This is a genomic window from Arthrobacter sp. SlRoot2-15, assembly GCF_059739345.1.
In genome coordinates, this window is record NZ_AP046058.1 from 3,170,122 (window position 1) to 3,611,211 (window position 441,090).

Sequence of the window (441,090 nt, forward strand, 5' to 3'; positions counted from 1 at the left end):
GCAGAAGGCCAACACCCTGCTGCGCGAGCGGGTGGACGGCGCATGGCTGGAAAAGTCCGGCCGCAACGACGAGGCGGGAGCGGAGATCACCGCCCTGCTGGGTATGGACCGGGACCAGTTCACCAGGGTGGTGATGCTGCCGCAGGGCGACTTCGCGGCCTTCCTGCGCTCCAAGGCCTCCGACCGGCTGGACCTGCTCCAGAGCCTCTTCGGCACCGAGCGCTTCGAGTCGGTGGAACAGGAACTCGGGCGTCGGGCGGCTGCGGCCCGCGCCGAAGTGGAAAGCCTCAACAACCAGCTCATGCTCCTGCTGGCCCAGGCGGAGACCGAAACCGCCGGGCTTGGGCTTGACTTGGACGGGGCCCCCGGCAGGGACGACGCCGACTGCCTGCTGGCCTGGCTCGGGGACGCAACCGCGGCGGCGGCCGGCGAACGGCAGGCTGCGGCGGTCGACGCCGAACGGCTCGGCGTCGAGCTTGCCGCCCGGCTCGAGGGCATGGCGTCGCGCGCCGAGCGGCAGGCCAAACTCGCTGCGGCCGAAAAGCGCCGGGCCGACGCCGATGCGGCAGCCCCCGGACTGCGCGAGGCGGCCGAACGGCTGCAACGGCACCGGAAGGCCGAGGTCCTCGGAGGCCAGCTGGAGGCGGTGGACAGCGCCGAGGCGGCAGAGGATCGTGCCGAGCTGGCCGCCGCCGGTGCGGCCTCGGAGCTGCGGGCCGCGGCCCTCACCGACCCGGAACTGGCCGCGCTGGCGGCCGCCGTGCCGGATGTGCCTCCGGGCGACGGCGGCCCTGCCGCCGCTCCGCTCTTCGAGGGCGCCGTGCTGCGGGGCGAGCTGGGCCGCCTGCATTCGCTCCGGGCAATCCTGGCCGAACGGATGCCGGACGAGGACCGGCTGGCCGCACTGACCACCCGCGGCGCCGAACTGCAGCTCAGCCTGGACGGTCTGCACACGGCGCACCGCTCCGGCGCAGCGGCCCTGACCGGGCTGCGCGCCGAGTCCGCGGCCCTCGTGGCCGCCCTCGCGCCACTTGAGGAATTGGCCGCTGAAGTCCAGCTGCGGACCAAGGAAGCCGCGGCCGCGGACGAGCTGGTCGCCATCGTGGGCCGCCACGCCAAGGCCGCGGAAAACTGCGCCGGAATCACCGAGCGGCACCGGCTGGCCCGTGACACGTACCAGGACCGCCGGCAGCACTGGCTGGACCTCCGGGAGGAGCGGCTCGCCAATGCCGCCGCGGAACTCGCGGCGCAGCTGCACCCGGACGAACCCTGTCCGGTCTGCGGCAGCGCCGAGCACCCGGCACCGGCGCCGGCCGCGGCCTCCGCCCTGGCCATCGCAGAAGCCGAGCAGACCGCGCAGGAGGACGCCGACGCGGCCGAGGCGGTGCTGACGGCGCTGGAACACGAACTCGGCGAGGCCCAGCAGACCCTGGCCGTGCTGGCAGCGCAGGGCGGTGACACCGAGCCCGTTGTTGCCCGCAGCGACGCCGCCCTGGCCAGGGACCGTGCGGCCGAAGCCACCTGCGCCGCGGCGGACCTCGCCGCCAACCGGGCGCGGCGCGACGAGCTGGACGACGAGATCATGGCCGCGGAGCAAGGCCAGACGGCGGCCGCCGCCGGGATCGCCCAGACCGAAGCCACCCTCAGCGGCGTCCGCGGTGAGGTCGACGCGCTCGAGGCCGCCCTGGCGGGCCTGCGCTCCGGACACCCGAATCTCGGGACGCGCCTGGCTGCAGTCCGCGGCACCACAACCCTGCTTGAGCGCGCCGATGCCGCCGCGGGCAGCCTCGAACAGGCCCGGGTGCGGACCGCGGAGGCCCGCGCGCAGCTGGAGAGGGCCCTCCCGGCTGCCGGCTTCGAGTCGGCCGCCGCCGCCCGTTCGGTGCTGCTCCCGGCCCCCGACGCCGCCGGCCTGGAAGCCGCCATCCGTGCCGGGCAGGACGAGGCCGCCCGGCTCGGGGAACTCTTTGCCGGTGAGGAACTCTCCCTGGCCGCCCGCGAGCAGGCGGCGGACGGCCCCGTGGACCCGGCCGTCCTCGCCGCGCTCCGCCAAGAGGCCGCCGCCGCAGAGCGCACCACGCGGGAAGCCGTACTGGCCGCCGGGCTGGCCGGGAACTCGGTGCGGGCGCTCGGCCGGATCGACGCGGACTACGCGGAACAGGCCGCTGCCGGCCGGGAGCCACGGGAACGCGCCGCGCTGTGGACCGCCGTCGCCGAAGCCGCCCGCGGCGGCGGTGACAACACCTACCGCATGAGCCTGAACAGCTACGTCTTGGCCGCCCGGCTGGAACAGGTCGCGGCCGCTGCCTCGGACCGGCTGATCGGCATGAGCGACGGCCGGTATACCCTGCAGCACACCGACGCGCGGGCCGCCCGAAACCAGAAGTCCGGACTCGGCCTGGAAGTGGTGGACCAGTGGACCGGCCAGCGCCGGGACACCGCCACACTCTCCGGCGGGGAGTCCTTTATGGCCTCGCTCGCGCTGGCCCTGGGCCTCGCGGACGTGGTGCAGATGGAATCCGGCGGGGTGGACATCGAGACGCTCTTCGTGGACGAGGGCTTCGGCAGCCTCGACGAGCAGTCGCTCGAGCAGGTCATGGACGCGCTGGAGGGGCTCCGCGACGGCGGCCGGGTGGTGGGCCTGGTGAGCCACGTGGCGGAGATGAAACAGCGGATCACGACCCAGCTGCAGGTGGTCAAGGGCCGGGACGGGTCCACGCTGCATATCTCGGACGATACCCCGGCCTGAGGGACCTTGCCTCGGGTATAATTTGAGGGTTACCGGGTCGCGCGCATCGGGAGGAGGGACGATGCGCACCATCGAACGAACCCGGAAATATGACCCCCTCCACGTCTTCCCAGGCGCCGGCCTCTGCGGCGCCCGCCACCAAGGCACAATCCACCGGAGCCAAAACGGCTGAAGCAGCATCCGCCGAGCCGACCTCCGCGGGCGCCACACCGGCACCACGCGGCGGCCGCTTTGCCCGGCTTCCCCTGCTGGCCGGCCGGAGTTTCATCCCGCTGGGCCTCTTCGCCCGACTGCCCCTGGCCATGCTGACCGTCGGCGCCCTGACCCTGGTCACCGCTGTCACCGGTTCCTATGCCGTGGGCGGCGCCGCGGCCGGCGCCGTCGGCATCGGCTCGGCACTCGGCGCCCCCGTGCTGGGGGCCCTGGCGGACCGGCTGGGCCAGCGCCCCGTCCTGCTCTTTTCGGCCGTCTTCAACACCCTGGCCGTGACCGCCCTCATCCTCGCCGCGTACCTGGTTCCGGGCGGCCGGGAGCTTGCCGCCGCGGCCCCGGTGCTCGCCGCTGCCTTCGTCTCCGGGGCCAGCTGCCCGCAGGTCGGCCCGCTGGCCCGGGTCCGCTGGATGGCCCTGAGCTCCCGCCGCGGCGGGGCCGGACACGCGGACGACCTGGACACCGCACTGTCCTACGAGAGCACTGCGGACGAGCTGACCTTCGTGCTGGGCCCGGCCCTCGTGGGTATCCTGGCCAGCCTCATCAACCCCTGGCTGCCGCTCGCCCTCGCCGCCGCGCTGACCCTCACCTTGGTCCCCGCCTTCGCCGTGCACCCCACGCACCGCGTCGTCCCGCGCACCCCTGCACGGAGCCGGAGCGCCTCGGCCGCTGCGCGGCGGCGGCGGAAAGAGCTGACGGCTGGCCAGCGTGCCGCCGGCTTCGCTGCCGTCGGACTCCCGGTGCTGGCCATGGTCTGCATGGGAACGTTCTTCGGCGCGACGCAGACGTCCCTGAGTTCCTTCGCGGCCAGCTTCGCGACCTCGGAGCTTGCCGGACTGCTGTACGCGGTGATGGGCCTGAGCTCGGCCGCCGCGGCCCTGTCCGTGGCCTACTGGCCCCGGCGGTTCAGCGTCAACGCCCGCTGGCTGGCCTGCGCCGCCCTGATGGCAGGCCTTGCCGCCCTGCTGCTCCTGCCCTCGACGGCGCTGCCGATGATCCTGGTGCTCCTTGTCCTGGGCCTGCCGGTCGGTCCGTTGATGGTCACCGTGTTCGCCATCGGCGGCCTGGTGGCCCCGGCAGGCAAACTCGGCACGGTGATGACGGCGCTGGCCAGCGGCATCGTCGCCGGCACCGCGGTGGGCTCGTCAGTGGCCGGCCGGCTCGCGCAGGACTTCGGCTATTCGGCCGCGTTCCTGGTCCCGGTCTGCGCCGCGGCGGCGCTGTTCCTGCTCGGCGCGGCAGCCGCAGTCGTCCTCCGGCGAGGCACGACGGCGGCGGCCGCGCGCTGACGTGGAGGCCCAGCAGGTCCACATAGGCGCAGCGGACAATGTCCGGCGCCGGGACCGAGGGGTTTCAGCTCGCGGCGCCGAATTTCGGGGTGTGGACGGCGCCCAGGGTGATGTGGACGGCCTGCTGGTCGGTGTAGAAGTCGATCGACCGGTAGCCGCCCTCGTGGCCGAGGCCGGAGGCCTTGACCCCGCCGAACGGGGTGCGCAGGTCGCGGACGTTGTGGCTGTTGAGCCAGACCATCCCCGCCTCGAGGTTCTGCGAGAAGTTGTGCGCCCGGGTCAGGTTGTTGGTCCAGACGTAACCGGCCAGGCCGTAACGGGTGTTGTTCGCCAAGGCCAATGCCTCGGCGTCGTCCTCGAACGGGGTGATCGCCACGACCGGGCCGAAGATCTCCTCCTGGAAGATCCGGGCGTCCGGCTTGACGTCGGCGAAGACCGTGGGCGCGATGTAGTTGCCGGTGGGCAGCGACTCCGGGCGGCCCCCGCCGGCCAGCAGCCGGCCCTCGGACTTGCCGATCTCCACGTAGGAGGCCACCTTGGCGTAGTGCTCGGGGTGCACCAGCGCGCCGACCTCGGTCTTCGGGTCATGCGGGTCGCCGACGACGATGTTCTTCGCCCGGGCGGCGTACTTCTCGCAGAACTCCTCGTAGATGCCGCGCTGGACCAGGATCCGGGAGCCGGCCGTGCAGCGCTCGCCGTTGAGCGAGAAAACGCCGAACAGGGTCGAGTCGATCGCGGCGTCGAGGTCGGCGTCGTCGAAGATGATCGCCGGGCTCTTGCCGCCAAGTTCCATCGAGAGGCCCTTGAGGTTCTCCGCGGCGTTGCGGAAGATCGTCTTGCCCGTGGTGGTCTCGCCGGTAAAGGAGATCAGCGGAACGTCCGGGTGCTTGACCAGCGCATCGCCGGCGTCCTCGCCCAGGCCGTTGACCAGGTTGAAGACGCCGTCGGGCAGGCCGGCGTCCTTGAAGGTCTTGGCCCAGAGCGAGGCGGAGAGCGGCGTGAATTCGGCCGGCTTGAGCACCACACAGTTGCCGGTGGCCAGCGCCGGGGCGAGCTTCCAGGACTCGAGCATAAACGGCGTGTTCCACGGCGTGATGAGGCCGGCGACGCCGATCGGCTTGCGGTTGACGTAGTTGATCTGGGCGCCGGGGACCTTCATGGCGTCGTCGAACTGCGCCACGATCAGGTCCGCGAAGAAGCGGAAGTTCTCCGCCGCGCGCAGCGCCTGGCCCTTGGCCTGGGTGATGGGCAGCCCGGTGTCGAAGGTCTCCAGCTGCGCGAGCCGGGTCTCCTGGGCCTCGACGGCGTCGGCGATCTTGTTCAGGACGCGGGCACGCTCGCGTGGTTTCATCCGCGGCCACGGGCCCTCGGTGAAGGCTTTGCGGGCGGCGGCGACGGCGAGGTCAATGTCCTCCTTCTGCCCGGCGGCGGCCGTGGCGTAGGTCTCGTTGGAGACCGGGTCCAGGACGTCGAAGGTCTTGCCGCTGACGGAGTCGACGAACTCGCCGTTGATGTAGTGCCGGATCCGGGTGGGAAGGTCGTCCGGGATGTAGTGCTCGGCCATGGGGATCAATCCTTTGCTTCGGCGGTGAAGTGCTCGGGCGGGGGTTATTTGGCTTGTCAAGGTCCGGGTCCGGCCAGGCCCGGGTAGGCGCGGCGTCAGCCCAGCTGGGCCTCGATGCGTGCGGCGCTCGCGGCCAGGGCGGCCGCAACCTCCGCGGGATCCTGCGCGTCGCGGACGTAGACCACCGCCAGGGCAGCCGGCCGGCCACCCGGTACGGTGACCGGCACGGCCAGCGAGGATACCCCCGGAATCACTTCGTCGTGGCTGGCCGCATAGCCGCGGCGGCGGGCCTCGGCGGCCTCGGGGCGGTAGGGAATGCTTGGGGCGAGGCTGTGCCATTCCCGCTCCGAGAGCGCCGACTGGATCGCGATGCCCGGGGCGCCCGCGCTGACCGGGTGCCGCGAGCCGGGATGCTGGACCACGGCCGCACCCGTGCGGCGGGGATCGACAGTGACGAGCGTGACGCAGTCCTCGCGGTCCCAGACGGCCACGAAGGCGCTCATGTCCAGGGCGTTGGCCAGCTGGGTGAGCTCGGGGAGGGCCGCGGTCTGCAGGTTGCGGGCCACGCCGCGGGCGAGGACGGCCAGGCCGGGGCCGGGCTGGACCCGGCCGCCGTCGTCGCGGACCAGCAGCGAGTGATCCTCAAGGGTGCGCAGGATGCGGTAGGCGACCGAGCGGTGGACGCCCATGGCGTCGGCGAGCTCGGCGATGGTGAGCGGCTCCGGCGCGTCGGCAAGAATCTCCAGCGCCCGGATGCCACGGGAGAGCGTCTGGGACGGGGAGGCCTGGGTGCTGCCGGCGGTCGGGGTCATGGGTCCATCCTAGGGCGGGGTGCGGGAACGCCGGGCGGGGTGTGCCGCAGCAGTGCCGCAGGGTCTCTTGTGCGCGGGCTCACAGTCCAGTTGCGTTCTATATTGGAATTGAGTGTTCGACTATAGAACGCTGAATTCGATCCGCACAAGCCCCTGCGGCGAATCGCGCGGCGGTCTGAGCGTCACGATTTGGGGAAGGGTCAGCTTTTTTCCCCGGAATGTGTGTCTGATCACATGTTTCATAGTAAGATCACAGATACTAACTGACCGTTCGATCAGTAATTCAAGAGGCATTCAGTTATTCTCTTCGCACCCACCCGGGCAGTACCTCTGCCCCCAGCAACGGAGTTCCAATGACCGCAACTTCAACCGTCGATTCAGAGACGGGCCCCAGCAGCAAGCATGAGGAACGCAAGGTCCTCGCCGGGACGCTGGTCGGTACCACCATCGAGTGGTACGACTTCTTCATCTTCGCGCAGCTGACCGCAACGCTGCTCTCCCCGCTCTTCCTGGCGCCGCTGAACGCCTCCAACCCGGGCCTGGCGCAGATCCTGTCCTTCGCGCTGATCGGCATCAGCTTCCTGTTCCGCCCGCTCGGCGCCATCATCGCCGGCCACCTCGGCGACCGCCTGGGCCGCAAGGCGATGCTGGTCTTCACCCTCGTCATGATGGGGGCCGCGACCGCCCTGATCGGCATGCTGCCGACCTACGCCCAGATCGGCGTCTGGGCCCCGGTCCTGCTGATCCTCCTCCGCATCATCCAGGGCTTCTCCGCCGGCGGTGAATGGGGCGGCGCTGCCCTGATGGCCGTGGAGCACGCTCCAATGAGCAAGCGCGGCCTTTTCGGCGCCTACCCGCAGATCGGCGTTCCGGTGGGCATGATCCTCGCCACCGGCCTGCTGTACTTCCTCAACACGTCCATGTCCAAAGAGGACTTCGCGTCCTGGGGCTGGCGGGTGCCTTTCCTGCTCTCCATCGTGCTGATCGTGGTCGGGTACCTGATCCGCCGCGCCGTGGCCGAGAGCCCGGTCTTCAAGGAAATGCAGGAGCGCAAGGAAGAAAGCAAGGCGCCGCTTGGCGAGCTGATCCGCAAGCACAAGAAGGCCGTCCTCTACTCGACGATGATCTTCATCGGCAACAACGCCGCCGGCTACCTGCTGATCGCCTTCTTCATCTCCTACGCCACCAAGTCGCTGAAGATGCCCACCCCGCAGATCCTGCTGGCGACCACCCTCGCGTCCTTCGGCTGGCTCATCTTCACCCTGGTGGGCGGCTGGCTCTCCGACAAGATCGGGCGGGTCAAGACCTTCCTGATCGGCTACGGCATCGTCTTCGCCTGGATGATCCCGATGTTCGCCCTGATCGACACCAAGGACATCGTGCTCTACGGCGTCGCGCTGTTCGTCCTGACCGTTGGCCTGGGCCTGTCCTACGGCCCGATGTCCGCCATGTACGCCGAGATGTTCCCGGCGAACGTGCGCTACTCGGGCATCTCGATCGGCTACGCGTTCGGCGCCATCCTCGGCGGCGCCTTCGCGGCCACCATCGCGGAGGCCCTGCTGCAGGGCACCAAGTGGACCGGCTCGATCGGCATCTACATCATGATCCTCTGCGTGATCTCCGCCGTCGGCGTCGTGCTGGCCAAGGAAACCAAGGGACGCCCGCTCGGCGTCAGCTCCCACCACTAGGCACCCCAAAACAACAACGCGGGGTCACTTACTGCCCATCCGGAACCCCCGGACCGGCGATAAGTGACCCCGCGTTGCTGTTTAAGCGAGGGCTCAGGCGCCGAGGAACTCGATGGCGCCCTGCTTGAAGGCGCGGCTGGTAATGGCATTGGTGTGGTTCCGGGCCGGCAGGATGAGCTGTTCCACCAGCGCCCCGGCCTTGGCGCCCAGCGCCGCGAGCTCGGGCATGGATTCGGCCCGCTCGTCCTTCTCGCCGGCCACCAGCAGCATCGGCATCGGCGGCACGGCCTCGGCGGGGTCAAACGGCTCGTCCTTGATCGCCTCGACCAGGGACAGCAGGGCAAAAATGTTGTTGCTCGGCAGCAGCTGCGCCATCTTGAGCAGCCCGGCGGTGGACGCGTCAGCGATCGGGGTGCCGTCGGCCAGGTACCGCTGCGCGGCGACGAGGTCGAAGTCCGCCAGCGGATCGGCCACGTTGGGTCCGCCCAGCACCAGCCGGTGCACCAGCTCGTGCTGGGTGGCGCCGAATTCCCAGGCCAGCCGGGAGCCCAGCGAGTAGCCGATCACGTCCAGTCCGCTGGCCGGGTCTCCATCGCGCAGCGGGCGGGCGCCGGCGTCGAACGCGATCTGCAGCAGGTCCGCGCGGATCCGGCTGGGGGAGTAGGAGTCGCGGTCTTCGGGGGCGCCGCTGCGGCCGTGGCCTGGCAGGTCCACCGTGATGACGCGGCGTCCGGCCTCGGTCAGGGAAGTGATCCAGCCGGTGTCCTCCCAGTTGAGCTTGGCGGAGGAGGAGAAGCCGTGCAGCAGCAGCACCGGACGCAGGCCGGCGTCGTCCTTGGGATCATGCACCCCGACGTACAACTGGGGGTCGGTGCCCTCGACGGTGTGGGAATGCTGTTCGCCGGTGTGCCTGCCGCTCATGGTGTCAGTCCTCATCAAGTACGGCGCTCAGGCGGACCCGGCGCTTCGGTGCCTCTTCCTTCGGGACCGTGCCCACGATGCCGGCGGTGTTGTCCGGCACCTCGAACACGATCAGGGGCTCGCCGACGTTGATTTTGTCGCCGGGCCCGCCGTGGATACGCACTACCTTACCCGCCTGCGGGCTGGGCAATTCAACGGCCGACTTTGTGGTTTCCACCTCCACGAGCGGCTGGTTGCGCTCCACCTGGTCACCCGGGGCGACCAGCCATTCCAGCACGGTCGCCTCGATCAGGCCCTCGCCGAGATCCGGCAGTGGGAAGGAAATTTCAGCCACGTTTGTACTCCAATACTCGCTGGATGCCAAAGAGGATCCGGTCAATGTTCGGGATGTATTCGTCCTCGAGGTCCCCCGAGGGGTATGGGACGTCGAAGCCGGTGACCCGCTCCACCGGCGCCTTGAGGGTGTCGAAGCAACTCTGCGTGATCAGCTGTGCCACCTCCGCGCCGAGGCCCGAGGTCAGCGGCGCCTCATGGACGACGACGGCGCGGCGCGTCTTGCGCACGGACGCGGCGAGGGCGTCGGCGTCGATCGGCTTGAGCCAGCGCAGGTCCAGGACCTCGATGTCGATCCCGTCCTCGGCCGCGAGCTCGGCCACCTGCAGGCAGCGCGCCACCATAGCGCCCCACGCCACCAGGGTCAGGTGCCGGCCCTCACGCATGACCTTGGCGCGGGCGGGGGAGCCGCCGTCGGCGTCGTGCGTGGCGGGGTCCACCTCGCCCTTCTGCCAGTAGCGGGACTTCGGCTCCATAAAGATGACCGGGTCCGGCCGCGTGGCGGCGTACTTGAGCAGGTGGTAGGCCTCGTGCGGGGTCGACGGCGAGACCACTTTCAGGCCCGGTACGTGGGCGAAGAGTGCCTCGAGGCTTTCGCCGTGGTGTTCGGGGGCGCGGATGCCGCCGAAGCTGGGCACCCGCAGGGTGATCGGCATCGGCAGGGTGCCGCGGCTGCGGTAGTTCATCCGGGCGATCTGGCAGACGATCTGGTTGACGGCCGGGTACGCGAAGCCGTCGAACTGGACCTCGGGGATGGGGTGGAAGCCGGCCATGGCCAGGCCCACGGACATGCCGAGGATGCCGGATTCCGCCAGCGGGGTATCGAACACCCGCTGCTCGCCGTGCTTGGCCTGCAGCCCGTCGGTGATCCGGAAGACGCCGCCGAGCTGGCCGCAGTCCTCGCCGAAGATGACGGCCTTGGGGTTTTCCGCGAGTACCTCGTCGAGGGCCCTATTGAGCGCCTGCTGCATGGACATCACGGTGGTGGTCGCGGGGGCAGGCGCCGCCGCCAAGGTTCCGCTTTCAAGGGTCGGGTTAGACATGTTCGGACTCCTCGCGCCAGCTGGCGGCCTGGGCCTGCAGGGCAGGGGTGGTTTCCTGGAAGACCAGGTCAAACATTTCGGTGCCGGGGCGGGAGCCGAGGGCCTGGATGCCGGTGCGGATCTGCTCCTCTTCGGCCTTGGCGGCGGCGAGGGCGTCGGCGAAGAAGGCCTCGTCGGCGATCCCGTCGGCGAGCAGCCGCTTGCGCAGGCGCTCCAGCGGATCCTCGCCGGCGCCGTCGCGCTCTTCGTCGAGGGAGCGGTAGCGGCCGGGGTCATCGGAGGTGGAGTGTGGGCCGCGGCGGTAGGTCATGGCCTCGATCAGCACGGGGCCGTTGCCGGCCCGGGCGTGCGCGAAGGCGCGGCGGGTGGCTTCGACGACGGCGACGACGTCGTCGCCGTCGATCTGCAGCGCCGGCATGCCGTACCCGGCGGCGCGGGCGGCGACCGAGCCGCCGGCGACCTGGCGTTCGGTGGGCACCGAGATGGCCCAGCCGTTGTTCTGGACAAAGAACACCACGGGCGCCTTCATCACAGCCGCGAAGTTCATGGCCTCGTGGACGTCGCCCTGTGAGGAGGCGCCGTCGCCGAAGTAGGTCAGCGCGACGCCGAGCTTTCCGTCGGCGGGACGGGCCAGGGTCTGGCCGTGGGCCCAGCCGACGGCGTGCAGCACGGACCCGGCCACCACGGCCTGGATCGGGGCGAGCCGGGATTCCAGCGGGTTGTAGAGGCCGCCGTGCCAGGTCGCCTTGTGGGTGGACATATAGCCCACCATGTCCACTCCCATGGTCCGGGCGACGCCCATCTCGCGGTAGGTGGGGAAGACGAAGTCGCGGGTGGTGTCGACGGCGTAGCCGCTGCCCACCTGGGCCGCCTCCTGGCCGAGTTCCGGGGCGTAGCCGGGGATGATGCCCTGCCGCTGCCAGGCGATGGCCGAGGTGTCGAGGTGCCGGACGGCGACCATCAGGGTGTACAGCTCGCGGAGCTCGGCGGGGGTGAGCGGGCCGGCGTCGTCACCGGAAACCGCGAGGGGGAGTGTGTCCATGCCTGTGACCCTAGTCACGGGCCTGAAGTTAGGCAATCAGCTCAGCAAACGCTGACCACTCTGCGCAAAGCCTCCCGTCCCACCGCGGTCCCGCCTGGCAGTTTGTACAGACTCTCCCGGCGGGTCAGCTCGCTCGGCGGGCGCTGATCCGGGCGCCGATCCAGCAGGCGGCGGCGATGCCGGCGATCAGCGCCATGGTGCTGAAGAGCTGCTTGCTGCTCTCCGGGCTGCTGAAGCCGACGGCGAAGATCAGGGCCAGCAGCACCAGGCCAAAAATGGTCAGTCCGGGGAAGCCCTTCATCCGCAGCGGCAGCTCGGTGCCGGCGCGGTCGGCCCGGCGCCGGAGGATCAGCTGGGAGACCAGCGCCGAGCCCCACACCACGAGGCAGGTCGAGCCCACCAGCTGGAACAGGGCCGGCAGGATCTGTTCCGGGAACAGCAGTTCCAGCACCGCGGCCAGGAAGCCGAACGCCACCGAGATGCCCACGGCAATCACCGGAACGCGGGCCGCATTCAGGCGCGACAGGAAGCGCGGGGCTTCGCCGCGTTCGGACAGGGAATAGGCCATCCGCGAGGCGCCGTACAGGTTCGCGTTCAGGGCCGAGAGCAGGGCGACGACGGCGACCAGCGTGATCGCCGCCCCGGCACCCGGAATGCGGGCCAGGTCCAGGACGCCAGCGAACGGGGACTTGAGCGCCGCCGACGTCGAGGGCAGCACGGCCGCGATGACAAAAACGGAGCCGATGTAGAACACCAGGATGCGCCAGATCACGGTGCGGATCGCGTGACCGACGCTGTGCGCGGGGTTCTCGGTCTCGGCCGCGGCGACGCTGACGATTTCGGTGCCGCCGAAGGCGAAGATCACCACGAACAGGGCGGTGGCGATGCCGCCGAGGCCTGCCGGGGCGAAGTCGGAGGTGATGTTGCGCAGTCCGGGGCTGGGAACGTCAGGCAGCCAGCCGAGGAGCAGGGCCGCGCCGATGGCCAGGAACAGCAGGATGGCGCCGACTTTGAGGATGGCGAACCAGAACTCAAACTCGCCGAAGTTCTTCACACCGGCGAGGTTGATGGCGGTGAACAGCGCCATAAAGACCAGCGCGAGCCCCCACACGGGAATCACCGGCCAGACCGTAAAAAGGAGCCCGGCCGCGCCGAGGGCCTCGGCCGCAATGACAACAACGAGCTGCAGCCACCAGAGCCAGCCGACGGTGGCGCCGGCGGTCCTGCCCAGGGCCTTTGCGGCGTAGACGGAGAACGCGCCGCTGTTCGGGTTGGCGGCGGCCATCTCGCCGAGCGCCCACATCACCAGGATGATCAGGGTGCCCGCGACGAGGTAGGAGATCAGGACGGCCGGGCCGGCGGCCTGGATCCCGGCCCCCGATCCGAGGAACAGGCCGGCGCCAATGGCGCTGCCGAGGCCCATCATGGTCAGCTGGCGGGGCAACATGGTGTGGCCGAGTTTCGGGGCCGGGCGCTCCGCGGGGGACTTCGTTGTCATGCTGGCGAACCTTCTTACGGTGGTGTTGGCGTCCTTTTGGGACCATACGAATTTACCGCCCCCGGCGGGCCCCTTGGTGCGGCCGGCGTGAGAGCATGGTTGCAGTTTGTTGATCAACTGGCCCGGATCGCGACGATGTGTGCCCTTGAAACTCTGCAGGCAAGGAATCTGAAGTGAACGTCGACGCGCTCGATGCCAAAATTGTCCGATTCTTCACGGACTCCCCGCGCTCCTCCGTCCTGGAGGCGTCCAGGGTGCTCAAGGTCGCCCGCGCCACCGTGCAGTCCCGGCTGGACCGGATGCAGGACAGCGGCGTCATCGGGTCGTGGGTGCCGCAGCCGGACCCGGCCCGTTTCGGCTACCCGGTGGTGGCCTTCTGCTCCCTGACCATCAACCAGGACCTTGGCCACGACGCCGTCGTGGAGGCGCTCGCGCGGATTCCGGAGCTGATCGAGATCCATACCGTGTCCGGCGGATCGGACCTGATGGCCCGCATCGCCGCACGCTCCAACTTGGACCTGCAGCGGGTGCTGGACGCCATGATCGCCACCCGGACCGTGCTGCGTTCGTCCTCGGTGATCGTGCTCAACACCCATTTCCAGGGCCGCACCCTGCCGCTGCTCGAGGCCGCCGCCGCTCAGCAATAGCTCCCGCGGCACCTGCGCCCGCCACCCCGCCGCCCCCTTGCGTCCGCGGCGTACCGAAACATTTTGCGCCCGGCCGCCGGCGTCCTAGAATTAGTTCTAGTCAATTTGACTATAACTATTCCGGCGGTCCGGCCGGAACTGTCCGGCAGGTCCGCAGGGACCGGGCCGGACCCCGGAACCCGGGGGTCGATCACCGTCTACACCTCTCCAGCCAACGTCTCCGAGCGCCAGCTCGCGCCGCCGTCGCTGGCCATTTCCACGGTGATCTTCGCCCTGCGCCCGAGTGAACGCTCCGGCCGCCCCACGCTCTGGATCCCGCTGGTGCGCCGGATCCGCGAGCCCTTCAAAGGCCAGTGGGCCCTCCCCGGCGGGCCGCTGACCCATTCCGAATCGCTGCAGGACGCCGCCTCCCGCAACCTCCGCGAGACCACCGGGCTGGCGCCGAACTACCTGGAACAGCTCTACGCCTTCGGCGGGCTGCACCGCTCGCCCACCCAGCGGGTGGTTTCGATCGTCTACTGGGCGCTCGTCCAGCCCACCGAGGCCGCGCTCGCCGATGAATCCGAAAACGTCCGCTGGTTCCGGGCGGACCGGCTCGGCGAACTGGCCTTCGACCACAACGCGATCATCGACTACGCACTCTGGCGGCTGCGGAACAAGATGGCCTACGGCTCGATCGCCTACCACCTGCTCGGCGAGTACTTCACCCTCGCGCAGGTCCGGGAGGTCTACGAGGCCGTCCTGGACCGGGAGCTGGATCCGGCCAACTTCCGCCGCCAGATCAAGGCCACCCCGGAAATCGAAGAAACCGACGAATACCTCCAGGGCGGCAAACACCGCCCGCCCCGCCTCTACCGCTTTACCGGCCGGCCCGGCCTCGATCCAGACAACAGGAGCACACCATGACCAGCGTCAACAAGGCGATCCAGCTGATCACACGCGAGGCGGCCGCGGGCCAGGCGACAGCCGCCGCCGCGGCTTCCACCTGCAGCGCGGCCCTGGCCCGGGGCCCCTGGGACTTCGACCTCGCCGAGGCCGTCGCCGGTGTTCCCGCGTACGGCCCGGGCGCCTCCGTGGCCGACGTCGCCCCGCCGTCGACCCCCCGGCAGGGGCAGCTGCCGGAGGAATACCGCCTGGCCGGCGACGCCGAGCTGGACGCCCGGATCCGGGCCGCCAAGGCGGCGCTGGGGGACCGGGCCGTTATCCTCGGCCACTTCTACCAGCGCGACGAGGTGGTTGAATACGCCGACTTCGTGGGCGACTCGTTCCAGCTGGCCAACGCGGCCCTGACCAGGCCGGACGCCGAGGCGATCATCTTCTGCGGCGTGCACTTTATGGCCGAAACCGCGGACATCCTGTCCGCCCCGGAGCAGGCCGTGATCCTGCCCAACCTCGCCGCGGGCTGCTCGATGGCGGACATGGCGGACATCGATTCGGTGACCGAGTGCTGGGAGCAGTTGGAGGAGTTGTTCGGCACCGAGCCCGACGCCGACGGCAGGGTCCCGGTCATCCCGGTCACCTACATGAACTCCTCGGCGGCACTGAAGGGCTTCTGCGGCGAGCACGGCGGCATCGTCTGCACCTCCTCCAACGCCGCTACGGTGTTGGAATGGGCGTTCGAGCGCGGCCAGCGCGTCCTGTTCTTCCCGGACCAGCACCTGGGCCGCAACACGGCCAAGGCCATGGGTGTGCCGCTGGCGCAGATGCCGATGTGGAATCCGCGCAAGGAACTCGGCGGCAACGACGAACAGACGCTGCAGGACTCCCGCGTGATCCTGTGGCACGGTTTCTGCTCGGTCCACAAGCGCTTCAACGTCGCCCAGATCGAAAAGGCCCGTGCGGACTTCCCGGGCGTGCAGGTGATTGTTCACCCGGAGTGCCCCATGGAGGTGGTGGACGCCGCCGATTCGGCCGGCTCCACGGACTTCATCCGCAAGGCCATTGCCGCCGCCACCGAGCCCACGGTCTTCGCCGTCGGCACCGAGATCAACCTGGTCAACCGGCTGGCCGCCGAGTACCCGCAGCACACCATCTTCTGCCTGGACCCGGTGATCTGCCCCTGCTCGACGATGTACCGCATCCATCCCGGCTACCTGGCCTGGGTGCTGGAGGCCCTGGTCCGCGGCGAGGTGGTCAACCGCATCACAGTGGCGGACGACGTCGCGGCCCCCGCCCGGGTCGCCCTGGAACGCATGCTGGCGGCGCGGCCGTGACCAGGCGGCTCGTCGTCGTCGGCAGCGGGATCGCCGGACTGTACGCGGCGCTGCTCGCCTCCGAAGCGCCCGGCACCGAGGTGGTGCTGCTGACCAAGGGCACGCTCGAGGAGAGCAACACCTTCTACGCCCAGGGCGGGATCTCCGCGGTGCTGGCACCGGGGGAGGCCTCGCCGGGCGACTCCGTTGCGGCGCACATTGCCGACACCCTGGCCGCCGGGGCCGGGCTGAACGACCCCGACGCCGTGCGCATCCTCTGCACCGAAGCCGTCGGCGACATCGCCGGGCTGCGGCGCTTCGGCGTGAACTTCGACGCCGGGGCCCACGGCGGACCGGCGCTGGGCCTGGAAGCGGCGCACTCAGCGGCCCGCATCCTGCACGCCGGAGGCGACGCGACCGGCGCCTGCATCGCCCGCGGCCTCGTGGCCGCCGTGCTGGACCGCGCCGTCCAGGGGCGGCTCCGGGTGGAGACCGGCGCTTTTGTAACCGCACTGCTGACCGACGCCGGTGACCCGGACGGCGGTTCATCGGGCTCCGTCACCGGGGTCGCCTACCTGGCCGGCGGGCAGCCCAGGGAACTGGACGCCGACGCCGTGTTGCTCGCCACCGGCGGCGCCGGGCGGCTGTTCGCCCGCACCAGCAACCCGTCCGTTGCCACCGCCGACGGCCTCGCGCTGGCCTGGCGCGCAGGCGCCGCCGTACGCGACCTGGAGTTCTTCCAGTTCCACCCCACCACGCTCGCGGCGGCCGAAGTGCCCGGCGGCCCGCCCGCGCTGCTGATCTCGGAGGCGGTGCGCGGCGAGGGCGCCGTGCTGCTGGACGCCGCCGGGCACCGCTTTATGCCCGACTACCACCCCGACGCCGAGCTGGCCCCGCGCGACGTCGTCTCCCGCAGCATCGCCCTGCACTTGGCGGCGACCGGGCGCCCGGCCGACAGCCCGGTGTACCTGGACGCCCGGGGCATTGAGGCCGGCCGCGGGGCAGGCTTCCTGGCCCGGCGCTTCCCGACCATCACCGCCAGGACGCGGGCCGCCGGCTACGACTGGACTGCCGAGCTGCTGCCGGTATCGCCCGCCGCGCACTACTGGATGGGCGGGGTGGCCACCGACCTGCGCGGCCGCACCTCGGTGCCGGGACTCTACGCCGCGGGCGAAGCGGCGTGCACCGGCGCCCAGGGCGCCAACCGGCTGGCCAGCAACTCGCTGCTCGAAGGGCTGGTCTTCGGGCGGCGGGCCGTCGAGGACTTTCTTGGCGATGCGCCGCGCAACGGCACTGCTCCGCGTGCTAGCTCGGCCGCGGGCGGCCTCCCTTTGACGCACGCTTCCGCAGTACCCTTGCGCGGCCCCTCCAGGGAAGGAACCTCCGCGGCGGCCCCCGAAGTTGGTGTGAAGTCTCGGCCCGAGCCTGGGGTGTTTTCGAGGGAGGCTTTGGGGCGGTTGATGACCAGGGCGGCCGGGGTGGTGCGTTGTGGGGTCGAGCTTGATGCTGCCGCGGAGCAGCTCGGTGCCTGGGCCGCCGTCGTTCGTCCCGGGGCCGTGGCGGACAGCCCGGACCCGCGGGCGCACGAGGACCGCAACCTGCTGCTGGCTGCCGGCCTGCTTGTGGAGGCCGCCCGGAACCGGACCGCCTCCGTGGGCGCCCACTACCGGGCCGACACGGAGCCGGCCTCCGCCCCCGCCCACTCGATGCAAAGGATTTCCTCATGACCACCACCACCCAGGACACCCTAGCCTCTCCGGCCGATGCCCGCGTCGAGCTCGCCGGGTCCCTGCCCGCGGCCGCCGTCGACGCCGTGCTCCGCGCCGCCCTGCTGGAGGACGCTCCCTACGGCGACATCACCTCGCAGACCCTCATTCCGGCCCATGCCCGCGCCACCGCGGTGCTCGCGGCCCGGGTGCCAGGCGTGTTCAGCGGCGGGCAGGTCTTTGCCGCCGCGATGAAGCTGGCGGACCCGGACGCCGCGGTCGAACTGCTAGTCGCGGACGGGGCGGCGTTCGACGCCGGCACGGCGCTGGCACGGGTGAGCGGCAACGCCCGCGGCGTGCTGCTGGCCGAACGGGTGGCGCTGAACCTGGTCCAGCGGATGAGCGCGATCGCCACGCGGACCGCGGAGTTCACCGCCCTGGTCACCGGCACCCGTGCACGGATCACCGACACCCGGAAAACGACGCCGGGGCTGCGGGTGCTGGAGCGCTACGCCGTCCGGTGCGGCGGCGGGGCGAACCACCGCTTCAGCCTCTCGGACGCAGTGCTGGCCAAGGACAACCACCTGGCGGTACTGACCGGGGGAGACCCCGGGAAGCTCACCGCCGTGTTGCGCGGCGCCCGCGACCGGCTGGGGCACACCACCCACTTCGAGGTAGAGGTGGACAGCATGGAACAGATCGGGCCAGTGCTGGCCGCCGGCGTGGACACCATCATGCTGGACAACTTCTCGTTGCAGGACCTCGCCGCCGGCGTTGCACTGGTGGCGGGGCGGGCCCGGGTCGAAGCCAGCGGCAACGTCAGCCTCGCCACTGTGGCCGGGATCGCCGCCACCGGCGTGGACGTCATCTCGGTCGGGGCCCTCACCCACAGCGTCACCGCCCTGGACCTGGGGCTTGATGTCGAGCTCGACGTCGAGCTGGAAACGGCTGGCTGAGGCGCACCGTGATCTTCCTCGATGCCGCCGCCACCACGCCGGTCCGACGCGAAGTCCTCGAGGCCATGTGGCCCTATCTCAGCGGGGACTTCGGCAACCCGTCGAGCCACCATTCGCTCGGCGACGCCGCCGCCAGGGCGCTCGCGGAAGCCAGGGAAGCGACGGCGAAGGCCCTGGGCTGCCGGCCGGGAGAGATCGTCTTCACCTCCGGCGGGACGGAGGCGGACAACCTCGCCGTCAAGGGCATCGCCCTGGCCCGCCGCGCGGCAGATCCGCGCCTGGACCGGGTGGCGATCAGCGCCGTCGAACACCCCGCGGTGGAGGAATCCGCCCGCTACCTCGAACGCGTCCATGGCTTCGCCGTCGACGTGATCCCGGTGGACGGCTACGGGCAGGTCAGGGAGGAAGCGCTCGCGGCCGTGCTCCGGCCGGAAACCGCGCTGGCCAGCGTGATGTACGCCAACAACGAGGTGGGCACGGTCCAGCCCGTGGCCCGGCTGGCCGGGCTGGCCCGGGGGCTCGGCATCCCGTTCCACAGCGACGCCGTGCAGGCCGCCGGCTCGCTGCCCCTGGATGTGCGCGAACTCGGCGTCGACGCGCTGAGTATCTCCGGCCACAAGCTGGGCGCCCCAAAAGGCTGCGGGGCGCTGTATGTGCGCGGCCGGACCCGACTGGAACCGCTGATCCACGGCGGCGGGCAGGAGCGGGGCCGCCGCTCCGGCACCGAGAACGTGGCCGGGGCCGTGGCCCTGGCGACGGCGCTGGGCCTCGCCGGGGCGTCCGGGAAGGACGCGTCCGCCCGGGTAGCCGGCCTGCGCGACGACTTCATTGCCGCCGTCCTGGCCGGGGTGCCCGGCGCCGTTCTCACCGGGCATCCGGCCGACCGGCTGCCCTCCGTGGCATCTTTCTGCTTCCCCGGCACCAGCGGTGAATCCGTGCTTCTGGAGCTGGAACGGCAGGGGGTAATCTGCTCCAGCGGTTCGGCCTGCGCCGCGGGGTCCGACGAGCCCTCCCCGGTGCTGCTGGCGATGGGGATCGGCGCCGAGGTGGCCCAGACTGCCGTGCGCTTCAGCTTCGATTCGTCCGTCACGGCCGCAGAGTTGCACGAAGCGGCGGCCGCGGTGCGCACCGCCGTCGGCAGCATCCGTACCCTCGGCGGCTGAACCCGGGCACCGGAACCCCGGCTAGCGGTGCCGGGCGCGGCGGAAAATCCAGTGCCGGAGCATGGTGAACCGCACGGCCGTCGCCAGGAAGCCGGAAAGGGTAGTGGTCCAAAGCTCGTCGGCCACGGTCGCGTCGGGGTTGATCCAGTGCAGGATGCCGAGGCTGCCGCCGGTGATCAGCAGCGCGACGACGATCACGATCAGCCCGTTGAGGTGGTCGCGCTTCATCCGGTGCCGCTCGGTGATCTTGAACGTCAGCCGACGGTTCAGGGCCGTGTTCATCAGCGAAGTGATGATCAGCGCCGCCGCGTTGGCCGGCTGGGACCCGATCCACGGCCGCAGGAACGCATACAACGCCAGGGAGGTCACGGTGCAGACAATGCCGACGCCGGTAAAACGCAGGAGCTGCCGGACCGCCGGATAGCGGAGCACGCCCCGGTGGCGGCGCCGCGGGGCGGCGGAGGAGCCGGGTGAACCGGAGGAAACGGTCTGCGGGGTTGGCTGCGCCTGTTGTAGCTGCGACTCCATCCGGCTAGTACAGCTCGCCGACCGGGATGTCCACGGCCAGGCGGTTCGAGGGCCCGGCCAGCGGGCAGGCCCACGCCTCGTTGTACGCGCAGGAGGGGTTGTACGCGAAGTTGAAGTCGAGCACGAACTCGGCGTCGTCCCCGGAGCCGGTGACGCCGTGGAAGGCGCCCTTGATGGTGTCCAGCAGGTACCGCCCGGCGCCGTAGCTGCCGCCGGGCTGCCCGGCGGTGGCGTCCCGGAACGGCACGAAGATGCCGCCGCCATAGCCGTTGAGCTTCCAGACCGCCAGCTGACCCATCTCGGGGAGGTCGAAGGTGCCGAGCCGGACAAAGCGGACCAGGCCGTCGGTACCGGTCTCGACGTTCATCTCCCGCCCGGCGCCCTCTTTGGTGATCGGGACGTGGAAGCGGTAGATCGGGTCGTAGTCGGCGGTCTTGAGCCCGCCGAAGCTGGCCTTGGCCGCGTCGGTCAGCGGCGATGCCGGGTGCGTGCCGAACATGCGGTCCCGCTCGTGCCGCCAGTAGGAGTGCGCCTCGGCCGGGCTGTCCGCCGCGATCTTCCGCACGGTGGCGTACAGCGCAAAGGTCCGGAGCCGCCAGTCCGCGATGTCGACGGCGGACATCCGCGCGACGCCGTCCGGCTCGCCAAAGTCCGCTCCGTCAAAGTGCTGTTCAGCCATCCCCCCAGCCTAGCCGTGTTTCGTTGCCCGAAATGCGGCGGGCCCTGCGGCCCGGCGGCACGTAAGGGTCGTAGGCTGTCGCGCATGCACACCACCGACCCCGCCGGGTCCGCCCGCCGCGCCGCCGCCTCGCTGGCGGAACTCGTCCGGTTCCGCACCGTGTCCTCCCGGGTTCCCGCCGAGGTGGAGACCGCAGAGTTCGAGGCCTTCCTGGCCGCCCTGCCCCGGCTCTACCCCGCGGTCTACGCCGCGCTGGCGGTGGAACGGGTCAACGGCCTGGCCCTGCTGTTCCGCTGGCCGGGCACCGCTGACGACGCTGCCGACGCCGGGGTCGAGGCCGACGTCGAGGGAACCCGAAACCGCCCCGCGGTGCTGATGGCGCACTACGACGTCGTCCCGGCCGGGGACGGGCAGGCCTGGACGCATCCGCCCTTCTCCGGCCATAACGACGGCACCCACCTCTGGGGCCGCGGCACCCTCGACGACAAAGGTGCGCTGGTCGCCATCCTGGAGGCCGCCGAGGCCCTGCTCGCTGAGGGTTTCACCCCGGCCCGCGACGTCTATTTCTCCTTTGGCAACAACGAAGAGACCGCCGGTGACAGCGCCGCAGCCGCCGCCGCGCTTCTTGCCGCCAGGGGAGTGCGGCCCTGGATCGTGCTGGACGAGGGCGGTGCCGTCGCGGGAGGCGCGTTCCCGGGCGTAGGCCGGCCGGCCGCCGTCGTCGGCGTGGCGGAAAAGGGGATCCTGGACGTGGAGCTGCTCACCCGCGACCCCGGCGGACACGCCTCGACGCCGCCGCGGATGGGGGCCACGGCGCGGCTGGCCCGGGCCATCACCCGGATTGAGCGCAGCCCGTTCCCGCAGAGCCTGCCGGAGGTGACCGCGGAGATGCTCCGGCGCTTTGGCCCGCACGCACCGGCCCCGCTGCGGCTCGCCTTCGCGAACCTCTCGCTGCTTAGGGTCCCCATGACCTGGCTTTTCGGCCGGCTCGGGAACGAGACCAACGCGATGACCCGCACCACGGTGGCCGTCACCACCCTGGAGGGCAGCGCCGGCGCCAATGTCCTCGCCGCGACGGCCAAGGCGAACGCCAACGTCCGGATCGCCGTGGGGGACACCGTGGCCGGAACCGTGGAGCGGCTGAGGAAGGTCATCCGGGATCCGAAAGTGGAGCTGCGGGTGGTGGAGGGCAACGATCCCACGCCGGTGTCCGACTTTGCCGGAGCCCAGTGGGAGCTGCTGGAGCGCTGCATCGCCGCGACCTTCCCGGAGGCGCTCATCACGCCGTACATCATGATGGGCGGAACGGATTCGCGCCGCTTCACCGGGATCTGCGACGCGGTCTACCGGTTCGCGCCCTTCGCCATGGACGCCGCGGACCGCGGCTCGATCCACGCCGTGGACGAAAAGATCTCGCTCGAGACCCTGAGCCGGGGCGTCCGGTTCTACGAAACGCTGCTCCGGAAACTCTGATCGGCCGTGGGCCCCGGCTACGCTGGCTCCATGACTGGGACGGCTATTTCCCGAGGACTCCGGATCGTCGCTGCGCTGGCGCTCGCCGCGACGGCGCTCGCCGGCTGCAGCAGCGACGGCAAGGGCGCACCGGCCTGGACGGCTGGCAGCCCGGGCGGGAGCTCGACGGCGGATCCCTCCGCCGGGGCCACGTCGCCGGGAGCGCCGGGCGCCTCGGCGTCGGGCACCGCATCCGGCACGGCCTCCGCCGGGGCCTCCGCGGGGGCCTCCGCGGGAGCGACGGCGGCGGCGTGGAAGACGTTCTCGGACCCGGGCAAGACCGTGAGTTTCGACCTCCCCCAGGAATGGATCGCGCAGTCGATCGCCCCGGCGCCGGGCACCCTGCCGGGGGCGCTCAAGATCGAGGTCAAGGACGCCGAAGGCAGGTACCTGGCCACGCTGCAGACCGGACTGCCGGCCCAGGCTGCCGGCGCCTGCGCGGCCGAGGCCGCCAAACCTTATGTGGTGGTCAGCAGCGTTCCGGTGGAACTGCCGCACCGCGGCGGGGAGGGCGCCATCGACCCGCACGTGGTGTTCCGCGTGATCCAGGGCTACAAGTATTTCGGGTCATACGGCATCACCAACGTGGTCGGGGGAGCGGAAGGCAAGTCCTGTTCCCTGCAGAACCTTGTGCGCGGGCCCGAGGGCAAAGGCGACTACTCCTTCGGGGACCTGGCCGAGCTGAAGGCGTTCGCCCCGGACCAGAAAGTGGCGCCGGCCAAGCCCTTTGACACGCTGGCCCAGGCGGACGCCTATGTCAACGAGGGGTCGGAATTCGCCAATGTCCAGCGGATGCTAATGTCGCTGAAGATCAAAAACTAGTCCCGCCGCCGGCTTCACTGCGGCCCGGGGCGACTGCCCGCCCGCTGAGACTTCAGCGGCTTCGCTCGCACCCCTCCGGAGATCCATGGAACGCATCGTGACCGCACGCCTGGCCTTCAAGACCGTGGCCGACACCAAGGTCGCAATGGCGGTGGCCGTGGCCCGGAACCCCGGCTACAGCGGCTTCGAGGAGTCGCTTTCCGTCACTGCCGGCGGCGAGGACGTGCCTCTGGCCGAGCTGTCCGACCACCACGGCGGGCGCTTTCACTACATGGAGTTCGCCGAGCCCACCGAGGTCCTGGTGGAGTACGGCGCCACCGTCACCGGGGCCGCGGAGCCGGAGGAGCCGGGGCTGATGGAGCTCATCCGCTATGTCCGGCCGAGCCGCTACGCCGAATCCGACCGGCTGCTGCCGACGGCGTACGCCGAATTCGGCGGCCTGCAGGGCCCGGAGCTGCTGCACGCCGTGCGGGACTGGGTCTTCAGCGAACTGCGCTACGTCAGCGGGTCATCGCGGGGGACCGACGGCGCCGTCGAGACGCTGCTGCACCGCCGCGGCGTCTGCCGGGACTTCGCCCACCTGGCGATCTCGCTGCTGCGGTCCAAGAACGTCCCGGCGCGGCTGGCCGCGGTCTACGCGCCCGGACTGAGTCCAATGGACTTCCACGCCGTGGCCGAAGCCCACGTCGGCGGAGCCTGGCACGTGATCGACCCGACCGGACTGGCCCCCCGGGAGAGCATGCTCCGGATCACCGCCGGCCGGGACTCCTCGGACACAGCCTTCCTGTCCACCGTCGGCGGCAGCCTCTCGCTGAAGGAGCTCAAGGTCACCGCCACCGTCACCGGCGAACTGCCGGTCGAGGACCCGGCCGCGCTGGTCACCATCCGCTAGCGCGCCTGGACCGCGGTCCGCAGCTTGTCCGTCAGGCGCAGCAGCTCGCGCTGTTCCTCGGCGGTGAGCGCCGGTGCCACCAGAGAGGCGATGTCGCGGACGTGCTCCCGGCCGATCTGCTTCTGCAGTTCCCGGCCGGCGTCCGTAAGTCGGACCAGCACGCCGCGGCCGTCGTCGGGGGCTGGCCTGCGCTCCACGAGCCCCCGCTTTTCCAGCCGCTCCACCAGCCGGCTCAGGCTCGACTGGCTCAAGAGCACGTGGTCGTTCAGTTCGTTCTGGCGGAGCCAGCCGGAGGGGCAGCCGGAGAGCGTGAACAGCACGTCGTACTCGTTCACGGCCAGCGCCTTGAACGCGGGGCCGGACTGCAGCCGGCGCATCACCGCGACCTGGGCGCGGAACAGGGACTCCCAGGTTTCCGCGGCCAGGCGCACGGGCGATTCGGTTTTGGCGGACATCACGCGTCCAGACGCGTGTTTTCGACCGTGCCGGCGTCGACGGTTCCGGCAGCCACGGCTGCCGCCACCCGCCCGGCGTGGGTGGGCGGTTCCGGGACGTGCGCCGGGGTCTTCTCGGCATATTCCTTGCGGAGCACGGGCAGGACTTCCTCGCCGAACAGGTCGAGCTGCTCCAGCACGGTCTTCAGCGGCAGGCCGGCGTGGTCGATCAGGAACAGCTGGCGCTGGTAGTCGCCGAAGTACTCGCGGAAGGTCAGGGTCTTCTCGATGACTTCCTGCGGGCTGCCGACGGTCAGCGGGGTCTGCGAGGTGAAGTCCTCCAGGGACGGTCCGTGGCCGTAGACCGGGGCGTTGTCGAAGTACGGGCGGAACTCCTTGACGGCGTCCTGCGAGCTCTTCCGCATAAAGAATTGCCCGCCGAGGCCCACAATCGCCTGGTCCGCCTTGCCGTGGCCGTAGTGTTCGTAGCGTTCGCGGTACAGGCCGATCAGCTGCTGGTAGTGCTCCTTGGGCCAGAAGATGTTGTTGGCGAAGAACCCGTCGCCGTAGTACGCGGCGACCTCGGCGATCTGCGGCGTGCGGATCGAGCCGTGCCAGACAAAGGGGGCGACGCCGTCGAGCGGGCGCGGGGTGGAGGTGAAGTTCTGCAGCGGGGTGCGGTGCTTGCCGGACCAGTTAACCGTGTCCTCGTCCCACAGCCGGCGCAGCAGGGAGTAGTTCTCGATTGCGAGTTCGATCCCGTCCTGGATGTTCTTGCCGAACCAGGGGTAGACGGGGGCGGTGTTGCCGCGGCCCAGGACCAGGTCCACGCGGCCGCCGGCGAGGTGCTGGAGCATCGCGAAGTCCTCGGCGATCTTCACCGGGTCGTTGGTGGTGATCAGCGTGGTGGCGGTGGAAAGGATGATCCGTTCCGTCTGCGCCGCGATGTAGGCCAGCGTGGTGGTGGGGGAGGAGGAGAAGAACGGCCGGTTGTGGTGCTCGCCGATGGCGTAGACATCCATGCCGATCTCTTCGACCTTTTTGGCGATCGCCACCGAGGCCTTGATGCGCTCGTGTTCGGTCGGGGTGCGGCCCGTGGTGGGGTCCGTGGTGATGTCGCTGACGCTAAAGACGCCGATCTGCATGGTATTCCTTTCCCTGGCCGGAAACTTCCGGTTGCTGCTTCTACTATACCCGATTTAGATGCATTTGCATCTATCGCCCGGTACAACGCCCGCCACGCCGGGATATTCCCGGCTCCTCCGATGGGCCGGCGGCACCCGGCCCTAGGATGCAATCAATCGGCTGGCCGCCAGGTGTCCAGCCCGCCCGGAAGGTTCCCATGCGCCGCGTCGTTGCTTTTCTGTGTCTGGTGGAACTCACCAGCGGCATCCTGCAGGGCTACTACACCCCCATCCTCACCGACATCGCCCGGCACCTGGGGATCCACGACGGCGACGTGAACTGGTTCGAGGCGGCCCAGCTGACGGTCAGCGCCCTGGCGGTGCCGGTGCTGGCGAAGCTGGGCGACCTGTACGGCCACCGCCGGATCCTGCTGGTCTCCACCGTGCTGACCGCTGCCGCCTCCTGGGGGGTGGCGCTCGCGCCGGGCTTCTGGACATTCCTCGCCGCCTGGTCGCTGCAGGGCTTCTATGTGGTCTGGCTGCCGCTGGAGATCGCCCTGGTCTTCAGCCGGGTGCACGGGCTGGCCGACGGCGCCGCCCGCACCCGCCGCGCCGCGGGCATCCTCGTCGGGGCGCTGGAATTCGGTGTCATCGCCGGGGCGCTGGCTTCCGGGGCGCTCGTGGAGGCCTTCGCCGGGCAACTGCAGCTGGTGCTGATGATCCCCGCCGTCGTCGTGACCGCCTGCTGGTTCGCCATCCGCTTCGGCGTGCCGGAGTCGGCCGGGCGCGCCGGCGGCCGGGTGGACACCGGCGGCTTCGCGCTGCTCGCCGTCGGGCTGCTGCTGATCACCTCCGGGCTGACCTTCATGCGGCTGGGCGGCCCCGGCGCCTGGTGGGCCGGGTCGCTGGTCGCGGCCGGTGTGCTGGTCTTCATTCCCTTTGTCCGCGTCCAGCTGGGCCGCGAGGACCCGCTGGTGGACATCCGGATGCTGCGGTCCAAATCGATGTGGCCGGTGCAGCTGACGGCCGGGCTGTTCGGCGTCTCCGTGCTGGGCGCCCAGGCCCCGCTCTCCACCTTCGCCCGGACCGATCCCGCGCTGCACGGCTACGGGCTGGGGCTGCGCGCGGGGCAGGTCTCGATCATCATCGGCGTTTACGTGCTGGCCCTGCTGGTGGGCGCGCTGCTGTACCCCGTGGTGACCCGCCGGCTGACCCCGCGCTGGACCCTCGTGGGGGCCGCGGCGCTGGTCGGCACGGGCTACCTGCTGTTCCTGCCCCTGCACGGCAGCCTGGCCGAGGCGCTGGTCAACATGGCGGTGGCCGGCGTCGGCTCCGGGGCGCTGGTGGCGGCACTGCCCTCCGCCGCGGCCGCCGCGGCCCCGCTGGACCGGACAGCGATGGCCACGGGGCTGACCAACACCACCAAGACCATCGGGGGCGCCTTCGCCTCCGCGGTGTTCGGCATCGCGCTGCTCAGCCACGTCCTCGGCGACGCCGGTGCTGCCGCGGGCGCAGGCCAGACCGCGGCGCCGTTGGGCGGCTACCTCACCGTCTGGGCCATCTGCGGGGTCATCGGCCTGGCCGCAGCCGCCGCCCTGGTCCTGGTGCCTCGGCTGGCGTTCTCCGACCGAGCCCCGGCCACCACCGAAACCCCCGCCACCGAACAGGCCGCCCCCGCTGCGCCCGCCCCCAACTAGCTCGCAGTTCAGGCCGTTTTCAGCGCTCAAAACGGCCTGAACTGCCAGTCAGTTGGGTGGGCAGCCCGGGCGTGGGGACGCTAGTTGCGGAGCGCCGGGGCCTCGTCCGGTTCGTCGGCCTCGTCAAGCTGGCCGAGTTCGGGTGCGGTGCCCTCGGCGTCCGCGGGTGCGGGCTGGGCGCGGCGGCCGTGGGCGGACTTGCCGCCGTTGGCCTTCTGCAGCGCCTTGCGTTCGCGCCGGCCCTCCACCAGCCGGTAGAGCACCGGGACCAGGACCAGGGTCAGGGCGGTGGAGGAGATGAGTCCGCCGATCACCACAATCGCCAGCGGCTGGGAGATGAAACCGCCGCCGCCGGTCAGGCCCAGCGCCATCGGGGTCAACGCGAACACGGTGGCCAGCGCGGTCATCAGGATCGGCCTCAGGCGCTGCCGGGCGCCGTGGGTGATCGCGTCCGCCACGCTCATGCCCGGCTCGCCGTTGCGCGGCTGGCGGTACTGGTTGATCAGGTCGATCAGCACGATCGCGTTGGTCACCACAATGCCCACCAGCATCAGCATGCCGATCAGTGACGGCAGCCCCAGCGGGACGCGGGTCACGAGCAGCAGCGCGATGGCGCCGGTGGCCGCGAACGGGACCGAGACCAGCAGGATTAGCGGTTGCACGAGCGACTTGAAGGCGGCCACCATGATCACGTAGACGATCGCGATGGCGGCCAGCAGCGCCAGCCCCAGCTGCCCGAAGGACTCGGCCTGCTGCGTGGTGGCGCCGCCGATCTCCGCGGTGACGCCCGGCGGCAGCTGGACGGTCTTGAGCCGGGCCTGCACCTCGGTGCTGACCGCGCCGAGGTTGCCGCCCGACGGCGTGACGGACACGCGAGCGGTCCGCTGGCCGTTGCTGGCGGTAATGGAGACGGGGACGTCCACCTGTTCCACCGAGGCGATCGAGGACAGCGGAACCGGCCCGCGCGCCGTCGGCAGCGGGAGGTCGCGGACGGCGCCGATGCTGGTGAAGCGGGTTCCCTCGCCGATCCGGACCGGGAAATCGTTGGTGCCAATCCGGACGGTGCCTGCCGGGATCGGGCTGATGGTGGAGGCCAGCACCCCGGCGACCTGCTGCTCGTTCAGGCCGGCCGCGACGGCCTTGGCGCGGTCCACCTTCACCTGGACCACCGGCTGGCTCGCGGCCAGGTTGGTGCTGACCTCGGAGGAGCCGGGGACGCCGTCCATGGCCGTGACCATGGCGTCGCTGGCGGTGCGGAGGTCCGCTGAGCTGGCGGCCTTGAGCGTGATGTCGACCGTCGACGTTGTGCCGAAGCCGCCCTGCTGGGAGCCGACGGTGATCTTGCCGGCGCCGGGGATCTTAGCGAGTTCGCTGCGGACGGTGTCCTGCAGCTTGCCCTGGTTGGACTTCTCTTCGGTGACGACGGTGAAGCTGGAATTGGCTGCCCCGGTGGACTGCAGCGCGGAGAACCCGGACTGCGCGTTGCCGGTGGTGACCTGGACGTCCTTGACCCCGTCGATGCCCCGCAGCACGGACTCGACCTTGATGGCCGCGGCGCTGCCCTCGGCCAGGCTGGTGCCGGCCGGGAGGGCCTGCTTCACCGTCATGCTGTTTTCGCCGGAGCGACCCAGCAGGTCGGTGGCCAGCAGCGGGGACATGGCGGCGGTCCCGCCGAGGACCAGGACGGCCGCCACCAGGGTGATCACGGGGTGCCGCTGCGTCTTCGTGAGGATCGGGAGGTAGCCGCGCTGCAGGAAGCTGCGCTGCTCGGCCTCGTGAGCCTTTGCCGCGGTCTCCCGGGCGGTGGCCTCGGACACGGCGTTCCCGGCCTTGTCCGCCGGCGTCCGCAGGAACCAGTACGCCAGCACCGGCACGATGGTCAGCGAGACCAGCAGCGAGGACACCAGGGCGATGGTAACGGTGAGCGCAAAGGGCCGGAACAGCTCGCCGGCGAGTCCGGCCACGAAGGCGATCGGCAGGAAGACCGCCACCGTGGTGAGCGTGGAGGCGGTGATGGCGCCGGCAACCTCCCGGATGGAGGTCAGGATGGCGGTGATTTTCTGCTCGCCGTAGCTCAGGTGCCGTTTGATGTTCTCGATCACCACGATCGAGTCGTCCACCACCCGGCCGATGGCGATGGTCAGCGCCCCGAGGGTCAGGATGTTCAGCGAGTACCCGGTGGCGGAGAGACCAATGAACGTGATCAGCAGGGACAGCGGGATGGACACGGCCGTGACCAGGGTGGAGCGCACCGAGAGCAGGAACAGCAGGATGACGGCGACGGCGAAGCCCAGGCCCAGCAGCCCCTCGGTGGTGAGGTCCTTGATGGACTTCTCAATGAACGGCGCCTGGTCGAAGACCGGGGTGAACTTGGCGTTCGAGCCCAGTTCGGCCTCAAGCTGCGGGATGGAATCCTTCACCGCATGCGAGATGCCCACCGTGTCGCCCTCGGGCTTTTTTGTCACCGAAAGGGCCAGGGTTTCCTTGCCGTTGGTCCGGGTGATTGAGGTGCGGGCGTCCTCGGTGATGCTGACATCGGCGACGGCGCCGATCGTGGCGGCGTCGCGGGCGCCGCCCAGCGGCAGGGCCTTGACAGCGTCGAGGGAGTCCACCGGGCTGCCGATCTGCAGCGACAGCGTCTTGCCCTGTTCCTCGATGCTGCCGGCCGGCACCAGCGACCCGTTGTTCTTCAACGCGTCCGTAATGGACGCGATGGTGGCGCCGGAGGCCGCCATGGCCTCGGGCCGCGGCAGGATCTTGATGTGCTGGGTGGCCCCGCCGGTCACCTCGGCGCCGCGCACGCCGTCGAGCTTCTGCAGCCGCGGCACGCTCAGGCGGGCCAGGTCCGCGTTCAGCTCGCTCAGCGGCTTGTCCGAGGACACCGCGAGGTAGACGATCGGGAAGTCGCTGATGCTGCCGGCGATTGCCTGCGGCTGGACGTCCTTCGGCAGCGCCTGCTTGGCGTTGGAGATGGCCCGGTCGATCTGGTTCCGGGCACGGTCAAGGTTGGAGCCGTAGGTAAACACCAGGGTGATCTGCGAGACACCGTTGCGCGAGGTCGACGACGTCGACTCCAGCCCCTCGACGCCGTTGAGCGCCGTCTCGAGCGGGCCGCTGATCTGCTTGTCCACGACTTCCGGCGAGGCGCCGGGCATCGCGGTGATCACCGTGATCTGCGGGAACTCGATGGACGGGATGAGCTCCTGCTTGAGCGAGGACATCGTAATCACGCCGAAGACAGACGCGAAGACGGTGATCAGCGCGATCAGCGCCCGGTTCCCTAGCGAGAGCTTGGCCAGCCGGAACATCTCATGGTCTCCTGGGGATTAGCGGACGCTCGCCACGACGGAACGCCTCAATGGGACTAAACGTGCCGCAACCCGGCAGAGTTTCAGCGGGCCGCCGGAACCGGTTCGAGCTGGAGCGCCGCGGCCGTCTCGGCCTCGAGCCGGGCGGCAAGGTCCGGGTTCTCGTTGAGTTTGACGCCGTAGCCGGGCATCATCTCCTTGAGCTTGGACTGCCAGCCCTTGAAGTTCTTGGGGAAGGACTTCTGCAGCAGCTCGATCATGATCGGCACCGCGGTGGACGCGCCCGGGGACGCGCCCAGGAGCGCGCCGATCGTGCCGTCGCGGCCGGCGATGACCTCGGTGCCGAACTGCAGCACGCCGCCCTTCTTGGGGTCCTTCTTGATGATCTGGACCCGCTGACCTGCGGTGATGAGTTCCCAGTCGCCGTCCTTGGCCTCCGGATAGTACTCCCGCAGGGCCTCCACCTTGGCGCCGTGCCGCTTGGCGACTTCCTTGACCAGATAGGCGGTGAGGTCCATGTTGTCCTTGGCCACGGCCAGCATCGGGATGATGTTGGAGGGCCGGATGGACAGCGGCAGGTCCAGGTAGGAGCCGTTCTTGAGGAAGTTGGTGGAGAACCCGGCGTAGGGTCCGAAGAGCAGCGACCGCTTGCCGTTGACGAACCGGGTGTCCAGGTGCGGCACCGACATGGGCGGGGCGCCCACCGAGGCCTGGCCGTAGACCTTGGCGCTGTGCTGGGCGGCGAGGGTCTCGTCGGTGCAGCGGAAGAACTGGCCGGAGACCGGGAAGCCGCCGAAGCCCTTGCTCTCCGGGATGCCCGAGGCCTGGAGCAGGTGCAGGGCGCCGCCGCCGGCGCCGACGAAGACAAACTTCGCGTGGATCGAGCCGTGTTCGCCGGAGCGGGGGTGCTTGAGCGCGAGGTCCCAGCCGCCGTCGGAGGCCCGCTTGATGCCGGTGACGTCGTGGCCGTAGTTGATTTCGACGCCGTTGTTGCCGAGGTAGCCGGTCAGTTCCCGGGTCAGGGCGCCGAAGTCGACGTCGGTGCCTTCCGCGGCGCGGGTGGCGGCGATGTGCTGCTTCGGGTCCCGGCCCTTGACGATCAGCGGCGCCCACTTGGCGATCTGGTCGTGGTCTTCGGAGAACTCCATGGAACGGAACAGCGGGTTCGGCTTGAGGGCCTCGTAGCGGGTCCGCAGGAACTTGGCGTTGGCGTCGCCGACCACAAAACTCATGTGCGGGACCGTGTTGATGAAGCCCTTGGGGGAGCCGATCAGCGAGTTGGTGACCAGGTGGGACCAGAACTGGCGGGAGAGCTGGAACTGCTCGTTGATGTGCAGGGCCTTGGCCGGGTCCACCGAGCCGTCTTTGGCTGCGGGGGAGTAGTTAAGCTCACACAGGGCGGCGTGTCCGGTGCCGGCGTTGTTCCACGGATCGGAGCTTTCCAGGCCCGGCTGGTCGAGGCGCTCGAACAGCGAAATGGTCCAGTTCGGCTCCAGCTGCTTGAGGAAGGCGCCCAGCGTGGCGCTCATGATGCCGCCGCCAATCAGGACGACGTCGGCATGGTGGGTCTTGGAAATGAAAGTCACATCAGTCTCCGGTAGCAGCGGCTCTGGCTGTCACAGAATATCCCTGCACCGCCCACTAACTGAAATTGGGTGCCTCCGTCAAGGCTTTAGCGCGACCTTCGTGAAAACTTCGTTCAGGACCGGCGACGCCGGGTACTTCAGGACCCGGTCCGAGAGCGCCAGCGCCGAGATCGGGAACGCGATCGGCACCGCCGGGACCGTCGCCGCAATCTGGGCGTTGATGGTCTGGTACTGCTCGGTGCGTTCCTTGCCCTCGGGCAGGCCCCGGGCCCGGGAGATCTTCGAAAACACCTGGGGGTCCTGGTATCCGAACTCGCCGGTGTTCTCGCCGAACAGCGGGCCCACGAAGTTGTCCGGATCGGCGTAGGACCCGTTCCAGCCCAGCAGGTGCAGGGCGTGGTCCCCGGGGGAGGTGACTTTCTGGAGGTAGCCGTCGGACCAGTCCACCGGGACCGGTTTGATGTTGAGCCCGACGGCGGTGAGCTGGCGGCTGATCTCGGCGTAGACCTTTTCCGGCGTCGGCAGGTACGGCCGGGCAACGTTGAGCGGGTAGTAGAACTTCAGTTCCTCGCCCTTGTACCCGCCCTCGGCAAGGAGCTCCTTGGCCTTGGCCGCGTCGTGTCCCAGCGAGGGGGCGTTGTTGTTGAAGCCGCTCAGCTTCGGCGGTACAAACTGGGAGGCCGCCGCCGTGTTGTCGATGAAGAACTTGCGGATCAGGGTGTCCTTGTCCAGGGCCATCTCGATCGCCTGGCGGACCTTGAGGTTCTGCAGCACGGGCACTTCCTGGTTCATGCCCAGGTACATGACCGAGAACGGATCACGCTGGATGATCTGTTTGCCGCGCTTGACCAGCTGGTCGAAATTTCCCACGGTGACCGAATCATAGGCATCGATCTTGCCGTCCAGCAGCGCTTGCAGCCGGGTCTGGGGATGGTCGTAGCTGATGAAGTTGATGGTCCCGATCTGCCCCTTGTCGCCCCAGTAGTCCTTGTTGCTGGTCAGGGTGACGGTGTTGTTGTCCCACGAGCCGAAGACGTAGGGGCCGGTGCCCACCGGGTGCAGGGCATAGGCGGACACGGCCTGCCCTTCGCGGCTCTGGGTAAGGGAGTCGGCGGACTGCGCGTCGAGGGCCTTCGGCGAGGACATGGCGAAAGCAGGCAGCGTCAGGGCCTGGAGGAAGCCCGTGAACGGCTGGGTGAGGTCGATCCGGACACTGTCCGCCGCCAGTGCCGTGCAGCTCTTGTAGATGGACAGCGAGGCCTGGTCGGCGTGGGCCTTGAAAACGCCCTTGAAGGTGCTGCCCGTTGCCTGCTTCCGGAGGGCGGCGGGGAAGTTGAACCATCGGTTGAAGTTGGCGCACACGGCTGCCGCGTTGAAGGCCGTCCCGTCGTGGAATTTCACGTTCTCGCGGAGCTTGAAAGTGTAGGCGCGGCCCTCGTTGCTGTCGCTCCACTCCGTGGCGAGCAGGGGGGTGGGCTTGCCGCTGGTCTGGTCGACGCCGATCAGCCCTTCGAGCACCTGGCGGGTGATCCGGTAGGAGTCAACGTCGGACACGAGGGCAGGGTCCAGGCCCAGCGGCCGCGATGCGGTGCCAAAGCTGAACGTGGCGGTGGGGACCGCGTCGGACGCGCCGGCGGTGGACGACGACGTCGGCGCCGGCGCCGGTGTTCCGGTGCACGCTGCGAGCGGGGCCAGCAACAGGAGAGTGCTGAGGCCGGCTGCGATGCGGCGCAACTTCCTGCTGGGGCCTGCCGTGGTCGGCGCGGGACTGCTGGGCACTGAAGGAATCACCTCTGGGAACTGTACGGCCGCCGGCTGCGGAACAGCCCCAGTCTAGTAGACCGGGCTGCGGATTCCGGCGGGCGGCCGGTGCAGCTGGCCGATGCCGCTGCGGGCAGGCGCTGTCCGTGGGCCGCCCCGCGCAACGGGCGAAGGCCCGCACCAACAGGTGCGGGCCTTCGTTTCTCCAAGTGGATCCAGGGAGTCAGGCTGGAACCGGTACAGGAGGGTTTGGGGTGGCCTACTTCGGCATCAGGACGGAGTCGACCATGTAGACCGTGGCGTTGGCGGTCTTGACGCCGCCGCAGACAACGTTGGCGCCGTCGACCTTGAGCGCGTCCTTGGTGCCGGAGACGGTGACCGAGCCGCCCTGGACCGTCTTGTGCGTGCCGACGATCTGGTCCGGGCTGATCTTGCCGGGCACCACGTGGTAGGTCAGGATCTTGCTCAGCAGGGCATCGTCGGTCTTGAGCGTTTCGATGGTGGCGGCGTCGATCTTCTTGAACGCGTCATCGGTCGGGGCGAAGACGGTGAATTCACTGCCGTTCAGGGTGTCCACCAGGTTGACCTTGGGGTTGAGCTTGCCGGACACGGCGGCGGTCAGCGTGGTCAGGATGGGGTTGTTCGATGCGGCGACTGCCACCGGATCGAGCGCCATGCCGGACACCGAACCCTTGCCGTCCGGAACCTTGGCGGCGTAGCCGGCGCAGCCGGCACCCACCAGGTTGGCGGCCGGGTCCATCGCTGCGGCCGAGGAGCTCATGGACGGCGACGGCGCCATGCTCGACGCGGACGGCGCGGCGGCCGGAGCCGAGGAAGAGCTGGAACCCGTGCTGGATCCGCCGCAGGCAGTGAGGCTGAGCATGGCTGCGGCAGCGATACCTGCAACGGCGAAAGTCGTGCGCTTGATGGTCTGCATTTCGAATCTCCTTTGTTGTGCCGATTTCATTGCCGGCAGCGAACGTCTTTGCCGCTGTGGCCCTTATCCGACTGGTGGGCACCGACCCTTGGTTGGTGTCTCAATGGGTATTCGGGAGCTCGGCACAAAGGGATGGGTGGGATTCGAAATTGTTTTCCGGCAGGTTTAGATCCTGCCGGAGTTTAGTCTCAGCGACGTCAGGACTGCTGCTCTTCGCCCCGGGTTTCCTTCACTTGGAAGACAGCGGCAAGCAGGACCGCCGCGAGGGCCGTCGCCGCCATGGCGTGGCTCATGCCCGTGTAGGTCCCGAGCCAGCCCGCCAGGAGGGGCCCGGCGGCCGGGGCGAGGGCTGTCACCGCCGTCAGCGGGGCCGCGAAGTGTCCCTGCAGGGTGCCCAAGCTCCCTGTGCCCCAGCGATCTGCGACGAGGGTGGCCTGGAGCAGGGTCTGGCATCCGCGGACCGCGCCGGCGAGCATTCCTGCCGCGATCAACACCGGAACCGGTCCGGGCAGGACCGCCAGGAGGAGGACGGCCCCGGCGGCCGTGCCGGTGATCACCGGAAGCCGGGCGCCTGGCGGGATGCCGGCGAACAGCAGCCGGCCCCCGACCTGCCCGGCGCCCACGAGACCAAGTCCGAAGGCCGCAGTGGCGTAACCGGCCCCCTTTTCCATCAGCAGGGGCACAATGTTCAGCGTTACGGTGTAAAGCCCGAGGCAGAGCAAAACCATGAGCAGCTGAAGTCCCAGGAAATCGGGGCTGCGCCGGATGTTCCGCAGCGCGGCCCGGTGGGCAGGCCCGTTGGAGCCCGCGGCGGCGGGGGACCAGCGCCGGTTGAGGTAGCGGGCGTGCAGCGGAACGGTGACAAGTCCCAGCACCCCGGCCAGGAAGATAAAGGCGCTTCTCCAGCCGAACGCCGAGGTGAGGGCGGCCGTGACGGGGGCGAAGATCGTGGACGCGAATCCGGCCACGAGGGTCAGTATGGTCAGGGGCCGGATGCGGGCCGGCCCGTACCAGCGGCTGATCACGGTGAAGGCCGGTTGGTACAACACAGCTGCCTGCGCGGTCCCGGCCAGCAGCCAAGCGCCGAAGAACACCGGCAGGTTCGGTGCCGTCGCCACGAGGACCAGGGCCAGCACTCCGAGGAGGGATCCGCCGATCATCAGGTCGCGCGGCCCGGTCCTGTCGAGGATCCTGCCGACGCCGATGCCGGCCGCCGCGGAGACCAGCAGACCGACGGAGAAGGCTCCCGTCACCACGGCGGAATCCCAGCCGGTGTCTTCGCTGATGGGCAGGACCGCCGCGATCAGGGCATAGTAGAGCACGCCCCACCCGGTGGTCTGGGTGATGCACAGCGCGGCAAGGCCGCCGCGCGGGGCACCTTCTGCGACCAGGGTCCGGGCGGGGGCGGGCGCGGGCATGGTCAGTTCCCGGTGAGCTCCGCATACAGCTTCTGGACCCGGGCCTTGATGTCATCCCGGACCAGGCGCATGCGTTCCATGCCTTCGATGCCGCGCTCGGAGGGCTCGTCCGTGTCCCAGACCTCATACCGGTTGCCCTCGGGGGCTTCGACTTTTGCCTCGTTGCCCAGGACGATGACGACGTCGACCGCGGCCAGTACGTCGTCCGTGACGGGTTTGGGCTGCTCGCCGGTGATGTCGATCCCGAGTTCTGCCAGCGCGTCCACGGACTGCGGATTCAGCGACTTGCCGGGTTTGGTGCCGGCCGAGTGCACCGTAACGGTCCCGTCGGCGAGCTGGTTCATCAGCCCGGCGGCGAGCTGGGATTTTCCGCCGTTCTTGCTGCAGACGAACAGGACACTGGGCGTTTTCGTGGTCTCGGTCATGCGTTTGATTCTTCCTTGAGTGTGTCGGTGGTGAGCAGTGGTCAGTTTCCGCCGGAGCGGCCGTGGGCGAGCCCGGTGGGGAATCCGACGAGGACCGGTTCCGGCGCGCCGCAGCATCCGCCTGAGGTTTCCGCCGCAAAGTCCGTGGTGGCGGCGGCCGGGACGTCGCAGCTGGTGCCGATGTCCGAGGAGCAAACGCCGGTCTCCGGCAGCTCGAGCTGGACGGTGTCGGCGGCCTCCCGGTCTCCGGCGAGGGCGGCGGCAACCGAGCGGACCTGCTCGTAGCCGGTGGCCAGCAGGAAGGTGGGGGCCCGGCCGTAGGACTTCATGCCGACGATGTAGAAGTCCTGCTCCGGGTGGGCCAGCATCTTGGCGCCGTGCGGCTCGACCGTGCCGCAGGAGTGGAATTCGGGATCGATCAGCGGGCCGAGCTCACGCGGGGCCTCGACGCCGGGGTCCAGTTCCAGCCGGAGTTCCCGGAACATGTCCAGGTTCGGTCGGAACCCGGTGGCCGGTACCACGACGTCGGCCTCGAGGGTGCGTCCGTCGGTGGCGGTGAGCGTGACGGCGCCGCCGTCGGTGGTAAGGCCGGCGATACCGAAGCCGGTCCGGAGTTCCACGGTGCCGTCCTCCACCAGTCCGCGGAGGCGGCTGCCGAGCTGGCCGCGGGCGGCGAGGCCGTCGGCGTCGCCGCCGCCGTAGACCTTGGCCGCCGAAGCGCCGCGGATCGCCCACACGATCTTTGTCCCGGGCACCTGGGCTGCCAGTTCGGAGAGGTTGATCAGGGTGTTGGCGGCGGAGTGGCCCGCACCGACCACGACGGCGGTGCGACCCGCAAACGTTTCGCGGTCGCGGCCCAGGACATCCGGCAGCGGCGAGGAGATTCGGGAAGCCGCAGCGGTTTCGCCGACGGCGGGAAGCCCCGAGGTTCCGAGCGGGTTGCGTGTGGACCAGGTCCCGGACGCGTCGATGACGGCGGCGGCCGGGTAGTCACGGACCTCGCCGTCTGCGTGTTCGACCCGGACCACAAAAGGGGTGGTGTCGCGGTTCCGGCTGTGGGTCTTGTCCATGCCGAGGCGGGTGACCGCGACGACGCGCGCCCCGGTGTGCAGGCGGGATGCGATTGTGGGGAGCGCGGCGAGCGGCGTCAGGTACCGGTCGATGAGTTCGCCGCCGGTGGGCAGGGCCGTCGGTTCCGGCGCTTCCCAGCCGTTCGTGGCGAGCAGGCGGACAGCGGCGGCGTCGGTGTTGTACTGCCACGGGGAGAACAGGCGGATGTGGCGCCACTGCTCGATGGCCGCGGCCGCCGTCGGGCCAGCCTCCAGGATGAGCGGCTCCAGGCCGCGTTCGAGCAGGTGCGCTGCCGCGGCGAGGCCGACGGGCCCGGCTCCGATGACAGCTACGGGAAGGGTAGTGGCTACAGCCATGGTGTCCTCTGTTTCATCCGATGGTGCTCTAGGAGTGGGTGGGTTCCTCGACCAGGGCGGTGGCGATGCTGTCGGCGTCGTCCAGCGCGGCGAGGTAGCGTTCGGCGTCCAGGGCTGCGGCGCAGCCGGTGCCGGCGGCGGTGATGGCCTGGCGGTAGCGGTGGTCCACGGCGTCGCCGCAGGCGAAGACGCCGGAGAGGTTGGTGACGGTGGTAGGGGACTCGACTTTGATGTAGCCCTCGGCGTCGAGCTCCACCTGGCCGTGCAGCAGTTCGGTGCGCGGCACGTGCCCGATCGCCACGAAAATTCCGGTGGCGGCTTGCTCCCGGGTTTCGCCGGTGACGGTGTCCGTCAGCGTGACGCCGGTGACCTTGCCGTCGCCGTGGATCGCGGTGACGGCCGAGTTCCAGGCGAAACGGATCTTGGGGTTGTCCTTGGCCCGCTGGGCCATGATCCGGGACGCGCGCAGCTCGTTCTTGCGCACGACGACGGTCACGGTCTTGCCGAACCGGGTCAGGAACGTCGCTTCCTCCATCGCCGAGTCCCCGCCGCCGACCACGATGATGTCCTGGTCCCGGAAGAAGAAGCCGTCGCAGGTGGCGCACCAGGAGACGCCGTGGCCGCTGAACTTTTTCTCCTCCCGCAGGCCGAGTTCCTTGTAGGCGGAGCCGGTGGCGAGGATGACGGCGAGCGCCTCGTGCGTCTCGCCGGCTCCGGTGACGACGCGCTTGAGGTGGCCGGTGAGCGTCACTTCGGTGACGTCGTCGAACACCACTCGGGCGCCGAACTTCTCGGCCTGCTGCTGGAGCCCGTCCATCAGCTCGGGGCCCTGGACGCCGGCGGGGAAGCCGGGGAAGTTCTCCACCTCGGTGGTGTTCATCAGGGCGCCGCCCGCCGTGACGGCCCCGGCGATGACCAGGGGCGCGAGCCCTGCGCGCGCGGCGTAGATCGCCGCGGTGTAGCCGGCGGGGCCGGACCCGATGATGATCAGCTGTTCAGTCATGGTTGTGTTCCTACTTGGCCGCCGGGGTGAGGGACGCGATGAGGTCCTCGATCCGGACCTTGATGTCGTCGCGGATGGGGCGGACGGCGGCGACGCCCTGGCCGGCAGGGTCTTCGAGTTCCCAGTCCTCGTAGCGCTTGCCAGGGAAGATCGGGCAGGTGTCGCCGCAGCCCATCGTGATGACGACGTCGGATTCCTTGACGGCCTCGGTGGTGAGGACCTTGGGGATTTCGGCGGACATGTCGATGCCGAGTTCGGCCATGGCCTCGACGGCGGCCGGGTTGACCTTTTCGGCGGGCTGCGACCCGGCCGAGCGGACCTCGATCCGGCCCTCCCCGAGGGTGGTGAGGAAGGCGGCGGCCATCTGCGAGCGGCCGGCGTTGTGCACGCAGACAAACAGGACGGACGGCTTCTTGGCGGTTTCGGTGCTCACAGTGTTTCTCCTGGAATCAGTGGATGTGGGTCGGTGTGTGATGGGGCTGTCGTCCCCGCACCCGGTCTGCTGCCTGAACATTGATGTTTGTCGATGCATGAAGTATCAAGCACTAAATCGATGTTTGTCAATATTTCGGATGCCGGGTGTGGTCTTGGGTTCAGGCTGCGTGCAGGCGGGGTGCGAGATCGCTGATGCGGCGGGCAATGTCAGCGAAGGCGCCTTCGAAGGCGGCGTCGGTGTTCAGCCGGAGCGGATCCGGGACGGACCAGTGGATGCCTCCCGGATTGGGGATTTCCTCGTGGGCGTTGTCGCACACGGTCACGACGAAGTCCTCGGCATGCGCCACCTCGTCCAGCCGGCGCGGGGGCTTATCTGCCAGATCCACGCCGTGCCGCCGGGCGACGTCGATGGCCCCGCGCGCGATGTGGTCCGCGGGATGCGTTCCCGCCGACGCCGCGGGGACTGTGCTGACCTGCTGCCAGAGGGCGGAGGCCAGTTGGGAACGTGCGCTGTTGCGTGTGCAGACGAACAATACGCGCCGGGCTCCGTGTTCAGGCCGTGGCGCCAGGCCTTCCAGGGCGCCGGGGGCGAGTCTGATGTAGCTGCGGCGTTTATCCGCCTCCGAGCGGTGCCGGGTCGCCATGCCGGCTGCTTCGAGCGAGCGCAGGTGGTGCGAGAGGAGGTTCGACGGCATCCCGAGCTCGGCCTGCAGCTCCGTCGGGGAGAAGTCGCCCAGCGTGAGCAGGTCGACAATGCGCAGCCGCGCAGGATCGGCAAGGGCTGCATGCTTGGCTACCCGCGCCCGGAAACCTTGCGCTGTCTCAATGTTCATTGATTCAATTTTGACTGAGTTAATTCTTTGGGTCAAGCTGTTGCCATGACTTCCAACCAACCGCCGTTGTGGCGCCGCGCCGTCGCTGAACTGCTCGGCACCAGCCTGCTCGTGACCGTCGTCGTCGGTTCCGGGATTGCCGCCCAGCAACTTTCCCCCAATGACGTAGGCCTGCAGTTGCTCCAGAACAGCACCGCCACCGTATTGGGACTGACGGTTCTGATTCTCGTGCTCGGTCCCGTCAGCGGCGCACACTTCAACCCTGCGGTCTCCGCTGCGGACTGGCTCCTGGGCCGGCGCAGCGGGACCGGAATGACCCTGCCCGAACTGGGAACTTATGTCGTGGCCCAGACCGTTGGGGCAGTCGGCGGCAGCGTGGTCGCGAACGCCATGTTTGAGGTGGGCACCTCCATCTCCGCCAAGGAACGTACAACGTCGGGTCATCTGCTGGCCGAGGTCATCGCCACTGCCGGTCTGATCCTGCTGATCTTCGCCCTCGCCGCCACCAAGCGGGGTGCCCTCGCCGCTCCGGCCGTGGGGGCCTACATCGGGGCGGCGTACTGGTTTACGTCGTCGACGTCGTTCGCGAACCCGGCGGTGACCGTCGGACGGATCTTCAGCGACACCTTCGCCGGCATTGCGCCGGTCTCCGTTCCTGCCTTCATCCTCGCGCAGCTCCTGGGCGCGGCCGTAGGACTTGGCTTGCTCCTCGTCCTGTTCCCCTCCGCCGCCCGCGCCGCGGACGAAGCAGTTCTCCCGCACGGTTCAGAACCCGCCAAGGCATAACGTTCGAAACCCACTGAGTGCCTATATTGATGATTGTCAATGTCGCGGCATAATAGTTCTATGAACCTGATGCCTGTCATCGAAGCCACGGAAGAATCCTGCTGCGCCCCGGCGGGATCGCCTGCCCTCGGCGTCGAGGAGGCGAGGCAGAAGGCCCTGATATTCAAGGCGCTGGCAGATCCGAATCGGCTGCGGCTGCTTTCCATCGTCAAAGCCGAAGCGTCCGGGGAATCCTGTGTCTGCGACCTCACCGAGCCGCTGGACCTGGGCCAGCCCACCGTCTCCCATCACTTGAAGATCCTGGTGGACGCCGGCCTGCTGCACCGCGAGAAGCGCGGCACCTGGGCCTACTACTCGCTCGTCCCCGGCGCCCTGGAGCAAACGGCCGGCCTGCTCGCGTCCCTGTGAGCCAGAGCTCGGTGTCCGACGTCGTCGTCCGGCCGATGCGGGAATCCGATTGGCCCCGGGTCTGTCGGATCTATGCGGAGGGCATCGCTACGGGCCAGGCCACGTTCGAGGTCGAGCCGCCTGATTGGCGCCGTTTCCACGCTTCGCGGCTTGCCAACCACCGGTTGGTGGCGCAGGCGCCCGACGTCGGGATTCTCGGCTGGGCGGCGGCCTCCGCAGTTTCCGGCCGCCCGGCCTACGCCGGCGTCGTGGAACACTCCATCTACGTTTCCGAGGCGGCCCGCGGACGGCGGATCGGGTCGCTCCTCCTCCGGTCCCTGATCGCCTCGACCGAGGAAGATGGCATTTGGACCATTCAGGCCAGCGTCTTTCCGGAAAACGAGCACAGCCTGAGACTGCACCTCGCCCACGGGTTCAGGGTTGTGGGGCGGCGGGAAAGAATCGCTCGGATGGCCCACGGTCCTGCGGCAGGCCGTTGGAGGGACACTGTCCTGATCGAGCGGCGCTCGCAGGTCCTTTAGTTCTTGCGGTGCCAGCACGGCGGCGTCCAAGGTGGTCCTGTCAGCTGTCGACGCGACAGCAACTAAGGAGGGCGCCATGAATGCCGAGACCCCCACCACCGAGGCCCGGCTGCTCGCAATGCTGGAGAACATCAGGACGGCGGTGGCCAACACGCGCCAGACGATGGATTCATCGGGCGACGAGAACTGGGTGCAGGACGGCGAGTCGGATGCCGAGTACCTGCGGTCGATCCAACGGGACACGCTCGCCAGGCTGGACGCCACTGCACGGGAGGTCGAAGCGCTGCTGGCCGAACGCCGGGATTTCTGAACGGGTCACACAGCCCGGGCCGCACGCGGTGCCGGGGCTGGGGTCAACGTCACGCGGGCTGGGAACCCCGGTCCGGAGACCGGGGTTCCCAGTGTGCGCAAGGGGGGACTTGAACCCCCACGCCCGAAGGCACAGGAACCTAAATCCTGCGTGTCTGCCAATTTCACCACTCGCGCGCGGCGCCGTCGTCCGCAGGTCCCGCAGGACCCCGACGGCGGATGCCAGACATCATTCTACATTCGGCTCAGCCGTGCGGCGCCCGAGGAAACGCGGCCGCCGGCTAGGCGTCGAGTTTCAGGTCGCGTCGTAGCTTGGCGACGTGGCCCGTGGCGCGCACGTTGTACTGGGCCAGCGTGACCTTGCCGTCGGGGCCGACCACCACGGTGGAACGGATGAGCCCGTCGTAGGTTCGGCCGTAGTTCTTTTTCTCGCCCCACGCCGCATACGCCTCGGCTACCGCATGGTCCGGATCGGAGAGCAACGGGAAGCTGAGTCCCTCGGCCGCCGCGAAATCGGCAAGCTTCTCGACGGGGTCGGGGGAGATGCCCACAACCTCGTAGCCTGCCCCCTGGAGGGCGGCGAGGGAATCGCGGAAGTCGCAGGCCTGCTTCGTGCACCCGGGCGTGGCCGCGGCCGGGTAGAAATAGACCACCGTGTTTCGGCCGCGGAAGTCCCGCAGGCCGACGTCGTGTCCGGCCGCGTCCTGCAGTCGGAAGTCGGGCGCGTCGTCCCCGGGGACAAGTCGTTCAGGCATGTTCTTCTCCTTGACAAAATTGCGGATTTCCAGCCTAGTGAGCGCGGGGGCGGGCGGCGAATCGTACAGTCGTTATACTCTTTGGTATGCCTGATATGGATCGCTGGCCCACTGGCCGCCTACTGTCCACGGCAGCACGCCTTGTAGAACACGCCTGGAACGAGAAGCTCGGGGCCATCGGCCTTACCCACGCCGGGGTGATCGCGATGGAAGTGCTCTCCGCCCAAGGACCCATGACCCAAGCGCAACTGGCGCAGCTCGTCCGGGTCCAGGCCCAGACCATGGGCAAAACGTTGAGTCGGCTCGAAGCGCACGGCCACATCTCGCGGGAGCGTAGCGCCTCCGACCGCCGCAGCCATGTGGTCACGCTGACCGACCGCGGACGCGAAGCCGTTGCCGCCGCCGCGGACATGGAGCGCTCAGTGCTGGCTGCCGCGTCGATCGACCCGGATTCCCTCCGGCACGAACTTCAGTCCGTGGTCCGTGAGCTGGCGAACCGGATCACCACGACGGAGGCAACTGCCCTCGTGATCGCGGATCCGTCGGTCCCCGCCGAGGCGAACCACGTCAATTAGGCCCCCGGCCTCCGGGCGAGCCGTACGCCGTCGAATAGTCACCCTGCGGTGGGCGGACTGACCGTGTCATGACCCGCTCGCGAAGGCCGCCTCGCATAAGGTTTTCCTATGGAAACGGCGCCGCCACCCGAACTGGACGGGCAGACCTCGATCAACGAGCTGCTTGATGAGCCCGTCGGGGCGGCGCCGCTCCAGCTCGCGCTTCCCATTCACATCCAGTTGGCCGCGGCCGGCCACCGCTAGCCGCGGTTCCCGGGGCGGCCGGAGCTGCCGGGTTGCCAGCTGCCGGGCGAAAGTCCGCTGAAATCCCGCGGCCCCCTCGGCGCGGAACGTAGGATAGCTAGGATGAGAACGCGTAGGAGTGCCATAGCCGGCACAGCCCTGACCGCCCTCGCCCTGGCCGCCGGCCTTACTGTCGCGGCTCCTGCCGCCGCGGAGCCCTGCGGGCCGGTGGTGGTGGATCCCCTGGGACTGTGCCAGGAGCCGTCCACCCCGAGCGCGAAGCCCTCCAATACTCCTAAGCCGTCACGGACCGCCCCGCCTGGGCCCTCGGCACCTCCGGCGGCGCCCCCTCCCGCGGTTCCCCCGGCCCCCGGCCCGAGTGGGTCGGAGACGCCCCCGGCCACCGCAGTCCAGGAGTCGCCGGCAGGCACCGCCACCGCTCCGGCGGCACCGCCCGCCCCGTCCTCCACCGGCACGACGACGGCGACGCCGGCTCCCTCGACGCTTCCGGCTGTACAGACGGCCGACGCCGCCGCCGGCCCCCGGGCCGCCGGGGCTGAAACCAGTGCCGGCGCCGTACTGCTCGCCCTGGGCGGGCTGCTGATGACGGCCTCCGCGGCCCTTGGACTCAGCCGGCGCCGCGACCGCCTTCCCTGAGCCGACAGGGTCTCAGGGTGCCACGCCGAAATGCCCCACCCGGCCGGGATGGAGGGTACTATCCGGCACATGGACGGCATCGCTGAGCTGGCCCAACGCATGGCCGGCACGTACCTGCAGTTGCGGGACGCTCGACGGTGAACGCCCGCACGAAGCACCGGTGGCGTACGGCTTGTTGGGCTGCGCTGGTCGTGGCGTCCGTGGCGCTGACCTTAGCCGGGCTGGCGGGCACCTTCACCTTGCTCAGCTACCCGGAGTTCGAGGAGCGCACCGGTCCGGGGCACGGGATGATCTTCGCCGGCGCCCTGCTGTCTGCCGCTGCCGCCGTCTGGACCCGGCTGCGCGGCCACGGCTGGCCGGTCGTGTTCTGCGTCGCCGCCCCGGTGCTCGTGGGCTGGGCCGATTTCGCCGTCGACCGCGGCCTGCTGCCCCATCTGGCCGGCCTGTTTGCCGTCCCTGCGGCCGTGGGCGGGCTGCTGTCCGGCCTGCCGCCCGCCACGCCGCCGGCCGCGCAGGAAGGGCAGCGGAGCCGGAGATGATGAAACAGTCCCCGGAGACATGGGGGAAACTGGACGCTACTGACAAACAGTCGACCAACAGGGAAAGTAGGAAACACCATGACGCTGAAAGAGCGACTGAAAGAAGACGTTGTCGCTTACATGAAGGCCGGCAACAAGACCGCGCTGACGACCGTCCGGAACGTCCTGGGTGAGATCAGCACCCGCGAAAAGTCCGGCAAGACCCCGGTCGAACTCGACGACACCCAGGTGACGTCGCTGCTGCAGAAGGAAGCCGCCAAGCGCCGCGATACCGCCCGGATCTACACCGAGGCCGGCGAAACCGGCCGCGCCGCAGCCGAGGTCGCCGAAGCCGAGATCATCGAGGAGTACCTGCCGAAGGCGCTCACCCGGGACGAGGTCGAAGCCATCGTCGACGAGGCCATCACCGCGCTCAAGGCTGACGGCCAGGAACTGTCCATGCGCTCCATCGGCGCAGTGATGAAGCCGGTCACCGCCAAGGTCGCCGGTCGCTTCGACGGCAAGCAGGTCAGCGAGATGGTCCGCGGCCGCCTCGGCTAGCTACGCGTCGTTGCCCGCCAGGCAAAGAGCCCATAAATATCCGCCAAGAATCACAACAGAAAACCCCGCCCTGCATGCTTTTCAGCGAATCAGGACGGGGTTTCTCTCTGTGGTGCACCCCCCGGGACTCGAACCCGGAACCCATTGATTAAGAGTCAATTGCTCTGCCAGTTGAGCTAGAGGTGCAGCTGTTGTTTTCGTTCCCCTCGGGCTTTTTATTTCCCGCGGTGTTCTCCGCAACGACATGAAACTCTACACGAGTTTTGGTGCCGTGTGAAATCGGGATGGGCACCCCGGGGTGAGGTTAGCCACCGAGGCTTAAAACCAGCGCAAAATCGGGGTTTTGGCCGTTGCTGAGGACCCAGAGGCGGCCGTCCGGGGCCAGGGCAACGTCGCGGATCCGGCCGTACTCTCCTGTGAAATAGGCCACAGGATCCCCGGCAAATTCGCCCCGCAGCGGAACGGCCCAGAGCCGCTGGCCCCGGAGTGCCCCGAGGTAGGCCGTGTCGCCGACGATTTCGAGGCCGCTCGGGGAGGACGATGCCGTCGAGGGCCACACCACCTTGGCATCCAGGAACCCCTCGCGGTGCGGAGCGCCGGTCACCTCGGGCCAGCCGTAGTTGCCTCCGGGGACGATCAGGTTCAGCTCGTCGTCCACGTCCGGGCCGAACTCGCTCGCCCAGAGCCGCCCCGCGCTGTCCCAGGCGAGGCCCTGGACGTTGCGGTGCCCCAGGCTGTAGACGGGGTTACTGCCGAAAGGGTTTCCCGGGGCGGGTTTTCCCTCGGGCGTGAGGCGGAGGATCTTGCCGCCGAGTGCGTTCCGGTCCTGTGGCTGGACTCGGCGTTGGGAGTCGCCGGTGCCGACGTAGAGCTGGCCGTCCGGGCCGAAGCGGATCCGGCCGCCGTTGTGCGTGGACGCTTTGGGAATCCCGGTAAAGATGACCTCGGCGGCCCCGAGTCCCAGCCGCGCCCCGGTTCCCTCAAGCCGGAAGCGCGCGATCCGGTTGTCTCCCGGGGCCGTGAAATAGGCATACAGGTACCGGTCTTCCGCGAAGGCCGGGGACAGTGCCAGCCCCAGCAGGCCGCCTTCGCCGCCGGGGACGACGTCGGGCACCCTGCCCAGGGTGGCAGCAGGACCGCCGTCGCCGGATGGTACGAACTTCAGCAGCGCGCTGTCCCGTTCCGAGATGACGGCGGTGCCGTCCGGCAGGAAAACCGTCGACCAGGGCAGCGTCAGCCCCGCGTCGACGCGGCGGTCAAGCTGCGGGGTCGCCGTCCCGGCCGGGCTGGTGGCGGCTGGGCTGCCGGGAGGCGGGGGAGCGGTGGTGCTGCTGGTGCAGCCGGCCGTCGCGAGCACCAGAGCAGCCGCCGCCAAGGCGGCACGCAGTGTCGGCGGCCGGTGCACGGCTAGGGCCGCGAGCGGCGCGGCGGCCGGAAGCCTGCCGCTTCGGCGTGGGCCGCGGACAGGAACCAGACCTCCGCCCGGGTTTCTTCATAGGAGGGGCTGGTCTCGTCGTGGTAAATCATCGAAGAGGCATTCCCCTTGACGGTGAAGCCGTCGGGCCCGCTGCCGTCCGCGGCCGGCATCGCCGAGCCCTCGCCGTAGGGCTGTTCCGCCGCGAGGTGCCCCGCCGGCGCCGCGGTGTGGCTAGCGAAGCCCTCGGCGGCGGCTGCGGAGGAGGCAGCCTGCATCGTCTCTGCCTCGGCGACGTCGGCGGCCTCGGCGGCTGCCGATTCCGCTCCGGGAAGGGTGGGGGCATGCTGTTCGGTGTACTCGGGATGGTGCACGGGGGTGTGCCCGGCCGGCTGCTCCGGCCCCGCAGCGCCGGCCGGGGCCACCATGTCCTCGGAACCGCTCCCGGTGGCGGCGTGGTCGTGGTGGGCGTGGTCGTGGTGGGCGGCGGCGTGCGTCTCAGCCGGCGGCGTTTCCGACCACTGGGTCTCCCAGTCCGCATTGTCTGCGCCGGCCTCCTGCGCGGGCGCAGCGGCCCCTGGCGCAGTAGCCGCCGGCGCATCCGCCGAAGACGCACCAGTCGAGGGAGCACTTGCTGCCAGGTCGTCGTCGGCGGTGGTGGGCGGCTCCGGCTCGGCGTTGCTAAAACCTGCCGCGGACGGAATCCCGGTGGTGGCGGCCGCGGCCGCCGATGCGGCGGCGGACCCGCCGGACAGGGCTCCGTCGTGGCCTACCCTGCCCGGGGTGGCTTGCGGCGCGGCGGCGGATCCGGCCCCCGTGGAAGTCGAGGTTCCGGCTCCGCTGCGGGAACTGTTGCGGTTTAACAGCCACCACACGACGCCGACAATCACCACGATGACGATGAGCCAGATAATCCAATCCATGGCCGAATCCTTCTGTCCAGGCGGCAGGGTTGCCGTTGCTTGACGTTACGTCCGGCCCAACGCGGCTGTCCAGCATTCCGGACCCGCCGCGTGTAGCCTCGCTGCATGGACTTCAAGCGACTGCGGATCCTTCGCGAACTGGCGGACCGCGGCACGGTGGGGGCCACCGCCGATGCCTTGCGGGTGACGCCCTCGGCCGTCTCGCAGCAGCTCAAGACCCTGCAGGAGGAGCTTGGCGTCGTCCTCGTGGAAAAGTCAGGCAGGGGAGTGCGGCTGACCGAGGCGGGCCTGGCCATGGCCGGCGCGGCGGCGGAGGTGGCCACGGCCATGGCCCGCGCCGAGGCCACCATCGACACCTACCGGCTCGGCTGGCAGACCCGGATCAAGGCGGCGTTCTTTCCCAGCGCCGCGGAGATGTTCCTGCCCGGCCTCCTGCACCGGGTAAAGGAGATTGAAGGGCTCCGGTTTGAGGCGCACTTCGAGGACCCCGGCGTGGCCGGCTTTGCCGCCCTGGCCGCCGACTACGACATCGTCCTGGCGCACAGCGTCGACGGGCCCGAGGTGTTCGCCCGCCAGGGCCTCCAGGTGATCCCCCTGCTCGACGAGCCGCTCGATGTGGCGGTTCCGGCTGGCCACGCCCTGGCCGGCAAGGCGACGCTCAGCGCCGAAGACGTGGTCGGCTTTCCCTGGATGGGGGTGCCCGACGGTTTCCCCTTTGACACCGTGCTGCGCCAGATCGAAACCCAGGCCGATTCCCCGGCACTGCGGGCGCAGCTGTTCCCGGACCTCCGCGTCCTGGAGGCGCTGGTCAGCGCCGGGCACGGGCTCAGCCTGCTGCCGCGCTATACCGCGCTGAAGAACCAGGGCAGAGGGTTCGTGCTCCGCCCGCTCCGCGGCGTCAAGGCCAGCCGCAGCATCGTGGCCCTGGCCCGCCCCGAAGCCGCCGCCCGGACCACCATCCGGGAGGTGCTGGCGATGCTCAAGGCCGAGGCCCAGGCCGTCGCCGAGGCGCCGGAATTGCGTGATGCGGCCCACAGAGGCTGAACCGTGCCGAGGCCCGAGCGGGCGTAGAGTCCACTGGATGAGACGAGCGTCCACTATTCGGGCGAAATATTCCCGGTTTTGCGCTTAATGAGCCATTCCGGCTCGTTGCCGCCGATGCCGGAGCCCTAGACTTTCACCCATGAGTGAGGACACCCAAACAGCGACAGCCACCACACCGGACATCAAACCCCGCAGCCGGGTCGTCACCGATGGAATCCACGCCGCGCCCGCGCGCGGGATGTTCCGGGCGGTCGGCATGGGCGACGACGACTTCGCCAAGCCCCAGATCGGCGTGGCAAGTTCCTGGAACGAAATCACTCCCTGCAACCTCTCCCTGAACCGGCTCGCCCAGGGCGCCAAGGAAGGCGTCCACGCCGGCGGCGGGTTTCCGATGCAGTTCGGCACCATCTCCGTCTCCGACGGCATCTCCATGGGCCACGAAGGCATGCACTTCTCCCTGGTCTCCCGCGAAGTCATCGCCGACTCCGTTGAAACGGTCATGCAGGCCGAGCGGATCGACGGCTCCGTGCTGTTGGCCGGCTGTGACAAGTCCCTGCCCGGCATGCTGATGGCGGCCGCCAGGCTGGACCTTGCGAGCGTGTTCCTCTACGCCGGCTCGATCATGCCCGGCTGGGTCAAGCTCGAGGACGGCTCCGAAAAGGAGGTCACCCTGATTGACGCCTTCGAGGCCGTGGGCGCCTGCGCCGCGGGCAAGATGAGCATGGAGGACCTGACCCGGATCGAAAAGGCCATTTGCCCGGGCGAAGGCGCCTGCGGCGGCATGTACACGGCCAACACCATGGCCTGCATCGGCGAGGCACTGGGCATGTCCCTGCCCGGCTCGGCCGCGCCGCCCTCGGCGGACCGCCGCCGCGACGACTTCGCGCGCAAGTCCGGCGAAGCCGTCGTGAACCTGCTGCGCAAGGGCATCACCGCCCGCGACATCATGACCAAAAAGGCCTTCGAAAACGCGATCGCCGTGACCATGGCCTTCGGCGGCTCCACCAACGCCGTGCTGCACCTGCTTGCCATCGCCCGCGAGGCCGAGGTCGAGCTGACCCTGGACGACTTCAACCGCATCGGCGACAAGATCCCGCACCTGGGCGACCTCAAGCCGTTCGGCCGTTACGTTATGACCGACGTCGACAAGATCGGCGGCGTGCCGGTCATCATGCGCGCGCTGCTCGACGCCGGACTGCTGCACGGCGACTGCCTTACCGTCACCGGCAAGACCGTCGCGGAAAACCTGGCCGCGATCAACCCGCCGGACCTGGACGGCAAGATCCTCCGCGCCATGGACAACCCGATCCACAAGACCGGCGGCATCACCATCCTGCACGGCACGATGGCCCCCGAGGGCGCCGTCGTGAAGAGCGCCGGCTTCGACGCCGACGTCTTCGAGGGCACCGCGCGCGTCTTCGAGCGCGAACAGGGCGCCCTGGACGCGCTCGACAAGGGCCAGATCAAGGCCGGCGACGTCGTCGTGATCCGCTACGAGGGCCCCAAGGGCGGTCCGGGCATGCGCGAGATGCTCGCCATCACCGGCGCCATCAAGGGCGCCGGCCTCGGCAAGGACGTGCTGCTGCTCACCGACGGCCGCTTCTCCGGCGGGACGACGGGCCTTTGCATCGGCCACGTCGCCCCGGAAGCCGTCGACGGCGGTCCCATCGCGTTCGTCAAGGACGGCGACCGCATCCGGGTGGACATCGCAGCCCGCAGCTTCGACCTCCTGGTCGAGCCCGCTGAGCTCGAGGCCCGCAAGGTCGGCTGGGAGCCGCTGCCGGCCAAGTTCACCAAGGGTGTGCTCGCCAAGTACGCCAAGCTCGTCCACAGCGCCTCCACCGGCGCCTACTGCGGGTGATACCTTCCCCAAGGACACGGCGCGGGCGCCGTGTCCTTGGGCCCTCGGTATTCCCCTTATTAAAGTCCTGCCGCCGAAGGCGGACGGGTCACCAAGGGAATTGGGGGAACAGTTCAAAAAGTGGACACCGTTGTCCACATCGTGAGACAGGGCCTTGGCTCGTTGACAGCTGTCTCACGCAGAGGGAAAACTGAACGCATGACCGCAATCGTTACCACCGGCCGCGTTGCAGGCGAGAGTGCTGCAGATGTATCCGTCGTCCTTACCAAGCGCGTGGCTCCATAGCCTCCACTGGTAACGAACCGTCACGCGCAAACCCCTCGAAGAGCCGCCAAGGCTGAGGGGTTTTTTTATTACCCACAGTTCCACGATCACAGAAGATCCACCAAAGGAAGAGTCCGATGAGCAAAGGATCGCCGATCAGCCCCTCGCTGATGGCCACAAAGTCCGCTGGAGCCCCCAAGGCTCCGGAACGCATCGAACGCCCGGCCGACGCCGGCGTCGAGCATGCTGCTGCCTCTCCCGTCCTTGGGCCGAACAACGTCGTACCCCCGACGGTGATGACCGGCTCGCAAGCAATCGTCCGCGCGCTCGAAGAACTCGGCGTCGAGGATATTTTCGGTTTGCCCGGTGGCGCGATCCTGCCCACCTATGACCCCTTGATGGCCTCCAAAATGAACCACATTCTGGTCCGTCACGAACAGGGAGCCGGCCACGCAGCGCAAGGCTATGCCATGGTCACCGGACGGGTCGGCGTCTGTATCGCCACCTCTGGCCCCGGTGCCACCAACCTCGTTACCGCCATCATGGACGCCCACATGGACTCCGTGCCGATGGTGGCCATCACCGGCCAGGTCTCCAGCGGTGTCATCGGCACCGACGCTTTCCAGGAAGCGGACATCGTCGGCATCACCATGCCGATCACCAAGCACTCCTTCCTGGTCACCGACCCCAACGACATCCCGCACGTGATGGCCGAGGCGTTCCACCTGGCCTCGACCGGCCGTCCCGGCCCCGTCCTCGTGGACGTGGCCAAGGATGCCCAGCAGGGCCAGATGACGTTCTCCTGGCCGCCCAAGGTCGACCTCCCGGGTTACCGGCCGGTGCTCCGCGGCCACAGCAAGCAGGTCCGTGAGGCCGCCCGGCTGATCGCGGCCGCCAGCAAGCCCGTGCTCTATGTCGGCGGCGGTGTGGTCAAGGCCCACGCGTCAGCCGAGCTGCGGGAACTGGCCGAGCTTTCCGGCGCCCCGGTGGTTACCACGCTGATGGCGCGGGGTGTCTTCCCGGACTCGCACCCGCAACACGTGGGCATGCCCGGCATGCACGGCACGGTCTCCGCCGTGACCGCGCTGCAGCAATCGGACCTGCTGATCACCCTGGGTGCGCGCTTCGATGACCGGGTCACCGGCATCCTGAAGTCCTTCGCCCCGAACGCGAAGGTCATCCACGCGGACATCGACCCGGCCGAAATCTCCAAGAACCGCACCGCGGACGTGCCGATCGTCGGTTCGGTGAAGGAGATCATTCCGGAGCTCAGCGAGGCCCTGCGCCAGCAGTTGGAAACCTCCGGCACCCCGGACCTGGCCAATTGGTGGGCTTTCCTGAACAACCTCAAGGAGACCTACCCGCTCGGCTGGACCGAACCCGAGGACGGACTCAGCGCCCCGCAGCGCGTGATCGAGCGGATCGGTGCCCTCACCGGGCCCGAGGGCGTCTACGTCGCCGGCGTCGGCCAGCACCAGATGTGGGCCTCGCAGTTCATCAAGTACGAACGCCCGCACGCCTGGCTGAACTCCGGCGGCGCCGGCACCATGGGCTACGCCGTTCCGGCCGCCATGGGCGCCAAGGTGGGGGAGCCGGACCGTGTGGTCTGGGCGATCGACGGGGACGGCTGCTTCCAGATGACCAACCAGGAACTGGCCACCTGCGCGATCAACAAGATCCCGATCAAGGTCGCGGTGATCAACAACTCCTCCCTGGGTATGGTGCGCCAGTGGCAGACCCTCTTCTACGAGGGCCGCTACTCCAACACCGACCTCAACACCGGCCACGACACCGTCCGGATCCCGGACTTCGTCAAGCTGGCAGACGCCTACGGCTGCGCCGCGTTCCGTTGCGAACGCGACGAGGACATCGACGCCACCATCCAGAAGGCCCTGGAGATCAACGACCGCCCGGTGGTCATCGACTTTGTCGTGAGCCCGAACTCCATGGTGTGGCCGATGGTCCCCGCCGGGGTCAGCAACGACCAGATCCAGGTTGCCCGCAACATGACCCCGGACTGGGAAGAAGAGGACTGAACATGACCCGCCACACACTCTCCGTTCTGGTCGAAGACAAGCCCGGTGTGCTGACCCGCGTCGCCAGCCTCTTCGCCCGCCGCGCCTTCAACATCAACTCCCTGGCCGTCGGACCCACCGAGGTTCCGGGCATCTCCCGGATGACGGTCGTCGTCGACGCCGACGGCGAGCTGATCGAACAGGTCACCAAGCAGCTGAACAAGCTGATCAACGTGATCAAGATCGTCGAACTCACCCCCGAATCCTCCGTGCAGCGCGACCACATCCTGGTCAAGGTGCGTGCGGATGCCGCAACCCGGCTGCAGGTCACCCAGGCAGCCGACCTCTTCCGCGCTTCAGTGGTCGACGTCTCCACAGAGTCGGTCGTCATCGAAGGCACGGGCCACCCGGACAAGCTCGCGGCACTGCTTTCGGTGCTGGAGCCCTTCGGCGTCCGCGAAATCGTGCAGTCCGGCACCCTGGCCGTCGGCCGCGGGTCCCGCTCCATGAGCGACCGGGCCCTGCGTTCCGCCTAGGCGGCGCGCCGGACCCTCAGCACCACCGTTCCACCAACGAATTTTCCCAGCCAACACCAAAGAATCCATTCAAAGGAGACACCCCAGTGACTGAAATGTTCTACGACGACGACGCCGACCTGTCGATCATCCAGGGCCGCACCGTCGCCGTCATCGGTTACGGCTCCCAGGGCCACGCCCACGCCCTCAGCCTGCGCGATTCCGGTGTTGACGTCCGCGTCGGCCTGAAGGAAGACTCCAAGTCCCGCGCCAAGGCCGAGGCCGAGGGCCTGCGTGTGCTCAACGTCGCCGACGCCGTGGCCGAAGCCGACCTGATCATGATCCTCACCCCGGACCAGGTCCAGCGCCACGTCTACGCCGAGGACATCGCCCCGAACCTGCAGGCCGGCGACGCCCTGTTCTTCGGACACGGCTTCAACATCCGCTACGCCTACATCAAGCCGCCGGCCGACGTCGACGTCGCACTGGTCGCCCCGAAGGGACCGGGCCACATCGTGCGCCGCGAGTTTGAAGCCGGCCGCGGCGTGCCGGACCTGATCGCCGTCGAGCAGAACGCGTCCGGCAAGGCCAAGGAGCTGGCCCTGTCCTACGCCAAGGCAATCGGCGGCACCCGCGCCGGCGTCATCGAGACCACCTTCACCGAAGAGACCGAAACCGACCTCTTCGGCGAGCAGGCCGTGCTCTGCGGCGGCGCATCGCAGCTGATCATGTACGGCTTCGAGACCCTCACCGAGGCCGGCTACAAGCCCGAGGTGGCCTACTTCGAGGTGCTTCACGAGCTCAAGCTGATCGTCGACCTGATGGTCGAGGGCGGCATCGCCAAGCAGCGCTGGAGCGTCTCGGACACGGCGGAATACGGCGACTACGTCTCCGGCCCGCGCGTCATCACCCCCGAGGTGAAAGAAAACATGAAGGCCGTCCTGAAGGACATCCAGGACGGCACCTTCGCCAAGCGCTTCATCGACGACCAGGACGCCGGCGCCCCCGAGTTCAAGGCCCTGCGCAAGAAGGGCGAAGACCACCCGATCGAGGCCACCGGCCGCGAACTGCGCAAGCTGTTCTCCTGGATCAAGAACGAAGACGACTACACCGAAGGATCAGTAGCCCGCTAGGCACTGCCCGGCCGCGGGTGGGCGGGGGTATTCTTTCGGCTGCTGCGCTCGTTCCTCACGCAACAACGCCAGCCTTCAAGAACACCCCAGCCCACCCCGCAGTTCGGCACGGCCGTCCGCCACCCAACGTTCTAAAATCCCCACCTGATACACAAGAGAGCTAAAGAGGTCACCGGTGACAAGCACCAAACCTGTTGTACTCCTCGCTGAGGAACTTTCGCCCGCCACAGTCGAGGCCCTCGGCCCGGACTTTGAAATCCGCCAGACCGACGGCGCCGACCGTTCCCAGCTGCTCTCCGCGATCTCCGACGTCGACGCGATCCTGATCCGGTCCGCCACCCAGCTCGACGCCGAGGCGATCGCCGCCGCGAAGAACCTCAAGGTGATCGCCCGCGCCGGCGTTGGCCTGGACAACGTGGACATCAAGGCCGCCACCCAGGCCGGCGTGATGGTGGTCAACGCCCCGACGTCGAACATCGTCTCCGCCGCCGAACTCACGGTCGGCCACATCCTCAGCCTGGCCCGCCACATCCCGCAGGCATCCGCCGCGCTCAAGGACGGCGAGTGGAAGCGCTCCAAGTACACCGGCACCGAGCTGTTCGAGAAGAAGATCGGCATCATCGGCCTCGGCCGGATCGGCGCCCTCGTCGCGGCCCGGCTGAAGGGTTTCGACACCAAGATCCTCGCGTACGACCCGTACATCACCTCGGCCCGCGCCGCGCAGCTCGGCGTGCAGCTGGTGACCCTGGACGAGCTGCTGGCGCAGTCCGACTTCATCACCATCCACATGCCCAAGACGCCCGAGACCGTCGGCATGCTCGGCGAGGACGCCTTCAAGAAGATGAAGAGCACCGCCTACGTCGTCAACGTGGCCCGCGGCGGCCTGGTGGACGAGGAGGCCCTCTACGCGGCGCTGGAGTCCGGCCAGATCGCCGGCGCCGGCGTGGACGTCTTCGTCAAGGAACCCAGCACCGACCTGCCCTTCTTCAAGCTCGACAACGTTGTGGTCACCCCGCACCTGGGCGCCTCCACCGACGAGGCCCAGGAAAAGGCCGGCGTCTCCGTGGCCAAGTCCGTCCGCCAGGCCCTGGCCGGCGAACTGGTCCCCGACGCCGTCAACGTCGCCGGCGGCGTAATCGCCCCGGATGTGCGCCCCGGCATCCCGCTGATCGAGAAGCTAGGCCGGATCTTCACCGCCATGACGCACGCTTCGCTCACGCAGTTCGACGTCGAGGTGGCCGGCGAGATCTCCTCGCTGGATGTCAAGGTCCTCGAACTCGCCGCGCTCAAGGGCATCTTCGCCGACGTCGTGACCGAGCAGGTCTCCTACGTCAATGCCCCCGTGATCGCCGAGCAGCGCGGCATCAACGTCCGGCTCATCACCACCCCGGACACGGAGTCCTACCGCAACGTCCTGACCCTGCGAGGGGCCCTGAGCGACGGCACCCAGATCTCGGTGGCGGGGACCTTGACGGGACCCAAGCAGGTCCAGAAACTCGTCGGAATCAACGGCTTCGAGGTTGAAATCCCGATCAGCGAGCACCTCGTGGTGGTGGCCTACTCGGACCGCCCGGGCGTGATCGGCACCATCGGCCACATCCTGGGAATGAACAACATCAACATCGCCGGTATGCAGGTGGCGCGGCAGACGGAGGGCGGCCAGGTGCTCGCACTCCTGACCATCGACAGCTCCGTGCCGCAGCAGGTGCTGGACGCGATCAAGGCCGGAATCGGCGCCGAAATGGTCCGCGAAGTCGACCTCGAGGACTAATGCCCCACGTCGGACGCCTGCGGCGGCAACACCGCCGCAGGCGTCCGCAAAGAAGCGGCCGGTCTGCGTACAATGGCTAGGTCCGAATTTCGGATCTGGCCGGCAGACCGGCCTTTACTTTTGTACACCCGGCCGGGGACGCCGTTATTTTCCAGCGTGGAAATGAACAGTGGTGTGCGCACGCAATCCAGCTTTCAGGAGCCCAATGAACGCCGTCCAGAGGTTCATCAGAAGCAGAGTGCTTTTGCTGACCGCGTCCATTTTGATCGTGGCCATGTGCCTTTCCGTCCTGGTGCAGGGCCAGTCGCAGGCCGCGCTGAACCGCACCGTCGACCAGAACTCCCGCGGGCTTTACGACGTCCTTGTCCAGGCCAAGGCCGACGACAACGGCGGCCTGATGCAGCCCGAGATCGCCACCGGCCAGGGCGGGGTCAGCTTCGAGCAGCTGGATTCCATCCGCAAGCTGGCCGGCACCTCCGTGGCGGCACCGATCAGCCTGGTGTCCCGCGTCTCGCAGAACCTTGAGTCCCCGCGGCTCGATGCCACCGACTACCTCGGCTACAGCGCCGGCCTCGCCGGCACCGCCGGTGACCCCAGCGCCACCGATCCGTCCAAGTGGCCCGCGGCCGAGTCCGTGCTCAGCGACACCGCCAAGAAATACCGCCTCACCGCCAGCGCCGTGAGCTCTGACGGCAAGTCCGAGCAGACCCTGTTCAAGACCACCGCCGAGGGATCCCTGGGCAAGGCCAAGCTCGTCGAAGAGCAGGTGGCCGGCGGCAAGAACGTGCGGATCGCCGGCCCGGCGGGGGAGACCGGCATCAAGTTCCCGGCCCCGGCCGGCGGCTCCGAACACAACCTTTTCAACCTCTCCGTCTCCCTGCCCATGGCGCCGCAGGTGACCGAGTCCGTCGTCGCCGTCGACCCGGTCGCCGAACGCGCGCTCCTGGGCGGCGCCGGGGACTTCCTCGCGCCGCTGGAGAAGGCGCCCCCGGCCGATGCCCGCAACGCCGGCGCGATCGGCCGTCACTTCGAGAGCCTCTTCACCAACGGCATCAGCATGGAACAGCTCAAGGAAGGCCCCGATTTCCTCGGCGTCAAGCTCAAGTACTGGGCCCCGCTAATGTCCCAGTACCAGCAGGCGAAGCGTGCCGGCCAGCTGACCGCCGACTCGCAGGCGATTCCGCTGATCGTGCGTTCGGGTACCTCCCTTGATCTGAAGTACTCGGTCAAGATCGAGGAAATCGACGCCGCCGGCAACGTCACCAAGGACGTTGGCACCGCGACCCGGTCGCTGGACAAGGACTACCTGCCGTTCGTCTCCAAATCGCCGTTCGCCCTGGCCTGGCCCGGCTCCAAGGACCTGTCCCAGCTGATGGGCGACACCGGCAGCTTCGGCCAGGGCCTCTACAACCCCGCCACCTGGAGCACCGACTTCGCCGCCGCGCCCAAGTACAAGGACGGCGAAACCGCCGGCAACGGCGCCGTGGACAAGTCCGCGGTGCCGGGCGACTGGATCACCGTGAACCGGCTGCCCGATAAGGGCGCCAACGGCGCCCCGGTCGACCAGACGCAGCGCACGCCGGTCGACGAGCGGGCCTACCGCGAAAACCTCGCGACCGGCAAGAAGCCGGCCACGCCGCTCGCCATGGTCTACGGCACCTTCGATCCGGCCAAGGTCCAGCAGGCCGCCGGTGACGTCAACCGCCTGCCCCTCGGCGGCTACGACCCGACGCCGATGACCCTGAGCAAGGATGCCGCCGGTAACGACGCCGGGCAGGCCGCGCTCAAGCCCTCGCTCAGCGGGACCGGACTGGTCAGCCAGTCGGCCGGCGCCATCACCGACTACTACGGACTGGCCGCCGCCCGCGGCTACGAGAAGAACGCCTCCGTGATCGACGCCGTGCGCGTCCGCGCCAAGGTGGACGGCAGCTGGAAGCAGGCACAGCCGGAGGTCGAAAAACTCGCCAACGAGATCCGCGACATGGGCCTGCAGGCGACAGTGGTCGCCGGCTCCGCCCGGGAAGACGCCAACATCTTCGTGCCCGGCTACTCCAAGGACGGTGCCGGGAAGGAGTCGCCGCTGGGCACCGTGCAGCAGTCGTGGGTCCGCCAGAACGCCGCCGACGCCGTCTCCGGCTCGCTGACCGGCACCAACCTCACGCTGCTCTTCCTGACCCTGTGCGGAGCGGCGCTGCTCACCGGCGCCTCGACCGTCAGCTACGTCCGCAAGCGCCGCCGCGAGGCGGGCACCCTGCGGGCCATGGGCTGGACGCAGCGCAAGATCCGGTCCTGGGTGCTCGCCGAATTCGGCGTCGGCGCTGCCCTGCTCACCGTCGCCGGGATCGCACTGAGCCTGATCAGCTGGAACCCGGCCACCGCGATCGTCTCCGCCTCGGTCCTGGTCCTGTACTGCGGCGCCGCCTACTTCGCCGCGCAGCAGCTGCGCCACCGCGAGGTCATCGACCAGGAGCCGCAGCACGATGAGCGGCTCATCCCCGTGGACTCGCCGCTGACCTTCGCCAGCCGCCAGCTGAGCACCAACAAGTTCAACACCGGCTCGCTGGCCGTCGCCGTCGGCGTCTTCGGTGCCGCCGTGGGCGGGCTCGCGGCGCTGCTGATCGACATCCCCCGGGCCGCCGGCGCCAGCGCCCTGAGCGGGCTGGCCGCCGCCAGCATCGCACTGCCGAGCATCGTCCTGGGTGTGTCCGGGGTGGCCGTGGGGCTGCTGCTGACCATGGTCACCGGCCGCTTCGAACTCGGCGCCAAACGCCAGTACCTGGGCACCCTGCAGGCCATGGGCTGGAACCCGGACATGCTGGGCCAGGTCCGTTTCTTCGAAAATGCCATGGTGGGGACCATCGCACTGCCGCTGGGTGTCCTGGGCGCCCTGGGCATCAGCCTGCTCCTCGCCCCCTACGCCGCCATCTGGGCCGGAATCGCCGGACTTGTCGCGGTACTTTGCTGGATTCCAATTGCAACGAAAGTGGTCCAATGACTAACGAGCTGAACCTGACCAGGGCGGCCCGGAACCGGATGCCGGAGAGCACCGGGAACGGCGGCCACCAGACCCGAGCCAACACGATCGTGAAGGCATCGGACCACGCCACACCCCTGGAACTGAGCAACATCACCATCCACTACGGCGGAGGCAAGGGCGGCGCCGAGCCGGTCAACGTGGTCGATGACTTCAACATGACGCTGCACGCCGGCGAAATGCACTGCGTTGCCGGCCGCTCCGGCTCGGGCAAGACCAGCATCCTGACCGTCGGCGCGGGCCTGACCCTGCCGACGTCGGGCCGGGTGTTCTGGGAAGGCGACTCGCTCGAGACCATGGGCGACGACGAAATCGCCGACCGCCGTCGTGCCCTGATCGGCTACGTCGACCAGGGCGGCGCCTTGATCGACGGGATGAGCGCGCTCGAGAACGTGCTGCTGCCGGCCGTGCCGGACGGCGAGGTCGAACAGCGCCGCGATATGGCCAAGGACCTGCTGGACCTCGTCGGCCTCGGCCGCCGCATGCGCCACCGGCCGGCGCAGCTCTCCGGCGGTGAGCGCCAGCGCGTCGCGATCGCCCGCGCTCTCATCCTGGGCACGCGCGTGCTCGTGGTGGACGAGCCCACCGCAAGCCTGGACCGCACCTCGGCCAACCGCATCATCAGCATCCTCAAGGACACGACGTCGGACGGCATCGCCGTGCTCGTGGCGTCACATGACCACGAGCTTGTCCGCCAGAGCGATACCCTGACCGAACTGATCTAGGTTAATAACGTGACGCCTTCCGAAAAAACCCCGTTCTACATCACCACGGCCATCAGCTACCCGAACGGCGTGCCGCACATCGGCCACGCCTACGAAGTCATCGCCACCGACGCGATGGCGCGGTTTAAGCGGCTGGACGGCTACGACGTGTTCTTTATGACCGGCACGGACGAGCACGGCCTGAAGATGCAGCAGACGGCGGAGAAGGAAGGCATTCCGGTCAAGGAACTTGCCGATCGCAATTCGACGGCCTTCCGCCAGATGAGCGATGACCTGGGCATCTCGCTGAGCCGGTTCATCCGCACCACGGACCCGGACCACTATGAGGCTGCCAAGGCACTCTGGCAGCGGATGGAAGCCAACGGGGACATCTACCTCTCCAAGTATGCCGGCTGGTACTCGGTCCGGGACGAGCGCTACTTTGTCGAGGACGAGACCGAGGTCCGCGACGATGGGGTGCGCTATGCCTCCGAGACCGGTACCGAGGTGACGTGGACCGAGGAGGAGAGCTACTTCTTCAAGCTCTCCGCCTACCAGGACCGGCTGTTGGCGCTCTACGCCGACCACCCGGAGTTCGGGGCGCCGCACAGCAGGTTCAACGAGGTCATCAGCTTCGTCAAGGGCGGCCTCGAGGACCTGTCGATCAGCCGCACCTCCTTCAACTGGGGTGTCCCGGTGCCGGGCAACCCGGACCACGTGATGTACGTCTGGGTGGACGCGCTGACCAACTACCTGACCGGCGTCGGGTTCCCGGACACCGAGTCGGAAAGCTTCCGGAAGTACTGGCCGGCGGATGTCCACGTGATCGGCAAGGACATCTCGCGGTTCCACGCCGTGTATTGGCCCGCGTTTCTGATGTCCGCCGGGCTGGAACTGCCCCGGCGCGTGATGATCCACGGCCACCTGCACAACCAGGGCATCAAGATGTCCAAGTCGCTGGGCAACGTGGTGGCACCCGCGGACTGGGTGGCGCAGTACGGCCTGGACCAGGTCCGGTTCTTCCTGCTCCGCGAGGTGCCCTTCGGCGCCGACGGGAACTACAGCCACGACGCGATCGTCGGCCGGATGAACTCGGACCTGGCGAACAACTTCGGTAACCTCGCGCAGCGTTCGCTGTCCATGGTGGCGAAGAACTGCGAGGGCGCCGTCCCCGTTCCGGGCGGATTCAGCGCCGAGGACGCCGCGCTGCTGGGCCAGGCCAAGGGCCTGCTGGGCATCGCCCGGGCCGCATTCGAAAGGCAGGAGTTCAGCCGCGCGCTCGAGGCCATCTGGAACGTTCTCGGCGACACCAACGCCTACTTCGCCGAGCAGGCGCCGTGGGTGCTGCGCAAGACCGACGTCGAACGCATGAACACGGTGCTTTACGTGACCCTCGAGGTACTCCGGACCGTCGCAATCCTGGCGCAGCCGGTGATGCCCGCGGCTGCCGGAGCCATTCTCGACAGCCTGGGCCAGCCCGACGGGGAGGCCCGCGATTTTGCCGCCCTGGAGACGCCGATCGAGGCCGGAACCGCGCTGCCGGCGCCGTCGCCGGTGTTCCCCAAGTACGAGGAGCCCGCGGAGGCCTGATCCGGGCCGGAGGTCTTCCGGCTCCACTTTCGTCGAGGTGGTACCTCGCGGCAAAGTTTCCACAAACACTGCCGCGAAGTGCCACCTCGCGGCCGTTAACGGGGCCGTCACATTACTGACAAGTAGTCTGCTGCTCCGGAACTGAGTACAACCACAGGGAGGGGAGTACCGGCCGTAGCGATACACGGGTACCAGTTACTCGGGACTCAGGCGGAGGCCGGGAAATAGCCTGAAAAAGCAAGCGAACTGACGACAAATGCTGGGGAGTAACTGTCATCACGCACTTCGCTCACCGAGGTCTCACAACGATTTGCCGGGTCTCTAGGACGGTTACTCCGCGCTCACGTCAGCTCTGACACCTGAGTTGGACGGAGGGGCCGAAGATGAAAAAAACCATTGCAACGCTGGGGGTCGTGGGGCTGGGCGTAATGGGGGCAGCTGTCTCCGCGAACGCGGCACCCCCGGAAAAGATCACGATCTGTCACGCGACCAAAGCGGCGGGTAACCCTTTTGTCGCCGAGACGATCAACCTCAACGCGCTCAAGGCGCACGCCAACGACACCCTGGACATCGTGCCCGTAAATACCGGCGACATCATGCCCCAGGGACAAAACCTATCGGAGGCAAACCTCGCCCTGCTGGCCAACAACTGTGTTGCCGCTGTGGTGGTTCCGCCGGTCGATCCACCGGCCAATCCGCCGGTCGATCCGCCGGCCAATCCGCCGGCTGATCCGCCGGCCAACCCGCCGGCCAACCCGCCAGCTAATCCGCCTGCCGACCCGCCGGCTAATCCGCCTGCCGACCCGCCGGCAAACCCCGGCGCCGTGCCGGGCACGGACACCACCCGGCAGACGTCGCCGACGGTCGCACCGCTCAAGGTGGACGCCAACGCTGTCACGGCAGTCCCGCAGGCCAGCACGACCCCGGCCGTTGCCACGCAGGCCAAGGTCAACGTCGGCTACAACGTTCAGACCGCCGTCGGCCACTCGAAGGCTCCGGACGGCCTTCCGGCCTGGCTGTTGGGCCTGACCGGCCTGTTCGCGGCAGGGTCCGGGGCAGTGCTGTGGCGGGGCGGACAGCGCGCCCGGAAGGTCGCCGGCTAGGAAGTCCGATATCCGGGGCGGGTGCTGCGCAGGCGGCACCCGCCCCGATCCTTTAGGTTCCGCAGCTTGCCTCGCAGCAGGAGAAATCATGGGCAGCCACCGCAAGAGGCCCCGGTTCCGGGTCGCCGGCAACCGCGGGCTGCTGCTGAGCGCCAGGGACCTCCTCATCCTGGCCGTCTGCGCACTCGGCATCGCGTCCGCCTGGCTCGCCTACGGCCTGGGCGGAACCAGCCCTCTCACCCCGGACGCCGGAGCTTCCGCCGTCGGGCCGGAAACAGTCGTCTCAGCCCCGGCGTTGCCCCCGCAAAAGCGGTCCGGCGGGCCGGATCCCGAGGCAACGACCGAGAAGGCCCCGGCCGTTCTCCCGGCCGGGGCAACCGGGGCAGGAAAGTCCGCTGAGCCCGCAGTGCCGGCCCTGCCCGCCGCGTCCATCCCGCTGCGGATCACGTTTCCCGCAGCAGGCATGGACGTGGAGGTGCACCCCTTGGAGCCCGGCCTCGATGATACGGAGAGCCGCAGCATCGTGCCGCCGGAAACCAAGGACGGATACTGGCTGGCACCTTTTGGAACTCCCGGCGCGGGCTCGACGAACACCACCTACATCATCGGCCACAGCTGGCTGGACCAGGATGCACCCTTCAACCACCTGAGCTCACGGGCCGCCCCCGGCGGCCTGCTGACGGTGACCACCGCTACGGGCATCCTCAGCTACCGGGTGGATTCGGTCACCACCTATACCAAGTCGACCCTGAAGGACAGCGCTGCCTGGGAAGCCGTCGCCAACCGGCTCGTCCTCATCAGCTGCTACACGGAGGACCCGTGGGGCCGGAACGTGGTGGTGGTCGCCTCACCGTTGCCCGGCGGCTGAGCCGTTGTTCGAATAATGAGACGAATTGACCAGCATGCGGATGGCTTGGCTACGCTGAAATCATGAGCGCATCCACCATTGATTTGGCCGTCATTCCCGGTGACGGCATCGGCCCCGAGGTCACCGCCGAAGCACTGAAGGTCCTCGAGAAGGCTGCCGCCGCCGAGGGCATCGTGCTGCAGCAGACGCACTACGAGCTCGGGGCCGCGCACTGGCTGGCCACGGGGGAGACCCTGCCCGAGCACACGCTGGCCGACCTGCGCACCCGCGACGCCATCTTGTTCGGCGCGGTGGGCGCCGCCCCCGATGACACCCGCATCCCCTCCGGCATCATCGAACGCGAACTGCTGCTCAAGCTGCGTTTCAGCCTTGACCACTTCGTCAACCTGCGGCCCTCGAAACTCTATGCCGGCGTCGGCAGCCCGCTGGCGAACCCCGGCGAGGTCGACTTCATTGTGGTCCGCGAGGGCACCGAAGGGCCCTACGTGGGCAACGGCGGCACCCTGCGCGCCGGAACGCCGCACGAGGTGGCGACCGAGGTCTCGCTGAACACCGCCCACGGCGTGGAGCGCGTGGTGCGGGACGCGTTCCGCCGCGCCAACGACCGGCCCCGCAAGAAACTGACGCTGGTGCACAAGCACAACGTCCTAGTCTTCGCCGGGCACCTCTGGAAGCGCACCGTGGAGGCCGTGGCCCAGGAGTTCCCCGAGGTCACCCACGACTACCTGCACGTCGATGCGGCCACGATCTTTATGGTGACCGACCCGGCGCGCTTTGACGTCATCGTCACCGACAACCTCTTTGGCGACATCCTCACGGACCTCGCCGCCGCCGTCACCGGCGGCATCGGCCTGGCCGCGTCGGGCAACATCAACATGGACCGCACCGCGCCGTCGATGTTCGAACCGGTCCACGGCTCGGCCCCGGACATCGCCGGCCAGCAGAAGGCGGACCCAAGCGCCGCCATCCTGTCCGCCGCGCTCCTGCTGGACCACCTGGGCTACTCCGCGGCGGCCCGGAAGGTCGAGGCGGCCGTCGCCGCGGACGTCGAAGCCAGGGACGGCAGCTTCCGCAGCACCGCCACGATCGGCGACGCCATCGCCGCCGCCCTCTAGCAGCCGCCACGGCACTACCGCCCCGGGCGTAAGCTTGTTTTCGAATCACCAATATGCTGCCGTGGCCCGAGGATGAACCACGTTCACACGCCAGGCAGCCGACCGTGGAGGAACCATGACCCAGACTGCCCATGGCGTCGAATTCACCCAGCGGCTCTCGGCGACCCCGAAGTCCGCGCAAGAGCGTGAAGCCATCCTGGCCAACCCGGGATTCGGCGACTATTTCACCGACCACACCGCGATCGTCGACTACAGCGTCGATGCCGAGGGCAAGGGCGGCTGGCACGACGCGCGGATCGAACCCTACGGTCCCATCATGCTGGATCCCTCCGCTGCCGTGCTCCACTACGGCCAGGAAATCTTTGAAGGCCTCAAGGCCTACCGCCACGCAGATGGCTCGATCTGGACTTTCCGGCCCGAGGCCAACGCGGCCCGCCTGAACAAGTCCGCTCGCCGGCTCGCCCTCCCGGAGCTTCCGGAGGAATACTTCCTGGCGGCCATCCGCGAACTCGTCTCCGTGGACCGGGACTGGGTCCCCGCCTGCGACGGGGAAGCCCTCTACCTGCGCCCCTTTATGATCGCCACCGAGGCGTTCCTGGGTGTCCGGGCAGCCCGCGAGGTCTCGTTCCGCGTCATCGCCTCCCCGGCCGGCAATTACTTCGGCGGCGAGCTGAAGCCGGTATCGATCTGGATCTCCCGCGAATACGCCCGCGCGGGACGCGGCGGCACCGGCGCGGCCAAGTGCGGCGGCAACTATGCAGCCTCGCTGATCGCCCAGCAGGAGGCCGAGGCCCACGGCTGCAAGCAGGTCCTGTTCCTGGACCAGTTCAACGACAACGCTGTCGAAGAACTCGGCGGAATGAACGTCTTCTTCGTGATGAAGGACGGCTCGCTGGTCACCCCGGCGCTCTCCGGCACCATCCTGGAGGGTGTCACCCGCTCCTCCGTGATCCAGGTGGCCCGCGATATGGGCCGCGAAGTGACCGAACGCAAGATCACCCTCGATGAGTGGCGCGACGGCGTCGCGGCCGGTGAGATCGCCGAGGTCTTCGCCTGCGGCACCGCCGCCGTGATCACCCCGATCGGCGTCCTCAAGGACAACACCGAATTCATCGGTTCCGAGGACGCCACGGCGGGGGAGACCACCATGGCCATCCGCGAACAGCTCCTCGGCATCCAGACCGGCACAGTCGAGGACACCCACGGCTGGCTGACCCGTCTCGCGTAGCCTGCGCTGATCCTCGCCGGCGGCCCTCACCCTCCGGTGCGGGCCGCCGTCGTCGCTGGCGCGCGCCGCGGGGTCCGGAAGGCCCTGTCCCGTTGCCGCCGCCGGGGCGACACTGGTTCCATGACTGGGCTGCTGCAGGTACTGGGCGTTGTCTTCGGAGTCGTGCTGATCGCCGTCGGAATCCTGGAATCCTTTTTCTACCGCGACCAGCGCTTCTACCGACTGTTTCTGATCAAACCGGAAGACGTGCCGGCCGTTCAGATGTGGACCTTCAACCTCGGCTTCTACAACATGATTTGGGGCGTCGGCGCAATCGTGGGAGCGCTTATGCTGACGGGGGCCGAGCCCGCGGCCGGGCGTGCGTTGCTGCTCTTCACCGCTGCCGGCCACGTGATCCTCGGCGTCATCCTGGTCCTTTCGGAGCGGCGGCTCTGGGCCAGCGCCATCGCCGAGGCACTGCTGCCGGCAGTGATTGTTGCCCTCCTGCTCCTATGAAGGCCCCGCGGTGGGAAGATGGAAGGGTGATTCCCGACGATGCCCGCTCCCTGGTCCGCAGCACCGAGCTGACGCGTGTCCGCCTGGCTCCGAACCCCGGCCCGATGAGCCTGCACGGCACCAACTCCTATGTGGTCGCCGCCCCAGGCTCGCCGAACGTCGTCGTCGTGGATCCAGGACCGCTCGACGAGGAGCATCTGCGCGAGCTGACCGAATACGGCGCCGTGGAGCTGATCCTTATCACGCACCGCCATGCCGACCACACCGCGGCCGCTGCACGGTTCTCCGAGCTCACGGGTGCTCCCGTCCGCGCCGCGGATCCCGCGCACTGCCATGGCGCAGGGCCGCTCCAGGAGGGCGAGGTGCTGCACGCCGCCGGCGTGGAGATCCGGGTGCTGGCGACGCCGGGGCACACCTCCGACTCAGTCTGCTTCCACCTTCCGGAGGACGGTGCCCACGGAGCCGTCCTCACCGGCGACACCATTCTGGGCGTCGGCACCACCGTCCTGGACTACCCGGACGGCACGCTGGGGGATTACCTCGACTCGCTGGACCGGCTGGAGAGCCTCGGCCCGGCCACGGTCCTGCCCGCCCACGGGCCCATGCTTCCGGCCCTGGACAGCATTGTGCGGGCCTACCGGGACCACCGGCAGGACCGCCTTGGCCAGATCCGCGCTGCCCTCGCCGAGCTCGGCGCGGAAGCCGGTGTGCAGGAGGTCGCGAACGCCGTTTACGCCGCCGTCGACCCCGCCGTCCGGCCCGCGGCGGAACTGTCCGTCGCTGCGCAGCTGGAGTACCTGCGCGGACGGTAGGCTTGGAACCATGCGTATCGCCCGGTTTGTAGTCGATTCTGATCCCATGTACGGCATTGTTGAGGGCCAGCCCGGCAGTGAGGAAATCACTGTCATCAACGGCGACCCCTTCTTCCACGGTGTGGAACGGACCGCCGTCAAGCACAAGCTGGAGGATGTCCGCCTCCTCGCGCCGATCATCCCGCGCAGCAAGGTCATCGGCGTGGGCCGCAACTTCGTGGAGCACGCCCACGAGCTCGGCAACGAGGTGCCGGCGCAGCCGCTGCTCTTCCTCAAGCCCAACACCTCGGTGATCGGACCCAACGATCCGATCATCCTGCCGGAATTTTCCGAGGAGGTCTCCTTCGAAGCCGAGCTGTGCGTTGTGATCGGCCGGATCTGCAAGGACGTCCCGGAAGAACGCGTCGACGACGTCGTCTTCGGCTACACCTGCGGCAACGACCTCACCGCCCGGGACGTGCAGAAAACGGACCTGCAGTGGGCCCGCGCCAAGGGCTTCGACACCTCGGCGCCGCTGGGGCCCTGGATCGAGACCGAGCTGGACACCGAGGACCTGCAGATCCAGGGCCGGCTAAACGGCGAGCTCCGCCAGGACGGCAGCACCAGCCAGATGATCCGCGGCGTCCGCGAACTGGTGTCCATCGTCTCGCAGGCGTTTACGCTGCTCCCCGGCGACGTGATCATGACCGGTACCCCGGCCGGCGTCGGTCTGGTCCAGGCCGGTGACCGCTTTGAGGTCGAGATCGAGGGCATTGGACGCCTCTCCAACCCGGTGGTCCGCCGCTAACGTCTCCGCGGCGTAAGAAACCGCGCCGGTTTCGGACAGCCGCACCGTGGATCCACGGTGCCGCTGTCCATTTTTGTAGCGGAATCCGGCGCCGGGCACGCGGTAAAGTTGGTACCACTATGACTACTCCCACCGCGCCCGACGCCGTCTCCAGCACTGCCACCACGGAACTGACCCGTGAAGCCACCCGTGAAGTCACCGCCGAAACCCCGGTCCGGGTCCGGTTCTGCCCGTCGCCGACCGGCACCCCGCACGTCGGCCTGATCCGTACGGCACTCTTCAACTGGGCCCACGCCAAGCACACCAAGGGCACCTTCGTCTTCCGCATCGAAGACACCGACGCGGCGCGCGACTCGGAGGAGAGCTACCAGCAGCTGCTCGAGGCCCTCAAGTGGCTCGGCATCAGCTGGGAAGAAGGCGTCGAAGTGGGCGGCCCGCACGAGCCCTACCGCCAGTCGCAGCGCCTGGACCTCTATAAGGACGTCGTCGCCAAGCTCCTGGAGGCCGGCTACGCCTACGAGTGCTACTCCTCCCCGGAGGAAGTCGAGGCCCGCCACCGCGCCGCCGGCCGCGACCCCAAGCTCGGTTACGACAACTTCGACCGCGATCTCACCGACGAGCAACTGGGCGCCTTCAAAGCAGAAGGCCGCCAGCCGGTGCTGCGCGTCCGGATGCCGGACGAGGACGTCACCTTCACCGACATGGTCCGCGGCGAGATCACCTTCAAGGCCGGCAGCATCCCCGACTATGTGATTGTCCGCGCCGACGGCTCGCCGCTCTACACCCTGGTCAACCCGGTCGACGATGCGCTGATGGGCATTACGCACGTGCTGCGCGGCGAGGACCTGCTGTCCTCCACGCCCCGCCAGGTGGTGCTCATCCGGGCGCTGATGGACATCGGCGTCGCCAGCTACCTGCCGGTGTTCGGCCACCTGCCGTACGTCATGGGGGAGGGCAACAAGAAGCTCTCCAAGCGCGACCCGCAGTCCAACCTTTTCCTGCTCCGGGACCGCGGCTTCATCCCCGAGGGCCTGCTGAACTACCTGTCCCTGCTGGGCTGGAGCCTCTCCGCCGACGAGGACATCTTCACGGTGGCCCAGCTGATCGAGAACTTCGACGTCAACGATGTCCTCGCCAACCCGGCCCGCTTCGACATCAAAAAGGCCGAGGCGATCAACGGCACGCACATCCGCATGCTGGCCCCGGAGGACTTCCGCGGCCGGCTGGTGCCCTACCTGCAGGCCGCCGGCCTGGTGGGGGAGAGCCTCACCCCCCGCGAGGAGGAGATCCTCGCCGAGGCGGCGCCGCTGATCCAGGAGCGCATTTCGCTCCTCGGCGAAGCCCCGGAGATGCTCGCCTTCCTGTTCAAGGCCGACGACGCGATCGACGTCGCCGACGACGCCCGCAAGGGCCTGCCGGAGAACCTCACCGAGGTGCTCGACGCTGCATTGGCCGCGCTCGAGCCTGTCGCCGACTGGACCGCCGAGAACATCCAGGCTGCCCTGAAGGAGGCCCTCGTCGAAGGCCTCGGCGTGAAGCCGCGGCTGGCTTTCGGGCCCGTCCGCACGGCCGTCTCGGGCCGCCGGATCTCCCCGCCGCTGTTCGAATCCATGGTCATCCTGGGCAAGGATTCATCCCTGGCCCGGCTGCGCGCGTTCCGCGGCTGATGAACGGCGGGGCCGGCTCCGGCGGCGGTGTCCTTGCCTCCGGGCTCGACGGCATCCGCGGGGTGCTGTTCGACATCGACGACACCCTGGTGGACCTCGAGTTCGCGATGACGTCGGCGCTGCGCGGCGTCAGCGAGCACCTCCTGCCGGGCCTTGACGAGGCGGGCTGGGAGCGGTTCGGGCGGATCTTCACGCGCGAGACGACCCACTTCTACGACCGCTACCTGGCCGGTGAACTGAGCTTCAACGAACAGCGCCTGCTGCGCGGCCGGGCCGCGCTGGGGCACTTCGGCGTCGAACTGGCGGAGGGCGAACAGGCCCACCACTGGGTCAGCTCCTACGCCAGCCTCCAGCACAGTTACATCCGCGCGTTCGACGACGTGGCTCCGCTGCTGGACGCCCTGGACGACGCCGGCGTCCCCTACGGCGCCGTCAGCAACAATGTGCACGACTACCAGCGGGTGAAGCTCGACGCCGCGGGGCTGCGCCGCGTCGGCGTCCTGGTCGGCACGGACACGGTCGGCGTGCCCAAGCCGGATCCCGCTATCTACCTTGAAGGCGTGCGCCGGCTCGGCACCGACCCCGGCGAAACGCTGTACGTCGGCGACAACCGCCTGCTCGACGCGGAAGGTTCGACGGCGGCCGGCCTGCTGGGCGTCTGGCTGAACCGCGGCGGCGAGCCCGCCCCCGGCTTCGCCGGCCGCGAGGTCGTCTCGCTGCTGGACCTGCTGGCCTGACCCCGGAGCGGCCACAGCCGGTCCACAACAATCGGCCCTGCCGGCGGAGAAGGTTCCGCCGGCAGGGCCGTTTCTGGTGCTGCTTGCCGGTGGCTAGGCCGTCTTCTCTGCCAGCCGCCGGTTCCGCAGGGCCAGGTACCCTCCGACGGCGCCGAGGGCAAGGAGTGCCACGAGGCCCAGGGCCACCGCGACGTCGGCCTTGACCATGTTCGACGGCGAGACGGCCGCCGCGCTGGTGTACAGCGTGCCGGTGCCCGCGGCAATCCTGGCGTTGCCGTCGGCCAGTTTGTCGGCCCCGGCGGACAGCTGCGATGAGCCGGAAGCCAGTTTGGTGTTGCCCTCTGAGAGCTGTGTTGCGCCGGATGCCAGGGCCGTGGAACCGTTGAGCAGTCCGGGGTTGGCCGGATCAGCGGGGTCGCCCTTGATGCCGGCGTTCAGGGCCAGTGTGCCGTCGGCGAGGCGCGAGCTGCCATCGGCCAGTCTGGCGGTCGCCTTGAGCAGACCGGGGTGCTCGGGGTCGCCAGGAACACCGTCCATGCCGACCCGAATTTTGGACGTACCGTCGGCTAGCAGCGCGGTGCCCATGACCACACCCGGGCTGTTGGGATCGCGGCTGTTGAGCTTGGCTGCCAGAGTGGCGAACCCCGCAGTGAGCTTGCCGGTGCCGGCGTGGAGCTGGCCGGCCCCGGCGTTGAGCTGGCCCGTACCAGCCTGGAGCTGGGACGCCCCGGCATCCAGTCGCTGGGCACCGGCGAGGATCTTCGCGATCTTGTCTTTGACCACGGCAAGCGGCACGGCCCCCTGGAGGGGATCGTTGGCGGCCGCGTACAGCTGCTCCATGGCCTGGGCGAGCGCAGCCGTTCCGGTGCCGGCCGCAGGGTCATTGTTCGCCCCGCGGTAGCCCTTCAGCTGGTCGGTGCCGGCCGCCAGCTGGCCGGTGCCGGCCTCCAGCCGGGCCGCCCCGGCATCTAGCTGGGTGGCGCCGTCGGCCAGGTTGTTTTCGGCGTTGCCCGCGGCGGTGGGGGTAAGGGCGGCGGAGAGCTGAACGGCCCCCGCGGCGAGCTTTTGGGCGCCGTCGTCCACCTTGTACACGGCGGGGGTCAGCTTATTGTTGACATCCGTTTCAATCTTCACCGAACCCTCGGCGAGCTGGCTGGCGCCTTCCTGGAGCTGTTCTGCGCCCGGGGCGAGTTTGCCGGCGATGCCGGCGCGGACCTTCTCGGCACCTTCCGAGAGCTTGCCCGCGCCGGTATCGGCCTGGCCTGCGCCGGTGGCGAGCTTGCCTGCGCCGTCCTTCAGTTGCTGGGCACCGGTTGCGGCCTGCCCGGCGCCGTCGTTGAGCTTCGCGGAACCGTCTGTGATCCTTCCGGTAACCAGGGTGTAGAACCCCAGCAGCGCAATCAGCAGCAGGGCCAGGACGGCGATGGCGATCTGTTGAGCACGGGTGCGGGTCGGGGCGATGGCGGCACGACTCTGTGACACAGGTTGTTCCTCTCGACGATCTCGCCGGCAACGGCTCTGCTGCCGGCCCCCCAAATTGTGATGCAGCTAACATCTGAAAATAGACGTTGCTCCGCCCTCAACTGGGTGGGGGAGGAGTTGTTACTCATTGGTAACTTACCGAGCGTAAACTTAGCGGCGCCGGATTGGCAAGGGTTTTTTTGGGATAACCCTGGATATTTAGGTCCCCGCGGCTGGCGGTGGGGCCGCTGGGGCTGGCGGGGCGGGCCCGATTTGTGCCGGACAAAAGTCTCGGGTAAAGTAATTACTCGTGCTGAGGCGCTGGGAGCGCGGGTTTGGACCTGCGAAACCGGCCCGAAAGTTCCATTGGGATATGGTGTAATTGGCAACACTACGGTTTCTGGTACCGTCATTCTAGGTTCGAGTCCTGGTATCCCAGCTCTGAAAAAACCGCGGATTTCCGCGACGGATCAGGGGTTCCGAGCCGGCCGCGCCGATTTGGAACACATGCCGAGTTTATGAAATACTGACTTGGCCTGAACGGCAGAAATGCTGTTTGGAAAGTACAAGGCCCCATCGTATAGCGGCCTAGTACGCTGCCCTCTCACGGCGGTAACGCGGGTTCGAATCCCGCTGGGGTCACCAAAAGGACGGTCCCGGGCATCAGCCCGGGGCCGTTTTTGTTTGCCCGCCACCGCACGTCGGGGGCTGCGGGCGCACCGGCGCGGGCCGGTCCAACTGGCATGATGATGCTGTGAGCTCCATGGAAAGCGCCGGCCCGACCGGGCAACAGTCCCAAGCCGCACGCCAGGGCGCTGCCGTCGAACTGCTCGAGGCAGTGCGGAAGGAGCTGTCCGCGGTGTCGCTGCCGCTGGCCCTGCCCGGCGCCGAGGCCGCCCGGCTGGACATCCGCCAGGCCCTGGCCCAGCTGGATGACTACATCCTGCCCCGCTACCGCAGCCTGGATGCCCCGCTGCTCGCCGTCGTCGGCGGGTCCACCGGAGCGGGCAAATCCACGCTCGTCAACGGGCTCGTGGGGCATGCGGTCACCCGGGCCGGAGCGATCCGGCCCACCACCCGGCAGCCCATCCTGCTGCACCACCCCGGCGACGCTGCCTGGTTCGAGGACCAGCGGGTGTTGCCGAACCTGAGCCGGATCCGCGGCACCGTGGTCGCCGCGCCGCTGCCCGCCAACCAGGCCGGCCCCGCCCCGGACGCCGCCGCCATCACCTCGCTGGTGCTCGCCGCCGACCCGGCCGTGCCGCCGGGCATCGCGCTGCTCGATGCCCCCGACGTGGACTCCATCTCCGATGACAACCGCAGGCTCGCGGGACAACTCCTCGCCGCCGCTGACCTGTGGGTCTTCGTCACCACCGCCAACCGCTACGCCGACGCCGTGCCCTGGCGCCTGCTGCTCGACGCAGCCTCCCGCGACATCATGGTGGCCGTGGTGCTGGACCGGGTGCCGCAGGCCGCCGAAGAGGAGGTCAGCGCCGATCTTCGCTCCATGCTCGGCCGCGAGGGCCTGGGCTCCGCCCGGCTGTTTGTGGTTCCCGAGGTGGCACTGGATGCGATGGGTATGCTGCCCGCCGACGCCGTCGCCCCGCTGCGGAACTGGCTCCGGGAACTCGCCGCCGATGCCGCCGGCCGCGCGGCGATCGCCCGCCGGACGCTCAACGGCACGGTCAAGGCCCTCGGCGGGCGGGTGGATGCGGTAGCGGAAGCCGTCCGCGCCCAGCACCGCGCGGCCGGACGGCTGGGCAGCGACGCCGGCAACGCCTACGAGGACGCCGTGGGCAGGATCCTCGACGCCACCCGGGACGGCGCCCTGCTCCGCGGCGAAGTCCTGGCCCGCTGGCAGGACTTTGTGGGCACCGGCGAATTCTTCCGCGTCATGGAGCAGAACATCGGCAGGTTGCGGGACCGGATGGGTGCTTTCTTCCGTGGAGAGCCCACCCCGGCCGTGCGCGTGGAGACAGCAATTGAGACCGGCCTGCAGGCGGTCATCCTCGACGAGGCAGCCAACGCCGCCGAAGAGGCAGACCGGCGCTGGCGGTCGGACCCGGCCGGCCGGCAGCTGCTCGGCACCGACGACCTCTCGGGCACCAGCGAAGGCTTCGCCGACGCCGTTGCCGCCGAGATCAGGGCCTGGCAGGGCAGCCTGATGGAACTGATCCGCACCGAAGGCCAAGGCAAGCGCAGCCAGGCGCGCTGGCTTTCCTTTGGCATCAACGGCCTCGGCGCGGCGCTGATGATCGTTGTCTTCTCCATGACCGCGGGCCTGACCGGCCTCGAGATCGGCGTGGCCGGCGGCACCGCCGTCGTCGGCCAGCGCGTGCTCGAAGCAGTCTTCGGCGAAGACGCCGTGCGCCGACTGGCCAAGACCGCTCGAGACGACCTGCAGGCCCGCTGCCAGCGCCTCCTCCAGGCCGAAAGCCGGCGCTTCCTGGACCGGCTGGACGCCCCCGGTGCGGTTCCGCCGGCAGCCCTCGCGGAACAGGCAGAAGCCCTCGGCCGTCTGGCAGGCGCTGCATGAACCGCCACGGCGCCGCCCGGCAGGCCTCGCAGCTGCACCGCCGGTTGGAAGCCTTGGACGAGGCCCGGCAACTGGCCGCCGGCGCCCTGCCCGAGGCGACCCTGGACGAGGTGCTCGACGTCCTGGAACGGGCGAGTTCACGCCGCTCGCTCTCGGCGGAGCACACCGTGGTGGGCTTCTTCGGCGCGACTGGAAGCGGCAAGTCCTCGCTCTTCAATGCCGTCAGCGGGGCCGAGATCGCCACGGCGGCCGCCCGGCGCCCCACGACCTCCGAACCCCTTGCCGGTATCTGGGGCGCGGACGGCAGCGAAGCCCTGCTGGACTGGCTCGAGGTCCGCAACCGGCACCACGCCGACGCCGTGCCCGGGTTCGCCGATGAGGCCACCGGGCTGATCCTGCTGGACCTGCCCGACTTTGACTCGACCCGTTCGGAAAACCGGGAGATCGTCCAGCGCATGGTGGGGCTCGTGGACGTGCTGGTCTGGGTGCTGGACCCGCAGAAATACGCCGACGCCGCGGTTCACAATGACTTCCTGGCCCCGCTCGCCTCGCACGCGGCGGTGACGCTGGTGGTGCTCAACCAGGTGGACCGGCTGCCCGAGCATGAGATCCGTCCGGTGCTGGAGTCCCTCAAGGCCATTCTGGCGCGGGACGGGCTGGGCAAGGTTCAGGTGCTGGGCGCCTCGGCCGTCGTTGGCACCGGCGTGGACAAGGTCCGGGCCGCGATCCGGCAGGTCGCCATGCAGCGGCTGGCGCTCTCACAGCGTCTCGCGGCGGACGTGGACCGGGCCGCGCAACGTCTCACCGAAGCCTCGGGCGCCGGGGAGGCTGCCGGCGTGAAGGCCGGAACCCGGGACCGGCTGGCCGGCGAGCTGGCCGTGGCCGCGAACGTGCCGCTGGTGGTCGACGCCGTGGCCCGCTCCTACCGGCAGGAAGCCACCCGCCGCACCGGCTGGCCCGTGACCCGCTGGCTGGTCCGGTTCCGGCCGGACCCGCTGCGGCGGCTGAACCTGCGCCGGTCCGGGGAGAAGCCGGAGTTGAACCGGACCTCGCTGCCGCCCGCAGGAGCCCCGGAGCGGGCCCGCACCGACGCCGCCGTGCGGCAGTTTGCCGACGCCGCCTCCGACGGCGCCCCGGGGCCCTGGCGGGCGGTCATCCGCGGGGCGGCCCGGGAAGGCCGGGAGCGGCTCCCCGACGCCCTGGACCAGGCTATCGCCGGCACGGACCTCAAAGCAGGCCGCGGCTCCTGGTGGTGGACCGCCTTCAACGCCGTCCAGTGGCTGGGCCTGCTCACCGCACTCGGCGGTCTCGGCTGGCTCGGGGTGCTGGCGGCCCTGGCGTACTTCCAGCTGCCGGTTCCGGAAGTCCCGCGGGTGCAGGGCTGGCCCGTCCCGACAGTCCTGGTGGCCGGAGGCGTGCTGCTGGGCATCGTGCTGGCCGTCGCGGCAAGATTCATTGCCGGCGCCGCGGCGCGTGCCCGCGCGGCGGCGGCCGGCAGGCGGCTGCGCGCCTCGGTTGCCGCCGTCGCGGAGGACCTCGTGGTCGCCCCCGTGGAGCTGGAGGTCAGCCGCCTCCGGTCCTTCAACGCCGCACTGAAGTCCGCCGCGGGCCGAGGTTAGCCGCGGGCTGAGGCCCGTCGCGGAGCGCCGCGGCTAGCCTGCGCCCGGCGGCACGGCGGCGTCGCGGACCTTGATCATGGTCCGCAGGTTACGGGTGGTGGTGCTGGCCTTGTAGCGGGCCTTGGCGGAGAGTTTGCTGAACGGGCTCTCGAGGGTGCCGCCGGACGGGGCCAGCCAGGCCACGGCTTCGGGCGCCAGCCGGGCCAGCTCCACTCCGTCCAGGGCCCGGCCGGCGTCGTACAGCTCGGTAAGGATCTCCGGATCCGAGGACAGCGTGACGTAGCTGTGTGTGGCCTTGTCATCCGCGGGGTAGGGGCAGGCCTCCACCAGCGCCGCCACCTGGGCCGCGCTCAGCACCACCACCCAGGCGTCGTAGCCGAATGTTTCGCGCAGGCAGGCCTCGAACTCGGTCTTCACGCCGGCGGCCGGAAGTTCACTGGAGAGCACCACGTTGCCGCTGGCGAGCAGCGTTGCCACGGCTGAGAACGGGCGTGATTTCAGGGCCGCTTTGAGGTCGGCCATCTTGATGTTGATGCCGCCCACGTTGACCCCGCGCAGGAAGACCGCGTAGCTGTTCATGGGCAAAGCCTAGCGCCGCGGATCGCCGGCCGGGGTCAGTCGTTGGTCTTGCGCAGCGCCTCGGTCAGGACGCGCGCGGCGTTGCAGACCACCTCGGCGTGCAGGCGGCCCGGCTGGCGGGTCAGTCGTTCAATCGGCCCGGAGATGGAGACGGCGGCGATCACCCGGCCGGAAGGCCCGCGGACGGGCGCCGACACCGAGGCGACCCCGGGCTCACGCTCGCCGAGGCTCTGGGCCCAGCCCCGGCGTCGTACCCCGGCCAGGACGGTGGGCGTAAAGCGGGCCGCCTGGAGGCCCTCCAGCAGGCGGTCGTGGTCCTCCCAGGCCAGCAGCACCTGGGCGGCGGATCCGGCCTTCATGGACAGCTGGGTGCCGACCGGGATGGTGTCCCGCAGGCCGATGGGCCGTTCGGCGGACGCCACGCAGACGCGCCAGTCGCCCTGGCGGCGGAAGATCTGGGCGCTTTCGCCGGTGGCGTCGCGCAGTTGCATCAGGACGGGCCCGGCGGTGGCGATCAGCCGGTCCTCACCGGCGGCCGAGGCAAGTTCCACCAGCCGGCTGCCGAGGACAAAGCGGCCCTGGATGTCGCGGCTGACGAGGCGGTGGTGGACAAGCGCCAGGGCGAGGCGGTGCACGGTAGGCCGGGCCAGGCCGGTCGCGGCCACGAGCTGCGCCAGGGTGGTGGGTCCGGCCTCGAGTGCGTCAAGCACATGGGCCGCTTTATCGATGACACCGACGCCACTAGAATTGTCCATGTAATGATATTGCCGTCTCAATATCTGAGATGCAAATCATTGCGCTGGCGCATCCGGCGGTTGGGCTGATTCAGTGGAGAGCATCAACCCGCGGGAGCGGGACCAAGCACGGCGGCGAAGTTACACACGCGGCGAAAAAGCAGTGAAGGGAGCAGGCCGTGGCAAAGACATTGGCCGAGAAAGTCTGGGACGCGCACGTGGTGCGCAAGGGGGACGGCGAAGGCGCCAACGCCCAGCCGGACCTCCTTTTCATCGACCTCCACCTGGTGCATGAGGTGACCTCCCCGCAGGCTTTCGAGGGCCTGCGGCTCGCCGGCCGGAAGCTGCGCCGGCCGGACCTCACCATCGCCACGGAGGACCACAACACTCCCACGCTGGCCATCGACAAGCCAATCGCGGACCTCACCAGCCGGACCCAGATCGAGACCCTGCGCGACAACTGCAAGGAGTTCGGCGTCCGCCTGCACTCCCTTGGCGACGCCGAGCAGGGGATCGTGCACGTGGTCGGCCCGCAGCTGGGACTGACCCAGCCGGGCATGACCGTGGTGTGCGGCGACTCGCACACCTCCACGCACGGCGCCTTCGGCGCGCTCGCGATGGGCATCGGCACTTCCGAGGTGGAGCACGTGATGGCCACCCAGACGCTCTCGCTGAAGCCGTTCAAGACCATGGCCATCAATGTCGAGGGCACGTTGCGCCCCGGCGTCTCGGCCAAGGACATCATCCTGGCCGTGATTGCCAAGATCGGCACCGGCGGCGGCCAGGGCTACGTCCTCGAGTACCGCGGCTCCGCGATCCGGGCGCTCTCCATGGAGGCCCGGATGACCATCTGCAACATGTCCATCGAGGCCGGCGCCCGGGCCGGCCTGGTCGCCCCTGACCAGACCACCTACGATTACATGCACGGCCGCCCGCACGCGCCCCAGGGCGCCGACTGGGACGCCGCCGTCGAATACTGGAACACCCTGCGCACCGACGACGGCGCCGTCTTCGACGCCGAGGTGGACCTCGACGCCGACACCCTGGAACCGTTCGTGACGTGGGGGACCAACCCCGGCCAGGGCGTGTCGCTGTCCGCCAAGGTGCCCTCCCCGGCGGACTTCGGCGACGAGAACGCCAAAGCCGCCGCCGAACGTGCCCTGCAGTACATGGGACTCGAGCCCGGCACACCGATGAAGGACATCCGGGTCGACACAGTGTTCCTCGGCTCCTGCACCAACTCCCGGATGGAGGACCTCCGGGCCGCCGCGGACATCATCCGCGGCCGCACCAAGGACCCGGACATCCGGATGCTTGTGGTCCCCGGCTCCGCGCGCGTCCGGCTCGAAGCCGAGGCCGAGGGCCTGGACAAAGTCTTTACGGACTTCGGCGCCGAATGGCGGTTCGCAGGCTGCTCGATGTGCCTGGGCATGAACCCGGACCAGCTGGAGGTGGGGGAGCGCTGCGCCTCCACGTCCAACCGCAACTTCGAGGGCCGGCAGGGCAAGGGCGGCCGCACCCACCTGGTCTCGCCCGTCGTCGCCGCGGCGACGGCGGTGCGCGGGACGCTGAGCTCGCCGTCGGACCTGGAATCCGAGCCCGCGTCCGCCGGCCACCGCGCCGGCACCGCATAGCGTCCGCCTGCACCGGTCCCCACCGCCCACGAAGGATCCGCCATGGAAAAGTTCACCACCCACACCGGCATCGGTGTCCCGCTGCGCCAGAGCAACGTCGACACCGACCAGATCATCCCCGCCGTCTACCTCAAGCGCATCACCCGGACGGGGTTCGAGGACGCGCTCTTCTCCGCCTGGCGCAAGGACCCGGCGTTCATCCTGAACCAGGACCCGTTCAGCGCAGGCTCCGTGCTGGTCGCGGGGCCCGACTTCGGCACCGGATCCTCCCGCGAGCACGCCGTCTGGGCACTGAAGGACTACGGCTTCAAGGCCGTGCTGTCCTCCCGCTTCGCGGACATTTTCCGGGGCAACTCGGGCAAGCAGGGCCTGCTGGCCGCCGAGCTGGCCCAGGACGATATTGAACTCATCTGGAAGGTGCTGGAAAACGCCCCGGGCACCGAGGTCAAGGTGGACCTCGTCTCCAAGACGGTCGAATGTGGCAACGTCGTCGCGCCGTTCGACATTGACGACTACACCCGCTGGCGCCTGCTCGAAGGCCTGGATGACATCGGCCTGACCCTCCAGCATGAAGAGGACATCACCGCGTACGAGGCCACCCGGCCGGCCTTCAAGCCCACGACGCTACCGGCCAAGCTGTCCTAGTTCGGCGTCGCACCACAACAACGCGGGGTCACTTACGGCCCATTCCGAGAGCCGGGACGGGCCGTAAGTGACCCCGCGTCGTGTGTTTTCCGACGGCTAAGGCGGGGCCCGCCACGAAGCCCCGCACCGCGCCGTATTTCAGATCGGTAACGCAAGCTCCTATGCTTAGCTGGAGCCTTTGTAAGGATTTGGGGGCGAGTAGTCGTGAGGAAACTGGTAAATGAGTAGTGTTCTGACAATCCGCGGAGGCGTCCCGCTGACCGGCCGCGTCACCGTCCGCGGGGCCAAGAATCTTGTCCCCAAGGCGATGGTTGCTGCCCTGCTGGGCAACGAGCCGTCCGTGCTGCGCAACGTCCCCGAAATCAAGGACGTTGAGGTTGTCACCAGCCTGCTCCAGCTCCACGGTGTCACGGTGGACAAGGACCCCGTCACCGGGGACCTCACGCTGGACCCGACGAACGCCAAGACGGCCTCGCACACGGCTATCGACGCCCACGCCGGCGACTCGCGCATCCCGATCCTGCTCTGCGGACCCCTGATCCATGCCATCGGCGAGGCGTTCATCCCGGACCTCGGCGGCTGCAAGATCGGCGACCGCCCGATCGACTACCACCTGAACGTGCTGCGCCAGTTCGGCGCCGTCGTCGAGAAGCGCCCGGGCGGCATCCACATCTCCGCACCCAACGGGCTCAAGGGCGCCAAGATCGCGCTGCCCTACCCCTCTGTCGGGGCAACCGAGCAGGTCCTGCTCAGCGCCACTCGGGCCGAGGGCATCACCGAGCTGTCCGGTGCGGCCACCGAGCCCGAAATCGTCGACCTCATCGCCGTGTTGCAGAAGATGGGCGCGATCATCAGCGTCCAGACCGACCGCACCATCCGGATCGAAGGCGTCCAGGATCTCGGTGGCTACAACCACCGGGCCCTGTCAGACCGCAACGAATCCGCATCCTGGGCCTCCGCCGCCCTGGTGACCCGCGGCGACATCTTCGTCGAAGGCGCCACCCAGCGCGACATGATGACGTTCCTGAACACCTACCGCAAGGTGGGCGGCGGCATGGACATCGGCGACGACGGCATCCGCTTCTACCACCCCGGCGGCAAGCTCAGCCCGCTGGTGCTCGAAACCGACGTGCACCCCGGGTTTATGACCGACTGGCAGCAGCCGCTCATTGTGGCCCTGACCCAGGCGGAGGGCGTGTCGATCGTGCACGAGACCGTCTACGAAAACCGCTTCGGCTTCACCGACGCCCTGGTCCGGATGGGCGCCAACATCCAGGTCCACCGCGAATGCCTCGGCAGTGTCCCGTGCCGCTTCGGCCAGCGGAACTTCCTGCACTCGGCCGTCATCTCCGGCCCGACGCAGCTCAAGGGCACCGACATTGACGTGCCGGACCTGCGCGGCGGCTTCAGCCACCTCATCGCCGCCCTGGCGGCCACCGGCACCTCCCGGGTCACCGGCATCGACATCATCAACCGCGGCTACGAGCGTTTCACCGAGAAGCTCGCCGGCCTCGGTGCCGACTTCGACATCACCTCGGCCCGGTAGAGGACAAAGTGAAGGAAACGGCCAAGAGCCACATCACCTTTGTCATTGTGGCCGGAATCGTCCGGCCGGTCATGAACCTGCTGATGAACAAGAAGTGGGAGGGGCTGGAGAAGCTCCCCGCCGGCGGTTTTATTGCCGCGCCCAACCACTGCACCGAGATCGATCCGCTGGTGATCGGCCACATGCTCTACAACCAGAAGCGGATGCCGCACTTTCTGGCCAAGGGCAGCCTCTTCAAGGTCCCGGTGCTCGGCTCGGTGCTGCGGAACACCAAGCAGGTCCCGGTGGAACGCTCGACGTCGGGCGCCAACCGTTCGCTGCAGGTCGCCAAGGAAGTGGTGGATGAAGGCGGCGCCATCATCATCTATCCCGAGGGAACGCTCACCCGCGACCCCGAGCTCTGGCCGATGAAGGGCCACACCGGCGCGGCGAGGATGGCGCTGGAAAGCGGCATCCCGGTCGTCCCGATGGCGCACTGGGGGGCGCATGAGGTGTTCCCGCGTTACGCCAAGCGGTTCTACGTCTTCCCGCGGAAGACCTCGCGCGTGCTGGTGGGCGACCCGGTGGACCTGAGCGCGTTCGCCGGCCGGCCGCTGGACAAAGCGACGCTGACCGAGGCCACGAACGTGATCATGGACGCCATCACCGAACTGCTGGCCAGCCTGCGCGGCGGACAGCCGCCGCTGGTCCGCTGGGATCCCTCGGCGCACAACCAGTCCACTCACGGGCGGTTCGTCGAGCGCGGCGGCAACCCCGGCCCCGCCCCCGAGCCCGGCACCGCCCCCGACGCAGGCACCGCCACGGACGGTGTCCAGTGACGGCTGTGCCCCGCGGCACGGAGGCCGGCTCGGCCCTGAGCGTCGCCGTGCTCGGCGCCGGCTCCTGGGGGACTACCTTCGCCAAGATCCTCGCCGACGCGGCCACCGCGTCCGGCGTCGACCGCAGCATCCGGCTCTGGGGCCGCCGCGCCGCCGTCGTGGACCAGATCAACGCCGAACACCGCAACGAGCAGTACCTCAAAGGCATTGCCCTGCCGGCCAGCATCACCGCCTCCACCGACGTCGCCGAGGTCCTCGACGGCGCCGACTTGGTGGTTCTTGCCGTCCCCGCGCAGACCCTGCGGCCCCAGCTGCGCGAGTGGAAGCACCTGATCGGGTCCGGCGCCCTCGTGGTGTCCCTGATGAAGGGCCTGGAGCTGCACTCGGATGCCCGGATGAGCGAAGTCATTTGCGAGGAACTGGGCATTCCCGCCGAGCGCGTGGCAGTCGTCTCCGGTCCCAACCTGGCCATGGAAATCGCCCGCGAGGAGCCGACGGCCTCCGTTGTGGCCTGCTCCGACGCCGCGGCGGCCGGCTGGGTGGCCCGCAGCTGCACGGCCCCCTACTTCCGCCCGTACACGACGTCGGACGTGGTCGGCGTCGAAATCGGCGGCATCGTCAAGAACATCATCGCCCTCGCCGTGGGCATCTGCGAAGGCAAGCAGATGGGCGACAACACCAAGGCCTCCGTGATCACCCGCGGCCTCGCCGAGACCTCGCGGCTGACCCTGGCGCTGGGCGGCGAAGCCCAAACCATGGCGGGTCTGGCGGGCCTGGGCGACCTCGTCGCCACCTGCTCCTCGGCGCTGTCGCGGAACCACACCGCAGGGCGGCTGCTCGGCACCGGCCTGAGCCTGGAACAGGTCACCGCCGAGATGACGCAGACGGCCGAAGGCATTAAATCGGCGCAGGCCGTGCATGAACTGGCCGGCAAACTGGGCGTCGAGATGCCCATCACCGCCGCCGTCGTCGCGGTCCTGGCCGGAAAACTGTCCGTAGACCAACTGGGGCCGCTGCTGCTGTCCCGGGACCTGAAATCCGAAGGCGATTACTAACAGTGTCGGAAAAGATTGTGACTACAGAGGCCCAGCCCGGCCGCAAGCCGCGGGTCGCGGTGCTCTTCGGCGGCCGCTCCAGCGAACACGCGGTCAGCTGCGTCACGGCGGCCGGGGTTCTCGGCGCCATCGACCAGGACAAGTATGAGGTGATCCCGATCGGGATCGCCAAGACCGGCCAGTGGGTGCTGGCCTCCGGCGACACCCGGTCGTGGTCCCTGTCCGCCTCCTCGCTGCCGGAGGTTGCGCCGTCGGAGCAGACCGTGACGCTGGCCGAGATCGGCGGCGAACACCAGCTGATCGTCGCCGCGCCCAACCAGGTCCCGCAGGAACTGGGGTCCGTGGACGTGGTCTTCCCGCTGCTGCACGGGCCCTTCGGCGAGGACGGCACCATCCAGGGGCTGCTGGAACTCTCTGACACCCGCTACGTCGGCGCCGGCGTCCTGGCGTCCGCCGTCGGCATGGACAAGCACTACATGAAGGTGGTTTTCGAGGCCGCCGGGCTGCGCGTGGGACCCTACATCGCGGTGACGGACCGGCAGTGGCTCACCGACCCGGAGCTGGTGCGCAAGCGCGTGGACGCCCTTGGCTTCCCGGTGTTCGTCAAGCCGGCGCGGGCCGGCTCTTCGATGGGCATCTCCAAGGTGGACTCGCTTGATGACCTGGATGCGGCGATCGAGGCGGCCCGGGAACATGATCCCAAGCTCGTGATCGAAGCGGGCATCATCGGCCGGGAGATCGAGTGCGCCGTGCTCGAGGGCCGCGGGACCGATGCACCGCGCACCTCGATGCCGGGCGAGATCTCGGTGGCCGGCGGCGGCCACGATTTCTATGACTTCAACGCCAAGTACGTGGAGGACGACGCCGCCGCGCTCAGCTGCCCGGCCGACCTTCCCGAAGAAGCCATCGCCCGGGTCCGCGAGCTCGCGGCGGTCGCCTTCGAGGCGGTGGGCGCCGAAGGCCTGAGCCGGGTGGACTTCTTCTACACGCCCGAGGGCGAGCTGATCATCAACGAGATCAACACCATGCCCGGCTTCACGCCCAAGAGCATGTACCCGCAGATGTGGAAGGCCTCCGGGCTGGGCTACGCGGAGCTGATCGACGAGCTGATCCACCTGGCCCTGCACCGCAAGACCGGCCTGCGCTGACCCCGTAGGCGCCGCGCCGGCCTGCCTACTTGCCGGTGGGCAGGTTCTGCAGGTCGGCCTGGCCCACGCAGTTCCGCGTCGCTTTCACCTTGGCGGCGGCATTGGCCAGTTCGGCCAGGACCGTTGCCGAGCTGATCTTGTCCGGATCCATCAGGATCTCCGTGGCGGGTTCACGCCCGAAGGTGGTCAGGGTCCACACCGGGTGGCCCTCCTTAATCACCCAGTCGACGCCGTTGACGCTGACGCAACGGTCCGTGGTGGGGCCGGGGACGTTGACACCGCACCGCAGTACCACCAGGGACGGATCGCCCCAGGCAGCCGTCGCCTGGCTGTTGGTCTTGCGCAGCTTCGCCTCACCGATGCTGTCCGGCAGCGCCAGCATCATCGGGGCGCAGGCGGCGTTCGCCGCATCCTTGGCAGGCGCGACGTCGACGGCGGGGGAGCAGGCGCTGAGCAGGAGCCCGGCTGCGGCAGCGGCGGCCAGAAAGCGAACGGGACGGAGCGGGCCGTGCGGGCGGAGCTGGAGCATTCACCCAGCCTATCCCGGCCCGGGGTCCGGCCCGACCCCGCGGCTGTCAGCGCCGCACGGTAGCGTAGGCCTGTGCCTGAACCGCTGACCCAACCGACCCCTTCGCCGCCGCTGACCGTGGCCGAGCTCTCCGAATCGGAACTCCTCGCCCGGATCTTCCCGAGGCTTCACGGCGGAGACTCCACCCCGGGCACCGGCACCCTGCTGCTGGGCCCCGGCGACGACGCCGCGATCGTGGCGGCCCCTGACGGCCGGGCAGTGGTCAGCATCGACACCCAGGTGGTGGACCAGGATTTCCGGCTCGTGTGGAACAACGGCTACCGGACCTCCGGCTACGACGTCGGCTGGAAAGCAGCGGCCCAGAACCTCAGCGACATCAACGCCATGGGCGCCCGTGCCACCTCCATGGTGGTGAGCCTGACCATGCCCCCGGAGACCCCCGTGGGCTGGGTGGAGGACTTCGCCGACGGCCTGAGCGCCGGCATCCGCGAACTGGGCGCCCCGGACTGCGCCGTGGCCGGCGGGGACCTGGGCCGCGGAAAGGAACTGGCCGTCAGCGTCGCCATCCTGGGCACCCTCGACGGACAGGCCCCGGTGCTGCGCTCCGGCGCCCGCGCGGGGGACACCCTGGCGCTCGCCGGCAGCGTGGGACGGGCCGCCGCCGGATTGGCCCTGCTGGAATCCGCCACCCCGGTGCAGGAACTGACCCTGGAACAGCGCGCCCTGATGGATACCCAGTGCCGCCCCCGGCCGCCGCTCGCAGCCGGTCCGCTGGCCCGGGAAGCCGGCGCCACCGCCCTGATGGACATCTCCGACGGGCTGGTCCGGGACGGGGCTCGGATGGCCGCCGCCAGCCACGCCGTGCTCAACCTGGACCCAGCGGCGCTGAAGGAGCTCGCGGCGCCGCTGGAGCCGGCAGCCGCCCTGCTGGGCGCGGACCCGCAGGACTGGGTGCTCGGCGGCGGCGAGGACCACGGCCTGCTGGCTGCCTTCCCGGCGGGCGTTCAGCTGCCTCCCGGCTTCACTGCGATAGGCTCGGTAGAGGCCCCTGCACCAACGGACAGCACGGGCGTGACAATAGCGGGCCGGCCCGCTGACACTGTGGGATGGGATCACTTTGCAGACTAAAATTGCCGCCAACGCGCAAGCGATGAAGCGGTGGTTGGGCAAGGCGGAAACAACGCTTGGGAACCACAGCGACCGCCTGAACGCCATCAATATCTTCCCCGTCGCCGACGGCGACACCGGAACCAACCTCTACCTCACGGTGCGCGCCGCCGCCCGGGCCCTCCACGACGTGGCCACCGACACCGCCGCCCTGCCCCAGCTCAGCGCCGACACCCCGGTGCACGCGGTGGGCGCGCCGGACCCCGCCCAGAATGACGTCGGCGCCGTCCTGGCACGGGCAGGCCAGGCCGCGATCGAGCAGGCGCGCGGCAACTCCGGCACCCTGTTCGCCGTCTTCCTGTGCGCCGCAGCCGAACCTCTGGCCGGGCACACCCGGCTCAGCTCGCCGCTGCTGGCCGCCGCGCTCAACCGCGCCCAGATCCGGGCCTGGTCCGCGCTCAGCGACCCGGTCCCGGGCACCATGCTCTCCGTGATGGAGGCCGCCGCCCGCGCCGCCGCAGCCGTCGACGCGGAGCACGACGGCGACGACAGCAACCACACCCTCGGCCTGGCCCTCGACGCCGCCGTGGAGGCCGCCCTGGCCGCCGTGGTGCACACCGAAGACCAGCTCGAGGCCCTGCACACCGCCCATGTGGTGGACGCGGGCGGCGTCGGGATGCTCCTGGTGCTGGACTGCCTGCGCTCCGCCGTGCTCGGCGAGGAACTCCAGGACCAGCTCCTCGACGGACTGCACGGCTACGACGTCCAGGACCCCCACATCCACGCGGACATGCCGCGGGACGATGGCGTGGAGGTCATGTGCACCATCACGCTCTCGCCGCTGGACGCGGCCACCATGCGGCAGCGGCTCGACGAGATGGGCGAGTCCGTGATCATGAGCCAGGTCGGCGGTGACGCCGACGCCAACGGCGCCTACCGCTGGCGCGTCCATGTCCACGTGCCCGACGCCGGCCCAGCCGTCGACCTGATCCGCTCGCTCGGCGAACCCTCGGACATCAGCGTCAGCGACCTGGCCGTGCCACGTGACCCCGAGGCAGGCCTCCCCGATGGCCCCCGCAGCGCGGCCCGCGACGGACATGACCACTGAACTTGACCTCGGCCTGGAACGCCGGATCGGGAAGCGTTCGGCGGCTGTCATCGAGAAACACCTCGGCATCACCACAGTCGGAGGGCTGCTGAACTACTTCCCGCGCCGCTACATGAACCGCGGCGAGTTGACCCTTATCAGCGAGGTCCCGCTGGACGAGGAGGTCACACTGATCGCCCGCGTGGTCTCCAGCAGCACCCGGCAGATGCGCGCCCGCCGCGGCTCGCTGACCGACGTTGTGATCACCGACGACGCCGGCTCCGGAACCGCCGCCCGTCCGGCCGGGGCCGTGCCCGGAACCCTCAAGGTGAGCTTCTTCAACGGCTTCCGCGCCAAGGCGGAGCTGCAGCCCGGCCGGCGCGCGCTGTTTTCCGGAAAGATCACCCGCTACGGCGGCGCGCTGGGGCTGACCAACCCCGAGTTCCAGCTGCTCGACGAAGACCCGGACATCCCGGGAATGGACCCGGAAATGCTCGCGGCCATGCCCATTCCGGTGTACCCGGCCACCGCCAAACTGACCAGCTGGTCCATCCAGAAGGTGGTCGCCACGCTGCTGGACACCGCTGACCTCGACGCGGTCCCGGACCCGCTCCCGGCGGAGATCGCCGCCCGGGAAAAGTTCCTCCCGGTCGCCGCCGCCTACCGGCTGATCCACGCGCCGGAGACCGCGTCGGACTGGCAGCGCGCCCGGGACCGCTTCCGCTACCAGGAAGCGTTGGTGCTGCAGTCCGCCCTGGCCCGGCGCCGCGCCCAGCTGGCCGCCGAGGAGGCGACCGCCCGCCGGCCGGTGCCCGGCGGCCTGCTGGCGGCCTTCGACCGGCAGCTGCCCTTCACCCTGACCGCCGGCCAGGCCACCGTCGGCAAGACCCTCGCCGAAGAACTGGCCCTGGACTCGCCGATGAACCGGCTGCTGCAGGGCGAGGTCGGCTCGGGCAAGACGATTGTGGCCCTGCGCGCCATGCTTCAGGTGGTCGACGCCGGGGGACAGGCCGCGCTGCTGGCCCCCACCGAGGTGCTCGCGGCCCAGCACTTCGATTCCATCCGCCGCACCCTCGGGCCGCTCTCCCGGGACGGGCTGCTCGGCGGCCTCGGCCCGGACTCCGTCCAGGTCACCCTGCTCACCGGCTCCATGCCCACCGCCGCCCGGAAACAGGCCATGCTGGACGCCGCGTCCGGGACCGCGGGGATCGTGATCGGCACGCACGCGCTGCTCAGCGAAAACGTCTCCTTCTACGACCTCGGCCTGATCGTGGTGGACGAACAGCACCGCTTCGGCGTCGAGCAGCGGGACGCCCTCCGGTCCAAGGCCAGCAAACCGCCGCACCTGCTGGTCATGACCGCCACCCCCATCCCGCGCACCGTGGCCATGACCGTGTTCGGCGACCTGGAAACCTCCGTGCTCGATGAACTGCCGGCCGGCCGCGCGCCGATCTCCACCCATGTGGTGGGCCTGGCCGAACACCCCGCCTGGGCCTCCCGGATCTGGTCCCGCTCGCGGGAGGAAATCGACGCCGGCCACCAGGTCTACGTCGTCTGCCCCAAGATCGGCACCGACGACGACGGCGACTTCAGCCCCGGGGAGGCCGAACCCACCGACGCGGACCTGGCGGAAAACGGCACCCGGGAGCTGGCCTCCGTCACCGGCGTAGTCGAACTGCTGCGGGACGAACCGTTGCTGGCCGGGGTGACCGTGGCGCCGCTGCACGGCCGGCAGGACCCCGTCCTGAAGTCCGAGACCATGGCCGCCTTCACCGCGAACCAGACCAAACTGCTGGTCTCCACCACCGTGATCGAGGTCGGCGTCGACGTGCACAATGCCACGCTGATGGTGATCCTGGACGCGGACCGGTTCGGCATTTCCCAGCTCCACCAGCTCCGCGGCCGGGTGGGCCGCGGCGGGCTGCCGGGAACCTGCCTACTGGTCACCACCCTGGAGCCGGAGCATCCCAGCCGGCGCCGGCTCGACGCGGTGGCGGCCACCACCGACGGCTTTGCCCTCTCGCAGGAGGACCTCAAGCTGCGCCGCGAAGGCGACATCCTGGGGGCCTCGCAGTCCGGCGGCCGTTCGACGCTGAAGTTCCTGCGGGTGCTCGAGCACGAGGACGTTATCGCCCGCGCCCGGCAGGACGCCCAGGCGATCGTCGGCGCGGACCCGGACCTGGCCCGGCACGCCGGCCTCGCCGCGGCAATCGACGACTACCTCAACCCCGAGAAGGAGGCGTTCCTTGAACGCGGCTAGCCCACGCAGCGCAGCGAGTCAGACCACGGGACCGGCCACGGCCGCACGGGGGAGCCAGCCATGAGCCGGATCATCGCCGGCGCCGCGGGCGGCACGCCGCTGGTCAGCGTGCCCGGCTCCTTGACCCGCCCCACCACGGACCGGGTCAAGGAGGCGCTCTTCTCCCGGCTGGACGCCTTCGAGGTCATCGCTGACGCCCGGGTCCTTGACCTCTATGCAGGGTCCGGTTCGCTCGGCGTGGAAAGCGCCAGCCGCGGCGCGCGGACCGTGGACCTGGTCGAATTCGATGGCAAAGCCAGCGAGGTGTGCCAGCGCAACGCGGACCTCGTCAACACCGTGGCGCGGCGGAAGACAGTCTCCGTGCACCGCTCCAAGGTCGAGTCGTTCCTGGACCGGGCCGCCGCGGAGGCCGCCTGGGACCTGGTGTTCCTGGACCCGCCGTACCCGCTAGACGAGGTGGCCCTGGCCGCGGTGCTCGCGAAGCTGCTCCCGCACCTGGCCGAGGGCGCCGTCGTCGTGGTGGAACGCTCGGCCCGGACCCCGGAGCCGTCCTGGCCGGCGGGGATGGAGCGGTTCGCGGAAAAGAAGTACGGCGAAACCCGGCTCTGGTTCGCCGAGCCCGGCGTGGAGGCCGCGGGCACCGAGGCTGACACGGACGAGGGCCGGGACGCCAGCGCGGCGGACGACGCCGACAGGGACTAGCCCGGTTCTGGCGGTACCAGCGCGGCATTTGGCGTAGCCCGGCCGGCGCGTGCGTCACGCCGGGCAGTATGGTTCTGCCGGCCGCACCGTACCCCGTTATTCCGCGGAGACCGAAGCTTCACCCGCCAATAACGTGTCTGTCGTGGCGTTTGAGCTGGGCGTGTTGGTCTGGCTATCACTTGGACGGACTTCTCGAGTGGGCCTAACGTGACATCAGCCGGCACGCGGTGCGGCGATTGCGATCAGATTTGAGCCTTCTCGGCAGCCGACTTCCCGAAGCTGTTCGTGGTCCGGGTGCGCAGGCGTAAGACATGCCGGTCAGGAAAATCGCAGCCATGAGATCCAGGACCTTATCCGGAGAGCACGTCCAGCTCAACACCGGAGAGCACCTTCGCCGGGTGTGGCCCACGGGCAGTCAGGGCCGCGGTCCACGAGTCCGGCCATGGTCCCCGGGTCCCGGTCAGGATGATGTTGCCGGGATAGCGGCCGGCGAACATTCCTGCCTCGGCAAACGCGGACACGTCGGCCATGGCCCGGCGCAGCGCGGCCACCTGGCTGCGGACCAGGGTCAGGCCCGGTTCGTCGCCGACATTGACGATCAGCACGCCGCGCTCGGTCAGCCGGTCGGCGGCTTCCTGGTAGAACTCCGTGCAGGCAAGGTGCGCAGGCGCCTCCGGGCCGGAGAAGATGTCCAGGATCACGACGTCGAACCGCAGTTCCGCGGGGAGTGCGCCCAGCGACTCGCGGGCATCGCCGATCACGGTCTGCAGTGACGTCCCCTCCGGCATCGGCAGCTGCTGGAGCACAAAGTCCAGCAATTCCCGCTCCAGCTCCACCGCATACTGCACCGAACCCGGCCGGGTCGCCTGGATGTAGCGGGCCAACGTCAGGGCTCCAGCTCCGAGGTGGAGCGCTGTGATGGGCTCGCCCCACGGCGCCGCGAGATCGACCACATGGCCGATCCGGCGCAGGTACTCGTAGAAGATGTCTTCCGGGTCGGCCAGGTTGACGTGGGACTGCTCGGCGCCGCCGATGCTCAGCACAAAGCTGCCCTCGGTGAACTCATCGGGCTCAATCACGGCGTGCTGGCCCGTGGTCCGCAGGAAGCGCGTCGCCGCGGGGGTGCCGTCCGCGCTCACAGCCTGTCCCGGAGCGTGGAGAGGCGCTCGGCGGCTTCCTCCAGGATGTATGTCTTTTTGCAGAACGCGAAGCGGAGCAGGCTGCGGGTCCGCTCGGCGCCTTCGGCATGGCAGAACACGGGCACCGGGATGGCGGCGACGCCCACCAGTTCCGGCAGCCGGCGGGCCAGGTCCACCGAGTCGGAGATGCCCAGCGGGGCGGTGTCCACGTTTACAAAGTAGGTCCCCTGCGGGCTGAAGACCTCCAGCCCCGCCGCGCGGAGGCCTTCGCTGAGGATGTCCCGCTTGAGCCGCAGCGTGTCGGCGATGCCGGTGTAGAACTCATCGGGCAGGCCCAGCCCCACCGCGATGGCGCTCTGGAACGGCGTCCCGGAACTGTAGCTGAGGAACTGCTTGACGGTGCGGGCGGCGGCCACCAGGTGGGCGGGGCCGCTGAGCCAGCCGATCTTCCAGCCGGTGAAGGAAAAGGTCTTGCCGGCCGAGGAAATGGTCAGGGTGCGCTCCGCGGCACCTGGCAGCGTCGCGACCGGCAGGTGCACGGCGTCGAAGGTGAGGTGTTCGTAAACCTCGTCGGTGATGATGACGGCGTCGTGCCGAGTGGCGAGTTCGACGACGCGTTCGAGCACCTCACGCGGGAACACCGCCCCCGTGGGGTTGTGCGGATTGTTCACCAGCACCACCTTGGTGCGGTCGCTGAACGCCGCGGCCAGGGCATCGAGGTCCGGCATGAAGTCGGGGGCCAGCAGCGGCGCGGTGACGTGCCGGGCGCCGGAGAGGCCGATGATCGCGCCGTAGGAGTCGTAGAACGGCTCGAAGGTCAGGACCTCGTCGCCGGGCCCCACCAGGGCCAGCAGTGCGGCGGCGATGGCCTCCGTGGCGCCGGTGGTGACAATGATTTCGGTCTGCGGATCCGGGGTCAGGCCGTAGAAGCGCTCCTGGTGCAGGGAGATGGCCTCCCGCAATTCCAGGATGCCCTTGCCGGGGGCGTACTGGTTGGCGCCGGCGGCGATTGCGGCCTGGGCGGCGTCCTTGATCTCCGCGGGGCCGTCCTCGTCCGGGAAGCCCTGGCCGAGGTTGATGGCGCCGGTCTGCAGCGCCAGGGTGGTCATCTCCTCAAAGATCGTGACGCCCAGGTCCCCGGCGGGGGAGAGCAGGTTCGCGCCGGTGGCCGCACGCTGCCAGGGGGAGAGCGGCTGGTTGCTCACGGGGTTCCCGCCTTGTCCGTCCGTCCGGTGAACTTGTCCATCGTGGTGTAGATGCCGAAAACTTTCCCGCCAACGAAGTCCCAGGCCCGGACCGGCAGCAGGCCGCGCAACACCTTGCCCAGTTGCGCCGTCGCCGGGGCGATCAGCTGCGGCTGGCCGGCCACCGTGGCACGCCAGGCGCGGTTGACGGCGTCGTCCGGGGTCATCAGGGGAGTGAACAGCGGGCCGCGGGCGCCGGCGAACATGCCCGTGGAAATGTAGCTGGGGCAGAAGGTGGTCACCTTGAGGTGGTCGTGGCCCTGCTGCTCGAGTTCCAGCCGGAGCGAGTCGCTCCAGCCGATCACCGCCCACTTGGAGGCGGCGTAGACGCTCATCCGCGGGTTGGACACGGTCCCGGCGGCGGAGGCGATGTTCAGGATCCGGCGCGGGCGGCCGCCGTCGGCCATCATGGCCGGCAGGAACGCGTGGGCGACGTACATCGGCGCCAGGGCGTTGATGTCCATGGTCAGGGCGATGTCGCGGGCCGGGTCGTGGTCCCAGAACATCGCGCCGCGCACGATGCCCGCATTGTTGATGAGCAGGGTCAGCGGGCCCTCGGACTGCGCTTCCGCGGCGGCTTCGGCGATTGCCTCCCGGCTGGACAGGTCCACCCGGCGGACGACGGCGCGCGCGCCCAGCGCCGTGACTTCGCCGGCCGTCTGCGCCAGGCCATCCGCGTCGACGTCCCAGAGGATGACGACGGCGGCACCCTCCCGGGCGGCGCGCAGGGCATAGAGGCGCCCCATGCCCATTGCGGCCCCCGTGACCAGGACGACGCCGCCGGCGACGGTGAACGGAGTGCGCACGGACTCGGCAGAAGAACTCTTAGATGCTGACATTCCGCCATGCTATCCCGGCCCGCACGGCCGATGGGGTAGGTTCGGAGGATGAGACGCGCCGTATGCCCTGGCTCCTTTGACCCCATTCACAACGGCCACCTGGAAGTCATTGCCCGGGCGGCCAGCCTCTTCGACGAGGTTATTGTGGCGGTGTCCACCAACTACGCCAAGAAGTACCGCTTTGGGCTCGAGGAACGGCTCGACATGGCGCGTCAAACCCTGGCCTCGCTGCGGGGCATCGTGGTGGAACCCGTGGGACAAGGACTGCTGGCCGACTACTGCCGGCAGCGTGGAGCCTCCGCGATTGTCAAGGGACTGCGCTCCTCCTCTGACTTCGACTACGAGCTGCCGATGGCCACGATGAACCGGCAGCTCACCGGGGTGGAGACCGTGTTCATTCCGGCCGAGGGCCACTACCTGCACCTGTCCTCCACCCTGATCAAGGAAGTCTTCACCCTCGGCGGGGACGTATCGGAGTTTGTGCCGAAGTCCGTGCTGAAGCGGCTGAGATCCGGCGAGCCGGGTCCGGGGCACACCGCGTAGAGGGTAAGCTTGATCGGTACTCGGCGGCCTGCTGCCGGTTGCGCGGCCCTTACCGGGCCGGGGTGCGGCGCTCAGCCGCGCGCCGTCCGCCGGTTTGAGTCCGTCCGGAAATTCAGGCTAAGATGGTACGTCGGTCATATGTTCAACAGGAGTTCTCATTAAACGAGATGCTAGTTCGCCCCTGGCGTTCGACGTCAAGGACCTCGGACGCAGTCCGGGAAGCATGCGGACACTGACGGAACATGTACCCGCGCCAAGTGATCTTGGTGTGGCGCTCATTGGTGTGCAGGAAGGCTCGGATGTCGAGCTGGATCTGCGCCTGGAGGCCGTACACGAAGGAATTCTGGTATCGGGCACCGCAAACGTCGAAGTAACCGGCGAATGCGGTCGATGCCTGGATCCCCTTGCGTATGACCTTGAGGTCAATGTGCAAGAACTTTTCTTCTACGGGGATGCTGAATTCCCGGATGAAGAAGACGAACAAGAGCAACGTCGAGTCGAGCACGATCTGATCGATCTTGAGCCGGTGTTGCGGGACGCAGTTGTCACCATGCTGCCGTTCCAGCCGGTGTGCCGGGAAGACTGCCAGGGCCTTTGCTCCGAATGCGGAGTACGCCTGGAAGACGAGCCGGGGCACCACCACGAGGTCGTAGATCCTCGCTGGGCTGCCCTAGCTGATCTGGCTAAGCCTGACCGGCAAAACTGATTTGTAAGTGTTGGACTAGAGAGAAATGAGTTAGCCGTGGCTGTTCCCAAGCGGAAAATGTCTCGCTCGAATACCCGCGCCCGCCGCTCCCAGTGGAAGGCAACTGCCCCCCACCTGGTGAAGACCGTGGAAAACGGACAGGTTGTTTACAGCCTGCCGCACCAGGCAAAGGTCGTTACCGACTCGGCTGGCACCGCGCTGTTCCTTGAGTACAAGGGCCGCAAGGTCGCAGACGTCTAATCCGCCAACAGGCTGACCAAGATGTCTTCAACTGAAGAGCTTCTGAAGCGTCTCGGTGTCTCTATTGACGCCGGGACGCTTCGTCTTGCTCTGACACACCGTTCCTACGCCTACGAAAACGGCGGCATCCCCACCAACGAACGGCTCGAGTTCCTGGGCGACTCCATCCTGGGCTTCTCCGTCACCGACGCGCTGTACCGGGACAACCCGGAACTGCCCGAAGGGGACCTGGCCAAGCGCCGCTCCGCCGTCGTGAGTACCCGGGCGCTGGCCGGCATCGGCCGCAGCATCGGGCTGGGGGAGTACATCTACCTCGGCCAGGGCGAGAAGCTCACCGAGGGCAAGAACAAGGCCTCCATCCTGGCGGACACCATGGAGGCGCTCATCGGCGCCACCTACCTCTCCAACGATCTGGAGACCGCCCGCCAGCTCGTAATGCGCCTGATCGGTCCGCTGCTCCAGGACGCCGCCGCGCTGGGCGCCGGCACAGACTGGAAGACTTCCATCCAGGAACTCGCGGCCAGCCGCCAGCTCGGGACGATCAACTATGCCGTGGAGGGCTCGGGCCCGGACCACGCGCGTTCGTTCGAGGCCGTGCTGCGGATCGGTGGCACCGACTACGGCACCGGTTCGGGAAATTCCAAGAAGGAAGCCGAGCAGGAAGCAGCCGCGGACGCCTGGCGCCGCCTCTCGGCACGGACCCCGGACGCTACGGCGGCCGACGCTGCGGAGTCCCAGCAGCTCAAGTCCCAGACCGGCAGCTAGGCGCCCCTTGCCTGAACTGCCCGAGGTCGAGGTCGTCCGGCGCGGCCTGGTGAACTGGGTGCGGGGCCGGACCATCACCGCCGTCGAGGTGCTGGACCCGCGCTCCATCCGCCGCCACGCACTCGGCGCCGAGGACTTCGCTGGGAACCTCGAAGGCGCCCGCGTGCTGGACGTGGTGCGCCGCGGAAAATTCCTCTGGCTCCCGCTCGCGGACACCGCAGGCACAGACGACGCCGGCACCGCCACCGGTGCCGCGCCGCCCTCGGTGGCGTTGATGGCCCACCTGGGCATGTCCGGCCAGCTGCTGATGCAGGACGCCGCCGTCGCCGACGAGAAGCACCTGAAAATCCGGCTGCGGCTCAGCCCGGCGGCGGGGATGCCCGAACAGCTGCGCTTCGTCGACCAGCGGATCTTCGGCGGGCTCTTCCTCACCTCGCTGGTCCCCACGCCCGACGGCGGTCCCGGCGGCCTGGCGGAAATGCCGCTGCCGCTGATCGCCGAGGAGGCCGCGCACATCGCCCGCGACCCGCTGGACCCGCACTTCTCCTTCGAGGAGTTCTTCCGCCGGCTGCGGGCGCGGAAAACCGGACTCAAGCGGGCCTTCCTGGACCAGGGGCTGGTCTCGGGGATCGGCAACATCTACGCGGACGAGGCACTCTGGCTCGCCAAACTCCACTACGCCCGGCCCACGGACACGCTCCGCCGCTCGGAGGCGCTGCGGGTGCTCGACGCCGCCCTCCAGGTGATGACCGACGCCCTCGCCGCCGGCGGCACCAGCTTCGATTCCCTCTACGTCAACGTCAACGGCGCCTCCGGCTACTTCGAACGGTCCCTGAACGCCTACGGCCGCGAGGGCCAGGAATGCCGCCGCTGCGCCGCGGCCGGCCTCGTGAGCCTGATGAAACGCGAACAGTTCATGAACCGCTCCTCCTATACCTGCCCCGTCTGCCAGCCGCGGCCGCGGAACGGGCGCTGGTAGCGGACGCCCGCGAACCCGGTTGCCGCATTCCCCCCAACCCACCCTAAATCCGATGAATTTGTTGTGGTGCCAGTAGATTTAGGGCAGGAAACACGCCCGCTTCCGCCATCCAGGAGACCCGAAACACCTTGCACCTCAAAAGCCTGACCGTCCGCGGATTCAAGTCGTTCGCCTCCGCGACGACGTTCGAATTCGAACCCGGCGTCACCGCCGTGGTGGGACCCAACGGCTCCGGCAAGTCCAACGTGGTGGACGCGCTGTCCTGGGTGATGGGCGAACAGGGTGCCAAGACCCTGCGCGGCGGCAAGATGGAAGACGTTATCTTCGCCGGCACCTCCGGCCGGCCGCCCCTTGGCCGGGCGCACGTCTCGCTGACCATCGACAACAGCGACGGCGCCCTGCCCATCGACTACAGCGAAGTCACGATTTCGCGCACCCTGTTCCGCACCGGCGGCTCTGAGTACGCCATCAACGGCGCGGGCTGCCGGCTGCTGGACATCCAGGAGCTGCTCTCCGACTCCGGCCTGGGCCGGGAAATGCACGCGATCGTGGGGCAGGGGCAGCTGGATAAGGTCCTGCACGCCACGCCCGAGGACCGGCGCGGCTTCATCGAGGAGGCCGCCGGCATCCTCAAGCACCGCCGCCGCAAGGAAAAAACGGTCCGCAAACTCGAGGCCATGCAGGCCAACCTGGCTCGGCTCAGCGACCTCACGGGGGAAATCCGCCGCCAGCTCACCCCGCTGGGCAAACAGGCGGAGGTGGCGCGCCGCGCCCAGACCGTGCAGTTCGAAGTCCGCGACGCCCGCTCCCGACTCCTCGCCGACGACCTGGTGCAGCTTCAATCCGTGCTGGAGCAGGACGTCGCGGACGAGACGGCGCTGAAGGCCCGCCGCGCCGTCGTCGAACGCGAGCTCGAAAGCGGCCGCCAGCGCCAGGCCGCGCTTGAGCAACTCGCCGCGGAGGCCACCCCGAAGCTCAACGCCGCGCGGGACAACTGGTACCGGCTCTCCTCCGGACGCGAACGGCTGCGCTCGCTCGGATCACTTGCCGAGGAACGCCGCCGCCTGCTCGGAGCCGCGGACACGGCTCCCGACGCCGGCCGGGACCCGGAGCAGCTGGAGAAGCAGGCCGAGCGGGTCCGGGCGGAGCAGGCCGGACTGGAGGCCGGCATCCTCGAGCGGCGGGGTGTCCTGGACGCCGCCACCGCCGCCAAACAGGAGGCCGAGAGCGCGGCCGCCGCCGAAGACAAGCGCCTCGCCACCCTGCTCCGGGCTGCCGCGGACCGCCGCGAGGGCCTTGCCCGGCTCGCGGGACAGGTCGGCGCCGCGAGGTCCCGGGTCGAGTCCGCCCAGGCCGAGATCGGCCGGCTGAGGGAATCCCAGAAGGCCGGAGATGAACGGCGCCGCCAGGCCCAAAGCGAGTTCAGCGCGCTTGAGTCCCAGGTCGCCGGCGTCGAGGACGGCGAGGAGACCCTGGACGCGGAATACGAGGCGGCGACCGAGGCTCTGGACGCAGTGGTTGCTGAAATCGACGCCCTCAAAGCCGCCGAGCGGGACGGCGAGCGGGAACGCGACGCCCTCGTGGCCCGCCGCGATGCGCTGCAGCTTGGCCTCAACCGCAGGGATGGCTCGGAGCATGTCCTGTCCGCCGAGCTGCCCGGCGTGCTCGGCCCGCTGGCGGGCTTGCTGGCCGTGGAGGCAGGCTACGAGACCGCCATCGCAGCCGCGCTGGGAAGTTGCTCGGACGCCGTCGTCGTCCAGGATGCCGCCTCCGCTGCCGCCGCGGTCCAGCTCCTGAAGGACGACGACGCCGGCCGGGCCTCCCTGCTGCTCGCCGGTGCGTCCGGACCGGCCGACCCGGCCCCGGCCGCAGACCTTCCCGACGGCGCCCGCTGGGCCGCCGCGCTGGTCGCCCCCGCCAGGGACAAAACCGGCGGGGGCAAATCCGTCGGAGACAAAGCCAGCGGCGTGCCGCTGGCCCGGCTGCTGGCGGGCGCCGCCGTCGTCGAGGACCTCGACGCCGCCGCGCGGCTGATCGCCGCCCGGCCGGAACTGACCGCCGTGACCCGGGCCGGCGACGTGTTCACCGCCTTCACCGTCAGCGGCGGCTCCGCCTCGGCGCCGTCCCTGCTGGAGGTCCAGGCCGCCGTCGACGACGCCGCCGCACGGCTCGCCGCCGTCGGCGCTGACCTGGAGCGCAACCGATTCGCCCTGTCCGCCGCGGAATCCCGCCGCTCCGCCGCCCAGAACCGCGCGGACGCCGCCCTGGAAAAACTGCACGACTCGGACGCCCGGCTCGCTGCCGTGGCCGAACGGCTGGGCCACCTGAACTCCGTGCTGCGCAGCGCCGTCGGGGAGAGTGAACGGCTCGCCGCATCCCTGGCCCGTGCGGAAGCGAACATCACGGGGGAGCAGGAGGCCCTGGAGGCTGTCGCGGCCAGGCTCGCCGCCGCGCAGGAGGCCCCCGCCGAGGAGGAACCCTCGCCGGAGCACCGCGACGCCCTCGCCCTGGCAGCGTCTGCGGCGCGGGCCGCCGAGATGGAGGCACGCCTTTCGCTGCGCAGCGCGGAGGAACAGCTCACCGCCATCCGCAACCGCGCCGCCTCGCTGGAGCGGGCCGCCGCCACCGAACGCCGTGCCCGCGAGGAGGCGGCCGAACGCGCCCGCCGCCGCAGGCTCCAGGCCGCCCGCGCCGCCGCCGTCTCCGCGGCCGTGGAGCAAGTGATCGGTTTCATCGATGTCTCGGTCGAGCTGGCCCGCCGCGAACGCGACACGGCGGAGGAACGCCGCGAACAGATGGAGCGCGAACTGGCCGCCGTGCGCGCCGGCAACGACACCCTCGCCCGTGAACTGGCCGAGCTGACCGATTCCGTGCACCGGGACGAACTGGCCCGCGCGCAGCAGCGGCTCCGCATCGAGGCCCTCGAACTGCGCAGCGTCGAGGAACTCGGACTGACCGCGGACCAGCTGGTCGCCGACTTCGGCCCCGACCGGCCCGTACCGGTGCCGGCGGCCGAATCGGGGGACAAGTGGGCCGCGCTCCGCGCCCCCGTGGACGAGGACGGACAGGAAATTGTCGCCGGCAAACCCTTTGTCCGCGAGGAACAGGAAAAGCGGCTGCGCAAGGCCGAACGCGACCTCGCAGCCCTGGGCCGGGTCAACCCGCTGGCGCTCGAGGAGTTCGCGGCACTGGAGGAACGCCACCAGTTCCTGAGCACGCAGCTGGAGGACCTCAAGTCCAGCCGCAAGGACCTGCTGGACATCATCAAGGAAGTCGACGAGCGGGTGCAGAAGGTCTTCGCCGAGGCCTTCGAGGACACCGCCGCCCAGTTCGTCCGGGTCTTCGCGCGGCTCTTCCCCGGCGGCGAGGGTCGGCTGGTCCTGACCGACCCCTCGGACATGCTCACCACCGGGATCGAAGTGGAGGCGCGTCCCGCCGGCAAGAAGATCAAGCGGCTCTCGCTGCTTTCCGGCGGTGAACGGTCGCTGACCGCGGTGGCCCTGCTGGTGGCCATCTTCAAGGCCCGGCCCTCGCCGTTCTACGTGATGGACGAGGTGGAGGCCGCCCTGGACGACACCAACCTGGGCCGGCTCATCACCATCTTCGAAGAGCTCCGCGAGTCCAGCCAGCTGATCGTGATCACGCACCAGAAACGCACCATGGAAGTGGCGGACGCGCTCTACGGCGTCACTATGCGCGGCGACGGCGTCTCCACCGTGATCAGCCAGCGGCTGGGGGCCGAGGTCTGAGGACCCTCCGCTGCAGGTGAACGGGCAGGTGAACGGGCAGGTGAACGGGCCGTCCGCGGGGCATTTGGGGTTTGTGAGAAGCTAGGGGAGTGAACGACATCCTCCCCATTGCCCTGCCCATCCTCGTTGCCCTGGTGGTCCTCGGTGCGCTGATTCCGGTGCTGATGAAGACCCGGAAGAACATCACCAACTACCCCTCGCAGCGCGACGCGAACGACCCCGTCCAGGGTTCCGGCGGGGGCACGCTGCTGGAGGACCGCCCGGCGCCGCCCCGCGGTGCGGCGCCGTCGGACGCCGTCGACGTCGAGGGTCTGGAGACCGTCGAGGTGCCGGACAACGTCGCCGGCCTCGAGACCGTTCCGGTCGAGACCCCGCTGCCGGTGGCGGGACGCCTGACCCGGCTGCGCGAACGCCTGGTCAAGTCCAACAACATCTTCGGCAAGGGCCTGCTCACCCTGCTGTCCGCGGACAAGATCGACGAGAACGTCTGGGACGAAGTCGAGGAGACGCTGCTGCTGGCGGACCTCGGTACCGAACCGACGATGCAGCTGGTGGACGCCCTCCGGGAACGCGTCAAGGTGCTCGGCACGCGCTCGCCCGAACAGGTCAAGGCGCTGCTGCGCGAGGAACTGATCAAGCTGGTGGACCCCGGAATGGACCGCAGCCTCAACGTCGAGCGGCACGCGGACAAGCCCGCGGTCATGATGGTGGTGGGCGTCAACGGCGTCGGCAAGACCACCACGGTGGGCAAGCTCGCCCGCGTGCTGGTCGCGGAGGACAAAGACGTGCTGCTCGGCGCCGCGGACACCTTCCGCGCGGCCGCCGCTGAACAGCTCGCCACCTGGGGCCAGCGCGTCGGCGTGCCCACAGTCAAGTCCGACGTCGACGGGGCCGACCCGGCGTCGGTCGCGTATGAGGCGGTCAAGGCCGGCATCGACCAGGAAGTCGACGTCGTCATGATCGACACCGCCGGCCGGCTGCAGAACAAGGTCGGCCTGATGGACGAGCTCGGCAAGGTCAAGCGCGTCATCGAAAAGCTCGCCGAGGTGGACGAGGTGCTTCTGGTCCTCGACGCGACCACCGGCCAGAACGGCCTGAACCAGGCCCGAGTCTTCGCCGAGGTCGTCAACATCACCGGCATTGTGCTGACCAAGCTGGACGGGACCGCCAAGGGCGGTATCGTCGTCGCGATCCAGAAGTCCCTCGGCGTCCCGGTCAAGCTGGTGGGACTCGGCGAAGGCGCAGACGACCTGGCTCCGTTCGACCCCGAGAGCTTCGTGGACGCGCTGCTGAACTAGCCCCGCGCGGGGGTCCGCTGGAAGGTTTCCCGGGCCAGCAGCCAGCCGACGGCCGCGGCGAGCAGCACCCCGCCGGTCACGCCGAAGGCCCAGCCGTAGCCCAGCCGGTCGGCCAGCAGCCCGGCGATGACCGGGCCCACGATCGCGCCGCTGTCCGCGGTCATCTGGAACACCGCGAGCACCCGGCCGCCGGAGCGCTCATTGCCCACGACGTCGGCGATCGCCGCCTGCTGCGCCGGCCCGAGCAGCCCGGACCCGATGCCGGCGACGGTCGAGGCCAGCAGGAACCACGGCAGGTCGTGGGTGAAGCCGATCGCGCCGGTGGCGAGGCCGGTGACGGCCAGCCCGGCGAGCATCATCGGCTTCCGGCCCAGGCTGTCCGCGAGCCGCCCGGAGAAGGTCAGGGCCGCGGCGTTGCCCCCGGCGAACACGGCCAGCGCCCAGCCCGCCGACGACGGTCCGGCACCGAGCGCCGCGACGGCGAACAGCGGCACCGTGGCCATCCGGACGCCGAAGGTTGCCCAGCCGTTGGCGAAGCTGGAGACCAGCCCGGCCCGGTAGGCGCTGTCCCGCAGGGCCTCCCGCAACAGCATCGCCGGAGCAGACGCCCCCGCCTTCCGCGAACCCGCGGGGACGTGGCTGAGCTGGGTCTGCACGACGGCGGCGGCCAGCACCAGCGCCGCCGCGTACGCCAGGAACGGCACGCGCAGCCCGAAGCTGGCCAGCAGCCCGCCCACGATCGGTCCGCACACATTGCCTATCAGGAAGGCCGAGGCGTACGCGCCGGAGACCCGGCCTCGGCTCTCCGGCGGCGCCAGCCGCACCACCAGGGCCATCGACGCCACCGTGAACATCACCGATCCGGCCCCGCCCAGGCCCCGGAACACCAGCAGCTGCCAGTAGTCCTGGGCGAAAGCGCAGGCAGCGGTGGACGCCGCCACGATCAGCAGCCCGGCCACGTACACCGGGCGTTCGCCCAGCCGCACGATCAGCGCGCCGCCGGCCGGAGCGAACACCAGCCGCATGAACGCGAAGATACTCACGATCACCGCCGCCGCCGTCGCGCCGACGTCGAACGTGGTGGCGAACTGCGGGAGCACCGGCGCCACGAGGCCGAACCCCAGCGCGATCAGGAAGGCCGCGACCAACATCACCTTGATGTCCCGGGGCAGGCGGGGGCCGGCTGGCTGCCGGAACCAGGCCGGGCGCCGGGTTCCGTCGGCGGAACGGGTTGTTTTGCTCATGCTGCTGCTTTCGGTGCTGCTTTCGGTGCCGCTTTTAGTGCCTTGCGGCCGGCGGGGCGTGATGGAAGGCGTGAAACATAACCGTAACAAGCACGAGACGCACCATTTACTTCCGGGAGGTTCTTGTAACAGCCCGGCAATGTAAATCCTCCGCCGGTGAAACACGGCACCAGCAAACTCTTCTTAGAACGCAAACAGCGTTGGGGCAGGCGGAGCGATCCGCCGGACATCTCAGATCGCATCGAACGTAATTCTAAGCAAGGGAGGACGTGCACCATGGAACTTACCGCAGGTCACGTATGGCTGATGGTGGCAGCAGCACTAGTGCTGTTCATGACACCTGGACTCGCATTTTTCTACGGCGGCATGACGCGCGCCAAGGCCGCACTGAACATGATGATGATGAGCTTCATCTCCATCGGCATGGTCGGTGTGGTGTGGGTGCTCTGGGGCGCCTCAATGAGCTCGGGCGAAGGCTTCCTGGAGATCGTCGGGAACCCGTTCGCCACCTTCGGCGTCGAAGGCATCACCACCCCGGACGGCCTGATCAAGGTCGGCTACGCGGCCACCTTCGCCATCATCACGGTGGCCCTGATCAGCGGCGCGATCGCTGACCGCGCCAAGTTCGGCGCCTGGACCGTGTTCGTCCCGGTCTGGGTCACCCTGGTGTACTGCCCGCTGGCCTACATGGTCTGGGGCGGCGGCATCTTCGGCCCCGAGGGTGAGATCGGCAAGGCCCTCGGCCCGGCCATCGACTTCGCCGGCGGCACCGTGGTCCACATCAACGCCGGCGTCGCGGCACTGGTCCTGGTCCTGATCATCGGCAACCGCCGCGGCTTCGGCAAGGACCCGAACCACCGCCCGCACAACATCCCGTTCGTGATGCTGGGCGCGGCCATCCTCTGGTTCGGCTGGTTCGGCTTCAACGCCGGTGCCGCCACGACATCCGAGCAGGCCGGCCTGATCTGGGTCAACACGCTCGCAGCGCCCGCCGCTGCCATGCTCGGCTGGCTCATCACGGAACGCATCCGCGACGGCCACCCGACCTCGCTCGGCGCCGCCTCCGGCGTGGTGGCCGGCCTGGTCGCCATCACCCCGGCCTGTGCCAACGTCAGCCCGGTCGGAGCCCTCGGCCTCGGCGTCGTGGCAGGCGTGGCTTCGGCCCTGGCCGTCGGCCTGAAGTTCCGCTGGGGCTTTGACGACTCGCTCGACGTCGTCGGCGTCCACCTGGTCTCCGGCATCATCGGCACCGTGGCGCTGGGCTTCATCGCCCTCCCGGCCGACGGCGTCGGCGGCGGCCTCTTCTACGGCGGCGGCTTCACCCAGCTCTGGGCCCAGCTCGCAGTGGCCGGCGTGGCGATCGTCTACTCCGCCGTCCTCACGGCGCTGATTGCCTTCGCCATCCACAAGACCATGGGCTTCCGGGTTTCCCAGGAGCAGGAAGTCGTGGGTGTGGACCTGAGCCTGCACGCCGAGACGGCGTACGAGTTCGGCGTCGGCGGCCACGGCGGAAGCTTCCAGCCGCTGCACGAGCTCATCACCGGCAAGCCGGAAGGCGGGGCTGCCGAAGCCGCCGCCGCCGGAACCGTGGACGCGGCGTCCAACGGCAAGAAGACCGCAGCAGGCAAGGAAAGTGTGGGGGCATGAAACTGATCACAGCAATCGTCCGTCCGGAAAAGCTCGACGCCATCAGGGAGGGCCTGGAAGCCTACGGGGTGCAGGGCCTGACGGTCAGCGCGGCCAGCGGCTACGGCCGGCAGCGCGGCTACACCGAGGTGTACCGCGGCGCCGAGTACAACGTGGACCTGCTGCCCAAGATCCGGGTCGAGGTGCTCGCCACCGACGAACAGGCGGACGACATCCTGGATGTCATCATCGCCAGCTCGAACACCGGCCGGGCCGGTGACGGGAAGGTCTGGACGATGGATGTGTTCGAAGCCGTGCGCGTCCGCACCGGGGAACGCGGCGCGGCAGCCATCTAGGCGGCAGCCCCCCCAGCCGCGACGCGCCAGCGGACAGCGAGCGGGGCCGCGATCGGGGGTTGCGACAGCGGGCCGGATACCTGAAAAGGTGTCCGGCCCGCTTTGTCGTTCCCGCTTGGCCGTCGCCGCGGGCTGTTGCCGGCGGCTACGCCGGCCAGCCCTCCGGACCGGGGGTTCCGGCAGCGTATTCCTCCAGCGGAACGCTGTCGCGGGCCCAGGCTTTCAGCACGGGCTCGAGGATGCGCCAGCAGTCTTCGGCGGTGTCGCCGCGCACGGAGAGCAACGGGTCGCCGTTGAGGACGCCTTCGAGGACTTCACCGTAGGGCAGCAGCTCGGAGGCGCTCAGCTCGGCCTTCAGGGTGGCCCGGTCCAGGCTGAGGATATTGCCGGGGCCGTTGACGTCGACGTCGAACTGCAGGGTGTCCGGGCCGAAGCCGATCCGCAGCTGGTTGGGGGAGTCGACGCCGGTGAAGCCCTTGGGCAGGTGCGGCACCGGCCGGAAGGTCACCACGGCCTCCTTGCGCATGGCGCCCAAGGCCTTGCCGGAACGGAGGACGAAGGGCACACCCTCCCAGCGCCAGTTGTCGATGTCCACCTGCACCTCCGCGAGGGTCTCCGTGTTCCGGGACGCGTCCACGCCCTCCTCCTTGGCGTAGTCCGGGACCTTGCGGCCGTCGATCGAGCCGGCGGTGTAGCGGGCGCGGCGGGTGTTCTTGGCGTACGGAGCCTTGATGCTGCTGGCGCGAAGGAGCGTGGCGACGGCGTCCCGCAGGTCCCGCTCGTCCACCGAGGCAGGCGGTTCGATCGCCATCAGGGCCATGATCTGCAGCAGGTGGCTCTGGATCATGTCACGCAGGGCACCGGCGCCGTCGTAATAGCGGGCCCGGCCCTCCAGCGCGAGGTCCTCGTCGAAGATGATCTCCACCTTCTCGACATAGTCCCGGTTCCACACCGGCTCCAGGAAGGTGTTCGCGAAACGCAGGCCCAGGATGTTCAGGACCGTCGCTTTGCCCAGGAAGTGGTCCACCCGGTGGATGTGGTCCTCCGGGACCAGCGCCGCGAGCGTCCTGTTCAGCTCGCGCGCGGACTCCTCGCTGGAACCGAACGGTTTTTCCATCACGAGCCGGGTCCCTGCCGGCACCTGCTCCGGAGTCAGGGCCTCGCAGGCCAGCTGGCTGATCTTGGGCGGCAACGCGAAGTACACGGCCACGGGACCCTCCAAAGTGGCCAGGAGCCCGGCCAGCTCGCCCGCCGCTGTGACGTCCAGCCGGTGGTAGCTGGTGCTCTCGCGGATCCGCTTCAGCTCCCGCTTGCCGGCCGAGTCGGCCTGGGAATTGGCGTCGGCGAAGGACGTCTCCAGCCGCTCCAGCCACTTCTCCGGGGCCCAGTCGTCCGAGCCGGCGCCCACCAGCGTGAGCCCGGGGGCGTGGCCCCGGGCCACCAGCCTGGCCAGGCCCGGCAGCAGCAGCCTGCCGGTCAGGTCGCCCGAGGCGCCGAGGATGAGCAAGGTCTTTACCGTTGTTTGACTGGTCACCTACGCCAGCATGCCACCTTGAAGGCGCGTCTTGGTACCCTAGATAGTCGAGTCCCGTTGTCGAGGCAGTTCGTTCCGGCGAAACAGTCACGACTCTGGCGTGCCGCTCCGGCCGCCAGCTGTAGATCCACTGAAAGAAGTGCACGGCGCGTGTTCAATTCACTCTCTGACCGGTTGACAGCAACCTTCAAGAACCTCCGTGGCAAGGGCCGCCTCACCGAGGCGGACGTTGACGCCACGGTCCGCGAAATCCGGCGTGCCCTGCTGGATGCCGACGTTGCCGTGCCGGTGGTCCGGGAGTTCACCGGCCGCGTGCGTGAGCGTGCCCTCGGCGCGGAGGTCTCCGGGGCGCTGAACCCGAGCCAGCAGATCGTGAAGATCGTCAATGAGGAGCTCGTCGAGATCCTCGGCGGCGAAACCCGCCGGATCCGCCTGGCCAAGACCGGGCCCACCATCATCATGCTCGCCGGGCTCCAGGGCGCCGGCAAGACCACCCTCGCCGGCAAGCTCTCCAAGTACCTCAAGGCGCAGGGCCACAGCCCCATGCTGGTGGCCTGCGACCTGCAGCGCCCCAACGCCGTGACGCAGCTGCAGGTCGTCGGCCAGCGCGCCGGCGTCCCCGTCTTTGCCCCGCACCCCGGCGCCACCTCCACCGAACTGGACCACCCGACCGGCGACCCGGTCGCCGTCGCCCGTGCCGGCGTCGAGGAAGCCAAGCGCACCCTGCACGACGTCGTGATCGTGGACACCGCCGGCCGCCTCGGCGTCGACGCCGAAATGATGGACCAGGCCCGCCGGATCCGCCAGGCGATCGTCCCCAACGAAGTCCTCTTCGTGATCGACTCCATGATCGGCCAGGACGCCGTCAACACGGCCATGGCGTTCGATGAGGGTGTCAACTTCACCGGCATCGTGCTCTCCAAGCTCGACGGCGACGCCCGCGGCGGTGCCGCGCTCTCCGTCGCGTCTGTCACCGGCAAGCCCGTGATGTTCGCGTCCACCGGCGAAGGCCTGGACGACTTTGAGCTGTTCCACCCGGACCGGATGGCTTCGCGCATCCTCGACATGGGTGACGTCCTCACCCTGATCGAGCAGGCCGAAAAGTCCTGGGACAAGGACGAAGCGGCCCGGATGGCGAAGAAGTTCGCCGACCAGGAAGACTTCACGCTCGAGGACTTCCTCGCCCAGATGCAGCAGATCCGCAACATGGGCTCGATGAAGAAAATGCTCATGATGATGCCGGGCGCCCAGAACATCCGCCAGCAACTGGAGCAGTTCGACGAGCGGGAGATCGACCGCGTCGAGGCGATCGTCCGGTCCATGACCCCGCACGAGCGCGTGGCCCCGAAGATCATCAACGGTTCGCGCCGTGCCCGCATTGCCCGCGGTTCCGGTGTGCACGTCTCCGAGGTCAACGGACTGCTGGAACGCTTTGCGCAGGCCCAGAAGATGATGAAGAAAATGGCTGCCGGCGGCGGCATGCCGGGGATGCCGGGGATGCCGGGCATGGGCGGCGGCGGTGCCCGCAAGGGTGCCAAGAGCGCGCCGAAGAAGAAGGCCCGCTCCGGCAACCCGGCCAAGGCCGCGCAGGAGCTCAAGGATGCCGAGGCGCGCCGTGCCGCCGGGGCCAAGGCCGTGCCCACCGGCGCAGCCTTCGGCCAGCAGGGCGGCGAGTTCGACCCGTCCCAGCTGAACCTGCCCAAGGGCTTCGACAAGTTCCTCGGCGGCAGCAAGTAGCGGGAGCCTCCCAGGCTCCGGCAGTTCGGGGGCGGGCAGCATGCCGACGGCCAGTATGTCGCCGGCCCCGATGACGGGGCGGTGCCATAGGCTTAGGGCATGTTCAAGCAGCGCGTAGTTTTCGTCCACGGGGCCGGCAGTTTCGGCGCCGCGGCGTGGCCGAAGCAGCATGGCATGGCGCTGAGCTACGACGCCCTGTTCCTGCGCCGGCACGGCTTCGACGCCGTCGCCGAACCGCTGGAAACGGACTTCGCCGCGGACGCGGCGATTGTACTGCGCGCCCTTGCCGACGACGGCCGCGGCGAGGCCGGCGGCCACGTGGTGGCGCATTCGCAGGGGGCCATCGCAGCGATGATGGCCGCCGTCGAACGTCCCGATCTGGTCCGGTCCCTGACCTTGGTCGAACCCGCCTGCTTTTCGCTGACCGCCGAACTGCCGGCGACGGCGGCGCACCGGGCGCTGATGCAGCCGCTCTTCGACGTCCGGCACCAGCTCGGCGACGAGGATTTCCACCGCGAGTTCGTGCGCCGGGTCTTCGCCGCCCACGCCCCGGTCCGCGGAACCGTGGGCGCCCCGGCGGCCGACGACGGACGGGAACAGCGCCGGCTCCGCCTCCAGGCGCCGCCCTGGGACGCCCCGCTGCAGATCGTACCGGGCGTGCCCACCCTGGTCCTCACCGGCGGCTGGGAACCGCTGTATGAGGAAATCGCCGGCTACCTGCGCGAAACCGGCGCCCTGCACCGCACAGCCCCGGGCGGGCACCGGCCGCAGGACTCGAAGGAAGGCGACCGGGCCATCCGCTCGTTTATCGCCGACGTCAACCGCAGCCGGCACGCCCACGCGTCCTAGCACGCGACTCCAGGGCGACCACCCGCCTGGACGGCTGCCCGACCCCGGCTAGGCCTCTACGGGTGCGCCCACGGTGGGCTCAGGAAGGTAGACCTTGCCGCCGGCCGCCAGGAATTCGTTGCTTTTCTCCCGCATTCCCGCCGCCATCTGGGCCAACGCCGTCTGCGATGCGGCCGAACCGTATTCCTCGCGGATATCCTGGCTGATCCGCATGGAGCAGAACTTCGGCCCGCACATCGAGCAGAAATGGGCTGTCTTGGCTGGCTCCGCCGGCAGGGTCTCGTCGTGGAATGCCTCAGCGGTCACCGGGTCCAGGGAAAGCGCGAACTGGTCCCGCCAACGGAATTCAAACCGGGCCTTGGACAGGGCATCGTCACGTTCGTGCGCCCCGGGGTGACCCTTGGCGAGGTCGGCGGCATGCGCGGCGATCTTGTAGGTGATCACGCCGGTCTTCACGTCGTCCTTGTTCGGCAGCCCCAGATGCTCCTTCGGCGTGACGTAGCAGAGCATGGCGGTCCCGTAACGGGCGATCTCGGTGGCGCCAATGGCCGAGGTGATGTGGTCATAGCCCGGTGCGATGTCCGTGACCAGCGGCCCCAAGGTGTAGAAGGGCGCGCCCTTGCAGAGTTCCTGCTGGCGCTCCACGTTTTCCCGGACGAGGTGGAACGGCACATGGCCCGGGCCTTCCACCATGACCTGGACTTCAAAGTCCCAGGCCCGTTGCGTGAGCTCGGCCAGGGTGTCCAGTTCGGCAAACTGCGCGGCGTCGTTAGCGTCCGCCGTGGACCCCGGCCGCAGACCGTCGCCGAGAGAGAAGGCGACGTCGTAGCGGGCGAAAATTTCGCACAGCTCGTCGAAATGCGTGTAGAGAAAGTTCTCCTGATGGTGCGCAAGGCACCACCCGGCCATGATGGAACCGCCGCGGGACACGATGCCGGTGACCCGGTTGGCGGTCAGCGGGACGTACCGCAGCAGCACCCCGGCGTGGATGGTCATGTAGTCGACGCCCTGCTCGCACTGTTCGATCACCGTGTCACGGAAGATCTCCCAGGTCAGGGCGTTTGCTTCGCCGTTGACCTTTTCCAGTGCCTGGTAAATCGGGACCGTGCCGATGGGAACGGGGGAATTGCGGATGATCCATTCGCGGGTCGTATGGATATCGTCCCCGGTCGACAGGTCCATCACCGTGTCCGCGCCCCACCGCGTGGCCCATTGGAGCTTGTCGACTTCCTCGGCGATGGAGCTGGTCACCGCGGAGTTGCCGATGTTCGCATTGATCTTGACCAGGAACGCCTTCCCGATGATCATCGGCTCGGACTCCGGGTGGTTGATGTTGCTCGGGATGATGGCCCGGCCCGCGGCGACTTCGTTCCGGACCAGCTCGACGTCGCAGTTCTCCCGCAGGGCGACGAAGCGCATCTCCGGTGTCACGATGCCTTGCCGCGCATAGTGCATCTGGGTCACCGTCCGTCCTTCAACGGCGCGGCGCGGCTCCGGCGGTGCGCCCTGCCATTCCGCCGAGGCGGCGCCCCGTCGAACGGCGGACTTCCCGTCGTCGAGCAGGGTCCGTTCCCGGCCGCTGTAGGATTCCGTGTCCCCGCGCCCGTTGATCCAGTCCCGGCGGAAGGGGGCCAGCCCCACCACCGGGTCGCTTCCCGGGCCGGCGGTGCGGTAAACGCGAAACGGTGGATTCGTGACGCCGCCCGGAGAGGGTTCCAGGGCGACTTCGGTCATGGGGACGCGGATCCCGCCGTCCTCGACATACACAAGGGCATGCGACTTCATTGACTGCGTGACGGGGCTCGCTGCGAAGCCGTCCCTGTTCTGGGCAGGGAGGTGCTGGGAATTTGTTGCGCTCAAAGAAATACTCACTTCCTTCGCCGGCATTACCCGGACAGGTTCAACGGTCGCAGGCTGCGTCAGCCCGATCTCAGCCCCTGCAAGGGCACCCGTGTGGTCGTAGACGAAGCTACCACAGCCTGCCGGGATGCCCTCAGGCCCTGAGCGTCATTGGAGCCGGACGCAGTGGGACGGCGGACAGCCAGGCGGATTAGGCTATAACCCGTGAGCAGCATCATCGAGTTCAGCGGCCCGGTCCTCACCGCGGCGGACCAGGAACGGCGAGGACTGTGGGCCGTGGACGGCCTTCTGACGTTCAACCGTCCCGCGGCCGCGTCGGATCGCGTGCTGGACGGGTGGGTCATCCCCGGGCTGGTCGACGCGCACTGTCATATCGGGCTCGGCCCCGGCGGCGATGTCCCGGAGGACGTGGCGGAACAGCAGGCCCTGACCGACCGTGACGCGGGAACCCTGCTGGTCCGCGACGCGGGCGCCGTGCACAACACCCGTTGGCTGCAGCAGCGCAAGGAGCTGCCGCGCCTCATTCGCTCGGGCCGGCACATCGCGAGGACGCGCCGGTACCTGCGCGGCTTCGCCGTCGAGGTGGAACCCGAGGACCTCGTGGAGGCTGTCCGCAAGCAGGCCCGGGCCGGGGACGGCTGGGTCAAGTTGGTGGGGGACTGGATCGACCGCGACGCCGGTGTTCTCGCCGCCAGCTTCCCGGCACGGCACGTCAAGGACGCAGTCCGGGCCGCCCATGACGAAGGCGCCCGCGTCACGGCGCATTGCTTCGCGGAGGACACTCTCGATGACATGCTCGACGCCGGCATCGACTGCATCGAACACGGAACCGGGCTGCTTCCCCGCCACCTGCCCCGATTCGTTGAACAGGGTGTTCCGATTGTTCCCACGCTGATCAACATCGCGACCTTCTCGGCCATCGCGGCCCAGGCCGAGGCGAAGTTCCCCCGGTACGCGGAACAGATGCTCGCGCTCTGGGAACGCCGCGCCGAACGGATTCTCGAAGCGTACGAAGCCGGGGTGGCCATCTACGCAGGAACAGACGCCGGCAGCGTCATCAAGCATGGACGCATTGCGGACGAGGTCGAGGCGCTGCACGCCGCCGGGATCCCCGCCGGTGCCGCCCTCGACGCCGCAACCTGGGCCGCGCGGGACTGGCTCTTGGCCGACGCTATCGCGGAGGGCGCCAGTGCCGACGTCCTTGTTTGCGCCGAGGACCCCCGCAGGAACCTCGCCACCCTGCAAACGCCCCGGAGCATCGTGTTGCGCGGCGAATTGAGCCGCCACGGAGGTGTTGCGCCCTAGGAATAAATTGAAGCTTCAAGTAATTTACCTTTATGTAAGGTCGCCGAGGGTCGGCGGCCACAGGACCACCGGAGGGTTTCGATGACCGCAGAAGCCAGCACCCAGGATCTCCTTCCTGCCGAACTCACCATGGGCACCGTGATGCTCAAGGTCGGCGACATGAAGATGATGACCGATTACTACCAGCGCGCTCTCGGCCTCGACATCGTCGCCGAGCAGGACGGTGGACTCTACCTCGGGCGCCAGGCCAAGCCGCTGGTCCACCTGGCCCCGGCCCCCGGGCTGAACCTGCCCTCCCGCGGCGAGGCCGGTCTCTTCCACACCGCCCTGCTGTTCAACGACCAGCCTTCCCTGGCGGCGACCGTCGCCTCCGCGGCACAGTATGAGCCGCAGTCCTTCACCGGCAGCGCGGACCACCTTGTCAGCGAGGCCTTCTACTTCAACGACCCCGAGGGTAACGGTATCGAGCTCTACTGGGACCGGCCGCGCGAGGCCTGGTCCTGGGAGGGCAAGAACGTGGTGATGGACAGTCTTGCCCTGCCGCCGCAGCGCTACCTGGAGCAGCACCTCACCGAAGCATCGCTTGCCGGGCAGCGGGAGGCGGACGCCGGTGTCGGGCACGTCCATCTGCAGGTCGGCGATGTGCAGTCCGCGCACGATTTCTACGTCGGCACTCTCGGCTTCGAGAAGACCGCCGGCTGGCACGGCCAGGCTCTTTTCGTCTCCGCCGGCGGTTACCACTACCACATGGCCATGAACGTCTGGAACAGCCGCGGCGCCGGCCCGCGCCGCGACACGCTGGGTCTCGGCGAGGTGCTGATCGAAGTACCGTCCGGCGACGACGTCGGCGCCCTGGCGGACCGGCTCAGGACCGCCGGCGTCCAGTCGCACCACACCGGGGCCGAGCTGCGCTTCGAGGATCCGTGGCGCAACCGGATCCGCGTCGCCGTCCGCTAGCAGCTCCGGACGTTCCCGGACATGCCCGGACATGCCCGTTGCCGGCGGCCGTACACCGGACATGCCCAACGTTCGGCTCCACCAATGAGCATGCCCATCCTTCGATGCCACGCAGGATGAGCATGCCCATCCTTGAGCCTGCCCGCTGAGCATGCCCATTCTCGAACCTGGCCGCTGGGCATGCCCATCCCGTGGTGCTGCGGCCGAGCATGCGCGTCTGGTGCGGGGCTGGTTCGAGGGGCATGTCCGGTCGACGCACCGAGGAATGGACATAACCTGGCTATGTCCAATGCTCGGCGCCAGCGATGGACATGCCCGTCCGGATGCTCGGGCCCAGAGTGGCATGACCATCGCTGGGGGTCGGGCGATGGGCATGTCCGTCCGTGGGCTTGCACCTGCAATGGGCATGCCCGTTCCGGCGGCCCGGGTAAGAGCGGCTAGGCTGAAGTGACGCCAAAACCGCGGCCGTGTGCCGCCTGACAGCTAAGGATGAGCTCATTGGGATTTACTGAAATCTTCGTGGCCACCCATGACGCCGCACTCAAGCGCGCCGCAGCCCTCGACCGCGGAGCCGCAGCGGCAGCCGGCGCTCTCCGGATCGCGGACATCAGCGACTTCGAAATCGAGCGGCTGGGCGACCTGGCCGGCACCGCGGTGCACGCCGCGGGCGCCGACTATGAGCTCGCCATGGTGGACGTGGCCAGTGACTCGCTGCTGGGCGTTCCGGCCGCGATGGTCCGGGCCCTGGCAGACCTGCTCAGCTACGAGACCGAGGGGGAGGGCGACGTCCTCACCGAGGTCGCCGAAGGCTGGGCCGCTGAGGAAGACATGCCCTTCGGGGTGGACCAGGCTGCCCGCTACGTCCGCCAGCTCGCTGACCTCGCCGCCGGCGTCGACCCCGCAACCAAAGCCGGACTTTACGTCTGGACATCTTGACGCCCGGGCAAATCGCCCCCAATCACCCCCGCCGCGGGTGTCAAGTCGAAATCCGCGCGGTGATCTGGCACAATGAACAGGTACTCGATCTGCGTGGCCCCTCTCTCCGCGTCCGGATCCTGTCCTTTAGAACCCCCTAGTACGGCCCGCCCCACGGGTGCAGAACGCCGGGCTCGACCCCGTTTCAGAAACAGGAGTGACCACAAAAGTGGCCGTAAAGATTCGCCTTAAGCGCTTCGGTAAGATGCGCGCACCGTACTACCGCATCGTCGTCATGGACGCACGCTCCAAGCGTGATGGCCGTGCCATCGAAGAGATCGGCAAGTACCACCCGACCGAAGAGCCCTCGTACATCGAGGTCGACACGGACCGTGCCCAGTACTGGCTCGGCGTCGGCGCACAGCCGTCCGAGCAGGTTGCCGCGATCCTGAAGATCACCGGTGACTGGCAGAAGTTCAAGGGACTCCCGGGCCAGGAGGGCACCTTGAAGACCAAGGCTCCCAAGGAAGCCTTCGTCACCCCGGAAAAGGGTTCCGTGATCATCCCGGAAGCCATCACCAAGAAGGCCAAGAAGGACGACGCAGCCGAGGCTCCCGCCGACGCCGAAGCAGAGACCACCGAGGCTGAGTAAATTGCTGGCAGAAGCGCTCGAACACCTGGTCCGCGGGATTGTTGACAGCCCCGAGGACGTCAAGGTCTCTGCGAAGAACAACCGCCGCGGGGATACCCTCGAGGTGCGCGTTCATCAGGAAGACCTCGGACGGGTGATCGGACGCCAGGGCCGCACCGCACGCGCACTGCGAACCGTGGTGGCGGCACTGGCCGACGGCGAACCGGTCAGGGTCGACGTCGTCGACACCGACCGCCGCCGGTAGCGTAGCCAGCATTACTTGATCTTTAGTCCGGCCCCTCCACCAGCTTATGGTGGAGGGGCCGGACTGTTTTGCGCAGCAAAACGCCCCACACCCCCTAGATTTCAAGAGAACCCGAACAGAGGAACAGATGCAGCTTCAGGTGGCACGAATCGGCAAGCCCCACGGCATCCGCGGCGAAGTGACCGTCCAGGTGCTCACGGATGCGCCCGGTGACCGCTTTGTTCCCGGCACGCAGTTTGTGGTGGAACCGGCCTCGGCCGGGCCGCTGACCGTGGAGAGCGCCCGCTGGAACAAGGACATCCTGCTGCTGGCCTTCGAGGAAGTTGAAACCCGCAACGATGCGGAGGCCCTCCGCGGGGCGAAGCTCTTCATCGAGACCGAGGAACTGGACGAGGACGACGACGAGGGCTGGTACGAGCACGAGCTCGTGGGCCTGGACGTCCGGGTCGGCGACGCGGTCGTCGGGAAGGTATCCGGGCTGCACACCATGCCCGTCCAGGACCTGCTGGTGGTGACCGACCAGGCCGGCAAGGAAATCCTGATCCCGTTCGTGGAGCAGATCGTCCCCGAGGTCAACGTCGCCGACAAATACGTCCTCGTCACCCCGCCGGCCGGCCTTTTCGAGGTCAACACCGACGCCGGCGCGACCCCGGACGACGGCGACGCCGACAATGCCGGCGCCGACAGCGGTAACGATGACAAGAACGCGGCGCCCGCCGCCGGGGATAACGCCTAAGATGCGGATCGACGTCGTCAGCATCTTCCCCGAGTACCTGGCGCCACTGGAGCTATCCTTGATCGGGAAAGCGCGCCAGGACGGGCTGCTGGAACTAACCGTCCACGACCTCCGCGACTTCACCACGGACCGGCACCGCACGGTGGACGACACCTCGTACGGCGGCGGCGCCGGCATGGTGATGAAGCCGGAGCCCTGGGCCCAGGCCCTGACCGCCGTGGCCGAGGCCGGCCCGAAGGCGCCTGAACCGGGCACCGCCCGCAAGCCCGTGCTGATCGTGCCGTCCCCGGCGGGGGAGCGGTTCAGCCAGGCGATCGCCCACGAACTCGCGGAAGAGGACCAGCTCGTCTTCGCCTGCGGCCGCTACGAGGGCATCGATGAGCGCGTCTTGGAATGGGCCGCCGAGCACTTCACCGTGCGGCCCATGAGCCTCGGCGACTACGTGCTGAACGGCGGCGAGGTGGCCGTGCTGGCCATGGTCGAAGCCGTCGGCCGGCTGCTGCCCGGCGTCGTCGGCAACCCCGAGTCACTGGTGGAGGAATCCCACTCCGACGGCCTGCTGGAATATCCCGTGTACACCAAACCCTCCAGCTGGCGGGACCGGGAGGTTCCGGCGGTGCTGCTCAGCGGCAACCACGGCAAGATCGCGCAATGGCGCCGGCACGAACAGTACCGGCGCACCGCGGAGCGCCGCCCGGACCTGCTGGACGCGTTCGACGCCGGAAAGCTGCCCCGTGCGGACCGCACCGCTTTCGGGGACCTCGGGTACGACGTCGTCGACGGCCGGCTGAAGCGCCGCCCCGACGCCTGAGCCGCCGACTCCACGGAGGCCAATTCACCAAAACGAACCGGTTTGTGGCAAAATTAGTCCTTGTGCCTGCTGGGTGCGAACCTGCCACAGGGGGAGCGTCACCAACAGCGCGGCACCCCGGCGCCGTCAAGTCCTGACGGAGCCGGAACGACAAAACTTTCGGCGGGAATTTCCGGTGCACTGCATCCGGGCTTGGCCGCCGTGACCCAACGTGAATGACCTGTGGCGTTCACCAGGAGTGGATCAATGCATATCCTCGATTCCGTAGACGCAGCCTCGCTGCGCACCGATGTTCCCGAGTTCCGCGCCGGTGACACCATCAAGGTGCACGTGAACATCATCGAAGGCAAGAACTCCCGCGTCCAGGTCTTCCAGGGCTTCGTCCTGGGCCGCCAGGGTGACGGCGTCCGCGAAACCTTCACCGTCCGCAAGGTCTCCTTCGGCGTCGGCGTGGAGCGTACCTTCCCGGTGCACTCCCCGATCATCGACAAGATCGAGCTCGTCTCCAAGGGTGACGTGCGCCGCGCCAAGCTTTACTACATGCGTGCACTGCGCGGTAAGGCTGCGAAGATCAAGGAAAAGCGCGACTTCCAGACCGCCAAGTAAGTCCTCCGGACTTTCACAGCGGATCCATGGAGGGTCCAGGCATTCGCCCGGACCGTCTGCCACTGCGCCGTTCAACTGAGAAAAGCGTTAGAGGACACGGATCATGGAACAGACAAAACGCCGGCCCAGGAAACTGGGCTGGCGTTTTGTGCTTCTGGGCCTGGTCCTCGCCGTGGCCATCAGCGGACTGGTCCGCTCGCTCTGGCTGGACGTCTATTTCATCCCCTCGGCGTCGATGGAGCCGCTCCTCCGCGACGGGGACCGGATCGTGGTATCCCGGACCGACTTCGCGGCCGAACCGGTGCGCCGCGGCGACGTCGTGGTCTTCGACGGCCGCGGCTCCTTCGCCCCGCTGAACAGCGGCAAGGGCCCGGCCGCCGACTTCCTCGCCGCGGCGGGCCACTGGCTGGGCCTGACCGGCAGCGACACCACCTACGTCAAACGCGTTGTCGGGCTGCCCGGTGACCACGTGGTGTGCTGCGACGCGGACAGCCGTCTCACAGTCAACGGCCAGCCAGTTGAGGAACCGTATGTGTTTGGGGGCGACGTTCCGAGCCAGCTCAAGTTCAACGTGCTGGTCCCGGACGGCCGGCTCTGGCTAATGGGCGACCACCGCTCAAAGTCGGCCGATTCCCGCAGCCTGCTGGGGGCCCCCGGCGGTGGAATGGTACCGCTGGACCGTGTCATTGGCCGGCCGGTACAGATCCTCTGGCCGCTTGATAGATTTGCAGAAATACCGCGGCCCACCGTGGCCGCCACAACGATGAAGAACGGACAGTAGATGCCCGAGACCGGACCCCGGACACCTGATCAGGGGAACGACGAGCCCCGGGTGACCTCCTCGCCCATCCCGGGCGCCGACCACCCGACGACGCGGCTCCCGGCCGTGCCTCGGCCCGAGCACACCCCGGGCCGCGAACACGCCCCGGAACCGGTGTTGCCCGCGCGTGCCGCCGACGCAGCCCAGACGGGTCCGTCGCACGCGGGTCCGTCGTCGGGGAGGGCCCGGCGGGCGAAGGCCCGGGAAGGCCGCAGCCCCGCGTTCCTCTGGCTCAAGGAAGTCGCCACCGTGGTGGTGATCGCCGTCGTACTGTCCTTCCTGATCAAGACCTTCCTGTTCCGGGCGTTCTACATCCCGTCCGAGTCGATGATGAACACCCTGGACGTCAACGACCGGATCTTCGTCAACCTGCTGGTGCCGGAGCCGATGGCCATGGAGCGCGGCGACGTCGTCGTTTTCCGGGACACCAAGGGCTGGCTCGTGCCGACCGCGCAGAAGCCGGCCGGGCCGTTCACCGGCGTGCAGGACGCGCTGACCTTTGTCGGCCTGCTGCCGGACAACTCCGAACAGCACCTCGTCAAGCGCGTCATCGGCCTGCCCGGGGACCACGTTGTCTGCTGCGACGGCAGCGGCCGGATCAGCGTCAACGGTGCCCCGCTGGACGAGAAATACATCAACAGTGCCGAGGTCCCGCAGGTGCGCGACTTCGACGTCGTGGTGCCCGCCGGCAAGGTCTGGGTGATGGGCGACAACCGGAACCACTCCGCCGACTCCCGCGCCCACATGGAAAGCAACGGCGGCTTCATCGACGTGGCCGACATCGAGGGCAAAGCCGCCGTGATCGCCTGGCCGCTGAACCGGATCACGGCCCTGGACAACTACCCGGCCGTCTTCCGCAGCGTCCCGGCCGCCGGGAAGTAAGGACAGCCGTGTCCGAAGCCCCCACTCTCGACTACGAGCGCCGGTTCCGGAGCTCCGGTGCCCGGCTGCTCGCCGGGATCGACGAGGTGGGCCGCGGCGCGCTGGCCGGACCGGTGAGCGTCGGGATCGCCGTCGTGGACCTGCACCGGCAGACGCTGCTCGCCGATGTGCGGGACAGCAAGCTGCTCAAGGTGGCGGACCGGGAGCGGCTGGAGCCGCTGGTGCGCAGCTGGAGCGTCGCTTCCGCGGTGGGGCACGCCTCCGCCGCGGAAATCGACGCGCTCGGCATCATCGCCGCGCTCCGGCTGGCCGGGAACCGCGCCTGGTCCGCGGTGCTGGCCGCCGGCGTGACGCCGGACGTGGTGCTGCTGGACGGCAGCCACAACTGGCTTTCGCCCGTCGCGCAGGCCTCGCTGTTCGACCCGGACCCCGACGACGCCCCGGAGCAGCCCGGCTGCGACGCGCCGGTCCACACCCTGGTCAAGGCGGACATGCAGTGCCTCAGTGTGGCCGCAGCCTCGGTACTGGCCAAGGTCGAACGCGACCGCCGGATGGCCGCCCTGCACACCGAGTACCCGGCGTTCGGCTGGAACGAGAACAAGGGCTACGGCACCGCCGCGCACAAGGACGCGCTCCGCGCCGCCGGCCCCACGCCGTACCACCGGGTGAGCTGGCAGCTGCTCGGCGACTGAGCCGTGGCGCGCGCCCGGCGCCCGATGGTGCAAGATGGAACCATGAGTGCCGAGGACCTTGAAAACTATGAAACCGACATGGAGCTGCAGCTCTACCGCGAATACCGCGACGTCGTCGGGCTGTTCAGCTATGTGGTCGAGACCGAGCGGCGTTTCTACCTGGCCAACCACGTGGACCTGCAGGCGCGCAGCGCCGACGGCGAGGTCTACTTCGATCTGACCCTGCAGGACGCCTGGGTCTGGGACGTGTACCGCTCCGCCCGGTTCGTCAAGAGCGTCCGCGTCATCACCTTCAAGGACGTCAACGTCGAGGAACTCCCGCGCAGCGAGGAGCTCGCCCTGCCCAAGGTGGAGGGCCTGGGGAACTGATTCCGGGCTATCTGGCGTCTGGGGAGCCTGAGTTACCCACATAGCCAAAGTCTTGTCCGCGTCCTGGCCGTTCCGCGTTCCACGCTGGAGGCATGAGAGCTAAGGACGTGCTGGGCCGGCGCGGTGAGGAACTTGCCGCCGGCTTCCTCGAGGCCCAGGGCATGCGGATCGTGGACCGCAACTGGCGCTGCCCCGAGGGCGAGATCGACATTGTTGCGCTCGACGGCGACGCCCTGGTCATCGCCGAAGTCAAGACCCGCAAATCCCTCGCCTACGGCCACCCCTTCGAGGCCGTGGGCGTGGACAAGCTGGCCCGGCTGCACCGGCTGGCCTCCGCATGGTGCCGGGACCATGAACTGAGAATGCCGCTGCGCCGCGTGGATGTCATCGCCGTGCTCGACGACGGCACCGGCGGCCCGGCCATCGAACACCTCAAGGGGGTGGGGTAGATGGCGCTGGGACGGACGTATTCTGTCGCGCTGGTGGGGCTGAACGGCTACATCGTCGAGGTCGAGGCGGACATCGGCCAAACCCTGCCCGCCTTCGTGATCCTCGGTCTCCCGGATGCCTCGCTCAACGAGGCGAAGGAACGGATCCGCTCCGCGGCCCAGAATTCGGGCATCCCGCTCAGCCGCCGCAAGATCACCGCGAACCTGATCCCGGCGTCCCTGCCGAAGCGCGGGTCCGGCTTCGACCTGTCCATCGCCATGGCGGTTCTGCTGGCCGCCAACGACATCCGCCCCACCGGCCGGCAGGTCTTCATCGCGGAGCTTGGCCTGGACGGACGGCTGCGGCCGGTCCGTGGCATCCTCCCGGCCGTGATGGCCGCTGTCCAGGCAGGCTATCCCGACGTGGTGGTGGCCCACGCCAACGCGGCCGAAGCCGAGCTTGTCCCCGGCGCCAGGGTCCGTGGCTATCGGACCCTGGCCCGGCTGGCCTTTGACTTCGGTGCCGACCCGCAGGACCTGGCACTGGACTTTGAGCCGGAGGACGAGGAGCCGGACGACGCCGGCGGAACTGCTGCGGCACCGCTGGCGCCGGACATGTGCGACGTCTCGGGCCAGAGGGAGGGCCGCCGGGCGCTGGAAGTGGCGGCCGCCGGGGCGCACCACGTGCTGCTGACCGGGCCGCCGGGGGCTGGCAAGACCATGCTGGCCGAGCGCCTGCCCGGCCTGCTCCCGGACCTCGGGGACCGGGAAGCAATGGAAGTGACGGCCATCCACTCGCTCAGTTCCCTCACGTCCGCCTCCGTGACGCTGCTGCGCCGGCCCCCGTACGAAAACCCGCACCATACCGCCACCGCCGCCGCCATCATCGGCGGCGGCTCCGGGCTGCCCCGGCCGGGTGCGGCCTCCCGGGCGCACCGCGGTGTGCTGTTCCTGGACGAAGCCCCCGAGTACGAGCGCAGGGTCCTGGACGCGCTCCGGCAGCCGTTGGAAAGCGGTGAACTGGTCATCCACCGCTCGGCGGGCACGGCCGCCTACCCGGCCCGGTTCCAGCTGGTCCTTGCGGCCAACCCCTGCCCCTGCGGCAAAGCCTCCGGCAAGGGCGTGGATTGCACCTGCACCCCGATCATGCGGCGCCGCTACCTCGCCCGGCTGTCCGGGCCGCTGCTGGACCGGGTGGACATCCAGCTGGAGGTCGAACGCGTGGCACTGGCGGACTTCGGCCAGCCCCGCGCCGAAGAGGGAACCGCGGACATCGCCGCCCGGGTGCAGGCCGCCCGGGAGCGCCAGCTGGAGCGGCTGCGTCCCCTCGGGCTGGAAACCAACGCGCAGGTACCGGGACGGGTGCTGCGCGGTCCGCTGCGCCTGCCCGGACCGACCACGCGGATCCTCGACCATGCGCTGGAACGCGGGTCCCTGACGGCCCGGGGGTACGACCGCGTGCTCCGCCTGGCGTGGACCCTGACGGATCTCGCCGGCCGTGACAGTCCCGAGGCAGACGACATCGGCCAGGCACTCGGCCTCCGTCAGGCCACTGCGGCTGCGGCCTGACTACCACCCCTGCACAATCACCAGCATTTCCCGTAAGGAGAACCATCGCGTGAAGGGAAAGCAGCACCATGACAGAGAATGAAAGGACGGCCCGGGCCGCCCTGTCCCGGCTCCTGGAACCCCAGGACGCCGCCGGCCTGGCCCTGGTCCGGGTCGCCGGGGCGGAGGACGCCCTGAGGATCGCCACCGGGCAGCTGGCGGCCGGCCCAGGCCTGGAGCAGGAGCTGGCCAGGGCGCTGGAAGAGAACGGGGCAGGAGGCGGCTGGGCCGGCCTGGGCATGGCCATGAAACGCTGGGCGCCGCGGGTTCCGGACCTTGCACCGGCACGAGACCTGGCCACCATGCAGCGGCTCGGCGGCCGTCTGCTCATCCCGGCGGATGACCTGTGGCCCCGCCAGCTGGCCGACCTGGGGCTGCAGGAACCGCTCTGCCTCTGGTGGCGCGGCGTGGAACAGGAACTGCCGGCGGTGAACAAGGCCATCGCGCTGGTCGGATCCCGGGACAGCACCGCCTACGGGTCCGCCGTCACCGGTGACCTCGCTTATTCGCTGGCGCAACGCGGCTTCACGATCATCTCCGGCGGCGCGTACGGCATCGACGCCCACGCCCACCGGGCCGCGTTGGCCGGCGCCACGGAAGGCCTGCCGACCATCGCCGTCATGGCCGGGGGTGTGGACCGGTTCTACCCCGCCGGGAACGAGGACCTGCTCCGGACCGTGGCCAACCAGGGCGCTGTGCTGGCCGAGGTCCCGCCGGGCTCGGCGCCCACGCGCTACCGCTTTCTACAACGCAACAGGCTCATCGCCGCTCTTGCCGCCGTGACCGTAGTGGTGGAGGCGCGGTGGAGATCCGGTGCGCTCAACACCGCCCACCACGCCGAGACCCTGGGCCGGGCCGTCGGTGCGGTTCCCGGGTCGGTCCACAGCGCCAACTCCGCCGGCTGCCACCGTCTGCTGCGCGAAGGCGGCGCCGTCTGCGTCACGGACGCCGCCGAGATCGCGGAACTCGCCTCACCCAGCGGAGACTCCCTGCCGGAACCCGGGTCCGGCCGGGTGGAAGCCCACGACGGCCTCACCCTCGAGGACCTGATCCTCTTGGACGCCCTCCCGCTGCGGATCACGAGCACCGTCGAAAAGCTCGCCACGGTCGCCGGGCTGAGCCCTGAATCGGTCAGGGCGGGCCTGGGCCGGCTCGGACTGCTGGGCTTGGCCGAATCACGCCATGGCGGTTGGAAGCGCGCCTCCGCAGCCGGGTGATGACGGTGGGCACGTTAGTGCGGCTCTGCGGCGGGGCGGGCGGTGAATCGCGACGGCCCCGCCACAGCACAGCGCAGCACAGTCCAGCCACGGTCACGCTCCGCGACGCGCCGCCGGGCTGCGCCGGTGCCGGACTAATTGCTGGGAGAGTTGGAGGGTGTCCTCCCAGCAACTTCCCGCAGCGCTCGCCGGGGCCGCCCACGGCTTCGGACGTTACCTGGAAGCGGAACGCGGCCGCTCGGCCCACACCGTGCGCGCCTATCTCGCCGACGTCGGCAGCCTGCTGGCACATGCGGTCTCGGAAAACGCGGAGAACCTCGCTGATCTTGAACTCGGCACGCTGCGCCGCTGGCTCGGTGCCCAGAGCGAAGCGGGGATGTCCCGCGCCACGCTGGCCCGGCGTGCGGCCACCGCCCGGGCTTTCACCGCGTGGGCCGTCCGCGAGGAGCTCATCACGGCCGATCCGGCCCTGCGGCTCAAGGCCCCGAAGCGGGAAAAGTCCCTGCCCGGCGTGCTGCAGCAGGGGCAGGTCCAGCGGCTCGTGGCCCGGGCCGAATCCGCCGCGGCCGAGGGTGAACCGATGGCCCTGCGTAACCGCGCGATGCTGGAACTGCTGTACGCCGCCGGTGTCCGCGTCGGGGAGCTCGCCGGGCTCGACGTCGACGACCTCGACCCGGACCGGCGGACTCTGCGTGTGCTCGGCAAGGGCAATAAGGAACGGACGGTTCCGTACGGCCTCCCGGCGGCGCTCGCCGTCGACGACTGGCTGCGCCGCGGACGCCCGGCCCTGGCTGCGGCCGAATCGGGACCCGCGCTCTTCCTGGGCGCGCGCGGCAAGCGGGTGGACCAGCGGCAGGTCCGCAGTGTCGTGAAGGGGCTGCTGGACGGGCTGGGGGACACCTCGGCGACGGGCCCGCACGCGCTGCGGCACTCGGCGGCGACGCACCTGCTCGACGGCGGGGCGGACCTGCGGGCCGTGCAGGAAATCCTCGGCCACAGCAGCCTGGCGACCACCCAGATCTATACCCACGTCTCGGTCGACAGGCTCCGGCAAAGCTACCAGCAGGCCCACCCGCGCGCCTGATGGCCGCCCGGACCCCGTCCGTACCCCCCCGCTGGCCAAAACGACGCGCCGGAAACGACGCGCGGAATTGCACTGGCGTAATTAGGCGGGGTACGGCAGAATAAGACTCACGCCCGGCAACTTTCAAGTGGTTCTTGAAGCTCTTGAGCATCGTTCCACCACCTGAGGTCCGGACCTATTTTTTGCACCATGTGGTTTCAAAGAAACTGAATAGTCTGGCAGGGGCAAACGCCCCGCACGCGGATTCACGCAGCAGACAGGCATCCAGGCAGAGGTCGTTGGGGAAGACGTACCTATAGCTATGGAGGATGGAATGTCTGTTGCACTAACCCGCGGTGTCCTGTTCGTTCACTCGGCCCCGACCGCCCTGTGCCCCCACGTTGAGTGGGCCATTGGGTCTGTCGTGGACAAGCGGACGGACCTTGAGTGGACTGCCCAGCCCGCCGCGCCCGGAATGTTCCGGGCCGAGCTGTCGTGGACCGGAACCCCGGGCACGGGGGCTCAATTGGCGTCTGCGCTCCGCGGCTGGGCGCACCTGCGCTACGAGGTCACCGAGGAGCCCAGCCAGGGCGTCGACGGCGGCCGCTGGTCGCACACCCCCGAGCTCGGCATCTTCCACGCCGTCACGGACGTGCACGGCAATATCATGGTCTCCGAGGACCGCATCCGCTACGCCTACGAATCCGGCGCCGGCGACCCCTCCGCGGTCTACCACGAGCTCTCCCTGGCACTCGGCGAGGCCTGGGACGAGGAACTCGAACCCTTCCGGCACGCCGCCGAAGGCGCCCCCGTGCGCTGGCTCCACCAGGTCGGCTAAGCGTCCGCCGCTTAACCTCCAGCGCACTACCCTGCACTAAACACTCCATAGCAACGCCAAACGACAGATGGCGGCAATGTTCACGAGGAACATTGCCGCCATCTGTCGTTTTGGCGTCCGGACCCGAAGGCCCAGGGCCAAGCGACTTAGATGCTGCGGACGGCGATGACGGCGTTGTGGCCGCCGAAGCCGAAGGAGTTGCTCAACGCCACGATGCTGCCGCCGGGCAAGGCCCGCTCGGAGGTGACGACGTCGAGCGGGATCTCGGGATCCTGGTTCTCGAGGTTGATCGTCACCGGCGCCTTGCGCTCGTACACGGCCAGCACGGTCAGCACGGCCTCCACCGCACCGGAGGCGCCCAGCAGGTGCCCCATCTGCGACTTCGTGGCCGAGACCGCGACGTCGTCCACATGCTTGCCGAGGGCGGCCTTGAGCGCGGTGTACTCGGGCTTGTCGCCGACCGGAGTGGACGTCGCGTGCGCGTTGACGTGCACCACGTCCTCGGCCTGGATCCGCCCGTCGAACATGGCCGCCTTCAGCGCACGGGTGGCGCCGAGGCCCTCCGGGTCCGGGGCGGTGATGTGGTAGGCGTCGGCGGTCACCGAGGTGCCGGCGAGCTCGGCGTAGATCCGGGCGCCGCGGGCGATCGCGTGCTCCTCGGCCTCGAGGACCAGGGCACCGGCGCCCTCACCCATGACGAAGCCGTCACGGTCGCGGTCGTAGGGGCGCGAGGCGTGCTCGGGATCGTCGTTGCGGCGGGAGAGTGCCTGCATCGAGGAGAAGGCGGCGATCGGCATCGGGTGGATAGCAGCTTCGGCGCCGCCGCAGACGACGACGTCGGCCTTCCCGGAGCGGATCAGGTCCAGTCCCATGTGAACGGCTTCGGTGCCGGACGCGCAGGCGGAGACGGGGGTGTGGGCGCCGGCGCGGGCACCCAGGTCCAGGCTGACCGCGGCCGCGACGCCGTTGGGCATCAGCATCGGCACGGTCATCGGCAGGACGCGGCGCGGGCCCTTTTCACGCAGGGTGTCCCAGGCGTCCAGCAGCGTCCACACGCCGCCGATGCCGGTCGCGAAGGCGACGGCGAGGCGGTCGTGGTCGACCTCGGTGATGTTGGCGTCGGCCCAGGCCTCGCGGGCGGCGATGACGCCGAACTGCGTGGACGGGTCCATGCGTTTGGCCTCGACCCGGCTCAGGACTTCGAGGGCGGGGGTGGAGGCGCGTGCCGCGAAGTGCACGGGCAGTTCGTACTTGGCTACCCAGTCGTCCTCAAGCGTGTGCGCTCCGGAGACGCCCTTCAGCGCGTTCTTCCACATCGTGGGGACATCGCCGCCAATGGGTGTGGTGGCACCCAGACCGGTAATGACTACTTTGCGTGCCATGGGATCACTCTTTCGTCGGTGCGCCTGCCGTGTCCGGAACCCGGTGAGGGGAGGCCGGGGCGTGCGTGGGGAAAACTCGGTGGTCATGCTGAAGAGAACTCAGCGGTCATGCTGAAGAGAACTCAGCGGTCATGCAAGAAAGGCGTCCAGCGGTGGGTTCCGGTCCGGGGCCGCTGGAGCGCCCCGGACCGGCCACAGCTCCGGCCCGCGGGGCCGGAACCAAGGCTCAGGCGGAATTAGGCCTGGGCGCTGGCGATGAAGCTAACGGCGTCGCCGACGGTCTTGAGGTTCTTGACCTCTTCGTCCGGGATGCGCACGCCGAACTTTTCCTCGGCGTTGACGACGATGGTCATCATGGAGATGGAGTCGATGTCCAGGTCCTCGGTGAAGGACTTGTCCATTTCGACAGCCTCGGGGGCCAGGCCGGTCTCTTCGTTGACGATTTCAGCCAGGCCGGCCAGGATTTCTTCGTTGCTAGCCATTGATGGCTCCTTTTCTTGTTGGTGCCGTCCGCTTCCGGTGGTTGTGCCGGGAGATTCTGGCGAAATGATTCAAACCGAGGGTTCGGCTTGGTTCGGGAATCCGTGCTGTCGGGGATGCCAGCAGCTCGAGAAGTACGGTGGCCGCCTAGGGAAGCACAATCACCTGGGCGCCGAAGACCAGTCCGGCTCCGAAGCCGATCTGCAGGGCCAGTCCGCCGCTCAGTTCAGGGTTTTCCTGCAGCAAGCGGTGGGTTGCGAGGGGGATGGAGGCTGCCGAGGTGTTGCCTGCTTCGGCGATATCCCGGGCGACCTTGACGGTCTCCGGAAGCTTGAGCTTCTTGGCCATCTCGTCGATGATCCGCATGTTGGCCTGGTGCGGGATGAAGGCCGCGAGGTCCTCGGCCTGGATGCCGGCGGCGTCGAGCGCCTGCTGGGCCACCTTGGCCATTTCCCAGACCGCCCAGCGGAACACCGTCTGGCCGTCCTGGCGCAGCGTGGGCCACAGTGCCGCCTCGGTCACGGCGGCCTCGCCCTCGCTGAGCGCGGCGTCGCGCTTGCCGGCCAGCGCCAGCTCCCGGATGTCCAGCATCGAGTGGGTCATGCCGATGGCGTCCCACTTGCTGCCGTCCGAGCCCCACACCGACGGGCCGATGCCCGGGGTGTCGGAGGGGCCGACGACGACGGCGCCGGCGCCGTCGCCGAGCAGGAAGGAGATGGTGCGTTCGGTGTTGTCGATGACGTCGGAAAGTTTCTCCGCGCCGACCACCAGCACGTACTTGGCCGCGCCGGAGCGGACCAGGGCGTCCGCCTGCGCGATCCCGTAGCAGTAGCCGGCGCAGGCCGCGGAGATGTCGAACGCCGGTGCCGGGGTGGCGCCGAGCCGGTCGGCCAGGCTGGCGGCGGCCGAGGGGGTCGCGTAGGGGTGCGTCACGGTGGAGACGATCACGGCGCCGAGCGCGGAAGCGTCGATGCCGGCCTTCTGCAGGGCCTCGCGGGCTGCGCCCTCGGCCATGTCGATCACGCTGACGTCGGCGGGGGCGCGGTGCCGGGTGATGATGCCGGTGCGCTGCCGGATCCACTCATCGGAGGAATCGATCCACTGGCACACGTCCTCGTTGGTGACGATGACGCTGGGCCGGTAGGCGCCGACGCCCATCACCCGGGTGTGCTCCTGCAGCGGAGCCTGCTTCAGGGTTGGAGTGCTCATTGCCCTCCCTCCAGTTCTGCGAATAGGGCCAAGGCGGCGGAAAGGTCATCCGGGGTCTTGACGGTAACGGTCTTCACACCGGGCATGCCGCGTTTGGCCAGGCCGGCCAGCGTCCCGGCGGGCGCCAGTTCGATCACGCCGGTCACCCCGCGCGCCACGAGGGTCTCCATGCAGCGGTCCCAGCGGACCGGGCGCGAGACCTGGGCGATCAGGCTGTCGACGGCGGCGCCGCCGTCGGTGACCTCGGCGCCGTCGAAGTTGGACAGCAGGGGGACCTGCGGGTCCCGCGGGTGCAGCGAGGGCCGCAGGGCCTGCAGCGCGGCGACGGCGGGGGACATGTGCGAGGTGTGGAATGCCCCGGCGACCTTCAGCGGGATCACGCGCGCCTTTGCCGGCGGATTCTCGGCGAGGGCTTTGAGCTGCTCCAGGGTGCCGGCGGCGACGGTCTGGCCGGCGCCGTTGACGTTGGCGGGGGTGAGCCCGCAGGCCTCGATCGCGGCCAGGACGTCGGCGGGGTCTCCGCCCACGACGGCGCTCATGCCGGTGGGGGTGGCAGCGGCGGCGGCCGCCATGCCGTTGGCGCGTTCGCGGACGAAGGTCATGGCCTCGGTCTCGGTCAGGACGCCGGCCAGGGCCGAGGCGGTGATCTCGCCGACCGAGTGCCCGGCCAGGATGACCGGGAGGGTGCCGAGTTCGACGTCGAAGAGGGCCTTGGCGGTCACCAGGCCGGCGGCGACGATCAGGGGCTGCGCGACGGCAGTGTCCTTGATGGTTTCCTCGTCGGAGGTGGTTCCGTGGGCGGTGAGGTCGATGCCTGCGATTTCGCTAAAGGAGGCCAGCTGGCCTGCGACGGATGGCAGTTCCAGCCAGGGGGCTAGAAAACCAGGGGTCTGGGAGCCCTGTCCAGGGCAAACGATTGCAAGCACGTATCCAGCTTTCCAAATTGCCGCGTGATTCATCGGTACTCTCATGCACCAAGCTCACTGGGTCAGTTTGTAGGAAGTCTACAACGGGTCAGGAGTTGTTACGGGACGGCTGGCGCTCCGCGGTGGGCCTTGGCGGGGTCGAAAGCCGGCCCACCACCAACGCAGCCTGGAGCACAAAAGCCTCCCGAGGGATCAGCGGATCCCAGCCGGTGACGTCGCAGACGCGTTTGAGCCGGTACCGGACGGTGTTGGCGTGGACGAAGAGTTCGCGGGCCGTCGCCTCGAGCGAATGCCCGAGTTCCAGGTAGGTCCCGAGGGTCTCCACGAGGCCGTTGGACGCCGCGAGCAGGGGCCGGTAGATGTTCTTGACCAGGGAACGCCGGGCGGCGTCGTCGCCGGAGATCACCCGCTCCGGCAGCAGGTCATCGGCCGCCACGGGGCGTGGAGCGGAAGGCCACGCCCGGGCCGCGGTCAGCCCGGCGAAGGCCGACTGGGCGGAGCTGCTGGCCTCCAGCAGCGAGCCGGCTTCGGCTCCGTAGACCACCGGTCCGGGCGCGAAGAGTTCGCTCAGTTTCTGGCAGGCCGTTTCGCGGTCCTGCACCCCGCCGAGGATCAGGATCAGCCGGTCGCCCTGGATGCCGACGAGGGCGTCCTCGGCGAAGCGCCCGGCGGTGCGGCGGAGCTCGCTGACGTAGCTGGCACTCGGTTCCGACGGCGAATTTCCCACCATCACGGTGAAGCGTTCCTGGGCTTTCCAGCCCAGTGCGGCGATCCGGGAGCGCAGCGCGTCGGTGTTTTCACCGCGCAGGATCGCATCGACAATGAGTGCTTCCAGCCGGGTGTCCCAGGAGCCGCGGGTCTCCGCGGCGCGGGCGTAGACGTCGGCGGCGGCGAACGCCACCTCGCGCGAGTAGCGCAGCACGGCCTCGCGCAGCGCGGCCTGGTCGGCCTCGGGGGCGATGATCGGCACCTGTTCCTCGACCACCTCAACGACGATCCGGATCAGCTGCAGCGCCTTCTGCAGGCTGATCGATCGGGTCAGTTCCGTCGGTGCGGTGCCGAAGACGTCGGAGAGGATCCACGAGGGGGAGCTGGGCCGCTCGAACCAGGTGACGAAAGCTGCGATGCCGTTTTGCGCGACCATGCCCAGGGCGGAGCGCTCGTCGGAGTTCAGCCGGCTGTACCAGGGCAGCGAGGCCTCCAGCTGGCGCAGGGTCGTCGTGGACAGCTGGCCCACGCTGGACCGGAGCTTTTTCAGCGTCTCAGCCTTCTCCGGGGTGAGGGCCCGCACGGACGGCTTGCGTTTTGCGGGGGTGGTGGTGGGCTCTGCCATGCAACGAGCATACGGTGCCGGCCGGCCAAGCTCCATTTGTGCAAAGGCTACAACGCGCGTTGTCGCGGATCACAGTGCTCGGGCGCAGCCGTTAACGCCCGACGGCGGCCCCCACCGTGGTGGGAACCGCCGTCGTGCGCTGTTCGGCCGGCTCTAGGAGTCGCCGCCCGCGTTGCCGGTGGTGCCGGCGTTGACGTTGAGCAGACGGTACTTCTCGATGGCCTGGGCCGGGGCCTGGGCGTCGACCTCGCCGCGGCGGGCCAGCATCTGCAGCGAACGGACCACAATCGAGTGGGTGTCGTTCTTGAAGAAGCGGCGCGCTGCGGCGCGGGTGTCCGAGAAGCCGAATCCGTCGGCGCCGAGCGAGGCGAACTCGTTCGGGATGAACTGCCGGATCTGGTCCGGGACGGCCTTCATGTAGTCCGAGACCGCCACGATCGGGCCGGTGGCTCCGGCGAGCTGCTCGGTGACGAACGGGACGCGCGCCGGCTGGCCCGGGTTGAGGAAGGCGTCTTCCTCGGCGGCCATCGCGTCGCGGCGCAGTTCGGTCCAGGAGGTCACGGACCAGACATCGGCGGAGACGCCCCAGTCCTCGGCCAGGATCCGCTGGGCTTCGAGGGCCCAAGGCACCGACACACCGGAGGCGAGGATCTGCGTGCGCGGGCCGTCGATCTTGGCCGGCGCCAGCAGGTAGATGCCCTTGATGATGCCCTCGGCGTCGAGCTCCGCCGGAGCCGGCGGCTGGACGATCGGCTCGTTGTAGACCGTGATGTAGTACATCACGTTCCGCGACGGGTCGTTGTCCGCAATTTCTTTTCCGGCTTCGCCGGGACCGTACATCCGGTTGAGCCCGTCACGCATGATTACGCCGATCTCGTAACCGTAGGCCGGGTCGTAGGTGACGACGGCCGGGTTGGTCGAGGCCAAGATCGGGGAGTGGCCGTCGGCGTGCTGCAGGCCTTCGCCGGTGAGCGTGGTGCGACCGGCGGTAGCGCCGATGATGAACCCGCGGGTCATCTGGTCCGCGGCGGCCCAGAAGGAGTCGCCGGTGCGCTGGAAACCGAACATCGAGTAGAACACGTAGATCGGGATCAGCGGTTCGCCGTGCGTGGCGTAGGAGGTGCCCGCGGCGGTGAAGGCGGCAACCGAACCTGCCTCGTTGATGCCCGCGTGCACGATCTGGCCGGCAATGGATTCCTTGTACGCCAGGACCAGGTCGCGGTCCACGGACAGGTAGTTCTGGCCGTTCGGGTTGTAGATCTTCGCCGTCGGGAAGAACGCGTCCATGCCGAAGGTGCGCGCCTCATCGGGGATGATCGGCACGATCCGGGTGCCGAAGTCCTTGTCCCGCATCAGGTCCTTGAGCAGCCGCACGAACGCCATGGTGGTGGCGGCCTGCTGCTTGCCGGACCCGCGGTTGGCGACCTCGTACGCCTTGTCGCCCGGCAGGGTGACGTCGGTGTGCTTCGAGCGGCGTTCCGGAACGAACCCGCCAAGGGCCCGCCGGCGTTCCATCAGGTACTGGATCTCCGGGGCGTCGGCGCCGGGGTGGTAGTACGGCGGCTGGTACGGGTCGGCCTCGAGCTGCTCGTCCGTGATCGGGATGCGCAGGTGGTCGCGGAAGGCCTTGAGGTCCGCCAGCGTGAGCTTCTTCATCTGGTGGGTCGCGTTGCGGCCCTCGAAGTGGGTGCCCAGGCCGTAGCCCTTGACGGTGTGGGCCAGGATGACCGTGGGCTTGCCCTTGAACTCGGTGGCGGCCTTGTACGCGGCGTAGACCTTGTTGTAGTCGTGGCCGCCGCGCTTGAGGTTCCAGATCTCCTGGTCCGTCATATCCGCGACCATGTCCTTGGTCTGCGGGGTCTTGCCGAAGAAGTGCTCGCGGACGAACCCGCCGGATTCGGCCTTGTAGGTCTGGTAGTCGCCGTCGACCGTCTCGTTCATGATCTTCACCAGCGAGCCGTCTTCGTCCTTGGCGAGCAGGTTGTCCCACTCACGGCCCCAGACGACCTTGATGACGTTCCAGCCGGCGCCGCGGAAGAACGCTTCGAGCTCCTGCATGATCTTGCCGTTGCCGCGGACCGGGCCGTCGAGGCGCTGCAGGTTGCAGTTGATGACGAAGTTGAGGTTGTCCAGCTTGTCGTTCGCGGCGAGCTGGAGCAGGCCGCGGGACTCGGGCTCGTCCATTTCACCGTCGCCCAGGAACGCCCAGACCTGCTGGTCGGAGGTGTCCTTGAGGCCGCGGTTGTGCAGGTAGCGGTTCGACTGCGCCTGGTAGATGGCGTTCATCGGGCCGATGCCCATCGATACGGTGGGGAACTCCCAGAACTCGGGCATCAGGCGCGGGTGCGGGTAGCTGGAGAGCGCGTGGCCCTCCTTGGACTTCTCCTGGCGGAAGCCGTCCAGGTCCTCCTCGGTGAGGCGGCCTTCCATAAAGGCGCGGGCGTACATGCCGGGGGAGGCGTGGCCCTGGAAGAAGACCTGGTCTCCGCCGCCGGCGTGGTCCTTGCCGCGGAAGAAGTGGTTGAAGCCGACCTCGTAGAGGGTCGCGGCGCCCGCGTAGGTGGAGATGTGCCCGCCGACGCCAATTTCAGGGCGCTGGGAGCGGTGCACCATCACGGCGGCGTTCCAGCGCAGCCAGGCGCGGTACTTGCGTTCAATCTCCTCGTCGCCCGGGAAAGGCGCTTCCTGGTCCACCGGGATGGTGTTGACGTAGTCGGTGGTGGTCACCATCGGCACGCCCACGCTCTGGGCGCCGGCCCGCTGGAGCAGGCTCCGCATGATGTACTGGGCACGCTCGGTGCCTTGTTCCTGAATCAGGGTGTCCAGGGACTCCAGCCATTCGGCGGTCTCTTCCGGATCACGATCAGGCAGCTGGTTAGTCAACCCGCTGAGGATATGGGAGGTATCTTCTCCTGCAGCCACGTCCAACCTCTCTTTGAGCGCATTCATCGGCACCCTCAGCTCCGGCAGGGTAACTGCCTGGCGTGAACGCGACGTGTGCGACATATCGGTAACAACAGCCCGGTCCTGTACGCCGGGCTAGGTCCAATCACAACCATGCCTGTGTGTAGTAGCGGGCAGTCGCCCGCGCAGGCATAGTCGTCATCAGCCACTCTAGCCGTGTGCGTCCGCGGATGCGTAGCTGTCCCATGGGGCCGCCGTCGTATTTCACGGGCATACTGGTTCTGTGACGTGGAGCCTCCCCAGGGCCCCCGGAACGGCCGGTGTGACGCAGAATATGGCGGATCGCGGCCCCTGCAGCTTGAAGCAAAGGCCCAAAGGGTGTTGGCTTGTAGTAATGGAAATCACTAGCACCACTGGACTTACCAAGCAGTATCCGTGTACGTATAACCAGCAAATGAACAAACAGCATAGGAGCAACACGTGAGCGAGGCCGACGCCGCCACTTCGGTGAATGTGGCGGAAAAATTGGGTTTCAAAAACGGAGATCTGATTCAGGAATTCGGTTATGACGACGACGTCGACTTCGACTTGCGTGACGACATCGAGGACCTCACCGGTTCGGAGCTCTTCGACGAGGACGACCATGAGGTTGTCGACGCCGTGATCCTCTGGTGGCGCTCCGACGACGGCGACCTCGTAGACACCCTGGTCGGCTCGCGGACCACCCTCACCGAGGGCGGCGTGGTCTGGGTGCTGACGCCCAAGTCGGGACGGGTCGGCTACGTCTCGCCGGCGGACATCCAGGACGCGGCCCCCACCGCAGGGCTGCACTACACCACCTCCGCCGGCGTCTCCAAGGACTGGAGTGCCACCCGCTTGGTCACGCGGAAGAACAAGTGAGCCAACCGGCCCCCGCAACGGCGGCTTCACCCACGGCCGTGCCGGCCGTCGGCGTGCCCGCCCCTGACTTTGAGCTGGTCAACCAGTTCGGCGAGCCCGTCCGGCTCTCGGACCTGCGCGGACGCGCCGTGGTCCTGGTGTTCTTCCCCTTTGCCTTCTCCGGCATCTGCACGGGCGAACTCTGCGAACTTCGCGACAACCTCGCGCTTTTCGAAGCTGCCGACGCCGCCGTCCTCGGGGTGTCGGTGGACAGCAAGTTCGCCCAGCGCGCCTACGCGGAAAAGGAAGGCTACACCTTCGACCTGCTCGCGGACTTCTGGCCGCACGGGGCGGTGGCGGAGCAGTACGGCGTTTTTGATCCGGAGAGCGGCATGGCCAGGCGCGGCACGTTCATTATCGACGCCGACGGCATCGTCCGCTATGTCGTCGTGAACCCCCGCGGCCAGGCCCGGGACTTCGCCGAATACCGCGCTGCCCTGGCAGGACTCACGGGGAACTGACGGCGGGGAACTGACGCGATGAGGCAGCGGCGGCCCGGCGTGGGCATGACTGGCTTCGCCAGCCTGCCGCCGGTCGCCGCCGCCGAACCCGAACGCAGCGAGCTGGAGGTTCTGGCGGAAATCCATGATGTCCTCGCAGGCCAGAGGTTCGCGCTGCTGACCGGTGCGGGGCTGAGCACGGATTCGGGCATCCCGGACTACCGCGGTCCCGGCGCCGCTCCCCGGGCGCCGATGACCTACCAGGAGTTCGTTGGCGCTGCCGAGAACCGCCGGCGTTACTGGGCGCGGAACCATATCGGCTGGTCGCACCTGCGCCGGGCCGACCCCAATGCCGGCCACGTTGCCGCCGCCCGGTTGGAACACCGCGGACTCCTCACCGGCCTGATCACGCAGAACGTGGACCGGCTGCATGAGGACGCCGGGAGCATCAACGTGGTGGACCTGCACGGACGCTTCGACCGGGTGGCCTGCCTGGGCTGCCAGCGCCGCTACAGCCGCTCGCTGCTGGCCGGTGTGCTGGAGGAACTGAACCCCGGGTTCCTCGCCGACGCCCTCGCCGCCGGAGTCGTGGAAATGGCTCCCGACGCCGACGCCACCGTGGAGGACGCGGAGCTGATCGCCGGTTTTGTCGTCGCGAACTGCCCGGCCTGCGGCGGCACGCTGAAACCGGACTTTGTCTACTTCGGCGAGAACGTCCCCAAGGACCGGGTGGAGCGCTCCTACGCCATGGTGGACGAGGCCGGGGCCCTGCTGGTGGCGGGGTCGTCCTTGACCGTGATGAGCGGGCTGCGGTTCGTCCGGCACGCGGCGAAGCAGGGTAAAGCCGTGGTGATCGTCAACCGGGGCCAGACCCGCGGCGATGACCTGGCCACCATCAAGCTGGAGGCCGGCGTGAGCGAGGCCTTGACCTGGCTGGCTGCCGAACTTCCGGCCCTCTGACATCGGCCTGGCGGGGCCCCGCCGATTGGCGTTTCCCCGGCCGGTTCCGGTAGAGTCATTGTTCGTTGGTTGACGCATTGAAGTGCGGAAACAACACCTTGGGTCTTTAGCTCAGCTGGTAGAGCGCCACGTTTACACCGTGGATGTCATCGGTTCGATCCCGGTAGGACCCACCAAGGAAAACCCCGTCGCAGCAGGCCAGAAGGCCGGCCGCGGCGGGGTTTTTTGCTGTCACCATGGCCCGGGTTTCAATGGCCAGGAAAATGTCGGTCCCCGTCCGTACCGTCACTGGCATGGAACATGTGATCGTGAAGACCGGCCCGGACGGACACCCCTTGGCGGTGGTCCGCGCCGGCCGCGAATGGCTGGTGGGCGCCGAGCCGGTGCGCTGGTTCGAGCGGGTGAGCTGGTGGGAGGCCGAGCGCCGGATGCCGAAAGGCCTGAGCCGGGTCGACGTCGAGGTGTGGCAGGTCCAGGCGAGGCTGGGCCGGAACGGCGGATCGGCGCTGACCACAATGGAGATCATCCGGGACGGCCTCGGCGGAGGCTGGAGGCTCCGGGAAGCGGTGGCGGACGCGGCCTGAGTGGCTGGCGGCCCACGGGCAAAGGAAAATGGTCCAGGCAATGGAAAAGCCTTCCACCGCGACTATTGGGGGATGCCGCGGTGGAAGGCTTGTAAAAAATATACCGTGGATGCGTCCAAATGTGAAACGCTTAGCGGTTGAATTACGCCACAGAACGGACTAATTGCGGCCGGACCCGGCCCGGATTGTCGGCCTAGCGGGGCTGGACCGGGACGAACACCCGCGGCTGGTCCCGCCAGCTTGGCTCCATGTCGGCGATCGTCTCGCGCATGATCTTGTCCGAGGCTTCGCGGGCCGCGACGCCGTTGCCGGCCGCGATCGCCTCCGCTACGTCCACATGCCACTGCAGCGCCGAGGTCCTTGGGTGGTCCGGCATCAGGCCGTGGACGGTGCGCCCGGTCAGGGTCTCGGCGACCTGGCCCACCATGTTGGCGAACATCTCGTTGCCCGATCCTGTCAGCAGGAGGGAATGGAACTTGATGTCCAGGTCCAGGAATAGCGGTACGTCGCCGGCCACCCCTGCCTCCCGCATCGCGTGCGAAATTTCCACAAGCTCGCTGCGCAGTTCGTCCGGGGCGTTGACGGCCGCCAGTTCGGCGGCAACAGGTTCGACGGCGGTGCGCAGTTCGGCCAGGGAGCGCAGCTGCGCGCCGCGGCCCTCGCCGGCCAGGCGCCAGCGGATCACGAGCGGATCGAAGGGGTTCCAGCGGCTGGCGGGCAGCACCCGGATGCCGACGCGTTTGATGGTCTCGACCAGGCCCAGGGACTGCAGCACGCGCACGGCCTCGCGGACCACCGAGCGGGAGACCTTCAGTTCGTCCTCAAGGTGCTCGGCCAGCATGACGTGGCCGGCGGGGAGTTCGCCGGTGACAATCCGCGCCCCCAGGTGCTCGATGGCGCGGTGATGGAGGCTGGTTGACATAAACGTAAGCATAGTGGCGCAGCTCGCAGTCCCGGCGGCAGAAGGCACCCGGGCCGCGGAAAAACATAGACTGTTTGTGACGCGCCGTATTCCGCCACGTGGGCACCGCTTTCACGCGGTCCGCGGAAATACATATGGTTTATTGACAGCCATTGGTCCCAGAAAGCGTGTTCCGCAGCATGTGCGGGACGAACTGCACTCGATGCACAGAATGAATTGGAGTTTTTGATGTCAGCACACATCGGTGTCACCGGCCTCGCGGTGATGGGGGCCAACCTGGCCCGGAACCTGGCCCGTAACGGCTTCACCGTTGCCCTGCACAACCGGTCCGTGGAAAAAACCGACGCGCTGCTCGAAAAGCACGGCCACGACGGCGACTTCGTCCGCACCGAAACGCTGCAGGAACTCGTTGACTCGCTGGAGAAGCCGCGCCGCGTTCTGATCATGGTCAAGGCCGGCAAGCCGGTGGACTCAGTGATCGAGCAGCTCGAGCCGCTGCTGGAACCGGGCGACATCATCATTGACGCCGGTAACTCGCACTACGAGGACACCCGCCGCCGCGAGGCCGCCCTCGCCAAAAAAGACCTCCACTTCGTCGGCATCGGCGTCTCCGGCGGCGAGGAGGGCGCCCTCAACGGCCCCTCGATCATGCCCGGAGGCTCCAGGGAGTCCTACGAGGCCCTCGGCCCGCTGCTGGAGAAGATCGCCGCCCACGTTGACGGCCAGCCCTGCTGCGCCTGGATCGGCACCGACGGCGCCGGCCACTTCGTGAAGATGGTTCACAACGGCATCGAGTACGCCGACATGCAGGTCATCGGCGAGGCCTTCGACCTGTTGCGCTCCGGCGCCGGGATCGAACCGGCCGAGCAGTCCAAGATCTTCGCAGAGTGGAACAAGGGCGAGCTTGCCTCGTTCCTGATCGAAATCTCCGCCGAGGTCCTCGGCCACGTCGATGCCAAGACCGGCAAGCCGTTCGTCGACGTCGTTGTGGACGCAGCCGGGCAGAAGGGCACCGGCCGCTGGACGGTCATCTCCGCCCTGGAGCTGGGCTCCCCGACGTCGGGGATCGCCGAATCGGTCTTCGCCCGCGCCCTGTCTTCCCAGGCGGAGCAGCGCAAGCTGGCCCAGGAACTGCTGTCAGGGGGCGAGGCCGCCGTCGAGGTCCCCGAGACCTTCGTCGAGGACGTCCGGCAGGCGCTGTACGCCTCCAAGCTGGTCTCCTACGCCCAAGGGCTGGACATGCTCACCTCCGCCGCCAAGGAATACGGTTGGGACCTCAAGCTGGACGAGATCGCCTCGCTGTGGCGCGGTGGCTGCATCATCCGCGCCGAGCTACTCAAGGAAATCACCAAGGCCTACGCCGCGGAGGAAAAGCCGGCCAACCTGCTGTTCGCCCCGGCGTTCACCAAGGCGATCGCCGACGTCCTCCCGGCCTGGCGCCGGGTGGTGGCCACCGCCGTGCAGTTGGGCATTCCGGTGCCGGTGTTCTCCTCCTCGCTGGCGTACTACGACGGCCTGCGCCGCAAGCGCCTCCCGGCCGCCGTGATCCAGGGCCAGCGCGACCTCTTCGGTGCACACACCTATGGCCGGATCGACACCGAGGGCACCTTCCACACCCTGTGGGGCGAGGACAAGTCCGAGATCGCTGCGGTGGACACGCACTAGTCCACGCCGTTTCCGGTCCGGCGGCCGGCGCTTCCCGATACTCCGGGGGCGCCGGCCGCTGCCGTAACATCTGCAAGCGGATCTCCGGTTAGCGGGGGACCGGCACCGGCTCTGACCCGAACTTCGTCCATCGTCCTTCGGAGACCACCTCGACAGCGCCGTCGACCACGCTGATGGCCGTCTGCTCGTCGATGGCGTAGGCCGGGGCGCCGAGGTCGGCGGCCCATCGCTCTGCGGCGGCCTGGCTGTTCCCCGGGAAGGCGTCCAGGTGCGGGAAGATTGAGAAGTCGACGACGCCCAGGGTGCGGTCGTCCGCGGCAGTTGGCCATGCGACGAAGGAGGCCCCGATCCGGGGCGTCATCACCATGCTTCCGGCGCTTACTCCCACCCACACCGTGTCATTTAGCGAAGGCAGCAGATCGGCCAGCCCGGACTCCCGCATCCAGTGGCACAGGTAGCTCGCGTCCCCGCCGTCGACCAGGAGCACATCGGCGTCCCGGACCCACGGTACCCATCGCTCCGCACCGATGGAGGGCAGTGCGGTGAGCTCGAGGACACCGAGCGACGCCCAGCCCAGGCCGGAAAAGTTCTGCCACGTGGGCTCGGCGGCGACGAGGCCGCGCACCGAGGCAGGTCCGCACATCGGGTGACCCCACTGGGCGGTGGGGACCACCAGGGCGTGGCATTCGGCGACCGGCTTGCCAAGAAGCTGCACGAGCGCCGCATGGATGCTGGGGTTCGTGACGCCGCCTGAGGTCAGCAGGAGCTTCAAGGTGCCTCCAAATTCGTGCGGAAGGTGGATGTGCTTGAAGACCCGGGCGGGTGCGCCGCGGGACCCTTAGATCCGGTATTCGATCAGGTACTCGGCCGGGTCGACGGCGGGCTTGGTCTCACGCTGCGCGTCGCGGTGCCGCCAGGTGGCCGGCACCCCGGTGAGGATTGATTCGGCCGGGGCGTCCTTGACCACCACGGCGTTGGCGCCGATGGCGCTGTCCCGGCCGATCGTGATAGGCCCCAGGACCTTCGCGCCGGCGCCGATCACCACCCGGTCCTCGATCGTGGGGTGGCGCTTGATCTTCGCGAGCGAGCGGCCGCCGAGGGTGACGCCGTGGTAGATCATCACGTCCTCGCCGATTTCGGCGGTCTCGCCGATGACCACACCCATGCCGTGGTCGATGAAAAAGCGGCGGCCGATGGTGGCCCCCGGATGGATCTCGATGCCGGTCAGGAAACGGGCCAGCTGCGAGATCAGCCGCGCCGGGAAGCGCAGCGACGGGTTCTGCCAGAGCCGGTGCGTCAGGCGGTGCGCCCAGATCGCGTGCAGGCCGGAGTAGGCAAAGAAGTTCTCGAAAGAACCCCGCGCCGCCGGGTCGTGGGACCGGGCGGCGTCGAGGTCTTCCTTCAGTCTTGCGAAGAAGCTCACAAAGACCTTTCTACGAATTCTTGGGTCACGGCCCGAATTAGCCGCGGATGTCGTCGTACAGCACGGTGGAAATGTAGCGCTCCCCGAAGTCGCAGACAACGGCGACAATCAGTTTACCGGCGTTCTCCGGACGCTTGGCGAGCTCCAGGGCCGCCCAGACGATCGCGCCGGAGGAGATGCCGCCGAGGATGCCCTCCTTGACGCCGAGGTCCCGTGCCACGCGGACCGAGTCCTCCAGGGTGGCGTCGATGACCTCGTCGTAGACGTTCGTGTCCAGGATTTCGGGGACGAAGTTGGCGCCCAGGCCCTGGATCTTGTGCGGGCCCGGGGCGCCGCCGTTGAGGATGGGGGAGTCCTTGGGCTCGACGGCGACGATCTGCACGTCCGGCTTGCGTTCCTTGAGGACCTGCCCGACGCCGGTGACGGTTCCGCCGGTGCCGACGCCGGCGACGAAGATGTCCACCTTGCCGTCGGTGTCCGACCAGATTTCTTCGGCCGTGGTCCGGCGGTGGACCTCGGGGTTGGCTTCGTTGGCGAACTGCTGGGCCCAGATGGAGTTCTCCGTGTTGGCCACGATCTCCTGGGCCTTCTCCACCGCTCCGCGCATGCCCTCTGAGCCGGGGGTCAGCACGATTTCGGCACCGTAGGCGCGGAGCATCACACGGCGTTCCGTGGACATGGTTTCCGGCATGGTGAGGATGACCTTGTAGCCGCGGGCGGCGCCGACCATGGCCAGCGCGATGCCCGTGTTGCCGGAGGTGCCCTCGACGATGGTTCCACCCGGCTTCAGCGCGCCGGACTTCTCCGCCGCGTCGATGATGGCGACACCGATCCGGTCCTTGACGCTGTTGGCCGGGTTGTAGAACTCCAGCTTGACCGCCACGGTGGCGTCCAGGCCTTCGCTCAGCCGGTTGAGGCGGACCAGCGGGGTGCCGCCGACCAGCTGGGTAACATCGTCATAGATCCGTGCCATGGGTATATGTGCCTATCTGTGAAGAGGGAATTCTAAGGTCAGCCTAACGATGGCGCTTAAGCCCTAGCTAAGCATTAAGCCATGCAGAGTAATATTTCCTGGCCTTCGCGAGCTTCGGGTTGATGATCACCTGGCAGTAGCCCTGCTCGGGATACTTCGCGTAGTAGTCCTGGTGGAAATCCTCGGCAACGTGGAAGCGGGGGAGCCGGCTCACCTCGGTGACGATCGGATCCGTCCACAGCTCCTGGTTCCGTTCGATCGCCTCCTCGAACAGAATCTTCTCCTCGGTGGTCTCGTAGAACATCGAGGACCGGTACTGGGTCCCGACGTCGTAACCCTGCCGGTTCAGCGTGGTGGGATCGTGCAGGGCGAAGAACATGTCCAGGATGATGTCGGCCGGGACCACGTCCTCGTCAAAGGTCACCGCCACCACCTCGGCGTGGCCGGTGGTCCCGGAGCACACGGAGTAGTAATCGGGGTTGTGGTCATGGCCCCCGGTGTAGCCCGAAACAACCGAGCTGACACCCTTGGTCTTCTGGTAGACAGCGTCGAGGCACCAGAAGCAGCCCCCGCCGAGCACGAAAGTTCTCATGCCCTGTTCAATGGACGAGACGCCCGGATCATTCCCGAGCCCGGCAGTCGGTCAGCGGCCGGCGCCGCGGCCGGCGCCGCCGATAGGGTAAAAATGAGGGTATGGAACCTGAGAACACGGACGTTTCAGCGCAGCCCGCCGACGCGTCGCCTTCCGACGCGCAGCCTGCCGAAGCCGCAAAAGCCGGCGAGGCCGCCACGCTGGGCATGATCCTGCTGGCCGTCGAGGAGCTCTGGCCCGAATCGCTGGCGGAAGACTGGGACGAGGTGGGTCTCGTGGCCGGGCACCCCTCCGCCGAGGTGAGCAGGATCCTCTTCGCCGTCGACCCCACCCTCGAAGTCATCGAGGAAGCCGTAGCCTGGGGCGCCGAACTGCTCATCACGCACCATCCGCTGCTGCTCAAGGGCGTCACCTCGGTGGCGGCCAACACCCCCAAGGGCAAGGCCGTGCACCGGTTGATTGAGTCCGGGACCGCCCTGCTGACGGTTCACACCAATGGCGATTCCGCCGTCGGCGGTGTCTCCGACGTGCTTGCCGACGCGCTGGGCCTGCAGGACGTGGTGCCGCTGACTCCGGCCGCCAACGGACTGCCCGAAGAGGGGATTGGGCGGGTCGGCGACCTCGCCGAGGTCCAGACGCTCGGGGATTTCGCCGCACAGGTTTTCGGCATCCTGCCCTCCGTCGCCGGCGGTGTCCGGGTCTCCGGCGACCGGGACGGCCTGGTCCGCCGGGTGGCCCTGTGCGGCGGGGCGGGTGATTCGCTGCTCAACGAGGTCCGTGCGAGCAACGCCGATGTCTATCTGACCGCGGACCTGCGCCACCACCCGGCGTCGGAGGCACGGGAGGCCGCCGTGAACGACCGGCCCTACCTGATCGACGTCTCGCATTTCGCCAGCGAGTGGCTGTGGCTGCCGGCGGCCGCCGAGGCCCTCGGGAACGTGCTGACCGACCAGGGGCACGACATCGAGATTCGGGTCAGCACCACCAACAGTGACCCGTGGGACTTCATTCTGACTCCGGGCTAAGCCAGGCGTGCGAGGGGCCCCGGGTGAGCGTAGCGAGGCCGGGGAGCACGGTTGGCGCTAGAGTCTAGGGGAGCGCCGGTACGGTGCCCGGCTCCGGCCGGTAAGTGAACAAGCGGAGGAAATAGTGGCCAAGGCAGCACCGGCGGAACAGTTGAAGTTGCTCGAATTGCAGGGACTCGATGCCAAAATCAAGTCACTGTCCAACCGCCGCCGCAGCCTTGAGAGCGACTCCCGGATCACCGACCTGGAGGCCGCCCTCAGCGTGGCCAACGGCGAGCTCGGGGCCGCGAAGGTCGCCGTGCACGACGCCGAACTGGAGCTCAAGCGCGCCGAGGCCGACGTCGAACAGGTGGCCTCCCGGATCGAACGCGACGAGGCCCGGCTCAACAGCGGCACCGGCCTGTCCAAGGACCTGGTGGCCCTCCAGCGCGACATCGCTTCGCTGAACAAGCGCCGCTCGGACCTGGAGGACGTCGAACTCGAGGTCCTAGAGCGGCTCGATTCGCTGCGCCTGCGCCAGGCCACGCAGCAGCAGATCGTTGATGACATCCAGGGGTCTTTCGGTGCCATCCGCGCTGAACTGGACGAGCAGTTGGCCGAAGTGGCCGCCGAGATGACCGTGGTGCGCGGCCAGCGCGCCGAGTTCGCTGAGGGACTGGACGCGGGGATGCTTGCCGTCTACGAGAAAACCCTCGCCAAGCGCGGCGTGGGCGCTGCCCGCCTCTTCCACGGCACCTCTGAAGGTTCCGGCATGCAGCTAAGCCCCGGCGACCTCGCCGAGATCAAGGCCGCCGCCGAGGACGACATCGTTTTCTGCCCCGACTCCGGGTGCATCCTGGTCCGCTCCGCCGAGTGGGTCTAACCGCCAACTGACTGGCAGTTGTTGTCGTTTTGAGCGCTCAAAACGACAACTAATGCGAGCTAGTTGGGCAGGATGAGGTTCAGGGTGTGCGGCTTACGGGCCGTGCCCTCGATGAGCTCCGCCTGCCACTTCTCAGCGGCGGCCCGCTGCAGCTGCGCCGGATTATGCGGGGCCTTGCCGCGGCGGCTCAGCAGGTGCCGGGCCAGCTCCCCGCGGGTGTGTTTGGCGAAGTGGCTGACGACCTTGCGCACCCCTTTGACCTCCGTGAAGACGTTGACAGCCACGGTCTGTTCGGGCGGCGGAGCCCACGCCGCGGCGTAGGTGCTGGAGCGGCAATCGACCAGCAGTTCCCCGGCCGTGGCGGCCGCGAGTGCCTCGGTCAGCTGCGGTTTCCAGAACGAAGCCAGGCGTCCGACGTCGGGGAGCGCCGTGCCCATCGACAGCCGGTAGGCCGGCACCCGGTCGCCGAACCGGAGGGCGCCCCAGAGCGCGGAAATCACCAGCACGGACTCGTCCGCCTTCTTCCGCTGGCCGGGCGTCAGCGAACGGTAGCCCAGGGCGTCGTACAGCACCCCGGAGTACACCTGGTGGGCGGGCGCGGCGGGCTCGGCATGCAGCCGGGTGTTGCGTTCGACGTCGGCGGCCAGCGAGGCGCCGACGCCCAGCAGCGCCAGCGCATCCTCGTGTGCGCTGACGGTGCCGAGTGCCTCGAGCACCTTCGCGCGGTAGCTGTTCAGCGCGGGAAAGCTGAGCGAGGAAGGGTCGACGGCGTCGCCGCCGGTTGCGGGGGTCTTGCCTTCGGAGGGCGGCAGCAGAATCAGCACCGTACGATCCTACCGGCGGCGGGCTAGGCGAGTTGGCGGCCGAGGAAGGACAGCAGGGTAGGCAGGATGAGCCGCCAGTACGCCTCCTCGTGTCCGCCGGGCTGGTAGCCGCCCTCGACGTGTCCCGGCAGGCCGGCGACGTAGTCCTTGACCGAGGGCAGGAGGGGATCGCCGGTGCCGCAATCGATGCGTTTCGGCAGGTCTTTGAGCCGGGGCCGCAGCGCGAAGACGTCATTGGCCTCGAAGTCCTCCGGGCTGTCGAACGCCCCGTCCAGCCCGTCGTCGTAGTCACTCCAGACCGCCGGACTCATGGCGGCGACGGCCCGCAACCCTGGGACCTTGCCCTGCGAGGCGAGCAGCAGGGCGCCGAAGCCGACCATGGAGAGGCCGAAGAGCCCAAACCTGTCGAGGTCCAGCCCCTGCCGGCCCAGAAACGGGATGAATTCCTCCAGCAGCATGGACTCGGTATCTGTGCCGTCGGTTCGCGGATGCCACCAGGAGTCGCCGCCATCCACGGAGGCGATCGCGAAGGGCGTTCCGCCGTCCACGAGGTAGCGCTGCAGCACCGCCTGGATGCCGAGGTCGTCGAAGAGGAAACGGTTGTCGCTGCCGGTGCCGTGCAGGAAGAGCGCTACCGGCATCTTGGCCTGCTCGTAGCCGGCGACGACCGGTGTGGCCAGGGACCACCCGGTGGGGGTGTCCGGGCGGAACTTTGTGTCGAAACTGCCGGAGGTGACGTCAACCCGAGAGGCCGGGGTCCCGGGCACAGCCGTGGTGGACGTCGTTGCCGGTTGGGCGCCAGGCCGATCGGGGCCGGCGGCCACGCCGCCGGCGCTGCGCTCGGGGTTGCGAGCCTCAGGGGCGCAGGCTGCCAGCGTGGCGGCGCCCACAAAGCCGGCTCCGAGTTCCAGCATCCGCCGGCGGTCAAGCAGCGGCTCATCCATCCCTTGATCTTAGGCGCGGAAGCCGGGCGGTGGCAGTGCCGCCCCCAAGCCGCGCACGGGGCTCAGGCTACCTTGGCGGGCGGTGCGGGGACTGGACCCTGAACGGAGTCCGGGGAAACCGCGGCCGGTGCTGGCAGCGGGGGCCGTGCTGGGGTTGCCGCAGCCTGTGCGGCCTGGTTCTCACGCGCCAGGAAGGCCGACAGCTCGCCGATGGTGCTCATCAGCGGGGCCGGGAAGACGACGGTGGAGTTCTTGTCCACGGCGATCTCCACGAGGGACTGCAGGTTCCGCAGCTGCAGGGCCAGCGGATGCGCCATCATCGTGTCGGACGCTTCGCCGAGGGCCGTGGCCGCGATGGACTCGCCCTCGGCGGCGATGATCTTGGCCCGCTTCTCCCGCTCGGCCTCGGCCTGCCGGGCCATGGCGCGCTTCATGCTTTCGGGCAGCTGGATGTCCTTGAGCTCCACGAGGGTCACCTCGACGCCCCACTCCAGCGTGAGGGCGTCGAGGATTTCGCGGATGTCGCTGTTGATGTGTTCCGTCTCGGACAGGGTCTGGTCCAGGCTGTGCCGGCCGACGACTTTCCGCAGCGTCGTCTGGGCGATCTGGTTGATCGCCGCCGCGACGTTCTCGATCGCCACGACCGACTTCACGGCATCGATCACCCGGTAGTAGGCCACCGCCGAGATGTCGACACTGACGTTGTCCTGGGTGATGATGCCCTGCGACTGGATCGGCATAGTCACGATCCGCAGGCTGACGAGGTGGAGCCTGTCGATCACCGGAATGATGAAGCGCAGGCCCGGCATCCGGACCCCGATCACCCGGCCCAGCCGGAACAACACACCCTGCTCGTACTGGCGCACAATCCGGATCGACATCCGGGCCACGATGAGCAGTAGGGCAATAACGAGCAACCAAACGACGACGGCGGTGATGTCCATCCGAATCGCTTCCTTCAGCGGGGTTAGCTGCTTCCATTCTCCCACCGGCTGGGCCAAAAGGCGCCGGCAGGGCGGGCCTGCCCGGGGGAGACCGTAGAATGAACAACGGATGGGTTGACCAGGCGGCCGCGCGTCACGCAAGTGGCTCGAGGAACGTCCGGGCTCCGCAGGGCGGGTGGTGGGTAACGCCCACTCGGGGTAACCCGCAGGCCAGTGCCACAGAGAAGAGACCGCCTGCCCAAGGGCCGTGTCCGCACGGTTCGGGGAGCAGGTAAGGGTGAAACGGCGGTGTAAGAGACCACCAGCTTCCCGGGTGACCGGGAAGGCTAGGTAAACCCCACCCGGAGCAAGGCCAGACAGGACACGTTTGAGGGCTGCCCGCCCGAGTGTCCGGGTAGGCCGCTGGAGGGCGTCGGCAACGGCGTCCGTAGATGGATGGCCGCTACTCCCGCGCCGGTAACAGCGCGGGAGCACAGAACCCGGCGTATCGGTCAACCCGTCCATCCACACAAAAGGGGCCGGCACCGTATGGTGCCAGCCCCTCCTTCTCAGCCGTAGATTTCGGTTCAGGCCTTGGCCTTGCGCTTCACCCAGCCCCACGCCGCCGTGGCGACAAAGAGGACCAGGCCGATCACAGCCAGCCAGAGCAGGCCCTTTATGACGAAGCCCAGGATCGAGAGGATGAGCCAAATGACGAGTAGTGCAACGATGAGTCCCATCCGGCCATCCTAGGGCAGGGGAAGTACCTATCCGCGGACATCGGGTGTGAGTGATTTCACCCCGTACCGGCCGGTAGGGTAGCGGAGGCCACCCTAGAATGGATAGCGAACGTAGAAGTTCTGCCGCCGGGTCTGCGTTCGCAGCCGGTGGCTTTTTCTTTGCGATGCATATAGGTGCAGAAAGGTGCGCGGGCTGGACCGAATTCCCGCAGCGCCAGGTTCCGGACATCCGCCGGCAGCCGACTTCCGCATACGAGGACGTATGCGGTGGATTCTAGGAAGGTAGTTCTGTGAGCCAGACGTCAGATTCTTGTCTTGATACGTGGATGGGCCGGGAGGCGCTCGCCGAGGCCATGATTCCGGTGATCGGCCGGCTGTACCGTGAGAACAACGTGGTGACCTCCATCCACGGCCGCAGCCTGATCAACAAATCCACCATGAACATCCTCAAGGCGCACCGCTTCGCCCGCCGGATGAGCAAGGAAGAACTGCGCCTCGAAGAGACCGCGCCGCTGCTGGACGCCCTCACCAAGCTGGAGCTCGGCGCGGCTGCCATCGACATCGCCCGTCTCACCGAGAAGTACCGCGCCGAGGGCGACGGCGTCAGCCTGGACGAGTTCCTGCGGGCCGAGCTGGCCGACGTCGTCGGCAAGCGTGGCGGCGATGACCGCACCAGTACCGACGTCGTGCTCTACGGCTTCGGCCGCATCGGCCGGCTGCTCGCCCGCCTCCTGATCGAAAAGGCAGGCGGCGGCCACGGCCTGCGCCTGCGCGCCATCGTGGTGCGCCGCGGCTCGGACAACGACCTGGCCAAGCGCGCCAGCCTGTTGCGCCGCGACTCGGTGCACGGCTCCTTCGAGGGCACCATCAAGGTGGACCTCCAGAACGACACGATCACCGCCAACGGCGTCCAGATCCAGGTCATCTACTCGGACAACCCCGCCACCGTGGACTACACCGCCTACGGCATCCACGACGCACTCGTCGTCGACAACACCGGCCGCTGGCGCGACGCCCAGGGCCTGTCCCAGCACCTGCAGAGCAAGGGTGTCTCCCGCGTCCTCCTCACCGCCCCGGGCAAGGGCGAGCTGAAGAACATCGTGCACGGCATCAACCACACCGCGATCACCGACTCGGACAAGATCGTCTCCGCAGCTTCCTGCACCACCAACGCCATCACCCCGGTGCTGAAGGCGATCAATGACCGCTACGGTGTGGTGCACGGCCACGTGGAGACGGTCCACTCCTTCACCAACGACCAGAACCTGATCGACAACTTCCACAAGGGCGACCGCCGCGGCCGCTCCGCCGCGCTGAACATGGTCATCACCGAGACCGGCGCCGCCACGGCAGTGGCCAAGGCCCTGCCGGAGCTCCTTGGCAAACTGTCGGGAAGCTCCATCCGCGTCCCCACCCCGGACGTGTCCCTGGCCATCCTGAACCTGAGCCTGGAAAACGGCACCACCAAGGACGAGGTCAACAACTACCTGCGGGAAATGTCCCTGCACTCGGACCTCCGGAAGCAGATCGACTACATCGATTCGCCCGAGGTGGTCTCCACCGACTTCGTCGGCTCACGCCGCGCCGGCATCGTCGACGGCCTCGCCACCATCTCCAACGACAAGAACGTCATCCTCTACGTCTGGTACGACAACGAGTTCGGCTACAGCTGCCAGGTGGTCCGTGTCATGGAGGAAATGGCCGGCGTAAACCCGCCGTCGTTCCCCGCCAAGGATGCAGCCGCAACGCTGGAAGCAGCCGGCCTGCCGGTCGAGGTCGGATAACCTGCTGTGGCGACCTTCCCAGCCGAATCTCTGGAATCGGCCGGGAAAGGGAACCACAATGGAGCCATGGAACAGAACCCGGCTCTGGAACACGAAACCACCCTCGAACACGCCCTCGATGTGGCACGGCGGAACGCCAAGGAAGCCAAGCGCCTCCTCGACGACGCCCGCGCCAAGCGCGAAGCCGGCGAGGTCGACGACGCACGCGTCAGCCAGTTGGAGGCGCTGCTGACCCTCGCCGAGGAGGACCTCCGCCGGGTTACCAGGGAACAATGACCCCTGAGCGCTAGCCTTTCCGGTGTCGCCGGACCGGTCCTCCACACTGTGGACAACCGGCCCGGCGACGGTGGCCCGGCCTACGCTGTGGTGGTGCAGCGCTCCCAGCCCGCCAGGGTCCTTCCGTGACCGCGACCTGGACCGATTTCCGGCGTGCCCGACGCCGATCCCGCCAGGCCTGGGCCCTGCTGGCCGCCGCGGGACTAACCCTGCTCGCCGCCCTCGGCTGGTTCTTCACCGTCGGCCAGTTTGCCCTGGGGGAGCCGCAAGCGGACGGCCCCACCGAGGCTCCCGTCCTCGCGGGGGCCTGGATGAAGCCTGTTACCCCGGTGCGGCCCGTGCCGGGCGGGAGCGCCGTCGAGGTCTTGGCGACGCTGCCGGTCAAAGGCCGGGCAGCCGCGAACAACTACGAGCGCACCGCCTTCGGCCAGGCCTGGCTCGACGTCGACCGCAACGGCTGCGACACCCGCAACGACATTCTTCGCCGCGACCTGGCCGGGGCCACCTTCACCGAGGGCTCCCGCTGCCGGATCGGCGCCGGTTCGTTCCGGGAGCCCTACACCGGCCGGAGCATCGATTTCCGGCGGGGTGCCGAGTCCAGCAAAGCGGTGCAGATCGACCACGTTGTGGCGCTGGGGGACGCCTGGCAAAAGGGCGCCCAGCAGCTGACGGCCGTGCAGAGACAGCACCTGGCCAACGATCCGCTGAACCTGATCGCCGCGGACGGCCAGGCCAACCAGGACAAGGGCGCGTCCGACGCCGCGAGCTGGCTGCCGCCGAACAAGGTGTTCCGCTGCCACTACGTCGCCCGGCAGATCTCGGTCAAGGCCGCCTACGGGCTGTGGGTGACCCCGGCCGAAAAAGACGCCATGAAGCGGATCCTTGATGCCTGCCCAGGGCAGCAGACGGTGGTGCCGCGCTGAGTGTTGCTGGCCCGAATCCCATGCTCATTGACAGTCGAAGCCACCGGGTCTACCACTGGGTTTATCAGCTAGGACCCACCATCAGGGTCCACCATTTGAGGAGCAGAAAATGGCTTACGGAGTTGTGCACTTTTTCCCGGGCGGAACCAAGGAACAATACGAGGCGTCCATCGCGGCGGTCCATCCCGGCGAAGGACGCTTGCCGGAGGGACAGATTTTCCACGCCGGAGGCGCGTCCGCCGGTGGGTGGACCATCATGGCGGTCCACGATTCGAAGGAGAGCTGGGAGAAGTTCCGCGACGGCATTCTGATGCCAAAGATGCAGGCCGGCATCCAGGGTGGCTTCGCCTCGCCGCCGGACGAGACGGTCGTTGACCTCTACAAAGTGCTGCCCTAGAAGCGGGTCTTCTCTCAGAGGAGCACTTTGGCCAGGCACCAGCCGGCGAGGAGCACGCCCAGAATCAGCATAGGTATGTTCCACCGCGAAGTGACCGTGGGGTCAGCGGAGTCCCCGGCCGCCGCGCCGTCGGCGTGCCGGGCGTCCTGCCAGGCTCTGACGATCGCGTCACGTCCGGTCGCCGGCTCGGAGTGCCTCATCCGCTCGTTGGACGGCAGCAATCCGAAGGGGCGCTGCTTCCAGTCCCGGGCGTGCTCGAAGCCTGCGGCGAAGGCACTGGGCGGAGTCGGAGCACCCCAGCTGATGTACTTATTCGCCCGGCCGTCAGCGTCACCGCGTGGCGGACTTCAATGTCGTCCACCGCGGCGAACGGGATCCGGTGCCGGCGCAGGCCATTCACCACCTCAAAGCCGTCGCCGTCGACGATCAGGCGCGGCCGCCATTGAGTCAGGTAGACGAGCAGGGACAGGACCGCCAACCACGGCGCGGCCGCCGCGGCGGCACCGGTCCTGCCCGCGAGCAGCAGCCAGCCGACGGCGACGGCGCAGCCCGCCCAGACCACGAGCGAGACCGCCCGGCCGGATGGATCCTTGAAAGTGCGAGCTTGCGGTGCTGAGTCTAACGGCGTCGTAGTTTTCCCCATGCGGCAAATCATGCCAGCGCGGCTGAGCTTTTCCCGCTTAGGCTCCGAAGTCCTGGGCCGCGAGTTCCGCTTCCAGCCGTTCGACGTCGTCCCGGTGGCACAATTCGGTGGCCCGCGTCGTGACGGTGGCGCTGCCCGCGGCGACGGCCGAGCGGAACGCCTCCGCCAGACTGCGCCCCTGGGCCAGCCGAAGGACAAAGGCCGCGAGGAAGCTGTCGCCCGCGCCGACGGTACTCCGCACGTCCACCTGCGGCACGGGCAGCCGGAGCGTGCCGCCCCGGGACGAGAGAACCGCGCCTCGGCCGCCGAGGGTCAGGGCAACAAGCTCGGTGGATCCATCGTCCACCAGCGCCATGGCGGCATCGAGTTCGCTTTGCTCGCTGTCCAGGGTAATGCCGAAATGCAGTCCGAGCTCCCGGCGGCTTGGCTTAATCAGGAAGACCCCTTCAGAGAGTGCGGCGGCCAGGGCCGGTCCGGAGGCGTCCACCACGCAGCGGGCATTCTGTTCCCGGGACAGCCGGGCCACCTCTGCGTAGAAATCATCCGGCACCCCGGGCGGAAGGCTGCCGCTGGCCACCACGAAGCCGCCCGGTTGGATGGAATCCGCCACGAGCGTTAAACAGAGGCGCCACTCGGACTCACTCAATTCCGGTCCTTGGAGGACAAAACGGAACTGCTTGCCTGTGGAGGCCTCGTCGACCGTGAAATCCTGCCGGGTGCTGCCCTGGATCGGCACCACGAGGGTGGGCAGGCGTTCGGCTTCGATCAGCCGCCGGTACGCCTCGCCCGTGGGACCGCCGGCGGTGTAAATGGCCAGCGGGCGTCCGCCGAGCCGTTGCACGACCCGCGCCACGTTGACGCCGCCGCCGCCCGGATCCAGCCGGCTGGGGCCGCACCGGAGCTTATGGCCGCTGGCGACCAGTTCGGTGCTGGTGCTGATGTCCAGGGCCGGGTTCACGGTGACCGTGAGGATGGGCAACACCTGCGCCGATGGGGATGCTTCCATGAGCCCAAGCATAGGAGACGCGGCCGCATCCCGGGCCGATGGCCCTAGCCCGGAGCAGGGTGCTGGGCAAGAATGGGCGCGGCAGGACACGCGGCAGGACGTACGCGGCCACGAGCGGAGTGGGAGCCATGGCACATCGCAAGGGAGGCGCCGGCAAGGCGGCGGGCGGGATAGCGGCCGGCGGGAAGGACCTGGCGGGCCAGTCCGGCGCCAAGGAGTCGCCGGAGGCGCCGGGCCGGCTACCGCTCGGGGTGTATGAGGCCGAACTGGCCCGGCTCCAGGCGGAGCTGGTTGCGCTGCAGGAATGGGTCCGCAGCACCGGTGCGCGGGTGCTGGTGCTCTTCGAAGGGCGCGACGCCGCCGGCAAGGGGAGCGCGATCAAGCGGGTCACGGAGTACCTGAACCCGCGGGTGGTCCGGATCGTGGCATTGCCGGCTCCGACCGACCGGCAACGCGGGGAATGGTATTTCCAGCGGTACGTCGAGCAACTGCCGGCGGCTGGGGAAATCGTGCTGATGGACCGCTCCTGGTACAACCGTGCCGGCGTCGAGCGCGTGATGGGGTTCTGCACCCCCGCGGAACACAAGCGCTTTATGGCCCAGTGCCCCGTGTTTGAGCGCCTGCTGATTCAGGACGGCATCCTCATGTTCAAATACTGGTTCTCGATCAGCCACGAAGAGCAGGAACGGCGGTTCAGGGCCCGGCTGGAGGATCCGCTGCGGCAATGGAAGCTTTCGCCGATGGACCGGGAGGCGATCCTGCGCTGGGAAGACTATTCCCGGGCCAAGGACGACATGTTCATGCAGACGGATACGGCGGAATCGCCCTGGTTCGTGGTTGAGGCAGAGGACAAACGGCGGGCCAGGATCAACATGATCGCCCACCTGCTCTCCAGCATCGACTACACCGAAGTCCGTACCGAGCCCGTGACCCTGCCGGAGCGGCCGCGAGCCGTCAATTACACCCGCCCACCGCGCGAGCTGTACCGCTATGTCCCGGACCACGCCGCCCAGCTGCTGAAACCCGCCGCGGAATAGTCCGGGGCCGGTCTCTGGCGAACCTAGTGGCCGAACGGATCCGGGTCCACGCCCGGCATCCAGGTCAGCCCGGGGATACCCCAGCCGTTCTTCTTGGCCTGCTTCAGAGCCTTGCGGGAGTACCGGTCGATCAGCCGGTTGACGTACAGCTTGCCGTCGAGGTGGTCGTATTCGTGCTGGATCACCCGGGCGAACCAGCCTGTCGCCTCGAACTCGACCGGCTTGCCGTCGCCGTCGAAACCCTGGACCCGCGCCCATTCGGCCCGTTTGAGCGGGTACTGCCCGCCCGGGAAGGACAGGCATCCTTCCTCTTCCTCGTCCGGGTCCGGAAGTGCGCCGGAGACCTTGGAGAGGGTCAGCACGGGGTTGACGACGACGCCGGACGGCGGGGCGCCGTCGTCGTTCTCGTATTTGTACACGAACAACCGCTTGCCCACGCCGACCTGGGGCGCGGCGAGGCCCACACCGTTGGCGGCGTCGTTGGTCTCGAACATGTCCGCGATCAGGGTGCGGAGTTCGTCGTCGAAGACCTCAACCTCGGCGGCCCGGCGGTGCAGCACGGGTTCGCCCCAGATTGTGATGGGAAGGACTGTCATGTCGAAAGAGTTCCTTTGGTGCTGGGGGTTGCTGGCGGCGGAGGGGTCAGTCCGCGATGGTGCGGCCGACGACGTCGCGCATGATTTCGTTGGTGCCGCCGAAGATGGTCAGCAGCCGGGCCGCCAGGAAGGCCTGCGCCACCGGGTACTCGAGGATGTAGCCGTAGCCGCCGTGCAGCTGCAGGCACCGGTCGGTGACGGACTTGGCCCGCTCGGAGGCCCACAGTTTCGCCCGGGCCGCGGAGCCGGCGTCGAGCTCGCCGGCGTTGAAGGCCTGGATGGCCCGGTCAACGTAGGATTCGGTGACCTCAACCTCGGTGAGGATGTCGGCCAGTTCAAAGCGGGTGTTCTGGAAGTCGATGATCCGCTCGCCGAAGGCATTGCGGTCCTTCGTGTAGTTGACCGTCGCCTCGTAGACGGCCCGGACGACGGCGGAGCTCGCCACGGCGATCGCGAGCCGGCCCTGGGGGAGCTGCCCGGCGGCGTACTGCAGGCCCTTGCCCTCCTCGCCGACGAGGTCCGTGTGCGGGACGCGGACGTTGTCGAAAAACAGTTCCGCGGTGTCCGATGCCTTCAGGCCCATCTTGTCCAGCTGGTTGCCCGTGGTGTAGCCCTCGCCCTTGCGCACCATAAAGAGGGAGAAGGAGTCGCGGCCGCCGCGCCCGGTGCCGCCGTCGGTGCGGGCAAGGACCAGCGAGGCGTCGCCGGAAATGCCGTTGCCGATGAACGTTTTCTGGCCGGTGATCAGCCAGTCATCGCCGTCGCGCACGGCCTTAGTGCGGATGCCGCGCAGGTCCGACCCGGCGCCGGGCTCGGTCCAGGCGACGGAGGTGACCGTTTCACCGGAGACCATCCCGGGCAGCCAGCGGCTCTTGAGGTCATCGGAGCCGTACGCCAGCAGGTGAGGCAGGACCAGGTCATCGTGCAGGTGGAAGGCCAGGCCGACGGCTAGGTGGTTGCTCCGGGCGAATTCCTCGTCCAGCACTGCGCGGAACCGGTAGTCGGCCATGCCCATGCCGCCGAACTCCTCGGGCACGGCGAGGCCCAGCAGGCCCTGCTCACCGGCCGCAGTCCACAGCGAGCGGGGCATCATGTGGTCCTGGTCCCACTGGGCGTAGTGCGGGGCAACCGCCCGGGAGTTGAACTCCGCTGCCATCCCACGGAACATCTCGTGGTCTTCTTCAAAGAGCTGGCGCTTCATGAGATTCCTTCCGTGGACGGACAACACTGGACAGACAAGGCTGGACAGACACAATCTGGACAGACAACAAAGGCCGCACCGGATAACCGGTGCGGCCTTTGGCAAGGTCGGACAATTCTGCCGTCCTTGGTGAGGGTGAGCGACGGGGGTTGAACCCGCGACCTCCTGGACCACAACCAGGCGCTCTGCCAACTGAGCTACGCCCACCATGTGCCCCGCCGTGACCACCGGCGAACCGGCTGTCTGGAAAGGCAACGACAAATAGCTTACCTGCTCCTTGGGGGTGGTTTTGCCAATTTCCCCGAATTCGCGGAAATTTTCCCCAAACGTGGTGCAGATTACTCCGCGGGTGCTGCCGCCCGTGCTTGCGCTGAGTCGTCCGCTGACGATTCCGCGTCCGATGCGGCAGCCGCCATGACGGACTTTGCGATCCGCTGCGCGGTGGCGCTGTCGGGACCCGGGGGCGGCACAAAGACCGCCTCACGGTAGTAGCGGAGCTCGTCGATGGAATCCTTGATGTCGCCCAGGGCCCGGTGGCCGCCGAGCTTGGCGGGGGACTGGAAGTACGCCCGGGCGTACCAGCGCCGGGAGAGCTCCTTGATGGTGCTGACGTCGATCACGCGGTAGTGCAGGTGCTCCACCAGTTCGGGCATGTCGCGGACCAGGAACACCCTGTCGGTGCCCACCGAGTTGCCGCCCAGCGGGGCCTTCTTCGGGTCCGGCACCCACTTCTTGATGTACTCCAGCACAACGGCCTGCGCTTCGGCCATGGTCTTGCCGCGGGGGAGTTCGGCCAGCAGCCCGGAACGGGTGTGCATGTCGCGCACGAAGTCGTTCATCTGGGCAAGCGCGGCGTCGTCGGGTTTGATCACGACGTCGACGCCGTCACCGAGGATGTTGAGCTCCGAGTCCGTCACCAGGGCGGCCACCTCGATCAGGGCGTCGTTCTTGGTGTCCAGGCCGGTCATTTCGCAGTCGATCCACACGATGCGTTCATTAGATATAGGCACCCGCCCAGCCTACCGTTCCGGCGCACCTGAGCGGTCCGGTGCTAGGATTTTGGCAACGCGGCCTTCGAAGATTTTCGTCATCGCGGCGCGCCCCCTCACTGCCTTTCGGGCCGGATGCGGGCCAAACCAGCTCCACAACAGATTGGACGACCCTGAGATGACGGCGCCTGTACCTGCGGCGGGGCAAACGGCTGTCGGTACGTCCCGCACCTCCCCGAAGGCAGGGGTTGCGGATGTGGACAACGCCGCCTCGCCGATCCTCTCCGGATTCCTCGGATCCGTGTTTATGGCGGTCGGGTCGCTCGGCGTCGGCTGGCTCGCCCCGGTCTCCGAACTGCGCCGGCTGCCCCTGTTCATCTGGATGCGCACCGAGGCCGTCGGCGTCGGACTGAGCATTGTGCTGCTGGCCGTCGGCGGAATGCTGCTGGTACGGGCCTGGCTCCGGCTGGGGCAGCGCGTGCGGCACTGGGGCGCGGGCGCGCGCAAGGCGACGCTGCTCGCGGTGGCGGCCTGGGGGCTGCCGATGATGTTCTCCGTCCCGCTCTTCAGCCGCGATGTCTACGCCTACATCGGGCAGGGCCGCCTGATGGTGGAGGGCTTCAACCCCTACGAGAACGGCATCTCGGCGCTCTCCAACTACTTCCAGCTCGGCGCTGACAAGATGTGGACCGAGGCGCCGGTGCCGTACGGGCAGCTCTTCCTCTGGATCGAGCAGCTCGTGGTCTGGTCCACCAACGTCCATCCCGAGGCCAGCATCATGCTGTTCCGGCTCGCGGCCCTGGCCGGCATTGTGCTCTGCGTGGTCTACGTGCCGAAACTGGCCGAGCTCCACGGCGTCAACCCGCACCGCGCCCTCTGGCTCACCGCCGCCAACCCCCTGTTCCTGACCAACTTCATCGCCAGCGTGCACAACGACGCCCTGATGATCGGCCTCGCCCTCGCCGGGCTCTACTACTGCGCCACGAAACGGGTGCTCTTTGGCCTGGTCCTCGTCACGCTCTCCATCTCGGTCAAACCCATCACGATCGTGTTCCTGCCGTTCATCGGCCTGTTGTGGGCGGGCAAAAATGCCGGCTGGCCGCGCAAATTCGTCTTCTGGGCGCTCACCGCGGGCATCAGCCTGGCCCTGCTGTACGGGATGAGCCTGGTCAACGGGTTCGGCTTCGGCTGGATCAACGGACTCTCCGCCCCGGGCAGCATCTGGATCTGGTACGCGCCGGTCGGGCTGCTCGGGCTCATTGTCGCCTCGATCTTCAATGCCTTCAGCCTGGACGGCTGGGGGATGGCCAAGTGGGTGTACGACGCCGGGAAGCTGCTTGCGCTGGGCGTCGTCGCCTGGCAGATCTTCCGGGGCGACTTCGACCGCCTGATGCGCCGCCTGACGCTGGCCTTTGCCGCCGTCGTGGTCCTGGCACCGATGATCCAGTCCTGGTACGTCGTCTGGCTCATCCCGCTGTTTGCGGTCACCGGCATCCGTGACGACTGGCAGGTCAAGGCCGTGTACTTCATCGTGTCCTTCTTTATGGTCTACGCCATTTCGGACCAGCTGGAGGTTTTCCCGTACCTGCAGACCGAGGACCTGGGCCTTGCCCTTGCGCTGGCCCGCAACGCCGCGGCCATTATCGCGCTGCTCTTTGCGCTGTACCTGATCTTCCTCGACCCGAAAACCAAACAGCTCTTCAGCAAGCCGGCGGAGCCGGTCACCACCCGTCCGGTCATCTAGGCGTCCGCACGAAGTTTCCGCAGCGCTTCCGTGCGCGACAACGGGCTGAGCTGATCCCAGTGCTGTTGTACGAACGCGCGCACCCATTCCGGGTCGGTGGCGGAAAAATCGCGCAGCGCCCAGCCGATCGCCTTCCGGATGAAGAACTCGGAATCGGCCAGGTTGGCCTCGATGACAGCGGCCAGCAGGGCTCGGTCGGTGGCGGCCTTCGCCCCCAGCTGGGCGGTGATGGCGGACCGCCGGATCCAGAAGTCCGGATCCGTGCTCCAGCGCAGCAGCACCGGCGACATGTCTTCCCGGTGGGTCTGCAGCAGTTCGCAGAGCCGGTGGGAGACCCCGTCCACCAGATCCCACCAGGCGCCGGTCCGGATGATCTCCTCGTACAGCGGGAGCATGCCGAGCGCGCCGCCGGCCAGCCGAAGGCCGGCCAGATCGATGGCCGCGTAGCGCTCCTCCCGCCAGCGCGCTCCGCGCCACAGCTCCAGGACCGCCGACTGCAGCTCCGCCAGGGAGCCGGGAGGCAGCTCCCTGGCGGCGGCTTTGACGATCCGCCGGACCTCCGGAACGCGGACCCCCAGCGAAGGCATCTCGGACTTCATGTACGCCCGGGCCCCTGCCGCCCGGAGAGGATCGGCCGCCGCCTGCAGCCGGGACCGGATGGTGGAGATCAGTTCAGCGGGGGCCATGAGACCACTTTAGCCACGCACCCGCCGGCCCTAGAGTTAGGGCATGTCGATGATCAAGAGCCCCGCCGAGATTGCCCTGATGCGCGAAGCCGGCCGGGTTGTGGCCACCACGCTGGAACGCGTCCGAGACGCGGCCGCCGTCGGCGTGTCCCTGAAGGAACTGGACGAGCTGGCTGCGGAGACGATCGCCGGGGAAGGGGCCATCCCGGCCTTCCTGAACTACCGTCCACGCTGGGCCTCGGTGCCGTTCCCCGGCGTGATCTGCACGTCCGTTAACGACGCCGTGGTCCACGGCATCCCCAACGACTACCGGCTGGCCGACGGCGACCTGCTCAGTGTGGACTGCGGCGCTTTCCTCGAGGGCTGGTGCGGCGACGCGGCCATCAGCTTCATCGTGGGCACGGCGGAACCGGTGGACCAGGCGCTGATCGCCGCCACCGAGGAAGCGCTGGCACGCGGCATCGAAGCCGCGCGCATCGGCAACAAAATGGGCGATCTGGCCTACGCGATCGGCGGCGCGGCACGCCGGGCGGGCTACGGGTTGCTGGCCGACCACGGAGGCCACGGCATCGGCAAAACCATGCACGCGGAACCGCCCGTGCCCAATGAAGGCCGTCCCGGCCGGGGCATCAAGTTGACCGAGGGGCTCGTCATCGCGATCGAACCCATGCTGATCCTCGGCGGCAAGGACGACTACTACCACGACGAGGACGAGTGGACGCTCCGCTCGGCCAACGGACGCCGGGCAGCGCACAGCGAGCACACGGTCGCGATCACGGCCGACGGCCCGAAGATCCTGACGCTGCCCTAGGGCGGGTGAACTACGCCGGGCCGCGGGTTATCAGCGGGTCCGTGTGCTTTGGCCAGCCAGCCGGACGCGTTGACGATGGGTTGCAAGCCGCAGCTGAATGATGCGTGCCGCTCCGGCGATGGCGACCAGCACGCCGCCGCCGACCGCGGCAATGAAGAGGGCAATTCCGAGCGGAACCGAGCCTTCGAGGCCAAAGAACTTCACTTGGACGTAGACCTGGTTTTGCAGAATGAAGACGATGAGCAGGACCAGCACCACGAGTGCGCTGGCAACGGCGGCCCAGACCATGCCCGCGCGGGTGACCTGACGGGGTCCCGGGGCGGACGACGGCGACGTTGACGCTGCCGCGGGGAGTGTTTCCTCCCGGGAGCCGGGCGGGGCGTCCGTTGTCGCTGGGTACTGCGGGCTCGGGCCTTCTTTCGGCTCCTGGGGATCGAATCCGCTGGGTATCTGGGTCATGGCGGCCGTACCTTTCGGTTGCGGGCGGGCTGTCGGGCATTCCCAATATCCCGTTTGTCAGTCCAATACTAAGGGTACTGACGACCGGGCGGGCGCACGTGCGGTTGGCAGCCGGCGTGGGACGGTATAGCGTCACAGCCAAGGGGCCGCCCTGAGCGGGCGGTTCAGGCGAGGAGGCATGGCCGTGACGATCGTCGACAACGCCGTTTACGTGGACGGGTACCGGACCGCGGACCCGGAGGACCTGGACGAGACCTATTTCCTGTTGCGGCAACGCCAGGGGATGGCCTGGATCGGGCTCTACCGCCCGGACGCCCCGGAGCTCCGCTCGGTGGCCGAGGAATTCGACCTGAACCATTTGGCGGTGGAGGATGCGCTCGCCGGCCACCAGCGCGCCAAACTCGAGCACTACGGCGACACCCTGTTCCTGGTGCTGCGGCCGGCCCGCTACCTGGACGAGGTGGAGAAAGTCGAATTCGGCGAGATCCACGTCTTCACCGGCCCCGACTTTGTGGTGACCGTCCGCCATGCCGAATCACCGGACCTGGCCCGGGTACGGCGCCGGATGGAAGCCGAGCCCGAGTTCCTGGCCCTCGGCCCGGACGCCGTACTGTACGCCATCCTGGACCAGGTGGTTGATGAGTACGAGCCCGTGGCCGCCGGCCTGGAGAACGACGTCGACGAGATCGAGGATGAGCTCTTTGCCGCCGATCCCGGCGTCTCCCGCCGGATCTACGAGCTCTCGCGGCAGGTGATCATGTTCCAGCGCGCCACGGCTCCGCTGACCGCGATACTGCAGGCGCTCAGGGCGGGCAGCCCCAACCGGGTGCCCGGGCCCGAACTGCAGGACCACTTCCGGGACGTCCTGGACCATGTGCTGCGCCTGAGCGAACGGATCACGGCATTCCGGGCCCTGCTGCAGAATGCGCTCGCGGTCAACGCCGCGCTCGTGGCGCAGCGGCAGAACGACGAAATGCGGCTGCTGACGGAATCGAGCATCGCCCAGAACGAGCAGACGAAGCGGATCTCATCCTGGGCCGCCATCCTCTTCGCCCCGACGCTCATCGCCTCGATCTACGGTATGAATTTCCGCCTGATCCCTGAGCTCGACTGGGTCTTCGGCTATCCCATGGCCCTGGGGCTGATGCTGGCGATGGGGCTGGGGCTCTACCTGACGTTCCGGCACAACAAATGGATCTGACCGGCTGACGGCCGGCGCCGTGAAATGAGGTGGTTGCGGCTCTGGCCGGCGGATGATCCGCGGCCAGAGCCGCACTTTTGTGCCCCAGGAGGGAATCGAACCCCCGACCGGCGGATTAGAAGGCCGCTGCTCTATCCCCTGAGCTACTGGGGCGCGTGTGGCGCGCCGTCCGGCTGCTGCCGGGGGACGCCTCAAGAAGTTTACAGTGCCCGGTGGGCGCCGCCGGTCAGGGCGCCCGGAGATTCCCGCATGCCTGTCGCCGCTTCGCGAGAGGCTGCTTCGGCTGGAGACCCGCCGGCTGCCCGTGGGTTTGTCCACATAGCGCAGGTGGGCCCTGCCGCTGGCCCGGCCCCGGCGTGAAGCTGGGATGGCCAGCAAGACTCATCGAGACAGGACAGCGCAATGAATGACAGCATCACGGTCCGCGGCTTCGTGGCCACGGAGATCAAGACGTCCACGACGCCGGGTGGCGTCGCCACGGCCAACTTCCGGCTCGGCTCCACCGGGCGGCGCTTCGACCGGTCGGCCAACGCCTGGGTGGACGGCAACACCAACTGGTTTACGGTGCAGGGCTACCGCCAGTTGGCCGGAAACATGGGCTGCAGCATCAAGAAAGGCCAGCGGGTCATCGTCGTAGGCCGGCTCAAGATGCGCAGCTGGGAAAAGGACGGCCGCATCTACCACGTGGCGGAAATAGACGCCGAGTCCGTCGGCCACGATCTGATGTGGGGGTCCGCAAACTTCACCCGGAACGCCGGCAACGGCCCGGTGCCGGGCCAGGAAACCGCGGCCGCCAACCGCGGGGAGGGCGTGCCCGACGCGCCGGACGACGCCGACCGCGGGCCGGATGCGGACCGGGACGACGCCGCAGACCACTCCCAGGATGACGAACCGGAGTTCGACGAGGAGACCGGTGAGCTGAAGGAGGCCGCCGCCTGAGCCGCGGTTATCGGCCCGTGGCGCCTGCCCCGCGCGCCGGGTGCAGGGCTCCGGCGTGCGGCACCGGGAATGTGAGTTATCCCGGTGTAAGCACTAGATTTGTAGGCATGGCGGAATTTATCTACACAATGACCAAGGCCCGTAAGGCCGTTGGCGAAAAACTTATCCTCGACGACGTGAGCATGTCCTTCTTCCCGGGGGCCAAAATTGGTGTTGTTGGCCCGAATGGTGCCGGTAAGTCCACCATTCTCAAGATCATGGCCGGCCTGGACACTCCCTCCAACGGCGAAGCCCGGCTGAGCCCCGGCTACACCGTCGGCATCCTGCTGCAGGAGCCGCCGCTGAACGAGGAGAAGACCGTTCTGGGCAACGTCCAGGAAGGCGTGGGCGAGATCTACGGCAAGATCCAGCGCTTCAACGAGATCTCCGAAGAAATGGCCAGCCCCGACGCTGACTACGACGCCCTCCTCGAAGAGATGGGCCAGCTTCAGGAAGCCATCGACGCCGCCGACGCCTGGGACCTCGATTCCCAGCTCGAGCAGGCCATGGACGCCCTGCGCTGCCCGCCGGCCGACGCCGACGTCACTCTGCTCTCCGGTGGTGAGCGCCGCCGCGTCGCGCTCTGCAAGCTCCTGCTCCAGAAGCCGGACCTGCTGCTCCTTGACGAGCCCACCAACCACCTCGACGCCGAGAGCGTCCTGTGGCTCGAACAGCACCTCTCCAGCTACCCCGGCGCCGTCCTGGCCGTTACCCACGACCGGTACTTCCTCGACCACGTGGCCGAATGGATCGCCGAAGTGGACCGCGGCCACCTGTACCCGTACGAGGGCAACTACTCCACGTACCTCGAAAAGAAGCGCGCCCGCCTGGAGATCCAGGGCAAGAAGGACGCCAAGCAGGCCAAACGCCTGGCTGAGGAACTCGAATGGGTCCGCTCCAACGCCAAGGGCCGCCAGACCAAGTCCAAGGCCCGCCTCGCCCGCTACGAGGAAATGGCTGCCGAGGCCGACCGCACCCGCAAGCTCGACTTCGAGGAGATCCAGATTCCGCCGGGACCGCGCCTGGGCGGCCTGGTCCTGGAGGCCAAGAACCTGCAGAAGGGCTTCGAGGACCGCACCCTGATCGACGGACTGACCTTCACGCTGCCGCGCAACGGCATCGTCGGTGTCATCGGCCCCAACGGCGTGGGCAAAACCACGCTGTTCAAGACCATCGTCGGGCTGGAGCCCCTCGACGGCGGCGAGCTGAAAATCGGCGATTCGGTCAAGATCTCCTACGCGGACCAGAGCCGCGGCGGCATCGACCCCAACAAGACCCTTTGGGAGGTCGTCTCCGACGGGCTCGATTTCATCCAGGTCGGCCAGGTCGAAATGCCGTCCCGCGCCTATGTTGCCGCGTTCGGCTTCAAGGGACCGGACCAGCAGAAGAAGGCCGGGGTGCTGTCCGGCGGTGAGCGCAACCGCCTGAACCTGGCGCTGACCCTGAAGCAGGGCGGAAACCTGCTGCTCCTCGACGAACCGACCAACGACCTCGACGTCGAAACCCTCAGCAGCCTCGAAAACGCCCTGCTCGAATTCCCGGGCTGCGCCGTCGTGGTCTCGCACGACCGCTGGTTCCTGGACCGGGTGGCGACCCACATCCTGGCCTACGAAGGCGACGAGGAGAACCCCTCCAAGTGGTACTGGTTCGAGGGCAACTTCGAATCCTACGAGGAGAACAAGATCGAGCGCCTCGGCCCCGACGCGGCCAAGCCACACCGCGTGACCCACCGCCGCCTCACCCGCGACTAGATCCCGCCGGGCCCGCGACGGCCACAGAAAAAGGCCGGCTCCCCAGTTCACACTGGGGAGCCGGCCTTCTTTGTGGGTGCCGCTCAGGCGCGGTCGGCCTTGCGCATCTGGTGCTGCAGCACCTTCGTCTGCACTGCGCCCTTGACCTTGTTCTTGAAGTCCGTCGGCACGCGGATCATGCCTTCCTGCGCCACGGTGGCCACGTGCCGGCCGTCGCGGCTGAAGATCTTGCCGGTGGCGAGGCCGCGGGCGCCTTGGGCGCTGGGGGACTCCTGGACGTAGAGCAGCCACTCGTCCACCCGGACCGGCCGGTGCCACCACATGGCGTGGTCCAGGCTCGCGACGGACATGCCCGGAGTAATCCAGCTCATCCCGTGCCGGCGCAGCACGGACTCCAACAGGGTGTAGTCGCTCGCGTAGGCCAGCGCTGCGCGGTGCATCTCCGGGTCGTCGGGCATGGGCCCGAACGTGCGCATCCAGACCGCGTTCCGGGCCTCCTTGGGACCCTTCGCCGACACATACAGGGCCGGATCCACGTGCCGGATGTCGAAAGGCCGCTCATAGGCCCAGTGCCGGGCCACCGGGTGGTCGTACTTGCCCAGCAGGTCGGCAGTGCTCGGCAGCGATTCCGGGTCCGGGATGCCCGCCGGCATCTCGGTCTGGTGCTCGATGCCCTCGTCCTCGTCCTGGAAAGACGCGATCATCGACAGGATGGGCATGCCCTCCTGGTACGCGTGAACCCGCCGTGCGGAGAACGACCGGCCGTCGCGCAGCCGCTGGACACCGAAGGTGATGGGCTTGTTGGCGTCGCCGGGACGGAGGAAGTAGCCGTGCATGGAGTGCACGCCGCGGCCCTCCGGGACGGTGCGACTGCCGGCCACCAGGGACTGCGCCAGGACCTGGCCGCCGAACACACGCTGCCGCGGCTGCTTCTGGGACGGGCCCATAAAGATGTCCTCGTCCGTCCGCGCGCCCTCCAGCTCGCCGAGGGTCAGGAGTTGGATGAGCGAGGAGGTGGGGTCCTCGATGGGCAGCGCCTGCAATCCGGCTTCGGCTTCAGTCATGGTTTGACTCTAGACGGCACCCCGGCACCGCTCAAAAGAGGCACAGCCGGTAGAGTCAAGATTGTGTCTGACGTCCTCACCCAGCCCCTGCAGTTCACCGATCCCCGCGACCTTGACGACCTGCGCACCTTCGCAACCCGGGCCCGGGCGGTCGACGACGGCGCCATCCGGCTGACCGCGTCCGGGCCGGTCCTGGCCGCCTACGTCTGCGTGCTCCGGCCCCGCCTGCTGGGGGAGTCGACCCCCACCATCCTGGGGCTCCGGACCGTGGCCCTGGCCCGGTCGGCCGAACTCGACGTGACGGTCCCGCTCGCAGCCGTGCTAGACCGGCTGGCACGCGCAGTTGCCGATGACGTCGAACTGCCGGTGCCGCCGATGACCGTCACCGAATCGTGGGCCGGCGTCGGCGCTCCCCGCACGGGGTGGGAACCGCTGGGCGCCCTGCCGGACGCGGCCCTGCGGCAGGCAGCGGAAGCCGGGATCACCGAGATCGCCGCCATAATCCCGGACAAGCCGGGCGCCCTGATCGTCAACAACGCGCGGGCCACCGTCTGGGGCCGGCCGCTGCCCGACGCCGGGGGACTGCCCGCCGGGGCCGCGTTCGCCGCGCTGACCCTTGGTTTCCTGGCCGACGGCGAACAGAGCCTCTTCCGGGCAGGCCGGTGGTACCGGCTCAGCAGCGCCCGCGGACACGTCCTGGTCCGCGCCGGCTCAGGACTCCAGTCGGCGCTGTCCGCCGACGGCGCCTAGCCGGGGCTCACTTCAGAACCGGAGGATGTTCAGCTCCGCGGCGGGCTGGAAACCCAGCCTCGCGTAGAAGGTACGCGAAGCCGGCGACGGCGAGAGCACCATCCGTGCCGCCTCGATGCCCTGCGAGAACTCAATCGCGGCTTCGACCAGTTGCGCTCCGATGCCGGCATTCCGGAAGGCCGGCAGCACGTAGACATTCCCCAGGTAGACCCAGCGGGAGGGGTCCTTCCCGGGTTTGGGCATCCGCTCAAAGACCAGCAGGTTGAGCATCCCGACAAGCTCGCCGTCCCGCTCGGCAACAAAGAACTTCCGCGGGTTGGCATCCATCCAGCCGCTGTACACGTCTTCGAAATCCGGATCGTCGACAAGCCCGGGATCCTGCTCCGCGGCCCACGTTGCCCTCAGCGCTGCAAGGGCGGGCCGGTCTTCGCTACGTTCCTCTCGGATAATCAGCATGGGTTCACCCTACTGTCCGGGGTGCCCGCACACGGCAGACGAAACGCTTGCCGACGGATACCCGGCCGGGTATTATTGGGGCAGAAAGACCCCGGAGACATTCCCCCAAGTGCCTCCGGGGTCTTTCCATCTCTAAAACCAGGCCGGGCGCCCCAGTGTGCCGGCATTGCCGCCTCTGTGACACTTGGCGCATGAGCAGCCTGTCCGTGCTGGATCCACCTGTCGAGCGGCACCCCCGTTTCAACCGGGCCTTACATCCGGACCGCGGCTGGATCCGGGCGCTGCGCTTCGCGGTGGGTGTCCTGGTGCTCGTCGCCCTTGTCCAGAAGACATACGATGCGACGCGCCCTGGCAACGACGTGGATGTCGCCCAGCTCTACTCCGAATTCACGGTGCAATCGAACCTTGCCCTCGGGCTGGTGCTGGTGGTCGCGGCTGCCCGGCCGCGGGTCCGGCTGCCGCACTGGTGGGACAGCCTGTCGGGTGCGCTGGCTTTGTACCTGGTGATGACGGGCATCATCTACGTGGTCCTTGTGGCTCCGCCGGACGAGCCGTGGTGGAGCCTGGATATGTACTGGCCCCAGCTCGTGCACCACCGTCTGGCTCCGCTGTTCGCCGCGTTGGATTGGCTGCTGGTCACCAGGACGGTCCGTGGCAGCTGGTGGCGTCCTCTGGCGTGGCTCGGCTATCCGGCCGCCTTTTTCATCTTCTCGTGGGTGCGCGGTGGCATCGACGGCTGGTACGTCTACGACTTCCTCGATCCGACCCTCGAGGGCGGGTGGGGCGCCGCGCTCACGACGACGGCGCAGGTGCTCGCCGCGTTCCTCGTCGTCGCCGTTCTCCTGCATGTCGCGGGGAATATTCGTGCGTGGCTGGCCGCTCCGCGCCTGCAGCGCTAGGGAGCCCTTAGGCCCCAGAGGGGCTGTTGACCATGGAGAGCGCGGCGCGTTCCATGTAGTCCCAGAGGGTGCCCTCGTAAAGGGGCGGCAGCTCCAGGGCGTCCACGGCGGTGCGCATGTGGTGAAGCCAGGCGTCCTTGGCTTCGGGCGTGACGCGGAACGGCTGATGCCGCATCCGGAGCCGCGGGTGGCCGCGCTCCTCGCCGTAGGTGGTGGGACCGCCCCAGTACTGCTCGAGGAACATCAGGAAGCGGCGCTTGGCCGGGCCGAGGTCTTCCTCCGGGTACATCGGGCGCAGCAGCGGATCAGTGGCGACGCCGTCGTAAAACACGTCGATGAGCTTCACGAAGGTCTCGTGGCCGCCGACGGCGTCGTAGAAGTTGTCCGTGTAGCCGGGCTGGCTGAAGGGATCGTTCTGCATCAGCTGCTTGGGCTGGCGGGGTTCGCCGGCGGTGGGGATCGTCATTCTTATTCTCCGGCCTGTTGCTGGGGTGCTGATCCGGCGTCGTCCGCCGGTGGGCTGTCGGGGGAAACATAGGTGCCCTGGGAGCGGTTGCCCACCCTCAGGATCTCGCCGTTGCGCAGGTACCAGATGGTGCCGTCCTCGGCCCTGACCCTGGTGATGCGCAGCCCCATGGACTCCACCGTGCCCACTACCTCGGAGGTTTCGATCACGTCACCGATCCCGTACTGGTCCTCGATCGTAATGAAGATGCCGGCCAGGAAGTCCCGGATCAGCTGCTGCGCGCCGAAACCGATGGCCACGCCCAGGATGCCGACGCTGGTCAGCAGCGGGGCGATGTTCACGTTGAGGTTCTGCAGGACGTACATCACCGTGATGATGACGACGAGCACGCTCGCCACGCTGTTGAGCAACGAGCCGATGGTGTTGGCACGCTGTTCGCGCCGCTGATGGTCCAGCGCACGCAAGGCAGGGGCAACCCAGCGGAAGTGGGGCTTTTTGAAGAACGAGGTTCCTGCGGCGACGCTTTTGGTGATCCCGGCGATCACGAAGGACGCCACCAGCCACGTGGCTACGCCGACGCCGATGCTGATCAGGACGCCCGGCAGGTTGACGGCCGAAATGTCCGGCGGCGTGATGGACTCGGCGGAGGTCAGGCGGTACATCAGCGCGGTGTGCTCCTTCGCGCGCCCGCGTTCGCCGGGCGCATAAGACTCTGTTCAGCCTCAACATTAGCGCCGTAGCGTGGCACCATGCGCATCCTGGTCCTCGGCGGTACCGCCTTCCTCTCAGCAGAAATCGTCCGACAGGCCGTCGACGCCGGCCACGAGGTCATGTGCCTGGCCCGCGGCACACAGTCCGCCCCGCCTGAGGGGGCCACGTGGCTGCAGGCGGACCGCTCGCGGGGCCCCGCCGCCTACGCCGGGGCCGTCCATGCGGGGGAGTGGGACGCCGTCGTCGAGGTGGCCAGGGACCCCCGGTACGCGCTGGAGGCGCTCGAAGCCCTGGCTACCAGCGCGCGGCACTGGACGTTTGTCTCCAGCTGCTCGGTCTACGCAGACCATTCCGTCCCGGGTGCGGCCGAGGACGCCGCCGTGCTGGCCCCGCTGGCGCCCGGCGCCGAGGCGACCCCGGAAACCTACGGCGAGGCGAAGTCGGCGATTGAACTCTCGACGGCGAAACTCGCCGCGGGCAAGGCGCACCTGTGCCGCGCCGGGCTGATCGGGGGACCCGGGGACGGGTCGGACCGCTACGGCTACTGGCCCGCCCGCTTCGCCCGGGACTCCGGCCCGGTGCTGGCGCCTGACATTCCCGCCGACCCCACCCAGGTCATCGATGTCCGCGACCTGGCCGCTTGGGTGCTCACAGCGGCCGCGGCCGGCGTCACGGGGGCGCTGAACGCCGTCGACGAGCCGGTGCCCTTTGCCGCATACCTCGAAGAATCTAGGCGGCTCGCCGGGTCAAGCGCCGACGTGGCGGCCGCTCCAGCCGATTGGCTGGCCGCACGCGGGGCGAACTACTGGGCAGGGCCGGACTCGCTGCCGCTCTGGCTCCCGCCAGGCCACGACGGCTTCGCCGCCCGCAGCAACGCAGCGACGCGGGCCGCCGGGATGAATGTGCGCCCGTGGACCGAGACACTGAGCGACACCCTGGTCGACGAACGCCGCCGCGGACTCGACCGGGACCGCAGGGCCGGCCTGAGCCCGGCGGCCGAGCGCCGCCTGCTGCGGGAGTTCGAGGCCGAGTTTCAGTCCGCCTGAGCAGCCACACCCGGATCGACGGCCGCCGAGGGCTCATGCCGGACCGGGAAATTGACGCTCCGGGCGATGAAGCACACCGCATTGGCGCCGTGGTGCAGCTCCGCCATCAGCTCGTCGGCCACCGGAGCCGCCGTCGTGACACGGGGCTTCAGCGTGACCGACTCGAACTGGCCGCTGCCGTCCCGGTTGGTCCGCATCACGCCCTCGGCCCGGTCCTCGTAGCCGGTCACTACCACCCCGTGCTTGACGGCGACATGGAGGAAGGAGAGCATGTGGCACTGCGAGAGCGCGGCCAGCAGCAGCTGCTCGGGGTTGTACCGCTCCCGGTCGCCATGAAAGGTCGGGTCCGCCGAGCCTTTGAGCACCGGCAGCCCGGGGATCTCGACGTCGTGGTCCCGGGAGTAGCCGCGGTAGGAGGAGGTCCCCTCGCCCAGGTTCCCGGTCCACCGGACGGTCAGCGCGTAGTGGTGCTCGTCGAGGCTCATGCCGCCAGTCTAGCGGCGCGAAAACGCCAAGACCCCGGCGCCGCCATGCGGTGCCGGGGTCCTGAACTGCGGGGGTCAGCCCGCCGCCGTGCCTAGACGTCCGCGGCGCGGGCGCGCAGGGCGCGGGCGACGCCGTCGCGGTTTTCCAGCATCATCCGGCGCAGTGCCGCGCTCTCCTCCGGCAGCGAGGTTAGGAACTCGTCGGTGCGGTCAACGGTTTCCTGCGTGGTCAGCTGCGCCGGGTAGAGGCCGACGACGATCTGCTGGGCCAGCGCGTGGGTACGGTCCTTGACGATGCCCGGGACGGCCGCGAAGTACTTCTCCGCGTACGGCTCCAGCAGCGAGGTGTCCAGCACCCGGGTGAAGCCGGCGACCGCGGAACCCTGCAGCGCGTTGGACAGTTCGCCCTTGACCACAATCGACTCCCAGGCCGCGGCCTTGGCCTCGGCGGTGGGGATGGCTGCCTTGGCCAGGGCAGCCGCGTTTTGGCCGGTGGCGGTGTTGTCGTGCTCCAGCTCGGCATCGATCGTTTCCTGCCCTGCCCGGCCGCCGGCCACGAGGGACGCGATCAGCTCCCAGCGCAGGTCCTGGTCCACGGTGAGGCCGGCCAGCACCTGCGAACCGTCGAGCAGCCCGGCGACGGTGTCCAGCTGGGAGGCGCTGCGGGCCAGCAGGGCGTAGGACTTCACGAACTGCAGCCGCGCGTCGGAACCGGCCGGGACGCGGGAGGCAAGCTCCCAGAGCCGGTCCGCGGCGGCGGTCGCGGTGGTTTCCTTGTGCTCCGCGGCGACGTAGAAGTTCAGCGTCGTGGCGAGCTGGCGGAGCTGGACCAGGATGACGGAGGAATCGGATTCCTCGGCGATGTTGGCCAAGATCAGTTCCACGTAGCCGCGGGCCGGGGTCTCGCCGTCGCGGGCCGCGTCCCACGCCGAGCCCCAGACGAGGGTGCGGGGGAGGCTCTGGCCGAAGTCCTTCAAGTGCGCCGTGGCGGTGGCGAGGGACTTCGGGTCCAGCCGGACCTTGGCATAGGCGAGGTCGTCGTCGTTGAGCAGGATCAGGTCCGGCTGAGCCAGGCCGGCCAGCGCCGGAACCTCGGTGCGTTCGCCGTCGACGTCGAGCTCCTCGCGGTGCACCCGCTCGAGCTTCCCGGCGCCGTCCAGGTTGTAGAAACCGACGGCGAGCCGGTGCGGGCGGATGGTCGGCTGCGCCTCGGTGGCGGACTGCAGGATGGTGAAGGACGAAATCGTGCCGTCCTCGCCGACGGACAGTTCGGGCTTGAGCGTGTTGACCCCGGCGGTTTCCAGCCAGAGCTGGCCCCAGTGGTCCAGGTCGCGGCCGCTGGCCTTTTCGAGCTCGACCATCAGGTCGCTGAGCTCGGTGTTCTGCCAGGAGTGCTTGCGGAAGTACTCGCGGACCCCGGCCATGAACTCCTCCGGACCCACCCAGGCCACCAGCTGACGGAGCACCGAGGCGCCCTTGGCGTAGGTGATGCCGTCAAAGTTGACTTCGACATCCTGCAGGTCGTTGATCTCGGCGAAGATCGGGTGCGTGGTGGGCAGCTGGTCCTGGCGGTAGGCCCAGGACTTCTCCACCGAGGCGAAGGTGGTCCAGGCGTGGTCGAACTTGGTGTTTTCGACTGCGGCGAGGTGCGACATGTATTCGGCGAAGGACTCGTTGAGCCAGAGGTCGTTCCACCAGCGCATGGTCACGAGATCGCCGAACCACATGTGGGCCAGCTCGTGCAGCACGGTGATGGCGCGGCGCTCCACCTGGGCGTCAGTGACCTTGCTGCGGAAGACGTACCCTTCCAGGATGGTGACGGCGCCGGCGTTTTCCATGGCGCCGGCATTGAACTCCGGCACGAAGAGCTGGTCGTACTTCTCGAACGGGTACGGGCAGCCGAACTGCGCCTCAAAGAACTCGAAGCCCTGGCGGGTGAGGTCGAAGATGTTGTCCGCGTCGAGGTACTGCATGAGGGACTTGCGGGCAAAGACGCCCAGCGGCGTGACCTTCCCGTCCGCAGACTTCACTTCGCTGCGGACCGACTGGTACGGGCCGGCAATCAGGGCCGTGACGTAGGAGGAGAGCCGCGGGGTGGGGGCGAATTCCCAGACCGAGCGGGCGCCGCCGTCCTCGCCGGGGATGGTTTCCACCGGTTCCGGAGTGGGGGAGTTGGAGACGACGTCCCAGTGCGAGGGCGCCGTGACGGTGAAGCTGAAGCTGGCCTTGAGGTCGGGCTGCTCGAAGACGGCGAACATCCGCCGGGAATCCGGAACCTCGAACTGCGTGTACAGGTAGACCTCGTTGTCCACCGGGTCCACGAAGCGGTGCAGGCCTTCGCCGGTGTTCATGTAGGGCGCGTCCGCGACCACCAGCAGCTCGTTCTCAGCTGCGAGGTCCGGGAGCTGGATCCGGATGCCGTCGGAGACCTCAGCGGGGTCCAGTTCGCGGCCGTTGAGCGTGACACTGTGCACCGTGTGCGTTACGGCGTCGATGAAGGTGGAAGACCCCGGCTCGGCCGTGAACTTTACGGCGGTGGTGGAGCCGAACACCTTCTCGCCCCGGGTCAGGTCGAGGCTGACCTCATAGGAGTCGACGGCGATCAGTGCGGCGCGCTCGCGGGCTTCGGCGCGCGTGAGGTTCATACCGGGCAAGTGGTGCCTCCAAAAGGGGTGGGAACGGTGGAAACGATACTGTGAAATTATTCTTTCACAACGCGGTCGGTTGGCAAGTTGCGCCCGTCACAGCGAGTCTCTCCCGGCGGCCCCGGCAGGGGTAGCGTTGGAGCCATGGGAAAGATCCGGGATTCCGTAGACGCCAGGGCCCTGCGCTTCGCCGTGGGGTTCCCGCTCATGCTGGCGGCTGCCTTCGTCGTCTGCGCGCTGCTGATCCGCGGGGACCTGCCCGAGCCGTTGGCCGTCCGCTGGACCGGTGACGGCGCCGCGGATTTCGCACCCTTCGGGGCCGTGGTGGGCGTCGGCGCGGGCCTGATCGTGCTGGTCGGCTGGGCCGTCCTGCTGCAGGCGGCGCCGTTGTCCCGCCCGGCGCTGATGCGCCGGTTCATGATGGGCACCGGGCTGGCGGTCAGCCTCTTCGTGACCACTGTCCTGGCCGCGGTGCTGGTGGGCCAGTTGGGCCTCGCCGACGCACGGGAATCCCGCGTGGACGTGGCGGTCCTGGCCATGGGCAGCGGGGCGGCCCTGGGTCTCGGGGTGGTCATGGGCTTCGTGTTCAAAGCGGACGAGCGGTGGTCCGCGGATGATGAACGGGCCGTGCGGGAGGCCCTGGAAAAGGAGCTGGACCCCGAGCTCGCCCGGGATACCGTCAGCCTCTGGGTCCACGCCCGCAGCTCGGTCTTCGTGATGCTCGGGATCGCCACCCTGTTTCCCGCGGCCCTGCTGACCGTCGCTGTCCCGTGGCTGGCAGCGTTGCTGGTGGCGGCCGCGCTGCTGGTGGCCGTGTTCCTCTTCGCCCGCATCCGCGTTGACCGGAGCGGGCTCCGGGTGTTCGCCGCCGGGTTCTTGAGGGTGATGGATGTCCCCGCCGCCGCCATCGAGTCGGCGACGCCCAAAGAGGTCAAGGCCGCGGACTACGGCGGCTGGGGCTACCGGAGCCACGGTGCCACGACAGCGATGCTCGTCAGCAGCGGACCCGCCGTCGTCGTGGACCGCTCCGATGGCCGCCGGCTGACCGTAAGCGGCGGCAGCCCGACGACGGCGGACAACGTGGCGCAGGTGCTCTCCCGCGTTGCGGACCGGGCCCGCCGTGACGGTGGGACTCCGGCGTCGTAGCCCTAGTAGGCTGGGAGGAGCCCTGACCAGCAGCGCCGGTAGTCCACCGGCGCCCCACAGAACGGATCCGCCCGTGACCACTGCCCCGGACTTCCCGCGCGTTCATATCGCCACCGACCACGCCGGCATGGAGCTCAGCGCCCACCTGGTGGGCCACCTCAGCGCCAAGGGTTACGACGTCGTGGATCACGGCCCGAAGGTCTATGACGCGCTGGATGACTACCCCTCCTTCTGCATCAACGCCGCCCGCGCCGTCGTGGCCGACCAGGCGGCGGGCACCCGCGCGCTGGGCATTGTGCTGGGCGGCTCCGGCAATGGCGAGCAGATCGCGGCCAACAAGGTCAAGGGGGTCCGGGCCGCCCTGGCCTGGAACCTGTCCACCGCCAAGCTGGCCCGTGAACACAACGACGCCAATGTCGTCGCCGTCGGCGGCCGGCAGCACAGCGTCGACGAGGCCACGGCCATCATCGAGGCCTTCCTGACCGAGCCCTTCAGCAACGACGAGCGCCACATCCGCCGGATCGGGAAGATCGCCACCTACGAGGCCACCGGCGAGGTCGTCGAGTAGTGCCGGAGGGGCATTCAGTCCACCGGCTGGCCCGGCAGTTCGCGGACGTCTTCGCGGGGGAGCGGCTGGCGGTGACCAGCCCGCAGGGGCGTTTCGTGCAGGGCGCGGCCCTGCTGGACGGCCACGTCCTCACCGAATCCGTGGCGCACGGCAAGCACCTGTTCCTAGGCTTCGAGCACGGACTGGTCCTGCACGTGCACCTGGGACTGTACGGGGCCTGGGACTTCGGCGGCGACGCCGGCTTCCGCGGGGCCTCCAGCATCGGCGCGCCCCGGAAAATCGGCGAGCGGGAGACCTACGCCGACGACGGCCCGGATCCCGTCTATGCGGGTCCGCCGGCGCCGGTCGGCGCGGTCCGGGTGCGGCTGGCGAGCGGGCACGGCTGGGCGGACCTGCGCGGGGCAACCACCTGCGAAACGCTGACCGAGGCCGACGTCGAGGCCGTCGCGGCCAGGCTGGGTCCGGACCCGCTGCGGAACCTGCCCGGTGACCGGGAGAGCTTCCTCGCCGGGCTGGCCAGGAAGCGCACCCCGCTGGCGACGCTGCTGATGGACCAGAAGGTGATTGCCGGCGTCGGGAACGTCTACCGCGCCGAGCTGCTGTTCCGGGGCCGGCTGGACCCCTGGCTGTCCGGGAATGCCCTGCCCGCGGAGGCCGCGGGGCTGCTCTGGGACGACACCGTCGCCATGATGTCCGACGGCGTGCGCGACGGACGGATCATCACCACCCCGCCGCGCTTCTGGACGGGGACGGCAGGAACAGGTGCCGAGGGAGCGGGGACGCCCAACCGGACGGGAACGCCCAACCGGCTGCCCGCCCCGGAGGACGCGCACTTCGTATACCGGCGCCAGGGCCTGGACTGCCGGGACTGCGGCACGGCCGTGGCCGTGGCGGAACACGCCGCCCGGAAGCTCTACTGGTGCCCGGTCTGCCAGCGTTCCTGAACCCTGTGGAGTCGCCGCGGGGGCGGGCGGGCATGAAAAAAGCCCCTCCGGAGAGGGGCCGTTTCTTCGTCATATTTCGGAGGGGACGACGGGAATCGAACCCGCGTAATCAGTTTGGAAGACTGAGGCTTTACCATTAAGCTACGTCCCCGGGAATTTACTGGAACTTCAGCAAAACTTCCGGGCGGCTGTTGAAGCCGGATACAACTAAACCCAATTCAGGCCCCCAGTGTCAAATGTGCAAAACGCCACAGGATGACCGTAGACTGTTCTGTGCACTTACGGGGTGTAGCTCAGCTTGGCTAGAGCGCCTGCTTTGGGAGCAGGAAGTCGCAGGTTCAAATCCTGTCACCCCGACTCTGCAGCAACTGCCTTTCGAAGTGGCGTTGCAGAGCCCCATCCCCCAAAACCAGGAGTACTTAGACTGTGAAGAGCGCTGTCGAGAACCTCACCCCCACGCGGGTCAAGCTCAATGTTGAGGTCCCCTTTGAGGAATTGAAGCCCAGCATCGCCGAGGCATACAAGACTGTTGCTTCCCAGATCCAGGTTCCCGGGTTCCGCAAGGGCAAAGTCCCCTCCAAGCTCATTGACCAGCGCGTTGGCCGTGGCTATGTCCTGGAGACGGCCATCAACGAAGGCCTCAACGGCTGGTACCAGGCTGCCGTGCAGGAAACCGGCATCCGCCCGCTGAGCCGTCCCGAGGTCGAGATCACCGAGGTGCCGGACCCGTCCGCCACCGACGGCGAGCTGAAGTTCCACGCCGAGGTCGACGTCCGCCCCGAGATCGAACTCCCGGACTACGCCGGCATCAAGGTTGAGGTCGCCGCCGCCGAGTCATCCGCCGCCGACGTCGACAAGGCCCTCGACGAACTGCGCGGCCGCTTCGGCACGCTCAAGTCCGTGGACCGCCCCGCCGCCGACGGGGACTTCCTCACCATCGACATCACCGCCTCGATCGACGGCGCCGAGGTCGACTCCGCTTCCGGCCTGTCCTACCAGGTAGGCGCCGGCACCATGCTCGAGGGCCTCGACGAAGCCGTCACCGGCCTCAGCGCCGACGAGGACGCCATCTTCGACACCACCCTCGTGGGCGGTGACCACGCCGGCGAGTCCGCTCAGGTGAAGGTGGTCGTCAAGGCCGTCAAGGAGCGCGAGCTTCCCGAGGCCAACGACGACTTCGCCCAGCTGGCGTCCGAGTTCGACACCCTGGCCGAGCTCCGCGAGGACCTCGCCAAGCAGGCCGCCGACTCCAAGACGGTCGAACAGGGCGTCGAGGCCCGCGACAAGGTCCTGGACAAGCTCGTCGAGCTCGTCGAGGTTCCGGTTCCGGCCTCCGTCGTCGAAGAGCAGCTCGAGCAGCACTTCAGCGCCGAAAACTCCCACGGTGAAGGCGAGCACGACACCGAGGAGCACCGCGCCGAGGTCAAGGCCAACACCGAGCGCGCCTTCCAGAACGAGATCATCCTTGACGCCATCGCCGAAAAGGAAGAAGTCAACGTCACTCAGAACGAGCTGATCGACTACATCGTCACCACCGCCAGCCAGTACGGCATGGACCCGAACCAGTTCGCCCAGATCATCGATCAGAGCGGCCAGGTTCCGATGATGGTGTCCGAGGTGCGCCGCCGCAAGGCACTCGCCGTCGTCCTGGGCCAGGCCGAGGTCACCGACACCGAGGGCAACAAGATCGACCTGAGCGATTTCGTCCGCCCCGGCGGCGAAGAGGCTTCCTTCGAAGCCGACGCCGAGGAAGCTGCTACCGAGGAAACCTCTTCCGAGGAAGCAGCCGCCGCAAAGAACGACGACCCGGCAGCAGTGAAGTTCTAACACTTCCTGTTCCCGCAGTCCCTGCCCGCACCCCCGGATCACGCATCCGGGGGTGCGGCTTTTTAAGCCTGCAATGAACCCTCCCGGCCAATCGTGCGCCGTCAGCGAACAGCCCTGCGCCTGCGCACAAAGCGGCCGCGAAAACCGTTAGTGTCCATGTAGGAAAGTTCAGTGATGCCGTCAAGTGGCGTCACCGTCGCCAGCGAGAGGTAAGTACACATGTCACAGCAAGCAGGGGCACCCCGGATGGCTACCGTCGATCCGGCGGCCCAGGATAACTACATTTACAACCGCCTGCTGAAAGAGCGCATCATCTGGCTCGGCTCCGAGGTCCGCGACGAGAACGCCAACGCGATCTGCTCGCAGCTGCTGCTGCTCTCGGCCGAGAACCCCGAGAAGGACATCTACCTCTACATCAACTCGCCGGGCGGCTCCGTCACCGCCGGCATGGCCATCTACGACACGATGCAGTTCATCCCGAACGACGTCGTCACCGTCGCCACCGGCCTGGCCGCCTCGATGGGCCAGTTCCTGCTCTCCTCCGGCACCAAGGGCAAGCGCTACGCCACCCCGAACGCCCGCATCCTGATGCACCAGCCCTCGGGCGGCATCGGCGGCACCGCCTCGGACATCAAGATCCAGGCCGAGCTGATCCTGCACATGAAGAAGGTCATGGCCGAACTGACGGCCGAGCAGACCGGGCAGACCGTGGAGACCATCCTCAAGGACAACGACCGCGACAAGTGGTTCACGGCGACCGAGGCCCTCGAATACGGCTTCTTCGACAAGATCGCGGCGCACGCCGGGTCCGTGGCGGGCGGCGGCGGAACCAACGCCGACGCCGGCAGCGAAAACTAACCGGCACGCAGACAGAACCGACTCCAGGAGCAATGAACATGAACTACAACTTCGGATCGACTGCCGGGAACCTGCCGAGCAGCCGCTACGTGCTGCCGCAGTTTGAAGAGCGCACCCCCTACGGCTTCAAGCGCCAGGACCCCTACACCAAGCTGTTCGAGGACCGCATCATCTTCCTGGGTGTCCAGGTCGACGACGCCTCCGCCGATGACGTGATGGCCCAGCTGCTGGTCCTCGAGTCCACCGACCCGGACCGCGACATCACGCTCTACATCAACTCGCCCGGCGGTTCCTTCACCGCCATGACGGCGATCTACGACACGATGCAGTACATCCGCCCGGAGATCCAGACGGTCTGCCTGGGCCAGGCCGCCAGCGCGGCTGCCGTGCTGCTCGCCGCCGGCACCCCGGGCAAGCGCCTGGCCCTGCCGAACGCACGCGTGCTGATCCACCAGCCCGCCCTCTCCGGCGGCCAAGGCGGACAGGCCTCCGACCTGGAAATCCAGGCCGCCGAGGTCATGCGGATGCGCTCCTGGCTCGAGGACACACTGGCCAAGCACTCCGGCCGCACGTCCGAGCAGGTCAACAACGACATCGAACGCGACAAGATCCTCACGGCCGCCGAGGCCATGAGCTACGGGCTGATCGACCAGGTGCTCGATTCCCGCAAGATCAAGCCGCAGGCGATCACAAAGTAGCTCCAACGGCAGTTCCAACACGACTGCCGCACGACGCCGGTGCCGCTCAACAGAAATGGGCGGCACCGGCGTCTTCTTTCCACCCATCAGGGCGAAAGTGACCTAGAGTGGAAGATGTCACGGCCTCTCGTTCCGCGGGGACGGTCCGTGATCCAGTAACGGATGCAGCGCTGCACAGGAGCACGACCCAGCCGGCAGCAAGATACTAAGGGGTTCCCATATGGCTCGGATTGGCGAGAGCACCGATCTGCTGAAGTGTTCTTTTTGCGGAAAGAGCCAGAAGCAGGTCCGCAAGCTCATTGCCGGACCCGGCGTCTACATCTGCGACGAGTGCATTGAACTCTGCAACGAGATCATTGAAGAAGAACTCGCCGAAGTAGCTGACCTGGGAAGCTTTGAGCTGCCCAAGCCCCGCGAAATTTTCGATTTCCTGCAGGAATACGTGATCGGCCAGGAGCCCGCCAAGCGGTCCCTCGCCGTCGCTGTTTACAACCACTACAAGCGGATCCAGGCGGGCCACGCACCCAAGAGCGGCGCCCTGGCCGAGGGCGGCCACCACGACGACGTCGAGATCGCCAAGTCCAACATCCTGCTGATCGGCCCCACGGGCTGCGGCAAGACCTACCTGGCCCAGACCCTGGCCCGGCGCCTGAATGTCCCGTTCGCCGTCGCCGACGCCACCGCCCTGACCGAAGCCGGCTACGTGGGCGAGGACGTCGAGAACATCCTGCTCAAGCTCATCCAGGCCGCTGACTACGACGTCAAGAAGGCCGAACAGGGCATCATCTACATCGACGAGATCGACAAGATTTCGCGCAAGAGCGAGAACCCGTCCATCACCCGGGACGTCTCCGGCGAGGGTGTCCAGCAGGCGCTGCTGAAGATCCTCGAGGGCACGGTCGCCTCGGTTCCGCCGCAGGGCGGCCGCAAGCACCCGCACCAGGAATTCATCCAGATCGACACCACCAACGTGCTCTTCATCGTGGCGGGCGCCTTCGCCGGTCTCGAGGAGATCATCGGTTCGCGGTCCGGCCGCAAGGGCATCGGCTTCGGCGCCCCGCTGAACGAGGTCAAGAACAACGCGGACTCCTATGGCGAGGTCATGCCCGAAGACCTGCTGAAGTTCGGCCTCATCCCCGAATTCATCGGCCGGCTGCCGGTCATCACCACGGTCTCGAACCTTGACCGTCCGGCGCTGATCCAGATCCTCTCCACGCCCAAGAATGCCCTCGTGAAGCAGTACCAGAAGATGTTCCAGCTCGACGGCGTCGAGCTGGTCTTCGAGGACGAGGCGCTGGACCTGATCGCAGACCAGGCCCTGGAACGCGGCACCGGTGCCCGTGGCCTCCGCGCCATCATGGAGGAAGTCCTGCTGCCGGTGATGTTCGACCTGCCGAGCCGGGACGACGTCGCCAGTGTGGTCATCACCGAGGACGTGGTGGCCAAAAAGGCCGCGCCCACCATGATCCCCCACGACGTCAAGCGCCGTAAGTCCGCCTGAACCAGACAGCCCCCGCGCGTGGAAAAGCCGGAATAAATCCGCCGGCAGCGTCGCTGTGCCTAACTGTTGCGCTTAACCATTGCGCCGTGCCGTCCGTGGCTACGGCCTCCGGCAGGCCTTGGCGAACGCTCCCCGTTGACTTCCAAAGGAGAACCCTGTGCCCGAAACGATGACGAACAAAGCAGACTTCTGGTTCGACCCCATGTGCCCCTTCGCCTGGGTGACCTCCCGCTGGATCTCCGAGGTGGAAGAAGTCCGGGACATCAAGACCGAGTGGCACGTGATGAGCCTGGCGGTCCTGAACGAGGGCCGCGACGAGCTCCCGGCCGAGTACAAGGAGTTCCTGGTCAAGGCCTGGGCGCCGGTCCGGGTCATCATCGCCGCCGCGGAACAGCACGGCGCGGAGTACATCAAGCCGCTCTACGACGCCATGGGCACCAAGATCCACAACGAAGGCAACAAGGACATCGACGAGGTCATCGCCAAGTCCCTCGCCGAGGCGGGCCTGCCTGCCGAGCTCGCTGCCGCCGGCCAGTCGGACGAGTTCGACGCCCAGCTGCGCTCCAGCCACGAGGCCGGCATCTCGCTGGTCGGCCAGGACGTCGGAACCCCCGTCGTCGCGTTCAATGGCACCGCGTTCTTTGGCCCCGTCCTCACCCGCATCCCGCGCGGTGAAGACGCCGGGAAGCTCTGGGACGCCACCGTGACGCTGGCCTCATTCCCGTACTTCTTCGAACTCAAGCGCAGCCGCACCGAGAGCCCCGTTTTCAGCTAGGCCGCTGCCCCGGACGGTACGCCAAGGGCCCTGAATGAACTACCCGCTTGTAGTTCATCCGGGGCCCTTGTGCATCCGGAGGAGCGGGAGAACAATAGAACTTACCCACTTCGAAAGAAGCGGGACGCAGGAACCAAAGATTCAGTGACACTCATCCGACGCAGCCTTCGGCAAAGTCAGATGATGGCTACCAGTGACGAGGTAGGAAGACCTGAAACTCCAAGGATCCCGCCAGATTACCTAAGACGTCACGTGGTAATCGAAAAGTCGAAGCCCCACCAACCGCAAAAAGCTGATGGGGCTTCCCCTTTGCCCAAAAGTCGCCTCTGATTGGTGCCATGAGCACTGAGCCCATCGCGGAATACGCGCTGCTGTCCGACTGCTGGTCTGCGGCCCTGGTCAGCGCCGCGGGCTCTGTGGACTGGCTCTGCTTACCGCGCTTCGACAGCCCCTCGGTCTTCGGCCGGCTGCTGGGCGAAGACGCCGGCCACTGGTCCATCCGGCCCGCCGGCGAGTACACAACCACCCGGCGGTACCTAGGTCCGTCCATGGTCCTGGAGTCGCTCCACACATCCGCCCACGGCCGGCTCGCCGTCAGCGACGCACTGGTCCTCGGCTCCGGACGGCGAGGGCACGACCTCGGCCAGGGATCCCCGGGCACGCTGCTGCGCTGGCTGTCCTGCACCGCGGGGAGCGTTGAGGTGGACGTCAGCTTCGCGCCGCGGCCGGAGTACGGGCTGGTGCGCCCGGTGCTGCAGGCCGTGGACGGCGGCCTGCTGATCCGCGCCGGCGCCGAGGAACTCGCCCTGTCCGCTCCGGTGCCGTTCACGCTCGACGGCGGTACCGCCCGCGCCGTCCTGCGGCTCGGCGCCGGCGACAGCCTTGGCTTCGCCCTCCACCGCCAGCTTGGAGAGGGCGAGGTGCTGGGGTTCTGGGACCAGGAGGAGATGGTGCACCGCCTTGGTGACACCCTCGAGGGCTGGAGCAGCTGGTCCGGGATCCACCAGGGCTACCGCGGCCCCTGGCAGGAGCTCGTGGCAGGCAGCGGCCGGGTCCTGCAGGCCCTCAGCTACTATCCGTCCGGCGCTATCGTGGCCGCGCCGACCACCTCCCTGCCCGAGGTGGCCGGCGGCACCCGCAACTGGGACTACCGCTACACCTGGGTCCGGGATGCCAGCATGACCCTGCAGGCGCTGTGGGTGGCGGCGTGCCCAGACGAGGCAGGGAAGTTCTTCCAGTTCCTGGCGACGGCCGCTGCCCGCCAGCTGGCCGGGGGCGAGGAGCTGCAGATCATGTATGGGATTGGCGGTGAGCGCGACCTTCCCGAGCGGGTCCTGGACCACCTCCCCGGCTGGCGGGGCAGTTCGCCGGTGCGGGTCGGCAACGGAGCCTGGGACCAGCGGCAACTGGACGTCTACGGCGAGCTGCTGGATGCGGCCGCGACCATGCCGGAATTCCTCGACGGCCTGGCACCGGAAACGCTGCGTTTCCTGGCGGACGCGGCCGACGCAGCCGTCGCCCGCTGGCAGGAGCGCGACCAGGGGATCTGGGAGGTCCGCGGCGAACCGCGGCACTACCTGTATTCCAAGCTGATGTGCTGGGTCGCCGTGGACCGGGCCATCACCCTGGCCGGGGTGCTGCAGGCCACGGACCGGGTGCCGCGCTGGAGGGACGCCCGGGAGCTGATCGCCGACTCCATCCGCGCGAACGGCTGGAGCGACGCCGCGGGGGCGTACACCCAGGCGTACGGTGCCGAGCAGCTGGACGCTTCGGCCCTGATGCTCGGAATCGTGGGATTCCTGCCCCCGGATGATCCGCGGTTCCTGGCCACGATCGAAGCCGTCGAGCACCGGCTCACCGACGGCCGCGGCCTGGTCTACCGCTACCACACCGACGACGGCCTGCCGGGCGAGGAGGGCGCCTTCCTGCTCTGCACCTTCTGGCTCGCCCACGCCCTGGCCCTCGCCGGGCTGACGGACCGGGCGAGAGAGGTCTTCGAACGTGCGGCCGGATTTGCCACCGGCCTGGGACTGATGGCCGAGGAGGTCGCCCCGGACAGCCGGGAACTGCTGGGCAACTTCCCGCAGGCGTTCAGCCACATTGGACTGGTCAACGCGGCCTGGGCCATCAGCGAGGCGGAACGGCGAAACCGCGAGGGCCCTCCGCCCGGCCTGAGCCGGCCGGAGGGCCCTCGCGTTTGATACTGCGGTACCGGGCGTTACGCCTGGCCCGGCTCCTCCGCGGGGGCCAGGACGACGTCGCTCACGCTCAGTTCACCCTCGCCGGCCACCAGCGCCAGCTCACGGGCGTTGGCCGCGGCCTTGAGGTCGCCCAGGCCTGCCTTCAGCTGGGCCGTGAGGGACTCCGACGCCGTGATGGTCGCGGAGAGCACCTCGGTGCGCTGCTTGACCTTGGCCTCGGACTTGGCCTTGCGGATGCCCCCCAGCGCCGTTCCCACCGTGGCGAGCAGGGTGGTGTCGCCGTCGATCTCCACGGGGGAGGGCCACTGTGCGCGGTGCACCGAGCCGGTCCGCCACCAGCCCCAGACTTCCTCCGTCGCGAACGGCAGGTACGGCGCGAAGAGCCGCAGCAGGGTGTCCAGGCTGGTGGCCAGCGCGGCCAGCACGGACGCCTGCTCGGCCTTGCCGGCGGCACCGTAGGCGCGGTCCTTGATCAGCTCCACGTAGTCGTCCGTGAAGTGCCAGAAGAAGCTCTCGGTGATCTGCAGGGCCCGGGCGTAGTCGTAGTTCTCGAACGCCTTGGTGGCCTGCTGGACAACCTCGGAGAGCTGCGCCAGCACGGCGCGGTCGAGGGGATTGGTCAGCACTGACAGGTCCGCGGAGACTACCGAGTTCTCGGTGGCGCCCAGATTCAGCACGAACTTGGACGCGTTGAGCAGCTTGATCGCCAGCCGGCGGCCGATCTTCATCTGCGCGATCTCGTAGGCGGTGTCCGCACCGAGCTTGGCCGAGGCCGCCCAGTACCGGACGGCGTCCGAGCCGTATTCGTTGAGCACGTCGGTCGGGACGATCACGTTGCCCTTGGACTTGGACATCTTCTTCCGGTCCGGGTCGAGGATCCAGCCGGAGATCGCGGCGTGCTTCCACGGCGCGACGTCCTGGAGGGCATCGGCACGGACGGCGGTTGAGAACAGCCAGGTCCGGATGATGTCGTGGGCCTGCGGGCGCACGTCGAACGGGAAGACCTTGGCGAAGAGCGCCTCGTCGGTGCTCCAGCCGCCCACGATCTGCGGGGTCAGCGAGGAGGTGGCCCAGGTGTCCAGGACGTCGGCGTCGCCGGTGAAGCCGCCCGGCACATCGCGCTGGGCTTCCTCGTAGCCGGGGGCCGCGTCCGCGGCGGGATCCACCGGGAGCTGGCCGTCGGTCGGCAGGATGGGCGCGTCATAGTCCGGGTTGCCGTCGGCATCAAGCGGGTACCAGACCGGCACCGGCACGCCGAAGAACCGCTGGCGGGAGACCAGCCAGTCGCCGTTGAGGCCGGTGATCCAGTTCTCGTAACGCGAGCGCATAAACGACGGGTGGAACTCGATCTCGTTGCCGCGACCGATCAGGCGTTCGCGCCGCTCCTCGTCGCGGCCGCCGTTGCGGATGTACCACTGGCGCGAGGTCACGACCTCAAGGGGCTTGTCGCCCTTTTCGAAGAAGTTCACCGGGTGCATGATCTTCTTGGGCTCGCCGTCGAGCAGGTCCGCGGCGGCAAGCTGTTCCACCACGGCCTCCTTGGCGCTGAAGACGGTCTTGCCGGCGATCGCTTCGAACGCGGCGCGGCCTTCCCCGGTGGTGATCCACTCCGGGGTTTCGCCGACGATTCGGCCGTCGCGGCCCACGATCGCGCGGGTGGGCAGCTGCAGTTCACGCCACCAGGTCACGTCGGTCAGGTCGCCGAAGGTGCAGACCATGGCGATGCCGGAGCCCTTGTCCGCCTTCGCGAGGTGGTGGGCCTTGACCTCCACCTCGACGCCGAAGAGGGGAGAGGTGACCTTCTTGCCGAACAGCGGCTGGTACCGCTCGTCATCGGGGTTCGCCACCAGCGCGGCGCAGGCGGCCAGCAGCTCGGGGCGGGTGGTCTCGATGTAGATCTTTTCGCCGTCCTCGGTGAAGAACGGGTAGCGGTAGTAAGCGCCGGCGACCTCGCGGTCCTCCAGCTCGGCCTGGGCCACCGCGGTGCGGAAGGTGACGTCCCACAGGGTGGGCGCCTCCGCCATGTAGGCGTCGCCGGCGGCAAGGTTCGCCAAGAAGGCGCGCTGGGAGATGGCGCGGGACTTGTCGTCGATGGTGCGGTAGGTCAGGTCCCAGTCGACGGACAGGCCGAGGGTCTGGAACAGGTTTTCAAAGACCTTCTCGTCCTCGACGGCGAGTTCCTCGCAGAGTTCGATGAAGTTCCGGCGCGAGACGACGTCGAAGTCGCGCTGGTTCTTGGCGGGCTCCGCCGGCGGCCGGTAACCGGCGTCGTAGGGGATGGCCGGATCGCAGCGCACGCCGTAGTAGTTCTGCACCCGCCGCTCGGTGGGCAGGCCGTTGTCGTCCCAGCCCATCGGGTAGAAGACGTTCTTGCCGGTCATCCGCTGGTAGCGGGCCAGGACGTCGGTCTGGGTGTAGGAGAACATGTGCCCCACGTGCAGGGACCCCGATGCGGTGGGCGGGGGAGTGTCGATCGAGTAGACCTGCTCCCGGGTGGTCTCCCGGTTGAACTTGTAGGTCCCTTCGTCAAGCCAGCGCCGGGTGAGGGCGGCTTCGAGCCCCTCGAGGGCGGGCTTGTCCGGAACGTTGATGGGGGCGGTGGTGGGCGTGTCTGTACCCTGCGTGTCTTCAGCCATGGGCCAATTCTTTCACGCCCGGCCGCGGGCGGGCGCAATGGCCTGCCGGTGGGAGGACCTTAGGGGTGATGCGGGAGGCGACCAGGCCGCCGTCAGCCGGATTCGCTGCTAGCGCCCCACGACGAATTCCCACCGCAAACTGCCGCTTGTCACCATGGGCCGCCCCGAGAATGCTGGCCGTCCGTCTCTTAGGCTCGAAAGTGTGTCCGCCAGGAGGGCGTCAACGGACGGCCAAATCGCTGGGCGCCAGTCGGCCTCGCCCTTGAAATACTCGCTGACGCAGCCGTGCTGCCGCCCTGGCCTGAGATCGACGAACAGGAAGTCGCCGGCGTTGTTGTCGCAGATCGGCAGGAAGGAAGCGAGGAACATAAAAGCTTGGGTACCTGCCTCATCAGCTTCCACCCGTGCCGGGTCGTAGGGTTTGTGGGGTTCGGGCAAAGGGTCGCTGCTGTTGGCCGCCTGGAACGCCCTCAAGTTTCGGTATCGGGGGGAGATTCTTTCACGTTCGAATTCTGCGTTCATGACCTCCCCAACCTGCGCCCAGATGCCAAGCATCATCTCCCGCAAACTCCTGCTTTCCTCCAAGGGAAGGGGCCGATACCTCGGGAATATGTTCGCCGCCGGCGACAATTCTGCCCCGTCGAACAGGCGGTACAGGGCCGACAGCTCGTCCGGCCACCCGCCGGGCACAATCTGTTCCAACGAACGGACCAGATTTTCCGGTGCCGGCGCCCGGATGGTTTCAGCCGTCACAGGTGCATTTTGACTCAGCCAGTCAACAATGCCCGCCCAGAGTTCCCGTGTCCCCATGGCGTGAATCTACGCGCTCCTGCCATCAATAAACACGGCCCATGATCCGCGTTCCGGCGTAGCATGCGCAGATGGAGACTTTTGCCGGGACCTTCGCGATCAAGCGCATCTATGACGAACCCGCGGATGACGACGGCTGCCGGGTCCTGGTGGACCGGCTCTGGCCGCGCGGCGTCAGCAAGGACCGCGCGCAGCTTCAGCTGTGGCTCAAGGAAGTAGCGCCCTCCCCGCCCCTGCGGACCGAATTCGCGCACATGCAGGAACGCTTCACCGACTTCCGCGCCGCCTACGAGGCCGAACTCGAAACCAACCCCGCGGTGCAGACGCTGCGGGACCTGGCCGCGGAGCACGGCAAGGTGTCCCTGCTGTTCGGCGCCCGGGATCCGGAGACCAACCACGCCCGGGTGCTGTTGGAGTTCCTGCAGCGCTGAACCGCTAGGGTGGTGCCATGACTGAGGAAATCGACATCGCACGAACTGCAAATACAGCACCAGCAGCCAAAGCAGCAGTAGTCACCGGCGCCAGCACCGGCATCGGCGAGGCCACGGTGAGGGCCCTCCGCCAGGAGGGCTGGACCGTGTTCGCCGTCGCCCGCCGCGCCGAGCGGCTTGAGGCGCTCGCCGCCGAGACCGGCTCCGTCGCGCTCCCCGCCGATGTGACCGACGACGCCGACGTCGCCCGGCTGGTGGAGGAGGTGACCCGCGCCGGCGGCATCGACACGCTGGTCAACATCGCCGGCGGCGCCCGCGGCGCGGACAAGGTGGCCGAGGCCAAGACCGAGGACTGGGCCTGGATGTACGAGGTCAACGTGCTCGGCACCATGAAGCTCACCCGGGCGTTCCTGCCGATGCTGCGGGCCTGCGGCGAGGGCACCGTGCTGAACCTGACGTCGACGGCGGGCCTGTCCGCCTATGAGGGCGGCGGCGGTTACAACGCCGCGAAGTTCGCCCAGCACGCCCTCACCGGCGCGTTGCGGCTGGAGGAGGCCGAACACAACCTCCGTGTGATCGAGGTGGCCCCCGGCATGGTGCAGACCGAGGAGTTCTCGCTGAACCGGCTCGGCGACGCCGGTGCCGCGGAGAAGGTCTACGCCGGGGTGGAGAAGCCGCTCACAGCCGGTGACGTCGCCGACGTCGTCCGCTTCGCCGTGACCGCGCCGCACCACGTCAACCTGGACCAGATCGTGATCCGCCCGGTGGCGCAGGCGTCCAACTTCAAGGTGATCCGCAAGGGCTGACGGGGCCTGGGGCGGCCCCGGACGTTCACCCCGGCGTCGCCCGGGGGCCGGGAAGGGGTGGCCGGGCGTTGGCCGGGGGAGGGCACGGTGGCTGGTGCAACTGCACACCACCAGAGTGGAGATCCATTCCCATGCGCAACACGACCAAGTTGGGCGCTGCCGTACTCAGCGCAGCCCTGCTGCTCGCCTCCTCCGTCCCGGCCCAGGCGGCCGACACCAACGCCGGCGGCACCTCCGCGGCCGGCGGAGACAACCACTTCGACCTTCAGGCACACCGCGGCGGGATCGGACTGACTGTCGAATCGACCCTGGCGTCCTTCGCCAAGGGGATCGAGACCGGAGTCGCCACCCTCGAAATGGACCTCCAGATCACCAAGGACGGCCGCGAAGTCATCACCCATGACCGCAAGATCAGCGGCCAGAAGTGCCTGGACACGGCACCGGTCACCCCGAATGACCCGCAGTTCCCGTATGTGGGCAAGTACATCAAGGACCTCACCTTCGACCAGGTCCGCAGCCTGGACTGCGGCTCGCTCACCCTGCCGCAGTTCCCCGGGCAGCAGGCCTCCCCGGGCGCCAAGATGCCCACCCTCGCCGAGGTGTTCGCCATGACGGACGCCCACCACGCCAGCCAGGTGAGATTCAACATCGAGACCAAGGTCGAAGCCGGCGCCCCCGAGCAGACCGCACCCCGCGAACAGTTCGTCGAGGTCGCCCTGCGCGAAATCAACAAGGCGCACATGCAGAGCCGTGTCTCGATCGAAAGCTTCGACTGGGGCGCGCTGCGCCTGGTCCAGCAGCAGCAACCCCAGATCCCGACCGTGGCACTGACCAATAAGGACTTCCTGCAGGTCGGCCAGCCCGGCAAGTCCCCGTGGCTTGGCGGCATCGACGCCGACGACTTCGGCGGCGACCTGGTCGCCGCGGCTGCGTCCCTGCACTTCAACGCCATCTCCCCGGTGCACGGTAGCCCGCAGAACGGCAAGGTCACCGACGCCAACTACGTCCCCTACGTCACCCCGGATATGGTGCAGCGCGCCCACGCGGCCGGCATGCAGGTCATCCCGTGGACCGTCGATGACAAGCCCACCATGCGGGCCCTGATCGCCGACGGCGTCGATGGACTCATCACCGATTACCCGAACATGCTCCGCGACGTCATGGCCGAGTCCGGCATGAAACTGCCCAAGGCCTTCGAGCTGCAGGCCGCCCACTAAGGTGCAGGCGTCGTGTTTCACTGCCCGGTGGCTGGTCCGCCGGGCAGTGAAACACGGGGACTTCCGGTAACATCGACGTATCAGCTTTGACCCGGCCATCACCGGTGAGCTTCCGGAAGAACGCTCCGGCGCGGCAAACATACCGCGCCAGGGCCGGTAGAACCGGACGGGTAAGCCCGTCACAGCAGTCAACGAGCGGCCGACGCCGGTGCAGCGCTTTCCTTTGGATTCTTAGAGGAAGGACGGGACCGGGGACGGTAAGTGAGGTGGTACCGCGGTGCCGGTGTTGGTGAAACAACACAGGAGCCGTCCTCGCATCCTGAATGAATCCCGCTATTCACCAGCTCAACCCAGGATGTCGAGATGACCCATTACCCCAAGGCCTCCGCCGCACCCGCAGGCGCCAGCACCTCCGCCTCCAACACCACTGGCGTGTCCGCCTCCGTGAAGTTCCCGGAGATCGAAGAGCGCATCCTGAAGTACTGGGACCAGGACGGCACCTTCCAGGCCAGCATTGACCAGCGCGATGCCGGTAAGGACGGATCCAATGAGTTTGTCTTCTACGACGGCCCGCCCTTCGCCAACGGCCTGCCGCACTACGGCCACCTGCTGACCGGCTACGCCAAGGACCTCGTGGGCCGCTACCAGACCCAGCGCGGCCGCAGGGTGGAGCGCCGCTTCGGCTGGGACACCCACGGGCTGCCCGCCGAGCTGGAAGCCATGAAGCAGCTCGGCATGACGGACAAGACCCAGATCGAGGCCATGGGCATCGACAAGTTCAATGACGCCTGCCGTGCCTCGGTCATGAAGTACGCCGACGAGTGGAAGAGCTACGTCACCCGCCAGGCCCGGTGGGTGGACTTCGAGAACGACTACAAGACGCTCAACGTCGAGTACATGGAGTCCGTGCTCTGGGCCTTCAAGCAGCTGCACGAGAAGGGCCTGACCTACAACGGCTACCGGGTGCTGCCGTACTGCTGGAAGGACGAGACGCCGCTGTCCAACCATGAACTGCGCATGGACGACGACGTTTACAAGAACCGCCAGGACCAGACCGTCACGGTCACCTTCCCGATCACGGCGGGGGAGTCGGAGCTTTCCCGGCAGCTCGCCGGCGTGCAGGCGCTCGCCTGGACCACCACGCCCTGGACGCTGCCCACCAACCTGGCGCTCGCCGTCGGGCCTGCCATTAACTACGTCGTGCTGCCCGCCGGCCCCAACGGAATCAAGGCCGCCGCGGCCGACGCCCCGGTCAGCGGAAGCTTCCTGCTCGCCGCGGACCTGCTGGGCGCCTACGCCAAGGACCTCGGCTACGGCGACGGCGTCGAGGGCGCGACCGCCGCCGAGGCCGCCGTCACTTCCCGCCACACCGGTGCCGAGCTCGAGGGCCTGAGCTACGAACCGCTCTGGGACTACTTCCACGACGCCGAGAAGTACGGCACCGAGAACGCCTGGCGCTTCCTCGTGGCCGACTACGTCACCACCACCGACGGCACCGGCATCGTCCACCAGGCGCCCGCCTACGGCGAGGACGACCAGAAGGTCTGTGAAGAGGCCGGCATCCCCGTGGTCCTCTCGGTGGACGAGGGCGCGAAGTTCCTGCCGCTCTTCGGCCACGGCGACCTCGCCGAGATCGCCGGGCTCCAGGTCTTCGAGGCCAACAAGCCCATCACCCAGGTGCTCCGCGCCCAGGGCCGCCTGGTCCGCCAGGCCAGCTACGAGCACAGCTACCCGCACTGCTGGCGCTGCCGCAACCCGCTGATCTACCGCGCCGTCTCCTCCTGGTACGTCGAGGTCACCAAGTTCAAGGACCGCATGTCCGAGCTGAACCAGGAGATCAACTGGATCCCGGGCAACGTCAAGGACGGCCAGTTCGGCAAATGGCTCGCCAATGCCCGCGACTGGTCCATCAGCCGCAACCGCTACTGGGGCAGCCCCATCCCTGTCTGGCAGTCCACCGACCCGGACTACCCGCGCACCGACGTCTACGGCTCGCTCGCCGAGATCGAAGCCGATTTCGGTCGGCTGCCGCTGAACAAGGCCGGCCAGGTGGACCTGCACCGGCCGTTCATCGACGAACTGACCCGGCCCAACCCGGACGACCCGCGCACCCCGGAGGAGGGCCAGTCCGTGATGCGCCGCGTCGAGGACGTCCTGGACGTCTGGTTCGACTCCGGCTCCATGCCCTACGGCCAGGTGCACTACCCGTTCCAGAACGAGGAATGGTTCGACACCCACAACCCGGCGGACTTCATCGTCGAGTACATCGGCCAGACCCGCGGCTGGTTCTACATGCTGCACATCCTCTCCACCGCACTGTTTGACCGGCCGGCCTTCCGCAACGTCATCAGCCACGGCATCGTGCTGGGCTCGGACGGGCAGAAAATGTCCAAGAGCCTGCGCAACTACCCTGACGTCTCCGAGGTCCTGGACCGCGACGGCTCCGACGCGATGCGCTGGTTCCTGATGTCCAGCCCCATCCTGCGCGGCGGCAACCTCGTGGTCACCGAACAGGGCATCCGCGACGGCGTCCGCCAGGTCATCCTGCCGCTGTGGAACGTGTACAGCTTCTTCACGCTGTACACCAACGCCGCCACAGGCGGCGCAGGCTACGACGCTAAGCTCCGCTACGACGGCTACGCCGACACCCTGGACCAGTACTTGATGGCCAACACCGGCGACCTCGTCCGGAACATGACCGCGCAGCTGGACAGCTACGACATCTCCGGCGCCTGCGACGAGCTGCGCGGCTACCTGGACATGCTCACCAACTGGTACGTCCGGCGCAGCCGCCAGCGCTTCTTCGACGAGAACGTCGACGCTTTCGACGCGCTCTACACCGCAGTGGAAACGGTCTGCCGGGTCGCGGCGTCGCTGCTGCCGCTGGTCTCCGAGGAGATCTGGCGCGGCCTCACCGGCGGGCGCTCCGTACACCTGGCCGACTGGCCGGACGCGGACCTCTTCCCGGCCAACCCGGAACTCGTCGAGGCGATGAACCGGGTGCAGCACATCTGCTCCACCGGCTCCTCGCTGCGCAAGGCCGCCAACCTCCGTGTGCGCCTGCCGCTGCAGGAACTCACCGTGGTGGCACCCGGCGCAGGCGCGCTGGAAGGCTTCGCCGCCGTCGTCGCCGATGAACTGAACCTGCGCTCCGTGCGCCTGCTCGACGCCGAGAGCGCCTCCCCGGAGGAATTCGGCATCGAACAGAAGCTCGTGGTCAACGCCCGGGCCGCCGGCCCGCGCCTGGGCAAAAACGTCCAGCAGGCCATCAAGGGCTCCAAGTCCGGCGACTGGAGCGTCGACGACGCCGGCGTCGTCACCGCCGGCGGCCTGACCCTGGAACCGCAGGAGTACACCTTGGAAACCGTCGTGGCGGAAGCCGCGGAGGGTGAAGGCTCGCGCGCAGCGGCCGTCCTGCCCGGGGGCGGGTTCGTGGTCCTCAACACCGAGGTCACCCCGGAACTGGAAGCCGAAGGCATCGCCCGTGACATGGTCCGCGCCATCCAGCAGGCCCGCAAGGATGCCGGCTTGAACGTCAGCGACCGGATCCGGACCAACGTCACCGCCACGATGGACGTCGTCGACGCCGTGAAAGCCCACGAAAACCTGGTGGTCACCGAAACCCTCACGATGGAGCTCGGCTTGTCCTCCAACGGAGACGGCACCGAACTGCAGATCACCGTCGAAAAGATAGAGGCCTAATCCATGACCGACGAATTTTCCGTAGAGAGCGTCTACGCCGAGCTGCTGGGCCGGGCGCCGGAAAACAAGATGGAGCCGCGGCTGGCACCGCTGCACCGGGCCATGGACATCCTGGGGGAGCCGAACAAGGCGTTCCCGATCATCCACGTCACCGGCACCAACGGCAAGACCTCCACCGCCCGGATGATCGAGGCCGGCCTGCGCGCCCACGGCCTGAGCACCGGCCGCTACACCAGCCCGCACCTGTCCAAGGTCACCGAGCGGATCAGTATCGACGGCGAGCCGGTGCCGGACGAGACCTTCGTCCGGATCTGGGACGAAATCCGGCCCTACCTGGAGATCGTGGACGGCGAGCTCGAAGCCGAGGGCCAGCCCCGGCTGACCTACTTCGAGTGCCTGACCATCCTGGGCTTCGCCGTCTTCGCGGACCAGCCGGTCAACGTGGCCGTCATCGAGGTGGGCCTGGGCGGCATTACCGACGCGACCAACGTCGGCGACGGCCAGGTCGCCGTCATCACCCCGATTTCACTGGACCACACCGAACTGCTGGGCGAGACCACCGAGGAGATCGCCTACGAAAAGGCCGGCATCATCAAGCCCGGCGGCTTCCTGGTCAGCGCGGCGCAGCCCGTCGACGCGGCCCAGGTCCTGCTGGACAAGGCCAAGGAAACCAACGTGCCGTTCCGGTTCGAAGGCGTGGAATTCGGCGTCGAGTCCCGCAACGTGGCCGTCGGCGGCCAGATGGTGACCATCCAGGGCATCGCCGGCCGTTACGAGGACCTGCTGGTGCCGCTGCACGGGGCGCACCAGGCCGAGAACGCCGCCGTCGCGATCGCCGCGCTGGAGGCCTTCTTCGGCGCCGAAAAGCCGCTCGACGCCGAGGTGCTGCAGGAAGCCTTCGCCTCAGTCAGCTCCCCGGGCCGGCTGGAGGTGCTCCGCACCGCGCCGACCATCATTGTGGACGCCGCGCACAACCCGGAGGGCATCCGGGTCTCCGCCGAGGCCATCCACGAGGCCTTCAGCTTCAGCAAGCTCGTGGTGGTGGTCGGTGTGCTGAAGGAAAAGGACGCCGAGGAGATCCTCCGCCAGCTCAAGGAATCGCTGGGCGACCTCGCCTCGGAGTACTGCTTCACCCAGTCCAACTCGCCCCGCGCCGTACCGGCCGAGGACCTCGCCGAGCTGGCGATGGACCTGGGTTTCGGTGAGGACAACATCCACGTCGCCGAGAAGCTCGACGACGCCCTCGAATGGGCCGTGGAGAGGGCCGAGTCCAACGAGGACCTGGCTGGCGGCATCCTTGTCACCGGCTCCATCACGCTCGTGGCCGAGGCCCGGATCCTGCTCGGAAAGCCCGAGGCGTAACCATGGCCAGACTTACCAAGGCCCAGCGCGAATGGCGCCCGGGCATGCCCAAAAAGCGCCGCTCCACCAAAGTTATGTTCGCCTCGACCGTGCTGCTGCTGGAGGCCTTTGTGGCGCTCTTCGGCACCCTCGCGGTCTTCGGGCTGCGGCGCGGGGAACTGCCGCCGCTGCTTGTGTTCGGCGTCGGCATCGGACTGAGCGTGGTGCTCGTGCTGACCTGCGCCGTGCTCTCGAAGCCGTGGGGCGTGGCCCTGGGCTGGATCCTGCAGATACTGCTGATCCTCACCGGCATCGTGGAGCCCACAATGTACGTGGTCGGCGGCCTCTTCGCCATCACCTGGTGGTACGGCATCCGGACCGGCATCCGGATCGACCGCGAGGCTGCCCAGCGCGAACGCGAGCAGGCAGCCTGGGACGCCGCGAACCCCGACGGCCAAAGCAACTAGACTTGTCCCGAACCCCACCCCAACCACATTGGAGCAGCTGTGAGCATTGAGCGCACCCTCGTCCTGGTCAAGCCCGACGGCGTCGCCCGCAACCTGACCGGCAGCATCATCGCCCGGATCGAAGCCAAGGGCTATACCCTGGCCGAACTCAAGAAGGTCAACGCGACCCGCGAACTCCTCGAGCAGCACTACGAGGAGCACGTGGGCAAGCCGTTCTACGAGCCGCTGGTCGAGTTTATGCTCAGCGGCCCGGTGGTGGCCGCGATCTTCGAGGGCCACCGCGTGATCGAGGGCTTCCGTTCCCTCGCCGGCACCACCGACCCGACGACGGCGGCGCCCGGCACCATCCGCGGCGACTTCGGCCGCGACTGGGGCGTCAAGGTCCAGCAGAACCTGGTCCACGGCTCCGACTCGGCCGAGTCCGCCGAACGCGAGATCAAGATCTGGTTCTAGGAACCAGCAGCACCCCAGCGAGGTGACAGCTGAGGCCAATGTTCAACGCGAACATTGGCCTCAACTGTCACCTCGCGGCGGTTAATCCGGGTCCGTCTCCTCAGTAGCCGGAGGTGCCGATGAAGACCTGGATGAAGGCGAAGAAGATGGTGGCGACCACGGCGACGTAGAGCAGGGCCGTAAGGATCCAGCCGGAGTCGCCGAGGATGCGGGCTGCGGCGGAGGGCATCGGGATGACGCCGTGGCTGACGTTGCGGACGGTCACCCAGACGAACAGCGGGATCATTGCGGCCCAGACGATCATGCAGAACGGGCACAGGATGTGGATGGAGTAGAGCGCCTGCGACCAGAGCCACACCACAAAGGCGAAGCCCAGGGTGACACCGGCCTGCAGGCCGAGCCAGTACCAGCGGGCGAACCTGGCGCCGGCGAGGAGGCCCATGGCGGTGGTGATGATGACGGCGAACGCGACGATGCCGATGAACATGTTGGGGAATCCGAAGACTGAACTCTGCCAGGTCTGCATCACCTGGCCGCACGAGATCCACGGGTTCACGTCGCACACCGTCACATGGCCGGGATCCTTCAGGACTTCCAGTTTTTCCAGCACCAGCGTGCCGGAAGCCAGCCAGCCGACGACACCGGTGATCAGCAGCAACCACGCGAACGGCCGGTCGCGGGTCATCGGCGGCAGGGGGCGCTCCGCCTCGGCCGCGCCGGCGGCGTGCTCGCCGGCGGTCACATCGTCCGGGGCGTGGGAAATGCTGGGCATGGGAACTCGATCCTTCGCGTCGGGTGCTCTTGGGCCGATTGTATCGCCGCAGGCTGGACGAATCGGGATGGGCGTTGTGCCGGCACCCGTTGTTCGGTGCGCGGCGCGGGACGGATGCCCCGCTTAGCCCGGCTTTGGCGGCTCTTGTGAGACAATGAACGTGGCTGGGACATGATCCACATTCGCGTCTCAGTCCGGCGACTTTGTTTTCAAGACCGCCAATGATGAGCAGGGCATACTTCGGGTCCCTCGATCCGTCCTATCCCGCAATGCCATTGGACGGCACCTGGTTGTGACGTACAGATCAACGGGTTCAGCACAATCTCGCCGGCCTTCCAGGGCTGCCGCACCCCACTGCCGGTGCGAACCTGGGGGTACTCAATTGACTTCTGTCAATGCCTGCGGGTGTTGACAAATATTTGCCCCCGCGGGTGCCGGATGTGGCGGTACATCAGGGGCAGGAGTGTCGCCACATATGGATAATGACCAGCTTGTAGCCGGTAACGACGAAGCAACTGTTACCGAGGAAGCAACGGAAACCGCCGCAGCAACGGAGGCGCCGAAGAAGGCCACCCGGACCCGGCGCAAGGCCGCGCCCAAGGAGGAAGCCCCCGCTGCGGACGCAGAAGCAGCGGCCGGCACGTCCGACGCCGTCGCTGACGCCGTCGCCGACAGCCCCGCGGCAGCCGAACCGGTGAAGGCCCCGGCCCGCCGGAGCCGGTCGCGGAAAAAGATCGACTCCGAAGCAGAGCCCGCCACAGCCGAATCAGCTGCAGCAGCTGAAGAGGCGCCCGCTGACGCCCCGGCTGAGCAGCCCGCAGCCGAAGAAGCCCCGGAGAAGCCCGTCCGCCGCCGCGCCTCCCGCGCCAAGGAGGCGGCCCCCGTGGCCGAGGAAACCGAGGACGCCGCGGCGCCGGCCGAATCCGTCCCAGCCGCCGAGCCGGTCCTCGCTGCCGCTGACGCCGCAGCAGAGGCCGCCCCTGCAGCGGATACCCCCGAAGCCACCGAGGCCCCGTCACTCTTCCTCGCGCCCGGCGCCGTCACCTCGATGATCTTCCAGGCCCCGGACCTGACCGCCGTCGTCCGCCCCTCCCCGGCCGCAGCCGAGGAAACGGAGGACGAGGACGAAGAAGCCGAGGGTGACGACGCGGGCAGCCGCCGCCGCCGTCGCAGCCGTGGACGCCGCGGCCGCAGCCGCGCCGGCGAGGCGGACACCGACGCCGACGGCGGAACCGAAGACGCCGCCGAGTCCGGTGAAGATACCGAGGGCACCCACGAAGACGGCGTCACCTCGCGCCGCCGCCGCCGTCGCCGCCGCGGCGACCAGGACCTCGAACTGACCGGCGGCGGGGACGACGATCCGCCCAACACGGTGACCCGGGTCCGGGCCCCGCGCGCGATCAGCGAGGCCCCGCCCAGCAACCGCGTCACCTCCGTCAAGGGCTCCACCCGCCTCGAGGCCAAGAAGCAGCGCCGCCGCGAGTCCCGCGACACCGGTCGCCGCCGCACCGTCATCACCGAGGCCGAGTTCCTGGCCCGCCGCGAATCCGTGGACCGCCAGATGATCGTCCGCCAGCGCGACGACAGAATCCAGATCGGCGTCCTCGAGGACGGCGTGCTGGCCGAGCACTTTGTCTCCAAGACCCAGCAGGACTCCCTGATCGGCAACGTCTACCTGGGCAAGGTCCAGAACGTGCTGCCGTCCATGGAAGCCGCGTTCGTCGACATCGGACGCGGCCGCAACGCCGTACTCTACGCCGGCGAGGTCAACTGGGACGCCGTCAATCTCGAGGGCAAGCAGCGCCGGATCGAAAACGCGCTCAAGTCCGGGGACTCCGTACTGGTCCAGGTCACCAAGGACCCCGTCGGCCACAAGGGCGCCCGCCTCACCAGCCAGATCTCCCTGCCCGGCCGCTACCTCGTGTACGTGCCCGGCGGCTCCATGACCGGCATCTCGCGCAAGCTGCCCGACGTCGAACGGAACCGGCTCAAGCGGATCCTCAAGGACCGACTGCCGGAGAGCGCCGGCGTGATCGTCCGCACCGCCGCCGAGGGTGCCTCCGAGGAAGAGCTGACGCACGACATCAACCGTCTGCGCGCCCAGTGGGAAGGCATCGAGAGCCAGTCCACGTCTACCAAGATCCTGGCCCCCGAGCTGCTCTACGGCGAACCGGACCTGACCATCAAGGTGGTCCGCGACGTCTTCAACGAAGACTTCTCCAAGCTGATCGTCTCCGGCGAGGAAGCCTGGGACACCATCGAGGCCTACGTCACCTATGTGGCTCCGGACCTGGTGGGCCGGCTCGAGAAGTGGACCAAGGACACGGACATCTTCGCGGCCTGGCGCATCGACGAGCAGATCCACAAGGCACTGGACCGCAAGGTCTTCCTGCCCTCCGGCGGCTCGCTCGTGATCGACCGCACCGAAGCCATGACCGTGGTGGACGTCAACACCGGTAAGTTCACCGGCAGCGGCGGCAACCTCGAGGAAACCGTCACCAAGAACAACCTGGAAGCGGCCGAGGAAGTCGTCCGGCAGCTCCGACTCCGGGACATCGGCGGCATCATCGTGATCGACTTCATCGACATGGTGCTCGAATCCAACCGCGACCTCGTGCTGCGCCGCATGGTGGAGTGCCTGGGCCGCGACCGGACCAAGCACCAGGTGGCGGAGGTGACCTCCCTGGGGCTCGTGCAGATGACCCGCAAGCGGATGGGCACCGGGCTGCTGGAAGTCTTCGGCGAACAGTGTGAAGCCTGCGCCGGCCGCGGCGTTGTCACCCATGACGAGCCCGTCGAGCACCGCCGTGCCAACACCGTCGCCGCCGAACACCATGTTCCGCGGGCCGAACACCAGCCCGCCGCGCGTACCGAGCGCAAGCGCCGCCGCGGCCGGGGTGGCCAGGGTTCGGACGAGCAGTCCGCGCCCGTTGCAGTGCACCCGGAGCCCACCGAGGCCGAGCGCCACGCCAAGGCGGAGGCTACCCGCGCGGCGCTTGCGAACATCGCCGCCGCCGCACACGCCGCCCACCTGCACGACGGCGACGCGACGGCTGCGCCCGACGCCGAAACCCGCCAGGCGGCGCTGAACGCGGCCGTGGAAGTTGCCTCGACGGAGGAAGCTGCCGGGCGTCCGGCCGCCGTGCTGACCTTCGGCGGCGAGCAGGTTGCCCTGCCGTTCGTCGAGCACGCCGAGGAAGCGCAGCAGCCGGCGCTGACCCTGGACCTGCTCACCGAGGCCTTCGCCAACCTGGGCGACGCCGAGGCCGGCAAGCCGGCGGCAGCGGAACAGGGCGCGGAAGCACCCGAAGCCCAAGCTGAGGCCGCCGAGCAGGCCCCTGCAGCGGAAGCCGCCGAAGCCGCCGCCGCGGCGCCGTCCCGTGCCACCCGTGGCCGGGGACGCGCCCGGACCGCACGGATCCAGGCCCCGAGTGCCCGCACCCGCGAACCGCAGGCGCCCGCCCGCCAGGAAGCCGCCAAGGCTCTCGCTGCGCAGGCACCCGTCCGGCAGGAAGCCGCAAAGGCTCCCGCTGCGCAGGCACCCGTCCGTCAGGAAGCCGCAAAGGCTCCCGCTGCGCAGGCACCCGTCCGTCAGGAAGCTGCCAAGGCGCCCGTAGTGCAGGCCGCCGCCGCGGACACCACCCCGCCGCGCCGGGTACGCCGGAACCGGAGCGCCAGCCGTGCCCAGGGCGCCGCCAACGAGACGTCCGTGCAGCAGCGCGCGACTGCTCCGTCGGCCGCTGCTGGTTCGGTCCACGAGGCCAAGGCCCCGGAGCCGGCGAAGGTGGCCGCCAAACCGGCAGCCAGCGAACCGATCATCCTCGGCGTCGGCGTTCCCGCTTCGGAGCTGTAGCACCGGGCAGACGCCGCCACTCGCGGGTACCGACCGGGCAAGACGCAACATTGCGTCGAGCCCGGACGGTACCCGCGAGTTCGTTAACGGGCGCACGGTAACAACCGCAGCGGTGCGGACAGAGCCTGGCACGGACCGCTAGGCTGGGGGACTGACACGGGGTGCCGCGCAACGAGCCGGCTGAGATCCAGACCCGTTGAACCTGTCTGGTTAGCACCGGCGAAGGGATGTCTCTTGATTTCATCGACCCAACCTGCCTCAACCGAGCCGGCAGGACCGGACCGGCCCGCGTCCATCCTGCAGTCCACGTTCCCGTCTGCCGCCCCCGGCGAACCCGTTCTGCCGACGATTCCGCGGGTCCTCGCCATTGCGGGCTCGGACCCCTCCGGCGGCGCCGGCATCCAGGCGGACCTGAAGAGCATCGCCGCGCATGGCGGCTACGGCATGGCGGCCATTACCGCGCTGACGGCCCAGAACACCCAGGGCGTCCGGTCCGTCCACGTCCCGCCGGCGTCCTTCCTCACCGCCCAGCTGGACGCCATCAGCGAGGACATCACCATCGACGCCGTCAAGATCGGCATGCTCGGCGACGCCGTCGTGATCGACGCTGTCCGGTCCTGGCTCGAGCGGGTCCGCCCCGCCGTCGTGGTCCTGGACCCGGTGATGGTGGCCACCAGCGGCGACCGGCTGCTACAGGAATCGGCCGAGACAGCCCTGCAGGCCCTGCTCCCGCTCGCGGACCTCATCACCCCCAACCTGGCGGAACTGGCCATGCTGCTCGGCGAAGAACCCACCGCGGACTGGGACGAGGCGCTGGACCAGGGCAAACGGCTCGCGGCGCTGACCGGCTCCACCGTCCTGGTCAAGGGCGGCCACCTCCAGGACACCGGCGCCGACGACGACGCCGACGCAGGATGCCCGGACGCGCTCGTCAACACCGGAGGACTGCTTGGTGCGGAGACGGTGGTGGTGCCGGGCGAGCGGATCGCCACCCGCAACAGCCACGGCACCGGCTGCTCGCTGTCCTCGGCGCTGGCCACGGTGCAAGTCCGGACGGGGGACTGGGAGGCGTCGCTGCGTGAGGCCAAGCCGTGGCTGCTGGGCGCGCTGCGGGAGGCCGGGCGCCTCGACGTCGGACGCGGCAACGGTCCGGTGCACCATTTCCACCACCTGCAGCAGGGCGGTTCGCCGTCCGCGCCGTCCTTCGCCCGCGAGGGGGACTTCGCCGCGGTCCTCGACGGGCACGCCGCTGGCGGGCTGGACGCGATCTACGCCCTGGACTTCATCCGCGGCCTCGCGGACGGGTCCCTGCCCGAACGCGAGTTCGCCTACTACCTCGGCCAGGACGCCCTCTACCTCAACGGCTACTCCCGGGTGCTGTCGCGCGCGGCCGCCCTTGCGCCGTCGGAAGCCGAACAGCTGTTCTGGTCCCGTTCGGCGCAGCAGTGCCTCGAAGTGGAATCCGAGCTGCATCGGAACTGGCTGGGCGGCCGGGCAGCGGCGGGATCGCCGGGACCGGTCACCAAGGCGTACGTGGACCATCTGCACGCGGCTTCACTCGCCGGCAGCTACGGCGTGCTGGTGGCCGCGGCGCTGCCGTGCTTCTGGCTCTACGCCGAGGTGGGCGCCGCCTTGCACCGGGAGTTCCTTGGCGCCGGCGCCCCGGTGGGTCACCCCTACGCGGACTGGCTGCGCACCTACGCCGACGAGGCCTTCGCGGAGTCGACCCGGCAGGCGATCAGATACACGGACGCGGCGGCCCGCCGGGGTTCCGAGGCCGAGCGCAGCGCCATGGTCCTCGCCTTCGGGCAGTCCTGCCGGTACGAGGTGGAGTTCTTCGACGCGCCGAGGTTGCACGCCTGAGCGGCCCGGCGGGATGCGGCCGGTACGATGGTGGGGCGCGGTTCCGGAAGTCGCTGCGATGCCACCACTTTGGCCCCTCGGGGACAGTGTGTGGCGTCCGTCACGCACTACCGCCGGGACCGGCCTCGTTTGCGGCCGAAGGCAAAATTAGCGTAGTCTAGATCTTCGGTGCTTACGCCAACACTTGGGTTATGACCTTGAGGAACTGTTCACCCGCACTGCGGGCAGGACTTTCCACGGGATAGCTCATGGGTTCCCCCGGGGAATCCACCGGCGTTGAGGCACAGCGTGAGCCGGTCCAAAGACTTTGGCACCAGGTTCCGCACGCAAATCTAGTAATAAACGTCGAGAGAAGTGAGTTCCCCAGTGGTGTACGCGATTGTCCGCGCAGGCGGCCGCCAAGAGAAGGTTTCCGTTGGAGACTTCGTTACCCTGAACCGCGTCCCCGGTGGAGCCGGCAGCACCTTTGAGTTGCCCGCACTGCTCCTGGTGGACGGTGACAAGGTCACGACTGCAGCCAAGGACCTGGCCAAGGTAACGGTTACGGCTGAGATCCTGGAAGACCTCCGTGGTCCCAAGATCGTTATCCAGAAGTTCAAGAACAAGACCGGTTACAAGAAGCGCCAGGGTCACCGTCAGGAACTGACCAAGGTCAAGATCACCGGTATCAAGTAACTCCCCGTTACTGATCAGGTTCCAACAGTTTCCCCAGAATTTTTGAAGGCAGGCATTCCAAATGGCACATAAAAAAGGCGCGAGCTCCACTCGCAACGGTCGTGACTCCAACGCCCAGTACCTCGGCGTCAAGCGCTTCGGCGGCCAGGTAGTTTCCGCCGGCGAGATCATCGTCCGCCAGCGCGGCACCCACTTCCACCCGGGCGCCGGCGTCGGCCGCGGCGGCGACGACACCCTGTTCGCCCTGACCCCCGGTGCTGTCGAGTTCGGCACCCGCCGTGGTCGTCGCGTTGTGAACATCGTGGCTGCTGCAGCTGCAGAGTAACAACAAGTTCTAAATCGGTGGGGCGGGCCAATAGGTCCGCTCCACCGGTGTTTTAACCGCATTACAATCATCTTGGGCCCCTGGGACCCGAGGAACAGCACTGAGGAGATCCACGTGGCGAGCTTTGTAGACCGGGTAGTACTGCACGTATCCGGCGGTACCGGCGGCCACGGCTGTGTCTCCGTCCACCGCGAAAAGTTCAAGCCACTTGGCGGCCCCGACGGCGGCAACGGCGGCAACGGCGGCGACGTCATCCTGCGCGTGGACCCCCAGACCACCACCCTGCTCGACTACCACCACGCCCCGCACCGGCACGCCACCAACGGCGGCCCCGGCATGGGGGACTGGCGCGGCGGCAAAAACGGCGAGACCCTGGTCCTGCCCGTTCCCGAAGGCACCGTCGTCAAGAGCAAGGACGGCACCGTACTGGCCGACATGGTGGGTGAAGGCACCGAATTCATCGCCGCGGCCGGCGGCATCGGCGGCCTCGGTAACGCTGCGCTGTCCTCGCAAAAGCGCCGTGCCCCCGGCTTCGCCCTGCTCGGTATCGAAGGCGAATCCAGCGACATCGTCCTGGAACTGAAGTCCATCGCTGACATCGCCCTGGTCGGGTTCCCCTCCGCCGGCAAGTCCAGCCTGATCGCGGCCATGTCCGCGGCGCGGCCCAAGATTGCCGACTACCCCTTCACCACCCTGATCCCCAACCTCGGTGTCGTCCAGGCCGGCGACGTGCGCTTCACCATTGCCGACGTCCCGGGCCTGATCGAGGGCGCCAGCGAAGGCAAGGGCCTGGGCCACCACTTCCTCCGCCACGTCGAACGCTGCGCCGCGCTGGTGCACGTGCTGGACTGCGGCACGCTGGAATCGGACCGCGACCCGCTCTCGGACCTGGCCGTGATCGAGGCAGAGCTCGAAAAGTACGCCGTGGACATGAGCTACGCCGGCACCGACGGCGAAGTCGTGCCGCTGAACCACCGCCCGCGCCTGGTCGCCCTGAACAAGGTGGACCTGCCCGACGGCAAGGACATGGCCGAATTCGTCCGCCCGGAACTCGAAAAGCGCGGTTACAAGGTTTTCGAAATCTCGGCCACCAGCCATGAGGGCCTCCGCCAGCTGGGCTTCGCCATGGCGGAGATCGTCAAGGCCGCCCGCGACGCCGTCGCCGCATCGCAGCCCAAGGTCCAGGCCCCCGTGCTGCGGCCCCGCGCCGTCAACGAGTCCGGATTCACCATCCGCCGCGAGGAGAAAAACCTCGAGCCGCTGTTCCGCGTCCTCGGCGAGAAGCCGGTGCGCTGGGTCAAGCAGACCGACTTCACCAACGAGGAGGCCATCGGCTACCTCGCCGACCGCCTCGCCAAGCTCGGCGTCGAAAACGAACTCTTCAAGCAGGGCGCCAAGCCGGGTGACATGGTCGTCATCGGCGAGGACGACGGCGTTGTCTTCGACTGGGAGCCGACCATGATGGCCGGTGCCGAACTGCTGGCATCCCCGCGCGGCACCGACGTGCGCTTCGCCGACATCGGCGACCGCCCCACCCGCGGCCAGAAGCGCGAGGACCAGCAGGAGCGCCGCGACGCCAAGGCCGCCGCCCGGGCCGAGCTCGAAGCCGAGCGCAAGGCCGGCATCTGGACCGAATCGGTCAGTGCCCGCCGTGCCCGGCAGCCGCTCAAGGAGAGTGGACTCGGCGAAGCCGATGACGAGTAACGCTGTCGCCGCGGCGGCCGCAGCCGGGTCGCCCAGCCGCGCCGTGCTCTCCGGCGCCCGCCGGATCGTGGTCAAGGTCGGCTCCTCCTCGCTGACGTCCATCCGCGGCGGCATCGCCGAGGAAGCCCTGACCGACCTCGCCGACGCCCTCGCGCACAAACGCAACGCCGGCACCGAAATCATCCTCGTCTCCTCGGGGGCGATCGCCGCCGGGCTGGCGCCGCTGGGCCTGGACAAGCGCCCCCGCGACCTCGCCACCCAGCAGGCCGCCGCGAGCGTGGGCCAGGGGCTCCTGATGGCCCGTTACACCCACGCCTTTGGCGCTCACGGGGTCACGGTCAGCCAGGTGCTGCTCACCGCCGACGACTTCATGCGGCGCAGCCAGCACACCAACGCCTTCCGCGCGCTGGACCGGCTGCTCAACCTCGGGGTGGTCCCGGTGGTCAACGAAAACGACACGGTCGCCACCCATGAGATCCGCTTCGGCGACAACGACCGGCTCGCGGCCCTGGTGGCGCACCTGGTCCGCGCCGACGCGCTCGTGCTGCTCTCCGACGTCGATTCCCTCTACGACGGCCCGCACTCGCACGGTGCCAAGCGGATCGCCCACGTCGCCGGCCCCCGCGACCTCGAAGGCGTCTCGATCGGCAGCACCGGCAAGGCCGGGGTCGGCACCGGCGGCATGGTCACCAAGGTCGAGGCCGCCTCCATCGCCGCCGGTTCCGGAATCCACGCCCTCGTGACCTCCACCGCGAACGCCGCCGCCGCACTGGCGGGGGAGGACGTGGGCACCTGGTTCTCGGTCAACGGCGCCCGCAAGCCCATCCGGCTGCTCTGGCTCGCCCACCTGGCCTCCGTGCAGGGCACCCTGGTGCTCGACGACGGCGCCGTCCGGGCCGTCCGGGACCGCCACACCTCGCTGCTGCCGGCCGGGATCTCCGCCGTGCACGGCGACTTCGAAGCGGGCGACGCCGTCGAGATCGTCGGCACCGACGGGACCGTGATCGCCCGCGGCCTCGTGAACTACGGAGCCGCCGAGCTGCCGCAGATGCTGGGCCGTTCCACCCGTGAACTCGGCAAGGCTCTGGGGCGCGGGTATGACCGTGAAGTTGTTCATGTTGACGACCTGGTGCTGGTCTAAGCCCGCTGCTCGCCTAAACTTGGAGCATGACTGAGGCCCTGACTTCGCACCCCGACCTGCCGGTTCACGACGCGCCCGCCGAAGGCGTCCCGTCGGCCGCAACGGACGTCGAAGCCGCCGTGCACGCCATCGCCGACCGGTCCCGGGTGGCCTCCCGCCGGATGGCACGCGCCAACCGGGCGTGGAAGGACCGCGGCCTGCGCGCCGTCGGCGCCGCGCTGCTGGAACACAAGGACCGGATTCTGGCCGCCAACGCCAAGGACGTCGCGGCCGGCCGCGCCAACGGCACCTCGTCCGCGCTGCTGGACCGTCTCACCCTCACGGACGCGCGGGTCCAGGCCCTCGCCGCCGCCCTGGAAAACCTCGCCAACCTCCCCGACCCGGTGGGCAACGTGGTCCGCGGCCAGACCCTCCCGAACGGGCTGCGGCTGCGCCAGGTCAACGTGCCGATGGGCGTGGTTGCCGCGATCTACGAGGCGCGTCCCAACGTCACCGTCGATATTGCCGGGCTGGCGCTCAAAAGCGGCAACGCCGTCATCCTGCGCGGCGGCAGCGCCGCCGCCGCCACAAACGCCGCGCTGGTCAGTCTGCTCCGCGAGGCACTGGACTCGGTGGGGCTGCCCGCGGATGCGGTCCAGAGCGTCGACGAGTTCGGCCGCGAGGGTGCGAATGTCCTGATGCGGGCCCGCGGCCGGGTGGACGTGCTGATTCCCCGCGGTGGACGCGAACTTATCCAGACCGTGGTGCTGAACTCCTCGGTGCCCGTCATCGAAACCGGCGAAGGCAACGTCCACATCTTCCTCGACGCCTCGGCGGACGAGGAGATGGCCGTCGAGATCCTGCTCAACGCCAAGACCCAGCGCCCCAGCGTCTGCAACACCGTCGAGACCCTGCTGGTCCACTCCGGTTCCACCGTGCTGCCCGCCGTCGCCGCCGCCCTGCGGGCCGCCGGCGTCACCCTCCACACGGACGAACGGATCCGGGCCGCGCTCGGCCCCGGGGTGGAGTCCGTTGCCGCCACCGAGGCGGATTGGGCCACCGAATACATGGATCTCGACCTGGCCGTGGCCATGGTGGACAGCCTGGACGAGGCGGTGCAGCACATCCGCACCTGGTCCACCGGGCACACCGAGGCGATCCTCACCAACGATCTTGCCAACGCGGAGCGCTTCATCGCCGAGATCGATTCCGCGGCCGTGATCGTGAACGCCTCCACGCGGTTCACCGACGGCGGCGAGCTGGGCCTGGGCGCCGAGGTGGGCATTTCGACGCAGAAACTGCATGCCCGCGGCCCGATGGGTTTGACCGAGCTCACCACCACGAAGTGGATCGTGCAGGGCGAAGGCCAGATCCGGGCATAGCAACGCGGTAACATGGAAGGGAAGCCAGGAACGGCGGGACCTTTCCACGACGTAAATCAGACGTAAATCAGTCGTGAACCCGTCGTAAACCTGCCGTAAAACCGTCATAAATTGTGAACTCACTAGGGGAGAACATGCTGTTGCAGCAGATCGCCACATCCATCGCCGCGGCCGGCGAACACGAAGAACTCGCGCCGCTCATTGCGCCGCCGTTCGTTATCGGTGGCACCATGTTTGTGATCCTGCTGGTCCTGATGTTCATCACGCTGTCCTACGGCAACCTCGGCAACCGCCACGAAGCCGTCGAGGAGCACGCGGACCCGCACCGCCAGCACCCGAACAAGCACGACCACGGCCAGGGCCACTAATATTTCCGCCACGGTGAAGCAGCACGGCGCAACGCGCCGCCTGCGGCTGGGTGTGATGGGCGGCACGTTTGATCCGATCCATCACGGCCACCTCGTCGCGGCCAGTGAGGTCGCGGCGAAGTTCGGCCTCGACGAAGTGGTGTTTGTGCCCACCGGGCAGCCCTGGCAGAAGAGCAGCAAAAAAGTCAGCGAGGCCGAACACCGGTACCTCATGACCGTCATCGCCACCGCGTCGAACCCGCGCTTCACCGTCAGCCGGGTCGACGTCGACCGGCCCGGCCCCACCTATACCATCGACACCCTGCGGGACCTCCGTACGCTGCGCCCGGACGCGGACCTGTTCTTCATCACCGGCGCCGACGCGCTGGCCCAGATCCTGTCCTGGAAGGACATCGACGAGCTGTGGTCGCTCGCACACTTCGTTGGGGTGACGCGCCCGGGGCACGTGCTGGACGGCATGGGCCGCGACGACGTCAGCCTGCTGGAAGTGCCTGCCATGGCGATTTCCTCCACGGACTGCAGGGCACGCGTCGCTGCGGGAAACCCCGTCTGGTACCTCGTGCCCGACGGCGTGGTCCAGTACATTGCCAAGTACGACCTGTACGACGGCCGGCCCGATCCCCAGCCGGACAGCCAGGAGTTCCGCCCCGTCCAAGAAGTAAACCAAACCGCCAGCACCGAATGAGCCTTCAATGAGTCAGGAACAGCCTCCCATCCGCAGCCGCCGCGAATTGCGCCTGGCCAGGGATGAACGCCAGGACGTGGACCCCGGCGCCGGCGCCGCCGGTGCTGTTACGCCTGCCCCGGAGAGCGCCGGCGGAGCCGGCTCCGGTACGGCACAGGACAGCGCGAACCCTGCCTTCTCCGAGCGGCCCGAGGAGCCGACCGAGGCCGAAACCACCGGCCGCCGCCGGATCCCCGGCCCGGTGGACTCGGTCCGGACCACTTCGGCTGCCCAGCGCTCGTCCCAGATCCGCGCCCGCGACCGCGCGGCCCTGCGCACCATCAAGGAGCTCGCCGAGAAGGAAGGCCAGCTTTCCCCCGGCGGGCCGCCCACGCGCCGCCAGCTCCGCCTCCAGCAGCTTGCCGAAGAGACGGCCCCTGCCACCTCGGCCAACCCCATTGTCCCGATGCCCTCGCCGCGGACCCGCTCGCACCCCGTCGTCGCGCCGGCTGCCGCTGCACCGGGGGTCCAGGCCGCCCCGGCTACGCAGGATGCCGACCCCGACGGCGGCGTTCCCGGCCCCGGCGGGAAGCTGCCGGAAGGCATGAGCGTCGAGCAGGCGCTGGCCGCGCGTGAGCTCCTTGCCGCGCAGGCCCGTAACCAGGTGGCGAAGATGGAGCACATCGCCGCTACGGACCCCGATGCCGTCAATCCGGAGGTGCTGGCCGAGCAGATCGCCCTGGCCGAGCGTGCCGCCGTGCTCAACCGGCGGGCCGCGGCCAAGCAGAAGCTGGCCGAACAGAACAGCCAGCCGCCGCAGCGCAACGATCCCTCGACGGCGAGCAACCTCGCCATGGTCACTCCGCTGGAATTCGTCGAGGTTCCCGGCGTCGAACGGCCGGTGATGAAGCGCCCTGCCACGTCACACGTGCCGGTCGCCACCAACTCCAGCCCCAAGGTCCAGCCGAAAACCTCTCGCCGTCCGGGCCTGTCCCGGCTGCGGGATGCCGGACCGGTGAAAGGCCGGGCAGGCGTTTTGGCCCGGGCGGAGGCTGCCGCGCAGGCGGGTACCCGGCCGGCCGTGTCGGCCGCCCAGCCGGTTCCAGACGCCCCGGTAACCGAGGAGGACTTCGCGGCCCGGCCGCCCGTGGCTGCCAACGCCGCCTACGGGCTGGATCCGCTTGACGCCGCCACAGCCGGACTGGGCAGGGCACAGCGCCTGCGGGCCCTCCAGCTCGGCGTCCTGGCCCTGGGCGTGCTCGCGCTCATCGCCGGAATCATCCTGATCATCACCGGAATGGCCCACTAGCCGCCAACCCCGCAACGACCCCATGCCGCGCCGGTCCGCCAGGCAGCGCTTACGGACCGTTCAGCTGCCCCGTCTAAAAGTTTCTACATCTCAAGAATTTCCAATTTCACCAAGGAGTCCCGTGACTGCAACCGATTCATCCATCGCCACAGCCCGCCACGCCGCCCGTGCGGCATCGGAAAAATTGGCCGAGGACATTGTGGCCCTCGACGTCAGCGAACGGCTCGCCCTGGCGGACGTGTTCCTGATCGCCTCGGCCCCGTCCGAGCGCCAGGTCAACGCGATCGTCGACGGCATCGAGGATGAACTGTCCAAGTTCGACCTCAAGCCGGTCCGCCGCGAGGGACGCTCCGGCGGACGCTGGGTGCTGCTGGACTACGCCGACGTCGTGATCCACGTCCAGCACGAAGAGGACCGCGTGTTCTACGCCCTGGAGCGCCTCTGGAAGGACTGCCCGGTGGTTGACCTGCAGCTCGGCGACGACGCCTCGGCAAAGGCCGGCGCGGCCACCGAAACCGAGTAGCCGGCCCGGCCGCCGCAGCGCCAGAGCCTGAATATGCCCGATTTGGAATTTTCAGAAGTGCTGATCTAAGATATTTGAGTTGCTTCGGGGAGAACGAAATCGGAGCAGCGAAAATTCGGGGCTGTGGCGCAGCTGGTAGCGCACCTGCATGGCATGCAGGGGGTCAGGGGTTCGAGTCCCCTCAGCTCCACCGGATGATCCGCCGGAATCGAAAGATTCCGGCGGATTTTTTTGTGCCCGGCCGGCGCCAGGACGCCGGCGGTGGCGCGCTGCACGACGCGCCGCGCCCCGATTAGCGTCACGGGCAAATGTAGATTAAGCTAATCAGGTTGCTTGATCGAACCGGCCTTCGGCCGGCGGGATCAGCGGCAAGTTCGGGGCTGTGGCGCAGCTGGTAGCGCACCTGCATGGCATGCAGGGGGTCAGGGGTTCGAGTCCCCTCAGCTCCACCGAACAGGGTCCCGCTCAATGAGCGGGACCCTGCTGGTTTAACCCTCACCTAGGATGGGACCGTGAACGAAGTGCGCCTGGCCGACGTTGTGGTCATTGGTGCGGGGCAGGCCGGACTGTCCGCCGCCTACCACCTGCAGCGCCGCGGTTTCGTCCCGGCTGACGACGCCGACCAGGGTGCCGACCAGGGCGCCGACTACAACGGCGGCAGCGCCGCGGGCCCGCTTAGCTATGTGGTGCTCGACGCCGAGGACGGTCCCGGAGGCGCCTGGCGCCACCGGTGGAAGAGCCTGCTGATGGCCACCGTGAACGGCATCAGCGACCTCCCCGGCATCCCGCAGCCCTCGGTGGACCCGCAGGAGGCGAGCTCAAGCTTCCTGAGCCGCTACTTCGGCGACTACGAGACCGAGCTGGGTCTGGCCATCCGGCGCCCCGTGAAGGTGCGCTCGGTCAGCCGCGAGGACGGCAATCCGGCCGGACGGCTGCGTGTTGCCACCTCCGTTGGCGCCTGGTCAGCGCGGGGCGTGATCAATGCCACCGGCACCTGGACCCGTCCGTTTTGGCCGATCTACCCGGGCCAGTCCAGCTTCCACGGACGGCAGCTGCATGTGGCGGACTACGTCTCGGCCGAGGAGTTCCGCGGCCAGCACGTGCTCGTGGTAGGCGGGGGCATCTCCGCCGTCGGCCTGCTCGAGGAAATTTCCCACGTCACCACCACCACCTGGTTCACCCGGCGTGAACCCGTCTGGCGCGACGCCGCCTTCGACCGGCAGGCCGGCCACGACGCCGTCGCCCTCGTCGAAGAGCGGGTCCGGCAGGGACTGCCGCCGCAGAGCGTCGTCGCCGTCACCGGCCTGATCTGGACCCCAACCTTGCGCGCCGCCGCCGAGCGCGGTGTGCTCCGGCGCAACCCCATGTTCACCGGCATCGAACCCGGGGGAGTGCGGCTCGCGGACGGCAGTTTCCTGGCCGCCGACGTCATCCTTTGGGCCACCGGCTTCCGGGCCGAGCTGGAGCACCTCGCACCGCTGCACCTGCGCGGGCCCGGCGGCGGCATCGCGATGGACGGAACGCAGGTCGCCGCGGAACCCCGGGTGCACTTGGTGGGTTACGGCCCCTCCTCATCCACCATCGGGGCCAACCGCGCAGGCCGGGCCGCCGTGGCCGGGATCGTCAAACTGCTGTCCGGTTCGGGATAACGTAAAACGGTGCAAAATACGCTCGAACAACTCTTCCCCCGGCTGCGGCGGTTCCCTGATGTCGAGGCCGCCAACCTGCAGGCCTGGGACGCCACCGACAGGCTGCTGCTGGACACCGCGGCCGAGCTACAGGCCGCCGGTGTCATCGCACCCGGCGCCACGACCGCCGTCGTCGGCGACCGGTACGGTGCGCTGACCCTCGGCCTGCTGGCGCTGGGCGGGCGGGGCACGCAGGCGGGCGCGGTCCGCGTACACGAGGACCTGGTCACCGGCGAACGCGCGCTGCGCCACAACGCCGAACTCGTGGGGATCACTGACGGCTTCGACCAGCTCACGCTGGACGCCGCGGTGGACGGCGCCGGACTGGTGCTGCTGCAGCTGCCCAGGTCCCTCGCCGAACTCGAGGAGATCGCCGACGCCGTCGCCCGGCACGCCGCGCCCGGTGTGGTGCTGCTGGCCGGCGGCCGGGTCAAGCACATGAGCCTGGGCATGAACGCGGTGCTGGAACGCTACTTCGGCGAGGTGCAGCCGCAGCTGGCGCGGCAAAAATCCCGGGTCCTGCTCGCCCGCGCCGCCAAGGCGGTCGGCGCCACCCCACCCTTCCCGGTCGCCGAGCGCAACGCCGAGCTAGACCTCACCGTCTGCGCCCGGGGCGCCGTGTTTGCCGGCACGGGGCTGGACATCGGCACCCGCTTCCTGCTGGGATTCCTGCCGGAGATGCCCAACGTCGGCCGCGCCGTCGACCTGGGCTGCGGCACGGGAATCCTCGCGGCCATGTACGCCCGAAGCCACCCGGGCGCCCGTGTCACGGCCACCGACAGGTCCGGGGCCGCCGTCGAATCGGCCCGGGAAACTGCCCGTGCCAACGGCCTCGACGCCCGGATCGACGTGCTGCAGGACGACGCCATGAGCACCCTGCCCGACGCCGGCGCCGGCCTGGTCCTGCTCAACCCGCCCTTCCACCTCGGATCCGCCGTGCACGCCGGGGCAGGACTCAAGCTGATCGAAGCCGCCGCCCGGGTCCTGGCCCCCGGCGGCGAACTCTGGACCGTGTTCAACAGCCACCTGCACTACCGGCCGGCGCTGGAACGGCTGGTCGGGCCCACCCGCCAGGTGGGCCGCAACGCGAAATTCACCGTCACCGCGAGCGTCCGCAGGCCGTAGCCCAGACCGCGCTGGCGGCAGCGCCGGGCTGACCGCCAGAAAACCGCCCGACTGTGAAGCCGCTCTATGGGGCTCGGGGCCGCGGGTAACGTACGATTCTGGAATCAGCAGTGCTTGGCCGAAGACGTTTAGAGGTATCAGTGACTGAGATCCGCACACCCTCGCCGCGGCGCGGAACGAACCTCCCCCGGATGGGGGATTTCAACCTCACCGTCATTCTCGACGCGATCCGGCGCGCCCCGGGCGGCCTCAGCCGGGTGGAACTCGCGCAGATCGTCGGACTCTCGCCGCAAACCATTTCCAACATCTCCCGCCGGCTGCTGGACCAGAACCTCATCGTCGAGGCGGGCAAGGAAGGCACCGGGCCCGGCAAACCGCGGACCATGCTCAGGCTCAACCCCGGCGGCATGTACGCCGTGGGCGTCCACCTCGACCCCGCCGTCCTGACCTTCGTAGTGCTGGACCTCGTCGGCGCCGTCGTCAAGCACTCCCGGATCAAGACCCCCTCCCGCACGGATCCGGGCTCCATCATCGACACCATCGCCGCCGAGATCAAGCAGCTGGTCGAGGACTCCGGGGTGGACCGTTCCAAGGTCGCCGGGCTGGGTGTCGCCTCGCCCGGGCCCATCGACCTGGTCGAAGGCGCCGTGGTGGATCCGCCGCTGCTGCCGGGCTGGGAGCGCGTTCCGTTGCGTGACGCCCTGGCCGAGGCGACCGGGCTCTCCACGATCCTGGACAAGGACGTAACCAGCGCCGCCGTGGCCGAAACCTGGGCCGGCGGTCCCAGCGGTGCCGGCAGTTTCGTCTTTATGTACATGGGCTCCGGCATAGGGTGCGGTCTGGTCCTCAACGACGAGGTCATCCGCGGCACCTCCGGCAACGCCGGCGAAATCGGCCACATCATCGTGGACCCGGACGGGCCGCTGTGCGACTGCGGCCAGCGCGGCTGCGTGAAATCCTCGGCCATCCCGCAGGTCCTGGTGGCCCAGGCCGAGGCAGCCGGGGTGTTGGACGGCTCCCGCGCGGACCGGAGCGCCCCGGCGGTGCAGGAAAGCTTCGCGGAACTCTGTGCGCTGGCCTACGGCGGGAACGAGGCCGCACTGGAGATCATCCGAAAATCCGCTGTGCTGGTTGGCCGGGCCATCTCCGCGGTCACCAACGCCCTGGATGTGGACCGGGTGGTGTTTGGCGGACCGTTCTGGACCTGCCTCGCTCCGGCCTACCTGGAGCTGATCCCGGGCCTCGTCGGCGAGAACAGCGCCACCTGCAAGATCCACGGGATCGAAGTGGTGGGCACGGGCGTGGGCGAGGACGTGGGTGCGATCGGCGCCGCGTGCCTGGTCCTCGAGCACACCCTGGCGCCCCGCTCCCAGCGCCTGCTGCTGGAGGGTTAGGGCCTGCCCTCAGACGCCGCCGCCGGCAGCGCCGCCACGGTCAGCACCAATTCAGTCGATGTCCTCGATGACGGTGCCGAAGGGGATCGCCTCGTCCACGTGCGCCTGGTGCCCGGTGGGGCCCCGGTTGTAGGACACCTTGACACCGTGCAACTTGTCCGCGGCGGACTGCATCAGCACCGGCCTGACCGTGTTGACAAAACTCTCGCTCTTGCCGGCGAGATACTCCTGGTAACTTGCTGGAAGCTGAATCATGGCATCAGGATAGACCTGCGCCGCGGACAAGGGGAGGGCCCTTGGGGGCGAATAATCTTCTGTCTCGACCGTCACGGCTGCGTAAAGACGCGTCTTAATTCGGCGTCCGACTTGTTTGCCGCTTTCCCGGCCCTTAGAGTCGTAGTCAAGTTACCGCGGTAACGTGTCAGCGATCCTCCGCTGCAGGCCGGCCCACTGGAAAATTCCCCGGAACAATCCAGCGGCGGCCAAGGAGGGTGTGGGTGCCCCCATGTGGGCCTGACATTTGCTCACGGACAACTTCGTACCAGGCGTAACAGTCGCGGCTGCGCCCTGCTGAAGTTTCCTCCGTGTTCCCCAAACTCAACTCATTGGCGGCAGCGCCGGCCGGTTTTCCGGCCTCAGCTGGCGGCAGTGGCTCACAGCCAAGGACGCAAATGTCTCCACCAAGCCTTATCGACGCACATCCCAATCTCGCCTGCGCGGCCCCTCTGGCCCTGTCGTATGAGCTGTTCCCGCCCCGGTCTCCCGCGGCCGCGGAAACGCTCTGGACCACCATCGCCGAACTGGAAGCCACAAGCCCCGACTACGTGTCGGTGACCTACGGTGCGAGCGGCTCCAACCGGGGCACCGCCGTCGAACTTGTCCGACGCCTGGTGCAGGAAACCTCGCTGCGCCCGCTGGCGCACCTGACTTGCGTGGGCAACACCCCTCAGGAGCTCGCCGAAATCATCGGCGAACTGCTCGACGTCGGCGTCCGCGGCATCCTCGCCTTGCGCGGGGACCAGCCCAGGGACGGCGAACTCCCGGCGGACGGCTCGCTCCGGTACGCCCAGGACCTGATCGAACTGATCCGCCGCGTCGAACAGCGCCGCTCGGCGCTGCTGTGCGCCGGCAAAGTGGCAGTCGGCGTCGCCGCCTATCCCACCCGGCATCCCGAATCACCGAGTGAGGCGCACGACGTCGAGGTGCTGCTCGCCAAGCAGCGGTCCGGCGCGGACTTCGCCATCACCCAGGTCTTCTTTCACACCGAGCAGTATGCGCAGCTCCTGACCCGGGCACGCCGTGCCGGGGTCACCATCCCGATCGTCCCCGGGGTGATGCCGCTGACCAGCATCCGCCGGCTCACCCGCCTCGGCGAACTCACCGGCGTCGAGCCGGCCCCGGAGCTGATCGAAAAGCTCTCGGCCGCCGAGACCGACGCCGAACGCAACCGCATCGGGGTCACGGCCACCGTGGACCTGGCCAACGCGGCACTGGACGCCGGAGCCCCGGGCCTCCACCTCTACACCTTCAATGAGCACGCCAGCGCCCTCGACGTGCTGGACAAGCTTGCGCTGCCGCGCCCGCACCGGGCCGGCAACCGCACCGGGGCCGCGCGCCGCGGCGCCGGCCAGCAGCTCGCCAGCTGACCATCCGCTTCCGACGCAACCTGACGACAAAACCCAAGGACTTCCCCATGACTGAACAGCACAACACCCCCTTCCCGTCCGCCTCGATCCTCGGCTACCCGCGCATCGGCCGCCGCCGCGAGCTCAAGAAGGCCGTCGAGGCCTACTGGGCGGGCAAGATCGACGTCGCAGCCCTGGACGCCGCCGCCAAGGACATCCAGCTCGGCACCGCCAAGCGCCTGCAGGGCCTGGGCCTGACCGAGGCCGCCGCCGTCCCCGGCACCTTCTCCTACTACGACCAGGTCCTCGACGCCGCAGCCCACCTCGGCGCCGTGCCCGCCCGCTTCGGCAACCTCCTGGACGCCGACGGCCAGCTCGACATCGACGGCTACTTCACCCTGGCCCGCGGCACCAAGGACCAGCAGCCGCTGGAAATGACCAAGTGGTTCGACACCAACTACCACTACCTCGTCCCGGAAATCGGCCCGGAAACCAGCTTCGCGCCGACCTCCGAGCGGATCGTCGAGGAATTCGCCTACGCCCTCGCCAACGGGGTGGAAACCCGGCCGTACCTCGTCGGACCGGTCACGTTCCTGCTGCTGAGCAAGGCCTCCGATGACGCCCCGGCCGGGTTCAGCCCGCTGTCCCGCCTCGAGGACGTCCTCCCGGTCTACACCGCCCTGCTCCAGAAGCTGGCCGCCGCCGGCGCTAGCTGGGTTCAGCTCGACGAGCCCGCCCTCGTAGTGGACCAGGACACCCCGGCAGCGGAAATCGACGCCGCCGTCGCCCGCTCCTACGAGGTTCTCGCCGCCGCCGCGAACCGCCCGCAGCTGTTCGTCTCCACCCCGTACGGGGCGCTGGGCGGTCAGCTCGGCACCCTCGCGGCCACCGGCATCGACGCCCTGCACCTGGACGTCTTCAAGGGTGAGGTCCCCTCGGCCGCCGCGCTGGCCGGGCTGGGCAATAAGACCCTCGTCGCCGGTGTTGTGGACGGCCACAACATCTGGCGCAACGACCTCGCCGCCTCCGCAGCCACGATCGCCGAGCTGCAGAAGTCCGTCGCCAAGCTGGCCGTCAGCACCTCCACCTCGACCCAGCACGTCCCGCACGACGTCGACGAGGAAGTCCAGCTCTCCGCGCAGCTGCGCAGCTGGCTCGCCTTCGCCGACCAGAAAGCCGCCGAGGTGGTCACCCTCGCCGGGCTCCTGACCGACCCCGACGCCGTCCGGCCTGCCATCGACGAGGCCACCCGCATCATCGCCGACCGCGCCGCGGCCGACGGCGTCCGCCGCGCGGAGGTCCGGAACCGCACCGCCGCCCTGACCGACGCAGACTTCAGCCGCTCGGCGTACGGCGTCCGCGAGGCCGCGCAGACCGAGGCCCTGCACCTGCCGCCGCTGCCCACCACCACCATCGGCTCCTTCCCGCAGACCGGTGAAATCCGCACCGCCCGGGCCCGCGCCAACAAGGGCGAACTCAGCACGGAGCAGTACGAGCAGCTCATGCAGGACGAGATCAAGCGCGTGGTGGAACTCCAGGAAGAGCTCGGCTTCGATGTGCTGGTCCACGGCGAACCCGAGCGCAACGACATGGTCCAGTACTTCGCCGAGAACCTCGAAGGCTTCGACGTCACCGTGCACGGCTGGGTCCAGTCCTACGGCTCCCGCTGCACCCGCCCTTCCGTCCTCTGGGGCGACGTCACCCGCAGCGCCCCGATCACCGTTGAATGGGCGCGCTACGCGCAGTCCCTGACGAACAAGCCGATGAAGGGCATGCTCACAGGCCCGGTCACCATCCTGGCGTGGTCCTTCGTCCGCGACGACCAGCCCCTCGGCGAGACCGCCAACCAAGTGGCCCTGGCGCTCCGGGACGAGATCGCGGACCTCGAAGCCGCCGGCATCAAGGTCATCCAGGTCGACGAGCCGGCGCTGCGCGAACTCCTCCCGCTGCGCAAGGCCGAGCAGGCCGCGTACCTGGACTGGTCCGTGAAGTCCTTCCGGCTCGCGACCGCCGGCGCCGCGGACGCCACCCAGGTCCACACGCACCTGTGCTACTCGGAGTTCGGCGCGATCATCGACGCGATTGACGGCCTCGACGCCGACGTCACCTCGATCGAGGCCGCCCGTTCCCGCATGGAGGTTGTCCACGACCTCGAGTCACACGGCTTCGGCCGCGGCGTGGGCCCGGGCGTCTACGACATCCACTCGCCGCGCGTCCCGGGGGAGCAGGAAGTCACCGAGCTGCTCAGCACCGCGGTCAAGCACGTCCCGTCCCGCCAGCTCTGGGTCAACCCGGACTGCGGCCTGAAGACCCGCGGCTACGCCGAGACCGAGGAGTCCCTGCGCAACCTGGTGCACGCCGCCAAGACGGTCCGCGCCGAGCTGCTGGAAGCGGCCAAGTAGCCTGCTGCGCCACCTACGACGGCGGCCGGCCACCTCACAAGGTGGCCGGCCGCCGTCGTACGCGTTTTACCAGGCTGCTGAGCAAACGCCCTTATGGCCCCTCAAAAGGGCGTGAACGGAGCAGCCGATCAGGATTCCCAGAGGATCTCGTCGTCGACGACGCCGTCCTCGTCCGCGGAGGCCACCAGGATCTCATCGGTGAAGTGTGAGCCCAGGGTGAAGTCCAGGACGAAGTAGCGCTCCGGCTGGCCGGGGAAGATGCCCACGTGGCCCAGCTTCAGGGCCTTGAGGAAGACCTGGTTGGTCAGCTGCGCCTTGTCGGTCACGCCGAAGACCTGCTTTAGGTGCTCGGGCTTGATGGCGTTGCAGTGGAAGCGGAGGTATTCCTGCGGGCTGGTGCCTTCCTGCTCCAGCTCCTCAGCGATCATGTCGCGGACCTGGTCCACGAGCTCGGGCAGGAAACGCAGCCGGTAGTCGACCTTGTGCATGGCCGCCTCATCAAAGTGGTCATGCGCGTTGACACTTAGGTCAAGTTCCAGGGGCTGGCCCGCGAGTTCGTGTTTCGCGGCGAAATTATGGTCACGCCCGTGGTTGAGCTCGATCTCTCCAAAGTGCTGGCTCGCTACCTTGCTCATGTCTTCAACATAGTCCTGAAAACTGGTCCGTTCCAGCATCGCTGGGGATTTATCCGATACCGGACCCGCCGCGGGGCGTGCGGCCGGTACATTGATCGGATGCAGACCGTCGCCGCCACCGTTGCCCGTGCCCGTGAAGTTTTTGACAACGGAACCACCCGTCCGCTGGCGTGGCGGCTGGAACAGCTCGGCAGCCTGCGGCGGATGCTGATCGAACGGCGCGAGGATTTCGCCGCAGCGCTCGCCGGCGACCTGGGCAAACACGAAACCGAGGCCCAGCTGACCGAGATCGGTTTTGTCACGGCCGAGGCATCGCACCTGGAGAAGCACCTGGAGGCCTGGCTGCGCCCGCGGTCCGTGTCCGTGCCGCTCGCCGTCCAGCCGGCCAAGGCCTGGACCGAGCTCACCCCGCTGGGCGTGGTGCTGGTGATCGGCCCGTGGAACTACCCGCTGCAGCTGCTGCTCGCGCCGCTGGCCGGTGCCCTGGCCGCGGGCAACACCGTGGTGCTCAAGCCCAGCGAGCACGCCCCGGCCACCTCCGCCGCCCTGGCCCGCTGGATTCCCGAGTACCTGCCGGACGCGGCGCAGGTTATTGAGGGCGGCATTCCCGAGACGACCGAGCTGCTGGCCCTCCGCTTCGACCACATCTTCTTCACCGGCGGGGAGGCCGCGGCCAAGGTGGTGCTGCGCGCCGCCGCGGAGCACCTGACGCCGGTGACCCTGGAACTGGGCGGCAAGTCCCCGGCCTACGTGGACGCGTCGACCGACCTGGCCAAGGCGGCCAAGCGGCTGGCCTGGGGCAGGTTCATGAACGCCGGGCAGACCTGCGTGGCCCCGGACTACATCCTCGCCACGGAGGACGTGCTCGCCCCGCTGGAACGCGAACTGGTCAAGGCGATCGGGGCCCTCTTCGGGGAGGACTCGGCCCGGAGCGACTCCTACGGCCGGATTATCAACGACAGGCACTTCGACCGGCTGGCAGCGCTCGCGGACGGCAGCACCGTGGTCCACGGCGGCGGGCGCGACGCCGCCAGCCGGCACTTCGCCCCGACCCTGCTCCGGCCGGCTCCCGGCGACGCGGTGATGGCGGAGGAAATCTTCGGCCCGCTGCTGCCACTGGTCCCGGTCAGCGGCAAGGACGAGGCGATCCGGACGATCAACGCCGGGCCCAAGCCGCTGGCCCTGTACGTATTCAGCAACGACGCCGGCACGCGCCGGGCGTTCTCCGAACAGACCTCCTCGGGTGCGCTGTGCTTCGACGTCCCGGCCGCGCACCTGACGGTGCCCGGACTGCCGTTCGGCGGGGTGGGCAACAGCGGCATGGGCGCCTACCACGGCGAACATTCGCTCAGGACCTTCTCGCACGAGCGCTCCACCCTGTCCAAGCCGCACTGGCCGGACACGCTGGAGTTGATCTACCCGCCCTACACCAAGGCCAAGCACCGGATCATCAGCACCCTGGTGGCGCCGGCCGGGAAACTCGGCGTCAAGTCAGGCAAAAAGGCCAGGAAGGGCTCCGGCCAGCCCTAGGAGTCAGTCCCGGCGAGTGGTGCCGAGCTTGTGCAGCGTGTCCGCGAGCAGCTCCACGAAAAGCTGGACCTGGGCCGTCAGCTTCTCCTTGGGCAACAGGGCAAAGACGTTGCGGGCCAGCCGGATTTCCGGGACGTCCAGCACCACCACGCCCGGGGGCCGGCGCAGCAAGGCCAGTTCCGGGACCAGCGCCGCCCCAAGGCCGGCGGCCGCCATTTCCAGGCTGGCGTGGAAGTCGTCGCTGTAGGCGACCACACGCGGGTGCAGGTTGCAGCTGGCGAAGAGCCGTTCAATCACGGTGGCGTCCGAGGTGCCGGGGTGGTGCATGATCCACGGCATGTCGGAGAGGTGGTCCGCCGCGACCTTGGAATCAGGGCCGATGCCCCAGGCGGCGGGCAGCACCACCCGGAAGTCGTCGTCGCCGATCCATTGCCGGTTCACCGTGTGCGGCCAGGCCAGGCCCGACTGGCCCACCTGGTAGACCAGGGCCACGTCGAGTTCGCCGCCGGTGCGCAGGCCCTGGATGGTCTGGCCAGGTTCGGCCACGGAGACCCGCAGCTCGATGCCGAGCTTCCGCCAGGCCGGATTCTGCAGGATCCGGGGGAGGACGTAGGTGGCCAGGGACGGGAAGATGCCCAGCCGGAGCTCTTGGCTCGTGCTGTCGTGGGTCCGGGCCGCCGCCGCCATCAGCGTGTCGATATCGGTGAGGACCTTGGCCGCGTGCCGGGTCATCACGGCGGCGGCCTCCGTGGGCTGGATGCTCCTGGCCGAGCGCTGGAACAGGGCCACCCCGGTGTCCCGTTCCAGCGCGGACATCTGCTGCGACACCGCCGATGCCGTGTAGCCGAGCCGGGTGGCGGCCGCCGTGAAGGAGCCGAGCCGGACCACTTCCACCAGCGTTCGGAGGTGCACGGGGTTGATCAAGGGCTGCCCTTCGGTGGTTACGGTGAGGCGGGTGCGAAATCCCGCTTCATTCTGGCACATTGGTTCCCAGGCAGCCGGGGTGAAATCACACTCATCCGGCGGCCCCGCGGTGACGAATTGCCCATAAGTAGATCCATCAGGACAATTCAGGCGAAGCAACAGGAGCGGACCAGTGCAGCAAGCAGCAAGTATCCCGGACGGACGGCGGGTTGCCGTGATCGGCAGTGGGGTGGCCGGACTGACCGCCGCCTACGTGCTGAACCGGCGGGACCACGTCTCCGTCTTCGAGGCAGACGTGCGGCTCGGCGGCCACGCCCACACCCATGACGTGCCCCAGACCGACGGTTCCGTGCTGGGCATCGACACCGGCTTCATCGTCCACAACGAACGGACCTACCCCACCCTGCTGCGGCTCTTCCGTGAATTGGGCGTGCAGACCCAGGACTCGGAAATGAGCATGTCCATCCGCTGCGACGGCTGCGGCCTCGAGTACGCCGGTGCCCGGGGCGGCGCGCGGGGAATCATCCCGCGGCCCTCCACCCTGCTGCGGGGCCGCTACCTGAAGATGCTGCTGGAGGTCGGGCGCTTCTACCGCCGGGCCCGCGCCCTGCTCGCGGAAACCGACGCCGACGGGGCCGCCACGGCCGGCACTCCCGAGCTGACCCTGGGCGAGTTCCTGGACCGGGAGAAGTTCAGCAGCTACTTCATCGTGCACTTCATGACCCCGGTGGTCAGCGCCGTCTGGTCCTGCGACCCGACCACCGCGCTGGCGTACCCGGCGCGCTACCTCTTCACCTTCCTCGGCCACCACGGACTCCTCGGAGTCAAGGGCTCCCCGCAGTGGCGCACGGTCACCGGCGGCTCCCGCAGCTACGTGGACAAGCTCGCCGCCACGCTGCCCGATGTCCGCCTCGCCAGCCCGGTCACCCGCGTCCGGCGCCACGCCGGCGGGGTGGACATCACCACGGCCAACGGCACCGAGAGCACCGAAACCTTCGACGCCGTCGTGATCGCCACGCACCCGGCGCAGGCGCTGGGGATGCTCACGGACGCCTCGCCCGCCGAGCGGGAGGCGCTCGCCGGCATGCCCTACTCGGTCAACCACACCGTCTTCCACCGCGACGACGCCGTGCTGCCCGCCAGCGACAACGCCAAGGCCTCCTGGAACTACCGCCTGCCCTCCTGCGACGCCCGCCCGGACCGGGTGCTGGTCAGCTACGACATGACCCGGCTGCAGCGGCTGGAACCGGCGGACGGCCGGCGCTACATCGTCAGCCTCGGGGAGTCGGAGCTGATCGACGACGGCACCGTGCTGGAGCAGATGGTCTACGAGCACCCGCAGTACACCCCGGATTCGCTGCGCGCCCAGCAGCAGATCCTGGGCCTCGGCGACAGCCGCCTGGCCTTCGCCGGTGCCTACCACGGCTGGGGCTTCCACGAGGACGGCGCCCTCTCCGGCGTCCGCGCCGCCGCCCGGCTGGGCCGCGACTGGGAAGACCGCGCGGCGGGGCCGCAGGCAGCGGAACTCCAGACGTCCCTGGAGGGCGCATGAGCAGCCAGGCAGCGATTTACCGCACCTCGATCGCGCACGTGCGGCGCACCCCGCTCAAGAACGCCTTCACCTACCGCAGCTACAGCTGGTATGTCGACGTCGACTCCCTTCCGAAGCTGCCGCGCTGGCTCGCGCCGCTGGCCGGCTTCTCCGCCGCGGACCACCTGGGCGACCCGGACGGGACACTGCGCGGCAACGTCGAGCGCTACCTCGCCACGCAGGGCATCACCCTCGACGGCGGCCGGATCACCATGCTGGCCAGCGCCCGTGTCCTCGGCCACGTCTTCAACCCGCTGAGCCTGTTCTGGTGCCACGACGCCGCCGGGGTGCTGCGCTGCGTGGTCGCCGAGGTCCACAACACCTACGGGGAGCGTCACTGCTACCTGCTGGAGACCGACGACGCCGGCCGGGCCAGCGTGCCCAAGGCGTTCTACGTCTCGCCGTTCAACGACGTCGAGGGCCAGTACCGGATGAAGCTTCCGGAGCCCGGCGGGCGGCTGGCGGTCTCGATCGTCCTGGAACGCGAGGGACAGAAACCCTTCGTCGCCACCATGGACGGCGTCCGCAGCGAAGCCACCGTGCCGAACATCCTGGCCGCGGCGCTCGCCGTCCCGCTGGCGCCGCTGCGGGTCGCAGCGCAGATCCGCTGGCAGGGCATCAAACTTTGGGCACGCAGGCTGCCCGTCATCAAGAGACCACACCACCCCTCACAGGAGGCAGTCCAGTGACCATGACCGAAGCGACCGGATCCCAGCCGGTGGAGAAGAACCCATCGCAGTCCAAGGCAGCGCTGAAGAACGCGCAGTCCAACCCCAGCGTGCCCTATACGGTGCCGCAGCCGCCCGCCGTCGTTGACGCCGGAATCTGGCCCAGCATCGCCGCGGGGCCCTCGAGCCTCAAGGCGCGGCTCGCCGGGCGGGTCGCGGACGCCATCTTCCGCGCCGCCGTACGCAGCCTCCCGCTGGAGGTGCGCTACCCCGACGGCACCGTCCTGGGCAGGGCCTCCGCCGGCAAGTCCCCGTCCGGCGAGCCGTATCCCGTCATGACGATGAACCGGCCGGAAGCCTTCGCCGCACGCCTGGGCGACGGCGGCCTGATCGGGCTGGGGGAGTCCTACATGGCCGGAGACTGGGACGCGGACAACCTCACGGCAGTGATGGAAGTCTTCGCCGCCCGGGTCGGGACGCTGGTCCCGGAGCCGCTGCAGAAGCTCCGCGGCCTCTACCTGCCCCGCACCCCGCGCACCGAACGGAACTCGGAGCAGAACACCCGCTCCAACATCTCCCGGCACTACGACCTGTCCAACGAGCTTTTCGCGACCTTCCTGGACAGCACCATGACCTACTCCAGCGCCCTCTTCCCTGAGAGCGGCGAGGCGCTGGGCCACGTGGCGTGGGACGGTCTGGCCGCCGCGCAGCAGGCCAAGATCGACCGGCTGCTGGACAAGGCCGGGGTGACGGAAGGAACGCGCGTGCTGGAGATCGGCACCGGCTGGGGCGAACTCGCCCTCCGCGCCGCAGCCCGCGGGGCCACGGTCTATTCCGTGACCCTCTCCAGCGAACAGCAGGAACTGGCACGCCAGCGCGTGGCCGAGGCAGGCTACGCCGACGCCGTCACGATCGAACTCAAGGACTACCGGGCCGTGGAGGGCGAGTACGACGCCGTCGTCTCGGTCGAAATGATCGAAGCGGTCGGCTACGAATACTGGGCCACCTACTTCCAGACGATCGAACGCGTGCTGGCCCCCGGCGGGAAGGTCGCCATCCAGGCCATCACGATCGGCCACGACCGGCTGATCGCCACCCGGACCAGCTACACCTGGGTGCACAAATACATCTTCCCCGGCGGCGTCATCCCCTCGGTCCGGGCCATTGAAGAGATCACCGAGAAGCAGACCGGGCTCCGCGTCCGCGAACGCCTCGCCATGGGCGAGCACTACGCCCAGACGCTGCGGCTGTGGGAGGAGCGCTTTATGGCCCGCGGCGAGGACGTCCGCGCCCTCGGCTTCGACGAGATCTTCCAGCGGATGTGGCTGTTCTACCTGTGCTACTCCCGTGCCGGCTTCGAGACCGGATACCTGAACGTCCAGCAAATCGTCCTGGACAAGGCGGCCACCAAGGCTGCCGGCCGCACCCGCGCGACGACGGCGTCCGGCGAACGGGCGGCAGGATGACCGGCGCCTTGGCCGGCACCATCGCCGAGGTCCTCCGGCCGCTGGTGGGCGGCGAGCTCCCCGTCCGGCTGATCGTCTGGGACGGCAGCGAGACCGGCCCCGCCGGCGCCCCCGTGGTGCGGCTCAACTCACCTGACGCCATCCGCCGGCTGCTCTGGGCACCGGGGGAACTGGGTGCCGCCCAGGCGTACGTCACCGGAGAGCTGGACGTCGACGGCGACCTCAACGCTGCCCTCAAGCACCTGTGGAAGGTGGTCAGGGACCGCGGCCTGTCCGGCATCCGCCCCACCCCGGCCGTGCTCGCCGGCGTCGCCCGGATCGCGAAGGAAGCCGGAGCCCTGGGCGCCCCGCCCGAGCCGCCGGCCAGCCAGGCCCGGGTGAAGGGACGGCTGCACAGCCTGATCCGCGACCGCGCCGCCATCAGCCACCACTACGACCTCAGCAACGACTTCTACGCACTGATTCTTGACCCGCAGATGGCCTATTCGAGCGGGTACTGGACGGATTCGCGCGGGAACGCCGCGCCAGGCTACGGCCTCGAAGACGCTCAGCGGGACAAACTTGACCTGGTCTGCCGCAAGATCGGGCTGCGGCCAGGGATGCGGATGCTGGACGTCGGCTGCGGCTGGGGCTCGCTGAGCCTGCACGCCGCGCAGCACTACGGCATCGACGTCGTCGGCGTCACGCTCTCCGTGGAACAGAAGGCGTTCATCGACGCCCGGATCAAGGAACGCGGCCTCGAGGGGCGCGTGGAGATCAGGGTGCAGGACTACCGCGAGATTCCGGACGGCCCGTTCGACGCCGTCGCCTCGCTGGAGATGGGCGAGCACGTGGGGCAGCGGAACTACCCGGTGTACGCCGCCGCGCTGTTCAACAACGTGGTCCCCGGCGGCCGGGTGCTGGTGCAGCAGATGTCCCGGCGCGGCAAGCACCCCGGGGGCGGGCCGTTCATCGAGTCGTTCATCGCCCCGGACATGCACATGCGCCCGGTGGGGGAGACCCTGGGGTTCCTGGAAGACGCCGGACTCGAGGTCGAGGCCGTCGAGGCGATGCGCCGCGACTACGTCCGGACCCTCGAGGCCTGGTACGCGCGGTTCGAGCAGAACCACGGCGCCGCCGTCGCGATGATGGGCGAAGAGATCGCCCGGGTCTGGCGGCTGTACCTGGTCGGCGCGCTGCGCAGTTTCGCCGAGGGCCGGATGGGCGTGGAACAGATCCTCTGCAGCCGCCCGGAGTAGGCGGCCGGAGCGGCCCTAACAGCGCTCCCGGCAGGTCCCCTGCCGGGAGCGCTGTTAGGCGAATCACCGTGAGCTAAGGCGGGTACCGACCGGTGCCCGCCTTTGCTGTGCCGTCAGCCACTATATGTAGTGCTTCGTCCCACTCCGGCCCCTTCTGGGGGAACCCGCGACACGCCGTCCAGAATGCGACACGCGGGGCGGTTAATTGTGGCTAACTACTCCACAGGGTGTGGATGGTGTCCTCGAAAATGGCTGAATTCCGGACATTTTGAAGGCCCCGGCCTGTGGATTAATGGTGCGTTAAATGACATACTTGTAATACATCATCTTGGGGTCCACGCGGGGCTCTTGCACTACATGTAGTATCGACTTACAGTTCGAGCGAAGCGGTTGCAGACCGCCAGGCGAGGCCAGTAGCGGATAAGGATTCCTGTTCCGAGTCGGCCCCACCGGACACGAACCAAAGACTTCAACAAAGGGGACTCAGGACATGACCGTTACGGTTTACACGAAGCCGGCTTGCGTGCAGTGCAACGCTACCTACCGCGCTCTCGACAAGAAGGGCATCGCTTACCAGAGCGTCGACATCTCCCAGGATGCCGAGGCCCTCGAACGCCTCAAGTCCCTGGGCTACATGCAGGCCCCGGTCGTCGTCACCGACCAGGACCACTGGTCCGGCTTCCGCCCGGACAAGATCGAAGAACTGGCGCAGGCTGCCGCCGTCGCGGTCGCCTGAAAGCCTCCACGCAGCACCACCACGTCGGATGAGGTGACTCCTATGGCACTGGCAACCGCCGGACCGCCGCTGGCAGCGACCACCGTGGACTCAGCCACGGTTCGCACTACCGGCAGCCACCTCATCTACTTCTCCTCCACCTCAGAGAACACCAAACGCTTCGTGCAGAAGCTGGGTGTCGACGCCGCCCGCATCCCCCTCCACGCGAGGGAACCGGCACTGCTGGCGACCGAACCCTACGTGCTGGTGCTTCCCACCTATGGGGGGACCGGGGGAGAGGGATCCGTTCCGAAGCAGGTCATCCGCTTTCTGAACGATCCGAGGAACCGGCAACAGCTCCGTGGAGTGATCGGGGCGGGCAACACGAACTTTGGGGACAACTACTGCATGGCCGGCGACATCATCGCCGCCAAATGCCAGGTCCCGCACCTATATCGTTTCGAACTCATGGGGACGCCGGAAGACGTCAGCCGAGTACAACAAGGATTGGAAGAATTTTGGACACGACTGTCGCAGACACCGAAGTGACCGGGGGTTCCCACATGGCCGGTAACACCGCCGTCGAGAAGCACACCGTCCCCGGCGAGAAGCCGGCGCTGCCGGCCGCTTACCAGGGCCTGGGCTACCACGAGCTCAACGCCATGCTGAACCTGTACGGCCCCAACGGCGAGATCCAGTTCGAGGCCGACCGCGAGGCCGCGCACCAGTACTTCCTGCAGCACGTGAACAACAACACCGTGTTCTTCCACGACCTCGAGGAAAAGCTCGACTACCTCGTCAAGAACGAGTACTACGAGCGCGAAACCCTCGACCAGTACACGATGAACTTCATCCGCGAGCTCTTCAACCGCGCCTACAAGAAGAAGTTCCGCTTCGAGACCTTCCTCGGCGCGTTCAAGTTCTACACCTCCTACACGCTCAAGACGTTCGACGGCAAGCGCTTCCTGGAGCGCTACGAGGACCGCGTCTGCATGGTGGCCCTGCACCTGGCCCGCGGTGACGAGAAGCTCGCCACCGCGATGGTGGATGAGATCATCGAGGGCCGCTTCCAGCCGGCCACCCCCACGTTCCTGAACGCCGGCAAGAAGCAGCGCGGCGAGCTGGTCTCCTGCTTCCTGCTCCGCATCGAAGACAACATGGAATCGATCGGCCGGTCCATCAACTCCGCGCTGCAGCTCTCCAAGCGCGGCGGCGGCGTGGCGTTCGCGCTGACCAACATCCGCGAAGTCGGCGCGCCGATCAAGCAGATCGAGAACCAGTCCTCCGGCGTCATCCCCGTGATGAAGCTCCTCGAGGACAGCTTCTCGTACGCCAACCAGCTCGGTGCCCGCCAGGGTGCCGGAGCGGTGTACCTGCACGCCCACCACCCGGACATCTACCGCTTCCTGGACACCAAGCGCGAAAACGCGGACGAGAAGATCCGCATCAAGACCCTCTCGCTCGGCGTCGTGATCCCGGACATCACCTTCGAGCTGGCCAAGAAGGACGAGGACATGTACCTGTTCTCGCCGTACGACGTCGAAAAGGTCTACGGCATGCCGTTCTCCGACGTCTCGGTCACCGAGAAGTACTACGAGATGGTGGACGATTCCCGGATCAAGAAGACCAAAATCAAGGCGCGCGAGTTCTTCCAGACTCTCGCCGAGATCCAGTTCGAATCCGGCTACCCGTACATCATGTTCGAGGACACCGTGAACCGGGAAAACCCGATCGACGGCAAGATCATCATGTCCAACCTGTGCTCGGAGATCCTCCAGGTTTCGCAGCCGACGACGTACCACGATGACCTGTCCTACGACACCACCGGCAAGGACATCTCCTGCAACCTGGGCTCGATGAACATTGCCAAGGCGATGGACTCGCCGAACTTCGGCCTGACCATCGAGACGGCCATCCGCTCGCTCTCGGCCGTCTCCGACATGTCCAACATCACCTCGGTGCCCTCGATCGCCCGCGGCAACGACCAGAGCCACGCGATCGGCCTCGGCCAGATGAACCTGCACGGCTACCTGGCCCGCGAGCGGGTCCACTACGGTTCCGAAGAGGGCCTGGACTTCACCAACATCTACTTCTACTCGGTGGTGTTCCACGCGGTCCGCGCCTCGAACCTGCTGGCCATCGAGACCGGCCAGACCTTCGGCGGCTTCGAGAAGTCCAAGTACGCGTCCGGCGAGTTCTTCGACAAGTACACGGACCGGGAATGGGTCCCTCAGACGGCGAAGGTTACCGAGCTGTTCAAGAACATCCACATCCCCACCCAGGATGACTGGCGCGAGCTGAAGGCTTCCGTCATGGAGCACGGCATCTACAACCAGAACCTGCAGGCTGTCCCGCCGACCGGCTCGATCTCCTACATCAACAACTCCACCTCCTCGATCCACCCGGTGGCGTCCAAGATCGAGATCCGCAAGGAAGGCAAGCTGGGCCGCGTGTACTACCCGGCGCCGTACCTGACCAACGACAACCTGGAGTACTACCAGGACGCGTACGAGATCGGCTACGAGAAGGTCATCGACACCTACGCGGCGGCCACGCAGCACGTGGACCAGGGCCTGTCCCTGACGCTGTTCTTCAAGGACACCGCCACCACGCGTGACATCAACAAGGCCCAGATCTACGCCTGGAAGAAGGGCATCAAGACCATCTACTACATCCGTCTCCGCCAGCTCGCGCTGGAAGGGACCGAGGTGGAGGGCTGCGTCAGCTGTGCACTATGAAACCAATATCGGTTGATTCTCATTAGGAGATGAAATGATGGAAACGGCGACGGCGACGGGCGGCTTGGTCTACGGCATCCGTCTTCGGCGGGAGGTCGAGTACCGCTATGTCGGTATCACCACCAAGACGGCTAGTCGTCGTTTCCATCAGCACCTCCGCGTGGCCGCAGAGGGACGCAAGACCCCGTTCTACGATTGGCTCCGAAAGCATGACCCGGCGGACGTTATCGCGGATGAGTTGGGCTGGATAGAGGGTCTGCCCGAGTTAGGGAAGGCCGAGATCGACTGGATCAGCTACCTGCGGCGCGAGGGAGAGCGTCTGCTGAACGTTGCGGACGGCGGCCTGGGACCGACCGGCGTCGTGTGGACGCACGCCATGCGGGAGGCCGCATTCGTTCGACTGGTCGTAAGATCGCCCGGATTTCAGGGCCGGGAGCCTCCTTCTATGGGAAGAACCACAGTGCTGAGCAGCGCGAAAAATGGTCACGTGAGCGCAAGGGCACGATCACTGGCCCTGAGAATCCCAACTTCGGCAAGTTCGGCCCTGAACATCCCAGCTATGGCCGCGTCATGAGCGAGGAAACACGTGCGGCTCTTTCGGAAGCCAGGAAAGGTGCCGGCAATCCGAACTTCGGTAAGAAGGCCAGCGCGGAAACCCGTGCGAAAATGTCAGCAGTACGGAAAGGCGTCCCTAAGCCGTCCAGCCGACGCAGTGCCCACACAAGACATCACACCAACAAAGGCATCGAGAAAGCCGAGTGCAGCTTCTGCATCGAGGACTCAGCCAAACCCAGTCTCTCTTCAGAAAGCGAGTCGGAGTCATGACAGAAAAAGTGAAGCTTCTTAGCCATGTTGAGGCGATCAACTGGAACCGCATCCAGGACGAGAAGGACGTTGACGTCTGGAACCGCCTGGTCAACAACTTCTGGCTGCCGGAGAAGGTGCCGCTGTCCAACGACGTGCAGTCGTGGGCGACGCTGACCCCGGACGAGCAGCAGCTCACCATGCGTGTGTTCACCGGCCTGACCTTGCTGGACACCATCCAGGGCACCGTCGGCGCCGTCTCGCTGATCCCGGACGCGGTTACCCCGCATGAAGAGGCTGTCTACACGAACATCGCCTTCATGGAGTCCGTGCACGCCAAGAGCTACTCCTCCATCTTCTCCACGCTGGCCTCCACCAAGGAGATTGACGAGGCGTTCCGCTGGTCCACCGAGAACGAGAACCTTCAGAAGAAGGCCCAGATCGTCATGGACTACTACCAGGGCGACGACCCGCTGAAGCGCAAGGTGGCCTCCACGCTGCTGGAAAGCTTCCTGTTCTACTCCGGCTTTTACCTGCCGATGTACTGGTCCTCGCGGGCCAAGCTGACGAACACGGCCGACCTGATCCGCCTGATCATCCGCGACGAGGCCGTGCACGGCTACTACATCGGCTACAAATTCCAGAAGGGCCTGGAGAAGGTCTCCGAGGAGCGCCGGCAGGAGATCAAGGACTACACCTTCGAGCTCCTCTTCGAGCTCTACGAGAACGAAGTCCAGTACACGCACGACCTCTACGACTCCGTCGGCTTGGCCGAGGACGTCAAGAAGTTCCTGCACTACAACGCCAACAAGGCACTGATGAACCTGGGTTACGAGGCCATGTTCCCGGCCTCCGTCACCGACGTGAACCCGGCCATCCTGTCGGCCCTGTCGCCCAACGCCGACGAGAACCACGACTTCTTCTCGGGGTCCGGTTCGTCGTATGTGATTGGCAAGGCTGTTAACACTGAGGATGACGACTGGGACTTCTAGGTCCCGTCCGTCGATTTCCCCTGAGAAGGGCGGATCGCGTCGTCCGCGACTGCTGTCAACGACGAAGGCTTCGCGCGTTGTAATCAACACGCGGAGCCTTCGTCGTTCCCGAATGGTATAGGTGGCTACTTCCGGGGCACCCCGGCGGCGGCCTCGGCCGCAGTCAGCGACGCGCGGAACGCCGCTACGGCGGACCGGTAGTTGGCCGTGTTGGATTCTGACTTTGCCTGCTCGGCGTGGCGCCTGGCCCTGTTCATGGCCGCGGTCGCGGGGAAAGCGGCGTCGGACATGGCCGGGAAATCGAACTGCAGCTTAGGGTCAACTTCGTAGGCCAGCCACTGGCTGTCTAGGAGCTTATGCTGTGCGGCAACGGAGCCGAAGGCTTGGGCGTCAGCCAGCGACAGCCCGCTTAGGCTTCCGGAAGCCAGACCCGCGGCTTCTTCCGCCTTCCGGATGGCCTCTTGCTGGCGTTGCAATGCTTGTTCGGCTCCAAGCCCTTTGGAGTCTTTGAGCCGGTGCTTTAGAACCATGTTGTTTTCATAAATCCGGATTTCCTGTGGGGTCATACGGTCCAGCTCCGACGAGCTTCGGCTGACCACATCGCTTGGGCCGCGCCGGCTGGCGATGCTGCTGACCGGGATGGGGAACAGGAACTTGCCCAACAGGAAACCCGCGAGCACGATGCCTACAACCACCCAGTCCGGCAGGGTTGCCGAGCCTGTAGACCCGGCAACGAAAAAGGCGCCCAAGTTCGTTAGCGCCTGGCCGGTGGTAAATGTCAGTCGCGTCTTTCCGAGACGCCTCACCTTGCGGTGCGTGGTGAGTTGCCGGACGTGAAAAGAACGGGCCCTGGAGATCCAGTCGCGGGTTCGGTTCACCAAGTGAGGGCTTTCAGTCATAATCCCGAGGATAGCGGTCTACACAGACACCGAACCGACGGTGTCCCCGGCCTGTCCGCAGTGCTCCCCGTGAGCGCTTCGAAAACCGAATGGACCCCGCACATTAACTCGTGCGGGGTCCATGGTCGAGCCGGTTCCCATGCAAGTTATTTGTCGAGGAACGAAACCTTGATGCCGGTGGAGCCAAACATCCCAGTCAGCATGGACTTGGTGTTTTCGGTGGCACGCTTCCGTAGCTCTGACTGCTCAGCGGCAGCGGTGAATTTCTTCTCGGCGAGGATTTGCATCTTCTTCTCCTGCTCTGGCATACCGACTGCATCCGAGATTCGGTCCAAGACGCCGCGGTCCTGACTGTAGGTGTAGGAGCGCTCAAGATCCAGATTGGGCTTGTCGAGCTGCGCCTCTGGCAGCCGCACCGTCAGCGATTTGCCGTCCGCGGACAGATTTAGGTCCTTCTCAGCCAGGCCGGATAGATCGATGTAGGCGTTGACGGTGCCGGCCGCGACGAACAACGTCCGTCTTCCGGCGATGATGGGCGGCACCCACGAATCGTCGGTCTTGTCGTCGATCACGACTTCGAAGTTGCCGACCGCCGCGTGGTACTGGCTGACGTCCTGGATCGACTTCAACAGTGCGGGCCGGTCCCGATCGTTCTTGCCCGCTTGGAACGGGCTGAATCCGAGCAGGTTCGCTACACCGAGCGCGACCAGCGCCACGACGACTGCGCCAACAAGTGTGAACGTGATGCGCTTGATTGTCGACTTCTTCCTGGCATTTGAATCCGCCTGGATTGAACTCATTGTTATTTCCCCGTTTTTCGTGTGGTGGTCATGCGCGTGGCGGGCGACGTCGGTGGACAGCCGGCGAAGTTGCGAGCCTTGCTTCCCTGACTTTTCCCTCCGTGCCGTTGGCGCCTGTCCAGACTAAGTGGTGCTCGGCAAACGACAGCTCATTTCGGATCGAGACGGTGCAGGTCGCGCGGAGCACAACGCTCCGCTCCTTCCCGGCGTGTGAGACGCGGCACATTCGTTGACTTTTCAAGTAATAGTGCAAGGATAGATGCATACGCATATAAACGCGTACCGCGGGAGCGCCGACATAACGACCCTGACCGCGACATCGCTGAGAGATTGGATTAAGCCATGCAACTCGAGAACAAGGTCGCTTTTATTACCGGTGGCGGATCGGGGCTGGGCCTCGCGACCGCGAAGACCTTCATTGCCGAAGGCGCAAAGGTCATGATCTTCGATTTCAATCCCAAGTCGCAGGAAGTGGCCGACGAGATCGGCGCAAAATTCTTCCAGGGTGACGTCTCGAAGGCCGAGAGCGTCGAAGCGGCCGTCGCGAAGACGGTCGAGGAATTTGGCGGCCTTGATATCGCCGTCGCTTCGGCCGGCGTTGGAGGCGAGGGCGACGTCGTCACCTCCACCGTGGAAAACTGGGAGCGCACCAACGGCATCGACTACTCTGGCGTGTTCTACACCAACAAGTACGCCATCGAGCAGCTCCTCACGCAGGGCCGCGGGGGCGTCGTGGTCAACCTCGCTTCGATGTTCGGTCTGGTGGCCGTCTCCAACAACATCGCCTACTCGGCCTCGAAGGGCGGCGTTGTGAACATGACCCGCGCCGCCGGGACCATGTATGCGAAGGAGGGCATCCGCGTGAACGCGGTGGCCCCGGGCGTGATCCGCACCCCGCTCATCGACGAGCCGACCCTCGAGCAGTAAGCAGGCCTGCACCCCGCCGGCCGCGTCGGCGAGGCACAGGAGGTCGCCGACCTCATTACCTTCCTCGCGAGCGACAAGGCGAAGTTCATCACCGGTGCGACTATTCCGATCGACGGCGGCTACACCGCCGTCTAGGCCGACCCTGGTGCAACGAGCGCGCCCCATCCCGTTGGAGGGGGCGCGCTCGTTTGTGTAGGGCGTCCCCTGATGCGGGCTGCCGAAGCCGTCCTGAACGCCCGCCTCATTTAGACACTTGAACCTTCAACTAAAACCGACTAGAATGGTGTCATGACTTCGACACTCGACCGCCCCCCGGTTCTCTTCCTCAGCCACGGCGCACCGCCCCTGGCTGACGACGCCACCTGGACCCGTGAACTCAAGACCTGGTCCGGCACCTTTGACAAGCCCACGGACATCCTTATGGTGTCCGCCCACTGGGAAAACGCCCCGGTGACGCTCAGCGCCACCACCCGCAACCCGGGCTTGGTCTACGACTTCGGCGGCTTCGCCCAGAAGTACTACGACGTCACCTACGACGCGCCGCAGGCCCCCGAGCTCGCCGCCGAGGTGGCGAAGCTCGTGGCAGACCACGGCCACCACGTAGAACGCGACGAGTACCGCGGCCTGGACCACGGCGCCTACGTCCCGCTCAAGGAGATGTTCCCGGACGCGGATGTGCCGGTGGTACAGATGTCCATGCCCACCCTGGATCCGCAGGGCCTGTTCAATCTGGGGAAGTCGCTGGCGCCTTTGCGCGACCGCGGTACGCTGATCGTCGGCTCAGGCTTCACCACGCACAACCTGCGCTGGTTCAACCCCGCCGGCGGACCCGACAGCACACCGCCGTCGGTCTCCCGGGAGTTCGATCACTGGGCAGAGGAAGCAATGGCGCGCGGGGACGTCGACTCCATCCTGGACTTCCTTGACAAGGCTCCGGCGGCCCGCGAGGCGCACCCCCGCAGCGAACACTGGGCCCCGCTCTATGTGGCTCTTGGCGCGGCCTACGAGTCCGGCGACCTGAACGCCAAGACCGCCATTGACGGGTTCTGGTTCGGCCTGTCCAAGCGCTCCTGGACCCTGACCTAAGCAGGGCCGGCGGGCGGCGACGCGAAAGCCCTGCACCCGGTTGGGTGCAGGGCTTTCGCCACATCCGCCGCTCCTCCAGCCAGGATCAGGCGTAGTTCAGGCTCAGCAGCAGGGCCTTGAGCTGGGCGTACTGATCGGTCGCCAGCCAGGCCTTGGCCGCGCCGCGGTTCGGGAAGCCGGGTTCGTTGAAATGAACTCGGGTGAAGAGGCCGCCGTTCGCCGTGGGGATCAGGTTGCACCAAGACGAGACGCCCTCACCTTCCTTCAGCGACCGGGGATCGGTGAGTCCCATGAAATACGCTTCGCCGTTCCCATAGTCTTCCGCTACGAAGCCGAAGCTGGGTTCCACACCGTTCGGCGCCGTCATTCCGGGAGCCGCCGTTTGGTCCAAGACCCGACGTGACACCGGGCCGCCCGCGCACCCGGCGGTGACGCCGTTGGCTAAGGTCAGCAAATCGTTGCCCTCGGTGTCGGCGACGATCGCTTCGACCCCGGGGAGGCCGGCCGGCGGCTGTACCGTCCGCACCGTCCACGTCTCCGGATAGGCGAACGAGATGTGCCCGTCCGGGAAGGTGTAGGTCTTCAGCGCCGGAGACCCGTGCTTCGCGCTTGAGGCGGGAACCTTCGACGCCGGTACGGAGCTGGAAGCGGGGGCTCCCGACGGTGGCATGGACGACGCCGGGACGGTCAGCGCCGTCGTCCGCTCGCCCGTGCCGCTCACGGCGACGTCCGAGGCTGCGGCCGGAGTTCCTGGTTGCGGCCCGCAGCCAGCCAGGACGAGGCTGGCGGAGACTCCCGCCACGGCGACTGCCGTGAGGAATGCGGTGCGACGTGAATTCATTGTGTAACCCCCAAAATTCGGTGACGGCGGCCTGAATGCCCGCTTGAAAACAAAGTTTCCGGAACGTCGTCAGGCGTTACAGGCAGGGCCAAGTATTTACCCTGTGTGCCGTTCGCCGTTCCCGCCCCAACCCTCTTGTGTGACGAAGTGTTCAACCCTGCGGTCCGGAACGAGCCAGATCAGGGCCACCGCGGTGTACAGCGCAAGACCGAGCAGTGGCTGCACGGACGCGGTAGCAATGCCGGCCAGGTAGATCAGCGGCGACGCCTTTCCCTTCCAGTCCCGGCCGATGGCGCGTGACAGCGCGCCGCCTCGGCCCTGCCGGCGGATCAGCGCCTGCTGCAGGACGAAGTAGGCGACGGCTGCGCAGAGCAGGTTGATCCCGTAGACCAGCACCGGTACCTCGACGAAGCCCGACTCATCCATCCAGCGTGTACTGAACGGGAACAGCGACAGCCAGAACAATAGGTGCAGGTTGGCCCACAGGACTGACCCGTTGACCGAGTCGGCCAGGTGGATCATGTGGTGGTGGTTGTTCCAGTAGATTCCCACGTAGACGAAACTGAGCAAGTAGCTGAGGAAGGTCGGCAGGACGGCGGCCAGACCGGACCAGGTCGGTTCCTCCGGCGCCCGCAGTTCCAGGACCATGATCGTGATGATGATGGCCAGCACACCGTCGCTGAACGCCTCCAGCCGATTCTTGTTCACAGCGCCAGCTTAGGGCCTGAACGTCCAAGGAAGGCTCCGCACGCGGGCCTTCCTCCGTGCGTCCAATGCCCGACTAACGCTTCGTCTTCCGGGCGCACCGTCGGTCTAGCGAGAGCTATCGCTACCTGACAGTACAGCAGGGGCCCGGGAGAGGAACTCCTCCACTACTTCGGCGAACTCGTCGGGGCGTTCGATCTGGGGCATGTGTCCCGTCTTCGAGAAGACGTACGGCTCGGCGTGTGGGAATGCCTCGACCGCCGCCGCCAGATGGCTGTGCGGGAGGATGTGGTCGTGGGTTCCCCACACCACAAGCGTGGGTACGTCCTGCTGCGCCAACGCCCCGATAAGGGCCGTCCGCCATTCGGCCCTGACGCCGGAAACGGTTCCGAGGTCGCGGGCGACGTCAAGCAGCGTCTTGCGGTGGGTTGCCCGTTGCGACAGTGCGAACGCATGGCCCACCCGGGGCTCGGTAACCAAGGCCTTGTCATAGAACAGCGACTGCACGGTGCGGCGCGAAGCGTCCTCGTCGGGACGCATGAGCAGCGCGGCGAGCGGGCGGACTGCGAGCAGACGCAACACCAGTGCGACTTCCTTGCCGAACCCCGCGCTGTTGGCAAGAACCAGGGCCGATACGCGGTCCGGATGCTCGGCAGCCAGTTTCATGGCAACGGCGCCGCCGAGCGAGTTGCCCATCACGGGCAGCGGCCCAGGCGCCCCGACGGCATCGAGGAAGCCTGGAAGGACGGCTGCAAGCTTCGCCAGCGTCGCCTGTCCCGGGACCCGGTCGGAGTACGCGAAGCCGGGCAGGTCCACGCTGATGACGGTGTGGCGTGCCGAGAGCCGCTCGTGTTGCTCGTTCCAGTCCTCCAGGCTCTGGCCGATGCCGTGAAGGAGCAGCAGGGGATCCCCGCTGCCGGTCTTCCGGTACCGCAAGCGTGTGCCGCCGACGTCGACGTGTCCCGTTCCGGGAAGAGCAAGAGGATCTTGGCTCCCCGCCGTCGTACGCCGTCCGGGGGCATGCACGGGTTGCCCGCGCCGTCCGAAACGAACGTGGTCCCTCAGCCGGCCGGCCCTGAGCAAGGCGAAGTCGCGGAAATAGTTCTGGTGCAGCCGCCAAGGCGAGCGGGGGCCCTGTCTGGGCAGGTCGCCGGCGCCGCGCAGGATGTAGCCGGCTTTCAAATCGATCAGCGACGTCTGTTCGGCGTCGGCAACGCCGGCGGGCGCACTGGGCGCCACCCACTGCAGGTTCCGGCGGTCGAGGTACTTCAACAACCTGCAGGCGTAACCTGCGACCAGATCGGCCTTGAGCGTCCACGAGGCGTTCGTGTAGCCGACGGTGAGCGCAAAGTTAGGGACGCCGTCGAGCATCATGCCCTTGTAAGTCAGTGTCCTGCCGACGTCCACAGGTTCGCCGTCGACGGTGAGCGTCATGCCGCCTATCACCAGCAGGTTCAGTCCCGTCGCCATCACGATGACGTCGGCCGGAATTGACCCGCCCGAGGCCAAGTCAACTCCCGTCGGGGTGATCCGCGCGATCTCGTCCGTCACGATGTCGGCGGTCCCGGCGCTGATCGCACGGTAGAGGTCGCCGTTGGGGATCGCGCAGAGCCGCTGGTCCCACGGCTGGTACGCCGGTGCCAGGTGCGTGTCGACCGCAAAGCCGTCCGGCAGTTTGGCGATGGCCGACTTCCGCAGGATTGCCTTCATCGTCTCCGGCCGCCGTCGGCTGAGCTGGTACGTGAACATCGAAAAGAGGATGTTCTTGGCCCGCACGACGTCGTACGCCAGCTGCGCCGGCAGCTTGCCCCGGAGACGGTCGGCAAGGTGGTCCCGCGACGGCACGGGGGCGATGTAGGTGGGGGAGCGCTGCAGCATCGTCACCTTGGCGGCGGACTTCGCCATCGACGGCACCAGTGTCACGGCGGTGGCCCCGCTGCCGATGATCACCACCTGCTTGCCCTCGTAATCGAGGTCGGCCGGCCAGTGCTGCGGGTGGACGATCGGCCCCGCAAACGTCTCGGCCCCCTCAATGGCCGGGGTAAACCCCTCGTCGTAGCGGTAGTAGCCGGAGCAGACGGACAGGAACGAGCAGGTAAACGTGACAGTCGCGCCGGGACCAGACGCCGCATCGCCTGCCCGGTATTCTCCGCCCGACGTCGGGACCGCCGTCACCGTCCACAGTGCGGTATCGCTGGACCATTCGGCTGAGACGACCCGGTGATTCAGCCGGATCTGCGGAGACAGGCCCTCGTCCGCGACCGTCTCCTCGATGTACTCGCGGATCGACTCGCCGTCGGCGATCGCCTTGGCGCCGGCCCAGGGCCGGAAGGAGTAGCCGAGCGTGTACATGTCGCTATCGGAGCGGACGCCCGGGTAGCGGAAAAGGTCCCAGGTGCCTCCCACCGCGCCGCGGGACTCCAGAATCGTAAAAGTCTTTCCGGGTACCTCGCGTTTCAGTCGGCTGGCGAAACCTATGCCGCTTAGCCCGGCGCCGACAATCAACACATCCACGTGTTCGCTCATCATGCCAAGTTATCGACTCCAAGTTGAGAGAGTCAACAGCATGTTGAGAGATGAGGCTAGGATGGGCCCATGGTTCAGCGAGGACGACGCAGCACAAGGGTCTCCGGGGATGAGCGCCAGGACGCGATCCTGCTCACCGCCGAGGCGCTCCTCTGCGAGCGGGCCTTTGACGAGATCTCGATCGAGGATCTCGCCCGAGGCGCCGGCATCTCGCGCCCCACCTTCTACTTCTACTTCTCGTCCAAGGACGAGGTGCTGCTGGCCCTCCTGGACCGGGTGATTACCGAGGTGGAACACCGGGTGGGCGCATTGCCGCGGGATTTCGCGACCGACCCCGCGGGGGCGTGGACGCGCTCCATCGGCATGTTCGTCGAGGTGTTCGTAGCCCACCGCGGCGTCGCCACCGCGGCGATTGGTGTGCGCGCACGCAACGAGGCAGTGCGTGCGCTCTGGTCCAAGTCGATGCAGTCCTGGGCAGACTTCTCAAGTGACGTGATTCAGTCCGAGCAGGACCGAGGGGCTGCGCCACAGGGTGTCGACGCACGGGACTTGGCAGTAAGCCTCAATTTGATGAACGAGCGGGTGATCACCGCGGTCCTCAACCAGGAGAGTCCCGCCATCCCCGAGTCGAGTGCCCTGGATGTGCTATCAACCATCTGGATCCGCAGTATCTATGGATCCGACAACCCCGGACGCCGGTAATGCCCGCGTTGAAAGGAAGAACGCAGATGCCCCAGATCAAGACGCTGACCGTGCTCGGCACCGGAGTGCTCGGCTCGCAAATCGCCGACCAGGCCGCCTTCCACGGATTCGCTGTCACCACCTATGACATTGACGACGACGCCCTCGCGAAGGCCGAGGCGCGCTTCGCGCAGCTCGCAGGTATCTACCGGGCGGCAAAGGTGGGAGGCGCCGCGGAGGGCGAAGCCGAGGCCGCTCTGGGCAGGCTGCGCTTGACTGCCGACCTGGCCGACGCCGTCGCCGGTGCGGACCTCGTGATTGAGGCCGTCCCCGAACTGCTTGAGCTCAAACGCGAGGTCTACCGCAAACTCGCTGGGCTCGCCCCCGCCAGGACCATCTTCGCCACCAACTCGTCGACCCTGCTGCCGAGCGACCTCAAGGAGTCCACCGGCCGCCCCGACCGCTTCCTCGCCATCCATCACGCCAACAACATCTGGGCGCAGAACATCGCCGAGGTGATGGGCACGGCCGACACCGATCCGGCGGTGTTCGACGCCGTCGTCGAGTTCGCCCGGAACAGCGGGCTGGAACCGATCGAGATCAAGAAGGAGAAGGCCGGCTACGTCCTGAATTCGCTGCTGGTCCCGCTCCTGAACGCGGCCGCAGGCCTGCTACTGCAGGGCATCGCCAGCCCGGAAACCATCGACAAGACGTGGCGCATCGCCACCGGAGCGCCGAGCGGCCCGTTTCAGATTTTCGACGTCGTTGGCCTGGGAACCGCGTACAACATTGCGTCGTCGTCCCCGGACGCCGGGTCCCAGGCCTTCGCCGGGTACCTGAAGGACAACTACATCGACCAGGGCAAGCTCGGCGTCGCGACGGGCGAGGGCTTCTATACGTACTGAATCAGAACAAAGTGACGCCGGTCAGTTCGGCCAGTCGACCCATGAGCCGGTCCTGGAAACCGGGGTCCAGGGCTTCGGCGGCGGGAGTGCGGAGTGTGCGGTGGTGCCAGTACCCTCCGCTGGTGAGGGCGTCAGGATCGTTGCTGGTGGCCAGCCAGGTCTGCGTAAGGTGGCCCTTGTCCAGGTCGTCCGGCGCGCCGGGGCCGCCCATTTTGGTGGGTACCCAGCCGGGGTCGACGGCGTTGCTCAGCACCGCCGGCCCGTGGCGCGCTGCTGCGAGGGCCAGCGTGGTGGTGTAGAGCTTGCTCTCGGCGTACGCCTGGCCGGCGTTCCAGCGCCGCTGGCTCCAGTCAACGTCCTCCAGCGAGCCACTGCCGCTGCGGTGGAGGCCGCTGCTGAGGAAAATCAGTCGAGCCGGCTTGTCGATCAAAGCGGTCAGCAGGTACGGCGCCAAAGTGTTCACGGCCAGTGTCCGTGCGTGCCCCTCGGGGGTGTTGCCACGGGCCGGCTCCAGGTAGGTGCCGGCGTTGTGGATGACGGCGTCCATGCGGCCGATGCTGTTCACCTGCTCGGCCAGTGAACGGGTTTCCGTCCCGCTGCTGAGATCGCCCACGACGACGCCGGCGGCCCGGTTGGCCAGGTCGCCGAGGGCTTTGACGCGCTCGGACGTGCGGGCGTGCAGGACAACGTCGTGGCCCTCATCGATCAGGGTAACCGCAGCGCCTAGCCCCAGCCCGGCGGCGGAGCCGGTGATGAAGATGCGTGCCACGCGGTTCCCCTAGTCTTGGTCCACGTCCTGGACGGAGCGGGACAGCAGGCAGAACTCGTTGCCCTCCGGGTCTGCCAGTACCACCCAGCTGACGTCCCGGCCTTGGCCCACGTCCGTGCGCTCTGCGCCGAGGGCGAGCAGCCGCTCGAGCTCCTGCGCCGTAGACGTGCCGTCCGCGCGCAGGTCGAAATGCAGCCGGTTCTTGACGGTCTTGCCCTCAGGGACCGCGATCACATCGATGGTGGGGTACGTCTTGCCGTGCGGGCCGATGCTGATGATCCCGGTGTCCTCCTCGAGGACGTGCCAGCCGAAGACGGCGCACCAGAAGTCGGCTACCACCTGTGGATTGATCGCGTCGATGGCAATTGAAGCTAGCTGGCTTGGCATGGCACCACGATAGCCCAGGGGGGCCCACGGCGCCTGAGATTTTCGGGATGGGGGCGCTGCACCACGTGGCTACGCGGCCGCAAACAGGTACCACTCCGGGAAGGGGTCAGCGGGCAGGTCCGTTTCGGGATCCGGGCCGCGACACTGGTCCGGATCCTGGTCTGGATCGTCCGGATCGTCTGGATGAGGGCACGGTTCGAAGTCAGATGCCAGATCCGGGGGCGGCACGGAGTCGACCAGCATATCCGCCGCCAAGATGGGGCCTGGCCAGTGGGGTGGTTCCCAGTCCTGTTGTGCGCTGGGGTAGGTCCGTCCTGATGGTGAGGTCCAGCCTGGCGGGTGGTTCTTGCCGGCCGCGGTGGGCGTCCAGCCGGAGCCATGTTTGAGGCGGTGGTGTTTGCGGCAGGGCTGGCCGAGGTTGGTGATGCCGGTGGCGCCTCCGTCGGCCCAGGCCAGAAGGTGGTCGGCGTCGTTGTCCAGTGAGGCGTTGTTGCAGCCGGGGAACGGGCATTTGCCGTCGCGCAGGCGAAGCCATTGACGCAGGGCCTTCGGCACACGGTAGCTGGTCCGGCCGATTTCCAACGGGGCACCGTCGCGCGGGTCGGTCAGGACCCGGTTGAACGACTCGGCGCCGTCCGCGACGAGGCGGCGGGCCATCGATGCCGAGATCGGCCCGTATCCGTCCAGCATTGCCGGTTCGTCCGTGGCACCCAGCAGGGACAGGGCCGGGACTGTGACCAGGACCTGCGCCCGGGGCGACGGCACGCCCCCGGTTCCCATGCCGTCGTTGGGCGTTACGGAGCCCGTGCCGTTGGCTGAGCAGCCACGTCGCGGCGATGTCGGCGCGGAGCTGGGTCAGGGTCCGGGTTTCGGCCGGGCCCTGCAGGGCGCGGGCGGCGGCGGTGGTTCGTTCCCAGATCCCGGCGGCGGTGTCGGCCGGCAGGTAGGCCGAGAGCCAGGCCATGCCGTCCCGGTCCGGGGCGTATTCGACCCGCCGGTTCACGGCACTCTTGGTGTGGCGCGCCTGGATGCTGACCGGGTGGTGGCGTTCGCGCCAGGCGCGCGCCTTGGCCCGGAACCGGCCGGGGACGAGCTCCCCGGCGCCGCAGCCGCGGGCGGGTTTGGGCGCGTCGGGGTCCAGGAAATGCGCTTCCAGCGCCGCCGCCCCGGCCGGGTCCAGGTTCGCGGTTTCGTCGACCATGATCCGGGCGTGCTGCCAGGAGATCGTGCCGGCCTGCAGGGCGGCCAGGGTCAGCGGCAGCTCCGCCGTCAGGGCCAGGGCCTCGGAGATCAGCGCCCCGGCGGCCCGTTCGCTGACGGTCAGGACACAGGCGACCTCGGAGACCACCGCCATCTCCCGGACGGTGCAGTCCTGCGGCGTCGCCGCCGGCGCCAGGGCCTCGGCCGCGCCGAGGTACTCCGCGGTCAGCCGGACCTTCAACGCGGCGAACCGGGCCTCGCACCGGGCCACCTCGGCCAGGCCGTCCAGGCAAGTATCGGCTAGTTTCCGCAACGAGTCGGTGTGCTCCGCGCCGTCCTCCATAACGGCCGCCAGAGCAGCAACGGACGCGGCAACAGCCGCCAGCGCCGCACCGGTCTCCGCACCGGTCTCCGAAGTCAAAGCCGCTCCGCTTTCCATAGCCCCACACTAGAAGCAGGCACCGACAATAATGCCTGCGGTGCAGCGGTCCGCGGAAAGAATCGTTCATACCAAGCGGCGCCGGGAAGCTTCCGGGCGCCGGAGCTCCTGTGAGAGGGTGAAGTCTCATGAAGCGCATCGGTTTTCTGTCCTTCGGCCACTGGGGTGACATCCCGGGTTCGCGCACACGCTCGGCCCGGGACGCCCTCCTGCAGGCAGGTGACCTGGCCGTGGCCGCGGAGGATGTCGGCGTCGACGGCCGCAACAACGACCGCGACGGCGGTCTGGCCCGGTTCGGGCGCAGCTACGTCGGAGAGCCCGATCGTCTCGTGGAAGAGCTTTCCCGCGACGCCGCGGTGGCGGCAGCGGATACCGTGCTGGTGACCGTCCCGAACCAGCTTGGCGTCGACTTCAACGTGCGGCTGCTGGAGTCGATTTCCCGCGACCTGCGCCCCGCATTGGGCTGGGACTGATTCGGCTATGCGCCAACGTCTGATGCTGCTCGATACCGCCTCGTTGTATTTCCGTGCGTTCTACGGAGTGCCCGACACAATCCACCGCTCCGACGGCACGCCGGTTAACGCCGTTCGCGGCCTGCTCGACATGATCGCGCGGCTCACCACCGACTACGACGCGTCGCATCTCATCGCGTGCTGGGACAATGACTGGCGCCCACAGTGGCGGGTCGATCGCCTCCCCAGCTACAAGGCGCATCGCGTGGCCGAGGCCGTGGCGGGCGCTCCTGACGTCGAGCTCGTGCCGGACGCCCTCACCGCCCAGCTTCCGTTGATCCGCAAGGTGCTTGACCTGGCGGGCATCGCCGTCGTCGGGGCGGCGGACCACGAGGCCGACGACGTCGTCGGCACCTACGCCAGCAACGCCAGGTTTCCGGTGGACGTGGTGACCGGCGACCGTGATCTTTTCCAAGTTGTTGACGACGCCCATCAGGTGCGGGTGATCTACACGGCGCGGGGAATGCGGAACCTGGAAGTAGTCACCGAGTCGGTCATTTTCGGCAAGTACCGCGTGCTCCCGGGGCAGTATGCGGACTATGCGACCCTGCGCGGCGATACCTCGGATGGGTTGCCGGGGGTCGCCGGCATCGGCGAAAAGACCGCTGCGGCGCTTCTGGCCGACTACGGCACGCTGGAGAGCCTTTTGGCCGCTGCAACGGACGCGGGAAGCGGACTGTCCCCGTCCATTCGATCAAGGCTCGGCTCGGCCCAGGATTATCTGTCCGTCGCGCCCGATGTCGTGAACGTCGTGCGCGACCTTGAGTTGCCGACTCTTGAGGAGGCAGGGGCGCAACTGCGTCCCGTCGCCGGCGATTCCCGCGCCGAACTTGCGGCCCTTGCTGCCGAGTGGAACCTTGGCGGCTCGGTCACACGGCTCCTCGCGGCGTTGGACGGGCGTCATTGAGCGGCAAGGTATGACAGTGCGCTGACCACATGGGCTTGGACGCCCATGGACAGGGTCGGGTCCATGACCGGGGCAAACAGAGGGGAGTGGTTGGCCGGAATGTCCTGCGCCACCGTTCCCTTCGCGGCCGCGGCCTGGAACTCCTCCGGGTCCGCGCCGCCGAGGAGCCAGAAGGTGTACGGCGCGCCGAACGCGTCCGGAATGCGGCTGAAGTCCTCGGAAGCCGTCTGACGCTGGGCCCCGTGCACGGCGTCCGCCCCGAAGTGGGCCACAAACGAGGCGTGTACGCCCTTCGTCACGGCCGCGTCGTTGCTCGTGGCCGGGAACTGGTCGTAATACTCAAAGTCAGGTTCCCGCGGTGTGCCCGCGGCGGAGCACTCGCCCCTGACGATCCGCTCGATTGCGGCCAGCACGGTGCTGCGGACATGTGGATCGTAGGTGCGGATGTTCAGCAGCATCGTGGCGTGGTCCGGGATGATGTTCGATGCCGTCCCGGCGTTCAGCGCTCCCACGGTTACGACTGCGAAGTCGCCGGGCCTGACCTGTCGGGAAACGACGGATTGCAGCCGGACGACGATCGACGCGGCCAGCACCACCGGGTCCACGGACATGTGCGGCATCGAGCCGTGTGCCCCTTTTCCGTACACGACGATCTTGAGTGAATCGGCGGCCGAGAGGACCGGTCCCGCCGTGGTCGCGACGGTCCCTGCGGGTAGTGGCATCACATGCTGGCCGAAGACGACATCGGGTCTCGGAACCTTGGTGGTAAGGCCGTCGTCGATCATGGCCTGGGACCCGGCCCCGATCTCCTCGGCCGGCTGGAACAACGCAATGTAGGTACCGGACCACGCGTCCCGACCCTCCGCCAGCAACTTGGCGGCGCCGAGCAGGGTGCTGACGTGGACGTCGTGCCCGCAGGCGTGCATAACCCCGTCCACCTGCGACGCGTAGGGGAGCCCGGTGGCCTCCGTGACGGGCAGCGCGTCCATGTCGGCCCGGGCCAGGACGGTGGGACCCTCGCCATTGAGCAGCACACCCACGACGCCGGTACCGCCGATGCGGCTCACCGAATAGCCGGACGCCGCGAGCTTGGCTTCGACCATCGTCGACGTTGCGTGTTCTTCCAGACTGAGTTCCGGATGCCGGTGCAACTCGGTGTAGGTTTCGCGTATCCAGCCCAGTTCGGAATCGAGGCCGGCTAGGACAGTTGCGACGTTACTCATGAGCAGCTCGCTCTCGCTGGCTGAAGGCGACGGAGAAGTCCGGGCGCCGCTGGCACGATCCAGCCTAGACCGCTGAGCGACGAGATCAAGGACAGCGGGTGGCCTTGGGCCCTTCCCGCCCCCGCCGCTGTGCTGGTAGACCGGTAACCCAGGTGTGATCAATCCGAGCGCTCCGGGAGGTGCGCATGGCCGAGGTGACAGTCGCGACGGAACGCGGCGAAATGCCGGCCTACCTGGCTGCTCCGCCCGGCGCGGGTCCCTGGCCCGGCGTCGTGGTCATCCATGACGCGCTGGGCCTGAGCCGCGACACCCGCAGCCAGGCTGACTGGCTCGCCGGCGAGGGGTACCTCGCGGTGGCGCCGGACCTGTTCCACTGGGGGAGCCGGGCAACGTGTTTGTGGTCCCTGATCCGCGGGTGGCGGCCCCTCGGCGACCTGGACCGCACCCGCGCATGGCTGGCCGCACGCGAGGACTGCACCGGCCGGGTTGGCGTGATCGGTTTTTGCATGGGTGGCGGGTTCGCGCTCATGTTGGCCCCGGACCACGACTTCGCCGCTGCCAGCGTGAACTACGGCGGGTTCGACGACGAGACGGCGAGGGCAATGCCCCGCGCCTGCCCGATTGTGGCGAGCTATGGCGCCAAGGACCGTTGGCCGGGAGTGCGCAAGGCGCCGGCCCGGCTGGAGCCGCTGCTGACCGCCGCCGGGATAGACCACGACATCAAGGTCTACCCGGGCGCTGGGCATGGTTTTCTTAACAAGCATGGCCCCTCGGACTTGACGTTCGGTGACCAACTGCTCGCGAAACTGGTGGCGGCGGGCTACCACGAGCCCTCCGCCGAGGACGCGCGCCGTCGCATCCTCGTGTTCTTCAGGAAACACCTGGGCCCTGCGGGGGAGGAGCAATGACTAACAGCGCCCCGGGGCGGCTGCCCGGCATCGTTGCCGCCGGGTTCGTAACTGCCTATCTGGCCCTCGTGCGCCCGCGCCTGTTGCGCGCGGGCGCGACCGGCGGCGAGGTCCTCGGACCTTACCCGGGCGCCGTGATCGTCCCGGGTGGAAAGCGCAGCGCAACGATGGCCGTGACCGTCAACGTTCCACCGTCGCGCGTGTGGCCCTGGCTGCTGCAGATGGGCACCGACCGGGGCGGCTGGTACAGCTGGGACCGGCTGGACAACTTCGGACGGCGCAGCGCGGAAACCATCCACCCCGAGTGGCAGGACATCGCCGTCGGCGACCGTCTGGCGGCCACACCGGACGGCAGCCAGTGGTGGCAGGTGGCAGCGCTGGAGCCGGAACGGTTCCTTGGCCTTCGGATGTCCCTCGATCTGCGGGGGAGGCCGTTCGACCCGGCAGGAGCACGGCCGCGGCACTTCACCGACTCTCTCTGGGGATTCGAGCTGAAGGAAACGGCGGAGGGCTGCACCCGGCTCGTCGTCAGCGGGTACTGGTCGTTCCGGCCGAAATGGCTACAGCCTCTCCTGAGCATTGTGGTGCTGGAGCCCTCGCACTGGGTGATGCAGACCCGTCAGTTCGCCAACCTCAAGCGCCTCGCCGAGTCAGAAAGCGTCTGAGCGTCCGGCACCCGCCGGCCTGCCCACGCCGCCTCCGCTGCCGAGCAAACTGCGGGTGAGCGCCTCGCCGTCGGCCATCAGCTCGCTCACGGCCGCCTGAAGGTGGGCGTCCGCGACCGGGGAGCCGGCAAGGGCGGCGGCCACGACGGCGCGGCGGATCAGCTCGCGGGCGAACGAGGCCGTGGTGCCGTCGGTCCGGGCCGCGGCCTCCTCAAGTGCCGCAGGGCTGAAGCCAATCCCGCGGGCATACAGCCGGAGCAACGCCACGCGCTCTGCTTGCGCGGGCAGCGGAATCTCCACGGCCAGATCCACCCGGCCGGGACGCTGCGCCAGGGCGCGCTCCAGCATGTCCACCCGGTTGGTGGTGAGGACGAACGCCACATCGGCGTCGTCGGCCAGGCCGTCCATGGCGTCGAGCACCTCGAACAGCAGCGGCTGGGGCCCGTGGCCGAAGCTGCGGTCCTCGGCGATCAGGTCGCAGTCCTCGAGCACGACGATGGACGGCTGCAGCGCCCGCGCCATGGTGGCCGCCTCCGAGATCCGGGCCAGCGAGCCGCCGGACAGCAGGATGGCGGTGGCCCCGTGGCTGCGGCTGAGCAGATACCGCACCGTGTGGGTCTTCCCGGTGCCCGGCCGGCCGTAGAGCAGGATGCCGCGCTTGAGATGCTGCCCGTACTGGTTGAGGGTGTCGCGGTGCTCGGCGATCCCCAAGGCGTGGTCGGCAACCTTCTGCAGCAGGCCGTCCGGCAGGATGACCTCGGCAGCGGCCAGGGATGGGCGCGCGTGGAAGGTCACGCCCGCCGCGCTGGGGCCGTATTCACCCATAACGAGTGAAATGACCTGCCCCTTGAGGACGCTGTGATGCTGCATGCGACGGCGGAAGTCGGCGAGGAACGCCGCCGCGGAGTCAGTATCTGCGGCAAGGACTTCCAGGCGGGCAGTCTGCCGGCCGGACCGGGGGTTGGCGTCCCGCTGCAGCACGGCGATCGGCCGGCCGCCGTGGCTGAACAGCCAGAGCCCCAGCGCCACCGCTTGGCGCTGCTCGTCCGGCCCCACCGCCAGGTTGGCGTAGTCGGGCTGGGACAGCGGGAACTGCGGAAAGACCTGCGCCTGCTGCAGCATGTCGCTTAAGGAGTGATGGTGGCGCTGGTCCCCTCCGCCGATGCCGACCAGCCGGAACTGCGGATCCTCGCCCGCAAGCTCTGCCATCTGGATGTCGGCGTCCACGAACCGGTGCGGCGGAATGTCCTCCACCACGACGGAGACCGACCCGGCCGCCACGCCCAGATGCCCGGTGAGCGTCGTCAGCAGCTGCGGCCCGGCTGCTGCGCGGTGCTGCCCGGCCTGCGCAAGCTGCACGAGTTGCGCGAAATTGTCGATGAACTTCCCCAAATTTTCATCCATGCGCAGACCCTACCAGCGTCCCGGCACCCGGCAGCCCTACCGCAGGTTCTCCTGAATGGCCCGGCCCAGAATGCGGGCACCCTCCGGGAACGCGCCGGGGTTGGGCCCGGCGTAGTTGAGCCGGATGAACGGGCCGGCAGGTTCCGCGGGGAACCACTCCGTACCCGCAGCGATCAGCAGGCCGTCCCGCTCGCAGTCGGCACTCAACTGCTCGACGTCGGTCCCGTCCGACAGCCGCGCCCAGAGGTTCAGCCCGCCCTTGGGGACCAGGGTGATCTGGGCCTGCGGGGCGTGCTCGCGAAGGCTCGTCACCAGCAAGTCGCGGCGCGACTGGAGCTGGTGCCGGACGCTGCGCAGGTGCGTCTGCCAGGCCGGCTGGGTGACGACGTCCAGGGCAGCGGCCTGGAGCAGGCCGCTGACGTACATCGACTCGGCCCCGCGGTCGGCGAGGATGCGCTCCCTCGCCGGCCCGCGCGCAATGACGGCGGCCACCCGGATGGCCGGCGACACACTCTTCGTCAGCGTCCGCAGGTACACCACATGGCCGGAATCGTCGCGCGCGGCCACGGGGGAGGGGGCGCTGCTGATGCCGAAGTCGTGGGCCCAATCGTCCTCCACGAGGAATGCCCCATGCCGCCGCACCACCTCCAGGACCTCGTCTCCGCGCCGCACGCTCCACTGCGCCCCGGTGGGATTGGCGTAGTTGGCCTGGGCATAGAACAGCCGCGACCCGGTCTCCTCGAACGCCCGGGCCAACCCGTCCGGGTCAGGGCCGTCCGGGCCGGACGGCACCGGGACAACACGGACGCCTGCCTGGGCAGCCGCGAGGATGGCACCCCAGTAGCTGGGGGACTCCATCAGCAGCGGCTGCCCGCTGCCCACCAGCGACCTGAAGATCGAGCTAAGGCCGCTCTGGCTGCCCGGCAGCACGACGACGTCGCTCGCCCCGGGCGGCGTGACGCCCGCCGGCGTCGAGGTGCCGAGTTCGTGGGCGAACCACGACTGCAGCTCGGGCAGTCCCGCGGCGGGGGCACGGGAGAGCGCCGCCTCGCCGCGGGTTGCCCGGACCAGGGCCGCCCGGACCAGCCGCTCCGGCAGGAGTTCGCGGGCCGGGTAGCCCGAGTGCAGGGCGATCACATCGTTGGAAGCGCTGCGCATCGCGGCCGACGCCGAGCGCAGCGGCGCCTTCGGCGCCCGCAGGGCCGCCGTCTGCCAGCCGTAGTCGGAGGGACGCGCCGTCCGGACCGCGCGGACGAAGGTCCCGACGCCCGGACGGCTTTCGATCAGGCCCTGGCCGGTGAGGGCCTGCAGGGCCTTCTGCACCGTAACGGGACTGACACTGTGTTCGGCCACGAGCGAGCGCGTGGACGGCAGTCGGGAGCCTGGGGCGGCCCGTGCAATCCATTCCTTCAGCTGCGCCACAATCCGCGAACTGCTATCGTTGTCCATGAGAGACAAGAGTAGCGCTACTGTCAGTGGAAGCCCAGTGATACCGGCCGCATCTGCTGCCCCTTCGGTCGGCCGCGCGGCCGGTCTCTGGTGGGGCCTGCTCGGCGTGGCGGCGTTCTCCTTCACGGTTCCGTTCACCCGGGTCGCCGTCGCAGGCCTCTCGCCCCTGTTCATCGGCTCCGGCCGGGCGGTCGTGGCAGCTGCCCTGGCCTCCGCGGCGCTCGTCCTTACCCGCCAGCGCTTTCCCTTGGGCCGGCAGTGGATCAGGCTCGCGGTAGTTGCCGGCGGAATCGTCGTCGGATTTCCGCTGCTCACTTCTTTCGCCCTTACCAGCGCTCCTGCCAGCCACGGCGCCGTCGTGATCGCGCTGCTCCCGGCCGCGACGGCGACCGCTGCCGTCCTTCGCGGACATGAGCGGCCGCCCGCGGCGTTCTGGCTCGCCACGGCGGCGGGCGCTGCCGCCGCCGTCGGCTTCGCCTTCGCACAGCCCGGAGGTTTCGGGCAACTGCACTGGGCGGACCTGCTGCTCCTCGGAGCCGTCGCGGCTGCCGCGGTGGGCTATGCCGAAGGCGGCCTGCTCGCCCGTGAACTTGGCGCCTGGCAGACCGTGTCCTGGGCGCTCGTCCTCGCGGTGCCGCTGATGGTCGCCCTGGCCGCGCTCGCGGTGGCCCAGCAGCCCCCGTCGGGCACCCCGGCGCAGTGGGCCTCCTTCGCCTACCTCGGCGTCGTCAGCATGTTCCTCGGATTCTTCGCGTGGTACCGGGGACTCGCCATCGGCCCGATGACGCAGGTCAGCCAGATCCAGCTCGTTCAGCCCGTGCTCAGTATCGCGTGGGCGGCGCTACTCCTCGGCGAAGCGCTGACGCCGGCCACCCTGATGGGCGGCGCCGCCGTGATCGCCTGCGCCGGCCTGGCCGTCCGGGCCCGGGTGAAGCCGCCCCTGGCGCCGCCGCGAGTCTGAAGACGCACGGACCGCGCCAATTTACCCAAAGTCAAAGGACAGCCCCATGTATATCCCCGCACACTTCGCCGCCAGCCCGGGCGCCATCGAGGAACTCCTCGCTGCCCCGGTAGCCGCCAACCTCATCACCATGACCGCGGAGGGCCTGCTCGCCAGCTTCTTGCCGCTCCTCTACGATCCCTCGGCCGGCGCGCACGGCGCGCTGCACGGCCACCTGGCCAGGAACAATCCGCAGTGGTCCAAGCCGCCGATCGGAGAGGCATTGGTCATCCTTCAGGGTGCGGACGCCTACATTTCGCCGGCCTGGTATGCCTCAAAGGCCGAGCACGGCCGCGTTGTGCCGACCTGGAACTACTCCACCGCACACGTCTACGGCACGCTGGTGGTCCATGAGGACCCGGCCTGGCTCGACCGCCATGTCCGGCAGTTGACCGAATTCCACGAAGCGCGTTCAGACCGGCCATGGTCCGTCGACGACGCCCCGGAGCGGTATATCGCCGGCCAACTGCGGGCCATCGTCGGCGTCGAACTGCTGATCAGCAGGATCGAGGCGAAGGCCAAATTGAGCCAGAACCGCTCTGCCCTGGACATCGACGGCGTGGTGGCAGGACTTCGGGCCGCCGGTCACACGGCCAGCGCGGCCGACGTCGACCGGGCACGGCAGGAAGGGTTGCCGTTGGCGTAGCCATTTCCACCGGCCTGCACTAGATTCAGGGGACAAACCGGCAGGGGGCCGGTCCTCCAGCGGCGGACCAACGGCAAGGATGACCATGAAAACCAGTTCCCCCACCGCGGCCGCCCTCGGCACCTTCATCCTGGCCGGCTGGTTGCCGGCCGGATCCGCGGTCCCGGCCCAGGCGGCCGGTGTCACGTACTACGTCAGTGCCGCGGGCAACGACAGAACTCGCGGTGCCGCAGGACGGTGACTGCAACGGAACGGCCGCCGCCGATTCCGGAGCCTACGAGTTCGACTCGCCCAACTGCTGAGCTGTTTGCGGTGGGCTCCCGGCAGGGCTCAGGGACGCGCGTCGCTGCTGTAGCTGAGCCCGATCTGGCCCCGGACAGTGTCCAGCGCCGCCATGACCTGGACGCTCTGGCTGGGCGGCAGGATGTCGTTCGCGGTGGCGCCAGCGGCGATCAGCCGCTCCATCTCCCAACCCTGGTACTGCATGCCGCGGCCGGTCACCGGCTCGTCGAAGCGCTCGACGACGTTACCGCCGTCGTCGTAGCGGGTGAAGCCCGTGGGGGTGTACCAGACCGGATCGATTTCAATGCTGCCTCCGGTGCCGATGACCGCGGCCCGGTTCGGTCCCGCGGTGTCCAGCGCGCAATGCAGCACCGCCTGCTGTCCGTCCCCGTATTCGAAGATCATGGCGGTCTGGCGGTCGACGCCGGTGGCCGTCATGCTGGCGGCGGCCTGGATTCCGGCCGGCACCCCGAAGAGGTCGAAGGAGAAGGACACCGGGTAAATGCCCAGGTCCAGGAGGGCGCCGCCGCCCAATGCCGGGTCGTTAAGCCGGTGTTCCGGATCCTTGGGGAGGTTCTGGTTGTGGTCCGCAAGCAGGGTCCGGACCTCGCCGAGGGCGCCCGAGCCGACCAGTTCACGGATCCGGACCATGTGCGGCAGGTACCGCGTCCACATTGCCTCGAGGGCGACCAGGCCCTTGGACGCGGCGAGGTCCACGACCTCCTGCGCCTGCCACGCGTTCATCGCGAACGGTTTTTCCACCAGCACGTGCTTGCCGGCGTTCAGAGCCAGCAGTGCGTTCGCGTAGTGGAAGGGGTGCGGCGAGGAGATATAGACCACGTCGACGTCGGCGTCTTCCACCAGCGATTCGTAGCTGCCATGGGCCGCGGGCAGGCCGAACCTGGCGGCGAACTCGCGGGCCGTGGCCAGATTGCGGGAACCCACCGCCTGGACCACAAAGCCGTGCTGCACCAGATCCGAGGTCTGCAGCCCGGCAATGAGGCCGGTGCCAAGGATTCCCCACCGGATGATGCTACCCGGGCCTTCGGGGCGATCGGGGGAGTGGACGGTGGGGGTGTCTGACATGGTGGGGTCCCTTCCGCGGGCCGCTGCCGGCGTGTTGTAGGCCGTACCGTACGGGCGTCAGTCTATTGCAGGCGGTTCCGGGTCAGAGGGTGTGGTTCGACGTTTTGGCGGGAAATAGCGGCCTGCAGTGAGTGCAGGATTCGCCGCCGGGCGGTGCCCCGCCGGCGGGGGTGAGCGCAGCCTGTTCAAGATCCAGGCGCAGGCGCAGCGCCCAGCCCAGCAGGGCCAGCGAGGCGAGCACGGCGGCAGGCTGGATCACGGCGCCCAGCACTGCGGGAGACGCCCAGCTGAACAGACAACCAAGGAGGCTGTCCGGGCCGGGGGAGGTGCCCAGCGCCAGCCCGGCGAGGCCAAGCATCGGCCATCGGGTGTCGCACACCGTGGCCTCTGCGCCGATCGGGGCCCGGACGTAGCTGCCGACGACGAGGCCGGCCAGTAGCGAACCGGCGGCGATCGCCGGGACGGTCCACCACGCGGCCAAGACCGCGCCGGCGCCGACCATGCCGGTCGCGGCGGCCAGCACCACCGCGAACGTCGCGGCGGTAATGCCGGCAGTCACACGTCGTGGGCGCTCCCAGCGGCGCAGCAAACGCCACTCCCGTCGCGGCCAGCCCGAGGCTTCCACCGGTCCGCCGGCGGGCCCATCCTCAGCCTTGGTGTGCCGCGGCATGTTCTTCCGCCTTTCCCCACGCACGGATGGCGGTCCAGCCGGTGACGACAGCAACCAGCGCAATAGCCAGAAAGCCGAGCCCGGAATAGCCCGCCGCGGCAAGGACCGGACCCGCAAGGGCGCCGCCGAGGGCCCCGGCGGCGTTCATGCCCAGGTCGGATACGCCCTGGATGGCCGGCCGGTCCTGCCCGGAAGCGGATTCGGCCACCATTGCTGAGCCCGCGACCACCGAGGCGGACCAGCCCAGGCCCAGCAGGATGAGGCTAACCGTCACGGCCGTGCGGGAATCCGCGGCGAAACCGGCGATAAGGAGAGATGTCAGCAGCATGCCCTGGCCCATTAGCACGACTGGCAGCCGTCCGGTCTTGTCGGCAAGCCAGCCGAAGACGGGGGAGAGCGCGTACATTCCTGCGATGTGAAGGCTGATGGTGAAGCCCACGATCGTCAGGCTTGCGCCATGCTCGCGCAGATGGATCGGAGTCATGGACATCAGCGCCACCATGGTGGCATGGCTTAGCGCCACGACGACGACGGCGTACCGGGCCCGGGCGTTGCTGCGAAGGATCCGCAGTCCGGACTGTGGAACCGTAGTTTCCCCGGGCCGGTCACCGGACTTCAGCGCCTCCAGCAACGGGTCCGGCCGAAGTCCGGCTAGGTACACGGCGGCGGCGGCGAGTTGGGCGGCCACCGAAAAGGCAAAAGCACCGGTCATTGGCGGCAAGCCGAGTGCGGCGCCGGCGGCTTCCCCGGGGCCGAAGAGATTGGGGCCCAGCACGGCTCCGATTGTGGTGGACCAGACGACCACGGAGAGGTCGCGGGCACGCGAACCGGGCCGGGCCAGATCGGTGGCGGCAAACCGGGCCTGCAGGTTCACGGCGGAGGCCGAACCCAGCAGCATCAGCCCCAGCAGGAGCAGCGGGAAGACCGTGAGCGCGGCCGAGCTGATCGCGATGACCGCGCCGGCACCCGCGATGAAGGCGCCGGTGGAGAGCGACACTCGGCGTCCCCGTGCGCGCGCGAGCCGGGCCAGGGGAATCGCGGCGAGGGCTGCGCCGAGAGTGCTCATGGTCGCTGCCGTGCCGGCCCAGGCCGGCGAGCCGGACAGCTGGGCCGCCAGCAGCGAACCGAGGGAGAGGGTTGCGCCCATACCGATTCCGCCCAGGATCTGGCCGCCGACCAGCACGGAGAGCACCTTCCGCTGCGAATCGCGGCCAGGAAGGTGCTCCCGTACGGGCGCGGGCCGGGGCGGCATCATCGCCCGGTGGGGCGCAGGTGCCGTGGCATCCCGGCGGGTCGGGGTGGGATCACTTGCAGGTGCAGCGCTGCTCGGTGGGTACGTCGGCCATGACGGACTCCACGTGCTCGCCGCACCCGGCCCAGGTGATCTTGCCACAGCTATTGCAACGGACGGGACTGCACATTGTTTCTCCTTGAGTCGGGTACTGCGGGTGCGGCTTGTGCCGCGGGTTGTATTGGACTGCTTGTGATGAGGCGTGGCCGCTCAGGACGCGGCGGAGGCGGATACTTTCGCCCGGACCTCGTCCATGTCGAGCCCCTTGACGGCGGTGATGAGCTCGTCCAGGCCGGTGGCATTCATGGCGCCCGGCTGGGAGAAGACAAGAATACCGTCGCGGAACGCCATCAGGGTGGGGATGGAGGTGATCTGTGCCGCCGCGGCCAGCGCCGGCTCGGCCTCCGTGTCCACCTTGGCGAAGACGACGTCGGAGTGCGCCTCGGAGGCCTTGCTGAACGTCGGGGCAAACATGCGGCACGGACCGCACCACGCTGCCCAGAAGTCCACCAGCACAATGTCGTTGCTCGAGATCGTGTCGTTGAAGGTCTTTTCGGAAATGTCGATGGTTGCCATGAATCCAATTTATACCCCCGGGGGTATTTTGTGCAAACGTCCGGATGCTTTCAGGCCACCCGATCGTCCCGACTTGCAAAATACCCCCGGGGGTATCACGATTGAAGAGAAGCAAACCCGCCCGGGATACCCGGACGCCTGAAAGGAAAGCATGATGAAGAGCATTTCAGTGGATGACCTCGCGGCCCTGGGGCCGGGCGTGTCCATTATTGACGTCCGCGAGGCCGAGGAATATGCCGAAGCCAGCGTTCCCGGCACCAAAAACCTGCCGATGTCCCGGTTTTCGCAGTCGCTTGGGGATATTCCGATCGGCCGCACCGTGTACGTTATGTGCGCCTCCGGCGGCCGCAGTTCGCGGGCTACGGCGCACCTCGTGGAACAGGGATATGACGCGGTCAACGTCATGGGCGGCATCACCGAGTGGTACCGGAACGGCCATCCGGTGGCCTATAGCGGCGGGAACTGACCGTGAGCACCGTCGTTGGCGGGGCGGCCGCAGGGTTGGGCCCCGATGCCGGCCGGCGTCGGACCGTCAATAGGCTCAAGCGCGCCCAGGGGCAGCTGGCGGCGTTGATCGCCGCCGTCGAGTCCGGGGCCGACTGCGGGGGAGTGGTCACCCAGCTCTCTGCGGTCCGCGGGGCCCTCGATAAGGCGGGCTTCGAGTTGATCTCCTCCGCCATGCGCGATTGCATTGCGGACTCCCCGGCTGCGCCGCGTGCCGGGGATGACGTTTCTGCGGCGGGGCGCAAGCCGACCCTCGAGGAAATCCGCGGGCTTTTTCTTCGCCTGACCTGAGGCCCGTACGCTTCCCGGCAGGTTGAACGCTCAATACCCCCTGGGGTATATTATTGAGGGTTAGCTCAACCCGGTTCACCACGACCTTCTCCACCAACGCCCGAAAGGTGCACCCGCATGGATCTCACCGCCCAGCAGCTCAACGACCAGCTCAAGAACGGCAGCGACGCCCAGATCGTGGACGTCCGCGAGGACGCGGAAGTGGCGGGCGGCATGATTGCCGGCGCGCGCCACATTCCGCTGGGCGACCTTGCCGCAAAGATGGGCGAACTGGACAAGGCCCGTCCCGTCGTCGCCGTGTGCCGCAGCGGCCGCCGCAGTGCGGCAGCCGCCGACCAGCTGACCGCCGCCGGCTTCACCGCCTACACCATGACTGGCGGGATGCTCGACTGGGCTGCCGCGGGCCTCCCCGCCGGCTAAGACCCCCACGAACTGCCCGGGCGGCGCTTTCCCCCCCAGCGCGCCGCCCGGGCCCCACCTGTCCAGGCTCCGCCCCTGCGGGCTGCCGGACCGGTGGATGGCGGCTTCCCGACCGTGGGCTGCCGCCGGAACCACCCAAGCTAGACCGAAAGAGACTATGACTTCCTCAAACAAAACCACCACGACCGACACCGCACCCCAGACCATTGACGCGTCCACCCTGAAGGCCTGGGAGGACAACCACGATGACCTGATGGTGATCGACGTACGCAGCGGTGCCGAGTTTGATTCGATGCACATCAAGGGCTCCTACCATGTCCCGCTGCCGCTGCTGAGCGAGCACACCGAAGAGTTCGCCGCCAAGATGGGCACCCGCGTGGTCCTGGTCTGCCAGTCCGGCAACCGGGCCGAGCAGGCCCGCAAGCACCTGGACGCCGTGGGCCTGGGCAGCGCGAGCGTGCTCGCCGGCGGGGTCCCCGCCTACGCCACGGCCGGCGGCAACGTCGTCAAGGGTAAGAACACCTGGGCGCTGGAGCGCCAGGTGCGCATGACGGCGGGCTCGCTGGTCCTGGCCGGCATCGTCGGCAGCAAGTTCCTCTCGCCGAAGCTCGGCCTGCTGGCCGGCGGCATCGGCGCGGGCCTGACCTTCTCCGCGGCCACTAACAGCTGCGCCATGGGCCAGATGCTCTCCAAGATGCCGTGGAACCGTTCCGCGAACGAGCCCACCGCGCACCAGGCCCTGCAGAACCTGGGCGCCAAGGCATGATCCTCACCGCGGCGGCGTTCGGGCTGATCGTTGGCGGCCTGCTGGGCCTGGTCGGAGGCGGCGGGTCCATTCTTGCCGTCCCCGCCCTCGTCTACGGCGTGGGGCTCCCGCTGGCCGCGGCGATCCCGACGTCGCTGGTCGTCGTCGGTGCGTCCTCCGCCGTCGCGGTGCTGCCCCGCCTGCGGGGCGGGGTGAACTGGCGGCTGGCCCTCATTATCGGGGCGGCCGGCACCGCCACCGCGTACCTCGGCGCCTACGTGAACCGGCTGCTGGACCCGAAGGTGCTGCTGCTGGCGTTTGCCGCGATCATGGTCTTCGCCGGGATCCGGATGATGCTGCCGTCCAAGGCCTCCGGCGGGTCCTGTGCCTTGCCCGGCGGCGGTGTCCACTGGCGCAGCTGCCTGCCTAAGGCCATTGCCACCGGCGCCGTCGTGGGCTTCCTCACCGGGCTCCTGGGCGTCGGCGGCGGCTTCCTGATCGTCCCGGCCCTGACCCTGGTCCTGGGCCTGCCCATGGCGGTGACCGTCGGCACCTCGCTGGTCATCATCGTGATCAACTCGGTCGCCGGGTTCGCCGCCCACCTTGGTGACCTGCAGATCGACTGGGCCGTCACGGCGGCGTTCGCGGGCGCAGCCATGGTGGCGTCCCTGGTCGCCGGCCGGCTCGGAACCAACATCCCGGACAAGGTGCTCAAGCGCGCATTCGGCGTCCTGGTCCTGCTGGTCGCCGCCTACGTGAGCGTGCAGGCCCTGCTCTCCTAGCAGCACCCGTTGCCCACAGAAGGCGCCGGAGGATTGATTCCTCCGGCGCCCTTCTGCGTGCCCGCGCCGTTGGGAGTAGCGTGGGCCGGGCCGTCGTCGAGATACAGGGGTTCGGGGTCTCGGTGTGGCATGGTGGGCGCATGGCGACTGATACGCACAGCGGGTACGCCGGGTGACTCATGACGGCGAGGAAAGCATCCGAGGCGTCCGCGTCGTCCGCCCGGACCAATGGAGCGCCCTGCCGATCCAGCCGCCCGCCGGCTACTGGTGGCGCCTGACGCGGCGGCTCTCGGTTGTGGTCCTGTCGGCCCTTGGGGTAATGGCGTCGCTGGCGATCTATTCAGTGACGGGGGCGAGGCCCCCGGAATGGCTTATCTCCGTCGCCCTTGCGGCAATCGTGGCTCCGGCCGTGGCCGTGATCATCCTTTGCGTGATCGCGGCCCGGCCATACAAGGCAGAGCGCCGGCTCGGCTACACCACCTGGCCCTCGGTGCGTGAACTGGGCAAGGGTTTGAGATAGCGAGCTCCACCATGCCGCCTTCCGGATGAGGGATTGGCCTGGGAACAACAAAGACCTTCGGCACAACAACGACCATCAGCACGACAAAGACCATCGGCGGCACCCCCTGCTGGGAGTGCCGCCGATGGTCTTTGCGCGGTGGTGTCCGGGCGTCCGGGCCCGGTTAGGCGGCGTTGACGGCTGCCTTCGTCTGCTGCCAAGCGGCCCAGGCGGCGTAGCTGCCGTCGAGTTCGACGACGTCGTAGCCGGCGCGGCGCAGGGCGCTGGCCGCGACGGAGTTCCGGACACCGCTCTGGCAGTAGGACACGATGGTGCCCTCGGCCGGGAGCTCATCCAGGTGCCACATCACGCGGCCGCCGCTGAGCTGGTACGAGCCCGGGATGTGGCCAGCGGTGTGCTCGGTGCGGTTCCGGACGTCCAGGACCATGGCAGCGTCGAAGCCGTCGAGTTCCTCCGGCTGGATCAGCTTCGGGGTGCTGGCAGGCAGGCCCTCGAGGCTGGTGAGGTAGCCGGCGACGTTGTCGATGCCGACGCGGACGAGGTGGTCCCACATCTCCTGCGCGTCAGCCTGGCTGGACGCGAGCAGGACCAGCGGGTTCTTGTCGGTTTCGGGGTTCACGACCCAGGCGCCGAAGCTGGCGGTGGACTTGCCGGCCGGGATGTTCAGCGACCGGGCAACGGTGCCCTCGTGGACCTGGCCGTTGGGGCGGGTGTCCACGAAGGTCAGGGTGTCGTCGGCCAGGCCGGCGGCAACGTCGGCGGTGGCGAGTTCGGCCAGCGGGGTCCGCTCGCCCATCACGGCCGGGCCTTCGCGGTTTTCACGCTTCATCCGGGCGAAGTAAGCGTGCGCGTCGGGCTGGCCGTCGAGGAGCTCGTCGATGAAGCCCTGCTCGTCGTTGGCGGCGAGGTAAGGGCCCCACCAGGCGTAGAGCCGTTCGTAGCCGACGGTGGAGGAGGGGATGGCGCCCAGGGCCTTGCCGCAGGCACTGCCGGCGCCGTGGCCGGGGTGGACCTGGACGTGGTCCGGCAGGGTCAGGAACTTGTCCCGGAGGCTGGCGAAGAGCTGCTTCGCGCCCTCGAAGCGCGTATCGACGCCGCCGGCGGCCTCGTCGAGCAGGTCCGGCCGGCCCAGGTCACCGGAGAACACGAAGTCGCCGGAGAGCAGGTAACCGGGGGCGTTCGCGAACGCGCCGTCGGTGATCAGGAAGGACAGGTGCTCGGGCGTGTGGCCGGGGGTATGCAATGCCTTGACCGTGATGTTGCCGAGGGTGATCTCTTCATTGTCGTGCAGGCGTTCGGCGTCGAAGCCGTACTGCCAGTCGGCTCCGCCCTCGCCGGAGACGTAGGCGGTGGCGCCGGTTGCGGCGGCCAGTTCCCGGGTGCCGGAGAGGAAGTCGGCGTGGATGTGGGTCTCGGTGACGGCCACGATCTTCATGCCATTGGCGGCGGCGAGGTCCTCGTAGACGGCGATGTCGCGCCGGGGATCAACGACCAGCGCCTCTCCCTTGGCCTGGCAGCCGATGAAATAGCTGGCCTGGGCGAGGTCTTCGTCATAGATGCGCTCGATAAGCATTCAGGGTGCTCCTTCTTGATGTAGACGGGGAAGGGATTCCTTCCTCTTCTGACTTCAACAATAATACCCCCGGGGGTATCACGCAAGCTGCGTCCGGACGGCTTCGGCCGCCCGGGACGGTGCCTAGCCGCCAACCCTGGCCATCACCTTGTTGATGGTTGCCGCCAGGCCGTCCGCCGCCTGCTGGACGGCGCTGTCGGAGAGGGTCTTGGTTTCGGTTTCGACGCAGAGCCTGCCCTTACGGGCACCCACCAGGACATGCCGGACGCCGGTTCCGTCGGGAAGCATGTACACAACGGCGTAGCCGGTTTGCCCGCTGGTATCGACGATGGGGTGATTGAGCGGCGACCAGGTCCGGGACCCAGCCGAAGGCAGCTGCTCCTGAACCGTGGTGCAGCCGGCCAGATCGGCGGCCCGTCGGTCGAAAGCTGACCCGTCCGGTGACGGCGCGGGCAGGCCGATGAGCCGCAGGCTGATCTGGTCGGGTGCCTGGCCGGTGCCGGGGATCTCGGCCACCACGGTGGCTGCTCCGCCCAGCGAGGCGAGGTACGCCGCGTCGTCGTAGATGCAGTGTGGGGCGGCCGGATCCGCGGGTGTTGCCGGTTCCGTGGGGGCGTAGCGGCCTTCCAGCACCTGGGCCGGGCTTCCGTTGGGCCCGGTAATGCCCTGCAGCAGCCGCGCCAGTTGCTCCGGGCTCTGAAGTTCGGGTGCCTGCCGGGACGGTGGTTGGGCTGGTGCGGGGTGCGCCGACGGCGGTTCCGACGGCGGTTTCGACGTCGGGCTGGGCGGCACACTGGCGGCCGGGGCGCCGCCGGCCAGTTCCCGGACCAGCTTCTGGGCCAGCCCGAGCAGCGGCGCCAGGGCGGACTGGAGTTCGTCGTCGGACGGATTGGCCGGCACCTGCCGACTGAGCCCGAGAGACACTGTTCCCTTGAGGACCTGCAGGGACACGGTGCCGGCAGCCGGGGCAGTATCTGCTGCTGCGGCCGGGCTCGAAACCAGGGCGTAGGCCCGTTCCCCCAGTTCAGGGACGGTCAGCAGCCGGACGGTGGTCGGCGGCGAGTCCGCGGAGGCCTGCCGGAAGCTCGCGCAGGTGGCGGCCTGCTCGTCGGCGTAGGCGAAGTCCGCGGCAACCACCGTGTCCCGGGGCGCGCTCCTGGCCAGCACAAAGGCCACGGCCTCGCGGGACCACGCTCCGGTGAGCGTCAGGACGCCGGCCGCGAAATTCATGTCCAGGTCTGCGCTGCTGGTCGGCGCGCTGTGCGGCTGGAAGACGCCGCATTCACCGGGCTCGACGGCGGGCCCCTGCGCGGGTGCAGGCCGTCCCTGAAGGCGCGTCCGCAGGTCCGCGCTCTTTGAGACCCTCCCGGCGCCCTGCTGGCTGCCGTTGATCGCCCGGTCCACCAGGGACATCAGTTCCTCGTCGGAGAGCACCGCATCACCCGCCGGAGACGCTGAGGCGCCGGCAGGGGAGGGGGACTCGGCGGCGGACGAGGCGGGGCGGCTGCTGGCAGAAGGAGGGGATGGTGATCCGGGTGTGCAGCCGCTCAATGCCAGCGCGGCCGCGGCGCAGGCCAGAAACCAGCGCTGTCGCCACGGGGGACCGCCGGGGATTCTGGTTCTTGTTGCAGCACCTGGGCGCACGACTGGACTCCCTGCCGTCGAAAGATGTGCTGCGCCCAGCTTCCGCCCCGCGCTCCGGCGGCACCAGAGGATTTATGCCCGGCGCCACAAAGGCACCGTCCTCAGCCGAAGATGGTGCCTTTGTGGTGTGACGATGCCTTAGGTATTGCGGTGACGGATACTGCGCCGCCCGCCTCTGTCCTACTGGTAGACGCGGACCCAGTCGACCTGCATCTGCGACGGGCTGGTGGCGGTGCCGTCGGGGAACCAGTCGAGCTGCATCGTCTGGTGCATGCCGACCGTGGGCTGGTGCGCCGGGTTGGTGTCGCTGAACGTTTTCACGCCGTCGATGTAGCCGGTGATCCCGGCCGGCGTCCACTCCACCGCGTAGTTGTGCCATTGCGTCGTGTCCACGGGCGTGGCCGCCGTCGTCTGGAAGTCTCCGCCGCTGCAGGCGTAGTGCAGGAAGAATTTCATGGCAGCGGTGTTCGAGGTGCCTTCCGCGAAATCCACCTCGGCACAGTTCGGCGAGGTGTTGTTGTTCGGCCACAGCAGCAGCACGGGGTGGTACTCGGGGTCGCGGGCGTTGGTCTTCATCCGGGTCTCCCAGCGGCCGTACTTCTGCTGGCCGAACTTTGCCGACATCCCGCCGGTGGTGCCGGCCGCGTCGCCGGTGACCGTGGCGACGCCGTTGGCCACTGACCACGCCTGCGGGCTGCGGACGCCCTTGCCGGCATGTCCGGCGCCGTTGAAGACGCCCCACTTGGTGGCGTCCGGGGCGCCGGCGTAGGAGAATTCGTCGCCGGCTAGAACGGGACCCCAGCCCAGGGCGGCCGCGGCCTGTGCTCCGTCGCCGGCGGGGGCTGCCGGGGCCGGTGCCACTGCGGGCGCTGCCGGCACCGCGGGTGCTTCGGCCGGCACGGCCGGGGGAGTGCTGGGGGCCGCCGGTGCGGCAGCCGGCGGAGTTGCCGGGGCCGCTGCGGTGGTTTCCGCGGGGGCCGGAGCGGCGGCGGAGGTGGCCGGCGCCGACGTCGGGGATGCTGCCCGGGCAGACGACGTCGGGCTGGCCGCCTTGGTGGGCGCGGCGGTACCGGCTGAGGACGCAGCGCTGCATCCGGTCAGCGACAAGGCACCGAGGGTAACGGTGATGGCAATCTTCTTGAACAAGTGACCCCTCCGGGCTATTGAATTGGCGCAAGCGTCAGGCGCGGTCGGGCCGCTGGCGAGCGTCTTGCAGCTTCTTTCAGCCCCGCCTGGCGGACAGGGCGAGCAGGCGCCGAATGGCGCGGCGGCGCCCTGCACAGCGGGCATCCGGGGCCCTGCGTTCGGGCCTGGCCCTCGGGCCAGCCGTCAACGTTACCCGATCGTAACCTTCGTTCGCAAAACGCCTGCCGGTCCTGGTGCTCTGGCCGGAGAAGAAGCTGGGGCCCTGCTGTATCCGGACGGCAGGTCCTCGACATCTCCGACGAACCCTACGACGGGAACCCGGCCCACTCCGCAGAGAGCATCGCACGCGGAAAGTTTGCCGCGCAGGGTTGACCCCGGCTGCAGGACCGGGCCGGCGGCTGCGACAGAATGGACCTATGAGCGAGGCGGGTGACTTCATTGATGCGGCGCTGCAGCGCGAAAGCACCTGGCAGCGGGCCGAGGAGGCACGGTCCCGTCTCGGTCCGGAACTCGGGTCCTACGGCGCCTCCGTCGGCGCCGTCCGGGGCGCGGTCCGGGATGCGCTCCGCCGCTACCGGCACCTCGGCCGTGACGGGATCACGGCGCTCAGCTCGGAGTTGTGGGCGGTACCGGTCTTCGAACGCCGCCTCGCCGCCGTCGTCCTGCTGCAGTCCCGTATCACCATGCTGGACAACTCGGACCTGACCCGGATCGAAGGCTTCCTGCGCGGTGCGCGCCTGCGTGAGCTGGCGGATCCGCTGGCGGTCGACGTCGTCGGGCCGCTGATTGCGGGTCTTGACGGGGTAAGCCGGAACCGGGCCGAGGCTGTGCTGGAACGGTGGCTGCAGGATCCGGACCCGTGGCTGCGCCGCGCGGCGCAGCTGGCACCAGCGGGCGAACTCCGCTCCGACGGTGGCAGGCGCCGCAAGGTTCCCTAGCGGGACGGCCTGCGCTCCACCACGGCGTAGGCCTTGCCATCGAGGAACTGCCAATCGGTCACGACCATAAAGCCGAGGGCATCTACACGGTCGTTCAGGACGTGGACGTCGAATCCGCCGTCGCGCGGTTCGGCGTCCCAGGTGGCAACGTGGATTTCCCCGCCCTCGAGAACCAGCAGCTCCGTGTTGACGTCGAAGTCCTCCTGCGGCTGGTCACTTAGCTGGCAGATGGCGACACAGTGCCGGTTCATAACAGGGCCTCCGCTCGGGGAACGCTGGATGAGCCCATCCTATGCGTGGCGGCGCCCGGCGCCCTAGGCCTAATTCCCCGCCAGGACACGCCCCCGTTACCTGAATGTGACATTACCGCCCAGTACCGTTACCGTGGATAGGTGCCTGTTTGTTTCCGATACGGGCGCTTCCGAGCCGATTGCCTAACTCTGCCGCGGCCCGGAATCCGAATGCAACCTTCTGGCAGAGACGGGGAAACCACTTATTACCTGCCGCTCCGGCGGGTCTTGGGGTGAAGCCGCGCAGCCCGCTCTGACGGGCCCGCGGCCGGGTGCCTCCCATCCGAATCCGACAGCTCACCTCGCAGGCATTGGGAGAGGCTACCAACATGACTTCACGCACTACTGCTGCGCGCCATCGTTCCGACGTCCCCGCAGGACGGACCTCAGCATTTTCGGTCAAGCCAGGCACAGTCGGCCGCCAGGCCGCAGTCATTATGGCGGCGTCCGGCCTCGTCCTGACGAGCGGCATGGCGGCCAATGCCGCGTCCGCACCGGCCGAGCGCGACTCCGCACCGGCATCATCCGTCGACGTCGCCAGCAAGGTTTCGGCGCCGGTCACCGCGGATTCCGCGGTGCAGATCAGCTTCGACCGTCCGGCCGTGGCCACCACGCCCGCGCCCGTCGTCGAGCAGCCCAAGCCCGTCGCCGCACCGGCGGTTGCCCAGGCTCCGGCCGCCCCCAAGATCACGGTCCAGGCCCAGGCTGCCGTTGCCCCGGCCCCGGCCCCGGCTGCCGGCGGAGTCAACGCCGCAATGCTGTCGGCCGCCTACAGCCAGATCGGCATCACCCAGGACTGCACCGCCATGGTCGAGAAGGCCCTCGGCGCTGCCGGCATCCCGGTCGGCGACCTGGGTCCGCAGCAGTTCATGAACTACGGCAAGGTTGTGGCCGACCCGCAGCCGGGCGACATGATCGTCCAGTCCGGCCACGTCGCCATCTACGCCGGCAACGGCCAGGCCATCAGCGGCGGCATGAACGGATCCAACCAGACGATCTCGCACCCGCTCTCCTGGCTGACCGCCACCGGCGGTGTGACGTTCGTCCGCGCCGGAGCGTAAGCACCGTGTAGGCATTGCACCAGCACTGCTCCCGAAGGCCGGTGGCCGGTTGTCGCTACGACAGCCGGCCACCGGCTTTCGCTGGTCCGCCGCAACTCAGCTGGTGTACCGCACCCGGACCACTCCGTTGCCGAACGTCCGAGTTTCGGCGAGCGTAAGTGCGGCCCTGCTGTCTGCGGGCTTGAACAGCGGCGTGCCCTGCCCCAGCAGCACCGGGTGGATGTAGATCCAGTACTCGTCAATCAGTCCGAGCCGTCGGAAGCTGTCCGCCAGCCGGGCCCCGCCCAGGGCCAGGTCGCCGCCGGGCTGTGCCTTGAGTGCCAGGATGTCCTCGACGACGACGTCGCGCGCCACCGTGGTGTTCCAATCGGCGCTCTCCAGGGTTTTGGAGTAGACGATCTTGGGCATCTCGCGCCAGATGCCCGCGAACTCGGCCTCGGGTGGCGTGCTGGCCGGGTTCTGGTCCGCCGTCGGCCAGTAGGCGGCCATCAGCTCATAGGTGATGCGGCCGTCCAGGAAGGCGCCCATGGTGCGGAGCTCCTCGTTGAAGTGGCTGTGGAGCTCGTCGTCCACCATGTGCCAGTCAAGCTCCCGGTGGGGGCCTTCCATGAACCCGTCCAGGGACACCTGCATTGCAAAGATGATCTTCCGCATGCGCCGAGCCTACGCGCGCACCGGACCCCGGGGAACAGTCCGGCGGAGAACGTTCCGGGGGGAAACGACGGCGGGAACCGCCGCCTCTGCCCGCGGAGACCGGCAACATGGTGCCGGTCCGAGTCCGGGTGGCGGGCTGAATCCCCTCACTCAGGTCGTTTCGGCAGCATCTTGCCGAAAGTCGTAAATTGCGGCACGATAGGGGGAGTTTCCCGCCCGAACCGGCAAAATGATGCCGGACAGTCGTGGCGGGTCCGTTGGGGAGGGAAAACAGTGGATGATGTGGCGGCGATCGCCGAGGGAATCCGCCGGAGCAGGAAGGACGCCGGACTGACACAGGAGGACCTGGCTCATCTGGCCGGCACCTCGGAGCGAACCGTTCGCGCCATCGAGACCGGGACCGGCAACCCCTCGCTGCAGGCCGTGGTGTCCGTGGCAAATGTCCTGGGCCTGAAGCTCGCGGTGGCCTGATGCCGGCCGAACTGCAGGATCTGCGCTTTGTCCGGGCCGCCGATGTCTACAAAAACGGGGTCCCGGCGGGGGAGCTGGCGCGCACCGGCGATGGCGGCGTGCGCTTCTCCTACCGCGCCGACTACCTCGCGGGCGGTTATCCCGCCGTCGCGGTCTCGCTGCCCCTGTCCGAGACGGCGGTGGAAGCCCCGGCCGGCGCCCTGCCGGCCTTCTTTGCCGGCCTGTTGCCCGAGGGGCACCGGCTCACGGTGCTGAAGAACGCTACCAAGACTAGCTTCGATGACGAGTTGACCCTGCTGCTCGCCGTCGGCTCCGACGTACCGGGCGACGTCCAAGTGGTGCCCGCCGGCGAGCCCCCGGCGGAGCCGGCGGCACTGGCCGACACCTCGCGGCCCGAGGAGCTGGACTTTTCTTTCCTCGCGAATACTGTGGACCTGCACGGCATCCCGGGCGTGCAGCGCAAGACCAGTGCCTCCATGCTGACGACGCCGCTGGCCCTACGCGGGCACCGCTACCTGCTGAAGCTGGATCCGCCGGAACATCCGCATCTGGTGGAAAACGAGGCAGCCCATCTGAATGCTGCGAAGGCGCTGAAGATCGCGGTCGCCAAGAGTTCCGTCATCGCGGACCGGAACGGGCTGCCCGGGCTCCTGGTGGAACGGTTCGACCGCTACCGGACGCCCGACGGCGCGTGGCACCGGCTTCCCCTGGAGGACGGCACCCAGGTGCTGGGCCTTCCGCCGGCCTCGAAATACGGGGTGAGCGCCGAACAGGTGGCTGCCGCGCTGGCCGGCATCTGCAAGGCGCCGCTGATTGCCAGCCGGAACCTGTACCTGCAGTTCCTCTTCGCCTGGCTGACCGGAAACGGCGATCTTCACGCGAAGAACCTGGCCGTCCTCGGCGGCGCCGCCGGCTTCATCATGGCCCCCGTGTATGACGTTCCGTGCACCCTGCTGTACGGCGACGAAACCCTCGCGCTGCCCGTGGCCGGAAAAACCAAGAACCTCAAGGCCAAGCACTGGGCGGAATTCGCGCACACCCTTGGGCTGCCGCCGCGGGCTGCTGCGGGCGCCAACCGTACGGCCCTTGCGGCGGCGGGGGCCATCCGTCTCGAGGAGCTGCCGTTCGCCGGCTCCCCGTTGCGTGGCGCCCAACGGGTGCTGCGCTTCAGGCGGCAGGAACTGGGGTCCTGAGCCAAGGTTTTCTCAAGGTCCGGCCCTTGCTACGGCGCCCTCCGGCAGGCAAAATTCAGGGACTTTGAAGCCCCGCGGTTCTTGAAAGTGCCTGTGCCTGGAGGAATTGCATGCCTTTATCAGCGCCCATGGACACCGGCCGGTGGACGAACCCGACCGGCCGGGGATGATGCCCCGTGGGTCTGGTGCGAAACGGCGGCTACAGCCGCCACGGGGTCCGGCACACGCGGCGGGGGCGGCCCAGCGCTGAGACCCTGACCGGAATCGGCGCCATTCTCTCCCTGGTGCTGGCCACCAGCGTCTACGCAGTCGGTCAGGCGGCGGTCCCGTCCAGCGAGTCATTCTCCGCCCCGCGCGCAGCGGGTGCGATGGCGGTCGCGCCCGCCGTGCCGGACCCGACGACGCTCGCCGTGCAGCAGGCAGCACCAACGGCCGACCCCGCGCCAACCGCCGCGGCCCAGCGGGACCCGGCTGGAACCGGTGGGTCGCCGTCGTCGACGGCCGCGGTGCCGCCAGGCCAAACCGAAAACCCGCCAAGCCAGAGCCCTCCGGAAGCTGGCGCGCCGGAAGACGGTGCGCCCGAGACCGGGGCACCGTTGGGGGCGGCCGCCGCCGCGGCGCCCGCGCCGTCCATCGGGCCCGACCTCGACGCGCAACTGAACCGCATCGTGCGGTCGTACCCCGGCTACCAGTTGGGGGTGGCATTGATCGACGTGGCGGATGGCGTTGTGCACGAGTACGGTGTGCGCAGCAAGTTCACGGCGGCCAGCACCGCCAAGGTCCTCGCAGCGGCGGCGTACTACCGGCTGGCCGAAACCGGGGAGCTGTCGCTGGACGCGCCGATGGGTGCGAGCACGGCAGGCCTGCAGATCCGCCAGATGATCCAGCAGAGCAACAACGAGTCCTGGGCCATGATCCTCGAAGCGCTCGGATCACGGCGCCTGACCGACTACGCGGCGTCGATCGGCATCGACTACGACCGCAGCTACAACAAGCTCACGGCTGCCGAGACGGCACGCACGCTCGCACTGCTCTACACCGGTCAGCTGCTGAGCGCGCCCGATACCGCCGAGCTGCTCTCGTACATGCAGGACACCAACCTGGAAACGCTGATCCCGGCGGCGCTGCCGCCCGACGTCGTCGTGTTCCACAAATACGGTCTGCTCTACGGCAACCTGCACGACGCCAGCCTTTTGGTCCGCGGCGGGAAGGCGTACGCGTTTGTGGTTTACACCCTGGGCCGGAGTCCCGCGGAAATCACGAGCCGTACCCGGGTCATCCACCTGCTGACCCGGACCGTCTCGGCCGCGCTCTTCCCCGGCTGAGCCACTGAAGCCGCAGGCCGGCTATTCGCCGGCTTTGGCGAACGTGGCGGCGCTGAGGAACTCCACCCCGACAAACGGGTCCCCGCCTTCCACCCAGGCGTCGTGGCCCGGCGGGATGGTGTAGGAATCGCCGGGGCCGACGTCGATCCGGCCGCCGTCGGTCGTCTCGACACTCAGCCGGCCGGAGACACAAAAACCGACGTGGCTGTTCTGGCAGGAGTCCGTGTGCACCACCGGCTTGATGCATTCGGACCAGCGCCACCCCGGCTCGAAGCTGAACCGGCCGATGGTGTAGTCGCCGACGGAGACAATATCGATCTCGCTCTTGTCTGGGCGGCGCTTCTCATCCGGGGAATTGTGGGACTTCACTTGCAGCTGGGTGACAACGTTTGCGGACATTGCACTCCCTCTCTTCGATCAGGGAAATGAACTGCTTACGGGGCCTAGAATCCTCGCTTGGCCGCCGGTTGTCGATATGAATCTCTTCGCAGCTGGAGTTAGAAGCTGGAGGAACTTCCGGAGCCGGAGAAGCTGCCCCCGCTGCCGCCATATCCCGTGGTGCTGCCGCCACGGGCGGTGCTGACACTGCTGACCCCGGTGCTGAGGCCAGTGTTGAACGTGGGGACCGAGAAGAAGTAGTAGGACGGGTACACTGTACCCAGGATGCTGGGCTCGTAGCGGGGCCGCTGTTTCCTGCCGGTCCCGGACTGGGCCTGCTCCATATCCTTGCGCATCAGCCTGGCCTCCCGCTCGTTGCGGGCATAGCCGGCGATCACGGTCTCCGCATGGGCCTTCAGCAGTTCCGAGAGCTCGGTCCGGGCGTCACGCAGCCGGTCCAGCGCCGTTTCCGGGCTGATGCCGCCGTCGGACAGCTCGGCCGTCCAGCGTTCGATGTCGCTCTGGCTGCGGTCCCGGAACGAGCGCAGCGACGCGGCGGTCGCGGAGCCGCCCTCGCCGTGGCTCTTGGCCAGCAGGCCCTCGACGCCTGCCAGATCGCTGCGGAAGGGTGCGAGCTGGCGGTCCCAGGCCGTCGCCCAGATGGACCCGCGGTTCAGCAGGGCGTTGGTGTCGGAGATGACATCGTCGAGGGCATCGAGCTCGGCGGCCGCATCCGCGTATTGCCGGGCCAGCGCCAGGCTTGAGCGGCGGCCCAACTGGCGCTGCGTCAGCGCGTGCACCTGGTTGGAGAGGCCGGTGGCAGTGTTGTACCGGCCCAGGAAGGTGCGGTGCTTTTCCAGCACCGTGCTGCCGTAGCGGGAGGACTCCGGGATGGTGCCGGCGTTAAGTTCGGTGACTTGGAGGTCCATGCTCACGTTGGCGTAATTCGCGTCCCCGCGGGCGATCTCCTTGCGGCTGCCCACCCTCGTCCGCCAGCGCACCAGCAACCAGGTGCCCGCACCGGCCACCACGGCACCCGCCGCGCTCCAGGCCGCGACGAGGAAAGCGGTGGAGCGGTACCAGGGCTGGTTGATCAGTTCGGCGCCGCGCCGGATGCCGGCGATCGTGCCCTCCGTCCACTGGGCATCACGCAGCAGGTCCTTGGCGGCGTTCTGGATGTCATCGCGTTGCTCGAGGGAGACCTTCCGGTCCTCGCCCATGTAGGTTCCGACGTGCCGGCCCACCGGATCCAGCGCGAAGATGAAGAGGCCGTCCGCCCACTTCTGCCCGTCCTGGCTGATCCAGTCCGGGTGCTCAGCGCGGGCGTAGCGCAGCACCTCCTCGTTGAGGTTGTCCGCGGCGGTGCCCTTATACGTGTACACAGCCACCTTGGTGGGCTGGTAGAACTCGATTCTCCGCACCGCGGGCAGCAGGGTGTTGCTGTCCAGGACGCCCGCCCGGTCGGCCACGACGACGTCGGCCGGCGGCACCGCCAGCGCCGCCGGTGCGGCGCCGAGCAGCATGCCGGCCAGGCCGATGAGCAGCAACAGGGCGCCCGCCAGCTTCGGGCCGAAGATTTTCCGCATGATCCCCATCGTCTGAGCGTAGTGTTTACTGCCAGCGTCGTTGACGCGCGCCGGGGCTGAAAGGGCCTAAAGACACCATGACGGTGCTGTGGCGGGCATCCATACTGACGGCATGAGCCAACCACCGTACGATCCCGGACCGCCGGCAGCGCCACAGCACGACGAAACAAGGGTTCCGGAGCCGGCACCGGCCCCCGGACACCGCCGGCCGGACAGGGTCCTGCTGGGCATCGTAGCGGCGATCGCCGTCCTGGTGGCAGTAGCGCTGGCCGTGGTCTTCCTTCGCGGGGAACCGCAGCCACTGGACGAAGCGTCCCCGGCCGGCGTCGTGCAGCGCTACAGCAAGGCGGTCATCGACGCCGATCCCGCCGCGGCCGATGCCTACCTCACCGACAACGCCCGGTCCCGGTGCGCCAACTACTACGGCGGCGCGCAGGCCAGCCGGGTGGTTCTGGTGTCCACGACCGAGCGCAGCGAGACGGCAACGGTGAAGATCTCAATCGTGCATTCGTCCGCGGAGGGCCCGTTTGGCCCCTCCGAATTTGCCGAGGACGCCGTGGTTGTCCTCGTGAAGGTGGCGGGCAAATGGATGATCAATGAACTCCCTTACAGCCTCCAGACCTGCACCGGCCCAGGGGTGAAAAAGTGAGCGCCGCGCGGATCCACACCGGCCCTGCCGCCGGGTCTGCCCAGGCCAAGGTCCGCCGACTGGTGGTGTTCGTGCTGCTGTTCGCCCTGGTGGTGATCGCCGCCAACGGGCTCAGCGGCCTGCTGGAACGCCTGCTGCGCTCCGGGCAGGTGCTGGCCGGGGAAGGCGTGGCGGGGCTGGCGCTGTCTCTGGCGTTCACCCTGATCGGCGGCCCGCTCGCCGCGCTGCTGTGGTGGCTCATCTGGCGGCGGCTCGACGAGGCCGGGGAGCGGGAAGCGCCGTCGTGGGGCCTCTACGTGGCGGCGGTGTACACAGTGTCCCTGGTCATCTTCGTGACGTCCCTGCTGGCGATGGCGGCCTCGCTCATCGGCGACGAAAATCCGGACTGGCGGGCGCCGCTGTCCGTCGGGCTGGTCTGGGCCCTGGTGTGGCTGTGGCACCGCTGGATGTGGCGGCACCCCGTGCGGGGGCCGCTGGAACTCTCGAGCGTGCCGGCCGTGATCGGCACCTACTTCGGGCTGGGGATCGGCGTCGGCGGCGCGGTGACGGCGCTGGCTGCCCTGCTGGATGTCGCAATCCGGGGGTCCCTGGAACTGACGGCAGCCGTGGATCCCTGGTGGCGCTCCGCCCTCCAGGGCCTGGTCTGGGCGGCCGGGGGAGCCCTGGTGTGGTGGTGGCACTGGGTCCGCGGCGGCGCGGGCCGGCTCCGCGGCGGGTTCGCCGACGTGGGGCTGATCGTGGTGGGCGTGCTGGCGGCCGGGCTTCTCGCCCTGGGTGGTGCGGGGACGGTCCTCTTTGTGCTGCTGCGGCTGGCTTTTGACCGGGAGGATCCCCTGCTGGAACTGCTGTCGCCGCTCGCCGCCGCCATAGCTGCGGCCGCCGTCGGCGCGCTGGTGTGGCGGTATTACCGCACCGCCGCGACCGGCCGCTCGGAGCGGACCCGGCAGGCCGGCGTGCTGGTGACCTCGGGCGTGGCGCTGGCGGCGGCCGCGACCGGCGTCGGCGTGATCGTGAATGCGGCGCTGTCCATCGCGGTTTCGCCACTCGCCGGCGGCAATGCCCGCACGCTGCTGCTGGGCGGCATCAGCTCGCTCGTGGTGGGCGGCGCGGTGTGGTGGCTGGCGTGGCGGCCGGCACGGCAGCACCGGCAGGATACCGCGGTTCCGACGGGACGGCGTGTCTACCTTGTCGCCGTGTTCGGCCTCAGCGCCGTGGTGGCCCTGGTCGCCTTGCTGGTGATCGGGTACCGGCTCTTCGAGTTCTTCCTGGCCGATGTAACGGGCGGCAGCCTGGTGGACCGGATCCGTGCGCCGCTGGGGCTGCTGGTGGCCACCGCCCTGGCCGCCGGGTACCACTTCGCCGTCTGGCGGCAGGACCGGTCCCGTCAGGCGGCGGCGGGGACCGGCCGCAAGCGCACGATCGGGCACGTGATCCTGGTGGCCGGTCCCGACCCGGAGCCGCTGCGCCGGGCAGTCGAAGAGCTGACCGGGGCCGGCGTCACGCTATGGAGCCGGGCCGACGTCGGCGTGCCCGTACTGACCGCGGCCGCTTCCGCAACGGGAGAGGGGGTGCCTGGTACCGGCGGCGGTGCGCCGCGGGTGCCCTCGGGCGCCGGCCTGGCCGAGGCACTGGCCGGGGTGAGCGCCAAACGGGTGCTTGTTATCGCGGGAGCCGACGGCAGCGTGGACGTCATTCCGCTGCGCGGCTGAGGGGCCGGTTCCGGCGCCGGGGCTAGGGCGACGGGAGGCCGAATTCCTTGCGATAGGAGCGCACGGCATTGTGCACCGTCGGGAAGAAATGGTCGGGTCCGAACCGGCTGCTCACGCCGAATCGGATCAGCCGGTCCTTGATCGGACCCTTCATCTCCGCAAACACCAGGCTGATGCCTTTCCTGGCGAGTTCGTCGTCGAGTTCCACCAGATCGTCCAGGGCGGTGGTGTCAAGATCCGTGATGGCCTCCGAGGCGACCACCACCCACCGCACCGGCGCGGGGGCGTGCGCCACGAGCGTCCGGATGTGCTCGGCAAACACGGCGCCGTTCGCGAAAAACAGCGGGGCATCGAAGCGTGCGATCACCAGTCCGGGCACCCGGTGTCCCTCCGGGTGCCTGTTGAGGTCATGGTAGCCGGGCATGTCCTCGACACTGGCCAGTTCCGTCCGGTAGGGATCCCAGGCGCGCAGCACAAAGGCAATCAGGGACAGGCCAATCGCGACCACCACCCCTTCCAAAACGCCCACAAAGGCGACGCCGAGGAACGTCGCCAGCAGCAGCGCCGCTTCGGTCCGGCTCATCCTGACCAGCCGAGCCAATGTCTTCAGGTCGATTACCGAGACTGCCGCGACGATCACGACGCCGGCCAGGGTGCTGGAGGGCAGGAATGAGGTGGCCCCGGGGGCCGCCACCATAAACAGGACCACCAGGGCTGCCGCGATCACGCCGCTCAGCGGAGTCCGGGCGCCCGCCTCGAGCGCGATCGGGGTGCGCGAGGCGCTCCCGGAGACCGGAAACCCGCCGAAGAGTCCACACGCGGCGTTCGCCAGGCCGAGGGCGCCCATTTCCTGGTTCCCGTTCACGTGGGCGCCACGGCGGCGTGCGAGGCTCTTGGACAGCACGGAGGTATCCGCGAACGCGATCAGCGCGATGCCTGCCGCAGGGCCGAGCAGGGCCAGGACCTCCGCCGGGCGGACACTCCCAAGATCGGTCGCGGGCGGGCCCGCCGGAAGTTCACCCACCACCGGCACGGCGGACTCCAGGCCCGCCGCCGCTGCGACCGCCATGGACGCCAGTACCGCCAGCAGTACCCCGGGAACCTTCCAGGGCAGCGCCCGGCAGCCGAGGATGATCGCGATGGTGCCGGCCCCGAACAGCAGAGCCAGGGGTTGGACCGTGCCCTGCGCCAGTTGGCGGGCTGTCCCGGCGAGGCTGTCGGCGAGGGAGCCGCCGGTGGCCGGGACGCCGAACAGCTTGGGCAGTTGGCTGGCGATCACGACGAGGGCAATTCCATTGAGGTAGCCCACGCGGATGGGCTTGGACAGCAGGCCCGTGACAAACCCGAGATTGAGGAACCTGCCCACGACCAACATCAGCCCGATCAGCAGGGACAGCACCCCCGCCAAGGCCACGGCATGGCCGGAGTTCCCGGCCGCCAGCGGCAGGATCGCGGCGGCGATCATTGGGACCAGCGAGGAGTCCGGCCCCACGACCAGTACCCTTGAGGGGCCGAAGACGGCGTACGCCAACAGGGGAATCACCGAGGCGTAGAGGCCCGTGACAGCGGGCAGCCCGGCTGCTTGGGCGTACGCCATGCCGGCCGGGATCAGGGCTGCGCTCAGGGCGGCTCCAGCGGCCAGGTCGGATTTGAGCCAGGACCGTTCGTAGTCGAGGACAGTTTTGAGGCCGGGCGGGGCACTGCCTAGCCAACGGCGGCGGCGCACGGCGGGCCCGGCTTAGTTCCGGGCGGCGGGCGGGCGGACGAGACTCATGATCGATTCTACGTCCGCCCGCCCCCTGCAACTCCGGGAATTACCCCGACGCTGCGCCTACAGGCAGCTGGGCTGGAAGGCAGGGTCTGACGGCTGGCCGGCCGGACGACCCAGCGCGTTGGAGACCAACTGCTGGACTACCGGGTCATTAGGCGTCTGGTCGTGTTCGATCACATCCGCAGGGCACTTGTCCTGGATGGTGATGTTGGTGACCTTCTCCGCCGGACCGGCCAGGAACTGGCTCTGGTACGGCGTGACCACCTCGTCGTGGGTCGTCGAGATGACGGTGTAGGCTGGCCCGCGCACGGTGTCCCCGATGGAGTTCAGCTTGGTCAGGAACGGCGAACCCGCCTGCTGGTCTGCACAGGCCTGGCAGTTGGAGCCGCCCAAAGACGTGGCCGGCGGCACGGAGCCCGGCGCCGGGGTTATCAGCCCCTGGGTGCCGTGGTTGGACGGGGCGATGCCGACAAGCTGGTTGACCTTCTTCGCGCCGCCCAGGAAACCCATGTAGTAACGGGGCATCATGCCGCCCTGGCTGTGTCCCACGAGGTCGACCGTCTTTGCCCCGGTCGAGGCCAATACGGCGTCCACAAACGGGGCCAGCTGCGCGGCCGAGTCCGCGATTGGGCCGGTGGCGTCAATGCCGTTGGTGGTCCCGTAGTTCAGGGCGTAGACGCAGTAGCCCTCGCTCTTGAGGGCCGGCGCCATCGTGGCCCAGTTCTTGGCCATGCTCTCGAACGTTCCAGGGACAAGGATTACCGGGTTGGGGTGCGCCGCGGAGGGCTTGCACGACCAGTCGTTTGCGCCGGGAGGGGAAACATCCACGGTACTGGCGGTGGCTGCCGGTGCTGCCGCCAGGGATCCGCACAGGAGCGCAATCGCCCCCAGCGCCGCGGACTTGGCCAGCGTGCGCTTGGGGCGGGAAGTGTTGTTGAGCTGGGACACGGTAATACCTCTTCGGTTGGGCCCCTCGACTGTGAGGGGTCAGCGTGGATGGGGTGAGTTAGGGATCCGTCCCCCTGTGATCCGGCTCACGTCCATCACTCAAGCCTAGGAAAGTGGTCATTGCGCGCAACCCCCTATGCACGTTTGTGCAGCAGTTTCTGGCTGAGGCGGGCTACTTGCGGGTAGCAAACTCCCCAGTGGCTGCACGATTTCCCAATTTTTGCCAGGGGCGGAGGTCGTGGCCCAGCGCCGTGGGCCGCGCTGTTTCAGGATTTGAGCGGCGCGGCGAAAGACCGTGCGGCACGCGCTCCGCCCAGCGAACTGGCGGCAATGGTGACGAGGGCGCCGAGAAGCAGGGCCGCATCCTCGCCGGGTTGCAGGACATGGAGTTGCGCGCCGATGCTGGCCGCCGCCACCGGGATCCCCAGTTGGGCCGCTGAGAGCACACCGAGCGGCAGGGGTAGGCCGAACGCTCTCAGGCAGGCATGAAGGAATACGGTACCGACGCCCAGTGAGAGGCCCAGGGCCGCCATGTCCGGGTGGCCGGCAAGGTCGCGCAGGTTCAGGGACGATCCCAGCCAGACAAAAAAGATCGGACCGAGGAATCCGTCGCTGACGGCGAAGAGCTGACGCGCCAGGCGTCGGGGTTCGCCGACGGCCGCCACAACCAGACCGAAGGAGAAGCCGGCCAGCATGACAGAGACGTGCCCGAAGTTTGCGACTCCGGCCAGGGCGAAGAGGAGGGCCAGTTGGATGCGGAGCTCCAGCGCGAACTTGCGGTCCTCAGAGAGGCGATGCATGCGCTGGCGGGTCCCGCGGCGCTCCAGCAAGCGCAGCGTGAAGAAGAGGGCGACGGCGCAGACCCCCACTGCGAGCGCCCCCAGCGCGGCGCGGACGGCGTTTGGCGGGTCCACAGCCAGCGGCAACGCGAGAATGCAGGCAATGTCCGCGATGGCCACCTGCGCCGTCATGGCGATTACCTGTGGTCCGCCCAGGCGAAGGGAATCGACAATTGGCAGTACCAGCGCGGCAGACGAGGAGGCCAGGAGCACAACGTACAGCGGTGCGTGCCCGGTGCCGAAGGCCAGGCCCAGGCCGGTGCCAACCACGGCGGCCGCGATGGCCGCCAGAGCGGCGCGGCGTGCCCCCTGGCCAAGGGCGGAACGGATCTGCGGATCCCGCACCGGTACGTGCGTTCCGGCCACGAACATCATGAGCGCAAAGCCGATGTTGGCCAACAGGCTGAACGTCGGATCCGCCGGGTCGACCAGTGCGAGCCCCGTGCGCCCGATCAGGACGCCGGCCAGCAATTCGCCCAGGACCACCGGCAGGTTCCAGCGGACCGGCAGCGCGAGGAGGGGCCCGGCCAGCGCGACGACGGCGATCAGCGCCAGGGTCAGGAAGGTCACGGCGCGCCGGCGGCGGCGCGCACCGTCATTCCAGAGTCACTCACCATGGAATGAGACTAGTCCCGCGCGCGCCAAGTGCCCGTAACTGCCCGGCGTCGACCTGCGTTCCGGCCGGCGGGTTGCCGCAGGGCTACCCCCCGTTTACGGCTCTCAGCCTGTTCTCAGAATCCGTGGCTAAAGTCCCCGACGGCAGGATTGTCCTACCGCCGATGTGAGGAGAATGCGTGGGCCCGGTAAAGAGTCTTTGGGCGATGGTGCAGGGGGATCCCGTCTTCATGCGGAGGGTCAACGGGTGGCTGGCCATCCTCTGGATCCTCATGATCCCTATTTCCCTGATGATGGGCTGGCTGGACTCCGTCGTGTACGTCTCTGCCCTATCGCTCTGGGCCCTCGTCTCCGGCCACTGGTCCGCCTGGCAGGCCGCCCGCGTCGAAGTCGCCCAGATGGAGGACGCGAAGAAGCGCGATAAGGAAGACATTGTGGCGGAGGTGGTGGCCGCGCTGCTCGCCAGGACGGATTTGGAGCCGGCAGGCTCCCCGGTCACAGAGCGGGGCGGATCGCCGGCCGCGGCCGCCAACTGACCACCCCTGCGGTCTCAGTCACCGGCGGCAGGGAGGATGAGCCTCATCACGGTTCCATCGGCCCCGGTCCGGGCCACCTCCACCGAACCGCCGGCCGCCATGGCGATTTCGCGGACCAGGGACAGCCCGATGCCGTAGCTGCGCTGCCCGCGTGACCCGTCGGGGCCTGCAGTCCTGACGAAACGTTCGAAGATTCTGTTCTGGTCGACGCCGGTGATCCCGGCGCCCGTGTCCGCCACGGTGATCACCGCGTGCTGCTGCTCGGCGGCCACTGAAATGGTGACGCGGCCGCCGGGCGGGGTGTGGGAGAGTGCGTTGTCCGCCAGCGCCAGCACTGCGCGGCGCAGCGCGTTCGCGTCGATCCTGGCCGACGGCCGGCCGGCCGCGGAGAATTCCAGCCGGACGTCACTGGCCGCGGCGAGTTGCTGGAGACTTTCAGCGACGGCGGCGGCGACGTCGGCCAGGTCAACCAAATCCGCCGGCCCGGCCGCGGGATCCGGGGCGTCCGCCGTAGCGGCGAGCAACAGTTCGTTGACGATGTCGGTGAGCCGGGCAGTGTCCTCGCGGATCCGGGCCAGCTCCCGGCCCGGGCGCGAATCCGCCGCGGCGCCGCGCTGCGCAAGCTGGATCCGGGTGTCCAGGATGGCCAGCGGGGTGCGGAGTTCGTGGCTGGCGTCCTGGACAAACCGGCGCTGCAGGGCCAGTGCCTCGCCCAACGGCCGAATGGCGCTGCGGGCGCTGAGCCAGCCCACGAGGCCGGCCAGTGCAATCCCGGCTACCCCGGCGATGACCATCGCCTCCAAAAGGTCCCTGGAATCGAGGTAGGTGTACGTGGTCCCCGCCGGCGCCGGGGGCGGCAATTCCGGACGGGCCAGCTTGTTCATGAGATACAGGGCGGCGACTGCGAGCAGGCAAAGCACCATCACCGCGCAGGCCGCGCTGATGCGGACGGCCACCTTGAGCGAGGCCTTGCGCAGGGTGGTCTGGTCCGGCGTTCCTCCCGGCGGGGTTTCCTTAGTCATGGGCTTTCCTAGTCATTGGCCTCGCCGATCTGGTATCCGACGCCGTGGACGGTTCGGATGACGGTCCGGGCGATTTTCCGGCGGAGGTGGTGGACGTAGGTGTCGATCACGCCGGGTTGGTCAGTGGGATCAAAGAAGCCCGCGAGAAGTTCATCGCGGGTAAAGACCCTGCCGGGTTCGGCGGCGAGCGCCGCCAGCAGCTCGGCTTCCTTCGCCGTGAGGGATACCACGGCTCCGTAGACGGAGCGGACCGAGCGCGACGCCGGATCGAGCTCCCAGTCGCCGATGCCGACGGGGCCCGCGGGCCGGGAGTAGCTGCGGGTGAGGGCGCGGAGACGCGCGGCCAGCTCGCCGGCGTCGAACGGTTTGGTCACGTAGTCGTTGGCACCGGCGTCGAGGCCCCGGACCTTCTCGTCCGGTTCGCCCAGCGCCGTCAGAATCAGAATGGGCGTGGCGATTCCCTTGGACCGCAGGGCGGCTATCACGGCAATGCCGTCCATCACGGGCAGTCCGCGGTCAATCACCAGCACGTCCCACGGCTCGGTCAGCCCGAGGTGCAGGCCGTCCTGGCCCGTGGCGGCCAGCCGGACGCGGTAGTCCGGCTCCAGCAGTTCGGCGATCAGCGGGCCCAGGACGGGGTCGTCCTCGACGAGGAGCAGGGCCGGCCGGTCAGCGAGTGTCATGGGCCCTATTCTTCCGTGGCCGGTTCCCGGTTCAGTCCGGCGCCGTCCGTGTCGCGGCTGCTGCGGCGGCGCTTGAGCAGCTGGATTACCCAGGGCACGACGGAGACGAGGACCATCACCACTGCAATGACGTCGATGTTCTTGGCGACGATCTCATAGTGGCCCAGCCAGGTGCCCAGCAAGGTCACGGAGGTGGCCCAGGCCAGCGCCCCCACGACGTTCCAGAGGGTAAAGGCCTTGTACCCGTAGCGGCCGATTCCCGCGGTTAGCGGCGCAAACGTCCTGACCATGGGGACGAACCGGGCCAGGACGACGGCGGCGCCGCCGTGGCGGCGGAAGAACTCCTCCGTTGCGGTCAGGTGGGCGGTCTTCAGGATCCTCGCGTCGTCCTTGAACCATCGCCGCCCGAAGGTGCGGCCCAGCATGTAACCGACCTGGTCGCCCGCGATGGCGGCGGCCGTGACCACCCCGATCAGCACGGGCAGGGTCAGGTGCAGCTGCTGGTGCAGCAGGCCGGCGGTGAAGAGCAGGGAGTCGCCGGGCAGGAACGGGAACAGCACACCGGACTCGATGAACACCATCGCGGCGATTACGCCGAGTGCCGCGGGGCCGAGCCCCGCGAGCAGGCTGGCCGGGTCCAGCAGGGACGGTGTTCCGGCGGCGGCCAGGGCCGGGGCAAGCCCCGAGGTCAAAATACCAGGCATGGGAAGGTCCTTAGGGTCGGCTGGAACGGAGGAAGACGGCGTCGGGCAGGCGTTCCACGGTCCGGGGGCCGAACCGGTTCCATAGCCCGGCGAGCAACACGACTGCGGCCCCCGTGGCGAGGAAGGAAGCGGCGACGTCGGTGGGGTAGTGGACGCCGATGTACAGCCTGGACCAGGCCACGATAAGCGACATGGCCGCGCCGGCGGCTGCGGCGGCCGTGGACCAGCGGGTTCCGCGGGCGAGGAAATACAGCGCGAAGGCCAGCGCGGCGGCGAAGGCGACGTGGCCGCTGGGGAAGCTGTCGGCGCCTGTCTCCGGCGCGAGCGGGTCGAAGAGCAGGGTCGGGTCGGGCCGCGGGCGGGAGATGAGGAGCTTGAAGACTTCGCTGGCCGCCCAGCCCGAGCAGGCCACAACGCCGAACGCTACGGCCTTCACCAGATCGCGGCGGACCAGCCAGAGGTAGAGGGCCACGGCGCCGACTAACGCGAGTCCGGCCACGGGCCCGAACAGCACGTTGATGCCCATCGCGACGGCGGTCAGCGCTGCGGCGTGGTGCAGGCTGAGTCCCTGGTCTACGCCCAGCTCGGCTGCGGTGTCGCCCGGCACCAGTTGCACGGCCAGGCCCAGCGCCATGACCGCAACGCAAAGCAGCGCACCCAGGGACAGCCAGTGGCGGGCCTGGGGCAGGGCCCGAAAACGCTGCCCGGCGGCGGAACGCGCGTCGGGAAGGCGGGCTGGTGCAGGGCGGCTGTCAGGGACGGGTCCAGTCATGGAATCCTCCGGCTCGGGGGCGGCGGCGCGCGGTCACGCGTCCTGTCCCAGTCTTTGCCCCCCGGCTTAAGAAACGCTTAAGAACTTCCCGGCGGCATCAGTCCGAACCTCTCGTACAGCAACGGCAGCCCGGTTTTGAGACCGTAATCCACCGAGTCGCCGCGGTGGCCGATGCCTTCGCCGACGAACCGGCGGGTTGTCATGCCGGCGGCCCTAGCGAACCCCTCGGCGGCGGCGGCCTGCGGCCCGTACACCGGATCCAAGGCACCGCTGGTGAAAATGGCGAGCGAGTCGCTGTACTGGTGCGCCTTGAGGATGGTGGCAGGCTTCTCGGCGTTGAAGGCCGCCTGGTTCCCCCCAAAAATGGTCTTCACGGTGTTCTCGGGAGAGCCGTCGATTGGCTCGAGCTCGCCGGAAATGTCCAGCAGGGACCCGAAGAGCTCCGGCCTCTTGGCCCCGAACGAGAGGGCGCACTCCCCGCCGTTGGAGTAGCCTGCCACCGCCCACTGGACGCGGGCGCTCGAGACATTGAGCCTGGTACGGATGAAATTGACGACGTCGGTGGTGACGTAGGTGTACACCTTGCCCTTGTCCGAGTCCACGCAGACGGGATTCTGGTAGGGATTGCCCAGCTGGTCGATGGTGAGGAAGAGCGGAGCCAGCCCGTGGTTGCGTTGGGCGAGGGCGTTGAGTTCCTGGACGGCGGATTTGTTTTGTTCAGGCCCTCCCGGCTGGCCCATCATCATGATGATGATCGGAAGGGGCGGCGGATCGGCAACCAGGGCCGCAGGCGGCAGGTACAGATACGCGTCCCGGGCGCGGAAACCCGAGGCGGTTGCCGGGATCGATACGGACCCGCTCCTGCCGGTGGCCGGTATCCCGGCCGGAGGCGTCCAGCTCTGCCACAGCGCAACACCGCTGTCCTGCCGGGCCTTCGGGTTGAGCGCAGGCAGGGCCAGGTGCTGGGCCTGGTTCAGCCCCAGCATGGCACCCAGGGTGGGGTTCAGCCCGTAGCCGGCATTGATTGCCAAGGCCGCCGTCGAGACGAAAACCAGCACGGCGATCACGGCTGCCGCCTTTCGCCACCAGCGCGAACGCCACAGGTTTACCACCGCGAGGCCGACGCCGGCGAAGGCGGAGATAACCCAGACGCGGGTATCGGACTCCAGCGGCAGTCCGAACACGTTGACCACGACTTCGCAGATAAAGAGCGTGATGGCACCTGCGAGGGCCCCGCCCGCCAGTCCCGCAAACGCCACGAGCAACCAGCGCGGCGGGGGCGGCCTCCGGACCGCGAGGTAGAGGCAGGCGAGTACCGACAGCCCGTAGAAGGCGTAGAGCAGGGTTTGATCCACGACGTTCAGGCCGAGCAGCTGCTGCATGGGGTCCCCTCCATCACGCGCGTCCCTCTTAGGACGTTATAACACTGCAGACCGCGGAAAACGCTGGGAGTCCGATGGGTGCCGGCCCTCCTGCGGGTGATCCGGAGGTGCCAAGGGCAGCCGGTCGGGGCCCCTGTTGCCGTGCGGGCTGGAGTGGTCAAATGGTAGCAGCGGGACGAGGTAACTGAAGCTCCGATGTCCTGAAAGGAGTGCCCTTTGCCAGCTCCAGTGTCGACGCCAGTCCACGGGGCGAAGCGGACGCGTCGCAGCGGGTCGCCAAGGTGGGTTTTCTCGTCACTGCGGAGCGCGCCGGTGACCCTCGGGTTTGTCGCTGTCTTCTGGATCGTCGGCGCCGCGTCGTCGAGCATTTTCGAGGGGCCGGCGCCGGGTTTGAAGGCAGAGGTGGCCGCTACGGCGCATTTCTGGCCCGACCACTGGACCGCCGTGCTGGCTTCCGCCCTCTGGGCCCGGAACCTGCCGGGCTACATTCTGGGAACAGTGCTCGTGCTGCTGGTCGGCGTCCCGGTGGAACGCCAGATCGGCAGCCTGAAGCTGGCGCTCGCAGCCATCGCGGCCCAGGTTGCCGGCGTTCTGGCCGCCACCGGCGTCTGGGAGGCAACGAGGCTCCTGATGGGGAGCTGGGCCCGGGGCCTGGATGCAACCTACTTCCTGGGTCCGAGCGCCATGGTCTACGGCTCCCTCCTGGCTGCGACGGCGTCGATGGGGCCGCTGTGGAGGCGCCGGATCCGGCTGGGACTGTTCGGCCTGCTTATCCTGCTGACGTTCTACAGCGGCGGGTTCACGGACCTGGTCCGTCTTGGGGCTGGCGCTGCCGGCGCGTTGCTGGGCCCCGTGCTCCTTGGCCGCAGACCCCGGCTCCGGCGTCCGGTCAGCTCCCGGCACGAAGGGCGGGTGCTGATAGCGCTGCTGGTAGCGGTGTCGGCGGTGGGGCCGGTGGTTGCCGGTCTGACCCCGCACGCGGCGGGTCCGCTCGCTGTGCTGCGTTTGATCTTCACCGATATCCAGCCGGTGGATCCCCAGACGTTGCAGAGCGTGTGTGCCATCCCCGCCCAGCATCGGGAGTGCGAAGCCATGCTCCTGCAGCTGAGGGCCGGAGGCGGGGCCATCTTTATGGCGATCGTGCCGTCATTCTTGTTGCTGCTGCTGGCTGAAGGCCTGCGCCGGGGGCGCCGGGCGGCCTGGTTCGGTGCTGTGCTGGTCCAGGCCGCCTTGTCGGTCCTGGCGCTCATCACTATGGTCGGGGTCCTGCAGGCGGCCGGTCCCAACACGGTCGCCGGGGAACTGGTGGACGCCAGCCGGGTGGGCGGCCGGACCCATCCGCTGACCCTGGTGCTCCCGCTGCTCCTGCCGGTCATTCTCTTTGCTGTGCTGCTGGCGTGCCAGCCGATGTTTCCGGTTGCTGCGCCGCGCGGGACGTACCGGCGACTGGCCTTGCGGGTCCTCGGGTTGGCGGGACTTCTCGGTGTTCTCTACGTTCTCCTCGGAGTGGCGCTGGCTCCGGGCTTCAGCCCCGACCCGACGCTCGCTGACCTGGTGGCTGACGTCCCGGACAGATTCCTTCCGCTGGGCTTTACCGTGGACCTGCCGCCGGCGTTTTTCCCCGAAAGTACCCCGGCCGTGTTGCTCTATGAGGGCGTCGGAATCGCCTTCTGGGTCATCAGCGGGGGGTGGATACTGACGTCGTTCCTGCGTCCGGCCCACCCCCGCAGCGGTGCCGATATTGACCGGGCCCGGGCGATCCTCCGGGCCGGCCGGGGAAGCTCCATCTCGTGGATGACGACGTGGCCGGGTAACGTTTACTGGTTTTCGAGCAGCGGCGAGAGCTTTGTCGCCTACCGGGTCATCGCCGGCATCGCGCTGACCCTTGGCGGGCCGGTCGGACCGGGGTCCGGGACCGGCGATGAGGTGAACGAATTCGCCGCGTACTGCAGGTCCAACGGATGGAGTCCGTGCTTCTACTCCGTGCACACCGAGGTCCGTGAGGCCGCGTCCTCCCTGGGGTGGGATTCGGTGCAGGTCGCCCAGGAGACCATTCTTCCCCTGGCGGGCCTGTCGTTCCGCGGCAAGCAGTTCCAGGATATTCGGACGGCGATGAACAACGCCGCGAAGGCAGGCATCAGCGCCGAGTGGGTGCGGTATCCCGCCGCGACACTGGCAATCCAGGCGCAGATCCAGGCCATCTCCGAGGAATGGGTGGCCGACCGGAAGATGCCCGAGATGGGCTTCACCCTCGGGGGTGTCGAGGAGCTGAACGACCCCGAAGTCCGCTGCCTGCTCGCCGTCGACGTCCGGCACCACGTTCACGCGGTCACGTCATGGCTGCCGGTCTACCGGGACGGACGCATTGCGGGATGGACGCTGGACCTCATGCGCGGCCGAAGCTCAGGATTCCGGCCGGGCATCGAGTTCCTCATCGCCTCCGCTGCGCTGAGCTTCCGGGACGAGGGTTTCGACTTCATCAGTCTCTCCGGCGCACCCCTGGCCCATGCCCCGGGGGAGGAGCAAATCCGGCTCCGCGACGCCGGACCGGACGAAGCCGGACGCCTGGAGCGTCTGCTTGACCGCCTGGGGTCGGCACTGGAGCCTCTCTACGGCTTCCGGTCCCTTCTGGCTTTCAAGGGGAAGTTCCGTCCGCTGTACGCCCCGCTGTACATGGTCTATCCGGACTCGGCGGCCTTACCCGGCATTGCCAGCGCGCTCACCCGCGCCTACCTGCCCGACCTTGCTCTCCGGGAGCGTTTCCGGCTGGCCGGCAGCGTCCTGCGCCGCGGCGCCAAAGCCCGCGGCGCGTCCGGGAGGTCTTAAGGCCCGGCAAAATGACATGATCGCAGCATGAGTGCAAGCAGATTTCCGGGAAATCACGGCAGAAGTTTCAATAGCCGGGCCCATCATTCGCGGCTCAGGGTTCTGGTGATGGCCGTCGTCGGCCTGGGAACGGGGCTGGCGGTCGGGGTATTGAAGTCGTGGGCCTACGCGCCCGCGACGGGGTGGGCGGCGGCGTCGTTGACCTACCTGATATGGGTTTGGGCGGTCATCGGTGGACTGCAAGCCGAGGCGACGGCGGCGCACGCCCGGCGCGAGGATCCCAGCCGGGGCGTCTCCGATCTTCTTGTCCTGACGGCCACGGTGGCCAGCTTCGGCGGGGTTGCCCTGATTCTGTTGGACGCATCGAATGCCGAGGGCGGGACGAAGGCAGCCATTATCGGGATGGCTTTGGGTAGCGTGGCCCTGTCCTGGATGCTCGTGCATACCCTGTACACGCTGCGTTACGCCTCCATCTATTACCGGGACAAGACCGGCGTCGACTTCAATGAGGACAAGCTTCCGCGTTACCTGGATTTCGCCTATTTGGCTTTCACCGTAGGGATGACGTTCCAGGTTTCGGATACCGATCTCAAAACGGACGCCATCCGCACTACGGTGTTGCGCCAGGCGCTGCTGTCATATCTGCTCGGCGCCATCGTGCTGGCGACCACCATCAACCTTGTGTCGGGTCTGATCCACTGAACGTGCCGGTGAACGGGTGCCACCGTGAACACGAACGCCCGGCCGGTGCAGGAGCACCGGCCGGGCGTTTGCCGTTCATCGCGGGACCTGTTTTAGACCCCGGCGTTGTAGACGTCGAGGCCGAAGCGGTTCAGCCCCGGCGTCCCGGCGTACCCGAGGTAGGGCAGGCCGAAGGTGTCCTCGATGCTGGCGAGCAGGCTGTAGTGGTTGTAGGGGGTGGTGGACCAGGTACCGCCCTTGGTGAAGGGCGAGAGGACCAGCGCGCCGACCCGGCCGCCGCCCATGCCGGTAATGCCCGGCATCGGCGAGTTCGGGCCAGGGCCCTCGCCGCAGCACGCACTCGCGTCGCTCTGCGGGCCGTCGGACTCGTCGAAGGTGATCACCAGAACCCCGTCCTGCTTGAACGCGGGCGAGGAGGTGATGGCCGGAACCCACTGCTTGAGCCAGGCGTCGGCGCTGGCCAGGCCGCCCGGGCGCCCGTCGACACACGGGGAATCGTGGCCGTCATTGCACAGGTTCGGCGTGATCATCGACAGGTTCGGGGTTGTGGCGACCGAGGCGAGGTCCGTCTTCAGGGCGGACAGGTCGACGTCGTTCTTAGCGCAGTCCGGCGAACCGGTGATGCCGGCGAAGTACACGAACGGGTTGTGGCGCGCCGCGTACTGGTCGCCGACCTTGGCCTTCTGGGTGTCGTCGACGGTGCCCAGCGCGGGGTGCCGGCAGGGGGTTCCCATGTCCTCCATGTACCCCTTCCAGGTCTTCCCGGCGTCCTTGAGCTGCCCCGCGACGGAGGGGACGCTGGCCGGGAAGACGCAGCCGTCGCCGACTGCCTGGCCCGGGCTGGCCGTCCCGCTGCCGACGAACGGCGAGTAGTTTTGGCAGTCGGCCTGCATCTGGGGGTTCGGACCCTGGCCCGAAATCTGGGCCACATAGTTGGGCTGGGAGTTATGCGCCGTGCCGAAGTACTGGTTCAGCAGCACGCCCTGGCCGCGCAGCGTCTGCGAGAGATACGGCGCGGCCGACGCCGGACCCCAGGTCTCGTCGTAGCCCTTGTTCTCGAGGTTGATCACAAAGACATGCTTGGCCCCGGGCAGGTACCCGCCTGCTTTGGTGGCGGCCGGAGCGGCGCCGGTGCTTGCGGGGGTGCCCGCGGTGGCTGCCTGCGGGCCGTAACTGAGCGAGGCGGCTGCGAGCACGACCATGGCGGCAGCGGCGAGCCGCCGCAGCGTGCGGCGGCCGCGTCGTTCCAGCGCGGGCGGTGCTATAGGAGTACTGGGGTTCACGGGAGCTTCCATCCGTCGGCGAGTGCTTTCTGTTTCAGTCCGGACCATTCCTCGGCCGGCGGCGGTCCCACGGGGGTGCACGCCGGGCCGGCCACAAACGGCGGGACCAGATACTTGGGGGCGGCAAGGTTGGCCGGTGCGCCGAAGTCGAGGACCTCGGCGATGTTGCGGGCGGCCTTGTCCCGCGGGGTCAGCGGCGGCAGGTTCCAGCGCCATTCGATGGCCTTGAGGACCGAGGTGTGGTCGTAGACGTCATGCGCGACATAGCGGCGCCGGGCACGGGGTGAGACCACCAGGGAGGGAACCCGGAAGCCGCGCAGTGCGGTGTCCGGGCTGGTGTCCGGAGCGGTCGTCGGGGCGACGTGGTCGTAGAAGCCGCCCCATTCGTCGTAGTTGACCACCAGCAGGGTGTTGGCCCAGCCCGGGCCGGATGTGACCGCGTTGTAGACCTCGGCGAGGAACGTCTCGCCGGAGCGGATATCGGCGTGCGGGTGGTCGTCCCCGGAGGTGCCGGAGCCCTCCTCGGTGAACCGCGGATCCACGAAGGACACTGCCGGCAGGGTCCCGGCGCTGGCGTCGGAAAGGAACTCGGAGTAGTGGTGCGAAATTCCCAAATACTTCGTGCCCCACAGCGCGGTGAACGGGATGTCGCCGTAGTAGTACTTGCCGGACACTCCCGCTGCGGCGAGCCGGTCCCAGATCGTGGTCAGCGAGCTGGTGGCCGAGGAGTTATGGATCCGGTCGGTGGCGGCGGCGTGCTGGTAGAACCGGTTGGGGTAGGTCTCGGCCATGGTCGCCGCGAAGTACCGGTCGCAGACCGTCCAGTCAGGGCCGGCCTGCCGCCAGAAGTCGACGTCGGCGGCGTCGTAATATCCGACGGCGAACTCGTCGTTCTCACCGGCCCGGAGCCAGCCGTCGTTCTTGCCGTTGTTGTACTGGATCCGGCCGCCCTCGTAGGAGTGGTCCGGGTCCGGGTGGCCGCAGCCCTGGAAGTCCGTCAGGTGGTGGGTCGAGTGCGGAATGCCATAGCGGTCAATGTAACTCAGCCCGGACTGTTTCCCGTCCGCGCCCGGCATCCAGCCCAGGAAGTGGTCGAAGGAGCGGTTTTCCATCATCACGACGATGATGTGCTCGATTCCGGAGGCCGCGGGCGCCGGCAGCGCGGGCGCGGCGGCCGTAGCGGCCCGGAGGGTGCCGCCGGTGGCCAAGGCCGTGGCGGCAGCGGTCCCTGCCACGCCCAAAAAGTTGCGTCTTGAAAAGTTCACGTTCGGATTCCTTTGTCGTCAGGGCTGACTTCCCGCGTCGCCGGAGGAGACCCGGCCAGCCCGCTACAGGGGTAATCGCTGGGAGGGCCCGGCAAGTTACTCACGGGTAGAGTTCACGCCAAAAAGTAGATCACGAAACGGTTACGCCCGGGGCGATATGGGGGTCAGTTCATGCCCTGTTCATGACACGTTCGCGCACAGGACGGCCGGGTTCACCCAGCGGTTACCGGAATTGGACAGCCAGCGAGGCCACGCCGATGCGCGGCCGGCTGCCCCGCGGCCGGCGGGGGAGGGGCATTACCCCGCGGCAGCCCCGGGTGCGTTCTGGCCGTATTCGGCCGTGATGAGGATCGGCAGGTGGTCGGAGGCGCCGCGCGGGAGCGTTTCGACGTTCTCGATCATGAGGCCCTGCGAGGTCGCGAAGTCGAAATGGCCCTTGAACACCTTGTAGCGGGTGTAGGTGCGCCGGTCGCTGAGTGAGAGCTCGTAGCCGGCGTCCTTCATCTGCTCGGTGAGGTATTTCGTGAAAAACGGGTAGTTGAAGTCGCCCACCATTAGAGTCATCAGCCCCCCGCCCATGCTCAGCAGCTCCGCGTGGGCGGCATGGATCTGGTTCCGCCGCAGCGAGTTCGACGCCGTGAGCGGCGCGGCATGGAAGGACGCGATGACCAGGTCATGGTCAGTCTCGTTGTCAACCACCCGGGTGCCGATGAGCCGCTCATGCGCAGGAGCCAGCACGTGGTCATGCAGCGACTTCTTCAGCGCGAAAGTCTTGGTCTCATACGCGGTGAAACGGTCCTTGCGGTAATAGATCGCCAGGCCGAGCCGGTTGCCCCTCGTCGCATCGGCGAGGTGGAGGTCCCCGATGCTCTCGGGCAGATCCTCGGTGTCACATTCCTGGAGGCAGAGCGCATCGATATTGAAACTGGCGGCCAAAGCCTCCAGTTCGCCACTGGCCTTGTGTTTGCGGAGGTTGTAGCTGATTACGCGGATCAGGGGGAGCACCTCTTCGCAGGATAGTCGGGGTAAGCCTGCTCCCGAGTCTACCCAGTCCGCCGGTCCGGGGAGACAAAAGGCGCGGCGGGAGCGCGGCGTCCCGAGGCGATAAGGTGGGTTGGATTCTCTGATGAATGCTGCGAAAGGGTCGACGTTGACTGCTGAACTACCGGTGCTGGCCGAGGGCGATTTCTACTACGAGGTGTTGGGGGACGGGCGGTTCCGCTCCACCATCCACGCCCAGGGCGCCTGGAATGCGCACGAACAGCACATGGCCCCGGCGTCGGGCATCATGGCAGACGCCCTGGCCCGGCACGAGCCGCGCGAGGACATGCGGATGGCCCGGATCAGCTACGAGATCCTGGGCCTGATCCCGGGCGGCGAGTTCGAGGTCACCACCACCACATTGCGCCCCGGCCGGACCATCGAGCTCCTGCAGGCCGAACTCGTGGCCGGCGGCCGCGTGGCCATCCGGGCCACGGCCTGGCGCATAATCACCTCCGACACCTCCGCGGTCGCCGCCTTCGAGGACCCCGGTATCCCCGCGCCGGAAGACTGCGAACCGTACGACGCCGCCACGGTCTGGCCCGGCGGCTACATCGCCTCGCTGACAATGCGCATCGCCGAGGGCCACCGGGCCGGGTCCGGGACGGTATGGCTGCACACCGGCTACCCGCTCACGGACCGGGCGGACAGCAGCGACCTGGCCCGGCTGGTGGGCCTGGTGGACACGGCCAACGGCATTGCCGCACGGGTTCCGCCGGGCAAGGGCAGCTACGCCTTCCCCAACCTGGACCTGCAGATCCACATGTACCGCCGCCCTGAGGGGGAGTGGCTGGGCCTGGACAACGAGGTGTCCTTCGGCACGGACGGCATCGGGCTGACCTCCACGGTGCTGCATGACCTGCAGGGACCCTTCGGGCGCGCCGAACAGATTCTGACGCTGCGGAAAAGCTGAGCAGCGGGACGCCCGGCGGCGGCTAGTGGAAGACGAGCCAGCCGACAACGGTGGCCAGGCCGGTCAGGAACGCGCCCCACGCGATGTCCGCGACGACGATCGCCAGCGGCCACTTCTTCAGCGTCGCGGCGTTCGTCAGATCGTAAGTGGCGTACGCGAACGCGCCCAGCGCGGCGCCATAGCCCAAGGCTGTCAGCCAGCTTCCGCCGTCGAGCGCCGGCCGGAGGGCGAAGAAGACAATTCCGGCGATGTAGAGCACGTAGAACACCACGGCGTACCCTAGATGGGGCTTGTCCGCCATCAGGTGTCCCAGGTGCCGGCGGTAGAACTTGTTCATCGACTTGAGCCAGACGGCGTCAATCACGGCGAACGCGGCGGCCACCACCAGGAATTGCAGAATGAGCATAAGGGAGCATAACAACATGGAGCAGGCCGCGGCCGGACCCCGGACCCTGAGGGTGTTCCGGCAGGAGCACTCGCTCGGCGCCGCGGCGGACCTGGACTTCGCCCTGGAACTGCTGCAGCGGGTGAAGACGGGAGCGGCCGGGCCCATGCTGCGGCTCTACCGGCCCGCGCCCACGGTCGCGTTCGGCCAGCGGGACACCCATCTTCCGGGCTTCGAGGCCGCGGCACAGGCCTGCCGCGAACTCGGGTTCGAACCCCTGATCCGGAAAGCCGGCGGCCGGGCAGCCGCGTACCACGAGGGCACGCTGGTGATCGACCACCTCGAGCCGCACACCGACGCGATCGCAGGCGCCAAGGGGCGCTTTTCGCTGTTCGGCGAACTGCTGGCGCAAGGACTGCGTGACGCCGGAGTGGACGCCGCCGTCGGGGAGATCCCGGGCGAGTACTGCCCGGGGGAGTTCAGCGTCCACGGGCAGGATCCTGCGGTGCCGGGGCATCAAGTCAAGCTCATCGGCACCGCCCAGCGGGTGGTCTCCGGCGGCTGGCTGTTCAGCTCGGTGATCATCGTGGAAAACTCCGCGCCGATCCGGGCCGTGCTCGAGGCAAGCTACGCGGCCCTGGGCCTGGACTGGGACCCGGCGACGGCGGGGGCGGTCAACGATCTGGTCCCGCACCTGGATGTGGACGCCATCGAGGGTGCCGTGCTGGGCGCATACGGGCGCTACGCCTCGCTCAAAGACGGCGGCTTCGGCAGCCTCCGGGCCTAACTTTCGTCCTGCGTTTCGGCTGCGCCGGCGCGCGCCGCGAGGAGCTGTTCACGCAGGATGTCGGCGTGCCCGCAGTGCTGGGCGAGTTCCCGCAGCATGTGCAGATAGACCCAGCGCAGCGGCAGCGGCCCGCGGCGGTTGCCGGTAACCAGGTCGTCGAGCCCCAGAGCTACGGTCCCGCCGCGTGAGTCCTCGCAGGCCTGGACGTAGGCGGCCCGGACGCCGGCGATGGTATCGCCGGCGTCCAGGATGAAGGATTCGTCCGGGGTCGCCGGGATGCCGATCTCCGATCGGCTCCGGCGCGTGATGGCTTCGTCGAACCAGACCTTCTCCACAAATGTTGCGTGCTTGACCAGCCCCAGCAGCGTTGTCCGCGAAGGGACCAGGGAAGCCCGCGCCTCCTGCTCGCTCAGCCCCTCCAAGCAGTCGTGCAGGGCGGTCCGGTGCTCGTCGAGGAAGGCGTCGAATTGCGCCTTAAGGCCCGCCGAGAAGATCGCCGGATCCATGCTGGGGAAAGTGCTCATGGGCCCACAGCCTAGTACGTAGCAGGCGCTCAGTTGGCGCCCGCGAGCAGTGAGCTGGCTTCCTGGCGGGTGCTGCCGGAGCTTTCGATGTGGGCGAGTTCGGCGGGGATGTCCCAGCCTTTTTTGCGCATCGCGGTGGCCCAGAGCCGGCCGGCGCGGTAGGAGGAGCGGACCAGGGGCCCGGACATGACGCCGAGGAAGCCGATCTCGTTGGCCTCGTTTTGCAGGTCGACGAATTCCTGCGGTTTGACCCAGCGGTCCACCGGGAGGTGGCGTTCGGAGGGGCGCAGGTACTGGGTGATGGTGATCAGGTCGCAGCCGGCCTCGTGCAGGTCGCGCAGTGCCTCGGAGATTTCCTCGCGGGTCTCGCCCATGCCCAGGATCAGGTTGGACTTGGTGACCATGCCGAGGTTGCGGCCCTGGGTGATGACGTCCAGGGAGCGTTCGTAGCGGAACGCGGGGCGGATGCGCTTGAAGATCCTCGGCACGGTCTCGACGTTGTGCGCGAAGACCTCGGGTTTGGCGTCGCAGATCGCCGCGATGTGTTCGGGTTTGCCGGAGAAGTCCGGGATCAGGAGTTCGACGCCGGTGCCCGGGTTCAGTTCGTGGATCTTGCGGACCGTTTCGGCGTAGAGCCAGACGCCTTCGTCGGCGAGGTCATCGCGGGCCACACCGGTGACGGTGGCGTAGCGCAGGGCCATGGACTGGACCGAGCGGGCGACCTTAGTGGGTTCGAACATGTCCACCGGGGAGGGTTTGCCGGTGTCGATCTGGCAGAAGTCGCAGCGCCGCGTGCACTCGGAGCCGCCGATCAGGAACGTCGCTTCCTTGTCTTCCCAGCACTCGAAGATGTTGGGGCAGCCGGCCTCCTCACACACGGTGTGCAGGCCCTCTTTTTTGACGAGGTTCTTGAGCTGGACGAACTCCGGGCCCATCTGGACCTTGGCTTTAATCCATTCGGGCTTCCGTTCCACCGGGGTGGCCGCATTGCGCTGCTCAATGCGCAGCATCTTCCGGCCTTCTGGTGCCAGTGTCATCTGTTTTTCCTTCGTAAGTGGGCCGGGTGTCGGCGGGGTGGGATGGGAGGGTCGGCGGTAGCGGAGCTGGTCACCACCCGGTGTACTGGGCTGCGGCGTAGAGAATGAGGACGAAGCCCAGCAGTCCACTTAAGCCGACCGCCCAGGCTTCAGCCTGCTGCCGCCTGCGCCGCCTCCGGCGCCTGGCGGCCGCTGTTCCGGCCGGGGTCGGCCGGAGGGCCAGGGACCGATTGGCTCGGTTGATGTCCGCCATTGCCGTCAGCACTCCACGACGTTGACGGCGAGGCCGCCCATGGCGGTTTCTTTGTATTTGGAGCTCATGTCTTTGCCGGTTTCGCGCATGGTCACGATGACTTCGTCGAGGGAGACGCGGTGGGTGCCGTCGCCCCAGAGGGCCATTTTGGCGGCGTTGATGGCTTTCGCCGCGGCGATCGCGTTGCGTTCGATGCAGGGGATCTGCACGAGCCCGCCGATCGGGTCGCAGGTCAGGCCGAGGTTGTGTTCCATCGCGATTTCCGCGGCGTTCTCGACCTGGGCCGGGGTGCCGCCCATGACTTCGGCGAGCCCGGCGGCGGCCATTGACGACGCCGAGCCCACCTCGCCCTGGCAGCCGACCTCGGCGCCGGAGATCGAGGCCTGTTCCTTGTAGAGCACCCCGATCGCGCCGGCGGTGAGCAGGAACTTGACGACCGTCTCGTCGCGGTCGGCCTGGCTGGCCTTGTCCATGCCGGGGGCGAAGTGCAGGGCGTAGTAGAGCACCGCGGGGATGATCCCGGCGGCGCCGTTGGTGGGGGCGGTGACGACGCGGCCGCCGGAGGCGTTTTCCTCGTTCACGGCTAGGGCGATCAGGTTGACCCATTCCTGCCAGTACTTCGGGTCCCGGTAGTCGGGGTCCTGGCCGGGGGTTTCCTTGAGCAGGCGTTCGTGCCAGTCGGGGGCGCGGCGGCGGACCTTGAGCCCGCCGGGCAGCAGCCCCTCGCGCTTGAGGGAGGTTTCCACGCAGCCTTCCATCACCGAGTAGATGTGCAGCAGGCCTTCGCGGATCTCCTGCTCCGTGCGGGAGGCACGTTCGTTGACGAACATGACCTCCCCGATCGAGAGGCCCCCGGACTTACAGTGTTCGAGCAGTTCCGCGGCGGTGCGGAACGGCAGCGGCAGTTCCTTTTTGGATTCGTTGAGTTCCTTGAGCGCGGCGTCTTCCTCGCCCTCGCGGACGATGAAGCCGCCGCCGACGGAGAAGAACGTGGCGGAGTGCAGGGTCCCGCCGTCGGCGTCGGAGACCATGAAGGTCATGCCGTTGGTGTGCCGGGGCAGGATGGTCAGCGGGCGCAGCACCATGTCCTTCACCCCGTACGGCAAGGCGACGGACCCGGCGAGCTGCAGTTTCCCGCTCTCGGCAATCGCGGCGAGCCGCTCCTCCACCTCCGCCGGGAGGATGAGTTCAGGGTGGTAGCCCTCGAGCCCCAGCAGGACCGCCGTCATCGTCCCGTGGCCGTGGCCGGTCGCAGCAAGGGATCCGTAGAGATCCACCCGCAGCGACGCCACGCGTCCCAGGTCGCCGGAGGCCTTGAGCTCCTCGGCGAACACCGCCGCGGCCCGCATCGGGCCCACGGTATGCGAGCTTGACGGCCCCAATCCGATGGAAAAGAGATCAAAGACTCCAACAGCCATTGTCGGTTCCTCACTAGGTCATGCTTCGAATGTTCGGTGGTCGGGCCTGTCCAGCCCCCAATGCGTGGACAGGCCCGACCGCCAGGGCTGGCTAGAGAGCCGGGTAGAGCGGGTGGGCGGCGGCGAGGGCTTGGACCCGGGTGCGGAGCCCGGAGAGGTCCGTGCCGGCGTCGGCGGTCAAAGCCTCGGCGATGATGTCCGCGACCTCGGCGAACGCGGCCTCGCCGAAGCCTCGGGTGGCCAACGCCGGGGTGCCGATCCGCAGGCCGGAGGTGACCATCGGCGGGCGCGGATCGAACGGCACGGCATTGCGGTTGACCGTGATGTCGATCGCAGCGAGCCGGTCCTCGGCTTCCTGGCCGTTGAGCTCGCACTCGCGCAGGTCCACCAGCACCAGGTGTACATCGGTGCCGCCGGAGATCACGTTGATCCCCTTCGCGATCACGTCCGGCTGGACCAGGCGCTCGGCGAGGATCCGGGCACCGGCCAGGACACGCTCCTGGCGTTCCTTGAACTCCGGCGACGTGGCGATCTTGAAGGCCACGGCCTTGCCGGCGATGACGTGCTCGAGCGGTCCGCCCTGCTGGCCCGGGAACACGGCCGAGTTGATCTTCTTGGCGATGCCGGCGTCGTTGCTCAGGATGATCCCGCCGCGCGGACCGGCGAGGGTCTTGTGCGTCGTCGACGTGGTGACGTGGGCGTGCGGCACCGGGGAGGGGTGCAGCCCGGCCGCGACGAGCCCGGCGAAGTGCGCCATGTCCACCATCAGGTACGCGCCCACCGAATCGGCGATCCGGCGGAACTCCGCGAAGTCCAACTGCCGGGCGTAGGCAGACCAGCCGGCAACAATGAGCTGCGGCTTGTGCTCCCGGGCCAGGGCCTCGACCTCGGCCATGTCGATCCGGTGGTCATCCTCCCGCACCTGGTACGGGATCACGTTGTAGAGCCGGCCGGAGAAGTTGATCTTCATGCCGTGGGTGAGGTGCCCGCCGTGGGCCAGGTTCAGGCCCATGATCGTGTCGCCCGGACGGATCAGCGCGTGCATCACCGAGGCGTTCGCCTGCGCACCGGAGTGCGGCTGGACGTTCGCGTATTCGGCACCGAACAGGGCCTTGACCCGGTCGATCGCGAGCTGCTCGATCACGTCGACGTGTTCGCAGCCGCCGTAATAGCGCTTGCCCGGGTAGCCCTCGGCGTACTTGTTCGTCAGGACCGAGCCCTGCGCCTGCATCACGGCCACCGCGGTGTGGTTTTCCGAGGCGATCATTTCCAGGCCGTCACGCTGACGGCCCAGCTCCGCGTCGATCTTCGCGGCGATCTCCGGGTCCAGCACGGACAGCTCCGCATCCAGCGACGGCGACACGACCTGGTCGAAGGCGGTCAGGGTGCCCGCCGCCGCAGCCCCGCTCACAGTTCCCCGCCGTTGGCTGCAGCGTACTCTTCGGCCGACATCAGCGGCCCTTCTTCGATCACGGCGACCTTGAACAGCCAGCCGGCACCGTACGGGTCGCTGTTGATCAGCGAGGGATCGTCGACGACGGCGGGGTTGGTTTCGGTGACCTCGCCCGTGACCGGGGCGTACAGGTCCGAGACCGACTTGGTTGACTCGACCTCGCCGCAGGTCTCGCCCGCGGTCACCGTGGCGCCCACCTCGGGCAGGTCAACGTAAACGATGTCGCCGAGGGCGTCCGCGGCCACGGCTGAAATGCCGATCCCGGCCGGGCCCGACCCGTCAGCGGCGACCCATTCGTGTTCCGCGGAGTACTTCAGTTCGGCTACTACTTTGCTCATGCTTCTCAATCCTTAAGTTCGTAGGTTGTATCGACGGGCCCAGCCGGCGGCCGGGCTATTTTTCGCGCTTGTAGAACGGCAGCGCCACGACTTCGAACGGCTCGGCCTTGCCGCGCAAATCGATGTCCAGGGCGGTGCCCGGTTCGGTGAACTCGACGTCCACGTACGCCATCGCGACGGGGTACCCCAGGGTGGGGCTCGGCTGCCCGGAGGTCACTTCGCCGACGACGGTGCCGTCCTTGAGGACAGGGTAGTGGCCGCGGCCGGCCCGGCGGCCCAGGCCCTTGAGGCCCACAAGTCTGCGGCCGGTGGTGGAACCTGCGCCGGCTTCCTTGAGTTCGGCCAGGGCCGCCTTGCCGACGAAGTCCGACTCCTTGGCGAGCGAGACGACCGGTCCCAGGCCTGCCGCGTACGGGTTGCCTTCGCGGGAGAGCTCGTTGCCGTAGAGCGGCATGCCGGCTTCCAGACGCAACGAGTCGCGGCAGGCCAGGCCGGCGGGGATAAGCCGCTGGCTGGCACCGGTTTCCAGCAGTGCTTCCCAGAGGCCGGCGGCGTCCTCGTTGGGAACGTAGATTTCAAAGCCGTCCTCGCCGGTGTAGCCGGTGCGGGCGAGCAGCAGGTCCTGTCCGTTGATCTGAACCTCAACCGCGGCGTAGTACTTCAGCTCGGTGACCAGCGCGTGCTGCCCGGCCGGGACCAGGGCCAGCAGGATCGCTTCGGCGTTGGGGCCCTGGACGGCGATCAGCGAAGTTTCGGCGGAGACGTTCTCCACCGTGACGTCAAAGCCTGCAGCCCGCTCGGCCAAGGCCGCGGCCACTACCTCAGCGTTTCCGGCGTTGGGGACCACCAGGTACCTGTCTTCGGCGCGGCGGTAGGAGATGAGGTCATCGATGATGCCGCCGTCTTCCTGGCAGATCAGCGAGTACTTGGCCTTGCCCACGGCCACAGCCGAGAGCTTCCCGGCCAGGGCAAAGTCGAGGAACGCGGCGGCGTCCGGGCCGCTGACCCAGACCTCACCCATGTGGGAGAGGTCGAACAAGCCCGCGGCGTTGCGGACGGCGTGGTGCTCGGCCAGTTCCGATTCGTACTTAAGGGGCATCTGCCAGCCGCCGAAGTCCGTGAAGGAGGCGCCGGCTTTTTTGTGCTGCTCGAAGAGGGCGGTGTAGTTCTCACTCATCAGGGGATCCTTAGTTCTCGAATTCGGAAAGCGGAGGGCAGGAGCAGACCAGGTTCCGGTCGCCGGCTGCACCGTCGATCCGGCCGACCGGCGGGAAGTACTTGTCCTGCCTAAGCGTGTGGACCGGGAAGGCGGCCTGCTCGCGCGGATACGCCCGCTCCCAGTCGGACGAGACGACGGCGGCCGCCGTGTGGGGTGCGTTGCGCAGCGGGGAGTTCTCCACCGTGAACTCACCGCTGGCCACCTGGTCGATCTCCTGCCGGATCGTGATCATCGCCGCGATGAAGCGGTCGATCTCCGCGAGGTCCTCGGACTCCGTGGGCTCCACCATCAGGGTGCCCGCCACGGGGAAAGACAGCGTGGGGGCGTGGAAGCCGAAGTCGATCAGGCGCTTGGCGACGTCCTCCGCGGTGACACCGGTCCTGGCCGTGAGTTCACGCAGGTCCAGAATGCACTCGTGCGCCACCAGTCCGCTTTCGCCGGTGTAGAGCACCGGGAAGTGCTCATCCAACCGTGCAGCGATGTAGTTCGCGGCGAGGAGGGCCGACTTGGTCGCCTCGGTCAGGCCCTGCCCGCCCATGAGCTTCACGTACGCCCAGGAGATCGGCAGGACGCCGGCCGAGCCGTACCGGGACGCTGAGATGGCCACGCCTGTCCCGCCCTGGTCGGCGGCCTTGTTCGCGTCGCCGGGCATAAACGGCGCCAAGTGCGCCTTGGCCGCAACCGGGCCGACGCCGGGTCCGCCGCCGCCGTGCGGGATGCAGAAGGTCTTGTGCAGGTTCAGGTGCGAGACGTCGCCGCCGAACTGCCCCGGCTGGGCCAGGCCGACGAGGGCGTTGAGGTTGGCGCCGTCGACGTAGACCTGCCCGCCAGCGGCGTGGATGGCGTCGCAGACCTCTCGGACGTCGGCGTCGTAGACGCCGTGCGTGGACGGATAGGTGATCATAATCGCCGAGAGCACGTCCTTGTGCTGCTCGATCTTTGCCTGCAGGTCCGCGTGGTCGATCGTGCCGTCCGAAGCTGTCGCCACCACGACGACCTTCATGCCGGCGAGCACCGCGGAGGCGGCGTTGGTACCGTGCGCCGAGGCCGGGATCAGGCAGACGTTGCGCTGGGCATCGCCGCGGGAGTGGTGGTAGCCGCGGATCGCGAGCAGGCCCGCGAGTTCACCCTGGGAGCCGGCGTTTGGCTGGATGGAGACCTGGTCGTAGCCGGTGATTTCGGCGAGGTCAGCCTCGAGGCCGCTGATGAGTTCGCGCCACCCTTCGGTCTGGGAGTCCGGCGCGAAGGGGTGGATGGAGGCGAACTCCGGCCAGGAGATCGCCTCCATCTCGGCCGTGGCGTTCAGCTTCATGGTGCAGGAACCCAGCGGGATCATGGTGCGGTCCAGGGCGAGGTCCCGGTCCGAGAGGCGGCGGATGTAGCGCAGCAGCTGGGTCTCGGATCGGTGGGTGTTGAAGACCGGGTGCTGCAGGTAGTCGGAGGTGCGCAGCACCGAGTCGGGCAGTTCGAAGCCCTTGGCCTCCACGAGCGGACCGGCGCCAAAGGCGACGACCACAGCGGAGAGGACTTCCGGCGTCGTGGTTTCATCGACGGACACGCCAACTGTGTCCGCGTCGATGAGCCGCAGGTTGATGCCCCGGGCCTCGGCGGCGGCGATGGCCTTCGCGGCCTTGCCCGGCACCCGGACCGTGATGGTGTCGAAGAAGGAATCGCTTGCCAGTTCGCGGCCGGCAATCTTCAGTGTGGCGGCCAGGGCGCGGGCGTTGTTGTGGACGGCCTCGGCGATTGCCTTCAGCCCGTCCGGGCCGTGGTAGACGGCGTAGAAAGAGGACACGATGGCCAGCAGCGCCTGGGCGGTGCAGATGTTGGAGGTGGCCTTCTCCCGGCGGATGTGCTGCTCGCGGGTCTGCAACGCCAGGCGGTAGGCGGGGATGCCGGCGTTGTCCTTGGATACGCCGACGATCCGGCCCGGGAGCGTGCGTTCCATGCCCTCGCGCACCGCCATGTAGGCGGCGTGCGGGCCGCCGAAGAACAGCGGGACACCGAAGCGCTGGGTCGAGCCGACGGCGATGTCCGCGCCATGCTCGCCCGGGGGAGTGATGAGGGTCAGGGCAAGCAGGTCCGCGGCCACGGTGACCAGTGCGCCGCGCTCCTTGGCCTCGGCGATCACACCGGACTGGTCCCAAACCCGGCCGGAAACGCCCGGCTGCTGCAGCACAACGCCGTTGATGACACCCTCGGGCAGGCCCTTGGACAAATCGGCGACCTCAACCTCGAAGCCGAGGGCCTCGGCGCGGCCCTGGACGATGGCGATGGTCTGCGGCAGGCAGTCGGCGTCGAGGACGGTCTTGCCGTCGTGAGCGGACTTGTTCTTATTTGCCCGGCGCATCATCAGCACGGCCTCGGCGACGGCGGTGGCTTCGTCCAGCAGCGAGGCGTTGGCGATCGGCAGGCCCACGAGGTCCTGGACCATGGTCTGGAAGTTCAGCAGCGCCTCGAGCCGGCCCTGCGAGATCTCGGGCTGGTACGGCGTGTAGGCGGTGTACCAGGCCGGGGCTTCGAGGATATTGCGGCGGATCACGGCCGGGGTGACGGTGTCGTAGTAGCCCTGGCCGATCATCTGCACGGCGGTCTTGTTCTTGGCGGCCAGCTTGCGCAGCTCGGCGAGGACTTCGACTTCGCTCAGCGCCGCGGCCAGGGTGAGGGGCTTTTCCTGGCGGATTGAATCAGGGACAGCAGTATCCACCAGGCCGTCGACACTGTCGTAGCCGACAGCCTTCAGCATGGTGTCGACGTCGGCCTCGCGGCGGGCGCCAATATGGCGGTCAGCGAAATTGGATGAAAGAGATTGAACCGTCAAGAGGAACTCCAAGGTTTGGCCGGCGCAAGGCGCCGGAAGGGACCGGGTTCCTCCCCGCTCTGTATTGGACCTGAGAGATTCCGCGGACCGTTGTCCGCTTGCACCGTCGGTGAGCCAGGAACTTTCCTGACTGCTTTCCAGAGTTGCCTCGCCGCGGCGGTACATGGGCCTGAGAGATTCCTGGGGAGGATTTGCTCCTACGGCGCCTGCCCGTTGGTGACGGGGAGGACTCTCCCGCCACGGCTCGAAAGGCATATTCGAATGTGGTGATTCGCCTCACACCGTACACGCCATCCCGGGGAGGGGCAACAATGCGGCCGCCGGGCAATGTCACATTTGCGGGGCTTGACTTTCCCGAGTGATCCATCACACACTGAGTCGGCCGGACGATGTCCTTCGAGGGTGATCCGGCCATGGTGGGTGCAGGTCCCGGCACATCCGGGGCACCGCACCCACGACGGCGCGCTTTGTTCGGAGCTAACCTCCACGCCACTGGGCCGTCCGTAACATTCACAAATGAACATGCCTATGATCTGCGGCGGGAGAGTCCTGCCGGTACATACAGCAGGCGCCGTAGGAGCAAATCCTCCCCAGGAATCTCTCAGGCCCATGTACCGCCGCGGCGAGGCAACTCTGGAAAGCAGCCAGGCACGTTCCTGGCTCACCGAAGGTGCAAGCGGGTCTGCGGGGGCAGGAACGCGGAAACTCTCAGGTCCAAGACAGAGCGGGGAGGAACCCGAATCATCGTGGCACCGAAGTGCCACTTGAACGATGGAGTTCCTTATGACGATTCAACGACCACCTTCGGCTCCGGTTGAAGCCCCCCACCTTGAGCGCCAGCTCAGCAACCGGCACATCCAGCTCATCGCGATCGGCGGCGCCATCGGCACCGGCCTTTTTATGGGCTCGGGAAAGACCATCTCGGCGGCCGGCCCTTCCGTAATCTTCGTCTACATGATCATCGGCTTTATGCTGTTCTTCGTCATGCGGGCCATGGGTGAGCTGCTGCTGTCCAACCTCCACTACAAGTCCTTCAGTGATTTCGCGGCGGACTTGCTTGGCCCCTGGGCCGGCTTCTTCACCGGCTGGACCTACTGGTTCTGCTGGGTGATCACCGGCATCGCCGACGTTATCGCCATCGCCGGCTACTCCCAGGAGCTCTGGCCCGGGCTGCCCCTGTGGATACCGGGACTGGTCACCGTCGCCATCCTGCTGCTGCTGAACCTGACCACGGTGAAGGCCTTCGGCGAAACCGAGTTCTGGTTCGCGCTGATCAAGATCATCGCCATCGCGGCGTTGATTATCGTGGGCCTGTTCATGATTTTCAGCGGATTCAGGTCCGACGCCGGACCCGCTACTTTCAGCAACCTGTGGAGCCACGGAGGCTTCTTCCCGAACGAGTTCATGGGCTTCGTCGCCGGCTTCCAGATTGCCGTGTTCGCCTTCGTGGGCATCGAACTGGTGGGCACCACTGCGGCAGAGGCCAAGGACCCGGAGAAGAACCTGCCCCGGGCCATCAACTCCATCCCGATCCGTGTACTGCTGTTCTACGTGGGCGCCCTCATCATCCTGATGTCCGTCATCCCCTGGACCCAGTTCGCCGCCGGACACAGCCCCTTCATCGCCATGTTCTCCCTGGCCGGCCTCGGGGCCGCTGCCACGGTCGTCAACCTGGTGGTCCTTTCCTCGGCGATGTCCTCGGCCAACTCCGGAATCTACTCCACGTCCCGGATGGTCTACGGCTTGGCCCAGGAAGGTGACGCGCCGGTCCGTTTCGGTGCCCTGTCGCGCCGCAAGGTTCCCCAGAATGCGCTATTCCTCTCCTGCGTGCTGCTGCTGGCGGGTGTGGTGCTGATGTACGCCGGGGAGAACATCGGCAAGGCCTTTGAGATGGTCACCACCGTTTCCGCCGTCTGCTTCGTCTTCGTCTGGTCGATCATCCTGGCCAGCTACATCGCCTTCCGCCGGCGCCGCCCGCACCTGCATGCCGCCTCGAAGTTCAAGATGCCCGGCGGCATCCCCATGGTCTGGGCGGTCTTCGCCTTCTTCGCCTTCGTGCTCTGGACCCTGACCACCCAGCCGGACACCCTCACGGCGCTTCTGGTGACCCCCATCTGGTTCATCATCCTCGGCGCGGCATGGTTCGTCCTGCGCCGCCGTCCCGCGCACCTGGCTCGCTACCAGGCGTTCAAGGACGAACTTCAGTCTGAGCAGGATGTCGCAGGCGGACGCCAGGCGGTGGACAGCCTGTGACCACCGGAGAAGCCACACCCGCCACCCCGTCCTCCCTCCCGGCGTTGGAAAAGCCGGTGGCGCCCAGCACGGAATTTGTCCTCACCCTCGACTGCGCCGAGTCACCCGGAATCATCCACGCCGTCTCTGAATTCCTGCTGGCCCACGGCTGCAACATCATCGACATCAAGCAGTTCGGCGACCGGCAGGAACAGCACTTCTTTATGCGCGTGCACTTCGTCGCAGCGGGTGCGGGCGCTGACGTCGAAGCCCTCCGGCAGGATTTCGTTCCGGTGGCCGGGGAGTGGGACATGAATTGGCGGCTCGAACGCCACGGCCGGAAAGAGAGGATTCTGGTCATGGTGTCCAAATACGGCCACTGCCTCAACGACCTGCTCTTCCGCGCCCGCATCGGCGAACTGCCCGTGGAGATCGTGGCCGTCGTGTCCAACCACCAGGACCACGAGGATCTCGTCACCTGGCACGGGATTCCGTTCCATCACGTGCCGGTGAGCCAGCAAACCAAGCCCGCCGCCGAAGCAACGCTGCTCTCACTGGTGGATCGCTACCAGGTGGAGCTGGTGGTCCTCGCCCGCTACATGCAGGTCCTGAGTGACAACCTCACGGGCCGCCTCGCCGGCAGGGCCATCAACATCCACCATTCATTCCTGCCGAGCTTCAAGGGCGCCAGGCCCTACCACCAGGCGTACGACCGGGGCGTCAAGACCGTCGGGGCCACCGCGCACTACGTCAATTCCGAGCTGGACGAGGGACCCATCATTGCCCAGCAGGTGATCGAGGTGGACCACACCTACACCCCCGCTGACCTGGTCGCGGTGGGCCGGGACGCCGAATGCAAAGCCCTGACGAACGCCGTCCGCTGGCATGCCGAAGGACGAATCATTCTTTCCGGCAACAGGACCGTCATACTTCGCTGACGCGTCCCCACGATCATGCGAAGCCCCCTCATCCGGGGCTTCGCATGATGACCTGCCGGGTCCGGTTCCGTCCGTTCCGGCCTGTCCGCTCCGGCGCCTTGCGCCGGCTATTCCTTGGAGTACCTCGTGACGGTTAATTCTCTTACGCCCACTTCCCCCTCAACCCGGCCCGTCGGTAGTGATCCGCAGCTTCCCACGCGGCTGGAAATCGTTCCCACCGACGGCATCGTCGCCAGGGTTCAGGCGGCCCTCCCGGCGGGCTCGAAACTCACGGTCACCTGCCTTCCGCATCACGGGGTCAAGCCCACCGTGCAAACGGCGGTCCAGCTGGGCCAGCTCGGTTACCGCGTGGTGCCCCACCTCGCGGCCCGCAGCCTCGAAGGCCGCGCGGAACTCGCAGGCATCCTCAAAGTCTGCGAGGCTGCCGGGGTCACCGAGGTCTTCGCCGTCGGCGGCGACGCGGCGCAGGCAGCCGGCCCCTACCCGAGCAGCGCCCGCCTGCTGGAGGACATTGCCGAGATCTCCGGCGGGCGCATTGCAGCGGGCGTCGCCGGCTACCCGGAAGGGCACCCGCAGCAGAGCCAACTCCATATGCTCGATGCGCTGCTGGAAAAACAGCATCTTGCCTCCAGCGTGGTCACGCAGATGTGTTTCTCGGGTGCGCGGATCGGCTGGTACGTAGAGTTGCTGCGCCGCGAGGGTGTCACGCTGCCGGTGTGGGCCGGAGTCGCCGGATCCGTACCCCGGACCAAGCTCGTCTCCCTGGCAACCAAGATCGGAGTGGGGCCGTCCCTGCGCTTCATCAGCCGCAGGGGACCGCTCGCCCGTCGGCTGCTGGACGGCGGCAACTATTCTCCCCAACGGCTCGTGTCCGAGCTGTCGGCGGTCCAGCCCGCTTTGGCCGGCGTCCACCTCTACACGTTCAACAACCTCGAACCGTACGCGGCCGCCGGCATGGCCAAAAGTGCCGGAGCGCCGGCAGCCACATCGCCGGGACGCGGTTGATGGCCACGCCGGAGGGCGCCGCCGGCGTCGCCACGCGGGGTGTGCGCCTGCCCTGGGCGGCACTCCCACGCGGCCTGCCGGTTCGGGTCACCGCCGACAGGAGGTACCTCGGCCGGGGCACAGTGGATGGTGCCACGCCGGACGGATCAGTGTTGTGGGTCCTCTTCAACGGCACGGAGGGCCGGCGCATGTTCCACCGGGACGACCACATTCACGTCGAAGTGGGGTAACAGGGAACCGCTGCCCACCGGGTCAGTGGCCCCGCTTGATCCAGTCCGCAAGCTGGGGCGCCTCGGCGCCGATTGTCGTCGAGTCCCCGTGCCCGGTGCGCACCACGGTCTCGGCCGGGAGCGTGAGCAGGCGGGCCTTGATGGACTCGATGATGGTGGGGAAGTCGCTGAAGGACCGCCCGGTGGCGCCCGGCCCGCCCTGGAAGAGGGTGTCGCCGGTGAAGACGGTGCCCTCGCCCGCCAGGTGGAAGCTCACCGAGCCGGGGGAATGACCCGGGGTGTGCAGTGCCGTGAGACTGGCTCCGGCGACGTCGAACGTGTCGCCGTCGTCGATGCCGCGGTCCGGCTGGGTCCCGGGGAAGACCCGGTCCCAGAGCATCCAGTCGTCCCGGTGCAGGTAAACCGGAGCCTTGACCAGATCTCTGAAGGCGCCCACTGCGGCGATGTGGTCGTCGTGGCCGTGGGTGAGCAGGATGGCCGTGACGGTCCGGCCGGCGACGGCGGCGGCGACGGCTGCGGCGTCGTGGGCCGGATCGATCACCACGCATTCCTCCTCGTTGCCGAGGATCCAGACGTTGTTGTCCACGTCCCAGGTGCCGCCGTCGAGCGAGAACGTCCCGGAGGTGACCAGTTGCTCGATCCGCAGGCTGCTGCCGGCAGCGCCGCTCACAGTTCCACCACCGAGCGGAGGACGGCGCCGGAGTGCATCTTCTCGAAGGCGTCCTCGATCTGGTCGATCGTGATGCGTTCCGTGACGAAGGCGTCCAGGTCCAGCCGGCCCTGCCGGTAGAGGTCGATCAGCATGGGGAAATCGCGGGACGGGAGGCAGTCGCCGTACCAGGAGGACTTCAGGGAGCCGCCGCGGCCGAACACGTCCAGCAGTGGCAGTTCAAGGGTCATGTCCTGGCTGGGGACGCCCACCAGGACCACGGTGCCGGCGAGGTCGCGGGCGTAGAAGGCCTGCTTATAGGTCTCGGGACGCCCGACGGCGTCGATCACGACGTCGGCGCCGAAACCGCCGGTCAGTTCCCGGATCGCCTCGACCGGGTCGACGGCGGCGGAGTCCACGGTGTGGGTGGCGCCGAGTTCCTTGGCGCGTTCGAGCTTGTTGGCGTCGATGTCCACCGCGATCACGGTGGTGGCCCCGGCGAGCGCGGCGCCGGCCACGGCCGCCACACCCACGCCGCCGCAGCCGATCACGGCGACGGAATCTCCGCGCTTGACATTGCCGGTGTTGATGGCGGCGCCGAGGCCGGCCATGACGCCGCAGCCGAGCAGGCCGATTGCGGCGGGGTCGGCGTCGGGGTCCACCTTGGTGCACTGCCCGGCGGCGACGAGGGTCTTCTCGGCGAACGCGCCGATGCCCAGCGCTGCGGAGAGTTCGGTGCCGTCCTCGAGTGTCATCTTCTGGGTGGCGTTGTGGGTGTTGAAGCAGTACTGCGGTTCGCCGCGGCGGCACGCCCGGCATTCGCCGCAGACGGCCCGCCAGTTCAGCACCACGCGGTCGCCGGGGGCCACTTCGGTGACGCCGGGGCCGACGGCGCTGACCACACCGGTGGCTTCGTGGCCGAGCAGGAACGGGAAGTCGTCGTTGATGGCGCCCTGCTTGTAGTGCAGGTCGGTGTGGCAGACGCCGCAGGTGAGGACGTCCACCAGGGCCTCGCCGGGTCCGGGATCCGGGACGAGGATGGTCTCCAGGGTGACGGGGGCGTTTTTGGACCGGACGACGGCGCCTTTGACTTTGTGGACCATGCGGGTGGCTCCTCTCATCCCGCTCCCGTGGCGGGAAGCGGCACGGCGCGGGCTCCTGGGATTAGCCGGGAGTCCGCGCCGCAAATGGTGTGGTGGGTTGTGTCCTAAAAAGGGGGGCGTTAGGCCGCGAGGCGGCTCTTGACCTCGGCCGCGGAGGGGTTGGTGGCCGCGGTGCCGTCCGGGAACAGCACGGTGGGGACGGTGCGGTTGCCTCCGTTGAGCTGCTCCACGAGTTCGGCGGTGCCTTCGACTTCCTCGATGTTAATCTCGGTGTACCCGATGCCCTGCGCGTCCAGCTGCTTCTTCAGCCGGTTGCAGTAGCCGCACCAGGTGGTCGAAAACATGGTGATGGTGCCGGAATCGGGGGTGAAGTCCACGAAGTTCTCCTCAAAGCTGGTTGGCGGCGCTTGCTCGCCGGTGATGGGTGGCAGCGCCGGTTGCCGACAAAAGTCGTACGTCACTACCAATAACCGTAACCCGTGGCCCGCTATTCCCGGACGCTATTCCGGCCGAGCGGCTCCCGGTGGCATGCTGGTGCCATGTGTGGACGCTACGTGATGGCCCGGGCCGTCGGGGACCTGCTGGCCGAATTCGACGCCGAACTCGAGGAAGAGGTGGTCATTCCGCTGTCGTGGAACGTGGCTCCGACGGCGGACGTGCCGATCCTGCTTGAGCGGCTGGTGGACGGGGAGTCGGTGCGGCAACTGCACATTGCCCGCTGGGGACTCGTGCCGTCCTGGGCCAAGGACCCGGGCATCGGCTCGAAAATGATCAACGCGCGTAGCGAGAGCGTGCTGGAGAAGCCCGCCTTCCGCAAAGCCACCCGTTCCCGGCGCTGCGCGGTCCCGGCGGACGGCTACTACGAGTGGAAGGGCGAAGGCCGCGGCAAGCAGCCCTACTACGTGCACCCGAAGGACGGCAGCCCGGTGGTCTTTGCGGGCCTTTACGAATGGTGGAAAGACCCGTCCAAGGCCGAGGGGGATCCGGAGCGCTGGCTGCTCTCGACGTCGATCCTGACCACCGACTCCCCGCCGGAGGGCTACGCGGACGGGATGCTGGCCGAACTGACGGCCCTGCATGACCGGGTTCCGCTGCCGATGGACCGTCAGACCATGGCGACCTGGCTGGACCCGCAGGCCGACGACGCCGCCGCCCTCGTGGGGGTGGTGCGGGCCGGCGCGCATGACGTCGCGGAGGGCTGGACGATCGACGCCGTGGGCACCGCCGTCGGGAACGTCAGGAACGACTCCCCTGAGCTGATCCGGCCGGTGGGGAGCCTGTTCTAGGGCTGCGGCTAGACCGTGACCCTGCCGCCGGCGTCGACCGTCCAGCTGGGGTTGAAGGCGACCTCCCAGCGGAAGCCGTCCGGGTCGGCGAAGTAGCCGGTGTACCCGCCCCACGGCTGGGTCTTCGGGGCCGCCACCACGACGGCGCCCGCGGCCTCCGCCTGGCGCAGTGCCTGGTCCACTTCTGCCGCACTGCCGACGTTGTGGCTGAGCGTGATGCAGGGGACGCCGGCCGGGGCGTCGGTCCCCGCCTCGGCCTGCATCTGCTCGGCGTCCCAGAGCGAGAGGATGAGCCCGTGGTTGGCCTGCAGGAAGACCACCTCTCCGGGCACCTCGCGGTGGACGGGCCAGCCGAGGCCCTCGGCGTAGAAGCGGCGTGAGGCGTCAACGCTGCGGACACCCAATGAGATGAAGTCGACTCGTGGTTGCATCGTTCGATACTGTCATGCACATGTCCACAAATCACGGAGACGACAAAGACGCCCAGGCCGACAAGGAACAGCTCGCCGCCGTGCGGGTGGCTGTCGACGAGGTGGACGAGCAGATCGTCGCACTGATCGGCCGGCGCGAACGGCTGATCCGGATCGCCGGGACGCTCAAGGCCGACAGTGCCGAGGTCCGCGCCCCGGGCCGTGTGGAGCGGGTGCTCGAACACGTCAAGGCCACGGCGGAGCAGAAAGACATTGACGCGGAAATCGTCGAGCAGACCTACCGGGCCATGATCGACGCATTCATCCGGCTCGAGCTGGACGTGTACAAGGCCTCCAGCTAAGGCCTGCCCCCGTCGGTTTAAAGCGACTCTTCGACGGGTACGTTGGCCTGGTAGTCCCGGCCCTCGCAATCGCTGAACGCCGTCATCAGATGGCCCTTGGTCAGGCCCATCACAGTGCTGAGCGGAAAGTTCCCGGTGATGGTGTTGCCGGAGTGCTCCACGCCCTTGAGGTCAAAATTCTCCTCCGTGCCGTCATGGCTGAAGCAGAAAAATGACACAGCCTCGCCGTTCATGAACTCGATTTCCATCCGGCGCTGGTGGGAATGGTCTGGAGTGGCGGCCACGAGCCCGACCACGTAGGCCCCGGAACTCGGAATATTCCCGTCTATATCGAACTTCGCCACCAAGGTTGAATCCTTGGCGGCGATGCTTACGTGCTTCAGGAGTGCGCTGTGGGAGCTCATGGCTCAATCCTGCTACCTGCGCCTGCGTCCGTCCACCCCCGATCTATGTTTTGTCACCACGGCGTCGTAGACTGGAAGTGTTCGAAGATATATTCGAATCCCGGTGTTCTCACCCACGCGTGTTCTGGCCGGGAGTAGGCACTTTCCGGGAGACGTTATGGGCATGTTCAGCGAGTCTGTCGACGTCGCCTGCGCCCCGGACGGCCAGCCCCGGTCCCTCGACTGGGCCGGTCGGCACTACGAGGTATGCGCCGAGCCGGTCCGCTGGTTCGAGCGGCGCCAGTGGTGGGCGGAGGAGCAGCGTGCCCCGCTGGGCGCCGGCCCGGGCCTGGTGGACCACGAAATCTGGCGGGTCCAGGTTACCGATGCCGCCAATCCGGAGCGGCCCCTCACCCTGGACCTGAGCCGGCACGTAGGCAGCGGGCGCTGGCGGCTGCTGCGGATCCTCGATGCCCTGCCCCATCTCCGGAAACCCGAGTCGGCATGAGCTTCACCCACCTGCATGTTTCCACCGCATTCAGCGCCCACTACGGGGTGTCCTGGCCGGATGAACTTGCCGCTGCCGCCGCCGCGGACGGGGCCACGGCGCTCGCCTGCACGGACCGCGACGGGCTCTACGGCACCGTTAAGCACTTGAAGGCCTGCATGGCCACCGGGCTTGACCCGGTGGTCGGGGTGGACCTCGCGGTGTTCGACGACGACGGAGACCTCCGCACCCAGGTCGGGGGACGCGTCGTCGTGCTGGCGCACGGGCAGAACCACGGCGCAGGCTACCGGGCACTGTGCCGGCTGGTCTCCGACGCCCATGCCCGCACCACGGGCAAGGCCGGCGGGGCGGTTCCGGTCGCCGTGACCCGGGCGGAGCTGGCCTCGCGCACCCTGGATCCGCAGACCCTCAAGCCGGTCCTGACCGTCCTGCTCGGCCCTGACTCCGACGTCGGCCGGTCCATGGGCGGGCGGCGCTACCTCCGGCCCCGCACCCTTTTCAAACGCTGGCTGGAAGCCATGCCCGCTGGCACCATCGCCGCAGAGGTGGTCTCGCAGCTCAGCCCGCCCGGCGAACCCCTGAGCACGGCCCACGCCGTGCGGATGCTCAAGCTCGCCGCGGAACACGCCGTCCCCGCCGTGCTGAGCAACGCCGTAAGGTACTGCGCTGAGGACGGCGCCGCGACGGCGGACGTGCTCGACTCCGCCCGCACCCTGAAGTCCCTGCCCGAACTTTCCGCCGCGCCGCAGCTGCAACCCAACGGACAAGGCTGGCTGAAATCCTCCGCCCAGATGCTGCGCCTGGGTAAGGAAATCATGCACTCCGCCGGGTACGGCGCCGCGGACCTGAAAAGCCTGCTGGCGCACACCGAGGCGCTCGCGGACCGGTGCCGGATGGATCCGGTCACGGACATGGGGTGGAAGCAGCCTGTGGTTCCGGAAGCCTCAGTGATCGGCATTGCGGGGGACCCTTTGGTGGAGCTCACCCAGCGTTGCGAGGCGGGCATCAGCCGGCGGTTCCCGGGCATCGCCGGAAAGGCCGCCGAGGAGCTGCGCGCCCGGCTGGAGCATGAGCTGCGGATCATCGACGGCCTGGGCTTCGCTTCCTACTTCCTCACCGTCGCCGAGGTTTCCCGGATGATCCTGGACATGGGGGTGCGAGCCGCCGCCCGCGGCTCCGGCGCCTCCAGCCTGGTCAACTACCTGATCGACGTCAGCCAGGTGAATCCGCTGCAGCATGACCTCATCTTCGAACGCTTCTTGTCCCGGGACCGCGCCACCCTCCCGGACATCGACATCGACGTCGAAAGCGCTGAGCGGCACAACGTCTACCGCAAAATTTTTGAGCGCTTCGGCTCCGAACGAGTGACCCTGATGAGCATGCAGAACGGCTACCGCGCCCGCGGGGCCGTCCGTGACGCCGGCCTGGCCCTGGGCATGGACGGCAGTGACATCGACGAGATCGCCAAGCAGCTGTGGCGGTTTTCGGCCCGGAACTTCCGCGAAGCCCTGGTGGAAAAGCCGGAGCTGAAGGAATTCGCCGGCCGGGTGGAGCAGCGGGACTTCACCGAAAACCAGCAGCTTGACCTGCTGGTGGACCTGACCGAACGGCTGGACCGGCTGCCGCGCCATATTTCGATGCACCCCTGCGGGGTGATCCTGGGCGATGCCACCCTGCTGGACCGCACACCCGTGCAGCCCAGTGGCCTGGGCCTGCCGATGAGCCAGTTCGACAAGCACGACATGGACCCGATGGGCATGCTCAAACTCGACGTCCTGGGCGTCCGGATGCAGAGCGCCATGGCCTTCGCGGTCCGTGAGGTGATCCGGCTGCACCCCTCCAAGGCCGAGGTGGTGGCCGCCGGCCGCCACCCGGCGGGGCCGGAGGGCGCCGGACCGGACTACATCGCCGCGGACGGGACGATCGACCTCAACGCCGTCCCGCTCGACGACGAACCCACCTATGAGCTGATCCGCAGCACCCATACCCTAGGCTGTTTCCAGATCGAGTCACCGGGGCAGCGGGAACTGATCGGCAAGCTGGCTCCACGGGAATTCAACGACCTCATCATCGATATCTCGCTGTTCCGGCCCGGGCCGATGAAGTCGGACATGGTCCGTCCCTTCCTGGAGCACCGACACGGCTTTGCGCCGGAGGTCTACCCGCATCCGGACCTCAAACCGGTGCTGCAGGAGACCCACGGGGTGACGGTCTTCCACGAACAGATCCTCAAAACCTTCGACGTGATGACCGGGTGCGGGCTGGCCCGGGCCGATGAATTCCGGCGCGCCCTCGGCAATGAGGTGCTCGAAGCCAAGGTGGAGGAGTTCTTCCGCCGCGAGGCACGGATCCGGAACTACACGCCCGAGGTGGTGGACAAGGTCTGGGGGACCCTGAAGGCTTTCGGCAGCTTCGGTTTCTGCAAGGCCCACGGCGCCGCCTTCGCCGTCCCCACCTACCAGTCGGCCTGGCTCAAGACCCACCACCCCGAGGCTTTCCTTGCCGGGCTCTGGGAACATGACCCAGGCATGTACCCGAAGCGGCTGCTGGTGGCAGAGGCCCGCCGGCTGGGGATCCCCATCCTGCCGTTGGACATCAACCGCAGCCAGGCCGAATACCGGGTGGAGCGTGTGGAAACCGGTCCGGACCGGGGCAAGCTCGGCATCCGGCTGAGCCTCAACGGCATTTTCGGGCTCTCCGGGGCCGAGCTGAAGAGGATCGTGGCCGGCCAACCCTATGACTCCCTTGCGGACCTGCGGGCACGCTCCCGGATCAGCAAACCGAGCATCCAGCGCCTGGCCCAGCTGGGCGCCTTCGACTCGCTGCACCGGTCCTCCGGCGGAACCGCCAACCGGGCTGACCTGGTCCAGCACCTGCAGCAGCTCCAGGGCAGGGCGCAACGCAAGGGTGTCGAGGTCATTGAGGGGCAGCTGGCCCTGCCGCTGGGCGACGTCGAGCTCAAAAACATCAAGTCCGGGCTGCCGGCCCCCACACTGGTGGAGACTGTCCGGGCAGAACTGGACCTGATGGCCCTGGACGTCAGCGGCCACCTGATGGCCAGCCACCGGCCCCTGCTGCAGAAACTTGGCGTCACGACGGCGGATCAGCTGCTGGGGCTGCGCAACGGCACCGAGGTGCTGGTGGCCGGGGTCCGGGTGGCCACCCAGACCCCGCCGATGCGCGGCGGTCGGCGGGTGGTGTTCATCAGCATCGATGACGGCACCGGCTGCGTGGACTCGGTCTTCTTCCACGAGGCCCAGGAGCAGTCCGGCCCGCTGCTCTTCGGGACCCGGTTGCTGCTGATCCGCGGCACCACCCGGCGGACCGGGCCGCGCGGCATCAGCATCAGCGCCTCCCTGGCCTGGGACCTCAGCCGCACCGAGACCCTGCCCTTCCCCGCTGCGGCGGCCGGCGGGGCAGGTGGGGCCGGCACAACGCCGCCGTCGGAACCCTCCGAGCCGGGCCCGCTGGACGGCATCCGGCGCCACCTCGCCATCACCGGCATGGGTGGCTGAACCGCCGCCGAACTGCCATTAAACGGCGGCCGGCCGGCGGTCGACAGGCGGCGGGCCGCGTTGGTTGGCCTATCCGGAACCCGATAGCATGGACGAGGCTGGCTGTGGTCCCCGTACGCCACAAGCTACGAAGCCTTAACTTTGAATAGGAGACACCCGTGTCAGATGCCCAGCAGATCACCCTTCTCGTCGACGGCGAAGAGACCAAGGTGACTACCGGGACCACCGGCGCGGAACTCTTTTTTGAGCGCCGCGACGTTGTTGTAGCCCGCGTCAACGGCGAACTCAAGGACCTGGACCAGCCGCTGCCCGAGGGCGCCACGGTCGAGGGCGTCACCATCGAGTCCCCGGACGGCCTCAACGTGCTGCGCCACTCCACCGCCCACGTGATGGCCCAGGCCGTGCAGCAGCTGCGCCCCGACGCGAAGCTCGGCATCGGCCCGTACATCACCGACGGGTTCTACTTCGACTTCGACGTCGAAGAACCGTTCACCCCGGAGGACCTGAAGACCCTGGAAAAGATGATGCAGAAGATCATCAACCAGAACCAGAAGTTCGTCCGCCGGGTCGTTTCCGAGGACGAGGCGCGCGAGGCCATGAAGGACGAGCCGTACAAGCTCGAACTGATCGGCCTCAAGGGCGCCGGTTCCGACGCCGACGGCTCCTCCGTGGAAGTGGGCGCCGGCGAGCTGAGCATTTACGACAACGTCGAGCGCAAGGAAGGCACCACTCTCTGGTGCGACCTGTGCCGCGGACCGCACCTGCCCAACACCAAGCTGATCTCCAACGCCTTCGCTCTGACCCGCTCCTCCGCGGCCTACTGGCGCGGCAGCGAAAAGAACAAGCAGCTCCAGCGCATCTACGGCACCGCGTGGCCCACCAAGGAAGCCCTCAAGGCCTACCAGGAGCGGATCGCCGAGGCCGAGCGCCGCGACCACCGCAAGCTCGGCGCCGAGCTGGACCTGTTCTCCTTCCCGGACGAACTGGGCTCTGGCCTGCCCGTGTTCCACCCCAAGGGCGGCATCATCCGCAAGGCCATGGAGGACTACTCCCGCCAGCGCCACGTCGACGCCGGCTACGAGTTCGTCTACACCCCGCACATCACCAAGGGCCACCTCTACGAAGTCTCCGGCCACCTGGACTGGTACCGCGAGGGCATGTTCCCCCCGATGCACATCGATGCGGAACTCAACGAGGACGGCACCGTGCGCAAGCCCGGCCAGGACTACTACCTGAAGCCGATGAACTGCCCCATGCACAACCTGATCTTCCGGTCCCGCGGCCGCTCCTACCGCGAACTGCCGCTCCGGCTCTTCGAATTCGGCTCCGTGTACCGCTACGAGAAGTCCGGCGTTGTGCACGGCCTCACCCGCGTCCGGGGCATGACCCAGGACGACGCCCACATCTACTGCACCCGTGAGCAGATGAAGGACGAGCTCACCAAGACGTTGAACTTCGTCCTCGGCCTGCTCAAGGACTACGGACTGGAGGACTTCTACCTGGAACTCTCCACCAAGGACCCGGAGAAGTCCGTGGGCTCGGACGAGGTCTGGGAGGAAGCCACCCGCACCCTCGAGGAGGTCGCCAAGGAATCCGGACTGGAACTGGTCCCGGATCCGGGCGGAGCCGCGTTCTACGGCCCCAAGATCTCGGTGCAGGCACGCGATGCCATCGGCCGGACCTGGCAGATGTCCACCATCCAGCTGGACTTCAACCTGCCCGAGCGCTTCGAGCTCGAGTTCCAGGCCGCCGACGGCACCCGCCAGCGCCCGGTCATGATCCACCGCGCCCTCTTCGGCTCGATCGAACGGTTCATGGGTGTCCTGACCGAGCACTACGCCGGGGCCTTCCCGGCCTGGCTGGCTCCGGTCCAGGTGGTCGGCATCCCCGTGGCGGAGGCCTTCAACGACTACATGTTCGACGTCGTCGACCAGCTCAAGGCCGCCGGGATCCGGGCCGAGGTGGACATCTCCTCGGACCGCTTCCCGAAGAAGATCCGCACCGCCAGCAAGGACAAGATCCCGTTTGTGCTGATCGCCGGCGGGGACGACGCCGAGGCCGGCGCCGTGTCCTTCCGGTTCCGTGACGGCAGCCAGGACAACGGCGTGCCCGTGGCCGAAGCTGTCCGCCGGATCGTTGACGCCGTCCGCAACCGGACCAGCTAGCGGGGGAGCAGCACGTGCAGGAGACCACAGGCGCTGTCCCGGGATACCCGGGGGACGAGGGCATCACCGACGACTTTGGCCTGGCCGGGGTGCCGGACGCCTTCCAGCGCCTGTGGACTCCGCACCGCATGGCCTACATCAAGGGCGGCCAGCACCAGTTCAAGAACCCGGATGACTGTCCCTTCTGCGTTGCGCCCGAACGCGAGGACGACGACTCCCTGATCGTCTACCGCGGGCGGACCAGCTACGTGGTGCTGAACCTCTTTCCGTACAACCCGGGCCACCTGCTGGTCTGCCCGTACCGGCACATTCCCGATTACACCGACCTGACCGTCGAGGAGACCGCGGAGTTCGCCGAGCTGACCCAGACGGCCATGCGGGTGCTGCGCAAGGTCGCCAACCCCACCGGCTTCAACCTCGGCATGAACCAGGGCGTGACCGGCGGCGCCGGTGTCGCGGGCCACCTGCACCAGCATGTGGTGCCGCGCTGGGGCGGGGACGGCAATTTCTTCCCGATCATCGCGCAGACCAAGGCGATCACCCAGACGCTCGGCGAGGTCCGCCAACAGGTCGCCGAGGCGTGGCCGGAGCCGACCGCGACCGAGACCGGGGCGACGGATGCTGAATAAGCACGCACGCGGCTTCTTCACCGCCCTGTTCTCGCCGCTGGCCCGCTGGCTGCTGCGGATCGGTGTCTCACCCGACGCCGTTACGATCGTCGGCACCGCCGGCGTTGTGGTCGGTGCCCTCGTGTTCTACCCCCTCGGCCAACTCTGGTGGGGGACGCTCTTCATCACCGCGTTCATCTTCTCCGACGTCATCGACGGCATCATGGCCCGGATGCAGGAACGCGGCGGACGCTGGGGCAACTTCCTGGATTCCACCCTGGACCGCGTCGCCGACGGCGCGCTGTTCGCCGGCGTCGCCATCTGGTATTTCACCGGCGGCGCCGACACCCCCATCGCCATCGCCGCCGTCGTCTGCCTGGTGCTGGGCATGGTGGTGTCCTACGCCCGGGCGAAGGCAGAGGCGCTGGGGTACCACGCGAACGTCGGCATCGCGGAGCGCGCCGAACGGCTGGTGTCCGTCCTGGTGGTCACCGGACTCACCGGTGTCGGGCTCCCCACCGTGGTCCTGTTCGCCACCCTCTGCCTGCTCGGCCTGGCCAGTTTTGTGACGGTGGTGCAGCGCATCGCCGCCGTGCACCGGCAGTCGCTGGACGAGGCCCGCGACACCGCCACCGAGCAGGCCGCCTGAGGCTGTAACCGGAATTCAACCCGGCCGTGGCGTGGGACTAGTATTAGCCTTACCGGCCAATGGTTCCCGGTAATCCGGTGTGTGCGAGCCGGTGTATGCGAGATTGTCGTCTGCGTGCCGCCCGCGCCCCGGTGAGGTCATCTATCTACCCATAGGGGTTTTTGTGTCTACACCTGATGTAAGCAGCGAAGCCGGCGCGTCCGCCAAGAACGTTACGGGCAGCAGCCGCGTCAAGCGCGGCATGGCGGAGATGCTCAAGGGCGGCGTCATCATGGACGTCGTCAACGTCGAGCAGGCCCGCATCGCCGAAGACGCCGGTGCCGTGGCCGTGATGGCGCTCGAACGCGTCCCCGCCGACATCCGCGCCCAGGGCGGCGTCTCCCGCATGAGCGACCCGGACATGATCGACAAGATCATCGACGCCGTCTCCGTGCCGGTCATGGCGAAGGCCCGCATCGGCCACTTCGTCGAGGCCCAGGTCCTGCAGTCCCTCGGCGTCGACTACATCGACGAGTCCGAGGTCCTCACCCCGGCCGACTACACCAACCACATCGACAAGTGGAAGTTCACCGTTCCCTTCGTCTGCGGCGCCACGAACCTGGGCGAAGCGCTCCGGCGCATCAACGAGGGCGCGGCAATGATCCGCTCCAAGGGTGAGGCCGGCACCGGCGACGTCTCCAACGCCACCACCCACATGCGCCAGATCCGCGCCGAGATCCTGAAGCTGGCCGCGCTGCCCGAGGACGAGCTCTACGTCGCCGCCAAGGAACTGCAGGCCCCGTACGAACTGGTCAAGGAAGTTGCCTCCACCGGCAAGCTCCCGGTTGTGCTGTTCACCGCCGGCGGCATCGCCACCCCGGCGGACGCCGCCATGATGATGCAGCTCGGCGCCGACGGTGTGTTCGTCGGCTCCGGCATCTTCAAGTCCGGCAACCCGGCCCAGCGCGCCGCCGCCGTCGTGAAGGCCACCACCTTCTTCGACGACCCGGACGAAATTGCCAAGGCCTCCCGCGGCCTGGGCGAGGCCATGGTGGGCATCAACGTCGACGAGATCCCGCAGCCGCACCGCCTCGCCGAGCGCGGCTGGTAGTTCGCGCATTTGGGGGCGCCGGACGGCGCTGATCCTCTGCGTGCTATTCCCCGCGCGTTATTGGCAGCTCAGCTGCTGGTTGGGGCGCGGGGCCCCTTTTACGCACGCCGCCGGATCACACCGCCCTGCGCCTTGCGCTCCTGATTAAAGTGCGACGGCGGCGGGTCACCTTTGTTAGGTGACCCGCCGCCGTCGTCGTCTATCTGCCCAACTAAGTCGCAGCTCAGGCCGTTTTCGCGCCCCAGAACGGCCCGAGCTGCTAGTCAGTTGGGGGCGGGAACTATTAGTCCAGGCCGCGGCGCTTGAGCAGCGGTTCGAGCCGGGCGTCGCGGCCGCGGAAGGCCCGGAAGGACTCCAGCGGGTCGCGGCTGTTGCCGCGCGAGAGCAGTTCGGCCCGGAAGAAGTCGCCGTTGGCCCGGTTGAGACCGCCGTTGTCCTTGAACCATTCGACCGTCTCGGCGTCGAGCACCTCGCTCCAGATGTAGGAGTAGTACCCCGCGGCGTACCAACCGCCGGCGAAGATGTGCTGGAAGTAGCCGGTCCGGTAGCGCGGCGGGATCAGGCTGTGCGCCACACCGGCCGCGGCCAGGGCCTTGGCCTCGAACTCCAGTGCGTCCTCCGGGATGTCGGTGCCGTCGAGCACGTGCCATGCGAGGTCCAGCAGCGCCGCGCCAAGGTACTCGGTGGTGCCGAAGCCCTCGCCCCACAGCGCTGCCTCGTTGAGCTTGTCCACCGCGTCCTGCGGCAGCGGTTCGCCGGTGGTGTGGTGCCGGGCGTAGTTGGCCAGCACCTCGGGCCACATGATCCACATTTCGTTGACCTGCGAGGGGTACTCGACGAAGTCCCGCGGGACGGAGGTGCCGGCGAACCGCGGGTACGTCACGGAGGAGAACAGCCCGTGCAGGGCGTGGCCGAATTCGTGGAAGGTCGTCCGCAGCTCATCGAGGGTCAGCAGCGTGGGCTCGCCGGCCGGCGGCTTGGAGATGTTCAGGTTGTTGATCACCACCGGCCGGGTGTTCAACAGCCCGGACTGCTCCACGAGCGAGTTCATCCAGGCCCCGCCGCGCTTGGAATCCCGGGTGTAGTAGTCGCCCAGGAACAGGCCGAGGTCGGTCCCGTCGGAGTTCTTCACTTCCCAGACCCGGACATCCGGGTGGTAGCCGGCCAGATCGGTGCGTTCGTGGAAGGTGATGCCGTAGAGGGCATTGTCGGCGAAGAACACGCCGTCGTTCAGCACCCGGTCCAGCTCGAAGTACGGCCGCAGGGCCTGCTCGTCCACGGAGTACCGTTCGCGCTTCACCCGGGCCGAATAGAAGGCCCAGTCCCAGGCTTCCAGCGGGTGGCCGGCCACCTCAGCCAGCGCCTCGGCCTCGGCGTCGGCGTTCCGAACCGCGGCCGGGGCCAGGCGGTTCATCATGGCCTGGACGGCTTCGAAATCGGGGGCGGTTTGCTGGTCCACGCTGAGCTCGGCAAAGTTGGCGAAGCCGAGCAGGCCGGCCTTTTCGGCGCGGAGCCGGACCATGTCCTTGACCAGGTCCAGCACGTCGAGGCTGCCGCCGCCGCTGCCGCGGCCGATCGAGGCCTCGTAGAGCCGGCGCCGCACCTCCCGGTTCTCCAGGGCGGCCAGGGCGGGCTGGTTGCTGGGCTGGATCAGGGTGAGGAGGTACTTCCCCTCGTGCCCGGCGGTGCGCGCGGCTTCGGCGGCGCTGGCGACGTCGTCGGCGGGGAGACCGGCGAGCTCCGCGGCGTCGTCCAGCCGCAGCGCGGCGGACTTCATGCCTTCCTTGACGCGCTGGCCAAACTCGGTGCCCAGGGTGGACAGCTCGGCGTTGATGGCCTTCAGCCGTTCCTGGCCTGCCGGCTCGAGCTGGATGCCGGACTGGCGGAACTCCTTGAGATACTCCTCCACCAGCCGGCTGGATTCGGCGTCGAGCCGGTCGGTGTTGATGGCCGCGAAGCGCTCGAACAGGCCACGGTTCAGGTAAACGGCGTCCTGGTGGGCCGAGAAGCCGGGGGAGAGGCGGGTTTCCAGTTCGCGGATTTCCTCCGACGCGTCCGCGGAGACCAGGGTGAAGAAGGACGCCGCGGCCCGCTGCAGCAGCTGTCCGGAGCGCTCCATCGCCAGCGCCGTGTTCTCGAAGGTCGCAGGCTCGGGATCGTCAACGATCGCCTGGATCTCGGCGAGGTGTTCGGCCAGGCCGGCCTCGACCGCTTCGGCGTAGTGCGGCGCCTCGATGTCCGCGAAAGGCGGCAGTCCGTAGGGCAGGGGGCTGGGGCTCAACAGGGGATTGGTCATGAAATGACTCTTTCATGTGAGGCCGGAGTTCTCAACGAATCGCTAAGCGTGTTGTGATCTGGCCCACCGTAGGATTGCCGCATGCGACCCATCCCTTCCACGTTGCGCGGACGCCTCCTCGCCGTCTCAGCAGCATTCCTCCTGGCAGTTTCCCTGGCATCCTGCGGCGTCGGTGCCCGCCCGGACGGCAATGCTTCCACCTCAGGCGCCGCAGCCACGACCGGGTCCACCACGGAAACCGCGACGCCGTCGGCCTCGCTGACTCCTTCGCCCACCCCCACCCCGACGCCCGGCAAGGGACCGGCCTGCGCGGCTGTCCGCTGCACGTCGGTCCTGGTCACCGGGGACATGCTGGTCCACGCCCAGCTCTGGGAACAGGCGCGTGCGGACGCCCTGGCCACCGGCGCCAAGGGCCTGGACTTCGGACCGCTGCTGGAAGGCCAGCGCAGGTACATCGAGAAGAGCGACCTCGCGATCTGCCACCAGGAAACGCCGGTGGCCGGCCCCACGGGGCCGTTCTCCGCCTACCCGTCGTTCAACGTCCCGCCGGAGATCACCACCGCTGCCCGGCAGGTGGGCTACCAGGCCTGCACCACCGCGAGCAACCACACGATTGACCGCGGCACCGCCGGGCTGGTCCGCACGCTGGATGCCCTCGACGCCGCCGGGCTGCAGCACACCGGGTCCTACCGCAGCGAAGCCGACTCCCAGGGCATCATGATCCTGCCGACCGCCGCGGCGAAGATTGCCGTGATCGAAGGCACTTACGGGCTGAACGGCCAGGTCCCGGAAGCTGCCTGGCAGGTGGACATGCTGGACCCCGCCGCCATGATCGCCAAGGCCAAAAAGGCGAGATCCCTCGGCGCCGACATCGTCCTTGGGGCGATGCACGCCGGGGACGAGTACTCGAGCGTGCCCAACGCCGAGCAGCAGCGCGTCGCGCACGCCCTGGCGGACAGCGGCCAGTTCACCATGGTCTACGGCCACCACACCCACTCGGTACTCCCGATCGAACGGTACAAAGGAACCTGGATTGTCTACGGCCTCGGCAACGGGATCACCGAACTCTCGCCGAGCTACGTGGTGAACAACGAGGGACTGCTGGTCCGGGCCCAGTTCAGCCAGGACGCCGCCGGCACGTGGACCGCGTCCGACCTGGCCTGGGCGCCGTCGGTCATCGTCCGCGGGCCCTACCGCTGGTGCTCGGTCGCCACCGACGCCCCGCAGGGCCCCTGCGCCGGAGCCGCCGCCGACGCGGCCACCCGGCTGCGAACCAAAACCGTGGTCGAATCGATGGGGGCGGCAGCCGCCGGCGCCCACGAACTGCTGATCACGAAGGAACGGTAGGCATGGACACAATGATGGAACGACGGCGGTGCGTCGCGGCGCGCGGGGCGGAACTGGCCGTCTTCGAATACGGCCGGCAGCCCGGCCCGGACGTGGCGACCCTGGTCTTCGTGCACGGCTACCCGGACGACCACCGGGTGTTCCTGCCTGCCATCCGGGAGCTGGCGCCGACGCACCACCTGATCGCCTACGACACGCGCAACGCCGGCACGTCCGCCGTCCTGGCAAGCCCGGGCGACTTCACGCTGGCAGCGCTGGTGGATGACCTGTTCGCCGTCCTGGCGGCCACCGGCGCCGCCCGCGTCCACCTCGTCGGGCACGACTGGGGCTCCATCCAGGGCTGGGCCGCCGTGCAGGATCCACGAGCCGCCGCCGTGATCAGCCGGTATTCGAGCATCTCCGGGCCGGACCTGGGCCACTTCGCGCGCTGGGTGCGCACACGGTTCCGGAACCCACGCGGCTGGCCCCAGTTGGCCGGGCAGTTGATGCGCAGCTGGTATATCGCGGCCTTCCTGGTCCCGGTGCTGCCCGAGGCCGCCTGGCGGCTGTTCCTCACCCGGCGTTACGAACAACTGGCCAAGCGCGGTGTCGGGAACGACCCGGTCCGCGGGTTGGCCCTCTACCGGGCCAACTTCGGTCCCGGCCGCAACCGGCCCACGCCGGCCGCACGCGCCACGGTCACCATACCGGTGCAGGTGGTGGTGCCGACCCGTGACCCGTTCCTGTCCCCGGACCTGGTGGAGGGGCTCGAGGCCTGGGTGGAGGACCTGACAGTGGTGCGGGTGGACAGCGGCCACTGGTGGCCCGCGACCCGCCCCGCCGAGTTGGCCGGGCTGCTGCGCAACAGCGGCGCCGGCGCCTGAGGCCGGCGGCGCTGACCGTCAGCCGGGGAGGGCGTCCGCAAGGCTGCGGACCATAAACACACTGTTGGGATCGGGCTGGTAACCGGCGAACGGCGGGCACGGGACGAAGCCGTGCCGCGCGTAGAGCCTCCGCGCCGGGGCGAAGAACTCCTGAGACCCGGTTTCGAGAAACAGTCGCCGGTAGCCGCACAGGCGGGCCTCGTCCAGGATCCGACGAAGGACCAGTGCGGCGATGCCGCGGCCGCGGGCGTGCTGCGCCGTCCGCATCGACTTGATTTCCCCGTCCTCCGCACCAAGTTCCTTCAGCGCCCCGCAGCCGAGCAGCACTGCGCCGCCCGGCACAGCGCTGTCGCGGGCGGTCCAGAAGGTGATGTCCGGGCCGGCCAGCGCCCCGAGGCCCAGGGCATGCACACTCTCGGCCGGTGACGTCGCTAACATGTCGGCCAGGTGTTCCTCCAGCAGGTTCCGGACGTCGGGGAGGGCCGGGCTGTCGCGGGCAACCAGGATCATAGGCCGGGCGTTAGCGGGGGCGGCGGGCCGCGTGCTCCCGGGCCAGCGCGGCGTAGGAGTCGTCCGGGTCGCCGGGCACGAAGGTGCCGTATTTGCGCTCCACGGCGGTCTTGATCAGGAAGTCGGCCAGCGCCGGGTTCTTGGGCAGCAGTGAGCCGTGCAGGTAGCTGGCCACGATGTTGCGGTAGCGGGCACCCTCCTGGCCGTCGCTGCTGTTGTTGCCGGTGCCCTTGGCCGTGGTGCCCAGCGGCGTGACGCCGGGGCCCAGCGTGGTCTGGCCGCTGTGGTTCTCGTAGCCCAGCACGGTGCCGAACTCGGGGGAGGACACCGAGACGTTGCCGATCAGCCGCTCGTCCGTGCCGTGGGTCTCCACGTCCAGAACGCCGATGCCGGGGATCACGGAGCCGGTCCGGGTCTTGAAAAACTTTCCGAACAGCTGGTAGAGCCCGCAGATCACTAGCATAGGTGTGCCGTCCTCGGCGAGCTCCTTGAGGACCGTTTCACGGGAGAGCAGATCGTCCTGGATCACCAGTTGGCCGCTGTCCTGGCCGCCGCCGCCCACGATCAGGTCCACGTCGGTTGGGAAGTCGTCACCCACGTTGTATTCGAGCAGTTCCGGGGTGTACCCGTGCCAGCGCAGCCGCTGGGCCAGGACCAGCGCATTGCCCCAGTCGCCGTAGATGTTCATATCCCGCGGATAGAGCTGCACCACGCGGATGGTGCCCTTGCTTGGGGAAGCGGACTCTTCGGGCGGCAGAACATGGCCGAAGGAGAGCCCGTCCGGGGTGTCGGGGGATGCGGGGGTCATGAGACCACCTCAACTGTGGTGATTTTGGCCAGCTCGCGGCGGATGGCCAGCATGGCGGTGTAGGTGCAGAAGATCCGCTTCGGCTGGTCCTTCGCCCCGCGGATGAAGGTGGCCAGGGCGGGGGCGATGTCTGTGTCGACGGCGCCGATCGGAACGTCGTCGTACTGCAGCCGCAGGGCCATGTCGAAGGCGCGGGAGCCGGTGAGTTGGTCCACGCCGCCCTCGCGCAGGGTGTCGAATTCCACGTCCCAGAGCCAGGACATGTCGCGTCCGTCCGCGTAGTTGTCGTTGATCGCGATCATGGTCGCGTAGCCGGTGGCCGGGAAGGACTTCAGGCCGAGCCGGAAGCCGCTGGGGTTCTTGACCAGGACAAGCTCCAGCGGCAGGCCGTCCACCACCAGGCTTTCGCCGCGGCCGAACGCCGGCGCGACGTTGGCGAGGGCCGCCAGCAGCCCGGCGTGGTCGGTACCGGTGCCTCGGGCCCCGGTGATGGCCCGGGCCAGGGTCAGGGCCGCGGCCGCGTTGAAGATGTTGTAGACGCCGCGGAGTTTCATGCCGGTGGTGACCGTGGCGCCGTCGTACTCGAAGTCGGCGTCATCGGCGCCCACCCGGCGGAGGACGACGTCGGCCTGCGGCTTGGCCGGGGCCGGCGGCACCGGGCTGCCCGGCGCGGCCCGCAGCTCGTCGTCGTTCGGGAAGGTGCTCAGCAGCGACTCGTCGAGGCCGAAGTAGAGCACCTCGGGGCCGTTAAGCGTATTTGCGATCCGGGCGACGCGCGGGTCCTCGCGGTTCAGCACCACGGTGCCGGTGGTCTTGGCCGCGATGTGCTGCAGCAGCTCCGCTGTCTTGTCGATCTCGCCGAAGCGGTCCAGCTGGTCGCGGAGCACGTTCAGCAGCAGGCAGTAGCGCGGCGGAACCTTGTTGACGAAGTGCACGGCGTGGGCCTCGTCCAGTTCAAGGACGGCTACGTCGGCGTCGAGCCGGCCGCGCAAGTCCACCTCGCCGAGGAGCGCCGCGGCGACGCCGCGCGTGAAGTTGCTGCCGGTCCGGTTGGTGAAGACCTTCAGGCCTTGGCTTTCCAGCAGCTCCACGACCATCTTGGTGGTGGTGGTTTTGCCGTTTGTCCCGCTGACGACGGCGACTCCCAGCGGCAGTGTGGACAGCGTCCGCTGCATAAAGCCGGGGTCGATTTTTTCGACTACCAGGCCGGGAAGAGCGGAGCCTCCGCCCCGGAGCCGGGAGACCCGGCGGACGAGCTTGCCGAGCGGAACGCTGAAGTAGAGCATGCTTTGTAATATATCCCAGCGGAGGCATGGAACCCGGTCCCGGGGCACGCCCCGGTGCGGCCCGGCGGGCCCCGCGGACTATGCTGGCAGGATGACCACCCCCCTTACGCCGCCTCCTTCCCGCGTGGGATCGGGCCTGCGGATCGGCGTCCTGGCGCTCCAGGGCGACTTCCGCGAACACCTGCACGCCGTGGAAGCTGCCGGCGCCGCCGGCATTGGTGTCCGTCGCCCCGCCGAGCTGGACGGCCTCGACGGCCTCATCATTCCCGGCGGGGAATCGACCACCATCGACAAGCTGGCCCGGATCTTTGAGCTCAGGGATCCGCTGCGGGACCGGATCCGGGCAGGGCTGCCTGTTTACGGCTCCTGCGCCGGGATGATCCTGCTGGCCGAGGAGATCGCCGACCCCGCAACCGACCTCGCCGGAAACCCGCAGCAGACCTTCGGCGGCCTGGACATCACGGTGCGCCGCAACGCGTTCGGCCGGCAGCGCGAGTCCTTCGAGACCGACCTGGAGTTCAAGGGGCTGGAGTTCAGCGCCGAGGACGGCACAGTGGCCCCGGTGCACGCGGTGTTCATCCGCGGACCCTGGGTGGAACGCGTCGGCGCGGGCGTCGAAGTCCTGGCCCAGGTGGAACCGTCCAAGGCCGGCCACCCGGAATCCCTCGACGGGACGGCTAGAATTGTTGCAGTGCGTTCCGGCAAGCTGCTGGCCACCTCCTTCCACCCGGAAGTGACGGGGGAGAAGCGCGTGCATGAACTCTTTATTCGAATGATCAGAGGAGAAGCGTAAAGCATGTCAGGCCACTCCAAATGGGCGACGACCAAGCACAAGAAGGCCATCCTGGACAGCCGCCGGGCCAAGTCGTTCGCCAAGCTGATCAAGAACATCGAAGTTGCCGCGCGCATGGGCGGACCCGACCTCGCCGGCAACCCGAGCCTGGAACTTGCCGTCACCAAGGCCAAAAAGACCTCGGTTCCCGCTGACAACATCGACCGCGCCATCAAGCGCGGCGCCGGCCTCACCGGCGAGGTCGTGGATTACACCGAGATCATGTACGAATGCCGCGGCCCGCAGGGCTCGGCGCTGCTGATCGAGTGCCTCACAGACAACAAGAACCGTGCCGCCTCCGAGGTCCGGCTTGCCATTTCCCGCAACGGCGGAACCATCGCCGATCCCGGCTCGGTCAGCTACCTGTTCTCCCGCAAGGGTGTTGTCTCGCTGCCGAAGAACGGCCTGACCGAGGACGACGTGCTGATGGCGGTGCTCGACGCCGGCGCCGAAGAAGTCAAGGACAACGGCGACAGCTTCGAGATCCACTCCGAACCGACCGACCTGCAGGCCATCCGGGACGCGCTCAAGGAAGCCGGGATCGACTACGACACCGACGAGGCCGAATTTGTGCCCTCCATGCAGGTGCCGCTGGACCTCGACGCCGCCAAGAAGTTCATGAAGCTCGTCGATGCCCTCGAAGAACTCGACGACGTCCAGAACGTGTACAGCAACGCCGACCTCAGCGATGAAGTGCAGGCCGCACTGGAAGCCGAGTGACCCTTCGCGTCCTCGGTGTCGATCCGGGCCTCACCCGCTGCGGGATCGGCGTCGTGGACGTCGAGAAGAACCGCCGCGCCACCATGGTGGCCTTCGGCGTCGTCGGCACCTCCCCGGAGGAAAGCCTGGACCAGCGGCTGCTGGTCATCGCCACCTCCATCGACGAGTGGTTGGATCGGTACGAGCCGCAGGTCCTCGCCGTCGAACGTGTTTTCTCCCAGCTCAACGTCAGTACGGTGATGGGCGTCGCCCAGGCCTCCGGCGTGGTGATCGCCGCCGCCGCGCGCCGGGGGATCCCGGTGGCGCTGCACACGCCCTCCGAGGTCAAGGCCGCAGTGACTGGCAGCGGGACCTCCAACAAGGAGGCCGTCACCAAGCTGGTCACCAAGATCCTCCGGCTAGACGCCCCGCCGCGGCCGGCCGATGCCGCCGACGCCCTGGCGCTGGCGATCACCCACGCGTGGCGGTCCGGCAGCGGCACGTCCAGTAGCGGCGCAGTCACGACCGGCCCGGGCAGCCAGTCCCTCACGCCCGCGCAGCGCGCCTGGGCCGACGCCGAGGCCAAAGCGCGCCGTGCACGCTGAATGGCGCGTTAAATGTCCGGGCCCTTGCTAGGGTATTCGTAGATATGTTCGGATAGCCGGTGCTTGCAGATTCATGCCAGCCGGCTTGACCCAGCTGGACCTGAACCAGCTGTAAGACCAGGAGCCAGGCCTTGATCAGTTTTCTCCGCGGAACCGTAGCGCACGTCGGCCTGTCCTCGGCGGTGATCGACCTGAACGGCGCCGGCATGAGTGTCAACGCCACCCCGCAGACCCTCAGCCGGCTCCGCGTCGGGGACGAGGGCAAACTGTTCACCTCCCTGATCGTCCGGGAGGACTCGCTCACCCTCTTCGGCTTCGCCACCGACGACGAGCGCGAGGTCTTCGACGTGCTGCTGAGCGTCAGCGGCGTGGGGCCGCGGCTGGCGTTGGCCGTGCTGGCCGTCCACGACCCCGAAGCGATCCGGGTGGCCGCGCACTCCGGCGACGGCAAGGCCTTCACCAAGGTCCCCGGCATTGGCCCCAAGGTCGCCGGCCGGATCGTGCTCGAACTGGCCGGGAAGCTGGTGCCGCACGGCACCCCGGGTCACGCCGACGCCGGCGTCACGGCCCGGTCCGCCGAAGCCGTGTGGAAGCCGCAGGTGGTGGCCGCCATGACCAGCCTCGGCTGGTCCGAGAAAGACGCGACCTCCAGCATCGACAAGTCGCTGGCGGACTCGCCGGAACTCGCCGAGGCCGGCAACGTCGCGGAAATCCTCCGTGCCACGCTGCGCTGGCTGGGCCAGGACGGCGCCCGCGCCGGGAACCGCGTAGGCGCCCGTGGCTGAGCCGTCGCTCGTCGCCGGGGGAGAGGAACCGGAGGAACGGGCCATCGAGGCCGCCCTCCGCCCCAAGAACCTGCACGATTTTGTGGGCCAGCACCGGGTCCGCAAGCAGCTCTCGCTGGTGCTGGAGGCCTCCCGGATGCGCGGGCGCAGCGCCGACCACGTGCTGCTGTCCGGTCCGCCCGGCCTGGGCAAGACCACGCTGTCCATGATCATCGCGGCCGAGATGAACGCCCCGCTGCGGATCAGCAGCGGGCCGGCGATCCAGCACGCCGGGGACCTGGCCGCCATCCTGTCCTCGCTCTCCGAAGGGGAAGTCCTTTTCCTCGACGAGATCCACCGCATGTCCCGCCCGGCCGAAGAAATGCTCTACATGGCGATGGAGGACTTCCGCGTCGACATCGTCGTCGGCAAGGGCGCCGGCGCCACCGCGATTCCGTTGGAACTGCCGCCGTTCACCCTCGTGGGCGCCACCACCCGCGCCGGGCTGCTGCCCGGGCCGCTGCGGGACCGGTTCGGTTTTACCGGCCACCTGGAGTTCTACTCCGTCGAGGAGCTGGAGCTGGTGCTGCGCCGTTCGGCGGGGCTGCTGGACCTGAAGGTGAACTCCGCCGGGTTCAGCGAGATCGCCGGCCGGTCCCGGGGCACTCCCCGCATCGCCAACCGGCTGCTGCGCCGCGTCCGGGACTGGGCGCTGGTGCACGGGGTTGACCAGATCGACGCGCGGTCCGCCTCGGCTGCCCTGGACATGTACGAAGTGGACAAGCGCGGCCTGGACCGCCTGGACCGCGCCGTCCTCGAGGCGCTGATCACCAAGTTCGGCGGCGGCCCGGTGGGCCTGTCCACCCTGGCCATCGCCGTCGGTGAGGAAACCGAGACCGTGGAAACGGTCGCCGAGCCGTACCTGGTTCGCGAGGGCCTCCTTGGCCGGACCCCGCGCGGGCGGATCGCGCTGGCGCCGGCCTGGACGCACCTTGGCTTCGCAGTGCCGGCCGGTGCGTTCGGCCAGGACCCGCTGGACCTGTTCCAGGCCGGAGACGCCGACGGCGGGCCGGCCGGGTTGGCAGCCGATACCGATCCGGAATGGATCCGTAATAGTCAATAGCACTCGCTAGTGACCTTTTCCCTTTAGACTGGTATGACGCTCGGCACGTTCGGGCCTTTGTTTCCGTGCGCGGCTCCCGCTAGCCGCCGATGGCAGGGCAGGGTTTTCTGCCACGGGCCTGCCAGGTTTCCTGCCAGGTTCCACGCCAGGTGGCCCCGGAGCGAAGCGGACGTTGCTGAAAAACCAGCTCGCAAGTACAGAACGGAACTTTCCCCTTGGATCCAATGACAATTCTCCTGTTCGTCATGCTCGGCGTGTTCGTCTTTATGATGTTCCGCCGCAACAAGAAGACGCAGCAGCAGCAGGCGGAGCTCCAGTCGAAGTTCGGCCCCGGCGTTGAGGTCATGACCAGCTTCGGCCTGTTCGGCCGCATCGTCGAGATTGACGAGGCCGAGAACAAGGTTGTCCTGGAGCTCTCCCCGGGCAACACCGCCACTGTGCACCGCCAGGCCGTTACCAAGATCGTCGAGCCGGTTGCCGCCGTCGAGGAACCCACCGTAGTTCCCGACGATGCTTCCTCGCTGACCCTGGGCAAGACCGAAGAGCCCGGCTCCGCCGTCGAGGGCACCACCGTCGCCGGTGACACGCACCGCACCGAAACGCCGGACGAAACCCTGCGCCGCCTGAACGACGAAGGCAAAAAAGACAGCTAGTCTGCCTCCTGAGCAACCCCGCGGAGCTTCAGTGCGCGGGCATCCGCCGGTGCGGTCCTGACCTGGACGCACCGGCGGTTCCTCCGTAAACAATAGAAAGATCGACAATGGCACGAACTGGCCCCAAAAACTCAGCCCGCAGGGTGCTGGTCTGGCTTGGCGTAATGCTCGCCGTCCTGACCGCCGTCCTGGCCGGCGGCACGATGGCCGGGCAGGCCAGCTGGGCCCCCAAGCTGGCCCTGGACCTTGAAGGCGGCACCCAGATGATCCTGGCGCCCAAGGTGGAGGGCGGTTCGGGCATTAACGAAGAACAGCTCAACCAGGCTGTGGCGATCATCCGCCAGCGCGTCGACGGCTCCGGTGTCGCGGAAGCCGAAATCAGCACCCAGTCCGGCCGCAACGTCGTCGTCAGCCTCCCGGGCACTCCGTCCAAAGAGACCCGCGCGCTGATCCAGGCGTCCGCGGACATGAACTTCCGCCCGGTCATCCAGGCCGGCGACGGCGCTGCCGTGCCTGTCGAGGCGCGCACCCCTGAAGACAAGCTGCCCAAGCCGACCGCCGCGCCCGAAAACAGCAGCGACGAGAACTGGGTCACCGCGGACGTCTACAAGAAGTTCGAAGCCCTCGACTGCGTCAACCCGTCACAGGACAAGCAGGAACGCTCCGACCCGGCCAAGCCGCTCGTGACCTGCGAACCGGCCTCCGACGGCCGCCCCGCGATCAAGTACATCCTCGGCCCGGTAGAGGTCAAGGGGTCGAACATCAAGACCTCCTCCTTCCAGCTGCAGCGCGGCGCGCAGGGTGCGGTCACCAACGAATGGGCCGTCGATATCCAGTTCGACGACGAGGGCACGGCCAAGTTCAAGACCATCACCGAGCGGCTGAACAAGTTCTACGTTGCCGCCGGCGGCCAGAGCGGCTCGGATCCGAAGTCGCAGTTCGCGATTGTCCTGGACGATCAGGTTATTTCCGCGCCGCGGTCCCAGGCCGTCATCACCGATGGCCGCCCGCAGATCACTGGCGGCTTCACTGAGAAGTCCGCGAAGGCCCTCTCCGACCAGCTGCGCTTCGGCGCCCTGCCGATCAGCTTCGAGATCCAGAGCGACCAGCAGATCTCTGCCACCCTCGGCGGCGAGCAGCTCCGGATGGGTATGCTGGCCGGCCTGATCGGCCTGCTGCTCGTTGTGGTCTACTCGCTGTTCCAGTACCGGGCGCTCGGCTTCGTCACCGTCGCCTCGCTCGTCGTGGCCGGTGCACTGACCTACCTGGCCATCGCCATCCTCGGCTGGACGGAGAATTACCGCCTCTCGCTGGCCGGTGTCGCCGGTATCATCGTGGCGATCGGCCAGACCGCGGACTCCTTCATCGTCTACTTCGAGCGCATCCGTGACGAACTCCGCGAAGGCCGCGGCCTGGTCTCGGCGGTGGAAAACGGCTGGAAGCGCGCCAAGCGGACCGTCCTGGCCTCCAAGGCCGTGAACCTGCTCGCCGCCCTCGTGCTGTACTTCGTGGCCGTGGGCAACGTCCGCGGCTTCGCCTTCACCCTGGGCCTTACCGCGATCGCCGACCTGATCGTCGTCTTTATGTTCACCCACCCGACGCTGCAGGTGCTGGCCCGGACCAAGTTCTTCGGGGAGGGCCACAAGTTCTCGGGCCTCGACCCGAAGCGGCTCCGTGCCGTGCCCCTCTACCGGGGCGCCGGACGGATCCGGACACCGGACGACAAGCCCGTCCCGGCGCCGCGCGCCAAGAACACCGGTGCCGCGGCCGAGGCCGAACGCCGGATGACCATTGCAGAACGACGTCTCGCGGAAAAGCAGGAGCAGCTCGCCGGTTCCTCCAAGAGCGCGTCCAAGGAAGGCAAGTAAATGGCCAGCTTCGCCACTTTCGGTAACGACCTCTACACGGGCAAGCGCTCCTACGACTTCGTCGGTTCCAAGAAAATCTGGTTCCTGATCGCCGCCGTCGCCGTCGCCCTGTCCATCCTGCTGCCGGTCGTCAAAGGCGGGTTCAACCTCGGCATCGAGTTCCGCGGCGGCTCCGAGTTCACGGTGTCCAACGTCAAGGACCGCGACGCCGCACTCGGCGAAAAGGCCGTCCAGGAGGTCGTCTCCGGCAGCCTGCCGCGCGTCGCGAACGTCGCCGGCAACACCATGCGCATCCAGACGGACAAGCTGAACGACGAAGAGGTCCTCAAGGTCAAGGAAGGCCTCACCAAGGCCTACGGCGTGACCGACAACGAGGTCACCTCGACGTTCGTCGGACCCACCTGGGGCGCGGACGTGACCAAGCAGGCCCTGATCGGCCTGGCGATCTTCGTGGGCCTGGCCGCAGTCCTGATGGCGCTGTACTTCCGGACCTGGAAGATGTCGCTGTCCGCCCTCGCCGGCATGGCCGCGACGATGTTCGTCACGGCCGGGGTGTACTCCCTCAGCGACTTCGAGGTGACTCCGTCGGCCATCATCGGGTTCCTCACCGTGCTCAGCTACTCGCTGTACGACACCGTGGTGGTCTTCGACAAGATCCGCGAGAACACCTCCGAACTGCAGTCCTCCACCCGGCGCACCTTTGCCGAAGAGGTCAACCTCGCCGTCAACCAGACCCTGGTGCGTTCCATCAACACCATGATGGTGGCCATCCTGCCGGTCGGTGCCATCCTCTTCATCGGCGCCGGACTGCTGGGCGCGGGAACGCTGCGGGACCTCTCGCTGGCGCTGTTCGTGGGCATCCTGATCGGTACCGCGGCGACCATCTTCGTCGCCGCCCCGCTGTACGCCTGGCTGCGCCAGGGTGAGCCCGATCTGGTCAAGCAGGCCAAGCGGGTCCAGCAGCGGCGGGCCGAAAACGCCGCCAAGTCGGCCCCGGTCACGGCCTAGCCGCCAGTCCCGCCGAACCCGCCCGACGGGCCGGAGAACGTCCCCGACGTTCTCCGGCCCGTCGGGCTTTGGGCGCCGGTTACAAAAGTATCCCGCCACGGGAATAGACTTGAATAATTAACGGGTTGTGAGAGGTGCTTCATTGGAAGAACGTTCGACGCCGGTGCCCGCAGCTCCGGCGGATCAGGCTGCCGGCCAGGGGGCACAGACTGGCTTGGCTGCTCCCGGACGCCCCGACGCGGCCGTTCCGGTGGACAACTCAGGGACCCGCCCGACCTTCCCCGGACGCCGTGAACGTACCCGCTCCAGGCTCGCGCGCCTGACCGGCCGCGGAACACCCGCCTATTCGCCCATCCTCGAACCGCTGCTGCGCACCGTGCGGGCCAACAACCCCAAGGACGACTTCGAGCTCATCCAGCGCGCCTTCGTGGTGGCGGAACGCTGCCACCGCGGGCAAAAGCGCAAGAGCGGGGACCCCTACATCACGCACCCGGTGGCCGTTGCGACCATCCTGGCCGAGCTGGGCCTGAGCGGGACGACGCTGGCCGCCGCCCTGCTGCACGACACCGTGGAGGACACCTCCTACACCCTGGACGACCTCAAGGGCGAGTTCGGCCCGGAAGTCGCAATGCTGGTGGACGGCGTCACCAAGCTGGACAAGGTCAGCTTCGGTGAGGCCGCCCAGTCCGAGACCGTCCGCAAGATGGTTGTGGCCATGGCCAAAGACATCCGCGTCCTGATGATCAAGCTCGCCGACCGGCTGCACAACGCGCGCACCTGGCGCTTCGTCTCCGCCGAGTCTTCGGCCCGCAAGGCGCGTGAAACCCTCGAAATCTTCGCGCCGCTGGCCCACCGGCTCGGCATGAACACGATCAAATGGGAACTGGAAGACCTCTCCTTCGCCGCGCTGTACCCCAAGGTCTACGAGGAGATCGTGCGGATGGTGGGGGACCGGACGCCGGAGCGTGAAAAGAACCTCGCGGTGATCCGCAACCAGATCACCGAGGACCTCCGGGCGGCCAAGATCAAGGCCACCATCACCGGCCGGCCCAAGCATTACTACTCGATCTACCAGAAGATGATCGTCCGCGACAAAGACTTCGACGACATCAACGACCTGATGGGCGTCCGCGTCCTGGTCGACTCGGTGCGCGACTGTTACGCCGCGCTCGGTGCCATGCACTCGCGCTGGAACCCGCTTCCGGGCCGGTTCAAGGACTACATTGCGATGCCCAAGTTCAACATGTACCAGTCGCTGCACACGACCGTGATCGGCCCCGGCGGCAAACCGGTGGAGATCCAGATCCGGACCCATGAAATGCACCGGCGTGCCGAGTACGGCGTTGCCGCGCACTGGAAGTACAAGGACCAACCCAACCGCACGGCCGCCGGGCCGGGAAGCCCCCGCGACGGCGACATGGGCTGGCTGCGGTCGCTGGTGGACTGGCAGCAGGAAACCTCGGACCCCGGCGAGTTCCTCGACTCGCTGCGCTTTGAAATCAACGCCCGCGAGGTGTTCGTCTTCACCCCCAAGGGTGAAGTAATGGCGCTGCCCGCAGGGTCGACGCCGGTGGACTTCGCCTATGCGGTCCACACCGAGGTGGGGCACCGGACCATCGGTGCGCGCGTGAACGGCAAGCTGGTGCCGCTCAACAGCGAACTGAACCATGGCGACTGGGTGGAGATCTTCACCTCCAAGGCCGAGGGGGCCGGGCCAAGCCAGGACTGGCAGCACTTCGTCAAGAGCGCCCGGGCCCGCAACAAGATCCGGCAGTGGTTCAGCAAGGAACGCCGCGAAGAGGCGATCGACCGCGGCAAGGAACTGCTCACCAAGGCGATGCGCAAGCAAAACCTTCCCCTGCAGCGCCTGATGACGCACGATGCCCTCGCCGCGATTGCCGAGGACTTCAAGTACACGGACATCTCCGGGCTCTACGCCGGGGTGGGCGACGGGCACACCTCGGCCCAGTCCGTGATGGAACGGCTGGTCGAGAGCCTCGGCGGCAACGAAACGCCCGAGGATGACCTGACCGAGGTCTCGATCCCCACCCAGGTCACCAAGGCCCGCTACTCCGACTCTGGGGTTGTGGTCCGCGGCGTCGGGGACGTCTGGGTGAAGCTGGCACGCTGCTGCACCCCGGTGCCGCCGGACCCGATCCTGGGCTTCGTGACCCGCGGCTCCGGAGTCTCGGTGCACCGGACCGACTGCACCAACGTGTCGGGCCTGATGGATCAGCCGGACCGGATCGTCGAGGTCGAGTGGGCGCCGACGCAGTCCAGTGTGTTCCTGGTGGAAATCCAGGTCGAGGCCCTGGACCGCAAGTCGCTGCTCTCCGATGTCACCCGGGTCCTCTCGGAGAATCACGTGAACATCCTGGCGGCGAGTGTGCACACGTCCACGGACCGGGTGGCGATCTCCAAGTTCGCCTTCGAGATGGGCGACCCGAAGTACCTCAGCCATGTGCTCAGCGCCGTGCGGCGAATCGACGGCGTCTTCGACGTCTACCGCACCACCGGCAACAGCCGCCGCAGCTAGCCGTGTAGACGGTCGCGTTCCCGGCCGGAGGGAAGGGCCGCAAGTTTGTCCAGAGCAGCCTTCTTGTACGGCAGCCGCGGCGTCGCTTCCACCGCCCGGATTAGCAGCTTCAGCTTCACGCCGAGTTCGGGCGCGGCCAGCATTGCGCCCAAGGCCGGCAGGGCACGTTCCGGATCGACGTGCAGGGCAATGTCCACCGCCGTCCGCAGCGGACTGGAGACCATAAGCCCGCCGAGGCTGACGACATCGAACGGGCCGAGCCGCACTTCGTGGAAACTGCAGCCGCGGGTGGCCCTGAGGCTGGAGACCCGCCGGGTGGCATCCACCAGCAGCGCCATCCGGTCCGGTTCCCCGGCGCAGCCGTAGATCCACGCTGCCGTCATCCGCCCGGCGACGACCCGTTGCCGGATCGGCGGCGGAATGGTGCAGGCCGCCGCCCGCGCCCGCAGCTGCGGGGTGGAGGCGGCGCCGGGCGGCAGGTAGCCGCGCTGCGAGAGCCTCGTCAGCACGCCGTCGGCCGCCATGGCCTGGAGTTCAACCCAGGAGAACAGCGCCCCGGGGGAGTAGAGCACGGGCGACGGCGCACCCGCCGGCTCGCGCGGGGAACGGCAATCCGGCAGTCCGGAGATGCGGAAGCCGGAAGCGGGGTTGCCGGGCACAGGGACCATTCAGCCATCGTGCCGTCTTGGCCGGAACGCGGAACAGGCCCCGCCCCGGTCATGTGGATAACCGGGCGGAGCCTGTTGCGGCCGGCGGGCAGACCCGGCGGCGGAGATTGCTTCAGCGGATAATGCTAGGAGAGTTCGCTGGCGGAGCGTTCCAGCTGCTCCAACCAGGCCTGGCGTGCCTCGAGGGCTTCCTTCGCCGCCTTGATCTTGCGCTCGTCCCCGGCCTTCTCTGCCTTGGCCAGGTCGTCCTTCAGCCCGCTGATGGCCGCCTCCAGCTGCGACAGGGCGCTGTTGGTGCGTGCCTTCGTTTCTGGGTTGGAACGCTTCCAGTTCTCATCCTCGGCGTTGCGGACGGCGTCCTCCACCTTCCGGAGGCCGGCCTCAATCCGGCCCATGTCCGCGCGCGGAACCTTGCCGGCTTCCTCCCAGCGGTCGCGGATGGACTGCAGCGCCTTCTTGGCGGCGGCGAGGTCCTTGATCGGGAGCAGTTCGTTGGCCTCTACCAGCAGGGCTTCCTTGACCACGAGGTTCGCGCCGTATTCCTGGTCGATCTCCTCGTTGGCGGCCTGCCGGTTCGTGAAGAAGACGTCCTGTGCGGCCCGGAACCGGGCCCAGAGAGCGTCGTCGTCCTTGCGGCTGGCGCGCGGGGAGGCCTTCCACTGGTCCATCAGGCGGCGGTACTCGCCGGCGGCGTGCCCCCAGTCGGTCGAGGAGGACAGTGCCTCGGCCTCGGTGATCAGCTTTTCCTTGGCGGCCTTGGCGGCGGAGTTGTTGCTGTCCAGCTGGGAGAAGTAGGCGCGGCGGTGCCGGTCGAAGACCGTGCGGGCGGCGCGGAACCGCTTCCAGAGCGCGTCCTCGTTGCTCCGGCCCAGCCGGACACCGCTCTTCTGCGCCGTCTTCCAGCTCTCGAAGAGTTCGTTCATCCGGGCGCTGGAGGTCTTCCACTGGATCTGTGCCGGGTCGTGCCCGGCGATCTCCTCGGCCTCGGCGACGATCGCCTCGCGGGCAGCCAGTTCGGCGGCGCGGACGGCGTCGTGTTCGGCCTTTTCGGTCTTTTCCAGCGCGGTGATCTGGCCGGACAGGGTGTCCAGGCGGGCCTCGGCGGCTCGGAGGTCACCGACCATGTTGCGTTCGGCCAGCTGCTCGCGCAGGTGCGTCACGGTCTTCTGCATGTCCGCGGCCGGTGCCTTGGAGGCCACTCGCTGCTCCAGCAGGACGATCTGGGCCAGGACGTCGTCGTACTTGCGGGCGAAGTAGCCCAGCGCCTCGTCATCGCTGACGCCCGGGTACTGGCCGACGGCGTGTTCTTCGCCGTCGATGGTCAGGAACACCTGGCCGTCGCCCTCCACGCGGCCCCAGCGGGCAGCCTCGGCAAGCGATGCGGCGCTGGAGGCAGGGGTGGCGGCCGGTGCGGCGACGGACGGCGAAGCCTTCGGGCGGGCCGCAAAGGCGGCGGGCGACGGCGCCGGGCGCGGCGCAGGCACCGGCGCAGAGGCCGGGGCGGCGGGCTCCTCTGTGGGTTCCACGGCCGCGGCTTCGGCGGCGGGTTCCGCCGTCGGGGCCTCGGCCTCGGCCGGGGTCGCCTCGTTGGCCGCTTCGGTCACCGCAACCTCGGCTTCGGTCTCGTTGGCAGCTGCTGCCACTGTTTCGTCGGATTTCTGACTGTCTGTCACCGCTAGAAGTCTTTCGCTTGGAGGGAAATACCGGCACCGCGGCCACGCGGGCCCCGGCAGGTTACTTCAGAGAGAACGAGTCTATCGTGACTGGTTCCACAGGTGCGCCGTCCGTGGCGCTGGCGCCCGGTTTGACACCGGCCGCGGCAATGTTGGCCACCACGTCCAGACCGGACGTGACCTTGCCGACCGCTGTGTAGCCGCCGGCGGCGTCCGCCGGGATCACGGTGTCCTTGTAAACGATGAAGAACTGGGTTCCGTTTCCGTAGGCGTTGCCGCCGGTCCGTGCCACAGCGATGGTGCCGGCCGGATATTTGTTGTCTGCGGGGGTGTTTTCCAGCGGACCCCAGGTGAAAGCGGGATCACTGTTGCCGTCCCCGGACTTGGAGCCGCATTGCAGCACGCCGAAGGACTCCGCGGTGGTTAGCCGGTGGCAGTTGACGCCGCTGTAGAAGTTCTGGTCCGCGAGGGATTTGAACACGGCGGCCGCCTGCGGGGCGGTGGTGCCGTCAAGTTCCACACCGACGGTGCCGCGGTTGAGGGCAAGTGCACCAGTGAAGGTCTTGCCCGCCGCGGTCTCCGGCTTGGGAATGTTTTCGCCGTTGCTTGGGCTGGCGGACGGGGTGGCGGACGCAGACGGGCTTTTCAGCCCGGCCTCGGCGGCCTTGAATTCGTCCTCGGTCGGGTTGCCGGCGAAGACTGTCAGCTGCAGCACAATGGCCAGGGCAAGGACGGCGGCACCGCCGGCGGTGGCGAGGACGTTGTCGCGCTTTCGGCGCTTGTCCTGCTCGCGCCGCAGCTCACGCTTTGCCTCCATCTGCTGGACGCGCCGCTTGGCTTCGCGGGCGCTCCGTGAACTGGCCGCCAATGGTCCTCCTGGTTGTAGGGCCGCATCCCGGGCGGCGCGCCGTCGGCGCCGTCGGGGGTGCAGCAAGCAAGCTGCGGCAGCGCCGCCCGCCGCGTGCGCATTAGAGATGCGCGCGGCAAAAAGCATAAACTGACTGCCGCACACAGTTTATGCACGACTGGCCGGTCTGCGCGCGACGCCGCGGCCGTTGTATCCGCCGTCGTAATCAGAGGAGAAAATTCCACCATGGCACGCACCGCCTCCCTGTCCGGATTCCCCGAGTGGCTTCCCGAGGAGCGGCTGGTGGAGCTGCATGTGCTGGATACCCTGCGGCGGACCTTTGAACTGCACGGCTTCTCCTCGATTGAGACCCGGGCGGTGGAGACCGTCGGGCAGCTGCTGCGCAAGGGTGAGATCGACAAAGAGGTCTACGGGCTGAGCCGGCTGCAGGACGACGAGGGCGCCGAGTCCCCGTCGCACAAGGCCGACCCGCACGCCCTGGCCCTGCACTTCGACCTCACCGTGCCGTTCGCCCGCTACGTGGTGGAAAACGCCGGCTACCTCGCCTTCCCGTTCCGCCGCTACCAGATCCAGAAAGTCTGGCGCGGCGAGCGTCCGCAGGAAGGCCGCGCCCGCGAGTTCACCCAGGCGGACATCGACATCGTCGGCGACGGCGAACTGCCGTTCCGCTACGACGTCGAAATCGCGCTGGTGATCGCCGAGGCACTCAGCGCCCTGCCGATCCCGGACTTCCTGCTCCGGATCAACAACCGCAAACTGGCCGAAGGGTTCTACACCGGGATCGGACTGGTCGACACCGCCGGAGTGCTGCGCAGCATCGACAAACTCGAAAAGATCGGCCCCGCCAAGGTGGCCGAACTGCTCAAGACCGAACTCGGAGCCACCGAGGAACAGGCGCAGGCCGCGCTCAAGCTGGCCGCGATCCGCACCGGGGACACCTCGTTCGTGCAGCAGGTCCGGGCCCTCGGCGTGGACAACGAGCTGCTGGAGGAAGGCCTGAACGAGCTGGAACAGGTCATTGCCGCCGCCGTCCAGCGCGCCCCGGGCAAGGTGGTCGCGGACCTCAGCATCGCCCGCGGCCTGGACTACTACACCGGCACCGTGGTGGAGACCGTGCTCGTGGGCCACGAACAGCTCGGCTCGATCTGCTCCGGCGGCCGCTACGACGCCCTCGCCAGCAAGGGCAACCGCAAGTTCCCCGGCGTCGGGCTCTCCATCGGCGTGACCCGGCTGGTCTCCCGGATCCTCAGCCAGGACCTCGCCAAGGCAACACGGTCCGTGCCGACAGCCGTGCTGGTGGCCCTCAACAGCGACGACAGCTGGGGCGCGGCGCAGGACGTCGCCGCGCAGCTGCGCGGCCGCGGGATCGCCACCGAGGTCGCGGCCAAGGCCGAGAAGTTCGGCAAGCAGATCAAGTTCGCGGACCGCCGCGGCATCCCCTTCGTCTGGTTCACCGACGACGACGGCAAGCACCAGGTCAAGGACATCCGCACCGGCGAACAGCTCGACGCCGATCCGGCGACCTGGGGGCCGGCCGCGGAAGACCTGCACGTCCGGGTCCTGAAGGCTTAGGCCGCAGCCCTCCTACCCCGTCGAGGCCCTCCGCCGCCGAAGCACCAGGAACCGGCCGGTGGCCCCTGCCGCGAGCACGGCGGCCATGCCCAGCGCCGAGGCCGGCGGCAGGGTCACCGCCAGCAGCAGGCAGCCGATAAACCCCAGCACATTGAGCCAGCGCGGGGCATGCCACGGGCGCGAGGTGAGGGTGAAGGCGGCGGCATTCGTCACCGCGTAATAGACCAGGACGCCGAAACTGGAGAAGCCCACCACGGTCAGGACGTTGGTGGTCAGCAGCAGCACGATGACCGAGGCCGCGACGGTCAGTTCGGCCGTGATCGGAACCGTATGTGCCCCGCCCACCCGGGCCAGCGGTGCGGGCAGGTCCCGTTCCCGGGCCATCGCCATCGCGGTCCTGCCCACCCCCGTAATCAGGGCCAGCAGGGCTCCGAGGCACGCTGCCGCCGCCCCGGCCTGGACCAGCGGAGCGCCGACGCTGAGCCTTGAGCTGCTGACGGCGTCGAGCAGCGGCGCCGTCGAGCTGCCGAGTTCAGCTGCGGGAAGGTGCCACTGCAGCAGGGCCGCGAGCCCCAGGTAGATCAGAAAGGCTCCGCCGAGCGCGCCGAGGATGGCCCGCGGGATGGTGCGGGTGGGGTCCTTGACCTCCTCGCCGAGCGTGGCGATCCGGGCGTAGCCGGCAAAAGCGAAGAACACCAGTCCGGCGGCGGGCAGCACACCCCACACGTTGCGGCCGTCGGCAGTTCCGGCAGCGGCCCCGGCGCCCGCCGGGTGCGGGCCGAGCAGTGCCGCCGCCGCCACGAACGCGATGGTGGCGAGCACCACGGCGAGCAGTACCTTGGTCAGCAGCGCCGTACGGGTGATGCCGAGCAGGTTCACGCCGGTCAGCACAACGACGGCGGCCACCGCCACCGGCGTCGCGAATTCCGGTGCCGCATAGTGCCCGAAGGTCAGCGCCATCGCCGCGCACGAGGCCGTCTTGCCGGTGACAAAGCCCCAGCCGGCGACGAACCCCGGCCATTCGCCCAGCTGCCGGCGGCCATAGACGTAGGTCCCGCCGCTGGAGGGGTACATGGCCGCCAGCTGCGCCGATGCCACGGCGTTGCAGTAGGCCACCACGCCGGCCACGGCCACGGCGAGGGTCAGCAGCGGACCGGCCAGGGCCGCGGCGGGGGAGAAGACCACGAACACACCGGCACCCAGCATTGAGCCGAGGCCGATCGCGGTGGAATCGACCGCGCCCAGGCGGCGCTGCAGCTGCCCGGGGCGGAGTGGTGGGATTGCCATGGCAGGCGGGGCCTTTCCAACGGGTAAACTCGAACGGGACCGTTCCTGTAGCGGTCCCATTTAATACCACCCTGTTTTCCTTCTGAAAGGCGAGCTGTGCTGCGCACACACGACCTCGGATCCCTTCGCTCCGAGCACATTGGACAAACCGTAACCCTCGCCGGCTGGGTCGGCCGGCGTCGTGACCACGGTGGTGTCGCATTCGTGGACCTGCGCGACGCTTCGGGCGTCTCCCAGGTGGTCGTTCGTGAAGAAGAGGTTTTCCACGGCCTCCGCAACGAATTTGTGCTGCAGGTCATCGGCACCGTCGCCAAACGCCCCGAGGGCAACGAGAACCCCGCCCTGGCCACCGGCGAGATCGAGGTCATGGCCGAGAAGGTCACCATCCTCAACACCTCCGATCCGCTGCCGTTCCAGATCGACGAGCACGTTGAAGTGGGCGAGGAAGCCCGCCTCAAGCACCGCTACCTGGACCTGCGCCGGCCGGGCCCCGCCCGCAACCTGCGCCTGCGTTCCGAGGCCAACCGGGTTGCCCGCGAACTGCTGCACCAGGACGGCTACGTCGAGATCGAGACCCCCACACTGACGCGGTCGACGCCGGAAGGCGCCCGCGACTTCGTCGTCCCCGCGCGCCTCGCGCCGGGTTCCTGGTACGCGCTGCCGCAGTCCCCGCAGCTGTTCAAGCAGCTCCTGCAGGTGGGCGGCTTCGAGAAGTACTACCAGATCGCCCGCTGCTACCGCGACGAGGACTTCCGCGCGGACCGCCAGCCTGAGTTCACCCAGCTCGACATCGAAGCCAGCTTCGTCGAGCAGGACGACATCATCAAGCTCGGCGAGAGCATCGTGACCGCGCTGTGGAAGCTGATCGACGTCGAGATCCCCACCCCGATCCAGCGGATCACTTATAACGACGCGATGGCCCGGTACGGCTCGGACAAGCCGGACCTGCGCTTCGGCCTGGAACTGACCGAGCTCACCGAGTTCTTCAAGGACACCAACTTCGGCGTTTTCAAGGCCCCCTACGTCGGTGCCGTGGTGATGCCGGGCGGCGCCTCGCAGGCCCGCCGCGCCCTCGACGCCTGGCAGGAATGGGCCAAGCAGCGCGGCGCCAAGGGCCTGGCCTACGTCCTGTTCAAGGAGGACGGCGAACTTGCCGGCCCGGTCGCGAAGAACCTGACCGAGACCGAACGTGCAGGCCTGGCCGACGCCGTCGGCGCCAAGCCCGGCGACTGCATCTTCTTCGCCGCCGGCGAGAAGACCCCGTCCCGCGCGCTGCTCGGCGCGGCCCGCGTCGAGATCGGCCACCGCACCGGCCTGATCAACCCGAGCGACTGGGCCTTCTGCTGGGTGGTCGACGCGCCGATGTTCGAACCGGCGGCGGCCGCCGTCGCGTCCGGTGATGTCGCCGTCGGAGGCGGCAAGTGGACGGCCGTGCACCACGCCTTCACCTCGCCCAAGCCCGAATTCATGGACAGCTTCGACACGGACCCGGAAACCGCCCTGGCGTACGCCTATGACATTGTCTGCAACGGCAACGAAATCGGCGGCGGCTCCATCCGTATCCACCAGGGCGACATCCAGGAGCGCGTCTTCAAGGTCATGGGCCTCTCGCACGAAGACGCCCAGGAGAAGTTCGGCTTCCTGCTCGAGGGCTTCAAGTTCGGCGCGCCCCCGCACGGCGGCATCGCATTCGGCTGGGACCGTGTTGTCTCGCTGCTCGCGGGCGTGGACTCGATCCGCGACGTCATTGCGTTCCCGAAGTCCGGGGGCGGCTATGACCCGCTGACCCAAGCGCCGGCGCCCATCACGGCGCAGCAGCGCAAGGAAGCCGGCGTTGACTTCAAGCCGCAGGACAAGAAGGACGACGGCTCCAAGTAGCCGGCCCGCTCCACCGCAGAGGCTCCCCGGGCAACCGGGGGGCCTTTGCTGTCGGCCGGGGACGTGATGATCTGAGACAGGAAGGGGACTCCTTGGAACCGGAATCCGGGCCCACGCTGGAGGCGCTGATGGACGCCGCCTGGCCCGCCGCCGACCGTGAGGACTCCGGCGGCTGGGTGCTCCGCGCCGCCTCCGGCGTGACTCAGCGCGCCAACTCGGTGTGGCCCCGGGATCCGGGAGTCGACGCCCACGCCCAGTTCGCGGCGCTCCGGGACTCCCGGCTCTGGTACCGGGCCCGCCGGCTGCCTCTCATCTTCCAGGTTTTCGACGACCCGCGCTCCGCGCCGCTGAACGCCGTGCTCGACTCCGAGGGGTTCACCCGCCAGTCCGAAACGCTGGTTATGGTGCGCGGCGGCGGTTCTGCCGCGGCGTCGGGCGACGGCGTCGAGATCTCGAGTCAGCCTTCGGCGGAGTGGCTGCGGCTCTGGTGGAGCGTGGACGGGCGCGGCGACGCTGGGGCCCTGGACGTCGCCCGCGGCATCCTGACCGGCTGCCCCTCGCTGTACGCCCTCGTGCGCGACGACGACGGCGCCCCGGCCGCCGCCGGACGACTCGCCCTGCCCGACGCCGAACCCGGCAGCCCCCGCCACGGCGGCCTGTACTGCATGGCAACCCGGCCAGATTTACGACGCCGGGGCTACGCCTCCCGAGTGCTGCAGGCACTGCTGGAGGAGGGCGCACGCCTGGGTCTGGCAGGCTACTGGCTGCTCATCACGGCGGCCAATACCGGGGCGCAGGAACTCTACGCCCGGGCCGGCTTCGGGGAGTCGGGCCGGTACCTCTACCGGCAGGAACGGCCCAAACGGCACCTGACCGGCTGCTAGGGGGATCGGTCTAGTGTTCCCCGGGACTGCCGGTACCGGAGTCCCGGGGAACGCGACAGGGCCACACTCGTCAGATCGGTGCGATGCCGGCGCGGGCAGGGCCCCTGCGAGGAGTCTGTGCCCATCAATTTGCCAGGAATGGCCGCTAAGCCACCCCGGATGGCGGCCATTCTCGTCAGATCGGTGCGATGCCGGCGCCGGCAGGGCCCCTGCGGGGGAGTCTGCGCCCATCGATTTGCCAGGAACGGCCGTTAGACCACCCATGGACTTCAAACCGCAGTCCATCCCGCCTGATCCAAGGCCTGGCAGGGCTCGCGTACCTGGGGATGTTTGTCGCCGTCGCCATTGCCGGGCTGTCACTGGCCGTCGCCACCCACCGCCTCCGCCGTGCTGGACCGCAAGCGTGTCCTTGGCCTGATGCACCTGATGGGGATGCCGGTGTCCATCCTGCGCTGGATCATCATTCGCGAAGCGGCCGTCCCGCTCCTTACCGTCCTGCTGCTCTCGGCCGGCCTGGGGCTCCTCGTGGCCTGGCTGATGGTGACCTTAATCAACGACGCCTACCGCGTGGCCTGGCCGGGGCCCGGATACTTCATGGCGCTGGGGCCCAGCCTGCTTCTGGCCATCGGAGCGGTCGCCGCGACATTCGGTTTCATCCGGGGCAATACCGCCACAACGGCCACCCGCTTCGATTAGCCCCGTGTCCGACGGCGGCTACGTCACCAGGATCCGGACCGCGCACGCGTCGGCGGCGGCCTTTTTCAGTACCGGCAGGAACGGCCCAAACGGCACCTGAGCGGCTGCTAGGGGGTGGCCTGCTGGGGGTTGATACGGGCCACCGGCTCACTGGACTGCCGACTCAATGCAGGACCGGTTGCGCAGCCGGAGGAATAGACGATCTTCGCGTGGAACAGATAGCGGAGCGTGAATGCCCCCACCAGAGTGGCGGCCTGGGCGGCAATCGGGTCGATCAGCAGTACATCGACAGCAAAGAGCAGCACCGGCAGCCGAAGCAGGGCTTCCAGATTGTTAAAGCTGAAGCTCTGGACGAACCGTTTCCGGCGGCCATTCACCTTGTCGCGCAGCGTGCCGAAGACGACATGCTCCTGCATGATGAAGTTGGACAAAATGGTAAGTTCAGCGGCGACCGTCGCGGCGATAGCGTAATGGATGCCGGCCGAATGCAGGAACGCCATGATCATGAGGTTCATGAGGGCGCCCACAGCGCCCACGATGGCAAACAGGAAAGCTGTCCCCGCGCGTAGTTGTCCTAGCTGCCGGACGAAGCTCAGTCCCGTTTGCAGCCGCGCCTTCGACGCTCCAGCCGTTCGCCGGTCCTGCCTGATAGGAATATCCCGTATCCGCAGCCGGTGCCGGGCCAGTATCTCAAGAAGGATCTTGAAGCCGCTGGGCCGGAGGATTTCCTGGTCAATGGCCGACCGCCTGATCGCAAAGAACCCGGACATCGGGTCGGAACAGCCGCGCATTCTGAGCGGAAACAGGCACCGCGTCAGGGCCCTGGCTCCCAGGGAGACCCCACGGCGGAACGTGGCTCTGACGCCGTCTTGGCCGCTGGGCCGGCCGATGCCGCGGGCTGCGACGACCACGTCTGCGCCCGAGCCTTCGATTTCCGCGAGAAGGGCTGGAATCGCTTCCGGAGGATGCTGGAGATCCCCGTGCATCACGAGGCAGTACTCTGCATTGCTGGACGCAATGCCATCCGCGACGGCGCCGCTCAGGCCGCCGGTGGGCGACCGGCGTGTGATGAGCCGAACTGGCAACCGCGTGTGTAACGCGGAATAGAGGATCAGCTCCGGTGTCCGGTCGGTTGAGTCGTCGACGAAAACCAGTTCCGCATCCAGGCCGTCGCAGGCCGCAGCAGTTCGACAGATGAGGTTTTCGATGTTGGGCGCCTCATTGCGGGTCGGAACAATAATTGAGAGCATCATGGCCGCGTCTTTCCGTTGGCGTCCTGGGCCGGGGCAGCCGTCACCCGCCGGATCGACCACTCGCCATACGTCTGGACAGGTTCAGAATTTTCCAGCGCTGTCTTTGCCAGTTGGAGGCCCAGGTTGTCGATGTTGGAGGTCACGGACGGGCCGACGATTATCCATTTGATGTCGCGCCAGCCTCCGGGGCGTTCGGTTCTAAACTGCCTGTCGAGGTCCGCCTTCTCCGTTGCGATCATGGTCCAGGCGTTGTTCCACCCGCTCGAGTTCAAGTCCTGCCACATGGAGTACGGCGCAAGAACGACGTCCTGGCGCGACACATTGCGCTGGACCCACGTCATGGCTTGCCGCCAATTAGAGTTGCTGTCCGCGGTCAGGAGGAGTCGGTCCTGTTCGAACCACTGCGGAACGGACATGAGCACCAAGGATCCGGCGAGGGCGAGCGTGAAAGCGGCGCGCAGGGGATGTTTGAATCCCGGCGAACGACGGCCCAGCTTGTCCATGGCGCTCCAGGCGATGTCAACCGCAGTTCCCAAAGCAAGGGCGAGAAACGGAATCACGCCAATCACGTACATGGCTGGAAGGTACCCTTGGCCGACAACGATGGGGACGGCAAAGGAGACGATTGCCGCGGTGACCACTTGCGCCCGCCGTCGGAGCAGGCAAACGACGGCGGCAGCGAGGCCGGCAGCAATGAGGTACTTGTCGAAGTAAAGCCAGCCTGCCAGCAACTGCGCACGGCTCGAACCCGCCTGGAAAATGGTGCCGGAGCCGGAGCGCTCCAGGAACTGATAGCTCAAAGCCGTCTGCAGTGATACATGGTCGGGTCCCGCCAACAGTTCGTTTCGCAGCAGTGCCGAGAGCGGATAGAAGGCCAGGACCAGCCCGCCCGCGCCGAGGAAGCCGACCACCGAGAAGGATCGGTTGCTCCATTTGGGACGGTGGATGAGGGCCAGCAGCAGGGCTGGGCCGAAGATGGCGAGGGTCTCCTTCGAGAGTACCGCCACGGCGAAGCAGATCCCCGCCCCGATGTGGTGCCACAGCGCATCCCGGGACGACAGCGCCAGGTAGAAGGCAAGCAAGAGCCAGGGGACGCCGATGTTGTCGAGGTACACCTGGCGCCCCAGCACGAGGGACAGCGGGGAGAGGATGAACACGACGGCAGTCATCGTCGCAAACGGGATCCGCAGGCGCAGCCGACGGGCGAGCAGGTAGAGCAGTACGGCGCCGGCGACGAAATACATTGCAATCACGTATCGCGTCCCGCCGATGGCGGTGCCGTCGCCCAACCCCAGCAGATGGGGAAACCAGTTCAGGGCGGCGAGCTGGATCCACCCCAGCGGGGGATGGTCATACCAATAGGTGTAGGGGGCCAGGCTTCCGGACGCGACTGCGTACGCCTGGGCCGTGTAGGTGCCTTCGTCGTCTTGATAGTTGGGCGCTCCGGTCAGGTTCCACAGTGCCAGTACGGCTGCCCCGACCGTGAGTGCGGAGAGTACTGCCTTGTCCCAGACGGTCATGGTGGTCAGTGTGAAGGGAGCTGAACCGGCCGGGCTCCGGTGCCGGGCCGGTCGACGGTCTCCGGTTGCTTCCGATGCTGTGGGGGCAGGCCCGGCCGGGGGGCGAACCGGCGCCTCCAGGACTTCCGTTGTCTCGGGTTGGGCCGTGGACAGTTCCTGGGTGGTCATGGCCGGGCCAGCCCTGCACTCGTCGGCCGGATGTAGGCCAGATGCGACCCTGAATGGTCAGTTTTTTCCCACAGGAAGTCGCGGCGGATGAACTTGAACAGCGCACGCAGGGCGGAAAATGCCAGAATGATCTGGTACACCGGCGTCCCGGCGATGAGCCGGAAGTAGTCGTACCCGCGGATCTTGAAACCATGGTCGCGGCCGAATTCGTGCAGCATGCAAATGTCGAACGCCACCGTGACGAGCGTAGGAATCAGGGGCAGGAACGTCACGAGCGTGACCAGGAGGGGGAACCGGCCCCACAGTGCGGCCAGGATCGCCAGCGGAATGCAAATTCCGGCCAGCGCCATGAAATGCTGCTGCATCAGCGTCCACCAAGCAATGGTCCGCATGCGTCTCGTTGGGAGCTGCTTCCAGTCACCCTTGGCGAATACCTGCATAAAGCCAAGGGACCAGCGGGTGCGCTGGCGGATCAGCGCATACAGGCTCTCGGGTGTCTCCTCACGGGTTACCAGCTCGGGCGCATACGCGACGATGATCCTTCGGCCGAGCGTTGACAGGCGGACACCGAGATCGCAATCTTCGGCCAGGCATGAACCGTCCCACCCGCCAACCTCGTTGAGCAGTTCGCGTTTGATGAAGACGGTGTTTCCGCCCAGGGGTATGAACCCCTGGCGGGAGTGGGCGTGCAGCCTGGACCTGAACCACGTGAAGTACTCAAGACAATTCCGCAGCGAATACCAGGTGTCGCGGTAATTGATCAGTTGCACGGCGCCTTGGACGACGTCGGCGTTTTTTGTTGCGAAGACACTATCAATGTGTGCCAGCAGGTCCTTGGCGGCTATTGACTCGGCATCGAAAACGCCAACAACGCTGTTCCGGCACAGGGACAATGCCATGTTGAGCTGGCGTGGCTTGTTCTTGGTTTCGCTGACGTCAACACTGACGCGCACCGAAGCGGGGAACTCGTTGGCGAGGCGGTGCGCTATCCGCACCGTCTCAGGATCGTCGTGGCCGACCGAAATAATCACTTCCTTGCTCGAGTGGCTCTGCGCCAGGAGTGCTGCGAGGGTGGCCCTCATGACGTCCTCGCGTTCGTTGCGGCAGGGCATGATCAGCGAGAAGGACTGGCTTTCTGTCTCCTGCAAGCCGGAGTAAGACGTGCGGCGCTGTGTCTTCGGGTCCCACCACGCGTAGGTGTTCAGGTAGAGCGTGGACAGGGCCATGGCAAACAGCGCGAGGGCGATCAGAATGACCAAAGTGCTGGCCACAGTTACCAGTGACATTTCGGGGCTCCAAGGACGTAGGCGGGCGCACGAATATTGGGCGGACGGGGAGAATTCGGGAGGGCTGGGGCTCAGTCGGCCGGCCCGCAGGCGATCCCGTCCGCATCGGTGTCGAGCTTCTGCGGGTCGATTCCGGCCTGGCGAACGTGGATTCCGTTCGGGAAGTACTTCCGCGCCTCATCGCACGTCCAGCTGTGAGGCATGGATGCCGGATCGGCTCCCGCATCCTTCATCTCCTGGAGGTGGCGGGCGAGGCTCGGCGGGATCGCCGGGAGGCATTGGCCAGAGTCGCCGTATTCCGCGAGGCAGCCACCCAAGGCCGGCGCCGCGCCGACAATATCGGCGGGGGCTGCAGTGCCGGCCTTAGGAAGGTTCCGCGAAGGGTCCTTACCGGAACGGGCGGCGTAGCCCACCTCGGCCCGGCCGGCCTCCTCCAGCGAAACCTCCGGTTTGTCGCCCGCACCCGGGCCGGTGGTTTCCGGCGGCATTTCCTGCAGTGGTGGTGCGCTGGCGGGGCCGGGAGTTTGCTGGTGATGGGAGGCGCCGGGTGCCTGCGGAGTTCCTGGAGAGGCAGGCGCTGCGGCCGGCCCGTCCGGGTTCCGGGACGCCCGGTCTGCCGCGCTGGCGGCAACTTCCGCGACGGTGGCAACCGCCGACGACCCGCTCCAGATCAGGGCGGCGGACACTGCAGCAGCGGCTGCAGCCAGCGCCAGGGCTACGCCCAAGCGGCGTCGCGGCTTCACGGTATCGGCATTCATGAGATCCAAACCCAACGTGCGACGCTCGGAATCCCGTCAGCTGTGAGAACTGTGAGCATGTAGGGTCCGGGCGGAAGGAGGTTACGGTTATTTGGTATTTGCGCTGTGCGGCCGGCATCGGTGCCGGACAGTGGCAGGTCCACGAGCCGGGCGTTGGTGTCCGTCTGGTGGGTGGCGGACATTGGCGACATCAGGGATGCGGACGTGACGTTGCCGGTGACGCCAAGCTGGATGGATTCCCCGTAGCTTGCCCGATCAGGTGCCGCGGTCACCGTGGGACGCGTGCCCTTGAAGAGGTAGGGCGGGCTGTAGACAGAGATCCTGAACTCGAAGGAATTGTCCAGGGGGTTCGACCCCATGATGGCAACCCGCCCGTCCGGCAGCAGGATTGCCGTCGAATGGTAGTTCCGGCCGACCGGATCGGCGTCGATCGACGTCCAGCTGTTGACGGCCGGATTGTAGATCGCTGCCGTCTGTACGTTGCCGGTGCGGTTCAACTGGGCCCCGTCGGCTGCAAGCACCGTTCGGTCGGGCAGGTTGATCAGGTTGACATAGAGCTTGCCGGGGCCTGGGAGATCGGGGCCCGGGACGTACTGAGGAGCCGCTTGTTTGAAGTCGATGATGTCCACGAGGTTGATGGCAGGGGTGTTGCCGTCGGTGTTGCCTCCGCCGACGATCATCAGTTTCTGATCCTGGGCCGGCCCGATGAAGACGGATCCGGCCTGGTCCCGCATGTCTTTTTGCCGGAGTCCCGGAACATCCCACATTGTGGCGGTGGTCCAGTCGTACAGCCTCGCTCCCGTGCCGGGCAGTCCGTTGCCGAAGGTGTGGCCGCCGGTGTAGAACATTTTGCCGTCGTCCATGAGGAACATGTGCGGGTAGGTTCCCCAGTAGCTCCAGGTCTGCGGGACCTGGGTTTGCGGCAGCCAGCTCATCGCCGAGGTGCTGAACATCTCAGTGAGGACCGTGCCTTTGGCGTTCTCGTCGATACCGCCCGCGGACCAGATGTCGCCGTTCCCGAGTTTGGTCAGGGAGGGGTACCAATGCGCACCGGCCATGTCATTAAGCGGGTGGAACTGGTCGTCCGCCGGGTCAAAGTAATAGCTCTTCCTGGATCCCTTGAAAGTGGTGGGGCCGGCTGTTGGAGCGGGGAAGGCCGCCGTGCCCCCTGCGATCAGGACCTTTCCGTCCGGGAGGGTGACGTGTCCGGAGCAAAACATGTCGTACGGCACCGGGACTTCCTTGAACGCGCCGCCGGTAGGGGACCAGACCATCGCTTTGAAGGTGCCGGCGGTGAAGTTCGCCCCGGAATTGCCTGAGCCCGCGATGAGTAGCAGCCGCCCGTCGTTCAGCAGGGTGGAGTGGATGGCGCGAATGGGAAGATTAGTCGACAAAACATCCCAGGAGCCCACTAAGCCGGGTGTTCCCGCGGGCGGGGGTGACGCCGGCTCGTACTTGACCATGGAGTAGTTGGTGGTCCTAAGCGATCCGTTTCCGCTGATCGAGAGCCCGAAGGCAATGCGGTCAACGCCGGCGGGTATCGCTGGTGTCCGCGCTTGCGCAGTGGTCCAGGCCGCTACCGCGGGAAGCTGTTTGATGTCGGTCCAGTATTTCCAGCCGGTGGACGAGTGGCTGAACAACGTCAGCCCAGAGGCCCCCGCTGCGGTCGACTTGTAATCGACCTTGAGGTCGTATTGGGCGCCCGGTGTCACCGCGGGGGCGCACCCCGCAGGCTCGGACTGGATGAGTTTCGCATCCCCGGAGACGTACGAGGCGACGGAGATGTCGAAGGACCGGGTGCCGGCGGTAGAATTCGGCGGAACGTCGGACGTAATTGTGGGGGTCAGCTGCCTATTTCCCCAGCCGGCAATCCGGAAGCAAGTGGGTGTCGGCGTTCCGTCCGCGAGATTGCCATTGGAAATTAATTCCCCGGTACTTGGCGGGGGCGCTATTACTTTATTAGCTAGTGAATAGTCGTCGGTAATTAATGTGCCATTAGCCGCCAGTGAAAGTCCAAAGACAATCTGATCGGTTCCGTCCGGAATCACCGGGGTGTCAGCCGCGGCGAGTGTCCAGTCGGTCGCCGCTACCTGTGCTTTGACGTCGCCCCAGTAGCTCCAGCCCTGGGCGGTGTGCCTGAACATTGTCAGCATGACCTTCGCCGTGGACTTGTACCAGACCTGCATCTCGTACGTCTGGCCGGGCGTGACGGTCGGAGCGCAGGCAGCACTCTCCGTCTGGAGCAGCTTCCGGTCTCCCTGGGTGTAGCCCGAGATGGCGACGCTGACGGCGCGCCCTCCCGTCCGGCCCGGAGCAAAGGTCCAGGTTCCCGCGGTTCCCCACCCCGAGCGTTTGAAGCAGGTGGGGTCGGTGGTTCCGTCCTCAAGGGAAGGATTTTTTACCAGGTTCTCCCCGGCCGCCACAGCCGGAGCGCCGGCAACACCCACCAGGAAGTTGAACGGAATCAGGATGCTCAGGATTATTGCCGTTAGCCAGCGCCTACGTCGAGGAAATTTCATCCCGGTATATCCCTGCTTCGAAAAAATGCGCCGCGAGCCCGAAATAGGAAGGCGGAAGAAGGGCAATTTCCATGCAGGAGATAAAGAACGGCGCCGCATTGAGACCCCCAAGAAAGAATGACTCATGAGAATACGAATGCGGCGAGTCTAACGACGGAAATGCTGGCCTTGAACCAGTAGTTGATACTCGTTGTTAATTACCTAATTTGTGCGACGCTACTTGAGTACTTAGGGTGTGGAACTACTCGGACGGCGGATCTGTCACCACGATCCGGACCCCGCAGGCGTCGGCGGCGGCCTTCTTCAGCACGGACGCGCGGGGGTCCGGAACGTCCAGGAATGGAAGCCGCACCAGCGCCGAATAGCCCTTCAGTACGGGTTCGGCGAGGACGTGCTCGGCCAGGGTCCGGTCGCCGCCCGGGACGAGATACTCGACGCTGTGGGCCGCGAAGATGCGGGCGGCGTGGTCGGCCACGGCCTCCACCAGGGCGTCCGCCTGGTTCGCGCGGCGCCGGGCGAAGCGCTGCTGGGACCAGCCGCCGGCCGCCGTGCGGGACTGCACGTGCCGGGTTCCGGTCTTGGCCGCGAGCACCCGGCCCTCGGACACCACCGCCACGGAGTACCCGCCGCGGCGCACCAGGACCAGGCCGAGCCGCCGCGGCTGACCGGCCAGCGACGCGAGCCGGGCCACGGCATCCGCACCGCGGCCAGGCCGCCCGCCGTCCGGCCAGGGTGGCTGCAACAAGGCGGTGGCGCCGTCGGCCGCGAGCAGCCGCAGGCCCGCGTCGTCCGGCACCTCGCGTAATTCCCCGTGGCTGGCGCCAAACCGCTCCACCCAGCCGGCCAGCCGGCCGCCGGAGACGAACGCCACACGGGTGTCGGGGCTGGCCATGGCGTGGATCTCCGTTGTGAGGGTCAGGCGTCGGGGTGGCGGTGCGGCCGCCGTGCCGGGGCGGGCAGGAACTAGAAGTAGCCTATCTATGTGGATGATCTCTTTGGCGCAGGGCAGGACAACGCGTCCGCACACGATGACGGCGACGTCGAAGAGCCGGCCTACGGCAGCTCCCCGGGCGCCACCCCGGCCCGCTCCGCCCCGCGCAGCCCGCTCGCGGTCCGGATGCGGCCGCGAAGCCTGGACGACGTCGTGGGCCAGCAGCATCTCCTCGGCCAGGGCTCGCCGCTGCGGCAGCTCGCGGCCGGCAGCGACGCCACCGGCCCGGCCGGGCCGAGTTCGCTGATCCTGTGGGGACCCCCCGGTACCGGTAAGACCACTCTGGCGCACGTGATCGCCAAGGGCCCGGGCCGCAAGTTCGTCGAACTTTCCGCCATCACCGCCGGCGTCAAGGACGTCCGCCGCGTGATGGATGAGGCCCTCACCGCACGGGACCTCTACAAGACCACCACCGTGCTGTTCCTGGACGAGATCCACCGCTTCAACAAGGCCCAGCAGGACGCACTGCTTCCCGGCGTCGAGAACCGCTGGGTGGTCCTGGTCGCGGCCACCACGGAGAACCCGTCGTTCTCGGTGGTCTCGCCGCTGCTGTCCCGCTCGCTGTTGTTGACCCTCAAACCGCTGACGGACGCCGACGTCGAGGGCCTGCTGCTCCGGGCCGCGGCGGACCCCCGTGGCCTGGGTGGCAAGGTGGAGATCGACGACGACGCCTTGGCCCACCTGGTTCGGCTCTCCGGCGGGGACGCGCGCCGGGCCCTGACCGCGCTGGAGGCCGCAGCCGGCGTCGCGTTCGGGGACGCGGACGACGCCGGGGGGCCCGGCGGCGCCGCCGGCGAAACCCCGGTCAGGATCGAGCTCAAGCACACCGAGCGGGCGCTCGACGTCGCCTCGGTGCGCTACGACCGGGCCGGCGACCAGCACTACGACGTCGCCAGCGCCTTCATCAAATCCATCCGCGGCTCCGACGTCGACGCCGCCCTGCACTACCTGGCCCGGATGCTGGAGGCGGGGGAGGACCCCCGGTTCGTCGCCCGGCGGATCGTGATCTCCGCTGCCGAGGACGTGGGCATGGCCGACCCCACCGCCCTCCAGACCGCGGTGGCCGCCGCCCAGGCGGTGCAGCTGATCGGGATGCCCGAAGGCCGGATCATCCTGGCCGAAGCCGTGGTTCACCTCGCCACCGCGCCGAAGTCCAACGCCGCCTACCTGGGCATCAACCAGGCGATCGCCGACGTCCGCGCAGGCCTGGGCAACGGCATCCCCGCCCACCTGCGCGATGCCCACTACCCCGGGTCCAAGCAGCTCGGCCACGGCAAGGGCTACAAGTACGCGCACGACGCCCCGCACGCCGTCGCCACCCAGCAGTACCCGCCGGACGACCTGGTGGGCCGGAACTACTACGTACCCACCGGCAACGGCGCCGAACGCGACATCTCCACCCGGCTGGAGCGGCTGCGGAAGATCATCCGGGGCAAGTGATCCTCTGGTACGATGGATCGTTGTCTGGCAAGGTACGGACGCACAATCCACCAGTTTTCGGCAGTTCCTGCTGATTTGATGGGTTCGCCCTGTGCCCAGTAGCAAAAGGCAGCGGTTGGCCGATGCTCTCCATCGTGGAGGCCAGTAACACTGACACACCGCAGATATTGGAAGGACACAAGTGGCTAACAACACTCGTGCTCGCCGTACCGCACGCCTCTCGCGTGCACTCGGCATTGCTCTGACCCCCAAGGCCGCCAAGTACATGGAGCGCCGCCCGTACGGCCCCGGTGAGCATGGCCGTGCCCGCAAGAAGCAGGACTCCGACTACGCCGTACGTCTGCGCGAAAAGCAGCGTCTGCGCGCCCAGTACGGCATCCGCGAAGCCCAGATGACCCGTGCCTTCGAAGAAGCACGCCGCACCAAGGGCCTGACCGGTGAAAACCTGATCGAACTGCTCGAAATGCGTCTCGACGCCCTCGTGCTGCGTGCCGGCTTCGCCCGCACCATCGCCCAGGCCCGCCAGCTGGTTGTGCACCGCCACATCCTGGTTGACGGCATCCGCGTTGACCGCCCGTCTTTCCGCGTCGGTGAGGGCCAGCTGGTCCACGTCCACAGCCGCAGCGAGACCATGCCTCCGTTCCAGGTGGCAGCAGCCGGCGCGCACCGCGACGTCCTGCCCATGGTTCCGGCCTACCTGGACGTCAAGCTCGACGCCCTGCAGGCACGCCTGGTCCGTCGCCCCAAGCGCTCCGAAATCCCCGTGACCTGCGAAGAGCAGCTCGTCGTGGAATTCTACGCACGCTAGATCCAGCGCGACACCTTACAAAGAAGCCCGTGGCAAGCGCCGCGGGCTTCTTTGTATGTAAGGTACTTGGGGGAGTTCTCCGTTTGCCGCGCCCGCGGCCGGAGGGCCATGCAGGAATCCACGTAGTTTCAAGGAGATGAACGTCTATGTCTGGTGGCGATATTGCCGGCCTGATCGCGGCCGGAGTGTTTGCACTGCTGGTCCTGCTGCTCGCCGTCCCCATCCTCAAGCTCGGGGGCGTGTTCGACGAGGTGCGCAGCACCATCCGCTCGATCAGCGACGGTGCCACCCCGCTCATGGATGAAGTCACCGCCACCGTCTCCACCACCAACCAGCAACTGAAGAAGGTCGACGGCATCGCGTCCAACGTCTCGGACGCCTCGGCCAACATTTCGGCGCTGTCCTCGCTGGTCGCCGCGACCGTCGGCTCCCCGCTGATCAAGGTCGCCGCGTTCAGCTACGGCGTACGCTCCGCGTTCTCAGCCCGCAAGAAGCCCGCCACCGGCCGCCGCAGCCGCTGAAACCCTGACAGGAGCTGACATGAACAGAATCATCTGGATGGGCATCGGCGTCGCGATCGGCGTTATCGCTTTCCGCAAGCTCACCGAGGCGCAGTCCACGCTTGGCCCCGAGGGCCTGAACCGGGCCGTCGGCCGGCTCACCGACAGCGTCTACGACTTCGCCGACGCCGTCCGCGTCGGCATGCGCGAGCGGGAGGCCGAACTCCGCTCCGCCCTCGGCGTTGACGCGGGCATTGAAGCCGGCGCCGGCGGCCGGGATGTCGCCCGGCGCTAGCCGGGGGAGAATGAGTAGAGGGCGGTGCCTCTGACGGGCCGCCTGACGGGCCACCGGCTCGGCCACCGGCCGGAACCAGGGCGTTCCGCGGACTAGGCGCGTGAACGCCAAACGCAGTGCAGATAGACGCAGTGAATATAAATGCAGTGAATATTGAAGGGTAAGAAACCAGGTTATGAAGTCGCAGGAGATCACCAAGCGCTGGATCGACTTTTTCGTCAGCAAGGGCCACACGGCGGTTCCCTCCGCCTCCCTGGTCTCCAGCGACCCGTCCCTGCTGTTCACCGTGGCCGGAATGGTGCCCTTCATTCCCTACCTGACCGCGCGTGAGGAAGCACCGTACCTGCGGGCCACCAGCGTGCAGAAGTGCATCCGGACCGGCGACATCGAGGAAGTCGGCAAGACGGCCCGGCACGGCACCTTCTTCCAGATGTGCGGCAACTTCTCCTTCGGCGACTACTTCAAGGAAGACGCCATCAAGTTCGCCTGGGAACTGCTCACCACCGGCGTCGACGACGGCGGCTACGGCCTGCCGCCGGAGCGTCTCTGGGTCACCGTCTACGAAGAGGACGACGAGGCCAAGGAACTCTGGCTGAAGAACACCGGCGTGCCGGCCGAGCGCATCCAGCGGATGGGCAAGGCGGACAACTACTGGTCCACCGGCCAGCCGGGCCCCGCCGGACCCTGCTCCGAGATCTACTACGACCGCGGCCCCGCGTACGGCATCGAGGGCGGCCCGCTGGCCGACGAGACCCGGTACATCGAAATCTGGAACCTCGTGTTCATGCAGTACCAGATCGACAACGTCCGCTCCAAGGTGGACTTTGACATCACCGGTGAACTGCCGAAAAAGAACATCGACACCGGCCTCGGCATGGAGCGCCTCGCGATGATCCTGCAGGGCGTCGAGAACATGTACGAGACCGACCAGGTCCGCCCGGTGATCGACAAGGCCGCCGCGCTCTCGGGCAAGGAATACACCTCCGCCGAGACGCCCGAGGACCCGCACCACACCGACGACGTTCGGATGCGCGTCGTCGCCGACCACATCCGCTCGGCCCTGATGCTGATCGCCGACGGCGTCACCCCCTCCAACGAAGGCCGCGGCTACGTGCTGCGCCGCCTTATCCGCCGCGCCGTGCGCTCCATGCGCCTGCTCGGCGTCGAGAAGGCCTGCCTGCCCGAGCTGCTGCCCGCCTCCCGTGACGCGATGAAGGGTGTCTACCCCATCGTGGAGACCGACTTCGACCGGATCAGCCGGATCGCCTACGCCGAGGAAAAGGCATTCCTGCGCACCATCGCCTCCGGCACCGCCCGGCTCGAGGACGCCGTGAAGGAATCGCGCGCCGCCGGCCAGCCGCTCTCCGGCGCCGACGCCTTCGCCCTGCACGACACCTACGGCTTCCCGATCGACCTCACGCTGGAAATGGCCGAGGAGGCCGGGCTCAAGGTCGACGAGCCCGAGTTCCGCAAGCTGATGCTCGAACAGCGCCAGCGCGCCCAGGCCGATGCCAAGGGCAAGAAGGGCGCCCACGCGGACCTCAGCGCCTTCCAGGAGCTGCTTTCCGCCGGCGAGACGGTCTTCACCGGCTACACCGAGCTCGCCGGCGAGTCCAAGGTCCGCGGCATCCTGGCCGGCGGCCGGAAGGTCTCCCAGGCGTCCACCGGCGAGGAAATCGAACTGGTCCTTGCCGAGACCCCGTTCTACGCCGAGGCCGGCGGCCAGGCGGCCGACACCGGCCTGATCACCGGCGACGGCTTCGTCGTCGAGGTCCTGGATGTGCAGCGGCCCATCAAGGGCCTCAGCGTGCACAAAGCCATCGTCCGCGAGGGCGAAATCGGCACCGATTCGTTCGTCCTGGCGGCCGTGGACCGGGAACGCCGGCACGCCGCCGAACAGGCCCACACCGGCACACACATTGTGCACGCGGCCCTGCACCAGATCCTCGGCCCGGAGGCCCTGCAGCGCGGCTCCTTCAACAAGGCCGGCTACCTGCGCTTCGACTTCGCCTGGGGCGAGGGCCTCAGCGCCGCCACCCGCTCCGAAATCGAGGAAGTCTCCAACATCGCCATCCGCAACAACTTCCAGGTGGAAACCAAGGTGATGGGCCTCGCCGAGGCCAAGGCCCTCGGCGCCATGGCGCTGTTCGGCGAGAACTACGGCAACGAGGTCCGGGTCGTGGAGATCGACGGCGCCTGGTCCCGTGAACTTTGCGGCGGCACCCACGTGTCCAACACCTCACTGATCGGCAGCCTGTCGCTGCTCGGCGAACAGTCGGTCGGGTCGGGAAACCGCCGCGTGGAGGCCTTTGTGGGCATGGACGCGTTCCGCCACCTCGCCGCCGAGCGCGCCCTCGTGACCGAACTCACCGAGATGCTAAAGGTCCCCTCCGGGCTGCTGACCGAGCGCATCGCCGGCACCCTGGCGAAGCTCAAGGCGGCCGAGAAGGAGCTGGAGCGGCTGCGCAAGGAACAGCTCACCGCGGCGGCCGCCGCGCTTGTGGGCACCGCCAAGGACGCCGCCGGCGTCAGGGTCATCGCCCACGACGCCGGTACGGTCAGCGGCGCTGACGATCTCCGCGGCCTGGCCCTGGACCTGCGGACCCGGCTCGGGTCCGAGCCGGCCGCCGTGGCGGTCGCGGGGGTCAGCAACGACCGCCCGGTCATCCTGATCGCCACCAACGAGGCCGCCCGCGCCGCGGGGGTCAAGGCCGGCGCCCTGGTCCGCCTCGCAGCAGGCATCCTCGGCGGCGGCGGCGGCGGCAAGGACGACGTCGCCCAGGGCGGCGGTACGGACGCGGCCAAGGTCGGCACGGCCCTCGCCGCTGTCGTGGACGCCATCACCAAGCGCTAGGCCCCGAATGACTGATGCGGCCGTGCCCGGCGCCTACCCCCGGGGAGTGAAACTCGGGGTGGACGTCGGCACCGTGCGGGTGGGCGTCGCGGTCTGCGACCGCGACGGCATCCTGGCCACGCCCCTTCGGACGCTGGCACGAAACGTGAAAAAGAACACCGACGTCCGGCTCCTCGCGAAGCTCGCGATGGAACTCGAGGCGGTGGAGATCTTCGTCGGCCTGCCCCGCACCATGAAAGGCGAGGAGCACGCTTCCGCGCGAATGGCCACCGAGTATGCCAAGCTACTGGTCAGCACACTATTGGAGGCCGGATCCGGCGTGCCGGTGAGGCTGGTCGACGAGCGGCTGAGCACGGTTTCAGCCCACCGCGACCTGCACCAAGCTGGCATGAGCAGCAGGGACCACCGTAAAGTAGTGGATCAGGTTGCGGCAGCAGGTATTCTGCAGCATGCGATCGATATGCAAAAGGCCAGGGGAACGGATGTAGGAAACCGCGTCAGCGAGGACCTCCTTCCGGGGCCGACCGGAGGCTGCGACAACGCCGCCCCGGCAGTACACACGCATTCTGCACAACGCATTCTGCACAACACGGAAGGCTACAGTGAGCCCGGTCAACAATGACGACTCCTCTGGTGTTGCCAACAGCGGCGCCGGCCGTCCGCTGACGCGCAAGGAAATCAGGGCGCAGGAAAAGTCCCTGGCTACCCAGGGCCACGACGTCATCCCGCCCCAGGCCTTCGAGACCGGGCGTGAGACGCCCGACGTGACGCCACCGGCGGCGGACCCTGTGGCCGCCGGCGAACCCGCCGCTGCCCCGGAACTCCCGGACGCCGCCCCCACGGTCCACGAGCCCGTCCACGAGGAACCCCTCTACGCGGAGCCCGTCCAGGCCGAACCCGTTCCCGAGGCTGCGGAGCACGCACCCGCCCACGAGGAGCCCGTGCGGGAGGAGCCGGCCTACGAGCCCGTGGAGCACGCGCCCGCCCACGAGGAACCCGTGCACGAGGAACCGGCCTACGAGGCCGTGCAGCACGCGCCCGCCCACGATGAGCCCGTGCACGAGTATGCCGGGGGGATGACCCGCGAGGAAACCCTGCGCCGCGCCGACGAATTGCAGTACGGCCACGATCCCCACCACGACGCTGACTACGCCCCTGCCTATGCGGCGCATGCTGACGATGAGGACCCCCACGGCTACGACGACGGCGCCGGCCACGCCCTGATGGCCGGGGCAGCAACCCTCCCCACCGCCAAGGGACCGTCCAAGAAGGTCCGCCGGCGCCGCCGCTTCCTCGCCCTGGTCCTGACGCTGACAGTATTTGTGGTCGCGATCGTCGTCGGGGCACAGTTCATCAAACCCCTGCTCGGCGGCGACACCGTGGCCGATTACCCGGGCCCGGGCACCGGCGAAGTGACCATCACCGTCCCGCCGGGGGCCGGCCCCAAGTCCGTCGCCACCGACCTGCAGTCCAAGCAGGTCATCGCGAACTCGGAGTCCTTCCTCAAGCAGTTCGCTGCCTCCGGGGGAGCGTTGAGCCCGGGCACCTTCACGATGCGCAAGGAGATGAGCAACTCGGACGCCGTGGCCGCGCTGCTGAACAAGGAACAGGGCAAGGTCATGTACTTCGCCCTCAGCGCCGGCATGCGCCTGAACGAGTCGCTCCAGGCCATCTCCCAGGGCACCGGCGTCGCCGTGCCGGAACTCAAGGCGCTCAGTGATTCCCCGGCCCAGTTCGGCGTTCCGGCCAAGGCCAAGAACCTCGAGGGCTTCCTGTTCCCCGGCGAATACCGGTTCCCGGTCGGGACCAGCGCCAAGGACGTCCTTGCGAAGCTCGTCGGCAGCACCCTCGATGAACTGAAGTCCCAGGGGGTTACCGATCCGGCCAAGCAGTACGACGCCGTCACGGTCGCCAGCATTGTGCAGGCCGAAGGCGGCCAGGCCGAATACGGTGACGTGGCCGGCGCGATTTACAACCGGCTCAAGCCCAACAACACCGAGACGGCCGGCCTGATCCAGTCCGACGCCACGGTGACCTACGGGCTGGGTATCCGGAGCTTCCACATCGACCCGGCGCAAAAGGCCGACAAGTCCAACCCGTACAACACGTACGCCAACACCGGCCTGCCGGCCGGCCCCATTGGTTCGCCGGGCAAGACGGCCATCGACGCCGCCGCCAAGCCCAAGACCAACGACTACCTCTACTGGGTGACCATCAACCTGGACACCAAGGAGACGAAGTTCTCCAAGACTTTGGCCGAGCACAACGGCTACGTGGCCAAGTACAACGCCTGGTGCGATGCCAACCCCGGACGCTGCGTGTGACGCTGCGGGCTGCCGTCCTCGGCCATCCCATCAGCCACTCGAAGTCCCCGGCCCTGCACCGCGCCGCGTACACCCGGCTCGGCGCCGGCCTGGACTATGAGGCCATCGACGTAACCGTCGACGCGCTCCCGGCCTTTATGGCCGGGGTGCGCGCGGACAGACGCTGGCGCGGGCTGTCGGTGACAATGCCGCTCAAGGGTGCCATGGCCGCCGAGGTCGATGAGGTCCGCGGCGTGGCCCGGCAGTTGGGGGTCATCAACACCGTGGCCTTCGACACCGCGGACGCGACGGGCGACGCCCGCGCCCGGCTCATCGGCTACAACACCGACGTCGCGGGAATCGTGAACGCCCTGCGCTACGCGGGCGTTGCCCCGAAGCCGTCGGCCGCCATCCTCGGCGGCGGCGGAACCGCCGCGGCCGCCGTGGCCGCCCTGAAGGAACTCGGCGCCCCGGCCGCGTCAATCTTCGTCCGGGACACCGGCCGCGCCACCGAAGCCCGGACCGCGGCCGCCGCCGTCGGACTGGAACTGCAGGTGCTGCCGCTCGCCGGCGCGGCGACGGCGCTGGCGGCCGCCGACGTCGTGGTTTCCACCCTCCCGCCGCGCGCCGCGGACCCGCTGGCGGACGAACTCACCCGGCTGCCCGGCACGGGAGCCGGGGTGCTGCTGGATGTCGCCTACGATCCCTGGCCCAGCCGGATCGCCGCGGCGTGGACCGCCGCGGGCGGGAAAGTGGTTCCGGGCCTCGAGATGCTGCTCTACCAGGCGGTCGAGCAGGTGCGGCTCTTCACCGGCCTTGGCGGGCCCGTCCCGGCCGAGGTCATAGATGTGATGTGTGACGCAGTCGGGGTGCCTCGACGGGTGTTCTGAGGGCCATGCATGGCAGGATGGATCGTATGTTGCGTTGGTTGACTGCCGGAGAATCCCATGGTCCGGCCCTGGTCGGAATTATCGAAGGCGTCCCCGCCGGTGTTGAGCTCAGCAGTGACCGGATCGTTGAGGCGCTGGCCCGCCGGCGGCTCGGTTATGGCCGCGGCGCCCGGATGAAGTTCGAACAGGACGTCGTGACCGTACTCGGCGGTGTCCGCCACGGACTGACCCAGGGCGGCCCCGTCGCCATCCAGGTTGGCAACACCGAATGGCCCAAGTGGGAGCAGATCATGTCTGCCGACCCGGTGGACCCCGAGGTCCTGGCCGACCAGGCCCGCAACGCACCCCTCACCCGCCCCCGTCCCGGCCACGCCGACTTCACCGGCATGCAGAAGTACGGCTTCGACGAGGCCCGGCCCGTCCTGGAGCGCGCCAGCGCCCGGGAAACCGCCACCCGCGTAGCCCTGGGCGCCGTCGCCGCCGCCTTCCTCGAACAGCTCGGCATCAAACTCGTCTCGCACACGGTCTCCATTGCCAGTGTTTCCGTTCCGGAGGGCCGGCCGCTGCCGGCGCCGGAGAACGTGCTGGCCCTCGACGCCGACCCGCTGCGCTGCTTCGACCGTGAAACCTCGGACGCCATGGTCGCCGAAGTGGACGCGGCGCACAAGGAAGGCGAAACGCTCGGCGGCGTTGTCGAGGTTCTCGCCTACGGACTGCCGCCGGGACTGGGCAGCTATGTCCACTGGGACCGCCGCCTCGACTCGCGTCTGGCCGCTGCCCTGATGGGCATCCAGGCGATCAAGGGTGTGGAGGTCGGCGACGGGTTCCTCACCGCCGCGCGCCGGGGTTCCGCCGCCCACGACGAGATCGTCAAAGACGCGGACGGCCGCATCATCCGCACTTCCAACCGCGCGGGCGGCATCGAGGGCGGCATGAGCATCGGCGACGTACTGCGCGTCCGGGCGGCCATGAAGCCCATCGCGACTGTGCCGCGCGCGCTCCGGACCGTGGACGTCAGCACCGGAGAGGCCGCTAAGGCCCACCATCAGCGTTCGGACGTCTGTGCGGTTCCGGCCGCGGGCGTCGTGGCCGAAGCCATGGTGGCCCTGGTCCTCGCCGAGGCGGTCACGGAAAAGTTCGGCGGGGACTCCGTGCAGGAGACCGCCCGCAACATCAAGGGTTACCTGGACAACATTCCGGCGTCCCTGGACTCGATCGGGCACTAGTGCCAGCGCCAGAAAACCTGCGCACGCCACAGCACCGCCCGGTCGTCCTGATCGGCCCGATGGCGGTCGGCAAGTCCGCGATCGGGCAGCAGCTGGCCCAGCACCTCGGCGCCCGCTTCGTGGACACCGACGCCGAGGTCGTCGCCCAGCACGGCACCATCGCGGATATTTTCGCCAGCCGCGGGGAGTGCGCCTTCCGCGAACTCGAGGCGCGGGCCGTGGCGCACGCGATCGAGGACGCCGCCGGCAGCAGTGCCGCAGGCACGAACACCGCAGTCACCCCCACCGTCATCTCCCTCGGCGGCGGCGCGGTCCTGGATTCGGGCACGCAGCAACTGCTGGCCGGCTGCACCGTCGTCTACCTCGAATGCGACGCCGACACCGTCTCCGAACGGATCGCCCGGAACTCCGGGCGCCCGCTCCTGGCGGGGGATGCGATGGAGCGTTGGCGCGCCCTGTTCGCCACCCGGCAGCCGGTCTACGAACGGCTCGCCGACCTGGTTCTCGATGTCCGGACCGGTTCCGTCACGGACCTCGCACACCGGCTTGAAGATGCGCTGGAGCAGCTGGCTGCCGCACACGCCGCGCCTGCCCCCGCCCCAGCAGCGACAAAGGAAGTTGAAAAGTGAGCAACGAATCAACCGTCATCAAAGTCACCGGCCAGACCCCGGGGGAGAACTACGACGTCATCGTCGGACGCGGGCTGCTGGCCGGACTTCCCGGCCTGCTGGGTGAGCGCGTCAAGCGCGTCCTGGTCATCCACCCGCGCGCGCTGCGGCTCACGGGCGACGCCGTCCGGGAAGAGCTGGCCACCGCCGGCTTTACCGCACTGACGGCGGAAATCCCGGACGCGGAGGAGGGCAAACACATCGAGGTCGCCTCGTTCTGCTGGCAGGTGCTCGGCCAGAACGACTTCACCCGCTCGGACGCGATCGTCGCCGTCGGCGGGGGAGCGGTCACCGACCTCGCCGGCTTCGTCGCCGCGACCTGGCTGCGCGGCGTCAAGGTCATCCACATGCCCACCAGCCTGCTCGGCATGGTGGACGCGGCCGTCGGCGGCAAGACCGGCATCAACACCGCCGAGGGCAAAAACCTCGTGGGCGTCTTCCACCCGCCGGCCGGTGTCCTCGCAGACCTGGACACACTGGACACGCTGCCGAAGAACGAGATCATCTCCGGCATGGCCGAGGTCATCAAGTGCGGCTTTATCGCGGACCCCGCCATCCTCGAGCTGATCGAGAAGGACCCCGCCGCCGTGTCCGATCCCCGCTCGGACACCCTGCGGGAACTGATCGAACGCGCCATCACGGTCAAGGCGCGCGTGGTCTCCGAGGACCTGAAGGAGACCGGGCAGCGGGAGATCCTCAACTACGGCCACACCCTGGGCCACGCAATCGAACTCGCCGAACGCTACTCCTGGCGTCACGGCGCCGCCGTCTCGGTGGGCATGATGTTCGCCGCCGAACTGGCCCGCAGCGTCGGCCGGCTCAGCGATGCCGACGCCGACCGGCACCGTGACATCCTGGAAAGCCTCGGGCTTCCCATCAGCTACCGCCGCGACCGCTGGCAGGCACTGCTGGACGGCATGCGGCGGGATAAGAAGTCCCGCGGCGACCTGCTGCGTTTTGTGGTGCTCGACGGCGTGGGACGCCCCGGCATCCTGGACGTTCCGGACACCTCACTGCTCTTTGCCGCGTACCAGGAAATCGCGTCCTGATGGTCAGCGACAGCGCCGGGACCAGCGAGTGGCCGGACGGCGGGTTCCCCGGCATCCGGATCAACCCGGAAACCCTTATGCCGCAGCTCGTCAACGGGGAAGCCTGCGCCGCGGCGCTGGCCGCCTCCACTGACCCCACGGACCGGATTTTCGTGCGCCTCGTGGAGGGCCATCCGGGCGAAGCCGCCGAGCTGCTGGCCGAAGCCCGGTACAAGGACCCGGACTCCTTCCGGCTGCGGATGTTCGAGGCGGAGGTCCTGCGGGTATCGCACCGCTTAGACCGCGCCGTCGAACTCTACCGCCAGCTCCTCGCAGAGGCGCAGGGCACCCCGGAGGAGGCAACCGTCCGGCAGCATCTGGGCCGCTCGCACTTCGCCGCCGGCAACATCGCCGCCGCCGTCGAATCCTTCGCCAAGGCGCTGGACCTGCGTGTGGCCGGCGCCGCGGACGCGTCGCTGATCTACTCCTCGACGGTGGCGCTGCAACGCGCCCGGGACGTGCTGGACCTGGCCTGCTGACGGCGCGTCCGGCAGCCCCGGCGCAAAACCGGTAGAATGGTTCTTGGATTTTTGATAAATACGCGCTGGCAGGCCCTTTTCGGCTCGCCTGCCTGGCATAAGCGGCTGGCAGCTAGAACCAGTCCACGAGGAAACCTGAGGATACTGTGGCAACGACTAACGACATCAAGAACGGAACCGTGCTGAAGCTTGAGGGCCAGCTCTGGAACATCATCGAGTTCCAGCACGTCAAGCCCGGCAAGGGTGGCGCCTTCGTGCGGACCAAGATGCGCAACGTGATGTCCGGCAAGGTCGTCGACAAGACCTTCAACGCCGGCCTCAAGATCGAGACCGCCACGGTGGACCGCCGCGACTACCAGTACCTGTACCAGGACGGCGCCGACTTCGTGTTCATGGACACCTCGGACTTCGACCAGCTCACCGTGTCCGCCGCCACCGTCGGCGACGCCACCAACTTTATGCTCGAGAACCAGATGGTGAACATCGCCATCCACGAGGGCAACCCGCTGTACATCGAACTGCCGCCGAGCGTTGTGCTGGAAATCACCTACACCGAGCCGGGCCTGCAGGGCGACCGCTCCTCGGCCGGCACCAAGCCCGCCACGCTCGAGACCGGCTACGAGATCCAGGTGCCGCTGTTCGTTGAGAACAACACCAAGGTCAAGGTCGACACCCGCGACGGCAGCTACCTTGGCCGGGTCAACGACTAGTGAGCGCACGCGGTAAGGCCCGTAACCGGGCCCTGGACGTTCTCTTCGAGGCGGAGCAGCGCTCCACCTCGGCCTTCGATGTGCTGCGTTCCCGTCGTGAACAGACGGACCAGATCATCAACCCGTACACGCTGGAAATCGTCGAGGGCGTTGTGTCCCACCAGACGGCTATCGACGAGTTCCTCGAAACCTACTCGCAGGGCTGGTCGCTGGAGCGGATGCCCTCGGTGGACCGCATCATCCTGCGGATCGGCACCTGGGAGCTGCTCTACAACGACGACGTACCCGACGGCGTTGCCGTCAGCGAGGCGGTGGCGTTGGCCAAGACACTCTCGACCGACGAGTCGCCGCAGTTCATCAACGGCCTGCTGGGCCGCCTCCAGCAGCTCAAGCCGTCGCTGCTGGCCTAGCCGCACCGCGCACCGAAACAGCATCAAGGGCCGGAGCCCGCCGCGAGGCGGGCGCCGGCCCTTGGCGTTTCTGCCCGGCCCCGGGGCAGCGTGTTCGAAGGGGTTCGGTCCCGAGGCGGTCAGCGCAGCAGGGCCGCGCGCAGGGCCCGGACCTCATCCAGCTGGTGGCGCTCGTCGAGCTGGTGCGCCGCAACGTCCCGGCCGCTGAGGATCCGCTGGCGGGTGAAGGCCAGCCGGGTGGCGGCGTGCAGGAACGCCTTCATTTCCGATGCCCGCCCGATTGACCGGGCCCAGCGCTTCGCCGCGCGGCGCCCTGCCGGGGTGGCCAGCATCGCCACCTCCTGGCCGGTGAACCACCCCGCCGCCGCGTACTCCTGCAGCCGTTGCCGGGTCAGCCGGCGCTCGGCCACGCGCAGCAGCACCACCACCAGCACGGCAAGCAGGAAGATCGGCACCTGGACCAGGATGTACTGCGCCAGGAAATCCTGGCCCATGGAGTTCCAGCCGCTGTGCAGGACCATGGCCGGGACCAGCCCCGCCGGGAACGCGAGCAGGGTGAGGCCCGAGTGCCCGCGGCGCGCGGCCAGGCCCAGGATGAGTCCGGTGGTGCCGGTAAAGATGGCGTGGGCGAACGGGGACATCACCCCGCGCAGGAAAAACACCACGGCCAGGTCCACGCCCGGGGTGCTGGACTGGGCAATGGCCCGGCCGAAGTACAGGATGTTCTCGGTGAAGGCGAACCCGCCCGCAATGGTGAACGCGAAAACGACGCCGTCCACCGGCCCGTCGAACTGCTTCCGGGCGAAAACCAGCAGCAACAACAATCCGAGCGACTTTGCGAACTCCTCCACAACCGGCGCCTGGATGGTGACGGCGAAGGTCGTGTAGTCCAGTCCGGACGCCGGACCCGCGGCGAGCGAAAAGAAGGGCTGGAGCAGCATCGTGACGGACACCGAGACCAGCGCGCCCCAGCCGAAGGCGAAGAACAGCAGCCGCTTCGGCTCGGGCTCCCAGCGGTCGATGTAGCGGACCGCCAGCAGGACCGAGCCGAGCGGCAACAGCGAGGCGATGAACCCCACCACAAAACCGCCGGGCCCGGTGTTTTCCAGCAGATAGGGCAGCACCAGGAACAGGCTCACGAAGGCGAGGACCCCGCCGCCCAGCACCAGCGCCGCCCCGCCGGCCGAGGCGCGGGCCCGCGGCGCGGTGGATGCCGGCGGTAGTCCCGGCTGCCCGAACGTGGTGGCGGACGGCGTCTGGCCGAGGCCCGGCGCCGGCCGGTAGTACTCCGGCTGGACCTGGCCCAGCCAGCTGGGGTTGGCCTGCTGCGGGCTCTGGCCGGGCGGGGCCTGCCGGCCGGGCGGGGGATCGAAGCTTGTCATGGCACGAGCCTAGGGCGCGGGCGCCGCGCGGCCCAAGACGCGGGGCCGCGGATGTGACGCACACCGCCCTTCCCGGCGCCGGGAGGCGGCTGCCTGTGTGGTAATTTGAAAGAGCAAATGATCCTTTTTTAATTCCGTCCCGTGAGGCGGGGAAAGGGGAGACGAGCGTTGACTTCTGTTCCAGAAGCACCGGTTCCGGCCAAGGTCCAGCTCAGCAGGGTTGTCCTCAACCAGGCTGACATTGACCGTGCACTCACTCGTATCGCCCATGAGATTCTCGAGTCCAACAAGGGCTCCCAGGACCTGGTCCTGCTGGGCATCCCGCGGCGGGGTTACCCGCTCGCCGTCCGGCTCGCCGCAAAAATCGCCGCCGCCGACCCCACCGTGGACCCTGCCGCGATCGTCGGCCAGCTGGATGTGACCATGTTCCGCGACGACCTCTCGCACCAGCCGACCAGGCCGCCGTACCCCACCCAGCTGCCCCGCACCGGGATCGACAACAAAGTCGTGGTCCTGATCGATGACGTCCTGTACTCCGGGCGCACCATCCGCGCCGCGCTGGACGCCATCATCGACCTCGGCCGGCCCCGGATCGTCCGCCTCGCCGTCCTGATCGACCGCGGCCACCGGGAGCTGCCGATCCGCGCCGACCACGTCGGCAAAAACCTCCCCACCTCCTCCGCGGAAAAGGTCCGCGTCCGGCTCGAGGAAACCGATTCCACCGACGGCGGCGCCGTGAATGAAGTTGTCATCGAGGCGACCGCATGAGGCACCTGCTCTCCACCGAAGGCCTCAGCCGCGCCAGCGCCATCCGCATCCTCGACACCGCCGAAGAGATGGCCGCGGTGGGCGAGCGCGAGGTCAAGAAGCTCCCGGCGCTGCGCGGCCGCACCGTGGTGAACCTGTTTTTCGAGGACTCCACCCGCACCCGCATCTCCTTCGAGGCGGCCGCCAAGCGGCTCTCGGCGGACGTCATCAACTTCGCCGCCAAGGGTTCCTCCGTTTCGAAGGGCGAATCTCTCAAGGACACGGCCCAGACGCTCGCCGCGATGGGGGCCGACGCCGTCGTGATCCGGCACTGGGCCTCCGGAGCCCCGCACCGGCTGGCCGCGACGGACTGGATCGACGCCGCCGTGATCAACGCCGGCGACGGCACCCACGAACACCCCACCCAAGCCCTGCTGGATGCGTTCACCATGCGCCGGCACTGGTCCAAACTGGCGGGCACCCCGTCGGCCGGGGCCGACCTGGCAGGCATGCGCGTCGCGATCGCCGGGGACGTCCTGCACTCCCGGGTCGCCCGTTCCAACGTCTGGCTGCTGCGCACCCTCGGCGCCGAAGTTACGCTCGTTGCCCCGCCCACCCTGCTGCCGGTCGGCGTCGAGCAGTGGCCGTGTACCGTCAGCTACGACCTTGACGAGACCCTCGCCGGGGGCGTGGACGCGATGATGATGCTCCGCGTACAGGGCGAGCGGATGAACGCCTCGTTCTTCCCGACCACCCGCGAATACTCGCGGCGTTGGGGCTTTGACGACAACCGGCTCCGCGCGCTCGACAGCCTGGGCCTGAAGGACACCATCATCATGCACCCCGGCCCGATGAACCGCGGGCTGGAAATTTCCTCGGCCGCCGCCGACTCGCCCCGCTCCACCGTGCTGGCACAGGTGCGCAACGGCGTGTCCGTCCGGATGGCCGCCCTCTACCTGCTGCTCTCCGGGGACACCCGCGAACCAGCAACCCCCACCGCCGCCTACTCCAAGGAGAGCCACTGATGGCATCACAGCAACAGGACGCAGGCAGCACCGGCGCCTACCTCATCCGGGGAGCCTCGATCCTCGGCGGGGCCGCCGAGGACCTGCTGATCCGCGACGGCGTCATCGCCGCCCGCGGCCGGGACCTCGCCGCCGACGGCGCCACCGTCATTGACGCCGCCGGCCTCGTGGCCCTGCCGGGCATGGTGGACATCCACACGCACCTGCGCGAACCCGGCCGCGAAGACGCCGAAACGGTCGAGACCGGCACCCGCGCCGCGGCGCTGGGCGGCTACACCGCGGTGCACGCGATGGCCAACAGCACCCCGGTGGCGGACACCGCCGGCGTCGTCGAACAGGTCCTCACCCTGGGCCGCGCCGCCGGCTGGGTGGACGTCCACCCGGTCGGCGCCGTCACCGTGGGCCTGGCCGGCGAGCAGCTCGCCGAACTCGGCGCCATGGCCGACTCCCGCGCTAAGGTGCGGGTCTTCTCCGACGACGGGATCTGTGTCAGCGACCCGGTCCTGATGCGCCGGGCCCTGGAATACGTCAAGGCGTTCGACGGCGTCGTCGCCCAGCACGCGCAGGAACCGCGGCTCACCGCCGGTGCGCAAATGAACGAGGGGGTGGTCTCCGCGGTGCTCGGCCTCACCGGCTGGCCCGCCGTCGCCGAGGAAAGCATCATCGCCCGCGACGTGCTGCTCGCCCAGCACGTCGGATCCCGGCTGCACGTCTGCCACGTGTCCACCGCGGGTTCCGTGGAAATTGTGCGCTGGGCTAAATCCCGCGGCATCAATGTCACGGCCGAGGTCACCCCGCACCACCTCTGGCTGACCGATGAACTGGTCCGCAGCTACGACCCGGTCTACAAGGTCAACCCGCCGCTGCGCACCGACCAGGATGTCCAGGCCCTGCGCGCGGCACTGGCGGACGGCACCATCGACGTCGTTGGCACCGACCACGCCCCGCACCCGAGCGAACACAAGGAATGCGAATGGGCGCAGGCCGCGATGGGCATGACCGGGCTGGAGACCGCCCTGTCGGTGGTGCAGCACACCATGATCGAGACCGGCCTGATGACCTGGGCCGACTTCGCCCGCGTGACCTCCACCGCTCCCGCCACGATTGGCCGGCTCGCAGACCAGGGCCGGCCGCTGGAGCCCGGCGAACCCGCCAACGTCACACTCGTGGACCCGGCTGCGCGCTGGACCGTGGACCCTTCTAAGATGGCAACCATGGGCCGTAACTCTCCGTTTGCCGGCCGGGAACTCCCGGGCAAGGTGGTGGCCACCTTCTTCAAGGGACATCCGACCGTGCTGAACGGCGAACTCAACAGCCCGTACCGGTGGCTCCCCGACGGCACAGAGACCGCCGACACCGCGGCGGCGGGCCGCCCCTGATGGTCAAGGAACTCTCCCTGCTGTTCACCCTGGTCCTGATCGCCGCCGCGCTGGCGCTGATCTGGCTCGGCTGGCGGAACCGGCTGCGGCGCCAGGCCGACGTCGAACCCCTCCCCGCGGTTCCCGCCGTGCTGGGCAGCCCGCTGGCGGGCGCCGACGGCCAGTACGTCGCCTCCACCACCGCCGGGGACTGGCTCGACAGGATCGCCGTCCACCAGCTGGGCATCCGCACCAACGCCGTGCTCAGCGTGCACCCCGAAGGGGTGCTCTTCGAACGCTCCGGCGCCGGGCCCGTCTTTATCCCGGCCGCGCGGCTCAGCGGCGTCCGGCAGGAGAGCGGCATGGCCGGAAAGTTCGTCGAAAAGGACGGTCTGCTGGTGCTCAGCTGGATGCTCGGCTCCCGGGAACTCGACACCGGGTTCCGCACCCGCCGGGCCGAGGACAAGGCCCTGCTCCTGGCCACCCTCCAAGATTTGATCTCCGCAGCCCCTCAGGCAGATGCCGATAGTGGAAAGTAACGACGTGACGGAAACCCACGAAGTGTCAGAAACAGCAGTGATAGAAGAAGAAAACATGACAGAAAACGCAGCAGCCGCCGTCCCCGCCGTGCTCGTCCTTGAGGACGGCCGGATCTTCCGCGGCCGCAGCTACGGCGCCACCGGCACCGCGCTCGGCGAAGCAGTCTTCGCGACCGGCATGACCGGCTACCAGGAAACCATCACCGATCCCTCCTACGCCCGCCAGCTTGTGGTGCAGACCGCCCCGCACATCGGCAACACCGGTGTGAACCGCGACGACGCCGAATCCCGCCGCATCTGGGTGGCCGGCTACATCGTCCGCGACGCCGCCCGCCGGCCGTCCAACTGGCGCTCGGAACGCTCCCTCGACGAGGAACTCGTCGAGCAGGGCATCGTCGGTATCCAGGGCGTCGACACCCGCGCCATCACCCGGCACCTGCGCGAACACAAGACCATGCGCGCCGGGATCTTCTCCGGCGACGCCGCCGCGGCCACGGACAAGGAACTCGTGGATACCGTGCTGGCGAGTGCGCCGATGGAAGGCTCCCGGCTCGCCGAGGAAGTCAGCGTCGACGAGGCATACACCGTCGAACCGGCCGACTGGGGCTGGGAAGGGGAGCCGCGGTTCAATATCGCCGCGATCGACCTTGGCATCAAGCGCATGACCCCGATCCGCTTCGCCGAACGCGGCGTCCGCGTCCACGTCCTGCCGGCCACCGCCACGCTCGAGGACGTCCAGGCGGTCAAACCCGACGGCGTGTTCATGTCCAACGGCCCCGGCGACCCCGCCACCGCCGACAACCAGGTGAACCTGCTCCGCTCAGTACTGGACGCCAAGCTGCCCTACTTCGGCATCTGCTTCGGCAACCAGATCCTGGGCCGGGCGCTGGGCTTCGGCACCTACAAACTCCGCTACGGCCACCGCGGCATCAACCAGCCCGTGATGGACCGCCGCACCGGCAAAGTCGAAATCACTTCGCAGAACCACGGCTTCGCCGTCGACGCCCCGCTCGAGGGCGCCACCAAGGCCCCGGAAGAGCGCTTCGGCCGCGTCGAGGTCAGCCACGTGAGCCTTAACGACGACGTCGTCGAGGGTCTGTCCTGCCTGGACATTCCCGCCTTCTCGGTCCAGTACCACCCCGAAGCCGCTTCCGGCCCGCACGACGCCGCCTACCTCTTCGACCGCTTCATCGAGCTGATGGCGGACACCAAGCAGGCCGGCGCCGCCACCGCCACGGACACCAAGACTTCCACCGACTCCAAGACTGAGGACAAGAAGTAATGCCCAAGAGAACTGACCTTAAGAGCGTCCTGGTCATCGGTTCCGGCCCGATCGTGATCGGCCAGGCGGCCGAATTCGACTATTCCGGCACGCAGGCACTGCGCGTCCTCAAGGAGGAAGGCCTGCGCGTCATCCTCGTCAACTCCAACCCGGCCACCATCATGACCGACCCGGAGTTCGCCGACGCCACCTACATCGAACCGATCACCCCCGAGGTGGTCGAGAAGATCATCGCCAAGGAACGCCCCGACGCCCTGCTGCCCACCCTGGGCGGCCAGACGGCCCTGAACACGGCGATCGCGCTGGACAAGAACGGTGTCCTGGAGAAGTACAACGTCGAGCTGATCGGCGCCAACATCGCCGCGATCGAACTCGGCGAGGACCGCGAGAAGTTCAAGGGCGTCGTCGAGCGCTGCGGCGCCGAATCCGCGCGCAGCCACATCATCCACAGCATGGACGAGGCCCTCACCGCGGCCGAAGACCTGGGCTACCCGATGGTGGTCCGGCCCTCCTTCACCATGGGCGGCCTCGGCTCCGGCCTGGCCTACAACGAGGGGGACCTGCGCCGGATCGTCGGCCAGGGCCTGCAGTACAGCCCGACCTCCGAGGTGCTGCTCGAAGAGAGCATCCTCGGCTGGAAGGAATACGAACTCGAGATGATGCGGGACAAGAACGACAACGTCGTGGTGGTCTGCTCGATCGAGAACTTCGACCCGGTGGGCGTGCATACCGGCGACTCCATCACCGTCGCCCCCGCCCTGACCCTGACCGACCGCGAATACCAGCGCCTGCGCGACATCTCGATCGCCGTCATCCGCGAGGTCGGCGTCGACACCGGCGGCTGCAACATCCAGTTCGCCGTCGAACCCGACACCGGCCGCGTTGTGGTGATCGAGATGAACCCCCGCGTCTCCCGCTCCTCGGCCCTGGCCTCCAAGGCCACCGGCTTTGCGATCGCCAAGATCGCCACCAAGCTCTCGCTCGGCTACACCCTGGACGAGATCCCGAACGACATCACGCAGAAGACCCCGGCGTCCTTCGAACCGACCCTGGACTACGTCGTCGTCAAGGTCCCGCGCTTCGCGTTCGAGAAGTTCCCGGCCGCCGACTCCACCCTGACCACCACCATGAAGTCGGTGGGCGAGGCCATGGCGATGGGCCGGAACTTCACCGAGGCCCTGCAGAAGGCGCTCCGGTCCCTGGAGCAGAAGGGCTCGCAGCTGGACTTCGGCCCGGTCCCGGAATGGGAAGTCCCGGAACTGATCGAAAAGGCCAAACGCCCCAGCACCGAACGCCTGCACCAGGTCCAGCGCGCCCTGCTCGGCGGCGCCACCGTGGAGCAGCTCTTCGAGGCCACCAAGATCGACCCCTGGTACCTGGACCAGCTCCAGCTGCTGAACGAGATCTCCAACGAGATCCGCCGCTCCACCGCGCTGACCCAGGAAATGCTGCAGCGCGCCAAGCGGCACGGCTTCTCCGACGCGCAGATCGGCGCCCTGACGCACAACTCCGAGGCCGTCGTCCGCGGCGTCCGGCAGGCCCTGGGCATCCGCCCGGTCTACAAGACTGTGGACACCTGCGCCGCCGAGTTCGCCGCGTACACCCCCTACCACTACTCCTCGTACGACGAGGAGGACGAGGTGGCGCTGCACGCCAAACCGTCCATCATCATCCTCGGCTCCGGGCCGAACCGGATCGGCCAGGGCATCGAGTTCGACTACTCCTGCGTGCACGCCTCGATGGCGCTGCGCAAGGCCGGCTACGAGACCGTGATGGTCAACTGCAACCCGGAAACCGTCTCCACCGACTACGACGTGTCCACCCGGCTCTACTTCGAACCGCTCACCCTCGAGGACGTCCTCGAGGTCATCGCGGCCGAGGAGCGCACCGGTGGCGTGATGGGCGTGTTCGTCCAGCTCGGCGGCCAGACCCCGCTCAAACTCGCCCAGCAGCTCGCCGACGCGGGCGTCCCGATCCTCGGCACCTCCCCGGAGGCGATCGACCTGGCCGAGCACCGCGGCGCCTTCTCCCGGGTGCTCGACGAGGCCGGACTGATCTCGCCGAAGAACGGCACCGCCGTCTCCTTCGAGGACGCCAAGAAGATCGCCGACGAGATCGGCTACCCGGTCCTGGTCCGTCCCTCCTACGTCCTCGGCGGCCGCGGCATGGAGATCGTCTACGACGAGGCCAACCTCTCCCGGTACATCGCCAACGCCACCGAAATCACCCCGGACCACCCGGTCCTGATCGACCGCTTCCTCGAAGACGCCGTCGAGATCGACGTCGACGCCCTCTACGACGGCAAGGACCTGTACCTTGGCGGCATCATGGAGCACATCGAGGAAGCCGGCATCCACTCCGGTGACTCCGCCTGTGTGCTGCCGCCCATCACCCTGGGCAACAACGTCATCGACCGGGTCCGGACCGCCACCCGGGCCATCGCTGAAGGCGTCGGCGTCCGCGGCCTGATCAACATCCAGTTCGCGCTGGCCTCCGACGTGCTCTACGTGCTCGAAGCCAACCCGCGCGCCTCCCGCACGGTGCCGTTCGTCTCCAAGGCCACCGGCGTGCAGATGGCCAAGGCCGCGGCGCTGATCGGCACCGGCGTCACCGTCAACCAACTCCGCACCGCCTACAAGATGCTGCCGGAATCCGGGGACGGCTCCACGCTGCCGCTGGACGCCCCGGTGGCGGTCAAGGAAGCGGTGCTGCCGTTCAGCCGCTTCCGCACCCTCGAGGGCAAGGTCGTCGACTCCCTGCTGGGCCCGGAAATGCGCTCCACCGGCGAGGTCATGGGCATCGACAAGCACTTCGACACCGCCTTCGCCAAGAGCCAGGCCGCGGCCAACAACGCGCTGCCCACCGAGGGCAAGGTCTTCGTTTCGGTCGCGAACCGGGACAAGCGCGCCGTCATCATGGCCGTCAAGCGCCTCTCGGACCTCGGGTTCGAGATCGTGTCCACCGGCGGCACCGCCGACGTGCTGCGCCGCAACGGCCTGCAGGCCACTACGGTCCGCAAGGTCGCCGAGGGTTCCAGCGCCGAGGGCGAGGGCACCATCGCGGACCTGATCGTCGCCGGCGAGATCGATATGGTCTTCAACACCCCGTCCGGCGGCGAGGCCCGCGGCGACGGCTACGAAATCCGCGCGGCCGCCACCTCGATCGGCATCCCGTGCATCACCACGGTGGCCGAGTTCAACGCCGCCGTCCAGGCCATCGAGGCGATGCGGACCTACGAGTGGTCCGTTACGAGCCTGCAGGAGCACGCCGCCGCCCTGGCTGCTTCGCAGGAACGGGTCGCGCAGGAAGCGAAGGCCGGTGCCTGAGGCTGCCGCTGACACGGCCGGCCGGGAGTCCTTCGGCTGCCGGCTGGGCCGGGCCATGGCGGAGCGCGGCCCGCTCTGCGTGGGCATCGACCCGCATCCGGCGCTGCTGCAGCGCTGGGGCCTGAACGACGACGCCGCCGGGCTGGAGCGCTTCTCACTCACCGTTCTCGAGGCCGTCGGCTCCTTGGCCGCCGCGGTGAAGCCGCAGGTGGCGCTCTATGAGCGGCACGGCTCGGCCGGCATGGCCGTGCTGGAACGGGTCCTGGCGGCGTCCGCGGAGGCCGCTGTGCTCAGCATCGCCGACGCCAAACGCGGCGACATCGGCTCCACCATGGCCGCCTACGCCGACGCGTGGCTGCGCGACGGCTCCGCCCTGGCCGCGGACTCGGTGACTCTGAGCCCGTACCTGGGCTTCGAGTCCCTGCGTCCCGCCCTGGACCTCGCGGCCGAGGCCGGGCGCGGGGTGTTCGTCCTGGCCCTGACCTCCAACCCCGAGGGCGCGTCCGTGCAGCACGTCGGCGGCACGGACTCCGTGGCCCGGCGGATTGTCCGGGCCGCGGCTGCGGAAAACCAGCGGTACGGCGTTGACCAGGATGCCGGGGACCTGGGTTCCGTCGGCCTCGTCGTCGGTGCGACCGTCGGTTCGGCCCTGACGGATCTGGGCCTGGACCTTGCCGCGGTCCGCGGCCCGATCCTGGCCCCGGGCCTGGGCGCGCAGGGCGCCACCGCGGCTGACCTGCGCCGGACCTTCGGGAGTGCCTACGGCCAGGTGCTCGGCACCTCCAGCCGGGACATCCTTGCCGCCGGCCCGCGGATCCAGGACCTGCGGGACGCCGCGCAGCGCACCCTCGACGAACTCCGCACCGCGTAGCCCGGACCCTGGCCGCAGCGGCGCGTGGGCGGGCCTTGGGGTTTAGCCGGGCCGATTGGCCAAAGATGGCCGGTATGGACGACGCATTGCGGCCACCTGGGACAAATGGGCGACGCCTGCGGTCCAGCTAGGCACGGCCGGAGCAAGTCCGCGGCCCTAGATGCGCTGATTAGTCGCAGATGGCCGCTTTGGCTGCGCTTTCCGGCCATTCTTGACGAATGACCGCAGCAGCGCCGGCGTCGTCCCCGCGTTGCGGAGCCCCATTTGACTCACGTGGCCGCTATGGGCGGCGGCTTTCCGGCCGTTTGTGGCGAATGGCCGCAGCCGCATGGCCGCAGTCGCGCCGCCGCCGGGTCGCCGCCCGAGTGCTGCGCCCGGCCATCGCTTCGGACCCGCCCGGGCCGGGGCAACCATCCATTGATTTCAGCCTGTGCCAGAAGGTAGGTTCAGGAGAAGTCCGTGGTCCCAGCCGGGTGCTGGACGGTTCGCCCGGGCGGCCTGTTTGCCTGGGCCGTCCGACAATGCAGGGAGGACGTCAGTGAGCTTGCGACCCCTCACGCCGCACGAGCGTGCCGATGCCCTGCACAAGGCCGCCGCGGCCCGGGCTGCGCGGGCGGCGGCGAAAGAGCGGCTGAAGGCGGGGGAGCTGTCCATCGCGGAGCTGCTCAGCGCGGGCGAGACGGACGAGGCGATCGCCCGGATGCGCGTCGTCGAGCTGTTGGAAGCGCTGCCGGGCATCGGCCAGGTGCGCGCCGCCGCGATCATGGAGCGGCTTGGCATTGCGGCGTCCCGGCGGGTGCGGGGCCTGGGAATCCACCAGCGCCGCGCGCTGGTAGATTTTATAGACGAGAAATAGCCCGGCCCGCCGAGCTTCCACCACCGCCCAAAGGAATACGTGAGCAAGAAACCCGGACTGACAGTCCTCGCCGGTCCGACGGCCGTCGGCAAAGGCACCGTGTCCACCTACATCCGGGACAACTATCCCGAAGTCTGGCTTTCAGTGTCGGCAACCACCCGTCCGCCGCGGCCGGGTGAGATCGACGGGGTGCACTACTATTTCAAGTCCAAGGAAGAGTTCGACGCCCTCGTCGCGGCGGGGGAACTGCTGGAATGGGCCGTGGTGCACGGGCAGAACACCTACGGCACCCTCAAGAGCACGGTCGACGCGGCGATTGCCGAGGGCCGCTCGGTGCTGCTGGAGATTGACCTGCAGGGCGCACGCCAGGTGAAGAAGGCCGTGCCGGACGCGCAGTTCGTCTTCCTCGCCCCGCCCAGCTGGGAAGAATTGGTCCGCCGCCTGGTGGGGCGCGGCACTGAATCCGCCGAAGAACAGCAGCGACGGCTGGAAACCGGTAAAGTAGAACTAGCCGCTGAACCGGAGTTCGATCACACGGTCATCAATGATGACGTACGTCGGGCAGCGGATGAGCTTGTTTCACTCATGGGGCTAACGCCGCACCCGCATTAACCGCAGGGTCGGATTGGCCCGTTAGAATTTGGAGAATTCGTGTCCACGAACCTTGAAGGCATCATCAACCCGCCGATCGACGAGCTGCTGAAGGCTGCCGATTCGAAGTACGGACTGGTGATTTTCGGTGCCAAGCGCGCCCGGCAGATCAACGCCTACTACGCCCAGCTGCACGAGGGCCTGTTCGAGTACGTCGGCCCGCTGGTTGACACCAAGCTGAACGAAAAGTCGCTTTCCATCGCCCTGCGCGAAATCAACGAAGGCAAGCTCGTTTCCACGCCGATCGAAGCCGCAGCAGAGTAACCACGCTGCTGCCTGACGGAGGTCACGTGCGCATAGTCCTCGGAGTCGGGGGAGGGATTGCCGCCTACAAGGTGGCGTCGCTCCTCCGGCTTTTTACTGAAGCCGGCCATGACGTCACCGTCATCCCCACCGAGGCCGCCACCCGGTTCGTCGGCGTGGCCACCTGGGAGGCCCTGTCCGGGCATCCGGTCAGCAACAGCGTCTTCGACGAGGTGCACACCGTCAACCACGTCAGGCTCGGCCACGAGGCGGAGCTGATCGTCGTCGCCCCGGCCACCGCGGACCTCCTGGCCCGTGCCGCCACCGGCCAGGCCAACGACCTGCTCACCAACACCCTGCTGATGGCGGGCGGTCCGGTCCTGATGGCCCCGGCCATGCACACGGAAATGTGGCGCCACCCGGCAACCCAGGCCAACGTCGAAACCCTCCGCAGGCGGGGCATCACCGTGCTGGAGCCCGCCACCGGCCGGCTGACCGGAGCGGATTCCGGCCCCGGCAGGCTGCCCGAACCGGAGGCGATCTTCGCCGCCGCGCTGGCGCTGGCCGGCGCCCCCGGGGTGCCCAATGCACCTGACCTGACGACGTCGGACCTGGCGACGTCGGACCTGGCGACGTCGGACCTGACAGCCGCACCTTCGGCTGGCCGGCCGCTGGCCGGATTCACCGTGACGATCAGCGCCGGCGGCACCCGCGAACCCCTCGACCCGGTCCGCTTCCTCGGCAACCGGTCCTCCGGCAAGCAGGGCGTGGCCCTCGCCGTCGCGGCCCGGGAAGCCGGCGCCCGGGTCCGGCTGCTCGCGGCGCATATGGACGTCCCGGCCCCCGCCGGCGTCGATGTCGTCAAGGTCGAGACCGCGCTGGAACTGCGCGAGGCAGTTCTCCACGCAGCCGCGGACTCCGACGTCGTCATCATGGCCGCCGCGGTCGCGGACTTCCGCCCCGCGGACGTCTCCGGAACCAAAATCAAGAAGCGCGACGACACCGCGGACCCGGTAATTTCCCTGGTCCGCAACCCGGACATCCTCCGCGAGCTGGTCGAAGTCCGCGACGCCGCCTCCCGGAACCAGCTGATTGTGGGCTTCGCGGCGGAGACCGGCGACGCCGACGGGGACGTGCTGGAATACGCCGCCGCCAAGCTGCGCCGCAAGGCCTGCGACCTGCTGGTGGTCAACCACGTGGGGCAGGACAAGGTGTTCGGCGAGGACACCAACGCCGTAGTCATCCTTTCGCGCACCGGCTCCGAACCCCAAGAGGCGTCGGGTTCCAAATCCGACGTCGCGGCTGCCGTGATTGACCGCATCAGCGCCGAGCTGAGCCGGGTTGTCCCGCCCGCTTGAGCGCTGGCGTAAGCAACGTCTCCTTAGCAGGGGGACACACGCCGCCGGACGTCCGTTTCCCAACCAGTAAGGTAGTTGAGTGACTTTACCGCTGCACATCCCAGACTTCCACGGATCCACGCCCGCTTCGCTCCGGCTCTTCACGTCCGAGTCGGTGACCGAGGGACACCCCGACAAGATCTGTGACCAGATCAGCGATGCGATCCTCGACGCCCTGCTGACCAAGGACCCCGAGTCCCGCGTTGCCGTGGAAACCCTGGCGACCACCGGCCTGGTCCACGTCGCCGGCGAAGTCACCACGGACGCCTACGTGGAGATCCCGCAGATCGTCCGCGAGACCATCCTCGGGATCGGCTACGACTCCTCCGCGAACGGCTTCGACGGCGCCCGCTGCGGCGTCTCCGTCTCCATCGGCCAGCAGTCCAACGACATCGCCGGAGGTGTGTTCAACTCCCTCGAAGCGCGCGAAGGCCGCCAGGAGGACGACTACGACCTCCAGGGCGCCGGCGACCAGGGCCTCATGTTCGGGTATGCCAGCGACGAAACCCCCTCCTACATGCCGGTCCCGATCTGGCTCGCGCACCGGCTGTCCGAGCGCCTCACCGAGGTCCGCAAGTCCGGCCTGCTGGAGTACCTGCGCCCCGACGGCAAGACCCAGGTCACCGTGGGCTACGACGGCGACCGCCCGGTCTCGGTCGAAACGGTCGTCATTTCCAGCCAACACGCCGAAGGCGCCAGCCTCGACCAGCTCCGGGCCGACCTCGCCGAACACGTGGTCAACCCGGTCATGGCGCTGTCCAACCTGGACACCTCCCGCTCGCACAACATCCTCAACCCGGCCGGCGCCTTCGTGATCGGCGGCCCGGTGGGCGACGCCGGCCTGACCGGCCGCAAAATCATCGTCGACACCTATGGCGGCATGGCCCGGCACGGCGGCGGCGCTTTCTCCGGCAAGGACCCGTCGAAGGTGGACCGCTCGGCCGCGTACGCCATGCGCTGGGTAGCCAAGAACGTTGTGGCCGCGGGACTCGCGAAGCGCGCCGAAATTCAGATCGCCTACGCCATCGGCCAGGCCCGCCCCGTCGGCACGTACGTGGAGACCTTCGGGACCGAAACCGTGGATCCGGCCAGGATCAGCGCTGCCATCGCGGAGATCTTCGACCTGCGCCCGCGCGCCATCATCGACGCGCTCGACCTGAAGCGGCCGATCTACGCCAAGACGGCCGCCCACGGCCACTTCGGCCGCGACGAGCCCGACTTCACCTGGGAACGCCTGGGCCGCGTCGACGAGCTGAAGGCCTACTTCAACGCGTAAGGCCCGTCAGCGCTCTTTTCCAGCGTGTTGACGGACCCTGCCTGTTTTCTGAATGTCACAGCCCTGTGATGTGCTGTAGCCAGGCCGCCGAACGGCGGCCTGGCTACTTTTCTTAATGTTCATGACCGGACCAGCCGTCGAAGGGAGGCAGTCGCCATGACCCCAGCCCGAAGCGGCGCCCCGGAAGAGCCGCTGCAGCTCTCGCTGCTGCACGGGTTCCCCGCCTCGGCGGCCGCGGCCGGACCCGCCCTGGCCGCCGATCTGCCGGTTGCACGGGTGCAGTTGGAGTCATCCCTCCCGCACCTGGACCGGCCGTTCGACTACAGCGTGCCTGCAGAGCTCGACGCGGCCGCCCTGCCCGGCGTCCGGGTCCGGGTAAAGTTCAGCGGCCAGGAGCTCGGCGGCTACCTGCTCGAACGCGCCGCCGCTTCCGACGCCGGCCACCCCCTGGTGCCGCTGTACAAGGTCGTGTCCCCGGTTCCGGTGCTCACTCCGGCGGTGTCCGACCTCGCCGGCAGGGTCGCGGCGCGCTACGCCGGCACGGTCAGCGACGTGCTGCGGGTCGCCGTCCCGCCGCGGATGGCCAAACTGGAAAAGGAGTTCGCTCCCGGCGGCCTGCTGGATCCCGCCCTCTTCGCCGCGGCCCCTCCCGCCGGCGCTCCCGCCGGAGCTCCCGCCGCGCCGTCGGAGCCCGGCACCTCCGGGTGGGCGGGGTACCACAACGGGCCGGCGTTCCTGCAGCACCTGGGCGCGGGGGAGTCGCCCCGCGCCGCGCTGGGCGCCCTGCAGGGATTCGGCCCCGGCGGGTGGCCGCGGCTGGTCGCCGAGGCCGTGGCCGCCGTCCGCCGCTCCGGCCGGGGCGCCGTCGTGGTGGTCCCGGACTACCGCGACCTGGACCGGGCGGAGGCAGCCCTGCTGGAGCTGCTGCCGGCCGGCGACGTGGCCAGGCTCACCGCGGATGACGGCCCGACCCCCCGCTACCGCAGCTTCCTGCGGGTGCTCAGCGGCGCCGCGGGCGTGGCCGTCGGAACCCGCTCGGCCGCGTACGCGCCGGTGCACAACCTGGGCCTGGTGGTCTGCTGGGACGACGGCGATGAGCTGCACACCGAGCAACGGTCCCCGTATGCCCATGCCCGCGAGGTCCTCCTGCTCCGGGCGGCGCACGAAGGCGCCGCCTGCCTGCTCGCGGGCCATGCACGTAGCACCGAGACGCAGCGGCTGGTGGAATCAGGCTGGGCGCGCCCGGTAGAGGCAAACCGGGCCGTGGTGCGCCGCACGGCGCCCCGCGTGCTCAACACCGCGGACAGCTTTGAGCAGGAACGCGACCCGCTGGCCCGGATCGCGCGGCTGCCGGGCGCCGCGTGGCGGGCCGCGAAGGAGGGCCTGGAACGCGGCCCCGTCCTGGTCCAGGTGGCCCGGGCCGGCTACGCGCCGTCGCTGGCCTGCGAACGCTGCCGCGAACCCGCACGCTGCACCGCCTGCAACGGCCCGCTGGCCATCGCCGGACCTGGCGGCAGCGCAGCCGTGCCCGTGTGCCGCTGGTGCTCGGCGGCCGCCCCCGAATGGCGCTGCGTGCACTGCAACGGGGTTCGGCTCCGCCGGGGCGCGACCGGGGCACTGCGGACCGCTGAGGAGCTCGGCCGGGCGTTTCCGGGAAAGCCCGTCCTCACCTCCTCCGGTGACCGGGTCCTGGCCACGGTCCCGGACTCCAAGGCCCTGGTTGTTGCCACCGTCGGCGCCGAGCCGGTGGCGGCCGGCGGCTACGCTGCCGCGCTGCTGCTCGACGGCGACTCGCTGCTGCGCCGCGAAAACCTCCGGGCCGGAGAAGATGCCGTCCGGCGCTGGTTCAACGCCGCCGCCCTGGTCCGACCTGCGGCCGACGGCGGCCTGGTGGTCATCACCGCTGAGGACACCGCCGGAGTCGGGGCGCTGCTGCGCTGGGACCCGGCGGGCTACGCCGGGCGGGAACTCGCCCTGCGGCAGGAGCTCGCGCTGCCGCCGGCGGTCAGGATTGCGTCCGTCACCGGGGGACGGACCGCCGTCGGGCACTTCACCGAGGCCGTCGAGAAGGCGCTGGCGAAGCAGGGCATCGTGCTCAGGTCGGCCGGACCCGCGCCGCTGCCGGGCGCCGGCGGGGCCGGGGCGCCGCCGGCGGACGCCCCGCCTTCACGGGCGCCGGGCGCCGAGCGGCACGGCGGCAGGGACGTCCGGACGCTGATGTTTATCCCGTATGTCCAGGCCGCCGACGCCACCAGGGCCATGCGCGCAGTCAAGGCCGCGGCGGCCGCCAAGCGTGCCGACGACCCGGTGCAGTTGCGGCTCGACGGCGTGGACGTGCTCTAATCAATGTGCTCTAGGGGTGCTTGCGTGCGCGCAACGCCACCGCTTCCTCGGCCGCGGCCAGCAGGCGCTGCGCGGACGCATCCCAGCTGAACTCGGCCGCGCGCCGGACCGCGCGGGCGGATCGGTCCTTCCACTGCTCCGGCGCCTCGAGTTCGCGCACGGCCGCGGCAAAGGCTGCCGGGGAGTCCGGATCGACGTAGCTGACCGCGTCCGCGCCGACTTCGCGGAAAATCGGGATGTCGCTGGCAATGACCGGGGTGCCGTGGGACATGGCCTCGACGAGGGGCAGGCCGTACCCCTCCGCCTTGGAGAGGCTGATCAGCGCGGTGGTCCGGGCGAGCAGCTCCTCGTATTCGGTATCCGTCACGCCGTTGTGGAACACGATGTTGGCTCCGGCCGGGGCCAGGGCCTCCAGCTCTGACCGGCGTTCGGGCGTGATCCGGCTCAGCAGGTGCAGGGTCATGTCCGGGAGCTCGGCCATGCCCCGGACCATGGTTTCCACGTTCTTGTACGGCATAAACGATCCCATGTAGAGCAGGGTCTTGTCCGCCCCGGCGCCGGGGTCCCGCGGCGTGAGCCCGGGCTGCGGGGCGTTGCCCACGATCCGCACCGGCCGTTTCGTCAGGCGGTACTTCGCCATCAGGGATTCCGTGGTGGAGCTGATGGTCGCGACGACGTCGGCCCGGTTCAGCAGCACCCGCTGCGGCCAGAACGCCTTGTGGTAGAGCCGCCAAAGCACCCGGACGGGGGCCGGGAGGAACCCGGGGGGCGCGGGGTGCTCGTAGTAGATCAGGTCGTGCAGGGTCAGGACCAGGGCGTAGTTACGGCCCCAGCTGCCCATGGTCTGCATCGGGCAGACCACCACGTCGGCCGCGAGCGGGTTGACCTTGGCCGCGACGAACAATTCGGCTGGTGAGAGCGGGCTGTTGATGAGCGTGTACGGCACGTTGGGAAGCAGCGCCAGCTGGCGGGTGTCGCTGATCAGCATGGAGACGTCCGCGATTTTGGCGGTGGCGGCGATGAGGCTGGCGCCGTAGCGGCTGATGCCGTCGTGGTGGTCGAGTCTGGTGAAGCGGGCGTCAATGAGGATTTTCACGCGGCGTGGTCCTTCAGGAAGCGTCGGATGAAGCCCGCGGCGGGTTCCGGGGTTTCGTAGTGGATCAGGTGCCCGACGCCGGGAATGACCTCGAGGGTGCCGTCCGGCAGCAGCGGCAACAGCTTGTGCTGGTCCGGGAGGGTGGCGATCTCATCCTTCTCGCCGGCCACGAGAAGGACCGGCAGCGCCAGGCGCGGCGCCACCTCGGCGACGTTGCTGCCGACGGAGGCCTTGAAGGCTTCCAGCAGGCTGTCGCGGTCGGCGAAGGCGGAGAAGTAGGCGCTGTGCTGGGCGTGGACGAACCCGCGCACCACCGGGTCCTTGGTCTTGGCCATGGTTTCGCTCATCACGCGGACGATCAGCTGGTTGCGCAGCAGGGAGTTGCCGAGGCGGCGGGGGAGCCGGGCGGCGGCCTCGTAGTACAGCACAGCCGCCTTGGTCATGAGTCCCTTGGGCCCCTCGAGGGCCGGTGCGGCGATGGGGTTGATCAGGATCAGTTCGGCGACCGCGCCGGGGTGGTCGGCCACGAAGTGGCTGGTGACAATCGAACCAAAGGAGTGGCCCAGCAGCACGGTGTCCGGGCCGAGGCCAAGGGCTTCCATAAAGTCCTCGATGAACCGGCCGTAGCCCTCCACGCTGTGACCGCCGGGCGGGAAGGCGCCGGAGGCGCCGAATCCCGGCAGGTCCGGCATGAGCAGGCGCATCTCGGGGAGCTGGTCGACCACGCGGAGCAGGCCATGGTGGTCGCCGCGGAACCCATGGATCACCAGGATGGTCCGGGTTGCGGGGGTCTCCCGGACCGGTTCGTAGCTCCAGTAGGCGACCCTCGTGCCGTCCAGGTCCACGGCGGAGGCGCTGCTGCGGGACGCCAGCTCCGCGCTGAGCAGGGGAGGTGCGGGGGATGGTTCGGTGGCCACGTGTTCCATTCGATCGGATCCTAGTTGACGTTGTCGGGGTTCGAGCCGGTGCGGTGGCCCCGCTCCAGGCCGGCCAGGGCGTCCAGGTCGGCGGTGCCGAGGCTGAAGCTGAAGATGTCGTGGTTCTCCCGGATCCGGGTGTAGGAGCTGGCTTTCGGAATGACGACGTTGCCCAGTTCAAGGTGCCAGCGCAGGATGATCTGCGCGGCCGTCCGCCGGTGCGCCGCGGCGAGCTCGAGCACCACGGGGTCCTGCAGCACCTGGCCCCGGCCCAGCGGGCTCCAGGCCTCGGTGGTGATGCCCAGTGAGGCGTGCAGGGCCCTCAGCTCGTCCTGCTGCAGCCACGGGTGCAGCTCGACCTGGTTGACGGCGGGCACCACTTCCGCGCTCTGGAGCAGGTTCTCCAGGTGTGCGGGCTGGAAGTTGGAGACCCCGATCGCGCGGACCCTGCCTTCGCGGTAAAGGGTTTCGAGGGCGCGGTAGCTCTCCGTGTACAGCCCGCGCCGGGCGCACGGCCAGTGGATCAGGTAGAGGTCAATGTATTCCAGGCCCAGCTTGGCGATGGAGGTGTCGAAGGCCCGCAGCGTCGCGTCGTAGCCTTGGTCGTCGTTCCAGAGCTTTGTGGTCACAAAAAGGTCCTCACGGGCGAGCCGGGGGTGCAGTTCGCCGGAACCGCCAGCGGAGCCGTCGAAGGCGGACAGGGCGCCGATAGCTTTCCCGACGCCGGTTTCGTTTCCGTACATGGCGGCCGTGTCCACGTGCCGGTAGCCGGCCTCCAGCGCCATGGTGACGAGCCCGGCCGCGTCGGCCGGCGGGACCTTGTAGAGCCCGAACCCGAGGCGGTCCATCAGGACACCGTTGTTTAGGGTCAGCCGGGGCGAAATTCTCATAGCATCGACTCTACCCATTCCGGCGGCCCGGCCGGTGCGGGACGGCCCTCAGGCTGGGTGCTCGGTTCCGACCAGTCGCCGGGCCGTGGCCTCGTCGAGGATCAGGTCCGTGGCCAGGCCCGCCGCCAGCGCACCGCGCAGGCCGTTGATCTTGGACGCGCCGGAGACCACGCAGATCCGGCGCCGGACCTGGCGGAGCTGGGCAAGGTCCGGCCCGGTGGACCGTTCGTTCAGGGTGATCCCGTCCGAGGAGCCGTCGGCGCGGAAGAACACTGTGGCGACATCCCCGACGACGTCGGAGCCGGCCAGCACGTTCAGGTCGTCCTCGTCCAGGTAGCCGCCGGCGTAGACGTGGCTGGGGTAGTCGGCGTCGACCGATCCGACGCCGAAGATCGCGATGCTCATCCGGGCCTGCAGCCGCAGGATGCGCTGAACACTGCGTTCATTCCACATGGCTTCCTTGGTGGCCGCGTGGTCGAAGAAGGCCGGCACCGGGAACTGTTCCACCCGGGCACCGTAGGCGCTGCCGAAGCGCCGCATGATGTCCGAGGCGTAGGTGATGCCGGTGGTCTGCATGTTTCCGGCCCCGTTGAGCTGGACGATGACGCTGTCGTGGGTGATCTTCCGGGTCAGGTGCCGGCTGACCGCGCTCAGCGTGGAACCCCAGGCCACGCCGATAATGGCGTTCGAGTCCACGAGCGGGCCGATGGTGCGCGCGGCCTGCATCGCCACCCGGTCCAGCGTTTCCGCCTCGTTGAGCGTGTCCACCACCGGCACAACGTGCACATCGACCCTGTATTCGTCCCGGATCATGCCTTCGAGTTCGGGGCCCGTGTCGAGCGGGCTGCGGATCTGGATCTGCACGAGGCCGGATTCACGGGCCGCGGAGAGCAGCCGGGAAACGGTCGACCGGGAGGTGCGGAGCTCGCGGGCGATCGCGTCCATGGTCAGGTCCTGGAGGTAATACAGCTGGGCGGCCCGGAGGGCGTCGGACTGGCGGGTAGGCGACATTGCATATCCATTCTGCACGTTTGTGCATAGTGCTTGACTCCATTTTCCATTACTCCAAAGAATAGTGTTGAACGGCGACGTGCCAGACGGCGCGCCGCGCAGTACCAAGCCCCAAGGAGCAGTTTTGGGAAACAAGGTTTCATCCGGCCATCCGGCGTCGAGCAGCGGGCGCACATCCGTGCAGCAGTTGCGGAACCGGCCGCACGCGCAGGTGCTCATCATCGGCGGCGGCATCAACGGAGTCGGGACCTTCCGTGACCTGGCCCTGCAGGGCGTGGACGTGGCCCTCGTGGAACGCGGCGACTTCTGCCAGGGCGCCAGCGGCGCCTCCTCGCACATGATCCACGGCGGCATCAGGTACCTCGAAAACGGCGAGTTCCGCCTCGTCCAGGAATCCGTGGTCGAACGCAACCGGCTGCTGCGCATCGCGCCGCACTACGTGAAGCCGCTCCAGACCACCATCCCGATCTTCAGCACCTTCTCCGGCATCCTCGCCGCGCCGCTGCGGTTCCTGACCCACAAGCAGCAGGGCGCGCCCACGGAACGCGGCGCCTTCCTGATCAAGCTCGGCCTGAGCATGTACGACTTCTTCTCCCGCGACGGCGGCACCGTGCCGCGCCACCAGTTCCGCGGCCGCAAACGCGCCCTCGCCGAGCTGCCGCGGCTGCACCCGGGCATCAAATACGCGGCGACCTACTTTGACGCGTCCGTGCACAATCCGGAGCGGCTCACCCTGGACGTCCTCCAGGACGGCGAGAAGGCCGGCGAGGCGGGCGGCAACGGTGCCCGCGCCAGCAACTACCTGTCCCTCGTCTCCATGGACGGGGCGGCGGAGGCCGCAGGCTCCGGCACGGTCCAGCTCCGCGACGAACTGAGCGGCGAGGTCTTCGACTTCAGCGCCGACGTCGTGGTCAACACCACCGGCGCCTGGGTGGACCTGACCAACCAGGCCATGGGCGCCGCCTCGGCCTTTATGGGTGGCACCAAAGGCTCGCACATCGTGCTGGACCACCCGGAACTCCTCGAAGCCTGCCAGGGCCGGGAGATCTTCTTCGAGCACACGGACGGCCGGATCGTGCTGATCTACCCGATGGGTGACCGCGTCCTCGTCGGCACCACCGACGTCGACGCCGACATGGCCGAGGACGCCATTTGCACCGACGCCGAGATCGACTACTTCTTCGACCTGATCGGCCACGTTTTCCCCGACATCACGGTGGACCGGGAGCAGATCGTTTACACCTTCTCCGGCGTCCGTCCGCTGCCGAAGCACGACGCCACGCAGCCCGGCTTTGTCAGCCGCGACTACCGGATCGAACGCCGCGGCCCGGCCAAGGGCTCGGCGCAGCGCGAGGCTGGCGGCCCCGTCGTGCTCAGCCTCGTGGGCGGTAAGTGGACCACCTTCCGGGCCCTCGCCGAGCACCTGAGCAACGACGTGCTGGCCGAGCTCGGACTGGAGCGGAAAGTCTCGACGGCGAAACTCGCCATCGGCGGTGGCGCCGGGTTCCCGGGCACCGAGGATGGCGTTCAGCGCTGGATCAAGGCCCACATGGGCCCCGGCCGTGACGCGGACCGGACCGCGGTCCTGCTGACCCGCTACGGAACGCGCGCCGCGGACGTGATGGCCTACCTCGACGCCGGGGAAGACCGGCTGCTGCACTCCACCCGCGAACTGAGTGTGCGGGAACTGGAGTACATGGCACAGAACGAACAGCTCGGCCACCTGATTGACGTGCTCATCCGCCGCACGTCGCTCGCCTTCCGCGGCCTGGTGACCGGGGAACTGCTGAACGAGGTAGCCGAGGTCCTGTCCGGCCCGCTGGGCTGGGACGCCGCGGCACGGACCGCAGAGATCCACCACGCCCAGGAGGTGCTCGAACGGTTCCACGGTGTCCAGGTCCACAGCCTGGTCGCCTAAAGCTTGCGTGTCCGGACGGGTTTGTCCGGGCGCAAAGACTGCAGGGCCCCTGGCGGGCCCGGCAGTGGCCGGCCGGCAGCGCGAAACCGCTGCCGGCCCAACGGCCCTTCAAACTCGCGAAGGGCTGACAACAGAAAATAGAGGAGTCAAAGATGTCTCTTGGAATAGTTTTCCTGTCCGAAGTATTCGGCACCGCAATGCTGACCCTGCTGGGTTGCGGCGTTGTGGCCAACGTCGCGCTCAAAGGCACCAAGGGCAACAACGGCGGGTTCCTGATGGTCACCTGGGGATGGGGCATTGCCGTCTTCTCCGGTGTCTTCGTTGCCGCCAAGTCGGGCGCGCACCTGAACCCCGCCGTGACCTTCGGGCTGCTGCTCAACGGCAAGAAGGAGTACGCCCCCGGGGTCGCGGTCGACTTCGGCTCCACCCTGACCTACTTCGGCGGTGAACTGCTCGGGGCGTTCCTGGGCGCCGTCGTGATGTGGCTGGCACACAAGCAGCACTTCGACGTCGAACCCGAGCCCGCCAGCAAGCTGGGTGTCTTCTCCACCGGCCCCGCCATCCGCTCCACCCCGTGGAACCTGGTCACGGAGATCATCGGCACCTTTGTCCTCGTATTCGTCATCCTCACCTTCGGCGGGACCCCCTCCGGGCTGGGCCCGCTGGCCGTGGCCCTGCTGGTTGTCGGCATCGGTGTCTCCCTCGGCGGCCCGACCGGCTACGCCATCAACCCCGCCCGTGACCTGGGCCCGCGCATCGCCCACGCCCTGCTGCCGATCAAGGGCAAGGGTTCCTCCGACTGGAGCTACTCGTGGATCCCAGTGGTCGGACCGCTCGTCGGCGGCGGACTCGCCGGCGTCGTGGCAGCCGTGGTGCCGATCGTCGCGACCGCCGCAGCCTCCTAGGAATCACAGCCGTACGCATCAATTTCAACCGCAGGCCCAACCGACAAGGACGTCAGCATGAACCAGTATGTAATCGCCATTGACCAGGGAACCACGAGCACCCGCGCCATCGTGTTCGACCACAGCGGCAACATCGTTTCCTCCGGCCAGATGGAACACGAACAGATCTTCCCGCAGGCCGGCTGGGTGGAGCACGACCCCGCCGAGATCTGGAACAACACCCGCGAGGTCATCGCCTCCGCACTGTCCAAGGCCAACCTGACCCGTCACGACATTGCCGCGGTCGGCATCACCAACCAGCGCGAAACCGCGGTGGTCTGGGACAAGACCACCGGCAAGGCGGTGTACAACGCGATCGTGTGGCAGGACACCCGCACCCAGTCGATTGTCGACGAGCTGGCCAAGGACGGCGGCCCGGAGCGCTTCAAGCAGAAGGTGGGACTGCCGCTGGCAACCTACTTCTCCGGCACCAAGATCAAGTGGATCCTGGACAACGTCGAGGGCGCCCGCGCCAAGGCCGAGGCCGGGGACCTGGTCTTCGGCAACACCGACTGCTGGGTGCTCTGGAACCTCACCGGCGGGACCGACGGCGGCGTGCACGTCACGGACGTCACCAACGCCTCGCGGACCATGTTCATGGATCTCGAGACGCTGTCCTGGGACCAGGAGATCCTGGACGCCTTCGGTGTCCCGGCCTCGATGATGCCGGCCATCAAGTCCTCCTCCGAGGTCTACGGCACCGTCCACACGTCCCAGCTGCTGCGCGAGGTGCCGGTGGCCGGCATCCTCGGCGACCAGCAGGCGGCGACATTCGGCCAGGCCGCGTTCGACGCCGGCGAGGCCAAGAACACCTACGGCACGGGCTGCTTCCTCATCTTCAACACCGGTGAGGAGATCGTCCACTCCAAGAACGGGCTGCTGACCACGGTCGGCTACAAGCTCGGCGACGCCGCACCGCACTACGCCCTGGAAGGCTCCATCGCCGTCACCGGATCCCTGGTGCAGTGGCTGCGCGATAACCTCGGCATGATCGGCAGCGCCCCGGAGGTCGAGACCCTGGCGGCGTCGGTCGAGGACAACGGCGGCGTGTACATCGTGCCGGCATTCTCCGGCCTCTTCGCACCGTACTGGCGTTCCGACGCCCGCGGCGCGATCGTCGGCCTCACCCGGTTCGTGAACAAGAACCACATCGCCCGCGCGGCCCTGGAGGCCACCGCCTTCCAGACCCGCGAGGTGCTCGACGCCGTCAACGCCGACTCCGGTGTGCCGCTGACCGAGCTCAAGGTCGACGGCGGCATGGTCGCCAACGACGCCCTGATGCAGTTCCAGGCCGACATCCTGGGTGTCCCGGTGATCCGGCCGAAGGTGGTCGAGACGACCTCGCTCGGCGCCGCCTACGCGGCCGGCCTCGCCGTCGGCTTCTGGAAGGACCTGGGCGAGTGCTCGGCCAACTGGTCCGAGGATAAGCGCTGGGAGCCGAAGATGGACCAGGCTGAGCGCGAGCGCCAGATGCGCCTGTGGAAGAAGGCCGTCACCAAGTCCATGGACTGGGTCGACGAGGACGTGAAGTAGCCTTCCTCCCGGCGGTCACCCGCAGCACGGAAGAGCTCCGGTCAGCCAGGCTGACCGGAGCTCTTCCGTGTGGGGCGGGAACCGCGGGCCGGTGCCGGCTGCGGGCCGCGCCCGTCAGGAGCCGGTACGCGGATACGCGACGACGGCGCGCGGCGTCTTGGCGTAGACGTCCTTGCTCACGGTGTAGCCCCGCCCGTCCAGTGCGAGTGCCTGGGCGTTCACATGCTCGAGTTCGGCGCGGCTGAGCTTCTTGATCTTGACGAGGTCCATGAACTCCTGGCTGTCACCGCCGGAAGCCGTGACCTTCACGAGCCCGATGCCGGGGGCGTAGTACTTCCGCTGGTGGCCCGCGCTCGGCGGATCCAGCGGGTTGAACTCGTCGATCACCATCACATCGTTGTAGCAGCCCGTCGGGACGCAGACCCGCAGGTTTTTGTACAGCACGTCCCCGCAGTCCAGGAAGTCCACCTTCGGTGCGTAGGCCTGCACGTAGGCGGGGGTGTTGCGGTGCGGTTCCGCCTGCATCGCGATGCCGGCCTGTGCCCGCTGGATGCCGCTGATGAAGGTGCTGGGCGCGCCGACGAATGTTCCGTTTTCGTATTCCTCGGGGTATTCGCCGAACAACCAGACGTCGCCCTTGTCCGACTGGGCAAAGAACGCGAGTTCGGACTCGGTGAGCTCGCCGTCGGAGTAGTCCCGGTCCCACATCACGAGGGTCTTGACGCCGTCGATCACCTTGGTCAGGCCGGTGACCGTGTGGACCACGGTGTGGGCGCTTGTGCCCCCGGCGTCCGTGACGGTCCCTGTCGTGGTGAATTGCATGCCGGGGACCAGCGGGAACCACTTATTGTCGATCCGCGGCGACGACGGATAATCGTCCCGGTCGAACCTGATCGCCGACCCCGGCCCGCAGAGCTCCTGGCCCGACGGCGCGGCGGCGGCCGCCGGTGCCGACGTCGCGGTGAACGTCGCCAGCACCAGCAGGGCAGCCGAGCCGTAGGCGGTGAACCGCCTTCGTCGCTGAAACATGAAACACGCCTCTCTTTGGGGTTGTGTGCCGCGGCTAGCCGGCGGTGGCCGGCTGGGCCGCATGGAGCCCGTGCTCGCGCTCCGCGCGGCCCTTGGCGAACCGCAGGTAGAGCGAGGGGACGATAAACAGGTTCACCAGGGTCGAGGTGACCAGGCCGCCGAGGATGACGACGGCCATGGGGTGCTCGATCTCATGCCCCGGAATGTTGCCCATGACCACCAGCGGCACGAGGGCCAGGGCCGTGGCCAGGGTGGTCATCAGGATCGGGGACAACCGCTCGGCGGCGCCGCGCAGCACCAGTCCGGGGCCGAACCGCACGCCCTCGAATTGTTCGAGGTGCTGGCAGTGGTTGATCAGCAGGATGCCGTTGCGGGCGGCAATGCCCATCACCGTGAGGAAGCCGACCAGCGAGCCCAGGGACAGGATCCCGCCGCTGAGGTGCGCTGCGAGGACACCGCCCACCAGGGCCACCGGCAGGGTCAGGATCACCAGAGTCGCCAGCCGCCAGCTGCGGAAAGCCGCCTGCAGCAGCAGGAAGATCACCGCGATGGCGCCCACCGAGAAGACCAGCAGGCGCTGGGAGGCGGCCTGCCGTTCCGCGTACTCACCGAGGACGTCGGCGTGGTAGCCGGTCGGGAACTCCACGGTCTCGAGGTTGCCCTTCAGTTCCTCCACGACCTTGACCAGGTCGCCTTCCTTGACGTTGGCACTGACATCGAGCCGGCGTGAGCCCTCCGAACGCTCGATCACGTTCGGGGTCGGCTTGACCGAGATCTTGGCCACGTCGGCGAGCTTGATCCGCTGCCCGCTCGGGGTGTCCATCTGCAGGTTCTCGATGCTGGTGACGCTGGTGCGCGTCTCCGGCGGGCTCCAGACCTGCACGTCGTAGGCTTTGCCGTCGCGGTAGACGTCGCCGACCTCCTCGCCGGCGACCAGGGTGGCCGCGGCACGCCGCACGTCACCCGGCTTGAGCCCGTACTGGTTGGCGGCGGCCAGGTTCACTTCGACGTCGATCTGCGGCACGTCCACCTGCAGCGCAATCTTCGCGCCGACGGCACCCTCGATTCCGCCGAGGATTTTCTTGACCTTGTCCGCTTCCTTCCGGAGAACGGCGAGGTCGTCGCCGTACACCCGGACGACAACGGCGTAGCCGGTGCCGGTGAGCACTTCCCGGACGCGTTCCTTGAGGTAGGTCTGGACGTCCCGGTGGATGCCGGGGTAGCCGTCCACCAGTTCCTGGACCGAGGCGAGGGTCTTGCCGTAGTCCGCCGCGGGATCGATGCTGATCCAGTTTTCGCCGAAGTTGACGCCGACGACTTCATCGGCCGCAAACGCCTGCCCGATGTGGGATCCGCAGTTGCGCACCCCGGGCACCGTCATCAGCTCCTTGCAGGCCAGTTGGCTGACCCGGACCTCCTCGGAATTCGACGTTCCCGGCTGGGTGACCCAGTGCATCAGGAAGTCGCGTTCCTTGAAGGACGGGAGCAGCGACTGGCCCAGGAGGGGCGCGGCCACAATGCCCACCACACCCAGCGCCGCCAGCGACAGGTAGCCCGGGAGCGGGCGGCGGACGATGGGCCGGAGCCCGGCGCCGTACCAGCGCTTGAGGACCCGGACCAGCGGCGGGTCGCGGTCCTCAAGCTTCGCGTTACGCAGGAAGATGTACGCCATGGCCGGGGTTACGGTCAGGGCCACCAGCATGGACGCGAACACGGCCAGGGTGTAGGAGATGGCCAGCGGCCGGAAGAAGGATCCGGTGAGGCCGTCCAGGAAGAAGATCGGCACGGTGGCCGCGACGATGATCAGGGTCGCGTAGACAATCGGGCCGCGGACCTCCAGGGAGGCGTTGACCACCACCCGCGCCGCGCTGTCGGTGCCGCCGGCAGCCCGGTGCTGGCGGAGCCGGCGGACGATGTTTTCGACGTCGATAATGGCATCGTCCACCACCACCCCGACGGCGATCACCAATCCCGCTAGCACCATCGTGTTGACCGTGCCTCCTGTCCAGTAGAGGACCAGGGCCGCCGTCAGCAGCGAGAGCGGGATGGCCGCCACGCTGACCAGCGCGGTGCGCCACTGGAACAGGAACACGCTGAGGACCAGGATCACGAGCAGGCAGCCCAGCAGCAGGGCCACGCTGAGGTTGCCGAGGGATTCCTCGATGAAGGTCGCCGGCCGGAACAGCGTGGTGTCCACCGCTATGCCGGTGAGGCCCGGCTGGAGCTCCTTCAGGGCTTCCTCCACGCCGCGGGTGACCTCCAGCGTGTTGCCCCAGGGGAGCTTCTCCACGATCAGCATCAGGCCGGGTCCGCCGTTGATGACGGCGTCGCCGATCAGCTGCTGGTGGTCCTCGACAACGGTGGCAACGTCGGCGAGGCGCAGCGGTTCCTGCCCCTCACGCTGTTCCAGCGCGACCTGGGCCAGTTGCTGCGGACCGGTAATCGGCTGGACGTGGCGGATGCTCAGGCTCTGGCTCGGCGTCTCGAGTGCGCCGCCGGTGCCGATCAGGGCGCCGGGGGAGTACTTGAGCAGCCCGGCGTCCAAAGCGTCCGAGGTGGAGTTCATCACGTTTTCCAGCGTGACGTCGTGGGCGGCCAGCTTGGCCGGATCCACCTGGACCTGCAACATCTGCAGGCGCTCACCCCAGATGGCCACGTTGGCCACGCCCGGTACCCGCAGCAGGTGGGCCCGGATGTTCCAGTAGGAGATCATCGACATTTCGATCAGCGAGCGCGTGTCCGAGGACAACCCGATCTTCATGACCCGGCTCGTCGAGGACAGCGGCTGGAGCATCACCGGCGGCGCCGCCCAGGTGGGCAGCGTCGGGATGACGGTCGCCATCCGCTCGGACACCATCTGCCGGGCGTTGAGGACATCGGTCCCGGGTTTGAACTCGAGCACGATGGAGGAGAGTTGGGACACCGACTTGGACCGCATGTGGTCCAGGCCGTCGATCCCGTTGAACGCCTCCTCCATCGGGACAGAGACGAGTTCCTCGACCTCGGACGCCGTCAGGCCCAGACACGCGGTCTGCACCTCGACCTTGGGCGGCGCGAATTCGGGGAACACGTCCACCGAGGCTGTGCTGAGCTGGGCACTGCCTACGATCATCAAGGCAGCGGCCATCGCAACGATGATGGACCGGAACCTTAGGCTCGTCGCAATGATCCGGCGCATGTCAGTGCGCCGTATCGAACTCTGCGCCGAACAGTTCTGCCGCGCCGACGGTGACGATGGCGGTGCCCGCCGGCGGGCCGGCGGTGGCGGTCACGACGCCGGCTTCGACCTTCGCGACCGTGACCGCCTGGCGCTGGTAGACACGTTCCTCCGGATTCGTGTACACCCAGGTCTTGCCGCTCGCGTCGTAGAGCAGGGACGCGTACGGAAGCAGCACCTCGGTGCCGGTCGCTCCCGGCTTGACCGTGTCCGTCTTCAGCTCAAGCCGCTGCACAGCGCGGGCATTGAGGGTGATCTTGGCGATTCCCGTGGTGGCGTTCTTCTCCACCTTGGCCGGGTCGTTGGCCAGTTGGACCGAGGAACTGCTGGCCGCCGGAGTCGCCGCGCAGGCAGGCAGGGAACTCAGGAGTGCTGCACAGACAGCGGCCGCCAGGGGCAGACGCCGGAGGGGCTTTTGGCTGGTCATCTTACTTCCACCTTTTCCTGCATTACGGGAACTTCGGATTCATTGACGGATTCCCATTCCTCGGGCCCTTCCTTCGGGCCGAACCAGAACACCAGGAGCGGGAACACAAAGAGCGCACAGAGCGTCGCGGTGACGAGGCCGCCGACGATGATCAGCAGCATCGGGCCCAGGACGGTCTGGCCGATGACTCCGCCGAAGACAGCCGGCGGGATCAGCACCAGAACGGTGATCAGGGCGGTCTTGAGGACCGGGGAAATCCGGTCGCGGGCTGCCGCCATCACGACCGCCGCCCGGGAGGCTGCCGGATCTTCCAGCCACAGTTCGTCGCAGCGCGCCGAGAGCAGCGCCGCGTTCCGGGCCGTGATGGCCAGGACCGCCGCGAACGCCGTCAGCACAATCTGCGAATTCACCGCCCCGGACAGCCATGCCGCCACGGTGCCGCCGGCCAGGGCCGCCGGCAGGGACAGGAAGACCGCGAGGGCGAGCTTCCAGCTCCGCAGCGCCGTCTGCAGGAGGATCAGCACGGCCAGGAAGGCTGCGATGGCCAGACCGACCACCATGGTGTCGGCCGCCTGGTTCTCGCTGTACTTGGTCGGGATCTCGGCGTGATACTCGAGCGGGAACTCGATCTTCCGGACGGCATCGTTGATGTCCCGCTGGATGTCCGCGAGGGGACGGCCGCTGACGTCCGCGATCACGTCGATCCGCCGCGAGGTGTCATCGTGCATGATCACCACCTCGTTGGGGACCAGCCGCACCGCGGCGATGTCGCCGAGCTTGACGTGGCCGCCGTCGGGGGAGTCCAGCAGCAGGTCCCGCACGCTGGTCAGGTCGTCCCGGACGTCGACGGCGCCCCGGACCACAACCTCGAACACCTTCTGCTGTTCGAAGAGGTTGCCAACGACAATGCCCTGCATCAGGGCCGCCGCGGCGCGCCGGGCGTCACCTGGTTTGATGCCGACCTTCTGGGCCGCCTCCAGGTTGACTTCGACCTCCACGATGGGAGTCTTGGGCGTCTGGTTGACCCGGGGGTTTCCCACGCCGCTGACGCCGGCGATTGCCTTGCGGACTTCCTCAGCCTTCTGCTGCAGCACGGTCATGTCCGTGCCGTAGACGCGGACCGCGAAGCCCGGGTCCAGGGTGCTGCGGAGTTCGCCGATCTGCTGCTGGGAGTAGTTGACGACGTTGTTCGCGATGCCCGGGTAGCCCTTGACGACTTCACGGACGGCGCTTTCGGTCGCCGCGTAGTCCGCGTCCGCCGCGATGGACACCCACAGTTCCGCGGAACTGTTGCCGACCACCTGATCCGCGGCGATCGCCCGGCCGACGTGCCCGCCGACCCCTGAAACGCCGGGTACCGTCCGGAGTTCGTCCGAGGCGCGCGCTGCGATCCGGGTGACTTCCGCGTTGGAGGTTCCGGCCATGGCATCCCACTGGACCAGGAGGGTCCTGTCCGGCAGCGTCGGAACCACAGGGCGGTTGCCGACCAGCTGGGATGCGGCCGCCAGGCCCAGCACGCCGACGACGGCGACGGCAGCGATGCCGAGGGCCGTGCGGGAGCGGGCTGCCGTCAGGGTGCGCTGGTAGGAGGCGCGGGCCCGGTCAAATCCCGCCGATTCCCGCCGGAAGGACGCATCGCGGGGCAGGAGCAGGTGCACCAGCACGGGTGTGACGGCGAGGCCTACGATCAGCGAGGCAAGCAGAGCCAGCACCAGGGCCCAGATCAGCGGACGGAAGAATGCCCCGCCGATCCCGGAGGCGAAGAGCAACGGTACCAGGGGGATCAGCATGATGAGCGAGGCGTGGAACAGCGGGGTGCGCACGCTGTGGACGGCGTACCCGATCCGTGAGCGGAAGTCCGCGGCCGGGTCGGAAGAACCGTCGTAGTCGGCCCGGCGCCGGCGCTGGGCCTGCACATCCTCGATGATGTCGCCCACAATCAGGGCGACGCCCAGGAAGATACCGACCAGGACCGCCACGTTCAAAGTGGCCCCCTGCAGCTGCAGGACCACGGCCGCCGTCGTCACCGAGGTGGCCAGGGCAACCAGGCCGATCACGGCCACGCGCCAGGAGCGGAACAACAGCCAGAACAGGGCAACGGCGATCAGCAGGCTGAACAGCAGCGCGAGCGCCAGGCCGTCCACCGAGTCCTGCAGAGCCGCCGCCGGGCGGAACACCGAGGTGTCCATCTGGACGCCGGCGAGGCCCGGTTCGAGGTCTTTCAGCGCCGCTTCAATGTCCTTGGTGACCTCGAGCGCGCTGGTCCCCGGGAACTTCTCGATCACCAGCAGCAGGCCCGGATCCTGTCCGACCACCGCGTCGCCGATCAGCGGCTGGTGGTCCTCCCGGACCTTGGCAATGTCCCCGAGGAGCAACCGCGGGTTGGTGTCCTCGACGCTGACCTTGGAGAGGTCCGCCGGGGTGCGGATCGGCAGGACGTGCTGGATGCCGAGGCGCTGGCTGGGGGACTCTACGAAGCCGCCGGTGCCCGGCGTGGACGCTTCAAGGAAGCTTAGCGGCGAGACCCAGACGGCGTTGCCGGTGGATTTGATCACCTGCTCCAGTGTGATGCCCTTCTCCTGCAACTGGGTGGGGGTAACCTCCACCTGCAGCTGCTGTTCGCGCTGGCCCCAGATGGCCACGTTCGCCACCCCCGGGATGCCGATCAGCCGAGGCTTGATCTTCCACCGGGCCAGGACGGACATTTCGATGCCGGAGAGCTGCTTGGAGCTCATCCGGACCATCATCACGCGGCTGGTCGATGACATCGGCTGCATGATCAGCGGCGGGGATGACACGTTCGGCAGGGCGTGTGCCTGGGTCATCCGTTCCGCCACTAGCTGCCGGGCCCTGAGCAGGTCGGTGCCCGGCTGGAAGACGAGTTCGATGGAGGACAGGCCCGGAACCGACTTCGAGCGGATTTCGTCCAGCCAGGCCACCCCGTTGAGGAGGTCGGCTTCCATCGGTGAGGTGATGAGCTGTTCGACTTCAACAGCGGAGAGGCCCAGGGCCTCGGTCTGGATCTCGACCTGCGCGGGGGCGAACTCGGGCATGCTGTCGACAGCCATCCGGGGCACATTGACAACGCCGAAGGTGACAAGCCCGGCTGCGAGAGCCAGAACCAGGATGCGGAACTGCATACTGAACCGGGTAATCCAGCCGAACATGGCTAGACCTTTTCCGGGCGGCGGCCGGCCGCGCGGGAGCGCGGTGGCAGTTTAGCGAATTGTGGCAGGGCAGACGCACGCAAACGATACATATCAGGCTCCTCAACCCGAGACCGTTTACGAATCCCCCCCCGAGATCTTGAGTGCATAGTGTCCCTGTTCGAAACTTTTAGCAACCTCTCAGGATTTCCCCCGCCCAGTCCCCAAAAACGCCCGTATCATGCCTCAGTGGCGCCCGCTGCGGGTACCCTTCCCTGCCGCCGAAAAACTACTTGCCGAGGACCGAATCAATACCCATAAACTGACGGCCGGCTACTTGCCTTTAGAGTTGTATTACTCGTTGCGTATTTCTACCCTACGGGAGTCCGGGGGCCCGATATCGGCGTAAGTACCACCGCCTATTCACCGGGGAAATATAACAATTTGGTATCGCTCGAGGGGATTGTGCGGCCCAATTTCGAGCGGGCCTCGCCCCGGAAGCCGCGCGAAGGCGCTAAAGTAGTTCCATGCGCGCGATCCTTCTGCTTAGCTAGCCGCCCGGCATCCCGAACTCCATCTCGGATTGCCGAGCGGCAGCCCCTCCATGTCGAGGGGCTTTTGTGTGTCTGGGGCTCCCCGGGCCCGGCGGCAGGAAGACCGCGAAAGATCAGCTGCCGGGGACGGGGAACCATCCCGGCGGGGCGGAAGCTTGACAGGACCAGCGCTTGGAAACACAAGCCTGAAAGACAGAAGAGGCCAGCAGTGAGCGTTCAGCCGGAGACAGAAACCGGAACAGCAGCAGCCGCAGCGAACGAAGGCCCCGAAGAGGGCGCCTACAGCTTCGCCGCCATGGAGGCCAAGTGGCCGCAGGTCTGGGAAGACCTCAAGGTCTTCACGCCCCTGGATGACGGTTCGAAGGAACGCCGCTACGTGCTGGACATGTTCCCGTACCCGTCCGGCGACCTCCACATGGGCCACGCCGAAGCGTTCGCAATGGGCGACGTCGTCGCGCGCTACCTGCGCCAGCAGGGTTATGACGTGCTGCACCCGATCGGCTGGGACTCCTTCGGCCTGCCGGCCGAGAACGCCGCGATCAAGCGCAACGCGCACCCCAGCGAGTGGACCTACGCCAATATCGATACGCAGGCGGCATCGTTCAAGCGTTACGCCATCTCCGCGGACTGGTCCCGCCGGCTGCACACCTCGGACCCCGGCTACTACCGCTGGACCCAGTGGCTGTTCAAGCGCTTCTACGAGCGCGGCCTGGCCTACCGCAAGGACTCGCCGGTCAACTGGTGCCCCAAGGACCAGACCGTGCTGGCCAACGAACAGGTCGTCAACGGCGCCTGTGAGCGGTGCGGCACCGCCGTGACGAAAAAGTCCCTGAATCAGTGGTATTTCAAGATCACCGACTACGCCGACCGTCTGCTGGACGACATGGACGAGCTGCGCGGGCACTGGCCCGAGCGGGTCCTGGCCATGCAGAAGAACTGGATCGGCCGCTCCGAGGGCGCCCACGTCACCTTCGTGGTCGAGGCCGACGGCGGCAAGCCCGCCAAGGACGTCACCGTCTTCACCACCCGCCCGGACACCCTGTACGGTGCGACGTTCTTTGTGGTGGCCGCGGACGCGCCGCTCGCCGTCGAACTGGTCACCGAGGAACACGCCGAGGCCCTGGACGCGTACCGCGAACAGGTCAAGGCGCTCTCCGAGATCGAGCGGCAGTCCACCGAACGGGAAAAGACCGGCGTCTTTACCGGCCGCTATGCCATCAACCCGCTCAACGGCGAGAAGCTGCCCGTCTGGGCCGCCGACTACGTCCTGGCGGACTACGGCACCGGCGCCATCATGGCCGTCCCTGCCCATGACCAGCGCGACCTGGACTTCGCCAAGACCTTTGACCTGCCGGTCCGGGCGGTGCTGGACACCGGCGAGGAAGACCCCGCGGTCTCCGGCACGGCAACGGCCGGCGAAGGAACGCTGATCAACTCCGGTGCGCTGGACGGACTGCCCAAGGCCGAAGCCATCCCGGCGGCCATTGCCATCCTGGAGCAGCAGGGCACCGGGGAGAAGTTCGTGAACTTCCGTCTGCGCGACTGGCTGCTGAGCCGTCAGCGGTTCTGGGGCACCCCGATCCCGATCATCCACTGCCCGGCGTGCGGCGAGGTGCCCGTCCCGGACGAGCAGCTGCCGGTTACCCTGCCGGAGAACCTGCGCGGCGAAGACCTGTCCCCGAAGGGGACTTCCCCGCTGGCCGCCGCCGAGGCGTGGGTCAACGTGGAGTGCCCCAGCTGCCACGGTCCGGCCAAGCGCGACACGGACACCATGGACACCTTCGTGGACTCGTCCTGGTACTTCCTGCGCTTCGTCTCGCCGGAGTACACCGAGGGCCCGTTCGACCCGGCCAAAATCAACGACTGGATGCCGGTGGGCCAGTACGTCGGCGGCGTCGAGCACGCCATTCTGCACCTGCTGTACGCCCGCTTCTTCACCAAGGTCATCCACGATCTGGGCCTGATCGAGGCGGACGAGCCGTTCCGGGCGCTGCTGAACCAGGGCCAGGTACTCAACGGCGGCAAGGCCATGAGCAAGTCCCTCGGCAACGGCGTGGACCTGGGTGAGCAGCTGGACAAGTTCGGCGTCGACGCCGTGCGCCTGACCATGATCTTCGCGTCCCCGCCGGAGGACGACGTCGACTGGGCGGATGTTTCGCCGTCGGGCTCCGCGAAGTTCCTGGCCCGCGCCTGGCGGCTGGGCCAGGACGTCACGAGCGAACCCGGCGTCGACTTCGCCACCGGCGACCGCGCGCTGCGCACCGTCACGCACCGCACCATCGCGGACGCCGAGGCGCTGCTGGACTCCAACAAGTTCAACGTCGTCGTGGCCAAGCTGATGGAGCTGGTCAACGCGACCCGCAAGACCATTGATGCCGGCGCCGGCGGCGCGGATCCTGCGGTGCGCGAAGCGGTGGAAGCCGTCGCGGTCATCCTGAGCCTGTTCGCCCCCTACACGGCCGAGGACCTGTGGAACGCGCTGGGGCACCCGGCGTCCGTCGCCAATGCCGGCTGGCCCACGCACGACGAAGCCCTCCTGGTGCAGGACACGGTCACCGCCGTCGTCCAGGTCCAGGGCAAGGTGCGCGACCGCCTCGAGGTGTCCCCGGGCATCTCCGAGGACGAACTGCGCGAACTGGCGCTGGCCTCGGAGAACGTCCAGCGCGCGCTGGACGGCCGGGGTATCCGCACCGTGATTGTGCGGGCGCCTAAACTGGTCAACATCGTCCCGGCCTAGCCGGGCAGGCCAGCGTTTGAACCGGCCGCCGGCACTCGCCGGCGGCCGGAACCCTTTCCAGGAGGTGCCCCGTGCCGGACCGTGAGCCCCCGGGCTGGCCGTGGCTGCGCGAGCGCCTCATCCGGCTCCGCCAGGCCGCCCGGCCCGAAGCGGTACCTGAACCGGTGCCGGCGGTGGCCGTGCGCACGGCCGTGGTCACCGACTCCGCGGCGGCCCTGCCGGCGGACTGGGTGCGCGACTTCACCGCCGACGGCCGCCTCAGCGTGGTTCCGATGCCGGTGATGGTGGGCGAGGAGATCTATGGCGAGGGCGAGGACGACATCGCAGAGACCATCGCCGTCGCCCTGGCCGGCGGGGTTCCGGTCCGGACCTCCCGGCCCTCACCCGGCCAGTTCGAACAGGCGTACCTCGCCGCGGCGGCCCGTGGCTTCGAAGCGGTGGTCTCCATCCACATTTCCGGCGAACTCTCCGGCACCGCCGACTCGGCGCGCCTCGCGGCGGCCCGGGTGGGTATACCGGTGGAAGTCCTGGATTCCCGCACCGTCGGGATGGCGCAGGGCATGGGCGTGCAGAGCGCCGTCGTCGCGGCCGCCGACGGCAGGAGTGCCGACGAGGTCAAGGCCTTTGCCGAGGAGCGACTGGCCCGCACCAAGGTCTACTTCTACGTCCCGAGCCTAGAGCAGCTGCGCCGCGGCGGCCGGATCGGCGCGGCCGCCTCGCTCTGGGGGACCATGTTCTCGATCAAGCCGATACTCGCGGTCGAAGGCGGCAAAGTCGTGCCGCTGGAAAAGGTCCGCTCCGCGGCCCGGGCCATTGCCCGGCTCGAGGAAATCGCCGCAGCGGATGCGCTGACCAGACCCGACGGGGAAGCCCGGATTGCGGTGCACCACTTCGGCAACCCGGCCGAGGCGGAGCAAGTGGCCTCCCGGCTTGCGCGGATGCTTCCGGATTGCCCGCCGGCGCAGATCAGTTCGCTGCCCGCTGTGCTGGCGGCCCACGCCGGACTCGGCGTGCTGGCCGTGATCGTGGGGGAGAGCAGCACCCCGCTGCCGGGGACGTCCGGTCCCGCCGCGGCGTCCACGGGGCCCGGGGGGCTCGGAGGCCCCAGGCCGCTTTCCACATAGCCGATCCGGCGCCTGCCGAGGGTGCGGCGCCGTCCCTAGGCTGGGTTCCATGTCGCGCCGAGATCCGGGAGTCGAAGCCCGCAGCGCAGTCCACCCGGTCACGGGCCCAGCCCGGCACCGCTGGACCGCCAGCCTGGGCCCTGCGCGGCAGGACGCTTTGCTCGCCGCCGCGCCAGCCGCAGCGGCCACAGCCGCCCCGGAGGCGGGCGCCGCTGCGGGGCTCCCTGCCGCAAGGTTCAGATGGCGGACCGGCCGCCGTGCCACGGCGTTGCTTGCGGCCCTATCGGTGCTGCTGGGAGGCTGGTTCTGGTGGCAGGCCGCCGTCGGCGCACCCCGGGCCCAGCCCCTGGGGGAACCGTCCCGCGCAGGCGCCGAGGACCGTGCGGCTCCTGCCGGTGCCGGGGCTGGTGAGCCGGGTCCCGGCGGGCAGGACGGCTCGGGCCCGGCCGGAGCCGAGCCCTCCGGCACATCGACGGGCGGCACGATCGTGGTCCACATTGCCGGTGCCGTGGCGCGCCCCGGCATTGTGCAGCTCGCGACGGGAAGCCGGCTCCACGAGGCCATCACGGCCGCCGGCGGAAGCACGGGAACCGCCGACCTGGACCGGCTCAACCTCGCCGCCCTACTTGAGGACGGCCAAAAGATCCTCGTCCCGGAGCGGGGCAGCACCGACGCCGCCGTCCCCGGCGCCGGAGCCGACGGGTCGGGTGCTTCCGGCGGCACCGGCCCCCCGGCCAAGGTCAACCTCAACACCGCCGACGTCGAAGAGTTGGCAACGCTGCCCCGGGTCGGGCCGGTCCTGGCCCAGCGGATCGTGGACTGGCGCAAGCAGCACGGCCGGTTCGGCAGCGTTGATGAACTCGACGCCGTCGAGGGGGTTGGCCCCAAACTGCTCGAGGCCCTGCTACCGCTGGTGCGGGTCTGACATGGCCGGAGAACAGGGGCACCGCTGGCAGTCCTTCCGTGATGCCGCCGCAGCAACCACGGCCCGGGCCGCCGCGCCTGAAGACGGGACGCCGGTAGCCTGGGCGTGGCTGAGAGTCGGGGCCGCCGGATCCGGACGGGCCGCACTGTCCTGGCTCCATCACCGTGTCCGGGCCGCGCAGGAAGGACGGGGCACCGGGTCTACCGAGCCCGGGCGGCGGCGCCGCACCGACCTCCGGCTGGTGCCCGCGGCGCTGCTGGTCTGGGGGACGGCCCTCGCCGCCGGCCGGCTGGAACCTCCGGCGATCGCAGGCCTGTGCGCCGGCTTCGTGGCGGCTGCCCTGGCGCTGCTGGCACCCTGGCACTGGCACTGGCACTGGCACTGGCACCGGCACCGGCGCGGGCGCCCCATGCCCGCCACCCGCAGCCTGCGAGCCACCGCGGCCGCGGCGCTGCTGCTCTCCTGCGCGACTGCCGCCCACGCGGCGGTGGCGTCCATGCAACGGCATGAGGGTGCCGTCGCGGAGGCAGTCGCCGGCGGCGCCTCCGTGATAGCCGAACTGGAAGTCGCAGGTGTGCCGCGGCAGCTCGGGGGAGCGGCGGCCCCCCGACTCACCGCCCGCTGGGCGGTCCCCGCCACGGCCCTGGTGCTGGTCTTTGACGGCCGCCGGGTGGAGTCCCGCACGGCGCTGCTGGTGCTGGGCGGGGACGACTGGGCAACTGCCGAACCGGGCCAGCGGATCCGGACCACCGGCAGGCTCAAGCCGGCCGGCGCCGGCGGAGCGGAGGCCGGAATGCTGACCGCCTCCTCCGCCCCGGTCCGGCTGTCGACGCCCGCTGGCTGGCAACGAGCCCCCGCCGGCCTGCGGCACGGCTTCAGCGCCGCCGCGGCCGGGCTGCCGGGCGACGCGCGCGGGCTCCTGCCCGGCATGGTGACCGGTGACACCGCGGCGCTGGACCCGCAGCTCGCCGCTGCCATGAAGACGGTGGGGATGACCCATCTGACGGCGGTGAGCGGGGCCAACTGCAGCCTGGTCCTGGGGGTCCTGCTGCTGGCTGCCCGCACCCTGCGGCTGCCCCGGCCGGCGGTAGCCGGCTGTGCCCTGGTGGGGCTGGGCCTGTTCGTCCTGATGGTGGGCCCGGATGCCAGTGTGCTGCGGGCCGCGCTCATGGGCGCGGTCGGCCTCTCGGCGCTGGCTTTCGGCCGGGCCGGGCGCGGCCTCAGCCTGCTCTGTGTTGCCTCCACCGGACTGCTGCTCGCCGATCCGGCGCTGGCGGCCGACTTCGGGTTCCTGCTGTCGGTACTGGCCACCCTTGGCATCGTGGTTGCGGCCAGGCCGTTGATGGCCTGGCTACCCGCCGTTGTGCCGCGCTGGTGCGCCGCCGGAATCGCGGTTCCGCTGTCCGCCCAGCTGTTCTGCGGCCCACTCATCGTGCTGCTGCAGCCGCAGTTCTCCAGCTACGCCCTGCCCGCGAACCTCGCCGCTGCCGCGCTGGTGCCTCCGGTGACCGTGGTCGGCACGGCCGCCGTGCCGCTCGTTGCCGTGGTCCCGGCGTTGGCAGCCGTTCCGCTTGCCGTCGCCGGTGCCTTCGCGGGCGGCGTGGCGGGCATTGCCCGGTACTTCGCCGCCCTTCCCGGCGCGGCGCTGCCCTGGCCGGAGGGTGCGTTCGGTGCGTCCACGATGGCGTTGCTTTCCGTGCTGTCCGTGGCCGCCATCTGGCTCGTGACCCACCCCTCCGCTACCCTGGTCCGGGTCCGGATCATCCAGGAACGGATGGCGCTCCTCCTGGCCGCCGCGCTGGACCGGGGAACATCCCCCGGGGGCGCAACGCGCCGACACCACGGACCCGGCCGCCGCGGCTTGGTGGACCGTCCCCGCCGTGGCAGGCTTAGAGTCTGCAAACCAACTTCCCGGAGGAATCACCAGTGGCTGCTGCCCAGACCCAACGCACCCGGACCGCGGCGGCGAACACCGCCACCTGGCGCGATGTGACGCCGGCGCCGGTGGTCCTGGTCGGCGGCCCGGAGGATTACCTTGGTTCCCGCGCCATGGACCGGATCCGCTCCCAGGTCAGGGCGGCCGCCCCCGACGTCGAGGTCACCCGGCTGAACGCCGGCAGCTACGAGCCCGGCACCCTGGCTATGAACGTTAGCCCGTCCCTCTTCGGCGAGCAGAAGCTGATCGAGGTCGAGGGACTGGAGGCCATGAATGACGCCTTCCTCGCCGACTCCCTGAAATACCTGGCCCAGCCCGAGCCCGACGCCGTGCTGGTGTTCCGCCATGGCGGGGGAGTGCGGGGCAAGAAACTCCTGGACGCGATCAAGGCCGGCGGCTGGCCGGTGGTTGACTGCCAGCCGCTGAAGAAGGACGCGGACAAGGCCGCTTTCGTCACGACCGAGTTTAAGGCGGCCGCCCGCCGGATTGAGCAGGACGCCGTGCATGCCCTGGTCAACGCCGTCGGCGCGCAGCTGGCCGAACTCGCCGCCGCCTGCAGCCAGCTGATCGCTGATGCCACCACCGCCGTCGACGCCGACATGGTGGACCGCTACTACGGCGGCCGGGTCGAAGCCACGGCCTTCAAGGTTGCCGACGCCGCCATGGCCGGCAACGCGCCGCTGGCCCTCTCCACGCTCCGCCACGCCCTGGACACCGGAGCGGACCCGGTGCCGATCGTCGCGGCCCTGGCGTCGAAGCTGCGCTCCCTGGCCAAGGTCGCGGGCGCCTCGGGCTCCTCCGGGCAGATCGCGAAGCAGCTGGGCATGCAGCCCTGGCTGGTCGAGCAGGCGCAGCGCGAGGTCAGGCGCTGGACGCCGGAAGGCCTGGTGCGGTCCATCCAGGTCACCGCCGAGGCGGACGCGCAGGTCAAGGGGCTCTCTCGAGACCCGGTTTACGCCGTCGAACACGCCGTGACGGTCATTGCCGGATCGGTGCGCCGCTGACGCTAGGCACGGCGGCTCGCATTGGTCAAACTTCCGCGTTAACTGGCTGTGGCCGGCACCCTGGGGGTGCCGGCCACAATCATCAGTTCGGTTGAACTGGAAAACCTTAGAGTGCGTTGACCTTCTTGGAGATCGCGGACTTGCGGTTTGCAGCGTTGTTCTTGTGAAGAACACCCTTGCTGACAGCCTTGTCGAGCTTCCGGCTGGCAGTAACCAGTGCAGCAGCAGCGGCATCCTTGTCGGTGGACTCAACGGCGGTGTTGACGGCGCGGATGGCCGTCTTCAGCTCGGACTTGACTGCGTTGTTGCGCAGGCGAGCCTTTTCGTTGGTCAGGATGCGCTTCTTCTGGGACTTGATATTAGCCACGTGTGAACTCTCTTTTTCAATGCGGAAAATGGTCTAGAGGGCTTTCAGATTGGCCATTGACTGAGCGGCGTGGGGATACCTATGGCGACCAACCATCTGTGGCCGTCGACCTGCACGGACACACAGCTGTCAATAATAGCAGAGACGCACGGCCGGTGGCGATTTCCGGCGGCCGCCGCGGGTCGCGGGCGGGCCCGCGTGGCGGGATGCCCGGAAGCGGGGGTCAGGACCAGCCATGCCGGTCGCGCAGCGCCGCGGAGATGGCGCGGAAACGTCCCGCGTCGAGGATGGCACCTTCGCGCCGCACGTCCTCGGGATTGATCTGCAGGACGCGGTCCAGCCGTGCCTCACTCGGACGCCACTGCCGGTCCCAGGGGCCGGTGCCGATGTCCACGTAGTCGTCGGCGCGCCGGTCGTCGCCGTCGTGGTCCTTGCTGGTGAGCATCAGGCCGAGCAGGTAGCGGCCCTTGCTCCCCACCAGCAGCACCGGGCGGTCCTTGCCCCGGGTGTGGTCCTCCTCGAACGGCACCCAGGTCCAGACGATCTCGCCGGGTTCGGGCCGGCCGTTGGCGGCGGGGTTGTACTGCACCGTGGCCTTGCCGCGGAAATCGCCCGGGTAGGTACCGGTGAGTCCGCCGGAGGTGGCCGGGGACTTGCCGCCGGCAGGGCGGCCGGGGGGTCGGCCGGGCTTGCCGCCGGTGCGCCGCGTTTGGGCCGGCGCGCCGCCGCCGAGCCGGTCGAGGAAGCGCAGGGCGCCGCGGACGGCGTTGCTGAGGGAACGGAGATTCATGGCCATGGGGAAACCCTACCGGCTGCCTGCCGGCCGGCGCCCGGCCGGCGCCCGGCCGGCACTTGGCCGGCGCCCGGCCGGCACTTGGCCGTGGCCCGGCCGGCGCCTGACCGCGGCGGCTGATGCAGGGCCACGCTCCGGGACGTGGGAGACTATAAGGAACGAGAAATGCGGCGTGCCGCAGCGCGGTGGAACAGGCAACACGGTTCCACCCGCTGCGTTCGGCCGTGGAACAGCCAGCCAGTACAGCTCCCAGGTATTGCCAAACAGTAAGGACCCTGCGTGTCTCCCATGGCCCGCACCGCCCCGGTGCCTGCCGCAACAGATCCGGCCCTCATCCGGAACTTCTGCATCATTGCGCATATTGACCACGGCAAGTCCACACTGGCCGACCGGATGCTCCAGTACACCGGCGTCGTGCAGTCCCGCGACATGAAGGCCCAGTACCTGGACCGGATGGACATCGAGCGCGAACGCGGCATCACCATCAAGTCCCAGGCTGTCCGGATGCCGTGGGAACTGGACGGCACCAGCTACGCGCTGAACATGATCGACACCCCCGGCCACGTCGACTTCACCTACGAGGTGTCCCGGTCGCTGGCCGCGTGTGAGGGCGCCGTGCTGCTCGTGGACGCGGCCCAAGGCATTGAGGCACAGACCCTCGCCAACCTCTACCTGGCGATGGAGAACAACCTCACGATCATTCCCGTCCTGAACAAGATCGACCTTCCCGCCGCCCAGCCGGAGAAGTACGCCGAGGAACTGGCCAACCTCATCGGCGGCGACCCGGACGAGGTGCTGCGCGTCTCCGGCAAGACCGGCGCCGGCGTCGAGGTCCTGCTGGACAAGATCATCCGCGACCTCCCCGCCCCGGTCGGCGATCCAAACGCCCCCGCCCGTGCCATGATCTTCGACTCCGTCTACGACACCTACCGCGGCGTTGTCACCTACGTCCGTGTGGTCGACGGGATGCTGCACCCGCGCGAACGCATCCAGATGATGTCCACCCGCGCCACCCACGAACTGCTCGAAATCGGCGTCAGCTCCCCGGAGCCCACCCCGTCCAAGGGCCTGGGCGTCGGGGAGGTCGGCTACCTGATCACCGGCGTGAAGGACGTGCGCCAGTCCAAGGTCGGCGACACCGTCACCAACCTGGCTAAGCCGGCCAGCGACTCGCTGCCCGGCTACGCCGACGCCAAGCCGATGGTCTTCTCCGGCCTGTACCCGCTGGACGGCACGGACTACCCGGTGCTGCGCGACGCGCTGGAGAAGCTGATGCTCAACGACGCCGCGCTGGTCTATGAGCCGGAGACGTCGGCCGCGCTGGGCTTCGGCTTCCGCGTCGGCTTCCTGGGGCTGCTGCACCTGGAAATCACCCGCGAGCGGCTCGAACGCGAGTACAAGCTGGACCTCATCTCCACCGCCCCCAACGTGGAGTACGAGGTGACGCTGGAGGACAAGAAGGTCGTGCACGTCACCAACCCCAGCGAATACCCCACCGGCAAGGTCTCCGAGGTCCGCGAGCCGATGGTGGCGGCCACCATCCTGGCGCCCAACGAATTCGTCGGCGCCATTATGGAGCTGTGCCAGAGCCGCCGCGGCGTGATGGGCGGCATGGACTACCTTTCCGAGGACCGGGTGGAAATCCGGTACCGCCTGCCGCTGGCCGAGATCGTCTTCGACTTCTTCGACATCCTCAAGTCCAAGACCCGCGGCTACGGCTCGCTGGACTGGAAGGCCGACGGCGACCAGGTGGCCGACCTCGTCAAGGTGGACATCATGCTCCAGGGCGAGCAGGTGGACGCGTTCAGCGCCATCACCCACCGCGACAAGGCCTACGCCTACGGCGTGATGATGACCGGCAAGCTGCGCGAACTCATCCCGCGCCAGCAGTTCGAGGTGCCGATCCAGGCCGCCATCGGCTCCAGGATCATTGCCCGCGAAAGCATTCGCGCCATCCGCAAGGACGTCTTGGCCAAGTGCTACGGCGGTGACATCACCCGAAAGCGCAAACTGCTGGAAAAGCAGAAGGAAGGCAAGAAGCGCATGAAGATGGTGGGCCGCGTCGAGGTGCCGCAGGAGGCCTTCATCGCCGCTCTGACCACGGAAGAGTCCAAGGACAAGGCCAAGAAGTAGCCATGCCAAGCGCGCTTCCCCTCGGTGACCCCGTGCCGCCGGACGGGCTCCTGCCCGGCCAGGCGCTGGAGGGCGCCGCGGACCGGGCCTTCGGGCTCTATGTGCACATTCCGTTCTGCGCCGTCCGCTGCGGCTACTGCGACTTCAACACCTACACCGCCACCGAGCTCGGCGGCGGTGCCTCGCAGGACGCCTACGCCGCCACCGCCGTCGCCGAAGTGGAGTTCGCCGGCCGGGTGCTCACAGCATCGGGGCTACCGGCGCGCCGGCTCAGCACCGTCTTCTTTGGCGGTGGCACGCCCACGCTCCTGCCGGCTGCGGACCTGGCCAGCATCCTGGCGGCCGCGATCAAGACCTGGGGCCTGGAGCCCGGCGCCGAGGTCACCACCGAGGCCAACCCGGACTCGGTCACACCCGAATCACTGCAGCTGCTCGCCGATGCCGCCTTCACCAGGGTCTCCTTCGGCATGCAGTCCGCCGTGCCGCACGTCCTGAAGGTCCTGGACCGCACCCACACGCCCAGCCGTGTGCCGCAGGTGGTCGAGTGGGCCCGCGAGGCCGGCCTCGCCGTCAGCCTGGACCTGATCTACGGCACGCCCGGCGAGTCGCTGGAGGACTGGCGGTATTCGCTCGAGACGGCGCTCTCCTACCGCCCGGACCACATCAGCGCCTACGCGCTGATTGTCGAAGACGGCACCAAGCTCGCCGCCCAGATCCGCCGCGGCGAGGTTCCCGGAATCGACGACGACGACCACGCAGCCAAATATGAGCTCGCCGACGAGCTGATCTCCGCCGCCGGCCTTGGCTGGTACGAGGTCAGCAACTGGGCCCGCACCCCGGAGCAGGCCTGCCGCCACAACCTGGCCTATTGGCGCGGGGACGACTGGTGGGGGATCGGACCCGGCGCACATTCGCATGTGGGCGGGGTCCGCTGGTGGAACGTGAAGCACCCCACGGCCTACGCATCCCGGCTGGGCTCCGGCGTATCACCGGCCGCCGGCCGGGAGACGCTTGATTCTGAAACCCGCCACGTCGAGCGCGTGATGCTCGAGGCCAGGCTGGTGACCGGACTGGACATCCCGGGCCTGGGCGGGCTGGGGGACACCGGACGGCACGCCGTGGCCGGGCTGATCGCGGACGGGCTGGTGGACCCGGTGCAGGCGTTCAAGGGCCGCCTGGTGCTGACGCTCAAGGGGCGGTTGCTGGCGGACGCGGTGGTCCGCAGGATCCTGCCCGACTAGGACGCGGACCGCGCCGGCGGTAGGTCTCCGTTCGCGCTACTTGATCCAGCGGAGGTTGTACTCGTAGCGGTGCGGCTGGCCGCGGTTGACGTGGATGCCCGCGGCCACGGAGAAGCAGGCCAGGGCCAGCCAGATGGCCGTCGCCAGCACGGCGAACAGGTTTCCGACCACCGGGACAAAGACCAGCAGGTTGGCGAGAACGGCGGCGATCGTGGGCGGCAGCGTGAAGTTGAGCGCTTCCTTCGACTCCTGCGCCGTGAAGGGGCCGCGGTCCTTGAAGATCAGGTAGATCAGCAGCGAAGGGATGCAGCCCAGAATGGCGCCAAAGTGCGCCAGGGTGGCCCACTGCCGGTCCTCGCTCGCCGTCAGCGGCAGGGCATTAGCGGGCACGCCGTGATACTGCGACTCGCCATGGCCTGCCTGGTGGTCCGTGTGTTCGCGTGCATCTTCTGCCACGTTTCGTCCTTTGGATTGCGGTGGAGCATTGGTACTTGTAGGGCCGCGGCCGCAACAAACGTTGCGGGCGCCGTTCCAAGAATACTTGCTCGGGCACCGAACCGGCGCACGGCGGGGCGGCTACGGCACCGTGAGGAAGTCGATGACTTCTTCCACCCGGCCCAGCAGGGACGGTTCCAGGTCCGCGTAGCTGCGGACGGCGCCGAGGAGTTTCTGCCAGCCCAGGCCGATGTCCTCCTTGCTGCTGTGCGGCCAGCCGAAGGCCGTGAGGATCCCGGTCTTCCAGTCCACCCCCCGCGGGATCACCGGCCACTGTTCAATGCCCAGCACGGCCGGGCGGATGGCCTGCCAGACGTCCACGTAGGGGTGACCGACGATCAGCACGTTGCCGGCGGCCCCCGGGGACGCCATCACGGCGTCGGCGATCCGGGACTCCTTCGAATCCGGGACGAGGTGGTCCACCAGCACACCGAGCCGGCGGCCCGGACCCGGCCCGAACTCCTTCACGGCGGCAGCCAGGTCGTCGATGCCATGCAGCGGCTCGACGACGATGCCCTCCACCCGCAGGTCATCGCCCCAGACCCTCTCGACGAGCTCGGCGTCGTGCTTGCCTTCCACCCAGATCCGGCTGGCTTTGGCCACCTGGGCGCGCTGTCCGGCCACCCGCACCGAGCCGGAGGCCGTGCGCGCCCCGACTGCCGCAGCAGGGGCCCGGGGGGCGGGCGGCATCAGCCGGATGGGCTGGCCCTCCAGCAGGAAGCCGAAGCCCAGCCGGAAGGAACGGGACTTGCCGCGCCGGTCCTCGAGGGCCACAACGTGCATGCCGCCGGACTTCTCCACCCGGGTCACAGCGCCCACCCAGCCGGACTGCACGTCCTCCAGCACCATGCCGCGTTCCACCGGGATTTCAGGGAGCTGGGCCTTGGCGGGGGCGGACAGGTCCTGCGGGCCCCAGTTCTGGTACGTCATCTGCTACACACTGCTTTGCGCTCGGAAATTTTCGGGGGACGATTCGGTCCCGCGGCCTGCGGTGTGCCCGGAAACACCTGTCCCGGCGGTCACGCCCGCAGCGAATCCAATGCTAACAACGGCGCGAGTCATATTAGACTGGTTAGCACTTAGGCATGTCGAGTGCTAACCGCGGGTTTCCGGGCGCGTCCCGTCACGCCCGGCGGCACCCGGCTCAGCGGAAACAGGTCGATTGGAGGTGGGGCGTGAGCGAGCCACGCAAACTTGAAGTACTGCGCGCCATCGTGGAGGACTACGTCCATTCCCGTGAACCGGTGGGATCCAAGGCGCTGGTGGAGCGGCACCACCTGGGCGTCTCCAGCGCCACGATCCGCAACGACATGGCGGCCCTGGAGGACGAGGGCCTGATCACGGCGCCGCACACCAGCGCCGGTCGGATCCCCACCGACAAGGGCTACCGCCTGTTCGTGGACCAGATTTCGGCCGTGAAGCCGCTGTCCCTGGCGGAGCGGCGCGCCATCCAGGCGCTGCTGGAGGGCTCGGACGACCTCGACGACGTTCTCGACCGGACTGTGCGGTTGCTCTCGCAGCTGACCAACCAGGTCGCCGTCGTGCAGTACCCGCTGCTCAGCCGGGCCCGGGTCCGGCACATCGAATTTGTGCTGCTGGCTCCGCGCAAGGTGCTGACCGTGCTGATCGCCGACACCGGCAAGGTGGAACAGCGGGTGATCGACGTCGGCCAGGAGCTCGGCGACGAGGCCCTCGCGGAACTGCGCACCCTGTTCCTGGCCAAGCTTTCGGGCACCCCGCTGAACCTGCTGCCGCAGTCGCTGCAGGCCGTCTCGGACAGCTGCCCGCCCGCTCGGCGCGGCGCGGCTCAGGCCCTCGCCCGGGGGCTCGAGTCGCTGGCGGCGAGCAGCCGCGAGGAACGGATGGTCATGGCCGGCAGGGCCAACCTGGCCCGGTCCAACGTGGACTTCCCGCTCAGCATCGGCCCGGTGCTCGAGGCCCTCGAGGAGCAGGTGGTGATGTTGCGCCTGCTCAGCGACATGGCGCAGGACCCCCGCGGCGTCACTGTCAGCATCGGCCGGGAGAACCCTTACGACGGCCTCTCCGAAGCCTCCGTGGTGGCCACCGGCTACGGTCCGGACGCCACCGCCAAGGTCGGCGTCCTCGGACCCACGCGGATGGACTATCCCACCACCATGGCCGCCGTCCGTGCGGTGGCCCGCTACCTTTCACGGATCCTCGGGCCCTGACGGCCCGGCCCCGGCACCAGCCATTTACCTGATACAGGCTCTGCCAGTTACCGGCAGTACAACCAGGAAGAGATACACACTTTGAGCAGCCACTACGACGTTCTTGGAGTCTCCCGCGAAGCGACGGGGGAAGAAATCAAGAAGGCCTACCGCAAACTCGCGCGGACCCTGCACCCGGACGTGAACCCCGGTGACGACGCTTCGGACCGGTTCAAGGCGGTCACGCACGCCTACGAGGTGCTCTCCGATCCGCAGAAACGCCGGGTCTACGACACGACGGGCAACGAGAACGGCACCGACAACGGCTTCGGCGGCGGCTACGCCGGGCAGGGCTTCGCCTTCCAGGACATCTTCGAGACCTTCTTCGGCGGCGCTGGCGGCCAGGGCGGCCCCGCGTCCCGGGTCCGGCGCGGGCAGGACGCACTGATCAGCGTCCGGATCGAGCTCCGCGACGCCGTCTTCGGCGTCAACAAGAAGCTCGAGGTGGACACCGCCGTCACCTGCCCCACCTGCGAGGGCTCCTGCTGCCGTGAGGGCAGCCACCCCGAACGTTGCGACATCTGCGGCGGCAGCGGCCAGGTCCAGCGCGCGGTGCGCTCCATCCTCGGCCAGGTTATGACGACTGCCCCGTGCGGGAGCTGTGAGGGTTTCGGCACCGTAATCAAGGACCCGTGCAACGAGTGCGCCGGCCAGGGCCGGATCCGCAGCCGCCGCTCGATGACTGTCAAGGTCCCGGCCGGCGTTGCCACCGGCACCCGCATCCAGCTCTCCGGCCAGGGTGAGGCCGGCCCGGCCGGCGGTCCCTCCGGCGACCTGTACGTCGAGATCCGGGTCAACAACGACCCGACCTTCGTCCGGGAGGGCGACGACCTGCACGCGAGCCTTCACATCCCGATGACCGCGGCCGCCCTGGGCACGGAAGTGACCTTTGAGACCTTTGACGGGGCGCAGGAGATCGACGTCAAGGCAGGCACCCAGTCGGGCGAGATCATCACGCTCCGCGGCATGGGTGTGACCCACCTGCGCGGCTACGGCCGCGGCGACCTCAAGGTGCACCTGCAGGTGGACACCCCGGCCAAGCTCGACGCCGCCCAGGAAGACCTGCTCCGCCAGCTCGCCAAGCTCCGCGGCGAGCAGTTCACCGAGGGCAAGCTCGCCGCCAGCGGCGGCGTCTTCGCCAAGCTGCGGGACCGGCTCGGTAACCTGTAGCGGTGAGTAACCCGGTCTTCTTCACGCCCGCAGGAACCCTGGACGACCAGGCCCCCGGCACAACGTTCGTCCTCACGGGCGCCGAGGCGCGCCATGCCGTGACCGTCAAGCGGCTGGCCGTGGGGGAGGCGGTCGACCTTGCCGACGGCGCCGGCACCCGCATCACCGGCACCGTCACCGCCGTCGCTCCCCAGGAGCTGACGGTGGAATGCGTCGAGGCGGCCACCGAGGCGCGGCCGGATATCAGGCTGATCCTGGTGCAGGCACTGGCCAAGGGCGACCGCGACGAACTGGCCGCCGAAACTGCTACGGAACTGGGCATCGACGCCGTCGTGCCCTGGCAGGCGGAACGGTCGATCGTCCGGTGGAAGCCCGAGCGCGCCGCGAAGGCCCACGCCAAGTGGCAGTCCGTGGTGACGGCAGCGGCGAAGCAGGCGCGCCGCGCCTGGATCCCGGAGGTCCGGGACGCCGTCGACGGCGGCGGCTTGCAGGCAGCCGTCGCGGCTGCGGACCTTGCCGTCATCCTGCACGAGGACGCGGTCCGCCCGCTCCGCCAGGTGCTGGAAAGCTGGCGCGGTCAGGCACTGAGTGACGGCGGCGAGCCGCGCGAGGTGCTCCTGATTGTCGGTCCCGAGGGCGGGATCAGCCCCCGCGAGGTCACCCGGCTGTGCGACGCCGGTGCGGTGACCGCCCTGCTGGGCCATCATGTGCTGCGTTCCTCCACCGCGGGGCCGGCTGCCACCGTGCTGGCGAGCGACGTGCTCGGCCGCTGGTAGCTGCCGGGCACCGCAGACGGGCGCTGCTGCCGGAGCAGTGCCTAGCGGACGGTGAAGCCGCGGGTGTCCACGTTCAGGTCCTGCACCGTGCTGCCCGGATCCACCTGCGACACCCGGGCCTCATAGCTGCCGGGCCCGAGGTTCAGGGAGAAGTTGAACAGGCCGGCCTGCGCGCCGTCCTGGGAGGCGGTGATGTTGCCGTTCAGGTAGGGGGTCTTCGTGGTGCCGTCGACCCGCAGGATCTCCCAGCGCAGCTTGCCGCCCGGGACTGTGCTCCGGCCGGTAAACTTCACGGCCCCCTCGGCTGCCTGGGTGCCTTCCTGCGGATCGATGATCCACACCGGCGCCACCATCCCGGCGCTGCGCGACGTCGGCGAACCGAGACGGACCCGGTTGAACGCGACGTAATCGGTGTGCCCGTCCACCAGGATGACCACCTGGATCTGCTGCCCGGCGTCGGTCAGGCCGGCGCTGGCACCGGCGGCCGTGGCGGTGTAGACCAGCTGCTGGATGGCGCGTTCGGCCATCTCGGCGTCGACGTTGCTGTTGAACGCGTCCGCGGACACATCCACCGTGATGACGTTCTTGCCGGAAATCGAGGTGGCCAGCTTTTTCGGGTTCTGCCAGGGGGTGAAGAAGTCGGGATCCAGCGGTTTCTCGGACATCATCACCCGCAGGGCCCGCGTAATGGGGTTGTCCTGCTCCGAGACGTCCCGGAACTCGCGGTAGAGGAAGACGTTGTTGTTGCTGCGCCCGATCCAGTAGACCGGGGCCTTGTTGGACGCCTGCGTGGATTCCAGCGGCGCGCTGGTGGCGGCGGCGCCCGCGGCGGGGCCGGGCACCGTCTGGGTGGGAGTTGCCGAGTCGGTGATTCCCGGCTGGGGCGTGGCCACGCAGCCGGACAGCGCCAGGGCGGCAGGTAGCACCAGCAGCAGGGCCCCACGGCGCGCACGCCGTCCTGCTGCCTTGACTACTTCACGCTGGCTGATGGCCGCCGTCCTTTCGCTGTGAGCCCTGATTCCTGCACTGCTCCGTGCCTGCCTGGTTTATTCCGCGGGCAGGGCGCCGGCCGCGCCGGGTTGCCCGCACTCCGTCGGGGAACGGCGGCGTCGGGCCCGGTAAGGCCAAATCCAGCATTACACAGCGCCGGGGCGCTCCGGGCGGGTTTTCGCGCCGGCCGGCGAACTGCAACGGGAACGATATGAGGACGATATGAAGTTGATACCTTATGTCGCTGCGCCGGACCCGGGCGCCGGTCCCGGGCCGCGCTGGCGTAAGATGGAGGGACCCGCCGGAACCGGCGCTGACGGCCCGGACCGGCGTCGGCCGGCAATGGCGGGAGACCATTTCCGAACTGGAGGGGACCAGAGGCCCACGGGCCAACACCATGACTGAAGCAGCCAACGGCAAGGCCCGGATCAGCGCGGGCGAGCGCACCGCAGGGGAATTTCCCCACTCCCTCCCAGGCCTGCGGACGGAAGTGGTCCTGTTCGACAACTCCGACCAAATGGTGCAGTCCCTGGGCAGCCACGACGAAGCCCTGCGCTTCATCGAAACCCAGTTCCCCGACGTCGACTTCCATGTCCGCGGCAACGAACTCGCCATCAGCGGCCCGGCCGCCGACGTACCCCGGATCATGCGGCTGCTCAACGAAGTGCGCGGCCTCGTGGCCCGCGGCACCGTCATCACACCGGCCGTACTGCAGCAACTGGTGTCAATGCTGCGCAGCCAGTCGCTGCAGAACCCCGTGGACGTCCTGACGCTCAACATCCTCTCCAGCCGCGGCAAGACCATCCGGCCCAAGACCCTGAACCAGAAGAACTATGTGGACGCGATCGACGCGAACACGGTGATCTTTGGGATTGGCCCGGCCGGCACGGGCAAGACCTACCTGGCCATGGCCAAGGCGGTCCAGGCGCTGCAGCAGAAGGAAGTCAACCGGATCATCCTGACCCGCCCGGCGGTGGAAGCGGGGGAGCGGCTGGGCTTCCTCCCCGGCACGCTCAGCGACAAGATCGACCCCTACCTCCGCCCGCTCTACGATGCGCTGCACGACATGATGGACCCCGAGTCGATCCCGCGGCTGATGGCCGCCGGCACCATCGAGGTTGCGCCGCTGGCCTACATGCGCGGGCGCACGCTCAACGACGCCTTCATCATCCTGGACGAGGCGCAAAACACCACCCCCGAGCAGATGAAGATGTTCCTCACCCGGCTGGGCTTCGGCTCCAAAATGGTGGTCACCGGCGACGTCACCCAGGTGGACCTGCCGTTCGGCACCCGCTCCGGGCTGCGGATCGTCGAAGAGATCCTGCAGGGGATCGAGGACGTCAATTTCTCGGTGCTGGACGCCTCCGACGTCGTCCGGCACCGGCTGGTGGGCGACATCGTGAACGCCTACAGCAACTGGGACGAAATACAAAGGAACCGGGTCAAGCACTCCGTCGCCCGGGAGAACCGGGGAGAACGCGCATGAGCATCGAAGTCAACAACGAATCAGGCGTGAGCGTCGACGAAGCGGAACTGGTGGCCCTGGCCCGGTTTGTCTTCGAACGGCTCTTCATTCACCCGCAGGCGGAGCTGTCCATCCTGCTGGTCGACGAGCCCGCCATGGAGAAGCTGCACATCGAACTGATGGACGAGCCGGGGTCCACGGACGTGCTGTCCGTGCCGATGGACGAGCTGACCCCGGGCACACCGGACAAGCCGACCCCGCAGGGCATGCTGGGCGACATCGCGATTTGCCCCCAGGTGGCCGAGGTGCAGGCCAAGAACGCCGGGCACTCGACCCAGGACGAGATGTTGCTGCTCACCACCCACGGCATCCTGCACCTGCTCGGCTTTGACCACGCGGAACCGGAGGAAAAGGAAGAGATGTTCGGCCTGCAGCGCGAACTGCTCTCCGGCTTCACCGGCAAGGACGCCCCGGCAGAGACGATTCAGTGACCCCACTGATCCTGGCCGGCATGGCGCTGGTCTTCCTCAGTTTTGCCGCCGTACTGACCGCGGCCGAGGCGGCCTTCAACTACCTTCCCCGGCATGACGCCGAACAGGCGATCCTGCACAGCCGCGGCACCGCGCTGAAACGGATCATGGGCCAGCCGGTGGCGCACATGCGTGCGCTGCGGTTCTGGCGCGTCTGGTTCGAGATGGCCTCCGCGGTGGCCGTGACCGTGCTGCTGCACAGCCTGCTGGACAACGTCTGGCTCGCGGGACTGGCGGCCACGGGCATCATGGCGCTGGTGGGCTTTGTGATCGTCGGTGTGTCCCCGCGCCAGCTCGGCCGGGTGCACTCGGCAGGACTGGTGCGGTTCTCGGCCCCGCTGATCCGCTGGCTCTGCTGGGTGCTCGGCCCCATTCCGGGGTGGCTGGTCACCGTCGGCAGCGCTGTTGCCCCCGGCGCGCCGGCGGACAACGAGGCCTTCTTCAGCGAAGAGGAGTTCCGCGAACTGGTCGAACGCGCGAGCGAATCCGACGTGATCGAGGACAACGAGGCGGAGCTGATCCAGTCCGTCTTCGACTTCGGCGACACGCTGGTCCGCTCGGTTATGGTGCCCCGGACCGACATCCTCTGCATCGACTCGGGCTCCAGCCTGCACCGGGCGATGTCGCTGTTCCTGCGCTCCGGGTACTCACGGATCCCGGTCATCGGTGAGAACACGGACCAGATCCTCGGTATCGTGTACCTCAAGGACGTCGCCGCCGTGGTCCACAACCTGGCCCCGGGCGAGGAGCCGCCGCTCGTCGACGAACTGGCCCGCGAAGTCCGCTACGTGCCGGATTCGAAGCCCGTGAGCGAGCTGCTCCGGGAGCTGCAAAAGGAATCGACGCACGTCGCGATCGTGATCGACGAATACGGCGGGACCGCCGGGCTGGTCACGCTGGAGGACCTGATCGAGGAGATCGTCGGCGAGATCGTGGACGAATACGACACCGAGGCGGCCGAAGCCGTGGAACTGGGCGACGGCAGCTACCGGGTCAGCGCCAAGATGAGCATCGACGACCTCGGCGAGCTCTTCGACCTTGAACTCGACGACGACGAGGTGGACACCGTGGGCGGCCTGCTCGCGAAGGCGCTCGGCCGGGTGCCGATCGTCGGGAGCACGGTCGCCGTCGACGGCGTCACGCTCCGGGCCGACCGGCTCGAGGGCCGCCGGAACCGCGTCAGCCACATCATTGCGGCCGCAGTTCCAAAGGAAGAAACTGACCTTGATGGCCTTCTCGACGAGGCCGAACCAACGCAACAGGGAGTTCCACGTGAGCAAGCAGAATAAGTCCGACGGCGAAGCGCCCTTCGGCGGTTACCGGGCCGGTTTCGCGGTGCTGGTGGGACGGCCCAACGCCGGCAAATCCACCCTCACCAACGCCCTGGTCGGCCAGAAGGTTGCCATCACCTCGGCCAAGCCGCAGACCACCCGCCACACCATCCGCGGCATCGTGCACCGCGAGGACTCCCAGCTGATCCTCGTCGACACCCCCGGACTGCACCGCCCGCGCACCCTGCTCGGCAAGCGCCTGAACGAACTCGTCGCCGATACCCTCGCCGAGGTCGACGCGATCGGCTTCTGCCTGCCCGCCAACGAGAAGATCGGCCCCGGGGACAAGTTCATCGCCGCACAGCTCGCCGCCCTCGGTAACAAGCCGGTCATCGCGGTCGTGACGAAGGCCGACACAGTGGACCGCCAGGGCCTGACCGAGCAGTTGCTCGCCGTCGCCGCCCTGGGCCGCGAGGTGCTGGGCGGGGACGGCTGGAAGGACATCGTCCCGGTCTCCGCCACGGACGGCTTCCAGGTCGGCACCGTAGCGGATGTGCTGATCAGCCACATGCCGCCGTCGCCGCCGCTCTACCCGGACGGGCACCTGACCGACGAGCCCGAAGCGGTGATGATCGCCGAACTGATCCGCGAGGCCGCCCTCGAGGGCGTCCGTGACGAACTTCCGCACTCGCTGGCGGTCGTGGTCGACGAGATCGTTCCGCGCGAGGGCCGCCCCGAGGACCGCCCGTTCCTGGATGTCCGGGTCAACCTGTACGTGGAGCGGCCCTCGCAGAAGGCCATCATTATCGGCAAGGGCGGCGCCAGGCTCCGGGAAGTGGGCACCACGGCGCGCAAGGCCATCGAGGCGCTTCTTGGCGCCCGGATCTACCTGGACCTGCACGTCAAGGTTGCCAAGGACTGGCAGCGCGACCCGAAGCAGCTGGTGAAACTGGGCTTCTGACCCCCAACGACGGCGGTGCGGGCGGCGTTTCGATGCATCCGCCGCACCGCCGGCCCGGACCGCGGAAGGCCGCCGCGGCCCGGCCCCGGCACGCCCATCGGGAATTTCCCAGTTTCGGACACTAAAATGGTCAGACTCCCGCTCGCTAAGGAAGGCACCACCCGTGGTTCGACCCCGTGACAACAGTGCAGACGGAACCGGCTCCCCGGTTCGGTCAAACGCCGCTGCCCGGCACACGGAAGACCCTTCCGTCGGCCTCGCCCGCCATCTGGGTGCTGGCCCGCGGACCCCGGTATGGCTGAAGGCCACCACGCTCGTCATTTCGGTCCTGCTTGTGGGGGTGATTGCCTTCGGTGCGTACTGGTTCATCCGGCTGCAGGGAAACATCACCAAGCAGGCCCTTGGCGCCGGGAACAGCCGGACCGAAGACACCGTGGACGAAGCGAAGGACCGGATGCAGATCCTGATCCTCGGGTCGGACACCCGCGACGGCAAGAACTCGCAGTATGGCAGCGCGGCGGATTCCACTGGCTACGGCCACTCGGACGTGATGATGCTGATGGACATCTCCGCGGACAACAAGCGCGTGAGCGTGATCAGCTTCCCGCGCGATTTGCTGGTCAACATTCCCAAGTGCGTGGACCAGAAAACAAAGCAGGAGTTTCCGGCCCAGAAGAATGTCATGATCAACGCGGCGATGTCCGAGGCCGGCATCGGCTGTGCCGTGGACACGGTTAACAAGATGACCGGCCTGGAGATCGACCACTTTATGATGGCCGACTTCAACTCGGTCAAGGAGCTGTCCAACACGGTCGGCGGCGTGGACGTGTGCGTCAGTGACGCTATCTACGACCCCGACTCCGGGCTCCGCCTGCCCAAGGGCACCTCCAAGGTCCAGGGCGAGCAGGCCCTTTCCTTCGTCCGGACCCGGCATGCCTTCGGGGACGGCAGCGACCTCGGCCGGATCAAGGCCCAGCAGGGTTTCCTGTCTTCCCTGGTCCGCAAGATCAAGGACGACGGCACCCTCTCGAACCCGGGCCGGATGCTTGGCATCGCGGACGCGATCACCAAGAACCTCACTATTGACGAGGGCATGGCCTCCGTCCCGACGCTGCTGACGGTCGGGAACCGGCTCAGGGACATCGACGTCAGCAAGGTGGCCTTCGTCGCCGCCCCCACCGAGCCCGCCGTGTCGGACCCCAACCGCCTGCAGCTGGCCGAACCGGCCGCTTCGCAGCTGTTCGCGGCAATGCGCAAGGACATTGACCTGACCGATCCGGCCGCGAAACCCGATGCCTCGGCCAGCGCCCCGGCCAGTACGGAACCCGCGGCCAGCCAGAGCCCCGCCGCCCCGGCCTACAACAAGGCACTGCAGCCCGTGACCGTGGCCAACGGCACCGGCGACCCGGCCCGGGCCAAGGAGCTGGTCGCCGCGCTGACCGCAGGCGGCTTCACCCAGACGGGCCAGCTGACCGCGAAGGCGGTGGCGACGACGGCGGTGTACTACGGGGCCAACTTCGCCGACGTCGCAGTGGACGTCGCCGCGCTGCTGGGCATCCCGGCCTCCCAGGTGCTTCCGGCGGCCGGCGTCACCGGCGTGCAGGTCTACGTTGGCCGCGACTATGCCGGCGCGACCCAGCAGCCGGACGCCCCGGCGACGCTGCCGCCGGACATCGTCAACCAGACAGCCGGAGACACCGTCTGCCAGCAGGCCAACCCCGCGCTGATCACCCGCTAGGGACAGCACAACAAAGGCGGGCGGGGTGATGTCACCCGGCCCGCCTTTGTTGCCCCTACCAGCGGCGGCTGCCCGCTACCAGATGCTCACCCGTTCCTCCGGCGCCAGCCACATGCCGTCCTGCTCCGCGGGTTCGAAGGCCGCGTGGAACGCATCGAGGTTCTTGGCGATGTTGTTCGTGCGGAACTCGTTGGGGGAGTGCGGATCCGTGGCCAGCCGGCGGACCGCCTCCTCGCCGCGGATCACCTGGCGCCAGCATGCGGCCCAGGACGCAAAGAAGCGCTGCGCGCCGGTAAGCCCGTCAAGGACCGTCGGCTCCTGCCCGCCGAGGCTGAGCTGGTACGCCTTGTACGCGATGGTGAGGCCGCCAAGGTCGCCGATGTTCTCACCGAGCGTCAGCTTGCCGTTGACGTGGTGGCCCTCGGCTTCGGCGGGGGAGAGCGCATCGAACTGGGCCACCAGTTTGGAGGTCAGGGCCTCGAACGCGGTCCGGTCCGCCTCGGTCCACCAGTTGCGGAGCAGGCCGCTGCCGTCGTACTGGGAACCCTGGTCATCAAAACCGTGGCCGATCTCGTGGCCGATCACGGCGCCGATCCCGCCGTAGTTGACGGCGTCGTCGGCGTCGGCGGTGAAGAACGGCGGCTGCAGGATCGCGGCCGGGAACACGATCTCGTTCAGCAGCGGGTGGTAGTAGGCGTTGACGGTCTGCGGCGTCATGAGCCACTTCTCCCGGTCCACCGGTTTGCCCACCTCGTCCAGGTGCCGGTCGACGTCGGCGCTGTGGGCCCGCTCCACGTTGCCGAGGAGGTCCGCCTCGTCGATGACCACGGCGGAGTAATCGATCCACTTATCCGGGTACCCGATCTTGGCCCGGAAGGAATCGAGCTTCTTCAGCGCCTCCACCTTGGTCTCTTCGCCCATCCAGGCCAGGTCTGTAATCGACCCGCGGTACGCCTCGATCAGGTTGGCCACCAGCGCGCGCATGTGCTCCTTGTGGCTTTCCGGGAAATGCCGGGCGACGTAGATCTGCCCGACTGCCTCACCCAGGGCGGCCTCGACGACGGCGACGCCGCGCTTCCAGCGGTCCCGGTTGCGCGGCGTGCCGCTCAGCGTGGTGCCGTAGAACGCGAAGTTCGCGTCCACGAAGGCGGCGGACAGGTACGGCGCGGCCGCGCTGACGACGCGCAGTGCCAGCCATTCCTGCCAGACGGACAGCGGCACCGTGGCCAGCAGGGCGGCCGTGCCCGCGAAGAAGTCCGGGGTGCTCACCACGAGCTCGGCGCGCTTCTCCGGCGCGATCCCGGCGGCGTCGAACCAGTCCGGGAGCAGCGGGAACAGCTGCGCGACCTCTTCGGCGGACTTCAGGTTGTAGGTCTTCTGCGGGTTGCGCAGCGTGACCTTGTCCCAGTGGTGCGACGCCAGGGACGTCTCCAGCTCCACCACGCGGGCGGCAGCTCCCTCGGCGTCGGGGATGTCGGCGAGCCCGAACATGGTGCGGACGTGGTCGCGGTAGGCCTGGACCATCGGCGCGAACTTCTCGTCGCGGTAGTAGGACTCGTCGGGCAGCCCCAGACCGCCCTGGCCGGTGTAGAGCAGGATCCGGTCCGGGTTGCCCGCGTCCGGCGCCGGATAGATGTAGAACAGCCCGGAGACATCGGCGCGGAACAGCCGCCCGGCGAGCCGGACCAGCTCGGCCACGGACGGGGCGGCGAAGACCTCGGCCAGCCGGGCACGGATCGGCTCCGCACCCTTGGCCTCCACCGTGTCCTCGTCCATAAAGCTGTTGTAGAGGTCCCCGATCTTGCGTTCGATGCCGGTCGCGTCCGCGCCGCGGCCGGCCGCTTCCAGGATGATCTCCTTGACCGCAAGCTCCGAGCCGTCGCGCAGCGCCGTGAAAGTGCCCTCGAGCGGCCGGTCGTCCGGGATGGGGGTGTTCTTCAGCCAGCTGCCGTTGAAGTGCCGGTAAAGGTCGTCCTGGGGGCGGACGCCGGCGTCGATTGTGGACTGGTCAATCCCGGAAAGCGGCACTGCTGCTCCTTCGAATGGGACGCTGCGCCGGGCCCTGGCACCGGTGCGGCGTCTGCATGGTGGACGTTGCGGAGGTATGGCTCCTTCATCTTACGCACCCGTGTTAGTGTGAAAATGTGCGCGCAGAACTGCTCCTTCTTAGCTGCCGCGGCGAGGCCTCAGACGCGATCTAGCGCAAGGCCAAACCTCGCTGCGGAGTTTGTGTTGCCCGGCCACCCTTTCACCAGGAACCACAGAAAAGGCCCCGATAGTAATGCGAAACGCACAGCAGCCCTCAGGAATGCCGGTCCACCGCTACGTCCCGTTCCAGGACCTGATCACGGTCGAACTGCCGGACCGCACCTGGCCGGACAAGGTCATCACCAAAGCCCCGCGCTGGTGCGCGGTCGACCTGCGTGATGGCAACCAGGCCCTGATCGACCCGATGAGCCCGGCCCGCAAGATGAAGATGTTCGAGCTGCTGGTCCGGATGGGCTACAAGGAAATCGAGGTCGGATTCCCCTCGGCCTCGCAGACCGACTTCGACTTCGTCCGCCAGCTCATCGAGGGCAACCGCATCCCGGACGACGTCACCATCCAGGTCCTGACCCAGGCCCGTGAACACCTGATTGAGCGGACCTACGAATCCCTGGTCGGCGCCAAGCAGGCCATCGTGCACCTCTACAACTCGACGTCGGTCCTGCAGCGCCGGGTCGTGTTCAACCAGGACGAGGACGGCATCCTCGACATCGCCCTGCAGGGTGCCCGGCTGTGCAAGAAGTACGAGGAAACCCTCGAGGACACCCACATCACCTACGAGTACTCGCCGGAATCCTTCACCGGCACCGAACTCGCCTACGCCGTGCGGGTCTGCAACGCGATTGCCGACGTCTTCGAGGCGTCCGCCGACCGCCAGGTGATCATCAACCTGCCGGCCACGGTCGAGATGGCCACCCCCAACGTGTACGCGGATTCCATCGAGTGGATGAGCCGCCACCTGCACCCGCGCGAGGGCATCATCCTCTCCCTGCACCCGCACAACGACCGCGGGACCGGCGTCGCGGCCGCCGAGCTGGGCTACCTGGCCGGGGCCGACCGGATCGAGGGCTGCCTGTTCGGCAACGGGGAGCGGACCGGCAACGTGGACCTGGTCACCCTGGGCCTGAACATGTTCGTCCAGGGCATCGACCCGATGATCGACTTCTCCGACATCGACGACGTCCGCCGCACGGTCGAGTACTGCAACCAGCTACCCGTCGCGGAACGCTCGCCCTACGGCGGGGACCTGGTCTTTACGGCCTTCTCCGGTTCCCACCAGGACGCCATCAAGAAGGGCCTGGAAGCCCTGGAACGGGACGCGGCCGCCGCCGGCAAGGACGTGGCCGACTACGCCTGGCAGGTCCCGTACCTGCCGGTGGACCCCAAGGACCTCGGCCGCAGCTACGAGGCCGTGATCCGGGTCAACTCGCAGTCCGGCAAGGGCGGCGTGGCCTACCTGCTCAAGAACGAGCACAACCTGGACCTGCCGCGCCGGGCGCAGATTGAGTTCTCCGGCGTGATCCAGCGCCGCACTGACCTGGTGGGCGGCGAAGTCAGCGGCGGCCAGCTGTGGCAGCTCTTCCAGGACGAGTACCTGCCCTCCGCCGCCGCCGAGACCCAGTGGGGCCGCTACGCCCTCGGCGCGGTCAGCACCGAATCGGACGAAGACGGCACCATGACCCTGACCGCCGCGCTCAAGGTGGACGGCAAGCCGCTGCGCCGCACCGGGACCGGCAACGGCCCGATCGCGGCGCTGCTGAGCATCCTGCGTGAGGACGGCGTGGACGTCCGCGTGCTGGACTACAGCGAGCACGCCCTCTCCGAAGGCGGCAGCGCCCAGGCCGCGGCCTACGTCGAATGCGCCGTGGGGGAGCGGGTGCTGTGGGGAGTCGGGATCGACGCCAACACCTCCATGGCCTCGCTCAAGGCCGTTATCTCCGCCGTCAACCGGGCCATCCGGGACGCCCGCGCCTAGCAGCCGCAGTCGCCGTGCCGCCGGTTGCTCCGGCGGCGCGGGGCGGCGTCCCGGCAGGGCCGCATTTCCAATGGCAGTGTTTCCCCGAAGTCAGTGCGAAGATTAACTGTGGCCCAACCCTCCTCCTTTGCTGCGCGCGCGTACCGCGACGACGCCGTTGTGCTGCGCACCCACAAGCTCGGCGAAGCGGACCGCATCATCACCCTGCTGACCAAGCACCACGGCCAGGTCCGGGCCGTCGCCAAGGGTGTCCGCCGGACCAGCAGCCGCTTCGGCGCCAGGCTGGAACCGTTTATGGTCGCGGACCTGCAGCTGATCTCCGGGCGTACCCTGGACGTGGTCACGCAGGCCGTCGCCAAGGGCGCTTACGGCTCCAGCATCGCCGCCGACTACGGCCGCTACACCGTGGCAGCCGCGATGACCGAGACGGCGGAGAAGCTCACCGACGTCGACGGCGAGGCCGGCACCGCCCAATACAACCTGCTGGTCGGTGCACTGGCGTCGCTGAGCCGCGGCGACCACGCCCCCGAGCTCATCCTGGATTCCTACCTGCTCCGCGCCCTGTCCACCGGCGGCTGGGCACCCAGCTTCACCGACTGCGCCCGCTGCGGCGCGCCGGGGCCGCACACCGCCTTTTCCGCCGCGCTCGGCGGCATGGTCTGCGGGGAGTGCCGGCCGCCGGGATCCCCCGCGCCTGCCTCGGAGACGGTACTGCTGCTGGGGGCGCTGCTGACCGGCAACTGGACGGCGGCGGACGCCTCCGCGCCTGTCCACCGGCGGGAGGCCGCCGGCCTGGTGGCAAGCTACCTGCAGTGGCATCTGGAACGCGTCCTGAAATCCCTCAAACATGTGGAGCGAACATAACCGTGGCCCTCGGCAAGAGCAATCCAGGAAAGAAGAAGGATCCGGTCCGCCGGCGCACCGCCGAGGTGGTGGCCCCCTACCCGCACCCCTCCGGTGCCCTGCCGCCCGCCATCCCCGCGGAGTTTATTCCAAAGCACGTCGCGATCGTGATGGACGGCAACGGCCGCTGGGCGAACCAGCGCGGCCTGCCCCGGATCGAGGGCCACAAGGCGGGGGAGCCGGCCTTGCTGGACGTGATGGCCGGGGCCATCGAACTGGGCATCGAGCATGTCAGTGTTTACGCGTTTTCCACCGAGAACTGGCGCCGCTCGCCCGAGGAGGTGCGCTTCCTGATGGGATTTAACAAGGACGTGCTGCGTCGTCAGCGGAACCAGCTCGACGAGTGGGGCGTGCGGATCCGCTGGTCAGGGCGGCGGCCCAAGCTCTGGGGCTCAGTGATCCGGGAACTCGAGGAGGCCGAGGAGTACACCCGGGGCAACAGCACCTGCACACTGAACATGTGTGTTAATTACGGCGGCCGGGCGGAAATCGCCGACGCCGTCTCCGCGATCGCCGAGGAAGTCGCCGCCGGCCGGCTCAAGCCCGGCGCCATCACCGAACGGACCATCCAGAAGTACCTGGACGAACCCGACCTGCCCGACGTCGACCTGTTCCTGCGCAGCTCCGGCGAGCAGCGCCTCTCCAACTTCATGCTCTGGCAGTCCGCCTACGCCGAGTTCGTCTTCCTCGACACGCTGTGGCCGGACGTGGACCGGCGGACCCTCTGGGACGCCGTCGAAATCTATGCCCAGCGGGACCGCCGCTACGGAGGCGCGGTCGACGCTGCCGCCCCGGTGCGCCCCGCCTGACCCGCCCTAGGCGCCGGCGGCGTCGTCCGTGACGTAGGCCCGGATCCAGCGGGCGAGCCGGGCATAGGCGTCGGCCCGGACCCGCGGCGCCGAGAGGAAAACGTCGTGCAGGGCGCCGTCGATCCGTTCTAGGGTCACGGTGCGGCCCAGGCTGAGGGCGCGCAGGGCGATGGTGTTCACGTCCAGTACCGCGTCGGTGCGCCGCATCGACTCTTTCCAGAACATGCCGTTGGCGCTGGCGCCGGAGATCAGCACCAGGATCGGCACGTCGATGTTCAGCCCCCGGGCTACCCGGGACTGGCCGGCGAGCACGGCGCTGAGCCAGCCGGCGCGCACCGGGAAGGCCCGGGGCGGCCGATAGTTGTCATCCAGGACCCATTCGCCCTCCGCGGCGCTGCTGATGCTGCGCCAATAGAAGGCCCGCTCGGGCAGCCGGATCACGGACTCGGGCCGGAAGCGGGCCAGCGGCTCGACCATGGTCCGGGCGGCGCGGCGCACCGCAGGACTGCCGTGCATTTCGAGCCAGGGACTGTCGAGGACCAGCTGGGCGGCGCGGCCCGGGTGCCGGCTCGTCCAGAGCGCCGCGATCAGCCCGCCGGTGGAGTGCCCCATCAGGGTCACCGGCGGGGGAGCCGCGCCCTTGGGCGCGAGGGAGTCGATGATGTCGATCGCCGCGGTGATCTCGGCGTCGTAGTCGGCCAGGTCCGCGACGTAGCCGCCGTGGGCGCCGGGACGCAGACTCCGGCCGTGGTTGTGCATGTCCAGGGCGTAGAAGGCGAAGCCTTGGCCGGTCCAGAACTCCGCGAGTTCCTCGTTAAAGAAGTAGTCGCTCCAGCCGTGCAGGAACAGCACCGCCCGCCGCGGGGCGCTGCCGGCACCGGAGGCAGGGATGTGCCGGATCAGGGTGGCGGTGCGCTCCACCCCGTCAGGTCCCACCGACTGGAAGGGGCACGCCGCGAAGTCCTCGCCCAGGATGTCCCTCTGCCAGTCCATCTTTTCCTCCCGGTCTGCAGGTTAGAGGGCGGCGGCCGAGGCGCGGCCCGCCGCTCGGCCGGAGAACAGGCACCCGCCCAGGAAGGTGCCCTCCAGGGCGCGGTAGCCGTGGATGCCGCCGCCGCCAAAGCCGGCCGCCTCGCCGGCGGCGTAGAGCCCGGCCACCGGACGGCCGGCGCCGTCCAGGACCCGCGAGTGCAGATCCGTCTGGATCCCGCCGAGGCTCTTGCGGGTGAGGACGGAGAGGCGGACCGCCAGCAGCGGCCCGTGCCGGGGATCGAGCATCCGGTGCGGCGGCGCCACCCGCATGATCTTGTCCGTGGTGAAGCTCCGGGCGGCGCGGATCGCCGCGAGCTGCGGATCCTTGCCCAGCCCGCTCGTGAACTGCCGGTCCCGGGACCGGACCAGCCGGTCCAGTTCCGCGGCATCGATGAGCGGCGCGCCGGTGAGGGTGTTCATCTTCGCGGCGAGCTCCGCGGGGCTGCCGGCCTGCAGAAAGTCCACACCTCGGTCCAGGAAGCGCTGCAGCGGGCTGTCGCCGGCCGGTTTCAGGCGGGAGGCGAGCAGCCGGAGGTCCTTGCCGGTCAGATCCGGGTTCTGTTCGGAGCCGGAGAGCGCGAACTCCTTCATGGCGATGGTCTTGTTCAGCACGAACCAGGAATGGGTGTGCCCGGTGCCGAGGATGTGCCGGAGCGCGCCTAGCGAGTCGAAGCCCGGAAACAGCGGTGCCGGGAGCATCCGGCCCGTGGCGTCGAGCCAGAGCGCGGAGGGGCCGGGCAGGATCCGGATGCCGTGCTGCGGCCAGACCGGGGAGTGGTTGTGGATGCCTTCCGGGTAGTGCCACATCCGGTCGCCGTTGATCAGCCGGCCGCCGGCACGGTCCACGGCGGCCAGGAAATCGCCGTCCACCGAGGCCGGCACACCGCTGAGCATCGACGCCGGCGCCCCGCCGCCGGGCCATTGCCGCCGGACCGCGCCGTGGTTCCCGCCGATGCCGCCGCTGGTGACGACGACGGCGCCGGCGGCGGCCTCGAAGGCCCCGGCGGCCGTGCGGGAGGACTGTTCGCCCCGGGCGGCGGTGCTGGGTGCCAGGACCTCGCCGCGGACCCCGCTGAGCCGGCCCGCCGTCGTCGTCAGTTCGGTGGCGCGGTGCCGGAAGTGGAAGGTGACCCGTCCGGCAGCCACACCCTCGCGGAGCTTGGCGAGGAAGGGCGCGACCAGCGCCGGGCCGGTGCCCCAGGCGACGTGGAAGCGCGGCACGGTGTTGCCGTGGCCGTCCGGGCCGTAGCCTCCGCGCTCGGCCCACTGCACCAGCGGGAACAGCCCGACGCCCAGGGAGGCGAGCCAGGCGCGCTTCTCGCCGGCCGCGAAGTCCACGTACGCCTCCGCCCACTGCCGGGCCAGGGCGTCCTCGGGCCGATCGAAGGCGGCGGAGGCGAGCCAGTCGGCCAGGGCCAGCCCGGCGCTGTCGCGGACGCCCAGCCGCCGCTGCTCCGGGGTGTTGACCAGGAAGAGGCCGCCAAAGGACCAGTGGGCCTGGCCGCCCGCCGCGGCCTCGGGTTCCTGGTCCAGGACCGCTACCCGCCGGCCCGCCGCATAGGCTTCGGCCGCGGCCACCAGCCCGGCGAGCCCGGCGCCGACCACCACCACGTCGGCTTCGATCGGTGCCCCGGGGGAGTGCGCCGGGCCGTGGCTGTGGACTGCATCATCGCTGGTCATGGCTTCATGCTAGCGCCCGGCGGGCCCATGTTTTGGCTGCTTCCATTGCGGGTTTGGCCCGGCCTGGGTGCCGGCATTTTGGTTTGCGCGGCCGGAACCGGAAAACTAGGGGCATGCGCGTATATCCCACCTTCTTCCGGCTCGCCTTCTCCTGGATGGACGCCGAGCGCGCCCACAAGATCGGTTTCCGGGGCATCCGGCTGGCCAACCGCTGCGGCGCCGGCCGGGTGTTGCAGCGGATCACCGCCCCGGCGGCGTCGCTGCGGACCGAGGCTTTCGGCCTGACCTTCCCCTCGCCGTTCGGGCTGGCCGCGGGCTTTGACAAGGAAGGCCACGGCATCGAGGCGCTGACCGACCTGGGCTTCGGCCACGTCGAGGTCGGCACCATCACGGGACAGGCGCAGCCCGGCAACCCCGCCCCGCGGCTTTTCCGCCTCATCGAGGACCGGGCCGTGATCAACCGGATGGGGTTCAACAACGACGGCGCCGCCGCCGTGGCGCCCCGGCTGCGCTCCGCCCGCGCCGCGCTGCAGCGCCGCTACCCAGGCGTCCGTCCGGTGATCGGCGTCAACATCGGCAAGAGCAAGGTGGTGGAGCTCGAGGACGCGGTGGCGGACTACCTGGTCAGCGCCCGCAGCCTGGCCCCCGCCGCCGACTACCTGGTGGTCAACGTGAGCTCGCCGAACACCCCGGGGCTGCGCCTGCTGCAGGACGTTGACACCCTTCGGCCGCTGCTGACCGCGGTGGGGGAAGCCGCCGACACCGCCGCGGGCCGCCACGTGCCGCTGCTGGTGAAGATCGCACCGGACCTCAGCGACGAGGACATCGACGACGTCGCCCGGCTGGCGCTCGATCTCAAGCTGGACGGCATCATCGCCACCAACACCACCATCGGACGCTCCGGGCTGGTCTCCAGCCCGGAACAGATCGAGGCGTGCGGCGCCGGCGGACTCTCCGGCGCGCCGCTGAAGCAGCGCTCCCTCGAGGTGCTGTCCCGGCTCAAGGCCGCAACCGGCGGCGCCGTCACCCTCGTCTCGGTGGGCGGCGTCGAGACCGCGCAGGACGTCCAGCAGCGCCTCGACGCCGGCGCCACCCTGGTACAGGGCTACACCGCGTTCCTCTACGAGGGCCCGTTCTGGGCGGCGCGGATCAACCGGCTGCTCGCCAAGCACCCGTCCCGGCGGTAGGCCGCGCGGCGGCGCACGCGCCACTCAGCCGGGGCACCTTGCCTCCGCCAACGAAAGAGCCCCCGGCAACTGCCGGGAGCTCTTCTTGTTGGAGGCGTGAATCAGGCGGGGAAGTCGCCGCGCTTGACCTGGGGCTTGGGCAGCCGCAGGCGGCGGAACTGCAGGGAGCGCATGGAACCGTACCAGACGGTGCCGCGCTCAACGTCGACGAACTTCTCGGAGAGGCGCTTCTTGAGCTTGCGGGACAGGATGAAGACGTCGACGAAGACGGCCAGGAACATCACCCAGAAACCGCCGAGGACATAGATCATCTGTTCGCTGCTCGCCGGGACCAGCAGGGAGATGATGACAAACACGAGGGCGCCGAACATCAGGTACTCGCCAAGGCTGAAACGGGCATCCACGTAGTCGCGGGCGAAGCGCTTCTGCGGGCCCTTGTCGCGCAGCGGCAGGAACTTCTCGTCGCCGGTGTCCATGGCCTGGCGCATCTTGAGCCGCTGCTCCGCGACGGCGGTGCGCTCGGCGGCGCGGGAGGCCTTGCGGTCCTCCGGAACCAGCGGCCGCTTCCGGGCGGCCACCTGGGCGCTGCGCTTGGGCGTGGGCGCGCCCTTGCCGATGGCGGCGTCCCGGGCTGCTGCCTCGGCTACCTGCTGGTCAACTACGTCCTGCGCCGCGGGCGCTTCTTTTCTACGTCCAAACACCCCTACAGAATACCCTGCCGAACACCGCGCCAGACCCAGTCCGCGGCCCCGTGGCGCTGTTTGTCGTGGTGCCGGACACGGGTAGTGTTTTGGCCATGACTTCAGAACCCGCGGGGATCCCGCAGCCCTCAGCCAGCGGCTCCATCAATGCCGCAGCCCTCCGCCAGGCCGTCACCGAATCCTTCGACGCCACCGTCGAACAGTTGAAGGCGCTCGTGGCGATCCCTGGCATCGCCTGGCCCAGTTTCGACCCCGCCCCGCTGAACGCCAGCGCCGAGGCCGTCGCCGACCTGGTCCGCGCCAGCGGTTTCGAGGACGTCCGGATCCTGCGCTGCGACAAGGAGGACGGCACCCCCGGCGGCCCGGCCGTCGTCGCCAGCCGCCCCGCCGCGGCCGGCAAGCCCACCATCCTGCTTTACGCCCACCACGACGTGCAGCCCACCGGCGACCTGGCGCTCTGGGAGACCGAGCCGTTCACCGCCGTCGAACGCGACGGCCGCCTCTACGGCCGCGGCGCCGCGGATGACAAGGCCGGCATCCTGGCCCACGTCGCCGCCTACTCCGCCGTGACCCGGGTGCTCGGCGACGAGCTCGGCCTCGGCGTGACCTTCTTTTTCGAAGGCGAGGAGGAGGCGGGCTCACCCACGTTCCGGGCCTTCCTGGAAACCCACAAGGAACTGCTGCGATCCGACGTCATTGTCGTCGCCGATTCCTCCAACTGGAAGGTCGGCATCCCGGCGCTCACCACCAGCCTGCGCGGCCTGGTGGACGGCACCATCGAGGTCAAGGTGCTGGACCACGCCGTCCACTCCGGCATGTTCGGTGGACCCGTCCTGGACGCCCCCACGCTGCTGGCGCGGCTGATTGCCACCCTGCACGACGACGAGGGCAGCGTGGCGATCGAGGGCCTCGTCAGCCGCGACGACGTCGCCGTCGACCTCACCGAGGAGGAGTACCGCAACGACGCCTCCGTGCTCGACGGCGTCAAGCTCGCCGGCACCGGTTCGATCGCCTCGCGCATGTGGACCAAGCCGGCGCTGTCCATCATCGGCTTTGATGCCCCCGCGGTGGACGTCGCCTCCAACACCCTGCTGCCGCGCGCCCGCGCCAAATTCAGCTTGCGCCTCGCCCCGGGCCAGGACCCGGCCGAAGCCATGGAGGCCGTTCGGCGGCACGTTGAGGCGAACGCGCCGTTTGGCGCTGAGGTGGTGTTCACCCCGGGGGAGAGCGGCAACGCCTTCCTCACGGACACCAGCTCCACCGCCGCCAGCATGGCGATGTGGGCGCTCGGCGAGGCCTGGGGCGTGCCCGCGGTGGAGACTGGGATCGGCGGCTCGATTCCGTTCATCGCCGACCTGACCGAGCTGTACCCGGACGTGCAGATCCTGGTCACCGGTGTGGAGGATCCCGATTCGCGGGCGCACAGCGCCAACGAGTCGCTGCACCTGGACGACTTCCGCAACGCGATCATTGCCGAGGCGCTCCTGCTGGCCCGGCTGAACGCCGAGGGCCTGGCCTGAAGTCCTGCCCTGAGGTCCTGTCCAGGCAGGCCCGCGGGTCCGCGCTTCCGGGGAACATCCGGCCGGCTCTGAGGGTTACGTCAGGAGTTAGAGCTACACGTCTGATCGACGTAGCATGTAGCTATAGCCCATACCGTTTAAGTAGGGGCGGGCACCGCGCAGGCGGAGCCGCCACGACCGTCGTAAGAAGGTAGGCCATGAGCACTACAACCAATGAAAACAGCGCCGACACCACCGTCCAGGCGGACCAGGAACTGGCCAGCCACGAGGTCCAGCTGACCGACGTCGCCGCCGGCAAGGTCCGCAGCCTGCTGGAACAGGAAGGCCGCACCGACCTTCGCCTCCGTGTTGCCGTGCAGCCGGGCGGTTGCTCCGGGCTGATCTACCAGCTCTACTTCGACGAGCGGCTCCTCGAGGGTGACGCCGTCCGCGACTACGACGGCGTCGAGGTCGTCGTCGACAAGATGAGCGTGCCGTACCTGAGCGGCGCCAGCATTGACTTCGAGGACACCATCTCGAAGCAGGGCTTCACGATCGACAACCCGAATGCGGGCGGATCCTGCGCCTGCGGGGACTCCTTCCACTAAGGGCTAAGGCCGGGCATTGAGCCCGGCCTTAGTGCCGTCCGGGGAGCGGTCGGCGGAAGCGCTCAAAACGCCTCCGACGCACGGTGCGGACATGTGGGCGAAAACTCGCGGGGAGCGGTAAGCTCTACACCGAGTAGTAAAACTTTTAGTGTGCCCGGAACGCCATCGGCGGCCGGGCGACAGCAACAAGTAGGAAGGGCCGTCTGTGAGTTCGCAGAACCGAACCGGCAGCCGACGCAAACAGATCACTACGATCACTGGCTTGGCACTAGCCGGCGCGTTGGCTTTGACTGGATGTTCACCAGAGGTACAGAAAGGGTGGCTGCCCACTGAGCGTGGCACCACCAACCACACTGACCGCATCATGGACCTCTGGGTCAACTCATGGATTGCCGCGCTGGTCGTCGGCATCATCACCTGGGGTTTGATGATCTGGTGCATCGTCGCTTACCGGCGTCGCAAGGGCACCGTGGGTTTCCCCCGCCAGAACAGCTTCAACCTCCCGCTTGAAGTCTTCTACCTGACGATCCCGCTCTTTATGGTCCTGGTGTTCTTCTACTTCACCGACCGCGACCAGCAGGCCATCGACAACCGGGACCAGCCGGCCGACGTCGTCGTCGACGTCCGCGGCAAGCAGTGGGCGTGGGACTTCAACTACAAGAAGGGCGACGTCGTCACCGGCGACGTCCACGAGGCCGGCGTCCAGGCGCACCTCACCGGCAACGAGGTGGACAAGGAAAAGCTGCCCACCCTGTACCTGCCGGTCAACAAGTCGGTTGACCTCGAGCTCAACGCCCGCGACGTCATCCACTCCTTCTGGGTTCCCGCCTTCCTGCAGAAGCGCGACATGATCCCGGGCAAGACCAACTACATCCGGTTCACCCCCACCAAAGAGGGAACCTACGACGGCAAGTGTGCCGAACTCTGTGGTGAGTACCACTCCGAAATGCTGTTCCGTGTGAAGGTCGTCTCCGACTCGGAGTTCAAGGCCCACCTGGACAAGCTCCGCCAGGACGGCAACACCGGATTGCTCGGCGAAGAGTACGACCGCAACCCGGCCCCGACCGAGAACAAGTAAGGGGAGCGCGAAGTGGCAACGACCTACTCTCAGCCCTCAGGGATCCTTGAGGCTCCCGTAGTACCGAAATCCAAGGGGCGCATCGTCGTCAACTGGATCACCTCCACCGACCACAAGACCATCGGGTACATGTACCTGATCGCGTCCTTCGTGTTCTTCTGCTTCGGCGGCGTGATGGCGCTGCTGATCCGCGCCGAACTGTTCGAGCCCGGCATGCAGATCCTGCAGACCAAAGAGCAGTACAACCAGCTCTTCACCATGCACGGAACCGTTATGCTCCTGATGTTCGCGACGCCGCTGTTCGCCGGCTTTGCCAACGTCATCATGCCGCTGCAGATCGGCGCCCCCGACGTCGCCTTCCCGCGGCTGAACGCACTGGCCTTCTGGTTCTTCCTGTTCGGCTCCACCATCGCCGTGTCCGGCTTCATTACCCCGCAGGGTGCCGCGTCGTTCGGCTGGTTCGCTTACGCGCCGCTGTCCAACACGACCTTCAGCCCCGGTGTGGGCGGTGACCTCTGGGTCTTCGGCCTAGCGCTCTCCGGCTTCGGCACCATCCTCGGTGCGGTCAACTTCATCACCACCATCATCTGCATGCGCGCCCCCGGCATGACGATGTGGCGCATGCCGATCTTCACCTGGAACACCCTGGTCACCGCCATTCTGGTGCTCATGGCCTTCCCGCCGCTGGCCGCTGCCCTCTTCGCCCTCGGCGCGGACCGCCGCTTCGGCGCCCACATCTTCGACCCGGAAAACGGCGGTGCCGTCCTCTGGCAGCACCTGTTCTGGTTCTTCGGCCACCCCGAGGTGTACATCATCGCGCTGCCGTTCTTCGGCATCGTCTCCGAGATCTTCCCCGTCTTCAGCCGCAAGCCGATCTTCGGCTACAAGGGCCTCGTCTACGCCACGATCTCCATCGCGGCGCTGTCCGTGACCGTGTGGGCCCACCACATGTACGTCACCGGCTCGGTCCTGCTGCCGTTCTTCTCCTTCATGACGATGCTGATCGCGGTTCCCACCGGCGTGAAGTTCTTCAACTGGATCGGCACCATGTGGCGGGGTTCCATCACCTTCGAAACCCCCATGCTCTGGAGCATCGGCTTCCTGGCAACCTTCCTCTTCGGCGGCCTGACCGGCATCATCCTGGCCTCCCCGCCGCTGGACTTCCACGTTTCCGACTCCTACTTCGTGGTGGCGCACTTCCACTACGTGGTCTTCGGCACCGTGGTGTTCGCAATGTTCGCCGGCTTCTACTTCTGGTGGCCGAAGTGGACCGGCAAGATGCTCAACGAGCGCCTCGGCAAGATCCACTTCTGGATGCTCTTCCTGGGCTTCCATGGCACCTTCCTCATCCAGCACTGGCTCGGCGTCGAGGGCATGCCCCGCCGCTACGCGGACTACATGCCGCAGGACAACTTCACCTGGATGAACCAGTTCTCGACCTACGCCTCCTTCCTGCTGGGCGCCTCGCTGATCCCGTTCTTCTGGAACGTCTACATCACCTGGCGCAGCAACGAACGGGTTACGGTCGATGACCCCTGGGGCTTCGGCGCGTCGCTCGAATGGGCGACGTCCTGCCCGCCGCCGCGGCACAACTTCACCTCGCTGCCGCGGATCCGCTCGGAGCGTCCTGCCCTGGACCTGCACCACCCGGAACTCTCCCAGTCATACACCGTCGACGCTCCTGCCCCGGCAGCGGCAGCGCTCGGTAACGCCGACCAGAAGGATCAAGCCCTGTGAAAATCGAATCAAGGATTTTTGGATTCGGCGTCTTCTTCTTCATCCCGGTCTCGGTAATCTACGGCTTCCTGACCGGCTGGACGGAATGGGTCGGCATCCTCGGTGTCCTGCTGCTGGGTGGTCTTGCCGGCATGATCGGCGCTTACCTGGGCTTCACCGGCAAGCGCGTCGGCATGCGCCCGGAGGACCGCAGCGACGCTGAGATCCACGAAGGCGCCGGCGAGCAGGGCCACTTCAGCCCCTGGAGCTGGTGGCCGCTGGTCCTCGGCCTGTCTTGCGCCGGCGGGTTCCTCGGCCTGGCCGTGGGCTTCTGGATCACATTCATCGCCGGCGGCCTCGCCGTCGTCGCACTGATCGGCTGGGTTTACGAATACAGCCGCGGTGACCACGCGCACTAGCGTCTACCGCTGATACCAACGACGTCGGGCCCCACCTTGTGGTGGGGCCCGACGTCGTTTGCGTTGGGTTAGGGCCTGAAGCCGCCGGTCAGCCTGCCTGGGACTCCAGCAGGATGCAGAGCTCGGCCAGGATTCGTTCGGCGTCGTCGACGCTGGACCCGGCCGGGACCGCCTCGGCCCGGACCGCCAGCTCCACCTCGCAGCCGCAGGGGAAATCCTCCGTCATGACCTCGAGGAGCGAGCGGGCGTCGACTCCGGGCCGTCCGTCCCGGCTGATCGTGACCGGCAGACCGCTCTGCGTCACGGCGCGGACAAAGACCGCCGCCGGGCGGGCGTGCAGTCCGATCGAGGCCTGGACGACCGCCTTGCGTACTGGCAACGGAAACTCCTTCAACTGGGAACATGTCCAGCGTAGCCGGGGGAGAGGGCGCCTGCGAACCGGGTCACGCGGTGGTCTAGACCTGCCCGGAAAGTGCCCTAGGCTTGA

Annotated in this window: 397 protein-coding genes, 11 tRNA genes, 1 other RNA gene, 3 pseudogenes and 6 riboswitches (1 of these 418 only partly in view); of the genes and pseudogenes, 258 read left to right on the forward strand and 154 right to left on the reverse strand. The window is 68.3% G+C overall.

Features of this window, described 5'->3' with window-relative positions:
• Both AC6I9V_RS14675 and AC6I9V_RS14680 read left to right on the forward strand, forming a co-directional pair.
• On the forward strand, window positions 1–2,749 hold the 3' portion of the coding sequence (locus AC6I9V_RS14675) for an AAA family ATPase (RefSeq protein ID WP_497899943.1). The gene continues 332 nt to the left of window position 1, outside the view; only the last 2,749 of its 3,081 coding nucleotides appear in the window; its start codon lies beyond the left edge, outside the window; it ends in the stop codon at window positions 2,747–2,749.
• Between the two features lie 89 nt (window positions 2,750–2,838).
• Window positions 2,839–4,248, forward strand: coding sequence for an MFS transporter (locus AC6I9V_RS14680; RefSeq protein WP_497899944.1), 1,410 nt, complete (start codon window positions 2,839–2,841; stop codon window positions 4,246–4,248).
• Between the two features lie 64 nt (window positions 4,249–4,312).
• Here the strand turns inward: AC6I9V_RS14680 and hpaE are convergent, their stop codons facing one another.
• The gene (gene hpaE / locus AC6I9V_RS14685) at window positions 4,313–5,812 is read right to left on the reverse strand and encodes a 5-carboxymethyl-2-hydroxymuconate semialdehyde dehydrogenase (RefSeq protein ID WP_497899945.1); all 1,500 of its coding nucleotides are present in this window, start codon (window positions 5,810–5,812) and stop codon (window positions 4,313–4,315) included.
• A gap of 95 nt (window positions 5,813–5,907) precedes the next feature.
• Window positions 5,908–6,624 carry an IclR family transcriptional regulator gene (locus tag AC6I9V_RS14690; RefSeq protein WP_497899946.1) on the reverse strand — a complete coding sequence of 239 codons (717 nt, stop codon included), beginning with the start codon at window positions 6,622–6,624 and terminating at the stop codon, window positions 5,908–5,910.
• A gap of 353 nt (window positions 6,625–6,977) precedes the next feature.
• Between AC6I9V_RS14690 and AC6I9V_RS14695 the strand changes: the two genes are divergently transcribed.
• The gene (locus tag AC6I9V_RS14695) at window positions 6,978–8,312 is read left to right on the forward strand and encodes an MFS transporter (RefSeq protein WP_497899947.1); all 1,335 of its coding nucleotides are present in this window, start codon (window positions 6,978–6,980) and stop codon (window positions 8,310–8,312) included.
• Window positions 8,313–8,405: 93 nt separating this feature from the next.
• Here AC6I9V_RS14695 and AC6I9V_RS14700 read toward each other — a convergent pair whose 3' ends face one another.
• The 5 genes from AC6I9V_RS14700 to AC6I9V_RS14720 all read right to left on the reverse strand — a co-directional run bounded on the left by AC6I9V_RS14700 (window position 8,406) and on the right by AC6I9V_RS14720 (window position 13,149).
• Window positions 8,406–9,233 (reverse strand): alpha/beta fold hydrolase, encoded by an 828-nt coding sequence (locus tag AC6I9V_RS14700; RefSeq protein WP_349411558.1) that lies wholly within the window; start codon window positions 9,231–9,233, stop codon window positions 8,406–8,408.
• A gap of 4 nt (window positions 9,234–9,237) precedes the next feature.
• Window positions 9,238–9,567: a biotin/lipoyl-containing protein gene (locus tag AC6I9V_RS14705; RefSeq protein WP_056426240.1), complete on the reverse strand. Its 330-nt coding sequence runs from the start codon at window positions 9,565–9,567 to the stop codon at window positions 9,238–9,240.
• On the reverse strand, window positions 9,560–10,609 hold the full coding sequence (locus AC6I9V_RS14710; RefSeq protein WP_497899948.1) for an alpha-ketoacid dehydrogenase subunit beta: 1,050 nt from the start codon (window positions 10,607–10,609) through the stop codon (window positions 9,560–9,562). Before AC6I9V_RS14710 ends, AC6I9V_RS14705 begins: the two co-directional genes overlap by 8 nt.
• Complete coding sequence (locus AC6I9V_RS14715; RefSeq protein ID WP_497899949.1) at window positions 10,602–11,651, reverse strand: thiamine pyrophosphate-dependent enzyme; 1,050 nt, start codon at window positions 11,649–11,651, stop codon at window positions 10,602–10,604. Before AC6I9V_RS14715 ends, AC6I9V_RS14710 begins: the two co-directional genes overlap by 8 nt.
• A gap of 124 nt (window positions 11,652–11,775) precedes the next feature.
• Window positions 11,776–13,149 (reverse strand): amino acid permease, encoded by a 1,374-nt coding sequence (locus AC6I9V_RS14720; RefSeq protein WP_497899950.1) that lies wholly within the window; start codon window positions 13,147–13,149, stop codon window positions 11,776–11,778.
• Between the two features lie 173 nt (window positions 13,150–13,322).
• Between AC6I9V_RS14720 and AC6I9V_RS14725 the strand changes: the two genes are divergently transcribed.
• From AC6I9V_RS14725 to AC6I9V_RS14750, 6 genes are all read left to right on the forward strand, one after another.
• Complete coding sequence (locus AC6I9V_RS14725; RefSeq protein WP_497899951.1) at window positions 13,323–13,796, forward strand: Lrp/AsnC family transcriptional regulator; 474 nt, start codon at window positions 13,323–13,325, stop codon at window positions 13,794–13,796.
• 189 nt (window positions 13,797–13,985) lie between these two features.
• Complete coding sequence (locus tag AC6I9V_RS14730; RefSeq protein ID WP_497900324.1) at window positions 13,986–14,702, forward strand: NUDIX hydrolase; 717 nt, start codon at window positions 13,986–13,988, stop codon at window positions 14,700–14,702.
• Window positions 14,699–16,009 carry a quinolinate synthase NadA gene (gene nadA / locus AC6I9V_RS14735; protein ID WP_497899952.1) on the forward strand — a complete coding sequence of 437 codons (1,311 nt, stop codon included), beginning with the start codon at window positions 14,699–14,701 and terminating at the stop codon, window positions 16,007–16,009. Before AC6I9V_RS14730 ends, nadA begins: the two co-directional genes overlap by 4 nt.
• A complete protein-coding gene (gene nadB, locus AC6I9V_RS14740; RefSeq protein WP_497899953.1) occupies window positions 16,006–17,715 on the forward strand; it encodes an L-aspartate oxidase in 1,710 nt (569 codons plus the stop codon). The genes nadA and nadB overlap by 4 nt, the downstream gene beginning before the upstream one ends.
• Window positions 17,712–18,650 (forward strand): carboxylating nicotinate-nucleotide diphosphorylase, encoded by a 939-nt coding sequence (gene nadC / locus AC6I9V_RS14745; RefSeq protein WP_497899954.1) that lies wholly within the window; start codon window positions 17,712–17,714, stop codon window positions 18,648–18,650. The genes nadB and nadC overlap by 4 nt, the downstream gene beginning before the upstream one ends.
• Window positions 18,651–18,658: 8 nt before the next feature.
• Complete coding sequence (locus AC6I9V_RS14750) at window positions 18,659–19,813, forward strand: cysteine desulfurase family protein (protein WP_497899955.1); 1,155 nt, start codon at window positions 18,659–18,661, stop codon at window positions 19,811–19,813.
• A 21-nt stretch (window positions 19,814–19,834) separates the two neighbouring features.
• Here AC6I9V_RS14750 and AC6I9V_RS14755 read toward each other — a convergent pair whose 3' ends face one another.
• Together AC6I9V_RS14755 and AC6I9V_RS14760 are read right to left on the reverse strand one after the other, a co-directional pair.
• On the reverse strand, window positions 19,835–20,341 hold the full coding sequence (locus AC6I9V_RS14755; protein ID WP_497899956.1) for a GtrA family protein: 507 nt from the start codon (window positions 20,339–20,341) through the stop codon (window positions 19,835–19,837).
• Window positions 20,342–20,345: 4 nt separating this feature from the next.
• Complete coding sequence (locus tag AC6I9V_RS14760; protein WP_497899957.1) at window positions 20,346–21,020, reverse strand: DUF1684 domain-containing protein; 675 nt, start codon at window positions 21,018–21,020, stop codon at window positions 20,346–20,348.
• An 84-nt stretch (window positions 21,021–21,104) separates the two neighbouring features.
• On the opposite strand from AC6I9V_RS14760, the gene AC6I9V_RS14765 reads away from it, so the two are divergent.
• The 3 genes from AC6I9V_RS14765 (at window position 21,105) to AC6I9V_RS14775 (ending at window position 24,246) form a co-directional block, all read left to right on the forward strand.
• Window positions 21,105–22,493 carry a M20/M25/M40 family metallo-hydrolase gene (locus tag AC6I9V_RS14765; protein ID WP_497899958.1) on the forward strand — a complete coding sequence of 463 codons (1,389 nt, stop codon included), beginning with the start codon at window positions 21,105–21,107 and terminating at the stop codon, window positions 22,491–22,493.
• 30 nt (window positions 22,494–22,523) lie between these two features.
• Window positions 22,524–23,354 (forward strand): hypothetical protein, encoded by an 831-nt coding sequence (locus AC6I9V_RS14770; RefSeq protein WP_497899959.1) that lies wholly within the window; start codon window positions 22,524–22,526, stop codon window positions 23,352–23,354.
• A gap of 85 nt (window positions 23,355–23,439) precedes the next feature.
• Window positions 23,440–24,246 (forward strand): transglutaminase-like domain-containing protein, encoded by an 807-nt coding sequence (locus tag AC6I9V_RS14775; protein WP_497899960.1) that lies wholly within the window; start codon window positions 23,440–23,442, stop codon window positions 24,244–24,246.
• Here AC6I9V_RS14775 and AC6I9V_RS14780 read toward each other — a convergent pair.
• Entirely contained in the window at window positions 24,243–24,701 is a 459-nt protein-coding gene (locus AC6I9V_RS14780; protein ID WP_497899961.1) for a MarR family winged helix-turn-helix transcriptional regulator, read from the reverse strand. The genes AC6I9V_RS14775 and AC6I9V_RS14780 overlap by 4 nt on opposite strands.
• Window positions 24,701–25,825: an LLM class flavin-dependent oxidoreductase gene (locus tag AC6I9V_RS14785; protein ID WP_349411542.1), complete on the reverse strand. Its 1,125-nt coding sequence runs from the start codon at window positions 25,823–25,825 to the stop codon at window positions 24,701–24,703. Before AC6I9V_RS14785 ends, AC6I9V_RS14780 begins: the two co-directional genes overlap by 1 nt.
• A 197-nt stretch (window positions 25,826–26,022) precedes the next feature.
• On the opposite strand from AC6I9V_RS14785, the gene AC6I9V_RS14790 reads away from it, so the two are divergent.
• Window positions 26,023–27,501: an MFS transporter gene (locus AC6I9V_RS14790; protein WP_497899962.1), complete on the forward strand. Its 1,479-nt coding sequence runs from the start codon at window positions 26,023–26,025 to the stop codon at window positions 27,499–27,501.
• 80 nt (window positions 27,502–27,581) lie between these two features.
• On the opposite strand, the gene AC6I9V_RS14795 is transcribed toward AC6I9V_RS14790, so the two are convergent.
• The 10 genes from AC6I9V_RS14795 to AC6I9V_RS14840 form a co-directional block, all read right to left on the reverse strand.
• On the reverse strand, window positions 27,582–30,809 hold the full coding sequence (locus AC6I9V_RS14795; protein ID WP_497899963.1) for an efflux RND transporter permease subunit: 3,228 nt from the start codon (window positions 30,807–30,809) through the stop codon (window positions 27,582–27,584).
• 83 nt (window positions 30,810–30,892) lie between these two features.
• Window positions 30,893–32,395: a malate:quinone oxidoreductase gene (locus AC6I9V_RS14800; RefSeq protein WP_349411538.1), complete on the reverse strand. Its 1,503-nt coding sequence runs from the start codon at window positions 32,393–32,395 to the stop codon at window positions 30,893–30,895.
• A 78-nt stretch (window positions 32,396–32,473) separates the two neighbouring features.
• Complete coding sequence (locus tag AC6I9V_RS14805) at window positions 32,474–34,129, reverse strand: ABC transporter substrate-binding protein (protein WP_497899964.1); 1,656 nt, start codon at window positions 34,127–34,129, stop codon at window positions 32,474–32,476.
• Between the two features lie 286 nt (window positions 34,130–34,415).
• Entirely contained in the window at window positions 34,416–35,093 is a 678-nt protein-coding gene (locus tag AC6I9V_RS14810; protein ID WP_497899965.1) for a fasciclin domain-containing protein, read from the reverse strand.
• A 197-nt stretch (window positions 35,094–35,290) separates the two neighbouring features.
• Window positions 35,291–36,511, reverse strand: a complete 1,221-nt coding sequence (locus tag AC6I9V_RS14815) for an MFS transporter (protein ID WP_497899966.1) — start codon at window positions 36,509–36,511, stop codon at window positions 35,291–35,293.
• 2 nt (window positions 36,512–36,513) lie between these two features.
• Window positions 36,514–36,936 (reverse strand): arsenate-mycothiol transferase ArsC, encoded by a 423-nt coding sequence (locus AC6I9V_RS14820; RefSeq protein WP_497899967.1) that lies wholly within the window; start codon window positions 36,934–36,936, stop codon window positions 36,514–36,516.
• A gap of 41 nt (window positions 36,937–36,977) precedes the next feature.
• Window positions 36,978–38,363, reverse strand: a complete 1,386-nt coding sequence (locus AC6I9V_RS14825) for an FAD-dependent oxidoreductase (RefSeq protein ID WP_497899968.1) — start codon at window positions 38,361–38,363, stop codon at window positions 36,978–36,980.
• A gap of 28 nt (window positions 38,364–38,391) precedes the next feature.
• A complete protein-coding gene (gene trxB / locus AC6I9V_RS14830) occupies window positions 38,392–39,366 on the reverse strand; it encodes a thioredoxin-disulfide reductase (protein WP_497899969.1) in 975 nt (324 codons plus the stop codon).
• A 10-nt stretch (window positions 39,367–39,376) separates the two neighbouring features.
• Complete coding sequence (locus AC6I9V_RS14835) at window positions 39,377–39,799, reverse strand: arsenate reductase ArsC (protein ID WP_497899970.1); 423 nt, start codon at window positions 39,797–39,799, stop codon at window positions 39,377–39,379.
• 160 nt (window positions 39,800–39,959) lie between these two features.
• A complete protein-coding gene (locus AC6I9V_RS14840) occupies window positions 39,960–40,634 on the reverse strand; it encodes an arsenate reductase/protein-tyrosine-phosphatase family protein (protein WP_497899971.1) in 675 nt (224 codons plus the stop codon).
• Between the two features lie 45 nt (window positions 40,635–40,679).
• On the opposite strand from AC6I9V_RS14840, the gene AC6I9V_RS14845 reads away from it, so the two are divergent.
• The 4 genes from AC6I9V_RS14845 to AC6I9V_RS14860 all read left to right on the forward strand — a co-directional run bounded on the left by AC6I9V_RS14845 (window position 40,680) and on the right by AC6I9V_RS14860 (window position 42,659).
• Window positions 40,680–41,420, forward strand: coding sequence for an aquaporin (locus AC6I9V_RS14845; protein WP_497899972.1), 741 nt, complete (start codon window positions 40,680–40,682; stop codon window positions 41,418–41,420).
• Between the two features lie 60 nt (window positions 41,421–41,480).
• Window positions 41,481–41,828: an ArsR/SmtB family transcription factor gene (locus tag AC6I9V_RS14850; protein WP_497899973.1), complete on the forward strand. Its 348-nt coding sequence runs from the start codon at window positions 41,481–41,483 to the stop codon at window positions 41,826–41,828.
• Window positions 41,829–41,863: 35 nt separating this feature from the next.
• Window positions 41,864–42,349, forward strand: a complete 486-nt coding sequence (locus AC6I9V_RS14855; protein ID WP_497900325.1) for a GNAT family N-acetyltransferase — start codon at window positions 41,864–41,866, stop codon at window positions 42,347–42,349.
• A 76-nt stretch (window positions 42,350–42,425) separates the two neighbouring features.
• Window positions 42,426–42,659: a hypothetical protein gene (locus AC6I9V_RS14860; RefSeq protein WP_497899974.1), complete on the forward strand. Its 234-nt coding sequence runs from the start codon at window positions 42,426–42,428 to the stop codon at window positions 42,657–42,659.
• A 94-nt stretch (window positions 42,660–42,753) separates the two neighbouring features.
• Here the strand turns inward: AC6I9V_RS14860 and AC6I9V_RS14865 are convergent.
• Together AC6I9V_RS14865 and bcp are read right to left on the reverse strand one after the other, a co-directional pair.
• A tRNA-Leu gene (locus tag AC6I9V_RS14865) sits at window positions 42,754–42,835 on the reverse strand.
• Window positions 42,836–42,939: 104 nt separating this feature from the next.
• Entirely contained in the window at window positions 42,940–43,413 is a 474-nt protein-coding gene (bcp, locus tag AC6I9V_RS14870; protein WP_497899975.1) for a thioredoxin-dependent thiol peroxidase, read from the reverse strand.
• 95 nt (window positions 43,414–43,508) lie between these two features.
• Here bcp and AC6I9V_RS14875 point away from each other — a divergent pair, with 95 nt between their 5' ends.
• The 5 genes from AC6I9V_RS14875 to AC6I9V_RS14895 all read left to right on the forward strand — a co-directional run bounded on the left by AC6I9V_RS14875 (window position 43,509) and on the right by AC6I9V_RS14895 (window position 45,946).
• Window positions 43,509–43,988, forward strand: a complete 480-nt coding sequence (locus AC6I9V_RS14875; RefSeq protein WP_349411603.1) for a MarR family winged helix-turn-helix transcriptional regulator — start codon at window positions 43,509–43,511, stop codon at window positions 43,986–43,988.
• A 108-nt stretch (window positions 43,989–44,096) separates the two neighbouring features.
• Entirely contained in the window at window positions 44,097–44,231 is a 135-nt protein-coding gene (locus tag AC6I9V_RS14880; protein ID WP_497899976.1) for a hypothetical protein, read from the forward strand.
• Window positions 44,232–44,333: 102 nt separating this feature from the next.
• Window positions 44,334–44,867, forward strand: coding sequence for a hypothetical protein (locus AC6I9V_RS14885; protein WP_497899977.1), 534 nt, complete (start codon window positions 44,334–44,336; stop codon window positions 44,865–44,867).
• Between the two features lie 200 nt (window positions 44,868–45,067).
• The gene (locus AC6I9V_RS14890; protein WP_497899978.1) at window positions 45,068–45,406 is read left to right on the forward strand and encodes a hypothetical protein; all 339 of its coding nucleotides are present in this window, start codon (window positions 45,068–45,070) and stop codon (window positions 45,404–45,406) included.
• Between the two features lie 78 nt (window positions 45,407–45,484).
• Window positions 45,485–45,946, forward strand: a complete 462-nt coding sequence (locus tag AC6I9V_RS14895) for a GatB/YqeY domain-containing protein (protein ID WP_497899979.1) — start codon at window positions 45,485–45,487, stop codon at window positions 45,944–45,946.
• Window positions 45,947–46,056: 110 nt separating this feature from the next.
• Here the strand turns inward: AC6I9V_RS14895 and AC6I9V_RS14900 are convergent.
• The 3 genes from AC6I9V_RS14900 to AC6I9V_RS14910 form a co-directional block, all read right to left on the reverse strand.
• Window positions 46,057–46,132: transfer RNA gene (locus AC6I9V_RS14900), tRNA-Lys, on the reverse strand.
• 118 nt (window positions 46,133–46,250) lie between these two features.
• Window positions 46,251–47,321: a PQQ-dependent sugar dehydrogenase gene (locus AC6I9V_RS14905; protein ID WP_497899980.1), complete on the reverse strand. Its 1,071-nt coding sequence runs from the start codon at window positions 47,319–47,321 to the stop codon at window positions 46,251–46,253.
• 32 nt (window positions 47,322–47,353) lie between these two features.
• Window positions 47,354–48,283, reverse strand: coding sequence for a sunset domain-containing protein (locus AC6I9V_RS14910; RefSeq protein ID WP_497899981.1), 930 nt, complete (start codon window positions 48,281–48,283; stop codon window positions 47,354–47,356).
• 105 nt (window positions 48,284–48,388) lie between these two features.
• Here AC6I9V_RS14910 and AC6I9V_RS14915 point away from each other — a divergent pair, with 105 nt between their 5' ends.
• The 18 genes from AC6I9V_RS14915 (at window position 48,389) to AC6I9V_RS15000 (ending at window position 71,026) form a co-directional block, all read left to right on the forward strand.
• On the forward strand, window positions 48,389–49,327 hold the full coding sequence (locus AC6I9V_RS14915; RefSeq protein ID WP_497899982.1) for a LysR family transcriptional regulator: 939 nt from the start codon (window positions 48,389–48,391) through the stop codon (window positions 49,325–49,327).
• A gap of 139 nt (window positions 49,328–49,466) precedes the next feature.
• Window positions 49,467–51,188 (forward strand): dihydroxy-acid dehydratase, encoded by a 1,722-nt coding sequence (gene ilvD, locus AC6I9V_RS14920; protein WP_497899983.1) that lies wholly within the window; start codon window positions 49,467–49,469, stop codon window positions 51,186–51,188.
• 401 nt (window positions 51,189–51,589) lie between these two features.
• Window positions 51,590–53,488 (forward strand): acetolactate synthase large subunit, encoded by a 1,899-nt coding sequence (locus tag AC6I9V_RS14925; protein ID WP_497899984.1) that lies wholly within the window; start codon window positions 51,590–51,592, stop codon window positions 53,486–53,488.
• Window positions 53,489–53,490: 2 nt separating this feature from the next.
• Complete coding sequence (gene ilvN / locus AC6I9V_RS14930) at window positions 53,491–54,003, forward strand: acetolactate synthase small subunit (protein ID WP_497899985.1); 513 nt, start codon at window positions 53,491–53,493, stop codon at window positions 54,001–54,003.
• Between the two features lie 86 nt (window positions 54,004–54,089).
• Entirely contained in the window at window positions 54,090–55,115 is a 1,026-nt protein-coding gene (gene ilvC / locus AC6I9V_RS14935; RefSeq protein WP_497899986.1) for a ketol-acid reductoisomerase, read from the forward strand.
• Between the two features lie 175 nt (window positions 55,116–55,290).
• Window positions 55,291–56,886 (forward strand): phosphoglycerate dehydrogenase, encoded by a 1,596-nt coding sequence (serA, locus tag AC6I9V_RS14940; RefSeq protein WP_497899987.1) that lies wholly within the window; start codon window positions 55,291–55,293, stop codon window positions 56,884–56,886.
• Window positions 56,887–57,091: 205 nt separating this feature from the next.
• Window positions 57,092–59,881: an ABC transporter permease gene (locus AC6I9V_RS14945; RefSeq protein ID WP_497899988.1), complete on the forward strand. Its 2,790-nt coding sequence runs from the start codon at window positions 57,092–57,094 to the stop codon at window positions 59,879–59,881.
• A complete protein-coding gene (locus tag AC6I9V_RS14950; RefSeq protein ID WP_146337253.1) occupies window positions 59,878–60,645 on the forward strand; it encodes an ABC transporter ATP-binding protein in 768 nt (255 codons plus the stop codon). The genes AC6I9V_RS14945 and AC6I9V_RS14950 overlap by 4 nt, the downstream gene beginning before the upstream one ends.
• A 9-nt stretch (window positions 60,646–60,654) precedes the next feature.
• On the forward strand, window positions 60,655–62,214 hold the full coding sequence (gene metG, locus AC6I9V_RS14955; protein WP_497899989.1) for a methionine--tRNA ligase: 1,560 nt from the start codon (window positions 60,655–60,657) through the stop codon (window positions 62,212–62,214).
• A gap of 383 nt (window positions 62,215–62,597) precedes the next feature.
• Window positions 62,598–63,317, forward strand: coding sequence for a hypothetical protein (locus AC6I9V_RS14960; protein WP_497899990.1), 720 nt, complete (start codon window positions 62,598–62,600; stop codon window positions 63,315–63,317).
• Between the two features lie 88 nt (window positions 63,318–63,405).
• Window positions 63,406–64,185, forward strand: coding sequence for a class F sortase (locus AC6I9V_RS14965; protein WP_497899991.1), 780 nt, complete (start codon window positions 63,406–63,408; stop codon window positions 64,183–64,185).
• A 62-nt stretch (window positions 64,186–64,247) separates the two neighbouring features.
• The gene (locus tag AC6I9V_RS14970; protein WP_497899992.1) at window positions 64,248–65,300 is read left to right on the forward strand and encodes a 3-isopropylmalate dehydrogenase; all 1,053 of its coding nucleotides are present in this window, start codon (window positions 64,248–64,250) and stop codon (window positions 65,298–65,300) included.
• Window positions 65,301–65,415: 115 nt separating this feature from the next.
• Window positions 65,416–66,528, forward strand: coding sequence for a branched-chain amino acid aminotransferase (locus AC6I9V_RS14975; protein ID WP_497899993.1), 1,113 nt, complete (start codon window positions 65,416–65,418; stop codon window positions 66,526–66,528).
• A gap of 120 nt (window positions 66,529–66,648) precedes the next feature.
• Window positions 66,649–67,023, forward strand: a complete 375-nt coding sequence (locus AC6I9V_RS14980) for a DUF1304 family protein (protein ID WP_497899994.1) — start codon at window positions 66,649–66,651, stop codon at window positions 67,021–67,023.
• Window positions 67,020–67,835 (forward strand): MBL fold metallo-hydrolase, encoded by an 816-nt coding sequence (locus AC6I9V_RS14985; RefSeq protein WP_497899995.1) that lies wholly within the window; start codon window positions 67,020–67,022, stop codon window positions 67,833–67,835. The genes AC6I9V_RS14980 and AC6I9V_RS14985 overlap by 4 nt, the downstream gene beginning before the upstream one ends.
• Window positions 67,836–67,845: 10 nt before the next feature.
• Entirely contained in the window at window positions 67,846–68,622 is a 777-nt protein-coding gene (locus tag AC6I9V_RS14990) for a fumarylacetoacetate hydrolase family protein (RefSeq protein ID WP_146337260.1), read from the forward strand.
• 119 nt (window positions 68,623–68,741) lie between these two features.
• Window positions 68,742–70,289 carry a glutamate--tRNA ligase gene (gene gltX / locus AC6I9V_RS14995; protein ID WP_497899996.1) on the forward strand — a complete coding sequence of 516 codons (1,548 nt, stop codon included), beginning with the start codon at window positions 68,742–68,744 and terminating at the stop codon, window positions 70,287–70,289.
• Window positions 70,289–71,026: an HAD family hydrolase gene (locus tag AC6I9V_RS15000; protein ID WP_497899997.1), complete on the forward strand. Its 738-nt coding sequence runs from the start codon at window positions 70,289–70,291 to the stop codon at window positions 71,024–71,026. Before gltX ends, AC6I9V_RS15000 begins: the two co-directional genes overlap by 1 nt.
• Window positions 71,027–71,119: 93 nt before the next feature.
• Here the strand turns inward: AC6I9V_RS15000 and AC6I9V_RS15005 are convergent, their stop codons facing one another.
• Window positions 71,120–72,508, reverse strand: coding sequence for a hypothetical protein (locus tag AC6I9V_RS15005; RefSeq protein ID WP_497899998.1), 1,389 nt, complete (start codon window positions 72,506–72,508; stop codon window positions 71,120–71,122).
• Window positions 72,509–72,854: 346 nt separating this feature from the next.
• Here AC6I9V_RS15005 and AC6I9V_RS15010 point away from each other — a divergent pair.
• The 4 genes from AC6I9V_RS15010 (at window position 72,855) to AC6I9V_RS15025 (ending at window position 76,642) form a co-directional block, all read left to right on the forward strand.
• A tRNA-Gln gene (locus tag AC6I9V_RS15010) sits at window positions 72,855–72,926 on the forward strand.
• 130 nt (window positions 72,927–73,056) lie between these two features.
• Window positions 73,057–73,132, forward strand: a tRNA-Glu gene (locus AC6I9V_RS15015).
• A 118-nt stretch (window positions 73,133–73,250) separates the two neighbouring features.
• Complete coding sequence (locus AC6I9V_RS15020; RefSeq protein WP_497900326.1) at window positions 73,251–75,023, forward strand: dynamin family protein; 1,773 nt, start codon at window positions 73,251–73,253, stop codon at window positions 75,021–75,023.
• Entirely contained in the window at window positions 75,020–76,642 is a 1,623-nt protein-coding gene (locus tag AC6I9V_RS15025; RefSeq protein WP_497899999.1) for a GTPase, read from the forward strand. The genes AC6I9V_RS15020 and AC6I9V_RS15025 overlap by 4 nt, the downstream gene beginning before the upstream one ends.
• A 33-nt stretch (window positions 76,643–76,675) precedes the next feature.
• Here the strand turns inward: AC6I9V_RS15025 and AC6I9V_RS15030 are convergent, their stop codons facing one another.
• Both AC6I9V_RS15030 and AC6I9V_RS15035 read right to left on the reverse strand, forming a co-directional pair.
• On the reverse strand, window positions 76,676–77,221 hold the full coding sequence (locus AC6I9V_RS15030) for a DUF1697 domain-containing protein (protein WP_497900000.1): 546 nt from the start codon (window positions 77,219–77,221) through the stop codon (window positions 76,676–76,678).
• A 35-nt stretch (window positions 77,222–77,256) separates the two neighbouring features.
• On the reverse strand, window positions 77,257–77,976 hold the full coding sequence (locus AC6I9V_RS15035) for an IclR family transcriptional regulator (RefSeq protein ID WP_138768991.1): 720 nt from the start codon (window positions 77,974–77,976) through the stop codon (window positions 77,257–77,259).
• 158 nt (window positions 77,977–78,134) lie between these two features.
• Here AC6I9V_RS15035 and leuC point away from each other — a divergent pair, with 158 nt between their 5' ends.
• The 6 genes from leuC (at window position 78,135) to AC6I9V_RS15065 (ending at window position 84,801) form a co-directional block, all read left to right on the forward strand.
• Complete coding sequence (gene leuC, locus AC6I9V_RS15040) at window positions 78,135–79,589, forward strand: 3-isopropylmalate dehydratase large subunit (RefSeq protein WP_497900001.1); 1,455 nt, start codon at window positions 78,135–78,137, stop codon at window positions 79,587–79,589.
• A gap of 42 nt (window positions 79,590–79,631) precedes the next feature.
• Window positions 79,632–80,234 (forward strand): 3-isopropylmalate dehydratase small subunit, encoded by a 603-nt coding sequence (gene leuD, locus AC6I9V_RS15045; RefSeq protein ID WP_349411488.1) that lies wholly within the window; start codon window positions 79,632–79,634, stop codon window positions 80,232–80,234.
• A 220-nt stretch (window positions 80,235–80,454) separates the two neighbouring features.
• On the forward strand, window positions 80,455–81,780 hold the full coding sequence (gene murA, locus AC6I9V_RS15050; protein WP_138768996.1) for a UDP-N-acetylglucosamine 1-carboxyvinyltransferase: 1,326 nt from the start codon (window positions 80,455–80,457) through the stop codon (window positions 81,778–81,780).
• 8 nt (window positions 81,781–81,788) lie between these two features.
• A complete protein-coding gene (locus AC6I9V_RS15055; protein WP_497900002.1) occupies window positions 81,789–82,598 on the forward strand; it encodes a lysophospholipid acyltransferase family protein in 810 nt (269 codons plus the stop codon).
• Between the two features lie 5 nt (window positions 82,599–82,603).
• Window positions 82,604–83,653 carry an NAD(P)H-dependent glycerol-3-phosphate dehydrogenase gene (locus tag AC6I9V_RS15060; RefSeq protein WP_497900327.1) on the forward strand — a complete coding sequence of 350 codons (1,050 nt, stop codon included), beginning with the start codon at window positions 82,604–82,606 and terminating at the stop codon, window positions 83,651–83,653.
• A 2-nt stretch (window positions 83,654–83,655) separates the two neighbouring features.
• On the forward strand, window positions 83,656–84,801 hold the full coding sequence (locus tag AC6I9V_RS15065) for a D-alanine--D-alanine ligase family protein (protein WP_497900003.1): 1,146 nt from the start codon (window positions 83,656–83,658) through the stop codon (window positions 84,799–84,801).
• Window positions 84,802–84,826: 25 nt separating this feature from the next.
• Here AC6I9V_RS15065 and AC6I9V_RS15070 read toward each other — a convergent pair whose 3' ends face one another.
• Window positions 84,827–85,330, reverse strand: coding sequence for a DUF3515 family protein (locus AC6I9V_RS15070; protein WP_349411485.1), 504 nt, complete (start codon window positions 85,328–85,330; stop codon window positions 84,827–84,829).
• 72 nt (window positions 85,331–85,402) lie between these two features.
• On the opposite strand from AC6I9V_RS15070, the gene thiL reads away from it, so the two are divergent.
• The 4 genes from thiL to rsmD are packed head-to-tail and all read left to right on the forward strand — an operon-like array spanning window position 85,403 to window position 90,486.
• On the forward strand, window positions 85,403–86,458 hold the full coding sequence (thiL, locus tag AC6I9V_RS15075) for a thiamine-phosphate kinase (protein WP_497900004.1): 1,056 nt from the start codon (window positions 85,403–85,405) through the stop codon (window positions 86,456–86,458).
• A gap of 22 nt (window positions 86,459–86,480) precedes the next feature.
• A complete protein-coding gene (locus AC6I9V_RS15080) occupies window positions 86,481–87,545 on the forward strand; it encodes a DAK2 domain-containing protein (protein ID WP_497900328.1) in 1,065 nt (354 codons plus the stop codon).
• Window positions 87,535–89,784, forward strand: a complete 2,250-nt coding sequence (locus AC6I9V_RS15085; RefSeq protein WP_497900005.1) for an ATP-dependent DNA helicase RecG — start codon at window positions 87,535–87,537, stop codon at window positions 89,782–89,784. Before AC6I9V_RS15080 ends, AC6I9V_RS15085 begins: the two co-directional genes overlap by 11 nt.
• Before the next feature lie 60 nt (window positions 89,785–89,844).
• A complete protein-coding gene (rsmD, locus tag AC6I9V_RS15090) occupies window positions 89,845–90,486 on the forward strand; it encodes a 16S rRNA (guanine(966)-N(2))-methyltransferase RsmD (RefSeq protein WP_497900006.1) in 642 nt (213 codons plus the stop codon).
• A gap of 350 nt (window positions 90,487–90,836) precedes the next feature.
• Here the strand turns inward: rsmD and AC6I9V_RS15095 are convergent, their stop codons facing one another.
• The 3 genes from AC6I9V_RS15095 to AC6I9V_RS15105 are packed head-to-tail and all read right to left on the reverse strand — an operon-like array spanning window position 90,837 to window position 93,708.
• Window positions 90,837–91,625, reverse strand: coding sequence for a spermidine synthase (locus tag AC6I9V_RS15095; protein ID WP_497900007.1), 789 nt, complete (start codon window positions 91,623–91,625; stop codon window positions 90,837–90,839).
• A complete protein-coding gene (locus AC6I9V_RS15100) occupies window positions 91,622–92,830 on the reverse strand; it encodes an aminotransferase class I/II-fold pyridoxal phosphate-dependent enzyme (RefSeq protein ID WP_497900008.1) in 1,209 nt (402 codons plus the stop codon). The genes AC6I9V_RS15095 and AC6I9V_RS15100 overlap by 4 nt, the downstream gene beginning before the upstream one ends.
• Window positions 92,827–93,708, reverse strand: a complete 882-nt coding sequence (locus AC6I9V_RS15105; protein ID WP_349411475.1) for an SDR family NAD(P)-dependent oxidoreductase — start codon at window positions 93,706–93,708, stop codon at window positions 92,827–92,829. Before AC6I9V_RS15105 ends, AC6I9V_RS15100 begins: the two co-directional genes overlap by 4 nt.
• Before the next feature lie 48 nt (window positions 93,709–93,756).
• Between AC6I9V_RS15105 and coaD the strand changes: the two genes are divergently transcribed.
• From coaD to ftsY, 7 genes are all read left to right on the forward strand, one after another.
• Entirely contained in the window at window positions 93,757–94,251 is a 495-nt protein-coding gene (coaD, locus tag AC6I9V_RS15110) for a pantetheine-phosphate adenylyltransferase (protein WP_497900009.1), read from the forward strand.
• 181 nt (window positions 94,252–94,432) lie between these two features.
• Window positions 94,433–94,957 (forward strand): YceD family protein, encoded by a 525-nt coding sequence (locus AC6I9V_RS15115; protein WP_146337283.1) that lies wholly within the window; start codon window positions 94,433–94,435, stop codon window positions 94,955–94,957.
• A 36-nt stretch (window positions 94,958–94,993) separates the two neighbouring features.
• Window positions 94,994–95,197 carry a 50S ribosomal protein L32 gene (rpmF, locus tag AC6I9V_RS15120; protein WP_056738282.1) on the forward strand — a complete coding sequence of 68 codons (204 nt, stop codon included), beginning with the start codon at window positions 94,994–94,996 and terminating at the stop codon, window positions 95,195–95,197.
• 21 nt (window positions 95,198–95,218) lie between these two features.
• The gene (gene rnc / locus AC6I9V_RS15125; RefSeq protein WP_349411472.1) at window positions 95,219–95,962 is read left to right on the forward strand and encodes a ribonuclease III; all 744 of its coding nucleotides are present in this window, start codon (window positions 95,219–95,221) and stop codon (window positions 95,960–95,962) included.
• A gap of 7 nt (window positions 95,963–95,969) precedes the next feature.
• Complete coding sequence (gene mutM, locus AC6I9V_RS15130) at window positions 95,970–96,941, forward strand: bifunctional DNA-formamidopyrimidine glycosylase/DNA-(apurinic or apyrimidinic site) lyase (RefSeq protein WP_497900010.1); 972 nt, start codon at window positions 95,970–95,972, stop codon at window positions 96,939–96,941.
• Window positions 96,942–97,069: 128 nt separating this feature from the next.
• Complete coding sequence (gene smc / locus AC6I9V_RS15135; RefSeq protein WP_497900011.1) at window positions 97,070–100,690, forward strand: chromosome segregation protein SMC; 3,621 nt, start codon at window positions 97,070–97,072, stop codon at window positions 100,688–100,690.
• Between the two features lie 89 nt (window positions 100,691–100,779).
• Entirely contained in the window at window positions 100,780–101,988 is a 1,209-nt protein-coding gene (ftsY, locus tag AC6I9V_RS15140) for a signal recognition particle-docking protein FtsY (RefSeq protein ID WP_349411467.1), read from the forward strand.
• Here ftsY and AC6I9V_RS15145 read toward each other — a convergent pair.
• Window positions 101,985–103,232, reverse strand: coding sequence for an MFS transporter (locus tag AC6I9V_RS15145; protein ID WP_497900012.1), 1,248 nt, complete (start codon window positions 103,230–103,232; stop codon window positions 101,985–101,987). The genes ftsY and AC6I9V_RS15145 overlap by 4 nt on opposite strands.
• A 276-nt stretch (window positions 103,233–103,508) precedes the next feature.
• On the opposite strand from AC6I9V_RS15145, the gene AC6I9V_RS15150 reads away from it, so the two are divergent.
• Together AC6I9V_RS15150 and AC6I9V_RS15155 are read left to right on the forward strand one after the other, a co-directional pair.
• Window positions 103,509–104,879: an ammonium transporter gene (locus tag AC6I9V_RS15150; protein WP_497900013.1), complete on the forward strand. Its 1,371-nt coding sequence runs from the start codon at window positions 103,509–103,511 to the stop codon at window positions 104,877–104,879.
• Entirely contained in the window at window positions 104,876–105,214 is a 339-nt protein-coding gene (locus AC6I9V_RS15155) for a P-II family nitrogen regulator (protein ID WP_136322366.1), read from the forward strand. Before AC6I9V_RS15150 ends, AC6I9V_RS15155 begins: the two co-directional genes overlap by 4 nt.
• A gap of 145 nt (window positions 105,215–105,359) precedes the next feature.
• Here AC6I9V_RS15155 and AC6I9V_RS15160 read toward each other — a convergent pair whose 3' ends face one another.
• Window positions 105,360–106,748, reverse strand: a complete 1,389-nt coding sequence (locus AC6I9V_RS15160) for a glucose-6-phosphate dehydrogenase (RefSeq protein WP_497900014.1) — start codon at window positions 106,746–106,748, stop codon at window positions 105,360–105,362.
• 150 nt (window positions 106,749–106,898) lie between these two features.
• On the opposite strand from AC6I9V_RS15160, the gene ffh reads away from it, so the two are divergent.
• Window positions 106,899–108,485: a signal recognition particle protein gene (gene ffh, locus AC6I9V_RS15165; protein WP_497900015.1), complete on the forward strand. Its 1,587-nt coding sequence runs from the start codon at window positions 106,899–106,901 to the stop codon at window positions 108,483–108,485.
• Between the two features lie 99 nt (window positions 108,486–108,584).
• Window positions 108,585–109,334 (forward strand): alpha/beta fold hydrolase, encoded by a 750-nt coding sequence (locus AC6I9V_RS15170; protein WP_349411463.1) that lies wholly within the window; start codon window positions 108,585–108,587, stop codon window positions 109,332–109,334.
• Between the two features lie 48 nt (window positions 109,335–109,382).
• On the opposite strand, the gene thiC is transcribed toward AC6I9V_RS15170, so the two are convergent.
• Window positions 109,383–111,194 carry a phosphomethylpyrimidine synthase ThiC gene (gene thiC, locus AC6I9V_RS15175; RefSeq protein WP_497900016.1) on the reverse strand — a complete coding sequence of 604 codons (1,812 nt, stop codon included), beginning with the start codon at window positions 111,192–111,194 and terminating at the stop codon, window positions 109,383–109,385.
• A riboswitch (TPP riboswitch) is annotated at window positions 111,190–111,297 on the reverse strand. Its footprint overlaps the gene before it by 5 nt.
• Window positions 111,298–111,398: 101 nt before the next feature.
• Here thiC and AC6I9V_RS15180 point away from each other — a divergent pair.
• The 17 genes from AC6I9V_RS15180 to AC6I9V_RS15260 all read left to right on the forward strand — a co-directional run bounded on the left by AC6I9V_RS15180 (window position 111,399) and on the right by AC6I9V_RS15260 (window position 125,337).
• On the forward strand, window positions 111,399–112,499 hold the full coding sequence (locus AC6I9V_RS15180; RefSeq protein WP_497900017.1) for an amidohydrolase family protein: 1,101 nt from the start codon (window positions 111,399–111,401) through the stop codon (window positions 112,497–112,499).
• Between the two features lie 81 nt (window positions 112,500–112,580).
• Window positions 112,581–113,456, forward strand: a complete 876-nt coding sequence (locus AC6I9V_RS15185; RefSeq protein WP_497900018.1) for a VOC family protein — start codon at window positions 112,581–112,583, stop codon at window positions 113,454–113,456.
• A gap of 498 nt (window positions 113,457–113,954) precedes the next feature.
• Window positions 113,955–114,392 carry a hypothetical protein gene (locus tag AC6I9V_RS15190; protein WP_497900019.1) on the forward strand — a complete coding sequence of 146 codons (438 nt, stop codon included), beginning with the start codon at window positions 113,955–113,957 and terminating at the stop codon, window positions 114,390–114,392.
• A gap of 208 nt (window positions 114,393–114,600) precedes the next feature.
• Window positions 114,601–115,023: a 30S ribosomal protein S16 gene (gene rpsP / locus AC6I9V_RS15195; RefSeq protein WP_138769023.1), complete on the forward strand. Its 423-nt coding sequence runs from the start codon at window positions 114,601–114,603 to the stop codon at window positions 115,021–115,023.
• 1 nt (window position 115,024) lies between these two features.
• Window positions 115,025–115,267, forward strand: coding sequence for an RNA-binding protein (locus tag AC6I9V_RS15200; protein WP_349411459.1), 243 nt, complete (start codon window positions 115,025–115,027; stop codon window positions 115,265–115,267).
• Between the two features lie 127 nt (window positions 115,268–115,394).
• The gene (rimM, locus tag AC6I9V_RS15205) at window positions 115,395–116,003 is read left to right on the forward strand and encodes a ribosome maturation factor RimM (protein WP_497900020.1); all 609 of its coding nucleotides are present in this window, start codon (window positions 115,395–115,397) and stop codon (window positions 116,001–116,003) included.
• Window position 116,004: 1 nt separating this feature from the next.
• The gene (gene trmD, locus AC6I9V_RS15210; RefSeq protein WP_497900021.1) at window positions 116,005–116,814 is read left to right on the forward strand and encodes a tRNA (guanosine(37)-N1)-methyltransferase TrmD; all 810 of its coding nucleotides are present in this window, start codon (window positions 116,005–116,007) and stop codon (window positions 116,812–116,814) included.
• 246 nt (window positions 116,815–117,060) lie between these two features.
• Window positions 117,061–117,420 (forward strand): 50S ribosomal protein L19, encoded by a 360-nt coding sequence (gene rplS / locus AC6I9V_RS15215; RefSeq protein ID WP_146337296.1) that lies wholly within the window; start codon window positions 117,061–117,063, stop codon window positions 117,418–117,420.
• 103 nt (window positions 117,421–117,523) lie between these two features.
• Window positions 117,524–118,201, forward strand: coding sequence for a signal peptidase I (gene lepB, locus AC6I9V_RS15220; protein ID WP_497900022.1), 678 nt, complete (start codon window positions 117,524–117,526; stop codon window positions 118,199–118,201).
• Window positions 118,202–119,122 (forward strand): signal peptidase I, encoded by a 921-nt coding sequence (lepB, locus tag AC6I9V_RS15225; protein WP_497900023.1) that lies wholly within the window; start codon window positions 118,202–118,204, stop codon window positions 119,120–119,122.
• 8 nt (window positions 119,123–119,130) lie between these two features.
• Window positions 119,131–119,814, forward strand: a complete 684-nt coding sequence (rnhB, locus tag AC6I9V_RS15230; RefSeq protein WP_497900024.1) for a ribonuclease HII — start codon at window positions 119,131–119,133, stop codon at window positions 119,812–119,814.
• Between the two features lie 42 nt (window positions 119,815–119,856).
• Entirely contained in the window at window positions 119,857–120,183 is a 327-nt protein-coding gene (locus tag AC6I9V_RS15235) for a DUF2469 domain-containing protein (protein WP_056426737.1), read from the forward strand.
• Window positions 120,184–120,275: 92 nt separating this feature from the next.
• Entirely contained in the window at window positions 120,276–120,632 is a 357-nt protein-coding gene (locus AC6I9V_RS15240) for a YraN family protein (protein ID WP_349411446.1), read from the forward strand.
• On the forward strand, window positions 120,633–122,180 hold the full coding sequence (locus tag AC6I9V_RS15245; protein ID WP_497900025.1) for a YifB family Mg chelatase-like AAA ATPase: 1,548 nt from the start codon (window positions 120,633–120,635) through the stop codon (window positions 122,178–122,180).
• A gap of 68 nt (window positions 122,181–122,248) precedes the next feature.
• Window positions 122,249–123,436, forward strand: a complete 1,188-nt coding sequence (dprA, locus tag AC6I9V_RS15250) for a DNA-processing protein DprA (protein ID WP_497900026.1) — start codon at window positions 122,249–122,251, stop codon at window positions 123,434–123,436.
• A gap of 157 nt (window positions 123,437–123,593) precedes the next feature.
• Window positions 123,594–124,520: a tyrosine recombinase XerC gene (locus tag AC6I9V_RS15255; protein ID WP_497900027.1), complete on the forward strand. Its 927-nt coding sequence runs from the start codon at window positions 123,594–123,596 to the stop codon at window positions 124,518–124,520.
• A gap of 313 nt (window positions 124,521–124,833) precedes the next feature.
• Window positions 124,834–125,337, forward strand: coding sequence for a DUF3145 domain-containing protein (locus AC6I9V_RS15260; protein WP_136322385.1), 504 nt, complete (start codon window positions 124,834–124,836; stop codon window positions 125,335–125,337).
• Between the two features lie 146 nt (window positions 125,338–125,483).
• Here the strand turns inward: AC6I9V_RS15260 and fabF are convergent, their stop codons facing one another.
• From fabF to aceE, 6 genes are all read right to left on the reverse strand, one after another.
• A complete protein-coding gene (fabF, locus tag AC6I9V_RS15265) occupies window positions 125,484–126,719 on the reverse strand; it encodes a beta-ketoacyl-ACP synthase II (RefSeq protein WP_349411442.1) in 1,236 nt (411 codons plus the stop codon).
• 236 nt (window positions 126,720–126,955) lie between these two features.
• Window positions 126,956–127,201, reverse strand: coding sequence for an acyl carrier protein (locus tag AC6I9V_RS15270; protein ID WP_138769033.1), 246 nt, complete (start codon window positions 127,199–127,201; stop codon window positions 126,956–126,958).
• A gap of 145 nt (window positions 127,202–127,346) precedes the next feature.
• Window positions 127,347–128,408 carry a beta-ketoacyl-ACP synthase III gene (locus AC6I9V_RS15275; protein ID WP_497900028.1) on the reverse strand — a complete coding sequence of 354 codons (1,062 nt, stop codon included), beginning with the start codon at window positions 128,406–128,408 and terminating at the stop codon, window positions 127,347–127,349.
• Window positions 128,405–129,334 carry an ACP S-malonyltransferase gene (locus AC6I9V_RS15280; RefSeq protein ID WP_497900029.1) on the reverse strand — a complete coding sequence of 310 codons (930 nt, stop codon included), beginning with the start codon at window positions 129,332–129,334 and terminating at the stop codon, window positions 128,405–128,407. The genes AC6I9V_RS15275 and AC6I9V_RS15280 overlap by 4 nt, the downstream gene beginning before the upstream one ends.
• An 88-nt stretch (window positions 129,335–129,422) precedes the next feature.
• Window positions 129,423–130,667, reverse strand: coding sequence for a PucR family transcriptional regulator (locus tag AC6I9V_RS15285; RefSeq protein WP_349411439.1), 1,245 nt, complete (start codon window positions 130,665–130,667; stop codon window positions 129,423–129,425).
• 153 nt (window positions 130,668–130,820) lie between these two features.
• Entirely contained in the window at window positions 130,821–133,616 is a 2,796-nt protein-coding gene (aceE, locus tag AC6I9V_RS15290) for a pyruvate dehydrogenase (acetyl-transferring), homodimeric type (protein ID WP_349411438.1), read from the reverse strand.
• Between the two features lie 435 nt (window positions 133,617–134,051).
• Between aceE and AC6I9V_RS15295 the strand changes: the two genes are divergently transcribed.
• The 5 genes from AC6I9V_RS15295 (at window position 134,052) to AC6I9V_RS15315 (ending at window position 136,494) form a co-directional block, all read left to right on the forward strand.
• Complete coding sequence (locus tag AC6I9V_RS15295) at window positions 134,052–134,471, forward strand: DUF3052 domain-containing protein (protein ID WP_146337308.1); 420 nt, start codon at window positions 134,052–134,054, stop codon at window positions 134,469–134,471.
• Window positions 134,468–134,971, forward strand: a complete 504-nt coding sequence (locus tag AC6I9V_RS15300) for a peroxiredoxin (protein ID WP_497900030.1) — start codon at window positions 134,468–134,470, stop codon at window positions 134,969–134,971. Before AC6I9V_RS15295 ends, AC6I9V_RS15300 begins: the two co-directional genes overlap by 4 nt.
• Window positions 134,972–134,989: 18 nt before the next feature.
• On the forward strand, window positions 134,990–135,910 hold the full coding sequence (locus tag AC6I9V_RS15305; protein ID WP_497900031.1) for an NAD-dependent protein deacetylase: 921 nt from the start codon (window positions 134,990–134,992) through the stop codon (window positions 135,908–135,910).
• 100 nt (window positions 135,911–136,010) lie between these two features.
• Window positions 136,011–136,086, forward strand: a tRNA-Val gene (locus tag AC6I9V_RS15310).
• A 117-nt stretch (window positions 136,087–136,203) separates the two neighbouring features.
• A complete protein-coding gene (locus tag AC6I9V_RS15315; RefSeq protein WP_497900032.1) occupies window positions 136,204–136,494 on the forward strand; it encodes a hypothetical protein in 291 nt (96 codons plus the stop codon).
• Between the two features lie 193 nt (window positions 136,495–136,687).
• Here AC6I9V_RS15315 and AC6I9V_RS15320 read toward each other — a convergent pair whose 3' ends face one another.
• Window positions 136,688–137,416, reverse strand: coding sequence for a FadR/GntR family transcriptional regulator (locus AC6I9V_RS15320; protein ID WP_497900033.1), 729 nt, complete (start codon window positions 137,414–137,416; stop codon window positions 136,688–136,690).
• Between the two features lie 228 nt (window positions 137,417–137,644).
• Here AC6I9V_RS15320 and gnd point away from each other — a divergent pair, with 228 nt between their 5' ends.
• Window positions 137,645–139,081, forward strand: coding sequence for an NADP-dependent phosphogluconate dehydrogenase (gnd, locus tag AC6I9V_RS15325; protein ID WP_497900034.1), 1,437 nt, complete (start codon window positions 137,645–137,647; stop codon window positions 139,079–139,081).
• Window positions 139,082–139,169: 88 nt separating this feature from the next.
• Here the strand turns inward: gnd and AC6I9V_RS15330 are convergent, their stop codons facing one another.
• The 4 genes from AC6I9V_RS15330 to msrA all read right to left on the reverse strand — a co-directional run bounded on the left by AC6I9V_RS15330 (window position 139,170) and on the right by msrA (window position 142,069).
• Window positions 139,170–139,853: a Type 1 glutamine amidotransferase-like domain-containing protein gene (locus AC6I9V_RS15330; RefSeq protein WP_497900035.1), complete on the reverse strand. Its 684-nt coding sequence runs from the start codon at window positions 139,851–139,853 to the stop codon at window positions 139,170–139,172.
• Window positions 139,854–139,919: 66 nt separating this feature from the next.
• Window positions 139,920–140,504, reverse strand: coding sequence for a serine O-acetyltransferase EpsC (epsC, locus tag AC6I9V_RS15335; protein WP_138769044.1), 585 nt, complete (start codon window positions 140,502–140,504; stop codon window positions 139,920–139,922).
• Window positions 140,505–140,541: 37 nt separating this feature from the next.
• Window positions 140,542–141,477: a cysteine synthase A gene (gene cysK, locus AC6I9V_RS15340; protein ID WP_349411431.1), complete on the reverse strand. Its 936-nt coding sequence runs from the start codon at window positions 141,475–141,477 to the stop codon at window positions 140,542–140,544.
• Window positions 141,478–141,544: 67 nt separating this feature from the next.
• On the reverse strand, window positions 141,545–142,069 hold the full coding sequence (msrA, locus tag AC6I9V_RS15345; RefSeq protein WP_349411430.1) for a peptide-methionine (S)-S-oxide reductase MsrA: 525 nt from the start codon (window positions 142,067–142,069) through the stop codon (window positions 141,545–141,547).
• 101 nt (window positions 142,070–142,170) lie between these two features.
• On the opposite strand from msrA, the gene AC6I9V_RS15350 reads away from it, so the two are divergent.
• Both AC6I9V_RS15350 and AC6I9V_RS15355 read left to right on the forward strand, forming a co-directional pair.
• A complete protein-coding gene (locus tag AC6I9V_RS15350; protein WP_497900036.1) occupies window positions 142,171–143,094 on the forward strand; it encodes a Nif3-like dinuclear metal center hexameric protein in 924 nt (307 codons plus the stop codon).
• A 124-nt stretch (window positions 143,095–143,218) separates the two neighbouring features.
• Window positions 143,219–143,956 (forward strand): zinc ribbon domain-containing protein, encoded by a 738-nt coding sequence (locus AC6I9V_RS15355; protein WP_497900037.1) that lies wholly within the window; start codon window positions 143,219–143,221, stop codon window positions 143,954–143,956.
• A 59-nt stretch (window positions 143,957–144,015) separates the two neighbouring features.
• On the opposite strand, the gene AC6I9V_RS15360 is transcribed toward AC6I9V_RS15355, so the two are convergent.
• The 3 genes from AC6I9V_RS15360 to AC6I9V_RS15370 all read right to left on the reverse strand — a co-directional run bounded on the left by AC6I9V_RS15360 (window position 144,016) and on the right by AC6I9V_RS15370 (window position 146,668).
• Window positions 144,016–144,780, reverse strand: coding sequence for a YaaA family protein (locus AC6I9V_RS15360; RefSeq protein ID WP_497900038.1), 765 nt, complete (start codon window positions 144,778–144,780; stop codon window positions 144,016–144,018).
• Between the two features lie 23 nt (window positions 144,781–144,803).
• Window positions 144,804–145,724 carry an alpha/beta hydrolase gene (locus tag AC6I9V_RS15365; protein ID WP_497900039.1) on the reverse strand — a complete coding sequence of 307 codons (921 nt, stop codon included), beginning with the start codon at window positions 145,722–145,724 and terminating at the stop codon, window positions 144,804–144,806.
• A gap of 62 nt (window positions 145,725–145,786) precedes the next feature.
• Window positions 145,787–146,668, reverse strand: coding sequence for a slipin family protein (locus AC6I9V_RS15370; RefSeq protein WP_349411425.1), 882 nt, complete (start codon window positions 146,666–146,668; stop codon window positions 145,787–145,789).
• Between the two features lie 110 nt (window positions 146,669–146,778).
• Here AC6I9V_RS15370 and rnpB point away from each other — a divergent pair.
• Window positions 146,779–147,171: RNase P RNA component class A (gene rnpB / locus AC6I9V_RS15375), an RNA gene on the forward strand.
• A gap of 63 nt (window positions 147,172–147,234) precedes the next feature.
• Here rnpB and AC6I9V_RS15380 read toward each other — a convergent pair.
• Window positions 147,235–147,387, reverse strand: a complete 153-nt coding sequence (locus AC6I9V_RS15380) for a hypothetical protein (RefSeq protein WP_349411423.1) — start codon at window positions 147,385–147,387, stop codon at window positions 147,235–147,237.
• A gap of 290 nt (window positions 147,388–147,677) precedes the next feature.
• Between AC6I9V_RS15380 and AC6I9V_RS15385 the strand changes: the two genes are divergently transcribed.
• The 4 genes from AC6I9V_RS15385 (at window position 147,678) to AC6I9V_RS15400 (ending at window position 150,767) form a co-directional block, all read left to right on the forward strand.
• Window positions 147,678–149,171, forward strand: a complete 1,494-nt coding sequence (locus tag AC6I9V_RS15385) for a glyceraldehyde-3-phosphate dehydrogenase (protein WP_349411421.1) — start codon at window positions 147,678–147,680, stop codon at window positions 149,169–149,171.
• A gap of 66 nt (window positions 149,172–149,237) precedes the next feature.
• Complete coding sequence (locus tag AC6I9V_RS15390; protein WP_349411420.1) at window positions 149,238–149,447, forward strand: hypothetical protein; 210 nt, start codon at window positions 149,238–149,240, stop codon at window positions 149,445–149,447.
• Between the two features lie 125 nt (window positions 149,448–149,572).
• Entirely contained in the window at window positions 149,573–150,370 is a 798-nt protein-coding gene (locus AC6I9V_RS15395) for an HNH endonuclease family protein (protein ID WP_349411419.1), read from the forward strand.
• A gap of 109 nt (window positions 150,371–150,479) precedes the next feature.
• Complete coding sequence (locus tag AC6I9V_RS15400) at window positions 150,480–150,767, forward strand: hypothetical protein (protein WP_349411418.1); 288 nt, start codon at window positions 150,480–150,482, stop codon at window positions 150,765–150,767.
• A 14-nt stretch (window positions 150,768–150,781) separates the two neighbouring features.
• Here AC6I9V_RS15400 and AC6I9V_RS15405 read toward each other — a convergent pair whose 3' ends face one another.
• Genes AC6I9V_RS15405 through AC6I9V_RS15415 form a run of 3 tightly spaced genes read right to left on the reverse strand, consistent with a single transcriptional unit; the run spans window position 150,782 to window position 152,416 of the window.
• Window positions 150,782–150,967, reverse strand: coding sequence for a hypothetical protein (locus AC6I9V_RS15405; RefSeq protein ID WP_349411417.1), 186 nt, complete (start codon window positions 150,965–150,967; stop codon window positions 150,782–150,784).
• The gene (locus tag AC6I9V_RS15410) at window positions 150,964–151,410 is read right to left on the reverse strand and encodes a PH domain-containing protein (protein ID WP_349411416.1); all 447 of its coding nucleotides are present in this window, start codon (window positions 151,408–151,410) and stop codon (window positions 150,964–150,966) included. The genes AC6I9V_RS15405 and AC6I9V_RS15410 overlap by 4 nt, the downstream gene beginning before the upstream one ends.
• A gap of 37 nt (window positions 151,411–151,447) precedes the next feature.
• Window positions 151,448–152,416 (reverse strand): 1-phosphofructokinase family hexose kinase, encoded by a 969-nt coding sequence (locus AC6I9V_RS15415; RefSeq protein WP_349411415.1) that lies wholly within the window; start codon window positions 152,414–152,416, stop codon window positions 151,448–151,450.
• Between the two features lie 128 nt (window positions 152,417–152,544).
• Here AC6I9V_RS15415 and ppk2 point away from each other — a divergent pair, with 128 nt between their 5' ends.
• Window positions 152,545–153,453: a polyphosphate kinase 2 gene (gene ppk2, locus AC6I9V_RS15420; protein ID WP_349411413.1), complete on the forward strand. Its 909-nt coding sequence runs from the start codon at window positions 152,545–152,547 to the stop codon at window positions 153,451–153,453.
• Window positions 153,454–153,476: 23 nt separating this feature from the next.
• Here the strand turns inward: ppk2 and def are convergent, their stop codons facing one another.
• From def to orn, 4 genes are all read right to left on the reverse strand, one after another.
• Window positions 153,477–154,049, reverse strand: a complete 573-nt coding sequence (gene def / locus AC6I9V_RS15425; RefSeq protein ID WP_349411412.1) for a peptide deformylase — start codon at window positions 154,047–154,049, stop codon at window positions 153,477–153,479.
• Window positions 154,050–154,095: 46 nt separating this feature from the next.
• Entirely contained in the window at window positions 154,096–155,250 is a 1,155-nt protein-coding gene (locus AC6I9V_RS15430) for an acyl-CoA dehydrogenase family protein (protein ID WP_349411411.1), read from the reverse strand.
• 134 nt (window positions 155,251–155,384) lie between these two features.
• Window positions 155,385–155,457: transfer RNA gene (locus AC6I9V_RS15435), tRNA-His, on the reverse strand.
• A gap of 131 nt (window positions 155,458–155,588) precedes the next feature.
• Window positions 155,589–156,218: an oligoribonuclease gene (gene orn, locus AC6I9V_RS15440; RefSeq protein ID WP_497900329.1), complete on the reverse strand. Its 630-nt coding sequence runs from the start codon at window positions 156,216–156,218 to the stop codon at window positions 155,589–155,591.
• Between the two features lie 19 nt (window positions 156,219–156,237).
• Here orn and mptB point away from each other — a divergent pair, with 19 nt between their 5' ends.
• The gene (gene mptB, locus AC6I9V_RS15445) at window positions 156,238–157,983 is read left to right on the forward strand and encodes a polyprenol phosphomannose-dependent alpha 1,6 mannosyltransferase MptB (RefSeq protein WP_497900040.1); all 1,746 of its coding nucleotides are present in this window, start codon (window positions 156,238–156,240) and stop codon (window positions 157,981–157,983) included.
• Here mptB and AC6I9V_RS15450 read toward each other — a convergent pair.
• Complete coding sequence (locus tag AC6I9V_RS15450; RefSeq protein ID WP_349411407.1) at window positions 157,980–158,669, reverse strand: DNA alkylation repair protein; 690 nt, start codon at window positions 158,667–158,669, stop codon at window positions 157,980–157,982. The two genes, mptB and AC6I9V_RS15450, sit on opposite strands and share 4 nt — an antisense overlap.
• Window positions 158,670–158,712: 43 nt before the next feature.
• Here AC6I9V_RS15450 and map point away from each other — a divergent pair, with 43 nt between their 5' ends.
• Window positions 158,713–159,480: a type I methionyl aminopeptidase gene (map, locus tag AC6I9V_RS15455; RefSeq protein WP_497900041.1), complete on the forward strand. Its 768-nt coding sequence runs from the start codon at window positions 158,713–158,715 to the stop codon at window positions 159,478–159,480.
• Window positions 159,481–159,510: 30 nt separating this feature from the next.
• Here the strand turns inward: map and AC6I9V_RS15460 are convergent, their stop codons facing one another.
• Complete coding sequence (locus AC6I9V_RS15460) at window positions 159,511–159,939, reverse strand: LapA family protein (RefSeq protein WP_349411405.1); 429 nt, start codon at window positions 159,937–159,939, stop codon at window positions 159,511–159,513.
• Between the two features lie 184 nt (window positions 159,940–160,123).
• Between AC6I9V_RS15460 and AC6I9V_RS15465 the strand changes: the two genes are divergently transcribed.
• The gene (locus AC6I9V_RS15465; protein WP_349411404.1) at window positions 160,124–161,140 is read left to right on the forward strand and encodes a magnesium and cobalt transport protein CorA; all 1,017 of its coding nucleotides are present in this window, start codon (window positions 160,124–160,126) and stop codon (window positions 161,138–161,140) included.
• A gap of 80 nt (window positions 161,141–161,220) precedes the next feature.
• Here the strand turns inward: AC6I9V_RS15465 and AC6I9V_RS15470 are convergent.
• Window positions 161,221–161,293: transfer RNA gene (locus tag AC6I9V_RS15470), tRNA-Arg, on the reverse strand.
• Between the two features lie 249 nt (window positions 161,294–161,542).
• Between AC6I9V_RS15470 and AC6I9V_RS15475 the strand changes: the two genes are divergently transcribed.
• Entirely contained in the window at window positions 161,543–162,079 is a 537-nt protein-coding gene (locus AC6I9V_RS15475; RefSeq protein WP_349411402.1) for a single-stranded DNA-binding protein, read from the forward strand.
• Window positions 162,080–162,186: 107 nt separating this feature from the next.
• Window positions 162,187–163,869: an energy-dependent translational throttle protein EttA gene (gene ettA, locus AC6I9V_RS15480; RefSeq protein ID WP_146337334.1), complete on the forward strand. Its 1,683-nt coding sequence runs from the start codon at window positions 162,187–162,189 to the stop codon at window positions 163,867–163,869.
• A gap of 83 nt (window positions 163,870–163,952) precedes the next feature.
• Here the strand turns inward: ettA and tesB are convergent, their stop codons facing one another.
• A complete protein-coding gene (gene tesB / locus AC6I9V_RS15485) occupies window positions 163,953–164,933 on the reverse strand; it encodes an acyl-CoA thioesterase II (protein ID WP_349411400.1) in 981 nt (326 codons plus the stop codon).
• A gap of 63 nt (window positions 164,934–164,996) precedes the next feature.
• On the opposite strand from tesB, the gene AC6I9V_RS15490 reads away from it, so the two are divergent.
• The gene (locus AC6I9V_RS15490; protein ID WP_349411398.1) at window positions 164,997–165,683 is read left to right on the forward strand and encodes a DUF8185 domain-containing protein; all 687 of its coding nucleotides are present in this window, start codon (window positions 164,997–164,999) and stop codon (window positions 165,681–165,683) included.
• Window positions 165,684–165,695: 12 nt separating this feature from the next.
• Here AC6I9V_RS15490 and AC6I9V_RS15495 read toward each other — a convergent pair whose 3' ends face one another.
• The gene (locus AC6I9V_RS15495) at window positions 165,696–166,139 is read right to left on the reverse strand and encodes a GNAT family N-acetyltransferase (RefSeq protein WP_497900042.1); all 444 of its coding nucleotides are present in this window, start codon (window positions 166,137–166,139) and stop codon (window positions 165,696–165,698) included.
• Window positions 166,140–166,345: 206 nt separating this feature from the next.
• On the opposite strand from AC6I9V_RS15495, the gene AC6I9V_RS15500 reads away from it, so the two are divergent.
• Window positions 166,346–167,038: a Pr6Pr family membrane protein gene (locus AC6I9V_RS15500; RefSeq protein WP_497900043.1), complete on the forward strand. Its 693-nt coding sequence runs from the start codon at window positions 166,346–166,348 to the stop codon at window positions 167,036–167,038.
• Between the two features lie 7 nt (window positions 167,039–167,045).
• On the opposite strand, the gene AC6I9V_RS15505 is transcribed toward AC6I9V_RS15500, so the two are convergent.
• Window positions 167,046–167,504: a globin gene (locus AC6I9V_RS15505; RefSeq protein WP_349411394.1), complete on the reverse strand. Its 459-nt coding sequence runs from the start codon at window positions 167,502–167,504 to the stop codon at window positions 167,046–167,048.
• A gap of 2 nt (window positions 167,505–167,506) precedes the next feature.
• Window positions 167,507–168,166, reverse strand: coding sequence for a mechanosensitive ion channel family protein (locus tag AC6I9V_RS15510; protein ID WP_349411393.1), 660 nt, complete (start codon window positions 168,164–168,166; stop codon window positions 167,507–167,509).
• Window positions 168,167–168,253: 87 nt separating this feature from the next.
• Between AC6I9V_RS15510 and AC6I9V_RS15515 the strand changes: the two genes are divergently transcribed.
• Complete coding sequence (locus AC6I9V_RS15515; RefSeq protein ID WP_497900044.1) at window positions 168,254–169,261, forward strand: NAD-dependent epimerase/dehydratase family protein; 1,008 nt, start codon at window positions 168,254–168,256, stop codon at window positions 169,259–169,261.
• Here the strand turns inward: AC6I9V_RS15515 and AC6I9V_RS15520 are convergent.
• Both AC6I9V_RS15520 and pepN read right to left on the reverse strand, forming a co-directional pair.
• Window positions 169,249–169,746, reverse strand: a complete 498-nt coding sequence (locus tag AC6I9V_RS15520) for an OsmC family protein (RefSeq protein WP_349411391.1) — start codon at window positions 169,744–169,746, stop codon at window positions 169,249–169,251. The genes AC6I9V_RS15515 and AC6I9V_RS15520 overlap by 13 nt on opposite strands.
• A 92-nt stretch (window positions 169,747–169,838) precedes the next feature.
• Complete coding sequence (gene pepN / locus AC6I9V_RS15525) at window positions 169,839–172,391, reverse strand: aminopeptidase N (RefSeq protein ID WP_497900045.1); 2,553 nt, start codon at window positions 172,389–172,391, stop codon at window positions 169,839–169,841.
• A gap of 144 nt (window positions 172,392–172,535) precedes the next feature.
• On the opposite strand from pepN, the gene AC6I9V_RS15530 reads away from it, so the two are divergent.
• The 3 genes from AC6I9V_RS15530 to AC6I9V_RS15540 all read left to right on the forward strand — a co-directional run bounded on the left by AC6I9V_RS15530 (window position 172,536) and on the right by AC6I9V_RS15540 (window position 175,049).
• Window positions 172,536–173,537 (forward strand): hypothetical protein, encoded by a 1,002-nt coding sequence (locus AC6I9V_RS15530; RefSeq protein ID WP_497900046.1) that lies wholly within the window; start codon window positions 172,536–172,538, stop codon window positions 173,535–173,537.
• A gap of 73 nt (window positions 173,538–173,610) precedes the next feature.
• Window positions 173,611–174,105, forward strand: coding sequence for a ribose-5-phosphate isomerase (locus tag AC6I9V_RS15535; RefSeq protein WP_138769079.1), 495 nt, complete (start codon window positions 173,611–173,613; stop codon window positions 174,103–174,105).
• On the forward strand, window positions 174,105–175,049 hold the full coding sequence (locus tag AC6I9V_RS15540; protein WP_497900047.1) for an Fpg/Nei family DNA glycosylase: 945 nt from the start codon (window positions 174,105–174,107) through the stop codon (window positions 175,047–175,049). The genes AC6I9V_RS15535 and AC6I9V_RS15540 overlap by 1 nt, the downstream gene beginning before the upstream one ends.
• Before the next feature lie 80 nt (window positions 175,050–175,129).
• On the opposite strand, the gene AC6I9V_RS15545 is transcribed toward AC6I9V_RS15540, so the two are convergent.
• Window positions 175,130–175,200 (reverse strand) — tRNA-Gly (locus AC6I9V_RS15545).
• 131 nt (window positions 175,201–175,331) lie between these two features.
• On the opposite strand from AC6I9V_RS15545, the gene AC6I9V_RS15550 reads away from it, so the two are divergent.
• From AC6I9V_RS15550 to AC6I9V_RS15580, 7 genes are all read left to right on the forward strand, one after another.
• Window positions 175,332–175,406 (forward strand) — tRNA-Pro (locus tag AC6I9V_RS15550).
• A 69-nt stretch (window positions 175,407–175,475) separates the two neighbouring features.
• Window positions 175,476–176,876 (forward strand): trigger factor, encoded by a 1,401-nt coding sequence (gene tig, locus AC6I9V_RS15555; protein WP_497900048.1) that lies wholly within the window; start codon window positions 175,476–175,478, stop codon window positions 176,874–176,876.
• A 246-nt stretch (window positions 176,877–177,122) separates the two neighbouring features.
• On the forward strand, window positions 177,123–177,734 hold the full coding sequence (locus tag AC6I9V_RS15560; protein WP_138770441.1) for an ATP-dependent Clp protease proteolytic subunit: 612 nt from the start codon (window positions 177,123–177,125) through the stop codon (window positions 177,732–177,734).
• Between the two features lie 38 nt (window positions 177,735–177,772).
• Complete coding sequence (locus AC6I9V_RS15565) at window positions 177,773–178,432, forward strand: ATP-dependent Clp protease proteolytic subunit (RefSeq protein WP_146338590.1); 660 nt, start codon at window positions 177,773–177,775, stop codon at window positions 178,430–178,432.
• Window positions 178,433–178,652: 220 nt separating this feature from the next.
• The gene (clpX, locus tag AC6I9V_RS15570; RefSeq protein ID WP_349411385.1) at window positions 178,653–179,933 is read left to right on the forward strand and encodes an ATP-dependent Clp protease ATP-binding subunit ClpX; all 1,281 of its coding nucleotides are present in this window, start codon (window positions 178,653–178,655) and stop codon (window positions 179,931–179,933) included.
• Window positions 179,934–180,102: 169 nt separating this feature from the next.
• Window positions 180,103–180,708, forward strand: coding sequence for a mycothiol-dependent nitroreductase Rv2466c family protein (locus AC6I9V_RS15575; protein WP_497900330.1), 606 nt, complete (start codon window positions 180,103–180,105; stop codon window positions 180,706–180,708).
• A 338-nt stretch (window positions 180,709–181,046) separates the two neighbouring features.
• On the forward strand, window positions 181,047–182,909 hold the full coding sequence (locus tag AC6I9V_RS15580; protein ID WP_497900049.1) for a glycoside hydrolase family 15 protein: 1,863 nt from the start codon (window positions 181,047–181,049) through the stop codon (window positions 182,907–182,909).
• 17 nt (window positions 182,910–182,926) lie between these two features.
• Here the strand turns inward: AC6I9V_RS15580 and valS are convergent, their stop codons facing one another.
• Both valS and AC6I9V_RS15590 read right to left on the reverse strand, forming a co-directional pair.
• Window positions 182,927–185,545, reverse strand: coding sequence for a valine--tRNA ligase (gene valS / locus AC6I9V_RS15585; RefSeq protein WP_497900050.1), 2,619 nt, complete (start codon window positions 185,543–185,545; stop codon window positions 182,927–182,929).
• A gap of 108 nt (window positions 185,546–185,653) precedes the next feature.
• Window positions 185,654–186,298 (reverse strand): SMI1/KNR4 family protein, encoded by a 645-nt coding sequence (locus AC6I9V_RS15590; RefSeq protein ID WP_497900051.1) that lies wholly within the window; start codon window positions 186,296–186,298, stop codon window positions 185,654–185,656.
• Between the two features lie 128 nt (window positions 186,299–186,426).
• Here AC6I9V_RS15590 and AC6I9V_RS15595 point away from each other — a divergent pair, with 128 nt between their 5' ends.
• From AC6I9V_RS15595 to ndk, 7 genes are all read left to right on the forward strand, one after another.
• Complete coding sequence (locus AC6I9V_RS15595) at window positions 186,427–186,786, forward strand: DUF488 domain-containing protein (protein ID WP_349411381.1); 360 nt, start codon at window positions 186,427–186,429, stop codon at window positions 186,784–186,786.
• Window positions 186,787–186,803: 17 nt separating this feature from the next.
• A complete protein-coding gene (locus AC6I9V_RS15600; protein WP_497900052.1) occupies window positions 186,804–187,592 on the forward strand; it encodes an SDR family oxidoreductase in 789 nt (262 codons plus the stop codon).
• A 131-nt stretch (window positions 187,593–187,723) separates the two neighbouring features.
• Entirely contained in the window at window positions 187,724–188,809 is a 1,086-nt protein-coding gene (locus AC6I9V_RS15605) for a glycerophosphodiester phosphodiesterase family protein (RefSeq protein ID WP_497900053.1), read from the forward strand.
• Window positions 188,810–189,172: 363 nt separating this feature from the next.
• Window positions 189,173–192,511 carry an isoleucine--tRNA ligase gene (gene ileS, locus AC6I9V_RS15610; protein WP_349411378.1) on the forward strand — a complete coding sequence of 1,113 codons (3,339 nt, stop codon included), beginning with the start codon at window positions 189,173–189,175 and terminating at the stop codon, window positions 192,509–192,511.
• A 3-nt stretch (window positions 192,512–192,514) separates the two neighbouring features.
• The gene (locus AC6I9V_RS15615) at window positions 192,515–193,873 is read left to right on the forward strand and encodes a bifunctional folylpolyglutamate synthase/dihydrofolate synthase (RefSeq protein ID WP_349411377.1); all 1,359 of its coding nucleotides are present in this window, start codon (window positions 192,515–192,517) and stop codon (window positions 193,871–193,873) included.
• A 2-nt stretch (window positions 193,874–193,875) separates the two neighbouring features.
• The gene (locus AC6I9V_RS15620) at window positions 193,876–194,319 is read left to right on the forward strand and encodes a DUF4233 domain-containing protein (protein WP_146337355.1); all 444 of its coding nucleotides are present in this window, start codon (window positions 193,876–193,878) and stop codon (window positions 194,317–194,319) included.
• A gap of 39 nt (window positions 194,320–194,358) precedes the next feature.
• Window positions 194,359–194,772 (forward strand): nucleoside-diphosphate kinase, encoded by a 414-nt coding sequence (ndk, locus tag AC6I9V_RS15625; RefSeq protein ID WP_146337356.1) that lies wholly within the window; start codon window positions 194,359–194,361, stop codon window positions 194,770–194,772.
• Window positions 194,773–194,872: 100 nt separating this feature from the next.
• On the opposite strand, the gene AC6I9V_RS15630 is transcribed toward ndk, so the two are convergent.
• Complete coding sequence (locus AC6I9V_RS15630; RefSeq protein ID WP_497900054.1) at window positions 194,873–195,544, reverse strand: vitamin K epoxide reductase family protein; 672 nt, start codon at window positions 195,542–195,544, stop codon at window positions 194,873–194,875.
• A gap of 475 nt (window positions 195,545–196,019) precedes the next feature.
• On the opposite strand from AC6I9V_RS15630, the gene AC6I9V_RS15635 reads away from it, so the two are divergent.
• The 16 genes from AC6I9V_RS15635 (at window position 196,020) to AC6I9V_RS15710 (ending at window position 213,537) form a co-directional block, all read left to right on the forward strand.
• Window positions 196,020–199,397 carry an Rne/Rng family ribonuclease gene (locus AC6I9V_RS15635; protein WP_497900055.1) on the forward strand — a complete coding sequence of 1,126 codons (3,378 nt, stop codon included), beginning with the start codon at window positions 196,020–196,022 and terminating at the stop codon, window positions 199,395–199,397.
• Between the two features lie 147 nt (window positions 199,398–199,544).
• Window positions 199,545–199,642, forward strand: a riboswitch (TPP riboswitch).
• A 49-nt stretch (window positions 199,643–199,691) separates the two neighbouring features.
• Window positions 199,692–201,260 (forward strand): bifunctional hydroxymethylpyrimidine kinase/phosphomethylpyrimidine kinase, encoded by a 1,569-nt coding sequence (locus AC6I9V_RS15640; RefSeq protein WP_497900331.1) that lies wholly within the window; start codon window positions 199,692–199,694, stop codon window positions 201,258–201,260.
• 366 nt (window positions 201,261–201,626) lie between these two features.
• Window positions 201,627–201,935: a 50S ribosomal protein L21 gene (rplU, locus tag AC6I9V_RS15645; RefSeq protein ID WP_138770443.1), complete on the forward strand. Its 309-nt coding sequence runs from the start codon at window positions 201,627–201,629 to the stop codon at window positions 201,933–201,935.
• A 61-nt stretch (window positions 201,936–201,996) separates the two neighbouring features.
• On the forward strand, window positions 201,997–202,260 hold the full coding sequence (gene rpmA / locus AC6I9V_RS15650; RefSeq protein ID WP_009372867.1) for a 50S ribosomal protein L27: 264 nt from the start codon (window positions 201,997–201,999) through the stop codon (window positions 202,258–202,260).
• A gap of 114 nt (window positions 202,261–202,374) precedes the next feature.
• Window positions 202,375–203,964: a GTPase ObgE gene (obgE, locus tag AC6I9V_RS15655; protein WP_497900056.1), complete on the forward strand. Its 1,590-nt coding sequence runs from the start codon at window positions 202,375–202,377 to the stop codon at window positions 203,962–203,964.
• Window positions 203,954–205,105, forward strand: coding sequence for a glutamate 5-kinase (gene proB, locus AC6I9V_RS15660; RefSeq protein WP_497900057.1), 1,152 nt, complete (start codon window positions 203,954–203,956; stop codon window positions 205,103–205,105). Before obgE ends, proB begins: the two co-directional genes overlap by 11 nt.
• Window positions 205,106–205,131: 26 nt before the next feature.
• Window positions 205,132–206,466, forward strand: coding sequence for a glutamate-5-semialdehyde dehydrogenase (locus AC6I9V_RS15665; RefSeq protein WP_497900058.1), 1,335 nt, complete (start codon window positions 205,132–205,134; stop codon window positions 206,464–206,466).
• 134 nt (window positions 206,467–206,600) lie between these two features.
• Window positions 206,601–206,834, forward strand: coding sequence for a hypothetical protein (locus AC6I9V_RS15670; protein ID WP_138769100.1), 234 nt, complete (start codon window positions 206,601–206,603; stop codon window positions 206,832–206,834).
• A gap of 55 nt (window positions 206,835–206,889) precedes the next feature.
• A complete protein-coding gene (gene nadD / locus AC6I9V_RS15675; RefSeq protein WP_497900332.1) occupies window positions 206,890–207,519 on the forward strand; it encodes a nicotinate-nucleotide adenylyltransferase in 630 nt (209 codons plus the stop codon).
• A 7-nt stretch (window positions 207,520–207,526) separates the two neighbouring features.
• Window positions 207,527–208,807, forward strand: coding sequence for a hypothetical protein (locus AC6I9V_RS15680; protein ID WP_497900059.1), 1,281 nt, complete (start codon window positions 207,527–207,529; stop codon window positions 208,805–208,807).
• Window positions 208,808–208,928: 121 nt separating this feature from the next.
• On the forward strand, window positions 208,929–209,330 hold the full coding sequence (rsfS, locus tag AC6I9V_RS15685; RefSeq protein ID WP_497900060.1) for a ribosome silencing factor: 402 nt from the start codon (window positions 208,929–208,931) through the stop codon (window positions 209,328–209,330).
• Between the two features lie 117 nt (window positions 209,331–209,447).
• Window positions 209,448–209,520 (forward strand) — tRNA-Ala (locus AC6I9V_RS15690).
• A 186-nt stretch (window positions 209,521–209,706) separates the two neighbouring features.
• Window positions 209,707–209,779, forward strand: a tRNA-Ala gene (locus AC6I9V_RS15695).
• 63 nt (window positions 209,780–209,842) lie between these two features.
• Window positions 209,843–210,979, forward strand: a complete 1,137-nt coding sequence (locus AC6I9V_RS15700; RefSeq protein WP_497900061.1) for an NAD(P)-binding domain-containing protein — start codon at window positions 209,843–209,845, stop codon at window positions 210,977–210,979.
• Window positions 210,980–210,988: 9 nt separating this feature from the next.
• On the forward strand, window positions 210,989–212,143 hold the full coding sequence (locus AC6I9V_RS15705) for a class I SAM-dependent methyltransferase (RefSeq protein ID WP_497900062.1): 1,155 nt from the start codon (window positions 210,989–210,991) through the stop codon (window positions 212,141–212,143).
• Window positions 212,144–212,334: 191 nt separating this feature from the next.
• Window positions 212,335–213,537 (forward strand): ROK family transcriptional regulator, encoded by a 1,203-nt coding sequence (locus AC6I9V_RS15710; protein WP_497900333.1) that lies wholly within the window; start codon window positions 212,335–212,337, stop codon window positions 213,535–213,537.
• A 51-nt stretch (window positions 213,538–213,588) separates the two neighbouring features.
• Here AC6I9V_RS15710 and AC6I9V_RS15715 read toward each other — a convergent pair whose 3' ends face one another.
• A complete protein-coding gene (locus AC6I9V_RS15715) occupies window positions 213,589–213,792 on the reverse strand; it encodes a hypothetical protein (protein WP_497900063.1) in 204 nt (67 codons plus the stop codon).
• Window positions 213,793–214,208: 416 nt separating this feature from the next.
• Between AC6I9V_RS15715 and AC6I9V_RS15720 the strand changes: the two genes are divergently transcribed.
• On the forward strand, window positions 214,209–215,183 hold the full coding sequence (locus tag AC6I9V_RS15720; RefSeq protein WP_497900064.1) for a methylenetetrahydrofolate reductase: 975 nt from the start codon (window positions 214,209–214,211) through the stop codon (window positions 215,181–215,183).
• A gap of 47 nt (window positions 215,184–215,230) precedes the next feature.
• A complete protein-coding gene (gene metE, locus AC6I9V_RS15725) occupies window positions 215,231–217,564 on the forward strand; it encodes a 5-methyltetrahydropteroyltriglutamate--homocysteine S-methyltransferase (protein WP_497900065.1) in 2,334 nt (777 codons plus the stop codon).
• Between the two features lie 128 nt (window positions 217,565–217,692).
• On the opposite strand, the gene AC6I9V_RS15730 is transcribed toward metE, so the two are convergent.
• Window positions 217,693–218,199: a DUF2004 domain-containing protein gene (locus AC6I9V_RS15730; protein ID WP_497900066.1), complete on the reverse strand. Its 507-nt coding sequence runs from the start codon at window positions 218,197–218,199 to the stop codon at window positions 217,693–217,695.
• A gap of 99 nt (window positions 218,200–218,298) precedes the next feature.
• Between AC6I9V_RS15730 and AC6I9V_RS15735 the strand changes: the two genes are divergently transcribed.
• Window positions 218,299–219,729 (forward strand): aldehyde dehydrogenase family protein, encoded by a 1,431-nt coding sequence (locus AC6I9V_RS15735; RefSeq protein ID WP_497900067.1) that lies wholly within the window; start codon window positions 218,299–218,301, stop codon window positions 219,727–219,729.
• A gap of 3 nt (window positions 219,730–219,732) precedes the next feature.
• Here AC6I9V_RS15735 and AC6I9V_RS15740 read toward each other — a convergent pair whose 3' ends face one another.
• On the reverse strand, window positions 219,733–220,653 hold the full coding sequence (locus tag AC6I9V_RS15740) for a LysR family transcriptional regulator (protein ID WP_497900068.1): 921 nt from the start codon (window positions 220,651–220,653) through the stop codon (window positions 219,733–219,735).
• A gap of 172 nt (window positions 220,654–220,825) precedes the next feature.
• Here AC6I9V_RS15740 and AC6I9V_RS15745 point away from each other — a divergent pair, with 172 nt between their 5' ends.
• The 9 genes from AC6I9V_RS15745 (at window position 220,826) to nrdF (ending at window position 230,865) form a co-directional block, all read left to right on the forward strand.
• On the forward strand, window positions 220,826–222,205 hold the full coding sequence (locus tag AC6I9V_RS15745; protein WP_497900069.1) for an NAD(P)/FAD-dependent oxidoreductase: 1,380 nt from the start codon (window positions 220,826–220,828) through the stop codon (window positions 222,203–222,205).
• On the forward strand, window positions 222,202–222,933 hold the full coding sequence (locus AC6I9V_RS15750) for a DUF1365 domain-containing protein (protein WP_497900070.1): 732 nt from the start codon (window positions 222,202–222,204) through the stop codon (window positions 222,931–222,933). The genes AC6I9V_RS15745 and AC6I9V_RS15750 overlap by 4 nt, the downstream gene beginning before the upstream one ends.
• Complete coding sequence (locus AC6I9V_RS15755; RefSeq protein WP_497900071.1) at window positions 222,930–224,378, forward strand: class I SAM-dependent methyltransferase; 1,449 nt, start codon at window positions 222,930–222,932, stop codon at window positions 224,376–224,378. Before AC6I9V_RS15750 ends, AC6I9V_RS15755 begins: the two co-directional genes overlap by 4 nt.
• The gene (locus tag AC6I9V_RS15760) at window positions 224,375–225,616 is read left to right on the forward strand and encodes a class I SAM-dependent methyltransferase (RefSeq protein ID WP_497900072.1); all 1,242 of its coding nucleotides are present in this window, start codon (window positions 224,375–224,377) and stop codon (window positions 225,614–225,616) included. Before AC6I9V_RS15755 ends, AC6I9V_RS15760 begins: the two co-directional genes overlap by 4 nt.
• A 490-nt stretch (window positions 225,617–226,106) precedes the next feature.
• A complete protein-coding gene (nrdH, locus tag AC6I9V_RS15765; protein ID WP_018773329.1) occupies window positions 226,107–226,352 on the forward strand; it encodes a glutaredoxin-like protein NrdH in 246 nt (81 codons plus the stop codon).
• 42 nt (window positions 226,353–226,394) lie between these two features.
• The gene (nrdI, locus tag AC6I9V_RS15770) at window positions 226,395–226,880 is read left to right on the forward strand and encodes a class Ib ribonucleoside-diphosphate reductase assembly flavoprotein NrdI (RefSeq protein WP_349411351.1); all 486 of its coding nucleotides are present in this window, start codon (window positions 226,395–226,397) and stop codon (window positions 226,878–226,880) included.
• A gap of 14 nt (window positions 226,881–226,894) precedes the next feature.
• Window positions 226,895–229,069 (forward strand): class 1b ribonucleoside-diphosphate reductase subunit alpha, encoded by a 2,175-nt coding sequence (nrdE, locus tag AC6I9V_RS15775; protein WP_497900073.1) that lies wholly within the window; start codon window positions 226,895–226,897, stop codon window positions 229,067–229,069.
• A gap of 34 nt (window positions 229,070–229,103) precedes the next feature.
• Window positions 229,104–229,643 carry a GIY-YIG nuclease family protein gene (locus tag AC6I9V_RS15780; RefSeq protein WP_497900074.1) on the forward strand — a complete coding sequence of 180 codons (540 nt, stop codon included), beginning with the start codon at window positions 229,104–229,106 and terminating at the stop codon, window positions 229,641–229,643.
• 247 nt (window positions 229,644–229,890) lie between these two features.
• A complete protein-coding gene (gene nrdF, locus AC6I9V_RS15785; RefSeq protein WP_175320945.1) occupies window positions 229,891–230,865 on the forward strand; it encodes a class 1b ribonucleoside-diphosphate reductase subunit beta in 975 nt (324 codons plus the stop codon).
• Window positions 230,866–230,990: 125 nt separating this feature from the next.
• Here nrdF and AC6I9V_RS15790 read toward each other — a convergent pair whose 3' ends face one another.
• Entirely contained in the window at window positions 230,991–231,764 is a 774-nt protein-coding gene (locus AC6I9V_RS15790; protein WP_349411349.1) for a hypothetical protein, read from the reverse strand.
• Between the two features lie 146 nt (window positions 231,765–231,910).
• Entirely contained in the window at window positions 231,911–232,564 is a 654-nt protein-coding gene (locus AC6I9V_RS15795) for a DUF4230 domain-containing protein (RefSeq protein ID WP_497900075.1), read from the reverse strand.
• A gap of 342 nt (window positions 232,565–232,906) precedes the next feature.
• On the opposite strand from AC6I9V_RS15795, the pseudogene AC6I9V_RS15800 reads away from it, so the two are divergent.
• Together AC6I9V_RS15800 and AC6I9V_RS15805 are read left to right on the forward strand one after the other, a co-directional pair.
• Window positions 232,907–233,626: pseudogene (locus AC6I9V_RS15800) on the forward strand (SDR family NAD(P)-dependent oxidoreductase).
• 153 nt (window positions 233,627–233,779) lie between these two features.
• The gene (locus tag AC6I9V_RS15805) at window positions 233,780–234,577 is read left to right on the forward strand and encodes a dioxygenase family protein (protein WP_349411345.1); all 798 of its coding nucleotides are present in this window, start codon (window positions 233,780–233,782) and stop codon (window positions 234,575–234,577) included.
• 85 nt (window positions 234,578–234,662) lie between these two features.
• Here the strand turns inward: AC6I9V_RS15805 and AC6I9V_RS15810 are convergent, their stop codons facing one another.
• The 3 genes from AC6I9V_RS15810 to AC6I9V_RS15820 all read right to left on the reverse strand — a co-directional run bounded on the left by AC6I9V_RS15810 (window position 234,663) and on the right by AC6I9V_RS15820 (window position 238,649).
• Window positions 234,663–235,418: a hypothetical protein gene (locus AC6I9V_RS15810; RefSeq protein WP_349411343.1), complete on the reverse strand. Its 756-nt coding sequence runs from the start codon at window positions 235,416–235,418 to the stop codon at window positions 234,663–234,665.
• A gap of 96 nt (window positions 235,419–235,514) precedes the next feature.
• Window positions 235,515–236,126, reverse strand: coding sequence for a TMEM175 family protein (locus AC6I9V_RS15815; RefSeq protein ID WP_349411342.1), 612 nt, complete (start codon window positions 236,124–236,126; stop codon window positions 235,515–235,517).
• A gap of 105 nt (window positions 236,127–236,231) precedes the next feature.
• Complete coding sequence (locus tag AC6I9V_RS15820; protein ID WP_497900076.1) at window positions 236,232–238,649, reverse strand: alpha/beta fold hydrolase; 2,418 nt, start codon at window positions 238,647–238,649, stop codon at window positions 236,232–236,234.
• 69 nt (window positions 238,650–238,718) lie between these two features.
• On the opposite strand from AC6I9V_RS15820, the gene AC6I9V_RS15825 reads away from it, so the two are divergent.
• Together AC6I9V_RS15825 and AC6I9V_RS15830 are read left to right on the forward strand one after the other, a co-directional pair.
• Complete coding sequence (locus tag AC6I9V_RS15825) at window positions 238,719–239,351, forward strand: TetR/AcrR family transcriptional regulator (protein ID WP_497900077.1); 633 nt, start codon at window positions 238,719–238,721, stop codon at window positions 239,349–239,351.
• Between the two features lie 26 nt (window positions 239,352–239,377).
• Window positions 239,378–240,235, forward strand: coding sequence for a 3-hydroxyacyl-CoA dehydrogenase (locus tag AC6I9V_RS15830; RefSeq protein ID WP_497900078.1), 858 nt, complete (start codon window positions 239,378–239,380; stop codon window positions 240,233–240,235).
• Window position 240,236: 1 nt separating this feature from the next.
• On the opposite strand, the gene AC6I9V_RS15835 is transcribed toward AC6I9V_RS15830, so the two are convergent.
• The 3 genes and pseudogenes from AC6I9V_RS15835 to AC6I9V_RS15845 form a co-directional block, all read right to left on the reverse strand.
• Window positions 240,237–241,004 (reverse strand): SDR family NAD(P)-dependent oxidoreductase, encoded by a 768-nt coding sequence (locus tag AC6I9V_RS15835; protein WP_497900079.1) that lies wholly within the window; start codon window positions 241,002–241,004, stop codon window positions 240,237–240,239.
• Between the two features lie 9 nt (window positions 241,005–241,013).
• Window positions 241,014–241,391, reverse strand: a complete 378-nt coding sequence (locus AC6I9V_RS15840; protein WP_497900080.1) for a VOC family protein — start codon at window positions 241,389–241,391, stop codon at window positions 241,014–241,016.
• Window positions 241,392–241,460: 69 nt separating this feature from the next.
• Window positions 241,461–243,030 (reverse strand): annotated as a pseudogene (locus tag AC6I9V_RS15845) (HNH endonuclease signature motif containing protein).
• A gap of 275 nt (window positions 243,031–243,305) precedes the next feature.
• Between AC6I9V_RS15845 and AC6I9V_RS15850 the strand changes: the two are divergent.
• Together AC6I9V_RS15850 and AC6I9V_RS15855 are read left to right on the forward strand one after the other, a co-directional pair.
• A pseudogene (locus tag AC6I9V_RS15850) lies at window positions 243,306–243,503 on the forward strand (LLM class flavin-dependent oxidoreductase); the annotation flags it as partial.
• A gap of 7 nt (window positions 243,504–243,510) precedes the next feature.
• On the forward strand, window positions 243,511–244,449 hold the full coding sequence (locus tag AC6I9V_RS15855) for a 5'-3' exonuclease (protein ID WP_497900081.1): 939 nt from the start codon (window positions 243,511–243,513) through the stop codon (window positions 244,447–244,449).
• Here AC6I9V_RS15855 and AC6I9V_RS15860 read toward each other — a convergent pair.
• On the reverse strand, window positions 244,443–245,672 hold the full coding sequence (locus tag AC6I9V_RS15860) for an amidohydrolase (protein WP_497900082.1): 1,230 nt from the start codon (window positions 245,670–245,672) through the stop codon (window positions 244,443–244,445). The two genes, AC6I9V_RS15855 and AC6I9V_RS15860, sit on opposite strands and share 7 nt — an antisense overlap.
• A gap of 185 nt (window positions 245,673–245,857) precedes the next feature.
• On the opposite strand from AC6I9V_RS15860, the gene AC6I9V_RS15865 reads away from it, so the two are divergent.
• Window positions 245,858–246,580, forward strand: coding sequence for a dienelactone hydrolase family protein (locus AC6I9V_RS15865; RefSeq protein WP_497900083.1), 723 nt, complete (start codon window positions 245,858–245,860; stop codon window positions 246,578–246,580).
• Complete coding sequence (locus AC6I9V_RS15870) at window positions 246,577–247,245, forward strand: hypothetical protein (protein WP_497900084.1); 669 nt, start codon at window positions 246,577–246,579, stop codon at window positions 247,243–247,245. The genes AC6I9V_RS15865 and AC6I9V_RS15870 overlap by 4 nt, the downstream gene beginning before the upstream one ends.
• Here AC6I9V_RS15870 and AC6I9V_RS15875 read toward each other — a convergent pair.
• Together AC6I9V_RS15875 and AC6I9V_RS15880 are read right to left on the reverse strand one after the other, a co-directional pair.
• Window positions 247,231–248,649 carry an AAA family ATPase gene (locus AC6I9V_RS15875; protein ID WP_497900085.1) on the reverse strand — a complete coding sequence of 473 codons (1,419 nt, stop codon included), beginning with the start codon at window positions 248,647–248,649 and terminating at the stop codon, window positions 247,231–247,233. The genes AC6I9V_RS15870 and AC6I9V_RS15875 overlap by 15 nt on opposite strands.
• A gap of 36 nt (window positions 248,650–248,685) precedes the next feature.
• Window positions 248,686–250,098 (reverse strand): aminotransferase-like domain-containing protein, encoded by a 1,413-nt coding sequence (locus tag AC6I9V_RS15880; RefSeq protein WP_497900086.1) that lies wholly within the window; start codon window positions 250,096–250,098, stop codon window positions 248,686–248,688.
• On the opposite strand from AC6I9V_RS15880, the gene AC6I9V_RS15885 reads away from it, so the two are divergent.
• The 3 genes from AC6I9V_RS15885 (at window position 250,097) to AC6I9V_RS15895 (ending at window position 251,985) form a co-directional block, all read left to right on the forward strand.
• A complete protein-coding gene (locus AC6I9V_RS15885; RefSeq protein ID WP_497900087.1) occupies window positions 250,097–251,059 on the forward strand; it encodes a DMT family transporter in 963 nt (320 codons plus the stop codon). The two genes, AC6I9V_RS15880 and AC6I9V_RS15885, sit on opposite strands and share 2 nt — an antisense overlap.
• Window positions 251,060–251,105: 46 nt before the next feature.
• Window positions 251,106–251,744 (forward strand): FMN-binding negative transcriptional regulator, encoded by a 639-nt coding sequence (locus AC6I9V_RS15890; RefSeq protein ID WP_497900088.1) that lies wholly within the window; start codon window positions 251,106–251,108, stop codon window positions 251,742–251,744.
• Between the two features lie 85 nt (window positions 251,745–251,829).
• Complete coding sequence (locus tag AC6I9V_RS15895; RefSeq protein WP_497900089.1) at window positions 251,830–251,985, forward strand: hypothetical protein; 156 nt, start codon at window positions 251,830–251,832, stop codon at window positions 251,983–251,985.
• An 89-nt stretch (window positions 251,986–252,074) separates the two neighbouring features.
• Here the strand turns inward: AC6I9V_RS15895 and AC6I9V_RS15900 are convergent, their stop codons facing one another.
• From AC6I9V_RS15900 to trxA, 5 genes are all read right to left on the reverse strand, one after another.
• On the reverse strand, window positions 252,075–253,112 hold the full coding sequence (locus AC6I9V_RS15900) for a Gfo/Idh/MocA family protein (protein ID WP_497900090.1): 1,038 nt from the start codon (window positions 253,110–253,112) through the stop codon (window positions 252,075–252,077).
• 82 nt (window positions 253,113–253,194) lie between these two features.
• Window positions 253,195–253,671 (reverse strand): hypothetical protein, encoded by a 477-nt coding sequence (locus AC6I9V_RS15905; protein ID WP_497900091.1) that lies wholly within the window; start codon window positions 253,669–253,671, stop codon window positions 253,195–253,197.
• Between the two features lie 88 nt (window positions 253,672–253,759).
• Window positions 253,760–255,034 (reverse strand): MFS transporter, encoded by a 1,275-nt coding sequence (locus tag AC6I9V_RS15910; protein ID WP_497900092.1) that lies wholly within the window; start codon window positions 255,032–255,034, stop codon window positions 253,760–253,762.
• Between the two features lie 52 nt (window positions 255,035–255,086).
• A complete protein-coding gene (locus tag AC6I9V_RS15915; protein ID WP_497900093.1) occupies window positions 255,087–255,203 on the reverse strand; it encodes a DUF8730 family Cys-rich protein in 117 nt (38 codons plus the stop codon).
• 80 nt (window positions 255,204–255,283) lie between these two features.
• Complete coding sequence (trxA, locus tag AC6I9V_RS15920) at window positions 255,284–255,649, reverse strand: thioredoxin (RefSeq protein WP_497900094.1); 366 nt, start codon at window positions 255,647–255,649, stop codon at window positions 255,284–255,286.
• 154 nt (window positions 255,650–255,803) lie between these two features.
• Here trxA and AC6I9V_RS15925 point away from each other — a divergent pair, with 154 nt between their 5' ends.
• The 6 genes from AC6I9V_RS15925 (at window position 255,804) to AC6I9V_RS15950 (ending at window position 258,911) form a co-directional block, all read left to right on the forward strand.
• On the forward strand, window positions 255,804–256,115 hold the full coding sequence (locus tag AC6I9V_RS15925; protein WP_497900095.1) for a rhodanese-like domain-containing protein: 312 nt from the start codon (window positions 255,804–255,806) through the stop codon (window positions 256,113–256,115).
• 2 nt (window positions 256,116–256,117) lie between these two features.
• Window positions 256,118–256,444 (forward strand): metal-sensitive transcriptional regulator, encoded by a 327-nt coding sequence (locus AC6I9V_RS15930; RefSeq protein ID WP_497900096.1) that lies wholly within the window; start codon window positions 256,118–256,120, stop codon window positions 256,442–256,444.
• Window positions 256,445–256,561: 117 nt separating this feature from the next.
• Entirely contained in the window at window positions 256,562–256,864 is a 303-nt protein-coding gene (locus AC6I9V_RS15935; RefSeq protein ID WP_497900097.1) for a rhodanese-like domain-containing protein, read from the forward strand.
• Window positions 256,865–257,021: 157 nt separating this feature from the next.
• Complete coding sequence (locus AC6I9V_RS15940; protein WP_497900098.1) at window positions 257,022–257,630, forward strand: rhodanese-like domain-containing protein; 609 nt, start codon at window positions 257,022–257,024, stop codon at window positions 257,628–257,630.
• Window positions 257,627–258,391, forward strand: coding sequence for a sulfite exporter TauE/SafE family protein (locus AC6I9V_RS15945; protein ID WP_349411318.1), 765 nt, complete (start codon window positions 257,627–257,629; stop codon window positions 258,389–258,391). The genes AC6I9V_RS15940 and AC6I9V_RS15945 overlap by 4 nt, the downstream gene beginning before the upstream one ends.
• 172 nt (window positions 258,392–258,563) lie before the next feature.
• Complete coding sequence (locus tag AC6I9V_RS15950) at window positions 258,564–258,911, forward strand: hypothetical protein (RefSeq protein WP_497900099.1); 348 nt, start codon at window positions 258,564–258,566, stop codon at window positions 258,909–258,911.
• Between the two features lie 163 nt (window positions 258,912–259,074).
• Here AC6I9V_RS15950 and AC6I9V_RS15955 read toward each other — a convergent pair whose 3' ends face one another.
• The 3 genes from AC6I9V_RS15955 to AC6I9V_RS15965 form a co-directional block, all read right to left on the reverse strand.
• Window positions 259,075–260,484 carry an MBL fold metallo-hydrolase gene (locus tag AC6I9V_RS15955; protein ID WP_497900100.1) on the reverse strand — a complete coding sequence of 470 codons (1,410 nt, stop codon included), beginning with the start codon at window positions 260,482–260,484 and terminating at the stop codon, window positions 259,075–259,077.
• A gap of 123 nt (window positions 260,485–260,607) precedes the next feature.
• On the reverse strand, window positions 260,608–261,918 hold the full coding sequence (locus tag AC6I9V_RS15960) for a hypothetical protein (protein WP_497900101.1): 1,311 nt from the start codon (window positions 261,916–261,918) through the stop codon (window positions 260,608–260,610).
• Window positions 261,919–262,308: 390 nt separating this feature from the next.
• Entirely contained in the window at window positions 262,309–263,274 is a 966-nt protein-coding gene (locus tag AC6I9V_RS15965) for a glycoside hydrolase family 16 protein (protein WP_497900102.1), read from the reverse strand.
• Window positions 263,275–263,690: 416 nt separating this feature from the next.
• On the opposite strand from AC6I9V_RS15965, the gene AC6I9V_RS15970 reads away from it, so the two are divergent.
• Window positions 263,691–264,212: a DNA alkylation repair protein gene (locus AC6I9V_RS15970; protein ID WP_497900103.1), complete on the forward strand. Its 522-nt coding sequence runs from the start codon at window positions 263,691–263,693 to the stop codon at window positions 264,210–264,212.
• Here the strand turns inward: AC6I9V_RS15970 and AC6I9V_RS15975 are convergent.
• Window positions 264,209–264,463 (reverse strand): hypothetical protein, encoded by a 255-nt coding sequence (locus tag AC6I9V_RS15975; RefSeq protein WP_497900104.1) that lies wholly within the window; start codon window positions 264,461–264,463, stop codon window positions 264,209–264,211. The genes AC6I9V_RS15970 and AC6I9V_RS15975 overlap by 4 nt on opposite strands.
• Before the next feature lie 201 nt (window positions 264,464–264,664).
• A riboswitch (cyclic di-AMP (ydaO/yuaA leader) is annotated at window positions 264,665–264,827 on the forward strand.
• A 4-nt stretch (window positions 264,828–264,831) separates the two neighbouring features.
• On the opposite strand from AC6I9V_RS15975, the gene AC6I9V_RS15980 reads away from it, so the two are divergent.
• The gene (locus tag AC6I9V_RS15980; RefSeq protein ID WP_497900105.1) at window positions 264,832–265,563 is read left to right on the forward strand and encodes an NlpC/P60 family protein; all 732 of its coding nucleotides are present in this window, start codon (window positions 264,832–264,834) and stop codon (window positions 265,561–265,563) included.
• Window positions 265,564–265,659: 96 nt separating this feature from the next.
• Here the strand turns inward: AC6I9V_RS15980 and AC6I9V_RS15985 are convergent, their stop codons facing one another.
• On the reverse strand, window positions 265,660–266,217 hold the full coding sequence (locus tag AC6I9V_RS15985) for a dihydrofolate reductase family protein (RefSeq protein WP_497900106.1): 558 nt from the start codon (window positions 266,215–266,217) through the stop codon (window positions 265,660–265,662).
• 273 nt (window positions 266,218–266,490) lie between these two features.
• On the opposite strand from AC6I9V_RS15985, the gene AC6I9V_RS15990 reads away from it, so the two are divergent.
• The 3 genes from AC6I9V_RS15990 to AC6I9V_RS16000 all read left to right on the forward strand — a co-directional run bounded on the left by AC6I9V_RS15990 (window position 266,491) and on the right by AC6I9V_RS16000 (window position 269,206).
• Entirely contained in the window at window positions 266,491–266,688 is a 198-nt protein-coding gene (locus tag AC6I9V_RS15990; RefSeq protein WP_497900107.1) for a helix-turn-helix domain-containing protein, read from the forward strand.
• Window positions 266,688–267,881 carry a type II toxin-antitoxin system HipA family toxin gene (locus tag AC6I9V_RS15995; RefSeq protein WP_497900108.1) on the forward strand — a complete coding sequence of 398 codons (1,194 nt, stop codon included), beginning with the start codon at window positions 266,688–266,690 and terminating at the stop codon, window positions 267,879–267,881. Before AC6I9V_RS15990 ends, AC6I9V_RS15995 begins: the two co-directional genes overlap by 1 nt.
• A 176-nt stretch (window positions 267,882–268,057) precedes the next feature.
• A complete protein-coding gene (locus AC6I9V_RS16000; protein WP_497900109.1) occupies window positions 268,058–269,206 on the forward strand; it encodes a serine hydrolase in 1,149 nt (382 codons plus the stop codon).
• A 21-nt stretch (window positions 269,207–269,227) separates the two neighbouring features.
• Here AC6I9V_RS16000 and AC6I9V_RS16005 read toward each other — a convergent pair whose 3' ends face one another.
• A complete protein-coding gene (locus AC6I9V_RS16005; RefSeq protein WP_349411306.1) occupies window positions 269,228–269,605 on the reverse strand; it encodes a cupin domain-containing protein in 378 nt (125 codons plus the stop codon).
• A gap of 98 nt (window positions 269,606–269,703) precedes the next feature.
• Window positions 269,704–271,179 carry a DUF5129 domain-containing protein gene (locus AC6I9V_RS16010; protein ID WP_497900110.1) on the reverse strand — a complete coding sequence of 492 codons (1,476 nt, stop codon included), beginning with the start codon at window positions 271,177–271,179 and terminating at the stop codon, window positions 269,704–269,706.
• A gap of 103 nt (window positions 271,180–271,282) precedes the next feature.
• Here AC6I9V_RS16010 and AC6I9V_RS16015 point away from each other — a divergent pair, with 103 nt between their 5' ends.
• Both AC6I9V_RS16015 and AC6I9V_RS16020 read left to right on the forward strand, forming a co-directional pair.
• Window positions 271,283–271,819, forward strand: a complete 537-nt coding sequence (locus AC6I9V_RS16015; RefSeq protein ID WP_497900111.1) for an LpqB family beta-propeller domain-containing protein — start codon at window positions 271,283–271,285, stop codon at window positions 271,817–271,819.
• Window positions 271,816–273,528 (forward strand): DUF5671 domain-containing protein, encoded by a 1,713-nt coding sequence (locus AC6I9V_RS16020; RefSeq protein WP_497900112.1) that lies wholly within the window; start codon window positions 271,816–271,818, stop codon window positions 273,526–273,528. Before AC6I9V_RS16015 ends, AC6I9V_RS16020 begins: the two co-directional genes overlap by 4 nt.
• A gap of 22 nt (window positions 273,529–273,550) precedes the next feature.
• Here the strand turns inward: AC6I9V_RS16020 and AC6I9V_RS16025 are convergent, their stop codons facing one another.
• The 3 genes from AC6I9V_RS16025 to AC6I9V_RS16035 all read right to left on the reverse strand — a co-directional run bounded on the left by AC6I9V_RS16025 (window position 273,551) and on the right by AC6I9V_RS16035 (window position 277,656).
• On the reverse strand, window positions 273,551–275,254 hold the full coding sequence (locus AC6I9V_RS16025) for a SulP family inorganic anion transporter (protein ID WP_497900113.1): 1,704 nt from the start codon (window positions 275,252–275,254) through the stop codon (window positions 273,551–273,553).
• A gap of 105 nt (window positions 275,255–275,359) precedes the next feature.
• Window positions 275,360–276,208, reverse strand: coding sequence for an esterase/lipase family protein (locus tag AC6I9V_RS16030; RefSeq protein ID WP_497900334.1), 849 nt, complete (start codon window positions 276,206–276,208; stop codon window positions 275,360–275,362).
• Window positions 276,209–276,513: 305 nt separating this feature from the next.
• Complete coding sequence (locus tag AC6I9V_RS16035) at window positions 276,514–277,656, reverse strand: cation:proton antiporter (protein WP_497900114.1); 1,143 nt, start codon at window positions 277,654–277,656, stop codon at window positions 276,514–276,516.
• 224 nt (window positions 277,657–277,880) lie between these two features.
• Between AC6I9V_RS16035 and AC6I9V_RS16040 the strand changes: the two genes are divergently transcribed.
• A complete protein-coding gene (locus AC6I9V_RS16040; protein ID WP_497900115.1) occupies window positions 277,881–278,237 on the forward strand; it encodes a hypothetical protein in 357 nt (118 codons plus the stop codon).
• Window positions 278,238–278,251: 14 nt separating this feature from the next.
• Here AC6I9V_RS16040 and AC6I9V_RS16045 read toward each other — a convergent pair whose 3' ends face one another.
• From AC6I9V_RS16045 to AC6I9V_RS16065, 5 genes are all read right to left on the reverse strand, one after another.
• On the reverse strand, window positions 278,252–279,259 hold the full coding sequence (locus AC6I9V_RS16045; RefSeq protein ID WP_497900116.1) for a sensor histidine kinase: 1,008 nt from the start codon (window positions 279,257–279,259) through the stop codon (window positions 278,252–278,254).
• Window positions 279,260–279,267: 8 nt separating this feature from the next.
• A complete protein-coding gene (locus AC6I9V_RS16050; protein ID WP_497900117.1) occupies window positions 279,268–279,942 on the reverse strand; it encodes a response regulator transcription factor in 675 nt (224 codons plus the stop codon).
• A 5-nt stretch (window positions 279,943–279,947) separates the two neighbouring features.
• Window positions 279,948–280,646 (reverse strand): DedA family protein, encoded by a 699-nt coding sequence (locus AC6I9V_RS16055; protein WP_349411295.1) that lies wholly within the window; start codon window positions 280,644–280,646, stop codon window positions 279,948–279,950.
• A 10-nt stretch (window positions 280,647–280,656) separates the two neighbouring features.
• Window positions 280,657–281,418, reverse strand: coding sequence for a phosphatase PAP2 family protein (locus tag AC6I9V_RS16060; protein WP_349411294.1), 762 nt, complete (start codon window positions 281,416–281,418; stop codon window positions 280,657–280,659).
• Between the two features lie 77 nt (window positions 281,419–281,495).
• The gene (locus AC6I9V_RS16065) at window positions 281,496–282,800 is read right to left on the reverse strand and encodes an alpha/beta hydrolase (RefSeq protein WP_497900118.1); all 1,305 of its coding nucleotides are present in this window, start codon (window positions 282,798–282,800) and stop codon (window positions 281,496–281,498) included.
• Window positions 282,801–283,112: 312 nt separating this feature from the next.
• On the opposite strand from AC6I9V_RS16065, the gene AC6I9V_RS16070 reads away from it, so the two are divergent.
• Window positions 283,113–285,626, forward strand: a complete 2,514-nt coding sequence (locus AC6I9V_RS16070) for a bifunctional lysylphosphatidylglycerol flippase/synthetase MprF (RefSeq protein WP_497900119.1) — start codon at window positions 283,113–283,115, stop codon at window positions 285,624–285,626.
• Window positions 285,627–285,734: 108 nt separating this feature from the next.
• Window positions 285,735–286,328, forward strand: coding sequence for a DUF1345 domain-containing protein (locus tag AC6I9V_RS16075; RefSeq protein ID WP_497900120.1), 594 nt, complete (start codon window positions 285,735–285,737; stop codon window positions 286,326–286,328).
• A 92-nt stretch (window positions 286,329–286,420) separates the two neighbouring features.
• Here AC6I9V_RS16075 and AC6I9V_RS16080 read toward each other — a convergent pair whose 3' ends face one another.
• The 3 genes from AC6I9V_RS16080 to AC6I9V_RS16090 form a co-directional block, all read right to left on the reverse strand.
• Window positions 286,421–287,611 carry an alkaline phosphatase family protein gene (locus AC6I9V_RS16080; protein ID WP_497900121.1) on the reverse strand — a complete coding sequence of 397 codons (1,191 nt, stop codon included), beginning with the start codon at window positions 287,609–287,611 and terminating at the stop codon, window positions 286,421–286,423.
• The gene (locus AC6I9V_RS16085) at window positions 287,608–288,876 is read right to left on the reverse strand and encodes an alkaline phosphatase family protein (RefSeq protein WP_497900122.1); all 1,269 of its coding nucleotides are present in this window, start codon (window positions 288,874–288,876) and stop codon (window positions 287,608–287,610) included. Before AC6I9V_RS16085 ends, AC6I9V_RS16080 begins: the two co-directional genes overlap by 4 nt.
• A gap of 297 nt (window positions 288,877–289,173) precedes the next feature.
• Complete coding sequence (locus tag AC6I9V_RS16090) at window positions 289,174–289,869, reverse strand: endonuclease/exonuclease/phosphatase family protein (RefSeq protein WP_497900335.1); 696 nt, start codon at window positions 289,867–289,869, stop codon at window positions 289,174–289,176.
• Between the two features lie 157 nt (window positions 289,870–290,026).
• On the opposite strand from AC6I9V_RS16090, the gene AC6I9V_RS16095 reads away from it, so the two are divergent.
• On the forward strand, window positions 290,027–290,830 hold the full coding sequence (locus AC6I9V_RS16095; RefSeq protein WP_497900123.1) for a thioesterase family protein: 804 nt from the start codon (window positions 290,027–290,029) through the stop codon (window positions 290,828–290,830).
• Between the two features lie 22 nt (window positions 290,831–290,852).
• Here AC6I9V_RS16095 and AC6I9V_RS16100 read toward each other — a convergent pair whose 3' ends face one another.
• A complete protein-coding gene (locus tag AC6I9V_RS16100) occupies window positions 290,853–291,236 on the reverse strand; it encodes a DUF2177 family protein (RefSeq protein WP_349411286.1) in 384 nt (127 codons plus the stop codon).
• A 16-nt stretch (window positions 291,237–291,252) separates the two neighbouring features.
• Here AC6I9V_RS16100 and AC6I9V_RS16105 point away from each other — a divergent pair, with 16 nt between their 5' ends.
• Window positions 291,253–292,002, forward strand: a complete 750-nt coding sequence (locus AC6I9V_RS16105) for a lipoate--protein ligase family protein (RefSeq protein WP_497900336.1) — start codon at window positions 291,253–291,255, stop codon at window positions 292,000–292,002.
• Here AC6I9V_RS16105 and AC6I9V_RS16110 read toward each other — a convergent pair.
• The 7 genes from AC6I9V_RS16110 to gcvP all read right to left on the reverse strand — a co-directional run bounded on the left by AC6I9V_RS16110 (window position 291,999) and on the right by gcvP (window position 301,065).
• Window positions 291,999–292,526: a DinB family protein gene (locus tag AC6I9V_RS16110; protein ID WP_497900124.1), complete on the reverse strand. Its 528-nt coding sequence runs from the start codon at window positions 292,524–292,526 to the stop codon at window positions 291,999–292,001. The two genes, AC6I9V_RS16105 and AC6I9V_RS16110, sit on opposite strands and share 4 nt — an antisense overlap.
• 29 nt (window positions 292,527–292,555) lie before the next feature.
• Window positions 292,556–293,563, reverse strand: coding sequence for a lipoyl synthase (gene lipA / locus AC6I9V_RS16115; protein ID WP_497900125.1), 1,008 nt, complete (start codon window positions 293,561–293,563; stop codon window positions 292,556–292,558).
• A gap of 258 nt (window positions 293,564–293,821) precedes the next feature.
• The gene (locus tag AC6I9V_RS16120) at window positions 293,822–295,234 is read right to left on the reverse strand and encodes an L-serine ammonia-lyase (protein WP_497900126.1); all 1,413 of its coding nucleotides are present in this window, start codon (window positions 295,232–295,234) and stop codon (window positions 293,822–293,824) included.
• 91 nt (window positions 295,235–295,325) lie between these two features.
• Complete coding sequence (gene glyA, locus AC6I9V_RS16125; protein ID WP_497900127.1) at window positions 295,326–296,645, reverse strand: serine hydroxymethyltransferase; 1,320 nt, start codon at window positions 296,643–296,645, stop codon at window positions 295,326–295,328.
• The gene (gene gcvH, locus AC6I9V_RS16130) at window positions 296,642–297,025 is read right to left on the reverse strand and encodes a glycine cleavage system protein GcvH (protein WP_497900128.1); all 384 of its coding nucleotides are present in this window, start codon (window positions 297,023–297,025) and stop codon (window positions 296,642–296,644) included. Before gcvH ends, glyA begins: the two co-directional genes overlap by 4 nt.
• Before the next feature lie 55 nt (window positions 297,026–297,080).
• Window positions 297,081–298,202, reverse strand: coding sequence for a glycine cleavage system aminomethyltransferase GcvT (gcvT, locus tag AC6I9V_RS16135; protein WP_497900129.1), 1,122 nt, complete (start codon window positions 298,200–298,202; stop codon window positions 297,081–297,083).
• Between the two features lie 10 nt (window positions 298,203–298,212).
• Complete coding sequence (gcvP, locus tag AC6I9V_RS16140; protein ID WP_497900130.1) at window positions 298,213–301,065, reverse strand: aminomethyl-transferring glycine dehydrogenase; 2,853 nt, start codon at window positions 301,063–301,065, stop codon at window positions 298,213–298,215.
• A gap of 49 nt (window positions 301,066–301,114) precedes the next feature.
• Window positions 301,115–301,212, reverse strand: a riboswitch (glycine riboswitch).
• A riboswitch (glycine riboswitch) is annotated at window positions 301,213–301,312 on the reverse strand. It lies immediately after the preceding riboswitch.
• A gap of 282 nt (window positions 301,313–301,594) precedes the next feature.
• Window positions 301,595–301,692, forward strand: a riboswitch (glycine riboswitch).
• 156 nt (window positions 301,693–301,848) lie between these two features.
• Between gcvP and AC6I9V_RS16145 the strand changes: the two genes are divergently transcribed.
• From AC6I9V_RS16145 to AC6I9V_RS16155, 3 genes are all read left to right on the forward strand, one after another.
• Window positions 301,849–303,318: an amino acid permease gene (locus AC6I9V_RS16145; protein WP_497900131.1), complete on the forward strand. Its 1,470-nt coding sequence runs from the start codon at window positions 301,849–301,851 to the stop codon at window positions 303,316–303,318.
• 44 nt (window positions 303,319–303,362) lie between these two features.
• Entirely contained in the window at window positions 303,363–304,235 is an 873-nt protein-coding gene (purU, locus tag AC6I9V_RS16150) for a formyltetrahydrofolate deformylase (protein ID WP_497900337.1), read from the forward strand.
• Window positions 304,236–304,361: 126 nt separating this feature from the next.
• A complete protein-coding gene (locus AC6I9V_RS16155; protein WP_497900132.1) occupies window positions 304,362–305,240 on the forward strand; it encodes a methylenetetrahydrofolate reductase in 879 nt (292 codons plus the stop codon).
• 252 nt (window positions 305,241–305,492) lie between these two features.
• On the opposite strand, the gene AC6I9V_RS16160 is transcribed toward AC6I9V_RS16155, so the two are convergent.
• From AC6I9V_RS16160 to AC6I9V_RS16170, 3 genes are all read right to left on the reverse strand, one after another.
• Window positions 305,493–306,140, reverse strand: a complete 648-nt coding sequence (locus AC6I9V_RS16160; RefSeq protein WP_497900133.1) for an MBL fold metallo-hydrolase — start codon at window positions 306,138–306,140, stop codon at window positions 305,493–305,495.
• Window positions 306,137–307,222, reverse strand: a complete 1,086-nt coding sequence (locus AC6I9V_RS16165; RefSeq protein ID WP_497900134.1) for an S-(hydroxymethyl)mycothiol dehydrogenase — start codon at window positions 307,220–307,222, stop codon at window positions 306,137–306,139. Before AC6I9V_RS16165 ends, AC6I9V_RS16160 begins: the two co-directional genes overlap by 4 nt.
• A 119-nt stretch (window positions 307,223–307,341) precedes the next feature.
• Window positions 307,342–307,599: a mycoredoxin gene (locus tag AC6I9V_RS16170; RefSeq protein ID WP_056739948.1), complete on the reverse strand. Its 258-nt coding sequence runs from the start codon at window positions 307,597–307,599 to the stop codon at window positions 307,342–307,344.
• 162 nt (window positions 307,600–307,761) lie between these two features.
• Here AC6I9V_RS16170 and AC6I9V_RS16175 point away from each other — a divergent pair, with 162 nt between their 5' ends.
• Window positions 307,762–308,508, forward strand: coding sequence for an SOS response-associated peptidase (locus tag AC6I9V_RS16175; RefSeq protein WP_497900135.1), 747 nt, complete (start codon window positions 307,762–307,764; stop codon window positions 308,506–308,508).
• A gap of 8 nt (window positions 308,509–308,516) precedes the next feature.
• Here the strand turns inward: AC6I9V_RS16175 and AC6I9V_RS16180 are convergent, their stop codons facing one another.
• Window positions 308,517–308,939: a VOC family protein gene (locus AC6I9V_RS16180; RefSeq protein WP_497900136.1), complete on the reverse strand. Its 423-nt coding sequence runs from the start codon at window positions 308,937–308,939 to the stop codon at window positions 308,517–308,519.
• Between the two features lie 14 nt (window positions 308,940–308,953).
• On the opposite strand from AC6I9V_RS16180, the gene AC6I9V_RS16185 reads away from it, so the two are divergent.
• Window positions 308,954–309,280, forward strand: coding sequence for a chorismate mutase (locus tag AC6I9V_RS16185; RefSeq protein WP_349413729.1), 327 nt, complete (start codon window positions 308,954–308,956; stop codon window positions 309,278–309,280).
• A 17-nt stretch (window positions 309,281–309,297) separates the two neighbouring features.
• Here AC6I9V_RS16185 and AC6I9V_RS16190 read toward each other — a convergent pair whose 3' ends face one another.
• Window positions 309,298–309,684, reverse strand: coding sequence for a hypothetical protein (locus tag AC6I9V_RS16190; protein WP_349413728.1), 387 nt, complete (start codon window positions 309,682–309,684; stop codon window positions 309,298–309,300).
• Window positions 309,685–309,841: 157 nt separating this feature from the next.
• Between AC6I9V_RS16190 and AC6I9V_RS16195 the strand changes: the two genes are divergently transcribed.
• From AC6I9V_RS16195 to pdxS, 6 genes are all read left to right on the forward strand, one after another.
• Window positions 309,842–310,171: a DUF6504 family protein gene (locus AC6I9V_RS16195; protein WP_497900137.1), complete on the forward strand. Its 330-nt coding sequence runs from the start codon at window positions 309,842–309,844 to the stop codon at window positions 310,169–310,171.
• Window positions 310,168–313,686 carry a DNA polymerase III subunit alpha gene (locus AC6I9V_RS16200; RefSeq protein WP_497900138.1) on the forward strand — a complete coding sequence of 1,173 codons (3,519 nt, stop codon included), beginning with the start codon at window positions 310,168–310,170 and terminating at the stop codon, window positions 313,684–313,686. Before AC6I9V_RS16195 ends, AC6I9V_RS16200 begins: the two co-directional genes overlap by 4 nt.
• Before the next feature lie 158 nt (window positions 313,687–313,844).
• A complete protein-coding gene (gene thrS, locus AC6I9V_RS16205; RefSeq protein ID WP_497900139.1) occupies window positions 313,845–315,851 on the forward strand; it encodes a threonine--tRNA ligase in 2,007 nt (668 codons plus the stop codon).
• A 14-nt stretch (window positions 315,852–315,865) separates the two neighbouring features.
• Window positions 315,866–316,480, forward strand: a complete 615-nt coding sequence (locus AC6I9V_RS16210; protein WP_497900140.1) for an HIT family protein — start codon at window positions 315,866–315,868, stop codon at window positions 316,478–316,480.
• Window positions 316,470–317,108: a phosphatidylinositol phosphate synthase gene (gene pgsA, locus AC6I9V_RS16215; protein WP_497900141.1), complete on the forward strand. Its 639-nt coding sequence runs from the start codon at window positions 316,470–316,472 to the stop codon at window positions 317,106–317,108. The genes AC6I9V_RS16210 and pgsA overlap by 11 nt, the downstream gene beginning before the upstream one ends.
• A gap of 163 nt (window positions 317,109–317,271) precedes the next feature.
• Window positions 317,272–318,198: a pyridoxal 5'-phosphate synthase lyase subunit PdxS gene (gene pdxS, locus AC6I9V_RS16220; RefSeq protein WP_349413722.1), complete on the forward strand. Its 927-nt coding sequence runs from the start codon at window positions 317,272–317,274 to the stop codon at window positions 318,196–318,198.
• Window positions 318,199–318,481: 283 nt separating this feature from the next.
• Here pdxS and AC6I9V_RS16225 read toward each other — a convergent pair whose 3' ends face one another.
• On the reverse strand, window positions 318,482–320,494 hold the full coding sequence (locus tag AC6I9V_RS16225) for a M3 family metallopeptidase (protein WP_497900142.1): 2,013 nt from the start codon (window positions 320,492–320,494) through the stop codon (window positions 318,482–318,484).
• An 81-nt stretch (window positions 320,495–320,575) separates the two neighbouring features.
• Between AC6I9V_RS16225 and AC6I9V_RS16230 the strand changes: the two genes are divergently transcribed.
• Together AC6I9V_RS16230 and AC6I9V_RS16235 are read left to right on the forward strand one after the other, a co-directional pair.
• Window positions 320,576–321,841, forward strand: a complete 1,266-nt coding sequence (locus tag AC6I9V_RS16230) for a CapA family protein (RefSeq protein ID WP_497900143.1) — start codon at window positions 320,576–320,578, stop codon at window positions 321,839–321,841.
• A gap of 2 nt (window positions 321,842–321,843) precedes the next feature.
• Window positions 321,844–322,704, forward strand: coding sequence for an alpha/beta fold hydrolase (locus tag AC6I9V_RS16235; protein WP_497900144.1), 861 nt, complete (start codon window positions 321,844–321,846; stop codon window positions 322,702–322,704).
• 18 nt (window positions 322,705–322,722) lie between these two features.
• Here the strand turns inward: AC6I9V_RS16235 and AC6I9V_RS16240 are convergent, their stop codons facing one another.
• Genes AC6I9V_RS16240 through AC6I9V_RS16250 form a run of 3 tightly spaced genes read right to left on the reverse strand, consistent with a single transcriptional unit; the run spans window position 322,723 to window position 325,308 of the window.
• Entirely contained in the window at window positions 322,723–323,214 is a 492-nt protein-coding gene (locus tag AC6I9V_RS16240) for a GNAT family N-acetyltransferase (RefSeq protein WP_497900145.1), read from the reverse strand.
• Window positions 323,215–323,224: 10 nt separating this feature from the next.
• Complete coding sequence (locus tag AC6I9V_RS16245) at window positions 323,225–324,022, reverse strand: type 1 glutamine amidotransferase (RefSeq protein WP_497900146.1); 798 nt, start codon at window positions 324,020–324,022, stop codon at window positions 323,225–323,227.
• On the reverse strand, window positions 324,019–325,308 hold the full coding sequence (locus tag AC6I9V_RS16250; protein WP_497900147.1) for a MurT ligase domain-containing protein: 1,290 nt from the start codon (window positions 325,306–325,308) through the stop codon (window positions 324,019–324,021). Before AC6I9V_RS16250 ends, AC6I9V_RS16245 begins: the two co-directional genes overlap by 4 nt.
• Before the next feature lie 91 nt (window positions 325,309–325,399).
• On the opposite strand from AC6I9V_RS16250, the gene pdxT reads away from it, so the two are divergent.
• The 9 genes from pdxT (at window position 325,400) to AC6I9V_RS16295 (ending at window position 335,396) form a co-directional block, all read left to right on the forward strand.
• Entirely contained in the window at window positions 325,400–326,101 is a 702-nt protein-coding gene (gene pdxT, locus AC6I9V_RS16255) for a pyridoxal 5'-phosphate synthase glutaminase subunit PdxT (RefSeq protein WP_497900148.1), read from the forward strand.
• Window positions 326,102–326,104: 3 nt separating this feature from the next.
• Window positions 326,105–326,860 carry a YebC/PmpR family DNA-binding transcriptional regulator gene (locus AC6I9V_RS16260; RefSeq protein WP_138769205.1) on the forward strand — a complete coding sequence of 252 codons (756 nt, stop codon included), beginning with the start codon at window positions 326,105–326,107 and terminating at the stop codon, window positions 326,858–326,860.
• Window positions 326,857–327,444, forward strand: coding sequence for a crossover junction endodeoxyribonuclease RuvC (ruvC, locus tag AC6I9V_RS16265; RefSeq protein WP_497900149.1), 588 nt, complete (start codon window positions 326,857–326,859; stop codon window positions 327,442–327,444). The genes AC6I9V_RS16260 and ruvC overlap by 4 nt, the downstream gene beginning before the upstream one ends.
• Before the next feature lie 131 nt (window positions 327,445–327,575).
• Complete coding sequence (gene ruvA / locus AC6I9V_RS16270) at window positions 327,576–328,229, forward strand: Holliday junction branch migration protein RuvA (protein ID WP_497900150.1); 654 nt, start codon at window positions 327,576–327,578, stop codon at window positions 328,227–328,229.
• On the forward strand, window positions 328,222–329,331 hold the full coding sequence (ruvB, locus tag AC6I9V_RS16275; RefSeq protein ID WP_497900151.1) for a Holliday junction branch migration DNA helicase RuvB: 1,110 nt from the start codon (window positions 328,222–328,224) through the stop codon (window positions 329,329–329,331). Before ruvA ends, ruvB begins: the two co-directional genes overlap by 8 nt.
• Window positions 329,332–329,555: 224 nt before the next feature.
• Window positions 329,556–329,984, forward strand: coding sequence for a preprotein translocase subunit YajC (gene yajC / locus AC6I9V_RS16280; RefSeq protein ID WP_349413711.1), 429 nt, complete (start codon window positions 329,556–329,558; stop codon window positions 329,982–329,984).
• A gap of 107 nt (window positions 329,985–330,091) precedes the next feature.
• Window positions 330,092–331,852, forward strand: a complete 1,761-nt coding sequence (gene secD / locus AC6I9V_RS16285; RefSeq protein WP_497900152.1) for a protein translocase subunit SecD — start codon at window positions 330,092–330,094, stop codon at window positions 331,850–331,852.
• Window positions 331,853–332,860 (forward strand): protein translocase subunit SecF, encoded by a 1,008-nt coding sequence (secF, locus tag AC6I9V_RS16290; RefSeq protein WP_349413709.1) that lies wholly within the window; start codon window positions 331,853–331,855, stop codon window positions 332,858–332,860. It abuts the gene before it with no gap.
• A 142-nt stretch (window positions 332,861–333,002) separates the two neighbouring features.
• Complete coding sequence (locus tag AC6I9V_RS16295) at window positions 333,003–335,396, forward strand: RelA/SpoT family protein (protein WP_497900153.1); 2,394 nt, start codon at window positions 333,003–333,005, stop codon at window positions 335,394–335,396.
• Here the strand turns inward: AC6I9V_RS16295 and AC6I9V_RS16300 are convergent.
• From AC6I9V_RS16300 to AC6I9V_RS16310, 3 genes are all read right to left on the reverse strand, one after another.
• On the reverse strand, window positions 335,393–336,064 hold the full coding sequence (locus AC6I9V_RS16300; protein WP_497900154.1) for a hypothetical protein: 672 nt from the start codon (window positions 336,062–336,064) through the stop codon (window positions 335,393–335,395). The two genes, AC6I9V_RS16295 and AC6I9V_RS16300, sit on opposite strands and share 4 nt — an antisense overlap.
• A 125-nt stretch (window positions 336,065–336,189) precedes the next feature.
• Window positions 336,190–337,737, reverse strand: a complete 1,548-nt coding sequence (locus AC6I9V_RS16305) for a DUF349 domain-containing protein (RefSeq protein ID WP_497900155.1) — start codon at window positions 337,735–337,737, stop codon at window positions 336,190–336,192.
• Window positions 337,738–337,798: 61 nt separating this feature from the next.
• Window positions 337,799–338,605, reverse strand: coding sequence for a peptidylprolyl isomerase (locus tag AC6I9V_RS16310; RefSeq protein WP_497900156.1), 807 nt, complete (start codon window positions 338,603–338,605; stop codon window positions 337,799–337,801).
• 225 nt (window positions 338,606–338,830) lie between these two features.
• Between AC6I9V_RS16310 and hisS the strand changes: the two genes are divergently transcribed.
• Window positions 338,831–340,177: a histidine--tRNA ligase gene (hisS, locus tag AC6I9V_RS16315; protein WP_497900157.1), complete on the forward strand. Its 1,347-nt coding sequence runs from the start codon at window positions 338,831–338,833 to the stop codon at window positions 340,175–340,177.
• A 12-nt stretch (window positions 340,178–340,189) separates the two neighbouring features.
• Here the strand turns inward: hisS and AC6I9V_RS16320 are convergent, their stop codons facing one another.
• Entirely contained in the window at window positions 340,190–341,464 is a 1,275-nt protein-coding gene (locus AC6I9V_RS16320) for an APC family permease (RefSeq protein WP_497900158.1), read from the reverse strand.
• Window positions 341,465–341,560: 96 nt separating this feature from the next.
• On the opposite strand from AC6I9V_RS16320, the gene aspS reads away from it, so the two are divergent.
• The 3 genes from aspS (at window position 341,561) to AC6I9V_RS16335 (ending at window position 344,922) form a co-directional block, all read left to right on the forward strand.
• Window positions 341,561–343,342 (forward strand): aspartate--tRNA ligase, encoded by a 1,782-nt coding sequence (gene aspS, locus AC6I9V_RS16325; protein WP_497900159.1) that lies wholly within the window; start codon window positions 341,561–341,563, stop codon window positions 343,340–343,342.
• A 128-nt stretch (window positions 343,343–343,470) separates the two neighbouring features.
• On the forward strand, window positions 343,471–344,226 hold the full coding sequence (locus AC6I9V_RS16330) for a GNAT family N-acetyltransferase (protein ID WP_497900338.1): 756 nt from the start codon (window positions 343,471–343,473) through the stop codon (window positions 344,224–344,226).
• Window positions 344,227–344,613: 387 nt separating this feature from the next.
• Window positions 344,614–344,922, forward strand: coding sequence for an FtsX-like permease family protein (locus AC6I9V_RS16335; protein ID WP_497900160.1), 309 nt, complete (start codon window positions 344,614–344,616; stop codon window positions 344,920–344,922).
• Window positions 344,923–345,029: 107 nt separating this feature from the next.
• Here the strand turns inward: AC6I9V_RS16335 and AC6I9V_RS16340 are convergent, their stop codons facing one another.
• The 6 genes from AC6I9V_RS16340 to AC6I9V_RS16365 all read right to left on the reverse strand — a co-directional run bounded on the left by AC6I9V_RS16340 (window position 345,030) and on the right by AC6I9V_RS16365 (window position 353,318).
• Window positions 345,030–346,175: a glycosyltransferase gene (locus AC6I9V_RS16340; protein ID WP_497900161.1), complete on the reverse strand. Its 1,146-nt coding sequence runs from the start codon at window positions 346,173–346,175 to the stop codon at window positions 345,030–345,032.
• Complete coding sequence (locus AC6I9V_RS16345) at window positions 346,172–347,695, reverse strand: ArnT family glycosyltransferase (protein WP_349413698.1); 1,524 nt, start codon at window positions 347,693–347,695, stop codon at window positions 346,172–346,174. Before AC6I9V_RS16345 ends, AC6I9V_RS16340 begins: the two co-directional genes overlap by 4 nt.
• A 164-nt stretch (window positions 347,696–347,859) precedes the next feature.
• Window positions 347,860–349,149: a glycosyltransferase family 2 protein gene (locus AC6I9V_RS16350; RefSeq protein WP_497900162.1), complete on the reverse strand. Its 1,290-nt coding sequence runs from the start codon at window positions 349,147–349,149 to the stop codon at window positions 347,860–347,862.
• A 71-nt stretch (window positions 349,150–349,220) separates the two neighbouring features.
• Window positions 349,221–349,907: a hypothetical protein gene (locus tag AC6I9V_RS16355; RefSeq protein ID WP_497900163.1), complete on the reverse strand. Its 687-nt coding sequence runs from the start codon at window positions 349,905–349,907 to the stop codon at window positions 349,221–349,223.
• Window positions 349,904–352,525 (reverse strand): galactose oxidase early set domain-containing protein, encoded by a 2,622-nt coding sequence (locus AC6I9V_RS16360; RefSeq protein ID WP_497900164.1) that lies wholly within the window; start codon window positions 352,523–352,525, stop codon window positions 349,904–349,906. Before AC6I9V_RS16360 ends, AC6I9V_RS16355 begins: the two co-directional genes overlap by 4 nt.
• A 142-nt stretch (window positions 352,526–352,667) precedes the next feature.
• Window positions 352,668–353,318, reverse strand: a complete 651-nt coding sequence (locus AC6I9V_RS16365) for an acVLRF1 family peptidyl-tRNA hydrolase (RefSeq protein WP_497900165.1) — start codon at window positions 353,316–353,318, stop codon at window positions 352,668–352,670.
• A 90-nt stretch (window positions 353,319–353,408) separates the two neighbouring features.
• On the opposite strand from AC6I9V_RS16365, the gene AC6I9V_RS16370 reads away from it, so the two are divergent.
• The 14 genes from AC6I9V_RS16370 (at window position 353,409) to nusB (ending at window position 367,088) form a co-directional block, all read left to right on the forward strand.
• A complete protein-coding gene (locus tag AC6I9V_RS16370) occupies window positions 353,409–354,857 on the forward strand; it encodes a replication-associated recombination protein A (RefSeq protein WP_497900166.1) in 1,449 nt (482 codons plus the stop codon).
• Between the two features lie 181 nt (window positions 354,858–355,038).
• Window positions 355,039–355,665, forward strand: a complete 627-nt coding sequence (gene rpsD, locus AC6I9V_RS16375) for a 30S ribosomal protein S4 (RefSeq protein WP_091251848.1) — start codon at window positions 355,039–355,041, stop codon at window positions 355,663–355,665.
• 146 nt (window positions 355,666–355,811) lie between these two features.
• Window positions 355,812–356,186 carry a DUF948 domain-containing protein gene (locus AC6I9V_RS16380; protein WP_175321020.1) on the forward strand — a complete coding sequence of 125 codons (375 nt, stop codon included), beginning with the start codon at window positions 355,812–355,814 and terminating at the stop codon, window positions 356,184–356,186.
• Window positions 356,187–356,205: 19 nt separating this feature from the next.
• Entirely contained in the window at window positions 356,206–356,460 is a 255-nt protein-coding gene (locus tag AC6I9V_RS16385) for a hypothetical protein (RefSeq protein WP_497900167.1), read from the forward strand.
• 175 nt (window positions 356,461–356,635) lie between these two features.
• A complete protein-coding gene (gene alaS / locus AC6I9V_RS16390) occupies window positions 356,636–359,314 on the forward strand; it encodes an alanine--tRNA ligase (protein WP_497900168.1) in 2,679 nt (892 codons plus the stop codon).
• Between the two features lie 7 nt (window positions 359,315–359,321).
• A complete protein-coding gene (ruvX, locus tag AC6I9V_RS16395; RefSeq protein WP_497900169.1) occupies window positions 359,322–359,936 on the forward strand; it encodes a Holliday junction resolvase RuvX in 615 nt (204 codons plus the stop codon).
• Window positions 359,917–361,638, forward strand: coding sequence for an endolytic transglycosylase MltG (gene mltG, locus AC6I9V_RS16400; RefSeq protein WP_497900170.1), 1,722 nt, complete (start codon window positions 359,917–359,919; stop codon window positions 361,636–361,638). The genes ruvX and mltG overlap by 20 nt, the downstream gene beginning before the upstream one ends.
• On the forward strand, window positions 361,635–362,507 hold the full coding sequence (locus AC6I9V_RS16405) for a shikimate dehydrogenase (protein ID WP_497900171.1): 873 nt from the start codon (window positions 361,635–361,637) through the stop codon (window positions 362,505–362,507). The genes mltG and AC6I9V_RS16405 overlap by 4 nt, the downstream gene beginning before the upstream one ends.
• Window positions 362,508–362,533: 26 nt before the next feature.
• Window positions 362,534–363,733: a chorismate synthase gene (aroC, locus tag AC6I9V_RS16410; RefSeq protein ID WP_497900172.1), complete on the forward strand. Its 1,200-nt coding sequence runs from the start codon at window positions 362,534–362,536 to the stop codon at window positions 363,731–363,733.
• Window positions 363,733–364,362 carry a shikimate kinase gene (locus AC6I9V_RS16415; RefSeq protein ID WP_497900173.1) on the forward strand — a complete coding sequence of 210 codons (630 nt, stop codon included), beginning with the start codon at window positions 363,733–363,735 and terminating at the stop codon, window positions 364,360–364,362. Before aroC ends, AC6I9V_RS16415 begins: the two co-directional genes overlap by 1 nt.
• Complete coding sequence (gene aroB / locus AC6I9V_RS16420) at window positions 364,359–365,450, forward strand: 3-dehydroquinate synthase (RefSeq protein ID WP_497900174.1); 1,092 nt, start codon at window positions 364,359–364,361, stop codon at window positions 365,448–365,450. The genes AC6I9V_RS16415 and aroB overlap by 4 nt, the downstream gene beginning before the upstream one ends.
• Window positions 365,450–365,968, forward strand: coding sequence for a tetratricopeptide repeat protein (locus tag AC6I9V_RS16425; protein ID WP_497900175.1), 519 nt, complete (start codon window positions 365,450–365,452; stop codon window positions 365,966–365,968). The genes aroB and AC6I9V_RS16425 overlap by 1 nt, the downstream gene beginning before the upstream one ends.
• A gap of 146 nt (window positions 365,969–366,114) precedes the next feature.
• Window positions 366,115–366,678 carry an elongation factor P gene (gene efp / locus AC6I9V_RS16430; RefSeq protein WP_018773146.1) on the forward strand — a complete coding sequence of 188 codons (564 nt, stop codon included), beginning with the start codon at window positions 366,115–366,117 and terminating at the stop codon, window positions 366,676–366,678.
• Window positions 366,678–367,088, forward strand: a complete 411-nt coding sequence (gene nusB / locus AC6I9V_RS16435; protein ID WP_138769232.1) for a transcription antitermination factor NusB — start codon at window positions 366,678–366,680, stop codon at window positions 367,086–367,088. Before efp ends, nusB begins: the two co-directional genes overlap by 1 nt.
• A gap of 119 nt (window positions 367,089–367,207) precedes the next feature.
• On the opposite strand, the gene AC6I9V_RS16440 is transcribed toward nusB, so the two are convergent.
• A complete protein-coding gene (locus AC6I9V_RS16440) occupies window positions 367,208–368,470 on the reverse strand; it encodes a PrsW family intramembrane metalloprotease (protein ID WP_497900176.1) in 1,263 nt (420 codons plus the stop codon).
• A 168-nt stretch (window positions 368,471–368,638) separates the two neighbouring features.
• Between AC6I9V_RS16440 and pyrR the strand changes: the two genes are divergently transcribed.
• The 13 genes from pyrR to AC6I9V_RS16505 all read left to right on the forward strand — a co-directional run bounded on the left by pyrR (window position 368,639) and on the right by AC6I9V_RS16505 (window position 384,384).
• On the forward strand, window positions 368,639–369,238 hold the full coding sequence (pyrR, locus tag AC6I9V_RS16445) for a bifunctional pyr operon transcriptional regulator/uracil phosphoribosyltransferase PyrR (RefSeq protein ID WP_349413685.1): 600 nt from the start codon (window positions 368,639–368,641) through the stop codon (window positions 369,236–369,238).
• On the forward strand, window positions 369,235–370,242 hold the full coding sequence (locus AC6I9V_RS16450; RefSeq protein ID WP_349413684.1) for an aspartate carbamoyltransferase catalytic subunit: 1,008 nt from the start codon (window positions 369,235–369,237) through the stop codon (window positions 370,240–370,242). Before pyrR ends, AC6I9V_RS16450 begins: the two co-directional genes overlap by 4 nt.
• Entirely contained in the window at window positions 370,242–371,621 is a 1,380-nt protein-coding gene (locus AC6I9V_RS16455) for a dihydroorotase (RefSeq protein ID WP_349413683.1), read from the forward strand. Before AC6I9V_RS16450 ends, AC6I9V_RS16455 begins: the two co-directional genes overlap by 1 nt.
• A complete protein-coding gene (locus AC6I9V_RS16460; RefSeq protein ID WP_349413682.1) occupies window positions 371,621–372,139 on the forward strand; it encodes a PH-like domain-containing protein in 519 nt (172 codons plus the stop codon). Before AC6I9V_RS16455 ends, AC6I9V_RS16460 begins: the two co-directional genes overlap by 1 nt.
• A gap of 55 nt (window positions 372,140–372,194) precedes the next feature.
• Window positions 372,195–373,421 (forward strand): glutamine-hydrolyzing carbamoyl-phosphate synthase small subunit, encoded by a 1,227-nt coding sequence (carA, locus tag AC6I9V_RS16465; protein ID WP_497900177.1) that lies wholly within the window; start codon window positions 372,195–372,197, stop codon window positions 373,419–373,421.
• The gene (carB, locus tag AC6I9V_RS16470) at window positions 373,421–376,747 is read left to right on the forward strand and encodes a carbamoyl-phosphate synthase large subunit (RefSeq protein WP_349413680.1); all 3,327 of its coding nucleotides are present in this window, start codon (window positions 373,421–373,423) and stop codon (window positions 376,745–376,747) included. The genes carA and carB overlap by 1 nt, the downstream gene beginning before the upstream one ends.
• Window positions 376,740–377,618, forward strand: a complete 879-nt coding sequence (gene pyrF, locus AC6I9V_RS16475) for an orotidine-5'-phosphate decarboxylase (protein ID WP_497900178.1) — start codon at window positions 376,740–376,742, stop codon at window positions 377,616–377,618. The genes carB and pyrF overlap by 8 nt, the downstream gene beginning before the upstream one ends.
• Window positions 377,619–378,156: 538 nt before the next feature.
• Window positions 378,157–378,474: an integration host factor, actinobacterial type gene (gene mihF, locus AC6I9V_RS16480; protein ID WP_349413678.1), complete on the forward strand. Its 318-nt coding sequence runs from the start codon at window positions 378,157–378,159 to the stop codon at window positions 378,472–378,474.
• A 39-nt stretch (window positions 378,475–378,513) separates the two neighbouring features.
• On the forward strand, window positions 378,514–379,086 hold the full coding sequence (gene gmk / locus AC6I9V_RS16485) for a guanylate kinase (protein ID WP_138769241.1): 573 nt from the start codon (window positions 378,514–378,516) through the stop codon (window positions 379,084–379,086).
• 39 nt (window positions 379,087–379,125) lie between these two features.
• Window positions 379,126–379,389, forward strand: coding sequence for a DNA-directed RNA polymerase subunit omega (gene rpoZ, locus AC6I9V_RS16490; protein ID WP_138769242.1), 264 nt, complete (start codon window positions 379,126–379,128; stop codon window positions 379,387–379,389).
• Window positions 379,390–379,415: 26 nt separating this feature from the next.
• Window positions 379,416–380,726 (forward strand): bifunctional phosphopantothenoylcysteine decarboxylase/phosphopantothenate synthase, encoded by a 1,311-nt coding sequence (locus AC6I9V_RS16495; RefSeq protein ID WP_349413677.1) that lies wholly within the window; start codon window positions 379,416–379,418, stop codon window positions 380,724–380,726.
• Between the two features lie 79 nt (window positions 380,727–380,805).
• Window positions 380,806–382,041 (forward strand): methionine adenosyltransferase, encoded by a 1,236-nt coding sequence (metK, locus tag AC6I9V_RS16500; protein ID WP_497900179.1) that lies wholly within the window; start codon window positions 380,806–380,808, stop codon window positions 382,039–382,041.
• 156 nt (window positions 382,042–382,197) lie between these two features.
• A complete protein-coding gene (locus AC6I9V_RS16505; RefSeq protein ID WP_497900180.1) occupies window positions 382,198–384,384 on the forward strand; it encodes a primosomal protein N' in 2,187 nt (728 codons plus the stop codon).
• Window positions 384,385–384,394: 10 nt separating this feature from the next.
• Here the strand turns inward: AC6I9V_RS16505 and AC6I9V_RS16510 are convergent, their stop codons facing one another.
• From AC6I9V_RS16510 to AC6I9V_RS16525, 4 genes are read right to left on the reverse strand one after another with little or no spacing between them, the layout of a single operon-like run.
• Window positions 384,395–385,480 (reverse strand): glycosyltransferase family 4 protein, encoded by a 1,086-nt coding sequence (locus tag AC6I9V_RS16510; protein ID WP_497900181.1) that lies wholly within the window; start codon window positions 385,478–385,480, stop codon window positions 384,395–384,397.
• Window positions 385,477–386,406, reverse strand: a complete 930-nt coding sequence (locus AC6I9V_RS16515) for an alpha/beta fold hydrolase (RefSeq protein ID WP_497900182.1) — start codon at window positions 386,404–386,406, stop codon at window positions 385,477–385,479. The genes AC6I9V_RS16510 and AC6I9V_RS16515 overlap by 4 nt, the downstream gene beginning before the upstream one ends.
• Window positions 386,407–386,417: 11 nt before the next feature.
• Window positions 386,418–387,287 (reverse strand): aldo/keto reductase, encoded by an 870-nt coding sequence (locus AC6I9V_RS16520; protein WP_497900183.1) that lies wholly within the window; start codon window positions 387,285–387,287, stop codon window positions 386,418–386,420.
• A gap of 48 nt (window positions 387,288–387,335) precedes the next feature.
• Window positions 387,336–388,298 (reverse strand): sugar-binding transcriptional regulator, encoded by a 963-nt coding sequence (locus tag AC6I9V_RS16525; RefSeq protein WP_497900184.1) that lies wholly within the window; start codon window positions 388,296–388,298, stop codon window positions 387,336–387,338.
• A gap of 124 nt (window positions 388,299–388,422) precedes the next feature.
• Between AC6I9V_RS16525 and AC6I9V_RS16530 the strand changes: the two genes are divergently transcribed.
• From AC6I9V_RS16530 to glpK, 3 genes are all read left to right on the forward strand, one after another.
• A complete protein-coding gene (locus AC6I9V_RS16530) occupies window positions 388,423–390,216 on the forward strand; it encodes a glycerol-3-phosphate dehydrogenase/oxidase (RefSeq protein WP_497900185.1) in 1,794 nt (597 codons plus the stop codon).
• A gap of 152 nt (window positions 390,217–390,368) precedes the next feature.
• Window positions 390,369–391,121 carry an MIP/aquaporin family protein gene (locus tag AC6I9V_RS16535; RefSeq protein WP_497900186.1) on the forward strand — a complete coding sequence of 251 codons (753 nt, stop codon included), beginning with the start codon at window positions 390,369–390,371 and terminating at the stop codon, window positions 391,119–391,121.
• Between the two features lie 57 nt (window positions 391,122–391,178).
• Entirely contained in the window at window positions 391,179–392,693 is a 1,515-nt protein-coding gene (glpK, locus tag AC6I9V_RS16540) for a glycerol kinase GlpK (protein WP_497900187.1), read from the forward strand.
• Window positions 392,694–392,807: 114 nt separating this feature from the next.
• Here glpK and AC6I9V_RS16545 read toward each other — a convergent pair whose 3' ends face one another.
• Genes AC6I9V_RS16545 through AC6I9V_RS16560 form a run of 4 tightly spaced genes read right to left on the reverse strand, consistent with a single transcriptional unit; the run spans window position 392,808 to window position 400,533 of the window.
• A complete protein-coding gene (locus AC6I9V_RS16545) occupies window positions 392,808–393,722 on the reverse strand; it encodes a hypothetical protein (RefSeq protein WP_497900188.1) in 915 nt (304 codons plus the stop codon).
• A 34-nt stretch (window positions 393,723–393,756) separates the two neighbouring features.
• On the reverse strand, window positions 393,757–396,900 hold the full coding sequence (locus AC6I9V_RS16550) for an efflux RND transporter permease subunit (protein WP_349413666.1): 3,144 nt from the start codon (window positions 396,898–396,900) through the stop codon (window positions 393,757–393,759).
• Window position 396,901: 1 nt separating this feature from the next.
• Complete coding sequence (locus AC6I9V_RS16555; RefSeq protein WP_497900189.1) at window positions 396,902–397,366, reverse strand: hypothetical protein; 465 nt, start codon at window positions 397,364–397,366, stop codon at window positions 396,902–396,904.
• Entirely contained in the window at window positions 397,363–400,533 is a 3,171-nt protein-coding gene (locus tag AC6I9V_RS16560; protein WP_497900190.1) for an efflux RND transporter permease subunit, read from the reverse strand. Before AC6I9V_RS16560 ends, AC6I9V_RS16555 begins: the two co-directional genes overlap by 4 nt.
• A gap of 741 nt (window positions 400,534–401,274) precedes the next feature.
• On the opposite strand from AC6I9V_RS16560, the gene leuS reads away from it, so the two are divergent.
• From leuS to holA, 5 genes are all read left to right on the forward strand, one after another.
• Complete coding sequence (gene leuS, locus AC6I9V_RS16565; RefSeq protein ID WP_497900191.1) at window positions 401,275–403,803, forward strand: leucine--tRNA ligase; 2,529 nt, start codon at window positions 401,275–401,277, stop codon at window positions 403,801–403,803.
• 71 nt (window positions 403,804–403,874) lie between these two features.
• Complete coding sequence (locus AC6I9V_RS16570) at window positions 403,875–404,927, forward strand: DegV family protein (protein WP_497900192.1); 1,053 nt, start codon at window positions 403,875–403,877, stop codon at window positions 404,925–404,927.
• A 49-nt stretch (window positions 404,928–404,976) separates the two neighbouring features.
• A complete protein-coding gene (locus AC6I9V_RS16575; RefSeq protein ID WP_497900193.1) occupies window positions 404,977–405,852 on the forward strand; it encodes a helix-hairpin-helix domain-containing protein in 876 nt (291 codons plus the stop codon).
• A 1-nt stretch (window position 405,853) separates the two neighbouring features.
• Window positions 405,854–407,845 (forward strand): ComEC/Rec2 family competence protein, encoded by a 1,992-nt coding sequence (locus tag AC6I9V_RS16580; protein ID WP_497900194.1) that lies wholly within the window; start codon window positions 405,854–405,856, stop codon window positions 407,843–407,845.
• Window positions 407,779–408,792 (forward strand): DNA polymerase III subunit delta, encoded by a 1,014-nt coding sequence (holA, locus tag AC6I9V_RS16585; protein WP_497900195.1) that lies wholly within the window; start codon window positions 407,779–407,781, stop codon window positions 408,790–408,792. The genes AC6I9V_RS16580 and holA overlap by 67 nt, the downstream gene beginning before the upstream one ends.
• A gap of 106 nt (window positions 408,793–408,898) precedes the next feature.
• Here the strand turns inward: holA and rpsT are convergent, their stop codons facing one another.
• Together rpsT and AC6I9V_RS16595 are read right to left on the reverse strand one after the other, a co-directional pair.
• On the reverse strand, window positions 408,899–409,159 hold the full coding sequence (gene rpsT, locus AC6I9V_RS16590; protein WP_056739236.1) for a 30S ribosomal protein S20: 261 nt from the start codon (window positions 409,157–409,159) through the stop codon (window positions 408,899–408,901).
• A 223-nt stretch (window positions 409,160–409,382) separates the two neighbouring features.
• Window positions 409,383–409,955 (reverse strand): type II toxin-antitoxin system PemK/MazF family toxin, encoded by a 573-nt coding sequence (locus tag AC6I9V_RS16595; protein WP_497900196.1) that lies wholly within the window; start codon window positions 409,953–409,955, stop codon window positions 409,383–409,385.
• Window positions 409,956–410,231: 276 nt separating this feature from the next.
• Between AC6I9V_RS16595 and lepA the strand changes: the two genes are divergently transcribed.
• Together lepA and hemW are read left to right on the forward strand one after the other, a co-directional pair.
• Entirely contained in the window at window positions 410,232–412,085 is a 1,854-nt protein-coding gene (lepA, locus tag AC6I9V_RS16600; protein WP_349414228.1) for a translation elongation factor 4, read from the forward strand.
• Between the two features lie 2 nt (window positions 412,086–412,087).
• On the forward strand, window positions 412,088–413,326 hold the full coding sequence (gene hemW, locus AC6I9V_RS16605; RefSeq protein ID WP_497900197.1) for a radical SAM family heme chaperone HemW: 1,239 nt from the start codon (window positions 412,088–412,090) through the stop codon (window positions 413,324–413,326).
• Between the two features lie 36 nt (window positions 413,327–413,362).
• Here hemW and AC6I9V_RS16610 read toward each other — a convergent pair whose 3' ends face one another.
• Together AC6I9V_RS16610 and AC6I9V_RS16615 are read right to left on the reverse strand one after the other, a co-directional pair.
• On the reverse strand, window positions 413,363–413,782 hold the full coding sequence (locus AC6I9V_RS16610; protein ID WP_497900198.1) for a DUF4870 domain-containing protein: 420 nt from the start codon (window positions 413,780–413,782) through the stop codon (window positions 413,363–413,365).
• A gap of 120 nt (window positions 413,783–413,902) precedes the next feature.
• On the reverse strand, window positions 413,903–414,751 hold the full coding sequence (locus AC6I9V_RS16615) for a DUF3097 domain-containing protein (protein WP_497900199.1): 849 nt from the start codon (window positions 414,749–414,751) through the stop codon (window positions 413,903–413,905).
• Window positions 414,752–414,996: 245 nt separating this feature from the next.
• Between AC6I9V_RS16615 and hrcA the strand changes: the two genes are divergently transcribed.
• The 3 genes from hrcA (at window position 414,997) to AC6I9V_RS16630 (ending at window position 417,995) form a co-directional block, all read left to right on the forward strand.
• Window positions 414,997–416,010, forward strand: a complete 1,014-nt coding sequence (gene hrcA / locus AC6I9V_RS16620; protein ID WP_497900200.1) for a heat-inducible transcriptional repressor HrcA — start codon at window positions 414,997–414,999, stop codon at window positions 416,008–416,010.
• Window positions 416,011–416,091: 81 nt separating this feature from the next.
• Window positions 416,092–417,219, forward strand: a complete 1,128-nt coding sequence (gene dnaJ / locus AC6I9V_RS16625; RefSeq protein WP_497900201.1) for a molecular chaperone DnaJ — start codon at window positions 416,092–416,094, stop codon at window positions 417,217–417,219.
• A gap of 2 nt (window positions 417,220–417,221) precedes the next feature.
• Window positions 417,222–417,995 carry a 16S rRNA (uracil(1498)-N(3))-methyltransferase gene (locus AC6I9V_RS16630; RefSeq protein WP_497900202.1) on the forward strand — a complete coding sequence of 258 codons (774 nt, stop codon included), beginning with the start codon at window positions 417,222–417,224 and terminating at the stop codon, window positions 417,993–417,995.
• 41 nt (window positions 417,996–418,036) lie between these two features.
• Here AC6I9V_RS16630 and AC6I9V_RS16635 read toward each other — a convergent pair whose 3' ends face one another.
• Window positions 418,037–418,921, reverse strand: a complete 885-nt coding sequence (locus AC6I9V_RS16635) for a GerMN domain-containing protein (RefSeq protein ID WP_497900203.1) — start codon at window positions 418,919–418,921, stop codon at window positions 418,037–418,039.
• 461 nt (window positions 418,922–419,382) lie between these two features.
• Here AC6I9V_RS16635 and AC6I9V_RS16640 point away from each other — a divergent pair, with 461 nt between their 5' ends.
• The 5 genes from AC6I9V_RS16640 (at window position 419,383) to AC6I9V_RS16660 (ending at window position 424,950) form a co-directional block, all read left to right on the forward strand.
• Window positions 419,383–420,471, forward strand: a complete 1,089-nt coding sequence (locus tag AC6I9V_RS16640) for a PhoH family protein (protein WP_349414236.1) — start codon at window positions 419,383–419,385, stop codon at window positions 420,469–420,471.
• Window positions 420,468–420,941, forward strand: coding sequence for an rRNA maturation RNase YbeY (ybeY, locus tag AC6I9V_RS16645; protein WP_138769270.1), 474 nt, complete (start codon window positions 420,468–420,470; stop codon window positions 420,939–420,941). Before AC6I9V_RS16640 ends, ybeY begins: the two co-directional genes overlap by 4 nt.
• Complete coding sequence (locus AC6I9V_RS16650; protein WP_497900204.1) at window positions 420,938–422,269, forward strand: hemolysin family protein; 1,332 nt, start codon at window positions 420,938–420,940, stop codon at window positions 422,267–422,269. The genes ybeY and AC6I9V_RS16650 overlap by 4 nt, the downstream gene beginning before the upstream one ends.
• Window positions 422,253–423,212 (forward strand): GTPase Era, encoded by a 960-nt coding sequence (era, locus tag AC6I9V_RS16655; RefSeq protein ID WP_349414238.1) that lies wholly within the window; start codon window positions 422,253–422,255, stop codon window positions 423,210–423,212. The genes AC6I9V_RS16650 and era overlap by 17 nt, the downstream gene beginning before the upstream one ends.
• A 163-nt stretch (window positions 423,213–423,375) precedes the next feature.
• On the forward strand, window positions 423,376–424,950 hold the full coding sequence (locus tag AC6I9V_RS16660; RefSeq protein ID WP_497900205.1) for an LCP family protein: 1,575 nt from the start codon (window positions 423,376–423,378) through the stop codon (window positions 424,948–424,950).
• Between the two features lie 75 nt (window positions 424,951–425,025).
• Here the strand turns inward: AC6I9V_RS16660 and AC6I9V_RS16665 are convergent, their stop codons facing one another.
• The gene (locus AC6I9V_RS16665; protein WP_497900206.1) at window positions 425,026–426,978 is read right to left on the reverse strand and encodes a M13 family metallopeptidase; all 1,953 of its coding nucleotides are present in this window, start codon (window positions 426,976–426,978) and stop codon (window positions 425,026–425,028) included.
• Window positions 426,979–427,231: 253 nt separating this feature from the next.
• Between AC6I9V_RS16665 and leuA the strand changes: the two genes are divergently transcribed.
• The 3 genes from leuA (at window position 427,232) to AC6I9V_RS16680 (ending at window position 430,683) form a co-directional block, all read left to right on the forward strand.
• Entirely contained in the window at window positions 427,232–428,971 is a 1,740-nt protein-coding gene (gene leuA / locus AC6I9V_RS16670; protein WP_349414241.1) for a 2-isopropylmalate synthase, read from the forward strand.
• Window positions 428,972–429,079: 108 nt separating this feature from the next.
• Window positions 429,080–429,835, forward strand: a complete 756-nt coding sequence (gene recO / locus AC6I9V_RS16675; protein WP_349414242.1) for a DNA repair protein RecO — start codon at window positions 429,080–429,082, stop codon at window positions 429,833–429,835.
• A 2-nt stretch (window positions 429,836–429,837) separates the two neighbouring features.
• Entirely contained in the window at window positions 429,838–430,683 is an 846-nt protein-coding gene (locus AC6I9V_RS16680; protein WP_497900207.1) for an isoprenyl transferase, read from the forward strand.
• Between the two features lie 6 nt (window positions 430,684–430,689).
• Here AC6I9V_RS16680 and AC6I9V_RS16685 read toward each other — a convergent pair whose 3' ends face one another.
• Window positions 430,690–431,676, reverse strand: coding sequence for an alpha/beta hydrolase (locus AC6I9V_RS16685; RefSeq protein WP_497900208.1), 987 nt, complete (start codon window positions 431,674–431,676; stop codon window positions 430,690–430,692).
• A 21-nt stretch (window positions 431,677–431,697) separates the two neighbouring features.
• Window positions 431,698–433,395: an FAD-binding dehydrogenase gene (locus tag AC6I9V_RS16690; RefSeq protein WP_497900209.1), complete on the reverse strand. Its 1,698-nt coding sequence runs from the start codon at window positions 433,393–433,395 to the stop codon at window positions 431,698–431,700.
• A 113-nt stretch (window positions 433,396–433,508) separates the two neighbouring features.
• Between AC6I9V_RS16690 and AC6I9V_RS16695 the strand changes: the two genes are divergently transcribed.
• A complete protein-coding gene (locus AC6I9V_RS16695; protein ID WP_497900210.1) occupies window positions 433,509–434,582 on the forward strand; it encodes a quinone-dependent dihydroorotate dehydrogenase in 1,074 nt (357 codons plus the stop codon).
• Between the two features lie 101 nt (window positions 434,583–434,683).
• Here the strand turns inward: AC6I9V_RS16695 and AC6I9V_RS16700 are convergent, their stop codons facing one another.
• Window positions 434,684–435,283, reverse strand: coding sequence for a DUF3043 domain-containing protein (locus AC6I9V_RS16700; RefSeq protein ID WP_497900211.1), 600 nt, complete (start codon window positions 435,281–435,283; stop codon window positions 434,684–434,686).
• A gap of 95 nt (window positions 435,284–435,378) precedes the next feature.
• Between AC6I9V_RS16700 and AC6I9V_RS16705 the strand changes: the two genes are divergently transcribed.
• The 5 genes from AC6I9V_RS16705 (at window position 435,379) to AC6I9V_RS16725 (ending at window position 440,603) form a co-directional block, all read left to right on the forward strand.
• On the forward strand, window positions 435,379–436,803 hold the full coding sequence (locus AC6I9V_RS16705) for a dipeptidase (RefSeq protein ID WP_497900212.1): 1,425 nt from the start codon (window positions 435,379–435,381) through the stop codon (window positions 436,801–436,803).
• A gap of 197 nt (window positions 436,804–437,000) precedes the next feature.
• On the forward strand, window positions 437,001–437,390 hold the full coding sequence (locus tag AC6I9V_RS16710) for a HesB/IscA family protein (RefSeq protein WP_138769282.1): 390 nt from the start codon (window positions 437,001–437,003) through the stop codon (window positions 437,388–437,390).
• Between the two features lie 205 nt (window positions 437,391–437,595).
• Window positions 437,596–438,468, forward strand: coding sequence for an aa3-type cytochrome oxidase subunit II (ctaC, locus tag AC6I9V_RS16715; RefSeq protein ID WP_349414249.1), 873 nt, complete (start codon window positions 437,596–437,598; stop codon window positions 438,466–438,468).
• Window positions 438,469–438,480: 12 nt separating this feature from the next.
• Complete coding sequence (ctaD, locus tag AC6I9V_RS16720) at window positions 438,481–440,205, forward strand: aa3-type cytochrome oxidase subunit I (RefSeq protein ID WP_349414250.1); 1,725 nt, start codon at window positions 438,481–438,483, stop codon at window positions 440,203–440,205.
• Complete coding sequence (locus tag AC6I9V_RS16725; RefSeq protein ID WP_349414251.1) at window positions 440,202–440,603, forward strand: cytochrome c oxidase subunit 4; 402 nt, start codon at window positions 440,202–440,204, stop codon at window positions 440,601–440,603. The genes ctaD and AC6I9V_RS16725 overlap by 4 nt, the downstream gene beginning before the upstream one ends.
• 88 nt (window positions 440,604–440,691) lie before the next feature.
• Here AC6I9V_RS16725 and AC6I9V_RS16730 read toward each other — a convergent pair whose 3' ends face one another.
• On the reverse strand, window positions 440,692–440,982 hold the full coding sequence (locus AC6I9V_RS16730; protein WP_497900213.1) for an HPr family phosphocarrier protein: 291 nt from the start codon (window positions 440,980–440,982) through the stop codon (window positions 440,692–440,694).
• Window positions 440,983–441,090 lie beyond the last annotated feature (108 nt).

Excerpts from the sequence above, each read along its gene's own strand:
- lepB (WP_497900023.1), top strand. The coding sequence starts at position 118,202 with ATGCCCGAGACCGGACCCCGGACACCTGATCAGGGGAACGACGAGCCC.
- AC6I9V_RS15450 (WP_349411407.1), bottom strand. The coding sequence starts at position 158,669 with ATGGCCCCCGCTGAACTGATCTCCACCATCCGGTCCCGGCTGCAGGCG.
- AC6I9V_RS15855 (WP_497900081.1), top strand. The coding sequence starts at position 243,511 with ATGCGCCAACGTCTGATGCTGCTCGATACCGCCTCGTTGTATTTCCGT.
- AC6I9V_RS16010 (WP_497900110.1), bottom strand. The coding sequence starts at position 271,179 with ATGGGGATCATGCGGAAAATCTTCGGCCCGAAGCTGGCGGGCGCCCTG.
- nrdI (WP_349411351.1), top strand. The coding sequence starts at position 226,395 with ATGGCACTGGCAACCGCCGGACCGCCGCTGGCAGCGACCACCGTGGAC.
- coaD (WP_497900009.1), top strand. The coding sequence starts at position 93,757 with ATGAGACGCGCCGTATGCCCTGGCTCCTTTGACCCCATTCACAACGGC.
- AC6I9V_RS15415 (WP_349411415.1), bottom strand. The coding sequence starts at position 152,416 with ATGGAAGCATCCCCATCGGCGCAGGTGTTGCCCATCCTCACGGTCACC.
- AC6I9V_RS15890 (WP_497900088.1), top strand. The coding sequence starts at position 251,106 with ATGTATATCCCCGCACACTTCGCCGCCAGCCCGGGCGCCATCGAGGAA.
- AC6I9V_RS16120 (WP_497900126.1), bottom strand. The coding sequence starts at position 295,234 with ATGGCTGTTGGAGTCTTTGATCTCTTTTCCATCGGATTGGGGCCGTCA.
- trxB (WP_497899969.1), bottom strand. The coding sequence starts at position 39,366 with ATGACTGAACAGCTGATCATCATCGGGTCCGGCCCCGCCGGCTACACC.
- AC6I9V_RS16015 (WP_497900111.1), top strand. The coding sequence starts at position 271,283 with ATGAGCCAACCACCGTACGATCCCGGACCGCCGGCAGCGCCACAGCAC.
- AC6I9V_RS15595 (WP_349411381.1), top strand. The coding sequence starts at position 186,427 with ATGGAGACTTTTGCCGGGACCTTCGCGATCAAGCGCATCTATGACGAA.
- proB (WP_497900057.1), top strand. The coding sequence starts at position 203,954 with ATGACGAGTAACGCTGTCGCCGCGGCGGCCGCAGCCGGGTCGCCCAGC.
- AC6I9V_RS15730 (WP_497900066.1), bottom strand. The coding sequence starts at position 218,199 with ATGAGCAAGGTAGCGAGCCAGCACTTTGGAGAGATCGAGCTCAACCAC.
- AC6I9V_RS15925 (WP_497900095.1), top strand. The coding sequence starts at position 255,804 with ATGAAGAGCATTTCAGTGGATGACCTCGCGGCCCTGGGGCCGGGCGTG.
- rplS (WP_146337296.1), top strand. The coding sequence starts at position 117,061 with ATGCATATCCTCGATTCCGTAGACGCAGCCTCGCTGCGCACCGATGTT.
- AC6I9V_RS16685 (WP_497900208.1), bottom strand. The coding sequence starts at position 431,676 with ATGGACTGGCAGAGGGACATCCTGGGCGAGGACTTCGCGGCGTGCCCC.
- AC6I9V_RS15320 (WP_497900033.1), bottom strand. The coding sequence starts at position 137,416 with ATGTCAACCAGCCTCCATCACCGCGCCATCGAGCACCTGGGGGCGCGG.
- AC6I9V_RS15940 (WP_497900098.1), top strand. The coding sequence starts at position 257,022 with ATGACTTCCTCAAACAAAACCACCACGACCGACACCGCACCCCAGACC.
- nadA (WP_497899952.1), top strand. The coding sequence starts at position 14,699 with ATGACCAGCGTCAACAAGGCGATCCAGCTGATCACACGCGAGGCGGCC.
- AC6I9V_RS15315 (WP_497900032.1), top strand. The coding sequence starts at position 136,204 with ATGGAACATGTGATCGTGAAGACCGGCCCGGACGGACACCCCTTGGCG.
- ettA (WP_146337334.1), top strand. The coding sequence starts at position 162,187 with ATGGCGGAATTTATCTACACAATGACCAAGGCCCGTAAGGCCGTTGGC.
- AC6I9V_RS14820 (WP_497899967.1), bottom strand. The coding sequence starts at position 36,936 with ATGACCGAGACCACGAAAACGCCCAGTGTCCTGTTCGTCTGCAGCAAG.
- ileS (WP_349411378.1), top strand. The coding sequence starts at position 189,173 with ATGACCCATTACCCCAAGGCCTCCGCCGCACCCGCAGGCGCCAGCACC.
- AC6I9V_RS15000 (WP_497899997.1), top strand. The coding sequence starts at position 70,289 with ATGAACGGCGGGGCCGGCTCCGGCGGCGGTGTCCTTGCCTCCGGGCTC.
- AC6I9V_RS15235 (WP_056426737.1), top strand. The coding sequence starts at position 119,857 with ATGAGTGCCGAGGACCTTGAAAACTATGAAACCGACATGGAGCTGCAG.
- AC6I9V_RS15170 (WP_349411463.1), top strand. The coding sequence starts at position 108,585 with ATGTTCAAGCAGCGCGTAGTTTTCGTCCACGGGGCCGGCAGTTTCGGC.
- AC6I9V_RS15830 (WP_497900078.1), top strand. The coding sequence starts at position 239,378 with ATGCCCCAGATCAAGACGCTGACCGTGCTCGGCACCGGAGTGCTCGGC.
- AC6I9V_RS15150 (WP_497900013.1), top strand. The coding sequence starts at position 103,509 with ATGGAACTTACCGCAGGTCACGTATGGCTGATGGTGGCAGCAGCACTA.
- AC6I9V_RS15630 (WP_497900054.1), bottom strand. The coding sequence starts at position 195,544 with ATGCCCAGCATTTCCCACGCCCCGGACGATGTGACCGCCGGCGAGCAC.
- AC6I9V_RS15560 (WP_138770441.1), top strand. The coding sequence starts at position 177,123 with ATGGCTACCGTCGATCCGGCGGCCCAGGATAACTACATTTACAACCGC.
- ppk2 (WP_349411413.1), top strand. The coding sequence starts at position 152,545 with ATGGCACATCGCAAGGGAGGCGCCGGCAAGGCGGCGGGCGGGATAGCG.
- nadD (WP_497900332.1), top strand. The coding sequence starts at position 206,890 with ATGGGCGGCACGTTTGATCCGATCCATCACGGCCACCTCGTCGCGGCC.
- AC6I9V_RS16705 (WP_497900212.1), top strand. The coding sequence starts at position 435,379 with ATGACTTCAGAACCCGCGGGGATCCCGCAGCCCTCAGCCAGCGGCTCC.
- AC6I9V_RS16190 (WP_349413728.1), bottom strand. The coding sequence starts at position 309,684 with ATGAGCTCCCACAGCGCACTCCTGAAGCACGTAAGCATCGCCGCCAAG.
- AC6I9V_RS14980 (WP_497899994.1), top strand. The coding sequence starts at position 66,649 with ATGACTGGGCTGCTGCAGGTACTGGGCGTTGTCTTCGGAGTCGTGCTG.
- AC6I9V_RS16695 (WP_497900210.1), top strand. The coding sequence starts at position 433,509 with ATGCGCGTATATCCCACCTTCTTCCGGCTCGCCTTCTCCTGGATGGAC.
- lipA (WP_497900125.1), bottom strand. The coding sequence starts at position 293,563 with ATGACACTGGCACCAGAAGGCCGGAAGATGCTGCGCATTGAGCAGCGC.
- AC6I9V_RS15710 (WP_497900333.1), top strand. The coding sequence starts at position 212,335 with ATGGGGGATTTCAACCTCACCGTCATTCTCGACGCGATCCGGCGCGCC.
- AC6I9V_RS14895 (WP_497899979.1), top strand. The coding sequence starts at position 45,485 with ATGACGCTGAAAGAGCGACTGAAAGAAGACGTTGTCGCTTACATGAAG.
- AC6I9V_RS14785 (WP_349411542.1), bottom strand. The coding sequence starts at position 25,825 with ATGCAGATCGGCGTCTTTAGCGTCAGCGACATCACCACGGACCCCACC.
- AC6I9V_RS15915 (WP_497900093.1), bottom strand. The coding sequence starts at position 255,203 with ATGTGCAGTCCCGTCCGTTGCAATAGCTGTGGCAAGATCACCTGGGCC.
- msrA (WP_349411430.1), bottom strand. The coding sequence starts at position 142,069 with ATGAGAACTTTCGTGCTCGGCGGGGGCTGCTTCTGGTGCCTCGACGCT.
- AC6I9V_RS15670 (WP_138769100.1), top strand. The coding sequence starts at position 206,601 with ATGCTGTTGCAGCAGATCGCCACATCCATCGCCGCGGCCGGCGAACAC.
- AC6I9V_RS14950 (WP_146337253.1), top strand. The coding sequence starts at position 59,878 with ATGACTAACGAGCTGAACCTGACCAGGGCGGCCCGGAACCGGATGCCG.
- fabF (WP_349411442.1), bottom strand. The coding sequence starts at position 126,719 with ATGGCACGCAAAGTAGTCATTACCGGTCTGGGTGCCACCACACCCATT.
- AC6I9V_RS16520 (WP_497900183.1), bottom strand. The coding sequence starts at position 387,287 with ATGAGAATTTCGCCCCGGCTGACCCTAAACAACGGTGTCCTGATGGAC.
- AC6I9V_RS14985 (WP_497899995.1), top strand. The coding sequence starts at position 67,020 with ATGAAGGCCCCGCGGTGGGAAGATGGAAGGGTGATTCCCGACGATGCC.
- hisS (WP_497900157.1), top strand. The coding sequence starts at position 338,831 with ATGGCACGCACCGCCTCCCTGTCCGGATTCCCCGAGTGGCTTCCCGAG.
- AC6I9V_RS15820 (WP_497900076.1), bottom strand. The coding sequence starts at position 238,649 with ATGAGCGAACACGTGGATGTGTTGATTGTCGGCGCCGGGCTAAGCGGC.
- AC6I9V_RS14720 (WP_497899950.1), bottom strand. The coding sequence starts at position 13,149 with ATGACAACGAAGTCCCCCGCGGAGCGCCCGGCCCCGAAACTCGGCCAC.
- hemW (WP_497900197.1), top strand. The coding sequence starts at position 412,088 with ATGCCAAGCGCGCTTCCCCTCGGTGACCCCGTGCCGCCGGACGGGCTC.
- AC6I9V_RS14850 (WP_497899973.1), top strand. The coding sequence starts at position 41,481 with ATGAACCTGATGCCTGTCATCGAAGCCACGGAAGAATCCTGCTGCGCC.
- AC6I9V_RS15860 (WP_497900082.1), bottom strand. The coding sequence starts at position 245,672 with ATGAGTAACGTCGCAACTGTCCTAGCCGGCCTCGATTCCGAACTGGGC.
- pgsA (WP_497900141.1), top strand. The coding sequence starts at position 316,470 with ATGCTGAATAAGCACGCACGCGGCTTCTTCACCGCCCTGTTCTCGCCG.
- AC6I9V_RS15910 (WP_497900092.1), bottom strand. The coding sequence starts at position 255,034 with ATGCCGCCCCGGCCCGCGCCCGTACGGGAGCACCTTCCTGGCCGCGAT.
- AC6I9V_RS15635 (WP_497900055.1), top strand. The coding sequence starts at position 196,020 with ATGGATAATGACCAGCTTGTAGCCGGTAACGACGAAGCAACTGTTACC.
- AC6I9V_RS15760 (WP_497900072.1), top strand. The coding sequence starts at position 224,375 with ATGACCGGCGCCTTGGCCGGCACCATCGCCGAGGTCCTCCGGCCGCTG.
- rpmA (WP_009372867.1), top strand. The coding sequence starts at position 201,997 with ATGGCACATAAAAAAGGCGCGAGCTCCACTCGCAACGGTCGTGACTCC.
- AC6I9V_RS14970 (WP_497899992.1), top strand. The coding sequence starts at position 64,248 with ATGAGCGCATCCACCATTGATTTGGCCGTCATTCCCGGTGACGGCATC.
- AC6I9V_RS14990 (WP_146337260.1), top strand. The coding sequence starts at position 67,846 with ATGCGTATCGCCCGGTTTGTAGTCGATTCTGATCCCATGTACGGCATT.
- AC6I9V_RS15880 (WP_497900086.1), bottom strand. The coding sequence starts at position 250,098 with ATGGACAACGATAGCAGTTCGCGGATTGTGGCGCAGCTGAAGGAATGG.
- secF (WP_349413709.1), top strand. The coding sequence starts at position 331,853 with ATGGCCAGCTTCGCCACTTTCGGTAACGACCTCTACACGGGCAAGCGC.
- AC6I9V_RS15790 (WP_349411349.1), bottom strand. The coding sequence starts at position 231,764 with ATGACTGAAAGCCCTCACTTGGTGAACCGAACCCGCGACTGGATCTCC.
- rimM (WP_497900020.1), top strand. The coding sequence starts at position 115,395 with ATGCAGCTTCAGGTGGCACGAATCGGCAAGCCCCACGGCATCCGCGGC.
- AC6I9V_RS16545 (WP_497900188.1), bottom strand. The coding sequence starts at position 393,722 with ATGTTTCAGCGACGAAGGCGGTTCACCGCCTACGGCTCGGCTGCCCTG.
- AC6I9V_RS16555 (WP_497900189.1), bottom strand. The coding sequence starts at position 397,366 with ATGACCAGCCAAAAGCCCCTCCGGCGTCTGCCCCTGGCGGCCGCTGTC.
- AC6I9V_RS16425 (WP_497900175.1), top strand. The coding sequence starts at position 365,450 with ATGGTCAGCGACAGCGCCGGGACCAGCGAGTGGCCGGACGGCGGGTTC.
- AC6I9V_RS15805 (WP_349411345.1), top strand. The coding sequence starts at position 233,780 with ATGACTTCGACACTCGACCGCCCCCCGGTTCTCTTCCTCAGCCACGGC.
- AC6I9V_RS16615 (WP_497900199.1), bottom strand. The coding sequence starts at position 414,751 with ATGACGTACCAGAACTGGGGCCCGCAGGACCTGTCCGCCCCCGCCAAG.
- leuA (WP_349414241.1), top strand. The coding sequence starts at position 427,232 with ATGCGAAACGCACAGCAGCCCTCAGGAATGCCGGTCCACCGCTACGTC.
- AC6I9V_RS15565 (WP_146338590.1), top strand. The coding sequence starts at position 177,773 with ATGAACTACAACTTCGGATCGACTGCCGGGAACCTGCCGAGCAGCCGC.
- map (WP_497900041.1), top strand. The coding sequence starts at position 158,713 with ATGTCGATGATCAAGAGCCCCGCCGAGATTGCCCTGATGCGCGAAGCC.
- cysK (WP_349411431.1), bottom strand. The coding sequence starts at position 141,477 with ATGGCACGGATCTATGACGATGTTACCCAGCTGGTCGGCGGCACCCCG.
- AC6I9V_RS14815 (WP_497899966.1), bottom strand. The coding sequence starts at position 36,511 with ATGCCCGCGCCCGCCCCCGCCCGGACCCTGGTCGCAGAAGGTGCCCCG.
- AC6I9V_RS14875 (WP_349411603.1), top strand. The coding sequence starts at position 43,509 with ATGGATCGCTGGCCCACTGGCCGCCTACTGTCCACGGCAGCACGCCTT.
- AC6I9V_RS14790 (WP_497899962.1), top strand. The coding sequence starts at position 26,023 with ATGCGCCGCGTCGTTGCTTTTCTGTGTCTGGTGGAACTCACCAGCGGC.
- AC6I9V_RS16690 (WP_497900209.1), bottom strand. The coding sequence starts at position 433,395 with ATGACCAGCGATGATGCAGTCCACAGCCACGGCCCGGCGCACTCCCCC.
- AC6I9V_RS15515 (WP_497900044.1), top strand. The coding sequence starts at position 168,254 with ATGCGCATCCTGGTCCTCGGCGGTACCGCCTTCCTCTCAGCAGAAATC.
- AC6I9V_RS16355 (WP_497900163.1), bottom strand. The coding sequence starts at position 349,907 with ATGAATGCCGATACCGTGAAGCCGCGACGCCGCTTGGGCGTAGCCCTG.
- AC6I9V_RS15605 (WP_497900053.1), top strand. The coding sequence starts at position 187,724 with ATGCGCAACACGACCAAGTTGGGCGCTGCCGTACTCAGCGCAGCCCTG.
- AC6I9V_RS14770 (WP_497899959.1), top strand. The coding sequence starts at position 22,524 with ATGACTGGGACGGCTATTTCCCGAGGACTCCGGATCGTCGCTGCGCTG.
- AC6I9V_RS16525 (WP_497900184.1), bottom strand. The coding sequence starts at position 388,298 with ATGTCGCCTACCCGCCAGTCCGACGCCCTCCGGGCCGCCCAGCTGTAT.
- AC6I9V_RS16260 (WP_138769205.1), top strand. The coding sequence starts at position 326,105 with ATGTCAGGCCACTCCAAATGGGCGACGACCAAGCACAAGAAGGCCATC.
- hpaE (WP_497899945.1), bottom strand. The coding sequence starts at position 5,812 with ATGGCCGAGCACTACATCCCGGACGACCTTCCCACCCGGATCCGGCAC.
- AC6I9V_RS16145 (WP_497900131.1), top strand. The coding sequence starts at position 301,849 with ATGACGATTCAACGACCACCTTCGGCTCCGGTTGAAGCCCCCCACCTT.
- AC6I9V_RS14775 (WP_497899960.1), top strand. The coding sequence starts at position 23,440 with ATGGAACGCATCGTGACCGCACGCCTGGCCTTCAAGACCGTGGCCGAC.
- AC6I9V_RS14765 (WP_497899958.1), top strand. The coding sequence starts at position 21,105 with ATGCACACCACCGACCCCGCCGGGTCCGCCCGCCGCGCCGCCGCCTCG.
- AC6I9V_RS16440 (WP_497900176.1), bottom strand. The coding sequence starts at position 368,470 with ATGACAAGCTTCGATCCCCCGCCCGGCCGGCAGGCCCCGCCCGGCCAG.
- AC6I9V_RS15505 (WP_349411394.1), bottom strand. The coding sequence starts at position 167,504 with ATGACGATCCCCACCGCCGGCGAACCCCGCCAGCCCAAGCAGCTGATG.
- AC6I9V_RS15870 (WP_497900084.1), top strand. The coding sequence starts at position 246,577 with ATGACTAACAGCGCCCCGGGGCGGCTGCCCGGCATCGTTGCCGCCGGG.
- AC6I9V_RS15410 (WP_349411416.1), bottom strand. The coding sequence starts at position 151,410 with ATGGGGAAAACTACGACGCCGTTAGACTCAGCACCGCAAGCTCGCACT.
- AC6I9V_RS15600 (WP_497900052.1), top strand. The coding sequence starts at position 186,804 with ATGACTGAGGAAATCGACATCGCACGAACTGCAAATACAGCACCAGCA.
- AC6I9V_RS14885 (WP_497899977.1), top strand. The coding sequence starts at position 44,334 with ATGAGAACGCGTAGGAGTGCCATAGCCGGCACAGCCCTGACCGCCCTC.
- AC6I9V_RS15510 (WP_349411393.1), bottom strand. The coding sequence starts at position 168,166 with ATGTACCGCCTGACCTCCGCCGAGTCCATCACGCCGCCGGACATTTCG.
- AC6I9V_RS16100 (WP_349411286.1), bottom strand. The coding sequence starts at position 291,236 with ATGCTCATTCTGCAATTCCTGGTGGTGGCCGCCGCGTTCGCCGTGATT.
- rsmD (WP_497900006.1), top strand. The coding sequence starts at position 89,845 with ATGAGCCGGATCATCGCCGGCGCCGCGGGCGGCACGCCGCTGGTCAGC.
- AC6I9V_RS16345 (WP_349413698.1), bottom strand. The coding sequence starts at position 347,695 with ATGACCGTCTGGGACAAGGCAGTACTCTCCGCACTCACGGTCGGGGCA.
- AC6I9V_RS14880 (WP_497899976.1), top strand. The coding sequence starts at position 44,097 with ATGGAAACGGCGCCGCCACCCGAACTGGACGGGCAGACCTCGATCAAC.
- AC6I9V_RS15365 (WP_497900039.1), bottom strand. The coding sequence starts at position 145,724 with ATGGATGAGCCGCTGCTTGACCGCCGGCGGATGCTGGAACTCGGAGCC.
- AC6I9V_RS14965 (WP_497899991.1), top strand. The coding sequence starts at position 63,406 with ATGGGCAGCCACCGCAAGAGGCCCCGGTTCCGGGTCGCCGGCAACCGC.
- clpX (WP_349411385.1), top strand. The coding sequence starts at position 178,653 with ATGGCTCGGATTGGCGAGAGCACCGATCTGCTGAAGTGTTCTTTTTGC.
- AC6I9V_RS15520 (WP_349411391.1), bottom strand. The coding sequence starts at position 169,746 with ATGAGCCTCGACGAGCACCACTACGCGCTGACCGTCCGGTGGACCGGG.
- AC6I9V_RS15460 (WP_349411405.1), bottom strand. The coding sequence starts at position 159,939 with ATGACCCAGATACCCAGCGGATTCGATCCCCAGGAGCCGAAAGAAGGC.
- nadC (WP_497899954.1), top strand. The coding sequence starts at position 17,712 with ATGACCACCACCACCCAGGACACCCTAGCCTCTCCGGCCGATGCCCGC.
- leuD (WP_349411488.1), top strand. The coding sequence starts at position 79,632 with ATGGAAAAGTTCACCACCCACACCGGCATCGGTGTCCCGCTGCGCCAG.
- AC6I9V_RS16055 (WP_349411295.1), bottom strand. The coding sequence starts at position 280,646 with ATGCCTGGTATTTTGACCTCGGGGCTTGCCCCGGCCCTGGCCGCCGCC.
- AC6I9V_RS15795 (WP_497900075.1), bottom strand. The coding sequence starts at position 232,564 with ATGAGTTCAATCCAGGCGGATTCAAATGCCAGGAAGAAGTCGACAATC.
- AC6I9V_RS14860 (WP_497899974.1), top strand. The coding sequence starts at position 42,426 with ATGAATGCCGAGACCCCCACCACCGAGGCCCGGCTGCTCGCAATGCTG.
- AC6I9V_RS15750 (WP_497900070.1), top strand. The coding sequence starts at position 222,202 with ATGAGCAGCCAGGCAGCGATTTACCGCACCTCGATCGCGCACGTGCGG.
- AC6I9V_RS15575 (WP_497900330.1), top strand. The coding sequence starts at position 180,103 with ATGACGAACAAAGCAGACTTCTGGTTCGACCCCATGTGCCCCTTCGCC.
- AC6I9V_RS14700 (WP_349411558.1), bottom strand. The coding sequence starts at position 9,233 with ATGAGCGGCAGGCACACCGGCGAACAGCATTCCCACACCGTCGAGGGC.
- AC6I9V_RS15275 (WP_497900028.1), bottom strand. The coding sequence starts at position 128,408 with ATGAGCACTCCAACCCTGAAGCAGGCTCCGCTGCAGGAGCACACCCGG.
- AC6I9V_RS15840 (WP_497900080.1), bottom strand. The coding sequence starts at position 241,391 with ATGCCAAGCCAGCTAGCTTCAATTGCCATCGACGCGATCAATCCACAG.
- AC6I9V_RS15995 (WP_497900108.1), top strand. The coding sequence starts at position 266,688 with ATGCCGGCCGAACTGCAGGATCTGCGCTTTGTCCGGGCCGCCGATGTC.
- AC6I9V_RS14975 (WP_497899993.1), top strand. The coding sequence starts at position 65,416 with ATGACCCAGACTGCCCATGGCGTCGAATTCACCCAGCGGCTCTCGGCG.
- AC6I9V_RS15390 (WP_349411420.1), top strand. The coding sequence starts at position 149,238 with ATGGAACAGAACCCGGCTCTGGAACACGAAACCACCCTCGAACACGCC.
- AC6I9V_RS15735 (WP_497900067.1), top strand. The coding sequence starts at position 218,299 with ATGCAGACCGTCGCCGCCACCGTTGCCCGTGCCCGTGAAGTTTTTGAC.
- AC6I9V_RS16005 (WP_349411306.1), bottom strand. The coding sequence starts at position 269,605 with ATGTCCGCAAACGTTGTCACCCAGCTGCAAGTGAAGTCCCACAATTCC.
- AC6I9V_RS15530 (WP_497900046.1), top strand. The coding sequence starts at position 172,536 with ATGGGAAAGATCCGGGATTCCGTAGACGCCAGGGCCCTGCGCTTCGCC.
- AC6I9V_RS16535 (WP_497900186.1), top strand. The coding sequence starts at position 390,369 with ATGTCTCTTGGAATAGTTTTCCTGTCCGAAGTATTCGGCACCGCAATG.
- AC6I9V_RS16105 (WP_497900336.1), top strand. The coding sequence starts at position 291,253 with ATGGAGCAGGCCGCGGCCGGACCCCGGACCCTGAGGGTGTTCCGGCAG.
- AC6I9V_RS16515 (WP_497900182.1), bottom strand. The coding sequence starts at position 386,406 with ATGGAACACGTGGCCACCGAACCATCCCCCGCACCTCCCCTGCTCAGC.
- AC6I9V_RS16075 (WP_497900120.1), top strand. The coding sequence starts at position 285,735 with ATGGCCGTCGTCGGCCTGGGAACGGGGCTGGCGGTCGGGGTATTGAAG.
- nrdF (WP_175320945.1), top strand. The coding sequence starts at position 229,891 with ATGACAGAAAAAGTGAAGCTTCTTAGCCATGTTGAGGCGATCAACTGG.
- ilvN (WP_497899985.1), top strand. The coding sequence starts at position 53,491 with ATGACCCGCCACACACTCTCCGTTCTGGTCGAAGACAAGCCCGGTGTG.
- AC6I9V_RS14715 (WP_497899949.1), bottom strand. The coding sequence starts at position 11,651 with ATGGACACACTCCCCCTCGCGGTTTCCGGTGACGACGCCGGCCCGCTC.
- lepB (WP_497900022.1), top strand. The coding sequence starts at position 117,524 with ATGGAACAGACAAAACGCCGGCCCAGGAAACTGGGCTGGCGTTTTGTG.
- AC6I9V_RS16360 (WP_497900164.1), bottom strand. The coding sequence starts at position 352,525 with ATGCGGCGCCGTTCTTTATCTCCTGCATGGAAATTGCCCTTCTTCCGC.
- AC6I9V_RS15495 (WP_497900042.1), bottom strand. The coding sequence starts at position 166,139 with ATGCTGATTATCCGAGAGGAACGTAGCGAAGACCGGCCCGCCCTTGCA.
- gltX (WP_497899996.1), top strand. The coding sequence starts at position 68,742 with ATGACTACTCCCACCGCGCCCGACGCCGTCTCCAGCACTGCCACCACG.
- dprA (WP_497900026.1), top strand. The coding sequence starts at position 122,249 with ATGACAGAGAATGAAAGGACGGCCCGGGCCGCCCTGTCCCGGCTCCTG.
- gcvT (WP_497900129.1), bottom strand. The coding sequence starts at position 298,202 with ATGAGTGAGAACTACACCGCCCTCTTCGAGCAGCACAAAAAAGCCGGC.
- AC6I9V_RS16225 (WP_497900142.1), bottom strand. The coding sequence starts at position 320,494 with ATGACCAATCCCCTGTTGAGCCCCAGCCCCCTGCCCTACGGACTGCCG.
- AC6I9V_RS15580 (WP_497900049.1), top strand. The coding sequence starts at position 181,047 with ATGAGCACTGAGCCCATCGCGGAATACGCGCTGCTGTCCGACTGCTGG.
- nrdE (WP_497900073.1), top strand. The coding sequence starts at position 226,895 with ATGGCCGGTAACACCGCCGTCGAGAAGCACACCGTCCCCGGCGAGAAG.
- AC6I9V_RS14855 (WP_497900325.1), top strand. The coding sequence starts at position 41,864 with ATGCGGGAATCCGATTGGCCCCGGGTCTGTCGGATCTATGCGGAGGGC.
- AC6I9V_RS15720 (WP_497900064.1), top strand. The coding sequence starts at position 214,209 with ATGTCTCCACCAAGCCTTATCGACGCACATCCCAATCTCGCCTGCGCG.
- AC6I9V_RS16550 (WP_349413666.1), bottom strand. The coding sequence starts at position 396,900 with ATGCGCCGGATCATTGCGACGAGCCTAAGGTTCCGGTCCATCATCGTT.
- orn (WP_497900329.1), bottom strand. The coding sequence starts at position 156,218 with ATGACCGGCCTGGACACCAAGAACGACGCCCTGATCGAGGTGGCCGCC.
- AC6I9V_RS15155 (WP_136322366.1), top strand. The coding sequence starts at position 104,876 with ATGAAACTGATCACAGCAATCGTCCGTCCGGAAAAGCTCGACGCCATC.
- AC6I9V_RS15885 (WP_497900087.1), top strand. The coding sequence starts at position 250,097 with ATGAGAGACAAGAGTAGCGCTACTGTCAGTGGAAGCCCAGTGATACCG.
- AC6I9V_RS15875 (WP_497900085.1), bottom strand. The coding sequence starts at position 248,649 with ATGGATGAAAATTTGGGGAAGTTCATCGACAATTTCGCGCAACTCGTG.
- AC6I9V_RS15240 (WP_349411446.1), top strand. The coding sequence starts at position 120,276 with ATGAGAGCTAAGGACGTGCTGGGCCGGCGCGGTGAGGAACTTGCCGCC.
- AC6I9V_RS15105 (WP_349411475.1), bottom strand. The coding sequence starts at position 93,708 with ATGTCAGCATCTAAGAGTTCTTCTGCCGAGTCCGTGCGCACTCCGTTC.
- AC6I9V_RS15245 (WP_497900025.1), top strand. The coding sequence starts at position 120,633 with ATGGCGCTGGGACGGACGTATTCTGTCGCGCTGGTGGGGCTGAACGGC.
- AC6I9V_RS15975 (WP_497900104.1), bottom strand. The coding sequence starts at position 264,463 with ATGAACCGGCACTGTGTCGCCATCTGCCAGCTAAGTGACCAGCCGCAG.
- AC6I9V_RS15400 (WP_349411418.1), top strand. The coding sequence starts at position 150,480 with ATGGCTTACGGAGTTGTGCACTTTTTCCCGGGCGGAACCAAGGAACAA.
- AC6I9V_RS14840 (WP_497899971.1), bottom strand. The coding sequence starts at position 40,634 with ATGAACATTGAGACAGCGCAAGGTTTCCGGGCGCGGGTAGCCAAGCAT.
- pdxT (WP_497900148.1), top strand. The coding sequence starts at position 325,400 with ATGACCACCCCCCTTACGCCGCCTCCTTCCCGCGTGGGATCGGGCCTG.
- AC6I9V_RS16230 (WP_497900143.1), top strand. The coding sequence starts at position 320,576 with ATGCGACCCATCCCTTCCACGTTGCGCGGACGCCTCCTCGCCGTCTCA.
- AC6I9V_RS14960 (WP_497899990.1), top strand. The coding sequence starts at position 62,598 with ATGAAAAAAACCATTGCAACGCTGGGGGTCGTGGGGCTGGGCGTAATG.
- AC6I9V_RS16050 (WP_497900117.1), bottom strand. The coding sequence starts at position 279,942 with ATGACACTCGCTGACCGGCCGGCCCTGCTCCTCGTCGAGGACGACCCC.
- nrdH (WP_018773329.1), top strand. The coding sequence starts at position 226,107 with ATGACCGTTACGGTTTACACGAAGCCGGCTTGCGTGCAGTGCAACGCT.
- ilvD (WP_497899983.1), top strand. The coding sequence starts at position 49,467 with ATGAGTGAGGACACCCAAACAGCGACAGCCACCACACCGGACATCAAA.
- AC6I9V_RS15035 (WP_138768991.1), bottom strand. The coding sequence starts at position 77,976 with ATGGACAATTCTAGTGGCGTCGGTGTCATCGATAAAGCGGCCCATGTG.
- AC6I9V_RS15780 (WP_497900074.1), top strand. The coding sequence starts at position 229,104 with ATGATGGAAACGGCGACGGCGACGGGCGGCTTGGTCTACGGCATCCGT.
- AC6I9V_RS15980 (WP_497900105.1), top strand. The coding sequence starts at position 264,832 with ATGACTTCACGCACTACTGCTGCGCGCCATCGTTCCGACGTCCCCGCA.
- AC6I9V_RS14845 (WP_497899972.1), top strand. The coding sequence starts at position 40,680 with ATGACTTCCAACCAACCGCCGTTGTGGCGCCGCGCCGTCGCTGAACTG.
- AC6I9V_RS15715 (WP_497900063.1), bottom strand. The coding sequence starts at position 213,792 with ATGATTCAGCTTCCAGCAAGTTACCAGGAGTATCTCGCCGGCAAGAGC.
- AC6I9V_RS16575 (WP_497900193.1), top strand. The coding sequence starts at position 404,977 with ATGTCGCGCCGAGATCCGGGAGTCGAAGCCCGCAGCGCAGTCCACCCG.
- AC6I9V_RS16240 (WP_497900145.1), bottom strand. The coding sequence starts at position 323,214 with ATGATCCTGGTTGCCCGCGACAGCCCGGCCCTCCCCGACGTCCGGAAC.
- ruvX (WP_497900169.1), top strand. The coding sequence starts at position 359,322 with ATGACTGATGCGGCCGTGCCCGGCGCCTACCCCCGGGGAGTGAAACTC.
- tesB (WP_349411400.1), bottom strand. The coding sequence starts at position 164,933 with ATGACTGAAGCCGAAGCCGGATTGCAGGCGCTGCCCATCGAGGACCCC.
- AC6I9V_RS15085 (WP_497900005.1), top strand. The coding sequence starts at position 87,535 with ATGACCACTGAACTTGACCTCGGCCTGGAACGCCGGATCGGGAAGCGT.
- AC6I9V_RS15030 (WP_497900000.1), bottom strand. The coding sequence starts at position 77,221 with ATGAACAGCTACGCGGTCTTCCTGCGCGGGGTCAACGTGGGCGGCATC.
- AC6I9V_RS16385 (WP_497900167.1), top strand. The coding sequence starts at position 356,206 with ATGAACAGAATCATCTGGATGGGCATCGGCGTCGCGATCGGCGTTATC.
- trxA (WP_497900094.1), bottom strand. The coding sequence starts at position 255,649 with ATGGCAACCATCGACATTTCCGAAAAGACCTTCAACGACACGATCTCG.
- glpK (WP_497900187.1), top strand. The coding sequence starts at position 391,179 with ATGAACCAGTATGTAATCGCCATTGACCAGGGAACCACGAGCACCCGC.
- aroC (WP_497900172.1), top strand. The coding sequence starts at position 362,534 with ATGTTGCGTTGGTTGACTGCCGGAGAATCCCATGGTCCGGCCCTGGTC.
- yajC (WP_349413711.1), top strand. The coding sequence starts at position 329,556 with ATGACAATTCTCCTGTTCGTCATGCTCGGCGTGTTCGTCTTTATGATG.
- AC6I9V_RS16165 (WP_497900134.1), bottom strand. The coding sequence starts at position 307,222 with ATGGTCCACAAAGTCAAAGGCGCCGTCGTCCGGTCCAAAAACGCCCCC.
- AC6I9V_RS15620 (WP_146337355.1), top strand. The coding sequence starts at position 193,876 with ATGGCCAGACTTACCAAGGCCCAGCGCGAATGGCGCCCGGGCATGCCC.
- AC6I9V_RS14755 (WP_497899956.1), bottom strand. The coding sequence starts at position 20,341 with ATGGAGTCGCAGCTACAACAGGCGCAGCCAACCCCGCAGACCGTTTCC.
- AC6I9V_RS16065 (WP_497900118.1), bottom strand. The coding sequence starts at position 282,800 with ATGCAGCAGCTGCTCGGCCTGAACGTCGTGGATCAAACCCTGCTCTAC.
- AC6I9V_RS15350 (WP_497900036.1), top strand. The coding sequence starts at position 142,171 with ATGGAACCTGAGAACACGGACGTTTCAGCGCAGCCCGCCGACGCGTCG.
- AC6I9V_RS16245 (WP_497900146.1), bottom strand. The coding sequence starts at position 324,022 with ATGACCCCCGCATCCCCCGACACCCCGGACGGGCTCTCCTTCGGCCAT.
- AC6I9V_RS16175 (WP_497900135.1), top strand. The coding sequence starts at position 307,762 with ATGTGTGGACGCTACGTGATGGCCCGGGCCGTCGGGGACCTGCTGGCC.
- trmD (WP_497900021.1), top strand. The coding sequence starts at position 116,005 with ATGCGGATCGACGTCGTCAGCATCTTCCCCGAGTACCTGGCGCCACTG.
- AC6I9V_RS16195 (WP_497900137.1), top strand. The coding sequence starts at position 309,842 with ATGGGCATGTTCAGCGAGTCTGTCGACGTCGCCTGCGCCCCGGACGGC.
- AC6I9V_RS14710 (WP_497899948.1), bottom strand. The coding sequence starts at position 10,609 with ATGTCTAACCCGACCCTTGAAAGCGGAACCTTGGCGGCGGCGCCTGCC.
- gcvH (WP_497900128.1), bottom strand. The coding sequence starts at position 297,025 with ATGAGCAAAGTAGTAGCCGAACTGAAGTACTCCGCGGAACACGAATGG.
- AC6I9V_RS16180 (WP_497900136.1), bottom strand. The coding sequence starts at position 308,939 with ATGCAACCACGAGTCGACTTCATCTCATTGGGTGTCCGCAGCGTTGAC.
- AC6I9V_RS14825 (WP_497899968.1), bottom strand. The coding sequence starts at position 38,363 with ATGGCTGTAGCCACTACCCTTCCCGTAGCTGTCATCGGAGCCGGGCCC.
- AC6I9V_RS15025 (WP_497899999.1), top strand. The coding sequence starts at position 75,020 with ATGAACCGCCACGGCGCCGCCCGGCAGGCCTCGCAGCTGCACCGCCGG.
- AC6I9V_RS16235 (WP_497900144.1), top strand. The coding sequence starts at position 321,844 with ATGGACACAATGATGGAACGACGGCGGTGCGTCGCGGCGCGCGGGGCG.
- AC6I9V_RS16365 (WP_497900165.1), bottom strand. The coding sequence starts at position 353,318 with ATGGCCAGCCCCGACACCCGTGTGGCGTTCGTCTCCGGCGGCCGGCTG.
- carA (WP_497900177.1), top strand. The coding sequence starts at position 372,195 with ATGACAGAAAACGCAGCAGCCGCCGTCCCCGCCGTGCTCGTCCTTGAG.
- AC6I9V_RS15865 (WP_497900083.1), top strand. The coding sequence starts at position 245,858 with ATGGCCGAGGTGACAGTCGCGACGGAACGCGGCGAAATGCCGGCCTAC.
- AC6I9V_RS14680 (WP_497899944.1), top strand. The coding sequence starts at position 2,839 with ATGACCCCCTCCACGTCTTCCCAGGCGCCGGCCTCTGCGGCGCCCGCC.
- AC6I9V_RS15900 (WP_497900090.1), bottom strand. The coding sequence starts at position 253,112 with ATGTCAGACACCCCCACCGTCCACTCCCCCGATCGCCCCGAAGGCCCG.
- alaS (WP_497900168.1), top strand. The coding sequence starts at position 356,636 with ATGAAGTCGCAGGAGATCACCAAGCGCTGGATCGACTTTTTCGTCAGC.
- AC6I9V_RS16455 (WP_349413683.1), top strand. The coding sequence starts at position 370,242 with ATGGCATCACAGCAACAGGACGCAGGCAGCACCGGCGCCTACCTCATC.
- AC6I9V_RS15070 (WP_349411485.1), bottom strand. The coding sequence starts at position 85,330 with ATGCTCCAGCTCCGCCCGCACGGCCCGCTCCGTCCCGTTCGCTTTCTG.
- AC6I9V_RS16640 (WP_349414236.1), top strand. The coding sequence starts at position 419,383 with ATGACTGAAGCAGCCAACGGCAAGGCCCGGATCAGCGCGGGCGAGCGC.
- def (WP_349411412.1), bottom strand. The coding sequence starts at position 154,049 with ATGACAGTCCTTCCCATCACAATCTGGGGCGAACCCGTGCTGCACCGC.
- pepN (WP_497900045.1), bottom strand. The coding sequence starts at position 172,391 with ATGAACCTCACGCGCGCCGAAGCCCGCGAGCGCGCCGCACTGATCGCC.
- mptB (WP_497900040.1), top strand. The coding sequence starts at position 156,238 with ATGCGTTCATTAGATATAGGCACCCGCCCAGCCTACCGTTCCGGCGCA.
- AC6I9V_RS14810 (WP_497899965.1), bottom strand. The coding sequence starts at position 35,093 with ATGCAGACCATCAAGCGCACGACTTTCGCCGTTGCAGGTATCGCTGCC.
- AC6I9V_RS15405 (WP_349411417.1), bottom strand. The coding sequence starts at position 150,967 with ATGAGGCACTCCGAGCCGGCGACCGGACGTGACGCGATCGTCAGAGCC.
- carB (WP_349413680.1), top strand. The coding sequence starts at position 373,421 with ATGCCCAAGAGAACTGACCTTAAGAGCGTCCTGGTCATCGGTTCCGGC.
- AC6I9V_RS14915 (WP_497899982.1), top strand. The coding sequence starts at position 48,389 with ATGGACTTCAAGCGACTGCGGATCCTTCGCGAACTGGCGGACCGCGGC.
- AC6I9V_RS16045 (WP_497900116.1), bottom strand. The coding sequence starts at position 279,259 with ATGACTAAGGAAACCCCGCCGGGAGGAACGCCGGACCAGACCACCCTG.
- AC6I9V_RS14945 (WP_497899988.1), top strand. The coding sequence starts at position 57,092 with ATGAACGCCGTCCAGAGGTTCATCAGAAGCAGAGTGCTTTTGCTGACC.
- AC6I9V_RS15955 (WP_497900100.1), bottom strand. The coding sequence starts at position 260,484 with ATGCTTATCGAGCGCATCTATGACGAAGACCTCGCCCAGGCCAGCTAT.
- AC6I9V_RS15825 (WP_497900077.1), top strand. The coding sequence starts at position 238,719 with ATGGTTCAGCGAGGACGACGCAGCACAAGGGTCTCCGGGGATGAGCGC.
- AC6I9V_RS15305 (WP_497900031.1), top strand. The coding sequence starts at position 134,990 with ATGAGGCAGCGGCGGCCCGGCGTGGGCATGACTGGCTTCGCCAGCCTG.
- AC6I9V_RS16595 (WP_497900196.1), bottom strand. The coding sequence starts at position 409,955 with ATGGCCATGAATCTCCGTTCCCTCAGCAACGCCGTCCGCGGCGCCCTG.
- AC6I9V_RS14925 (WP_497899984.1), top strand. The coding sequence starts at position 51,590 with ATGAGCAAAGGATCGCCGATCAGCCCCTCGCTGATGGCCACAAAGTCC.
- AC6I9V_RS15475 (WP_349411402.1), top strand. The coding sequence starts at position 161,543 with ATGAATGACAGCATCACGGTCCGCGGCTTCGTGGCCACGGAGATCAAG.
- AC6I9V_RS16110 (WP_497900124.1), bottom strand. The coding sequence starts at position 292,526 with ATGAGCACTTTCCCCAGCATGGATCCGGCGATCTTCTCGGCGGGCCTT.
- AC6I9V_RS15680 (WP_497900059.1), top strand. The coding sequence starts at position 207,527 with ATGAGTCAGGAACAGCCTCCCATCCGCAGCCGCCGCGAATTGCGCCTG.
- secD (WP_497900152.1), top strand. The coding sequence starts at position 330,092 with ATGGCACGAACTGGCCCCAAAAACTCAGCCCGCAGGGTGCTGGTCTGG.
- AC6I9V_RS15020 (WP_497900326.1), top strand. The coding sequence starts at position 73,251 with ATGGAAAGCGCCGGCCCGACCGGGCAACAGTCCCAAGCCGCACGCCAG.
- AC6I9V_RS16560 (WP_497900190.1), bottom strand. The coding sequence starts at position 400,533 with ATGTTCGGCTGGATTACCCGGTTCAGTATGCAGTTCCGCATCCTGGTT.
- AC6I9V_RS14690 (WP_497899946.1), bottom strand. The coding sequence starts at position 6,624 with ATGACCCCGACCGCCGGCAGCACCCAGGCCTCCCCGTCCCAGACGCTC.
- AC6I9V_RS16300 (WP_497900154.1), bottom strand. The coding sequence starts at position 336,064 with ATGGTCCCTGTGCCCGGCAACCCCGCTTCCGGCTTCCGCATCTCCGGA.
- AC6I9V_RS15810 (WP_349411343.1), bottom strand. The coding sequence starts at position 235,418 with ATGAATTCACGTCGCACCGCATTCCTCACGGCAGTCGCCGTGGCGGGA.
- AC6I9V_RS16200 (WP_497900138.1), top strand. The coding sequence starts at position 310,168 with ATGAGCTTCACCCACCTGCATGTTTCCACCGCATTCAGCGCCCACTAC.
- AC6I9V_RS16330 (WP_497900338.1), top strand. The coding sequence starts at position 343,471 with ATGGACGCCGCCTGGCCCGCCGCCGACCGTGAGGACTCCGGCGGCTGG.
- AC6I9V_RS16580 (WP_497900194.1), top strand. The coding sequence starts at position 405,854 with ATGGCCGGAGAACAGGGGCACCGCTGGCAGTCCTTCCGTGATGCCGCC.
- AC6I9V_RS16380 (WP_175321020.1), top strand. The coding sequence starts at position 355,812 with ATGTCTGGTGGCGATATTGCCGGCCTGATCGCGGCCGGAGTGTTTGCA.
- AC6I9V_RS15285 (WP_349411439.1), bottom strand. The coding sequence starts at position 130,667 with ATGGCAGAGCCCACCACCACCCCCGCAAAACGCAAGCCGTCCGTGCGG.
- AC6I9V_RS15145 (WP_497900012.1), bottom strand. The coding sequence starts at position 103,232 with ATGAGCAAAACAACCCGTTCCGCCGACGGAACCCGGCGCCCGGCCTGG.
- ybeY (WP_138769270.1), top strand. The coding sequence starts at position 420,468 with ATGAGCATCGAAGTCAACAACGAATCAGGCGTGAGCGTCGACGAAGCG.
- AC6I9V_RS15935 (WP_497900097.1), top strand. The coding sequence starts at position 256,562 with ATGGATCTCACCGCCCAGCAGCTCAACGACCAGCTCAAGAACGGCAGC.
- AC6I9V_RS16350 (WP_497900162.1), bottom strand. The coding sequence starts at position 349,149 with ATGTCACTGGTAACTGTGGCCAGCACTTTGGTCATTCTGATCGCCCTC.
- AC6I9V_RS15945 (WP_349411318.1), top strand. The coding sequence starts at position 257,627 with ATGATCCTCACCGCGGCGGCGTTCGGGCTGATCGTTGGCGGCCTGCTG.
- gnd (WP_497900034.1), top strand. The coding sequence starts at position 137,645 with ATGTCAGCACACATCGGTGTCACCGGCCTCGCGGTGATGGGGGCCAAC.
- AC6I9V_RS15430 (WP_349411411.1), bottom strand. The coding sequence starts at position 155,250 with ATGAAGCGCCAGCTCTTTGAAGAAGACCACGAGATGTTCCGTGGGATG.
- bcp (WP_497899975.1), bottom strand. The coding sequence starts at position 43,413 with ATGCCTGAACGACTTGTCCCCGGGGACGACGCGCCCGACTTCCGACTG.
- AC6I9V_RS15270 (WP_138769033.1), bottom strand. The coding sequence starts at position 127,201 with ATGGCTAGCAACGAAGAAATCCTGGCCGGCCTGGCTGAAATCGTCAAC.
- AC6I9V_RS15260 (WP_136322385.1), top strand. The coding sequence starts at position 124,834 with ATGTCTGTTGCACTAACCCGCGGTGTCCTGTTCGTTCACTCGGCCCCG.
- AC6I9V_RS16060 (WP_349411294.1), bottom strand. The coding sequence starts at position 281,418 with ATGACTGGACCCGTCCCTGACAGCCGCCCTGCACCAGCCCGCCTTCCC.
- AC6I9V_RS16250 (WP_497900147.1), bottom strand. The coding sequence starts at position 325,308 with ATGCTCTACTTCAGCGTTCCGCTCGGCAAGCTCGTCCGCCGGGTCTCC.
- aceE (WP_349411438.1), bottom strand. The coding sequence starts at position 133,616 with ATGAATGCGCTCAAAGAGAGGTTGGACGTGGCTGCAGGAGAAGATACC.
- murA (WP_138768996.1), top strand. The coding sequence starts at position 80,455 with ATGAGTAGTGTTCTGACAATCCGCGGAGGCGTCCCGCTGACCGGCCGC.
- AC6I9V_RS15895 (WP_497900089.1), top strand. The coding sequence starts at position 251,830 with ATGAAAACCAGTTCCCCCACCGCGGCCGCCCTCGGCACCTTCATCCTG.
- valS (WP_497900050.1), bottom strand. The coding sequence starts at position 185,545 with ATGGCTGAAGACACGCAGGGTACAGACACGCCCACCACCGCCCCCATC.
- AC6I9V_RS14780 (WP_497899961.1), bottom strand. The coding sequence starts at position 24,701 with ATGTCCGCCAAAACCGAATCGCCCGTGCGCCTGGCCGCGGAAACCTGG.
- metE (WP_497900065.1), top strand. The coding sequence starts at position 215,231 with ATGACTGAACAGCACAACACCCCCTTCCCGTCCGCCTCGATCCTCGGC.
- rnc (WP_349411472.1), top strand. The coding sequence starts at position 95,219 with ATGTCTTCAACTGAAGAGCTTCTGAAGCGTCTCGGTGTCTCTATTGAC.
- AC6I9V_RS14795 (WP_497899963.1), bottom strand. The coding sequence starts at position 30,809 with ATGTTCCGGCTGGCCAAGCTCTCGCTAGGGAACCGGGCGCTGATCGCG.
- AC6I9V_RS16460 (WP_349413682.1), top strand. The coding sequence starts at position 371,621 with ATGGTCAAGGAACTCTCCCTGCTGTTCACCCTGGTCCTGATCGCCGCC.
- AC6I9V_RS16340 (WP_497900161.1), bottom strand. The coding sequence starts at position 346,175 with ATGATGCTCTCAATTATTGTTCCGACCCGCAATGAGGCGCCCAACATC.
- AC6I9V_RS16185 (WP_349413729.1), top strand. The coding sequence starts at position 308,954 with ATGCACATGTCCACAAATCACGGAGACGACAAAGACGCCCAGGCCGAC.
- AC6I9V_RS16320 (WP_497900158.1), bottom strand. The coding sequence starts at position 341,464 with ATGGCAATCCCACCACTCCGCCCCGGGCAGCTGCAGCGCCGCCTGGGC.
- AC6I9V_RS15985 (WP_497900106.1), bottom strand. The coding sequence starts at position 266,217 with ATGCGGAAGATCATCTTTGCAATGCAGGTGTCCCTGGACGGGTTCATG.
- AC6I9V_RS15380 (WP_349411423.1), bottom strand. The coding sequence starts at position 147,387 with ATGGGACTCATCGTTGCACTACTCGTCATTTGGCTCATCCTCTCGATC.
- AC6I9V_RS15615 (WP_349411377.1), top strand. The coding sequence starts at position 192,515 with ATGACCGACGAATTTTCCGTAGAGAGCGTCTACGCCGAGCTGCTGGGC.
- AC6I9V_RS16450 (WP_349413684.1), top strand. The coding sequence starts at position 369,235 with ATGAGGCACCTGCTCTCCACCGAAGGCCTCAGCCGCGCCAGCGCCATC.
- AC6I9V_RS15370 (WP_349411425.1), bottom strand. The coding sequence starts at position 146,668 with ATGGACATCACCGCCGTCGTCGTTTGGTTGCTCGTTATTGCCCTACTG.
- AC6I9V_RS15665 (WP_497900058.1), top strand. The coding sequence starts at position 205,132 with ATGACTGAGGCCCTGACTTCGCACCCCGACCTGCCGGTTCACGACGCG.
- AC6I9V_RS16505 (WP_497900180.1), top strand. The coding sequence starts at position 382,198 with ATGACCCCAGCCCGAAGCGGCGCCCCGGAAGAGCCGCTGCAGCTCTCG.
- AC6I9V_RS15080 (WP_497900328.1), top strand. The coding sequence starts at position 86,481 with ATGAAGCGGTGGTTGGGCAAGGCGGAAACAACGCTTGGGAACCACAGC.
- AC6I9V_RS14695 (WP_497899947.1), top strand. The coding sequence starts at position 6,978 with ATGACCGCAACTTCAACCGTCGATTCAGAGACGGGCCCCAGCAGCAAG.
- AC6I9V_RS15185 (WP_497900018.1), top strand. The coding sequence starts at position 112,581 with ATGACCGCAGAAGCCAGCACCCAGGATCTCCTTCCTGCCGAACTCACC.
- AC6I9V_RS16710 (WP_138769282.1), top strand. The coding sequence starts at position 437,001 with ATGAGCACTACAACCAATGAAAACAGCGCCGACACCACCGTCCAGGCG.
- AC6I9V_RS15970 (WP_497900103.1), top strand. The coding sequence starts at position 263,691 with ATGAGCGAGGCGGGTGACTTCATTGATGCGGCGCTGCAGCGCGAAAGC.
- AC6I9V_RS14760 (WP_497899957.1), bottom strand. The coding sequence starts at position 21,020 with ATGGCTGAACAGCACTTTGACGGAGCGGACTTTGGCGAGCCGGACGGC.
- AC6I9V_RS14910 (WP_497899981.1), bottom strand. The coding sequence starts at position 48,283 with ATGGATTGGATTATCTGGCTCATCGTCATCGTGGTGATTGTCGGCGTC.